The following is a 461,373-nucleotide window of genomic DNA, read 5'->3' on the forward strand; positions in this document are numbered from 1 at the left end:
AATTTAAGTAATGGTTCAAGCTGTTCTGCGTAACTCACAACCGCAAGCCATGATTATCTTCTAAGCACGGCGACTATAAACTTCTGTGTAAATCATTCAATTAAAACTAAAAAGCCCCACTACTTTATTAATAGTGAGGCTTTTACTGTATTGTACCGAATGCTCTATGTTAAGGCGCTACTGCTGGATACACGTAACTTGCATCTAACCCTAGCGGAATACCCAATGCCCAATAACCGAGTAGAAACAAGCTCCAGCCTATTAAAAATGCAACCGAGTATGGCAGCATCATCGCTATTAGCGTACCAATTCCCGTACTTTTAACGTACTTTTGACAATAAACCACAACTAATGGGAAGTAAGGCATAAGCGGTGTAATAATATTAGAGCTAGAATCACCAACACGATAAGCCGCTTGCGTTAAATCAGGTGAAATACCCAGTTGCATTAACATAGGCACAAATACCGGCCCTAGTAATGCCCACTTGGCCGAGCTAGAGCCTACAAATAAATTAACGAATGCGGTTAAAAATATAATACCTACCACCGTTACCGAACTTGGAAGTGCCATGGCTTTTAATAACTGCGCCCCTTCGATTGCAAGTAATGCCCCTAAGTTAGATTTGCTAAAGGCAGCAATAAATAACGCACAAAAGAATGCCATAACAATGTAGTAAGCCATACCGCCCATTGCCTTGCTCATGGCATCTATCATATCTTTAGAGCTTTTAAATGTACCTACTGTAAAGCCATATACTGCGCCTGGGATCCAAAATAACAAAAAGATCAACGGCACAATAGATTGCATCAAAGGTGAACGGAAGTTAGTTAATGAACCATCGCTACTACGCATGGCTGAATCTACCGGCGCAGACACGTAAGCGAGTAAAGCAATGCCTGCAATCATTACGCTGCTTGCTATGAAGAATGCGCGCTTTTCATCGCTACGCGCATCTTCAAAAACAGGTAAGTCTTCACTATTTCCATCTAGAGGCGTATTTTGTAAACGCGGTTCAATAATCTTATCGGTAATATACCAACCCAGTAATACAATAAACATGCTTGATGCTGAGGCAAACGCCCAATTATTTAATGGATTTATCGACATATCAGGATTAATAATATGGGCAGCACTTTGTGTAAAACTTTGGAGTAATGGGTCTATTCCAGATGGAATAAAGTTGGCGCCAAAGCCACCACTTACACCGGCAAACGCCGCTGCAATACCCGCTAATGGGTGCCTTCCTGCTGCATAAAAGATTACGCCAGCTAACGGTATCACAAGCACGTAACCTGCGTCCGTGGCTGTATGGCTTACAATAGCAACTAAAATAATAGACGGTGTTAACAGCTTTTTAGGCGTTACTTTTAGCATTAGCTTAAGGCCAGTATTAATAAAGCCTGAGTGCTCAGCTACACCAACACCTAACATAGCAACAAGTACTACGCCTAAAGGAGCAAAGCCGGTAAATGTTTTTACCATTGAAGATAAAAAAGTGGCCAACGAGTCGCTTGCAAGCATGTTGTTTATTATAATTGCTTCGCCTGTACGCGGATCAATTGCATCAAAACTTACGCCAGAAAACCACCACGACAACCCCCATATTAATAACATAGCAAACAAAAATATAATTGCTGGATCAGGTAGCTTATTACCAACCCGCTCAACTACATTCAAGAAGCGCGCAACAACTCCTGAAGGTAAAGCATCTTGATTATTACTCATTGTATTTCGCTCATTAAAATTTATTTAAGTAACAATATCGCATTAATACGCAACAGTAAATTAACGTAAAAAGCTATTTTAGGAACGTTAAACAAAAAAAGCACGATTACCAAAGATAATCGTGCTTTTTTTGTTCATTTGGTTACTAAGCGAGCGCTTTAACTTCTTCCCATAAGCGAACAACTAGTGCCTTGTCTTCTTCGTTAAGTTCTCCGTTACGGTACGCTTTTACAAGACTTTGCTCTACTGTTTCGTTTAACTGCTCAATACTGATAGTAAGTTGCTCAACTTCAGCATAGCCTACAGCAAGATCAAAATGACCACGTAAGTAGCCGCCTGCAAATAATTCGTCATCCGTTGCTTTGATAACTAAATCATCATAATACTGTTGAGCCGCGTCAATATAGTTTACTAAGGTCACTTGTTTATCTCCTGATTTTGTATAGCACCCGTTTCATCTTGGTATTGGTGCCCTACTGCATACATAATATGGTCGTTAAATCCGGTGGTTACTTTTATGTAACCTGTTAATTCGTCGTCTAGTTCGTTGTCGCCTGTATCGCAAATTAACGGGCGGTTATTCAATGCCTGTAGCTTGGTTTTTGTTGCAACAACAATAATATTCTCTTTGCCAATAGCGCGGATAAGCGCAGGGCTTAGCTGCTGATTTCCGCGACCAAAAATATGACCCTGCCCACCAATTAAAGTGATCACAAGTTTGGTCTTTTTCTTATGGGTGAGTTCAAGTAAGTCGGCGGCTGTTAGGTCTTGGCCTACAAGTGTTTGATCTTTTATTAAATCAACACCCAACAAAGTATTTTCAAGGCCCATTTCTTCCATTATAGCTTCGACTGTTGAACCACTTCCCATAATGTAAAGTGTGTCTTCGTCCATTTCGCTCACTACGTAAGCGGCTATATCTGAAAGTACTAATTCGTCTGTTTCTTTACCGCCATTTTTTACAGCTTGCACATAACGTACTTCGCTGGGTATTTGCATTTCGCCAAAGCGTTTAGCTTTTACTGTACCCTTCCTAAATGCGTCCTCGTCAATATCCATCACATCGGCATCAGCTAACGTCACTAATTCGCCTTTTACGAGCATTTCAACAACTCGCCCTGCAGCTTTTGGTGTAATGGCATATACGCCAGAGTGGATTTTACAGCCAGCAGGAATGCCAAGTACTGGGACAGTATCTTCAATGGCATGGCAAATATTACGAGCGGTGCCATCGCCACCTGCAAATAGAACTAAATCTACATCGGCATTTTTTAACACCTTTGCGGCATTCTCGGTATCATCCGGCGTTGTTACTGCGTCTGTGTTGTATACAACTTCAACATTAAAACCTAAAGCTTTTGCTGTTTGTTCGCCCATTTCGCCATTTACGGTATAAATAACAAGCTGCTCTTTATACGGTAACAGTATTTCTAGTGCGGCTTTAGTACGGCTATTTGCTTTAGGTTGTGCACCTAGCTCAATCGCTTTTGCTGCGGTTTGTGCCCCATCACTTCCCTTGAGGGCGACACTTCCGCCTAATCCTGCTACAGGGTTTATAATTAAACCTAATTTAAACTGCATCACAAAACTCCTGAGGGTGTTGCCAATCAAACTGATTTGCAGTCATTGGCCATGGTGTGTGATAAAAACGAGTAAGCGCGATTAATAATGATTGAGTTCGTGTATTAAAACCCCTTTCAATCAACGTAAGCACGCGCTGGTGAACCCGCTTTTGAAAATCAAAACGACATGTTTGTTCACCATTTAAATTATCTACCGATACATTAAAGGGAAAACCCGCTGCGGTGCTTAATAGCCATTCAATGGCTTGTGGCTTGACTTCTACACTTTCGAACTCAGCCTGCTGGTGTTTATCGCGGCCATCGGGGCAATACCAATAGCCGTAATCTTCTTGTTGTCGACGATCAATGCCCGCAACCAGCCAATGGGCTATTTCATGCAAGGCACTGGCATAAAAACCATGTGCAAACACAATTTGATGATAAGGAATGTCTTGTGTTGCGGGAAGGTACACGGGCTCACAATCACCTTTGATCAGCCTTGTATTATGGCTTTGGTAAAATGTGTTTTCGAAAATAGAAATAAGATCAGCGATTTGATGCATATAATACGACTAATTCGTCTCGGTTAAAGCGCCTTTTGGCGCACTAAAAACGAGACGAATTGTACGGGCTTTTATAGCTAAAGTAAAAGTCGCTTACTGACCTATATTTATAAATCAACCCCAGCTTCATCTGCATCAACAATATCGGTTTCTTGCAGTGTTTGAGTTATCCAGCTTTGTAATACAGGGCATGCTAATACATGTTGGCAATAACTATTAGCGGCTTTAGACAAGGTTACCTGATAGGTTTTCAATCGCAGTACAATGGGGGCATACATTGCATCAACAATACTAAAATCGCCAAACATCCACTGGTTTGGGTAAATCTCTTGCTGTTTAGCAAATATGTCGTCGATGCGGGCGATGTCTTTTTTAGCATCATCTGAAAGTGTAATTTTTCGCTTTGCCCTTATATTCATTGGCATTTCACTTCGAAGAGCCATAAAGCCTGAGTGCATTTCAGCGCTTAAAGCTCGTGCAGTTGCACGCTGCGTTACGTATTTAGGCCAGGCTACTTGCGAAAGGTACGCATCGTTAATGTATTCACAAATAGCAAGTGAGTCCCAAACGTGTAAATCACCATCAATTAATGCGGGTACTTTTTGAACTGTAAAATGTTTTTTTAACTCGCAGTAAAAGTCTGGGGTATCGAGTACAAGCTGAATTTCATCAAACTCCAATTCAAATTTACTCATTAAATACCATGCGCGCAATGACCAGCTTGAGTAGTTTTTATTGCCGATAAATAATTCCATTACCTATTCCTTGTTAAAAACGAACTTCCCAACTGTACATTAATTAATCGCAAAATAAATACTAAAAATTACCCGTTACTGTTTTTATTTAGTTGCTTAGTAATATACTTTTTCAGTATGAGTGTATTTCGGGTGTTAGCTTTAAAAAACGCATCAAATATATCGCCAAAAAGAGGGATTGATCCGATAAAAAAATCTATCAGCATATTAATAATTATCCGCAGTTTAACATGCCAGCTAATACCTAACTTATGAGCCTCAAATAATACGTAACTAGATAAAATAAGCCCTATCACATCCCCTACAACGGGTACAAAACCAATAACCGCCTCAATACCAAACCTAAAGTTTGTAAAAGGAAAACGAATACTACTGTCGGTTAGTTGACTAAACCTTTCTAAGCGTTTTAATGCTGCTTGGCGGTGTTGCGTGTTTGTCTTCATAACCCCCCTATCTTTAATTTCATAATTTGACAATTACTAATTTTTATAATTGTTAATTTAAGCGCACTAAGGTACGTGTTCTTTTCGGCTCTGTTAAATAAAGAAATTGCTGAAAATCATGGGATGCATTTATTAGCATTTTCCCATCATCTTTGCCGGTGAATATAGTTTTATTACGACCTGTTTTAAAGTCTATTTCATTTATCTCATAACCGTCTTTATCTGCAAGTGTGACTGTCATCATTGTAGCTCCGGCACTCAAACCGATGATCTCTTTTGCAGTTGATTGCCAAACAGTCTCAAGTTCTTTGTTTTTGTTCAATCTAAAGATCTGTTTTTCATTGGAAAAATAAACCTGATCCTGTTGATCAATATCCATGGCATAACATGCCAATCGCTTTCCAGAGCCTGTATAAGGTGTTAATTCGAGCGTTTCTAAATCAAATTTAGCTGGGTGAAAAGTAACACCGTCTGCAGCGCGATAAGAAACTAAAATAGCGTCTTCGTGGTGATACATTTCTCGTAGATAAAATGAATGATAGGAGTGAGGAATACTCACAAAGCTCTTTTCTTTGAAATTAATTCGAAAGAGTGTATTTTTACTAGCAGTGATCACCTCTTCACCATTTTTTGACCAAACTATACCAAATAGTTCTTCATTATCTGGATTCGAAAAAATCAGCGTTTGCGTGCTATTTTCATACAAAAATAATTGCTTTGTACCAAAACGATGAGATTCAAATACAAATTTTGACGAGTCAGGGGAATACACAGGTAAAAAGTCGATCGATGAGGTATCTACAAGGGTTTCAAATTGCGTTGGCGCTTGACGAGTAGAGCGGGTGATATCCACATCAATCTTAACTAATTCCATTAAAATATCGTTACCTGACAACGAGAAATGCGCGTCTCTAATAATGTGGTAGTTATTAAACGCCAACTTTTTTAGTTGCCCTTGTAAATTTAATAACTGGAGTTCATGCTTATTACTAATCAATAATTGTTGTTCATCGGGGTGCCAGCTCAATCCCTGTACTGAATCTTCAACAATCGCTAATGTTTTCGTTGTGCTTGTCTTAATGTCGAGCAAATCAACTCTGTATTTATTTTGCCCAGCTTCATAAGCTAGTGCAATAGACTGCTGGCTCGGTGATAATGCCTGCAACTTCATCCAATCCTGTCCTGCGGATGACTTGATAACACGTTTTTCTTGCGTTGTTAAATCAATTGCACTTAGTTGAGTATGATTATCGCTTTGGCGTTTTTCAATAAAATAAATATGGTTGTCACTGGCCCACTCTAACTGCTGACTCGTCACAGTAAAGTCTTTAAAAGTATAAACTTCTCTGTAGTTGGCAGGTTGTAATGTCAGTTTATCTAAGGTGAAATACCCCAGTGTTTGAGTATCTTGCTGGTGCACAAATGCGATTTCACTGTCGTCTCTGCTCCAGCCTAGGCTGTGATAGGTTGATTGCTTTTGGGTTAATCTAATTTCTTTTCCTGAGCGTAAGTTTTTTAACCAGATAGTTTGATTTGGCTTATCACCACGCACAAACGCTATATGCTCACCATTATGTGATAAGGAAATACTGGATTCATTTTCTTCACTCGAAGAAATGGGCATCAATTTAGTAAAGTGTGTTTTTACTTGGGGTGTATCGGGATACAACCAACTTACAGCCCCAATCAACGTGACCATTAAAATGACCAACGCAGACAAATATATACGCTTGGGTTTATTTAACTGAGGCTCAGCTACTTCGAGGCTATACCCACGTTTTGGGTGAGTAATAATATAGCGTGGATTTTTTGAGTCTTCACTCAATGCTTTTCTTAGCAATGCAATACAGCGCTGTACATAACTGGGGCTAAATGTCGCATTGGGCCATACGGCTGAAAAAATTTGTTCTTGGCTAACCACAGTACCCCGGTGTGAATAAAGGTATTGCAGTACATCCATGACTTTAGGTTCAACGACTTGCTCTGTGTCAGCTGATGATATTTTGCATCGACTGACATCTATAGCAAATTCCCCTATTACAAACTCGCCCACTAGCTACTCCAATAAATTATTATAAATCATATATTAAGGTTTTCTTAAGAGAAACTCTAGGCTAATTCCATTGCTGCTTAATCTGTTACCCGCAATGCTGCTCACATGATTCATTAATAATTAAAATCCATGCTTCGTATCATATTTATTTTAACCATTTTTGTTAGCGCCTTTTTGCTATTTCAAATTCAACCTATGCTATCTAAAGAGCTGTTACCGCGATTTGGAGGCGGCGCATCGGTGTGGTCAGCCAGTCTGTTTTTTTATCAAACTGTTTTATTACTTGGCTACTTTTATGCACATTTTTTAAATCGTTATCCTTTAAAAAAACAAATGCTAATCCATATTTCGCTTGTTGTTTTAGCAAGCTTAATTAGCCTAAACAAGGTCCATGTTAATTTAAACTTAGCTCCTAACTGGTCCGTAATGGCAAACTTACTAAATCAAATTGGCTTAGTGTTTATGTTACTGAGCGCGACTAGTGTGCTTATGCAACGATGGTACATTGAGCATGGTAAAAATACCGTGCCCTATCATTGGTATTCGGTTTCTAACCTTGGCTCTTTATTAGCCTTAATAAGCTACCCAATCGTATTTGAAGTGTTTTTTTCACTGCCACAACAAAAACATTACTGGCAAATAGGGCTGCTTACCTACTGCATGCTATTAATCTGTTTAGCTTATAAACTTTTAAGCAAGAGCAGCAAAGCAAGTAACTCATCACTACCACACGTTCAAACCATTCTCAAAAAACCAAATGTGCTTTGGATTATTTTATCCGCAACAAGCTCAATAATGCTAATTGCGACTACGCAAATGATCAGTACTAACATCCCACCTATGCCACTTGTATGGGTGGTGCCGCTTGCTATTTATTTAGGTAGTTTTAGTTATACGTTTGCCAATAAAAATAACTATAACCGTTCTGTTTGGGTATATGCTTTTATATTCAGCGCATTTGCAGGTCTAATAATGTACTTCTTAGGAAGTCAGTTTAATGCAATTGCACAAATTGTTATTTATAGCTTTATACTATTGAGTGGCTGCATGATTTGCCATGGGGAACTGAGGCAACTCGCACCACAAAGTACATTACTAACACACTTTTATCTATATATTGCTTTAGGTGGCGCACTTGGCAGTTTATTTACAACGTTATTTTCTCCACTGCTGTTTGAACAAATCACCGAGTATATCGTCGCTTTAGCAGTGCTGCTAATTCTTATTAGTTACATTCATCTGACTCAATTTAAAAAAATAAATACGCTTTTAATCGGTACGACAGCTCTGTGGTGTGGCTGTTATTTAGTTCTTTATTCTAGTTTTAATCAATATAACGTTGCATCGCAGAGAAATTTTTATGGTTACCTCACAGTAAAAGATATCAATACTCCCGAGCTTGCACAAAGGCGCTTAATTGATGGCACCACAATACATGGCTCGCAGCCTTTGCATGGTCAAGATGCACTCGCTAGCAGTTATTATAATCAGCACACAGGCGTTGCTAAATCGCTCGCAATACTTAAAAGCCAAGAAAAGCTCAACATGGGCGTGGTAGGGTTAGGTGCTGGAGTGTTGGCTAGTCTCGCTGACAAGCACGATTCAGTGCATTTCTATGAGCTAAACCCCGCGGTATACACAATGGCAAATACATATTTTGATTACCTTAAAAACAGCCCTGCTAAAGTAAATGTCACCATTGGTGATGGCAGAGTCGCATTAGCAAACGAGTTTAAAAGTAATGCACCTTTAATGAATGCATTAGTCATAGATGCATTTTCAAGTGACGTCATTCCCGCCCATCTATTAACTCAAGAAGCGTTTGAGCTGTACTGGCAACGATTAAGTGAAAACGGTATTTTAATCATCCATATATCAAATAATCATATAGATTTACTACCAGTGATCCAAGCGCATAGTACTTACTTTGATAAAGCATTAATAAAGTTTAAGCACAGTGCAAATAAATTAACTGCATTAGACTCTGAATGGGTTGTATTAACCAGCAACCAACGGTTTTTAGATACTGTTGAAATCAGTGAGTTATCGCCAATCAAATTCTACCCAGACTCTCAGTTAGTACACTGGACGGATCAAAAAAATAGCTCATTACCCCTAATAAAATTTTAAACCGAAAAATGGGACTTCGCCCCAAAGTATTATAGGTGTTCTTTATTCAAATAAATCAATACCTACTTAAACTTTCACAGGACTATAGATTTCTGGATTTAATTCAGTTACCTAGCGCTGCAATATTCAGTAAACCAATATAAAATTTATAAGAAAAATAAACATAAAAAAGCACAGTATTAAATCGTGCTTTATTACGCTTAAAGAATTAATTTAAAAACAATGAGTCAAACTGAACCATTAATAGGCCCGTGTTCGTGGTTTACATGCGGGTTTTGCCCGCGCTGGCGCAGTAAATGGTCCATTAATGTAATAGCCATCATAGCCTCAGCAATAGGTATTGCTCGAATGCCCACACACGGATCATGACGACCTTTGGTGATCATCTCAACCGCTTCGTTGCTTGTATTAATGCTCTTACCAGGGATAGTAATACTTGACGTCGGTTTTAACGCAATAGACGCTACTATGTCTTGCCCTGTAGAAATACCTGCAAGCACACCACCAGCATGGTTTGAAGTAAACCCTTCAGGTGTTAGTTCATCACGATGCTCTGAGCCTTTTTGTTCAACAACGTCAAAGCCATCACCAATTTCTACACCTTTAACGGCATTAATGCTCATTAGTGAATGCGCAATTTCAGCATCTAACCTATCAAATACAGGCTCGCCTAATCCTACCGGTACGTTGCTAGCCACCACTTTTACTTTAGCGCCTACTGAGTCACCTTGTTTTTTTAGGTCACGCATGTATTCATCGAGCGCTTCTAGCTTGCTTACATCAGGAAAAAAGAACAAGTTGTTTTCAACTTCATCCCAATCGTAACTTTCTGCTTTAATAGGACCTAGTTGGCTTAAACATGCTTTTACTTCAATACCATGAAATTGCTTTAAATATTTTTTAGCAATGGCGCCAGCTGCTACGCGTATTGCGGTTTCACGTGCAGACGAGCGGCCACCTCCGCGATAATCACGAAGGCCATATTTGTGCCAATAGCTGTAATCACCATGGCCGGGGCGAAACACGTCTTTAATTTTGCCGTAATCTTGTGAACGTTGATCGGTATTTTCGATTAATAAACCAATACTTGTACCCGTTGTTTTACCTTCAAAAACGCCTGCTAAAATTTTTATTTGATCGCTCTCGCGGCGCTGCGTAGTGTATCGGCTTTGGCCTGGTTTGCGGCGATCTAAATCTATTTGTAAGTCGGCCTCTGTTAATTCAAGACCTGCGGGAGTGCCGTCAACAACGCCGCCTAAAGCAACGCCATGGCTCTCTCCAAAAGTGGACACTTTAAATAACTGTCCAATGCTATTACCTGCCATTAACTTTCCTCATTCCTAATGACGACCATTAGCTGGGCTAATATGCCCAGCCATGTATTCACTCGCGTTCAAGTTAGTTCATATTAACCTAAAGCAAGTCGTGTTATTTTGAAAAATACTCATCTAGCTGTTTTTTGCTAATAACAAATACGCCTAAACCACCTTGCTCAAACTCAATCCATTCAAATGGCGCATTTGGATATAAAGAATCCATATGTACCATAGAGTTCCCCACTTCTACAAATAACAAACCGTTATCGGTTAGATGATTGCTGGCTTCGCTTAAAATAGTACGCGTTACATCAAGACCATCGTGCCCTGATGCAAGGCCTAGCTCTGGCTCATGATGAAATTCGCGCGGTAAGTCTGCCATGTCTTCAGCATCCACATACGGTGGATTAGCCACAATTAAGTCGTACTTTTGGCCTTCTACGCCACTAAATACATCTGATTGGATAGGCAGTACTCGATCACTTAACATGTAGTCATTAATGTTGATATCAGTTACTTCAAGCGCTTCATACGAAATATCAACAGCATCTACTTGCGCTTGCTCAAATGCTTGTGCAAGTGCGATGGCTATACAACCTGACCCTGTACATAAATCTAAAATACGATTTACCGAGTTTGGCTCAACAAGCCAAGGCGTAAAACGATTGCTAATAAGTTCTGCAAATGGTGAACGAGGAATTAGTACACGTTCATCTACGTAAAACGGCATACTTGCAAACCATGCAATGTTAGTTAAATAAGGCACTGGAGTGCAGTCGTTTATACGCTCAGCAATAAGACTCGCTAGTCGGTTTTTTTCTGTACTTGTTAAACGCGCATGCATTAATTCTTTTGGTGCATCAACGGGTAAGCTAAGCGCTGGTAAAAGCAGGCTCACAGCTTCATCCCACGCGTTATCTGTTCCGTGTCCAAAAAATATACTACTACTTGCAAATTGGCTTGTAGTCCAACGTAACCAGTCATGTAAAGTTGACAGTTCTGCAACAGCTTCTTCGAGTGTTGCTTCTTCAATTTGTAAATCGCTCATATATTTTTACCTGTATTAGCTTACTGACTGTTTTGAGTCTTTAAGACGATTGCATTGCCTATATTGGCTTAGCAAATTACAATTGCCTCTCATTTAAGTATTGTACCGCCTTTTGCGCTGCGTTTTTACGTTTTTTTGTTTAGGTAATTGTTATGAAAAAAGACTCTCCATCACCATCGTCCCTAAGCAATGACGACATAGACTTATTTCGCCAAACGATCACAGGCGCTAAAGTATTTAAACAAGATACTCATCGTTTTGATACAAAGCCTAAGGTGTCACAAGCAAAGCAATTTGCCCAGCAAAAAAAGCAAGCTCAATCTGAATTTTATTTCTCAGATGAATATATTCCCGATATAGACACCCACGGCACTGTCCATTATGTAAAAGAAGGGCACGACACTTATTTACCCAAGCAATTACGACGAGGCGACTTTGCACCTGATTTAACCCTTGATTTGCATGGCTTAAACAAAGAAATTGCTAAAGATGAATTAGCAGGACTCATTCACGAATGTAAAAAACAACATTATTATTGTGCGTGTGTTGTGCACGGAATTGGTGGTGGCATACTTAAACATAAAATTCCTCAGTACCTAGTTCAGCACCCAGACGTAATTGCAATGCATCAAGCGCCACTTGAATACGGTGGTAAAGGCGCGGTACTTATTTTGATAAACTTACCACAAAGCGATGAATTTAGACGCTAACCCAACATATTACTAGGAAGTAATTACGTGCATATTGTTTCTATTATTTTTCCACTTATATTCATTGTCGCATTGGGTTATGGTTGTTGCCGGCTTTCTTTTTTTAACAAACAGCACATTACAGGGCTGAGTAAATTTACTTTTTATATAAGTTTGCCGGCTTTTTTATTATTGAATATGTCGCAAATAGACTTAAAGCAAAGCATTAGTCTTTCTGCATTTTTAAGTTTTTATATCCCGGTGTTGTGTATTTTTGGATTAGGTATTTTAGTCGACCGATTTTATTTGAATAAAAATAATAGTAAAAATTACCAAAAACACGGCGTATTTGGTCTTGCGGCTAGTTACTCAAACATGGTGTTGGTAGGTATTCCTATCATTATTGCATCGCTGGGCAAAGAGAAAATAGCCATTGCTTTTATGATCATCACCTTCCACAGCACTTTATTATTTGCACTGACCTATTTAATTGGGGCAAAGGGCAATAGCAGTTCGTTCTCGTGGTCACAGTTTGGCAAAAGCATGGTGCTTAACCCTATTGTTTTAAGTATTGGTTGTGGCTTAATCATTAACGTTTCGGGCATTGTATTATTTAAAAACTTAACGGACAGTTTGGCATTATTAGCAACCCCTGCAATAGCCTGTGCGCTATTTGTATTGGGCGCAAACCTAGCGTTTTATAAAATAGCAGCAAACTGGCAACCTGCTTTAATTGCCTCGATTTTAAAAATTATTATATTGCCGGCAGGCGTACTATTTATTGGGTCATATATATTTAAGCTCGACCCGCAAATACTAACCGTACTAGTTTTATTAAGTGCCTCACCTGTTGGCGTAAACGCCTATTTAATAGCGAGTCAAATTAAACAACATGAAGCAACGCTTGCAGGAGCGGTGGTGCTATCTACTATTTTAAGTGTAGTGAGTTTAACGTTTTGGTTAGCGGTTTTACTTTAATTTATAAGCCACCAGCTACATCAATAAAAGTGCCTGTAGTAAATGAAGCAGAATGTGAGGCTAAAAAGTATATTGCAGCAGCCACTTCTTCAGGTTGCCCACCCCTACGCAGAGGAAGATTACTTTTAAGCCGTTCTACCCGCCCCTCTTCACCACCATCTGTGTGCATATCAGTGTAAATAAGGCCAGGCCTAACACAATTAACGCGCACGCCTTTACAAGCAACCTCTTTGGCGAGACCCATGGTCAATGTATCAACAGCGCCCTTTGTCGCTGCATAATCAATGTATTCATTAGGTGAACCTGTTTTAGCCGCTACCGATGACACATTAACAATACTGCTACCGGGCAACATACGCTTTATGGCTTCTCGGCTACATATAAATGTGCTGGTAATGTTTGTAGTGAGTAATTCGTTAATTCGCTTTGCGTCCATGTTTAGCAGCGGCATTTGAGGTTTAAGCACACCGGCATTATTTACAAGTACGTCGAGCCGGCCAAATATTTTATCTATACGTGAAAATAAATCGTTAACATCGCTCTCTTGAGATACATCGGCCCTTACTAGTTCGGCTCGTACACCATAACTTCTTACTCTATCGGCAACGTATTCTGCTTGAGTTAAATGGGTCTTATAGTTAATACATACATCATATCCGTGGCGCGCAAAATAAACAGCGGTGGCTGCCCCTATACCTCGGCTAGAACCGGTTATAAGTACCACCCGCGCTTTGTTCATACAAAATTAGTCCTTTAGCGCTGCCACTACCGAAATTTCGACCAATAGCGCATCGCGCGCCATTTTGGCTTCTACACAAGCGCGTGCCGGTGCATAACCTTCTGGTACCCATGCATCCCACACAGCATTCATATCGGCAAAATATTCCATACTTTTTACATAAATTGTTGCGCTTAACATATGCTTTTTTGAGCTACCTGCCTCATCTAACAATGCTTCTACTTTATCGAGCATGGTTTGCGTTTGCTCTTTAATTCCCTTTTCAGCATCAGCGCATACCTGTCCACACAAATACACAGTGCCGTTGTGCTTTACAATGCGGCTCATTCGCGCACCGGTTTGAAGACGTTCAATGGTCATATTAGTCTCTTAATTTATAAATCGGCAGGAGCGTTTATATTTATATATTCGCTACGATTCGTATTTTCGTTGTAGTGAATGACAGCCACAGCACCTGTATTAAATATAGGCATGTTTCCAGGGCAAAGCTGATCAACCAAATAGCTCACTATTGGCATATGCGCTACAATTAACCAACTATTACACTCGGGGTGCATTTGGATGAGTGTTTCAAGGTAATCAGCTGCAACATGCGGTTTGCCTTCCGGGGTAATATCGGCACACGTTTCGCTATATTTAAACGTGATGCTTTCAGCGACCCCGTTTGCTGTTTGTTGAGCTCGTACGTAAGGGCTAACTAACAATGCATCCGGTTTTTGCGTATTGGCAAGCCACAGCCCCATTTTTTTTGCTTCTAAATGACCCACTTGGGTTAAATTTCTTGCCGCATCATCGGCCTGCATAGGTGCAGCTTCGCCGTGGCGCATTATTAAGATTGTTTTCATAAAAAATCAACCGATTAAAGAATATAAACAGTAGCCAGTTTGCTCACTTGTCAGCTATATTAACAACATAAACTTATTTTTTCTAAAATAGTTCTTTCACGACATTCAGGTAAATCTTTTAGCACACCCTTGCTGCCCTGAAGTTATCCTCTGTTGTTATCAAGTAAACGTTTAGTTTCAGGAGCACCATTTGAATATCAGCCGCAATGATAATAGAGCATACCGCGCCCTTACACTGGACAATGGTCTAAAAGTATTGCTTGTGCAAGATAAAGATTCAACAAAGGCTGCAGCATCAATGGCTGTAAATGCGGGCCACTTTGACGATCCTGCTGATAGGCAAGGTCTTGCTCACTTTTTAGAGCACATGCTTTTTTTAGGCACAGACCAATTTCCAGATTCTGGAAGTTTTAATAATTTTGTTTCGCAAGCAGGCGGAAACACAAATGCGTGGACCGGTACAGAACACAGCTGCTACTTTTTTGATATAAACAATCAAGAGTTTGAACACGCATTATTACAATTTAGCCGCTTTTTTATTGCCCCACTATTAAGTGCTAATGAAACAGAAAAAGAACGTAATGCCATAGATGCAGAATTTAAATTAAAAATTAAGGACGATGCCCGTCGCATTTATCAGGCCCATAAAGAAACGGTTAACCCTGCACATCCTTTCGCTAAGTTTTCTGTTGGTAACCTGCAAACACTCGCAGACAGAGAACGCTGCATTAGCGACGAACTTTGTGACTTTTTTAATGAGCATTACCAAGCACAATGGATGACATTAGTTGTATGTGCAAACGAAAAGCTAGACACTCTTCAAACCTGGGTAAAAGCTCACTTTAGCCAAATTTTAGGAAATAAAGCATCTGTAAAACCTGAGATCAGCGAGCCACTTTATCGAAAACACGACCTAGGGAAAATTTTACATATAGAGCCACACAAACACATGCAAAAACTAATCGTTAGTTTTGCCATGCCTAATATTGATGACTTTTACCGACATAAAACCGTCAGTTTTATTGCACATTTACTCGGTTATGAAGGACAAGGCTCACTGTATTCTATTTTAAAAGAGCAAGGTTGGATAAATGCCCTTTCAGCGGGAGGGGGCATTAACGGCAGTAACTTTAAAGATTTTAATGTCAGCATGGCGCTTACCGATGAGGGTATAGAATATTTTGAAGATATTATCGAAATGCTTTTTGAGTACATATGTTTAATTAATGCCAACACAGAAAAGCTGCCCCGCTTATATCAAGACAAAAAAAATCTTTTACAAATTGCGTTTGATAACCAAGAAAAATCACGACTTATTGATTGGGTAAGTAGTTTGAGCATCAATATGCAGCATTATGACGAATGCAACTATGTACAAGGTGACTACCTAATGGAAGGCTTTAATAAAGCAACGCACGAAATGGCGATGCAATGGTTAAAACCTAACAATATGCGTATTGTACTCATTCACCCTGACGTAGAACCCGAGCATAAAACTGCGTGGTACAACACACCCTATAAAGTAGAAAAAGTATCACCTAGTTGGCTTGATGCCCTTAGTGATATCAATAAACCACTTAAAGATATGTACCTACCCACTGCAAACCCATATCTCACTAAAGAGGTTGAGCTTTTCGAAATAGAAAAGCCCCAAGAGCAACCCACACTTTTAGTAAAAGAACCGGGGTTTGATTTTTGGTTTAAACAAGACAGTACATTTAGAGTAGCGAAAGGTCATTTTTATTTAGCTATGGACTCTGACTTTGCGGTAAAAGACGTAAAGCACATGGCGTTAACACGCTTATTTACCGATTTATTTATGGATAGTGTTGGCGAGCAGTTTTACCCAGCAGAACTGGCTGGTTTAAGTTATCATTTAACCTCCCACCAAGGGGGACTTACACTACATACTGCAGGGTTATCATCGAGCCAATTAGAACTCGTCGATGAACTTTTAGATGCGTTATTTAATGTAGATATATGTGCAAAGCGCTTTGCCGAGTATAAAAAACAACTTGTTAGGCATTGGCGTAACAGCAACCAAAACAAACCTGTTAGTGAGTTGTTTAGTATTTTAGGTGCAAAACTAATGCCTTGGAATCCACAGCCTAACGATTTAGCAGACGCGTTAAAAGCAACAAGTTTTCAGCAATTTAATGAATTTAGACAAGACTTTTTTCAGGCGTTACATGTGGAGTCTTTTTTACATGGTAACTGGCAAGAAAATCATGCTTTAGAATTTCAAAAAAAGGTGGCTGCACATTTGCAGAATGCCACAACTATCGACGATTTAAGACGCCCTTTATTTGAAATAAAAAAAGCAACACGTTATGAAATTGAGTTACCGTGTAACGATCATGCCATGGTTGTGTATTACCAGGCACAAACCAATGACGTGAACGAAAAAGTTAAAATGATGGCGTTAAATCATTTAATGAACCAAGACTACTTTAACGAGTTGCGCACAACACAACAATTAGGTTATTTGGTTGGTGCGGGTTACGCGCCTTTTAACACCCGGGCAGGCATTGCTTTTTATATACAGTCCCCTAAATTTGACTCAAAAACCTTGCTACATCGCCATACTCACTTTGTGAATCAATATTTAAGTAATATCAATGAGCTAGACGAGCATAGCTGGCAGCAACAAAAGCATGGTTTAAAAACGCATATTGCAGAAAAAGATAAAAACTTACGTTTGCGCTCACAACGCTTATGGCTTGCCATAGGTAACAGAGATCATAATTTTGATATGCAAAAACGATTGCTTTGTGCACTTAACATGCTGACTCTACAAGAAATTAAAGATTATGCTCTGGTACTTTTTGATGAAGATAGGCCAAGATACGAGCTTTTAAGTAACGCTAAAGTTAATAAATCTCAAAAAACACCGGTTTACTCGCATTCTCTTTGACTCTTGAATGTGCTTGTTTTAAATTGTCATTAGTAAATTAGTAGTAATAAAAAATGATAATAAAAACAATAAAACTAAACCTATTCGCTGTATTACTTGCTTACTCGTTTGATACTTACGCCTTTGAGTCTTCATTTAAATACAATTCAGACACTCTGCTGTTATTGTCGAGCGCTATTATTGCGCTCGCTTTGCCATACCTATTATTTGTTATATACAAGCTTAGGCGCTCTCGTCGCCAACTTCGCCTCTCTGAAAAACGTTTAAAAAGTACCGTTGAAGGCAGTGGTGACACCTTGTGGGATTGGAATATAAAAACAGGCGAAGTTATTCGTATTAACGATAAATACATGATGAACTCCCCCACTATTATGGGTTTCCCACCAAATAAAGGACTTATACACCCACAAGATATTCCTCATGTTGAGCATCTACTAAAAAAACATTTTGCAGAGCAAAGCGTTTTTTTTGAGGCCACATACCGGGTCAAAGATACATTTGGCAAGTGGCATTGGGTGCTTGACCGCGGCAAGGTTATCGAAAAAGATGCAAATCTAGCCCCGCTCAGAATGACAGGCACTGTTCGCGATATTTCACAGTTAAAATCAACCGAAGAACGATTAAATCTGTTTGCTAAATGTGTTGAGTCGTTTACTGATGCGCTGGCAATTTACGATAAGAACTTTAAATTAGTCGATATAAATCCCAGTTTTTTAACGTTATTTGGTGGTATGCGCGAACAATACCTAAATAAAGATTTTAATTTGCCTGGATACGATACAAGTTACGTTGAAAACATTATCGATGTAGTGCGCCAAACTGAGCATATTCAGCAAGAAATTAAACTGCGCAATAATGAGCGTGTATTGCTGCCAATAGAAATATCAATTGATGAAATTAAAAACGAGCAAAACCAAATTACTAACTACGTGGTTGTTTATTCCGATTTAACAGAGCGAAAAAAAGCAGAGTCGCAGCTGCATAATTTATCAAATCGAGATCGCACCACAAGCCTGCCTAACCGTAATTTATTTTTTACTAACTTACATAAACTGGTTCAGCAAGACGCTCACCATGCATTACTTGTTTTTGATTTAGATAACTTTAAAAAAATAAACGACTCATTAGGTCATCAACTAGGTGATAGTTTACTGGCAAAGCTTGCTATGCGATTAAATAAACTCACCCGCGAAAACGATGTGTTTTATCGTTTGGGAGGCGATGAATTTGCGCTTGTAATGTCAAATACGAACGACCTTCATGTAATCACTCGCACTGCAAAACAGTTTTTAGCGGCTATTTCCACCCCATTTAAAATGGCAGGGCACGAGCTGGCTATTACCTCAAGCGTTGGTATTGTGTTGTTTCCTGAAGATGGAAACACACCCGAGGTACTACTTAAAAATGCCGATACCGCAATGTATCATGCTAAAAAGAAAGGTAACAGCTACCTGTTTTTTAACGACACCATGAACCGCCAAGCAGTTAAACGCTTACAAATTGAAAACCTAATGCGTTTTGGTTTGAAAGAAGATCACTTTGAAGTCTACTATCAGCCAAAAATGAATATACGCACGGGCAAGTTGACAGGCATGGAAGCGTTAGTCCGCTTTATTACTCCTAAAAAAGGAATAATAAGTCCGGGCGTATTTATCCCTATTGCTGAAGAAACAGGTCAAATAATAGATATTGGTGAAGTTGTTCTAAACAAAGCCTGTCGCGATGTAAAAAAATGGCTGGACGATGGACTGTTTAATGGCCGCGTTGCTGTTAACTTGTCTGCTAAACAATTTAGCCTTCCTGATTTAACGTCGCGTATTGATATTATTTTGCAAAAAAATGCTTTGCCATCGTACTTTTTAGAATTAGAGATCACTGAAGGCACAGTAATGGATGACCCAAACGAAGCCATTAATATTATGCGCTCGTTAAGCGCCCGAGGTATTCATTTAGCCATGGACGACTTTGGTACTGGGTATTCATCTTTGGCTTATTTAAAACAGTTTCCGCTAAATACACTAAAAGTAGACAAGGCATTTATTGATGATATGAAAAACGAGCGCGGCCGAAATATGGTCGATTCAATCGTCACGATTGCTCACAACCTTGACTTACATGTCGTTGCCGAAGGCGTAGAACAAGCACATCAAATAGACATTTTAAAAACACTTAATTGCGAAACGGTACAAGGTTATTATTACTCAAAACCGTTATCTAAAGACGAATTTACTGAGTTTTTAAAACAACAACAAAGTAAAGCAACGCCAAGCTTAATTAGCTCTAAAAAAAGTAATGTGGCGTCTATAAGCTAAGCGCGCCACGTGCAGGTATTAACACCGACATATCTCAACCAGGCTCGCCTGTAATGAACGTTAAATAAAAACCAAGCCAATGGGCCAAGCAGCGCACTGAGTATAAGCCAGCGCTTTACGGGCATTCCTTTTTGTATTGTGTCTAAGTACATAAGCGGGATAAACAAACTGCTAAGTAAAACAAACCACAAAACCACATACCTTATCTAAATAAATTGGCGCGCAGTTTAGCGTTTCTTCGATTAAATTTAAAGCAATACACCTTTAACAAAAAAGCAGCGTATTTAGGGCTGTTGATCTTTGGGATTAAATTTTGTTCAAATCAGTAGATTAAGTAAAAACTGAGTAACAAAGAGTTAATAGCCCTTAGGAAGAACCCTTTGGGCTGCAGCTGTTTAGTATTAATGCGACGTTATCGCCAGTTGATGGGGTATAACCACACTACATAGGCTCAGCCTTACCTACATACCAAACAGACAGCTGCAAATTTAACCTTGAAGGATTAACAGACCCTAGCTAAACCGCAGCTTTTTAATTTAATTAATAATTTGATTAGCGCTACTTTTCAGCACGCCCCATAAATTTGTTTTCAACCGTATTGATACGAATGCGATCGCCCGTTGAAATATGCTCAGGAACAGATATATTCAAGCCAGTAGACATGCGTGCTGGTTTTGAACGAGCACTGGCTGAAGCGCCCTTAATAGATGGATCAGTTTCTTCAACAACAAGCTCAACGCTTGAAGGTAAATCGAGCCCTACTGGCGCTCCATCAATGACAATAACGTGCACCCCTTGAGTTTCTTCATTGATGAACAAAATTTCTTCACTAATAGCATCTTTATTCAAGTTATATGGCGTGTAGTCTTCGCTATCCATAAACACGTATTCGTCGCCATCTATGTACGACAGCATAGCCTCACGACGAATTAAGTCAGCAAGCGTTAGCATATCGCTGTCTTTAAACGTTTCATCAACCTTGCCACCGGTTACTACATCGTATAAACGCATACGGTATAAGCTTCCACCAGCACGGCCTTGAGGAACAGAGCGCACAATATCTTTTACTACTAATACACGACCATTAAACTCAATAGCTGTGCCTTTTTTTACTTCACTCGCCTTTGGCATGTGTAAATCCTATTATTTTTTTTAATTGCCAGAAACATACCACGAACTGAACTTTGTTCAACAATAAAGTGAGCTAAAACGGCTTATACCTTGTATTGACTTGTAAAATCTATATTTATACTAAAATACATATAATCAATTCATTAAAAAACTGCTATGGTGTATCTACCTAGTATGACTTCAAGGAATGGATCATGGATCAAATAAAAGTACATGAGTATTTAATCAAAAAGCCGCTTGTGTTGGTTACAAAACCATTTGCTCAAGAGGTTGATGTCTATAAAGTGAATCATAAAATGTTCGCCACCCTTGCTGTTGGTAACGATGGTGAAACAAACGAAAACGGTGAAGTAATTTGGTGGCTTAATCTAAAGTGTGATCCCGATGAGGCACTTTCGTTACGCGATATTTTCCCCGCGGTTATCCCCGGCTACCACATGAATAAGCGTTTATGGAATACGGTTATTTTAGACGGTTCAATCCCCCAAGGTGAAATTGAACGCATGATAGATAATTCGTTTAATTTAGTCGTGGAAAACATGCCTGAAAAAGACCGTAACATGATAGCGCAACATTTAAATGCTGATTAAGCTTACTTATAAGCCTGTTACTTGGCCTATTTAGGACACAAAAAAACCGCATATAAATGCGGTTTTTTAATACGTGTTAAACGTTATTTAGTGTCATCTTTAGCAACGTCTGATTGCTCTTCAGGCACAACGTCTGCTTCTTGCTCTGATGTTTCTAGCTTTACTATTTCAGCAACAGTTTCGTTTTGTGTTGGCTTTTCGCCATAAAACGTTTCACCTGACTCAGCCATTGATACTAACGACTCACAGGGTGCAAATATAGCGTTGCTATTAGCAAGCGTAGACATATCCGAACTTACTTTGCTCGTACCGAGTTTATCCATGTAGCTAAATGGACCACCTAGGAATGGCGGGAAGCCAATACCAAAAATAGCGCCAATATCACCATCACGTGGGCTTGCAATAATGCCCTCATCTAAACAACGCGCAGCTTCATTAAGCATTTGCGCTACACAACGCTGAGCAATTTCGCTTTTGTTTAAACGTGAATTAGGCGTTACACCCAGCAACTCGTACACTGACTCGTCAACTTTTTTGCCTTTTTTCTCGTAATCATAAAAACCACGACCCGTTTTACGGCCAAGGCGTTTTGAATCAATCATGCGTGAAAAGGCATCAGGTCCTTTAAAGCGCTCTCCCAATTCTTTTTCAAGGATAGGTGCGATCTTAGAGCCAATATCAATACCTACTTCGTCAAGTAATGCAAGCGGACCTACTGGGAAACCAAACTCTACAAGGGCTGCATCAATTTTTTCAATTGGCTCACCAGCAAGCATTAAGTTAGCCGCTTCATTTAAGTAAGGTGCAAGTATGCGGTTTACGTAAAAACCTGCCATGTCTTTAACAACAATTGGCGTTTTACCCTGCTTACGCGCAAAATTAACAACACGTGCAATTGTCTCTTGAGAAGTGCCTTCATGCGGAATAATTTCAACCAGTGGCATTTTTTCTACTGGAGAGAAATAATGCAAGCCAATTACATTTTCAGGACGTGTAGCATTTGCCGCAATCTGAGAAATAGGCAACGATGACGTATTACTAGCAAAAATTGTATTTTCTTGGCATTGCTGTTCAACGTCTGCAACCATACCTTGCTTAAGTGCTAAGTCTTCAAATACCGCTTCAATAACTAAATCAATATGTTTAAAGCCACTGTAGTCAGTTGTACCGGTGATACGGTTCATTGTTAACTGCATATCTGCTTTAGACATAATGCGGCGCTTAAGGCGCTTATCAAGAATTTTGTAGGTGTAGTTCATCGCATTGCTAATGCCTTGCTCTGCGACATCTTTAATACGAACAGGCACTTTCGCTTTTACAGCACTTACATGGGCAATACCAGCGCCCATAAGCCCGCCACCTAACACGGCAGTTTTAGTCACTGCTGGCGCGTCATCGTTGCGCCACTCTTTTTTCATTTCGGTGGTTGCAAAAAATAAACCACGAAGCGCTTTAGATTGCTCACTCATAACAAGCGTTGCAAACCCTTCTGCTTCGGTTTTATATGCTTTAAGCTCATCAAGCTCAACGCTCGCTCGTACTGCTTTTATAATAGCCAATGGCGCTGGGTAATGGCCGCCCGTTTTTTTCAGTACGTTTTCTTTTGCTTTTTTAAAGATAAAGTTACGACCAAATGGGTTTGACTCTAGTAGCTTGCTTACTTTATCGAGCTTTGGCTCTTTAGCTTGAGGCTTTTTCTTGGCAGCAAACTCTTTTGCTACTTTTAAAAGTACGCTTTGCGGTACGCAATCATCTAAAACACCGGCTTTTTTTGCCTGCTTAGGACGAATTTGCTTACCAGTTAGCATCCATTCAAGTGCTTTTTGAATACCCACTATTTTAGTTAAACGCTGCGTACCACCGCCACCAGGTAATAAACCTAGTTGAACCTCAGGTAAGCCAATTTTAGTTAAATCGCTATCTGTACCAACACGGTAATCACACGCTAAAGCAAACTCTAAACCACCACCAAGCGCAGCGCCATGAATGGCACTTACTGTAGTGTATGGTAGTTTTTTCATATCAAAAAAAGCGTGATGACACAGCTCGCTAATAGCAAGTGCATCTTCACGTTTATCTACGCTATCAAGCATCTTTACGTCAGCGCCTGCAATAAAGTTATCGCTTTTACCGCTGATAAAAACCATGCCTTTAACAGCATGTTCTTGTGCTTGCGTAAGTAAGGCTTTTAAATCGTCTGCAAACGAGTCACGCAGGGTATTCATTTTTTCACCCGGCACGTCAATCGTTACAACGGCAATATTATTTTCGTCTACCGCTAAATTAAATACTGAATCTGTCATTACGCGCTCTCCAATACAAAGGCTGCACCTAAACCACCAGCAGCACATGCTGTTGTTAATGCTAAACCGCCACCACGACGTTTAAGCTCGTTTAAGCTTTGTGTAATTAAGCGAGCACCTGTTGCTGCAAATGGGTGACCATATGCAAGCGAGCCGCCATTCACGTTAAACTTATCCATGTTAATTTCGCCAATTGCTTTGTTTCGACCTAGCTTTTCTTGCGCAAACTTGTCTGAAGCAAACATCTTCATGTTCGCAAGGGCTTGCGATGCAAATGCCTCATGCATTTCAATTAAATCTAAATCAGCAAGGGTAATACCCGCTCTGTCTAGTGCGATAGGTGTTGAATGCGCAGGACCCATTAACATGTCTTGCTCCACACCAATGGCAGAAAACGCAAAGCTACGTACGTAACCCAAAATTTCGTAACCAAGCGCGCGTGCTTTACTTTCGTTCATCATTAATACCGCAGCGGCACCATCTGTAAGTGGTGTTGCATTTGCGGCTGTAACCGAACCATGTTGACGGTCAAACACAGGCTTAAGCTTTGCGTAACCTTCAACTGTCGAATTTTTACGAATATTGTTGTCTTCTTCAATAAAGCTTTTGTATGGCGGTAAATGTGCCGTCATTACTTCATCTTTTAACTTGCCATCTGCCCATGCTTGGGTAGCAAGTGAATGTGAACGATGCGCTAATGCATCTTGGTCTTCACGGCTAATATTATGTGTTTTAGCCATTTGCTCAGCAGTTTGCCCCATTGAAAGGCCTGTTGAGTACTCTGCAACTGCAGGCGGTACTGGCATTAAGTCTTTTAAGCGCAGCTTTGAAAAAATTTGTAAGCGTTGGCCTAAAGTACGCGCTTTGTTTAAATCAACTAAGCTACCTGCCAATTTTTTACTTACGCCAATAGGTAATACAGACGACGAATCGGCACCACCGGCAATACCTACACTCACAGAGCCCGCCATAATAGACTCAGCTACGTTAGCAATTGCCTGAAAGCTGGTAGCACATGCACGTGACACAGAATAAGCATCAACACCAACTGGCATGCCTGTACCAAGTACAATTTCACGCGCAATATTTGGCGCTTCTGGCATTTGTACTACTTGACCAAATACAAGTTGATCGATTTCTGACTTGTCGAAATTTAATCGCTCAAGCATTTCGTTAACCACTAATTTACCCATATCAAGTGCTGGTACATGGTGGAATGCTGTTGCTTGTTTTGCAAACGGTGTACGAAGGCCACTTACAATGGCAATACGATCACCCTTTGGTGTTTTTAGTATGTTTTGCTCAGACATTTATGCTCTCCCGCTGACAGGTCTGACCTGTTTGTTTTCCTCGATTCTAAACAACCCGTGTGCTAAAGCCAATAGATAAACTGAAATTTATACAAAGTAGTCATGTTTACATATCACACAATAGGCTTTTTTAAACGCATTTACAAAGATTTGTGGTACGCTAAAAACCGTTAAAAAATAACGAACTATTTTAAAAAATACAGTCTAACTCTTGAGTTACCCTATTATAAACCTTATAAATAGGTCAGTATTTGCAACCTAACCCATTTAGGTACTAACCCAGCTGACGAGGACAGTCCACTTATTATGGCAGCTAACGCATTTTCACAATTAAAAACGTACTTAGATACACAAATCATTGGCCAGCCAGAGCTTACTCAAGCACTACTTATTGCTATTTTAGCTGACGGCCACTTATTAGTTGAAGGCCCACCAGGGCTTGCAAAAACACGCGCTGTAAATGCGCTTGCAAAAGGGATTGAGGGTTCGTTTCAACGTGTCCAGTTTACACCCGATTTATTACCGGCCGATGTAACTGGCACCGATATTTACCGCCAACAAACAAGCGAGTTTGTGTTTGAGAAAGGCCCTTTATTTCATAACCTTATTTTGGCTGATGAAATTAACCGCGCCCCAGCAAAAGTACAATCAGCATTACTAGAGGCCATGGCTGAGCGCCAAGTTACGGTAGGAAAAAACACCTACCCACTTAGTGACTTATTTTTAGTAATGGCCACTCAAAATCCGTTAGAGCAAGAAGGCACCTACCCACTACCTGAAGCACAACTTGACCGTTTTTTACTGCATTTAAGTATTGATTATCCGGGCGCCGAACACGAGCTAGACATTTTACGCCTAACGCGCGGTGAAGCATTAAAAGAGCAACAAGCTGTTTTACAAAAAATTAGCCAAAGCGATTTATTTGCTGCCCGCCAAGCAATTTTAGGTTTGTACTTAGCCGAGCCTCTTGAGCAGTATTTAGTTCAACTCATTATTGCTACGCGAGAAGGAGCAAAGTTAGATGAACAACTAGGCCGCTGGATTGAATTTGGCGCCAGCCCTCGTGCCACTATCGCGCTCGATAAATGTGCACGTGCTCATGCCTGGTTACAGGGCCGCGACTTTGTAGCCCCTGACGACATACAAGCGGTTGTTCATAATGTACTACGCCATCGCATTATTTTGAGCTACGAAGCCCAAGCCGATGGTATTACAAAAGACCAAGTAATTAGCCGAATTGTAGAACTGGTAGCTGTACCTTAATTTATGTATAAACAATTAGACCCTCAGGCATGGCTGAAACAAAGCCATAGCCACGGTGTTAATTTAGCACTAAAAGAGCTGATGTATTACAAAGCCAAAGCGCAACTGCTTGAGCTTGCTCCTAAGGTTAAAATTAAAAATACTTTAGCAGGGCAATATCTTGCACCGCATAAAGGCCGTGGTATGGAATTTGCCGAAGTTCGCCATTACCAGCAAGGTGACGACATTCGTTCAATTGACTGGCGAGTTACAGCGCGAACAGGCGAAACCCATACAAAACTTTTTCAAGAAGAAAAAGAACGTCCTGTTTTTGTATTTACCGATTTTTCAAACTCGATGTTATTTGGCTCAAAGCTCCTGCTTAAGTCAGTGCAAGCTGCACACATTAGTGCTTTAGTTGCATGGTCTGCCTGCCAGCGTGGCGACAGAATTGGCGGCATTGTATTTAATCAACACGCTCATTTAGAGCTCAAACCCAGCGCGCGAGAAAAAGCCGTATTAAAGCTTTGTCACAATTTATGTGCTAACCACCAGCAAGCCCTTGGGGGAATAGATGCAAAAGCCCACAATAACTTTAGTGATAACCTAAAGCGCCTTAATCATTTGGCAAAGCCGGGTAGCTTGGTGTATTTGGTATCAGATTTTAGTTCTCTTGACGATGCAAGCTTCAAACAGCTTGAAATACTTAGCCGCCATTGTGAGCTTATTGGCTGTCATATTAGCGACCCATTTGAACATCAATTACCGGCTTATAAAAATACTGTAAGCGTTAGTACAAATGGCCAAGATATTGCTTTGCCACTAATGGATAATGCCTTTAGAGCGCGCTTTGCTAAAAATGCAGAAGATACATTCAATAAGCGCCTTACTCGCTTAACTAAATCGGGTCTTAATTTAATATCGTTCAATGCAGCCGAACCACTTGAACTGCAGCTTGTGAGAAAATAAACCATGCAAACCAATCCACTCGATGGCCTGCACGATGTAATAGCACCTAACCAAGTTGATTGGTGGCCACTCGCCCCTGCTTGGTGGGTTATTATTGCTCTACTTTGCATTGCACTTTTAACCGGTGTGTATGCAATTTATAAAGCGTACCAATTTAAAAAAGCAAAACGTTATGCCGTATCATTAAGTCAACAAGAGCAATACCCTCAGCATTTACATATTATTTTAAAACGCCTAGTTGTTGAATATTACGGTAAGCACCTTGCCACACAACCTACAAAGCAGTGGTGTGAAACGCTTAATACACTCAGTGGACTCACGTTTACTGAGCAAGAAATTTTAAGCTTATACAGTAGCGAAAATAACAATGTCGATTTAAGTAAAAAATTTCGACAAGCAATCAAAAACTTTAAAGTAAAGGAGCCGCTATATGTTTGAATTTAGTTGGCCATGGCTTTTTTTGCTCCTTCCGTTACCTTTACTGCTTTTATTACTAAAGCCAGCAGCAAGTAGTAACAATACTCGCTTACGAATTCCGGGGTTTGCTCAGCACAGCTTGAGTAATCAAAGTATTGAACCTCGATCACGTCGTTTATCGATATTTGAATGGCTACTTTGGTTATTACTTGTCAGCGCAGCTGCTAACCCCACGTGGTTAGACGAGCCTATTTTGTTGCCAAATGAAGGCCGAGATATCATGCTTGCGGTGGATTTATCTGGCTCGATGACCGAACAGGATATGGCCTACAATGGTCAATATGTTGACCGCTTAACAATGGTAAAAGCAGTACTTAGCGACTTTATAGAACAACGCACTGGCGACAGACTTGGACTTATTTTGTTTGGCGATACGGCGTTTTTACAAACACCTCTAACGCGCGATCTAAAAACGGTAACTAAAATGCTTAACGAAGCACAAATAGGTTTAGTTGGACGCGCGACAGCTATTGGCGACGCACTTGGCTTATCAGTGAAACGTTTTGCTAGTAAAGACGACAGCAACCGAATCGTTGTGCTATTAACAGACGGTCAAAATACCGCGGGTAACTTAAACCCTGACGACGCATTATTACTCGCCCGCGAAGAGGGCATTAAAGTCTATACCATAGGTGTCGGCTCTGATAACCCACGTGGCTTTAGCCTATTTAATATGGGTGGCTCAGGCGGAAGTAATTTAGATGAGCGCCTACTAAAAAATATAGCTGACGATACCGGCGGCCTTTACTTTAGAGCTAAGGATGTAGCGGGCCTCAAACAGATTTACGCAGAGCTTGATAAGCTAGAGCCCATTAGTGCGGACGAAAAAACCTTTCGCCCACAAAGCTCATTATTTTATTACCCGCTACTTATTGCCATTTTACTAATTAGCTTAAACGTAATGCTAAGTACATTGCGCGCATTAAAGGAGCCAAACTAATGGATTTTGAATTTATTCGCCCTGCCATTTTATGGCTGCTTATACCTGCAATTGGCCTATTTTTTGTAGCGTTAATTAAGCATAAAAAAACCACAGACGTGCAATTAATTGCACCGCACTTAGCCCAATTTGTCATCAGTGATACCAACACAAAAGCCAGCCAACCACTTTGGCTGATAGCTGTATTTTGCAGTTTAGGGGTTTTATTCAGTGCAGGCCCAAGCTTTGAAAAAAAACAGGTACCCGTTTTTCAAAGCAAAAGTGCTCGTGTCATCGTTATGGATATGTCTTATTCAATGTACAGCACCGACATTTTACCAAACAGGTTAACGCAAGCTCGTTTTAAATCCCTTGATATGATTGAGCTTTTTAAAGAAGGTGACACCGCGCTAGTTGCTTATGCTGGCACTGCGTATACCATATCGCCACTAACCAATGATGCCACAACACTCAGCAATTTAATTCCAAGCTTAAGCCCCGATATAATGCCCGACAAAGGCTCTAATGTTTTAGCTGGCCTAGATATGGCAAAAGAGTTATTAAATCAGGCAGGTTATATTGATGGCGATATTATTTTAATAACCGATGGTATAGAACAAGAAGAACAAAGCGATGTAACAAGCTTTATAAATAACACAACATTTAGACTCAACATTTATGGTGTAGGGTCAGAGCAAGGTGCGCCTATAAAGTTACCTGAAGGTGGTTTTTTAAAAGACCGGTACGGTCAAATTGTCATCCCTACTATAAATATTTCACAACTAAAAAGCTTAGCAACGCGCAGTGGCGGGAAATTTGCGCGCTATCAACCAAGTAATAGCGACATAAATACGTTTTCGCCAATGGCTAATAGTGAGTTATTAAAAGATGAAACACAAAGCCAGGCACTGTGGCGCATTGACGCCGGTATTTACGGGCTTTTGCTCTTGTTACCATTTGGTTTGTATTTATTCAGGCGCTCTGCCTTTTTAGGCGCGGTTTTGTTGCTTACCTTTTTACCTCAGCAAAACGCGTATGCATTGGAGCTCCCTACACTATTAAAAAATACAGACCAACGGGCTCTCACCGCCTATAAAAATGAAGAATACGACAAAGCCGCTAACGCGAAGTCAAACCAATTAAAAGGCGCAGCGCTCTACAAGCAAGGCAATTATAACGCCGCTTTAGATGCATTTGGTCAAGATAAGTCCGCCACAGGTTACTATAACTATGGCAATGCACTTGCCAAAGCGGGCAAACTTGAAGAGGCCATAAACGCTTATAAGCAAGCTCAAACGCTGCAAAGTGATTTTAGTCAAGCCGCAGATAACCAAGCCTTAGTTGAGCAGCTGTTGAATCAACAAGAACAGCCAAACCAGCAAGAACAAAGTGGTGATGAATCTCAAAATCAAGAAAACCAGCAACAAGGCGATCAAAACCAACAACCCAATAACGAACAATCTGGGCAAGAGCAACAAAATAATGAGCAAAACGACTCGGCAAAAGGTGAAAACCAAAGCCAGAGCGATGCGAGCGAAAAATCAGAGCAAGAGCCTGAACCCTCTGAAGATCAGCAAGGGCAAACCGGTGAGCAATCAGAGGAGCAAAATAAACCTGATATGCAAGCACAGCCACAAAGCGAAAATAAAAACGCTGAACAGTCTGACCAGCAACAGCCCCAATCGCAAGCAATGAGTGAGCAACACGTTAGCGACGAGCAAAAACAAAAAGCGCAACAACAGGCAATGCAAGCACAAGCCAGTGAGCTTACAAATGAAGAAAAAGAAAAAGCCCAGCAGCTTAATCAGTTACTCAGAAAAGTACCGGACGACCCGGCAATTTTACTACGGAATAAAATGCAACTCGAAGCCCAAAAAAGACAATATCAACGCCGCCCTACAGGAGTAGAAAAATCATGGTAATGCGATTATTTTGCTGTTTATTGCTACTATGCGCGATCCCCTCGTTCGCAGCGACAAAACTTCAAGCGAGCGTAGATAAAAACCCTGTTTTGGCGGGGGAGTTTTTTATGCTCAATATATCAGTAGACGATAACGTCAAAGGTGAACAACCCGATACGTCTGTACTGCTGAAAGATTTTGTAGTCGGCCCAACAAGTTTGAGTACGCGAACTAACATCATAAACGGTAGCATTAATAAACAAACTACGTGGAGCGTTAAATTAATGACCCGCACCGAGGGGCAGTACACTATCCCCTCATTTACGGTAAGTGGATTAAGCTCGCAGCCAATTGATTTAACCGTGACAAAACGTGCTGCAAACGCTGACAATAATAACGACATTTTTGTAAAAACATCACTTTCTAGCAATTCACTCTATGTGCAAGAAGCAGGCGTTTACACACTAAAACTATACTTAGCTAAAGAGTTACTTGATGGTAGTTTAAGTACACCGAGCATGGAAGATGCACAGCTAACACAACTAGGTAAACAGACAGAAAGTTACGAATTAGTTGATGGTAAACGCTACCTAGTTATTACTCGAGAGTATTTGATTCAACCCCAAAAAAGTGGTCCTTATACGATTGCTGCCCCCGTATTTCAGGGCCGAGTGCAACAAAATTATCGCCAGTTGGAAGTATCTGCAATTGGCGAAGACCAACAAATAGAAATTAAACCCATTCCCAGTGATTACAAAGGTGCATGGTTGCCCAGTGAGCTGGTAAACCTTGGTGAAGAATGGCAACCAAGTGATGACACCATTGAAGTCGGTACACCTATAACTCGTACAATTACACTTACAGCGCTTGGCGTCACCAAAGAGCAACTCCCAGATATAGAAATGCCAACAATAAATGGGATCCGTAGCTACCCTGATCAAAAAGAGAACAACAACGCAGTAAGAAATGGGCGTGTTGTTTCGCAACAAACTGCATCGTATGCATTATTGCCACAAACACCGGGCACTTACACCTTACCTGAAATTAAATTACCTTGGTTTAATACTAAAATTAACCGTATTAGTTTTGCCACGCTCCCAGCGCGTAAAATTACTGTAACGCCAAGCAGCACCGTTGTTAATACCCCTGTAAATACAGAGCAAAGTATTGATAAAACACCCGTTGATGAAACTAAAGCTGACGCTAATACATCAGCCCAAATGCAAACTGCTCGCAGCTACACGCCACTATGGCTTATTGCTGTTGCTGTACTGGGTTATATCTTATGGATTGGCACTGCAATTTATTATTGGTTTACCCGTTCTAATATAAATACCATTGAAAAAGTGAAGCCATTACCTACTCCACTCAGCAAGCCAAGTTTAAAAAAGCTGTTAAACATACAAAAAACAGGTGATGTTAAGGCATTTTACAATGAGCTAAATAATTACGCAGTACAAATAACCAAACAGGATACCGGCGCTATTGATGAGTTATGCCGACGAATTAATAACTCTCAGTTAAGTACTGAGGTAATTCAATTACAAGCGCAATTGTATGGAAAAAAAGCTACAAACAGTGACCTTGGTGCTATTATAAAAATACTTGAGAGTGAGCAAGCTCAAGCATCAAATTCGCAACAAACTGTATTAAAAGACCTTTATAGCTAAAATAAAGTTACGTATGAGTCTTTTTTCATTAAATAAAAATATAGTAGTAAAAAAGTGCTTATGCTGGGAAATAAAAAATCAAATAATCAGGTCTTAATCGATATGGCAGAGAAACAAAAACGTTATGAAGCCTTAGTTCACGTTTATAATAAAGAGCTTTACCGCTTTGCATACTGGTTGTGCCGTGATCCGCACATAGCTGATGATTTAGTACAAGAGACATTTTTGCGCGCTTGGCGCTCACTTGATTCTTTACTCGATCAAAAAGCAGCAAAACCGTGGTTACTGACTATTTTACGCAGAGAAAACGCACGACGATTTGAACGTAAACAGTTTGATTACAGTGATGTAGAAAACGATACGCTAGTTGATGAAACCAGCCATTCGCTTGATGATGAAATGGAGCAAACCGTTATTCAACGACAAATTGGATTGCTATCTGACGAATACAGAGAGCCACTATTATTACAGGTCGTAATGGGGTGCACCGGCGAGGAAATTGCCGACATACTCGATTTAAATAAAAACACGGTAATGACACGTTTATACCGTGCTAGAAACCAACTTAAAGAGGCTTTAAGCCGTGATGATGAACAACTTAAAGGGGCATCAAAATAATGGATGAACTTGAGTTTCGTCGCCGCACTATTGCGCAACCAAACGATATAGATAATGAACTTATGGAGTTTGCCCAGAGCAACCCTGAGCGACAAAGTTTTATTACCGAAATGAAAGAATTTGATAAACACCTTCAAGATGCACTCGACATACCTGTGCCTGATAACTTAGCTGATCGTATTATTTTAAATACATCGTTAAAAGAAAAAGCCTTACAAGAAGAGCAAGCTGCTGGCACCAACGTTGTTGACGCTAAATCGCGTTTTAAGTTTGACCGTGTGCACCTTGCCTTAGCGGCATCATTCATGGTCGCAGTGAGTGCGTTCTTTTTCAGCTCAGAGCAGCATATTGGCCACGAAGCGGGCGAGCATGCACTTGCGCATGTGTACTACGAAATAAATGCCCTTGATAAAAAATCCCCTATCAGCCTTCAAAGTGTTAATGACAAACTGGCCGTACTTGGCGGTCACATAGATGAGCTTCCTGGCGATATAACTTACGCTATGTTTTGTGATTTTAAAGGGGAAAGAGGCTTACATTTAATTTTTGAATCGGACTTTGGTCCAATGACGGTATTTATTGTACCTTCAGAAAATAAATCGTTTGGTTTGGGAAATGATCATTTCCAAGATGAGCGCTTTGAAGGCCAAATCAATCGCGGGTCGCAGGCTGATACCATTTTGGTTGCCAGTGTGGGTGCACCACTAGATACCTATAACGAGCGAGTAACCAGCGCAATTCGCTGGCTCTAAGCCATAGTAAATAAAAAACCGCTTAGTACATACTGAGCGGTTTTATAAATCTAATTTTAATTAGTTAAAAAACGATTGATTTACCTCTTCCTGAATTTTCAGACGCAGCATCTAATTCCCCATCTTTATTAATAATCACATGCATGTCACCAAAGTGGCGCTCGTCAATTGTGTAACCCATTTTTTGAAGCTCTACTTTTACCGCATCATTTAACCCTTCGTGAACACGTATAACGTTTTTAGGCCACAGCTGATGATGAAAGCGAGGCACGTTAACCACCTGATCTGCACTCATATTAAACTCTATTGCATTTAAAATTGACTGGTAAACCGAGCTAATAATCGTTGTACCACCAGGTGAGCCTGTTACCATTTTTACCGTGTTATCCTTTAATAAAATGGTCGGTGTCATGGAGCTCAGCATACGTTTATGTGGCTGTATTTCATTAGCTTTACCACCTAACGCACCAAACGCATTCATAACACCCGGTTTTGCACTAAAGTCGTCCATTTCATCATTTAAAATAAACCCGGCGCCTTCAACTACGACCCCACTACCAAACCCCAAGTTTATAGTTGTGGTATTTGCTACGGCATTCCCCATTTTATCAACAATAGAAAAATGTGTCGTTTGTTCGCTTTCTTTCAGTCCGGGCTTTATTTTTTCGGTTGTTGAAATCGCGGTTAATGAGATATCAGCCATACGCTTTTTTAAATATAATTCATTGATTAATGCGTTTACTGGCACATCAAAAAAGTCAGGATCACCTAAGTACTCTGCTCGGTCTGCAAACACGCGTTTACCTATTTCAGAAAGCAAATGCACGTAAGACGACGAATTATGAGCCACTTCGTTATTTAGTTTTTGCAGTTCATACATTTTTAGCCATTGTAAAATTGCAATACCGCCTGAACTGGGTGGCGGCGAAGTAAGCACTTCATACCCGTTCCAACTTGCTTTTAATGGTGCGCGCGACTTAGCCGTATAATTTTTTAAATCATTTTTGGTAATAATACCGCCATGCTTACGCATAAATTTTTCGATAATATTGGCTGTTTCGCCTTCATAAAACCCAGCTTGTCCATCATCGCGAATTCGCTTTAATGTTTTTGCCAGCTCAGGTTGTGTAAATTTTTCATTGGCTTTTAAACCAGCAAAATATTTTTCGAAGTTAACATCTATTTTTTGCTCGTTTAAATAGCTTATGTAACTACTAACCCCTTGCGCCAATTTTGGTGGCACAATAAAACCTTGCTCAGCTAAAGTAACGGAAGGTTGTACTAATTTTTTCCATTCTACCGAACCGTGTTTTTTATGAGCTAACCACATACCCGCAACACTGCCAGGTACACCACTTGCGTGTATGCCATAAATAGATCTATTAGGTATTACATTGCCTTGTTCGTCTAAGTACATGTCTCGGTGTGCTTCGCTTGGAGCCGTTTCTCGGTAATCTATAAAATCACTTTTTCCATCTTTTTGGATCAGCATAAATCCGCCGCCACCAATGTTACCCGCTTCAGGCAGGGTTACAGCCAATACAAACTGTGCTGCTATAGCTGCGTCTACGGCATTTCCGCCCAGCTCTAATATATTTTTAGCCGTATCAGCACTGTACGAGTCAGGCATAGCAACAGCACTTTGCGCAACTTGCTTGGCTGCTACATGAAATGCACTGAATTGAAACACAAGCATACTCGTTATCACTAGCTTGGTTGGCGAGAAAAATAAGCCCATATAACGTCCTTAAATTATTGTTTTAGTTGTTGGAAGTTTCACTTAAAAGTTAAGTTACAAATAATAAGCAGTATAACCTTCCCATATTTATGCATAGCATTTATGGCTAGGTCAATCCTTGTGGGTGCAGATTTTAGTCTAACTTTAGGCGCTTAGAATATAAAACAGCAGGTAAGTCACCCTGCTCATCAGTATGCGTGTAAGATTTGACAAACGTTAGTCCAAGCTTTTTCATTACTTTTATAGAGCTTATATTATCTGCTAACGCACTGGCACTAATATAATTAACATCAGGCTGTTTGGTGAGCTCTGCACATAATGCTCTTGCGGCTTCAGTTGCATACCCCATCCCCCAGCTTATTTGTTTAAAGCGCCAACCAATTTCAATATCACTAAAGTTTGGTTGTTCACTAAAAAAATCCATAGGTCTTAAAAGGACCCAACCAATAAATGTATTGGTGTCTTTAGTTGTCACAGACCAAAGCCCCCAACCCTTTTTAGCATTGCGGTATGCAAGCATACGCGGTATCCCCTCTTCTCTAATTTGTTTTTTAGTTGTAGGCACACCACGCGTTAAAAATTGCATTACTGCAGGGTCTTGATCAAGCTCATATAGTTGTTGCCAATCATGCTCGTTCATTAATTTAAACTTTAACCGCTCTGTTACGGGAACGTTCATTTTCATTACTCTATAATTATCTGGAATTAACTATTAATCTCTTGAGGAGATAGCATATGAACAAATTAGCAGGTTTAGCATTATTAGGCACTTTAATTACTTTAACCGGTTGTGAAGACGCTAAAGAAGTAAAAGAAGAAACAAAAGAAAAAAGCGCTCAAATGCAAGAAAAACTAGGCGATGCCTGGAATGAAGTAAAAGAAACAACACACGATCTTAAAAATGATGAGTCGTTAAACGAGTTACTTCAACAAAGCAAAGCCATGGGCTTAGATATGTACGACGATGGAAAGGAAATTGCTATCGATGCATGGATAAAAAGTAAAGAAGCCGCAGGTGAATTAACAGAAAAAACCAAGCAAAAAGCCCAAGAAATTGCTGACGAAATTGAGCAAGCTCGTGAAGAACACAGTAAGGGGGAATAACTCCCTTTATAATAAAAAGGTAAGCCATTGTGGCTTACCTTTTTTTAACCGAAAAGAACAAATGTAGGTAATTAAGCTGTGTATTTGCTCATTACCAAAGTGGCGTTTGTACCACCAAAGCCAAAGCTGTTAGACATCACTGTATTTAGCTCTACATCTTTGCGTTCAGTAACAATATCTAAACCTTCAGCTTGCTCGTCTAATTCATCAACATTAATAGACGGTGCTACAAAACCATGCTCAAGCATTAACAAAGAGAAAATAGCTTCATGCACACCGGCAGCCCCTAAAGCATGACCCGTCATTGCCTTAGTCGCACTGATCATGGGCGAGTTACCACCAAATACGTCTTGAATTGCACCAAGCTCTTTAACATCACCCACAGGTGTTGATGTGCCATGCGTGTTAAGATAATCAATGCTATCTACATTTTGCATTGCTTGACGCATACAACGTGCAGCACCCTCGCCCGATGGAGCAACCATATCGTACCCATCAGATGTAGCACCATACCCTACTATTTCAGCGTAAATATGTGCGCCGCGTGCTAATGCATGCTCTAGCTCTTCTACAACTACAATGCCACCACCGCCAGAAATAACAAAACCATCACGGTTAGCATCATAAGTGCGCGATGCTTTTTCTGGTGTTTCGTTGTATTTAGTAGAGAGTGCACCCATTGCGTCAAATTCCATTGCAAGCGTCCAGTGAAGCTCTTCACCGCCACCAGCAAACACAACGTCTTGCTTGCCAAGTTGAATTTGTTCAACCGCATTACCAATACAATGCGCCGACGTAGCACATGCTGAACTAATTGAATAATTAACCCCTTTTATTTTAAAAGGAGTCGCTAAACATGCTGAAGTTGTACTGGCCATAGTGCGAGGCACCATGTAAGGGCCTACACGCTTTACGCCTTTCTCACGTAAAATATCGGCGGCTTCTACTTGCCATTTAGATGAACCACCACCAGAGCCAACTATAATACCCGTGCGCTCGTTTGAGACTTGCTCTTCTGATAACCCTGAGTCTTCAATTGCTTGAGTCATCGAAATGTAAGAGTACGCAGCAGCATCACCCATAAAGCGCATTGCTTTGCGGTCAACATGGTCTTTAACGTTTATATCAATTTTACCTGATACGTTGCTGCGCAAGTTGTAGTCAGCAAACTCTTGGTTGAAAGCGATACCACTTTTACCTGTTTTTAATGACTCTAAAACTTCTTCTTTGTTGTTACCAATGCTTGATACAACACCGATACCGGTAATTACGGCTCTTCTCATGGGTGATTCCCTTAGCTTAATACTTAATTGCGTTTTATTTTACGCGAATTTAATCACTTAAGTGGTCAGCTTTCTAGCGTACACTTGTACTCTGAACTGCTAGCTTATAAATAACGCCAGACTATTACAAAGAAAACCCGTAAAATAATGAAAAATATATTTTGTAAATTTAAACATTATGATTAAAAACGCACATATACACTTTAACGATTTAGGTACACCGTTTGCTGATAACTTTGGTGATATTTATTTTTCGAATGACGACGGTCTTGCCGAATCGCATTATGTGTTTTATGAGCAAAATAATATAGAAACTCGATTACAAACTCATGACCAACCCCACTTTGTAATAGCAGAGACAGGATTTGGTACTGGGTTAAATTTTTTAAATACATGGCAACACTTTAACGATCATATTGCACGTCAACAATCACAAAATCAATTAGATAAAGGTGTAAAGCGCCTTCACTTTATTTCGTTTGAAAAATACCCATTAAAAGTTAACGATTTAAGCAAAGCACTTCAAGCGTGGCCTACATTACAAAGATTAAGTGAAAAACTCGTCAACAATTACCCTATTAATTTACAAGGGTGTCACCGACTTGAATTTGACAACGGACGTATTGTCCTCGACTTACATTTTGGCGATGCACTCGCGTCTATTAATACAATGAGCTACCCACAAACAGGGATTGTAGATGCCTGGTATTTAGATGGGTTTGCCCCAAGCAAAAACCCTGAAATGTGGCAGCAAAGCTTATTTAATAGCATGGCTGACATTTCAAAAGCAAAGGCAACTCTAGCTACGTTTACAGCAGCAGGTTTTGTTCGCCGTGGTTTAATAGAAGCCGGGTTTGATACAATTAAAACCAAAGGCTTTGGCAAAAAAAGAGACATGCTAATTGGCCAAATACCACATGCAAACACGGCTCAATCAGCCCCCCCTTACTTTAATCAAGACGATAGTAAACTTAATAACGTCGCTATTATTGGCGGCGGTATAGCCAGTAGTTGTATTTTATACAGCCTTGCTAAACGCGGTATAAACGCTGAATTATTCTGCAAAGACCCGCAGCCTGCCATGGGCGCGTCACATAATGTGCAAGGCGCGGTGTACCCTCATTTACAAGCTAAAGATTCACCGCATAGTGAACTTTTTGCACATAGTTTTTTATACGCAAAGCGCGTTTACCAGAAATTGTTAAATGATGGATTTAGCTTTGATCACCAATGGTGTGGTGTTTTGCAACATGCTGTAAAAAAGCCCCTTGCTGATAAACACAAAAACCTTGCTCAAAAGCAACTTTGGCCAAAGCAACTTATGCAAAACGTAACCGCAGAGCAAGGCGATGAAATAGCCGGCGTTCAAACTGGGTACCCCGGTGTTTATTTTGAACAAGGTGGCTGGGTTAATCCACCACAACTCGTTAATGCAATGCTAGGCGCGGCAAATAGGCTAATACCCCACAACAGTCACTTTAATTGCAATATAATAAACATAGAAAAAACAGCAAACGGCTGGGTTTTAACAAGCAATAATCAACAGTTTGGTCCATTTAGCGATGTTATAATTTGCACAGGTGAGCACAGCGACACATTTGAGCAAACAAAATCACTTCCTATTGTAGGCGTGCGCGGGCAAGTATCGCATGTTCAAGCAAGTCCTGAATCTCGAAAGCTTAAAACGGTACTTTGCCATAAAGGCTACTTTACACCAGCTTATTTAGACCATCATTGCATGGGCGCTACATTTGAAAAAAACAGTAAAAGCCGCCATGTTTCAGATGAGGATGACCACACTAACCGTGCTCAACTCATAAACTTTTACGATCATAGCGACTTTGCTACAACGTTAGGAAAAGTAAGCTCTGCAAAAGCAGCAGTAAGATGCACATTCATCGACCACTTGCCAATGGCTGGGCAATGGTGTGAACAAAGCGATTATACAAATGCATTTGCAAACCTGAGGTTGGGTAAGCGTTATCAATATTTGCCTCTCAATCACCCTCAACAAGGGCTACATATTTTTACGGGCTTTGGAGCTCGTGCCTTGTGCAGCGCACCACTGTGTGCTGAACATTTTATTAGCTGCTTAGCAAACGAGCCGCGCCCATTCAGCGAGCGAGTAAGCCAAGCTATACACCCCGCTCGCTTTATTGTAAGAGATTTAATTCGTAATAAAATATAAATGACAAAGCCCACTATTTGGGTAAACTGTTCTTAATAAAAGGAACTTAAAGAGTCACAATGAAAAAATTAATTATACTATCGCTGTTATTGTTTACCTCGTTTAAAACACTTGCCATAAATGTTATTGATATTGCAGTGCCAGATGAGTTTGTAACAACTATGGAAGTAACAGATGAATACCCACTGGTTAAAACTGGGTATTTAACGCAGTCTATTTCCTCCATTACAGACTTTTATCAGCAACAATTAGGTGACCCATTGAAGATAACCGGCAGTGAAAACTACCGCACCCTTTATTACAATTACCAAAATCGTAAAGTACGTATTAGCTTATACCACCGTAACTATGTGACCGAAGTGAGTATAATGATTGAAAAAATATTATAAAAAAACACAAATATAACCACTCATTTTCATACTCAGTTAAGGTGCTCTTTTTAAATTAAATGTTTTTTAAAATTAATACGTTAATGTCTCTTTTTGCCCTTTAAAAACAATTTTTAAGCCCAAGGTCTATTTGTAAGCAAATACATTTACTAACAAGTGAAAGGAGTTGATTATGAGTAAGACCTTAATTATTGGCGCTAGTGGTCAAATTGGTAAAATGACAACGGAGTTATTACTTAAGAACGAACAAAATGTTACCGCCCTTGTTCGTGATAAAACTAAGCTAAGTGATTTAGAAAGCCCGTTTTTAAATATTGTAGAGCAAGATTTAGAAGGTGATTTTAGTGAAGCTATTAAAGGTTGTGATCAAGTAATTTTTGCGGCTGGTTCTGGTGGAAGCACCGGCGACGACAAAACACTATTAATTGATCTATGGGCTGCAGCAAAAGCGGCTAATTACGCAAAAAACAATAACGTTAAGCACTTTATTATGGTCAGCTCAATAGGTGCAGATAACCCTGACGCAATAGAAAGTGATTTAAAACCATACTTAGTTGCTAAGCACATGGCCGATGAACACCTTGCCAGTAGTGGTTTAAATTACACCATTGTTCGCCCGGGTACGCTCACTGATGAAAGCGCATCAATGAAAGTGACAACACAGCGCCCTGATGACCAAGATAAGGCTAAAATTAGTCGTGAAAATGTAGCCAATGCACTGCTGCATATCGCAACCAATTCGTTTGAAAAGAACCGTATTTTTGAACTTTTTGATGGTGATACTGCCATTAAATCTGCGGTTAAATAGCCAAAGTGCTCCATTAACAAAAGCGTTAATGGGGCAACACTTTCAACTATTAGCAAGTTAACTAAACAGCTGACACTCAAAACAAGCTGCTAATATTTAATTCAAAAAAACAAATCATTTAGATACGCCACAACAGCCATAAGGCTACCCCAAACAATTTACCCTCTAACCACGTCAACAATTGCAAACCAAAGCATTGCCTATAAGAGTTAACAAATTAGCAATAGAATCCCTTGACGATAAGCCTCAAGTGAGCAGCGTTCTGTGACCTAAACGTAACCTACTATCCCTCTTTCTTTCAAATTTTCCTCTCGTAAAGTCATTTACTGTATTAAGTTTAAGCACATTAAATTATTAATAAAAAATCATTAGTGAGGAATATAGAAAACAGAGTCTTAATCTGTTAAGTTTATGTTATGTATATAGATAAAAAAGCTCCTTAAGGGAAATGAAAACAAAGGAATTAAAGTGAGCGCTACATTTAAAATTATTTTTAATGGCCAACTACACCAACATGCCAATATTTCATTGGTACAAAAACAACTTAGCCAATTTTTAAATATTCCCCACACTATTGCTATAAAGTTGTTTGATGGTAAATCTTACGCATTAAAAAAAAATCTAACGAGTATTGAAGCCGTTAAAGCAGAATCGTCACTAAAAAAAATGGGCTTAATAACACGAGTTGAACTGCATCAATCTACCGCTCTTACAGCAAAGCAGTATCCTTTAGCGTTAAAAAAATTAACAAAACATGATGATGCAGAAGAACATAAAACGTCTAATTCAAAACGTACACTACTGCAGAAAAAAACTAATTCTATACAAACTATAATTACGCGTTACAAAAACGACAAAGTAAAGCTACAGCGATCTTCACTAAAAAGCCTACTCTATCTTTGCTATATAGCCCTGTTAGTTATGACAATTACGGGCCTTACTCTTAGCTATAATTTGCTTTCAAATACAATGAGTGAATCACAAAGTAACACGATAATTGGCTTAACCTACCAAGATTACAAACAGTACATAACTGAGCAAAAGGCAGTTAGTAATCAACAAAAAACGAATATGAGTGCCAATAATAATGCACAACTAAGCCACGATAGCGAGCAGTTCAATCGGTTTTCTCTATTAATTAACAGCTATGCCGATAGTGTAAAGCAGCCTAATATTGAAAAAATGGGAGGAGAAAAATTAAACCTTCGCCTGCAAGAAATAGACGACTTAGGTGAGAAAAATGCGTTTTGGTTGCAACTCATTAATTTAGCAAAAAGTTTAAATAATGACGCACATACAATGAGTACACTCAATAATACAGATCCAAATAAAGTACAATGGATCAACGCCGTAGACTGGATAAGCCAGCGTTATATTAGGCAGCAGCAAAATGGCAACGCACACCCTAAAGTTAATCAGCTCAACAACGCCGTAATTAACTTAACGCTATCAATTAGTGTTTTATCACTACTTATATTAATGATCATTGTGATAAAAATGAAGCTACGCACAATAAGAGAATCATAATAGCTTTTATTAACCACATAAAAAAACCCGCAACTTGATTACTCAAGTTGCGGGTTTTTTAGGGTTTTTAAACAAACGAATTTAAAAACCGTTATTGGTGGAGCTGGGGGGATTTGAACCCCCGTCCGAAAAGCCTCGACCGTCGGTACTACATGTTTAGTATTGTCATTTAATTAACCTTTAAATCCCGGACAAACACGGTAAGTAAAGGCGAGGCCGCTTAGTTTTAACGCTTCAACCCCGGCCAGGGTTTCCATCGCGATCAGGTGTTAGGGTGACACTCCAGAATCCAGTCCACAAGAATACATGGAAGGAGCGCTAGCCAGCCTAAGCTGCTAGAGAGTAGTTATCGTCGTTTGCGATTACTTTAGATTGCGGCTTTTTTACGAGGCAAACCGCACCTCGACATGCACCTTGGGCTTCTTGAATTCCGTCGAATCCTAATCAGCCCCTGAATTAGTAAACTCATTCAGAGCGTGCGAGTAGTATAACTGAGTAAAGTGATGATACTCAAGGCTTAATAACGCTTTATTTGATTTACACAGGCTAACTGCATATTTAGCAACCAAATTAGCAATAATGTATTAGCCACAGTAAACATTTACTTAACAATATGGTAAACCTGTGTTCAAATAAGGGATTAGCCAGCTAGTGCTAAAGGTTTAGTTGTAACTGTAAAGGTTAAGAATAATAACAGGCATAAGAAGTAGGGATTTAAAATGTCGGTTTTTTCATTAGATAAAAATACAGGGTGTGTTTCTTTAATTAAACATCCTATTGATAGCGGTTTTCCGGTCACAAGCACTCAATTAATTGAAATGTTTGAACAATCTGAATTTGGCGAGTATGAAACTATTACAGCTAATATCGGGAAACTTTTTGCGCCTTCTAAAAACCACAAAGAAGTATCTTTAGTGATTGCTAAAGCAGTGGATGCCACTATTGCTATTAATATTGATGAAAAAAATATGGTTGCAGAAGCCACTATTACTACAGCTAAAGGTGGATCACTGTTAACAATGGAAGATGCCCAAGAGGCGCTTAGCCAAGCAGGTGTAAAAAAAGGGATTAGTCCGCGTGCGCTTGATAGTTTTTTAGGCCAACAGTTTGAAAAAGCTTCAGGTGTGGCATATAGCGCTATTGTAGCCCATGGCCGCAATCCAAAAGAAGGTAGCGATGCTAAATTTGTTCGCCTTTGTTCAACAGCACAAGATCGCGTTTTAAGCCCGCAAGCAACTGCTGGCGGTAAAGTTGATATGAAAGATCTTGGGGCTATCATTACTGTTAAACCGGGCACTCCTCTTATGCAACGTATAGCCGCCACCCAGGGTGAAGACGGATACACGGTGTTTGGCGATATTATCCCTGCTTCGCCAGGAAAAGAACTTGAACTACAACCCTTTGAAGGGACAAAAATAGACCCAACAAACCCTAATTTACTGATTGCAGATTGCAAAGGCGTTCCTGTTGCGCTGCCACGTGGAATGCGCGTTGACGACGTTTTATGTTTCGATAATGTAGATGTAAGTACAGGCCACATTGATTTTGACGGCAGTGTAATTATTAGTGGCGATATAAAAGACGGAATGCGAGTAAAAGCGAAAGGTGACATTACTGTTTTAGGCTTTGTTGAATCAGGAATTGTGCAGAGCGAAAGTGCTGTAACTATTGTATTAGGTGCTATAGGCCGAAACCGTGAAAACGAAGAAGCATTTACTTGCCGTATTTCAGCCAAGCGTACAATTTCTATAGGCTATGCTCAATATTGTGACATTAAGACTGAACAAAGTTTATTCATAGAGCGCCAAGTATTACATTGTGACCTAACAGCTAAACGTTTAATACGTGTTGGCAAAGCCGATAACCCTCGTGGCAAAATTATTGGTGGTAATATATTTGATGCAATGCGGATTGAAACTGGTGAATTAGGTGCGCCTGCTGGTACTAAAACGCGTGTGTTTTTAGCACAAAATTGGTTTGAACTGCGTGATAAGCAAAGCCAAATTAACGACTTTGAAAAGGTATTGAGTACTAAATTACTGGAATTAAAAAATGCGCGAACTAAAGCAGAGAAAATAACTAACCCTGCTCAGCGCAAGCAATTTACTGATAAAATTACGGCTAACGAAAAGCAAGTGAATGTCCGCTCTCGTCATGTTAAGCAACAAAAAGCACTCGTAAAAAGAAAAATAGCCCAGCTACTAGCCTCTAGCCGCTTAAAAGTGAACGAGTTAATGCACCCTGGTGTGGAGCTTAAAATAGCAAAAGAAACTAAACAGTTTTCGCGTATTTATCCCCCCCACTTCGTAAGATTATCTGAGGGTAAAATTACTCAGTCGTTTTAGCTTCATTGGCGGCTTCCTCATCGTCACTTTCATCGAGTGGCGCAAGCGGCCAACCGCCCAGCTCTTGCCAGCGGTTTACAATTAAACAGTATAATTCAGCGGTGCGTTCTGTGTCGTAAAGTGCAGAGTGTGCTTGACTGTTATCAAATTCAATTCCAGCTGCACGACAAGCTTTAGCTAATACTGTTTGGCCTAAAGCAAGCCCTGCTAACGTTGTTGTATCAAAGCTGACAAATGGATGAAACGGTGTGCGCTTTATATTATTGCGCTCAATAGCCGCATTTAAAAAGCCATGATCAAACGCGGCGTTATGCGCCACAATAACAGAACGCTGGCACCCTGCTGCTTTTTGCGCTTTACGCACGACCTTACAAATCTCTTTGATAGCGTCTTCTTCTGCGACTGCACCTCGTAATGGCGAAAATGGGTCAATGCCGTTAAACTCAATTGCTGCTTGCTCAATATTTGCGCCTTCAAACGGCTCAACGTGAAAATGCACTGTTTGATCTATGCTAAGCAACCCGTCATCATCCATTTTTAAAACAGAGACTGCAATTTCAAGTAATGCATCTGTCTCTTTGTTAAAACCAGCAGTTTCAACATCAATAACAACAGGAAAAAAGCCACGAAAGCGTTTTGCGAAAAGGGTTTGCTCAGTATTTGCCATAGTATTCTTGGTTTGTAGGTATAAGCCTTCTATTATGTCAAAAGTAGGTGCCGTTCGGCTAGGGACTTTTACCTATTATTTATGCCTATAATTATAGGCATACAATTTGCTTTAAGTGATACTAGCTAAGTGTTAACTGCTATATAATATGGCAGTACTGAACAAAGCCAAATTTTTGGCGTGTCGGGTTTACGGGGAGTCTTTGATGAAATTAAAGTTATTATTAATGAGCGTTAGTATTAGCTCTGCGCTATTGAGCGTCAGTGCACATGCGGCCATGCGTAATTACTCTGCAAATCAAGACAGTTCAAATTGGGAAGTGGTTAAAACAACACGTTTGCAATGTCAGTTGAACCATGAGGTACCTTACTATGGCGAGGCTATTTTTAAAGCATCGGCGAGTAAAAATAAAAACCTAACTTTCAATTTAGATATGGTTGTTCGCCCTGAAAATTACGCCATTGCAGGGCTTAAAGCAGTTCCTCCTTCTTGGCGCTCTGGGCTGCCAGCACGCGACATAGCAAATATGAAGCTACTTAAAAAGTTTGATGGTGAACTCGGTAATCGAACTGCTTGGGAAATGCTTACAGAACTTGAAAAAGGGTTTTACCCCACTTTTTATTACCAAGACTGGCAAAATAGTGCCGATAAAATTGCCGTTGGTATTTCAAGTGTAAACTTTAAGCAAGCTTATTGGGCCTTTTTGCAATGCCGTGACGAACTATTACCTTACAGCTTTGAGGATATTTCGTTTACAGTGATGAACTATCAATCTAATAGCAGTAAGTTAACTAAGTCATCCCAGCAACGCCTTGATAAAATTGCTGAATATCTAAAAAACGATTCAACCATTGAGTCCATTAGTATTGATTCTTATACCGACAGTTATGGCGGTCGTTGGAACAACTTAGACCTATCTCGTAAGCGTGCAAAAGCGATAAAAGATTATATGGTTAGCTTAGGTGTGGATGAAAATAAAGTAAAAACAACTGGGTTTGGTGAAAAACGCTTTGTAGACACCAATGATAATATTTTAGGCCGCGATAAAAACCGCCGTTTGGTCATTCAAATAGCTAAAATGTAGGGGGGGTTACTTAATTTACGAGGTTACAAACTTTGCGCCGTAATTTAATTAATCGCTCTCGATTGAAGACATTTTATGTCACAAAATTAAACACGCCCTAGCGCTTACTTTTAGTTTTTAAGTATTTATCACCAAATTGAAAAAAGCCTAAACTAATTACAATAATAGCAGCGCCAATTATTAGCTCTTTACTTAGTGGCTCGTTATTAAGCCACGCACCTAACCCTATTGCAAAGCTAGGTGTAATAAGTGTTGTTAACGCAACGGTGCTCGCGTTTAAGTTTTGTAAAACATGAAAATATGCCAATGCCCCTATTAACGACCCAAATAGTCCTAAATAACCAATTGCCCAAAGCGACCTTAAATTCCAGTTTTGTATATTAAGCTCACCATCAAGCACCCACCACGCAATAAAAAATAATGGCGTTACAAATACTAGTGCACCAAATGTTGTGGCCATAGGGTGAATTGCAATTTTCACCCGCTTTATCATCACACCGCTTAAGCTAAAAAAGCATACAGCCATAAACACATATACAAGCCCAAGCCCCTGAGTTTGTGAGTTTTGTACTTGGTTATAGCTTACAAAATAAAGTCCGACTAACGCACTTGCTAAAGCAATGAGTTTTATAAAACTAAATTTAGGCTCGTTTAATAGCTGTTGAGCAAGCAATCCAGATAAAATAGGAGCTAATCCAAACATAAGTGAAATAATGCCAGAAGGCACTGTTCTAGCCGCCATATAACTCAATAACATGCCACCAAAAATACCAATGCTTGAGTAAGCATAGAGTAGGCAAGCTTGCTTACTCCATGGCACTCTTACATTAGTGACTGCAACGACAAGCGCACCAATAAATAGCCCAACGAGCATACGCATTAACACCGCTAGTGATGGCGAAACACTCTCACTACTCCACACAATACCCAGCGGAGTGGTGGACCATATAAGAACCATTAAAAAATATGAAACTTTAACAGGCATGTACCATTCCTTTGTAAGTTAAAAATAAGGCGAGTGGGTTTTGAGGGAAAAAGCCAGCCAAGCGTATTAATGCACTAGTTACAGTACACGTACTTAACGGTCAGTTTAATCTTAAGATATAAACGCTCAATAACTAGTAATAGAATTATACGCTGTAAAGGGTTTATGGATAGATATTTAATCATATTAAAGATTATAAAATGCTTAAATATACAGCTGTAAAATGTAAGTTACATTTTATTTAATGCCATTTATAACAAAACTATTTGAGTTTTACCGTTCTAGTTATATGGTGCGTGTAAATTAATAATAATTAAGGTAATTAAGTGCTCAAAAATAAAACAACAGGCAGCATGTTAATTGTAGCTGGTACCACTATTGGTGCTGGTATGCTTGCTTTACCTATCGCTTCTGCTGGTTTAGGTTTTATGACTGCACTTGCACTCATTGTTGCAAGCTGGATATTAATGACTTACACCGCCTTGCTGATGCTAGAGCTACATCAGTTTGCCCCTCGTGATGCAACGTTAAATACACTTGCTAAACGCTGGCTTGGGAAGCGCGGTCAATACATTGCCAATTTTTCAATGGTGTTTTTATTTTATGCTTTATGTGCAGCTTATATCGCAGGCGGTGGTGCTCAGCTTCAAGAGCGAATCAATCTTGGATTTGAATTAGAAATTGCCCCCCAATTTGGCTCCGTTATTTTGGCGGTCATTATTGCAAGCGTGGTTACACTAGGGACTAGCAAGGTAGATAAATTTAATAGAATACTCTTTTCAATCAAGGTGATTGTTTTAGCTAGCCTATTTTATATGCTTACGCCCTATGTACAAGCAAAGCACTTGCTCGAAATGCCCGTTGAGCAAGGGCTAATATTATCGGCAATTCCTGTGGTATTTACATCTTTTGGTTTTCACGGCTCTATCCCATCAATTGTTAAATACGTAGGTCTTGACGTAAAAGTTCTGCGTAAAGTGATGATTGCAGGCGCAGCATTGCCCTTGGTGATTTACATATTTTGGCAACTATTAAGCCAAGGTATTATGAGCCAAAGCGATTTACTCAATAGTGAGGGCTTAAGCGGTTTTGTAGCCAGTGTTGCAGGTATTGCACATAATTCAAATGTATCTATAGCGGTGAAATTATTTGCTGATTTAGCGTTAGCGACTTCATTTTTAGGTGTAAGCCTAGGTTTATTTGATTTTTTTGCTGATGCATTTAAACAAGGAGATAACAACCAAGGCCGTGTTATAACAGCGCTTATTACATTTATACCGCCTTTAGGATTTGCTCTTTTTTACCCGCAAGGCTTTATAATGGCCCTTGGCTATGCCGCCATAGCTTTAGTTGTACTGGCTGTATTTTTACCTGTTGCTATGGTTTATAAACAACGTGCCTCAACTAGTTCCGACACTGGTTATAAAGTACGCAGTGGTCGTACAGGGCTATTGATTGCAGCGTTATGTGGTGTGCTAATAATTACTGCGCAATTTATGCAAATGAGTGGATTTATACCTGCAATTGGTTAAAGCTTGCTTTTGTAACACCAAAATTTAGTTAATAAAAAACCGCACACCATGATTAATGGAGTGCGGTTTTTTTATATTATCTACGTTTATTTACAAACGTCAGCAACTGCATTTGCAAAGTAATCAAGGTTTGCTTTGCTAACACCGGCTACGTTGACACGACTTGAGCCAACAATGTATATGCCGTACTCTTTTTGTAATCGCTCAATTTGCTCTTTATTAATACCCAAGAACGAAAACATACCGTGTTGACGTTCAATAAATGAAAAGTCTTGCGCTATGTCTTTTGATGCTAAGCTTTCTTTAATTAAACTACGAAGGCCATTAATACGCGTACGCATTTCATCAAGTTCAGCATGCCACATTTGCGTAAGTTCTGTACTGCTTAAAATAGTGTTAACAATATCAGCACCATGTGCCGGAGGCATTGAATAAATGCTACGTACCACACTTAACATTACTGAGTTTGACACATCAGCTGTCGCACTGTCTTTTGCAATTAATGAACATGCACCGATACGCTCACGATATAAACCAAAGTTTTTAGAGCAAGATGAGCAAATAATTAACTCTTCAACGGCATCAGCTAAAATACGAAGTCCGCGCGCATCTTCTTCTAGTGAAGAGCCAAAGCCTTGGTAAGCTATATCCACTAATGGTGTAAAGCCAACTTCTTTAGCAAGCTCTGCTACTGTGTTCCACTGAGCTTCGTTTAAATCCATTCCACTTGGGTTATGACAGCATGCGTGTAATAGCACTACATCACCCTTTGGTACTTGCTTAAGGGTATTGATCATCTCATCAAACAGCAGGTCTTTATTTTCGTAGTCGTAGTACGGGTATTCTTTTACGGTTAAACCCGCAGCTTCAAATAAACTAATATGGTTTGCCCAAGTAGGTGTAGTAACCCATACAGTTGCATCTGTATTACAACGCTTAATAAACTCAGCAGCAACACGAAGCGCACCTGTACCACCTGGTGCTTGTGCTGTACGCACGCGATTTGCTAATAATGCTTGGTGCTCACCAAGTAATAGCTGTTCCATTTTTTGACAGTAGTCTAAGTTACCTGCTAAGCCAATATAAGATTTGCTTGTTTCATTTTCTAAGCGAAATGCTTCTGCTTTCTTCACTGCGTTTAATACAGGTGTATTGCCGTGCTCATCTTTATAAACACCCACACCTAAATCAATTTTATTAGGGTTTGTATCTTTTTTATAGGCCGCCATAAGGCCAAGAATAGGATCGGTTGGTAATGGTTTTAATACTGAGAACATGGGCTATCTCTTATCTATATTTATGGGTTAGCAATTAAGCTTAGCTTAACATAAAAGCACATCACGTTGACTAGTGTTATTTACACGAGTGAGTGAGGAATTTTAATACAACACGCAATTAAAATGGCCAAAACTTTGTCATCAAAAAAGTCATTATCAAATGCTTCAGCATCAATAATACCTACACACTCATTTTGGGCATTAAATAAAGGCAAACATACTTCAGATTTAACTTTAGGGTCACAGGTATAATACTCTCCACCTTGTGCTAAATACTTCTCTACATTATTAATAATGCGACCTTTTTGTGATAACGCCACTTGAACATTATTGCTTCCTGCAGCAAAGTCCTCTGTAAGCGGAAATAGAGGGCGGCTAGGTACACCATGATAAGCAAGCTTTAAAAGTTGCTTACCTTCGTCAGTGTCTGTTGATTGATAAATACCATACCAGTCAACACCCGTTTGCGCGTGTACATAGTTAACAATACTTTGCAGCTGTGCAAGCTTGGTATTGCTATCTTTATTTATAAAATCAGCAAGGTTAAAAGGCTCATCTTGCAAGTAACCAAATAAGCTACACGCCCCGCCTTCACCTAATTCAGGTATTTGATACTGCCAACGCGTTTCTGGTAAAGATGTATGCGCTAGATAGTGCTCAAGCTTTTCAAGCTCGGCTGAAATTAAGGTTGCATTAACGCGCAAATGCGCTTGCGTTAAATAAGAAGAAATCATTTGGCCATCCATACATCTAAGTTGCCAGAAATGATAGCATGGATATTTTCACAGAGCTAGATCAACTTATAGGACATTTCAACTTGGTTACCACTGGCGTTATATGTAACTTTTTCTGCAATTTCTTCAAGCAGTGAAAGACCTCGCCCAAATTCATTATTGCCACTCATTTCATCATTTGATTGGCTACTGAATCCCCTTCCCGAATCACAAATGATAAAATACAAACTGAGTGTTTCTGGGCAGTAGCGTATATCAATAATGATCATGGCATCTTTTAACTCATTTATGGCTTTCTCACGCATTTCATAAAACTTAAAAAAACCGTCTTCTTGCAGCTTTATTGCGGAGTCTAATCCTAAAACACCATGATCAAGTGAATTATTGTAAGCTTCAGAAAGGAGTAAAAAAATGTTTGAGCGATGATCATTTAATCCCTCAATACGACTAAGAATATTGACAATATCGTAGACAGGATCGGTTTGCTTAATTTGCTTTGAATTAAGGCTTAATGACAAATTGAAGGCAAGCGTTGAAAAAGGCTCTCTCGGCTTTTCTTCCACCTGCAAAGGCAAACAGTTAAGCAAGACAATGCTTACATCATCTTGCTGTTGTAAGCCCTGCGCAAAATCACTCACATCAGCAATTATATCTTCACAAGAGATCATGGGCTTACTTTTTAATGATGCTATAAAGCGTTCTTCAGCAAAAAACTCGTCCTGCTTATTAGTGGTTTCTGTTATGCCGTCGGTAGCAAAAACTAAACGTGTATCACTATTTACTTCAAAATGTATTAAATCGTACTCAAATTCATGTTTGTCTAATATACCCAATGCCATGTGTTGAGATTCTAATGTCTTTTTTATATTACCTTCAGTATCGATCAAATATGCATCGGGTAAGCCACCAAGCCACGCTGATATACTTTTTCCTGACGCACTGAGCTCCACAATGGTAGCCGCGCAAAACATATGCCCCGGTAACAGGTTGTAAAGAAGTGTATTTAGCTCAAAGGCAATATCATTAACGGCCTTACCTTTATTTACCATTGTATAAAATGCGCGAGAGACAGGTAGCGCACCTATAGCAGCTGCCAAGCCATGCCCAGTAAAGTCACCCAGCATGCAATACAAGTTACCAATGGGACTTTGTGCAACTAAAAACATGTCACCATTAAACATGGATGCTGGCGATAAATTAAAATCTAGATGTTGCTTAAAATCATCTTGATATTCGAGTGAATTATTAAATATGTGTTCCACTATTTCGTGTTCACGTTCAATTTGATTGTGGTGATACTCGAGTAGTTTTTTTTGTTGGTTGGCTTTTTTGCTTAGCTCACGAGTTCTTCTATGAGCTTTAATTTTTGCGTGAAGAATAACTTTATCAAATGGCTTGTGTATAAAGTCATCCCCGCCGACTTCTAAACATTTTTCAAAACTTGCTTTGTCGTCTAACGAAGTAATAAAAATAATAGGTAAATAAACTTCACTGTATTTATTTTTTATTATTTTGGCTGTCTCAAAACCATCCATAACCGGCATTATTACATCGAGTAACACAATGTCTATGGCTTTATGCTCAAGGACTTTAATTGCTTCTTGGCCGTTGAAGGCCATCGATACTTGATAACCTTCATCTTTGAGCATTTGACTTAATAAAATACGGTTTAATGCCTGATCATCGACAATAAGAACGTGTGCTGCCATTAGCTAATATCAAATTTCTTATCGAAGCGCGATATTTGTAATATTTTTTTCAGCTGTGGCTGGCAATTAGTGATTTCAAACACAGTCACTTTATCTTCTAATGTTTTTTTCATATTTAAAAGCATGCCTAGTGCAGAACTATCCATATAGTCAGTTTCTCTTAAATCTACAATCACTTTGTTAGTGCTACTGTCTATCTGAGCATAGGCTTGGCGAAAAGACTGCACTAAATTAAAGTCAAACTTTCCCTTTATTTGTATTGTTAGCGCTTTTCCATCGGCTGATGTACGGGTAGTTAAATTCATCGATTTCTCCGTTAAATGTATCTTTGACTAAATATAACCTGTTAAAAGTATTTAGCAAAAAGAAAAACACACAACAGCAAATTTGCTATCATTTACGCCATTACTTAATACATTTTGACTGAATAAGGTAAACCATGACAGATAGTCACTTAGTATATTCAACAAGCACTGGACGTATTGACCAGCCAAAACCAGAAAAAGAGCTTGATATTAAGCTTTTCAAAGATGGTTTTGTTCGTATTGAGCGTCAAACAAAAGGTCGCAAAGGTAAAGGCGTAATGCTTGTTGTTGGCATAGACCCAAAAGAGCATGACTTAAAAAAGTTAGCTAAAACAATAAAAAGTAAAATGGGCCAAGGTGGCGCTGTAAAAGAAGGCGTTATAGAAGTCCAAGGCGATGACCGAGATAAGTTAAAAGCAATTTTAGAGGGCTTGAAGTTTAAAGTGAAAATTGCGGGTGGTTAACCCGCAATTATAAAGCTACATTACTTTTTTAAATGGTACTTCACCCAGCTTTAAATATAAGTCTGGTAAATCAGACTCAGGGATTGGCCGGCTGTAATAGTACCCTTGCACTATAAAACAGTTGTTGTTTTGTAAAAACTCAACTTGATCTATGGTTTCTACCCCTTCAGCAACCACATCTAAATTAAGCTTTTGAGCCATTGCTATAATAGCGGCAGTAATCTCCATGTCATTGCTATCTTCTGGGATATCTTGCACAAATGAACGATCTATTTTGAGTATATCTACCGGGAAGCGTTTTAAATAACTAAGCGAAGAATACCCCGTTCCAAAATCATCAATTGAGATAGAAATACCTAGTGCTTTTAGCTCATGAAGTTGAGCAATAGCAGCCTCTACGTTCCCCATCAACATGCTTTCAGTTAACTCTAAATGTAATCGTTTAGCCGATACGCCCGATGTAATAATCATCTTACTTAGGGTCGGCACAAGATTCGAATCTTTAAATTGGCGAGCAGATAAGTTAATCGATACGTTATTTTCACGGTTTTGCTCTGTTAATCTCACAACGAAATCACATGACTCCTGTAATACCCACTCACCTAATTCAACAATAAGTCCTGTCGCCTCAGCTATAGGAATAAACTTATCTGGCGGTATTAAACCTTCTGTTGGGTGGAACCATCTCAATAATGACTCGTATCCTACAACCTTTTGAGTACGGCTATCTATCTGCGGCTGATAATAAACCACAAACTGATCTTCTTTTAACGCAATACGCAGCTCGTTTTCAATAAATAATCGCTCATTTGCGGCTGCATTTAGCTCTTGGCTGTAAAAGTGGAACGTATTACGCCCTTTCTCTTTGGCCTCATACATTGCTAAATCCGCGTGCTTTAATAATTGATCTTCTTCGAGGCTGTCATATGGCGCCATAGTAATACCAATACTCGCGCTTATAATTACCTCGTTATTTCCTAGCATAATAGGCATATTAAGCGTTTGTTGGATTGTATTTGCCACATCGGTTGCGTGTTCTTGGCTTTCAATTCCACTAAGTAATACTGCAAACTCATCGCCGCCTAAACGTGCAATCGTATCTTCCGATCTTAGGCGTTTCTTCAGTCTATTCGCGACCTGTATTAATAATTGATCGCCTGCGTCATGTCCAAGGGTGTCATTAATTCGCTTAAATTCATCTAAATCAAAGTAAAAAAGTGAAAATGCATAATGACCGCGTTCTGCAAGCGCAAGAGATTTGCGCAACTGCATTCTGAAGAAGGTTCTGTTTGCTAAACCTGTTAGCGTGTCAAAATAAGCGAGCTGTTCCATTTTGCGCTGGCTTTCTTTAACAAACGAGATATCTTGTGCGGAAGCAACATAACTTGTGATATTACCGCCTTCCTCTCGTATCGGTGAAACGCTCAATGAAACCCAAATAGGCTGTTTATCTTTGCTTTCAATTAACGTATCACCGCGCCAATAGTTACGACTACGTAGGTCTATATCAATATCTTCGACCAAAATAGCCATATCAGACGCAATAATGTTTAAAAGTGGCGCTCGAGTGAAATGACTTTCTGGATAACCTGTCATCTCTAACATTTTGGGGTTAACGTATTCGATAACAAAGTTTTCGTCAGTTATAACAACACCTGTGCCAGAGAAAGCGACGGCTTTTGATAATCGATTAGCTGCTTTTTCGGCTATTTCTTTTTCAGTTATTCGCTGGTTAAGTCCATCTATTAATTTACGAATTTCAACCGTCATATCTTTGAACGAACCGTTAAGCGTACCAATTTCGTCTTTGTTCTCTTCTGGAAATTGAGTATCTAGTTTGCCCTGACCAAAGCTCGATACCGCATAAACAAGTGAATGTAATCGGCGTAAAACAAGATGTTGCAAGGCTTGATGCAATAACAAGGCAACTAAAATAGCGTAAAGAATAAAAAGCCCAAAAAACTTAAGCTTCAAATCTTGCAGAGCAGACAATGTAGAAGAACGCTTTTTATAAACCCCTATGTACCAATCTAGCTGATCAATTTTTTGAATATTGATTAAGTGCGCCTCGTCATTTTGTAAAAAAGAACTTGCATATTCTGGAAGCTTTGTCGCAATTGCCTCACTAATAATTGACTTGAGCTGAGGGTTTACAAACTCGTCAATAGCCACTTTTTTATTATTTTTTCCGTATTCAGCAAGTAATGAAGTACTCAAATCTGGGTGGGCTAATAATTGGCCTTTACTATCAAAAACAAGTAAGTTTTTTTCTTTGTCTCCTATAGGTAGAAAAGACACGAGTTTATTAAGCGTAATATCACTGCCTGTAACCCCTACAAATTCATTGTTAGAATAAATAGGGACCAGTAAACTGATCACCCAATCATGCCATACCCTATCGTAGTAAACCTTTGACCATTCAGGTTCTACAGAGTTGCCTAAACTTTCGCGAACATACTTATAAGTTGAACCACCGCTTACTCGAAAATCAGCAGGAGCATTTAACGCCCAATTAGGTGGCGATATTCTGATAAAGTCATCATTGGTTATAAGGTAAAAATTGTAGAAGTCATAAACTAATGTTGGTGAGATAACATCCCATAGTGCTTCAGAGTTATTAAATAACTGTTTGTAAAAAGGTGTGAACTTTTCTTGTGGTAAAAACGCGGCAGATAAACCATCCGATGAAGCGCTTCGAATAGTGCCATCACTATTAAACTGTAATTGTGCTTTACTGTTTAGATCAATTGGGGAGTTTTTTTGAAATAACTGCTCATTAACTATGTTGTTAGCTTGCTTAGCAATGTTAACTTTTGTTTCTATTCGTTCTTTAAATTGCCTTACTAATAAATCGGTCGAGCTTTTTAGTACTTCGTGCTCTTCAAAAACCAGCTGCTTTTCCTCAGATTTAAGCATAAAAAAGGCAGCACAAACACCCGCAATTAAACAAATTGAGGATATGAGTAACGACAATTTCACACTTAAAGAGTTTATTCCAAAACGCGATGGAGGGCGTCTATATAGCACAAGCCAACCTTAATTATTAATAGTTGTTATTATTTAGCTGTTAATGAAATATACCAGATTCAAATTCATTATTATAAATTTTTTGTAAACTTTATAAAAAAATTACAAAAGTTGAAATAATCAATACTTAAGCACTATCTTAGTAAAGTATGTTATTGACATTACCCCTAACTCTCCATACATTAACTGCATGAACATATTTTATTCTCGCATTATTTTTTCTTTTTTTAGCTTCTTCATATAAAAGAGGCTGGCCTGTTTGTGAGATAAATCAATCGAATAGTAAAGCCTCCCAACCGGGAGGCTTTTTTGTATATGCTGCATTTACGCAGATGACTTTTGGAATGAGGAACCCCAAAATGACCAACGATGTATTAAACACATTAAGACATGATATAAATGAAATAGACTCTGACTTACTCGTACTCCTAGCTAAACGGCGCCGTATTAGTCATGGTGTTGTTGAATATAAAATTGCAAATAACAAGCCTATTCGTGATGAAGCCCGTGAACTAGCACTACTAGAAAAATTAATTGGTTATGGCAAGTCACTTGGCTTAGATGCGTATTATGTAAACAATGTTTTTCAAACAATCCTAGAAGACTCCGTATTACACCAGCAAGCAATGCTGCAAAAAAACCTAAACCCTGATGCATTAAGCGAAACACACCGTGTTACTTATTTAGGTGGGCAAGGCTCATATAGCCAACTTGCTTGCCATAAGTACTTTAGCCGTCGCCCCGGCAAACTCGTTGAAATTGGATGTTCATCGTTTGAAGAAATCACCTCCAAGGTAGAAAGCGGGCAAGCAGACTTTGGATTACTTCCTATTGAAAATACCAGCTCAGGCAGTATTAACGAAGTATTTGATTTACTACAACACGCACAAGTATCTATTGTTGGTGAAGTGACACACAGTGTTGAGCATTGCTTATTAGCTAAACCTGATACACAACTTGAACAGCTCACAAAAGTATTTGCTCATCCACAACCCTTCGCGCAATGTAGCCGCTTTTTACAAGGGTTAGGGGATTTGCAACATGAAACATGTGACTCAACATCTTCAGCGCTTCAATCTGCGCTCAGTACACCAAATAGTGCTGCAATTGGCTCAGCTCAAGCTGGTAAAAATGTAGGCCTTGAAGTTATTAAATCAAACTTAGCTAATCAAAGCGAAAACCACAGCCGCTTTATAGTCGTAGCGCGTAAGCCTTTGCATGTGTCGAATCAAATACCAACGAAGACCAGCTTGATCATGTCGACCAAACAACAAGCCGGCTCACTTGCTGATGCACTGATGATTTTCAAGCAACACAAAATAAACTTGGTAAAACTGGAATCACGCCCTACCCCAGGCAACCCATGGGAAGAAGTGTTTTATGTTGATTTAGAAGCAAACTTGGCTGATACCCAAGTAAAAGAAGCGCTAGAGGAACTTAAGGAACATACCCAATATGTGCGCATATTAGGTTGCTACCAAAGTGAAACATTACAAGCTGTTAGTGTGAATACTTAAATATAGGCTATTCAAAAGGGGGCACTAAATGTGCCCCCTTTACATTTATTTGAATGTAAAGCTAGTCGAGCACTTTAGCGTCATTCGCTTTATTAAGTAAACTGCGGCTTTGTGTTAAAAAATGCGCAGTTGAGTCTGAAAAATATGATTTAGCATCTGCAAATGCCTCCATTAAGGCTGCTTTATCACCTACCCTAAGCTTTTCAAGCGTTTGTGCAAAGGTATCTTGGTATTGAGCCAACAAACTTTCAACGTCATCAAACTGAGCCAACATTATATCGGAATAAAGCTCAGGTGATTGCGCAAACAAACGCCCTACCATCATTAGCTCTAATTGATATATCGGCGAAGAACAACTTCGTAACTCTGCTAAAGTATGGCTTTGCTTTGCTAAAAACTGCCCATAAACAAACGTTGTTAAATGTCGCATTACCTGAATTATTTGCATGGCTTCATCGTGTTTTTTAGCATCTAACTCTACAAGCTGACACCCCCACACTTGTAACTGCTCTAATAGCCCTTTTGCCGCTTTATGTTCTCTGCCCTCACATACAACTACCGTTTGTTTTACCCAATGTGAAATATCAGGCCCAAACATAGGGTGTAAACCAACAACTGGACCACTATGAGCTGCTTTTAATGCTTTGATTGGCGATTGTTTTACTGATGTAATATCTACGAGCAAACAATCATCATCTAGTTTTGGTAGTTTAGCAACTACAGACTCTAAAGCATTAATAGGTACACTGATCATTACCAGTTTTGCACCGGTTAAAATGCTTTGGGCATCATCTTGCTGCTCTTTATCTAATATTTTGACGTCATAACCTGAGCGCATAAATTGTTGAGCAAATAACTGCCCCATAGCCCCTTGGCCGCCCACAATAACAATAGGTGAAAGTGATGGCGCTGCACACGCTAATTTAGCCTGTTGGTTTTGATATGCTTCACGCATCATCCGTCTGAGAATATCTTCAACTAGATCAGGACTTACATTTTGATTAATTGCTTCTTGGCGCCTAGCCGCTAGTAATTCAGCTTCACGCTCTGGTGCATGTAAAGGCGCACCTGTTTGCTGTTTGATTTCACCAATTTTTTGGGTAATACCATTACGTTTAGCTAGTAAGGCAACAAGCTGCGCATCGCATTCATCTATACCTTGTCTTAGTTGGGCCAAATCACTTATATTTGCCACGTCCAATCCCACCTTGAAAAAATCATATTTCGTAAATCTATATTTACATAAAAGTAAACTAATCAATACGATAAATACTAACAGGATACGTTAGACGTTAAAAGGGCTGATCACATATAGCAAGGTTAAAACCAACGGTGAATTTATGTTATCAGTTAGATTATGGACAAAATCTTAAAAGCTTTTGTAGGGAATGATCAATGAGTCTTCAGTTTTTTAGTAGTGAGCTAAATATCGATAACCTCATAGCGTAGGAACAGTAAAACGTTTTAAACCTAAGCTGCAGTAAATAAAAAAGAGAAACGTTCTTTGTGCCAATTTATTTCAAATATGTAATATTGCCTGCGCCACTCAACATTACAATAAAAAACCTACACCGCTTAAAAACGAAAACGGGTTGCAATCCGAAGACTGCAACCCGTTTTTTGCGTTGATAAACAGCGCGTATTAGTTAAGTTTTTCTCTAATACGTGCAGATTTACCAGAACGCTCACGTAAGTAGTAAAGCTTAGCACGGCGAACTGCACCGCGACGCTTAACTGTTACGCTATCGATAAGAGGGCTGTGCGTTTGGAATACACGCTCAACACCTTCACCGTTCGAGATTTTACGAACTGTGAATGCTGAGTGAAGACCACGATTACGCTTAGCGATTACAACACCTTCAAAGGCCTGTAGACGCTCTTTAGCACCTTCTTTTACTTTTACCTGTACAACCACTGTATCACCAGGGCCAAATGCAGGTACGTCTGTTTTAAGCTGCTCTTCTTCAAGCGCTTTAATAATATTTTGGTTTACTTTTGCCATTATGTTTCTCACTTTCCTAGGTGTAACTGTCTTCTAGCCACAAGCTTTTTGGTACTCTTGCTGAAATTCTGCGAGTAATACCGCTTGCTCCTCAGTCAGAGCTAGGTTATGCAACAAGTCAGGACGTCGTATCCAAGTTCTGCCTAATGACTGCTTAAGCCGCCACCTTGCTATCGCTTGGTGATTACCACTGAGTAATACAGCAGGAACTTGTTTGTCGTCCAATGTTTCTGGTCGTGTGTAGTGAGGGCAATCTAGCAAGCCATCCGAAAATGAATCTTGCTCTGCTGATTGGTTATGACCTAACACGCCAGGCACCAATCGCGCTACTGCGTCAATTAATGTCATGGCAGGTAGTTCACCACCACTCAAAATAAAATCACCAATTGACCATTCTTCGTCAACGTATGACTCTATTATTCTCTCATCTATACCTTCATATCGACCGGCAATCAAAATCAGTTTTTCAGAGTTAGCGAGTTCGCTAGCCCCTTGCTGATCAAGTTTGCGCCCTTGTGGGGACATATAAATTACTTTAGCACCATCACCTGCCGCTTTTTTAGCGTCAAGAATAGCTTTTTCCAATGGTTTAACCATCATTAACATACCTGGTCCGCCCCCGTAAGGACGATCATCTACAGTTCTGTGCTTATCTAAAGCATAGTCACGTGGATTCCAGCAGTTAAAATTAATTAACCCATTTTTTACTGCGCGACCAGTAACCCCTTGTTGGGTAATTGCGTCAAACATGTCCGGGAAAAGGCTTATCACCCCAACCCACAATGAACTAGTTTGAGTCATTAAAACCCAGGATCCCAGTCTACGGTAATTTCTTTTACGTCGTATTTAACATCTTTGATAACTGAATCAGTTAAAAAAGGTATTAAACGCTCCGATTGACCAAATGCATCTTTACTGTTTGCTTTCACAACCAGTACATCATTTGACCCTGTCTCCATCAAGTCATCAACAGTGCCTAAGTTATAACCTTTATCAGTTACAACCGACATGCCAATGAGATCTCGCCAATAGAACTCACCTTGCGGTAGTTCTGGTAATTGCGTTGCATCCATTGAGATTTCTGCATGGGTATAAGCCATTGCTTCGTCTCGATCGTTTACTTGCGCAAATTTAGCGATAAAGCCTTTGTTGTGGCGACGCCAGTCGACCACTTCTAAGGACTGCCATTTACCTTGTTGCCCTATCAACCACGGGCTGAAATCGAAGATCCCTGCGGGATCATCAGTAAATGAATGTACCTTAAGCCAGCCCTTTATACCATAAGGGGCGCCGAGCTTTCCTACGACAATTATTGATGAGGTGTTCTCTTGACTCATGGTTACACTTACGCCTATTAAGCCGCTTTACGAGCGTCTTTAACTAATTTAGCTACACGATCTGAAAGACCTGCGCCTTGACCTACCCAGTGATCTACACGAGATAAATCTAAGCGAAGTTTTTCTTCCTGACCCGAAGCGATTGGGTTAAAGAAACCAACTTTCTCGATGAAGCGACCGTCACGCGAGAAACGGCTATCCGCAACCACAATTTGATAGAAAGGGCGTTTTTTAGCGCCACCACGTTGCAAACGAATAGTTACCATACCGTCCTCTAAATAGATTGACTGTTTTCATTAATAAGATTTACTCCCCAGTATGGGGAGCCGGTGAATTGTACGAGTTTTTAGCAATAACGCAAGTAAGAAGTGAAGCAAAAAGCCAGTTTAGTAGGTTAAACCGTGATCTAGGCTAAAAATTAGAGTTAATGCAGTACCGAGTGCATAAATTATTCAACAAAAAAGGAGCAATTTGCTCCTTTTTTGTATGCGTTGTGATTAATTTAAGTGCAACGCTTACTAAAAATCTAAAATTTTGGACCGCCGCCGCCCATCATGCCCGGTGGCAACATGCCTTTCATACCGCGCATCATTTTTTGCATCCCGCCTTTGCCTTTCATTTTTTTCATCATTTTTTGCATCTGCGTAAATTGTTTAAGCAACTTATTGATCTCTTGTACCTGTGTACCAGAACCTGCTGCAATACGTTTTTTACGCGACCCTTTAATGATTTCTGGACGAGCTCGCTCCTGTTTTGTCATAGAGCTGATGATAGCCTCCATTTGAATGAAGGTTTTATCACCCATCTGACCTTTTACCGCGTCAGGTAAATTAGACATACCAGGAAGTTTATCAAGCATCGACATCATGCCGCCCATATTTTTCATTTGCTTTAACTGGTCAGCAAAGTCATCCAGCGTAAAGCCTGCGCCTTTAAATACTTTTTCGGCAACTTTGGCAGCTTGCTCTTTATCCACTTTCATTTCGACTTCTTCGATTAATGAAAGTACATCACCCATGCCTAAAATTCGCGATGCTATTCGGTCAGGGTGGAAAGGTTCAAGTGCGTCTGTACGTTCACCCACACCCATAAACTTAATGGGTTTACCTGTAATATGACGAATAGATAAAGCAGCACCGCCTCGGGCGTCACCATCTGTTTTAGTTAATATCACACCAGTAAGTGGCAGAGCTTCGTCAAATGCTTTTGCAGTATTTGCCGCATCTTGACCCGTCATAGCATCAACAACAAATAATGTTTCAATTGGGTTGATAGCTGAATGAAGATCTTTAATTTCATCCATCATGTCGCTATCCACATGCAAGCGACCCGCTGTATCAACTAATACAACATCAATAAATTTCTTTTTAGCGTGTGTAATAGCCGCAGTAGCAATATCAACAGGCTTTTGTGAAATATCACTTGGAAAGAAATCTACATCAACTTCTGTGGCTAACGTTTCAAGTTGTTTTATTGCTGCAGGACGATAAACATCGGCACTAACAACAAGCACTGATTTTTTCTTGCGCTCTTTTAAAAACTTAGCAAGTTTACCAACACTGGTCGTTTTACCGGCACCTTGCAAACCAGCCATCATAACAACTGCTGGCGGTTGTGCGTTTAAGCTCAGCTCTTCGTTTGCTTCGCCCATCGCTTTTTCAAGCTCTTCACGCACAATTTTTACAAACACTTGCCCAGGCGTTAAGCTTTTAGTTACCTCAACACCCACTGCACGTTCTTTAACTTGCTTTACAAAATCGCGAACAACTGGCAAAGCCACATCGGCTTCCAAAAAGGCCATGCGCACTTCGCGAAGAGTATCTTTAATGTTGTCTTCTGTTAGGCGGCCACGGCCACTGATATTTTTTAAGGTTTTACCTAATCGTTCTTGGAGATTCTCAAACATGTATCGGTTCCGATAAAACGTTATACCAATTTAATTACCCAGCCGATTTAGCTACTAGCTCGACTAATGACATTGATATTATTAAATTTGAATTAAAAACAGTATACCGTAAATAGTGGTGGACAATACAGTGTTCAAGTGCAGTGAATTAAGTTTCTTTTTTAAGGTCTATTCATTTGCGTTGCTATAAAATACAATACGTTTGTACTTGCAAGGATTTTTTGACTCAAATTAAGTGGCCCAAGCAAAATGCTGATCATCAGTTTAACTATTATCACCAGTTTATTTTATGTGCTAGCAACGTCACACGTGCTTTCACGGCTTTTTCATAAACAAGGCCCAAACCAAAAAGTAACTGTTATCTTGAGTACCGTCGCTATATTGGCGCATATGTTGTTATTGGTGAACTCGGTGTTTCGTTCTGACGGTCAAGATCTAAGCATTGTAAATGTCGCACTGCTAACCTGTTGGGTTATTGTTGTGTCTGTAACAGCTGTCTCCTTAAAATTTCCAGCCACTTTATTATTGCCCGTAGTGTATGGCTTTGCAGCGCTTTTATCTGTTGCAAGCTTATTTATACCCCATCATATATTGCTGCAAAGTATAGATGTTGAGCTTGGTTTGGTTGCCCATATATCACTTTCCCTACTCGCTTACTGTATCTTAATTATTGCAACCTTATACGGCGTGCAATTTTACTTTATAGATAAACGCCTTAAGCGCAAAGACCTCGCCATTGTGCATAGCCATTTACCTCCGTTGATGGTTGTTGAGCGCCAGCTTTATCAACTGCTTAATCTTGGTACTGCGCTGCTTACAATTGCACTCGTGTGCGGATTTGTATTTCTCGATGGCATGTTTGCCAAAGAGTTTATCCATAAAACCATACTTTCGTTGGTGGCATGGGCTATTTTTGTTGTAGTCGCCCTTGGCCATATTAAACAAGGTTGGCGTGGTAAACCTGTGGTAATTACCATCATGGTTGCAGCATTTGTCCTCACATTAGCTTATTTTGGCAGCCGTTTTGTACAAGAAGTCGTACTAAACAAGTTTTAACTTGACTCTAGTTGCTCACTCTAGCTTAATACGCATTGATTTATAAAAAAAGGATCCATCGTTGGACGACATATCGACAAGTACCCTGTTTATCACATTAGGATTATTGGTACTTTTTTCTGCTTATTTTTCTGGTTCTGAAACTGGGATTATGTCAATCAATCGTATACGCCTGCGACATCTTGCAAAGCAAGATCACCGTGCAGCTAAACGAGTCAGTAAATTACTTAGCCGTCCCGATAGGCTTATTGGCCTCATTTTAATTGGTAACAACCTAGTAAATATAGCCGCAGCTCAAGTTGCCACTATTATAGGTATCCGCCTATACGGTGATTTAGGTATCGCAATAGCAACAGGTGTACTTACCTTGGTAGTGCTTATATTTGCTGAAGTTACGCCTAAAACACTCGCAGCCCTTTACCCCGAAAAAGTAGCCTTTCCAAGCTCAGTGATACTCAAAGGCTTGCTGAAAATCATGTTTCCGTTTGTTGTAGTTGTTAACTGGCTAACTAACGGCATATTACGTTTATTTGGTATTAGTGCAGCTCAAATCGATGAGCACAGCATGAGCAAAGAAGAATTAAAAACAGTCGTGAACGAATCAGGTGCTTTATTACCTGCTCGTCACCAAAGCATGCTGACTTCTATCTTAGATCTAGAACAAGTTACTGTTGAAGATATTATGATTCCACGTAACGAAATTGTGGCGATTGATATAAACGACGATTGGAAAGTAATTAGCCGCCAGCTAACACATGCGCAACATACACGTGTTTTGTTGTATCGCGATAATATTGATGATGCTGTCGGTTTTATTCACTCACGTGATGCGCTGCGACTTTTAACAAAAGAGCAATTTGACAAACCGTCACTATTGCGTGCAGTTCGCGAAATTTACTTTATCCCCGAAGGCACATCGTTAAATACACAACTATTTAAGTTTCAACAATCAAAAGAGCGAATTGGTATAGTTGTTGATGAATACGGCGATATTCAAGGACTAGTAACCCTTGAAGACATTTTAGAAGAGGTGGTGGGGGATTTCACGACCACTCAAACACGTACGCCAAGTGAAGAAGTGACAACACAACCTGATGGTTCGTTTATTGTAGATGGTGGCGCAAACGTCCGTGACTTAAATAAAGAAATGGAATGGGACTTTCCTCTTGATGGCCCTAAAACATTAAGCGGCTTAATTGTTGAATATTTAGAAGATATTCCTGACGCAAATATCAGTTTACGTATTGCGGGATACCCATTAGAAGTACTCGAAGTAAAAGAAAACATGATTAAACAGGTTAAAATACAACCTAAAAAACGTACTCGTCAATAACAAATAAGGAGCCATAAGGCTCCTTATTCACGCTGTTGTGCGATTATGTAAATAACCGCTCTAACCAGCCTTTATCGAGCTCATCTTCACATCGCTTTAATTGCGTGCCATAACGACTTGCTCTATTTTTTACTTTGTTGGCTACGCTCATTAACCATTTTTTCTTCTTATATGTGCCACGTTTATATCCGCCCCAGCCTTCATGATAATTAAGATATTGAGCGTAAGCATCCCATTTTGAAATGCCGTTTACTTTATGCGTTTTATAAACAAACCACGCCATAAAGTCGATTGCATCATCAAAGTCATCCCTATCTGCCCCGCTGTTACCTGTTTCACGAACGTAATCAGCCCAAGTAGGCGTTTTAGCTTGTGAATAACCGTAGGCTGAGCTTGCTCTACCTGTTGGTATAATCCATAAAAAATATTCCATAGGCGGAGCTGCATCGTGCTTAAACGAACTTTCTTGATACATCATGCTCATGAGTACATGTTTAGGAGAGCCCCACTTGTCTTGCGCGTCTTTTGCATCAAAATACCAGTCAGGCTTTTCTTCAAAAATTTTACAAAGATCATTTGGCTGTTTAGGTGGCGCTGTAGCACACCCGGCAAGGGTAAAAGCGAGAGTGAGAGATAAAATAAGTGCTTTTTTGTTCATTTTTTGTGTTCTCACTGAACTTTTATAAAAAGTGTTGGTCGTAATAATTAATGCAGCTGTATAGCATTGTTTCATCCCTGAATATTATTTACGCAGCCATATTAGGCTGCGTTTTTTTGCGTGCATGTTGGGTATCAGTTTTTATGAAAATACTCATCTAAAAACGCTGTAAACGACTGCGCATCTGCATTTTCTATATTACGCTGCGCTTCATTTGACTGCTCAACTTGCTGCTCGAGCCACGGCTTTAAAAACTCACTGTAATCTGTGTCTATGTGGCTTTGCTTATACTGGTTTGCTAAGTCTAAGGCAAAGTGACCATTGTCTAAACCTGACTCTTTTAGTTTTGCTACATATCGTCCAGAGTAAGTAAGCGAAGGATCATTAACCCACGTGCTCATTCGCTCAATTGTTTCAGAGTAATAACTTACGCCGTAAGCTTTATCCATCCACTTTGCAACATCAGTCAATTGAGCAAATATTTGATTCCCCCAAGATTGCAGGCTACGCGGAGTATTATTATCGTTGAGCATCAACCCTTGCTCTCTCCCCTGATTTACAACCGCATCTAAATTTTCAGTACTGCGAGCCTGTTCTTTCCAATCCATGTTTGGTGAATCTTTTAATAAGCAATACGTTAAAAATACATCTAAAAAGTGAATTTGCTCTATATCGATACCCACTTCACTAAATGGGTTTACGTCTAATGCACGAATTTCAACATATTCTATACCCGCTCTCAATAGTGCATCTGTTGGCGTCTCACCACTGTTCGCATTACGTTTAGGGCGAATTGGCGAATAAAATTCATTTTCTATTTGCAGAATATTTTTATTTAACTGTTTTGGCTGTTCGCTAGTATAGTCGTCAATGTCGCTGTATATATCTGATGGCGTATTGATGGCCTTTTTCAAACCAGCAACATATTCATCAAGCGAGTTATACATGACACGCAAGGACGATTGTGCGCTGTTTGTGTAACCTAAGTTACCTAAACGCAGTGCAGTGCCGACCTCTAAGTACAAGGTACCTTTACCTAACTTTTTAAAAGGTAAATCTGTTTTACGACCTTGCAAAAATGAGTTACACAGGGCAGGCGATGCGCCAAACATATAACTAATAAGCCACAGCTCGCGTTTGAAGTTTCTTATCAGCGATAAATAACCATCAGATATAAAATCCTGCAAGCTCGTATTACTTTGCTTTAACGAATGCAGAGACTTCCAAAGTGACTCTGGAAAAGAGATATTAAAATGCACGCCAGCAATAGCCTGCATCATACTGCCGTATCGATTTTTTAGCCCTTCACGGTAAAGCGTCTTCATTTTGCCTATATTCGAGCTACCAAACTGAGCAAGTACGATATCGTCTTGGTGGTTGATGAAGCACGGCATACTGATAGGCCAAAGCAGTTCGTCACCCATATTTTCAAGCGTGAACTTTTGAAGATCGCGCAGTTGCTTTAATGTTTGCGTTGATGACTCGCTAACCGGTGTAATAAATTCAAGTAAAGATTCAGAAAAGTCAGTCGTTATATGACCATTGGTTAGTGCACTCCCTACCCCTTTAGGATGACCTGTAGGAGATATAGCACCGTTGCTTTGTATTCTTAGCGACTCTCGTTCAATGCCACGTTTAATGCCTTTAATTGCGTTTTGGTGTTCACCAGTCGATAACGCGTTAAGCGCATTTGTTAGATCTTGTGTTGTCAAAAATATTTCCTCGGGCCACGTGGCGTAATCATACGGTTATGGGGGCTAATTACCGATTACTCAAGATTAAATTGTTAAGAACCATTTAGTTTTTTCAATTAGTCTTAAAATCCCTAATTTGAGCATACGCTTGATTTAACTATCTTCGTAAAATTATGTTGTAATCTTGCCATTGCTATTTACTTTATACAATTGCTTTACGAAGGTATTTACTAATAACACGGTATGCAATGAAGCATTAAACCAATGCGGATAGGAGACCTGTTATTTCGATTAAAGAATTCAATTTTATTTCGCTGACGTTATTAACCACAGAAATCTTGATATAGATCAATAAAGCATTCAATTCATCGTCAATATAAACATAATCGAGCTTTAATTTTGCTTTGTGTAAATAACTGAATATACTTCAGTTAATTAAAAAGGATGATAGTGAATGCAATGCACAGTAATAAAACATTAATTAATGAAGAAGTTCATTTTGATGAGTCACAAGAGCTTGTTTCAACAACCGATTTACGCGGTGTTATTACCTACGCTAATACAGAATTTTGTACAGTTGCTGGTTACTCAATACAAGAGCTTGTTGGCAAAAACCATAATATAGTTCGCCACCCAGATATGCCTAAAGCAGCGTTCAAAGAAATGTGGGAAACATTAAAACAAGGTCACTCTTGGCGCGGCATGGTAAAAAATCGCTGTAAAGATGGCCGTTACTATTGGGTTGACGCTTTTGTTACGCCAATTTTTGAACATGGCCAGCTGGTTGGCTACCAATCAGTAAGAACAAAACCGAGTCAAGCACTCAAAAATAAAGCGCAAAGCTTATACAACACCCTTAATGCTAATAAATCATTGTTCAGTATTCGCGAACAAACTGGAGTTAGGCAGAGTATCACCATAGCGTGTGTGTTACTTTGGTTAATAAGCTCTTTAGTATTTGCTCCAATAGCCATTGCTTTACTTAATGTTATTGTTTGTATATTAGTAATCGCCCTAAATTACGATGAGCTTGTTGCAACCCCTAAAATATTGCGCGAGCATAAAGCTAAATCGGACTCTGTTTCTCGCTATATATACAGCGGTACCACAGCCCACAGCGTTAGTGACTTCAAAGAACAACTGCTAAATGCCAAGTTGCGTACTGTACTTGGGCGAATGAAAGATTCAACTCTTAATTTTAATAGTATTGCGACTAATTTAGACAAACAATCAACACTTACAGAGCAAGGAATTGCTTCTCAGGGTGAGCGCTTGGAACAGATTGCATCTGCGATGACTCAAATGGGATCGACCATTGGCGAAATTTCAGTAAACACAGCTGAAACGGCAGACAAAGTAAACGCAACGCATAGCAGTTGCTCTGAAATCAAAATACACATTGCTGATAATAGTAATATGATTTCTGAACTAGCAGTGCAAGTTGAGCATGCAGCAACCACCGCAAGTAGCTTGGCCTCAGAAGCTGATAAGATTGGTCAGGTAATGAGTGAAATAGAAGGCATTGCAGATCAAACAAACCTACTTGCACTTAACGCAGCAATAGAAGCAGCTAGAGCGGGTGAGCATGGCAGAGGGTTTGCTGTCGTTGCCGATGAAGTAAGAACTTTATCGTCTCGTACACAAAGTGCTACAACACAAATTCACAGCTCAATAAAAGAAATACAAGATACTTTATTTAGCTGGTCAAAAGTGATGCAAGACACAAAAGAGCAAGCCGATAATTGCGTTAGTACCACAGAAAAAACGCAAGTGGAGCTAGAAGGTATCTTTTCTCAAATTAGTGAAATATCGCATTTAGCCATTCAAATATCGTCTGCAGCAGAAGAGCAACAAATGGTGAGTAACGATATCAGCAACAATGTGACTGATATTAAAGCCTTTGGCGATAACAATTTGAGTTTAAGCTTTGAAGTAGCTAAAGGTGCAGCAGAACTGGTTGAAGGCTCACGAAAAGTAAATGACTTGCTATTAACTTTTAAAGTATAAACATTATAGGTTAAAAAACCGCTTAGTTTCAGGAGATAGGCAACTAAGCGGTTTTTATAATTATTTACCGGCTAGTAAATACTAACCCATCACTGCCAGCATCAATAACAATGACACATCCCGGAATATAATCACCATTAAGTAACTTTTGCGCCAACGGATTTTCAATTGTTTGTTGAATGGCCCGCTTTAATGGACGTGCGCCGTATACAGGATCAAACCCACTTGCAGCAATAGTATCGAGCGCCGCATCGCTAATTTCTAGTAAGTACCCCATCTCAGTTAAACGTTCACGTAACTTCATTAACTGAATATCAGCAATCTCTTTAATGTGCTGATTCGCTAGCGGATGAAATACCACGGTTTCGTCAATGCGGTTTATAAACTCAGGTCTGAATTCACTGATCAATACATCCATTACTTTTGATTTAAGTGTTGCGTAATCATTATTACCCGCCTGCTCTTGAATAATATCTGAACCTAAATTTGAGGTCATGATGATCACGGTATTTTTAAAATCAACAGTACGCCCTTGTCCGTCGGTTAACCTACCATCATCAAGTACTTGTAATAAAATATTGAACACGTCAGGGTGTGCTTTTTCTATTTCATCAAGCAATATGACCGAGTATGGCTTACGGCGAACAGCTTCTGTCAAGTAGCCCCCTTCTTCGTACCCTACGTACCCAGGAGGCGCACCTACTAAACGGGCAACAGAATGTTTTTCCATAAACTCAGACATATCGATACGCACCATGGCATCTTCTGTGTCAAACATAAACCCAGCAAGGGCTTTTGTAAGCTCTGTTTTACCTACGCCTGTTGGCCCTAAAAACAAAAATGAGCCAATCGGTCGGTTTGGATCAGCAAGCCCTGCTCGGGAGCGACGAATAGCGTTAGACACCGCAACAACTGCCTCGTCTTGCCCTATTACCTTACTGTGCAATCTATCTTCCATTTGCAGCAGTTTTTCACGTTCACCTTGCAACATGCGTGACACTGGAATACCTGTCCAACGAGAGAGTATCTCTGCAATTTCATCTTCGCCTACTTGGTTTTTAAGCAGCGTCATGTCTTGCATTTCGGCTTGTGACGCTAAGTCTAATTTGCGTTCAAGCTCGGGTATACGACCATATTGCAACTCAGACATGCGCTGTAAATCACTTGCTCTGCGAGCAACGTCTAAGTCGAGCCGAGCTTGCTCAAGCTCAGCTTTAATTACTTGCGTACCTTGCAGTGATGCTTTTTCTGCATTCCAAATTTCATCGAGTTCGCGGTATTGGCCGTCAAGATCGGTTATAAGCTCTTGCATTTCACTGCGGCGCTTTTGACTTGCCTCATCTTTTTCTTTAGCGAGAGCATTATCTTCAAGTTTTAACTGAATAATGCGGCGTTCAAGCTTATCCAATGACTCAGGCTTCGAATCAATTTGCAAACGAATAGAAGAACCTGCTTCATCAATTAAATCTATTGCTTTATCGGGAAGCTGGCGGTCGCTAATATAACGATGCGATAACTGCGCGGCAGCAACAATTGCAGGGTCGGTGATTTCAACTGAGTGGTGCAGTTCATAACGTTCTTTTAAACCACGCAATATTGCAATAGTGTCTTCAACTGAAGGCTCTTCGATTAATACTTTTTGAAAACGGCGCTCAAGGGCTGCATCTTTTTCTATGTATTTACGGTATTCGTCTAGTGTGGTTGCGCCTACACAATGCAGCTCGCCACGTGCGAGCGCAGGCTTAAGCATATTGCCTGCATCCATTGCGCCATCGCTTTTACCTGCACCTACAATGGTATGAATTTCATCAATAAATAAGATGACTTGGCCTTCTTCTTTTGCCAACTCGTTTAAAACCGATTTTAAACGCTCTTCAAATTCACCTCTAAATTTAGCACCAGCAACCAAGGCTCCTAAATCAAGTGACAGTACACGTTTATTTTTTAATCCCTCTGGTACTTCACCATTAATAATACGCTGCGCTAAGCCTTCTGCTATGGCGGTTTTACCCACCCCAGGCTCGCCAATAAGTACCGGGTTGTTTTTAGTTCTGCGCTGTAATACCTGGATAGTACGGCGTATTTCGTCGTCTCGACCTATAACGGGGTCAAGCTTGCCTTGCTCTGCGCGTTCGGTTAAATCAATTGTATACTTTTCTAAAGCTTGACGCGTTTCTTCCGCATTCGGATCATCAACTTTTTGACCCCCACGGATTGCTTTTATGGCGCTTTCTATTTTTGTTGCAGTGATATTAAGCGATCTCAAAATATCCCCAAGCGGGCCTTTGTCATCGCACGCAGCAAGAACAAATAACTCACTAGAAATAAATTTATCTTTGCGCTTTTGAGCGTACTTATCACATAAATTTATAAGCGTAGCCATATTATTAGATAACTGTACATCGCCCCCAACCCCTTCAACTTTGAATAGCTTTTCTATTTCTTGGGATAACTTTGTATTAAGCTCATCGGCACTTACACCTGTTTGAGCAAACAAGGCACGAACGCTTGAACCACTCTGTTGAAGGAGTGCATACATTAGGTGAACGGGTTCAATAAATTGATGATCGCGGCCAAGGGCAAGTGATTGCGCATCAGAAAGCGCAGATTGAAATTTACTTGTAAATCTATCTAAACGCATGAGGGGTTACCTATTAAAAAATCTAATTGATTAATAAATGGGTATGTTGCACGATTTGTTCAAGGCACGAAAGAAAATATATTCGCTAAACGATTAATTACTTGCGCCAGATCAAACTAGCCATTCGCCCTGTTTGCCGATCTCTTCTATAAGAGAAAAATAAATGTGATTGAGAAACTGTACAGTATTCACCACCAGCAATATTTATTACCCCTAACTGCGATAATAAAGTACGCGCTATACCGTATATATTAGCATAATACTTGTTATTGAGGTGCGGCTTGAATGCATCTGAGAATAAAGGCGATTGATTATTAAATGCTTCAAAAACCTCTACACCAACCTCAAACTGATCCGGCCCTATTGCCGGACCAAGCCAAGCATATATATTTTCTGGTTTAGCGTTAAAGCATTTAAGTGCATTTTGAATAATACCTTGCTTTAGCCCTCGCCAGCCGCCGTGAATAGCTGCTACTTCAGTCCCATCATGACTTGCAAGCAATATAGGTAGGCAATCGGCAGTCATTATAGCCAAAGGTTGATCAACTAGGCGCGTATAGAGTGCATCGGCATTATGTAATTTATTAAAATCAAACTGCTGATCAACTGTAATTACATCTGCGCTGTGAATTTGATTTAGCCAGATAGCTGGATTTGGAAGGAAGTTATTTAATATTGAGCGATTTTTTAAAACGTTAGCTTGGCTATCATTAACATGAAGCCCCAAATTTAAACTGTTATAGGGTGCCTTTGATACGCCGCCTTCACGTGTGGTACTGAGGGTACTCACATTATGAAGGCTTTGCCATGTTGCTGATAGCAACTGCATTATCTATCGATATCTGGGTTAGCCTGAGTATCTTCACGAAGTGCTAACGTCATTTCTACCATATCATCTGGAATAGGTGCTTGCCACGTCATCATTTCGCCCGTGATTGGATGCGCAATACTTAGTTTTACCGCATGTAACGCTTGGCGTTTAAAACTTCTAAGCAGTTCAAACAATTGCGGTGTTGCACCCTTTGGTGGACGAGGACGACCATTGTATGACTGGTCTCCAATTAATGGGTGGTTCAAATAAGCCATGTGTACACGAATTTGGTGAGTACGGCCTGTTTCTAAACGCAAGCGCAAACGCGTATGCGCACGAAATTTTTCAGCAACACGGTAATGAGTAATGGCAGGCTTACCCATTTCATGCACAGCCATATGAGTACGCTGTGTTGCATGACGACCAATTGGTTTTTCGACCATACCACCCGCTGTCATAGTGCCGTTACAAAGCGCTTCGTATTCACGAGTGAAGTTTTCACGCTTTTGTAGTGCCTTAACAAGGTGTGTTTGCGCTTGAATTGTTTTAGCAACAACCATTAAACCTGTTGTATCTTTATCTAAGCGGTGCACAATACCTGCTCGTGGCACATTAATAATGTCAGGGTAATGGTGTAATAATGCATTAAGCACTGTGCCATCTGGGTTACCAGCACCAGGATGAACCACTAATCCCATAGGTTTATTAATAACTAAAATATGGTCATCTTCATAAACAATGTTTAAGTCGATATTTTGTGCAAGGTATTCACGCGGTGCTTCAATGGTTGTTTCAACATTTAACACTTCACCGCCTAACAGTTTTGTACGCGGTGTGTTTAATATTTCGCCATCAACGGTGATTTTATCATCCAAAATCCAAGTTTTTATACGTGAACGTGAATAATCAGGGAACAATTGCGCTAATACTTGGTCTAGACGTTTACCACCTAAGTCGGTTGGAACCTCGGCTTGAAGAGAAATTTGCTCTGTCATTCGTAACTTTACCCAATTTACCAGTGCAAGCTTTGCTCGACTGGGTTAGAATCGCTTTTAATAAAAGCATAATATAATACGTATAGTTTACTCGGTTTTACCGACTTGGCCTAGCCGAAGACATCGAAGGTAACAAATAAAATGATAAATAAAATAGGGAAACGTGCATTTGCCATCGTTTTTTCAGTTTCGGTACTTAGTTTAGGTGCCTGTTCGTCAGCACCTGACCAAGAAGACATTCAACGTGTACCAAATAGATCAGCACAAGCTTTATACGAAGATGCAAAAGAAACACTAGATTCAGGTTTATATGCCCGTGCAATTGAGCTTTTATCAGCGATTGATTCGCGCTACCCATTTGGGCCATTTTCAAAACAAGTGCAAATGGATTTAGTGTATGCTCATTACCAGTCGGGTAACACTGAACAAGCATTAGCAACCATTGACCGTTTTATCCGTTTGAATCCAAATCATAAAGATCTAGATTACATGTATTACATGCGTGGTTTGGTAAATATTAAAGCAGACAAAAACGCGTTCCAAGAATACTTTGGTATTGATAGAGCAGACAGGGATGCGAACAGAACCCGCGTTGCTTTTACTGATTTATCAACACTTGTAAAACGTTTTCCACAAAGCGGTTACGCACCAGAAGCAAAACGTCGTTTAGTATGGTTATTAAACCGTATGGCACGATACGAGCTAAAAGTAGCTACATACTACTATGAGCGCGAAGCGTACTTAGCAGCTGCTAACCGTGGTAAATTTGTAGTTGAACACTACTCTCAAAGTAGTTATTTAAATGCAGCCCTTGATATGATGCAAAAAAGCTATGAAAAATTAGGTTTAACCGAATTAAGTCAAAACGCTAAAAAAGCACAAGCGCTGAATAAAAGAACACAGTAAATACAAAAAAGGCGCTTTAAAGCGCCTTTTTACTGACTAAGCTATTTAAGCTTAAATTAGATTGCGTCTTCATCTTCCTCAGCGGTACGAATACGAACTACACGCTCAACCTCAGTGACAAATATTTTACCATCACCAATTTTTCCGGTTTGTGCAGTTTTAACAATAACTTCAATCGCGCGATCAACACTTTCGTCAGCAAGTACTATATCAAGCTTCACTTTTGGCAGAAAATCAACCATATATTCAGCACCACGATAAAGCTCAGTGTGCCCTTTTTGACGACCAAAGCCTTTTACTTCACTCACGGTCATGCCGTTAATGCCTACCTCTGACAGCGCCTCGCGTACATCATCAAGTTTAAACGGTTTTATAATTGCTTCTATTTTTTTCATATTAATTACTTTTTAAAGCCTTAGATGCCACGATTTTAGACAATCATAAGGTTCATAGCAAACAAAGCAATTGAATTACGGTGATAAATTAATCAGCCATGATATAATTTTGGCTATATAAGAATCGTAATATAAAAATTAGCTGTAAATGAGATCGTTATGAAGATTAAACAATCAGGATTCACACTTTTAGAATTAATGGTAACCGTCGCAATTGTTGGAATTATAGCATCTATCGCTTTTTGGAATAGTAGCGACATGTTAGAAGAAAACCGTGCTGAAAACTTTTTACTTGAGCTGAAAAGAAACATTAGCTACGCGCGTTCTCAAGCGGCAAGCACCGATGAAATAGTTGTAATATGTGCAGCGCAACATGGTGAAGTAAAAAACCAAAACGATAATATGCGATGCCGAAACCGATGGGATAGGAATAAAATTATTATTGTTTTTATCGACTCTGATAACAGTGGCCACTACAACAAATCCACCGACTCATTATTACGCGTTATGGAAAAAATTAGCCTAGAAGATAAAGTTAAATTTACAGGTAACTCAAGGCGGCTACGGTTTAATACCAGTGGCCGAATTACAACAAACCCAGGAGAGTTTGTTTTTTGTCCTAACAACGGCACAGATAACAATAAAGCCCTCAGTGTTTCTCAATCTGGTACGGCGTTTTATTTAGGTGATAGTGCAAAAACTTGCGGTTAAAAAACAACCAATCTAGCTTGTCATATTTTATTCATTTACTAAACTAAATTAAAAGATAATTAATTTAGGACTTCAGGGATGAGGTTATCAATATCGAAATGTAAAGGGATCACGCTTCTTGAACTAATGCTTACACTCGCTGTTGTAAGCATTATCAGTCAAATCTCTATGTGGTACTACCCAGATTTTCTAGCAAAAAACCGGCTAGAGAACCACGTTAATCTTCTGCATCGAACCATTAATTATGGGCGACTTTACGCAATAGAAAATAGCACTTACGTTACTCTTTGCTCGTTAAACGAAGGCGAGTGCTCAAAAGATGAATGGGATGGTCAAATGTCTTTGTTTATCGATCTAGATAAATCAACAACATTAGATGACGATGAATTGTTACTTAGTACCTTTGAAAGAATAAATGAGGCTGATGCGCTTGAATATCCTCGCACTGCAATTACGTTTCGCCCTGATGGCTCATTAAACGGCTTTCAAAATGGGACGTTTATTTACTGCCCAAATGAAAAAGCCAACCTCGAAGGGTTGGCTTTGTCGGTGAGTCAAACTGGCAGAATAAGAATTAAATCAACCGATAAGTGTCAAAAAAATTAAACTCAGCGGCCCCAGCAATAGTCAATATCTGAGTTACCTTTAGCACCTTTAGCGCCTTTTAGACCTGTATCGGTAACAGATAACTCCTTGCAGTCGTTATCACCTTTCACAGCACCTGCTATTGGCTTTGCTTTTATTGTAAATGCATTGCCATCGACGACATCAATGGATAATTCAAAATGTCCATTTTCGGTTTTATCTTGAAGTCCTAAGTCTGCAAATGTTTCTGTGTATTCACGGTTATCAACAAAAAACTGCTCTTGCTTATTAGCTGTATCTAAAAGTGCTGCAGCAGCTTCTGCTCTTGATGCCCGTTTTACATATTCAGTGTAATTGGGCACTGCAACCGCCGCTATAATGCCAACAATAGCCACCGCTATCATCAGCTCAATCAAGGTAAATCCACGTTGCTTATTCATTTTTATTCCTTAATTTCCAACTTCATCATTTTCTTCACGCTTATAGATATACGTTTGCTGCGTTCTAAATCCAAAGCCTAATGCGTTATCAGGGTTCACAAGCTGTACTTTACCATCAACCACATTTAAACCAGGACCAGTGATCTCCACCGGCTTCATTGGGTTTTGTGCATTTTCCCCTTTTATACCCGGTCCAATAAGATAAAATTGGCTTTCTTGTGTTACAGATAATGTTGGGTTGTCATCACACTTACCATCGCCATTACCATCTGCACACGAAGGACCTTCTCCAAAGTAAAGTTGCGGTGTATCTGGTACATCGTAACTGGTTGAAAATTTCAGGTCGTCATACACTTTTGTCCCGTAATGCAGGTGGAAAGCATACAATGAGCCACCCCCGCCACTAAGCGAACATTGGTTTTCTGTTGATGTTTCTGACGCTGGAGTAAAGCTAGTAAAGTACGCAACACCACCCACTACCGTCGAAGCGGCAAGCGACTTCTCTCCGGTGCCTAACTCATAGCGCCAACCATTGAATTTTGCTAAATCTATTTCTAGGTCTACAAAATCGTCCACATCATCAAGTGCATTACCAAATGGGTCTGAATTCATCAGCATCAAATCATCTGGTTTAATGGTGTCTGGTGCGTTAGTTTTAAAAGTTTGTGTAACTGTGTTTTCATCTCTTATCATGAACAGTTGGTCTTGCTCATTTGTACCCGTTGGTTTAGAACGGTTACCACTACCAATAACTATTGCATCATACGGTGTATCTAAACGTGTAATCACCTTTTTACCGTTAACCGTCGTTTCTGATACTTTGCTATAAATAGTACGCGCAACAAGCGGCTTGTAAAAAAAGCGTCTATCCTCTGTTGCTTTGTTACTGCCAAGTTCTGCCAGTTTAAAATGGCTAAAATCATTGGTATTTGTGCCTGGCATATCTATACGCCACACATCACCGCCTGTATCGGCTGCGTATATTCTGTCTATGTAGCCGTCATAGTCAGAATCTAACGTAGTAATATCTGCAGCAATGCTGTGCTTGCCCTTAAACCCATTAATGTTAGGCGTTAATGCCCACACTCGTTTACCTGTTTCAGCCTCAACAATATAAATACCTCGTCCTATACTGTCTTCGCTTCGAATGGCCTCATCCTTATTTGTGTCATAACCTGCTCCAAATACAAGTAATGGTTTATCGCCAAATGCTTTAATATAAGCAATCTGCGGCTTAGACCATGTTTGCCCCAGCTCTTGAAATTGACCTTTACCGCCTTCAATTGGGTTATCCCACAGTTTTTTAGGCTCATCTGGGTTAGTAATATCCAGTGCATAGTAATTTTCACCACCGCGGCGCATACCTGCAAACGCCCATACTTTGTCGTCCCCACTGGCATCAATAATGCCATCATTTAATCCATCGCTGTTAAGGTTTTTATTACTAAAATAAACACTAATGGGTCCATCCATACCGTAAACTTTTGTATCGGCTTGGTTATTCCTAAGCGGCTCAATAATGTCGTATAAGGCTGAAGGAATAAATGCCCAGCTTTCACTCACACTGGTATCAGAATCTTTAAACATATGTAAAAAGCCTGCATTAGTGCCAATTAAAACCCTAATATCATCGTTACCATAATCGATAGCTACGGGCTTAGAATGTAAAGGGTCGCCAAATATATCATTTCGCTGATCAACGCGAGATCCATCGCCATCTTCATCGTCTACGTCAATACCCATTGCCCATTTAATATCATTACTCGATAAACTAATTGGGTTATCGTCAACCAAATCAAGAATGTCTGTTACAGTACTTGTATTAAACGTAATAACTTGTCCTTGATTCTCTGTGTATAAGTTACGGCTGTCTGAATCAAGATTAGTTAAATGAAGATTTACTCCACCTTGGGCCACCAAATTACCATCAGCAGCTTCACCGCTAGGTAACCAAAACGTTTTGGCACTTTCGTCAATAAGTCCATTTTCATCAAGAGCTTGGTTACCTGTTGAGTCAACAATTTGACTGCCTGATACTTTTAACTTTTTTAGGTTACCGCGCCAACGGGCACCGGTTTCAGGGTAAAACATAGCAAAATATATTGCGTCGCGGCTTCGGGTTTGATCCACGTTATTACTTGCCACAGAAGGCGATGAAAAGCTGTCGTTTACCTCTCTAATACGAGAAATTGTATTTTTGAGTGCTTCAGATAAAGCTTCTGCAGTTCTGGCCTCAATGTATTGGCCGCCACCAACTCTTGCCGCTTTATCAAGTAAATCAATACCCCCTTGACTCATACCAGTACCAAAGCCAATGGTATAAAGCCGACCTGTATCTAATACATCAGTTGATGGGGTATACAAATCTACCTTAGTGTCTGACGTACCATGAAGTATTTTTGCCATTGCAACTAAATAGCTATCATCATACGTGCCATCATCAAAAGGAATATCGTCATTAAAATAACTGTTGTGAGTTTGAGCAATAGATGTGTCTCTGCCATCATCGTTAGTAGGGTCACCATCAGTCATTAAGATTACATTTATTGAATTATCGCATCGCAACGGGTCACCATTATTTGGTTTAAACGGCGATGTATAAACCACTGAATTATCTGCACTTTTATCTCTGTCGTTCACATTAAAAGCATAATCTAAACTTTGCCCTGTGATATATCGATATGCCTCCCACAATGTCTCAGTCATTGGTGTAGAACCACTGGCAGGCAAGCTATTAATATCGCTTATTAAACTTGTTTTGTCAGTGCCTAGCTTAGCTACAACATACCCCCCCACATTGCTACGAAACCTCATTAGACCAAAATCGATATCACTATTATCGTTGACTAGCTGAGTCATTGCATTTTTAGCGACGTCAATTCTACGATCATGGCAATCTGCAACGGCAACTCCATTTACACCTATGTAGCACTGCTCATCAAATTCTGCATATTCATCTTTACTAGCAAAACAAGTGACATTTTCATAATAAACTTGTCCACCACCACCGTTTCCATTCCCGTTTCCATTCCCGTTTCCATTCCCGTTTCCGTTTCCGTTTCCGTTTCCATTACCATTGCTTTGAGTAATCTTTTTTATATAACAAACTTGATTATCACCATTAATGACACTCCAATCCATACTGCCTGACGTATCGAATATCATTAGTACTCTTGGGTTTTCATCAGTCTCTACGTTATGATTTACATATAACTCAATGTCTTCTGCGCTTGCCGTTGCACTGACCGCTAAGCCAAGTAATGCCGCTAGCACTTTGTTTAATTTAAAATTCATCTTAAATTCCCTTACTCATACTAGCCATTTCTTGTGCTACACCTGTCACAATTGTGAGTGAATGCTTTGCTTTAGATCCATATTCAACGGTAGTAGCAACTTGTACCATGTTGCACGATATACCCGCTGTAAAGTTAAAGCGCCTTGGGCATTCTAAATCAAGTGCACCTTGATTTAAGTTAATCATTTTACTTTGCATATCGCCGTGTGTTGCAATTGTCATACCTTCACCGTTGTCTCCAGAATGGTGTGAGACTTCATCGGGTGTTAAAAAAAACTGGTTTGCAGCCCCTTTGTTAGCCTCATCAGAAATCATTCTTTGAACTTCACCAATAAGTTCGTTTTCAGCGACTTCTCGTTCTTGCGCTGCATTTGTAATTTTAACGTCAATACTGCTGCTACTCATCAGTGTTACAGCAATACCAGTGACGGCTATTACCATAATTAATGCAGTAATAAGCACAACACCCTGCTGTTTGTTAGGTGAGTTTTTTAAATACGCCATAAGTTTGATCCAACGTTGTTTAATCGAATTGTGGTAGTAAATACGGTGCGTCTGTAACTGTCATTAAATGTTAACTGACGCTTATTATCGTCTTCGCCCAAGGTATATGTTTGGTTCTTTAATTTAAGCCCCGGATCTTCTTGTAAAGCTCTTATCAATAAGAATACTTGAACGGTTAAAATACCCTTTCGATCTTCCCAGTCTGAATGTTCCATATCGCCGATACTTTTATAGGTATCAATGCGGCTGTCACTATTTGTGTCGAGGCCAAAAACAAAGCGCATATTTTCTACGCCTTCCATTATTGTCTCTGTAGAAATATTAGCCCCTACCAAGCGTTTTCTCATCAATGCAGGAACAGTAATATTTTTATTATTAACTTTGTACGTTTGCTCTGAAATGTAATAAACGTGGTGGCTATAAGGCCAAACGGTTGCATTAATATTTAGCGCACCAGCATTGACTACGCCGCGAACAAATTGCGCCTTTTCTTGCTCTGCAACAAAGTAGTTTTGACCTGCTTGGGTTTCGTTTCCTGCGGCTCCTACTGTTAAGCGGTTACCTTGTAAAAATTTAAGCTGTAAAATATCTGTACTTTTAACAGGGTTACTCACGCAATTTAGTTCTTTGGACTCTTCTGCAACCTTTGCATAAATAGTTCGAAAGTTAGTGGAAGATGCTAAATCAGGAAAACTCCCGTTATTAGCCCCTTCAAAACAATCTGGTGCAGGAGTTGTTGCCGTCGCCCTTGTTGTATTCCCTGCGACAAAAGAGTCATCGTAGTATGTGCCCCAAAATCCAATTTGTTCTATATCACGCTGCATAATGTTAATAGCAAGGCGCGCAGACTCTTGGATCTCACCTATGGTCATGGTGTCTTTTGTGGTTACTTTCATGCCAATGTAGGTGAACATAACGCCGCCAAGTACTAAGCCCCCTATAAAAAGCGAGATCATCATTTCTACAAGGGTAAAACCTTTTTGCTTAATGCTCATGCTTAACTCCTAAGATAAATGTAACTAGTTAAAACCACTAAACGGCGCTTTTTGTCTGATTCGCCACACTCAATTGCGGCTGTTGCATCATTGGCTGTAAATTCTTGTCTGCCTTGCCATGAAATAATCACTTCTAAATTAAATGCTTTACCACCTGAGCCACCAACTGCTGTTGGCCTAATACACACAGTTGCATCATCTAAGGCGCCTGTATTTTCTCGCGCCCTAATCGCGCGTTTCCATTGTTCTAAATCTAAAGCTGCAACTTGCGCTGCACTGCAGCTTGCTGTGAAGCAAGTTTGAGACGTTGTTGTAGAGGTTTCACTATTAAATGTTTTAGCGTAAAGCCCAACTAATTGCGGTGTATCATTTGCACGAATACGTTGAATAATATCGTTTCCTAGCGCAACAGCAGCAGCTCGCTGCATAGAATCAAAACTTGCCTGCTTAGCTTTAGCTTGCAAAGCCACGGCCCCTAATAAGCCAAAACTTAAAATTATAAATGCAATAAGTACTTCAATTAGTGTGAAGCCTTTTTGAAATTTTGTTTGAGACGATTGCATACCAAAACCAAATAAAAAATTGTCTGATTGTAAGTTTATGGCATTAAAATTTAGATTCAATACTTACTAGGATAAGCGGTAGGATTTGTTGATAAACGGTTAACAGCTAGGCATTTAATATATCTTTAACTGCTTTTAGTTCCCGTCGGCTTACAGCTAAGTGCTCTTTGCAACCAACAAGTTCTATTGTATGTACCCCTGTATTTTGTGTTTTCAAACATAGCAGCTTACTTTTGTTTACTAAGGTATTTCTATGAATTCGTAACAACTGGGCGGGGTAAAGTAGCTCTAACTGTTTTAAGCTCTGCTCTATAAAGGCTTCTCCACCTTCAAAAACCATGTTTGTGTATTTTTGCTGCGCGATAAAATAAATAATGCTGTCAAGCTCTACACTTTTTATAACCCCTGCCACCTGGTAACTAATTTTAGCTGATTGCTGTTTTTGCACATGCGCTTTATTTAAACGCCCTAGCTGATCTAGCACTTTACTTAAAGATTGGTCGGTAATAGGTTTAACTAGATATCCCGCAGCACTTAATTGCAGGGCATCTAATGCATGCTCTGGGTGAGCCGTAACAAACACAATAGCGGGTGGTAAAGGCATTCTGTTTAGCTTATGCGCTACCTCTAAGCCATTCATTCCTGGCATATCGACATCTAAAAAAATTAAATCAGGGTTATACTTTTTAGCAAGCTCTAACGCTTCATTCCCATTCGCTGCCTCTGCTTTTATCACTATGCTTTTGTCAACTGCTAAAAGCCGTTTTAATCGCGTCCTAGCTAATGGTTCATCATCAACAATCAGTACATTCATACGCTATTCTCAATATGTTTAGGAATAACGACTTTCACCCTGTATACGCCATCCCTATTAGTAATAGTAAGCTGCGCTTTATTTTTATAATAAATATTTAAACGCTGGCGAATATTATCAAGTGCCATTCCATTATTAGGCCTAGTCTGCTCCTTTGAAGCTGTAATTGGGTTTGAAACAATCATTGTTATATAGCCGGTGGTGATATGCAGCTCTACATTTATTGTCGCGCCGTCTTCACTTGTTTCAACACCGTGGCATACTGCGTTTTCAATTAATGGCTGAAGTGTTAAACACGGTATATTTAATGCTGGTAAATCTGAGGGAATGTGCCAATTAACTTTTAATCGCTCACCAAAGCGCCAAGTTTCTAAGGCAATATATTGCTTACTTAGTGTTACCTCATCGTTTAATTGCACGCTTTGCCCTGAACGCATTGCCGCTTGTGACAATGCAGCTAATGCTAAAATAGCTTGCTCTGCAGCCGCGGCATCGTGATGCGTTAATTCTGCCGCTGTATTTAAGCTGTTGTATAAAAAGTGTGGACGAATTCGTGCTTGCAAAGCGTCTAACTCAGCACGGGAAAGTGCCTTAGTTTGTTGCTCTTTTTCAGCATAGATAAGCAAAAACTGCACAAATAAAGCAACCAAAAATGCAACAATAATAGTATTTTGAATAACAAAATAAATAAGGTGTTCAGTTGTATTTATATCAAACGCAAAGCGCGAAAATAAAACACTGAATAGGCTGGTAAATAATAAAAAAGAAACAAAAAAGAGCGAAAGTTGTAGGGCACGTGTACGCTTTTGTAAAAAGTGCCGAGCTATATATAACGAGGAAGTACTTGATAAAACAATTAAATGTAAAAATAGGCTAATTATTCCAAGCCTAAGCCATATATCACCCTGAGCATGCGGAGAAAATGCTAAAACAACCGCAATCACTTGAGTGACAACAAGCGAAGCAAGCACACCTCGCTCATTAAAAAGAGCTGAAAAAAGCAATACATCCGATTGAGGCGCTTTGCTCATCACAGCTCTCCTTGTAATCTAAATAATTAATTTATATAGATTAACGCAGCTCCACAGGAACAGCAAATACGATATTTTCTTCTTCACCTGGGTTTTCTACAACTTGTGTTCCACCCAACTCTTTTAAACGACTTATTACCTGCTGTACAAGCACTTCAGGTGCTGACGCACCAGCCGTAACCCCTACTGAATTAGCACTTGAAACCCACTGTTCTTGTACATCAGTAGCATCGTCAATTAAGTAAGCCGTTGTGCCCATTTTATCTGCAAGTTCACGCAAGCGATTTGAGTTTGAGCTATTTTTCGCACCAACAACTAATAATACATCAACCTTATCAGCTAGGTCGCGAACAGCATCTTGGCGATTTTGAGTCGCGTAACAAATATCATCTTTACGCGGGCCGTCAATTGCAGGAAATTTATCTCGTAATGCATCAATTACATCAGCAGTGTCATCAACAGAGAGCGTTGTTTGACTACAATAAAACAAGTTTTCTGCATCTTTAACATTAAGTGCAATAACATCGTCTACGGTTTCTACTAAATAAATACCGCCAGCATCATTGTCGTATTGCCCCATGGTGCCTTCAACCTCGGGGTGACCATGATGGCCAATTAAAATACATTCTATACCCTTACGGCTTGCGCGGGTTACTTCCATATGTACTTTAGTTACAAGCGGACAAGTCGCATCAAATACTTTTAACTCTCTGCGCTTGGCTTCAGAGCGTACCGCTTGAGATACACCATGCGCACTAAAAATAACAATGCTGTCGTCTGGTACTTGGTGTAATTCTTCTACAAACACTGCGCCTCGGTTTTTTAAGCCGTCGACAACATATTTGTTATGAACAACCTCATGACGTACGTAAATTGGCTTTTCGAAAATATCTAAAGCGCGCTCTACTATACTAATTGCTCTATCAACGCCTGCACAGAAGCCGCGTGGGTTAGCTAATAAAATATCCATTAGCCTTCTACCTCAATAATATCAACTTCAAATGTTAAACGCTGGCCAGATAGCGGATGGTTAAAATCAATAGTAACCGACTCACCCTGCACTTCACGCACTAAGCCCGGAAGCTCTGTACCATCAGGTTGAGTAAACGCAATAATAGCACCTACTTTCGCAGGTGTTTCTGCGCCAAATTTACTACGATCAACATAATAAATGTTATCTGGATTTGGCTGACCAAATGCATCTTCAGGTTCTAATTCAAACGTTTTGCTTTCGCCTGCGCTTAAACCTAATAGGCACTTCTCAAAATTTGCCGTTAAGCTGCCATCGCCCATTGTTAACTTTGCAGGTTTGTTGTGCACTTTAGTTGAATCAGCGGCAGAGCCATCTTCAAGTTTTATAGAAAAATGAAAAATAACTTGCGAGTTTTCACTAATTACAGCTTGGCTCATGCTTTATGCTCCTTCGGACTCTCACCTGTAAAGGCGTCAAATAATAACAATGCCGCGCCTACACAAATAGCACAGTCAGCAAAGTTAAATACTGGAAAATGTGAGTCTTCATAAAATACGTGAATAAAGTCAATTACATAACCGTAAGCAATACGGTCGTATAAATTACCAATAGCGCCAGCAAGCACTAACGAGTAAGCACCACATAACACTTTATTAGTTGCGGGTAATCTTTTTAGCCACCACACCAATAAGGCACTTATAGCAATTGCAATTGCGCTTAAAAACCAACGTTGCCAACCACCAGCATCACTTAAAAAACTATAAGCAGCACCATAGTTATGCACATAGGTAATACTAAAAACAGGTAGTAAATTAATAGACTCGCTATAAGCCATAGTATTTACAACAAGTGTTTTACTGGCAAAGTCTATTGCTAAAAGCAATAGACTCAACCATAACCACACTAAACCACTTTTTTGGGCTAGTTTGCTCACTAAAAACATCCCCTAAGCGAATTGACGCTTTTCGCCTTCGCCATCAACATTACTAACACAACGACCGCAAATTTCTGGGTGAGCAGGCTCAATACCTACATCGTCGCTGTAATGCCAACAACGTTCACATTTGGCGGCATCTGTTGCTGCAACACTAATGTACAAACCTTCAATTTCTGTTTCTTGCGTATCTGCAGGCTGGCTATCAACATGCGCTACATTAACAGCTGACGTTAGCAGTACAAAACGCAACTCATCACCCAATGCTGTTAATTTGTTTGCCAGCTCTTCGCCCGCAAATAAATTAACTGTAGCTTGAAGAGCCGCACCAATAACTTCTTCTTTACGTGCCGCTTCTAATAAACGGTTCACTTCGTCACGTACGTTTAAAATTGCTTGCCAGTCATCATTACTAAACTGGGTATTTGTTGGTGCTTGTAAACCTTCATACCATACTGATGTAAATACGTAATCGCTACGTTCTCCAGGTAAAGCTTCCCAAATTTCTTGTGCTGTAAAGCTCATAATTGGTGCCATCCAACGCGTCATTGCTTCAGCAATGTGGTAAAGCGCAGTTTGACAAGAACGTCGTGCATGGCTGTCGCTCTTAGCTGTGTACTGACGGTCTTTAATTACATCTAAGTAGAACGAACCAAGCTCACCCGTACAGAAGTTCATTAGCTTTTGCGTAACTAATAGCATTTGGTAGCTATCGTAAGCAGCTAAAATCTCGTCTTGTAACTGTGCTGCACGGCCAACAATCCACTTATCAAGCTCAACCATATCGTCAACAGCAACCTGATCTGTTTTAGGATCAAAACCATTTAAGTTAGCTAATAAGTAACGGCTCGTATTACGAATACGGCGGTAGCGATCTGCAGAGCGTTTAAATATTTCATCCGATACAGTCATTTCAGCCGTGTAGTCGGTAGACGCGACCCATAAACGTAGAATATCAGCACCTAACTTATTCATAACGTTTTGTGGAGAGATAACGTTACCCAGTGACTTAGACATTTTTCTGCCGTTTTCATCAACAGTAAAGCCATGTGTAAGCACTTGTTTATAAGGGGCATGACCATTAATTGCAACCGATGTCATCATCGACGACATAAACCAACCACGGTGTTGATCCGACCCTTCCAGATATAAATCTGCTGGACCTACTAATTCTTCACGAGCATCAACAACACACGCATGCGACACGCCTGAGTCAAACCATACATCGAGTGTATCTTGCACTTTCATGTATTGTTTAGCGTCTTCTTCGCCAAGAAGGGTTTCAGGATCTAAGTCGTACCATGCTTGAATACCTGACTTCTCAACTAATGCGGCAGCTTGCTCAATAAGCGCTTGGGTATTTGGGTGTAATGCACCGGTGTCTTTGTCAACAAATAAAGCAATGGGTACACCCCAAGTACGTTGGCGAGAAATACACCAATCTGGGCGACCTTCGACCATGTTTGAAATACGGCTTTCACCCCACTCTGGTAACCACTGCGTATTTTTAATTTCAGCAAGTGAATCTTTACGTAAGTTAGCCTGATCCATGCTAACAAACCATTGTGGCGTAGCACGGAAAATAATAGGGGTTTTATGACGCCAGCAATGTGGGTAACTATGAGTAAGCGCATGGTGATGCACTAAAGCGCCACGCTCTTTTAATACTTCAATTACGCTCGCGTTAGCTTTAAATACATGCTGGCCTGCAAATAACTCCGTATCAGGCAAATACACACCGTTAGCGCCAACTGGATTAGCAACTTCTAGGTTATAGTTTAAGCCTGCCACGAAATCTTCTTGACCATGACCCGGTGCTGTATGCACCACGCCAGTACCTGAGTCCGTAGTTACGTGTTCTGCAACAATCACCGGTACATTAAAGTCATAAAAGGGATGCGCTACTTGCAAGTTTTCAAGTGCAGCACCTTTTACGTAACCTAAAACATGGTAATGATTAAAACCAAAACGATCCATAGCATCTTTTACAAGCTCTGAACCTAAAATTAAACGCTGCTCAGCGCCTTCATCTTCAACTTGTACTAATGCATATTCTAAATCAGCATGAACTGCGACTGCACGGTTTGCAGGAAGCGTCCATGGTGTTGTAGTCCATATTACAGTACCAACATCACCTTTACCTTTATGCCCTTGTGCCATATCAAATGCATTAACTACGGCGTCTTGATCATCAAAAATAAAACGCACATCAATGGCTGGCGACTGTTTATCTTGATACTCAACTTCAGCTTCAGCTAATGCAGAGCCACAATCAGTACACCAGTGCACAGGTTTTGCACCTTTGTGTAGGTGACCATTTTTAATAATACGACCAAGTACACGAATTGCATTCGCTTCAAAGTCAAAATTCATTGTTAGGTAAGGCTTGTCCCAATCGGCAAACACACCTAAACGTTTAAAGTCTACTTTTTGACCTTCAACTTGCTTTTTAGCATAAGCGCGGCATTTTTCGCGAAACTCGCTCGCAGTTACTTTAACGCCAGGCTTACCTACTTTTTTCTCAACCATTAGCTCGATTGGTAAACCGTGACAGTCCCAACCTGGAATATATGGTGAGTCGAAATCTGATAAGGTTTTAGACTTTACAATAATGTCTTTTAAAATTTTATTTACTGAGTGACCTAAGTGAATGTCGCCATTCGCATATGGAGGACCGTCATGCAAAATAAAGGTTTTTTTGCCCTTTTTAGCGCTGCGGATTTGACCGTATAGGTCGTCTTCATACCATGCTTTTAGCATTTTTGGTTCACGTTGTGCCAAATTGCCACGCATTGGAAACGGTGTTTCCGGTAAGTTCAAAGTATGTTTATAGTCGCTCATTTATCCTACATTCCGTCTCTATCGGCTACCTGATTTAAACCAAAACACTGTTTAGCGGCGGCAACGTCTGTTGCTATTTGCGCCGTTAATTGTGTTAATGTCTCGAATTTTTTTTCATCGCGGAGTTTTTGTATCAACTCAACGTGCATAAATTGTCCGTAAATGTCTTGTGCAAAGTCAAAAAGATGAACTTCCAGAAGTGCACGTGTCCCATTAAATGTGGGTTTATTGCCTATATTAGCAACCCCAAAAACCTGTTTCCCTGCAATAGTCGCTTGCACAGCAAATACCCCATTCACGGGGCAAACTTGGCGCTTTAGCGCTATATTTGCAGTTCTAAAGCCAAGTTCACGGCCTCGTTTCCAACCGTGTATAACACGCCCAGAAATCGCATAATTATGACCAAGCATCACTTTTGCATCGGCTAAGTTGCCACATGCCAATGCCTCACGTATTAACGTGCTACTTACTCTAGCATTTAACTGATGAAAACTCGCAGTGCTTTGTACATCCATGCCTGCTTGTTTGCCCATATTTACAAGTAAATTAAAATTACCTTTACGTTGTTGGCCAAATCTAAAGTCGTCACCCACCGTTAACGCTTTAACACCGAGTTTTTTTATTAGTATCTCGTTTACAAACTGTTCTGCATGCATATTTGCAAACCGCTGGTTAAAGCTAATACAAATTACACGTTCAATGCCTAAATCACTTAATAAACGTAACTTGTCGCGTAAGCGAGTTAACCTTGCTGGGGCATTATTTTTTGCAAAAAACTCTTGAGGTTGAGGCTCAAACAACAACACCGTACTGGGTAAATTGTGTGCTTTTGCGTCAGCTAACAAGCCTTTTAATACTTGCGCATGACCTAAGTGAACGCCGTCAAAATTACCAATAGTTAACACACACCCAAAATGGTGTGGGCGAATATTGTGTATACCTCTAATTAACTCCATGCCACCTAAAGCCTTTTTTCAGCAAGTATTATCACGACTTATATCAAGGAAAAGCCACAAGGCTGCCGATTATAATCTTTTTTTTAGTTTGATTCAGTAATTGCTACACTTTTTATCGTATTTAGTCTTACACCCATTAAAAAGAGCATTGAAAAATAGCTAACTCCTGCTAATACAACAAGGGCAATTAATAATATAACTTGTTGTGCGAAAGCCCACGAGGCCCAGAAATAGTAACTACTTACATACCATGTAACACAGCCCATGACTAAACTTGCAACGATGCACTTTATAGTGAAACGCAAACTCATAGAAGAAAACTGATAAACATTTTCTTTTTTTAGCTGCCTATAAAGTAAAAATGCATTACAACTGGCTGACATTGATGTAGCGAGTGCTAACCCTAAGTAACCTATAAAAGGGGCTAACATAATATTAAATACCATATTTAGCACAAGGGTTATAATACCAATGCGTACGGGCGTTTTAGTATCTTGACGTGAATAAAACCCAGGCGCGAGCACTTTAATCAACATAAAACTAACTAACCCAACAGAGTAAGCTACAACACCTAAACTTACCGCTTTTACATGATCAACACTGTCCTCTTTAAAGGCACCATGATCGAATAGGACCGTAATTATAAGTGGGCTTATTATCATTAAGCCAACCATTGCTGGTATACCTAAAAATATTACAAAGCGAACTCCCCAATCTAACGTATGCTGAAAATCGCTCAATTTTTTACTGCTGTGCAATTTAGAGAGTGCGGGTAAAATGACAGTGGCTATACCAATCCCAAATAAACCAAGCGGAAACTCTATTAGCCTGTCTGAGTAATAAAGCCATGCTATAGAACCTGTCATCAGTAACGAGGCAATCATAGTATCTAGTAATAAATTAATTTGGCTTATCGATACGCCAAACAATGCAGGCAGCATAAGCTTACGCACTTTTTTGACGTTTTCGTCATGCCAAGCCCAACGCGGGCGAGCCAACATTTTAGCGCGGAATAAAAAAGGTAATTGAAATAACAACTGAACAATGCCACCGACAAATACACCTATAGCGAGGGCATATGCACCAACACTGAACTTATCATGTAAAAAAATTGCACAGGTGATTATTGATATATTGAGTAACACAGGGGTAAATGCCGCAACGGCAAAACGGTTGTAAACATTCATTACCGCACCGCTCAGCGCGACTAAACTTACAAACAACAAATACGGAAAGGTAAATTTTAATAACGAACTGGCCAGCTCAAACTTTTCTGCATTGGGGCCGCCTTGCCACCAATCAATAAACCAGCCGGTACCAAATAAAGCGGCGATAACCGGCGAAGCCACTACACCAAAAATAGTCACTAACAATAAAATAGTGCCCAGCGTACCTGCAGCTTGGGCAACAAAGAGCCTAACTTTATCATCACCTTGTTGCTCTTTTATTTCACTTAAAACGGGTACGAATGCCTGTGCAAAAGCGCCTTCTGCAAATAAGCGACGTAAAAAGTTAGGAATTCGGTTAGCAAATAAAAATACATCAGCCGCAGCACTTGCGCCAAGTAAATTGGCAACAACTGCATCTCTTACGAGCCCTAAAATACGCGAGATCATAGTCATACAACTAACAATCATACCGGAGCGAAATAAACCTTTTGACACCTTAAACCTACTTAAAAATCCCTAAGATACGCGATTATGCCACAGTCTTTTTTATAAATCGCTTTAAAGCACTAGGCTGGGGGTCTGTGCTTTGTTACAATAGCGTCATTAACTGCTAAAGCGGCAAATTAATGTTCGTTATAAGGAGCAGTTTTTCTTGAATAGTTAAATTTAATTGACATTCATGATAGAAACAGGCATATTCCACGGCCTTTAATTTAAGCTTTATTTTAAGATTGTTAGGAGCAAACCTTGGCTAACATCAAGTCTGCAAAAAAACGCGCTATCACTAGCGAAAAGAACCGTCAGCACAACGCAAGCCGTCGCTCAATGATGCGCACTTACTTCAAAAAAGTAGTTGTTGCTATTGAAGCTGGCGATAAAGAAGCTGCACAGCAAGCTTTTTCTGTTGCTACACCTATCCTAGACCGTTACGCAACTAAGGGTCTAATCCACAAAAACAAAGCAGCTCGTCATAAGAGCCGTTTAGCAGCTAAGATCAAAGCGCTATAATTTGTTTTTGTTAGAATATAAAAAACCGGCTTTTGCCGGTTTTTTTTTACTTAAAAGTTTTTGGACTACATAATTTCTAAATCTGGATAAAACTTTTTAAGCATGGCTGCTATTTTTTTAGGTGTAAACGGTTTTACGATAAACCCTTTAGCGCCTTTATCTATGGCATCTTTTACATTTTCAACAGCTGAATGCGCAGACACCATAATTACATTCGTTTCTGGACTCATCTCGTTGATTTGTGCAATTAATTCTTTTCCGTCTCCATCCGGTAACTCAATATCCAAAAAAATCATACTGTATTTTGCTGCTTGGCATTCACTAATACACTGTGAGGCAGTAGATGCTTCCTTTACATTGTCTATCCCTAGATGCATGAGCGTTTGGCTCAAAAAACTACGCACCGTGCTAACGTCATCCACTATTAAAATTGATAGCTGCGTGTCCATCTTCATTCCTCATAGGCTATAAGCTAACTTTACGTTATTATAATAATTAGCTTAGTATATAAATTTACTATTTGAATTATAAAGACCTATGTAAAAAAGGCCAGATCTGCTTTATGTCAAAAACACCAAAAAAACAATCCTTGCTAGGTAAAACACCGGCAAAAAAAAATACAACACAAAAAAATAAAACTCGGGCAGCTTCTCAAAGGCAGGCACAAACTAAACAACACACTATTGATACAGAGTTAAATAGCCAAAACCCTAAACCTAAAAAAGGGCTGTTAATAACGCTCGCTATTATTGCAGTTATCATTATAGCTTTTCCAAAACCAACTTTACTCACCTATAAAAAATTAGGGATGGTTAGCAAAAGTATTTATTGGCCTGGTGTATTTGGATACGGTGCAACGCTTGTTGACTCGCATTTACATCCTAAGTTTGACGATAAGCGTAAATCTCTTTATTTATGCAGTGATTTACAGAATCCTCAGAGCTGCCAAAAGTATCAAGTTATTGCTGACGACGGTCTCATTTCAGCGATTAAAAGTTACTTTTAGCATTAATAAAACTAATCTGAAAAATGTAAAATTACTTGGTTGAAAGGTGCGCAAAAGATCACCATAATGGCGCTCCTTTTTTCAACAACTGAACTATTGAAACGACCATGCTAAATGAGCTAGATTGGCTTTTAAACACGATACTACTTGCACTAGGTTTAGGTGCATTCTTTATTAACCACATAACATTACTGCGCGTAGCCGCCATAAGTGCATGTGGCCTGTTATTTTTATCATTTAGCTTAGATCTTATGTCGTCGAGTGTTATTTCAAATATGAGTTTAGTATTGATCAATACATTTTATCTGTTTAAGGTTTATACATTTGGGCAACTTAATGTAACTCAGAGCTAACAATTTCCCCTAGAATATTTTATAGCCCAGCATTGCTGGGCTTTTTTATTGTATAAATCAAAATGGTTGGGTAATTAGGTGAACTAAGATAATATTGACCTCGTACTACATTATTTTGAGATTTCGGTATGTCCTTATCTGATTTTGATTTGTTTTTATCTTCTATGGAAGATGTGACCCCTATTAGCAGTGATACTATTAAACCGTTATCAAGCAGCCCTCATTCTTCACTTGCGCAACAACAAAAGCGACAAGCGGCCGAAAATACTCTATCAACAGATGAAAACTACTTAAGCACAGAGTCTGTAGAGCTTGTTGAACCATTTGCTATATTAAGCTTTAAAAAAGACGGAGTACAAGGCCCTGTATTTAAAAACTTACGTTTAGCAAAGTATCAAGTTGATGCGACCTTAGACCTTCATGGCCAGCTACTTAAAAATGCACGCAATACGCTCTTTAATTTTATTAATGACTGTCAGCAGCAAAATGTACGCGTGGTGCTTATTAGGCATGGTGTAGGAATTAAAAATAAAACTAAACCAGGAATACTAAAAAGTTTTGTAAATAAATGGCTAACTGAATTACCGGCGGTTTTGGCATATCATACTGCACAGAGGCATCATGGAGGGAGTGGTGCGACTTATGTTTTACTCAAAAAAAGTGCCGATAAAAAACACGAAAATAGAGAAATCCACAGCAAGCGCTAAACTCGCTGTGGTGCCATTCTATAAAATAGTTGGCTGATTAAACCAAGCAGATACGCCTAATATTATTATAGAAATTACAATTAAGCTTAATCTAGCACCACCCTGATTTGTTTTCATTTCACCCTCTTTATATTTTTATTGTTGAGAACATATACAACATTAATAAAAATTACATATGTTAACAAGCTGTTTCTTTAAATATTTATCAATATCCTTTCGTTCTATCTATTCGATTATTTAAAGTAATACCTTGCTGCAAGCGTTCAACGTTTTCTGCTATTTGTGCTGCAACACTGTTTATATCTGATAATGCTGCACAATGCGGTGTAAGGGTTATTTTATCATGCTGCCAATAAGGGTGTTCTTTACTAAGGGGTTCGTGTTCAAACACGTCAATGACTGCAGCCCGAAGCGAATTCTCTTCTAAGGCTTTAAGTAAATCCGCTTCTATAACATGCTCTCCTCGTGCAACATTAATAATAACAGCATGATTAGGCAGCATACTAATTGTACTTTTATTGATAATACCTTTCGTTTTTTTGGTTAATGGCAACAAACAGACTAGATAATCAATGTTGCTAAGCATATTTTGAAGCCCTTGTTCGCCATAAAATAAATTAACTGTATTACTGGTTTTATGTGTATGAGCCCAAGCATTTACAGTAAAGTTATTGGCAATAAGTCGATTCGCACATGCTTTGCCTAGCTCCCCAAATCCCAAAATACCTACATTGTTTTGTTGATAAGCCCTTTTGGGCTTCCATTGGTGCTGCGTTTGCTTAATAAAGTATTCTTTTAATCGCAATTTTTGCGCTAAAACATGCGTAAGCACATATTCGGCCATATCTTGTGCCAATTTTTCATCAACTATACGCACCACATCTACGTCATCACCAAGCAAATTTAAATCAATACTGTCTACACCCGCACCAAATGACGATACCGCTTTAAGGTTTGGCAACTTTGCCCACATATCATGCGGTGCTTTCCATGCTAATACAAAATCAATAGTTTCTAGGTTATTGCAATCTGGCCACTGCTGTATTTTTGTAGAGGGTAATCGGGCTTGTAATTGCGCTATTAACTTTGTGTTATCTCGACCTGTAATTGCTACTAATACCGACATAGTTACTTCCAAATAAGTTTTTATAAAATCCATACTGACTAATCAACACTTGGCACCCTTTACACTTTAAAAGGTCACACAACTGCAAAATAACTGTCACACCCTTTTTTTACTCTACAGATATGGCAGTCGTGCTAAATTAAAAAGAGGCTTGTATGATCAGTGTTGATAAAGTAATTGCAGCAAACTTACCACAATTAGAAAGCTCACCAAAAGTAAAAAGCCTAGTAAAAAAGGGATTAGGCTATTTACTACATGAACAAGAGTTTGTGGCCTTTGCCGACACCTACCCTCATTTACAAGGGCTAGAATTTGTTGAACAAGTTCTCGATGAGCTTAACTTTGATACACGTTACAAGCCAAAGCAAATAGAGCATATTCCTAGCGAAGGTAAATTAATTATTGTTGCAAACCACCCTATAGGCTCTTTAGATGCGCTTGCATTAATTAAAGTGATCTCAAGCGTAAGAAAAGATTTAAAGGTTGTTGCTAACCGTATGCTCATGTCGGTGACTCCAATGCACGACTTACTTTTACCTGTAAATAACTTATCTGGCACAAGTAAAAAACAAGAGCTTTATAATATTCACCAGCATTTAAAAAATGAGGGGGTATTATTGATATTTCCCGCTGGTGAAGTATCACGGCTGAGCCCTACAGGTATCAAAGATTGTAAATGGAACAGCGGTTTTTTGCGCATGGCAAAAAAAGCCAATTGCCCTATATTACCTATTTATATAAAAGCTAAAAACAGCCCATTATTTTATGGGACTTCAATAATTTACAAACCCTTAGCAAGCTTGTTACTAGTAAAAGAAATGTTTAAACAACGCCAGAAATCGTTAGAGTTTGAAATTGGTGCGTCTATTCCTCCAGCGTCATACCTCATAGAAAATTTAAAAGATAAAGAGATTGTTAATTTAATACGAAAGCAACTGTATCGCCTAACAACTAAAAAAACCTTACCACTTAAAACACAAACTCCTATTGCTGTTCCTGAGTGTAGGAAAGAGCTTAAAAAAGCAATAGATGCGTGTCAGCTTCTGGGGGAAACACAAGATGGTATGCATATTCATTTATATCAATATACGGGTAGCTCACCTATTTTTAGAGAGCTAGGTAGGTTGAGAGAAATAGCTTTTAGAGCTGTAGGTGAAGGCAGTGGAAAACGCCGTGATATTGATAAGTACGATATGGACTATCAACACTTAGTTCTTTGGGACCCAACACAATTAGAGCTGGTAGGCGCGTATAGGCTAGCTTGCGCTAAAGAAATAATTGATAAACATGGCCGTAAAGGGCTGTATACCGACAGTTTATTTACTTATAGCACTGAAATGGGCCCCTACCTAGAGCAAGGAATTGAACTTGGTCGTAGCTTTGTTCAACCAAAATATTGGGGGCGTAAAAGCCTAGATTACCTATGGTACGGCATTGGCGCTTATGTTAAAAACTACCCACAATATCGTTATTTATTTGGCGCTGTTAGCGTGTCTAATACGTTACCTGACCCGGCAAAGGCCATGCTAGTGTATTACTATCAGCATTATTATAAAACCGATGAAGTACTTGCGACTCCAAACAATGAATTCAAACTAAGCGAACATGAACTTGCGCAGTGTGACATGATTTTTTGCAAAAACGACGTTAAAGAAGACTTTGTAGAACTAAAGCATGTGCTTGCTAATATGGGTGCGCAAGTTCCCACTTTATTTAAACAATATACAGAGCTATGTAAGCCTGGTGGAGTAAAATTTTTAAGTTTTAGCGTAGATCCCGACTTTAACAATTGCATTGATGGTTTAGTATTGGTGGACTTGCAAAATGTTAAAGATAACAAAGCAAAGCGATACTTAAGCTAATTGAAGCGAGGTTACCCTCGCCACTATCTGGGTTTTATTTGAAAACTAACATTACCGTTCTATATAAATACGTGAAAGTAAGTCATAATAAATTGCTTCAACTTTTATTAAGTCATCAATAGAGACGTGCTCATTAACCTGATGAATTGTATGGTTTCTTAGCCCACATTCAATTACTTGAGTATGGCTGTTAGCAAAAAAACGACCGTCAGATGTGCCACCACTGGTACTTAGAACTGGGTAGTTTCCAGTTTGACTATGTATGGCCTGTTCAACACAAGTAATTAAACTCCACTTACTCTTAGGTTGGGTATAGTATGGTTCACATGGACGCTCCCAATTAATCGTTGTGTAACGTGAAAATGCATCCAACGAATTGCTCAATATTGATTTAATTTTTTCACTGCTGTACCTATGGCTATAGCGAATATTAAATGTTATTTCGCATTGACTAGGGACCAAATTATCGACCACATTGTCAATATTTATGCCTGTTACTTGCAGTGTTGTTTTTGAGCCTGCGTCATCTAAGTACCACGCTTGTTCACTCAGTTTATTGACTATTTTGGCACTAATATGTGCGGCGTTAATGGTATTTTGAGGATAAGCTACATGACCTGCCCTGCCCTTTACCAGAATACGTGCTGAAAGTGCACCGCGTCGACCGTTTTTAATTGTATCGCCAACATGTGTCGAACTCGTTGGCTCGCCTACAATACATCCGTCTAAAACAACCCCATTTGAAGAAAGCTTATTGGCTATTTGCGCAGAGCCAAACTCAGCCTCGCCTTCTTCATCAGAGGTAATGAGCCAATAAAAAGTCCCCACTTTTGATGATGTGTTATTTATTAATTTTTTTGTGGCAGTTAGCATAGCTGCGACACCCCCTTTCATATCAGCGGCACCTCTTCCGTAAATTACCCCATCAATTATTCTTCCATCAAACGGAGGGGTTAGCCAGTCACCATTATCTGCGGGAACCACATCAATGTGCCCTGAAAAAGCGACACACGGTCCCTCATTGAATTTAATATGCGCAATTAAGTTAGTGACACCACTACTCGTAAACTTTTCACAGCAAAAACCTAGCTCACATAACTGCTCAACCAGCCAATCTATTGCGCCGGCTTGATTCGGCGTCACTGATTTAAATTTGATAAGCGTTTGTAGTTTCTTTATTAATTCGGCGTTTAACCTTTGAGAAGTGACTGCTTGTTGTGAAACAACTAAAGACATTTTTTAACACCTTTATTACTAAGTAAGGCATTATTAAATAGTGAGAGTATGACTAAGAGATGTCAGCTTTTATACATTCTGATGATTATTACTTATATAGATTGTCAATCATTGCTGTTACGAAACAGCGTCAAAATTAATCTAAATCAATAAAATACTTTTCAACGTTCAATCATTTTTGAAACTTTGATCTAGAACAGGTTTTCCATATTTGTTAAGCGTAATAATGGCGTCAATCAAAAAGTAGTTCTTGGAGAACAACATGAAAACCAAAATTAGCATTGCACTATTAACCTCTTTATTAGCACTCTCTCCAGCTGCACACGCTAACTTCAGCGTAAATCTGGGCGCTATTAACGTTAACCCAGATAACAGTGGCTCTGCAATTAACGAAGCCCCTTCATTAGGTCTAAAAGGTGATTCGAATACTCAGCTAGGTATTACGGTAGACTATGCATTTAATGACAATTGGGTATTAGAATTGATTGCTGCTACGCCATTCTCTCATGATGTAAATGGAACAGGCGGCCTGGCTGGTAATAAAATTGCTAACATTAAACACTTGCCCCCCTCGTTAGTGGCACAGTATCACTTTTTAGATACAAGCTATCAGCTTAGACCATTCATAGGTGTTGGTGTTAATTATACAACCTTTTTTGATGAACAGCCTTCGCAAGCTCTTAAAACAACCCTTGGTACAGACGATGTTAAAGTTGAGCTTGATGACTCTTTAGGGTTTTTAGTACAAGTAGGGGCTAATTATAAAATGGATGATCACTGGGGACTCCACGCAATGGTTTCTATAATGGATATTGATACAGATGCAACTGTGTACGCTAACAATGCAAAAGCATTAACATCAACAGTTGAGCTTGACCCTGTAGTGGCAATGTTTGGTGTGAAGTATAGTTTTTAAAGTCTAAGTACGATGTTATGTGTGTAAAAAAGGCGCTAAGCGCCTTTTTTTTTGTGCAACGAAAACAATAACTCGGCCTCAGCCCTTGGTAACTCACACTCGCGAATAACTTCGTCTAAATCTGCACCTAACTCAACCATTTTCACAGCACGGGAATAAATCTTAGCATCAGGATCATCGTATTTTTGAGCCGATTGCTGCTGCAGTAAATCTTGGTTTTGTTGCTCAACCTCTAGAACTCGCTTGCCGATACTGAGTAAACCGGTTCTTAATTCAGCGGCCTCGCTTCTTAAAATATGAACTTGTTCTGCACATTCTTTAAGTTTTTGATGTACATCAGCAACATCGCTGGTGTGTTTATTTTTAAATGCAATAATAAGCGTTAACGATATAAGACCTACCGCTAACGCGCTTACAGCAATACTAAGTAACAGCATAGTTTATCTGGTAAAGCTTATAAATCGCTTAACTCATCCCATTCGTCATCACTAAGTAGCTTATTTAAATCAACTAAAATAAGAAGCTCATTATCTCGATTACAGACACCTTGGATAAACTTAGCGCTTTCTTCAGTACCCACATTTGGCGCACTGTCAATTTCAGAGCTACGCAGGTATACAACTTCAGAAACGCTATCAGCTAAAATGCCTATAACTTGTTCTTCAGCTTCAATAATTAATATACGTGAGTTATCAGTTGCATCAGCTGCTGACAAACCGAATCGAGCACGTGTATCAATAACGGTTACTACATTACCACGTAAGTTAATAATGCCTATTACATAAGAAGGCGCACCAGGGACTGGTGCAATCTCGGTGTAACGCAGTATTTCTTGAACTTGCATTACATTAACACCGTAGGTTTCCTCTTCTAGTTTAAAAGTAACCCACTGTAATATTTCATCATTATTATCTGCATTTTTATTTTCTGACAGTAATTTCTCTTGGTTCATGCTGTTACCCCATAATGGTCATTACTACTGACGGCTATCTAAGCCCTCTTCTAATAACGTATTTAAATTGTCTACATCTATTAAAGCACACATTTTTTCTTTAATAACCCCGGCAAGCCATGGGCGCTTACTTTGATCTGTACGCCATTTTACATCTTCTTTTGTCAATGTAATGTTATTTATAAGCTTCTCAGCTAATAATCCCCATTGGCTATCTCCTAAAGTTATTAAATACTGATAATCAAGTGATGCCTCAAGTTTTTCATCGTACTTCTCTGGCATAACCCAGCGTGCTGTATCTACAACATTGAGCTTTTCATCACGATTAAGCATAACGCCTTTAAACCACTTTGGTTTACCAAACAGGTGATTCACTTCACCTAATTGATGTATACCGCCAAGAGCTTTAAGCGGGACTGCTAGCGTAAGTCCTGCAACTTCAAAGAACAATGCCTGAAATTCGCCGTCAAAGTAATCTGACTCACTGTTATTTGAAAGATTTAATTGTTTCTGTTTTGCTATTTTAAGGTCTGTACTCGTTGTCTCTTTTGGCGTTTCAATGACGTTAACTTTCGGTGTTGTAGCTTCTGCTTCTTTAACTTCATGCGTATCATCTAACGATGATGATCCCTGCTCAGCCACTACTTTAACTTTAGTAACTGGCTTCTGACTTTCATGAGTGGCTTCTTCGCTTGGCAAGTCACCCGGTATACTTTCTAAAAGTTTTGCTACGGGCTCTAAGTCACTGGCAAGCTCTTCTTCGCAAAGTAAGGCACCTAAGTACTGAGTCATTACTTTTTCATTAGCAAATAATTGCTTACTCATTCATTAACCTTGTTCAATTAAATAATCTAATAATGCTTTATAAGCAAATACACCACGAGAGCGAGGACAAAATTCTATGGGTACTTTTTGTGCTAAGCTTGCATCTCTTAGTTTTGTGTCTACGGGAATAACACCTGGCCAAACTCTATTACCGTAGGTTTTTTGTAACGTTTTGTAGGCTTCGAGTGATGCCTTCGTTCTTTTATCGTACATTGTAGGTATTATAGTATATTCGTAACTTTTCGCTTGTGAGCTCTGCATTAATTCCATTGTACGCATCATTCTATCTAAGCCTTTAAGCGCTAAAAACTCAGTTTGAACAGGGACTAAAATGCGCTCACTCGCAGCCAATGCATTAACCATTAAAACCCCTAAAACAGGGGGGCAATCTAAAATAGCATAATCGTAATGTTCGCTTATTTTGGCAAGCGTCTTTTTTAAAATTAACCCCATGCCTGTTTTATTGCCCATGCTTCTATCTAATGTAGCAATAGCCATAGTAGCAGGTAATATATCTAAATTTTCGAGAGTGGATGGGCACAATGCTTGAAGTATTTCCTCACTTTGCATACTAGTTCCACGAGCGAAAATATCGTAAACGCTGACTTCTAAATCTTCAGAATCAATACCAAAGTAATACGTTAAAGACGCATGAGGATCGGTATCTATTAGTAATACACGTTTACCCTGCAGTGCTAAAGTACCAGCAAGACTGACCGCAGTCGTTGTTTTACCAACGCCACCTTTTTGGTTGGCTACAGTCCAAATCTTCACATCATATCCTAGTTACTGTTCATTGCGAGTTGTAATACGAATTCCACCATGTGGTAAACGAATAATTTTTATTGTGTCATCGTCTGACGGTAATTCTACTTCTGGCTCAGGCGCTACTGCCTCAACTATTGGCTCTTCTGCTGAATTATTTTTCTCTTCTGGCAACCCATATTTAGATAACGCTATTACTACTTTTCTATTTTCAGCTCGGCCCTCATCTGTGTCGTTAGGTGCAAAGGGTGAATACTGTCCATACCCTTCAATAGCCATTCGGGCCGAATTTATGTCAAGTGCTTCAAGCTCAACAAGTATTGAAGTTGCGCGAGCGACAGAAAGCTCCCAGTTAGAGCGAAATATTTCATTTTTAATTGTTTCATCATCTGTATATCCACGCACACGTATATAGTTATCCACTGGCGCGATAATATCTTTTACAATTTTAACAACTTGTTTTGCTCTAGAATGAGCAACTGCACTACCACTTGAAAATAACATACCTGAACTCAGTTCTATTATGAGCCAATCTTGATGCAATTCTAGATTGGCTTCACCATCACGTATTTCATCAATAAGCGCTGACTGAAGTTTCGTTAATAAGCTATCAAGTGGTTTTCCTAAATATTTTTGCTGTATATTACTTGTCTCACTTTGGCCGTCTAACAACTCTGGGCCTTGCTCTTCCTTGTTGATACTTTCGCCATACAGCAATTCATCTTCAGGAGTAACCCTATCAGTAAGTATTCCAGTACCATCTACCCCCGTACCTTGCTGAGAATAAACACGAGCCGACTTGTCGAATACTTGCTCTAGGGAATCGGATAAAATTTGGAAGTTTTCTTCTTTGTTAATCGCAATCGCATACATTACAACAAAGAAGGCAAACATAATGGTCATATAATCCGCATAAGATACTAACCAGCGCTCTGTATGCTGGTTTTTATGGGCCGAGCGACCAAATCGTCGACGCATCATTTTTATGCGTCCACTAGGCTTGGCCGTTCAACACGATAAGCTTCTAACTTTAGCTCAATGTTCATTGGGCTTTGGCCATCGCTGATTGCAATTATCCCTTCTGCAAGCATTTCGTGGTAAAGCATCTTTTCTTCTACACGTTGCTTGAGCTTATGTGCCATTGGCAAAAATAATAAATTAGCTAACCCCACCCCATAAATCGTTGCAATAAAGGCTGTTGCAACTCCAGCGCCAAGCAATTGCGGATCGGTAATAAAAGACATAGCCTGAATGAGCCCAAGAACAGCTCCTAAAATACCGATGGTAGGGCTATAACCGCCCATTGCTTCGTATACACGTGCAGCTTCAAGCAAACGCTCACGCTCCAGCATTAAATCTATTTCAAGCGTATCACGTAGCCTCTGCTCTGAACCGCCATCAACAAGTAAACTCAGCCCTTTTGCTGCATATACATCTGAGTGAGTTAGGGCCTCATCCTCTAATGCCAAATATCCTTCTTGTCTCGCTTTATGAGACCAACGTTTAACTTGCTCAATTGCATCATCAATATTGTAACTGGGAGTCACAAATACCCAGTGACTCATTCTAAGCATTTTTTTAAAGGTACTAGTAGACGTTTGCAGCATTACAGCGCCTACTGTCCCACCTAGTACTATAATAAGCGCAGGGCCATTAAAAAGTGCTGCAATCACACCACCTTCTAAATGATAGCCAATTGCTATAGCACTTAGTGCAACAATTAAACCAAGTACAGAAAGCTTATCCACAACCGGTTTCACTTTTTATCCGCGTTGCAATATCGTCAAGCGCTAAACTCTCACTTGAAAGCCCCGCATTAGCAACAGCTTGTGGCATACCATAAACAACACAGCTTTTTTCATCTTGTGCCCAAATAGTGGCGCCAGTTTGTTTTAACATTCTTGCGCCATCTCTACCATCAGCCCCCATGCCGGTTAAAATAATAGCTAAAACATCTCCCTGATAAGCTTTTGCAATACTTGCAAATGTAACGTCAACACTGGGTTTATAAGTGATTCGTTCGCTATTGTCTTCAAAAACGCGCAATGTTTTAGAACCACCTCGACCTTCAACCATCATTTGTTGCCCGCCAGGAGCCAAATAGGCAGTTCCAGCATCAAGACGATCACCTTGCTGTGCTTCTTTTACTTTTATTTTGCACAATCCATTTAAACGAGCTGCAAATGCCGGTGTAAAAGCAGCAGGCATATGCTGGATAAGTAAAATGGGATGCGGAAAATTAGCGGGTAATTGCGTAAGCACATTTTGTAAAGCAACAGGACCACCAGTAGATGTACCGATAGCCACAAGCTTGTATTGCTTGCCACTTGCACGAGTTGGTACGTTGTTTTGTGTTTTTGTTAATGTCGATGCGGTTGTTGAACGCTGAAAACTTCTATCTGGTTGCCTGATTGAAGACCCAGTATTACTGGTTTTATCAGGCACAGAGCGTGCCGCTGGTTTCTGGTGTGTTATTGGCTTAAAGGCTCTAGGAATGCGCTTATTACCAATTTCTTTGACTTTAGCTTGAAGGAGCTTTATCGCATCTTCATTATTACGTGCAATATCTTCAAACTTTTTAGGTAAAAAATCCATCGCTCCAGCATCAAGCGCATCAAGTGTTGCTGTTGCGCCAGCACGGGTTAAAGAGGAAAACATTAAGATTGGCGTGGGGTTACTTGCCATTATCTCTTTAACAGCACTGATACCATCAAGCACAGGCATTTCTACATCCATCGTGATCATATCAGGACGAAGCTGAGCCGTTTTTTCTACAGCCTCTCTGCCATTAATGGCAAAACCTATAACTTGTATGTCGCTGTCTTGTTCAAGGATTTCGCTTACTCTACGACGAAAAAAGCTCGAATCATCAACAACTAAAACTTTTACGGCCATTTAGCTCTCTTATTAAATTTATACGTAGGTACACATCTTGTGTGTACCTACTTTATGATTTAGCCAGCGTAGTGTTTTAACATATTTGGAACATCTAAAATTAGTGCAATTCCACCATCTGATGTAATAGTTGCGCCTGCCATACCTGGAGTACCTTGCAAAAGAGCATCAAGAGGTTTAATTACAACTTCTTCTTGACCTATTAAAGAATCAACTACAAAACCAACCTGCTGAGTACCTATTTGAACAATAACAACATGACCTTGCGCTTTGCGCTGAGTGCGATCTGCTCCTTTAACTAACCAATGCTCAAGATAAAATAGCGGTATCGCTTTCTTACGTACAATAATGGTTAATTGACCATCAACAACATTTGTTTTGGTTAAATCTAAATGGAATATTTCGCTTACACCTGCTAATGGTAATGCAAATGTTTGTTCGCCAACTACAACCATCAAGGTTGGTAATATCGCAAGTGTTAACGGTACTTTTATTTCTAAAATTGTACCAACACCTAGCTCTGACTGAATACTCACTGAGCCATTAAGTTGAGTGATTTTAGTTTTTACAACATCCATTCCCACACCACGGCCTGAGATGTCAGAGATCTCTTCTTTGGTAGAAAATCCTGGTGCAAATATTAAGTTGTATGCTTCAGTATCCGATAAACGACTTGCTTGATCGTGATCTATTACCCCTTTACCAATCGCTATCTTTTTGAGCTTTTCTGCGTCCATACCCGCACCATCATCTTTGATGGTAAGCAAAATATGATCTCCCTCTTGAGACGCTGAAAGTGTTACATTACCCGTCCGAGGTTTACCTGCTGCTTCACGATCAGCTGGCATTTCTATTCCGTGGTCAACTGAGTTTCTAACTAAGTGAACAAGCGGGTCTGCAAGTGCCTCAACTAAGTTTTTGTCTAAATCGGTTTCTTCACCGACAAGCTGTAAGCTAATATCTTTATTGAGGCTTCGTGCTAAGTCACGAACAACGCGAGGGAAGCGGCCAAATACCTTTTTAATTGGCTGCATTCGCGTTTGCATTACTGCACCTTGAATATCTGCAGTCACTACATCTAGGTTAGAAATGGCTTTACCCATTGCTTCACTTTCTGAGTTAGTGGCTAAACTTACCAACCTATTACGAACAAGTACTAACTCACCCACCATATTCATTATTTGGTCTAGGCGTTTTGTGTCAACTCGCACTGTTGTTTCTGCTTGCGGAGGAGCTGGCTTTTTCACAGCTGCTGGCGCTGGAGCCGCTTTTGCTACAGGTTTTGCTGCCGGTTTGTCTGCTGGCTTTTGAACAGGTTTTGGGGCTGCTGCTTTAACAGGTTCAGGCTTTTTGACAGGCTCACTTACTTTAGCCACGGGTTTTGCCGCCGGCTTCGGCTCTGGAGCTGCAGGGCTCTCTATTGATTTAGGAGCACCTGAACCATGAAGCTCGTCAAGCAATGCTTCAAATTCATCATCGCTAATTTCATCATCGCTAGAATCACTTGCAGGTGAACTTGTTGAAGGCGTTGCAGAACTTTCTGCAGAATTATTACTTGCTGTTTGCTCTTTTACAGGCTCACTGGCCGCAACAGCACCAAAGCTTCCAACGCCATGAAGTTCATCAAGTAAGTTGTCAAACTCATCATCTGTAATGTCTCCACTGACATCACTACTACTGGACGCGCTTTCAGCTACTGGACTTTGACCTTTTCCATGTAATTCGTCTAGTAAGTTTTCAAATTCATCTTCTGTTATTTCGTCAATCTGAGTTTCATCATCGCTTTGTTCAACTGTTCCACCGCTAAATAGCTCGTCAAATGCAAACGGATCTTCTTCATCAGTTCCTGAGGCTTCCTCGGCAACTGGGGCATCAATAACCTCGGCTTGAGGTTCTTCAGTTGAATCAACTGGTGAGTCACCAGCAAGCTCTTCTTCTGTTGGAGGTAAACCTAGTTTATGAAGGGTTTCAAGAAGTTCAGGATCGGCGGGTTCTGGTTTGTCACGATTTTGAATGGTGGCAAACATCTCGTTAATCGTATCGAGAGCTTGTAAAATTACATCCATCAACTCTGAATTAACCGTTCGTACGCCTTGCCTAAGCAGATCGAACACATTCTCTGCGCCATGACATGCATCAACGAGCTCGGTCATAGCTAAAAATCCAGCACCACCTTTTACAGTGTGGAACCCTCTAAATATGGCATTGAGTAATTCGGTGTCCTCTGGATTGTTTTCCAGCTCAACTAACTGTTCAGATAAAAGCTCTAGGATTTCTCCTGCCTCTACAAGAAAGTCTTGTAAAATATCTTCATCGACTTCAAACATGCAGTTACTCTCCTCTTAGAAGCCCAAACTTGATAAAAGATCATCGACTTCATCTTGATCAGATACAACATCATTACGTGATTCTTTATCAATAATAGGGCCTTCTGGACCTGCTAAAGTTTGTTCGTCTAATGGTTCATTTGTTTTTTGTTGTTCTATTTTTTCGGCTTTACTTTCGCTTTGATCAGCGAAGGCTGTCAAAAGATGAATTAAGCTTTCTTCAACTTCTCTAACAAGCTCAATAACTCGGCGAATAACTTGTCCGGTTAAATCTTGATAGTCTTGTGCCATAAGTACATTAGTCATCAAACTTTGCAGCTCATCAGTTTTATGATGAGAATTGTTCATAAACTTATCAATGCTGTGGCATAACGATTTAAACTCCCCTAACTCAATCTCTCGATTCATTAGGCGATCCCATGTCGGTTTGATATGAGATATTTCGTCTGCCAACTGTTGAGCAATTGGTAGGCTAGCCTCAACAGCATCCATTGTTTTATTCGCGGCATTTTCTGTCATTTCTATAACATAATTGAGCCGTTTTTTTGCATCTGGAATAGCATCGGTAGTTAAGTCAGATAAGCGAGTGTCTAGCTCAAAGCTTTTTAAAGCTTCATGCAATTGACGGGTTAACTTTCCAACCTCAGCAAATATTTCAGATTGCTCCTTAGAAGCGGTATCTAAAATTAACTGATTGGCTTTGTCTTGCTCACCGTTTTCTAGAAAAACAACGAGCTGACGAGCTTGTTCTAAAGTTATTTGAGGCGCAGCAAGTGCTGACATAAGCCTCTCCCCCTATCATTAGCCTAAACGTTCAAATACTTTTTCTAATTTAGTTTTGAGTGTTCCAGCAGTAAATGGCTTAACGATATAACCATTAACACCTGCCTGTGCTGCCGCTATAATTTGTTCTTTTTTAGCTTCAGCCGTTACCATCAATACTGGAATGTGTTTAAGCTTATCATCCGCACGTATTGCTCTTAGTAGGTCTATACCCTGCATTCCTGGCATATTCCAATCGGTAACAACAAAATCAAATACTTGATTTTGTAGCATTGGCAAAGCGGTTGACCCATCGTCTGCTTCTTGAACATTAGTGAAACCTAAGTCACGCAACAGATTTTTAATAATACGTCTCATTGTTGAAAAATCGTCAACAACCAGAATTTTCATGTTTTTATCCAAAACATCCCCCAGTGAGGTCTTAACCTTGTTTACTTACTACTAATTTATCCAGTCATTGATTTTAGCTTTAAGCTTAATCATCGCCTGACCATGTATTTGACTTACACGCGATTCACTTACATCGAGTATATGCCCTATTTCTTTTAAATTCATTTCATCGTTATAGTACAAAGACAGCACCATTGCATCACGTTCTGGTAAAGATTTTATTGCACCTAATAAAGACTCGTTAAACCGCTCATTTTTAACATTATTAAACGGTTTGTCTAGCGCTAAATCTTGGCCCACTGGACTGATGGCATCTTCATCAACACCAAGGTCTTCAATACCGAGTACTTTACTTGCATTTACATCGTTTAAGATATGATGGTACTCATTTAACGAAATTTCAAGTTTTTCAGCAACTTCTATATCTGTCGGCTCACGGTTTAAGCTTTTTTCTAAAAAAGCAATTGTTTCGGCCACCAAACGGCTTTTACGATGCACTGAACGGGGTGCCCAATCGCCACGTCGCATCTCGTCAAGCATTGCCCCACGAATACGAATCCCCGCAAAAGTTTCAAAGCTAGCCCCTTTGGTTGCATCAAAACTTTTAGATGCTTCAATCAGACCTATCATTCCTGATTGTATTAAATCGTCCAGCTGCACGCTGGCTGGTAAACGCGCTATAAGATGACATGCCACTTTTTTGACAAGTGATGCATGTTTTTCAACAATCACATTTAAATTTTGTGCTGATTGATATCCCATAACTTTATTCACCAATGTTGTCATAATTAGCCGTTTACTAGTTTCTCTATGAAAAACTCCAGATGACCTGATGGTTGATTAGGTATTGGCCATTTAACTGCTTTTGTTGCTAAAGCTTGAAACGCAAGTGCCGCCGGCGAATTAGGAAAAAGCTCTACAATAACTTTTTGGCGACGCGTTGCTTTGCGCATATTTTCGTCGTAGGGAACCGTTGCGACCAGGTCCATTGATACATCTAAAAAACGATCGGTCACTTTGGAAAGTTTAGCAAATAACTCTTGCCCTTCACGCATACTACGGACCATATTTGCAACAATTTTAAATTTGTATACACCATGCTCGCGACTCAACACTTTAATGAGCGCGTAAGCATCTGTAATCGATGTGGGCTCGTCGCATACAACAACCATGACGTCTTGTGCCGCGCGAGAAAAACTCAGCACCATGTCTGAAATACCTGCGGCTGTGTCGACAATTAAAATATCAAATTCTGTATTTAATTCACTAAAAGCCCGTATAAGTCCCGCGTGCTCTGAAGGCGACAATTCAACCATACTTTGAGAGCCTGACGTTGCGGGTACAATCTTTATACCTGCGGGGCCTTCAACTAAAATTTCATCAAGTTCACATTCACCAGATAAAACATGTGATAAGTTACGTTCAACACGTAGTCCTAGCATAACGTCACAGTTTGCTAAGCCTAAATCGGCATCAAGAACCAACACTCTGTTACCTTGCTGGCCTAATGCAATTGCAGTATTCAGAGAAACATTTGTTTTTCCTACTCCACCTTTACCGCCAGTGACAGCGATAACTTTTACGCCGTTGTTATTGTTTTGACTCATTTTGCGCAGGCCACTTGCTTGATCTAATACTGTGTTAATCATACATCCCTACTGTGCTTGGCGCCACTGCTTGGTGCCTTGAATGTTGTGCTTTTGCTCTTTTTAAATAGAGTTGCTCAGCCTTTTTAACTAGTTTTTCAGCATTTGCAACTCGAATATCTTCTGGTACTCGTTGACCGTTAGTAAGATACCCTATTGGAAGGCGATTTTGAATCGCTATACTAATAATCTCACCTAAACTTAAAGATTCGTCTAATTTGGTGAATATACAACCACTTAACTGCACTTTTTTAAAGTGCCTAACGGTTTCTTGCAACACATGTATTTGCGATGTTGCGCTGAGCACTAAATAACTACGAATATCAACACGCTGATTACGCATTAGCGTATTAAGTTGCTCAGTTAAGCGCAAGTCGCGCTGGCTCATACCCGCAGTATCAATTAATACTAGTCGTTTATTTCGTAAATGATATAAAACTTCAGCTAATTCATTAGCATCTTTAACTTGCTTAACACCACAACCTATAATTCGGCCATAAGTGGCGAGTTGCTCATAAGCACCAATTCTGTATGTGTCTGTTGTGATTAAAGCGACTTTGTCTGCACCGTATTTTTGTGCGCCAAGTGCAGCTAATTTAGCAACGGTTGTTGTTTTGCCAACACCCGTTGGGCCGACTAAGGCGTATACACCGCCTTGACGTAAAATCTCGTTGTTGGTTGTCTGCATCTGATCTTCAACCATTGTTAAAAGTGCTTTCCAACCTTGCTGGCGAGATACATCGTCAGGAACAAAGCACGCCATTTGCTCAGCAACATCTTTATCTATTCCCATACCGACTAAACGATCAATCATGCATGCACGAGTAGGATCGCGTCTTGCCATGTCTTGTTGCATAAGCCCTGACACTTGATGTTCTAACAATTGACGAATGGCATTCATTTCGTCACGCATTGACGAAATTTGCTCACTTTCAGTATGCTTAGTTTCTTGGCGAGGTGTCACTGGACTGTCAAGATCATCAAAACCACTTTCTAAATCATCAAATCCAAGGCTGTCTGCTTGTGTTTGCGGACGCGCTGAAGCTTGACGTTCATTAGTGAACATAGGACGAGGACGCTGCTCTTGAACTGGCTCTTGGTAGTTGTCTGTAGTATCAATACCTGATTGAGAAAACATAGAAGCCAATTCTGCAGAACGAGGGCGTGGGGCTTGACGCTCTAATAATGCCTGAAGACTATCGGCTACTTTCGCTTGTGGCTCTGGTTTAGCGCGAAGAGGCTCTGATTTTACAAAATTATGCACTGGCTGTGTTTTTGTTGAGCTTTGTGCTGGAGTGCTAAGTGCCTGCTCTTTTTTAGGGGCTGCTTTGTCATAATCTACTGCTGCTACAATTTCTACACCGTTAGCTAGTTTTTTATTTGACATAATAACCGCATCAACACCTAATTCGTCTTTAACTTCTTTAAGTACTGTGCGCATATCTTTAGCAAAAAAACGTTTTATTTTCATGATTCAACCCCTTTAAAATCTTATTGTTGGCCAACAGAGCTGACTATCTTGATCTGTCTTTCATCTGGTACCTCTTGATAAGACATCACCCTTAAACCCGGGATGGTGTACTTAACAAAACGAGATAACACAGTGCGTAACATTCCCGACGTTAGCAATATTGAAGGTTCACCGGACATTTCTTGATTTTGATGCGCTTCATTTAGTGACACTTGAAGTCGCTCTGCAAGTCCTGGTTCTATACCGGCACCTTCGTCGCCTGCATTTTGCAGTGACTGATGCAACATCTGTTCCAACTCAGGCGCCAAGGTTATGACAGGGATTTCTGAAGACATGCCTACAGCGTCTTGAACGATTAATCGACGTAATGAAATACGTACTGCAGCCGTTAGCACATCAGGGTCTTGACTACGTGGCCCATACTCAACAAGGGTTTGTACAATTGAGCGCATATCACGAATTGCAACGCCTTCATTAAGTAGATTTTGTAGTACTTTTACAATCACAGTTAACGGTAATACGTCAGGGACTAAACCTTCAACTAAGCGAGGGTGGCTTTTACCTAACATATCTAATAAGTTCTGTACTTCCTCGTGACCTAAAAGCAGTGCTGCGCTGTTAGTAAGCAACTGGCTAATGTGTGTAGCCACAACTGTAGCTGAATCTACCACGGTATAGCCTAGCGATTGCGCTTCGTCTTTTTGATCTGGTTTTATCCATACCGCATCAAGCCCAAAAGCAGGGTCTTTAGTTTCGACCCCTTTAATTGGCCCAAATACTTGACCTGGATTTATTGCCAACTCATCACCATGCTTGAGTTCACCTTCACCGGTAGATACCCCCATAAGCGTAATTCTGTATGCATTAGGATCAAGCTCTAAGTTATCGCGAATATGTACGGGTGGAACTAAAAAACCCAGCTCTTGAGAAAGCTTTTTACGTACTCCCTTAATACGATTTAGTAGCTCTCCGCCTTGAGACTGGTCAACCAAAGGAATTAATCTATAACCCACTTCTAAGCCAATTACATCTACTTGCTGAACGTCGTCCCAGCCTAGTTCTTTTTGCTCTTGCTTGTTGGCAACACCCGTACCAGCAGTTCCATTTGCAGCAGCCTCGGCTTCTGCTGCAGCCACTTTTAATTTACTTTGTTGAGTGTAATAAGCTAAATAACCTAATAATGCACCTAGGCTTAAAAATGCTAAATGAGGCATGCCAGGCACTAAGCCCATGGTAATTAATATGCCAGATGCTATAAATAAAGATTTTTCGTTGCCAAGTTGTTTCTTAAACTGGTCGCCCATATTGAGAGACTCGTTTTGGCGTGTTACTACAATTGCGGTACCAATTGATAGTAGTAATGAGGGGAGCTGAGCCACTAAGCCATCACCAATCGTAAGGAGTGTGTAAACTTCCATAGCTTGGCCAAAGCTTAAGTCATGCTGGATCATGCCAACAAATAGACCACCAACAATGTTAATAATTAAAATGACGATACCCGCAATAGCATCACCTTTTACAAACTTACTTGCACCATCCATTGAACCATAAAAATCGGCCTCGCGGGTTACTTCTTCTCGGCGATCGCGCGCTTGCTCGGCACTAATAAACCCTGCGTTTAAATCAGCATCAATTGCCATTTGCTTACCAGGCATTGCATCAAGTGTAAAACGTGCAGATACCTCAGAAATACGCCCGGCACCTTTTGTGATTACTACAAAGTTAATAATAATCAAAATTAAAAACACCACTAAACCAACAGCATAATTACCGCCAATCACAACAGAGCCAAAGGCTTCTATTACCTTCCCCGCAGCATCTCCACCATTATGTCCCTCTAAAAGTACAACACGTGTACTGGCTACGTTGAGTGCTAAACGCATAATTGTGGCGATAAGCAACACGGCCGGAAACATACCAAACTCAACGGGTTTCATGGTGTAAACGGTGACGAGTAGAACCACCAACGCTAACGCAATATTGAATGAAAAAAGGATATCAAGTAAAAATGGCGGTAACGGTAAAATGACCATTCCCAAAGCTGCAAGCACAAGCAAAGGCGTACCTACGCCCTTTGCATATTCTTTTTTATCTGCATTAAGTTGTTGTAATACCGCTTTAAAACTCATAATTCTACAATTTCAAAAAATTGACACTACGTAGAATTAGCAATAACTATTCCAAGTTAATAAAGGGGTAATATTAATACCTGTAGGCATCAGGAATGGGGAGCTTTTTATTAAGCTTAGTCGGGCGTTTTCCGCGACCTTTATTGAAGCGTTTTAGCTGAAAAACATAAGCTAGCACCTGTGCAACGGCAGTAAACAGTTGATCAGGAATTTGTTCTCCCACTTCTGCGGTATGATAAAGCGCTCGAGTAAGCATTGGCGACTCAACAATGGGTACGTCATTACCGTTTGCCACTTTTCGAATTTGCATAGCCAGTTCATCCACGCCTTTAGCAAGCACTATAGGTGCTCCTGCTCGCTCAGTGTCGTATTTAAGAGCAACAGAATAATGCGTTGGGTTGGTAACAACTACATCGGCATCGGGCACGTCTTGCATCATTCTTTTTTGAGACATTTGTCTCTGAGTTTGCCTAATACGCGCTTTTATTTGAGGGTCACCTTCAGAGTTTTTGTACTCATCTTTTACTTCTTGCAGTGTCATTTTTAACTGCTTATGGTGAGTATGACTTTGATACGGGGCATCGATTGCTGCAATAATTACCAATGTGCACGACAATGCTAAAAACATCCACGAGAGGATTTCGAGCGCATGGATAATATTATTAGGTGCAGACTCAATACTTAAGTGTAATATTTCGTCAAAAAAAGTATTAATCAAAAAAAAGGCAAAACTTGCGACCACTAAAAACTTTAAAATAGCTTTAGTAAGCTCTACCGCAGCTTGAGGGCCAAACATGCGTTTAAAGCCTTTAAATGGAGACATTTTACTTGCTTTAGGAGCGGCTGCTTGCCAACTAAAATTAAAGCCACCTAGTAAAGTATTACCTATAATGCCCGCAAATAAAATAATGAATACAAACATAGCCATAGGAAAAATAAGCGCGTCGGCAACACTGGACCAAACCGCAAACATTTTAGTGGTGTCGTAGGTTTCATTTCGATTAAGGCTGAGCATTCTGCCCATAATATTGTATAACCCCTTACCAATTTCAGGGCCGTACATTAACAATGAAATAGCTGAAAATATAAGAACAAACATAGTGCCTAATTCTTTTGAACGAGCAACCTGCCCTTTCTTTTTAGACTCTTCTATTTTTTTCCCTGTGGGTTCTTCTGTTTTTTCTTGACCTGAATCTTCAGCCATAACACACTCCTAAGGTGAACAACCAACTAAGGTACACATTAGTTCGATCATTTTAAGCCACTGAAATTCAAATTGCAGGATGAAGTTGCCCAGTGTTGCCCAAATAATGACAAGCCCTGCAACAAGGGTGAATGGAAAACCAATAGCAAAAATATTTAACTGAGGCGCCGCACGGGTCATAATACCAAATGAAATATTAATAACTAGCATTGCCGTCAATGGTGCAAGTGAGAGCACTAAAGCTGTTGTAAACATCCAACCGCCCCACGTTACAATATCCCAGTAATGATCTACTGACCACCAATTACCATCAATTGGCAGTACTTCAAAACTATGTACAACCATCTGTATCATCATTAAATGGCCATTGAATACAAAAAATAATAGTGTTGCTAAAATAAGAAAAAACTGACCAACAGCCGGAACGCTGGCCCCATTTGAGGGGTCAATGACAGAGGCAAAACCTAAACCGGTTTGCATAGCAAGTATCTGCCCTGCCAAAACGAAGGTATTGAGTAACAAGGTAGAAGCAAAGCCAATCGCTATTCCAATAAGCATTTGCTGTATGACCACTAAAATCATTTCAAACGAAAACAAGTTAGTAAATGTAGCTGGAGGAAGAACAGGCACAACCAACAGAGTCACGACCACTGATAAACCCAGCTTTATACGTGTTGGCACATTTTTAGCGCCTAATCCCGCCATTATCATAATCATAGAACTAATACGTACCAAAGGTAGTAAAAAGTCGCTTAACCATTGAATGACAACTGAAAACGGGTACTCCACTTGCTAACCTGCAATTTCGGGAATGAGCAACACCAACCGGGTAAAAAAGTCCATAAGTTCTTGTGTAAACCAGTGACCACCAACAATTAATGCACTTATAGTAATTAGCAAACGCGGTAAAAAACTCAACGTTTGTTCATTGATAGACGTAGCCGCTTGAAACACCGCCACCACTAGGCCAATAATTAAACCTGGAACAACAATAGCCGATACTAATTTAATAACTAAAAACAGTGCATCGCTAAGAATATCAACAAAAATTTCTGGTTCCATGCTGTAATCCTATCTTTTAGTACCATTCAAAAAAAACATACTACGTGCCTAAACCAAAGCTTTTGGCGAGGGTTCCCATCACCAAGCTCCAGCCATCAACAAGTACAAACAGCATTATTTTAAAGGGTAAGGAAACAATCATGGGGGAGAGCATCATCATACCCATAGCCATGAGTACAGACGCAACAACTAAGTCGACAATTAAAAAAGGTATAAAAAACATGAATCCTATAATGAACGCGGTTTGCAGTTCGCTTGTTACAAATGCGGGTATAAGTACTATGAGCGGAGTTTCTTCAGGTGACTCTAGCTTGTCGTAGCCTGCTATTTTGGCAAATGTTTCTAAGTCTTTTAAACGAACCTGCGAGAGCATAAATGCTTTCATTGGCTCTTTTGCAAGCTCCAATGCTTGTACCGATGTAACTTGCTCACTCAAATAAGGCTCTATGGCTACGTCATTAACCTTTTGATAAATAGGCGCCATGATAAAAATACTTAAAAATAAAGACATGCCCAACAGTACTTGATTAGAGGGCGTTTGCTGCAAACCAATTGCTTGGCGTAAAATTGCGAGTACAACAATGATACGTGTAAAAGACGTCATCATGATTATGGCTGCCGGTATAAAACTCAGCGCCGTCATAATGGCTAAAACTTGCAATGTCACCGAGTAATCTTGTGTGCCATCTGCGTTTGTTGTGATAGTAAGCGCATCAATACCTTCAGCGCTTACGCTTGGAACAAACACAATGGCAAAAATAATTAGCAGCCACTTAGTCATAGGTTCAGTTCTTTTTATTTTGTTTCGATTTGGGGTTTAAAAGTTTACTAAATTGCTTAGCAAGTTCTGGGATTTCTTTTTCACTCAGTGGTGATTCTAATTTATGAAGGTAATTAATACTGTGCGGCGTGACGCCTAATAAATGCTGCGCATTATCAATTTCTACCACCATTAAGCGTTCGCGTGAGCCTAAGGGAAGACTTCGAACCACTTTAAATTCATCACTGTTTGCCAAATTAGGATTAAGTTTTTTTACAAAAATAGCCAGAACAACAATGAGCACTAGCACCACAATAAGCGAAAGCACAATAGAAATTAAATCGCCCGTAGGCGTAACTGACTCTGTTTTTGTAAATACAGACGCTGTTAGCGCAAAAAAGGCACTCATCGTAACTTTTTGATCCGCTCTACTTGGCTGATAACATCCGTTAGACGAATACCAAACTTGTCATTTACCACGACCACTTCACCGTGAGCAATTAAGGTACCATTAACCAATACATCTAATGGCTCACCAGCAACACGATCAAGCTCAACTACAGAGCCTTGGTTAAGTTGTAGCAAATTACGAATATTAATTTTTGAGCGTCCAACTTCCATCGATATGGTCACTGGGATGTCTAAAATTGTATCGAGCTTGCGCTTTTCTTCGCCTGTTATTTCGCTTTTTTCATCACTTAATTCATCAAGTTCGGCAACTTGCGCTTCGCCAGCATCATCACCACCTTCAGCCTCAGCAAGTGCGGCTGCCCATTCGTCCATTGTGTCTTGATCATCGCTCATACGTTTAACCTTTTAATCAATTACCAGTCTAAGTCTACACCGTCTGAAAGGTGTAAATCTTCTTCTAATTCTGCTAACTCTGCATCTGAGTCAATTTTCTTGCCGCCTTTGGTAAATACATGCAGCTCAGATTTAACTGAATCAGGACGTTTAATTTTTTCGCTAATTTGCAACGCAACATTATCACGAGAGCGGCCCATTTTAGCTCTAAACGTGGGTAGCTCTTCTACAAATACAGTTATATGCTCTGGCATTTCAACAGGAATAATATCACCTGCTTTAAGCTCCATTATTTGTTGAAGTGTTAAGTCAACTTCTAAAAGCTGAGTTGACATGTCAACCTCAACATCCATTATTTCATCTCGTAATGCCTTACTCCAACGCAAGTCGGTATCTTCAGTATCTGACTGAACACCCGCATCCAAAAGTTCCCTTATTGGTTCGAGCATTGAATATGGCAAGGCAATATGAAAATCACCGCCGCCACCATCGAGTTCAATATGAAAAGAGCTAATAACCACAACTTCAGTCGGGCTCACAATATTAGCCATTGCGGGGTTTACCTCTGAATCGAGGTACTCAAACGACACGTCCATTACCGGTGCCCATGCCTCTTTATAATCTTCAAATATTATTTTTAGCAACATTTGCACAATTCGGCGCTCTGTTGGGGTAAATTCACGGCCTTCAATTTTTGCATGGTAACGGCCATCACCGCCAAAAAAGTTATCCACCAAAATGAATACTAACCGTGCTTCCATGGTGATCAGGCCGGTACCCTTTAAAGGTCTGAAACGCACCATATTCAAGCTTGTCGGTACAAATAATGTATGAACATACTCACCAAACTTTATCATTTGAACACCATTAATAGACACTTCCGCTGTGCGGCGCATCATATTAAATAGGCTAATTCGCATATGGCGAGCAAAACGCTCATTAACAATTTCCAGCGTCGGCATGCGACCACGTACGATTCGATCTTGCGAAGAAAAATCGTACTGAAGCGTACTTCCCCCGCCATCTTCACCATCGTTTATATCTTCCTCTTCAACGTCATCAACACCATGCAATAGCGCATCAATTTCGTCTTGGGATAATAAGTCGCTCACGCTAACCCCTTATTGCATTACAAAGCCGGTAAATAATACCCGCTCAATTACTTTGCTGCCTTCAACGTCATTTAAGGCAGTTTGCACTGTCTCTAGCGCAGAAAAACGCAGTGTTTCTTTACCTGCGCTGGTACTAAGCTCGTCAGCAGTTGTGGTTGAAAATACACTGAGTAACTTACCTTCAATTAACGGAATATGCTTTTTAGCTGTTTCTTCGTTTACCTCACCACGTACCAAAAGTTGTACTTTAATTTGTACAATTCTATCTCGGCTCGAGCCCGGAACGTTAAAAACAAAAGGTCTTGGCATCGCAACATAAAGCGCACTGCCTATTTCTGCAGATGACCCAGAAGCTTCTGGCGCTTCCTCTGAAAGGGTCGTTTCTTCATCTAATGTTTCAACAGGCTCATCCGAGCCCGACATTAAAAAGAACCCCGCAGCACCACCTACAACGAGCAGTACTGCTGCAATAATAATTATCAGCTTTTTTTTACTTTTTGGCGCTTCTTCTATTTCTAAACTTGTTTCTTCAGCCATCATGATTCCTTATATCGCAAAGGTATTTGCTTGTTTTAGTTATTATAATAGCAGTAGTTAGGCATAGTAATCTATTGATGATGATGTTTGTTGCTCAGAAGTTTGTTCTGGGCTATTTGATGGCTCATCACTTTCACTATTTGCTGCTCCATTTTTGGCTAATTGCTCACCCGCCCCCGATTCATTTTGATCAGCATTTTCACCACCTGATTGACCATATGAAATAGTGCTTTCACCAAGTTCCAATCCCTGTTGCGCTAACATTTCGCGTAAGCGAGGCATAGATTGTTCGAGTGCTTCTTTGGCCTGCTGGTTTTGTACCACAAAGTTAATTTGTGCTTGTTCTGCATCGCTACGAACTCGTATTTGCATGCTGCCCATCTCAGGTGGATCAAGACGAATTTCAGCCTCTTTGTTATTAATGCTTAGCATTGAACTAACGCGCTCTTGTAGTAACTTGGCCGCGTCACTTTTAACTATATTAATCGCCTGCATCACACCAGGATCAATACTTACCTGCTTTGTCTGTGCTGTACTTTGTAACTGCTGATTTTGAATAGCTTGTTGATCCAACAAGCCCATTTCATAATCAACCGAATCATAATAGCTTTGGGCACTGGTTTGGGTTGTATTTAAAGCATTAGTTATATGGTTAAACACCTGCATAACTTTAGCGGGTGACTGCTCAGCCGTGGTATTTTTTAGCCCCTCTTTTTGCAATTGCTCAAGCGCTTTTGTAAGCTCTTCATCACTAGTAGGCTGTGCTGCTAATTTAGTTGGATCAGCGCTATTTTCAGAGCCTGATTTCACACTCACTTTTTGTGGTCTGTTTACCGTATTTGGTGTTTGTGAAGCTACAAAAGTAACTGGTTTTGTTATCTCTTCACCTTTTACCGGTAAGGTAACCACTTTGTCTATTTGAGATTCATTTGTTTGCGGCAATTTTTGTGAGTCATTTACAGCTTTTTGCGATATCGTAAATTTAGTGTCTGATGATTGATTCGCATCTTTCGCAACCAACACTTTTAGCTCACCAATCGCTTGCTTAATAGCCGCTAACTGTTCACCTTTTGGTTGCTCGGCTTTAATAAAGGCATTTAATTGAGTCAGTAGTGCCTGCTTTTCTGTCCCTGAAAGCGTATTAAACTGCTCACTGGCTGACGACTTAACGTCAGTGCTTTGTGGCTGTTTATTATCCGTTATAAATTGGGTAAGCATTTGCTTTAAAACCGTCAATTTTTCAGCTTTGCTAGGTGCGTCAAGCATCACTGGTTTAATTTCAGTCTGTAATTTTGTTAGCTGTTCAGGCGTTAGGCTTGCTAATACTTTATCTGTTTTAAATGCATTTACATCTTTAGCAATGAGTGCATTTATCGCGTCTGCTTTTTCAGTTTCAGTTATGTTTGAGTTGGGTAACATTAATGCATTTTCATCTTTAGCAATGAGTGTATTTATCGCGTCTGCTTTTTCAGTTTCAGTTATGTTTGAGTTAGGTGAAGTTGCTGTGAGCGTATTTTCTGCTTGTTCCGCAACTGTATTTTTAGCTATGGTATTTTGAGCTAAAGTATTGGCGTTAACTTTACCGCTATTCTCTAATGTGCTTTGAGTAGTAACTATTTTATCAACATCCGTTTTTAAAATAGTCTGATCAGAATTGACACTCACGTCAGAGAGTACTGAACTTTGTGAAGCTGTTATTTTATCCGTAAAAATGCCTTTTTTAGTATCTGCTCCATTATCCTTTGTATCAAAGCCCTGAGTTATACTTTGCGCTTGTGCAGGGTGTTTAACTTTATCCGATTTTATATTTAGTTCTGCTTCAACAGCCTGAGCAAGAGACGTTTTATTTTGTCTTTGTGAATTTGACGAGTCATTAATATCTACATCATTTACTATACTTGCCACACCGCTTTCGTTGTTATCAGTAAGTGTTGCATGTGGTCTTATTATTTTACCTACTTCATCTTTAACAGGTAAATCTTTTGCTGGCACAGCAACATAGCCTTTAACCGGCAGTTTCTCTTTTAAATCAGCAATAACAAGCTGTGTTTTATTTGTTGATGTATCTGCAAGGTTTATATCTTTTGCTTTTTCACTTGGCTTTGTAACCTCAGTGTTCATTAGTTGAGATGAATTGATCTGCTCCAGAATATCGCTTCCAGACAAATTTATTTGGGCTATGTCTTCATCATCAGAATCACTGTTTAATTTTTCATTAGTAACTGATGAGGAATCTGCTGAGGCGGCAGATAAAGTATCTGTTTCAGGCTTATTAATCTCTTTTTTTGTTGGCTCAAATGTAGTGTGGGCGTCTTGCAACTGAGTAAAAAACTCAGTACCTGATTCATCAGCAGAATCGGCTAAGCTACTGTCTTTAAATGCTAAAAAAGACTCTTTATCAGCCGAAATTGAAACAGAAATATCATTCATCGCCATAAGTCACCTAATACGGTTACGGCAACATGTCACCGCACATTGCCCAAAATTAAATACCACCCATTAACAAAGCAATAAACGTGCCTAACTTAAGAAAATTTGCGACGCTGAAAAAATTGATTAGATGTGAACTCATCCAGCATTTTTTGCTCGTTTTTAGCAACCACAGCTGCTGCTTTTATTTTTTGATTTTCAATCAATTTAGCCACCGCTTTAGCCTTTATTTGCTGTTTTAACCACAACGTTTTTCGCTGTGAAACAACTTGCTTTGCCGTATTTACAGTACTTGCTTGTTGCCGAATAGCCTCTTCAATTTTTGCTATAAACGCATGATACTGCCCAAAACCAGCGCTTGATAAACCTGATTGACCTTTTAAATGTAACTGTTGAGAGTATTCAAGCCTAAAGTCATTTAAGCCTTGAAGTTTTTGCTGGTTTGCTTGCAGGTTTTGATTAGCTTGCAAATAACTCATACGTAAACTTTCTTCTTTGTCGCTTTCAAGTTTTAGCAGCAAGTCAAATTTGTTTTTAGCCATTACCCTTGACCTAATAATTGGGCTAGCCCTTGCAGCCCATCGTCATAACTTATTACATCACGCATACCTTGCTGTAAAAACCCGTTTACTCTTGGCATCATATTTATTGCTTGGTCGAGCATGGGATCAGTGCCCTTTTGATAGGCGCCTAATGTGATCATGTCTTTATTTTGTTGGTACATTGAATACACTTGTTTAAGTACTCGCGCTTGTTGCATATGAGGCTCTGAAACCACTTGGGGCATAACGCGTGATATAGATTTTTCGATATCTATTGCTGGATAATGGCCGCTGTCGGCTAACTCACGAGAAAGTACAATATGGCCGTCTAGTATGGCGCGTGCAGCGTCTGCAATTGGGTCTTGCATATCATCGCCTTCACTTAAGACGGTGAAAAAGGCTGTTATAGCACCTTGCCCTTCCCCCCCATTACCAGCTCGTTCAACTAAGGCTGGTAGTTTTGCAAAAACCGATGGTGGGTATCCTTTTGTTGCCGGTGGTTCTCCAACTGCTAAAGCAATTTCACGCTGAGCCATTGCGTAGCGAGTTACTGAATCGAGTAGCAGTAACACATTTAAACCTTGGTCTCTAAAATATTCGGCAATGGTCACTGCACTTTCACAACCTTTTAAACGCATTAATGGCGATGAATCGGCGGGTGCTGCAACAACAACAGAACGTTTACGCCCTTCTTCTCCAAGAATTTCTTCAATAAACTCTTTGACCTCACGACCACGTTCACCAACCAAACCAACTACAATGACATCGGCTTCGCTGCCCCTAGTCATCATTCCTAGCAGTACAGACTTACCTACACCAGAGCCTGCAAATAAGCCCATACGCTGACCTTGCCCTACGGTGATCACTGAATTAATAGCCCGCACCCCAACGTCCATTGGCTGGCTGATCGGACGTCTGGCTAAAGGGTTAATCGTATTTTGAGCAAACTTTAAATAATGTTCTGCGTTAATTTTACCAAGTCCGTCGAGTGGACGGCCTAAGCCGTCAACCACACGCCCTAGTAGGCTCATCCCTACAGGTAATCCCAAATTATTTACTTGGGGTATTACTCGGGCACCTGGCAGTACGCCGGAAATATGATCATTAGGCATTAAGTATAAAGTTTGGTCGTTAAAACCAACAATTTCTGCGTCAACAAAACCATTCATGGTTTCAATTTTACATTGACTACCAACAGGCGCCCGCAGACCTTTTGCCTCTAAGGTAAGGCCAACAACACGCGTTAATATACCCGCTACTGCAGGTGTGTAGGGCTTAATGCTTTGTTGATATTGCGACAAGCGTTCGCTCAAAGAAGCAATTTGCACAGACATAGTACGCCTAAAAAATATTTAGATATTACTATTATGCAAAAAACTATCCAACGTTTCTTTGACGCGTGTTTTTAAAGTCATATCGAGAGAAGATTGCGCGGTTTTCACCTCACATCCACCTCTTTCAAGCGTGGGTTCGGGAACTAATTGCCAGTTATTGTCTGCTATAGTTTGCTCGCCATAGCTATCTTTTATAACCTCTAGATCGGTTGGGTTCAGATGCACTTTGACTTTTTCTTGTTGCGCATTTAACGAATCAATACTGTGTTTTAATGTATGTAAAATAACATCTGGCGATGTTTGTACTTCTTGGTATATAACTGCTTCAGCCAACATGCTAGCTAATTGAATAAGTTGCAACTCGGCTTGTTCATCCACTTTTTTTAGCGGTGAATTAAGTGCTTCTAAAATACCTTTAAGACTAATTAGTTGCTCTTCAATAATCGGTTTTATATCTTCTTGGCCTTGAGTTTTACCGAGCTCTACCCCTTCTTTATAACCAGCTTCTTTTCCCTCACTAACGCCTTTTTCAAAGCCGTCAATGTAGCCTTGTTCATGACCTTGTTTAAGGCCTTCTTCATAAGCATCTTGTCTAATGCGTTCAAGCTCAACTATAGTAAGCTTGGGCAGCTCGGGCTCTTCGGGTTCATCAGCGGGCATTTCTTCGGCAAGCTCTTTTTTATAAAGCTCGCCCAATGGGGTGCCATAGGCTGTTGAGCGGTTACCAAAGCTTTTTTCGTTAGGTGCTACATCGGGAATCGCCCAATGTTTTAATAATTCATCAGCTTCTTCAGCTCGAAGTGGACGCCCTTTGAGTTTGCTCATGGCTTACAAGAACTCCTCACCACCACCACCGCCTAACTGAATTTCACCCGAATCAGATAAACGACGTGCCGTTGATAGAATTTCTTTTTGGGCAGCTTCAACTTCGCTAATACGTACAGGCGCCATTGCTTCTAAATCATCAGCCAGCATATCGGCAGCACGCTTAGACATATTACCCAGTATTTTGTCTTTCAGACCGTCGTCTGCACCTTTGATTGCTTTCATTAATACATCTTGTTGTACTTCTCGTAGAATGGCTTGAATACCCCGGTCATCCACATCCATTAAGTTTTCAAATACAAACATAAGATCCTGAATTTGCTGAGACATCTCTTCGTCATGTTCACGAATAGAATCCATTAGCTGCCCTTCTACGTTTGTATCTAGGTAGTTCATAATGTCTGCCGCGGCTTTTAAGCCACCCATTTTCGCAGCTTGTGCCCCTGCTTGTCCGGCAAATTGTTTTTCCATAATTTCGTTAAGTTCTTGTAGTGCGGCTGGTTGCACTTCTTCAAGGTTGGCAATTCGCATGGTTAAGTCAAGACGTACTTTCTCTGGGAACTGCGCAATAATTTCTGCGGACTGCTCAGGCTCTAAGTAAGACAATACAATCGTTTGTATTTGGGGGTGTTCATTACGAATAATATTCGCCACCTGCTTAGAATCCATCCATTTGAGAGAATCAAGGCCTTTAGCCCCCGACCCCATAACAATTTGGTCAATAAGGCTGGCCGCTTTATCTTCACCCAATGCAGCAGTAAGCGCCTTTTTAATAAAGTCTTCTGACTGAAACCCTATAGTACTGAAGCTTTGAATTTGCTCAATAAATAAGTTGTGAACCGCACTTATTTTAGCCTGTGACAGGTCGTCTAACGCAGCCATTGCCATCCCAACTTTTTGAACTTGTTTAGGCTCCAAGTGCTTAAGTATTTGCGCTGCATCTTCCTCTGATAAGCTAAGTAATAAAATAGCGGCTTTATCTACACCGTCTAGCTTATCAACATCAAACGCTGCTGGAAGTTGTTTTTGTTCTTGATCTTGATCAGTCATCTTCTGTTAACCACGCTTTCACTACTTGTGATGATAGTTCTGGTTCATTTGCTACAAGGGCACGAATTGCTTTGAGTAAGTCTTCGTCGCCATGTAAATCTGGTAACTGCAGTGTACCATCGCTTGAGAAACCAATTGAAGCAGAATCAAAGTCTTTGTTTAGCATATCCAACGTGCTATCGCCAATGTCTACGCCTGCACTTAACGCATCTTCGTCATATTCTTCAAGTGTATCGTCTGGGTAAATTAAACGTTTAAGCATCGGTTTAACTACCGCCATTATGAGTACAATAATAACTAATGCGCCCAGTACCAAGCGGATTATTTTCATAAACCAATCCTGCTCCCAAAGCGGCACGCTAATATCAAAATCAGTTGCTTCGCGAACAAACGGAACCGTTACCACTTCAAGTGCATCACCACGCTGCATGTCAAAACCAACGCCACCTTGTAATAAACGACGAATATTTGACAATTCTTCCACTGAGCGCGGTGTCATTGTGGTTTCACCGTTTTCACCTACTTTCGGAATGTAGTCAACGGCTACCGACACGCTTATTCTACGTATCACACCTGTTTGCTGACGCTTATGTGAGATAGTTGTATCTAACTCATAGTTACGCGTCGCTTCTTTATGCGTTCTTGATGGTGAAGTTGCACTACCTGCGCCACCTTGTCCCGCAACTTCAGGAATATTAGAGTTTACTGGAGGCTGATTCGTCAGAGCACCTGGTATACCTACTGCTAAACCACCTATATTATTTTCTTCGAATGTGGTTTCGCTTCTTACTGCTGGTAAATCTGGGTTGTAGCGTTTTTGCGTCTCCTCAACAGCACTAAAGTCCATACTTAAATCAACTTGTGCAGTGTAGTTTGCAAGCCCTACTACAGGTATTAAAATACTGTCTATTTTTTCAAGATATTCTTGTTCACGCTTACGCTCTATGTCGTACTCTTTGCGTGAACGTGCAGCAAGCGATGTTTGCGAGCCTGAATTTAATAAACGACCATTTTGATCCGTAACCGTTACACGAGCCGGCTCTAAACCTTGTACAGCTGATGCAACCATATCAACCACAGAGTCGACCTCTTCGCTATCTAGCGAACGCCCACGCTTAAGCGTAAGCACAACAGTTGCTGAAGGCTTTTTCTCTCTGCGCGCAAATACATTTTCTTTTGGAATGGCAAGCAATACACGTGCACGCGTAATATTATTAAGCTCTTCAATTGTGCGCGCTAACTGTTGTTCACGGCCATGCTTTAAGCGTTCACGCTCTAAACGCTGACTTACACCAAACCCCATGTCTTGCATGATAATATCTGAACCCGATGTAGGGCCTTGCTCTAGCCCTTCACGAGTCATTAAAAGTTTAATATTTTGATACTCAGTTTCAGGGACGAGCACTACATTTCCATCTACTTGGTATTCAATTTTTTGTGCGTCTAAAAAGTCGAGCGTTTCAATAAGCTCTTCTGTCTGCATTTTACCAAGTGGGCGCATATCTGGCTGACGTGCCCAAATAATAATAAATATAGCAATCGCTAAACAAATGCCTAAAGCAATAACTAAAGTTACTTGGCGCAATAAATCAACGCCATTTAGCGAACTTAAGTAGCCTGATTTCTGTTCTTGTTGATCGTCGCTATCGCTTTGGTCCATTTCACCAGTAGCAAGAGCCAGATCGGTTGATTGATTAGATTGCGCCACAATAATTCTCCACTACCTAGTTAAACAGGCATGTTCATGATTTCTTTGTAAGCTTCGACAAGTTTGTTACGAACCTGCACTGTCGCTTCAAATGCAACTGACGACTTTTGAGAAGCAATCATCGCTTCGGCCAAAGACACACTTCTGTCGCCTGTTTCTACTGCCACTACTTTTTGTTTAGCGTCTTGCTGCAAACCGTGCACAGTATTAATTGCATCCGATAGCATATCGCCAAATTGAGCGGTTGATGAGGCTTGTGTTTTTACTGGCAATCTTTCGATTTGATTATTACGGCCAGCTTCTAAAGCCATTGATTGCATTTCTTGAAATACAGCGCTGTTTTGAATTTTCATAATTTGTCTCTGACAATGCAGTTAACTCTTAACATGAATAAAGCACAAAGCATGCCAAAAAATTAAATCAATAATTTCAATTAGTTGGAAGGAATTTGACAAGTCAGAGTTTTGACAGCCCTAAATTCAAAGGGGAAATTTAGGGCTAAAAATGATGTTATGCGGGGAGTGAAATACCTAAATCGCGCATCTGCGCTAGTTTGTAACGTAAAGTCCGAGGGCTTATACCTAGCGTTTCAGCGACATCTTTTCGCTTACCTTGGCATCTTGCTAACGTTTCTAAAATAATGCGATGCTCTTTATCTTTTAGCTCATCCTTATAACTTCCCGTATCAACAGCCAATAAGTCTTGTTTTGTTGGCTCGGCTGGAGATGACTGTTCGTCATAATACGCTGAACTCATAGCGCCTTGGTCAATATCTCTATTAGTAGCACTTACTTGCTGCTGACTAGTATTTTGCGCACTGACAGATGCAGGCTCCATTACAAAATCTGTCGCCGCTATGTTTTCAATGAAAATAGCATGCTCGTTTAGAGTATCCCCAGTCCTAAGTATTAACGCACGTTGTATTACGTTATCAAGCTCACGCACATTACCAGGCCAAGAATGAGCAAGTAATTTTTTCTCTGCGGCACTATCAAGATAAGCCATAGGCTCTTTACTTTTGTTTAAGTGGCGCTCAATTAAATGTTTAGCCAATACAAGGATATCTCCAGGTCGCTGACAAAGTGGTCGCCACATCAAAGGAAACACATTAAGCCTGTAATATAAATCTTCTCTAAATTGGTTTTCGGTAACCGCTTCTTTCAAATCGCGGTTACTTGTTGCAAGTATCCGTACGTCTAGCTGGATTGTTTTTCTTCCACCTAAGCGTTCTACTTCGCGCTCTTGCAACACACGAAGTAATTTAGCTTGCAGCCCTAAATCCATTTCTGTTATTTCGTCAAGCAATATAGTACCGCCTTGCGCTTGCTCAAACTTACCAGGACACGCTTGAATTGCGCCTGTAAACGCGCCTTTTTCATACCCAAATAAGGTTGCTTCAAGCATATTTTCAGGAATTGCTGCACAGTTAATCGCAACAAACGGCGCATCGCATCGGTTCGATTTATCATGAATATACCGTGCAAGCACTTCCTTACCTGAACCACTTGGGCCTAGCACCATAACGCTCGCATCAGAGCGTGCAACTTTACTTGCTAACTCTAAAAGTTGAATACTGCTTGGGTCGGCAACAATGGGTCCGTCGGTCTCTTTTGCTTTTTCAGGTAAGTATCGACTTACCATATTGAGTAAAACTTCAGGTGCAAACGGCTTTGCCATGTAATCAATAGCGCCCAAGCGCATCGCTTCAACAGCATCGTCAATGGTAGCGTACGCCGTCATCATTAAAACAGGCAATTCAGGGTGGTTAAGCTTAATACTGCGTAGTAAATCAAGCCCACTCATAGTGCCCATTTGTACATCACTCACCACCAGCGAAAATTGCTCTTTTTTCAGCAATAACATGGCTTGCTCTGCACAATTAGCCGCAATACATTCAATCCCCGACATTTCGAGTGTGTCAATTAAGGCTTCGCGAAGCCCTGCATCATCTTCGACAACTAAAATAGTGTTACTCATAATGATTCCTCTAATTTAGATGCGGTGCGAATAGGTAAAAGCAAACTAAAGCATGCTCCACCGCCTTTATTATTAGTCACGTCAACACGCCCCTGATGAGCGTTTGCAACCGAACTCACAACAGCAAGCCCTAACCCTGTGCCTTGGCTTTTAGTGGTATAAAAGGGTTCAAATATTTTTTCTGCTTGAGTTAAATCAATACCTGGACCGTTATCGGATACGCTGATACGAACAAAATCTGGATTTTGCTCGTCAGTCGCAGCACTTAATTTTACTTCAGCGCCAGCACCAATGACTTGAATACTGTTATGGATTAAATTTTGAATTGCGCTGGCTATGGCTGATTTATTGCCTGTTATTTGAATATCTGGCTCTGGGAGGTTAACAGCTAAATGACTGTCATTTAGTGTCACCATAGCATCAGCACCCGCTTTTACCTCACTGAGTAACTGCTGCATAGACACTTGCTCAACAACTTGCTGGTCGCCACTTTTGGCAAAAAGTAGCATATCGTTTACTTGAGTTTCTAAATCTTTTAAGCGTGACATTAACTTGCTTTGAAAATTATCGCGAGATGCCTCGGGTAAACGCTTAGAGCCCAAATTAGCAGCATAAAGCATGGCCGCTGAAAGTGGGGTTCGAACCTGATGTGCAAGCGACGCCACCATTTTACCCAAAGCACTTAGGCGCTGCATATGAGCAACTCGCTTTTGTAAACGGCGTGTTTCACTCAAATCGGTCATTAAAATTAGCTGGCCCGGCTCGGGCGCTAACGCTGTTATATCAAGCTTAATTAAACGGCCATCTTTAAGCGATACTTCGTGACCATCGTCTTGATGCGGTCTAAAAGAGCGTTGAATAACGCTAAACCACTTTTCACCTTCTAAAGGTTCGCCTAACATATCAATGGCTATTTGGTTGGCCTTTGCAATCATTCCTTTACCATCAAGCACAACCACACCTGCGGGCATGGTATCAACTAAATGTGAAAGCCAACTTGCTTGCTGACGCAGATCGCTTAACTCACCTATGTACTCCTCTTGAAGTAAACATGGGTTATACTGATTTGCAGAAATAAACTGTGGTTTAAGCACGCTCGCAAGGGCCATAATCAAATCTCGAATTTGTATAGATATAGAGCTTAATGCACAATGTGTACCAAAATTTATTTATATTATTTTCATTAACTTACAATAATAATAGCGCGACATAAAAATGACGCGCATAAAAAGGAATATGTATGAGTGAGCAAATAAAATGCCGATGTGCTTGGTTAGACGCCACCAAACCCGATTACGTTTTATATCACGATTTGGAATGGGGCGTCCCTGTTTACGATGATCAAACACTGTTTGAATTTATAACGCTAGAGTCGGCTCAGGCAGGCTTAAGTTGGTATACCATTTTAAAAAAACGACAAGGGTATAAAAATGCATTTGCTAATTTTGATGTAAATAAAGTCGCGTTGTTTACCCAAGACGATGTTGAGCGTTTAATGCTTGATGAAAAGATCGTACGAAACCGTTTAAAAATTAACGCCACAATAAATAATGCCAAGCAATTTATAGACATTCAAAAAGAATTTGGCAGTTTTAGCGCGTATCAATGGCAGTTTGTTGATAACAAACCGATCGTGAGCAATTTAAATTATACCGAAGAGACGCCTGCAATCACCAAAGAATCAACAGCCTTCGCAAAGGATTTAAAAAAGCGCGGCTTTAAATTTTTAGGCCCTACCACGGTATACGCTCATATGCAGGCCTGTGGTATGGTTAACGATCATAGTAATGACTGCTTTAGAAAAGATGAAATTATACAGGCGTTTAATGGGTAAGTAATTTGCTCACAAAGAGGTTAAGAGGCGCTGCGCTTTTGAGAAGTAACGTAAAATTTAGTTATATTCACTCATTTACCCTCATTTTTCAGATATGTGTTTAAGTAATTAAAAGCTACGCTTTTCACGCGAGTAAGCTCAGCGCCTAGCATCAAAGTCTAAGTTTGCGTTTATCTTGTAGACGCCAAGCTTGCTTGCGTGACGGGCAAAGCCCGTAAATTAGTTGCTCAAAAATGAATAAAAATAACAAAGAGTATTTCACCATCTTCGTACTGCTAATCTCGTGAGAGGTTATACTTTTTCATTTTTTCGACCAGTGTTGTGCGCCTTACACCTAATATTTCTGCGGCGCGCGCAACAACGTAATCAAAACGCTCTAAAGCTTGGGTAATTAAGCTTATTTCAAGCTCAGCTAAATACTCTTTAAGCTCAATGCCCTCTTCGGGTAATACGCCTGAGCCAGCTTGGTTAAATTCAGGCTCTGGCTCATTGTCATAATCACTAAACCCCGTGCTGAATATATCGTTAAAAGCATCTTTTTCCATAAGTTCTTCAGGATATTCAGGCTCATAAGCATCTACCTCAATGTAACGATATTTATTGGGTAGATCAGGGATGTCCACTACCTTTTCAGGGAACATTATAACCATGCGCTCAACCAAATTCGCAAGCTCACGGATATTACCCGGCCATGCATGCTCTTTTAAACTTTCGATCGCTCGCTCAGTAAATTTAGCTGTCGTGCCCGTTTGCTCGTTTACGCGACGCATTAACTCCTTAAGTAGTAAAGGAATGTCATCAGCACGCTCACTTAACGACGGGTTCTCTATAGGGAATACATTTAACCGGTAATATAAATCTTCACGAAAGCTGCCAGCTTCAATCATGGTTTCGAGGTTGCGGTGTGTTGCAGCAATAACACGTACATCGGCTTGAATCGCCTTAGTTCCACCTACACGCTCATAGCTTCGTTCTTGTAATACGCGTAAAAGTTTAACCTGCATTTGTAACGGCATATCACCAATTTCATCTAAAAACAGCGTACCGCCTTGCGCCAACTCAAAACGGCCTTTACGCGCAGAAATAGCCCCTGTAAACGCCCCTTTTTCGTGGCCAAAAAGTTCACTTTCTAATAGTTCTGCAGGTATGGCTCCACAGTTTACAGGCACAAATGGCCCTGTACTTCGTTTAGAAAGTAAGTGAACGTTACGTGCAACCACTTCTTTTCCAGTACCTGACTCACCTAAAATTAAAACGTTTGCATCTGTTTTTGCTACTTGTTCAATTAAAAAGCGGACCTCTTTTACGGCTTGTGTTTCACCTACAAGGCCATCAAAAGATTTATGTGACTGAGTATTTTTGTGCTCCCCCGGCAACATACGATGATACTGCTGGCAATCATGAAGCAACTGTGTGGTCACTTCGTGATTAAATGGCTCACAAATAAGTCCAACTACATTAGCAATGCTAAGTAATGGTCTTAACGTTTCACCTATTAATAAAAATGGAAGTGTTGGGTAGCGCTTAATTAAGTTTTCGTGATCGAGAGACTGTAAAGCCCCTAAAATGACCATGCACTCATGCTGCTGATATTTTGCACACTCTTGTTCAAAGTTGTCTTCATCTGAACGATGAGTAACCTCACCGATAAAACCAAGTGATGCGTTTAACCCAATAGAGCGATTGTTATTATTATCTAAAATCAGGATCATAGTTAGCGAGCCGTGCTTCACTCTTTAATGTAATTAACTAAATTGTAAGCCAGTTAAGCACGGATGCAAGTGATAGCGGCAGTTTTTTGACATAAACGCCAAAAAACAGACGCACTCGTTAATTCAGTCATACTTAAGAATTAACTATTAAGTATTAATATTTAAAGTAAGCCTAAAATAGACTCTGCAGATTGGTTAGCCTGGCCACGAAGAGCAACTGATGATTGCGCTAAAATATCATTAGACACTTGTTGAGAAATTGCTAGAGCGTAATCGGTATCTTGAATGCGGCTTTGACTGGCTGCAATATTTTCTTGCTGCGTCCCTAACCCTTTAATTGTGCTTGCCAACGTATTTTGAAATGCACCTAACCCAGCTCGTTGTGCATTTATTTCATCATTTGCTTGCTTACTGATGTCAATAGCCGCTTGAGCACCGGCTTGGGTTGAAATATCAATGGTTGATAACGCAGAGGCAAAACTACCATCTGTAGGGTTTACCGTTTGGTTTGTATTCGCATCAGCACCAACTTGAAACGAGACAGCTTGACCATCAAATAAAGGCTTTCCTGCAAAACTCGCATTTTCGAACGTTTCAGATATTTGGCTTTGCAATTGCACGACTTCTTCTTGCAACGCAGCACGGTCATTGTCAGTCAATGCACCGTTACCCGCTTGAATTGATAACTCTTGAATACGCGAAACGGCATCATTCACACCACTCAAGTTAGCTTCGCTTACTTGAGTATATGAAATCCCGTCATACGCATTACTTACAGCTTGGCTAAAACCATTTTGCTGTGAAGTAAGCCTATCAATAATTTGCAAAGCCGCTGCATCATCTGCTGCGGTATTTATTTTTTTACCTGTAGCAAGTTGTTCTAAAAGCTTATTACCCGTTTGCTGAGTTTGGTTTAAAAATGAACTTGAGTTATCAATTTTCATAGCTAACTCCTAATGGATAGTAATTAACTTAGTATAGACTATTTAGACAGCAGTCCAACCTCCATCTAAAAATAAGCTCTGTCCAGTCATATAACTTGAAAGTGCTGAACTAAGGTAAGCAATTGCACCTTTGATATCTTCTTCCGTTGCCATTCTTGCTAATGGAACCTTAGCATTATACTTTTCTAAAAAACTCTCCGGTTGGCCACGCTCAATACCACCTAACACGATATTATTCACCCTTACATGAGGTGCAACTGAGGGCGCCATCCAACGCGTTAATTGCATCAAACCTGCTTTACTTGCAGCGTACGCTGCTGGGTTACCCATATCTGTGCCTTCATATAAATCCATTTGTGGCCCAACAACACCATATATAGACGAAATATTTATGATACTGCGACTACCATACTGTTGTTTTTTCATTAATTCATACGCCAATTGGCTTAATAAAAACGGCGCAGAAAGATTCACATTTAAACAATCATTGAATGTCTCAATTGATTGCTTTTCAAAAGGAACACACCACCCAGTAAGTTTATCTGTGCCGACAAATGCCGCATTATTTATTAATATATTGAGCTTCCCACCCGAGATTTTTGCTACGCTCTCCATAGCGCCAATAATGGCTTGTTTATCAGCTAGGTCACAAACCAAAATGTGAACTTTTGTGCTATTGCTATAAGTCTTTTGGTGAAGCTCGTGCAAACTTTTTTTACTACGATCTAATAAAATGACATTCGCACCAAGCTCTAGCAAAGTATCTGCAGCGGCCTTACCTACATGCCCACTGCCACCAGTGATCAAAGCCCAACATTCTTGAAGATCTTGTAACTGCGCTAATGTTCTCATTTTTGCTCCAACTTATTAGCTAGTAATTGTGCAAAGTCAAAATCTATTTGATTATCAATATCTACCGCTCTTTCTCTAGGCACACAGACACTAGTGACTTTACCAGCCATTACACTATTACTTTCACGTATATATGTCGGCGTTGTAACATAGGTAACAGTAGTAATATCAAAAATTTCAGGGGAGTCTTGTCGCCTTGATACTTGTTCATCACTTTTGATCACCAACTCAACAAGAGCATCTTCTGTGTATTTGACCATATTAAAAAACGGGCTACGATCTGATGGGGTCACAGTGATACAAACATCTGCAGATGTTGACTTTAATTTATCAATTGCAGCCTCAACATCAGCCTCATTTCTCAAAGGGCTCGTTGCAGGTAAACTAATAAAAAAGTCAAACTTACCATATTTTTTTTCTACCCACTCAACGGCATGTTGCCAAGATAGCCACTCAGCAGAAGTGTCTGAAGCCAGCTCTTTGGGCCTATCAATAATTTCCGCCCCCACAGCTTTTGCTACATTAGCTATTTCAATATCATCGGTTGAAACAAAAATACGGTCAATAATCGGAATAGCTTTCGCGGTATCGATCGACCAGTTTAATAGTGGTTTCCCTGCAAGAGGTAAAATATTTTTCCTTGGTAGCCCTTTTGAGCCACCTCTAGCAAAAATAAATGCATAATGACTCATCATGTACTCTTTTTAATCATATCTATTAATTTTAATGTCTCAGCAGCTTGCGCTAAATCTACTGTTAAATGCTTTTTGCCTAAACACAGGTTTTCAAACTCTTTTATTAAATCTAAGTACATATCATTAACTTGCCAATCATTGAATGCAAAGTGTTGGTGTTCTTGATGATTTAAAAAAATGTCTACTGTACTTTTCAATAAATCCCAATGAATACGTCCATTTTCTCCTTTAACTGTGCAAAAACGCTGTGGTTGCTGTTGTAAAAAATCAAGATGCACATGGCCCTGAGCACCACTTTGCGTGCTAAATACAACATCAACTAAATCTTCAACGTCTAAGCCCAACTCTTTTGAGCTTCGTAAAACCGCGTGTTCAACATTGAGCGGGCCAAATAACCATTGAGCGTAGTCAAACTCATGGCTGAGCTCTAATAAGGCACCGCCGCCAAGCTCCCGTTGTGCCGAAACAGAGTATCGGTAATCTATCGTTCGACGCCAATCTGGTAAGTATTGACCAACCTCTATAGTAATATTATAAATTTCCCCAAGTATTTTACTCTTAATCAGCTCATGCATTTTTTTTGCAGCCGGCATGTACCTTAAGCAGTAGCCAACAGCGGTGGGAGTTAACTCTTTCTGACTCAATTTAAGTAAAGATTCAGCTTCGCGAAAATTAATACATAAAGGCTTTTCAATCAGACACGGAATTCCCGCTTGTATTAATTCCTTCGCATGCTGAAGGTGCATACTCGCTGGTGAAGCAACGATGACAAAGTAAGGCTTCAATCTAATTAGTTCAGCAACCTCTGTAACAATCAAATCGGCACTATCAGGTAACTCAGTCAATACCTTACCTCTTGCAGAAAGAGTGATCACTTTTGATTCTGGGTATAGGATCTTAAGATTCTTTCGATGGCGAAGAGAGATATTACCAAGCCCAATTACAGCTAAGCATAGCATTAACTCATGCCCAAATTGCGAATATCAACTTGCGCACGGTTGAAATCATCCATGCGACCAATATCAAGCCAATATTCATGAATAGGAAACATTAAAACATCTTTTTCCTGTGCGATTTGCTGTTCTAAAATTGTTGGCATATCAATATTTAATTCTCGGGGCACCGCGTTAACAACACTTGGCGATAGTACATAAATTCCCGCATTTACAAAAAATCGTTGAATCGGTTTTTCTACCATTTCAGTTATACGATTTCCTTCTCCGCTAATCACACCATACGGTATTTGATATTCGTATTCTCGGACACACATCGTTGCATCGGCACCATTATCACAATGAAACTCTAACAAACGTGTAAAATCTACCTTAGTCAGTACATCCCCATTCATCAAAATTAACGGAAGTTCTTGAGAAACATCATCAGGTAATAAACCCAGTGCACCACCGGTACCAAGAGGCTTATCCTCATGAATATATTCAATATTGACTCCCCACTTACTGCCATCACCAAAGTGACTCAAAATTAACTCTGGCATATAATGAGTCGATATATAAAAGTTTCTAAAACCAGCTTTAACAAAGCTTTTCAATACTGTTTCAAGTATTGGTTTATTGCCAATTTGTAGCATGGGTTTTGGGCAATTATCGGTCAATGGCCGTAAGCGAGTACCAAAGCCACCCGCCATTAGAAATACTGGATTGTCATATTTTGGCTTGCTAAGAAAGTGCTTGAGCATTTCAAAGCCAACTACTTTGCCTTTATCGACCAAAGGGACAGATAAAATACTCTTGCGTTCCATCAGCTCAATTAATTGCTCTTTAGCGGTGCCTCTTTGTGCTGTAATTGGGGATAAATTCATTATTTCTGATAATGCAACCTCAAGGCCGAGATTTTTCAACAGTGCCCGCCGGATGTCACCATCAGTAACAACACCTAATAAATGGTTTTCATCATCAACTACAAGCACAACTTGTGATGCTTGTTCGTTAATAACTTCCAGTGCGTCTCGTAAGGTTCGCGTTGGTGAAATTAAGATATTTTGCCATACAAACTTCATCTGTAATCCCCTATTTAATATTGCCACGACAGCCATAAAGAGTCGTGTTTTCAGGAATATCCTTATCAACTAATGCATTTGCACCAATAATTGAGTTACTTCCAATATTTATGCCTGGTAGTACAACTGCACCAGCGCCTATAAAGACATGCTTGGCCACATTGGCGCCACCACAAATTACAGCACCAGGGGCTATATGAGAAAAGCTACCTACAATGCAATCATGTTCTATAACTACTCTAGAGTTAATCACAACATGTTCGCCTATTTTTGCTCCTGCATTTATAATAGCGCCAGGCAAAACTTGCACGCCTAAACCCAACATAGCATAGTGTGAAATAATAGCGCGCTGGGATAATACATTAGTAAATGTATAGCCTTTCGCGACAACCATATCAATTATATTAAGACGTTTTCTATCATCAAGCTGTGGTCCTATAGCAACCACAACACCATATTGCTTCGTAGAAAAAACCGCTAAATCATCATCACGTTTATACAGTTTTATACCTGAAAAAATTTCATTTGAGGGGCGTACAGGACTGATTATTCCAGCTACCGTTTGCTTATTTTCTCTAAGAATATCAGTCAGCACACTCGCATGCCCACCGGCCCCCAAAATTACTGTGGGTTTGCTATTCATTAATTAATTGACCTGCTTTATAGTGGCGAGAAGCATTACACCCCATAATTTTCCAAAAAAGACTTGGTGACATACCGTTACCTGGTCTTTTAATATCAATGTTGTGCTCTGAGAAGACCGTACCAGGTGAGATATCGACAGCAGCGACTAAGCTTTTTCTTGCTGCGATTTTATTTGCGACTTCGCTTTTAGTAGGAGCTTTAATTTTACTGCCCATAGCTTGCTCTGTCTGCCTGACCAAGTTGATCATCTCACTTAACTGTGCAGGGTTAAGGGATGCCTTATGATCTGGTCCAGCCATGTTTTGATCCAAGGTAAAGTGTTTTTCGATAATCTTGGCGCCACAAGCAACGGCAGCTAAAGGTACTAGCCACCCTTCGCTATGATCGGAGTAACCCGTTGGTAAATTAAACGCGTTTTCCATACTTGCCATAGCTGACAAATTTATTTCATCAAGTGGGGCTGGGTATTCGGTTGTACAGTGTAATAATGTCACTTTACTTTGCAATAAAGCTTGCCCTTGAATGCTACTGTAAGCTAATTCAAAATCCCCTTCACTAGGGACCTGCTTCTTAGGAAAAATGTAGCCATAAGCAATCACAGCAAGAGCCGCTTCGATTTCGCCTAATGTCGCCATGCCTGTAGATACAATTAAATCACAACCAGATTGAGCGTGCTTTAACACCAGCGGGAGGTTCGTGATCTCTCCTGAAGGAATTTTTAACCTAGTTAGTTTTAAGTCGTCGATTAAAAAACGCAAGCTTTGTATATCAAATGCTGTTGATAAAAATTCGATTCCTAATTTTTTACATTCAGCTACTAATGTATGATGGCTTTCATAACTCAATTCCAAACGCTCTAACATTGTTAATTGTGATTCAACCATGCCAATATTGGTGCTTTGATAACTTGCTTGAGCTGCGTCACTAGTTACAATGTTCTTTGCTTTAAAGGTCTGAAACTTAACTACGTCTGCTCCTGCACGATGAGCTTCCCTTACCAACTCAAGAGCCAGCTGCTCATTGCCATTATGATTAACGCCAGCTTCAGCAATAATTAATGTTTTTTGGCTCATGCATTATCTCTGTCATAAAAAGGTTTACTTTGGCAGTTGCTCAAATCAACCTCACTCAATATTTTAACTATTTTTTCAGATGCATTGCCTTCCCCATAGGGATTAATAGCCTGTGTGCATTGGAAAATAAAGTCAGTATCTAGGGCTTTATCAATCGCATTCATTAATGCAATATTGTTCATACTAGTATCAATGACACTGCAACTTTTAGGCCGACCTTTTTGACGGGTGCCAATATTTATCGTGGGGATCTTAAAACTAGGAGCTTCAATTAAACCACTTGATGAGTTTCCTAGCACACAAGCTGCTTGTTTCATTACAGCTAAGTAGCGCTTAAAACCGAGCGAAGGATAAAGGATCACGTTGTTTAAGTTCGCCAACGCAAGCCACTGTTTTATCATCAGTGCGCCTTCACCATCTGCATTTGGATAAGTGACAAGAAAGTTGATATCGTCTCGTTCTTTAATAACATTTAATAAAGGGTTAATATCATTTTCTTCTGCACAACCTCTAGTAACAGGATGATAAGTAACAAGAAATATAGGGAGATCAATATTTTTAAACGAGACTATATCGTTTAAATTTATATCGCTTGCATTTGAAGCATGAATGATGTTGTCGATACCGGGTGCGCCAGTGACAAAAATTTGACTAGGTTGCTCACCTAATTGCATTAGTCTTTTTGCAAAAGACTCCGTAGCAGGGAAGTGGATACTGGCCATCTTGCTAATACTGTGCCTGAGAGCTTCATCAAACGCTCCTTCAGTTACTTCGCCACCGTGGATGTGAGCGATGGGTATATTTAAAAATAATGCAGCTTGAGCAGCTGCAAATATTTCAAAGCGATCACCTAAAATCAAAATACAGTCTAAGTTTTGGTACGCGAATCCATCTGTAAAGCTTATCGTCGCTAAACCTGTTGATTTGGCAATACCAACTCTAGTTTTTGATGAAAGTAACATCTCGACTGGTATAATGTTTTCTACACCTGATTCTTCAAGCTCACTTATAGTGTAACCATATTCAGGCGACAAGTGCGTACCGCAAGCAAAAACGACTGAAGCTATATTTTGTGCATTTTGCAGTAAACAAATCGTTCTACTTAATAACCCAAAATCAGCCCTTGTTCCTGTTACTACACCTATTTTTCTCATACTTGCTCACTTTATTGATACAGAACTTGGGATGTTAACTAAACGTTCGGCTAGAAAAAGCGAGTTGTTGAGAGGCCCACACATTGACTCTTTAAACATCGGTAATGTATGCATTAACTGCCATACAGGCCTTGTCATTACTCCAGCTTTATTAGTGTTTGAGAGCAACTCATCTCGGTATTTTTTCGAGGGGCATAATACGGCATTGAGCCAATAATTTGAACGAGCACCTTTCGGCTCAACGATAAACTCCACATCAGATCTTTCAAACTCCGTATGATAAAGTAACGCCAGTTCTCTTTTATTGTCTATATACTCTGATAACCTTTCGAGCTGAGCACAGCCTATAGCAGCATTGATATTAGGCATACGATAGTTAAATGCTACTTCGTCGTGGTAAAACTCGTAAGGGTGAGGCTGTTTTGCAGTGGTGGTAACATGCTTTACGCGGTGAGCTAAAGCATCTTGATTACATAAAACCATTCCACCACCTCCTGTAGTAATTATTTTATTACCATTAAAACTCAGTGCTGACATGTTTGCAAAAGTTCCTGTATGTGAGCCTTTATATAAAGAGCCCAGACTTTCTGCGGCATCTTCGATTAACTCAATACAGAAGCGATCACAAACCTCCCTTAATTCATCGACTCTAGCAGGATGACCAAATGTATGCATTACCACAGCAGCGCTAACACGAGCACCTTTGTTGTGATAGCACTCTTGATCACGGACTTTACAGTTTTCTTCTAAATAACTTAAGAGTGCATCAGGGCATAGCCCGAGCGTTTCACGGTTAACATCAACAAAGACAGGCTCAGCTCCTAAATAATTAATCGCATTACAAGTAGCTACAAACGTAAGTGGTTGAGTGATTACTAAATCCCCGGCTTTTACGCCACTCACATAAAGCGCAGTATGCAATGCAGCCGTACCATTTACTGTAGCTATGGCATGCTTAGAGTTGGTATAGCCTACAATTTTTTGCTCTAATTTATCAACATACTGACCAATGCTTGATACAAAGGTTGAATCTAAAGTATCTAAAACATATTGACGTTCCTTCCCTTCAAAAACAGGTGCATGCAGGGGAATAAAATCATTCGTTTTATAGTAATCGCGGATAAAGTTAATGAGTTGACTAGTATTCACATGAACCTCGACTACATTTTACTTTCAAGGTACTTGCCTTTTTCTTGGTGAGCAAAGTCAGGTAGCAGCGTATAGAAGAGGCCAACGATTTGCTCTTTTGTCCAATGCTGCTTTCCTATAAGATTATCTATTAGTTTAGAAAATTCAACCAATTTCATTTCATCAAATCCCAAAGAACTTTTAATAACACCTAGCCCATCAAACCGCATCATCTCAAGTACTTCTTGAGCGGTATAAAACTCTTCAACATCTTTTTCACCAGTGGTATCACTTTGTGTAAATAAACACGGCCAACTTCCTGTCTCAGGTAGTGTTAAGATTAATGCTCTCGCTTCATCTTCATCTGAGCAAGCGTGAGCCTTAAAGCCACGAGAGTTCAAATAACGTTCTGCAATTGTTGAAAATTTCAAAAGGTGTACATCATCATCCAGCTTGGGGAAAAAAATATCTCCATTTTCCCCTAACAAACATGAAAACAAGCATATTAAACCTGACTCTTCCGGTGTGACGAAGTAACGTTTAATATCATTAGGGGCCACTATAGGTTGTTTTTTCTCGATACGCTGTTTGAATGAATGAAGCAGAGAACCATCACTAAAAGCAACATTAGCAAATCGGGCCATGGATACATCAATTTTTGAGCTGGCTCTTGCAGCGAACATTTCCATTATTTTCTTTGATGCCCCCATCATATTTACAGGGTTAGCAGCCTTATCGGTAGAAACACAAAAATACTTTTTTATTTCTTTTCCGATACATTGTTGTAAGGTTTTTTCAGTATTGAGTATGTTTGTGCGCACCATGCGCATCAGCGTGAAAGGATCCTTTTCATTTCTGACATGTTTGAGAGCGGACAAATTAAGAACATAATCATAACCACCATCAGCGTTGAAAAATGCATCATATTCTTCACTGCCAATATCAAGTGTGAATGTTTGAAAATCTCCCTCTATATATCCTATCGAAGAACGTAAATCACGTACGAGTTCAACAAGGTTATTCTCACTTATATCAACAATATGAAGTTTTAAGGGAGACCTTTTAAAAATCTCTTTAGTAACAGCTTGCCCTATCGTCCCTGCCCCACCTAAAATCAGGAAACGAGAGGTTGAAATTTTAGAGACCAGCTCATGCTCAAATTGTATTAAATCACTGTTAAATAAAGATAATGAGCGCTTTAACAAGTTTAGCATCACAGTCCATTCCTTCTAAATTTAAAAAACGCAATAAAGATAAGTACCCATGATAAATCAATACCTTAAAAGCTTAAGCCTTCTTTTGATATTCAGGTTTTGTCCAATCACATTTTGACTTCCAATTTTTTCTGAAATCAGCTTTAGCTGCTAACACAAACTCAAGCCAAAGTTTATGTGCTTCATTAAAATATACTAGCATTTCTTGCTCTTCTTCAAACTGATATAAAAGAGAAACAATAACACAATGGAAATAATGCATTGTCCCTTTGAGAAGCTGGAATAAATGAGGTGTTTTTGATTTTTTGTAAGCAAAAATAACGCGTTGTTGAGCTATTAAATTTGCGTTAGCTGCATCTCGAGAATTTATCTCTCTAATACCTATATTATAAATATAATCGCAAAGCTCATCAAACTCATCAAAATTAAGAACTTCCTTTATTTGACTATCATCAACTGGAGCGAAAAAATACGATTTTATAGACTCAATGAGTTCTGCTTTATCTTTGATCACCTCGCCAAGTAACAAATCCCCTTCACGAATAGGTACAGCACCTCTTAATTTAGCACCTTCACCAACATTAAATACACTTATGTTTTTTGCAAAAGCCGAAATTAATCTATCAAAGCTATTTTTTGACATTGCCATAAGTGGAGTGGCCATTACATCATTATCAAAATTACCATCGAACCTAATGCTAGCACCTTCAAGTGCCTTAAGCTCTGTATCATTGTATATTGATAAATTTGAGTGAGTTTTACCATTTAAAGTGTATCCGTTGTCTACACCTATTAAATATATTTGCTTAAAGCCAAGCGTCAAAGCATAAGAAAAAGCGGTATTTGAAACAAACGGACCACTAGCAGGTAGCTCGGATACTTGCTTGCCACACATAATATAACTGTAAAGAGACATGAAGGCAGTGGCCGCTTCAGGGCCCTTCAATCCTACGCCCGACCATTTATACAAATCTAAAACATCTGGATACATAACGTCGACGGTAAGAAGGTTTAAATCCTGATATCCCTGCTCGGGCTCAACGAGCTTCAAAATATCGTAAGTTGCCTTTGTGCGTTCAACTAAAACATGAAAATCAGGAACAATCCCAGCTTTAAGTAAACTTTGTAAGGCGGTACCTGCAGCAAAAATAATTGCCTTATTTTTATATGCTTTGATTAATTCAATCGCGTTGTCTAACGATGGTCCGTTACCAACAACAAATACCGGAATATCTGCTAGCATTTTCATTTCTTCAGGTGAAGAAAATAAAAAATCAGCCTTCTTTTCTATATTTTTAATAACATGAGCCAACCCTGTTATTGCATCATTATAAAAGCCATAACCTTGTTGTAATTGATAATAGTTATCAAAAAAAGATTTAATTAGTTCGTTTACTTTTTGCGAAGGATAATGCTGATAACAAAAGCTATTTATTGCGCTAAAAGAGCCTAACTCATTAGCTATTCTGTATATCTCATCGAAAAATTCATCATAGTCAACCCCTATACTTAGGAATAAACAGGCACCTTTTTTATCTAAACCCTCAATTATTTTAAACCAATCAATACAATATAAACTGGCAAAAAACAGCTCTAAATCAGGTTCACAAATGAACATATAATCAAAAGAGTGCTCTTCTAATAGCGCCTGTATATGATACCCCAAACCAACACCAAAAATTAAAGCTGTTGGATAATGTTTTGGTAATGAAGAAATTGGTGTAAATTTGTTGGCGCCAACTTTACTTAAAACAGTACTTAAACGCTGCATATACTGCATGTGTAAACGAGAGTCATCACTTTCCCATTCTTGTGTTCCTGTATAATCCGTGCGCCCAAAAGTTGCTTTTTTCGTATACTTTTTAACTTGTTGAATTGTCTGCGATAGCGGGTTATCACTGTATAAGGGCACATGCTCTCCATCAGGGATAAAATTTCCGTGACCTGATTTAGTAACATGAATACAGAAATCATCGCGAATTTGATATTCTGCTATAGATTTAGCAATATCAGGGTAGTATTTATCGAAAGCTTGTATATTTTTACTAAAACGATAGTTTGCTTCATCCGCAAACTTAAGCTCACGCAGCTTTTGTTCTTGATGGTCTTGAATTGATTTTTCAGTTTCTACGAGTAACGACTGGAGTTGTTCTTGCTGGTTTGTCATAAGTTAGCCACCACTATTGCGAGTGTATTATTCATTCAACCAACTGCAATTAAAATGCCAATGCTGTAGGTTATTTAGAGTAAGCTGAAAGTTTTTTAGAATTGCTTTTAAACTGAAAAAGCTGCTTTTTCATATCGTCACGATGTGATGTATAAACTATAGAAATTTCTATAAGTCTCTTATTTAGCAGAGTAAATGATTGCTCTTCAGCAGCTAAATCCTCTTTAGTTAGACTTCTTAGTAGCTGGTCTATTTCATTAAGGTAATCTTGAGCTTCAATTTGATTAGAGTTTTTAAGCGCAACCTCCATCGCATCAAGCAACTCAGCTAATTTATCCGTATTAGCCTGCATTAACAGTCGCCTGGCTTCCATTTGTACCTAAAACTTGGTGACGAACATCCACTGGAATTGCATCCCATGCAGATTTTATTTCTTTTAGTAAGTTTGAAACTTCATCTACAATATTGACGTCATTCTTTACACTTGCATCAATTAAACGTTCGTTCATGTATGAATATAGGGCATAAAGATTTTCAGTAACTTCTCCGCCGGCATTAAAATCCAAACAATCTCTTAATGCTGAAATTATTGCTGAGGCTTTAGATAAATGCTCACTCTTTGCCTCAAAATTTTTTTTGTCGATAGCCACTTTTGAAAGAACCATTTTTTCAATTGCACCAGACATTAGCATTTGGATTATTTCATAACGATCAGCCCCTGCAACACGCGTTTTTAAGGCTTCTTTTTGATAATTTTTTACTCTAGCATTGTACATAGTTCACCTGATTATATTGTTACCAACTTTGATTCATATACTAACTGTCTGAACGTGTAAATCCAGGCAGGCTAGCTAACTGAGCACTTAAATAACTTTGCGTAGATTGCATTTGCGCAAGCAGTACATCCAACCCCGCATACTGTTCTCGAAGTCTACCTTCCAAGGCCTCCATACGATATTCATGATTAGCCACATCATCTTCTAAATCATCAATCTGGGAATTTAAATTATTCTCGCGTTGTTTCATTATCCCATCAGAATTAACATAGTTATCTAATAAACTTTCCAGATTTTTAGCTATACCGTTATCACCAGCAAAAGCCTTGCCAATATTGTCATAATTTTCATCTATTGCGTCGTTTAGGCTGCGAACTAATGATGACTTCTCTAGGTAACCGTCTTTATCAATCCCTAAACCAATATCAAAAATACTAGTAAATGGTCCTGCGCCTGATAATGGTGTTGATAAACCATTAACTAGCTGAGAATCGAATGATCTTATCGTAGAATCACTATTTAAGGGCTTGCCGATCCGTGTTTGCAACCCTATCTGTCCAATTAGGTTGTTATAATTGGCGATAAACTCATCAACTAGCTCTGTTACACTTTCTCTATCAACATTAACTGAGAGTTTGGCTGTTTCCCCGTCAATACTTTGACGCTTAGCAGTGATAGTCATATCCTGAACAGCGTCTTTAAAGGTGTTTGTGTCGTTCGTTATGGTAATGCCATCAACTTTAATAATTGCATCTTTTGCAGTGTTTTCTGCTGCTATTCCAATGCCGCCTGCACCACCTGCATTTGCTACAGTAGATACGTTATCGAGTTCAGCATTATCGTTTGTTATGACAAGATCGTTCCCGGTACCAGTGACAGTTGAAGTCAAAACTAGTTTAGCTTCCGAACCCGTATTAATAATATTCGCTGTGACACCAAAATTACTATCAGAACTATTTATTGCATCGCGTAAATCTGAAAGAGTAGCACCGGTATCCAAAGTCAAATCAAAAGATTTATCAGGGCCTGCTGAAAAGGATAATGTACCGCCTGAAGCACTCACAACATCTTCATTAGTAGCAAATAAACCATCTTCAGATAAAGCTCTACTCCCTTGGGCAATTGCAACCACTTCTATCTTGAAGTCACCTGGAGAAATATCTGACGTTGGAGTTACAGAAATCAGATCTCCATCATCGCTTGCTGGTTGAGTTATATTGGCAATTCTTTTGTTGAAGTTATCTGGGTCTGCTAATTTTTCAATTGTATCTTGAAGTTTAGACATTGCCGATTTGACTTCACCTATTGCTGATAATTCAACCTGAAGCGCCTCATCCTTCGCTGCAAAGGCATTCATTTTAGGTACATTTTCAGCATCAACTGACGCCGAAATAATACTTTCCAAATCAAGACCTGAACCAATACCCGCAGATGTAATAAGAGGCATAATATAATCCTAAATAGCTGAAACGGCTTAAACTGTTTTATTAAACAGTAAACCTTTATTAGTTAGTTTATCGGCAAATTCATCTAAAGCTTTAGCTATTTCCCTAAACTCTTCGGTAGGAATTTCTCTAATTACTTCATCGTTGCTTTTATCAAGCACTTTAATGATAGGTAGATCTCCACCATCATCAAACTCAAATTTTAAGTTAGTTGATGTTACTGGGATGTACTCATTTAGCTTCTCTAGATTGTCTTTAACTTCGACAAACAATTCTTTATCTTCTTTATCTTCTTTACCTTCTTGCTCTTTAAGGTTTTGAGCATTCTTCAAATCAACAGCTTCTCTTGCTGTTAAAGCTGTACCCTTTTCAAGCTTTTCTTCTTTTACCGCATCTTTAGCAATAGATGTATTTACAACACTGAGCCCATCTATCGTTTTTTGTGAAGAATTTAAATCAATCATCTCGGCTACCCTCGAAACATATATTAAGACTATAAGCCACATTTGGACTATTTGCTTAGTCTAAAGTGGCTCATAGTTCAAATCAATTAGCCTAAAAGCGATAACGCTGCTTGTGGACGCTGATTTGCTTGGCTTAAGATTGTTTGGCTAGCCTGTTGTAAGATCTGCATCTTAGTTAAGTTAGCTGTTTCTTGTGCGAAATCCGTATCTTGGATACGTGATTTTGCAGCCGATAAGTTTTCTGAGATATTTGACTGATTTCGGATAGTTGATTGGAAACGGTTTTGAACAGCACCTAACTCCGCACGTTTTTTATCAACTACTGCAATCATTGCATCCATACCTGCTAAAACCGCTTGCGCATTACCTTGAGAAGAAACACTAATACCTGTTTCGGTAAATTGAGCTGCAAAATTATATGAAGTAGCTGCAGCGGTACCACCAGCCTCACTTACACCCGCTAAGTTCGCAGACAATGCTTTACCTGACACAGCAGATGCAACACTTGCAATACCCGACAAAGTAAAACCTCCGTCCGCAGTTATAGTATTAGTAGTCGCACCTACAGTTTGCATACTAAAACCTATAGTTTGAACAGCATCCGCGCCAACTTGAAAATTAGCTGAAAACGTACCATCTAGTAAATTCTGACCGCCGAATGTCGTATCTTCTGCAACACGGTTAACTTCAGCTGACAAAGAACGGATCTCTTCTTGAAGTGCTAAGCGGTCTTCATCTGTGTTTGAACCGTTAGTAGCTTGCTGTGCAAGAGTACGAACACGCTGGAACATTGACGTTACTTCATCAAGTGCCCCTTCCGCTGTTTGTGCAAGTGAAATACCATCGTTTGCATTTCGGTTACCTTGGTTTAAACCGTTAACTTGTGATGATAAACGGTTTGAAATCTGCATACCTGCAGCATCGTCTTTTGCACTGTTGATACGCATACCTGACGATAAACGTTGAAATGATGTATCTAATGCGTTACTTGATTTGCTTAATTGTCTTTGTGCGTTCAAAGAACTCACATTACTATTTACGTATAAAGCCATGATAGCCTCCGCTTCAAAGTTCGATAGACAATAACGGGATACCCCTACCCTGTTATTATCCGTGATTTAGAGTCCTGGATTTTTAGTCCTCTAAATCATATATCGTCCATTGAAGCGAAAGCTTTAGCTTTATTTGTATTTAATTTCTACTAGCTGTGATCTTATTAACCCTGAAGTAAACTAAGTGCTGCTTGTGGGCGCTGGTTAGCCTGCCCTAAAATAGTTTGACTTGCTTGTTGTAAAATCTGATTTTTAGTCAAGTTAGCCGTTTCCATGGCAAAATCAGCATCTTTAATGCGCGATTTAGCAGCAGATAAATTTTCAGAAATATTAGCTTGATTACGAATTGTTGATTGAAAACGATTCTGTACCGCACCTAATTCAGCACGCTTTTTATCAACTACAGCAATCATAGCATCCATACCGGCTAAAACCGCTTGCGCATTTCCTTGAGAAGAAACGCTAATCCCAGTTTCAGTAAATTGAGCTGCAAAATTGTATGTAGTTGCTGCTGCTGTTCCACCAGCTTCACTAACCCCTGCAAGGTTAGCTGATAATGCCCTGCCTGATACCGCAGATGCAACACCTGCAACACCTGATAGAGTAAAACCGCCATTAGCTGATAATGAATTTGCTGTTCCGCCAACATTTTGCATACTAAAACCTATAGCCTGTACAGCATCAGCGCCAATTTGAAAGTTTGCAGAATAGGTTCCATCAAGTAAGTTTTGACCACCAAAAGTAGTATCCGTAGCAATACGATTTACTTCTGCCGATAATTGACGAATTTCTTCTTGGATTGCTAAGCGATCTTCATCAGTATTAGAGCCATTTGCCGATTGTTGTGCAAGCGTTCGAATACGTTGGAAAGTAGAGGTAATTTCATCCATTGCACCTTCAGCAGTTTGCGCTAAAGAAATACCATCGTTCGCATTTCGGTTACCTTGATTGAGGCCCAGTATTTGCGATTGTAAGCGGTCTGAAATCTGCAAACCTGCGGCATCATCTGCTGCGCTGTTTATACGAAGACCTGACGATAAGCGCTTAAATGACGTGTCTAAGTCACCGCCGCTTCTATCAAGCTGTCTTTGTGCATTAAGCGCACTTACATTGGTATTTACATATAAAGCCATAATAAACTCTCTTCTTATCTGTCAAAGTTAGGTCACTATCTCATTCAAAGAAAGTGGGTATTTGACAAAGTGACTAGATATGTAGGCGGTATATTCTGCCTAGGGGCAACTATCTGCCACTTTGTAAGTTAATAATAAACTTACAAAGATAAAAGCAAGCATTAGGCCAACTTTATTTTAAAGACTATTAAAGACTGGAAATCCGTTATACGGTGTGTTTTGATTTAAAATTGGGCAGTTAAAGGTAGTAGTAGTATAATTGAGAAATAAGGCCCGCTAAGGGCCTTATGATTTGATAAGTTTGAGAGTGGGTGACTAACACAAAATAATGGCATAGTTTGTGCTAATACATATATGTTCTACAAATGTTAGAACAACTTGGATTAAGGCCTCCGCTGGCAAAATCCTATAGCGCCTTTGTTAATACCCCATTAAGCAAAGGCGCTTTCATTTCTTCTTCGCCAATAAATTGACTAATCTAATTGTAAAGCTTTATTAACCTAGTAGGCTAAGTGCAGCCTGTGGACGCTGGTTAGCTTGTCCCAAAATTGTTTGACTTGCTTGTTGTAAAATCTGCATCTTAGTTAAATTTGCAGTCTCTGATGCGAAATCGGTATCTTGAATACGTGAACGTGCCGCAGATAGGTTTTCAGCTATATTTGACTGGTTACGAATTGTTGATTGAAAACGATTTTGAACAGCACCTAATTCAGCACGTTTTTTATCAACTACTGCGATCATTGCATCCATACCTGCTAAAACCGCTTGCGCATTACCTTGAGAAGAAACACTAATACCTGTTTCGGTAAATTGAGCTGCAAAATTATATGTAGTTGCTGCAGCGGTACCACCAGCCTCACTCACACCCACTAAGTTAGCTGATAATGCTTTACCTGACACTGCTGATGCAACACTTGCAATACCCGATAGAGTAAAACCTCCATCCGCAGTTATAGTATTAGTAGTAGCACCTACAGTTTGCATACTGAAGCCGATTGTTTGAACAGCATCCGCACCAACTTGAAAGTTAGCTGAGTAAGTTCCATCTAATAAGTTTCGTCCGCCAAATGTGGTATCTTCAGCCACACGGTTAACTTCAGCTGATAAAGAACGAATTTCTTCTTGAATTGCTAGACGATCCTCATCTGTATTTGAACCGTTAGTAGCTTGCTGTGCAAGAGTACGAACACGCTGGAACATTGATGTTACTTCATCAAGTGCACCCTCAGCTGTTTGAGCCAGAGAGATACCGTCATTCGCGTTACGGTTACCTTGATTTAGACCATTTACTTGTGATGTAAGACGGTCAGAAATTTGTAGACCAGCCGCATCATCTTTTGCGCTATTGATACGCATACCAGATGATAAACGTTGGAATGATGTATCAAGTGCATTACCTGAATTGTTTAATTGTCTCTGCGCATTTAACGCGCTAACATTTGTATTTACATATAAAGCCATGATGTCTCTCCTAAAGTAAACTTATCATTTACTCTCAAACTTACTAGATTAAGCAGTGGTTGTAATTTCAACGCTGTGCTTGGTTAATTAAGTTATCGGTCTAGAAAAAAAATCCTTTAGCTTTTTTTTAAAAAAATCAAATTTATTTTCTAACTTATTGAATTTAATTAATTAAAATAAAAACAATTTAAAGTCATCGCTAAATAAAAACATCATTGTAAATGTTTTTAAAGTGCTTTTATTGGTGAGGTAAGTAATTTATTTAAAAGAAGTATTTATTCAAAGCGAAGAGTTTTACAGAGTAAGGCAAAGTATTGCCTTACTCTGAGTTTAATTATAAGTAATCAAACAACGAAAGGTTTGCTAAACGGCCAAAGGTTGCCTGTGATGCCTGAAGTGCTGTTTCTTGTTTGGTTAACTCAGTTATTGCTTCTGTTATATCTATATCAACCAAGTCAGATCGTGCTGATTTGTTATTAATATCTAAATCTGTATTTGATTGCAGTACTTTTTCTGCTGTATTGATTCGTCCACCCAGTCCAGCTTGGGTTAGAGACACATTATTTTTTGCATTCGTAATTTGAACAAGCGAGTCAGCAATGACTTGCTCATATTCTTCTTCTGTTAACGCAGGGTTAGTCAGGCCAGCTATTAGCTCACTCATAGAGTTAAGCACATTTTCTTTTTTAGGCGCTTCAAGCGTAATATCAATTTGGCCTGTCGCAACTGGCGTAACACTTATCTCCATACCTGCAAACTTAATAACAGAGTCGTTGATGTTACCGGTTGCTAGTATTGTCCCTGCTTGCTCTATTTGATAAGTATTAGGTGATCCCGCCGTTGTGATCACGTTTAGTGTATTAGCACCTGCGGCAGCCGCCGGATCTGGGTTATAGTTCTGTTTATGGAACGTATCAAATTGACCTTGTTCCGTTACATACACCTTAGAACTTGTAATACCGCCTGATACAACTCCATCGTTAGAAACAACATCTAAACGCGCATCCACTTTTTCAAAGGCATCAAACCCATTATCACTTGATTTAATATCAACCCCTTCAGCTATCTTAATCATATGCTGACCTTGGTCGCCACCATACACATATAAGCCGGTGGATGAATCGAGCGAGTAAGTCTGTGTATTATCCTGATAACCAGAAAAAATATATTTCCCGTCTTCCGTTTTAGAGTTCATTAAATCAAGTACTGTACTTTGAAGCGCTTTAATTTCTTCGGCAAGCCCTTCTCTGTCAGCAGCGCTATATGCACCGTTACCTGACTGAATGGTTAAAGTATGCGCTCTCTCTAATGCGCCTTTTATGTTTTCAAGTGCACCTTCTTCTATATTCAAGCGGCTATTAAGCATGGTTATATTTTTACTGTACTGCTCATTACTCTGTATTCGATCGGTATATTGAAGTGCGCGGGAAGCCGCTGCAGGATCATCCGATGCCGTTAACACACGCTTTTGAGTATTAACTTGCTCTTGAGCCTTACTAACATTTTGTTGATTGTTCAAAATTGAATTTAAACTACTTTGGTACATCAAATTGTTTGATAAGCGCATAATTACCTCGCAGCACTTAATATAGTGTCAAAAACAGTACGAGCAGTTGCAAGTACCTGTGCAGAAGCCGCATAAGACTGTTGAAAACGTAATAAATTGGCAGCCTCTTCATCAAGGTTTACGCCAGAAAGCGATTCATACCAGGCTTCAGATTGCTGAGCAAGCGCTTCAAATGCTTCCCCATTCGTTTTTGCTTGGTTAGTTACCACACCTATATCGCTTACCAATCCTGCATAAGCTTGGTTAAATGTTTTGTGGTTGTCTGAATTTGTACCGCTAACAACATTTTGACGCACTAATTCACCTTGCTGTAACCCCGCTAACTTTTGACCATTACGGTTATCATCAAAGCCACCTTGGTTAAACTCAAGTGTGAATGTATCGCCAGTTTCAGGGCTGCCTTCAATATCAAAGTCAAAACCATATAGTTCAAAGCCATTACCTGCCTGTTGTAACATGTCTTTTGCTGGCAAAGTTGCTGTAAAAGTACTGGTATTTACACCATCACTTATTGTGTATTCATTTAGATTAGCGGTTTTAACAACACTAATAGGGCCATTTGTAAGACCTGCCGGTGACGTTGTAAAGCTACCAGTAGTAACATCATTTACCTCACCAACCGTAATGGTGGCATTTCCTATGTTGTTAATGTCGTTTGCTGTTCTTATTGGTGCTGCAAGCGCTAAATCTTCACCACGAGTGGTTGCTAAAGACATATTTGCCGCCGACTCAGAGTTAAGCTTTATTTGAAACTGATCACCTGCATTAGCAGCGCCAGCAACATTAATTTCTAAACCAAACGATTCGCCACTAGTAATTGTTGATGAATCAATGACGCCAGCGGTTATATTTGCTGTCGATGCTGTGCCTAGCGGCTCACCTTTATTATCTACTGGCTGAATTTCAACCGTTGAAGCACTGGTATAAGTAATTATAAAGTCACTTGCAGGCAATTCACTGCCCTTACCAGCTTCAAGGGTTGCAGTCATACTTGAACTACCCGTATTAGCGGTATAAGCATAGCCACCAACCGTAGGAATATTAAAAATATTACCCCCTAGCTCTCCGTTAGCGTCCATACCCAGCTTGTTTTGTTCATTAAAAGAATCGGCTATTGCTAAGCCCATTTGGCCAATTTGATTTTGAGCAGGGACTAGCACATCGTCTCTAAATGCCAGTAATCCACCAATTTTTCCCTTTAATTTAGATACATCAACTTCAAGCGGCACTGCCTTGCCCCCATTTACATCTAACCTAAGTTCTTTAAAGTTTGGATCAGGATCGCCACGCATAGAAAACAAATTAAACGAGCCATTTTGCATTACAACCGCTTCACCGGTGCCCATAAATACAAGTTTTTCACCATTTGGGCCATCCAGTGTTTCTATATCAATAAGTTCTGATAAATCACGGATTGCCTTATCGCGTTCATTATAAGTAGAACTTGCATCAGCCTGGTTATTAGTGCCGTTAACAGCAGCAATATCTTGATTTAATGTACCAATTTTTTGAATTAAGCCATTTGCCTCTTCTGTAAATACGTCTAGCTGTTCATTTACAATATTTTTCTGATCGAAAACAATGCCTGAGAGTCTGTCCATTTGATTCACTAAGTTTTCAGCATCCGTCATTACCAGCGAGCGAGCAACGGTAGACGAAGGCTGATTTAACGACTCCTGAACATTATTAAACAATGAATTTATACTAGTAGATAAACTATTAGAATCTTCTGAAAACAAACTATCAACGCGGTTTGACTCTGTAACAAATTGATCAAAAAACGTTTTATTAGAAGTGTCTCTGTTGAGTTGCTCTTGGGCAAACTGGTTTAACAAGCGATAGGTTTCTCCTTTTCCTACCTGGTTATCGACCATAGTTGTATGCTCTGTGCGCTCTCGCACATAGCCTTCGGTATTTACATTCGCTATATTTTTACTTGTCGTTTGCAGTAGTTCCGAATTTGCTCTAACCCCAGAACTGGCAATGTTTAATAAGTTAAACGACATTTACTTTACTCCTTGGCGAATAACACTGGCTGCAACATCTTTTAATTGAGCACTGTTAAGCACTTTTTTTATTTTACTAGCGTAATTAGGATCCGTTGCATAGCCGGCTTTTTGTAATGAATCTAAAAACTCGCTTGGCTTAGCTGTATTTTGTAATGCTTCTTGGTAGCGTGGGTTTTGGGTTAAAAAATCAACAAAGTCGTTTACGCTCTCTTTTATTGAGTCATAAGCTCTAAAGCTTGCTTGTTTTTTAACAGGCGTTCCTTGTTCAAACTCTAGGGTTACTTTACTCGCTTTTTCGCCATCCCAGCTTTTATCTGATTTGATATTGAATAAGTTATTTGAACTGTTACCGTCGCTTTTATTAATAATGTGCTTACCCCAACCTGTTTCAAGTGCGGCTTGTGCAACCATAACAGCAGGGTTTAAGCCAATTTTTTGTGCTGCTGTTTTAGCGTGTTCCCATACTGTAGTTACAAATTCTTCAGTACTTTCGAATGGCGCTGAAGGAGCTTCAGGCACTTTAGAATCGGTTTTATCGTTTTGAACATTAACAGCAGCTTTTTCTTCATTTTGGGTATGAGGAAGCGAAGAGCCCGCACGCATATCACTTAAAAAGTCATTGGTGGTTCTCAAAACAGAACCCGGCATAAAAGTTTTGCCGTCTGGCGATAACTGCTGAACAATTAAATCAGCAAGGCCTAAAGACCCATTTGATGAAAGCTCAGTAGATAACTGTTGATCATGCATGTCTTCAAAAAACTTAACGCTACTTGAGTTAAGTGGACTTTCTTTATCTTCAAACGCTTCGTTAGCTTTACGCATACTTTTAAGTAGCATTTGGGTAAAAATAGCTTCAAATTGCGCAGCTGCTTTTTTAAGAGCGGCTTTAGATGCATCGGTCGATGCATCACCACCGCTTAAGGCTTCTTTACGAAGTGAATCTAAATTGCCTAAATCAAAAAAGTTTTGTTTGTCTAGATGATTAGTTTCCATCAGCTTTTTGACACAATAATGAATAATACAAATTAAAATGCAAAAATTAAGCCAGATTGGAAATATGAATGAGGGAGTAAACGGGAAGCTTTAGCAAAGTTTTTAGCAAAGGCTTTGCTAAAGCTTAATAAATATTAAATAACAACAAGTTGGCCGTTTATTGCTCCGGCTTCTTTAAGGGCCTCTAAAATAGCCATTAAATCGCCAGGCGCTGCGCCGACCTCATTTATAGCACGAACTAAATCGTCTAAACTAACACCCGGGTTAAACACAAACGCACGCGAGTCGTCTTCATTTACATCTATAATTGATTGCTGCGTTACAACGGTTTCGCCCTCAGCTAATGCATTAGGTTGAGCCACATTTTGTTGCTCTGAAATGGTTACAGTTAACCCGCCATGTGTTATTGCTGCAGGCTGTAACTTAACATTTTTACCAATCACAATGGTGCCTGTACGCGAGTTAACGATAATTTTTGCAGACATATCTGCAGGTTTAAATTCAAGATTTTCAAGCGTTGATAAATAAGACACACGTTGAGAAGCATCTCTAGGGGCAATCACACGAACAGACACAGAATCAATTGCTTTTGCACTATTAGGCCCGACTAAATCGTTAATTGTTTTTTCAAGGCGCTTTGCCGTTGTAAAATCAGGGCGGTTTAAGTTAAACGTAATAAAATCGCCTTGCATAAACGGACTTTTAACTTCACGCTCTACTGTTGCGCCATTTGGAATACGGCCAACTGTTGGGGTATTAATAACAACCCGACTGCCGTCAGCGCCTTGGGCACCTAAGCCCCCCACTATCAAGCTACCTTGAGCTACGGCATATACATTGCCATCAGCCCCTTTTAAAAACGTTTGTAATAACGTGCCACCGCGCAAACTACCCGCACTACCAATAGATGAAACGGTTATATCAATTGTTTGTCCTGGCTTTCTAAATGCGGGTAATTCAGCATGTACAGCAACGGCAGCAACGTTTTTAATTTTAGGGCTTAAATTTGCAGGTAGCGAAATACCAAAATTGCTTAACATGCCTTTAAAACTTTGCTGAGTGAAGCGGCTCTGCTCACCCGTGCCAGGCAAACCTACTACTAAGCCATAACCTACCAACTGGTTCGATCTAACCCCTTCGACCATAGAAATATCTTTAATACGCTCAGCATGTGCCGAAAATTGGCAACCTATTAGCGTGATTAAACAAATTAATTTTAATACATTCATAATGAATGCCCTCTAAAAAGGAAAAATCGAGCTGCTGAAAAAGCGTGTTAACCAACCTGCACTTTGAGCTTCTTGTGTTTGCCCTTTGCCAGAGTACTGAATACGCGCATTGGCTATTCGGTTTGACTCAACCGTATTATCAGAACTCACATCTTGCGGGCGTACTAAACCTTCCAAACGAATAAATTCTTCGCCAGTGTTTAATGTTAACCACTTTTCGCCACGAATAACTAAGTTACCATTAGGTAAAACACGCATAACATTAACCGAAATATTGCCAAACAAGCTGTTTGATTGATTTGATTTAGAATCCCCCGTAAAAGAGGCGTCACTACCAATACCAAACTGAATACTATCGCCACCTATATTCACAGGGAGGCCACCAAGTCCTATGACTGGGTCTAGGCTTGCATCAGATTGCTTATCGGTTTCGGTTTTAGCTGCTTTAGTTGCTTGAGTAGACTCTTGTAAATTTACAGTAATAATGTCGCCAGTACGCAGTGCTTTTCTATCTGCGTATAAGTCGTTTGACACATTAGTATTAAATAATGAACCCGTTGCAACTACGGGTTCCATACTTGGTTCAGGATACATTGGCGCATAATAGGGGTCATCTTGAACAACATCACTATTTTGTGTTGAAACACAGCCACTTAAAAATAATGTACCTACCGCAAATAACATATAATGACGCATAACTCCCCCTATACCTTATAATTGCTGATTGATGTAACTCATCATCTCGTCAACAGCCGAGATGACTTTTGAGTTCATTTCGTAAATACGCTGCGTTTCAATCAGGTTAACCAACTCTTCAGTTACATTTACGTTTGATGTTTCAAGTGAGCCCTGAATAATTGTGCCTAAGCCTTCAACACCCGGGTTACCTTGAACCGGCGCGCCACTTACTGCCGTTTCGGTATAAAGGTTTTGCCCTACAGGCTCAAGACCCGATGGATTAATAAAATCACTAATTGTAAGCTGGCCAATCACAACATTATCAGCTTGACCTGAAATACGAACAGATACCTCACCATCTTGTGAAATAGTAATTGATTGAGCATCATCGGGAACATTCATTTCTGGTTGCACTACATAACCAGAACCAGACGTTACAATTCGGCCATCGCCATCGGTAGTAAACTGCCCATTACGCGAATAAGCAATATTGCCATCGGGTTGTAATACTTCAAAAAAGCCAGGCCCTGAGATCATCCAATCCAATGAATTTTCAGTGGTTAGCATATTACCCTGAGAAAAGTTTTTTTGGTTAGCCACTACTTTTGCACCAGCACCTAACATTAAACCAGAGGGCATTTCAGTGTCTTGCGACGATCGCCCACCTGGCTGGTTAATATTTTGATAAAGTAAATCTTCAAAAATAGCGCGGCTTTTTTTATAACCTACCGTACTGGCATTCGCTAAATTGTTTGATATAACCGAAATATCGGTTTGCTGAGCGTCTAGCCCCGTTTTACTGATCCACAATGCTGGATTCATAATCGTGTCCTCATTTAAAGTTAAACTATGCGCATCAGCTGATCTTGTGATCTATCCAGATCTTCAGCTGTTTTCATCAGTTTTACTTGTAACTCAAATTGACGTTGATGGCTGATCATATCGACCATTTCGTGAACTGGGTTCACATTAGACATTTCTAAGGTTCCGCTTAATACTTTGACATTGGCAGAAGTATCAACAAGCTCTCCTGCCTTAGGCCTAAATAAACCATCATTCCCTTTTTCTAGTTGAAAGCTATTAGCTTCAACCACCTTTAAGCGGTCAACTTCTTCTAAAAACGTAGCAGGCGCCCCCTGCGGGCGAACTTGAATTGCGCCGTCTTCACTAAATTCAATTTTTTCAATCGGTACTGGTAAAATGACAGGCCCGCCTTCGCCAATTACTTGACGACCATGGCTGGTCATTAACATACCTTCAGCGGTAATATTTAATGTACCCACCTTGGTGTAAGCTTCATTGCCTGAGGCATCTTGGACGCTTAACCATGCGTTATCACTCATTGCAATGTCGAGGTCTCTACCTGTTTCAACTATGCCACCAGAGGTCATATTAGAACCTGGGCGCTCTTGCATAGAAAACACACGTGATGGCAACCCTTCACCAAAAGCCTGCATAGAGCGAGCTTGTGCAAAGTCTGACTTAAATCCAGTAGTATTCGCATTCGCCAAATTATTGGCTTTGAGGGCTAGCCCCTGTAGGCTTTGTTTAGCGCCTGAGGCCGCAATGTAGACCATTTTGTCCATAGCATCGACTCGTTTCAAAAATCTCTATACACAGGAAATGCAAAATAGATGCCACAATAGGAAACGATGTGAAATGGTTATAAAACAAACTAAATGAAGTAAAAGTAAAAAGGGCCACTTTAAAAAGCAGCCCTTAAAATGGTGTTAAGTATTAAATTAACGAATCTGTAAAATTGCCTGTTGCAGTGTTGAGTTAACCTCAAGCGCACGAGAGTTAGCCTGGAAGTTACGCTGAGCACTAATTAGGTCAACCAACTCATTCGTTAAGTTCACATTAGATTGCTCTAGTGCTGATGAATTTATTGAACCTAATGTACCTGAACCAGGTTCACCCGCAATTGGCTCACCTGACGTTAAGCTTTTTTTCCACGAGGTATCACCAACTTGAGATAAGCCCTGTGAATTAGAAAAACGAACCATCGCTACCTGACCTAAGAAAGATGTGTCGCCATTACTGTATGAAGCCACTATTTTTCCGTCGGTACCAATATCAATACCCGCTAAACGACCAACCGTAGCGCCATCTTGGTCTAGCGCTTTAACTTCAAATCGACTTGCGTACTGAGTAGGCTGCTTATTTGTAGTTGCAGCCTCATCTCGCCAATTAAGCTCCACGCCCGTATCAGGAAATGACGCGCCGTTGGTCAGTAACGAAGATAAACCAGTCCCAGCACCCGCAGGTAAAACTAACTCATCGAAACTGCTTGGGTTTGCATTAGCAACCCCATTTGTTGTTTCAGGTAAACCGCTTGAGCTAAAACCTAGGGTAGTTAAAGGTGTATATGGCGCAGTAGTTTGCTCAGCGCCCGTTGCTGGATCAACAACTAAACCATCGAGCGTTGCATGTATATCCCACTCATTAGGGTTTGTCGTCGGATCATTTTTTACAAAAAAGTATTGTAAAACATGTGCCTCACCCAGTGAATCGTAAACAGTGGTTGAAGTTGATGAATTATACGAAGCACTTTCTGTTGGATCAAATGGCAGCGAAGGCGCATCTGCACGTGAATCTAAGTTAAATGAACTGTATACCGTTGCCGTTGCACGAGGTGACCCAGACGAATCAGGGATTTGAAGTGCCGACGAAGTACTCAAACTGACTGAGGTAGTATCTCCGGTAGCTTCATCAACAGGGAAACCTTGTAAGAAGTTACCTTTGGCATCTACGATAAAGTTATCTTTATCTAATTTAAAAGCCCCAGCTCGCGTATATGTAAAGTCTTGCGCGCCCAAGTCTTGGCTCATTGCAAAATAACCCTCGCCTGTAATCGCTAAATCAAGTGAGTTATTAGTAAATTGCAGCGAACCTTGGTGAAATTGCTGAGCAACCATAGTGGTTTGAACACCGTCACCATTTTTAGTTCTACCTGAACTAAACACTGAAGAAGCATATACATCTGCAAACTCAGCGCGAGACTCTTTAAAGCCGGTTGTATTAACGTTCGCAATATTATTTGCGGTAACGTCTAAATCTTTTTGTGCGGCAGCTATGCCTGTTAATGCAATATTGAAGCTCATAATTGACCTCTAACCTATTAAATACAGCCTGCAAACAGGCGAAATATTATCAAACTCTATTACGCGATCTCTGCGACATCAGTCAGCCTAACCGCACCTTCTTTAGTGTTAATAATGATGCCATTGGCACCGTTTATATTTACACTTTCAATATTCTTGAACGTAGCAATGGGTAAGCTTGAAAACTCACCATTTGTACTGCCTTCAGCTACAATATTGTATTCACCCTCAGGCAACCGCTCACCGGCTTCGTTTTTACCATCCCAAGCAAAGCGTATTGCACCAGCAGACTGTGAACCTAAATCAATACTGCGAACTAATTGACCTGACCCATCAGTAATACGAAGCGTTAAGCTATCTACTGGGCTTTCTGCAACGACTGAACCTTTCGCTTCACCCGTTGCATTTAAATCTAAGGAATCCGACTCAAGTAATGCTTGCTTACCAACCAATGTTGATGCCTGCAAAGCAGAGTTAGATGTCATCGAAGCTGCTAGCGACTCAAAATTACTATTGAGATTTGAGATACCTTCAGCCATCGTGAAATTGGTCATTTGTGCAATCATTTGATCGTTATCAGCAGGTTTACTCGGATCCTGAAACGATAATTGCTGAGTTAACAACGAGAAGAAATCTTCTTGAGTTAACGCATCGCTTTGCTCTTCGGTTGTCGTTGGTGTTGTATCCTGCCAACGCAAAGAATCTAAATAGGATGAAGATGTACTAATATCGTTACTCATAACCTACCCTCGGTTAACGCTGACCTAGCAGCAGAGTTTTACTTAACATTTGCTTAGCTGCATCAGCAACTTGCACGTTTGTTTCATAAGAGCGAGAGGCAGAAATCATGTTCGCCATCTCCTCTACAACATTAACGTTGGGTTTGTAGATATAACCATTTTCATCCGCACTCGGGTGATTAGGGTTGTATTCAATCTGCAGTGGTGCACTGCTTTCAACAATGCCCAGCACTTTAACACCAACAGAAGAGCCCTGATTATTACTTACCGACTCAGAAGCTTTGGTAAGCTCTGCAGCAAATACAGGTTGTCGCGCTCGGTACGTTTTGTCTTGAGAAGAGCTAATTGTATTAGCATTCGAAATATTACTCGCAGTGGTATTCAAACGAACATTCTGTGCGCTCATACCAGAACCAGCAATATCAAAAACGTTATATAAACTCATAATTATTATCCTTGACTACCGAGGGCTTTATTCAGGCCTTTAAATTTGCCGCTTAAAAATTGTAAGCTAGCCTGATACTCCATAGCATTCTGTGTATACAAGTTCCGTTCCACCTGTACATCCACTGAGTTACCATCACCTGTATCTGTTTGATTTGGCGTACGAAATAATTCATCACCACCCACACTACGGGTACCACCACCAATGTGTTTTTCATTAGTAGTTACCATTGTATTGCCGCTTTGCTGGTGTGATTTTGCCGCTTTTAATGCTGAGGCAAAGTTAATATCTTTTGCTTTGTAGCCCGGCGTATCAGCATTAGCAATATTACTTGCTAGCACTTCTGCTCGTTGTGAACGGATCAACATAGTATGCTGATGCACACCTAAAGCTTTATCAAAACTGATAGCCATAACCATCTCCAAAAAATTGACTTAACTTGAATAAAGCAATAAATAAGCCATTTATAATTGAGTGATTATATTTTTTGTAATCGAATGATTTAAAATGAAAAACGACACATAATGTGTCGTTTTGAAGGAAAGAAAAAAGGTTTATTTCTTTTGGTAAATAATGCCAGGGTTGCATCTAACCATATCAAATTCGTCACTCAACCCGGCCATTGACTCCGAAGCCCCTAAAAATAAATAACCTTTAGGATTAAGCGCTTGTGCAAATTGTTTAATAATTTTTGCTTTTACCTCTGGAGAGAAGTAAATAAGTACATTGCGGCAAAAAATAATATCGAATTTACCCATTAATGCATACGAATCTAGTAAATTTAAATGCCTAAAGCTCACTTGTCTTTTCAAAGTGTCGTTAACTTTTGCCATACCATTGCCGCTGTCTGTAAAAAACTTTTTTCGACGTTCTGCAGACAACCCGCGCGCCAAGGCTAACGCGTCATACTCGCCATTTTTACACATGTCTAGCATAGTGTTAGAAATATCAGTACCAATGATCTGAGCACCCATTTTTAAAACGTTAGGCTGCTTAGATTGAAACTCAGCAACCGACATAGCAATAGAATAAGGCTCTTGACCAGACGAACTAGCTGCAGACCAAATTTTTACAGGCCGCCTCAAATCTTTAAACTCAGGAAACAATCTGTTTTGAAGTAGCTCAAAGGGGTATTGGTCTCTGAACCACAAGGTCTCGTTTGTAGTCATCGCATCAACAACAGCCGCGCGCAATTGCCTCTCATGCGGCCCGAGTGTTTTGCTAACAAGTTCAGATAACGACCCTACATCAAAACGAGCCATAAGGGGCGCAAGTCTACTTTTTACCAAGTATTGCTTGTTTTCACCAAGAACAATACCGCATTGCTGTTCTAAAAACGAACGGAACTGATCGTATTCATTTTGCTGCAAGTCTTTATTATTCAAATTAGTAGCACCTGTTTTGATTATTCACAATGAACCCACTTTTTAACCGCCGTGGCTAATTCATCAGGGTTAAATTTGGCAATAAAATCGTCAGCCCCAACCTTTTCAATCATTGCTTGGTTAAATACACCACTCAGTGATGTATGCAAAATGACATGCAAAGGGGCAAGTTTAGGGTCTGCTTTTATTTCTGCAGTTAGTGTATAGCCATCCATTTCAGGCATTTCAACATCAGATATAAGCAAAGCAACACGTTCTGTAATATCTGTTTGACAATCAAGCTTCGCAATTTCTTTTAATCTTACGAGTGCTTCTTTGCCATTTTTAGCCAACTCAGTTTGTACACCCAGCGGCTCAAGTGCTCGTTTTACCTGATTTCGCGCAACCGCACTGTCATCAGCTATAAATACAATTCGTTCACCTAAATCTTTTTGAATGTCACCACTTTCAGCAACTTCAGAACTTACTTCTGTGTTAACAGGGCAAATTTCATTTAATATTTTTTCAACATCTAAAATTTCTACTAGCTCGTTTTCTATTTCAGTAACGGCGGTTAAATATGAATAACGTCCGGCACCAGAAGGTGGTGGCATTATTTTTTCCCAGTTCATATTAACTATACGTTCAACACCACCGACCAAAAAACCTTGCACTGAGCGATTATATTCAGCAATTATGATAAAGCTGTCTTTGATGTTATCGATTGGACGTCCACCTACCGCCATAGATAAATCTATGACAGAAATAGTTTGTCCACGAATATGAGCTACACCACGAATATAAGAATTCGATTTTGGCATACTAGTAAGCGGAGGACATTGAAGGACTTCTCTTACCTTAAATACATTGATCCCAAAACGCTGGCGCCCTCTGAGTTTAAATAATAGTAATTCTAGGCGGTTCTGGCCAACCAACTGAGTACGCTGGTTTACTGAGTCTAAAATGCCTGCCATTAAAATCTCCTTTAGAAAACAAATAATACGGAACGATAATTGCTTCCTACATATACAAAGCTACACAACATCGTGGGAGCGTCTTAATTTTGACGCAAAATATTTATACCCTGTTTGAAACCATAAGCATAGTCGAAACATTATGAGTTTGTTAAAAAAAATCAAAAGATACAGTGTTTTTTATTTTGTTACTAGCCTAGGAATGGCATTCCCTGTATCTGCACAAGTATTTACTAAAGCATCACTACAAGAAATGGCTGTAAAATACATTGCTGAGCAAATTGGCGAACACGATAGTGAGCAAATACACCTCAGTGCATTGCCATTAGACAGCCGTATACCTGATCGTGCTTGTTCAACGACACCTGATATTATTTCATCAAGTGAACCACCGTTTAACAGACAAATTACAATACAAGTAAAATGCGACGATCCACAAAGCTGGGCACAATACGTACATATAAAGGTGCTAAAAATGGCACCTGTTGTTGTAACAACTGATAGTATTGCGCGCGGTGAAGTAATAACCAGCGCTCACCTAACCATTGAGATGAAACCGACACACTTTGTAAGAGTGCAATATCAAGACGATCCTAAAGCACTTATTGGCAGTCGAAGTAAACGCAACATTCGCGAAGGTATGCCAATATTGCTCAATCAAATATGTATGGTATGCAAAGGTGATGCTATTAATATTTATGCAAGCACAAAAGGCTTACAGATAAAAACGACCGGTGTTGCGCTTGAAGATGGCACTCTGGGCGAACAAATACTTGTAGAGAACAAAAAAACAGGTAAAGTTTTAAATGCGCGTGTAGATGGTGTAGAGTCTGTACAAGTAAATATTTAATTAAAAATAATATTAAAGTTTACTAAAGATATGCCGATATACTGGTATTAGTTGGGTAAATTATGGATTTTTATTATGGTTAATCAAGTCAATTCAGGTAATCAACAACCAAGCGCTTTAGCTAATGCTAAACAACAAAAGGTTGATTTGCAAAGAGATAATGCAAATACACAAGCGGCTCAATCGGCTACGCCTAAAGCTGCTAGCGATTCTGTAAGCTTAACACCACAAGCACAGCAATTAAAAACACTGCAAGAAAAAGCACAGCAATCTTCTGGTTTTGACAGTAATAAAGTTGCTGAGCTAAAAAAAGCAATCACTGAAGGCAAGTACCAAATAGACAGTGAAAAGCTTGCCAAAAATTTAGCTGACTTCGAGTTTGATGTCTATGGCTGATCATAATAGCTTAATTATTGTTAAGCTAAACGAGCAAGATAAGTGTTTAGATTCTCTCGCTGTTTTATTAAACGACGAGCTAACAGCTATTGCCTCAAGAAGAGGTGAAGGTTTAAAAGAAATTACCCAACAAAAAATGACTTTTTTAACCAAGCTAAATAGCCTAGATCAAGAGTTGAACAAGTTACTTGCTAAGAATGACGAGCAGTCTGAAGAGCTTCCCGAGCTTATAGCCCAAGTTCGCAGTAAGTTAGAGAAATGCCAAAAACAAAACGAAGTAAACGCGCATGCAGCACATCAGGCGCAGCTTAGTGTAAAACAACTAAAAAACATTCTAATTGGTGCCCCATCGTCCACCACATATAATCAGTCTGGCGGTGAAGTTAACACCAACGGTCAGCTTGTCAGAAATTTAAAAGCATAAATTCAAAACGCTTCAGCCAAATTATCTACTTCAACCTGCTAGTTACAGGTATCTCAAACTTGAAAACCCAAAAATTTAGCCAAGCTGCGTCAACTTTTTTGACTGAGGTTTTGTACTCAGGTGAGACTGTTTAGTTGACGCATTGTAATATTTAAACTGCTGTATACTTAAAACTCTAACTTGCCTAAATACTAAACGTACAGCTGTAAAATTTATTGCGAACGTCAATTTATCAGTAATACGTTACTTTTTTTACTTCACGTGGTTTTATTTCGCCAATATATAAATCATGCACGCGCTTCATATTGAGTTCAAGCTCAGTGACGTATGTGTCGTCTACTGCATACGTTTTTATAATTTGTGCACCTTTAATAACGCCCTGCACTTTGCTTTCTAGATAATCATCCTTAGCGACTGCGTTTTCAACGCTCATACCCGCAGTTACCTTTTGCCCATATACTTGCTCTGTAAGCTCTCTGTATGCTTCAAGTTTAGAGGCTTTAATAGCCATAAGCTGCTTTTGTGATGCGCTTGCCCCTTTTTGTAAACTAATAGGTGCATAACCTACCGCTTTTAATACCGGGTAATTATTAGGCTCAACATATTTGTACTCAACATGCTTATCAAACACGCTGCTGCACCCACTCAAGGTTAAACACCCAAGTGTAATAACTAATGAAATTGCTCGCATAATTTTGTGCCCTAGTAAATTAATTACGGTGGTATATGCATGTTTAATGCCATTTATAACGTTATTTTTATTGATTAATAACATTGGTACAGTCCTTGCTGCCTCAAGGTAAAGCTAACGTTTATTTGGAGCAAAAAGTATGAAATCGTTTTTATTAAAGGCATTTGCAGGATTAAGCGCAACTGCGTTATTTACGTTTTCGACTTTTTCAAATGCGCAGTGGTATGAATCTACAGGGCACGCACTTATTCAAAACGACGACATAAGCGCGGCCAAATCTGCAGCTATAAAAGATGCCATAACTCAAGCGTTGGTTTTTTCTGGGGCGCGTGTCAGCTCAGTACAAACCTTGGTAGACGGCGTATTAATGCAAGATCAGTTAAAAATTAGTAGCCACGGCGAAATTCAAAAAATTGAACTTGTAAGCGAAAATAAATACGACGATAAATTTGCCATTACCCTGCGTTTAGATATATTTGCGCAAACAGAGCAATGCCCGCAAAGCAGCTTTAACAAGTTTGTTGCCGTAACACAAAGTCAGCTAGCTCATCGAGAGCAAGCTAGAATGGGTCAAATATTTGACGTAAACAAAGCAATTAGCAAACGAATATTCACCACCTTACAAAAATCAAAAATGAGCGCCCTACCCGTTGCTTATTACAATATGCCTTTAAATGTAGATAATTACTTTTCGCAGCAGTACGACTACTCGAAAGTTCAGCTAGAAGAAATATCATCTCGCACCAACGCTCAGTACGTGTTACTAAGCCAAATTACAGACCTATCAACAAGCGATAAACTCAATAGTGATTATGCTTTTTGGCAAGACGATAGCTACCAACGCAACTACAAAATAGAGTTTAGCCTTTTTAATGGCACAACCTATGAGCAGCTTTGGAGCAATAGTTATCAGGGCCAAGGCACTTGGCCATTCGAAAAAACCGCCATCATTGATGTAAACAGTGATAGATTTTGGCAATCACCCTACGGTCAAAGTATACAAGATATAAATCAAACCCTAAGTTATGACTTACAAGCTGTATTAGCCTGTTTTCCAACGCAAGGTAAAATAATGCATATGGAAAACAGCAAAATAGTAATTAATTTAGGTAAAGCACATGGCCTAAAAAAAGGGCAAATGCTGAGCATTGCACACCATAACTACCTAACTGATGCAGCAGGTAATGTAATGCCTCACACCACTACAACACTCAACAAAATACGTGTAGAGCAGTTATATCAACAAACTGCGGTTGCAGTAAGCATTGACGACCAGCCCCTACCCGGCGTACAAATCAACGATGTAGTTGAAGTAATAAGCCAAGATCTTTAAAGCGCTTTAGCAAGCTGTGTTTTTAAATTAGGGTGAGCCGACAACCACTCACCCAACTGCTCAACCCCTGCCAAATGCGGATAATGCTTTCTGCATGCAAACACGACATTACGCTGCTGATTGGGAAATATAGGCATATAATCAATACCCGTGCGCAGTGTGCAAGCTAACTTTGGCACAAAAGTAACGCCATCATCCATTGCCACCAGCGCAAGTAACGTTTCTAAACTATTGCCTTTATATTGATTAGACACATCAACCCCTGCTGAAAAACAAAACTTTTGGGCTTGATCTTTAAAGCAATGGCCATCACTTAACATTAATAGGCTGCAACCCTGAAGATCGCTAAGCGCGACTTTTTTATGCTTAGCCAGCGCGTTATCTTTTGAAACAGCGACTAAAAAGTCTTCTTTATAAAGTGGAATAGTGTGGTAATGATTAAGCTCAGCTACATCGGCCAAAATTGCAAAATCAAGCTCACCATTGTTAAGCGCATCTAATATGGTGGCTGTTTGCATTTCAATAAACGCAAATTGGCTATCTACAAATGCTTCTTTCATTGAAGTTAACAAAGTTGGCAATAAATACGGCGCAATAGTTGGAATAATACCAATTGTTATCTTACCTTGTAATGGTTCATTAGAGGTAGAAGCCAGCTCTTTGAGTATTTGAGTTTGCTCTAAAATAACCTCTATTTGCGCTAATAAACGTACACCTTTAGCTGTTAGGGTTACTTGTTTGGTTGAGCGGTCAAATAAAGTAACACCTAATGTTTGTTCAAGTTTTTTAACCTGCCCACTCAGTGTAGGTTGGCTAACAAAGCACGCATCGGCTGCTTTACGAAAATGTTTATGTTGTGCTATGGCTTTAACGTATTCAAAGTCTTTTAAGTTCATGTTCAGCTCCACCCTGATAGCTTTTGACTATCAGTTTAATACAAACAAACGATTAGAACTATATTTAAATTTTCGCCATAATGGCTTTAACAAATCAAGAGGAACTAAACCATGTTAAAGAATATTGAAGGTCAAACAATCCCAAACGTTACATTTGCAACACGTCAAAACGACGAATGGAAATCGGTAACAACAGACGAGATTTTTAAAGGCAGAACCGTTGCTGTGTTTTCACTACCGGGTGCATTCACCCCAACATGTTCATCTACTCACCTTCCTCGCTACAACGAGCTAGCTGGTGTGTTTAAGCAAAATGGCGTAGATGAAATTGTATGTTTGTCAGTTAACGATACATTTGTAATGAATGCATGGGCTGAACACCAAGAAGCGCAAAACATTACTTTGCTACCAGACGGCAACGGCGAGTTTACAGACGGCATGGGCATGTTAGTAGACAAAAACGATTTAGGCTTTGGTAAGCGCAGCTGGAGATACTCTATGCTAGTAAAAGATGGCGTAATTGAAAAAATGTTCATCGAACCAGACCTACCAGGAGACCCGTTTGAAGTGTCTGATGCAGACACAATGCTTGATTACATCAACCCTAAACAAGCTAAACCTGAGCCAGTAAGCGTTTTCACTAAGCCCGGTTGTCCATTCTGTAAAAAAGCAAAAGAACTACTTACAGAAAAAGGCTTTGCCTATGAGGAAATTGTTATGGGTGCAGGTGCATCATTAACAAGCCTAAAAGCAATCTCTGGCCGCGACACCGTTCCACAAATATTTATTGGTGGTAATCACATTGGTGGTTCAGACGACCTAGAAAAATACTTTGCCTAATAAGTAAATTTAAATGGGGGTCAAGTGCCCCTATTTATTAAAGGAAAATACAATGAAACAATTGCAAACCGACGTAGTAGTTATAGGCGCAGGTACAGCAGGCTTAAGTGCATACCGAAACGCTAAACAGTTTACCCCTAACGTACTTATGATCGAATCAGGTCCTTATGGTACAACCTGCGCACGCGTAGGGTGTATGCCAAGCAAATTATTAATAGCTGCTGCAGAAGCTGCGCACGCTATAGAAATGGCACCTGCATTTGGTGTGCATAGCTCAAAGCCGGTAGTAGACGGCAAAGCAGTTATGGCACGCGTTAAAAGTGAACGCGATCGTTTTGCTGGTTTTGTAGTAGAAGCCGTTGATGAACTACCAGACGAAGACAAAATTAAAGGTTACGCTAAATTTTTAGATACAAACCGCGTACAAATAGATGACCACACCATTATTACAGCCAAGCGGTTTGTTATTGCTACAGGCTCTCGCCCTTCTTACCCTGGCGTATTTAATAATTTTGGTGACAAATTAATCATTAACGACGACGTATTTGAGTGGGACGACCTACCAGAATCTGTTGCCGTATTTGGCCCGGGCGTAATTGGCCTTGAAATAGGTCAAGCACTTAGCCGTTTAGGTGTTAATGTAAAATTATTTGGTGTAGGTGGTGCAATTGGCCCACTCACCGACCCCGTAGTAAAAGACTATGCAAATACAGTTTTTGCAAAAGAGTTTTTTGTTGATACCGACTCAAACGTATCAGACATGATGCAAGTAGGCGACAAAGCGCAACTTACTTACACCGACAAACAAGGTGAAAAACACACCGAACAGTTTGACTATGTACTAGCCGCAACAGGCCGAGTTCCTAATGTAGACAAGCTTGGGCTCGAAAACACAGGTATAGAACTTGACGAACGCGGCGTACCGCATGCCGATCCGCACACAATGCAATGTGGCGAATCAAACATATTTATAGCCGGCGATGCAAGCAACATGATCCCGCTACTTCATGAAGCGTCTGATCAGGGAACCATCGCAGGGCAAAATGCAGGGCGTTTCCCAGATGTACGCATTGGCCTACGCAGGGCCAAAATTGCCGCTGTATTCAGCGACCCACAAATTGCCATGGTAGGTGAAAGCTTTACCCAAATAACAGACCGTTTAGGCTCATGTGGCTGTTTTGAAGTGGGCGAAGTCAGCTTTGAAAACCAAGGCAGAAGCCGCGTAATGCTTAAAAATAAGGGCCATATGCGTGTATACGCAGAGCAAGGCACCGGCTTATTCTTAGGCGCCGAATTTATTGGCCCACAAGCCGAGCACATAGCGCATCTGCTTGCATGGGCAGTACAAAATAAAATGACCGTACCACAAATGCTTAATATGCCGTATTACCACCCGGTTATTGAAGAAGGCTTACGCACCGCACTGCGCGACTTAAACGCCAAGCTTAAGTTTGGCCCAGATATCATTAACCACTGTATGGAATGTGGCCCAGGCGCATAACTTACAAAAAATAAACACTTGCTATCAAAAAGCCAAAACGTCTGTTTTGGCTTTTTTATTTATATAATTTTTAAGCACTGGTATCTCAAAAAATAGTTTAGCTGTTACACTTAATACGTAACTTAATTAAAAAGATGGAATAGCTATGCCCAATAATAAATTTAGACTAGTCACTCGTAGCGATTTTGATGGCCTTGTATGTGCTGTACTACTAAAAGATTTAGATCTAATTGATGACATTTTGTTTGTACACCCAAAAGACATGCAAGATGGAAAAATAGACATCACCGCTAACGATATTACCACTAACCTTCCCTACGTAGCGGGTTGTCACATAGCATTTGACCACCACTTAAGTGAAACCGTTCGAAACGCAAGCGACATTAAAAATCACATAATTGACCCTAAAGCGCCTTCAGCTGCGCGAGTCGTTTACGACTACTACGGCGGCGCCGAAAAATTTCCTAATATTTCAGTAGATATGATGGACGCTGTAGATAAAGGCGACGCAGCTCAGTTTTCTAAAGATGAAATACTCAATCCAACCGACTGGGTGTTAATGAACTTTATAATGGATGCCCGCACAGGCCTAGGCCGCTTTCGCGAATTCAACATATCAAACTACCAGTTAATGATGAAGCTCATTGATGCATGTAAAGATCAAAGCATCGACGACATTTTGCAAATGGAAGATGTTGCAGAGCGAGTTTCGCTTTATAATGAGCACAACGAAAAAGCAAAAGCACAAATAACACAGTGTGCAACAGTGCATAAAAACCTAGTGGTACTAGATCTTACTCAAGAAGAAACCATTTACGCCACCAACCGCTTTGTAATTTACGCCATGTACCCCGACTGCAATATTTCAATTCATAAAATGTGGGGGCTTAAAAAGCAAAACGTAGTGTATGCAATTGGTAAGTCAATTACTAACCGCAGCTCAAACACAAACGTAGGTGAGTTATGCCTTAAATACGGCGGCGGCGGCCACTTAAATGCAGGAACCTGCCAAGTAGAGACCAGCCAAGCCGACACAGTACTCACTGAGCTGATAGATAAAATCACTAATGATGGTTAATTACTAACGATTAAATATCAAAATAAAAAAGCGAGTAAATTTTCATTTACTCGCTTTTTTATGTGTAGTTATAAATTTTTAGCTATAAAAAACTGTTTTGCTAATGCTTCAACTCAATAGTTGTTGATATCTTAGGTTTTAAGGGCGGCGATTAGCAGACGTTGAGGTTGACTAAATATCGTAGTTACTTGATTGGTCAAACTGCTCTTTGCACATATATTCATGTAAATGAGCGACGCGCCCATATTGTTCCATTTAACTTTACTGAAAAGTTTTAGAAAACTTAGTGATAGTAATACCCTAGGTTATTTGTTAAAACTATATAAAGTAGATAAGTGAGCGTTAAGTCGGCAGAAATATGCGCGATGAGCGCACTATTAAATTGTTATGTTCCTTATGGATGAGTTTAAAAAACGTATCTTTGTTTTAGCTTCTTCAGCAGAGATCCAAAGTAGTTTGTTTCCTGATTTCACCTGCAAAGGTGACGAAATGCTCATTGATTTTGGTGAGGCCATTGAATGCTTGAACAAATCTAGTTTTTCAATTAAATCTATTCGTGCGATTGAAGCACTAGATAACTATATAATTGCAAATAGCGGTGAAGAGTACAAAGAGCATTATCTCGATAACGACCTATTAGATAATTCAGAAATTTGGGCCAATATCAGGATGCTTGCTATGGATGCATTAGCCGAATTAGGTTGGAAATATGAGATACCAAAAGCCGGAAAATACAAATATATTGGCGACGACGGAACATAACAAAACAATCAAGCGGATTTTGGCAAGAGCGGCCAAAACCGCTTATTGTAAGTGTTAGCTTGAAGGGAGGCGTATGTTTTCAAATATGAAACTTAGTCATTTAGTATTGCTACTAAGTTCGACTTTCACAGCAGGGAGTTTCGCTAACGTATGCTCAAGTGATGAGCTTATTCAAATCAATAATTATATTTATGACGTAAAGAACCTATCAAAAAGTTATCACTCTGCTGATCGAATAGATGAATATCATGATTACTTAACTGCAATGGAAAGGTATAAGAAATCGACTCCAGAGTGGAATGATAAACAAGCTTTAATTAACGCGTTCAGTTCTTCTTTAATTCTGTACCCTGCTTTTTACCAAGTTTCTTCTGTTACACACGTTAAAATGCAACGCGCAGAAAACCAAACCTCTTTGACTTTAAAAATTAATCGCAATGAAACGAAGGGAGTTGATTCGTTAAGTGTGTCTCTTAACCCAACAAATAATAAGATAATTGGTGCACTATTTTATTCTGATGAAAAGTTTGAGAGCGGAGATATATGCAAAAAAGAATTGGGAATAGAGTATATTCAAGCTAACAAGCAAATGCAGCCAACGCCAAACAACGGCTCGGCTGAATAGCGCGTTACCAATGACCGCTCATGGCACAAAGCAGACTGAATGTAATTTGGCTATTTTAATAAAAGGACAGCGCTAATTATTTATATTTCAATTTACGATGCTATAAATGTGCTATAAAAAATAAGCGAAAGAAAAAAAGAGCCATGTAACTCATTGATTTTATTGGTAGCCCCTGCAAGAATCGAACTTGCAACTGCCCCTTAGGAGGGGGCCGTTATATCCATTTAACTAAGAGGCCACAGCGATGTGCTAGAGCTAAATTATAACGGCATCTGATTTTTAATATCAAGTTTTAAATCAAGTGGAATTTGAGTTAATTACTTGATAAATATATATCTTCTTTGCTTAGTACGTATTGCGGTATAAACTCTCGGCTGCTGGCCACTATTTGCTTGGTGTTGACATTTATAATGCGTGTATTAATAACAATACCGTTTTGCCTGTAAATTAAGGTGCCCGCGAGTATATGACTTGCCATATGATCTTCACTCAGCTTTTTGATATTTCGTGAAAACACAAAATCACCGCGTCTATTTACGTCTATCGTGCTGGTGGTTTTAAAATCAACCACACTGTAACCAAACTTTTGTAATTGATGGATTAATGTTTCAGATATTTGGTTACCTAACTGATTACTTTTATTGAGTGACGAGTCAAAGTTTACCAATGTACTAACAGCAATATTAACCTGTGTATCGGCTTCTGTGTCGTACTCTAGCGTGTCAACTAAGTCTAAAGCCATTTGTTCTACGTAATTAACGAGCGTTTTATGATGCTTTACTGGCTTAAAGGGTTTTGACGCATCGTAATCATTGTTTGGTTGAACAGTTTGGTTGTGTGTTTGAGTATCGTAACGGCCATTTAGTACATAGCTGGTACTTGCTTGCGTTGTTGTGTGCGAATTTGAATCATGCTCATGGTGATGCATTAGCGAGCAACCAGATAGAGCAACGACTAACCCAGCTAGTGATAATGTCCGTAAATTGGTGTTTAGTGTAAAGCGCATACTCACCTCACTCACTCGCTTGTTTTAGCATAATACCATCGGTACGGTAATTACCATTTAACGCATCAATAACTGATTGCGGTAAAAACCCTTGCGCCGAACCAACAACCGCTTTACTTGTTAAGCCAACAATTCGTGCATTGACTAAAACTCCGCCTTGGTGACTTACTAGCGTGCCTGCCAGTACGTATTGAAAGTTTTGCTCTGGGTCTAATTCAAGATAGTCTCGGCTAAAAACAAAGTCGCCGGTTTGTGTTACACGCACATAATCGGTGGTTTTAAAATCAATGACCGGTACACCAAAATTGTGAAGCTCATGCATAAAGCTTTCAGCAATTTGATTTCCTAATAAGCTACCATTACTGTAATCGTCGTCTAAAAATACAAAACTTGATACCGCTAGTGGTGTTTTATCATTTACGTATTGTAAGTTTTCGACCATGTCTTGCATTATTCCGCGCACATAGTGGTTTATATTTTTATGCATTGGCGGCGTCGATTTTGTGTAGTTAGTTTGCTGAGCTAACCCCGACTGAAACATGTTATCGTGATTAACTGGAGCACTCACTTTGCGTTGGCTTGTTGCCAGTTGCGCTCCTTGGTTACTTTGCTCAACAGCTGGGTCGGCGCTAGGGGTGTTCATAATTTGTGAACAACCAAAACCTAGTGGCAAACATAGCGTGATTAATAAGTTTCTCATTGTGTACTCCTCGTTAATATTCACTGCGATAGAGTGAGCCATCGCGCTGCTGAATTTTTTCATTTCCCCACATTACATTGATTGGGATCTCGGTACTGCCAGCAGATAAAACTTGCTTATTGCTAATGTTTACCATGCGCGCATTTACAATGTATGCATGCTGTTGACGTGTCACGGTGCCGGTGATTATAAGGTCAATATTTTGGCGCTCTCGTAACTGTTCTAAATTACGGGTCAGCGCGCTGTCGGCATTATGAGATAAGTGTAGGTTATTTGCTAAGCGATATTCGACCGTGTGATAACCCATTTGCGTCATTTTGGTTAATATGCTTTCTTGTATTTGTTGGCTTAAGCCCGACGCTTGCTGCGTCATTAGCTTAGTGTCGAGCGCATCTGCAAAATAAAAGCTACTCACACCTATGCGAGTATTGTTGCTTAATGGACCTTTTAAATGACTTAATTGCACAGTTAAGTTGTGTACATAGTCACTTACTGTATAAGGTGCCATCGCTGCTTTTGGGGCATATGTGCTTATACTTGGCTCGGGTTCAGGAATTAAACTGCACGCGGCCAAGTTAATTAATAATAAGGGTAGTAAAAGGCGCATAGTTGCCATCCTCTTGTGATCATACAAGAGACTAAGCAATTATTATGCCTAGAGGGTTGGTTGTGGTTTTTCCTGCGTATAATAGGTGACAAAACAATTAATTTTTTGCTGTTTTAAAGCTTCGCAAGCGGTTGTTGCTTGTTTATTTTTTTTATATGCGCCTAACTTTAAACGATAAAACGTATTGGTTTTTATTACTTTAGTTTCAACATTAACAGCTATGTTATTACTAAAAAACGTCGGTATTTTACGTTTTAAATTAGCCAGTGCCACGTTTAATTTAGCTTTACTATTAAATGCTGCTACTTGAATAGCGAAAAATGCCTGGTCGCTTTTTAAAATACTTTCTGTTGAAGTGGTTGTTTGAACGTTGTTTGTTCCAGCCGTATTGGTTTCGTCAATGGCTTTTAAACGAGTAGTCAGCTTTGATAGCTGCCCTTCTAGCTCAAGCAGGTCGTTAACTTTAGGCTCAACTGTTTTCCACTCATTTGCAGACTGTTTGAGCGCTTTTAAATCATCGCTTGAAATAAGGACAGTGTTTGGTGTTGTTGAACTCGGTGGCGCTTTTTTAGATGAAGTACACCCTGTTATAACGAGCAAAACCCCAATACAAAATAAAGTGTTTATAAATTCCTTTTTAATAACCATACCTTTTACCTACCACCCTTTTGATTATGGTCAGGTATTTTATGGATAAAAAAATTTTTAGCAAGTTACTATTTTAACTACAGCTTTACGGGTTTATCTGTGTAGTTACTCACTATGCAGTCAAGCTTATACACTTTAAATACTTCGCAGTCTGCTTTGGCATTTTTTAGATTTTGGTACGAACCTAACTTAAGCCTGTAAAACGTTTTTTTGTTAATTTTTGCGGTTTCAACATTGGTCAGTATTTTTTTTCTGAATAAGGGGGCAGCTTTGGTGTTTAGCTCTTTCCACGCTTTTGCGATGTCTTTTTCTGAGTCAACCGATGCCACTTGCAGAGCAAAAATATGTCTAGGTGTATTAAGTTTAACTGTCTGCTTTTTATTTCTGTATTGATTAACGCTTTGGCTACGCGAACGAGCAGCTTGCTGATTGTGAATTGTGCGCGTGCTGTACGAGCTATTTGTAGGCTGATTAGATTGGGCTATTGCCTTACTGTTAATAATATCTATGTGATTAACAAGGTAGGTAATTTCTTTTTCTAGCTTTAAAATACGCTCTATACCCGCTCTTGCTTGCTGCCATTGCAATGCTGCATCTTTTAACTGAGCCAGCTCTAATGCAGTAATAGGTACATACTCAGGCGAATTAGTTTGTGTTTCTGGTGCTGGCACTAATTTAGCTTCAGGCGTAATAGAGCATGCTGTACCAAATAGCAGTATCAGCAGGCTTAAAAGTAATCCTGTTATTTTTTTGTTATTTATTAACATTTATTCGTTGTCCTGAAAGCAGTGCTATCACACTTACATTTCAATTAAACATTCTCTTTAGAAAGCGTTTAACCTTACTTTAAATTTTCGAGCCACACCCTAGCCCTTTGTAAAAATAAGCGTATTTAATTCAATAAACTTATGTTTTTTTGACTCCTCCATGAGAGCACATTTCAATACAATTTTAGTGCCACTTAAAACAAACATTACAACATAAATTACATTATGTCTGTAAAGTAATCAAAACTATTCTAATTTTTACATTAAAAAAACAAGTTATGCAAAAAACAATAAAAAAAGCGCCTAATTAGGCGCTTTTTGCTGATTAAATGTAAACGGTTATATCAGTGTTTTAATAAACGTTTTTAACTCACCGGCAAATTCGTCACGACGAAGTGCAAACTCAATGGTTGCTTTTAAATAACCAATTTTACTACCGCAATCGTGGCTTCGGCCTTTCATTGCGTAAGCATCTACTTTTTCGCTTTGCATCAGCATAGCGATAGCATCGGTCAGCTGAATTTCATCGCCAGCACCTTGCGGCGTTTTTGCAAGTAGTGGCCAAATGTTTTCACTTAACACGTAGCGCCCAACTACGGCTAGGTTTGAAGGTGCCTCGTCAACCGGTGGTTTTTCTACCATGCTAACAATTGGTGAGCTTTCACCCTGTGCTATTTCGGTGCCACCTAAGTCCACCACACCAAATTTATCTACTTCTTGCATTGGTACAGGCTCTACCATAATTTGGCTGTGTTTAGTTTGTTCAAAGTGAGCGATCATCTCCGCAAGGTTGTCTTTTTTAAGATCGCTCTCAACGTCATCTATAATCACATCGGGTAAAATAACGACAAACGGTTCGTTACCAATAATTGGCGCGGCGCAATTAATAGCGTGGCCTAGCCCTTTAGCTTCGCCTTGGCGCACATGAATTATTGTTACATCTTTAGGGCATATAGCTTGCACTTCGGCAAGCAATTGCCGCTTAACACGCTTTTCAAGCGTTGCTTCTAACTCAAAGCTGGTATCAAAATGGTTTTCGATAGAGTTTTTACTTGAGTGCGTGACAAGTACTATTTCTTTTATGCCTGCGGCAACCGCTTCGTTTACTACGTATTGTATTAAAGGTCGGTCTACGACAGGAAGCATCTCTTTAGGGATTGCTTTTGTGGCTGGTAGCATGCGCGTACCAAGTCCCGCTACTGGGATCACTGCTTTCATGTTGTTTTCCTTAATCGGTTATTATACTGAAAATGGATATTGAATTGCGTCATGGCATTGATAGCCAGTTACTTCAAAATCGTCTCGGGTAACCCACGTTTCTATGTCTTCAAGTGACTTTATATTTGGATTAATTGTAAGTGTAGGCGATTCAAATGGTTCGCGCTTGAGCTGGACGTCGCGCATTAATTCGAGCTGATTTTCGTAAATATGAGCGTTAGCTATTTTATGATACGCCTTACCCGGTTTGTGGCCGGTAATCTGAGCGACCAATGCAAGCAATACAAAACATTGAATTTGATTAAAATTTAGCCCCAACGGCACATCGCAGCTGCGCTGATAAGATGTTAAGTAAAGCGTGTCACCTAATAGTGAAAACGTATGCGTGTGCATGCAAGGTCTTAAACAACCTAGTTCAAATTCACCTGGGTTATAAAACGTGATTATTTCACCACGATCATCAATGCCATTTTTTAAATTGTTAATTACCTTAGCTAGCTGATCGAGTGTTGATCCATCAGGGCGTTGCCAGCCGCGGCCTTGGACGCCGTAAACGCGCCCCATATCGTCTTCACCTTTACGATTTGGGTTATTAAGCCAAGCTTGGTTATCGTTGGCATTAGCATCCCATGTTTTACAGCCAATTTCACGAAATTGCGCTGCGCTATCGTAGCCTCGTAAATAGCCAAGTAACTCTGCAATGGCGGCTTTATAGTAACTTTTACGCGTTGTGATCATCGGGAACTGATTGTTTGCTACATCATATTCTAAATCGGCGTTTATAACGGTTAAGCAACGTGTGCCTGTGCGTTTGTTTTCTACCCATTGACCTTCGTCAACGATACGCTGACATAATTTTAAATATTGTTTCATGCTTTTATTATGCCTTTGCTGCTGTTACTTGCTGCGGGTTTTTATAAGCCCAAATTAATAAACCTAAACCACCTATAATCATAGGCAGTGACAGTATTTGTCCCATAGAAATAAAGTCGGCAAATAAGCCTAGTTGTGCGTCTGGTTGGCGGAAGTATTCAATACCAAACCTAAATACACCGTAACCTAATAAAAATACACCGCCAACACTGCCCGCAGGGCGTGGTTTTTTAATAAACCATAGCATAATTAAAAATAAAACGAGCCCTTCAAAAAAGGCTTCGTATAACTGCGAAGGGTGGCGAGCAAGCGGCCCGCCGGTTGGAAATACCATAGCCCAAGGTACGTCTGATACACGCCCCCATAACTCACCATTTATAAAGTTACCTATACGCCCTGCTAATAACCCCACTGGCACTAGTGGCGCTACAAAATCGCCAACTTGTAACAGTGATTTTTTGCGTGTCCACGAAAAAATAGCAACGGCTGTAATTACGCCCAGCGTACCACCATGAAACGACATACCGCCCTGATCGATGCGGAATAAGTAAAGTGGGTTTTCTAAAAAATAACTAAATTGGTAAAACAATACATAGCCAATACGACCACCAAGTATGACCCCTAACATGCCATAAAATAATAGATCACTTACCTGCTCTTTGGTCCAGCCAGAATTAGGCTTTGCCGCTTGACGATTTGCAAACCACATCGCAAATGCAAAACCAATTAAATACATCAATCCGTACCAACGTACGCTCAGTGGTCCAATCGAAAAAATAATTGGATCGATTTGAGGAAACTCAAGTGCCATAAAAATAAACCTTTAGCTAAAAACCATTTTAATTGCGATAACAACAAGCAGTACCGCGAAAACTTTCTTTATTGTATTAACAGGTAAATAATGAGTTGCTTTAGCCCCGTAAGGCGCCACAAACCACGACGTAATAACAATACCAAATAACGCAGGTAAATATACAAACCCTGCAAAACCATGTGCTAAGTCGGTCACCTTCCAACCCGCGCTAATGTAGCCAATAGAGCCAAATAAGGCAATTACAATGCCCGAAACGGCAGCGCACCCAATGGCTTTTCTTATATCAATGGAGAAGTAATTGAGCATAGGCACAATTAACGCTCCACCACCAATACCAATCAAGCCCGATAAACCGCCCATAATAGCGGAAATACACCCTAAAATAGGACCCGGTGGGAGCGGCTTAGTTGATGAGGGTTTATTACGTGATGATAGCGCCATTCTAGCTGCAATAAATACAACACTTACTGCAAATACACTACGAAGTAACTGCTCCGGTATTAAGCTTGCGGCAAAGCCACTAATTAAAGCCCCTACTGCTACACCAGCCATAACCCAAGGCGCAACATGCCAAGGCACATTATCATTTTTATGATGAGCCAATGCTGAAGACGTAGAAGTAAATAAAATAGAGGCCAAAGAGGTCGCAATCGAAATAACTACAACATGTTCTGCAGATGTAACATTAAATAAAATCAGCAATGTGCTCAGTGCAGGCACAATTATTAATCCGCCGCCAATACCTAATAACCCTGCTAAAAAACCAACAATACAGCCTAGTAGTGCGCAACATGCGACCAACAAACCTAAGTCATACATAGTTATCTCAAATGCCTTTTGAAGGCTTATATGTTAAAGGATTATAAAACGAATAGCATCTGCGTATTAAAATTAATTAAGTCAGTACTTTTTACTTTGGGGTATAAAATAGGTCACCTAAATTATGTTCTAACATAAAATTACGCGTTAAACGCAGGACCTGTTTAGCTGTTGATTGTGCTAAACACTCGCTCAACAACTGCTCCATGTCGGCAACGCTCAAACGCCTAAGCACCCATTTTACCTTATTTAAAGACGATAAGTTCATACTCAATCGTCTGTAGCCCATAGCTATTAGCAATATGGCCCCTTCTGGGTCACCACCAAGTTCACCACATAAACTAAAGGGTAATTCGTAATTTTCACACTCACTGGCTATTTTACTTAAAACTCTGAGCACCCCGGGATGATAAGGATTAAAAAGCTCAGCAACACGCGCGTTGGCTCTATCTACTGCCAATAAATATTGTGTTAAATCGTTACTGCCTACTGAACAAAAATCTACTTTTTTAGACCATTCAGGCAACATAAACACACTGGAAGGCACCTCAAGCATAATACCAATATCGGGGCGATCTATTTGCTGCTCAGGAAAATGTTCGTTGAGTTCAAAATAAGCTTGTTCAAATAACCCTAATGCTTCATCTACTTCTTCAGTGCCGCTGATCATCGGCAGCATTATTTTTAAATTGCCTAGCCCTATATTTGCCTTAAGCATTGCTTTGAGCTGATCTAAAAATAACTCGGGGTGATCAAGGCTAATACGTATACCGCGCCAACCCAAAAATGGGTTTTCTTCGGTTATATTAAAATAGTCGAGCACTTTATCGCCGCCAATGTCGAGCGTACGCATTACAACGGGATTTGGGTAATAACTAGTGAGCACTTCTCGATACCAATTCTCTTGCTCTAACTGAGAGGGAAACTGGCCTTTTTGCATAAACCACGCTTCAGTGCGGTATAAACCTACGCCGTCGCAAACATGAGCGTTGTTTTGATCTGTTTTTAACTCTAGTCCGGCATTTAACAATAAACTGACGTGTTCGCCATCTGAAGTAATAGACTCATACTCTTGCTCTGCTAAAAAGCGATTATTTAACAGGTTATCTTGATGTTGTAAGTCTGCGTACTCATCTAATAACATCTGCGAGGGTGAGATATACAAGCGCCCTGCAAAAGCATCTAAAATCATTGGTTTACCATCAAATTGAAGTAATGGTAAATCTTCTATCCCCCAAATAGCAGGGATCCCCATTGCGCGAGTCAAAATAGAAGCATGGCTATTGGCAGAGCCATTAACACTAACAACTCCTGCTAAATGCCCCTTTGGTACTTCAGCAAGCATGGCGGGGGTTAATGTATTAGCAATCAAAATAGTATTTGGGGGGTAATCTTTTATTGCGTGTTCAGTATTAACTAAGTGATGCAATACGCGTAAGCCTATGTCTTTAACATCAACAGCACGCTCTTTTATGTATGGGTCTTGCATCGCATTAAATTGCGAAATTAAACGCTCAATCACAATTTTAAGTGCGCTTTTTGCACACCATCCCTCGAGTAACTGAACCTCTACATTGTGACCTAAACTTTTAGCATCCAATAACTGTTGGTAAACATCAAATACGGCTAACGCCTCTTGAGGAATAGAGTCACTCAACGTCATCGAAAGCGTGTTAAATTCTTTTCGTGTGGCGGCCACCGCTTGAGTAAATAGCCGCCGCTGCTCTGTTACGTCACTATTTTTTTGAAGCTCAATTGATTTAAAGTCAAGCTTTGGTAAAAGTACAAAAGCAGTACCTATACCTATACCCGGCGCACTGGATACACCTTTTAAAACGGATGTTTGATGAGATGACTCGTCTTGGCGAAGTACTTCTTTGATTTCGGCATGTGCCAATTGTGAAGCAAGCTGAGCAGAAAGCGTTATTAAAAATGATTCTTCATCTTGGCTGAAAACACGGGCCATTTTTTGTTGAACAACAATAACGCCTAACACTTTTTTTTGATGTACCACAGGCACCGATAAAAAAGCATTATAGCCTTCTTCGTTTACCTCAGGAGAGAGCTTAAAACGCGGGTGTGATTTAGCAAAGGCAATGTTTATGGGCTCTTCGCGTTGAGCAACTAATCCCACTAAGCCTTCTGTAAAGCCAATTCTAAACTTACCAACCGCATCAGGATTTAACCCTTCGGTAGCCATAAGCACAAAGTTGTCTTGGCTATAATCAGCAAAATAAATAGAGCAGCACTGGGTTTTCATGGCGTCTTTAACCATTTGCACAAAGCACACTAATGCAGTGTCTAAATTCGCTTGTTGCGATACAGACTCAGCAATAGACCTCAATGTTGCCAGCATGTCCTGCTCCTTTATTTTACTATAATGTTATTACCTTTTACTTCGCCAGTGGTCTTTATGTTGTTCTCTTTTATTAAAAGGCATAGCGAAAGGAGCAAACTCCTTCATTACACGTCGGTAAACGTCCCGTTTAAACGACACAACCTGCCTTACAGGATACCAATAGCTCACCCAACGCCAGTCATCAAATTCTGGGTGATGAGTTTTAAGTAAGTTTACATCTTCGTCTTTACAACGAAGTTTTAGTAAAAACCATTTTTGTTTTTGCCCAATACACACCGGACTTGAGTCGCGACGAATTAATCGTTTGGGTAATTTATAGCGTAACCAATGTTTTGAACTTGCGACAATTTCTACATCTTCTGGTCGCAGTCCGACCTCTTCGTGTAATTCACGGTACATAGTTTGTTCTGGTGTTTCACCATCATCAACACCGCCTTGGGGAAATTGCCAAGAGTGCTGACCATAGCGCCTGGCCCAAAATACTTGTCCCTGATTATTGCAAATTACAATTCCGACATTGGCACGAAAACCTTCGGCATCAATCACCTTAGTGCCTCATTTGTAAGTCGATTTTTAATGATTGTTCCACATTAGCCGCAATACGGCAAACACTATTATAAGCGAGCCGCTGGGTAAGTGTAATTTACACTCAGCTCAAAGATGAAAATACTGAGATACGAGTAAAAAGATTTAAAAAAATGTATAAAAGCTATTGCAGTTATTATTTCACTCTAGTTACTCACAGTTTGTGCATAACTTTTAAAAAACACGTTCATTTTGCAAACAAATCCACAATACAAGATCGAAAACGTGTTGTTCTCCACAGATTCTGTGGATAAACATGTTTATATAGTTGTATTTATCCCTGTAACTTTTATTACGCCCAATACAATCAACTCTCGCCAACAAAAAAAAGCCAAGCTAGTCAGCAACTTAACAAATTAGGTGCAACTTTCACAATGTATAAAATTAACACACCCAACCACCGAACAAAAAACACACAACCCTAAAGATATCCACGGCTTAGCTGATTTGCTATCATGAGCATGGTATTTATTCAACTCAAATTAGTGCTATGCGTCCAACTAAACCACATTCAATTAATGACCTTATTCAACGTGTTAACAGTATTGCAGGCCTTACGCTTGGACAGCTTGCCGAGCAATATAACTTTAAAACCCCTGATGACTTATTAAGAGAAAAAGGCTGGACGGGTCAATTAATTGAGTACGTTTTAGGTGCAACAGCAGGTTCTAAACCCCTTCCAGACTTTGAGGATTTAGGTATTGAACTCAAAACGCTGCCTATTTCCTATAAGGGCAAACCTCTTGAAACCACCTTTGTATCGGTAACACCACTAATAAACGTAACGGGCATGACATGGCACACTAGTGCGGTTCGTAAAAAGCTTAACCACGTTTTATGGCTTCCGGTTTTAAGCGAGCGAGATATAGCACCGTTTAATAGAACCATTGGCAGTGGCTTTTTATGGCAACCAACGCCTGAGCAGGACGCTAAACTACAACGAGACTGGGAAGAGCAAATGGAGCTTATTGCGCTTGGTAGGGTTGATGAAATATCAGGCCATTTAGGCGATGCAATGCAAATTCGTCCAAAAGCCGCTAATAGCAAAATTGTGACAGATGCCATTGGCCCAAACGGGCAAATAATAAAAACCCTCCCGCGTGGTTTTTACTTAAAAACCAGTTTTACAGGTGACATTTTAAAGCAACAATTCACTTTGTGAGCGTTTTATTATCAGGGACTTCGTTGAGCACTTTGTTAATAACGTAAAAAAAATGAAATAGACCTAAAATGATATTCACAAACGTCAAAACCAAACTTATACCTATACTACTTTTAGTATTAGAGTTTTTATTTAGAAAAAAAATAAAGCCTAAAAAAATAAGCAAAAATGGTAAGACGAGAATGTAATAAAAAGATGAGTGAAAATACATTATTTAAAACTCCTAAAAAGGGGAGTTCCCCCCTAAATTTAAATTATTGAGCGTTGCATTTACGCTTTTTTATTGATGTATAAATACACCAAATAAAATATGCAAACCCAGCGGGGAAAAATAACATCGTTAAAATAAAGTTAAGTATAACGTTATGTTTAACGTTTGTTTTTAATGTCGCTTTTTTTAATAAATAAGCCATTGTTAACGCTATAGGCAATATTACTATTAAGTAACTGTAATCGTTGACTGAAATATTCACTTTAATTAAAGCCATTAAGTTGTGTAAGGATTGATAAGGAAAGCGCTGCAGAAAAAATGAAATGTTTTTTCACTACAATTCCCTGTAAGTTGAAGTTCATATTAACAAAAAAACCTAAAATAGAAATAAAAAATCCCCGCATTGGCGAGGATTTTATAGCTTAAAAATTAAAACCAGCTTCTAAAAAGAATTACTGACCTTTAACTTCTTTTAAACCGTTGTACGGTGCTTTAGCGCCTAATTGCTCTTCAATACGAAGCAATTGGTTGTACTTAGCTACGCGATCAGAACGACTTAATGAACCCGTTTTGATTTGACCTGCCGCAGTACCTACTGCTAAATCAGCAATTGTTGCATCTTCTGTTTCACCAGAACGGTGAGAGATAACAACAGTAAAGCCAGCGTCTTTCGCCATTTTAATAGCTGCTAACGTTTCAGTTAGTGAGCCGATTTGGTTAAACTTAATTAAGATTGAGTTAGCAATACCGTTGTCGATACCACGTTTTAAAATCTTAGTGTTAGTTACGAATAAATCATCACCTACTAACTGGATTTTATCGCCCATTAATTTAGTTTGGTGAGCAAAGCCATCCCAATCAGACTCATCTAAGCCATCTTCAATAGAAACGATTGGGTATTGCTGAGTAAGCTCTTGCAAGAAGAAGTTAAATTCTTCAGACGTGAATTTTTTGCCTTCACCTTTAAGATCGTAGATGTTTGCTTCTTTGTCGTAAAACTCAGAGGCAGCACAATCCATTGCAAGCGTAATATCTTTACCTAGCTCGTAACCTGCGTTTGCTACCGCAACTTTAATTGCTGCAAGTGCTGCTTCGTTAGACTCAAGGTTTGGCGCAAAGCCACCTTCATCACCTACAGCTGTTGAGTGACCATCTGCTTTAAGTACTTTTGCTAGGCTGTGGAAAACTTCTGCGCCCATACGTAAGCCTTCACGGAAGTTTGAAGCGCCAACAGGTTGGATCATAAATTCTTGAATATCTACAGAGTTATCTGCGTGTTCACCACCATTGATGATGTTCATCATTGGAAGTGGCATTGAATAAACACCCGGTGTGCCGTTTAAATCAGCAATGTGCTCGTATAGTTCTACTTTTTTAGACTGAGCTGCGGCTTTAGCTGTTGCTAGTGATACTGCTAAGATTGCATTTGCACCTAATTTTTCTTTGTTTTCAGTGCCGTCTAAATCTAGCATTACTTTATCAACTGCACTTTGGTTAAGTGCGTCTTGGCCAGCTAGCGCATCAGCAATTTCTTTATTGATGTAACCAACCGCGTTTAATACGCCTTTACCTAAGTAACGCGCTTTGTCACCATCACGTAACTCTAATGCTTCGCGAGTACCAGTAGATGCGCCAGAAGGTGCTGCCGCACGACCCCATGAGCCATCAGCTAAATGTACATCAGCTTCAACAGTTGGGTTACCACGCGAGTCCATGATTTCGCGACCAATTACTTTTACGATATTTGACATCTTGTTTCCTCTATATTCCCAAAATGGTGAGTTTTGTTTACTTTACTATGTTTTGCATAGTTTAGTCAGTCTTAAAACAAAAAAGCCGTGCAATATATGCACGGCTTTTTATAAATTACGACGACGCTTTTTGGTGGATATGCGCTGCTGCTACAAATCCTTCAAATAGCGGGTGACCATCACGTGGTGTTGACGTGAATTCCGGGTGGAACTGCGCGGCAATAAACCAAGGGTGATCTTTGTTTTCAATAATTTCTACTAGTTTTTTATCTTCAGATAAACCAGAGAATGTTAAACCTGCTTTTTCAAGTTGATCTACAAAGTTGTTATTAACTTCATAACGGTGACGATGACGTTCTACAATTTCGTCGCTACCGTAAACTTCGTGTACCTTAGAACCTGGTGCTAAGTGACATTTTTGAGCGCCTAAGCGCATTGTGCCACCAAGATCTGATTTCTCGTCACGAACTTCTACTTTACCTTCGGCGTCTAACCACTCAGTAATTAAACCTACAACAGGCGCTGCTGATTTAGCATTAAATTCTGTTGAGTTTGCATCGGTTAAGCCTGCAACATTACGTGCATATTCAATAAGCGCCACTTGCATACCTAAACAAATACCTAAGTAAGGCACTTTATTTTCACGTGCGTATTTAGCCGCTAAAATTTTACCTTCAACGCCACGACCACCAAAACCGCCTGGTACTAAAATAGCATCAAGATGAGAAAGCAGCTCTACACCTTTGCTTTCTAAGTCTTGTGAATCAACATATTCAATGTTGATAGTTAAACGGTTTTTAAGACCCGCATGTTTTAAAGCTTCGTTAACCGACTTGTATGCATCGGGTAATTCAATGTATTTACCAACCATACCAATGGTTACTTCACCCGTAGGGTTAGACTCTTGGTACAATACTTGTTCCCACTCAACTAAATCAGCTTCAGGTGCGTCTAAGTGAAAACGACGACATACAAAGTTGTCTAGTTCTTGTGATTTTAACAGTGCTGGAATTTTATAAATACTGTCTACATCGGGTAGTGAAATTACCGCTTTTTCTTCTACATTGGTAAACAATGCAATTTTTGCACGCTCATTGTTAGGTAACTTACGGTCTGAACGACAAATTAGAATATCTGGCTGAATACCAACAGAGCGAAGTTCTTTAACTGAGTGCTGTGTTGGTTTCGTTTTCACTTCGCCTGCAGGGCCTAAGAAAGGCACTAACGTTAAGTGAATAAAGAGTGCGCGTTCGCGACCTATCTCTGTGCCCATTTGACGAATTGCTTCGATAAACGGTTGTGATTCAATATCACCTACTGTGCCACCAATTTCAACAATTGCTATATCATGGCCTTCAGCGCCTTCGTAAACACGCTGTTTAATATCGTTAGTGATATGAGGGATAACCTGAATAGTTGCGCCTAAGTATTCACCACGACGCTCGCGACGTAATACGTCTTCATATACGCGGCCTTGCGTGAAGTTATTTCGGCTAGTCATTTTGGTGCGAATAAAACGTTCGTAGTGACCTAAATCAAGATCAGTCTCTGCGCCGTCTTCTGTAACGTATACTTCACCGTGTTGAATTGGGCTCATTGTGCCTGGGTCAACGTTGATGTAAGGATCCAGCTTTAAAATAGTAACATTTAAGCCACGGGCTTCTAAAATAGCCGCCAACGATGCTGCTGCAATACCTTTACCCAACGAAGAAACAACCCCGCCAGTAACGAAGATAAATTTTGTACTCATGCGAACCCTAGAATATCAGGAATTAAAAGGAATATAACACCCAAAAAAATGGCTATGGGCATATCATCAAGACGGGGCGAAATTGTACCAAAACACGCTTTAGCAATCCAGCTAAAATTAGCGAATGAGCGATTAAAAAACGTGCGCTATTTTATTTATGTTTTTTGATTGCTTCCCATGCATTATCCATTTCTTCAAGGCTTGCCGTGTCTAAGCTTTTACCTTGTTCTTGCAAGTACGCCTGTACCTTTTCAAATCGGGCAGAAAACTTGTCATTTGCATTTCTGAGGAGCTGCTCTGGGTCGCGTTTAACGTGACGCGCTACATTAACAGTGGCAAACAGTAAATCGCCAAGCTCCTCTGCTGTGTGATCCGACAAGGGGTTTTGTGTTATTGCACCTTTAACTTCAAGTACTTCTTCGCTTACCTTATCAAGCGCACCATGATAGGTGGGCCAGTCAAATCCCATTGAAGCTACTCGCTGTTGAATTTTTTTAGCCTTGCTAAGGCTTGGCATATTTGCAGGAATATCTTGCCATAACAGTGATTCTTCAGATATTGCTTTTTCGCTTCGCTCTTGGGCTTTAATAGCTTGCCACTGAACTGACAACTGCTCATCATTGAGGGCTTTTTTCTCGCCAAAAACATGAGGGTGGCGACGTGTTAATTTTGCATTTAATTGTTCTATTATGTCGTTAAAGTCAAACAAGCTTTGCTCTTGAGCTAATTGGGCATAAAACACTATTTGAAACAGTAAGTCTCCAAGCTCATTTTTAAGCTCATTTAAATTACCCGATTCTATACAGTCGGCAACTTCGTAGGCTTCTTCAAGTGTATGCGGCACAATTGATTTAAAGTCTTGTTTGAGATCCCAAGGGCAACCACCATTGGGATCTCTTAGTGTTTGCATAATATTAAGTAATTCTGTTAATGCTGAATGGTTAGCCAAAGCTACTGCCCTCGCTTAGCATGGTGAACACCTTCAATTTGGTGCAATTTAGACAGTACACGGTTAGTGCCCGATAAATCATGTACTTCTATTTGCATGGTAAATACTGCTAACTGGTCAGCGCCCACCGTATTTACATTCATGTTAAGTACGTTTACTTTTTCGTTAGCCAGTACAGAACTGATATCGCGAATTAGTCCAGATCTGTCGCTTGCTTCAATTTTTATACTGAGCGCGTATGATCCATTTATATCTTCAGACCAACTAACTTCAACAACACGCTCTGGGTGCTGAGTTTTCAAATTATTAAATGAATCACAATCATCACGATGTACACCAATACCACGGCCTTGCGTGATATAACCGATGATCTGATCACCTGGAACGGGGCGGCAACATTTAGCAACGTGACTCATTAAACTACCCACACCATCAACCACTATGCCGTTTTTATCGCCCGTTACTTTGCTTGGAGCTTTAAAACGAATAACAGGTTCGTCTTCTGTACGGTCAGTAACAAAATTAAGCATTTGGTTAAGACGCACATCGCCTGCTCCAATTGCGACCATTAAGTCATCAAGCTCTTTAAAGTTAAATCGCTTGATTGCTGGGGCTAAATCTTTGTATGTTAAATCAAGCTTTTGCAGCTCGTTATCAAGAATCTCTTTACCCGCACTTAGGTTTTTATCGCGGTCAAGTTGCTTAAACCAATGGTGTATTTTGGCACGTGCACGAGATGATTTAATATAACCCAGTGACGGATTTAACCAATCTCTACTGGGATTTGGCTGTTTTTGTGTGAGAATTTCGACCTGATCGCCCGTCGTTAATTGATGCGTAAACGGCACTATTTTGCCAAATACTTTTGCGCCAATACAACGATGTCCCACATTAGAATGAATGTAGTAAGCAAAATCGAGCGGCGTGGCCCCTAATGGTAGATCAAAAATATCGCCGCGCGGGGTAAATACATATACACGGTCTTCAACAACTTGGTTTTTTAGCTCTTCAGCTAAATCGCCGCCATCCACCACTTCTTCCTGCCATTGCAGTAATTTACGTAACCAGCTAATTTTTTGCTCGTAACCCGAGCCTCGCCCAGGTAAAGCCCCTTCTTTGTACATCCAATGAGCGGCTACACCGAGTTCTGCATCTTGATGCATATCTTGCGTGCGTATTTGTATTTCTACGGTTTTGCCCTCAGGGCCAAAAACAACGGTATGAATTGACTGATAGCCATTTTGCTTAGGCGTTGCAACATAGTCATCAAACTCTTTGTTCAAATGGCGCCAGTTGGTATGCACTATACCGAGCGCACCGTAGCAATCTTGCAAGCGGTCAACCACAATACGCATAGCACGTATGTCAAAAAGTTGATCAAACTCGTAGTTTTTTTGCGCCATTTTTTTGTAAATACTGTAGATATGCTTAGGACGACCATATACCTCAGCCTCTATACCTGCTTCACTTAAACGGCTTTTAACCTGTTCTACCATGTCTTCCATATAGGCTTCACGGGCAAGACGTTTATCATCAAGCTGTTTTGCTATTTTTTTGTACGTATCTGGGCGTAAATACCTGAACGATAAATCTTCAAGTTCCCACTTTAACTGGCCAATACCAAGTCGGTTTGCTAAAGGAGCAAAAATGTCGGCTGTTTCTTTGGCGGCAATAACACGCTCTTCTTCACCTGCATTTTTAACGTTACGTAAATGACATACCTGCTCAGCAAGTTTAATCACCACAGCGCGCACATCCTCAACCATGGTTAATAACATTTTACGAATATTATCGACTTGAACAGTGCCTTTACCTTGGTGCGACAAAGTACTAATAGTCGCCATTTGAGAAACCCCCGTTAACAACAAAGATATATTGCTTCCAAGCTGCTCTTGAACGGTTTCAAGGGAGACCACATCATTTAAAAAATAGGGTGTTAGATACGCTGTAGCTAACGACTCAGCATCGAGGTTTAACTCGACTAAAATTTCCACCATTTCTATGGCTGTATTTTGCCAGTCTTGGTTATCACTTTTAACACAAAGCGCTTGCGCCTTATTAAGCAACTGAGTCTTTTCTGTAGATAGGTCGAGTGCTTTTAATCGTGTAAAAAGATCACCCGCTTCATCTTGTTGATGTGATTGACGTGTCGCTACCATAATGCGCTTTACCTCCGTTGAAATAACGCCATAGTTTCAATATGCCCAGTATGAGGAAACATATTCATTAGCCCAACTTTGTTGAGCTCAAAGCCTGCTTGCGAAATAATAGCGCTGTCACGGGCTAAGGTAACAGGGTCGCAAGAGACGTATAAAATTGTTTTAAATTGCTTTAAAGGTAATTGCTCTAATATAGCCATTGCACCAGTACGTGAAGGGTCTAATACCAACACATCTAGGTTTTTATTAAACCACTGCGCATTTTGTATTTTTTGCGTTAAATCAAAACAATGAAACTGCGCGTTACTGATAGAGTTAGTTTGCGCATTTTGCGCGGCCATTGCAACCGCTGAAGCAACACCTTCTATACCAATAACCGTTTTTGCTTGTTTTGCCAGCACAAGTGAAAAGTTACCAATACCACAAAATAAATCTAATATATTTTCATTACCACTTAAACCAAGCCAATCTACCGATTGTTTTAACATAGCTTGATTAACTTGAGCATTAACTTGAATAAAATTATCCAAACCAAACTCAAATTTTAGTTTAAATTCATCTAGGTAATAGTAAGGCATAGTAATATTAGTATGGTCAATTACATCACTTTCGCTTTGCCAAATAACTGAGTATTTGTAAGGCGTACAGGCTTTTATTACCACAGCTTTTACTTCATCACTAATTGCTTTAGTGTGACGAATGACAACAAAGTTATGCGTTTCACTTTGGCATAATTGTAGGTGGCTTATACTGTGTAATGGCTTATTGTGATTAATTAATTCATCAAAGAGTGTAAAAACAGTTTCATAGGCGTCAGTCAAAACCGCACACTTATTAATACTTACAATATTTTTTGAACCACTCGCTCTGTACCCTATACGCATTTTTTTAGCGGCCTTATCAAACATAACCGCTACCCGTGCACTTCGCCTATAATGCGTTGAACTACTTAATAATGGAGCTTGCCAGTTTAAATTTGTTTGCTTGGCAAATTTTTCGAAAAGCTGTTCAACTGCTGCTTGCTTTTCAACTACTTGCTGGTTTACATCTAAATGCTGTAATTGACAGCCTCCACAATGGTTATAATGCTCACAAAAAGGCGCTACTCTGGCTTCACTTGCTTTAATCACTTTGTGTGTAATTGCACTACTGTAACGCGCCTTATCATCAACAAGGGTCGCTTTTACTTTCTCGCCCGGTAATGCGCCTGCGACGAAGCACACTTTATTGTTATATTTTGCTATGCCACGGCCTTGGTGATCCATATTTGTTATATCGAGCACCACTGACTTTTGTTGAAGAGGTTTTTTTTTCGCTTTAAAAATTTGCGCCATGTGGCATTACCTTACATTTATTTAGGTTAAAACTCGTAACTAATCACGTGTAGGTGAAGCTTTGAGAATAGGCATCGAAACGTATATACTCAAAACATACTAATAATGATAATAATGCTCCCACTATGACCAAATTAGGCTTACGTGATTCTGTTTTAACTTTGACCCTGATCCCCACGGTGATCATTGGATTGCTGCTTGGTGGTTATTTTACAGTAAATCGTTACATTGAGCTTGATGAAATTTTATATCAGCAAGGTGCAACTATTTCAGAGCCTTTAGCAATTGCCTTAGAACAACCGCTTCTTGATAAAAATAAAGTATTACTAAATCGTTTAATCAGTTTTACACATAATCGGCACTCCCCGTCTATTAAATCAATTGCTATATTTGACACTAACAACGAGCTGTTGATGACGAGTAATTACCACCGTTCATTCGATGAATTAATTAATCAAGCGTCTCTTGCATCACTTAAAGCCACAAAAATAGAATCCTCAAAAGATATAATTACTTTCTATACGCCAATTGTTGGTCATTCTTCACCTAATACTCAATGGGACGCTTCAGCCTTTCAAACATCGTTAGGTACGGTCATTTTACAGCTAAACAAAGATAAAGCCGTTATAGGCCAACAACGCGCCTTACTTATTAGTGGCATAGTTATTATTTTATCTTTGGTATTAGCGGCAATTATGGCATTTAAACTTAGCCGCATGTTCATGACCCCTTTAAATAAGTTAGTGCTTGCAACCGACAAACTCGTTGAGGGAAAAAGAAGTACAGGCCTTACTGATACCATGTTGGGTGAATTTGATATTCTTCGTGAAGGATTAAATACCATAGCCGATACTATGGTGATGCAAAAAGACGAAATGCAAAAAAATATTGACCAAGCAACCAGTGATTATCGTGAAACGCTTGAACAATATGAAACGCAAAATATTCAGCTCACAATGGCAAAAAAAGAAGCACAAGATGCCAACCGTGTTAAGTCTGACTTTTTAGCAAAAATGAGTCACGAGTTACGTACGCCACTTAATGGTGTAATGGGATTTACCCGCCAGCTTTATAAAACACCACTGAACAAGCATCAAAAAGATTACCTCGATACAATCATGTTATCGGCTAATAGTTTAATGACTATTATCAGCGATATTTTAGATTTTTCTAAACTAGAAGCTGGAGCGATGGAACTTGAATCGATTCAATTTCAATTGCGCGATGCAGTAAATGAAGTAATGACATTACTTGCCCCAAGCGCCCATGAAAAACAGCTTGAGCTCTCTATTTATATAAACCCACAAGTCCCTGACGATTTGACCGGCGATCCTACTCGCTTTAAACAAGTACTTATTAATTTATTAAGTAACGCAATTAAATTTACCGAGCAAGGTTCTATAAAAGTAGATATTAGCTACCGTTTACTTGATGAAGAAAGTGCCTCTGTTTTAGTCTCGGTAACAGATACCGGTGTGGGTATACCAATGGATAAGCAAGATTCATTGTTTACTCCTTTTGGCCAAGCAGATTCAAGCATTACGCGCAAATTTGGGGGTACCGGCCTCGGCCTGATTATCACGAAACATATTGTTGAAGCGATGAATGGTCGAATATCGTTAAACTCAGCGCCTGGTAACGGAACGTGTTTTACATTTAATAGTGTTTTTAGACTGCCTAATCACGTATTTACAAACGATCTACCAAGTAAGTCACTCATTGGTAAGCGTATTTTATACCTTGAGCCGCACGAGCATACGCATCATGCTGTACTGTCTTTATTGACTGAGTGGCAAGCAAATGTAACGCCATGCTTTAACGAAGCCAGCTTTTTATCGGCCGTAGAAAATACCCAAACTAAATTTGATATTTGTTTAATTGGTCACATGGCATCGGTAGATCACATGCAACTATTAAAAGGCTATGTAAAAACGGTAAGAGACTCGACCGACTATTTATATTTAATGCTTAATACCGTTTCACATAATATGCGTGAGGCGTTTATTGGCAGCGGTGCAGACGCTTGCTTAAGTAAGCCGCTTAATCATCGTAAGTTATGTGAAGTGCTTGCCGCACCATATAGACTCGACCATCCTGTTCATAATATAGAGCAGAGCGAGCAAAAATTATTACCGCTTAAAGTGCTGGTTGTTGATGATAACGATGCTAATTTAAAACTTATATGTACATTGCTCGATGAACAGGTTGAAGTAATTGATACAGCTCATAATGGTTCACAAGCTTATAGTTTAAGTAAAAGCCATAAGTACGATGTTATTTTTATGGACATTCAAATGCCGATAATGGATGGCATAACCGCATGTAAACTTATCCAAGAGTCATCCCTTAATGAAGATACACCTATAATAGCAGTAACTGCGCATGCCCTGCATAGTGAAAAAGAACAACTACTGAAAGATGGATTTAAAGGATATTTAACCAAGCCTATTGATGAAGATACACTTAAACAAATTATTAGCGACCACAGCCCACAAACGCCAATAAATCGTGAAAAAAGCAAAAATGAAATACCACAAAGTCCAGCGCCTTTTGAGAGTAGCCGAATAGATTGGCCCCTTGCATTACAACGCGCTGGTGGAAAAAACGAATTGGCGCTTGAAATGCTTAATATGCTGCTTTTAAGCGTACCAGAAACGCTTAATTTACTGACTAAAGCTATTGATGATGAAGCTTGCGAACAAGTACTCAGTATTGTGCATAAATTTCATGGTGCGTGTTGCTACACCGGTGTACCGAAATTAAAATCGTTAGCTGAAACTATTGAGACTTCCCTTAAAAATGAGTGCGTGCTCGAAAATATAGAACCTGAACTTTTTGAGCTACAAGATGAGCTTGAAAACCTATTGGTTGACGCAAAAATGGACAGTAAAAACAAAAAAGACGTGCTTTAAGCGCGTCTTTCAATTAGACCTTAACACTTATACCTGATTGTTAAGTTAAAACAGCTATTTATAATTTAAGTTAAATCCGCGCTTCAATCATTAGGCGCTTCATATCACGCACCGCTTTATCTAGGCCATCAATGGCGGCACGCGCAATAATAGCGTGGCCTATATTTAACTCATAAATTTCTGGCATAGCCGCTATTGGTTTTACATTATGGTAATTTAAACCATGTCCTGCATTTACAATTAAGCCTAAACTTGCTGCGTATTGTACACCTTGACGAATGTGTTCAAGTTCTTTGCTTAAGTCGCTATCGTTTGTTGCATCTGCGTATGCACCGGTGTGTATTTCTACATAAGGTGCGCCACAGGCTTTTGCAGCATCTAATTGTGCAGTATCCGCGTCAATAAATAATGAAACTTTGATACCTGCATCAGTAAGGGCTTTAGTTGCCGCTTTTATTTTTTCTATATTACCTGCAACATCTAAACCGCCCTCAGTGGTCAATTCCTCTCGTTTTTCCGGCACTAAACAAACATATTCAGGCTTCACTTCTAAAGCAATAGCAATCATTTCATCGGTTACTGCTGTTTCGAGGTTCATACGCGTTTGAATGGTTTTTGCCATTACGTACACGTCACGGTCTTGAATGTGGCGGCGGTCTTCACGTAAATGAATGGTAATGCCGTCTGCACCGGCGTGCTCTGCAACGCTTGCTGCATGCGCTGGGTCAGGATACGTTGTTCCTCGTGCTTGGCGAAGCGTTGCAATGTGATCAACATTTACACCCAAAAGAATATCTTTCATTGTTTTACCTGTAAAATTACGTTTATTGAGAGGCCGTAAATAACTCACGACTTTTTAATGGCTTATTACCTAACAAAGGTTTTAGTAAATAGCGACTTAACTGTTTTGCCATATATAACACATCCTTTCGGCTAAAGTCATGATTTGCTATTGCTTGAAGCTGTTCACCGCTAAAACCTGAGCGAGTATCTTCTTGGATAACAAACCCAAGTTCAGAGAAATAACTATACGTAAGCGCTTCATCTATTGGCTCACCGTTGGTATCAAAACTAAAATCAACACCGTAACCCAGTAATTCTAGTAATTGAAATTCGTACGAACGCAAAACAGATTGCAAATTGGCGCCATGGTTTAAGTTTTCTAAATGAGATTTATAAAGCTCGTAAGCTTGTTCAATAGGCTCATTAACAGGCACTATTCTGTTTGTTAACTCGTTTAAATAAAACCCACAATAAAGCTCGTCACCAGATAGAAAAAGCGGTGCGCCGTGCAGCTCAAATTTATTAATGTATTTTAAATCGTACTTACCACTATAGTGAACAAGTAGAGGTTGAAAGGGTTGTAATTGCGCTTTGTGTTTAGTGGCCTGGCGGCCACTAATTCGTGCGATCATTCTAAGCTGGCCAACGCCTTCTACTAGCATATCGAGCATTACTTGTGAGTCACTATAAGGACGTCGGTGTAATAAATATGCGGTATAGAAGTCACTATCCATAAAGTAGGTTACTTACTATTTTAGTCTTCACCATAGCCTAGGCTTCTTAGTGCGCGTTCGTCATCAGCCCAACCAGACTTAACTTTTACCCAAAGCTCTAAAAATACTTTGTTATCGAGCATTTCTTCAAGGTCTTTACGGGCTTCACGGCCAATTACTTTTAGCTTTTCGCCTTTGTTACCAATAACCATGCGCTTTTGTGTTTCACGTTCAACTAAAATTAACCCATTGATATGCCAAACACCGTTTTCTTGCCACTTAAACTGCTCTATTTCAACAGTAACCGAGTAAGGTAATTCTTCACCCATAAAGCGCATTAGCTTTTCACGGATAACCTCTGCAGCCATAAAGCGCATAGAACGATCGGTTACGTAGTCATCAGGAAAGTAAAACTCACATGGCGGAAGACGTTTGGTTACTTCGTCTTTTATAAGGTCAACATTTTTACCTTGCTTAGCAGAAACGGGCATAATGCTCACAAAGTCAAACTTATCGCCTAATAACTTCATGTGCGGAAGCACTAAATCACGGTCTTTCACTTGGTCAATTTTATTAATAACCAACATCACTGGCTTACCGCTTTGCGATACTTTATTAAGTACCATTTCATCATCAGCAGTCCAGTGTGTTCCTTCAACCACAAAAATAATCAGTTCTACGTCACCAATCGAACTAGACGCAGCTCGATTCATTAAACGGTTAATTGCGCGCTTTTCTTCTATGTGAAGTCCCGGCGTATCAACATAAACGGCTTGATGCTTACCTTCTGTATGAATACCCATAATACGGTGGCGCGTTGTTTGCGGCTTACGTGAAGTAATACTGACTTTTTGCTCAATAATCTCATTGAGTAAAGTCGATTTACCTACGTTAGGACGTCCTACAATGGCAATCATGCCACAAAATGTATCAACATCACCTTCATGAGGTTGTATTAGGGTATCAAGATTCATTTTTAATTATCTTCAATGCTTTTTCAGCAGCTTTTTGTTCGGCCTTACGGCGTGAGCTACCAACAGAAATTATGCTATCCATTCCATCAACAATACATTCAACCGTGAATGTTTGATTGTGCGCTTGGCCCTTTGTATCAACCACAGTGTAGCCTGGTAAAGGAAGTTTGCGACCTTGTAGATGCTCTTGCAGCAGGGTCTTCGGATCTTTTTGATTAAGCCCTGGTGAAATAGCATCTAAGCGTGATTCGTACCACGATAAAATAAGCTCGCTGCAACGCTCAATACCTGAATCTAAAAATGCAGCACCAATTATGGCTTCTACTGCATCGGCAAGTGTTGATTCGCGGCGGAATCCACCACTTTTAAGCTCACCTGGGCCTAAACGTAAGTAATCACCTAAACCAAATTCAACGCCAAACTCAGCAAGTGTTTGACCACGTACCAGTGTTGAACGCATGCGGCTTAAGTCGCCTTCACGTGCTTTAGGGAATTTGGCATAAAGTGCATTAGCAATAACAAAACTCAAAATTGAGTCGCCTAAAAACTCCAAGCGCTCGTTATGCTGACCTTTGTGACTGCGGTGCGTCATTGCCTGTTCAAGTAAACCTTGATCAGAAAACTCGTAGCCGATTTTGTTGTATAACTCTGTTACATTTTTTTTCATTGTTACTGAATATTACCTAGGCGTTCAAAGCGAACACCAGTTGGAACCCATCCTGGTAAAACATCATCAGGGCCATTCTCAAATTCAAAACTCATCCATATAAAGACAGCTTTCCCCACCAAGTTTTCTTTTGGTACAAATCCCCAAAATCGACCATCTTCACTATTATCGCGGTTGTCACCCATCATAAAATAGTGATCTGCGGGTACAACCCACTCATCGGTGCGAGTACCAGCTTGTCTAAAGTAGCGACCTTTTTTCTCTGGAACCTCAGGGTAAATTAAAATATCGTGACCATCTTCTGTTAGCGATTCATTTATTCGAACCGATTCCATGCCTTTTAGCATAAACTCGCCTCTATCTTTCACTTCCATATCAATTTTGTTGTACTCACCACATTGTAAGTTACTGCGGCTTACTTCACCTTCAGCACACTTTGGCTGAATGTATAGGTGCTTATCGCGGTATACAACCTTATCGCCAGGTAGTCCTATTGTTCTTTTGATGTAGTCAATTGTTTCATTACCAGGAAACTTAAAAACAACAATATCACCGCGTTCTGGCTCGTCCATCTCAACTAATTGAGTGCGCCAAACGGGGTCTTTTATACCGTATGAATACTTTTGTACTAAAATAAAATCGCCCACGAGTAGTGTTGGCATCATTGAACCTGACGGAATTTGAAAAGGTTCAAAGATAAACGATCTGAAAATAGTAATAGCAGCAATCATCGGAAAAATCGATTTTGCAGTTTCAGTTAATACTGGCTCTGGTGCAATTAATGCTGCTGTTTCATCATCTAACTTTGCGCCAGCAGAGGTTTGTGCTAACGCTAAACGCTCTTGCCTTTTTGGTGCATACATTAAGTGGTCTATTAACCATATTAAGCCTGAGCCTAAGGTTAACAGCACCAATAAAATTGAAAAGTAACCAGCCATTTATAATCCTTTGTTGTTATTTGCCAACTTTCAAAATAGCTAAAAACGCCTCTTGAGGTACTTCTACATTACCTACTTGTTTCATGCGTTTTTTACCATCTTTTTGTTTTTTGAGTAGCTTTTTCTTACGACTCACATCACCACCGTAACATTTGGCAATTACGTTTTTACGTAGCTGTTTTACAGTTGTACGCGCAATAACATGCTGGCCAATCGCTGCTTGAATTGCAATATCAAACATTTGGCGCGGAATAAGCTCTTTAAGCGCATCAGCAAGCTGACGTCCACGCGATTGCGCACTGTCTCTGTGAGCAATAATTGCAAGCGCATCAACACGTTCACCATTAATTAAAATATCAACGCGCACCATGTCTGAGGTTTGAAAGTGCTTAAAATTATAATCTAGCGATGCAAAGCCACGGCTTGTAGATTTAAGCTTATCGAAGAAATCCATTACCACTTCAGCCATTGGTAACTCATACGTTACTGCAACTTGCTTACCGTGATAAGTCATTTTGGTTTGGCTACCGCGCTTTTCAATACATAGGGTAATTACATTACCTAAGTACTCTTGCGGCACTAATATATTTGCCTCAACAATCGGCTCGCGAATTTCTACAATGTCATTTACTGCGGGTAAATCAGACGGATTATCGATTTGGAAAGTGCGCTCGTCCTTCGTTACGATTTCGTAAATTACCGTTGGTGCGGTTGTAATCAAATCAATATCGTATTCGCGCTCTAAACGTTCCTGAATAATTTCCATGTGGAGCATACCCAAGAAACCACAACGAAAACCAAAACCAAGTGCCGTTGAGTTTTCTGGCTCGAAGAATAAAGACGCATCGTTTAAGCTTAGCTTGTTAAGCGCATCACGGAATGACTCATATTCGTCAGACGCAATTGGGAACATACCTGCATATACTTGCGGTTTAATTTTTTGAAAGCCAGGTAAACGCTCTGGTGCTGCGTTTCTTTGATGCGTGATCGTATCACCAACGGGGGCACCGTGAATCTCTTTAATACCTGCGATAACAAAGCCTACTTCACCGGTACGTAAAATACCTGTATTGGTTTGCTTAGGTGTGAATATACCCACTTGATCGGCTGTATGAATGTGCTCGTTAGACATGATTTTAATTTTGTCACCCGTGCGTAGCTCACCGTGCTTAATGCGCACAAGCGATACAACGCCTTGGTATGGGTCAAACCATGAATCAATAATTAGCGCTTGTAGAGGCTCATCTTTTTCACCAACTGGCGGCGGGATATCTTTGACGATCATTTCAAGTACTTCGGCAATACCAACACCTGTTTTAGCACTACACTGCACAGCGTCTAAAGCATCAATACCAATAATTTCTTCGATTTCTTCAGCAACACGCAATGGATCTGCTTGTGGCAAATCGATTTTGTTTAATACAGGAATTACTTCTAAGTCCATTTCAATTGCGGTGTAACAGTTTGCTAAAGTTTGCGCTTCAACGCCTTGTCCTGCATCAACAACTAATAATGCGCCTTCACATGCAGCTAAAGAACGCGATACTTCATAGGTGAAGTCAACGTGCCCTGGGGTATCGATAAAGTTAAGTTGATATGTTTCGCCGTCATTTGCTTTGTAGTTCAACGTTACACTTTGCGCTTTGATGGTAATACCACGTTCGCGCTCAATATCCATTGAATCTAAAACTTGTTTTTGCATTTCACGGTCGGTTAAACCGCCACAAACTTGAATCAAACGATCTGAAAGGGTCGATTTACCGTGGTCAATATGGGCGATTATCGAAAAATTACGGATATGCTTCATAAACTGAGTTCAATACTTCTTATTTAAAGGACTAAATATGGATACCTAAGTGACTTGCAAATACTTGTTTTAGCATGCTTTTGTTAATTATTTAAAACATACATAATGACGAAAAATGATATAAACAATCAATAAAGGCTCACACAGCAACCATGCTGATTAACTTTTATTAAATTGTTTTAAATCACAGCTTCCTGTATTTCCAAGTTACTTGGGTATAAAACGCCAATTTTACATTTAATTGGCGTCAATCACCATCTATTTGAGTTAAAGGGATACTAATTGGGTGAATTTTTACTACTTTTATATCGTGCCTGAGCGATTTAACACGTGTTTTTGCAATATAAAACCCCAAAACACCGCCCACCGCAGCTGCAAATATTTGCCACCCTTCGCCCATTAGTAATAACTCAGACGTAGCAAGTGCAAAAACAAGACTTAAAAAAAGCGGCAGCATATACACAGCAAATGCGTGTTTTACCATATGGCTATCATCAAGGGATAAAGTGATTTTCTGGCCTATTTCGACAGGGGACTCAAATTTATAAGGGAGTGTTTTTTTTGCAGTGCCAAATAATTTACTAAATACTTGGGAGCCGCAACGACCGTTGCAGCCAGCGCAAGCTTGCTTTTGCTCGGCTTCTAAATGAGCCGTGTGGCCACTAAGGGCCACAACAGTGAGGGTTTGTTCAATCATAACAATCCTTACGAATCGTTTATAAAGCGCGCGTAACAGATTCGGCTATTGCCTTTGCAGTTAGGCTTGGCACATTACCAACAACCGATACATCAAAATTACCGCCATTATGCACATAAACCGTTGTAGCGCCAGAGGTGAGTGCACCACTTAAACGTTTACCAGGTAGTGGTCGCTGAATAAATACCGACACTTCAACAAACCCATCTGAATATAGATAGTAATCCGTAAGCTCGTTATTCAAATCTAGCTTGTGCCTATCAGATTTGAGTAGCTCAAAACCGGCAGGTAACCAGCTTATTTTCCAGTTAGTTGACGAACTATCAACCCCTTCCAATTCGTTTTCAGGTAACGGTGTAGGAAAATTTCGATTTAACACTTCTAATAGCATAGGTGCTGGTTGTTCAGTCACACTAATATGGGTTAACTGAAGCTGCTCAAGAGCTTCTCCTTGATGGTTAACATAAGCAGCTTTTAGCAGCAGCGCCGATTCCATATCAAGCCAAATCCAGTAGTTATATTTGTGCTCATCTTTTGACTCTATGCGTACAAGTTGTGCAGCACGCCCAGCAATACGCCCTTTTCCGCCTAGTACAAAATCGTAGTGCTCACTTAAGCGCTGTATGTCTTTAAAAAGTACTTCTGGAATAGGCCCTGCAATAGAGTCTGTTTTTAGTGAATAAGGTTCAGACTGAGGTTCAAAGTAAGTTACCTGGTCGTTGACTCTAATCATTTCAAGGCCTGCGCCATTGAGCAAACTCAAGTGTTCGAGTTCAGTTTCACCTTGTTTGGCGTGCACCCATCGATAGGGTTCCATTGATTTACCTTTAACAACCACAAACGAGGCATCAAAGTTACGATTATGAACAGCATTAGCCATTTCTAATAATAGCGTTTTGGCAGGGTTTGTGTCGTTGGCAACTGCAGTAAAGCTCAATACCAACGACAGAACAAAAGTGATTACTTTCATTTAATTAGTTTTTTTCCTCTTGCGCTTTTGTTTCATTTTGCGCTGTTTGAAGAGAGTTAGCAACACGTGCTTGACGTTGATGCTCTAATACTAACGCGCCAATACGCTGTTGTTGCAATTCACGTAAACCTTGCTCTGCGTTTTCAAGAGCGGGCGCAGATGAGTAGCTCACTGGTGACGCCATACCTGTTAACGGTGTTGTTTGCAGTAATGGGATTTCATTTTGCTGTGGATCACTTTGCGGTAAAGTGCTTACTCCCACAATCGCAAACATTGCGACACTTGCAGCGATTGCAAGCTGAGCAACAGGCTTACGCCAATTAAATGCCACTACGTTATTTTGGTCTGGCTTATCGGCCACTTCAGACTGCGCTTTCGACTGGGTAAAGTCAGCATAAACAGGCTCGTTTTCAAGTGCTAGAGCAACGCGTTCGCTAATATCAATATGGATGTCGTGATTATTTTTTTGAGCACGCATTGCATCACCAATTAACGCATAACGACCAAACGTAGAAACATCTTGCTCTGCAATTTTTGCATCAGCTAGGTGCTGCTCGCCATCAAGTAATGCAGATAACGATTCGTTATCTAACTTGTTAAGGTGTGCTTTTGTCATACTAAGACTCGCCTATTAATGGGTTTAATTTGTTATCAATTGCTTCACGGGCACGAAATATACGCGAACGTACTGTGCCTACAGGGCAATCCATTACCACAGCTATTTCTTCATAGCTCATACCCTCAATTTCTCTGAGAGTTATTGCGGTTTTAAGGTCTTCAGGCAAACTATCAATTGTATTAAAAATTACAGCGCGAACCTCTTCACTTAATAAAAGGTTTTCAGGTGATGCGTTTGAACGCATCGAGTCACCACAATCATAAAATTCAGCTTCTTCAGCGTCAATATCATTAGCTGGCGGCTTACGCCCCTGAGCAACTAAATAATTTTTAGCACAATTAACGGCAATACGGTATAACCAAGTATAGAAAGCACTGTCGCCTCTAAAGTTGGGAAGTGCACGGTAAGCTTTTATAAAAGCTTCTTGTGCTACATCAGCAATATCGCCTTGATTTGATACATAACGAGAGATCAAACCTGCAATTTTGTTTTGATACTTCTTTACTAATAGATTGAAGGCATTTTTATCGCCCTGCTGCACTCTTCTTACTAGCACTAAATCCAATTCCTGCTCGCTCATTCGAGCCGGTACTCCTATGTCTGGTTTTTGCTTGTTATTCATATTATCGCCATTGTTCACAAATACTCTGACCGCGGCATGAATAAAAAGTTCTGCTTAATATTATTTTTATATAAAATAGTTCATAAATAACGGCGCTAAGCCATTAAAATCACTACATAGTGGTATGACAAATATGATACAACTACAAATATTAAAAACAAATACTGCTTTATTTAAGCATTGTAACCGCAAAGTACCCCTGACATGAACCAAAATAAACATCACATCGCAGATGTCGCTATTATCGGAAGCGGCGCGGCTGGCTTATCTCTTGCCTTATCATTAGCTAACTATTGTAACGTTACCGTCATTAGTAAAGGCGCGCTTACAGAAGGCTCTACACTTTATGCACAAGGTGGAATAGCCGCAGTATTTGATAAAAAAAATGACAGTATTGAATCGCATGTTGAAGATACTTTGGATGCTGGCGGCGGCCTATGTGACCGTGAAGCTGTTCACTATACAGCAAGTAATGCACACGATTGCCTTCAATGGCTAATTGACCAAGGTGTGCCTTTTGACATGGAATTTGATAGCAAAGGCAAAGAGCGTTTTCACTTAACGCGAGAAGGCGGTCATAGCCATCGTCGAATTTTGCATGCCGCCGATGCGACTGGTAAAGCCGTTCAAACAACATTAATAAGCCAAGTGAAATTACATAAAAATATCACCCTACTTGAGCAATACAATGCAATTGATTTAATTACTGATAAAAATACTGGCAAAGCAGGAACACATGTAGAGGGTATGTATGTGTGGAACAAAAAAGCTAAAAAAGTCGAAACTATATCAGCTAAATTTGTAGCACTTGCGACCGGTGGAGCAAGTAAGGTGTACTTATATACATCTAATCCTGATGTATCAAGCGGTGATGGTATTGCTATGGCTTGGCGAGCTGGCTGTAAAGTAGCTAATATGGAATTTAACCAATTCCATCCCACCAGCTTATACCACCCTGAATTACAAAACTTTCTAATTACCGAGGCAATGCGCGGTGAGGGTGCGTATTTAAAACGCCCAGACGGCACTCGCTTTATGAAAGATTTTGATGAACGTGAAGAGCTAGCCCCTCGTGATATAGTCGCTCGCGCAATCGATTTTGAAATGAAGCGCTTAGGTGCTAATTGCGTTTACTTAGATATTAGCCATAAAGATAAAGAATTTATTATTGAGCACTTCCCTACCATTTATGCAAAATGCTTGAGTGTTGGGTTAGATATTACAAAAGAAGCGATTCCGGTTGTCCCTGCCGCACACTACACTTGTGGTGGCGTAATGACTGACTTTAACGGTAAAACAGATTTAGATAATCTATATGCAGTTGGTGAAGTAGCTTACACCGGCCTGCACGGTGCAAACAGAATGGCAAGTAACTCATTATTAGAGTGCATTGTGTTTGCCCATGCTGCGGCGAAAGATATTTTAAGCAAAATTGAACATGCACCAGAACCCATGACCTTGCCGCAATGGGATGAAAGCCGTGTAACTAACTCGGACGAAGAAATAGTCATTACGCATAATTGGCATGAGTTACGCCTATTTATGTGGGATTATGTCGGTATTGTTCGTTCAACTAAGCGTTTAGAGCGCGCACTACATCGGGTTGAGTTGCTGCAACAAGAAATACACGACTATTATGCTAACTTTAGAGTAAGTAACAACTTACTCGAGCTACGTAATTTAGTACAAGTAGCAGAGTTAATAATTAGAAGTGCAATGCAAAGAAAAGAAAGTAGAGGGCTTCATTACACAATTGATTACCCTGAGCAAAACGAAAACCCAACCCCCACTATTTTGACCCCTGAGCGCCATTAACCGCACTCAAAACAGCTCGTTTTAATCGGGCATAGCTTTGCTTATCAACACCATTGGCTGAAAGAATAAGCCAATGGTTGTTATTAAATCCTTTTATGAATAGCCAAACACTGCCCAAAAACACTTTGCTTTTAGGACTTATTTGCCCTTCTATTTTATGTACGTCATTTTCGAATCTAAACAAACTAGGCTCTAAAATAATCACGCCCATTTGCGGTTGACAGGCTTTTACTTTACGCCCGACTAAAACCCCAGTTATTAGGTTGGCAAAAATACATATTAAGATTGCCAAAAAAGAGCTTAAAAATAAACACATTATTAAAGTAAGCACACAAAAAAAGACCACAATGGGTTTGTGGTCTGCTTTATTATTTTTTACAGTGAACCTATACACGAACTCTGTTTAATATGAGTTGTACCATACTATTTAGCTGCTCGTCTTTGCATTTTTCATGGCCCATAAACCATGCAAATAGATCAGGATCTTCTTGTGTTAACAAGCGCTGAAAAATAGCTTGTTGCTCTGCATTTAAAGAATCGTATGCCTCTTCTACAAACGGCATAAACAAAACATCTAGCTCTAACATACCACGACGACAAGCCCAACGAATACGTGCTTTACTATGAATTTCAACCATTTTAAACCTCATACTGAATTGACTCGAGTTTAACAAACACAAGCCGGTTTAGCAGCTATTAATCAACTATAAAATAAATACACCCCTGCGGGTGGTTGTCTGTACCATACGTAGCAACTGCGTTATTATGTCACTTCATTTGTATTGCAAAGAAGGTTTTTATGTCTAGCGTTTACGCATGTCCGATATCTCACCAACTTATTAGCCTTACAGGTGCTGATAAATTATCTTATCTGCACGGGCAAATTACTCAAGATCTAAATAAACTAACCAACAGCAATTTTTTATGGACCGGCCACTGTAGCGCCAAAGGAAAACTTTGGGGCGTATTTAAGCTATTTTCTCACCAAGACAGTTACTACTTATCTGGCAGTAGTGCTGAGGTAGAGCAATCGTTAGTTGAGCTAAAGAAATACGCAGTATTTGCAAAAGTAGACATAAGTGCGTCTTCAAACCGGTTAATTGGTCTTATTGGTGATGACTTATCTACGGTTTTAACAGAGCTGGGTATTGCTTTTGACGACAATATAATAGCGTGTGACTTTGATAACGGTAAAGCATTAAAGCTTGCTGATAACCGAGTGTTGCTTATGGTTAATAGTCAGTTTGCAATCCCTGATAGCGTTTTAACGCTTGATAACGATGCCCCATGGCAGCAAGCAGCAATATTAGCTGGCGAGCCACAGCTGAGCAGTGATGCGATTGGCGAATATGTACCGCAAATGGTTAACTTACAAGCCATTGGTGGCATCAGCTTTAAAAAAGGCTGTTACACAGGACAAGAAACTGTAGCGCGCATGAAGTACCTTGGTAAAAATAAGCGTGCAATGTATATCGTATCAGGGCAAAGCGAAAGCATGCTGGATGAACCCGAACTTGAAGTACAACTGGGTGAAAACTGGCGCCGCGCTGGTAAACTTATTGCGCAAAGCTTTGATGAAAAAACTAATATATTAACTGGCCTTGTTGTGTTGCCAAACGATACTGAAACAACGCAAGTACTTCGTGCAAAACACGCGCCTGAGGTAGAGCTAAGCATTCTGCCTTTACCCTACTCTTTAGATGATGAATAAATAGGAATGACTATGATCGTTGCGGCAAACAAAGTGGTAAAAATGCATTATTCAGTAATGGATAATGATAACAATAGCATTGATAACTCGTTCGGTGGTGAGCCGCTACATTTTATTGTAGGTACTGGTTACCTCATTTCAGGCCTTGAAAATGCGCTACTAGGTAAACAACCTGGTGATACGCTTAGCGTAAAAGTTGAGCCTGAAGATGGTTACGGTGAACGCCACGACAACCTAATGCAAGCTGTGCCAAAATCGATGTTCGAGGGTATGGAAATTGAAGTAGGTATGCAATTTCGCGCATCAACAGATGATGGCGACCAATCAGTAATGATTATTGATATTCAAGATGAAGAAGTCATTGTTGATGGCAATAACCCGCTTGCAGGTATTACACTTAACTTTGATGTAGAAATACTTGAAGTGCGTGACGCAACAGAAGACGAACTCACCCATGGCCATGTTCATGGCGAAGGGGGTTGTGGTCACGACCACTAACTCAAACATACAAAAAAAGCGCCTAAGGCGCTTTTTTTATATCATGTTATTGCGTTTGACCACTTTGGGTTCGCTTTGTTGCTTTTGAGGCTGCGCCATTGGTACGTTTTGTTTTTTTAGTGCGTCTAATAACCCTTGCTGATCGTTTGTACCCACTCTATACAAGGTACCATCGTTAAGCGTTAGCTGAATAGCACTAAATCCAGACACGGTATAAACCCACCCATCGTGCGTTATTCGAATACCAATACCATGTCTGTATGAGTTTTGAACCGCTTTTGCCTCTGAAATATCGCTGAGCATAATTTGCTGGCCAGCCACGCCCGGGCCAAATCCCCAGCTAATTGTTTTATCGTCAACTTTAACTGTTAAGCCATGAAACAAAAAGCCCACCAGCACCAACACCCCTGCAAAAATAATTAACGGCCAATCTGCCCCTATTAAGTTCCACGCAAGTGCTACAAAGCCACCAATCCATGTCAAAACAAAAAAGATAAACACTGCATACTGTTTATGCTGATACATATAATTCTCTAATTAAATAAATACTTAAAAGCTATACACTAATGTAGCACTGAGCTCAGAATCAAACTTAAGTTTATCATCTTCGGGTTTTGAATTATAACGATACATATAAGCAAACTTAAGAGACACCGCCCCTATAACCTGACTAATCAGCGCAGTTTCAGATTTTAATCGTGAATTTAAACCTGACAATGACTGCTCTATACTCACATCTTGATTAAAACGAGTGCGTTTTGAAACCAGTCGTTCCCATTGCATAGCAACACGAAGTAAGTAACCAGTTTTATTTTCTTCGCTATCACTTACCGTTGACTCTTCATCAGCCACCGAACGATACAGGCCAGGCCCTATATCAATATCGACTTTGTTCTTAGTGCCCTGATAAACACGTGCGCCATACCCCGTTGCAATGGTGCTTTTAAATTTAAGGCCACTAAACTGATCTTCCTCGTAATCGCCATAAATAAAGAATGATGAGTTTTTAACGCCTACTTTATAGTTACCCTGTGCAGATACAAACACACGGTTTGCAGTTACGTCGCTGTCTCCAGTGTCGTCATTTTCGTCACGCTTATAGAGGGTGTCAATTTTAAATTGGTTTCGCCACTTTTCAAAATCTTGGTACAGGTTACCTTTGAGCTTGAAGCTGGTTGAATTAATATTTCCCCGAGACAAAATAAACCCAAACTCAGTATCGCCGTAAAGCATTTCACCTTTATGCAAATCATGGATTTCTTCGTCAGAAAGCTGCCCATACTCATGAAAATCTTCAAATGGATCAACAGCCCAGCAAGAGCCACTAATTAAAATAAAAATTATAAATAAATACTTACGCAACATTCTCTCTCGCCACTTAATAAAAAATAAACAAGCAGTGGGGCTTATTCACTTTCTTTCCATAAAATATGGCAAAACGGAGCGTCTTTATCACGGCTAATTAAAATTTTTGCAAATAGCACATCTTCATTATCAAACTCTAAACCCACTAACACTTGAATAAAGTGTTCTGGCTCAATTTCAAGCGCTACAAAATCTTGCCACTGGTCGTCAGGTTCATCTTCTTCAATAAAGCCAAGGTCTTCTCTATATTCATTAAAGTTTTCAACGTCGTCATCACTTAAGTTACTCGGTGCTAACTCTAAAAAAATATCATAAGCTTGATGTGTTGCTTCTTCGATTGTAAATAAACGTGGACCCGACATAGTTGCGTAACCTTAACCTTAATAATTGGCGATATGTTATCAAATCTGATTAGCTATTTGATAAAAAAGCGTTTAAAAACCTGACTTTTTTAACCTCAAACCACACTTTGTTAATTATCAAAATAAAACCAAGTCATTCAGACTGCTCATTTACGAATAAATTCAATCTATTTTAAAAACAGCATCACTTTACTTCACCTTTCTAACCGCATAAGCTCAAGCAACAGGTCAGAGGAGTTAACAATGATAAAACTAGAAAAGCAAGACGGTATTGCAACGGTTACCTTGAGTCGAGCTGATAAACAAAACGCATTAAACTTTGCCATGTTTGTGTCGTTAAATAACACGATTAAAAATATAAAAAAGGATCGTACTATTCGTGCGGTAATTATAAAAGGGGATGGCGATCATTTTTGTTCAGGGCTTGATATTGCCGCAGTTATGGCCTCACCTTTAAATATCATAAAATTACTGTTTAAGTGGTTACCCGGCAACCAAAACTTAGCGCAAAAAGTTGTACTGGGTTGGCAGTCGTTAAGCGTACCTGTTATTGCACAAATTAATGGCAATTGTTTGGGTGGGGGTTTGCAAATAGCGTTAGGAGCTGATTACAGAATTGTTCACAATGACGCCAAGCTAGCCATAATGGAAGCTCGCTGGGGGCTTTGCCCTGACATGGGGGCAAATGTAATGATGGGCGGACTTGTTAAACGCGACCAAGCACTTTTACTTGCAAGCCATGCGACCCCTATAACTGCAGAGCAAGCAAACGAGCTAGGACTGGTCACACAACTAACAAACAACACTGAACTTGCAACCCAAGCACTACTGAGTACATTACTTGAACGCTCACCCGATACCCTAGCTGCCATTAAACGTATTACTCAATTAAGCTACAAGTCACGGCAACGAAAAATACTCGCAAAAGAAACCTGGAGTCAAATTCGTTTACTAGTAAACCCAAATACAAAAAAAGCCATTGCAAAAGCAAAAGGTAAATCCGATATAAAATACAAAAACGCCAAACGGTGGTAATGCATTAATAGCGGTAATACTAAGGCACAATGTACACGCTGTTATTGATTGTTAAACTAAATGCACCCTATTAAATTGAGTAATAATGATGAAATACCTTTTAAGTAGCGCAATCATTTTGCTGTGTTTAGCCTGCGCTAAACTTATTATGCATTATACAGGAGGCAGCTTTCCTGCCCCTTTACTCGCTATGGTTATTTTATTAGCGTTGCTGCTAGCAGGCATAGTAAAAGAGCAACACCTAAAGCCTTGTGCCTCCCCAATTTTAAATGTTATGCCTATTTTTTTTATTCCCGCTGGCGTTGGCTTTATTGAACACCTAAACCTTATAAAATCTAATTGGCCTTTTTTAATGTCTGTTATTTTTATTGTGCCAGCAAGTACATTATTACTAGTTAGCTCAGTAATGGTTTTTTTCAAAAGTAGAAAAAACAATGACTGAATTAAAGCCTGACATTTGGTGGTTATGTGTTCCTATAATTATTGCTTTGTTTTTACTGCTTAGGGCCTTTAACACACGCATGAAAAGCAGTGCTTTAAAGTCAATTACAAACCCTGTTTTTTTAAGTATTGCCGTTATTGCTTTGTTATTGATTAACTTAAACCTGCCTTACTCCAAGTTTGCCCATCATAGCCAGCTACTAAGCTGGCTTTTAGAGCCCGCCATTGTCGCATTAGCGCTACCTTTGTATCAGCAGTTTATTCACGTACGTAAAAATCTATTACTCATACTAGGTACTTGCAGTTTAGGTATTGTAAATGCAACTTTTGTGGCTTTTTTATTAAGTGTATTTTTTAAGGTTCCTTCTGAGCTAAGTGCCTCTGTGGCGGCACTTAGCGTCACAACGCCTATTTCTTTAATTGTTACAGATTCATTGGGGGGGATCAGCTCTTTGGCCGCCGCTATGGTTATTTTTATTGGCTTATTAGGGGCATTATTTGGTTTCATGCTGTTTAAATTGGTAAAAATAGGCAGTCATGAATCCCAAGGTGTTGCTATGGGGACGGCCTGCCACGCTATTGGGACAGCAGCGGCACTTGCTGAACACCCTAAAATAGGTGCATTTTCATCAGTAGCTATGGCGCTCAGTGCATTGCTAACGGCCATAATAGTCCCACTCCTCTATCCTTTTTTAGTAAACAGTTTGCTATAGTTTACAAAAATTTAATTACACGAGTTAAGAGCCCATAATGATCAGTTCTGAAATCGAACAGTTTGAAAAGTATTACAATATGCTCACTGAGTATTTAGTTACCTACAGCATGCAAATTGTAGGGGCTGTTTTTATATTGTTGATTGGCCTTTGGATAGCACAAAAACTATCTAAAATAGTCGCCAATTTAATGACTCGCCATAATGTGGATATTACGCTTACAAACTTTGTTAGTAGTGTTGTAAAAGTACTGCTTATTGTTATGGTTATTATTATAGCGCTTGGCAAGATAGGGATAAGTGTTACTCCCTTTGTGGCGGCAATAGGTGCAGCTTCTTTGGGTGCAGGTTTAGCACTACAGGGCATGCTGTCTAATTATGGTGCTGGCCTTGCCATTATCGCTACACGCCCTTTTGTAGTTGGCGATACCATTGAAGTTAAAAATGTAAGCGGTCAAGTTAAAACAATAGAGCTTGGCTACACCATTTTAATAGATGAAGAAAAAGTAGAAATCACCATCCCTAACAAACATATTATGGGCGAAATAATTCATAACTCATTTAGTTACTCGTTAGTTAAGGGTGAAATAGATATTGCCTATAGCGCATGTGCTGATACCGCTATTGATCTTATTGAAGAGGTACTCAACGCACACGAGTTAGTTGCTCAAAACCCGCACTCGCAAATAGGCATTGAGCGCTTTGCCGATAGCGGCGTTACCCTTAGCTACCGATACTGGGTACCCACCACGAAAATTATAGAAACAAAGTTAGCTATAAACGGTGGAGTGTACAAAGCCATTAACGACGCCAATATCGAAATTCCTTTCCCGCAACGTGTTGTTACCATAAATAAAAACGACCTATAACTGTAAATACAACGCTGGTCTAGCCAAGGGCTGGCGTTAAAATAACTCAACACCACTGACTAAAAGCCATATTGGTTTGCCATTTTTTCTGTACTATTAAGTTACAGCTTAACAAGCCGATACATATTTAGATCAACAAAAAACAACAATGAGTCACTATGAACCTCAGCCCATTTTATTTAGGCGATTGGCAGGTAAGCCCCCTATCAAACAGCATTCAACATGCTGGTAAAAACAAGCAGCTAGAACCAAAAGCCATGGATGTTTTGATCTATTTATGCTCAAAAAAAGGGGAGCTTGTAAGCAGTGACGAACTACTTAACCACTGTTGGAAAAATATTGAAGTAGGCGATAACCCGCTACATAAAATAATTACACAGTTGCGCAAAGCTCTTGGCGATAAAGCAAGTGCACCACAATACATAGAAACAATAAGAAAACGTGGCTACCGTATTATTGCAAAGTTAGACTTTCCTTTAAGTGAAGAAGCCCCCAAAGTAACAAGCTGGCAAGGTGGATCTCCATTTTTAGGATTAAGCGCTTATAATACAACCGATAACCACCTGTTTTTTGGCCGAAATCAGGCTATTACCACTTTATTGGAAAGAGTGGCTAGCCAAGTGAATTTTGGTCGCGCTTTTTGCTTAATTTTAGGTCCAAGTGGTACCGGTAAATCATCCTTAGTGAACGCAGGCATTTTACCTAAACTGCTTGATGAGCGCGGCTACAACGGGATTGGTGTTGTTTCGTATACTCAACTAGATTTTGCAGATATTGACCACAGCCGGCTTTATTTAGACTTAGCGTCTGCCATGCTTGATTGGGATATAAATAACCTGCCTGTCTTTGATGGTTTAAGCGCCGAAGCACTCGCCCAGCAATTAACGCAAAACACTAATAACGTTATTCATACTTTAACAAATGCCCTAACTAAAACAGTACCAACGCTTAACAAACCGCAATTATTTTTGTTCATAGATCGTTTAGAGGTCCTACTTTCATCACCTTTATTTGATGATGAAACACGTAGCCAATTTTTATCAGTTATTGAGCGCTTAGCAACGTCTAAAGCGGTGATTGTATTTAGTGCGTGCAGAAACGATTTTTATCCTTTAGTGGTTGAGCAACCAAGCCTAATGGCTGGCAAAGCTAATGGCGCGCATTACGACTTAACACCACCGAACAGGCACGAGCTTCAACAAATTATTCGCTTGCCAGCAATAACCGCTAATTTAACGTTTTCACATGACCCACAAACCCAAACACCACTGGATGAAATACTCTGCGCCGATACCGCCAACAATCCCGATGCACTACCCATGCTGCAATACACACTGCAAGAGCTGTATTTACAGCGCAGTGATAATAATGAGTTGTTACACAGTGTGTATAAAAAACTTGGCGGTATTGAGGGCGCCATAGGCAAAAAAGCAGAAGATGTATTTATAGGCCTTAGCAACAAACAACAACTGCAACTAAAAAGCGTGTTATCACAATTAATAACGCTAAACCCTGATGGTAAAACTATTACTAGCCGCGCAGCCCGCTGGAAGGCATTAACTAACACTAGCCAAATAGAACTTGTACAAGCCATGGTCGATAGCCGCTTGTTTGTATCGCACTTACAAAATGGCGAAGCCTGTTTTAGCCTTGCGCACGAAGCATTATTGCGTCAATGGCCACGCGCAAAGCAGTGGATAAGCGATCACAAAGATTCATTAGCAATAAAAAGCCGTTTACAACACCAAGCACAAAATTGGATAGATGAAGGTAAAAGTAATGCTTACCTCCTTGCGACAGGAAAACCGCTGCAAGAGGCCGTTACCTTATTAAACGACAACACATTCGAACTAGGCGATGACGAACACGCCCTTATAACCAGCTCTCTTAAGCATAGTAAAACAAAAACAACCATAAAACGTGGCACTGTCGCTTTGCTTTGTTTACTTACCTGTGTTGCCCTATTAATGAGTGTTACCAGCTTTCAAGCGCAGCAACTAGCACAGCAAAAACGCCAAGAGGCCGAAAGCTTACTAGGGTTTATGGTCGGCGACTTTGCGGATAAATTACGTAGCGTTGAACGTATGGACTTACTTGATGGTATTAGTAATAAAGCACTTGAGTATTTTACTGATCAAACTGACGATTCAAGTTCACTTTTTAGCTTTAGCAATAATAAAGCACAATTTAACAACCGTTTTCAGTACGCACAAACCCTTGAGGCCATGGGGGAAGTGGCCTATTCGCGCGGAAAAACCATTGAGGCCTTAACCGCCTTTGAAAACGCCCGCATTCGCCTTGAGGCATTATTAAAAATTCAGCCAAACAACTTAGAGCTACTCACGCTTGCAGGCGCCAATGCCTTTTGGCTTGGTCAATTAGCTTATGATCAAAATGATCATCAAGCTACTGAGCAAATGTTTAAAAGATACCACGATTACAGTAAAAAAATGTATGCGCTGGCAGCCAATGATTTTAACTCCATTATGGAATTATCGTATTCATCTAATTCTTTAGGTTCTTTATACATAAAAAAATCTAACTACAGCGCTGCAAAAAAGAACTTTGCAGAGTCACTTTTACTTAAGAATAAAGCGCTTGAACTGAAACCTAATAACAAAGACTTACTTCGAGATAAATCCGATACAATTAGTTGGCTTGCAAAAACAGAAGAGAGGCTAAGTAACTTTAATGAAGCAGTTAATATATTAGAAGCTGCAGTTAAAGTAATCACAAAATTGATTGCTAACTACCCTAGTGATGCAAGCCTTTTTTACACATCAGCAAACCTATATATGCAACAAAGTTATTTACTGAGCTATTTGAGTGATAAACGGATGGCACATAAAAAAGCCAGCTTGGCTAATCAAGTTATCAATGAAGCTTTAGTACAAGATCCAAAAAACAATAAATTTCAGCTTATGTATTATCGCTCTTTAGCACTTTCACTAATGCTATCTACTGATGAAGCTACTGACTCAACAATTGAAAAAATAATTAATTTTTTAAAATCTCAAAATTTTAAAAATACCAGCACTATTAATACACAAATTACACTGATTCAATATTTTATAAATAGACAATCATCACTCAAAGCGCAGAAGTTATTAACTGAGCTTGAGAATAATGAAAACTACAAACATCAATTATCCAACCTAACTAAAACTGGTGATTACTTAGTATATACAAGAATAAACTTAATCAAAGCAAACTTAGCTACAACTAATAAACAGCGAGAGCAATTTTGCTTAAGCGCTATCAAAGCTATTTCTGAAGCTGCAAAAATAAGTCAGAGCGTAAAAATAACATACCCACTAGTACAAGCTTATACCTGTTTAAACAGGGAAGACGAGATATCAGAAATAAAAACAAGCCTAGTTAAATTAGGCATTACGAACTTCCAACTATAATTACTCATAAAGGAAATAATATGAATAACACCCTAGAAAATGTCGACTTTCAAGTAAATATTAAACTTAACAATAGTGAAGCTATTTTTAGCTATACAAAAAATGGCGAACCCGCTACTGGCGGTGGTGTTGTAAGAACTGAAACCGCTGGCAACTATAATTTAGACGACGCCACAATTCAAAATGGTTTCGTATTTACTGGCGCTACTATCACCGATATCGACACACAAAAACCATGCGCCCAAGACTTCAGCTATAAAGTAAGTGACAACGGCCACACAATTATCATTACCGACACAGATGAAAATAATGGCTCTGTATGCTTAATTTTTAACGTTGAATGTAATGGCAATAAATATGAAAGCGCTGATCCACAAGTTAAGAATGAAAAAGAACTCTAATTAGTAATACTTATTCTTAAATTGCACAGGCATATTAATTGCGGTGCAATTTATTTAAAAACGCCCATTAAATAAACATAAATAACAATAACTTAAACCAGAAGGTTACCGAAAGGTTTAAAAACCATAAATTGAATACACTGCTAGACATCAAGTTTCATTAACAATAAAAATGAGCAACTGCCATGTCTAACAATAATCAACACAGCAAACTAAATAACGAAAATATCGCTGTATCAACATTAGTAAACAGCCTTTCTGAGCGTGTTAACAATGAAAAAATAAGCGCGATTATTAATGTCACTAACGTGATGGCCGATGCTATATTTATTGTAAATGCACAAGGCATTTTTGAATCGGTAAACCCGGTAGCTGCACGATTTTTTAATGTTCCTTCAGATATATTAATTGGTAAAAAGTGGCAGCATTTTTTACAAGAGCAATACCGTGACGATTACGAATACATGTTTGAAAGTTGGAGAAACAATTATCAAACGCCGCTAAATCATGGCCCCAAAGAAGTAAAAATAATTAAAGCTAATGGTAACTTTTTAGATGTAGAGCTTTCGGTTTCGTGCATTCCACCAGCAACAACTAATAATACTCCTTTATTTATTTGCATCATGCATGACATTTCTAAACACATAAAAAAGTATAAAGTACTCGAAACACTTTCAAAGCTCGATCACCTAACTGGTATTGCAAATCGTGGAACGCTCGAAAAAACAATCCACAAAGATTGGCAAACATGTCTAATGAACAAGCAACCATTAAGTTTTATATTGATTGATATTGATTATTTTAAATTATTTAACGATAACTTTGGGCATGTAAAAGGTGACAAATGCTTGCAAAAAGTAGCAAAAACAATTGAAGAATGCCTGCCGTCAAAAGACAGCTTAGTTGCCCGATATGGTGGAGAAGAGTTTGCCGTGGTATTACCGCGATCTCATATTTCAAACGCTGAGATGATAGCCAAGCGTATTCAAGATAGAATTTTAAATTTAAACTTTAGAGAAATAGGCCTACCTGACAACGTTAAAATTAGTGTTAGCCAAGGCTTAGCGTGTGAATACAATAACCAATATAGAACATCTGAAGCATTAATGTGTGCCGCCGACAGCGCTTTGTACAGAGCTAAATCGCAAGGAAGAAACATGATTTGTATTAGGTAATGATTAATATTTAAAACAATAAACTTTTTAAAGGCCATTTTATAAGCGAAATGGCTTTTAAATTTATCCAGAACTGACAATAAAAACTTACATTTCTTTACAAATCTCGTTTAAAATCCAAGCCTTTCTTAAAGGTTTTATTTATTTAAATTCATTAACTTGCAATAATAACACCACCTAAATAATAGATTAATTTAGTATAAATTTAAAACAACATGATAGACCTTTTATTTTTGTTAACATATAATAATACTTAATAACTAATACAAAATAACTAGAAAAGCCTCGAAATGCTTTCCTTTGAGCAATAGTTTAAAATTAACATAACGAATCATTAATGAAATATATTTTATGGCTTTTGCTTTTAGTATCAGCGCAGTTACTAGCAAAGCCCGTTAATAACAGCATCGCTTTTTACTATTCAGCCCCAATGCCTTTAGCTGAAATGACTTTTTACTCACGCGTTGTTGTGCAACCTGAGTTAGTGACTGAGCATGAATTAAATTGGTTTAAAGAACGTAACATTGCTGTTTATGCTTATTTGAGCATTGGCGAATCATATAATAAAAGTGACTATTCACTTACTACAAACCCAAATTGGAATAGCTACATTTCCGATTTAACTTCAAAGCAATGGCAACAACAATTAAATAGCTCGGCTGTTATATTAAAAGAACGTGGCTTTAGTGGGTTGTTTTTAGACACCCTTGATAGCTATCAATTATTAGATAACGAACGTTACGATAAATTAGCGCAGCAAGCTGGATTAGTTTCAATAATAAAAGATCTGTCTTTAGTATTTAAAAAGCAATTAGTGCTCAATCGTGGCTTTGAATTACTGCCAAGCCTACAAAACCTTGCAACCGACTTAGTTGCTGAGGGATTATTTAGCCACTTTAATCCACTTGATAATAGCTACAAGTTAACCTCTAAGAACGATCAAGCATGGTTAACAACTCAACTTAAAAAAGCGCAAAGCTTAGGTTTTAATGTTCAAGTTATTGACTATGCAAAACCTGACAAACGCCTTGTAATGGCTGAAAAAATTATTGCTTCTGGGTTTAGTGCTTGGGTGACCGATGGGCATTTACAAACCTGGGGAACATCAACTATTAGCCCCGTACCCAGGCGCGTACTTATTCCGTACAATAGTGACTTAAAACCCCTTATTTATTCTACAGTTCATTTAAAGCTAGCCACTCTTATTGAGTATTTAGGTTATATTCCTGACTATATTGATATAGCAAAACGAGAGTTGCCATTAGTTGATCCAAGTTTACATGCTGGAATTGTTTCATGGACAAACATGGGGGGCTTTTACTCCCCAAGTGTAATAAATTGGCTCGAAGCTAGCCTAGGTACAGTGCCTCAGTTAGTGGTAGGTGAGCTACCACAATCAGCTAAATTATTAGCCGCATTAGGCGTGGAAACACTTAACAGCTCCCCTCCAGGGCCTTATGAACTTAACTATTTAGCACCATGGTTAGAAGGTGAGTCAGGTTCTTCGCCTGCCATTACCAAACCTTATTTATTAAAATTAGCGCCAGAAGCCACCACTCTTATTGATATAAAAGCGGCTGATGGTAGCACCGTTGTACAAAGTGCCAAAACCAAATATGGCGCAGTTATTGTTGCCCCATGGCTGATTGATACGCTCCCAATGGAAGGTAGTAATTGGGTTATTGACCCACTGACACTGCTTACTAAAGCCATGGGGTTACCCACAATACTCGCTCCAGACACAACGACAGAAAGTGGCAGACGTATGCTTACTATGCATATAGATGGGGATGGCTTTACCAGCATTGCACACTTTGATGGCAGCCCATATGCCGCAGAGGTCATTCGCGATGACATTATTAAACCTTATAAACTTCCCATCACATCTTCTATTATTCAGGCTGATATAGAGCCTGGAGGAATTCATGCTAAGCACAGTAAAAAACTAGAAAAAATTGCGCGCAGTATTTTTGAACTTCCCTATGTAGAGGTCGCTTCGCATACTTATAGTCACCCTTACTTTTGGACCGCGCTTTCTGGCCGAAAAGAAATTGACGAAGAAGATACTGACTATGGGTTTCACTTAGATGTACCTGGCTATGACACAATTAGCTTAGAAAAAGAAATTACCGGCACCATTAATTATATTAATGAAAGACTTGTACCTAAAGGAAAAAAAACAGTGCTTATGTTGTGGTCGGGCGATGCTACACCCGGTCCAGACGCATTAAAAATAGCGCGTAATGCTGGTGTACTAAACGTAAATGGCGGCAATACTGATGTAAATAGTGATAACCCTAGCCTTTCACATATATCGCCGATTGCGCGCCCTGAGGGTGATTTACTGTATCAAATTTACGCGCCAATACTGAACGAAAACGTATACACTAATTTATGGCATGGCCCGTATTATGGGTTTAAGCGCCTAACAGAGACCTTTGAAATAACCGAAAAGCCATACAGGTTAAAGCCCTATACTATTTACTATCACTTTTATTCTGGCGAAGTTCCTGCAGGGCTTGATGCCCTAAAGCATAATATTGACTATGTATTACAAAGACCTAATACACCGGTGTACTTAAGCCACTATGCAAAAATTGCGAAAGATTTTTACTTTTCTGCTTTAGCTAAAAATAGTAAAGGCGACTGGTTGTTTAGTTCAAAAAATATTCGCACCCTTCGCATACCCAGCGACTTTGATATTGCAAACATATCACAAAGTGATGGGGTATTAGGGGTAACGCAGCAAGGCGATTACGTACATACTATAAAGGGTATTTCGCGTATTAGTTTTGACCACAGCCAAAAAGGTAATTCCCCCTATTTAGCCTCTGCCAATGTAGTAATAGATACATGGCAAGTAAATGGCCCGGTTAGTTTTAAAGCGTGGATACCTGCAACACTTGATTTAGTGAATGCCCACTCTTGCCAATTTATATCTCATATGGGAAAAAGTTATAAAGGTATTACTCGCGGAAAAATAACCCACTTTAAACTACCTGCAGGTGAGTTTTTGGGTTATTTGCGTTGTAACGAGGTCACTAAGTAATGAATACCAAAAAGCGCCCTCATTTGGTTTCAATAAAAACAATTTTAACAATACTCGCTGTTAGCTGTTTTTCGTTGTATGCGCTATTTCCGCACACCCTCTTCTTTGAAAACGATGCACTTTCACAAGACTATACGTTCGAAAAGTCATACTTACACGCTGCACTTAATACTGACCCAAACAATGAAAAACTGCGCGCTAAATTAGTTGAACTGCATATTGCATTGAGTGAATATTCAAACGCAACTAATGAGCTAGAAAGACTAACAAAAAGTCGGCGTAAAACAGAACTTGAAATAAAGTTACTTTACTCATTATGGCTTGCAAGTGGTGCCAATGTAGATGATCGATTTGAAGAACTTTCATTAAAGGTTAGTGCCTATAAACCATGGAACGAAGACATTCTTAGTATAGCTAAGGCACTTGGTTTGAATGTTAAGCTTGCACATTATTATCAAACACACAAAAAGCCGTTAATTGCCGCTGATTATTGGTTAACCGCAGGCGAGCCTGCAAAAGCGCTGCTGCTTTACAAAAATAACATGAGCGAAACAATAGCTGAAAAAGCCATTGAAACCGCTCTCGGGGCAAACGAAGCGGTGCAAGCTTATGCGTGGTGGAAGCAATATGGAGATCAATCAAATATAAAGCGCACACTTTATCTTGCTGACTTAGCAGGCAATAAAGAAGATGCAATTATTGCAGCTACAAAACTGCTGCAAAAAGAGCCTAACAATATTAAGTATTTAACACAGGCAATGCAGCTTCACTTAGCCAATGGCGATGCTAACGGCGCTGAATTATTGCTTTCAAAACTACTAAAACAAAAACCTAACGATAAAGATCTTCATTTACTAAATTGGAAAATAAAGCGCTGGCTCAATAAGCCAAGAGCTGCACTCAAAGAATTTAAATGGTTAATGATAAATAAAGCCGTTACCGCATCAATGCTTACAGACAGTATTAACGATGCAACGGCATTATATTTGTACCAAGACGCTAACGACATTTACGCTTACAAAGCTAAAAATAGGCAACTAAAAGGCAATGGCTTTTCTAAATGGATGCAAACCAACGAGTTTATTGGCGATGCCAAACAAGAGCTCAAGCATATAGAGCGTTTTGAAAGCATAAACGGTAAAAGCGTATTATCACAATATTGGAAAGCAAAAGTATTACATGACACAGGTAACTTAAGCGGTTTACGTAATTTGTGGCCTATTTATCAGGGCCCCAAAAACGAAGAAGATTTAATGTGGCTAGCCCGTGCGTTTTGGTTAAATAACGACTTTAACACGGCACTAACTATTTTAAAGCAAAAGCAGCAAAGCAGCGACGACGAATTCTGGAGTGCCCGCGTTGACATGGCGCTCAGGGTAAATGATAAAAAAGAACAGCTTCATGCGCTTGAGCAACTAAAGTTACTGGGTAAATTAGGCGAAAGCGATTTATTGCAATACCAGCAAGTACGCTTTGAAGGTAACCCCAAAGCGTTACTTGCGCATTTATGGCAGCAACCTTCTCTGAGCGAAAGTCAGTTAATTGACATTGCTAATTTAAGTACGCAAATAAACGATTCAAACGCCGTTGAACGAATCTATAACGAACTGAACAAGCAACGCTATAACAAGGCGCTATACCCTGCTTGGTTAACGCTAGCTAGCTGGTATCAAAATCAGAGCGATTTAAATTCAGCGTATACAACGCTCAACCGCGCCGCAAAACTAAGTGAATACAATCCTGACGTAGTACTTGTGCAAGGTTGGTTAGCACTGCAAATGCACGACAGCATCATGATTAAACGTATTTTAAATAACTATGCTGACAACAACCCAACATATGCGTGGGGTCAACTTTTAGCGAGCTTATCTATTTATGAAAAGTCATATAACAGTGCTTATTTTTACTTACGTAAACTAGCGATAGCTGAGCCTAGCGACTTAACCACATTAGTAAACTTAGCCGATGTAATGAAACAACTCGGCTATTACGCCAACGCCACAGAGCTTAATCATTATCTTCTTCAGCATTTACCTAAAGATAAATATGCATATCGAGGACTTATGTTTAGATGGGCTGGCGCTATGGCTATGCCACATTTAATGCAGCTAAACACACTCGATGAGTTAGCCCCTGAAACCATAGGCACAGCACAAGCAAACTGGTGGTTATCACGCCGTGCTGCGCAAAAACTTGAGCCGTGGCAAGCACTTCAGCTGTACATGACTCAAGGTGAGTTTAGTAAAATCAAACAATTAGTTGATAAAAATACACTTGGCAAAAACGATCAGTTAAGTGCGCTTTTATACTTAAACCAACCTTATGCAACTATGCAACGTTGGTATGAAGAGCTAATTAACGAGCCAAGTGAAGCTCAGCTAGGCTTTTTAAGAAACGCGCGCACAGCTTACTTTCGCGCATTTGAAGTAAACCTATCACCGCAAGCAGGGCTTAATAGTACGCAATACGACATAAATGTGTATTTTCCTTATGCAAAAGGCCAGTGGAAACTGAGCCTTAGCGATCAGCAAAACCTTGGCAATAACGGACTGCTATTCGCAATAGAAAATACAATGACGTTTGGCCGGTGGGCTTTTAATACAAAAGTTGATACGCATCAGGGCGATATTGTTAGCCGACAAGGCGTAAATTTAGACTCTCGTTATCAGTGGGATGCGCGCACTCAAGTTGGCATAAACTTACAATACAATGCCGAAAACCGTCAATCTGAAGTGCTACTTAGCTATGCGCAACTTAATAAAGCCATGGCTTATATAAATTATAATATTGATAACAGGCAAAGCGTGCAGCTATCAGCAGCTGCTATGTCGTTCACGCGTAGAGACAACGACAGCACACTCGTTAATGGACAGGAATATAACGCACGCTATCAATACAGTATTTTAAAAGATCGCCCTATTTGGAACGCCTACTTTAGTGCGCAATGGCAAGACTTTGACCCAGTAAATACTGCTATTAATACAAATAGAAGACCCAGACGCATAGTTATTGAACCTTTTAGGCGTTTTGCCCTAGGTACTTCTTTTGCCTCAACAGGCTCATTAACGCCCCCATACTTGGGTGCCAGTCCGTCTTGGTTATTTGACATAAGTACGGGCTACCAAACACTGAACGATACAATTGATGTGTCTGTTTCCAGTGGTGCTGGATGGTCAGTACTTGGTGATGATTTATTTAAATTACAGCTCGGTTACCAAAGTAGTAATAAGGTCGGTAACTCAGATACACAGTTACAATTAGGATATTACATACATTTTTAATGTTAGGAGAGAATATGTTTCGCTTAGTTATACTTAGTTTGGTTTTGCTCTTGTCGGCGTGTACTACAAGTCGAATTGCTGATGATATCGAAATTAGCCCAGCAACTACCGTGGCTTTATTACCGCTTGTTAATCATGCACAAACACCACTGGCAGGTGAGCGCGCTGAAGATATCTTAGCAAGTATTTGGCAACAAAATAAGCTACCTAAGTTACTCCGTGCACCAAGAAATAGCAGTAAAGACCTGCCACCTTTAGACGATCAATACCGTTTAAACAACGCAATGCAATGGCTCAATACTCAACAAGCTGACTATGTACTTAGTGGCAGCATTGAAGAATGGCGTTACAAAGCAGGTCTTGATGGAGAGCCAGTGGTTGCACTTACTTTATTGCTTACAAAAAACGGTGAAACAACGCCAATTTGGACCGGCACCATTGCAAAAAGCGGTTGGGGACGCGATAGCATTGCAGCAACTGCGCAAGATGTAATTGCCGATTTAGTGTCTTATATTGAGGTTAGTGAGTGAAAACACATTTCTTACGCCCAAGAGACGTTCCTGAGCTACAGATATGGGCTGAGGTATGTTTTTTTACCGCTTTAGCTTTAGGGCTGCCTGTTCTATTTAATGCTGAGGACCCCTATTGGACGCAAGGAGGGTTTTCTTGGCCAGTATTAGGGCCGTTGCTTGTTGCTCTACGCTATGGCTTTTCAAAAGGTTTTATTAGTATTTTAACCTTACTAGTAGGGCAATTATTGCTAATACAAAGCACTATATTAGACCCTCAAAGTGAGTTTAATATTAACGCCATGATTGGCTACATTATTGTAGTTATGGTGGCAGGTGAATTTAGAGATGTATGGGAGCGAACTAATCAACAGCAAAGCATTCAACTAGCCTATGTATCAGACCGACTTGAAAAATTTACGCGCCAATATCATTTAATTAGCTCATCACATGACCGAATCGAACAAATGCTTGCTGGACATACACTTAGTTTACGTGAGTCATTACAAGCCGTACGAGAATCAATTGGTAAATTAAAAGAAAGACGCTTAGACAGTGCCGCTGAGGTTATTTTAAATCTATTTATAGAATATGGCTCGATAGAAAAAGCAGGCTTATATAAAGTTGAAAACGATAAAATACAAGAGCCTGCACTAGCTAGTGTAGGCAAAATGAGTGAGCCATCTAATTCAGACCCATTAATAGCTGCCATGTTTGACGAAAAAGAACTGGTGTCACTTAAAAATCCAAAAGCTTCATCGGGTGATAGCAAGTATCATATTGCTATTCCATTGATTGATGTGAACGACACAATTTATGGAGCTATTTTAGTTGAAAAAGTGAAATTTTTTGCCCTCAAAGAAAACACCCTTACTTTACTTGCCGTTATGGCCGGACACATTGGTGATTTATTGCGTCACGAAATCACTAATCCAATAATGACCCGTGAAGAGTCGCCATACTTTAAGCGTCAAGTTAAACACGCAAACAAAGAAGCAAAGCGTTATAAAATTCCTTCACACTTTTTAAAGGTGAACGCGCTAAGTATTAATGATGAATCTCGACGGTTGATGGAGTATTTAACCGAGGCTCGCCGAGGGTTAGACATCTATTTATACGATAATGAAAAACAAGTTCTGTTAATACTGATGCCGCTTGCCGATGAGCTTGAAAAAGATGGTTTTGTAATGCGAATGAATAGCTGGTGTAAAGAACGTACCGGTAAAACATTACAAGAACTCGATATTATTATTGAGCAAGAAGTGGCGTTTCCAGTCAATAAGGATGAATTATCTAAACTGGTAGCCCTACATGATTAAAGTTGTGATAGCCGCCTTAATTGCATGTTTATGCGAGTATTTTGCACTGCAAGAAATTCTTAGTACACCAAACTGGTTTGGTGTAATTTTACTGCATGCCATTGCAAGCATACTTTTTACCTTTGTAAGCTACGTTTTAATTCCTAAAAAATATAAAACAACGCTTATAAATGGCACGCTATTATTATTCTTATTACTGTTTAGCTTACCTGTATTTGGTATTTTAGGTGTTGTGATGGCGCTTACGTTTGCGCTATGTAAGCCACTTAAAAGTGATGATACCGAAATAATAGAGCATGAAATTCCAGAACTCCCCTTTGAAGTTCCTGATATTTCGGCGAACCCTACTTATTCAATTGGTGGCGTAAAAGCTATTTTAAAATACGCAAGCGAACCTAACAAACGCTTAACTGCAGTAATGGCTGCTCGCCACATGCGCGACAGCCAAGCAATCCCAATATTAAAACTCGCACTCAAAGATTTAGAAGACGATATACGCTTACTTGCTTACTCAACACTTGATGCCAAAGAAACAAAATTAAACGAAAAAATTAGTGTTTATCAGCAACAAATAGCTAACACCACAAAGCAGCCTGAGCTGAGTAACTTACAAGAACAGTTAGCACACGTATATTGGGAGCTTAGTTATTTAGGGCTTGCACAAGGCGCTTTAAAAACATACGTATTAGAAAAAGCTGAAGCACTCAGTTTACAAAGTATTGAGTACGCACAAAAACCAGCCAGTTATGTATTTTTAGGGCGTGTTTATCTAGCGCTGGGTCATTACGAACGTGCGCTTGATTTTCTTGTACAAGCAACTGAATTAGGTATGGCGCGTCGCCATGTTTTACCCTACAAAGCCGAAGTTGCCTTTTGCATGAATAAGTATGATGACTGTAAACGCTACTTAAAAGAGTTACCTGAACAACCTAAAGGGAGCGAACTTCGCCAATTACAGGAGTATTGGAATGCCTAACCCCAATGCCGATATATTATTATTATTAGAAGGTACTTATCCTTATGTTCGTGGGGGGGTATCAAGTTGGGTTCATCAAATTATTGAAGGGCTACCTCATTATAACTTTGAGCTTATTTTTTTAGGCGGTGCCTCTGAGCACTATGGCGATATTAAGTACACACTTCCAAAAAATGTTACAAAATTGCATGTTCATTATCTAGTAGAGCAAAATAATACTGATATAAAAGCAAAGCACGGCGTTAAATATAAAAAAGAGTTGTTTGAGTTTTGGCAGCAACTGCAAAGTTATTTTAGAGACTCAAAAGAGCCTATTCCCACCGAGTTACTTGAATTTGCATTTGAACAACTTGGGCAAAAAAACGGTATAAACGAAGCTGACTTTTTATATAGCGAGTCATCTTGGCAGGTATTGGCTGACTACTATTTAACATTTTGCGACGAATCATCTTTTATTGATTTCTTTTGGTCGTACCGTAATTTGTATAAGCCTTTGTTTAAAATTGCAGATATTGCCCGCCAATTACCGAATGTTAAACTTATACACTCTATTTCGACAGGCTATGCTGGTTTTTTAGGTGCAGGTGCAAGCGTAATTAATAACACGCCTTACTTATTAACAGAACACGGTATTTATACCAAAGAGCGAAAAATAGACTTAATTCAAGCCGATTGGATAAAAGAGTCTGAAGCTATTTTAGGTAAAAACTTAAATACCGAAATGGGCTTTATTCGCCGAATGTGGATCACTTTTTTCGAGCAAATTGGCCGCACGAGTTACCACCAAGCCGATAGAATAATTTCACTATACGAAGGTAATAGGCAGCGCCAAATTAAAGATGGAGCCTGTGAGAAGCGCTCTTTAGTCGTACCAAACGGCATTAAAACCGCTCACTACGCTAAAGCACTGGCTGCACGTTCTAAAACTATTCCATTAACAGTAGGCTTAATTGGGCGTGTAGTACCAATTAAAGACATTAAAACCTTTATTCGTGCCATTAAAGAAGTGCAATCAAGCATGCCCGCAATAGAGGGATGGATCATAGGTCCTTTTGAAGAAGACCCAAAGTACTACAAAGAGTGCCAGTTACTGGTGGGCAGCCTTGAGTTACAGAACAGCGTGAAGTTTTTGGGTATGCAAAATATAGCTGAAATACTCCCTAAGTTAGGCCTTGTTGCATTAACATCTATTTCTGAAGCCCAACCCTTAGTGTTACTAGAAGCAATGGCAGCAGGCGTACCTGTTCTAGCCAGTGATGTTGGCTCGTGTCGAGAAATTATTGAAGGTGCCACAGAACAAGACAAGGCTTTAGGTAAAGCAGGTGAAGTTGTTTCTATTGCATCGCCAAGCGATACAGCCGTACAAATTACAAACATACTTAATAACGACGATAAATGGCATGAGTATCAATCAAGCGGCTTAAAACGTGTAAAAGCATTTTATGACGAAAGCCACATGTTTGCCCGATACGACAAGCTTTATAAGGATACAATGTCATGGCCGGAATAGGTTTTGAGATACGGAAAATTCTCAAAAAAAATACCCTCCTTTCTGTTTTTGAAGCCTATAGCTACGCTGGTCTCATCGGTTCAGGCCCTTGGTTATTGTCGATCATCGCTCTAATGCTTATTGGTATTTTAAGCCTTGGAATAGTATTACCTAAGCTGTTAATTATTCAGTTTCTAACCCTGATAACTTACATGATGGCGGCCTCGTTAATATTAACTGGCGGCTTACAGCTTATGCTAACGCGCTTTGTGGCAGATTTATTTTTTACAAAAGATGACGACTCAGTACTCCCCAATTTACTTGGTGCACAACTTATTACAACGATTGGTGCATTACTGGTTGGATTTGCTGTTTGGCCATTTTTACCTTTACCCGTTGTAACCAAAATTATTATTTTAGGTGGCTTTGTTAGCCTTTGTAATCAATGGCTTGGTGCTATATTTTTATCGGGTATGAAAGAGTATCGGCTTATTTTAATCACTATGCTCAGCGGGTACGCGTTTATGGTGCTACTTGCATTATTACTACGTGACTGGCAATTAGATGGACTCTTTTTTGCTTTTTTTGCAGGTGAGGCACTGTTATTTTTTAGTTTTTTATTCATGATTATTCGTCGCTACCCAGGTAATAAACTAATAAGCTTCGACTTTATGAGTCGAAAAAAAGTCTATTACATGCTGTTCTTTTGCGGGCTATTTTACAATATTGGCGTTTGGGCAGATAAAATTTTGTTTTGGTTTTCACCAAGTACATCTATACATATTATAGGCCCCCTTAGAGCTAGCCCAATTTACGATCTCCCCATATTTTTGGCCTATTTATCAATTATTCCCGGCATGGCGGTATTTTTAGTAAGAATGGAAACTGACTTTGTAGAACAATATGACAGGTTTTATTCTGCGATAAGGGGCGGCTCCTCGCTCGAAGAAATTTACTTTTTAAAAGACAACATGATCACAACAGCTCGAGGTGGCTTGTACGACATATTTAAAATTCAAGGCATTACTGTTGCGTGTTTACTATTGTGGGGCGAGCAAGTTCTTACCTACATTGGGATTGATCCTAACTATAAAACATTACTTTTTATTGATGTAGTGGGCGTAGGCGTGCAGGTAATATTTTTATCTATTCTCAATATATTGTTCTATCTTGATAAACGCTTTACTGTGTTAATCCTTTCGGGCCTATTTTTAGCATTAAACATTGTGCTTACGTATTTATCTATCGCACTTGGGCCACAATTTTATGGCTACGGATTTGCCCTTTCTACAATAATTACTTCTGTAGTTGGCTTGTTTTGGTTATCTAGGCAGTTTGAAGACCTAGAATACGAAACGTTTATGTTGCAATAAAAACACTTACACCTAATAAAAAGTAGCCAATATATTTATTGTTTATTAGGTGTAAACTTTATTTACTTACCCAGCGGGCTTTAAAACCACGTGTATCTACATGTATAAATGCCCCTCGGTGCGGTTTAGGGCCATAAACGCCCAACCCACCTAATAAGCCTTTAAATGATTCGCGTCTGGCTAACGACTCGACAATATTTGCCATCACTTTTGCGTCTTCAATAGTGTATTTTGCATCTTTATTAATATCATCCATACGGTAATTTCCATCGTTATCGATAAAAATATCTGCTGCATCTCCAAACACATGGCGGCTCAGTTTCACATTACCAATGGCTTTATTGTAATAAGGTGTTCGGTAACCACTCATCACCACCATGTTACTAACTGGAACGCCTTCTAAAATTAGTTCCTTACGAATCATCTCTAACTTTAGCAGCAGTTTATTTTGCAAAAAAAGATACTTGGGATGATTACTTTTTTGCTTACTCACAAATTCTTTTAAAGAAAAGTGAGGCGATAATTTGGTACTTTCATTCTCTGGGGTCACTTCAACAAACCCGTCAGGAACAATATAGTGCTTTGAATCTTTTATTTGCGATGGCTTTGGGTAATGCCCTATTTGGTAATATTTTAGCTTTCCGCCCTCTACTCTATCGGCAGGTACTTTTACAAACACGTTAATTTTCATACGCTGTTTTTTATTTGGCGATTCAATTATTACCGATGTTAAGCCGGGAGTATCCGGTGCCTGCCATTGCCAACGATTAGTATCAGTTAGCATGAACTTTTCATCGCTAATTAATGTGTAAGCATCGGGTGATTGCGCATATAGCACTTCAAATTCAACCTGCTCGTTGGGCATTACAAACACCGAAAAAAGTGAGTATGGCATGACAATATCGTTAATTTTTAAACTAAATTCTGCGTCCTCAAAAACAGGCCTGTTTTGTATATCAACAACCTGATGAGCCGTTTTAGCAGGCTGAGAAGCAAATAAATGCGTACTAAGCAGAGTAGTCAGCATACTAATTAATAAAATACCGATTAATTTCATATTACCTCTCATTATTTACTTTCTAATAATGCTGCAATAACCGACTGGTTATCATTTTTTAGGAGTGCTTTTTGATCGCGTTTGTAAATATCATCTCTAAAATTAACGAGCTTGTTTTCATCCACCCACGCAGTCCAATAAACTAAATGAATGGGTAATGGCTCGTCCAAATAATATGTTTGTGTGCTGTTTTCACTGCGTGCATCGTTAACTTGTTCCAATGCATGCTCTTCACCTTGATGTTTAATTATTTCTTGAGCAAGTGAAAAAGGGTCTTCAATTCTTATGCAGCCATGCGATAGCGCACGTCTTGTTTGGCTAAAACGCTGCTTTGCAGGTGTATCATGTACATATATAGCCTCAGGGTTAGGGAACAAATATTTCACTTCACCAAGGGGATTTTTTTCACCCGCACGTTTCACTAAAAAATGGTCAAACTGATAAGGCTTAATTGAATCCCAATCAATATTACTGGGGTTAACTGTTTGTGAGTCTATGTAGCTGTTTTTTCTGATTTCAATATTGTTTTTAACAAGGTAATCAGGATCTTCTGCCACTTTAGGGGCTATTTCCCTAGTAGCAATTGAAATAGGTATGCGCCACTCAGGGTTAACAACAAATTTTTCTATTTCGTCACTAAATGCCGGTGTTTCCCAGCTAGGTTTACCTACAATCACGTTGTTTTGAAGTTTTACATCACCTACTTTCACATAACGCAACTGATACTCAGGAATATTTACGTACACGTACTGTTCATCGCTCGAACCAGCAAAGTTGGTAATGCGATAAAAGTTTAACTTTAACTTATTGAGTTTTTGCTCAGCTGAAATATTAAGTTTAGCAAACGTGTTTTTGCCAACTCGTCCATCAACGTTTAAGCCATGGCGATGTTGAAACTGCTTTACAGCGCGCTCAATATGTTTATCAAAAATGCACGGCGCTTTAGTGCATACGTTAGTGAGTAAATCTTGTTCTTGAAATAAACGCATAGCAAGTAAACTTACCGCTTTACTGTTACTACCTAGTTCAAGCAACTCGCTGGCGGGTAAAGAAATAAACCCACCGCGATTCACTATTTCTTGGTACCAATTAATCGCTTTTTCAGTACGCTTTATTAACTGGGCTGAGTATTGATCAAAGTAATAGCTATCTTTAGTTTGCGTGTAGCGCTGTGAGCTGTAGGTGGTCAGTGATGAGCTGGCAAGTAAAACACCATCAAGATCATCATTCGCGAGTAAAGGTGAAGCAAACATGCTTGCTAAGCTCACAAACAAAGCCCCTTTCAAAGTAGCTTTGTTTGTTTTGGTAAAACCTTTTTTTGTAAATAATCCCTTCACGGTGCGCCCCTCGCTAAATAGTGTTGATAAATGCATGTGTACTTGCCGTTTAATTATCAACGAGAGATGCAACGTCAGTGCCAAAAACAAACTCAACACTAAGACACTGAAAAGGTTAGGTTTATTAAAATAAGATCATTTCATTTAAGTTACAATACACACTACTTGTGTAATAAATATACTCAAGTGTGTAAAGTTGCTATGTAGATTAATCGCTTAAAAACGCTAAAAAACCACGTTCGTATCTGCTTAAATACTTAGTCTTGCGAGGTAACGTAAGTGACTCACGCCACGCATTTTGAGCTGCTTCATCTTCTTTACACAGTGTAATTAAATCAGGGTGAACATAAGATTTGCGTGCTATTGCTGGGGTATTACCTAATTGCTGAGATACACAATCGAGCATGCTTTTTAAGGTAAGTGCGCCTTTGGCTTTAGCTAGCTGCTTAAAAGCAATAACGCTTGCTCGCCAGGTTCTAAAATGTTTTGCACTAAACTCCTCCCCCATTATGTGCTGTATATATTGGTTTATTTCGCTCGATGTTACGTTAGTGCGCTCACCTTCACTTATATACTGAAATAGATGTTGCCCAGGTAAGTCTTGTAAGTCTTTAATTACATGGCTTAGTACTCTGTCAGTAATGTTGACCTCACGCTCTTTTCCAGATTTAGCCCGGTATTTTAACTGAATATTTTTCCCAGTCAGCTTTGCGTGTCGGGTGCGTAAGGTTGTAGCGCCAAAGCTTTTGTTTTGTTTTACGTTTCGCTCGTTACCGACTCTAAGTGCCCCTAAGTCCATAAGCCTAACTACTGCAGCTAATGTACGTTCTACATTAAGCTCACTGCCTTGTAAGTCTGACTCCAAGCGAGCTCTCAATAAAGGAAGTTTATGGCCAAATACACCACAAACTTGGTATTTTTTTGCTTCTTGCTGGGCTCTAAACTCTGGATGGTATCGGTATTGTTTTCTCCCTTTACTGTCAAACCCTGTCGCTAAAATATGTCCGTTTTCTTCGGGGCAAAACCATGCGCTTTTGTACGCAGGCGGAAATGCTAAGCCATTCAAACGCTCAATAACCGCTTCATCTTTTATTACTTTGAAAATAGGGTCGAAATACTGCCATTGCTTGCTTTTAAGCTTTCGAGTGATACCAGGTAAATTATCATCCACATAAATTAACTTCATAATCACTGCACTCCGTTTTGATCAATGACAGCCTATAAAACATTTAAGCTAACATATTCAAATAACCTTAAACTGAACACTATTATTGATATACAATCAAAAATTAAGCAATAATGTTTAAAGTGCATACGTTATTGTAACTCTGCTGATATTCCCTTTTTTGGATGTGCTATTTATAAGGAGCATTTAATGGCTTTTGATTACGGATCAATCGATCTTGGACTAAAAAACCCTTTTAAACTAGAAGGTAAAGTAAAGGCTGTGAGAGGGCTGATTGAGGCTGTTGTGGGTGTTAGCCTGTTAGTTACCGCATCTAGCTCTGTAAAAGACGACGCTACCGCAGGTTGGATTTTGATGATATTTGGCATGTTGATACTCGCACTAGGTATTCGTACCTTATCTGGCGGTATATATGCCACACTTAAGTACTTTGTAGGTAGAAATCACCCTACATCGCTGGCGTTTAACTTTAGTAAATCGCAAACCTCAACTGCACAAGAAGAAAAAAACGAAGTAGCCTACACAGCACAAACATTAGAGGAAATGCTTGTTGGGCGCAAAAACAGTACGTTCAAAGAACCAAACGGATTTTTATCTCGCTTACTACACAGCTTAATACCAAAACTATTATTTCTACCCTATCCAATACGTAATGTTGCCCAACGTTTATTTGGCTCATGGGTTAGCACGCTGGTTGCACTTATTGCTTATGCGTTGGTTGCATTTGTATCACTGTCAGGCTTTACAGGCGAAGCAGGAGAACTTGCTTTTCCGATATATAGCGCAATTTTAATGTTTTACGTGCTGTTTTCTTGGCGTTCGTCTGGTAAACCCATTTCACGAAATGCCGAAAAAAATATTGAAGCCTTAGGTACGGGTGCGCTTGCTAAAATCATTTCCTTATCGTTTATATTACCCATTGCTATAGGGCTTTCTATGTCGTGGCTAATGCAAGAGCAACGCATTAGTAAACAACAAATAGACAACTGGCTAGAACAATTACCTAGCCTTAATGCAGGGCTGTATTTAACAGCCATTATTATACTCGCTACACTAAGTTGCGCCCTTGTGTTTGTAATGATTAAAGCTCGTTTAAATATTGTGACCCCCACTGCCGAGGTATCAGAACTGAGAGAGAACTGGCAAGAGTCTGTTCATCCCGATGAAATTTTTATAAACCTTGATAATTTAGTGATGGCAAACCGTCGTTACAAAGAAGTACCAAATAGGGTTTACCGTGAGCTAGACCCTAAATTACAAGAGCAAATTGAAGGTAAAGGCGGCTTTAAAGGTGAAATGATTCAAGAAATTCAACCTAAACTGCACACAATGGATTTAGGTAAGCATTTTAGTCTTTCGCGTTTAATTGCGTTAATTAGCGGTAACTTGCTTTATATTGTAGCGCTTACTTTTACCGTATTGCTTGCCTACTCGTTTATTAATATTTACCACTATATTGATGCAGCAAATATAAATAGCATTGAGCAAGCGTTTAATAATCAAAATATTATTGAGTTTAGTGAACTGCTAATGGCAAGTGTTCACTTATTACTGATTGGTGTATTAATTAAAGCCTTTGCCCAGCTGCTAAGCAACAGTGCACACTTGTTTTTTGCCGAAATGCAATTTGAATCTTTACTGGTATATTTTAAATGCGAAGGCACATTTACTGAGTCAAAAATATCAACAGGTACAGGTATTCACGATAGCACTCGTTCAGAAAACACCTTAGTGCGCAGCAGCATAACACCTTGGGTGATTGTTTCGCGTGTCGTTTCGACAACCTTTGCCGCAACAGGTATGAAAAACCTTGAGCATCCTCGCCATATTATGGAAATGCACAAAGATGAAGGTCAATTACAAGCAATCAAAAAAGATGTAATCGCCTTTTTGAAAGACCGCGAATCCATAGCCTCTATTACGAGTGAACGCGATTTAGGTAATGCATCTCAACTACATCAGTTGAATCAACAAACTCGCGCAATGCCTATGCAACCTACTCTAACTAAAGACGATGAAGAAGCCGCTGGCTTTTTACGTCAAGAAGACGACTTGGCGTCTGAGCCAAAAAAATAGCATTTTCAAATAAATGCCACCTGTATAATTGGGTGGCATTTTTTATTTACCTAAATATGCCCCACCGCTATGTAACGTCTAAATTAAACTAAAAGCGTGCAATAACATGATTAATATTTGATTAGCCCACAAAGCCCTTGCTTTATGTTTTAAAACACAAATAATGAAACATTAATCACAGGGTAAGAATGAGGAAAATGAGTTACATACTAACCACCCAATGTGCCGACGATGTGGGCTTAATTGCTAAAATCACCGGGCTTTGTCATCAAAATAACTTGAACATTACTCGTAATAACGAATTTGTAGACAAAGACGCCAAACGTTTCTTTATGCGCACTGAGCTGACGGGGCAACCACAAAGTGACTTTTTAGAGCAGCTACGCGCTTTATTACCTGAAGGCGCCAAACTTGCATTGCACGACTATGCAAAAACTAAAGTGGTGCTGCTTGCCACCAAAGAAGCACACTGCTTAGGTGGTATGCTATTAAAACAGTTTGAGCAAACACTTAATATTGAAGTGCTAGCTGTTATTGCTAACTACCCTGATTTAGAACCACTTGCTAAAGGGTTTGGTGTGCCATTTCATGTGGTATCGCATGTTGGGCTAAGCCGAAGTGAACATGACCAACAAGTAGGTGACTTAATTGCTAGTTATAACCCAGATATAATTGGTTTAGCCAAGTATATGCGTATTTTAAGCCCTGAATTTGTAGGCCGCTTTGACGGTAAAATTATTAATATTCATCACTCTTTTTTACCCGCATTTATTGGTGCAAAACCGTATCATCAGGCATTTGAGCGCGGCGTAAAAATTATTGGTGCAACGGCTCACTTTGTAAATAATGAATTAGATGAAGGCCCAATTATTTTACAAGACGTGACAAGTGTGACTCACGCTAACACAGCTGAAATGATGGCAAAAATGGGTAAAGACGTTGAAAAAACGGTTTTTTGCAAAGCGTTGCAACTCGCTTCAGAGCACAAGCTATTTATAAATGGCAATAAAACCGTTGTATTTAGCTAGGACGCGTTAACCTTTGTGGTTATACCACGCTCATTTGCTAAAAAAAGCCAGCTAAGCTGGCTTTTTTATTGTTCGCGTAAAATAAGTAATTACGGTGTGTAATACGTAGGAGACTCAGGCCCTACAGGCATACCCAGTAAAAATACCCAAACATAAAACAAAATAACCCAGCCAATAAAAAATACAATACTGTATGGCAGCATGGTAGCAACCAGCGTACCTATGCCCATGTCTTTTTTATACTTAACAGCCACGGCAAGTATTAAACCAAAATAACTCATCATCGGGGTTATCAAGTTTGTTACAGAATCACCAATACGGTAAGCCGCTTGAATTGTTTCTGGCGCGTAGCCTATTAACATAAGCATAGGAACAAAAATAGGCGCTGTAATAGCCCATTGTGCTGACGATGAGCCTAAGCTTAGGTTTACTAACGCACACATTAAAATAAACAGAACAAATACTTCAGGGCCTGTCAGGTTTAAGGCTTGCAAAAGCGCCGCACCGTTTATAGCTAAAATAGTGCCTAAATTAGTCCACTTGAAAAATGCGACAAACTGCGCCGCAAAAAAGACTAGCACAATATATAACCCCATTGAGCTCATGCTTTTACTCATGGCATTAATAACATCTTTATCGTTTTTCATGGTGCCAACAACACGGCCATACACAAAACCAGGAATACTAAATGTCACAAAAATAATAACCACAATCCCTTTTAAAAAAGGAGAACCCGCTACTTCACCGGTTGCAGGGTTTCGTAAAATGCCATCGTCAGGAACGATGGTCCAAGCAAGTAATAAAGAAACTACTAATAAAGAAACGCCAGCCCATTTTAGACCTGATTTTTCTTGTTGAGTAAGGGTGTCTATGCTGTTTTGAGACAGATCAATACCGGCTTCGTCTGGGTTATATTTACCTAAACGTGGCTCAACTATTTTTTCAGTCACCAAAGTACCTAGTACTGAAATTAATAGCACCGATATCATCATGAAATACCAGTTTGCCTCTGCGCCAACAACATAGGTTGGGTCGATCATTTGGGCCGCAGGAGTTGTAATACCAGCAAGAAGTGGGTCAATAGTTCCTAATAATAAGTTAGCACTATAGCCACCCGACACGCCTGCAAATGCAGCGGCAAGGCCAGCTAAAGGATGACGTCCTAAACTGTGAAAAATCATCGCTGCGAGTGGAATTAAAACCACATAACCTAGCTCTGAGGCGGTATTAGACATAATAGCGGCAAACACCACCATAAACGTAACTAAACGTTTAGAAGCGCCCATTACCATGCCTCGCATGGCTGCAGAGAGCAAACCCGAGTGCTCAGCAACGCTTACACCAAGTAGTGCAACCAACACGGTACCTAAGGGTGCAAACCCCGTAAAGTTAGTGACAAGCCCAGCCATAATGCGCTGTAAACCTTCAGCGCTTAATAAGCTTACGACTTCAATAACGCCATCAGCGTCGCGCCCAGGAGCACCTAACGGGCGAGGGTCTATCGCACTTAATCCAAACCAATCTGCAATACCGCTAAACACGACAATTGCCACTGCAAATATTGCAAATAGTGTAATTGGATGAGGCAGCATATTGCCTAAAAATTCGACGGTGGCTAAAAACCGATTAAACAACCCCTTATTTGGGTTGTTGCTAGGTGTGTGTGTGGAGTCTGTCATACCCTGCTCTTAAAGTTATAAAATTGCCGTAACCTAGCATTATTTGTAATTTAGATCATGTATAAAAGGTGAATGGTTTGTGAGTAAAGCTAAATAACACAAAAGCAGGAATATGCTGACCTTTTGTAATTAATTACGCCGTTTAATGTTAGACAAAGCTGTAGGTATAGGTATTAGGCGTGTTTTTCATAAGTGAAAAGGTAAAAAAGCATAAGTGCTAAGCAGACGCTGCCTAAAGGGGTTAACCTACGCCTGCCCTAAATTAAATGCGTTTCAAATCATAGCCGACAATATTCCCATGCGCTAAAATGCCAATTCAAAATAGCGGGTAAAATATAACGGTAATAAATCGCTTCAAAGCCGTTAAACCATTATTGAGCTGGCTCAATAGGCTCTAGTTGTAATTTAGCAGCGATCAGTACGGCTTGCGTTCGGTTATAGACACCGAGCTTTCTAAAAATTGCGGTAATGTGTGCTTTTACTGTTGCTTCTGAAATATGCAACTCATAAGCAATTTGCTTATTGAGTAATCCTTCATGCAAATATTGTAAAACGCGGTATTGCTGAGGTGTAAGAGAAGCGACTTGCGCTGCAATTTCTCTGTCTTCACCTTCGATTTCGGCTACTTTGTTTTTAAGCTCTTTTGGCAGCCATGTATCACCTTCAAGTATTTGGTTAATTGCATTGGCAATATCGTCCGATGACGATGATTTGGGAATGAACCCCATAGCACCATAACCCATGACTTTAGAAACAATATTAACATCTTCACTGCCTGAAACCACAGCGATAGGTAAACTTGGGTACTCTTCTCGGATACGAATAAGACCATACAAATCACCATTACCTGGCATGTGAAGGTCTAGCAGTAATATATCAAGATCTTCTTGCTCGCTTAGCACTTGCAATGTGCTATCAAAATCTGACGACTCGAACACTTCTAGCCCTTCAAATTTTGCGCTCAGTGCGCCCTTTAGTGCTTCACGAAATAACGGATGATCGTCCGCTATTAAAAACTGACTCATGGTTCACTCCTAAAAATTCGGCTGATACTTATTACTAAGTAACAGCCGATATACTACGTTTAGAATTAACTTGTAATCAAGCTTTTAACGCGTATTTATCGATTTAATCGATTATCGATAAGTTCATCCACTACCGACGGATCAGCAAGGGTTGACGTATCACCCAATTGCTCGTGCTCATTGGCAGCAATTTTACGCAAAATACGACGCATTATTTTACCTGAGCGTGTTTTAGGTAAACCCGGAGACCATTGAATCATATCTGGAGAGGCTATTGGGCTGAGCTCTTTACGAACCCAATTACGAACCGCTGTTGTAAGCTCATCACTCACCGTGACCCCTTCGTTAGGCGTAATATAAACATAAATGCCTTGGCCTTTAATATTATGCGGGTAACCTACTACAGCAGCCTCTGCCACAGCTTCATGAGCAACTAATGCGCTTTCTATTTCAGCAGTACCTAAACGGTGCCCAGATACATTGAGTACATCATCAACACGCCCTGTTATCCAGTAATAGCTATCTTCATCACGACGACAACCATCACCGGTAAAGTAAACGCCAGGGTATGCACTAAAGTAAGTTTGTTCAAAACGCTCATGATCGCCATAAACGGTACGCGCTTGTGATGGCCAGCTATCTAAAATAACTAAATTACCGTCAACCGCTCCCTCTAGTGTATTTCCCTCTGCATCATAAAGTGCCGGTGCAATACCAAAAAATGGATGGGTTGCAGAACCCGGCTTCGTGTCTGTAGCACCAGGTAGTGGCGTGATCATAATGCCACCTGTTTCTGTTTGCCACCAGGTATCCACAATTGGACAATTAGATTTACCTATACTCTCGTAGTACCAGTTCCATGCCTCTGGGTTAATTGGCTCACCTACTGAACCCAAAATACGTAAACTATCGCGATGTGAAGTTGCGGTAGGCTCATCACCTTTGGCCATTAATGCTCGAATCGCTGTAGGCGCAGTATATAAAATAGTGACACCATGCTTATCAACCACCTCACCCATTCTTCCTGCGCTTGGGTATGTAGGTACGCCTTCAAATACAACTTGTGTACACCCATTCACCAGCGGTCCGTATGCAATATAACTGTGTCCGGTGATCCAACCTACATCGGCACTACACCAATACACATCATCATCTTGTAAATCAAATACGTACTCGTGAGTCATTGACGCATAAACTAAGTAACCGCCAGTTGTGTGTACAACCCCTTTAGGTTGACCTGTTGAACCTGATGTATACAAAATAAATAGCGGATCTTCTGCGTTCATTGGCTCTGGTTCACACTGTGCTGGTAAGTCAGCGACTAAGTCGTGCCACCAAATATCGTGATCGTGCCAATCAACTTCACCACCTGTTAACTGATGTACAATCACGTGCTCAATAGTGGTTACAGAATCTTGTAATACGGCTTCATCAACATTCGCTTTTAATGGCACGCAGTTACCTGCACGTCGGCCTTCATCAGATGTAATGACCACTTTAGCACCAGAGTCTTTAATACGATCAGCTATTGCCGAAGGTGAAAAGCCACCAAATACAACTGAGTGAATTGCACCAATGCGAGCACACGCTTGCATAGCATAAATAGCCTGCGGGGTCATTGGCATGTAAATAGCAACTCGGTCACCTTTTTGCACACCTAGCTTTTTTAAACCATTAGCAAATTTGGCCACCTCATCGTGTAATTGCTGATACGTAATATTTTCGCTTTGTGACGGGTCATCACCTTCCCAAATAAGTGCAATTTTATCGGCTTTGGTTTTTAAATGACGATCAATACAATTATAAGAGGCATTTAAGAAACCATCTTCATACCATTTGATGCTGATGTGCCCTTTATCAAAAGAGGTGTTTTTAACTTTAGTATAAGGAGTAGACCAATCGAGGCGTTGACCATGCTCTCGCCAAAAGCTTTCGGGGTCATTAATTGACTGCTGGTACATCGAATTATATTTATTTTTATCAACGAGTGTTGTGTCTTTTATATGATTAGGAACAGGATAGATACTTTGTGACATCTTAGTCTCCGTTTAAATTACTTGCCTTAGGCTCTTAACAAGGATTACTCAGCAGTGCTTTATTAAGTATTAGACCTTAGTTGTACTCGCCTCCATATTACTAATTTGTACTATATAATTAATAAGCTTAAATATTTTTACCTAAACAATACATGATGTTAAATAAAGGTAGCAAAAGATTACTTCACTGTTAAACCTTAGTCTTATAGACCAATAGATAATTGAGTAAACACTACACATATCTAAAGTATTTGTGTTGAACAATTAAGCAAATCTAAAAACTATTGCATGCGTTGTTTAAAAATTAAAAGAATATTTATTAACACTGAACAGACTCACACTATTTATTTTTATTCGTAATCTATACCTGTAGCAAGTATTGGCAAAAACGAGTAAAAAATTATAAACAACAAGTAGCCTAAACAAGGGATACCAGTATGAAAATAACTCCATTAAAAACACTCGCAGCAAGCGCTGTTTTATGTGCACTATCAAGCACTACTTATGCGGCTACAGCTGCAAAGATTGGTGACACAGAGTTCACTTACGGCGGATATATTAAACTCGACACGATGTGGAGTGATTATTCAGCGGGTGCCTCTGCTGGTACAAGCGTTGGTCGTGACTTTTATGTACCCAGCACTTTAACTGTAGGTGATGATGACAGCTCAGACGCAGTGTTTGATATGCATGCGCGTCAATCGCGTTTTAATTTTGGTACGTCGACCTTGCTAGATAACGGTAAAAAAATTAACAGCAAGATTGAAATTGATTTTCTTGCCTCAGCCGCAGGTGGTAATGAACGCGTATCAAACTCTTTCGCTCCACGCATCCGCCACGCTTTTATAACCTACGACGGATGGTTATTTGGCCAAACATGGTCAAACTTTCAAAACGTAGGAGCTCTTCCTGAAACGTTAGATTTTGTAGGCCCTGCTGAAGGCACAGTGTTTGTTCGCCAAGCTCAAATTAAATACACAACAGGTGCGTGGTCTTTCTCATTAGAAAACCCTGAAAGCACAATCACAACAACAGGCGGAGCACGCGTTGCAACTGATGATGCTTCGCTTCCTGATTTTACCGCACGATACACACACAAAGCAGACTGGGGTAACCTTGTTGTAACCGCACTTGCTCGCCAATTAACGTATAAAGTAGGCGGTATTGATGCTGATGAAACGTCATTTGGCGTAAGCGCATCGGGTATGTTTAAAGTAGGCGACGACAACATTAAATTTATGCTGACACAAGGTAAAGGTTTAGGCCGATATGTAGGTTTAAATGTTGCTCATGGTGCCGTACTCAATGGTGATGAGTTAGATGCAATCGACTCAACGTCTGGCTTTGTTGCTTATCAGCATAAATGGAGCAGCCAATGGCGTTCAACATTCCTTTACTCATTCTTTTCAGCTGACAACAACACTGATTTGTTGAGCATTTCAGGTGATCCAACTGAATCAACGCAAAGCTATAGCGCAAATATTTTATACTCTCCGGTTAAACGCCTAACATTTGGTGCAGAGTTAAAACATGCTGAGAGAGAAACTCAAAGCGGTATTGATGGTGATTTAGACCGCTTACAATTCTCTGTTAAATACGCTTTTTAATTTAAAGTCTACTCCATAAATTAAGCGGCTTAGGCCGCTTTTTTTATGCGTATAACTTTAAATTTGGTTAATAAACCTCTTAATTTAACCCTACATAATTTTAAAATAAACCTAAGGGTATTAATTAAGCTGGCCCAAATTAGTTAAAAGATAAACAAACCACAACAATGTAATTGCAAATCAATATCATTTAGATTAGCATAAATTCCAATTTTTTAACGAACTGGAACCGATATGTCGTCCCCTACTATTTTGCGTTTGTCTAAACTAAGCATTGTTACTTCTTTAATTTTATCTGGAAATACGTTTGCGCAGGAGTTAAAAGCTAACAACGAGTCATTAGAGAAAATAGCCGTATATGGCCAGCATCATAAAAACTACATTACCGAAGATGCGCAGTCTGCAACTAAATTAGGCCTTTCAATAAAAGAAACCCCACAAAGTATTTCGGTTGTTTCGCGCGCATTAATGGACGATTTTTCGTTAGACGATATTAACTCCGTTCTTGAAAGCACACCCGGTGTAACGGTGGAGCAAATAGAAACAGATCGGACTTACTTTAAAGCCCGTGGATTTGAAATCACAAACTTTCAAGTAGATGGCTTGGGTATTCCACAAAGTTCGGGGTCAATTCAAGGCTCATTAGATACCTCTATTTACGACCGTGTTGAAATTGTTCGTGGGGCTAACGGTTTAATGACCGGTGCAGGAAACCCTTCTGCAACAGTGAACATGGTACTTAAAAAACCAACCTACATAACACAAGCGCATGCATCTGTATCTTATGGCTCATGGAATAACAAACGACTAGAGGTTGATGTTTCGACTCCAATAAACGATGAGCACGCTGTACGCGCGGTATTTACTAAGCATAAAGCAGAATCTTACTTGGACCGTTACGAAACTGACAAAACAATAGGTTACTTAGCCTATGAAGGTAAATTAACAGATGATACAACGCTAAGTCTTAACTACGTTAATCAACAAAAAGATGCCGATAGTCCTCTTTGGGGAGCATTACCCCTTTACTACACTGATGGCTCAGCCACTGATTACGATGCATCTACTAGTACTGCATCAGATTGGTCATATTGGGACAACAGTGCTGAACAGGTTTATGTAACGCTTGAGCAAAACTTATCAGCAACTTGGGTAGCAACCGCCCGTTATGCACATATTGAAAACGAGCAAGATTCAGAGCTTTTTTATGTTTATGGCACACCCGATAGAGAAACAGGCCTAGGTCTTACTGGTTACGCAAGCCGTTATGATTACGAGGATAAACACGACCTGTTTGATTTATACGCTAGTGGTAAGTTTGATTTATTTGGTCAAGAGCACGACCTATCATTTGGTGTAAGCCAAGCAAACATGGATTATAACGAGCAGTCACTATACGATTACACAACGGGTAATGGGTTTCCTGCCATGCCATCGCTTGATACATGGAATGGCGTAGCGCCAGAAGCAACACTTGCAGATGGTTTAAACGGCAGTGATATTGAAAACAAGCAGCAATCTGCTTATGTATCTACTCGCATAAAACTAAGTGACCCACTAAGTGTGCTTGCAGGTGTTCGTTACACCGACTGGGAAACAAAAGGCACTGCATATGGGGTAGTACAAACACGAGATGACAATGAAGTTATTCCTTATATAGGTGCGGTTTACGACTTTACAGATTCACTCTCAGCCTACGCAAGCTATACCGAAACATTCGTGCCACAAAAAGAGCTGGATATAAACGCTGAGCAACTTGCCCCCATTACTGGCAAAAGTAGCGAAATAGGTTTAAAAGCACAGCTTTTAGAAGACCAAGTGTTTTTAACGTTGGCGTATTTTGATGCTAAACAGGAAGGCCTTGCAGTTGCACTACCTGATTCATTACCGAGTGATACGCGCTACTATGCTGCTGATGGCATTAGTAGTGACGGTTTTGAGGTAGAACTAAGCGGTAAACTTACTGAGAGTTTAAGCACTAGCGTAAGCTTTAGTAATCTAAGCATTAAAGGTGACGATTTAGTAAAAGACTACACACCAGAAAATCAATTAAAACTTGCCGCTACTTATCAGGTACCGTTTTTTGAAGGCTTAACATTTGGTGCAAACTATCGCTGGCAAGATTCGGTGAGCCGTGTACAAGTCTTTGACGCAACGGGTACAGCACTTGTAACAACAAACCAAGGTGCTTATGGTATTCTTGATTTGATGGCCAACTACAAGATTACTCAAAACGTAGGTGTTACTTTTAACGTAAATAACACCACCGACGAAAAGTATTTGCATAGCTTATTTTGGGCGCAAGGTTACTACGGCGCGCCGCGTAACTATGCCTTATCTGTTAACTGGCAACTATAAAGCTAATTATAAGTATATTTTAATCACACAATTTAAACGACACAGCTTTTGTGTCGTTTTTCATGTTTAAAACTGTAGTTACAAACCCACCATAGTGTTAATACAGTAAACCCGATGCTATTAAGGCTTTATAACCTAAAAACAGCACGTTTAGTTAGGCGAATTAATAACGACTTAATAAATGCTTTCACACAAAAAAACGCTAACCATTACTGGCTAGCGTTTTTGTAAAGCTCGGGTCAAATCAAGCTTGAAGAACGTTTTAAACCTTAAAGGTTAGCGTCATCACCAAGTACATCTTCACCATCTTCTGGTTCAATTGTCGCTTTAAGCAATAACATATCGCGTAGTTTGCCTTCAATTTCGTTTGCAATTTCTACGTTTTCTTTTAAGAATTTAATTGAATTGTTTTTACCTTGGCCTACCTTGTTACCATTGTAGCTGTACCAAGCACCTGCTTTTTCAACAATTTTGTGCTTAACACCTAAATCAATTAACTCGCCTTGCTTAGAAATACCTTCACCATACATGATGATAAATTCGGCTTGTTTAAACGGAGGCGCTACTTTGTTTTTAACAATTTTAACGCGCGTTTCGTTACCAACAACTTCATCACCTTCTTTCACCGAACCAATACGACGAATATCAATACGAACTGATGCGTAAAACTTAAGCGCGTTACCACCGGTTGTTGTTTCTGGGTTACCGAACATTACACCAATTTTCATACGAATTTGGTTAATGAAAATACATAATGTATTTGAACGTTTAATATTACCCGTAAGCTTACGTAATGCTTGCGACATTAAACGTGCTTGTAAGCCCATGTGCGAGTCGCCCATGTCGCCTTCAATTTCAGCTTTAGGTGTGAGGGCTGCAACTGAATCGACAATCACAACATCTACAGCACTTGAACGCACTAACATGTCACAAATTTCTAACGCTTGCTCACCCGTATCTGGTTGAGAAACTAACAGCTCATCAATGTTAACACCTAGTTTTTGAGCGTATACAGGATCTAGAGCATGCTCAGCATCAACGAAGGCACATGTTTTACCTTCTTTTTGAGCTTGTGCGATAACTTGCAAAGTCAGTGTTGTTTTACCTGAAGATTCAGGACCATATACTTCAACAATACGACCCATTGGTAAACCGCCTATGCCTAAAGCAATGTCGATCCCTAATGAACCTGTAGATACTGCATCAATGTTCAAGGCTTTATTGTCGCCCAGCTTCATGATTGAACCTTTACCAAATTGACGCTCAATTTGTGATAGTGCAGCGTCTAACGCTTTTTGTTTGTTATCGTTCATTTTGTTCTCCAAATCCGGCTAATGCGAACAAGTATACTGTATGAAACCACAGTATCAAGCGAAATTTATAAATTTATCTTTTCAATTGTATTTTTCAAAGCAAATTCAATAGCCTGCATTCTAACTTGGGCTCTATCACCACTAAATATTTGCTTAAATGTAAATTGTTTATCTGCAATTTGTAGGCAAAACCATACAAAACCCACTGGCTTATCTTGTGTTGCTCCACCCGGCCCTGCTATCCCCGATATAGCAATAGCAACGTCAACATTGGCAAGATTTTTTGCCCCCAACGCCATTTCTTTTACGGTTTGCTCGCTCACAGCACCATACTGCTCTAACGTACTCGTCGCTACATTGAGTAGTTCGTGCTTTGCCTCATTGCTATAAGTAACAAATGCATGCCCTAAATAGCGCGAGCTGCCAGGTGTGTCTGTTAGTGCATAACTCACCCCGCCACCCGTGCATGATTCAGCAGTAGTGATCCATAAGCATTTATCCGTTAAAATAACACCTAATTTCGCAGCAAGTGTTTTAATCTCTTGATGTAATTCCATATTCAGCCTTTGGGTAAATACATGTCGTTTGATCTTTTTGCACCACACACTATAAAACAACAAACCCCTATGATGCAGCAGTATCTAAAAATAAAATCAGAGCATCGCGATATTTTATTGTTTTATCGTATGGGAGATTTTTATGAGCTTTTCTTTGACGACGCAAAACGTGCAGCTCAATTGCTCGATATTTCGCAAACTCAGCGCGGCAAAGCCGGTGGCGACCCTATTCCTATGGCAGGTGTGCCTTATCATGCCGTAGAAAACTACCTAGCGCGTTTGGTACAAATGGGCGAATCAGTTGCTATTTGTGAACAAGTTGGCGACCCCGCAACCAGTAAAGGCCCTGTTGAGCGAAAAGTAGTGCGCATTGTTACACCGGGCACTATTTCAGATGAGGCGCTTCTTCAAGAACGACAAGACAACTTACTGACCAGTGTTTGGCAAAATAAAAAAGGCCAATACGGTGTTGCGTATCTTGATATAAATTCTGGGCGTTTTAACGTTGTAGAAGTCAATACTGACGAAGCGTTAAGCTCAACGCTACAACGTTTATCGCCAGCAGAACTGCTTTATAGCGAAAATTTTGAAAACACACATCTAATCGAACATATTAAAGGCGCTCGTCGTCGCCCTGAATGGGAGTTCGACTTAGATACGGCTCAGCACTTATTATGCGATCAATTTGGAACAAAGGATTTAGTTGGATTTGGTGTAGAAAAAGCTCACTCAGCGCTCGTAGCTGCGGGCTGTTTAATGCAATACGTGAAAGATACACAGCGCATTGCTTTGCCTCATATTCGCGCCATTACGCTTGAGCACAACGAACACGCTGTTATATTAGATGCCGCAACCCGTAAAAATTTAGAACTAACAGTTAATCTGTCAGGTGGATTTGAAAACACGCTTGCACAAGTACTTGATAAAACAGCCACTGCAATGGGCTCACGCTTATTAAAACGCCGCATTCATACACCTGTTCGAAATAAAGACGAGTTGAATTCTCGTCTAAATGCTATTAGCGCAATTTTAGACGCACAACTATGTGGAGAATTACACGAATCATTAAAAGAGATTGGTGATATAGAACGTGTAATAGCGCGTTTAGCATTATGTACTGCACGCCCAAGGGATTTAACACGCTTACGCAGTGCACTACAAGCACTTGCCCCCCTGCATAATTTATTAAGTGATGCGAGCGACCCACGCATTACAAGTATTATCAAACACTCACCTGAATTACCTGAGCTACAAGCATTGCTAGAGCGAGCTGTTATTGATAATCCGCCAGTACTTATTCGTGATGGGGGCGTAATTGCGCCGGGTTATAACAGTGAACTTGATGAATGGCGTAACCTAAGTAAAGGGGCAACTGATGTACTCGAGCAGCTTGAACAACGCGAGCGTGAACGTACTGGGATTAGTACGTTAAAAATTGGCTATAACCGAGTGCACGGCTTTTTTATAGAAGTGAGCCGCGCTAATTCACATTTAGTACCTGCTGATTATATTCGCCGTCAAACGCTTAAAAATAATGAACGCTATATTATTCCAGAGCTTAAAGAGCATGAAGACAAAGTACTTGGTAGCCAATCAAAAGCACTCGCGCTTGAAAAACAACTATACGAAGAGTTGTTTAAATTTATCGCCCCACATATTGAGCAGCTGCAAATAATGGCTGCAGCGCTTGCTGACTTAGATGTATTAAATAACTTAGCAGAGCGTGCCTTTGCACTTAATTATGCTAAACCAGAGCTTTGCGACAACGACAATATTAGCATTCAACAAGGCCGTCATCCGGTTGTTGAACAGGTAATGAAAGACCCATTTATTGCAAACCCTGTAGAGCTTAATAGTCAGCGCAAAATGCTGATTATTACCGGTCCAAATATGGGTGGTAAATCAACCTATATGCGCCAAACAGCACTTATTGTATTAATGGCGCACATTGGCTGTTATGTCCCTGCCGATAGCGCAAAAATAGGCAATATTGATCGTATATTTACGCGTATTGGTGCAAGTGATGATTTAGCCTCTGGCCGCTCAACCTTTATGGTTGAAATGACCGAAACCGCCACAATTTTAAATAATGCGACAGCGCAGTCGTTGGTATTAATGGATGAAATTGGACGTGGTACAAGTACCTATGACGGGCTTTCGCTTGCATATGCCACAGCGAATCATTTAGCATCAAAAATATCCGCTAAAACCCTGTTTGCAACTCACTACTTTGAATTAACTGAGCTTGCAGAGCAAACGCAGGGCCTTGTAAACGTTCACCTTGATGCAATAGAGCATAATGATACCATTGCATTTATGCATACTGTGCTAGACGGTGCGGCAAGCAAAAGCTTTGGTTTACAAGTGGCCGCGCTGGCTGGTGTGCCTAAAGCGGTAATTACACAAGCTAAACAAAAGCTTAAGTTACTTGAAAATCACCAAAGTGTTACTGCACCTAATGCTGAGCAACACGCATTTTCATTTAATAATGGCGCTGTTATTGAGCCTTCATTAGTGGAAGAACAATTAAGTGCAATTGACCCAGATAACTTATCGCCTCGTCAAGCACACGAATTGCTCTATAAATTAAAAGCGTTGCTTTAACAAAAAATGCCGAAGAATAATTTCTTCGGCATTTTTTATTCAAGCCTTGTAAGGCCTTACATTTATTATTAAGAAAATTGGTTAAATAAACTATCTGTGCTTAACCCTTCTTGTTGCAAAATATCTTTTAAACGACGTAATGCTTCAACTTGTATTTGTCTTACTCGCTCTCGTGTTAGCCCTATTTCTCTACCTACATCCTCAAGTGTAGATGGCTCATAGCCTAGTAATCCAAACCTACGCGCCAGTACTTCACGTTGCTTAAGGTTTAATTCTCCTAACCAATCAACAATGTGTTTATTAATTTCGGTGTCTTGCACTTCACCTTCAGGGCCGTTGCCTTTTTCGTCAGGTAAAATATCAAGCAGCACGCTGTCGTTTTCGCCACCAATAGGCATATCAACCGACGCTATTTTTTCATTCAAACGTAACATTTTGGTTACGTCTTCAACTGGCTTATCTAGGCATTCAGCTATTTCTTCAGCAGTTGGCTCATGGTCGAGTTTTTGGGTTAGCTCTCGCGCTGTACGTAAGTAAACGTTTAGCTCTTTCACTACGTGGATGGGCAAACGAATAGTGCGTGTTTGGTTCATAATGGCGCGTTCAATTGTTTGACGTATCCACCATGTTGCATAGGTTGAAAATCTAAACCCGCGTTCAGGGTCAAACTTTTCAACAGCACGAATTAACCCTAAATTACCTTCTTCAATTAAATCGAGTAGCGCTAGTCCACGGTTATTGTATCTACGTGCAATTTTAACAACTAAACGTAAGTTGCTCTCAATCATACGTTTACGAGAGGCTTCACAGCCTTTGAGGGATTTACGCGCGAAAAATACTTCTTCTTCAGCGCTTAATAATGGAGAGAAGCCTATTTCACCTAAGTAAAGTTGGGTGGCATCTAGGTTTTTAGTCACTTCTTCTTTGGCAAATATGTCTTCGTCATCTACTTTTTCAAGTAGCGGTGTTGCTTCTTCAACGGTGTTTTCATCAAACTTGTCGTCATTGCTGATATTTTTTTCAATCTTTGCTGCGCTAGCCATAAGCCTTCTCCAGAGCAATTATCAATACCTAAAATCTAAGGAAGGTATTTAGCAGGATTGACAGCTTTCCCACGGTAACGAATTTCAAAGCGAAGCGCGGTAACCGAAGACTCTGAATTGCCAATTTCTGCTATTTTTTGTCCTGCCTTAACTTTTTGCTTTTCTTTTACAAGTAATTTCGAGTTATGTGCATAAGCACTAAGATAATCATCATTATGTTTCAAAATGATTAAATTACCATAACCTCGAAGCGCGTTACCCGCATACACCACCGTTCCTTGTGCAGCGGCTAAAACTGTAGCCCCCATTTTATTAGTAATTTGTAAGCCTTTATAGCCGTTTTCCTTATTAGAAAAGCGTTTGGTAATTTTGCCCTTTGCTGGCCAAAACCACTTTAATTTACCGCTCGACAACTGCTTTTGGTTACTAACTTTATATTTGGCTTGTTTTTGAACATACTCTCGTTTTTTTGGCTGATCAAGTCCTTTCTTTAATTTTTTGTTATTATTTTGTATGTTTTTTCTAGACTTTTTACTCGAATTCGTATATTTTTTTGAGCTTTTAATTTTTTTGATAGTGGGAGAGAGAGAGATTGACTGGCCTGGATATATAACATAAGGACTTGAAATTAAGTTGTTTTTAGCAAGTTCTCTAAAGTCTTTTCCTGCGCTAAATGCGATTGAATAAAGTGTATCTCCTTTTTGTACTGTATATTTGCCATCTACAATGTTAATTAAATGGTTTGAGTCATTAACATTATTATTTAAGCTACTAACGGGCGCTGGAACATGGCGAGATGAACAACCAAAGAGAAAAACACTAATGAACAAAGCAACATAAAGCATAAATTGTCTATTCATCGTGCTTTTCTCCATGTTTAAGTAACATTATTTTATATAGCTTAACGCAACAAAAAGTACGCAACGGCTATTAATATTACTAATCCCCAGCCAAGCACTTCAATATACTGACGTAATTTTTTCTCCATTTGCGCTCCGCCCCATTTCATAAGCGCAGCAACTAGAAAAAACCGAGCACCGCGCCCGATTGCTGAAGCAATTAAAAATGGTAAAAACGCCATCTGTAAAACGCCCGCACCAATTGTAAATACTTTATAGGGTATGGGTGAAAAACCTGCTAAGAACACCACCCAAACGCCATACTCTTTAAACCAATTTAATGCTACATCAAACTTTTCTTGCCAATGCATCTGTGCAATTAGCGGCTCTACAACAGGTTCAAAAAGCCAAAAACCAAGAAGGTAGCCAATTACCCCGCCCAGCACAGATGCAATCGTTGCGAAGCTAGCAAAACGCCACGCCTTACTAGGTTGAGCCAGCGACATTGGCGCTAACATTACATCGGGTGGGATAGGAAAAAAAACAGACTCGGCAAAACTCATTCCTGCTAAATAACGCTCCGCATGGCGGTGCTTTGCCCATACTAGGGCCATATCGTACAACTTAGTAAACAACTTCAAAGTGAATTCCTATTCAATATCACCAGGTACCAAAGGTACAAATCTTACTGGTGCAATAACATGCTCTGTAAAGCTTTCGCCCTTTCGAATAACCATTATTAATTTTTGATCAGCTTCGCCAACCGGCGCTAATAATACACCGCCATCAGCGAGTTGACTTAACAAACCTTGAGGTAAGGTGGCAGCGGCAGCCGTAACAATAATGCCGTCAAATGGTGCTTGAGATTGCCAACCTTGCCAGCCATCTCCATGTTTCATTGTTACATTGTATAAATCAAGCTGCTGCAGACGCCGTTTAGCCTGCCATTGCAAAGCTTTGATCCGCTCAACAGAATAAACTTTAGTAAACGTTTTAGCCAATACCGCTGTTTGATAGCCAGAGCCCGTGCCGATTTCTAATACTTTATCGCGCACACCGGCCAACCTCAGAAGCTCCGTCATACGGGCTACAATATAAGGCTGCGAAATAGTTTGCCCTTGCCCAATAGGTAGCGCTGTATTTTCATAAGCTTTATGCTGCAACACGTCATCAATAAATAAATGACGAGGTATACCTGCAATGGCATCAAGTACGCCTTGATCCTCAACACCTTCACGTTTAAGTAAATCTGATAACGCTTTCGCACTTCGCGTGTAATTAGCGAGCACGATTTATCTCCAAATTAGATAACCAGTCCCCAACTGCCTTAATGCTATTGTGTGCGGTCATATCAACACTGAGTGGTGTAACCGATGCAAAACCATTATTAATGGCGTAAAAGTCAGTTCCTTCACCTGCATCACTCTCTGTGCCAAGCGAGCCATACCAGTAAATACTTCGACCCCAAGGGTCTGTTTGCTTGGTCATAGTTTCAGCTTTATGCCGAGCGCCTAAACGCGTAACCTGCACACCTTTTAATTCACTTAGTGGAACATCTGGCACATTAACATTAATAATTTGGTCTTTTGGTAATGGGTGCGATGCAAGTTCTTTAATTATATTAACTGTTACCGCAGCCGCTGTTTCAAAGTGCTCGCCATTGTGTGAGCAAAGTGAAACTGCAATAGCAGGCAACCCCAAATGACGACCTTCGGTCGCTGCAGCAACAGTGCCTGAATAAAGCGTATCATCACCTAAATTGGCGCCATGATTAATGCCTGCCACAACTAAATCTGGTTTTTGGTCAACAAGCTGATTAACACCTAAATGAACACAATCGGTTGGCGTACCATTAACTGACATAAACCCATTTTCAAGAGTTGTTGCACGCAATGGATTCATTAATGTGAGCGAGTTACTTGCACCACTGCAATTGCGATCGGGTGCCACCAAAGTGACGTCTGCAATTTTTGTAAGCGCGTTATATAAGACCGCTATGCCTTTAGCATTAACGCCATCATCGTTACTTAACAGTATCTTCATTTATGCCATTATCCTTTTCTTTTCGCTCTTTTGGACTTGCATCTGTATAGTCCACCAGTTCACGAAGTAATGCAGTTGCAAAACACCCTTTAGGTAAACCAAAGCTTAGCTTAAGTGTGGTGTTATCAAGTGTTTCTACTGCCAAGTTATCAGGAATCAAACGCAACATTCTACGCTCGTTTTTAAGCCCTAATTCACCCAGGCCTTCACACCATGCCTGATAGGGTTTAAGCCATATTTTTTCTTGCTCAGTTAACCCTTTATCACTTTTGCCTGCCATTGGTGCCGACATTACAATATCGCCAGAGGCTAAACGTGCTATGTTTTCGTCGTTAATTTCATCTTCAAAAAATGCATTACTGCCGCTGAGCATAAATACTTCGCGGTGCATCGTTTTAGCTAAACCGTGTTCTTTTACACGTAAACTTACAAGTTGATTAAAAATATGTGAACGCGCAGCTGAAATTATAATACCGCGTAACTTCTTATCGCGAATACGTTCGCCGGCAAACATTTTTTCGGCCATAACCAAATTATGCCCATCGCGGCCAAAACGCTGCTCGCCAAAGTAATTTGGCACACCAGCACGCACAGCATTTATGCGGCATAATATATCAAGCGGCTCGGTAACATTACGAAGGGTAATGGTAAATTTATTGCCCTTGTGGCAACCGGTGCGTAATTTACGCTCGTGGCGCTGTTGCGACACTATAAAAATGCTTTCGCTATTTAACTCTGTAAAATCTATATGCTTTTTAATGGGCACTTTTACACTAAACCATTGGCTACATACACCATGACGATCTTTCATGCCCGCGTAGCTTACATCGCGAGGGGATACACCGGCTTTTTGCGCGATAATTTTAGCCACGTATTGTGTGTTTTCGCCTTTTTTAACCACCTGCAAGCATACATGCTCACCGTTACCTGTAAACTCTATACCTAGATCTTCATCTACCATAAAGTCTTCTGCTGTGGTTTTAAAGTCAGCTTTTGAAAGCGGTGCGCCGTATAAATAATTTAAGTCGCTCATGCGTTTTTTGTACTCGCAAGCTCTTTACTCATAATAACCACGGCATGACTAGAAATACCTTCTTTACGTCCTTCAAAACCCAACTTTTCAGTTGTCGTAGCCTTAACATTTATTTGGCTAAGATCGCAGTTTAAATCATTAGCTAGATTTACACGCATAGCCTGTATGTGCGGCAGCATTTTTGGTGCTTGCGCCACAATAGTGACATCACCGTTACCCAATACATAACCTTGCTCTTTAGCAAGGCCTACAACGTGGCGAAGTAAAATGCGGCTGTCTATATTTTCATATTCGCTCGCTGTATCAGGAAAGTGCTTACCAATATCGCCCATAGCGAGCGCACCTAAAATAGCATCACATAATGCATGAATAGCTACATCGCCATCTGAGTGTGCTAAAAAGCCTTGTGGGTAATCAATTTTTTCACCACAAATAGTTAACGGGCCTTCGCCGCCAAATTTATGTACGTCAAAACCATGGCCAATTCGAATCATACTGCACTCTCGTTTTGTTGTTTGTTTAATATAAACCCTGCCAAAGCTAAATCTTCTGGCGTGGTTATTTTAATATTATCGCTACGACCCGCTATAAGTTTTACTGGTTTGTTTACCCACTCAATTGCACTGGCTTCGTCGGTAATAGGCACCCCACTTTGTAGCGCATTTTTCAGCGCATTTTTAAGGTCACTGTACTTAAAAAATTGAGGGGTAAGCGCTTGCCATAAATCATCCCTTGGTACGGTTTGCTTTGAGTGTGTATCGCCGCGTTTGATGGTGTCTTTTACTTTAGTGGCTAAAATTCCGCCTTCATTTGCACTAAGGCACTCACTGATAAGGCGCTCTATGTCTGCTAGATCAACCAATGGGCGCGCTGCATCGTGCACTAATACCCAATCAGGGGGATTGGGTGCTAAAAATAACAAACTATTAAGCACTGAATCAGCACGTTCTTTGCCACCACTTGAACGAACAATGCGCGCATCGGTTAATGGTAGTTCACCAAAGTATGGGTCTGTATCGCTAAGGGCAACAACAATAGTTTGTAGTTGTGGTAATTGAGATAGTTTAGTTAGGGTGTGTTCTAAAATTGTTTTACCCGCTAACTGTATATATTGTTTAGGTGCATTGTGCTGCATTCTGCTGCCTACACCTGCTGCGGGTACAATCGCAACGATAGTTTGTTTATTTCTCATATTGGTTGCCCGGTAAAACACGAATAAATGTTTCGTCCGGCTTAATCATTCCTAATTCGTTTCGGGCACGTTCTTCAATTCCTTCAAGGCCAAGCTTTAAATCTTCTATGTCGGCTTTGAGCACTTTATTACGTTTTATCAACTTTTCGTTAGTGTCTTGGTGGGTTGCCACCGCCCCTTTTAAGCGCGAATAATCTTGCACACCATTTTGACCAAACCATAACCTGTATTGAACAAACAGTGCTAAGCACAGTAAGCACACTTGAAAAACACGCATTTAACACTCCTTATTTAATAATTTAAAAGTTTTAACTTAACTAAGCTAATGGGCGTTTTATATTGCGCCAATTAATGTTACCTGCCAGTAGCATTTCACGTAATGATAATACACGTGGTGTGCAACGCTTTGAAAACTGCCACTGATGCCCACAGCACGCTGCAGCTAAACTCAACTTACTTGGCTTTAAAAGTTGTGCATATTGCTGCTCTAGGCCATTGCCTAAAAAATCAAACCACCCTAGCTCGTTGCAATGCAACTTGTTTTCAGACACCTGATCAATACTGTCTATCCTAAGGTGTAATTTGTCATACTGGTTTACTATCACCGGAACAATTAGTCCCACTTTGGCATGCGCTTGAAAAAAAAGTTCATTGGCTTGTTTATTTACATCGGGCGGCGTTGCTTTTTGTTTTTCGAGCCACGAGCCATTTTGTGCATCAAGCGTAAAAGGCGAATGCCCGTTTACTACAAGCGATGCAGCTCGTTCAATGTAATAAGGCAAACTTTTTAACTGCCTACGCAACTTATCGGCATTAGGTTCGGCGACTAACCGCTGAACTTCTCGCTGATAAAATGCATTGCACAACTGCGCATATAGCGCCTTTTGCGCATCAGTTTGCCAAATTTCAACTTGCTGCTGTTCACCAAGTGACTGATTTTTCGCGACCAATTGCTTTACTCAAAAACATTCAGATAACTGTTTTATAACATAGTACTGAATAGTTTTTAAGCACACATAATAAATTAAGCGCTTGGTTTTTCACCTAACTTAGCTTTACCCGACTCTAAAAATTGCACAACACTGTTGCGCTTTTTACCAACTAGTAAACTGCCATCGGCTAAAAACATAAAGTTTTGCCAATTACGTTTAAATACGTCAAACGTTGTTTCAATAACATTATCGCGCGCCATACAAAAATATACCGTGGTATTTGCTTCCCACCCTAAAAACTCTAAAATTTCTTGAGGTGGTAAAGCATCGCCATTTTCCCAAGCTGCTTCCCAGTTAACTTCATCACTAAAGCTTTTATCTTGACCGCACCACATACTGTCATCAAAAAAGTCGGGGTGGTCAAACTCACGGCTTACCATTGTGCTCCAAAGTACAGCAGCGCGCTCGTCGCTCATTGGTTTTATTTTAGCTGCGTCATCACTTGATACCGGAATGTCTTTATGGCGAAAAACCCACGCTTTTCTGTAATCATCTAACGAAATATAGTTCATAATATTGGCAAATTAGTTAGCATTAAAAGTGCAAACACAAATTATACAAGAGATTGAAGCATGACTACAGCACTAAAACTGGGTTTATATCAACACTACAAAGGCCCGCAATACAAAGTTTTATATCAGGCAACACATAGCGAAACAGACGAACAATTGGTGATATATCAAGCCTTATATGGTGAGTTCGGTATTTGGGCACGACCACTTAGTATGTTTTTAGAAACCGTTGAAAAAGAGGGCAAAACTATACCTCGTTTTGCCTACCTTGGACCTGCAGATTAACTGTGGCATTATAACCCCATTCAATACTGCTCAGACCAGACAAGGGTACACCGTGCAATTTAATTCTACTGACAATTACATCGCAAGCAGCTCGCTAAAACAGGCTGTAAATGCTGCTATTATGCTTGAAAAACCATTACTTATTAAAGGTGAACCTGGTACAGGCAAAACTATGCTGGCCGAAGAGCTTGCGAAAAGTTTAAACACCGAGCTTATTCAGTGGCACATTAAATCGACCACCAAAGCACAGCAAGGTTTATACGAATACGATGCCGTATCGCGTTTGCGTGACAGCCAGCTAGGTGATGAGCGCGTGCATGATATTGGCAACTACATTGTTAAAGGTAAGCTGTGGCAAGCATTTACCTATGCCGAGCTTAACGGCAAACGCCCAGTTTTACTCATTGACGAAATAGACAAAGCCGACATTGAGTTTCCAAACGATTTACTGCTCGAACTTGATAAAATGGAGTTTCACGTTTACGAAACAGGTGAGCGCATTATCGCAAAAGAGCGCCCTATTGTGATCATCACTTCAAACAACGAAAAAGAGCTGCCTGATGCCTTTTTACGCCGCTGTTTTTTCCATTATATTGACTTTCCAAGCAGCGAGGAAATGCAGCAAATTGTTGATGTACATTACCCTAACGTTAAACAAGATTTAGTACGCCAAGCATTAGAAGTATTTTTTAACTTACGTGAAGCCAACGGCCTTAAAAAGAAGCCCTCCACCAGCGAATTGCTAGATTGGTTAAAACTTTTAATGGCAGAGGATATAGACGCTAAAACATTACACGACAAAAGCCAAAAAGGCGGCTTAATGCCGATGTTTGGCGCACTGCTTAAAAATGAGCAAGACATAAGCCTCATCGAAAAACTCGCGTTTATGAGCCGCCGTTAATATGTTGATTGCGTTTTTCTTCAAATTACGTGAATACCGTTTACCGGTAAGCCTGCGCGAACTACTCGATTTAATTAACGCCTTAAAAAAAGGCGTTATATTTGCAGACGTAGACGCGTTTTACCATTTAGCGCGCACCATAATGGTAAAAGACGAAACGCACTTTGACCGTTTCGACAAAGCCTTTAGTGACTACTTTAGCGGTATTGCCGACCTTGATTTACTCGAAAGTTTAAAGCGACAGCACAACTTACCTGAAGATTGGCTACGTAAAGAGTTTGAAAAAAACCTAAGCGATGAAGAAAAAGCCCAACTTAAAGCGATGGGCGGGCTCGACGAGCTTATGAAAACCCTGAAAGAGCGTTTAGAAGAGCAACAAAAACGCCACGCAGGCGGTAATAAATGGGTAGGTACCGGCGGTACATCTCCTTTTGGCGCGTATGGTTATAACCCTGAGGGCGTGCGTATAGGACAAGACGGCAACCGCAACCGCCAAGCGGTAAAAGTGTGGGACAAGCGCGAATACCGTAACCTAGATTCAGACCGCGAAATTGGCTCACGCACTATAAAACTCGCCCTTAAAAAGTTACGTAAGTTTGCCCGCACTGGCGCAAGCGACACACTGGATTTAAACGAAACTATTCGCGCTACTGCAAAACAAGGCGGCATGCTGGATGTAAAAATGGCACCCGAACGCCACAATGCGGTAAAAGTATTAATGCTGTTTGATATTGGCGGCTCAATGGATGACTACATTCATACCTGCGAAGAACTATTTAGCGCCGCCCACAGTGAATTTAAGCATTTAGAGTTTTACTACTTTCATAACTGTTTATACGAACACGTTTGGCAGGATAACCAACGCCGCCATTCAAACATCATCGACACCATGACGCTGATTAATAAATTTACCAGCGACTACAAAGTCATATTTGTGGGTGATGCCACTATGGGCCCATACGAAATAGCCTACCCTGGCGGCTCAGTAGAACATTACAACGAAGAGCCCGGCAGTGCATGGTTACAGCGTATAACAAACCACTTTGATAAAGTCGCCTGGCTCAACCCACAACCCGTTGAACACTGGCCGTATTATCAATCAATTGGCTTTATAAAAGAGTCAATGAACAATCGCATGTACGCGCTGAGCTTGGATGGGATAAGTAGAGCGATAAAAGAACTGAGTTGATCGTTAATATCAATGACAGCTCAGTGCTGTGAGTTCAACCACTCGATGCAACACACTGATTAAATCGCTCCGCAGGTGTTTCGTATTCTAGTGTTTTCCTCGGTCTCTCATTAAGTTGTCTGGCAACTTGGTTTAATCTTATCTGAGAATGCTCATTTAAGTTAGTTCCTTTTGGAAAATATTGTCTTAATAACCTATTTGTATTTTCATTGGAGCCGCGTTGCCAAGGTGATTGTGGATCGCAGAAATATACTTGAATATCTGTAGCTAGAGTAAAGTCTTTATGATTAGTAAGCTCACATCCTCTGTCCCAAGTTAATGATTTATAAAGCTCTGCTGACAACTTATTAGCTTGTTTAATCAACGCTTCGATTACTGGCTTTGTTTTATTACTAGGTACTTTCACTAACATTACATACCTAGAGTGCCGCTCAACTAGAGTCGCGATAAAACTGTTTCCTGAGCCTTGGATCAAGTCTCCCTCCCAGTGGCCTGGAACAGCTCTGTCTTCAACATTTGATGGCCTTTCACTAATTGGTACAGCGTCAACTATCTTTCCTAACCCTTTACCTTTAAGAGTGGCGTGTTTTGATTTCCTGACTACCCGCTGCGTCCTTAAGTGTTTTTGTAGCTCTTTTTTTAAGGCGCCGCGGGTTTGTATATATAGGGTTTTATATATTGTTTCGTGCGACACATTCAAATCCTCATTATTGGGGTATCTCCGCCTAAGCCAACCAGAGATTTGCTGAGGTGACCATGCAGATTCCATCTTTTGAGCAATGATTAAACATAATTCTTTGTTGCCATACAGCTTACAAGGCTTAGGGCGTTTGGCATTTTCCCAGGCAACTTTGTCAGCTTTACTCGCTCGATATTTTTTAATCCCGCCGTGGCGGTTTACTTCACGGCAAATAGTGGAAGGTGAGCGATTAAGGTATCTCGCTATTTCTCGAAGTGACTTACTTGCTGCTAACCCTCGTGAAATGTCTTCTCGCTCTGCAAGAGTTAGTGTTGTTGGTGAGCGTTTGGGCTCAAGCGGCCGAACACCACCTGTTTTATGGATAATACCTAATATAGATGAATGGTATCGATCAAATAACCTTGCTATATCATGCGCACTATCACCGCGCTGATATCGATCCCAAATTAACCTTCTTTGTTCTGCATTATAATAAATACGCTTTCTCTGTTTCATGTAAACGCTCCTTTAACTAATAATAAGGATAGCGTTGCATTCACCAGTTGAACTCACAGCCATTAGCAGACATCGACTTTAATGTCTTAAGTCAAGATTTGACCCCATTCACTTTTTCATTCACTTTTATAAGTCAAGATTTGACCCCATTCACTTATAACCTGTGTTGGCCGCTCTTGCCAACATCCGGTTGATAGATTTGTTATGAGCTGATTTCAAACCTTAGTCCTTTCCATTTGATTCTTTCAGTTGCTCTTTAGCACTGGAAAAACCATCGTTAAAACCTTTAGAGAATGGCTCTACCGCGGTCGCAATTACCAAACACATAGCGCCTAGAAGCATAGTGTTTCGTTTGTTTTTTACATACCCATAGATAGTTAGAAAAACAAACAATATTGAAAATACTAGCTGCAAATAAAACACTTAAAATTCCTTTTATTTAAAATTAACACGACGACTAAAGCTCATAACAATTTAATAGTGCGCTCGTCGCGCATATTTCTGCCGACGCTACGCTCATTTTTCTACATTATATAGTTTTAACAAATTACCTAAGGTATTACTATCGCAAAGTTTTCTAAAGTTTATAGGTAAAGTTAAATTAACCAATATGCGCGCAGCGCTTACTTTCATGAATATATGCGCAGAGCAGTTTAACCAATCTATTAACGACGATATTTAGCCAATCTCAATGACCGCTTCTCGCTCTGAACAGCCATGCGGATAATATTTAAATCATACAACTACAAAACGTTACTTCTCGGTCATTTTAGTTTAAACCGATTTACTCATAAACAAGCTATATGGGTCTAGCTCATAATCACCAAATGGTTCGCACTCTTTAAAACCAAATTGGACGTAGAGCTTTTGTGCGGGTAAAAACGCCTTTGCAGTGCCGGTTTCTAAACTAAGTTTTTTATACCCTCGCCGTGTTGCTTGCTCAATAATATACGTGAGTAACTTAGCCGCTATGCCTTGGCGTAAATAGTTGCTTGAGGTGCGCATTGATTTAATTTCGCCATGCGTGGCATTGAGCACTTTTAATGCGCCAACACCCGCTAAGTTATTATCAATCCATAAGCTATAAAAGGTTATATTGGGCTGAGTAAGTTTAGTTACATCCAGTGCATGTACGCTCTCAGCAGGTGAGTGTTTTAGCATATCGTTATGATGCGCTTGTAGTAACTTTATAACGTGGGGGTTTGAAAGCTCGCCTGTTCTTATATCCATTTATGCCTCGTTTAACCCTTGAATTTAATGCTTTAGGGCTTTAATTAAAGCCCTAAAGTAAATAGCTATATTTAGGCTGCTAGCTTCCACACCACAAACGCAACAGCAAAACCAACTAAGTACACTAAGCCTAACCACGTTAAGCTGCGCAATAATACGCTGTGTTTAATGGCAGGCTCTGAGCGCACTAGGCTAAAGTTAAGCCATGCAAAAACGGGGGTAGTGACAAAAGCAAGTGTCATGGCAAAAGTAAGCATTGGCCCCAGGGCCGATTTAAAAAATAAAATAACCGCTATACCAGCAAGCGCTTGTAGTATTAACCAAATGTTTAGGCTGTGCTTTGATTGCCCAAAGCCAAGTAGTTTATGCGATTCGTTAAGTGTGCGGGCGTAGCCGTCAAGCACGGTGAGTGTAGTGCCAAACATACATAAAAAAGCAATAGCTGATACCAGCGGCCTTGCCCACTCACCAATAGTGAGTGCGTACATGTCTATGAGCTGTTTAGCAAAGGCAACACCGCCAAGCTCAATACTGCTGCTTTGCCCGTATTGCACCAGCACACCTAAGCTAAAAAATACCAATGCTAAGCACGCTGTTAACCAATAGCCTACGTTAAAATCAAACAAGCCTTGGCTTTTAGTGACCGCTTGCTGGGCTTGCTTTTCTTTAAGCCACAGCGAACTAAGGGCTGATATTTCTATGGGTGCTGGCATCCAACCCATTAACGCGACCATAAAGCTCAGCATAGCCAGCTCGTAGGGTGAGGGGCCAACATAGTCAGCTGGCGCCATTGGGCCATTACTAAACGCGATAACCAGCGCAATAACAGTAGCGAGTGTTAATAACCCCATAATGCCTTTAGCAACGCTGTCGAGCGCTTTAAAGTGCCCTAACAATAATATGGCTAAGCACACACCGAGCAATATCCAACATAGCAGGGTTACCTCTATCACTGCAGGCAGTGCGTAATGCAGTAAGCTGGCGGTAAGTAGTAATACCCCTGCGGTATTAACAACTGCTGCCAGTATGTTCAAGCCAATAAAACTATAAAAATACACCGGGCCTTTGTTTTTATAGCCTTCTACTAAACTGTTTTTAGTGGCTAAGGTGTATTCCATACCAAAGCGAAAAAACGGATATTTTAATACGTTAACAGCCAGTATTAACCAAAATAGTTGCCAGCCAAATAGCGCGCCAGCCTGAGTAGATGCAACTAAGTGAGACCCACCAATTGCTGCGGTTGCCATTAAAATACCAGGGCCTAGTGCGCCTACGTGAGATTTCCAAGAAGTGTGTGTTTGCTGCATTAATTTCTCAAATTATGTGTGTTATTCACTCTGGTTATTAATTTTCACAATTAATAACACCGAAGGCTGCATAACTTACCTAAATTAAAGGCAATAAAAAAGAGCCATAAGGCTCTTTTTTATAGTGCTTTGGGACTAAAAATTATTTTAGTTCCATCTCTTGGATGATTTCGTGCGCTATTTCTGGCGTTGTACTTACAGGCTTTTCGTGTAAATTTGCTTTTATTTGCCCTTTTCGATGTTTTAGTGCTGCATCGAGTTTTTTAGCTGCGCTTGCAATAGCTGGGTACATTACTTCGTTTTCCCCTTTTACTGATATTCGCGCACCTTCGTAATTAGTGCTAATTTCGGCTTGGATTTTATGATGCTCTTTAGACAAGATCATATCGAGAGAAATAAGTGATGGAAAGTGGCTCTCAATTTTAGAAAATTTTTCGTTGATGTGCTCTCTAATAGAGTCAGTAACTTCAACATGGTGACCAGAAAGATTAATTTTCATAGGGTATCCTTTTATTTGTTACCTCATAAATAGTATTGGGGGCTATTTAGATTAACACAAGGAAAAAAGAGAGATATTTGAGGTTTATTTGCGGTTTTTGGTGATTTAAATCATGTGTTGCGCAAAGTTTATGCAAAGCCCATAAATCATGGGCTTTCAGACGTCTAGCTGTGCTAGCTATTAATCTGTGTATGAGCAACAGTAGTCGGCAAAATCACTTACTTTTACTTTAAAGCTTACGTTAGCGTCTACATTAAATGACTCGCCCGCATTAAATGTTTTCCACTCACTCTCGCCTGGTAATAAAATATCCCACTGGCCACCTAAAAGCTCCATGAGTTCTTTTTTACTGGTATCGAATACAAATTCACCTGGCTGCATAAAGCCTAATGTTTTGGTAGTTCCATCGCTAAATACAACCGTACGGCTTGACACTTTACCGTCAAAATACACGTTGGCCTTTTTAACTACGCTTACATTTTCAAACTGAGACATTTTAGCTCCTGCTATTAATTTAAAGATCTTTATTTATAAATTTTATCGCACTACCTTGCCTGATAGCTTACTTTCTTGCAAGAAAAGCAGTAACGCTTAATACCAATTCGCAATAATGCTTAATCATTTTTAGGGTCTAAAAGTGTCGCTATCTGCGTTAAAAAATCCTCATTTAGAACAACTAAATAACGAATTTTTTGCCTAGCTATCAACACGTTTATCTATCCTCAAAATAGATCACTTAATTAAGCGGATTGGTATAAGATGGAGTTGTTTCATATATGGGCATAAAAAAACCCGCACATTAGCGGGTTTTTAAGTTACTTAACTTATTTAATCAAAAACGATTAAAAAAGTGCGTTTGCTTTACTTACAATGTTTTCAACCGTAAAGCCAAAGTGCTCAAACAACTCGTTAGCTGGTGCAGACTCACCAAAGGTGGTCATACCGACTACGGCGCCATTTAGGCCTACATACTTGTACCAGTAATCAGCAATACCTGCCTCTACCGCTACGCGACGTGAAACGCTTGCTGGTAATACGCTTTCTTTGTACTCAGGCGATTGATCTTCAAATGCATCAGTACATGGCATAGATACAACACGTACCTTTTTACCTTGGCTGCGTAATTCAGTAGCTGAATCTTGTGCTAATTGCACCTCAGAACCGGTTGCAATAATAATTAGCTCTGGGTTGCCGTCACAGCTAAGGATGTAACCACCCTTTTTGACGTCGCTTAGCTGTTGTGCGTCACGCGCCTGTTGCTCAAGACCTTGGCGTGTGAATATTAACGATGTAGGACCGTCTTTACGTTCAATAGCTTGTTGCCATGCAATTGCTGACTCAACTTGGTCACACGGGCGCCAGTTATAAAGGTTAGGCGTTAAACGCATGCTGGCAATTTGCTCTACTGGTTGGTGAGTTGGACCATCTTCACCTAAACCAATTGAATCGTGCGTGTATACAAAAATACTTGGTTGCTTCATTAATGCAGCCATACGAACCGCGTTGCGTGCGTATTCCATAAACATTAAGAATGTTGCACCGTAAGGAATAAAGCCTTTATGAAGTGCAATACCGTTCATAATTGCCGACATACCAAACTCACGCACACCGTAGTAAACGTAGTTACCACTTGCATCGTCCGCCGTTAGGCCTTTAGAGCCTTCCCAAATTGTTAAGTTTGAACCTGCTAAATCGGCAGAGCCACCCATAAATTCTGGTAATAATGGACCAAATGCATTTAATGCATTTTGTGACGCTTTACGAGATGCTGGATTTGCCGGGTTTGCTTGTAACTGCTCAATATACGCTTGTGACTTTTCAGCCCAATCGGCAGGTAAATCTGAATTTGTACGGCGTTTGTACTCAGCTGCAAGCTCTGGGAATGCTTTTGCATAGGCTGCAAACTTTTCGTCCCAGCTTGATTCAAGCTCTTGGCCTTTAGCTTTTCCATCCCACTGTGCGTAAATGTCTTCAGGGATTTCAAATGCATCGCCCGTCCAACCTAAAAACTCACGCGATGCTTTAATTTCGTCATCGCCAAGTGGTGCACCGTGACAGTCGTGGCTACCCGATTTATTCGGTGAACCGTAACCAATAATTGTTTTACAACAAATTAGTGTTGGTTTATCAGTCACGCTTTTTGCTTCGCTAATTGCAGCACTTACTGCATCGCTGTCGTGGCCATCAACGTCACTAATTACGTGCCAGCCGTACGCTTTAAAACGTGCTGGTGTGTCATCGCTAAACCAACCTTCAACTTCACCATCAATAGAAATGCCGTTGTCATCCCAAAAAGCAACCAGCTTGCCTAGGCCTAATGTGCCGGCAAGCGAACAGGCTTCATGCGAAATGCCTTCCATTAAACAACCGTCGCCCATGAATGCATAGGTATGGTGATCAACAATGTCGTGACCTTCACGGTTAAATTGTGCCGCAAGCGCTTTTTCAGCAATTGCCATGCCTACCGCATTTGTGATCCCTTGGCCTAGTGGGCCCGTAGTGGTCTCGATACCTGGCGCATAACCGTATTCTGGGTGGCCTGGTGTTTTAGAGTGCATTTGACGGAAGTTTTTAATTTCGTCCAACGGTAAATCATAACCACTTAAGTGCAATAAAGAATAGATAAGCATTGAACCGTGGCCGTTTGACAGTATAAATCGATCTCGGTCTGCCCACTCTGGATTTGATGGATTATGTTTTAGATAATCGCGCCATAATACTTCTGCGATATCAGCCATGCCCATAGGGGCTCCAGGGTGACCAGATTTGGCCTTTTGTACTGCGTCCATTGACAAGACGCGAATAGCATTTGCAAGTTCTTTGCGAGATGGCATGAATTCTCCTACCTTATATATGTATTTGCGCGGGTATTTATGTGTTCGTTTATGTACTCAAGTTACAAGAGCACTTTTATTGCGACCATTCTTACTTATTGTGGGGGCTGTGTGCAATTAAAAACCCTATAAAAATGAGGTATTATGAATATTTTTTAAGACCATAATGTCATAACTAATTTAATTTAGACGTCTAGGCGTAAAAACACTATGCAAGGTGTTTCGTTTTAGATAAAATACGCCCCTTAATTTTTTAGCGCTAATACCGACGTTTGTGAAGCGCAATATTTGTGAGCATAATTACAATGGCAAAACATTTATTTACTTCTGAATCTGTTTCTGAAGGTCATCCGGATAAAATCGCCGACCAAATCTCTGATGCGGTTCTTGATGCTATCCTAGAGCAAGACTCTCATGCCCGCGTTGCGTGCGAAACATACGTGAAAACAGGTATGGTTATGGTTGGTGGTGAAATCACTACTAGCGCATGGGTTGATATAGAAGAGATTACGCGTAAAACAGTACGTGAAATTGGCTACACTCACTCAGATATGGGTTTTGATGCTGACTCGTGTGCAATTTTGAACACCATTGGTAAACAGTCTCCAGACATTAACCAAGGTGTTGACCGTACTAGCCCAGAAGAACAAGGCGCTGGCGACCAAGGTTTAATGTTTGGTTACGCATGTAACGAAACTGAAGTGTTAATGCCTGCACCTATCACGTATTCTCACCGTTTAGTTCAACGTCAAGCACAAGTACGTAAAAGCGGCGAGCTTAACTGGTTACGCCCAGATGCAAAATCTCAAGTTACTTTTGCATACGAAAACGGTAAGCCAGTAGGTATTGATGCGGTTGTTTTGTCAACTCAGCACAGCGAAGACATCTCTCAAAACGATTTAGTAGAAGCTGTGATGGAAACCATCATCAAGCCAGTACTTCCTGCTGAACTAATCACAAGCGCAACTAAGTTTTTTATTAACCCAACAGGCCGCTTTGTAATTGGTGGTCCAATGGGTGACTGTGGTTTAACAGGACGTAAAATCATTGTTGATACATACGGTGGTATGGCACGTCACGGTGGTGGTGCTTTCTCTGGTAAAGATCCATCAAAAGTTGACCGCTCAGCTGCATACGCTGCACGTTACGTGGCTAAAAACGTAGTGGCTGCTGGCCTTGCTGATAAGTGTGAATTACAAGTATCTTACGCAATAGGTGTTGCAGAGCCAACTTCTATTAGTGTTGAAACGTTTGGTACTGGTAAATTAGAAGAAGCACGTTTAATCGAATTAATTCGTGAACATTTTGACCTACGCCCTTACGGCTTAATTCAAATGCTTGATTTAGAGCGCCCTATCTACCTTCCTACTGCAGCTTACGGCCACTTTGGCCGTGACGAATTCCCATGGGAACGCACAGATAAAGCTGACGCACTTCGAGCAGCAGCGGGTCTTTAAGACTAAAGCAAAAAAACGGCCCTTTTAAGGGCCTTTTTTATAGCTAGCAATTATGTAACGCAACGCTAATTCATAGTTTAAAAAATAACTATTAATTGGTCCTCGAACTTTTTTATACTTTAGGTATATACTCATTTAATTATAAAGCTTTAGGGATATTTAAATGACCGATAACTTTCGCGTTATATTTGCTGGACTCGCTGATAACGTTGACTCAAAAACAGCGTGTACAACACTGGCGGCAAAACTAAAGATCTCAGAAGAAAAAGTAGCCTTATTTTTTAAAGGTAAGCCTTTATTTGCGCCTAGCGATAAAAACAAAGCATTAAAACAAGCTAAGCTACTTGTTGGAATGGGTATTAAAAGTAAGCTTCAAGCTGTATCGACAAATACTGAAAAAACCACTCAAACGGTAAGTGATAGCCAGCGAGATGAGCGTATTTTTGACGCATTAGACTACATAACCAGCAGTTTAATCAGGCTAGAAGAAAAACTCGAAGACCTTGAGCAGCGCCTACCTGAAAACCAAACAAAAAACCCTGAAGTAGATGAAGACGAATGGCAAGACGAAGAGCTATTACTGGACGAGGAACTAATAACTCAGCCTAAAAAACGCAGTAATGCATTGCTTTATTCGTTAATAGCTACGGTTGTTACGTTGCTTATTATACTTGCGGTGTACTTGGCGTTTCCTGCTTTATTTGCTTTTTAATTAGTTGGTAAGTTTGAAAAATGAGCGATTCACGCGCCCAAATAAGAAAATCTATTCGCGAATTACGTAATAATTTGTCTAATGAACAGCAAAATTTAGCATTTCAATCTTTAAGTATGAATTTTATTCAATACTTAAAAACAAAAAAAACAGCTAAAAACCAACACATCGCCATTTATTTAAGTAACGACGGAGAGCTTGATACCTCCTTGTTAATTAAAGAATTATGGAACTTAAATCACGTTATTTACCTACCAGTAATACACCCATTTAATGGCGCCACTTTGCTGTTTCAGCGCTATGAGAAAAACTCACCCATGAAGGCAAATCGCTATGGTATCTTTGAACCTAAGCTAAATTGCAGTCAAATATGCCCTTTACCCGAGCTGGACTACTTACTTATGCCATTAGTTGCATTTGATAATCAAGGTAATCGCTTAGGAATGGGAGGTGGGTTTTACGATAGAACACTGGCTCGTTTACACGATGAAAACTGGCAAAAACCACGACTTATAGGCCTTGCACATGAGTGCCAAAAAGTTGATGTATTGCCAATAGAGTCTTGGGACGTACCGCTTAAAACCATAATAACACCGAACAAAAATTACTGCTGGTGATGTGATTATTCGCATACTTGCAGCACACGTTTGACATACATGAGCACAAAATAATGACACAAGACGAATTAAAAAAAGCAGCAGCATGGGCTGCACTCGAGTTTGTAAAAGAAAACACGATAGTAGGTGTAGGCACAGGCTCAACCGTTAATCACTTTATTGATGCCCTTGGCACAGTTAAAGACACTTTAGTAGGTGCTGTATCAAGCTCTGAAGCTTCTACAGCGCGTTTAAAAGAGCTCGGTATTGAAGTGTTTGAGCTAAACGATATCGATGCACTCGATGTTTATATCGACGGCGCTGATGAAATTAACGCTCAAAACGAAATGATTAAAGGCGGTGGTGCTGCACTTACCCGTGAAAAAATTGTGGCTGCAGTTGCTAAGCAGTTTGTGTGTATTGTTGATGACACCAAACTAGTGGACACATTGGGGGAATTTCCGCTTCCAGTTGAAGTTATTCCAATGGCGCGCAGCTACGTAGCACGTGAGTTATTAAAGTTAGGCGGCGACCCAGTCTACCGCCAAGGTGTGGTTACCGATAACGGCAACGTTATTTTAGACGTATATAATTTAAATATTACCAATGCTAAGCAACTTGAGACAGATATAAATCAAATTGTTGGCGTAGTTACCAATGGCCTATTTGCGATGCGTGGTGCTGATAAAGTAATTATCGGCACTAAAAATGGGCCTCAAATTAAATAGGATGAGGTTATGAGTAAGGTATCGTTAGCAAAAGACAAAATTAAAATTCTCTTGCTTGAAGGTGTGCACCAAAGCGCAGTTGAAACGCTAAAACGAAATGGTTACAGCAATATAGACTACGTTAAAACATCGCTACCGGAAGACGAGCTTAAAGAACGTATTAAAGACGCTCACTTTGTAGGTCTGCGTTCTCGTACTCATATTAACGAAGCTGTTTTAGATGCTGCAGAAAAGCTGATTGCTATTGGTTGTTTTTGTATTGGCACAAACCAGGTTGACTTAAGTAACGCTCGCCAGCGTGGTATTGCTGTATTTAATGCGCCATTTTCAAATACACGCTCTGTTGCAGAGCTAGTACTTGGTGAAATACTGCTTTTACTTCGCGGTATACCTGAGCGAAATGCTGCGGCTCACCGTGGTGAGTGGCTAAAAACAGCAACGGGTTCATTTGAAGCACGTGGTAAAACGTTGGGTATTATTGGCTATGGCCACATTGGTACTCAGCTAGGTATTATGGCTGAAAACATTGGTATGAACGTCGAGTTTTACGACATTGAAGATAAGCTAACACTGGGTAATGCAAAACAAGTGCATAACTTGACTCAGCTACTTCAGCGCTCTGATGTAATTAGTTTGCATGTGCCAGAAACACCACAAACCAAAAACTTAATCGGTTCGGCAGAGCTTGCGGTAATGAAACAAGGCGCTATTTTAATTAACGCCTCTCGCGGCACCGTTGTTGATATTGATGCCCTTGCAGAATCACTTAGCGAGAAAAAGCTAAGTGGTGCAGCAATTGACGTGTTCCCCGTTGAACCTAAATCTAACGATGAAGAGTTTGTATCGCCACTACGCGACTTCGATAACGTTATTTTAACGCCGCATATTGGTGGTTCAACTCAAGAAGCTCAAGAAAATATTGGTATTGAAGTGGCAGGTAAATTGGCTAAATACTCAGATAACGGCTCTACAATTACCGCCGTTAACTTCCCTGAGGTATCACTGCCAGAGCTTGCTAACCGTAGTCGCTTATTGCATGTTCACCACAACCGCCCTGGTGTGTTAACGCAAATTAACCAAGCGTTTGCGCAGCACGGTATCAATATAGCGGCTCAGTACTTACAAACTGATGAAGCAATTGGTTATGTGGTTATTGACGTTGATACCGACCACTCTGAAGTAGCGCTTAAAGAGCTAAGTGCAGTTGAAGGAACAATTAGAGCGCGTATTCTTCACTAAACATTATCTATAATAAAAGCCGCATTTGATTAAATAAGTGCGGCTTTTTAAATTATGATTTAACAACTTATCGTGATTAGTCGCCTTTAACTTCTAAATTTATAAACTTTACCAGTTCTTCTGGCTTACCAGCTAGCATCATTAATTGCTGGTTAACTTCCATCATAGTTTGGCCTTCAGGCAATTTTGCTGAAACAGTTAACGAATTTAAACCGCTGGCAAAGCTGGTTAACGCATTCGCTATTTCTTCAGTTACAGGCGCTTGCTCTAACTGCTGGGCTAACATTGCTTGCATTTGCTCAATAGTCATACCTTGCTTTGAAAGCTCACTTTCTAATAACTCTTTAAGTTTACCTTGGTTATTTATAACAAAGCTTGCGTTACGGGGTTCAAGCTTGCTCATTGCTTGCATCATACGTGTTTGCTGTTGCAGTTGCTGCTCATAAGTTAGAGGGGTATCACCCGCTTGCTTTTGTTCTTTGCTCATCGCAAGCGACGTATCCATAAGCGGTTTAGAATTAGCTAGCCCTAAGTCCATATTAAAACTGACCACATCTTGAGCATTGAGCTTTACAACCATATCGCTTTCACCAGACTCTTCATTATAATCTAAAGATGAATGCAGATTGTAACTTGCTGATGCTAATATGGCATTTGTGTCAGCAGGCAGTGTGGCAATAAAGTCTTTACTGAGCGTCAGATTTTTTACATCAAGCGATGTATGCGGCGAAATTTTATCGGTTTCGTAGCCTTTAACTTCAATACTTTGAACGTTGGCTACACTCTCGCCCTCAGGGCTTATTACTTCCATACTTGTAATTTCAACACTTTTTGAAATAACACTTGCAGATAAGCCAGCATATTTAAATGTTGCACCCGTTTGCTCACTCACCATGGCCAGCTGCTTGTCTACTTCAGCACGAACCTCTTGGGTTGCAACATAGTTAGCGTAGCTAACGCCGCCAACACCTGCGGCAATAATCGCTGCGGCTATAATTAATTTTTTCATATTATTTCCTTATTCTATTTTTATAAAAATTGTATTAACCCAAGAGTAACATTGCATACCAGTCGCTGTAAGCGTTAATTAATCAGGCTCAATAACTCATGTACCGTTTTTACTGGAGTTATTTTAGCGCCTAGGCCTTCCATTGATTTATGGTAGTTACGAAACGGGATAAATATTTCTGTAAAACCATGCTGTGCAGCTTCTTTAACTCGTGGTACGCCGCTGTCTATTGGGCGCACATCACCGTTTAAACTCAACTCCCCCATAATACAAGTGGTTCGAGGCACAACAAATTCGTTCAAGCTACTTAGTAACGCAGTAACAAGGGCTAAATCTATACAGGTTTCTGATTCATCAATTTTTAAACCACCCACAATATTAAAAAAGGTGTCGTGAAATATTTTTGTTTTTGTATGTTTACGTAAAATACCTGTGAGCATTTTTATGCGGTTCATATTTAAACCGACACAAACACGCTGTGGAAATTCAGCCTCGGTTTCTGTTGTTAAACATTGTATTTCAAGCAATAGATTCCGATTACCTTTACGGATACAGGTAATAGACGACCCCGGGGATTCAGTCGTCGAGCCTGATAAAAATATCTCACTCGGGTTGTCTACGCTTAACATTCCACGCTCACACATTTTAAAAATACCCACAGTATCAATGTCACCAAAGCGGTTTTTATTGGCACGTAAGGTACGAATTTGTCCATCATTGGTGTCTATGTGTAATAGCGCATCAACAATGTGCACCAAGGTTTGCGGGCCTGCAATTTCGTTATTTTTATTCACGTGAGCAATAATAAACATGGTCACGTCATTCTGCTTACAATATTGAGTTAATGCTTGAGCGGCACTTTTAACTTGCGAAGGCGAACCTGGGCTGCCATTTGCAGTGTCTGTAACAACGGCTTGAATGGAGTCGATGACTGCAAACTTTATTTTATTTTTATCAAGCTCTTCAATAATGGTCTCAACGCTGGTTTCTGAAAGCAAATAAAGCTCATCGGCGTTATAGTCTAACTTTAAGCGATTAACACGATTTTTAAACTGCGACAAAGACTCCTCAGCGGTACAGTAAAGAGACGGCATACGCTTTGACATTCTTGCCACCAAATCAGATAAAAGCGTTGTTTTACCCGCACCAGGATCGCCCGAAATAATATTTACAGAACCCGTAGTAACACCACCACTTAAAACACGGTCAAGCTCGCCTATTTCTGTGAGTTGTTTTTCGGCTTCAACGGTCGCTATGTCATTAATTTTTTTAGAACCACCACCAATACCTCCGGCATAACCGCCAACACTTGAGCGTGCAGTTGCTTTTTTACTTTGCCCTGCTGAAGGTTTAAATTCAGCTAATGTATTCCACGCACCGCAACGACATTGCCCCTGCCAACGTTGATAGTTCATGCCACACTCTGTACAAACAAACTCTACTTTTGCCGCTTTAGCCATTAATAACCTTATTTATTAATCATTGAATTTAAAAATGCGTACTGTTTTGTTGTTATTTTGCCATTTCATCTATTTACATAGCAACATAGCTTGCCTGTGCAAATTTCTTAAGCCACAATCATTACCTAATTAACTGTTTTACTTTTATATATCTTAGGGCACAGTTTTTGCTTTAAAATTGAATAAAAGTAACTTGCCAATAAAATGGCACATAACACATAATAACAAAAACTAAATGGTAGTTGCTCTAAAAATCGTACCTATATTAATAACATAGCACGCTTTACGTTTATTGAATTTCTAATAAATGGATTTAACAGTATACCTACTTTTTCAAAGAGACGGTGATGGTTTTATAAATGGCTGATGACATCATGCTCAAACACGAGTCCCTCGTTAATGAGCTAAAACAATATTTAGGCAACGCCAAGTTTGACCTAATTTTTAAATCAAAAACAGCAGAGCTTACGAAGCCTGAACAGTTTTTAATTAAAATGGAAATGTCGCGCCTTTCTCAGCCTGTCGAGCGCTTTATTGATCTACGCGGTTTAGTTACAGGACAAGTAAAACCTTACGAACATAATGGTAAACAGCACTTTATGGATGAAACGGCCATTGAAGTGTTTGAAAGCGCATTAAAACAGCATGGTAAATACACACTTGCTGTTTACGAAGCGGTTATGAATACGGAAAATAATCACCGCGTAATGCAAAAAGAAGCCGCCGAAAAAGGGAATAAGCAAGAGCAAGAAGATTTACTAAATACCAGTGTTATTAAATTTGCATCTTACGAAAGCCGTGCAGAAGAAAGAATGAATTATTCAATAAAAGTTACTATTGAATATAACGATAAGAAAAATATTAAAGCAAGTACCTCTGATATTTCTTTGAGCGGCTGTAAAATAAAGCTGGCAAAGCGAAACATAATCAGAAAAGGCCAACTAATAGCAATGCGTTTGGTAGGTCTAGAGCAAGACTTTGAACTGGGTTTAAAAAATGGAATTCAATATGAAGTAGTTGCCGTTGAGAATATCTCACGTGAGTTTAATCATATTCGCTTAAAGCGAACTTATGTTGAAAATAATGAAGCCTTTGATAACTTTTTAGAAAGCTTTATTCACGGAAATAAACGCCGCTACAAAGTTAATTTAGATAACACGCTTGATGCTGTTGTGTCTAAAGGTTATGAGCAATATTACATACCTCGTGTTACTTCATTGTATGTGTTTTTAAGTAAAAAAGACGATCAGTATTATCCTAGTTTAAGCTTAACAACCGAAAATAATATTTTTATTCAGCGCTACTTTACCGATGAAAGAAGTGTACCTTGCTTATACAACGTGCTTAACCATAAACGGGTCTGTGGGTTATTAACGCAACCAACAGCGGTTAAAGAAGATTACCTGTACACCTTTACACATGTGTCCTCTGGAAAGGTTTATTACTATTCAGCAACCCGCACCGAATTAAACAACAATGCCAAACTACGTGATTTATTTTTAGGGTTCGGTAGTCAAAAAGAAAGCTGGCAATGCTTTAAAATTCAGATAATGCCGAGCCATCCTGATGATGCTTACATACCACTTTCACTGCCAAATTCTGCTGGTAGTAACATTGAAAAACTTAACAAACCTCCTTCGCCTCGTGTTGAAGGGTTAGTTAAAGACGTAAAATATATTGTTGTACTAACTAGTGTAGGTAATAGCGTTGAGCAATTGCGTTATAAACAAATAACTTACGATAAAGCTTTGGTCAATCAGCTTAAACTTTTTGGGCATGCCAAACATAAAACGGCTCCCTATTTAGACATTGTTGCGCTTGAGTATGTAAATTTACGCTCGCATAAACGCTATTTATACAAAACCGACGTTAAATTACACATAAATGATACGGTATTAAGTGGACATACGCGCGATTTTTCAGTCATGGGGCTACAACTAGAGTGCGATCAGCCTGTTAGCTTTAAAAAAGGCGACATTGTCTTTTTAACATTCCCTGATTTACAAAAAATAACTAAAAAGCATGCATTAAACGAACTCAAGTACGAGGTTATGGCTATCAGTAAGTCACTGACCACCGTTAACTTAAAAGCCAATAGAGTGGCTGACTTACCCCATGCTGGCGTTAGTTTTTTTACACAATTAATTGAAAATAACAAAGATAAATTAAAGGTAAGTGAAGAGGCTCCTAAAATTGAAGGACTCTCTACAGCACTTAGAAACATGGTAACAAAAAGCGTTTGCCAATTTCCGCTGTATTTACACAAAGAAGCGGCACATTTTAAAGTGGGTGCAATTGGTTATGGTTTATATTCAAGCCCGCTGCATGTACTTTTACAAAACTTTGGTCTACTTAGCAATAAAACGGACGTGTCGAGTATAATAACTAACGAGCAAATTTTAAATGTGATCACTCCAAATATAAAAGATCGCAGCAGACAAGATCCGCCACTTGCGTTTACACTGGCAATCAATTTTGACCCCCGACAAGATAAAGTCACCGAAGCTATTCAAAGCCAGTGTATATTAGGTGAAGATTACAGCAGCTTTAATGAACAAATTAGCAAGGGGATTAAGTCTCAAATTATATTTGTTATGCGACTATATATTTCACGTACTGGTCGCCCAGATACAGATTACCTATCCAACGAGCTTAGCTATGTGAGTCAATACGCGTTACATAAAGCTAAAGAGTTGGAAGAAGCTTTATGGTCGGTAACAGGTGTGGGTGATGTGGTTGATATTACAGAAGAAGCTTTAAGTCATTTTGAGTTAGATCAACAAAAGGTTGACCAAATGGGCCGTCGTAAACTGCTTTGGTTAAACCGCTCTCGCTAAGCGGTTTAACGCTAATATGCCATCGTTATTTTTTGTTTAACGGAATAGCGAGCATATAAAGTAACTGTAATAACGAGCCTTTACAAATAGCTGCTTGCGCTTGCTCAACTACTTTTGGTTTACCATGAACAGCAACCCCAAGCCCAGCCTTTGCCATCATAACGAGATCATTTGCACCATCGCCAATCGCCACTGTTTGTATTTTTTCAAGTCCGAGCTTAGCTTGCAAAGACTCTAAAATAACCGCTTTTTGCTGTGCATCCACAATCGTACCAAGTACCTTACCAGTTAATTTATCATCTTTAAATTCAAGCACATTTGCATGTACTTCATCTAAATTAATTAGCTCCTGAACACGCTCTGCAAATGGCACAAAACCGCCCGATGCAATTGCTAAATACCAATTGTGATGTTTTAGTACTTGGCACAAGGCTTTTATGCCCGGCATTAGTGGCAAGGTATTTTTTAATTCTTCAATAAGTTTTTTTTCAATGCCTTTAAGCTTACCTACGCGTTGATTTAAGCTTTCACTAAAATCGAGTTTACCTGCCATTGCGAGGGCTGTTACAGATGCCACATCATCGTACACATTTGCTAAGCGTGCTATTTCATCAATACATTCAATAGTAATCGCTGTTGAATCCATATCCATCACTAACAAACCCGGCTCGTAAAGGTTAGGCGGTGTATTAATTTGTACTAATTGGCACTCTAGTGTTTCTGAAAACGCTTTAAGCGTTAATGGATTAATAGATTGCGTTGTATTTTGAGTATAAAAACACAGTGCTGGAGATAAGCCTAAATCAGGCTGGTATTGGCATAATGCTGTGACCGTTTGCCCATGATGAGCTAAAAACTGAATAAACGTATCTATACTTGTCGCATTAAAGTCACCTGCAAATGCAATACTAAACAACCCTTCTTGTGTATTTGGAACACCATCAAATAGTGTAAAAATCCCGTTGTTATGAGCAAACCATTGGTTGAGCGTTAACATTGACAATGATTGCTGAGAAGTAAGCTGTGCCATGCTGATTTGCGACATAGGATCTCCGTGTTTATTTTTATTCCACTGATATAAAACGAATTGAAGCGGTAATATGAATGCTAAATTCGCCATCGGGGTTAATTTAAGGTTATAGTAGTAGTTGTAACATCAAATCAAAATTCTGTCAGTAGCATATACGGTGACTATGAAAAATAACCATCTTAAAAATCCAATATCAGCATCACAAAAAAAACGACTTTTACGGTTATTATTAGCCGCTGGCTGTTTTGTATTGCTTAGTTGGGTAGGTGTAAATAGTAGCTTTCAAAGCCATCAGTTATTATATGATAGCGCTGACAACACAGCACAAAGCTTAACTCAATTTATGGCTTTAAATGTTAAAACACCACTGATAGAAAAAAACAAACCTCAGTTAAACACTATTTGTAACGACATAGCTAAAGACGAATTTGTACTGTCGGCTACCATTTATGATCATCAGGGGATTTTAGTCGCCAGCAGTGATAACTGGCAGTCACACCATATTTTAGGTCAACTTCCAGAATCGACTCCAGGAATAAGTAAACTTAAAACACCATTTGTTGAACCCGTTGTAAGCGATGATGATCGCCCTCTAGGGTTTGTTTCGGTAACCTATTTAACACGAGCTGCTATTTCAGACAGCCACAGCCATTTTCATGATTTGGGTCGTCAGGTTTTGTTAATGCTAGTTATTGCATGTATTTTCACATGGCAACTGGGGCGTGGCTTAAAGCGTTGGCAAGTCAACCGCTATATACGAAAAACCTCTGAGCAAGAGTCGTAGAGCATTTTAGCTAGTACCTCTTTATCGCTACTTTGCTTTAAACTACACAGTGCGTTGAACACATTAGGGATATGAAGCGGCGTATTAATCTCACCTTGATGACCATTTAGTGGCATTGAGGGCGAATCGGTTTCGAGCACTAAGTGCTGAGGTTCAATTTGAGTAATTACATTACGGGTTTTAGCTGCGCGCTCGTAAGTTATAACCCCACCCACGCCTAATTTAAAACCCTGTTTAATATAATACTGTGCTTGCTGTAGTGAGCCAGAAAACGCATGTATCACTCCACCATATTTTGGCTTACAGCGTTTAAACGATTGCGCAATTAAATCATGACTTTGCCGATGATGGACAATAAGCGGCAAATTTAGCTCATTAGCAATCGTTATTTGCTGCTCAAACAAACTCGTTTGTTTTGCAAGGTCTTCGATACTTCTATCAAGCCCACACTCACCTATAGCTATTAAATGATGCTTATTTGCAACCCCGAACTCAAAAAGTGCTTCTATGTGCGATTCTTTATGTTGATCTAAAAAGTAAGGATGTAACCCTGCAGCTATTTTTATACTTGGAAAAGTAGCTTTGAGTTTGATAAGAGTATGCGATTGAGCGAGCGTAATACCCGGTACAACAAACTGATTGACTCCCTTTGCTATACACTCGTTTATGAGCGATTCACGAATTGAATCAAACTCGCTAAAGTCGAGATGGCAATGAGAGTCAATAAATTGCACGGTTACTTAATCATCAATTTATTAAGGGTTTAAGCGTGTAACTTGCCAGTTGTTATCTGCTTGGCGCTGGTACATAAAACGGTCATGTAAACGGTGTGCACCGCCCTGCCAAAACTCAATTTTAGTAGGCACTACACAGTAACCGCCCCAAAAATCAGGCAATGGGATTTCACCTTTAGCAAACTTGCTCTTCATATTAGCAAAGGTTTCCATAAGTACTTTTCGCGACGACACTGGCATGCTTTGTTGCGACGCCCATGCTGCTAATTGGCTTTCTTTAGGTCGAGATAAAAAGTATTTTGCCACGGCTGATGTAGGTAATGGTTTTGCCTCACCGTATACAATTACTTGGCGTTCCATATGGTGCCACGGAAAGTGCAGCGATATTTTGTTATTGCCTTTTAGCTCTTGCGCTTTACGTGAGCCGGTATTAGTAAAAAACACAAACCCGTTATCATCTAAATGTTTTAACAATACAATGCGCTGCGAAGGTTGGCCGGTTTCATCAACCGTTGCCACAACCATGGCCGTTGGGTCTGGGATATTACTGCCCACAGCATGCTCAAGCCACGTTTCAAATTGTTTGAATGGATCATCTTGCAAATTAGCTTCGCTTAGCGCGTCTTGCAGGTATTCACGGCGGATGTCTTCGAGTTTCATAAACAAATCCTTCTCTGTTTATTAAAGCGTATGTGGGTAAGTTAAGGTCAGGCAATCAATAGTAATCAGTAATAAGAACAATTTTATATTTTGGGTTAGTGCTTGGTTAATGTTGGGTTTCGTTTCACTCAACCCAACCTACGGTCAAACCTACCATCTGCAAGTGTAGAAGTGCTAGCAAGGCGGTAAAACTATTTATGCCAAGGAGCATACGGTTTGTATGTGACTTAGGATAAATAGTTTTACCAACGCAGCTAAAGCGAACTACACGAAGCAGAAGGTGATTACATTTGCTCCATGACTTCAATGCCTAACAAATCCAATCCAGTTTTTAGCGTATCTGCCACCAAATTACACAACACTAAACGGCTGTCACGTACGTTTGGCTCTACGCCTTCTTTAAGTACTGGGCAGGCTTCGTAGAATGTCATGTATAAGCTAGCTAGCTCGTATAAGTAACCACATAATACGTGCGGAGTGGCCTCATTGATCATTAAATCAAGCACTTCTTCAAGCTGCAGTAGTTTAAGCGCGAGTGCTTTTTCTTGCGGCTCAGCTATGGCTACATCAGCATTTAGCGTATCGGCATCGACACCTGATTTACGGAAAATACTACGCACGCGAGTATAAGCATATTGTAAGTAAGGTGCTGTTGCGCCTTCAAAACTTAGCATGCTGTCCCAGTTGAATATGTAATCGCTGGTACGATGCTTAGAAAGATCAGCGTATTTAACAGCGCCAATACCTACTTTACGCGCAATTTCGCTGCGATCATGTTCTGATAAATCAGATTCACGCTCAGCAAGTTTTGTTGCTGCACGGCTAATCGACTCTTCAAGTAAATCAGCAAGTTTTACTGTACCACCTGTACGGGTTTTAAATGGTTTACCATCGGCGCCCATCATGGTGCCAAACGGGCAAAACTCGTAGCTTGTTTCATCGCGTAAAAGGCCTGCTTTACGTGCGGTAAGCTCTACTTGGTTAAAGTGAAGGCTCTGGCGTGCATCAACAAATATTAAAATACGTTCAGCACCCAATTTATTTGAGCGGTAATCACACGCGGCTAAATCAGTGGTTGCATATAAAAAGCCACCGCCTGACTTTTGCACGATAAACGCAGATGGCTCACCGTCTTTATTTGCAAGCTCATCTAAAAATACTACTTGTGCGCCTTGCGACTCTACAGCAATGTTTTTATCTTTTAATAAGCTAATAATATCGTTAAGCTCTGCGTTGTAAGCACTTTCAGCCATAATATCAGCTTGAGTAAGCGTTACATTTAGGCGTTTGTAAACTTCTTCAGAGTGCTTAACAGAGGTTGCTATAAATAGCTTCCATAGTTTTTCACAGTGCGCATCGCCGCCTTGTAGTTTAACGACGTAATCACGGGCTTTATCTGCAAAACCTTCTTCATCGTCAAAGCGTTTTTTAGCGTCGCGGTAAAACGTTTCTAAATCAGCAAGCGCTACCGACTCTAAGTCTACGCCTTGGCTAATTTGATCTTCTAAATGCGCAATCAGCATACCAAATTGTGTGCCCCAATCGCCCATGTGGTTTTGACGAATTACTTTATCGCCTCTAAATTCAAGGGCGCGTACAATGGCATCACCAATAATGGTTGAGCGTAAATGACCTACGTGCATTTCTTTTGCAAGGTTAGGTGATGAGTAATCTACAACAACAGTTTGTGGCTTAGTGTGCTCGTTTACGGCAAGCTTTGCATCGCTGTTTGCTGCTTTAACACTGTTGGCTAAAAACTCAGGCTTTAAATGAATATTAATAAAACCAGGGCCAGCAATTTCAGTTTTTTCAGCAATGTCGCTTACATCTAACTGATCAATAATTTTTTGCGCAAGCTCACGTGGGTTGCTTTTCATTTTTTTAGCGGCGCCCATTGCACCATTAATTTGGTAGTCACCAAATTGTGGGCGTGTGCTTTGTGTAACCGCTGGGTTTGTGTCTTCTGGTAGGCCTGCTGCGGTCATGGCGGCAATGGCTTTTTCCACTAAAATAGTACGAATGTTCATTATATTATTTACCTTTGTAAGCCCGCCATAGCAGGCTTTCAGTTTACTTTAGTCAGTCAATTCTAGTTTTCGCGAGTATGGTTAAAGGTTACTTCTGGGTAACGCTCTGTCGATAAATTAAGGTTTACACGGCTCGGTGCTATGTAAGTTAAGTTATCGCCACCATCAAGTGCTAAGTTGCTTTCGCACTTACGTTTAAACTCTTCAAACTTTTTAACGTCAGTTGAGCTTACCCAGCGCGCTGTATTTACGTTTACACCTTCGTAAATTGCATCTACGTTGTACTCAGCTTTTAAGCGCGCTACAACTACGTCAAACTGTAGTACACCTACCGCGCCTACAATTAAGTCGTTATTAATGAGCGGTCTAAATACTTGTACCGCACCTTCTTCAGAAAGCTGTACTAAGCCTTTTAATAGCTGCTTTTGTTTAAGCGGATCGCGCAAACGAATACGACGAAATAGCTCAGGCGCAAAGTTAGGAATACCGCTAAACTTAAGCTTTTCGCCTTGCGTAAAGGTATCACCAATTTGGATTGTACCGTGGTTATGTAGGCCTATAATATCGCCTGCGAATGCATCTGCTGCACGCTCACGATCGCCTGCCATAAAGGTTACTGCATCTGAAATACTCACCTGTTTACCAAGGCGTACATGATTCATCTTCATGCCTTGACTGTATTTACCCGACACAATACGCATAAAGGCAATACGGTCACGGTGTTTTGGATCCATGTTAGCCTGTATTTTAAATACAAAACCAGTAAAGTTCTCTTCTGTTGCGATTACTTGGCGGTCTTCTGTTTCACGCGGTAGCGGCGTTGGCGCCCACTGTGTTAAACCATCAAGTACATGGTCTACACCAAAGTTACCAAGGGCGGTACCAAAGTACACTGGCGAAAGCTCACCCGCTAAAAATAGTTCAAGGTCAAACTCGTTTGAAGCACCTATAACAAGCTCTAGCTCTTCACGTAGTTGCTCAGCGAGTTCTTCACCAATGGCGGTATCTAGCTCTGGGTTATCAAGGCCTTTAACAGTGCGAACTTCCTGAATTGTATGACCTTGGCCTGTTTTGTATAAAACCGCTTCGTCATTATGAATGTGATAAACACCTTTAAACTCTTTACCACAACCAATTGGCCAAGTGATAGGCGCACAGGCAATATTGAGCTCTGTTTCTACTTCATCAAGTAGTTCCATTGGGTCACGAATATCACGGTCACACTTATTCATAAAGGTTACAATTGGCGTGGTACGTAGGCGCGTAACTTCCATTAGCTTACGGGTACGTTCTTCTACACCTTTTGCGGCATCAATAACCATTAAACACGAATCTACCGCGGTCAATGTACGGTACGTATCTTCTGAGAAGTCTTCGTGTCCAGGGGTATCAAGTAAATTAACCAGCGCATTGTTATACGGAAATTGCATTACAGAGGTAGTAACCGATATACCACGCTCTTTTTCCATTTCCATCCAGTCAGACTTTGCATGCTGATTAGAGCCACGGCCTTTTACAGTACCGGCTTTTTGAATCGCTTGTCCGAACAAAAGTACTTTTTCGGTGATGGTGGTTTTACCTGCATCCGGGTGAGATATAATTGCAAAAGTACGTCGTTTATTTATTTCGCTAAGGAGATTTTGGTCTGCCATTAAAAAGTTCTTATAGTTTGAATACGGATAATATCACCATAAAGTGTGCAGACGTTTAAAGGCTAAAACTGCTAAACCCCGAAACCTCAACACACCAAAACCAAGAGTAAATTAGCTCCTAGTTTGCGATCCGTTATGTTAATCGTAATTAAAGACTATTTTCGCTGATCTTGACCCTTTAAACAATCAATGGTTAGTTATTAACTGATCTTTTTTATCAATATTTAAGCTCAGGCCGTTTAGTTTGTAATTTGACTCAAGCAAAATAAAAACTTTTACTTAATTAAGTAATTAAAACCTACGCATAAAGGGGAAGTTACCTCTAACTAAAGTTTATATTTTAGCGATGAGTTAAGCGCAGGCTTGTTTAATAAACTTGTAACGCATACTATAAAAAGATTGCGTCAAGGATATTAGTTAGTTAATGAAAACCAGTAAGTTAAGCATTAGATTATTATGGTATATAACTCCGCTTGTTATATTGCCCCTGCTATTTTTAGGTGGATTTACGTTAACTAATGTAACTAACTCTACGCAAAAACAAGCCGATCTAATCATGAGCCGCTTTGTTGAGCAGCAACAGCAAAAAGCGTTTAACTATATAGACTCATTCCACTCTACCACTAAGCTACTTTCTCGCTCTCCGGTACTTAACGACTTTTTGGCCAATGACGCCCATTTAGACGGAAATTATACACGCAGGCTTGGCGCTCTAATGGATGTATTTGCCAGTTACAGCGAAGCCTACCCTGACATTATTAGTATAAATCTAGTATCGGCTAGTGGTAAAAGTGACGCCTATCATTCAAATAATTTAACCATAGCGCCAAAAAACTACCCCTTTTTTAATCAGGTTATACAAAGCAATTTGAGCCAACAGCAGTTTATGGTTCAAAAACCCGACGGCACAACCAGCCTGTATTTTGTGCAACGAATAGACAGCGTGGGTTATTACCTAAAACGTCCACAACAACTGGGGTTTATTGTTGTAAATGTTGAGCCTTCAATTTTAAATACCAGTATTTTAGAAGCGCCTTATAACAATACGCTCAATTTATTGTTGACCAAAGACGGTAAAATACTATTTAGCTCTAATTATAATTTACGAGGCCAGTACATTAGCGAATATGAACTTAATAAGGTTCGCGATTTGGCCGACATAGGCTCACTTTCTACCATTGAGTTATCGAGCATTGATAAAATCGAACGTATGATTTTTGCCGTACAAATGAGCGGCGGCTATTATTACGTATCAACAATTCCCAAAGCGGTACTTCATCAGTCGGGCAAAGCCATAAGCCTAATTACGGGTCTGATTGTTATTATTTCAGTGATCTCGTTACCTATCTTGATATTTGTTGTTGTACGTAACCTATTGTTAAATCCAATAGAGCTATTAGGTGCAGCCAGTCACCGAGTAGGTGACGGTGACTTAGCAGTAAGCTTACCCGCTCATACCGATGATGAAGTAGGCATACTGTTTAACGACTTTAACCACATGGTTAATCAAATTAGGCACTATCAACAACAACTCGAAGAATACAAACATCACCTAGAAGACAAGGTGGAAAGCCGAACTCAAGCGCTTGAGTCTATGAATAGCCAACTTGAACTCGCAATTACTCAAGCAGAGCAAGCTAACCAACTTAAAAGTCGTTTTTTAGCAAACATGAGTCATGAAATACGAACCCCTCTCACCGCTATTATGGGCTTTACAGAGCAGTTGCTACATAACGATAAAATAGTAAACGACAAACAACATTTAAGTACTATTTTACGAAACTCAAAGCACTTACTTGAACTCATTAACAATATTTTGGATTTATCTAAAATTGAAGCTGAAAAATTAGCTGTAGAGCAAGCCTCTGTGAACGTTGTGCAGTTAATCCATGATATTGAGTCAATCATAACGCCACTGGCGCAAGAAAAGCGTTTAGAACTTAATATTATTTTTGACTTACCAATACCGCAAACTATATACACGGATGTAACACGCTTAAAACAAATTTTAATTAATGTGGCCAACAACGCCGTTAAATTTACAGAGCAAGGCCATGTCTCTATTTGTGTGCATTATCATGCTCAAAGCAACCTCATTGAGTTTGTAATAACCGACACCGGTATTGGTATGTCTGAGCATCAAATTTCTCGTGTATTTAAACCGTTTGAACAAGCAGATGCGACAACTACACGTCGCTTTGGTGGTACTGGGTTAGGATTATGTATATCCAAAAACCTGGCAAATTTATTGGGTGGCGACATAAAACTAGAAAGCGAAGTGGGCGAAGGAAGTGAATTTTCAATTAGTGCTGCTTGCCACTTAAAAGGCAAAACACCTGAGCTTGAGCTGCTTGTCGATCATGCACAATTAACCCCTGAAAAAGACCCTCTCTTATCATTTGCGACTAACAGCTTTGACGCAAATATTTTAGTTGCTGAAGATAACCCAGATAATCAGCTACTGATTAAGTTGCTGTTGCAAACTTGGGGGCTTGAGCCTGACATAGCTAATAATGGTGCACAAGCCGTAGAAATGGCGCTAGTAAACGACTATCAACTCATTATTATGGATATGCAAATGCCCGTCATGGGTGGGCTTGAAGCCACCAAAATGCTACGACATGCTGCTTACGACGGTCCCATTATTGCACTCACCGCAAACGTAATGAATCACGATATCGGCACCTATATAGAAGCTGGCTGCGACAAAGCGCTTGGAAAACCAATAGATAAAGATGCCCTCGAAAACGTACTTGTTAGCTACTTGCACCTTGAAAAGGATAATCAAAATAAGTGGGATGACTTGTTAAAAAGTGAAAAGTTTCAACAGATATCTGATAATTACTTAGCAAACTTACCCAGTTATTTGGAACAAATAAAAACATTTCACCATGCACAAGATTGGGAAAGCCTAAAAGCAGTTGCGCATAGTGTTAAAGGCAGCGCAGGATGTTTTAACTTTGATGACATTTACAAAAGCGCAGGCAACCTTGAAGAAAACCTAAAAAGTAACGATAAATCACAAAGAGATGAAATTATAAACTCAGTAATAGTGGCAATACAGCAGGCTATTAACTCAAAATAAAACGGTTAGCTACCCGCAACTAAAAAAATCACATAAAACCTAAGCTTAATGCCATACCCATTAAAATAGCATCTTCAAAGCCGTTTTTAGCTGCGTCATCACTTGGGTAATAATTCTTTCGTACTGACATCTCTATAAACCCAGCTTGCTCATAAAGCTTGATTGCACGCGTATTTGACTCCCGCACTTCTAAAAATAAATTTTCGGCATTTTGCTGCTCACCGTGCTCTATAAATTTACTCAATAGCTGCTTAGCAATCCCCTTACCTTGGTGCTTGGGCGTCACGCATATATCCATAAGCGTAAAATCAGGCCCCGCCTTTTCACCAATATAAAAACCAACGAGTAGGTCACCATCAAAGGCGGCTAAATTAAAATAACGCCCACCAATACATGAACTCATCGTTTTTAAAGTCCAAGGATGACTATGGCACGCATTTTCAATAGCCATAAGCGCTTCTACGGCATCATTATTTACAGGTTTAAAGTTTATCAAGGTGTTCACTTATTAAAGCCCACAAAGCACGCTTATCGGTTGCATTTAGCTGTGGGGATGGCAATTCAAGCTGATCACCCGTTAATTGTATGTGCTTGCTTTTCACCACGCTATTTATAGCTACAGGCACTGCTGCACGATTAATATCTGCAAGTAATTGGCTAGAAAGCTCAAGGGATTCAAATGAAGCAGGCGTTAATTCTTTTTCAACGTTATTTCTAAGGGGTTCAGCATTTGCTGGTCGAAAATGAGTATTTAATTCGAGATTTTCAATATCAAAAACAGCTGCGTACCGTGAATGCATAACGACTCGATGAAATGAGGAAGTAAGATAATATAAGAATTAATAAATACGATGTAAAGAAGAAATGGCAGGGGCGGAGAGATTCGAACTCCCAACCGTCGGTTTTGGAGACCGCTGTTCTACCAATTGGAACTACGCCCCTGCAATGACGACGAATTATAGAGAAGTTTCGCTAAAGGTAAAGAGAAAAATCACACATTTAGTTTAACTGCTTTTTAAATAAACAAAACGGCGAATTAGCATGCTAATTCGCCGTTTTTTATCACTTTAATTTACATAACTAAATGCAGGGTAAATTATTCCCACTCAATAGTTGCCGGTGGCTTACCAGAAATATCGTAAACAACGCGTGAAATACCATCAATTTCGTTAATGATACGGTTAGAAACCACACCCAAAAACTCATACGGTAAATGTGACCAACGCGCAGTCATAAAGTCGATAGTTTCAACACAGCGCAGTGACACAACCCAATCGTACTTACGTGCATCGCCCATAACCCCTACCGATTTAACTGGTAAAAACACGGTAAACGCTTGGCTAACTTTATGGTAAAGCTCGGCTTTGTGTAGCTCTTCAATGAAAATAGCATCTGCACGGCGAAGTAAATCACAGTACTCTTTTTTAATTTCACCAAGTACACGTACACCTAAACCAGGACCAGGGAATGGGTGGCGGTAAAGCATGTCGTACGGTAAACCCAGCTCTAAACCAATTTTACGTACTTCATCTTTAAATAACTCACGAAGTGGCTCAACTAGACCCATTTTCATGTCATCTGGTAATCCGCCCACATTGTGGTGAGATTTGATAACGTGTGCTTTACCTGTAGCAGATGCTGCAGACTCAATGACGTCTGGGTAAATGGTACCTTGACCTAACCATTTAGCGTTCTTAAGTTTTTTAGCTTGCTCATCAAATACATTAATGAACGTGTGGCCAATAGCTTTACGCTTATCTTCTGGATCTGACTTACCGGCAAGGTCAGCTAAAAATTGATCTTCAGCATCAACCTTAACAATGTTTAAACCAAACTTGTTGCCAAACATGTCCATTACTTGCTGACCTTCGTTTAAACGAAGTAAACCGTTATCAACAAATACACATGTTAATCTATCACCAATGGCACGGTGAATAAGCATAGCTACAACCGATGAATCAACACCGCCTGATAAGCCTAAGATAACTTCGTCGTCGCCAACGGTTTCTTTAATGCGCTCAATGGCATCATCAATAATTTTTGCTGGAGTCCACAGTTTTTCACAACCACAAATATCAATAGCAAAGCGCTCTAATAAACGCTGACCTTGGTGAGTGTGCGTTACTTCTGGGTGAAACTGTACGCCGTAAAAACGTTTTTCTTCGTTAGACATAGCAGCATGCGGACACGTTGGTGTTTTAGCTGTAGTGCTAAAGCTTGCTGGTACTTCCATTACTTTATCGCCGTGGCTCATCCATACGTCTAAAACGCCATTGCCACCATCGGTAATATGATCTTCAATTGCATCAAACAATGCACAGTTGCCTACCTTTTCAACTTGCGCATAACCAAACTCTTTTTTATCAGAGCTGTGAACACTACCACCAAGTTGAGTAGCCATTGTTTGCATGCCATAACAAATGCCTAATACAGGAACGCCTGCATTAAACACATACTCAGGAGCGCGCGGGCTGTTTTCAAGTGTGGTTGACTCTGGGCCACCAGAAAGAATAATACCTTGTGGGTTAAACTCGCGAATTTGCTCTTCAGTCACATCCCATGCCCACAGCTCACAGTAAACACCAATTTCGCGTATACGGCGAGCGATTAGCTGAGTGTATTGTGAACCAAAGTCTAAAATGAGAATTCGTGAATCGTGAATATCTTTGCTCATGGAGTATCTCGTAAAGTAGATGCTAAATTCCACTAATTTGCTTAGTGGCTATTAAAGAGGGCTGGTAAAAGCCAGCCCCGTAATTTCAAGTCGTTGTTTAACCTAAGCGGTAATTTGGTGCTTCTTTGGTAATTTGCACATCATGAACATGCGACTCACCCATACCTGCAGATGTAACACGCACAAACTGAGGCTTAGTGTTTAGCTCTTCAATTGTTGCACAACCCGTTAAGCCCATTGCGCTGCGAAGGCCACCTACCTGCTGGTGAATAATAGTCGCTATTGGCCCTTTATACGCTACGCGGCCTTCAATACCTTCAGGGACTAACTTGTCAGCTTCGTTTGATTTTTGGAAGTAGCGATCTGATGAACCTTCTTTTTGATCCATCGCGCCTAAGCTGCCCATACCACGGTATGATTTGTAGTAACGGCCTTGATATAGTTCTACTTCGCCTGGCGCTTCTTCGGTACCTGCGAGCATTGAGCCCACCATTACACACGATGCACCCGCAACAAGCGCTTTCACAATGTCGCCTGAAAAACGAATACCACCATCGGCAATTACTGGAATGTCGCGACCTTTTAAGCCATCAACTGCATCTGAAATAGCCGTGATTTGTGGAACACCACAACCGGTAACAATACGAGTTGTACAAATAGAACCAGGGCCGATCCCTACTTTTACTGCATCAACACCGGCATCAGCTAGCGCTATTGCTCCCTCAGCAGTTGCAACGTTACCCGCTACAATTTGAAGATCTGGATAAGCCTGACGAGTTGCAGATACACGGTCAATAACACCTTGAGAGTGGCCATGAGAAGTATCGATAAGTAGAACATCAACACCCGCTTCAACTAATGCAGCAATACGCTCATCAGTACCCGCACCAACGCCTACCGCAGCACCTACACGTAAACGACCTAACTCGTCTTTACATGCATGTGGTTTATCTTGCGCTTTTTGGTAATCTTTTACGGTGATCATGCCTTTAAGTTTAAACGCATCATCAACAACTAAAATCTTCTCAATGCGGTGTTCGTGCATTAAACCTAAAATTTCTTCGCGAGCTGCGCCTTCCTTAACGGTAACTAGCTTTTCTTTTTTAGTCATAACAGTCGAAATTGGCTGTTCAAGTTTTGTCTCAAAACGCATATCGCGGCTTGTAACAATACCTACTAAAGTGTTTTCTGGGTCGGTAACAGGAAAGCCTGAGAACCCTTTTTCTTCAGCAAGGTCCATAGCATCTGCAATTGTTAAATCAGCAGTCACTGTTACCGGGTAAGACACAATACCCGCTTCGTAGGTTTTAACTTTACGTACGTTTTTCGCTTGTTCTTCAATAGTCATGTTTTTATGAATAAAACCAAGACCACCTTCTTGCGCAAGGGCAATAGCTAAACGAGCTTCTGTAACAGTATCCATAGATGCTGAAATAAGCGGCAAGTTAAGTTTGATACCACGCGTTAAGCGAGTTGAAATATTTGCCGTGTGTGGCAAAACAGTAGAATGACCTGGTACTAAAAGTACGTCATCAAAGGTAAGAGCTTCTTTAGCAATTCTAAGCATTTTGGCAACTTCTCACATGTGGATCTAAGATAAGGAATTGCGGCCAAATTTTAACAGCGTTATAGGCATTCGTAAATAATATTTCGCAAATATTTATGATAAACTTCCCTTATAACTTGCCTCATAAATAGTTTTAGGTTGTTTTTTATGTTTTCAAAGCCTTCGCAAACGGTTTATACCGTCTCGCGCCTTAATAGAGAGATCAGAACATTACTAGAGCAAGGCTTTGCTTCATTAGTGCTTACTGGTGAAATTTCTAATTTTATTGCGCCAGCTTCTGGGCATTGGTATTTTTCGTTAAAAGATGACAAAGCACAAATTAAAGCGGCTATGTGGCGAGGTAATAACCGAAGCCAAAGTTACCGCCCAGAAAACGGCGCACAAGTAACAGTAAAAGCACGCGTATCGCTTTATGAGCCTCGCGGCGATTACCAGCTTATTGTTGAACATATGGAACCGGCAGGCGAAGGCCAACTCAAGCAAGAGTTTGATGCGCTAAAAATGCGTCTTGCTGCTGAAGGACTGTTTAGCTCTGCATACAAAAAACCACTGCCGCAAAATATAAACCGTATTGGTGTAATCACCTCTGCAACGGGCGCAGCTATAAAAGATATATTAACCGTACTTAAACGCCGCGCACCGCAATTAGAAGTCATTATTTACCCAGCCATGGTGCAAGGTAAAGAAGCCCACATACATTTGATTAACCAAATAGAGTTAGCCAATGCACGCAACGAAGTAGACATACTTATTTTAGGGCGCGGCGGTGGTTCACTTGAAGATCTGTGGTGTTTTAATCACGAACAACTCGCCCGCGCTATTCATAACAGTGATTTACCTATTATAAGTGCCGTAGGCCATGAAATAGACACCACAATCAGTGATTATGTTGCCGATATGCGAGCCCCTACCCCCTCTGCGGCGGCTGAGCTTGTAAGTCCTAACACGCAAGAGTTGCATAGCAAAGTAACCCAGCTTATTAACCGCTTAAATAATGCATTTAAACATAGCATTGCAGATAAGCGTGCACTCGCAACCCAATTGCAACATCGTTTAAATCTATGCCACCCGCGCAATCAGCTAAATCAAAAAGCGCAGCGATTAGATGAGTTAAGTATTACCTTGCAACAAGCTATGCAAAGCCGTTTGTATCAACAAGAGCGCACGCTTAATAATTTAACGCCACGTTTAATGCGTCAATCTCCCGACAAAAAGCTAGCACAAGCTTCTCATCAGCTGTCGCAGTTACAAGCAAGATTAAACCAAGCTATACAACAACAATTACAACAAGCCAATAATAGCCTGGCATTACAAGCAAGTAAGCTAGATTCGGTAAGCCCGCTAAATGTTTTAGCACGCGGTTATAGCATCACTAAAACACAACAAGGGAAGGTGGTTAAATCTGTGGGTCAAATTAAAGCCGGTGATGTTTTAGTTACAGAGCTGGTCGATGGCTCTATAAAGTCAACAGCGCTTTAAAGCTCTGTTGCCATTAGTAACGTTAGTTCGGTGTCGCTTGAAGTCGAGGTTGTTCTTTTAAATTGCAACCAAAGCTCTTGCTTCATTAACTTATCGTTTAGCTCTCGCCATTGGGTATGATCGAATGAATCGTTATCCGTTGGCGCTGCAAGTTTAAATTTACAAACCGATGTTTTACATTCTGCAGTGACAATATCAGGCGTTGAGGCTAAATCTGCGGTAAGTAAAAAATCCTGCAAGGCGGTTTCAGTTTGATAAGCCCATTCTTCGTTACGTTGTTGCTCATCAAACTGTTCCTGTAAAGCGGCTTGCGCATCAGAGGGGTCACGCAGCTGCTTCACCACACTTTCCATTAACGACTTTTGCTTAGCTAATTCCTGCATAAGTTGCACAACTTGCTCTTCTAGGGGAAGCTCATCAAGGGGTTGTGGATCTGGTTTAGGGGAAATATCTTTTTGCTCTAAGCGAGCACTTTGCTCAGGAGCAGCTGGTACAACACGCTTTGCTGTTGCTTCACTTATTCTAGCTGGCTGAACAAGAGGGGTCTGCTGCTTTGTATCAGCATGCTGTAACTCAGCGGGAGTTGAGTCACTTGAAGCCAAACTAAAATATCCCCAAGTTAAACCCACACCAGCAATAAACCCAACTCCAAGGATTAAAACGTTATCTTTGTTCATATTAATTCCTTTTAAGTTTTACTCTTTATTCTATGTCATAGCATAGCGCTGGTATGCGATTCGTTTTCTGGCTCTGGTGTAGCTAAAAAGTTTTGGTTCATACTTTGCGCAGGACACGGGCATTCAGGTCTGCCAATAATTTTAGCTGGTACGCCAACGGCCGTTGTATGAGGTGGCACAGCAGTTAATACCACCGACCCTGCACCAATACGTGCGCCCTCACCCACTTCAATATTACCCAGCACTTTTGCTCCTGCGCCAATTAACACACCCGCTCTAATCTTAGGATGACGATCGCCCTGCTCATTACCTGTACCGCCAAGCGTAACCGATTGCAGTATTGATACGTTATCTTCAATGACTGCCGTTTCACCAATAACAATACCCGTTGCGTGGTCAAACATTATGCCTTTACCAACCTGACACGCCGGGTGAATATCTACACCAAACACTTCAGAAGTACGGCTTTGAATAAAACGCGCCAGTTCTTTACGGTTTTGTTGCCACAAGCAGTTAGCTAAACGGTGAGCCTGAATAGCATGAAACCCCTTTAAATTTAAAATAACAGTCAGGTAGGTTTCTGCGGCTGGGTCTCTATCTTTTACGGCTTTAATATCTTCTGCGACAAAAGACAGCATGCGATCGCATTTGACAAATGATTGATCGAATAATTCACGAATAGTAAATGCAGATACAACAGCATCGGCCAATTTGTTAGCAACAATAAAGCTTAACGCCGAACCTAAACACTCATGGTTCAAAATACATGAATACACATGACTTGCTAAAAGTGGTTCGCGAGTGACGACTTCATTTGCTTCACTTCGAAGCTGTTGCCAAATTTCATGACGCATAATACTGAACTGCCTTAAATTGATATAAAAAAGAGCCTTTTGCTAAGTCTAACGGATTTAAAGCTCAAGGTGTTAACGCCTTAGTTATTTGTTCTGGTTATTAGGTATAACAAAGCACATTTAACAACTAAGTATTTAAAATTTAGTCAACCACGGTTAAATCGGCTGCACATACTAAATTTTTACCCGCAGTTTTTGCTTTGTATAATAAGTCATCGGCTTCTTTAACCATATTTCGTATTTTATAACTGTTACAAGGAATAACACTTGCCAGCCCAACACTAACAGTAAGTGTTTTACTTGGTAATGACAGCTCATTACAAATATTAAGCTGCTTTAGCTGCTCTACAATAGCATTAATAATTATTGTTGCTTGTTCAGCGTTTGTGTTGCCATAAACAAGTACAAACTCCTCCCCGCCAAAACGTGCGCAAATATCACTGGGTCTTTTTGTATATTGCTTAAGGACTGCCGCAACTTGTTTTAAACACTCATCACCTTGTTGATGACCATAAGTGTCGTTAAGTAGCTTAAAGTCATCTAAATCAATTAATGCCAATGAAAGAGGCATGTTTAAACGCTTACACCTATTCCATTCTTGCTCTAAAAAGCTATCAAAATAACCACGATTAAATATATCAGTCAGCCCATCAATATTGGCCAGTTTCTGGACTTCTTCTTCAGCGAGCTTTCGCTCTGTAATATTTTGATGCGTAATTACATAATAAAAATCAGTAATGTACTTAAATGGTACTACGCGCATCATAAACCAGCGTTTTTCATCATCACTATGGCATGGGTATTCTAAGTAAAACGCTTCTTGCTCTGCATTAATAACAGCATTAATTCCCTTCAATGCCCTTTCGCCTATTTCGTCACCATTGTCTGCTGCTTTTTTACAGGTAAATAAATAATTTTCTTTTTCCCAAGCACCGCATGAGCAGTCATTTTCTTCACCAAAGTTTTGCCATCCTTTATTTATAAAAACCATTTCTCCTTCTTTATTAATTACAACAACCTGCTCTGGCATAGTGTCCAAAACTAACTTTAAAAATAATTTATCATCTAGCACGCTTACCTTCAGACTTATAAGAATAATTGTCTGAAAGTATATGTACTTAGCGTTTTTTTGACAAAAATAAATGCGTACTTTTCTTTAAATTTATTATTTACTCAATCAAAGAATAAAAATGATACGACAGCACCACTCATTTTAAACCTGAACGAAAATTAAATAAAACATATTAAAATCAGTAGTTAAACACACATGACATACACAGTGTCATATGCCAAACTGCTCACTGGCATATTCATGACGGCGTAAAAAATAATAATAAACGCTAAATTAGCATCATCAACTCAACAAGGATAACGATGATGAAAAACGACATATTAAATACTAAAAAACTCGGCTATAAATTTTATTTTCAAGATGGCGACAATCAAATAGCCTGTTTTGGAAGTTACTTTACTGGTAAAGAAGAGGTGTACATAAATGATGATTTATTTAGTAAAAAGCGCAATGTAAATTGCACAAGCACCCACTCTTTTGATTTTGAGAACTCACAGTACCAAGTAAAGTTTAACATGCTCAACATACTCACAGGGCGAATGGAGTGCACACTTTATAAAGATACAAAAGTCGTTGCCAAACAAATTCAATGCAGTCTTCCTGACGATCCTAAAAAGGCTTTCTTTTTTATTGCTGGTTGCGCATTAGGCGGTGCAGTGTTTGGCTATGCAACTGCAACCATTGTTGAACTATTTGTAGGGAAGCTTTAACGTGCAATTAAATCCTACAACTGTTAAATCACTCAGAGGCCAGTTAAATTGGACTCAACAGCAACTTGCTGACGCCTGCGATGTTAGTTTACGAACAATTCAACGGGTAGAGAAAGAAGGTGCAGCATCAAAAGAAACAACAATGGCTTTATGTGCTGTATTGGAAGTACGCCAAGGTGAATTAATTAAACTTGAAGATAACACTAACTCTTGCGATGTTAGTCCAGCTTTAAACACGCGTAATATAACCTCAATTTTAGCACTATCGTCAGTAGTCAGCTTTATATTGGGGATGATCACTGTATTTTTTATAATGAGTTGAGGCGCTAAAAAATGTCAGAACGTAAAGAAAAAGAATTACGAGGCCATATCACATTAATAGCCATAATAAGCGCAGTAATAATTTTAGGGTTAGGGATAAACGTTGGCTCAATGCTATAAAAAAGCCCCAAACGTGGGGCTTTTCATTATCTACAAGTCGTTTTGTTTAAGGTTTATTTAAAAACACTGTCAACTTTCACTACTTCAATATTGTTAGCCGGAATAGCTAATGCGTAATCGGCAATAACTTTATCCTCTGCAACAAGCGCTGCTGGTTTTTCTGTGTTGTAAACCATTGGCGATGTTTGCTCTGACACTAAACGTTTTTTCATATCTTCACCGTCACCGGTAATAAACACGTACTGCACGTTATCTGTTTGTAGATTATCTTTAATCACGCGATTCACATCAGCAAGCGTTAGCTTTTCAAGTTTACTTGTTACGTATTTTACAAACGATTCTGTGTTATAAAATTCGCTATCAAGTGCATAACCTAGCTGGCGGTTTTGACTTGCTACAAGCTGCGGCACGTAGTTAATTAAAAAGTTACGTGTTGCCTCAAAGTCTTTTTCTGTTAAGCCGTTTTTAATAAGCTTATCCAGCTCAAATAATGCGGTACGCGTTGCAAAGTGCGCGTCGTTGTTAGAACGAAGTGGGCGCAACCATACTTGGAATATTTGCTCAGAACGCCCTAAATTTGCATCAGGCTTAGTTTGAAACATACCACGTGGGAAATATTCAATATATGCGTAATCGCCGTAGTTCATACCGCGCGTTTGACGAATTCGCTCATATAAATATGAGTTAGAACTACGATGCTCACCAAAGTACGAACGCACAAGCCAAAGTGCAGTCCAATCTTCGCTGCTGCGAATAGTATCAATTGGGAAGCCAAACGACACTGCCGTCGATTGCGCTGATTTTTCTACAATCGTTGCATGATGGCCTTTAAGCTCTGGCGCATCAGGAATACTTAAACGGCTTTGCTCGCCTTTAGGTAAGGTTGCTAAATCGCTCATAATATTTGCTTTAAGCGCTTTTGGCACGGCGCCAATTAAACCCAGTGTTAGTTTAGATTGAGTAAGCTCTGAATTGTAAAATGCTTTTACATCATCAAGCGTTAATGCTTCTAAATCAGAAATATCACCGTAGTTGTAGCTCTCAAATGGGTGGCCTTTGTAAAGCGTGCTGTAGAGTACTTCTTTGCCTAGCTCTTCATCGTTAGATGCTTTTAATCCTGACTTAATACCGTCGATCATTTCTTTTTTAAGGCGTTTAAAGTCATCGTCTCTAAAGCCTGGATTAAGTAATTGTTCGCTTACAAGTGCATACCAAGTTTCAGCATTGTCTTTATGAATACGCCCTTGGAACGACAGCATTTCTTTGTCAATCTGGTAACCAAAACTACCTGCAAGCGGATAAAGCGCTTTTTGAATTTCTTTGTAGCTGGTACTTTGCGACCCACCTTGAGCAAGCATTGCGGCGGTAAGCGCAGCTACACCTTTTTTACCTTGAGGATCAGCAGCAGCCCCTGTATTAAATAAAAAGTTTACATCAATCAGCGGCGAGCTATTGGTTTTATCAAGCACTTTAAATACAGGTGCCTCTGGGGCTTGTTCAAGTTTTGCAACTACTGCACTTAAACTCGCCTCTTCTGCAAACCCCGGTGCTTTATCAAGTGCCGACATAGTTACAGTAGTACGCGTATTATCTACAAAGTATTTATTAGCAACCGCTTTAATATCCTCAGCGGTGATGTTGTCGGCCGACTTATAAAGCTGGTTAATAACCTCAGGGTCGCGCTCAAAATGCATGTAACTTGCAAGCGTTGATGCAATTGCTTGCGAAGAATCTAAACCATTAATAAAGCCATATTTAAGGTTAGACTTTAAGTCACTTAATTTTTGTGCATCGACCAATTCTGTTCTGGCTTTTGCATAAGTGCGGTTAATTGCATCACGCGCTTTTGCTAAATCATCAGCGTTTTCTACTTTTACAAATACATGCAGTAAGCCTGGATCTTTGGTTTCTGGATTATAAGTAAACATTTGACTCGCTATTTGTTTATCAACAACGAGCTCTTGATATAAATCTGAGTTACTTGAAAAATAAAGCTGCGAGATTAAATCAAGTGCAGCTCTGTCTTTTTTAGCGGGTTCCCACGCAGCACCTTTATACGATACCAATAGCCAATGCCCCGGCAAGGCTTTATTTTGTTCATGCAAATATTTAGGAGCTTGCTGTTTTGGCTCAGCTTTAATATCGGCAACGTAATTGCCTTTTTCCCAACCACCCCAGTGTTTTTTAACCATTGCCATTGTGGCTTTTGGGTCAACATCACCCACAATAACTAGCGATACATATTCTGGCTTATAAAACTTATCAAAAAATTCTTTACCGTAAGCCATTTGGTCTGGCATGGCTTCTATGTCTTCAAAAAAGCCCATTGTGGTGTGTTTGTAAGTATGCTTTTCAAAAGCCTCTGCACGCACAGCACTTAATAACTTGCGAATCGGGCTGGCGTTATTTTTTAAGTACTCACCTTTTACCGTCAATGCTTCGGTTCTAAATTGCTCTTCGGTGTAGGTTAAGTTTTGGAAAATATCAGCTTCAATCTCAAGTACTTTATCAAGGTGCTGCTTTGAAAAGTTTAAATGGTAGTTAGTGTAATCGTTGGTAGTGTATGCACGGTTATCAACCCCTGCATTTTTGAATATGGCGGTGTATTCGTCTTGCGGAAATTTTTTAGAGCCTTTAAATACCATATGTTCAAAAAAATGAGCAAAGCCGGTCTTGCCCGCTTCTACTTCATTACGCGAGCCAACAGAAACGGGTATTTGCAACGAAACGACATCAGGGTAATCCGTTTTTACAACCATTACACGTAAGCCATTCTCAAGCTCTTCAATTAAGTAATCTTGTGAAAAAACACGGTCGTCAGTTTTTTTTATTTGTTCTTGTTTTGCTGCTTGTGTTGTTTCATTTTTTTGCATTGCACAGCCAGTTAAAGCGAGTGATACCGCAAGGCTTGTTGCTAATAATTTAAATTTCATAATTGTCCTTTAGTAAATTGAGCAAAGTTGTTGTCAAAATATTTACAATTTCACTACTAATTATGCCCCAAAGCCAATGAATATAAGAGCCCTCAGTCGCTTTATTATGTAAACAACTGTGTCATGCACTTAATTTAGGAACTCCTTTGTATGAATAATCCTCACGTTGCTTGAAAAACTTTCACTTAAAAAATCTATCTAGACGTCTAAATGGCTGCTATATTAAATCTATCAACCATTGAGCTGGAATGAGGATTATGGCTTTATCACTTCAAGAGAAAATTGAGGACACTAATCAAGGTGTTTATCTTATTGGCACAACGCCACCCAAAATAGGCACTGATAAAGCGCAGTTAAAAACCATTGCAGAAAAACTATTAGGCCGCTTACACGAAATTGAATACGACGGTGTTGTAATTTACGATATTCAAGATGAGAGTAGCCGTACTAATCAGGCTCGTCCGTTTCCATTTAAACAAACGGTTGATCCGCGTGAGTACAGTAAGTTGCTAAAAGACTTATCACGCCTAGATGTAATTACCTACAAAAGCGTAGCGCAACGCGGTGAGGCTGAATTTAAAGAGTGGCTAGATGAAACTAAAAACGAGTTTGATTTAAAAAATGTCGTTTTAGTGGGTAGCCCATCGTCGGAAGGTGATATTAAACTAAGCCTACCTGACGCTTATAAAACATTAGCTGAGCAAAGTGATGACTTCTTTTTAGGAGGCGTAACCATTGCAGAGCGACATGCAAGCAAGCGCAATGAACACGAGCGCTTAATAGAAAAAACAACACAAGGTTGCCAATTTTTTATATCGCAAGCGGTTTATAATGCTCAAGCTACTATTGATTTAATAACAAGTTACGCGCGTACTTGCAAAGCACAAGGCGTTATACCAAAACGTATTATACTCACGTTTACACCATGTGGCGGTGAAAAAACCCTAGAGTTCATGCAATGGCTAGGTATTTCAGTACCAGAGGCGACCAAATGGCGCATGCTTGACGCAGACAACACCTTGAGTGAATCGGTGCGTATTTGCCGCGAAAATCTCGATTCAATTTTAAAAAGCTGTGCACACCTAGACGTGCCACTGGGTTTAAACATTGAAAGCTTAACAAACCGTAAAGAAGAAATTGACGCATCAATTAACCTATACCGTTTATTAAAAGCAACTATGGAGCTCAACCTAGCTGAGAAACAAATAGCGTAAAGTTAAACTAATTTACACCCTTCTTGGCAAGCTAATGCTTGCCTTTTTTACCTCACCAGCTTATTAAGTAAACAACTCAAAAAAATTAAATACACACCCACTTTGCTATTACTTCAAACATACTTTCAACCTTAATGGGCTTTGAAATATAGCCATTCATACCGCAGTCTTGCGCCTTTAATAAATCCGTTTCTCTTGTATTAGCAGTCATTGCAATAATGGGTAAATTTTTAAACTTTGCTTGTTTTTTTATTTCTATGGCTGCCGTATAACCATCCATTCTAGGCATTTGGCAGTCCATTAACACACCATCGTAAGTTTTATGTTTTAGCGCATCTAATGCCTCAAGGCCATCGTTAGCAATATCAACAATTAAGCCATTTTTACGCAGTATTTGTGTTGCTACTTGTTGATTGAGCGGGTTATCTTCAACCAATAAAATATGAATGCCTTGCAGTTTTTGTAGTGTGTTTTGTGTATTTAAGCTCTCTTGTGATTCTGGTTTTTTTAGTGTTTTTATATGCATAATTTGTAAAAGTACGTTATGCAAAGTACTTTTAATTATTGGTTTTATGAGTACTTTATAAGTGTTATTACCAAACCCTAGTAGGCTTTCGTTTAGCGCTTTATTTTCACAAGGCGCTATTACAATTAGCTTTTTTGCATTTAATTTAAGCTTATTGCGCAAAGACTGCGCAGCACTATCATGATTTAAATTTAAAGTTCGCCAATCTATAAATATAAAATCGTAATCATGTGGCATGCCTAGCCGGTCTAATACTTGGTTGATGTTATTTACAGTGTCAAATTTTACTTCAAAACCTAAAAGCAGCGTTTGTAATGATGTTAACTGACTATCTGAACTCTCAATAACAAGTGCTCGCTTGGCTCTAATTTGTGATATTTCAAACTCATTTTGCTTAGTCGAATAATTGAGTGGAATAGTAAAACTAAAGCAGCTTCCCTTATTTAATTTGCTGTTTACTGTAATATCGCCCTGCATTAGTTCGACCAATGTTTTGCTTATTACCAAACCAAGTCCCGTTCCACCAAACTTTCGGGTTGTCGATACATCAGCCTGAGTAAAAGGTTTAAATAGTGAGTCAACTTGTGTTTGGGTCATCCCAATGCCGTTATCTGAAATAGAAAAAGCAACACTGCAATAACTATCTACTTTCTGAACTAGTTTTACAGCTAATATGACCTTACCCCGTGTTGAAAATTTAAGTGCATTATTTAACAGATTTAATAGTACTTGGTTGAGTCTTAATGCATCACCAATAAAAAAGTCAGGCAGTAAGGGGTCAATATCAAACACCACTTCAATTTTTCTTTGTGATGCTAGCGTGCTAATAATATTTACAAGATTTTCTAGGAAGGTATTAAAATTGAATTCTTTTTGTTCTAGCTCTATTTTACCCGCTTCAACCTTTGAAAAGTCTAAAATATCATTAATTATTCCTAATAAAGACTCTGCCGAATAATGAATTTTTTCAACATAGTCGCGCTGTTTTTCCGAAAGCTCAGTATCTAAAGCCAAATAAGCCATGCCTATTATGGCGTTCATCGGGGTGCGAATCTCATGGCTCATGTTTGCTAGAAAGTCTGATTTAGCCTCATTCGCAGCTTCTGCATCTTGTTTAGCCAGTTCAAGGTCGTGAGTTCTGTTAGCAACCTCCTTCTCCAAATTTTCAGCCGCACCTTTGAGTACCTTATTGGCTTCGTAAAGCTGTAACGATTTGGCTTCAAGTAGTTTTTCAGCTTCTTTTCGTGCCAAACGCTCTCGTTCTAATCTGCGCTGTAAAAGAGCTACATCCATATTTAACCGACCAGAGTTAAGTTAAATGTAGCAACTTGATGATCGTCACTGATATCGCTGCGTATGCTGATATTTTCCTTAAAATGCTCGGCTGCACCTTCTATTAACCCCTCAGCGAGCACTGCAAAGGGATTACTCGAATGGTAAACCATCTGCATTTGAGTATCACTTAATCGCTTGGTTTGAAAACTAGGTAACTCAACGTCGGTGTACAATTTTTCCACTTCTATATGCACGTGTCTATCTATGGTATCTAAAAAATCAAACGTGGTAGTGAGGTTTTCAAAAAACTGTGGATAGTAAACCAAGAAGCGCGTTAACAGATATTTTCCGTACTCTTTAACCAGTACATCTACTGGAACATCGACGATGTTGCTCAACGAAGTCACTAATTTTAAAAGCTCTTGCTTGTTATAGTTACCAACGCTGGTGTAAATCCCATTGGAATCAAGTTCGTTTTGTTCAATAATTTGATCGGCAACGGCAGGTGAAAATGTGCTTTCGACCATTTCTAAAAATTCAGTAAAAATAATACCTTTCATCGCTCTACCAATCTATTAGTCGTAGACTAAGTATAGATTTAAACTGTAATAATGCACATTTGTAAGAAGAAAAAACACTTACAAAGTATTGCGATTTAAAGGGGGGATTATTTATTTTGCCGCTTTATGTAAAAGTGACCATTAAAATAAGCGCAGCTGATGTGTATAAAATTGCTAAATACTATTTAAAACTCATTTTTTATAACTAAATGGGGCATTAACTGCCCCATGCTACTGGCTATTATTTTCGTCGTCTGCTTGGTGCCCTTTTACCTGTAATACGCTTTTTGTCACGATCTTTACGCGCTTTATTGGTGTTTTTTCGGTTATCTTTAGGGGCTTTGTTTAAGTCAGGCTCGTAACCTTCTAACCATTGTGGTGCTAAACGCGTATCAAGCAGTACTTCAATTTCTTCAAGTAACCATTGCTCGTCAATACTTACAAGCGACATTGCAAGGCCTTGCTCGCCTGCGCGACCCGTACGGCCTATGCGGTGGACATAATCTTCAGCTATGTATGGCAATTCAAAGTTAATTACGTATTTAAGGGCTGGAATATCTAAACCACGGGCAGCTACATCGGTGGCAACTAATACGCGAGTAGTACCTTCTTTAAAGTTTTGTAGTGCACGGTCTCGCGCGCCTTGCGATTTATCGCCATGAATGGATTCTGTTTTTAAACCGTCTTTACACATTTCTTTGGCAAGCTTATCGGCCATTTGTTTGGTGCGCGTAAATATAAGTACTTGGCGCCAATTTTTCATGCCGATCATATGCGATACAAGTTCGCGCTTTCTGTCTTCATCAACTGCGTAAATAATTTGCTCTACTTCAACGGCGGCTGAGTTACGTTTATCAACTTCAATCAGCTCGGGGTTTTTAAGTAGTTTTTTACTTAGCTCAAACACGCTGTCATCGAATGTGGCTGAGAACAATAAGGTTTGGCGATCGCCCGGAATATGGCGCAAAATACGTTTTATTTCATCAATAAAGCCCATGTCGAGCATGCGGTCGGCTTCATCAAATACTAATGAATCAACACTAGAAAGCACCACACTGCCTTTAACGATATGATCGAGCAAACGACCTGGTGTTGCCACTATCACTTGCGCCGTTTTAAGTGCTTTAATTTGCGGACCAATACTTGCACCGCCATACGCTAAAGCACCCTGAACATTACTGCCTTGAGCGTATTTTTCAAAGCTTGCAAACACTTGCTGAGCAAGCTCTCGCGTAGGCGTTAAAATGACCACTCGGGCAATGCCTTGCTCATCTTTTTTTGGTGTATTTAAAAGCTTATGTAGTAGTGGCAATACAAAGGCGGCTGTTTTACCTGTGCCAGTTTGCGCGCTGCCCATTACATCGTTGCCCGCGAGAATTGGCGGAATAGTTTTAATCTGAATTGCGGTTGGCGTAGTGTAATTATTTTGCTCAATCGCTGTTAATAATAACGGGTCGAGATTAAGTGATGAAAATGATGTAGCAGACATAGGCTTAGCTTTAAAATAACAAAGAGCGCCATTATACCTGAGCTTTAGCAATAAAAAAGGCGCTATCAATAGCGCCTCATTTAAATGCTGATTTTAAACTGGTTTTAAGGTCGCTTTTCGCTCATTATAAAATGCGATTAAGTCATCAACCGTTGCTTGGCAGTATTCACGAATACCCGAAACCACCATGTGCTTTTCACCAAAACCAACTTTTTCGCCGTTTTCTAACAGGTTAAAACGCAGGGTAATTTTGCCGCGCTTACCTGTATATTCAAAGCTTGGCTCTGCAAATTCAAGCGTTGGTGCTTTAATCTCAATGTTATCAAGGTTAATAATCATCGATTCGTAAATAACCATAGGGCGCGTTGGGTTAATCATTACATCTTGCTTACCCATTAGCGGAATAATGACATGTGGGAATGCCGCACCAGAAAACTCAACATAGTTTTTTATTAGGCTATTTGTAAGTGTTGGGCATTTGCTGGTTTTGCCTTCGCGTTTTACCTTTAAAATTACCTTATCGCCGTTGGTTACATCAAACTCATCATCCCCTTGTGGAAAATTAAGTTTGGTATTTTCGTCAACCATGCCAGCAAAGGTAAACTCCATTCGCTCACTTATACCGTAGCGGTCTAACACTAAAGAAAAAAGTAAGTCTCCTGGCGCGCAAAACTTTTTGGCATCTTTATCATGAAGTGGATTGTAATCATCTGCAACGCACTTTGCGAAACGACACCCTTGCTCACGAGAGATAGAAACATAGTCAGCGTGCTGCTGAAAGTAAGGACTTAACATAGTTTGTTCACTGCTTAAACTGCTTATAACTTACCCATACTACCAGAAAAAATTTAAAGAGAGGTCGAATCACTTACAAAATGATACAACTTACTTTTGTTTTTGTTTTGCTTGCTTTTGTTTTTATTGATAATTTGCTCTTAAGCCAACAATAACTAAGGGATTAATCATTATGCTTCGTATTTTTGCTGTAACCTGTGTGCTAACTGCACTAACTGGGTGTTCTGGCGTTACTTACCATACCAATATAAACAACGATGTTTTAGGTGATGAAATTGGTACTTATGTAAAGAAAAGAGATCTGCATCAATTTTATAGTGACCAACAAGCCCATGAAAGCGGTGCTTCATTATTAGGCCGAATTAAAGGCGAGAGCTGTAATGGAGATGGCCGAGGTGCAAACAGTAACGTTAGTTACAATCGCGCTAAATCAAGTGCCATAGATTCACTTAAAGCGGATGCAATGCGCAGAGGCGGTAATGCCTTTACTATTAATTCTTGTAGAGAAACTCCTCAATCTTATTGCGACATTTCGGTTACTTGTACTGGTCAAGCTTACGACTTGAAATAAATGCAGTAATACCAGAACTAATTAACACTGGCTCCCTAAAACAAAAAAGCCGAGCTTATTTAATAAGATCGGCTTTTTAAAAAGTATGACTAAAGATTATGCGCTTGGGTATGTGCGGTACGCACGCTCAATATTTTTAGCCTGCTTTTTAGAAATACCTAAATGAGCGAGTGCTACACGTAAACGCGCACGTGATAGGTCAGAGCCTAAAATTTCCATTGCATCAAGTACCGACGTTGATGACGTTTTACCCGTGATTGCTACAAATATTGGCTCTAAAAAGTCTTTAATTTTAAGCTCGTGGAATGTGGCAACCTCTTTTGCAATGGCAAAAATAGCTGGCTTATCAAAACTACGTAAGCCTTCTAATTGCCATACAAAAAATTGTAGTGCTTGGCGTATTACATTTTCGTCGGCTTTGCCCGCCGTTAACAGTGCTGGGTCGTAAGTTGGAATACCACCTACAAAATGACCTGCTAAATCAACCATATCCGACAGCGTATTAATACGCGTTTTAGCTTCTGGTAATACTTTAGCTAGCATTTCGCCGTTAAACTTCCAATCAACAAAGCGCTGCACAAGCTCTTCGTCAGTCAAGTTTTCGCGGATCCACGTCCCGTTTAACCAGCTTAACTTATCTACGTCAAATACTGGGCCACCAAGCGATACACGTTTCATGTCAAAGTGTTCAATCATTTCATCAAGTGTGAACTTTTCACGCTCGTCTGGCATTGACCAGCCCATGCGGCCTAAGTAGTTAAGTACCGCTTCTGGTAGGTAACCCATTTCTTTGTAGTAATTGATACTTGTAGGGTTTTTACGCTTAGAAAGCTTTGACTTATCTGGGTTACGTAATAATGGCAGGTGCCCAAGAACTGGCGCTTCCCAACCAAAATCTTCGTAAAGCTTTAATAATTTAGGTGCTGAGTTAATCCATTCTTCACCACGGAAAATATGGCTAATTTGCATGTGGTGATCGTCTACCACATTTGCTAAGAAATACGTTGGGAAGCCATCGGCTTTTAATAGCACTTGCATGTCTACGTTTTCCCACGGAATCTCAATCTCGTCGCGTAGGTAGTCGTTGAACTTAAAGGTCCCTTCGCTTGGAATTTTCATACGTATAACGTAAGGCTTACCTGCAGCTAGGTTAGCTTTAATTTCGTCTTCTGTGTGGTTTAAACCACGACCGTCGTATTTAGGACGCAGACCTTCAGCCATTTGCTCTTCGCGCATTTGGTCAAGCTCTTCGCTTGTTGCAAAACAGTAAAATGCTTTGCCTTGCTCAACAAGTTGGTGTGCGTATTTTTTATATAAATCGCTACGTTCAGACTGACGGTAAGGGCCAAATTCACCGCCTACATCAGGGCCATGATCCCACTCAAGACCTAACCAACGTAGGCTATCCATTATCGCTTGTTCCGACTCAGGTGTGCTTCGTACTTGGTCTGTATCTTCGATACGAAGAACAAATTCGCCGCCTTGCTGCTTAGCAAAACAGTAGTTAAATAATGCAATATAAGCGGTGCCAAGATGCGGGTCACCAGTAGGTGACGGGGCAACACGAGTACGGATTGTCATGATAATGTCTCTTTAAATAAGTGAGATAAAAATTAAATGAATCGTTTAAGCAGCTACTTTATTTAAGTACGCAATAATATCGTTAGATTCGTAAAGCCATTGAGTTTGGCCATTTTGCTCTATACGTAAACAAGGCACTTTTATTTTGCCACCTTGTTCTAGTAGCTCTTGACGATATTGCTCATTGTCTTTTGCATCGCGTGTTTCTATGTTTAAGCCTTCGCGCTTAATAGCACGGCGTACTTTCACACAAAACGGGCATGCTTTAAATTGGTAAAGTTTAAAATGAGAGGTTTGCAGATCAAGCTTGGCTTGCTCTTCGCTTGCACGCTTTTTACTACGAGGAGTAAATATAAAATTAAAGAATAAAATTATACAACCTAAAAACCAACGAACGAATTTCATGCTTAATACTCTGACTACAACAATTTAAGGAGCCAGATTTTAGCACAAATTTACAATCAAAAAAGCTCAATACTATTGAGAAATCCTGACTTCTTTGCTGAGCGTAAGTTCGTGACATGATGTCACCTTATTCCGTCCTGTTTTTTTTGAGTGATATAACGCTATGTCGGCTTGGTTTACTATGCTTGAAACGGTATCAGCGCTTTGTAGTTCTAAAAAGCCAATGCTAATTGTTAACTGCTGTATGTGCTCAAAATCATGACTGGCTACTCGCTGTCGTAAACGGGTGAGTGCATTAAGTGCATCCGTATTTGTTTGCGACTGAAACACTATTGCAAACTCTTCCCCTCCGTATCTAAAAGCATAATCCTCAATTCTAAAATTATTTTTTATGAGTTTAGCAACTTGTGCAATTACACCGTCGCCAACTACATGGCCAAATGTATCGTTAACATTTTTAAATAAATCAATGTCAACAATGGCTAAATACCAACAGCGTTTTGTATCTGCTTGCTCTCGGGGTAATAAAAAACCATTACCGGTGACTATTTCCATTACTTTTTTGTCAAAGGTTTGCCGATTTAAAAGCCCCGTTAAAGGATCAAGCCGCGACTTATGCAAAATCCATAATTGATTCGCATACACATTTAAAATGTACATCGCTAATGCACTTATTCTATCGGTTATTAACTGCTTGGTTTTAATTATTAAAACACCCAGAATAGTATCGCTATGATTAACCGGGATGTATGTTGTTACATCATCAGTCGTATGAATAACTCTTGTTTTACTAGGTGTTGCTTTATTAAGTATTAATTGGGCTTGATTGGGCTCTAAGTATGTTAAGTTGCTGTGTTTGTTTATCAGTATTGGTGGGGCTTGCAAGGTAACGTGCTTGTTTATGTAAATCGCAAAATTATCGACGCTTAGTAAGTCACCTAGCACGTCTATTAAAGCCGAATCTAAATGGCTTTCGTCTTCCTGACAAGTGAGTTCGACTACCCACTCGTGGCCACATGAATTGGCTTGCATTGCCACACCCAATTTGAATAATTTTTAACCATTGTAGACGTAATCTATAACTTTACTAAATAATTAGACAGTTAATTAAAATACATGCTTTTTAGCTAAGCATTAAAGTAGTACCAAATCATCCCTATGCAATACTTCTGCCCCAGCGTCATAACTAAGTAACTGTGCAATATTTTTTGAATGTGCGCCTTTAATTTTATTAACCTCCGAGCGACTAAAGCGGGTTAAACCACGCGCAATTACTTGGTTATTTGTATCAATCAAATCTATTAAATCACCACGCTCAAAATCCCCAAAGGCACAAGTGACTCCTTTGGCCAATAAACTTGCCCCATTATTTTGCAGCGCACGAATAGCGCCTGTGTCTATTGCTATTTGCCCATTACTTTTAGGCCCGGCTAATAACCATTTTTTGCGACCATCTTTAGGCGCTGTTAACTTTAAAAAGCGAGTACCCGGTAATTGCTCGCTCATGCATTTTAAAATAACGTTGCTGCCAGCGCCTTTGGCAATAATGACTTCAACGCCTGCACGCCTTGCTATATCAGCCGCTTGCAGCTTTGTTGCCATACCGCCAGTGCCTAAGCTTGTACCGCTGCCACCAGCAAGTTGACGCAGTTCATCGTTTATGTGGGTTACTTCGTCAATAAGTTTTGCATCGGCATTGGTGCGCGGATCGCTGGTAAACAAGCCGTCTTGATCGGTAAGTAATAGTAATTTGTCTGCATTAGCTAATATAGCCACCAAGGCCGATAGGTTATCGTTATCACCCACTTTTATTTCGCTTGTCGCCACCGCATCGTTTTCATTTATAATAGGCACCACGTTGTAACTAAGTAAGGCCGTTAATGTATCGCGTGCGTTTAAGTAGCGCTCTCTGTCATCAACATCAGCGCGTGTTAGCAGCATTTGCCCTACGTTTACACCATACAAGGCAAATAAACTTTGCCATATATGAATAAGTTGACCCTGCCCAATGGCGGCTAACATTTGTTTATCCACTAAGCTCGTACCACAGGATTTTAATAGTTGCTCACGGCCTGCAGCTACGGCGCCGCTCGATACCATAACAACCTGATGCCCCTGCTTTTTAAGCTCGCAGCATTGGCGAACTAACTCAACCATATGGGCTTTATCTAGTTTATTGGTGCCACCAGTTAGTACGCTCGTACCTAACTTTACAACTATTATCTGTTCCCTTTGCATTGTTTTTAGCTATTAAAATTTTATTATGATTTAACTTATACCAGCTCGGTATTTTTGAACAAGTTAAAAATATTCATGCTAGGATCGCGCTATATTTTATTGTTTAAATTACGTCTTATGCCTGCCAGTTTATGTTTAATTATTGCCACTTTTTTATGGGGCAGTTCGTTTATAGCGCTTAAATACGCCATTGCCATTTACGATCCAGCGTTAGTGATATTTTTACGTATGCTTACTACGCTCGTTATTTCATTGTGTTTATGGCGTTATGTTATTCGCTTTGAATATCAAAAAGGTGATTGGAAGTATTTAGTGGGCATGTCACTTGCTGAGCCGTGCTTGTACTTTTTATTTGAAGGGCACGCAATGGAATATACATCGGCATCTCAGGCGGGTGTTATTGTGTCGTGCTTGCCAATAATAGTGGCGTTTTTAGCATTTTTTATGCTCAAAGAATACATAAGTAAAGCTATTGTAGTGGGCTTTACGCTATGTATTGGCGGCAGTATTTTACTTACGCTGCTCTCACCAAGTTCAGAACAAGCGCCTAATCCTATTTTGGGTAACTTTTTAGAGTTAATGGCTATGGTGTGCGCTGCATTTTATACTGTTAGTATTAAGCACTTAGCAAACCGGTATTCACCACTGACTTTAATTGCATTACAAGGCATTAGCGGGAGTTTGTTTTTTGCCCCCTTTTTATTTTTTATTGACCTACCCAGCGAAAATCAACACGATCTAACGGCACTTATGAGTATTTTATATTTAGGCTCTTGCGTTACTTTAGGCGGCTACGGTATGTACAACTATGCAATTAGCAAGGTATCGGTGCTTACTGCGGCGGCGTATTCAAATTTAATTCCTATTTTTACACTTATCTTATCGGCCATTATTTTGGGAGAAGTACTTACACTTTGGCAGTGGCTTAGTATTTTTGTGGTATTTATTGGCGTTATGGTTAGCCAGCGCCATCAAGAGCTTGTTGTTAATATACCACTTAGTGAATCTGGTGAAGATATTTCTGCCGATACCAATAACCTCAAATCGGTGCCCGACGCTAATACATCAAAGGGATAACAGGTAAGTAAGTAAAGCCCCGGTGTGCGTAAAAAGTCATGCTGCGATTGATGAATTATATCAACCGCCGTGACTTTATACTGCTGTAACTCCCCGCTTTGTAACTGCATAGTAAACTGATCCCCCACTTTGGCGTGCTGTAAAAACGCAAAGTGGGTGTCGTTATGACCTGCTATTAACGCTCCCTTTTGGCGATTGCCCAATTCCCCCGCGGGCAAAAAATGGCTTGGTGCAAATGCTAAATTTCGACCACTCGCACCACCGAGCACACTTAACGTTTTTTTATGCGATGGAAAATAAAGCTGCGCGGTTACAAAACTGTCAGCATAAAACCACGGTTTTACTTTTTTACCCGGCTCTGCAAGAGCTTGCTGCCACGCATGCTCAATAAGCACTTGTGCAAGCCATGCCTTTGCTTGCATATACACACCGTGGCCAAACAAGCTGAGCCCAGCAATTAATAGCCCTGCACTTAACCACTTTTTCATGTTTTAACGCGTCTTTTTAATTTAAGAGCACCAAACGTTATAAGTAACATACTACCCAACATTATATGCAGCCTACTTTGACCATCGGTTTGCGGCAAACGCATTTCCATTTCTTTCGGGACTTGGTTAGCGGCTTGCGCAGTTTGATCTGCAACGTCTTTAATTTGAGTGTGTTCAATGGCAATAAACGCAGTAAATGGACTTAAAAGCTGATGCGTTAAAGCTAATTTTTGCACCTCGTCTTTAACACTACTTTGCTCGTTATATAAAAGTAGTGACTTAATTTTTTGACGCGCCCACAATTTTGCTATGCCTTTGGCTTGAGAGCTATTTTGTGTGCTTAATTTAATACTTAAAGGCCCTTGTGCTGTTTGCCCTGTCAGTATCACACTTTTAGCATCATTAAGTTTTATAGCGACCATGATAGGCTCGCCAAAATATAAATCAGGCAGTGGTGATGGCCAAAAATCTAAGCTGTTACCGTTTTCATCGCTTAAAGCGAGGTCTGTAATGGCTGGGTGGGCGAGCTTATCAAATAACTGCTGCATTTTAGGCTGTACTTCTTGTGTGCTGCCAATAAAAGTAAATGTGCCTTTGCCTATATCGGCTGCACGGCGCATAAAAAAGCTATTAGGAGCACTACCAATTCCTACCGTAAATAAACGGCTATCACCTAATTTAGCCTGAATATTTTTAAATAAAGTAGCTTCGTTACTTACACTGCCGTCTGTTAAAAACACTACTTGGCGTACAAAACCATCAAACGTGCTGCCATCAAGTACCGCATCAAGCGCGCCTTGTATTTCGGTGCCACCATCGGCTTCAAGGCTGTAAATAAAACGCTCTGCTCGGCGTAAGTTAAAATCACTGGCTATAAGAGGCCTATCACTCATGGCGGTGACATTATTATCAAAACCAATAATGTTAAAACTGTCGTCGCTTTCAAGTAACGACAGCGCATAAAATAATGCCTTTTTGGCCTGCTCAATAGACTGCCCATGCATTGAGCCCGATGTATCTACTACAAATACCATTTCTCGGGGTAAACGCTGAGTTTGCGTAAAATGATCCCCTGGCGGCATTAACATAGCAAGGCCATAGTGGTCTGCGTTTTCAAACTGCTGGGTAAAAAAGGCAGCTTGCGCGTTTTCTTTTCGAAGCGGCTTAAACGCTAAAACAAAGTCACGATTAGCCCCATTTGTATCGTTCAGTGCTATTTTATATTGCCCAAACGCGGGATTATTAACATTAATACGGTGATGTTTAGAGGTTATATCAACAAGCTCTAACCCCACATCTATATCTATGTTTAAAGTAAACTCACTGATAGGTGCATCATTATTTTTTTGAACGTTATAAACCGGGCTTAGCCAACCACTGGGCGCTAAGTTTTGATCCATAAGGCTTGAACTAGGCTGCTCTAATGTGCCATTTATTGCATGGTAGCGCGGCGTAATTGTGGTAGGGAAACGAATGGTAAAAGTGCCACTGCGGTAATTAATAATTTCTTGATACTCAAGCTCAATGGCCACCTGTTCACCAGGACCAATATTTGCCACATTAGTGACAAACATATTTGCCCGTTGTTGACGCACCAATGAAGCCTGCTTTCCTGCCTTTTGAGCTTGTGCGTATTTTTTTTCGGCCTCAATTTTTTTATCAATGTGCCCTTTAATAACGCGCTCACCAATACGCATTGTCATGGCATGCACTGCACTTTCGTCGGGTAGTGGAAACACATAACGTGCATTCACCGCAAATGGGTTTTCGTTTTGATAAGTTTGCTTAACTACAACATGGTTAATTAACCCTGTTACTGTCATATGAGCGTCGCTTTTTAATATTATGGCAGGGCTAACGGGCTTACCTAAGGTATCGGTTAGTTCAAGCTTTGGCGATTGCGCATAGCTGCTTTTACTTGCTAATAGCGCTATTGCCGTGAATATAAAAATGCTTGCCTTAACAAGCATTTTGGTTGGGTTACTCAACATAAAATCACTCCATCGAATGCTAAAATTAGTTACTCGCCGTTTGGCCATTTACAGGCGCTAGTGAACGGGTAGTCAGCGTTACTCGACGGTCAAAAAAGTTATCTTCTATGGTATTGCTATTTGCTAATGTGTGCTGCTCACCAAAGGCTTGCGTACTTAAACGTTTGTGGCTAACGCCGTGTTTTATTAAATAACTTTGCACTGCATTTACACGTTTTTTAGACAGTAAAAAATTAGCCTGTTCATCTCCTCGTTGATCGGCAAAGCCACTTAAATCAAGCGCTAATTGAGGTTGGTTGTTTAAAAGTACAACTAACTGGTCGAGCTGCTTAGCAAAGTGAGGCGCTATAGTGCTTGAACCCGTTTTAAATTGAACGGTCATTGCAAGTAGGTTATTAATTTGAGATTGTGTTAACTGCTCGTTTTGCTGTGCTAGCACCTCTAATTGCTGTTCTAACAGATTGTTATGATTAAGTACGTGTTGATAGTCTTTGGTTTTTTGTTTCATTACTGCCAATGCGCTTTGTTGTTCGTCAATTTTGTTGTCGGCGACTTTTGCATCACCAATTAAGCCACCAGCAAATGCGCCTATAAACGCACCAATTGGTCCACCAACCACACCACCAATAATAGCGCCTGTACCTAAACCTATTGCGGTTTCTTGAGTTGCTTCTTTTGAGGGCGAATGTTCAGATGCCGATGAAAATGTCGGAGTAGAAAAACCAGCAACAAGCGTTAGCGCGATTAATGTCTTCTTCATAATATGATCCTTAAAATTGATTTAACTTTGTGATGTTTTGTTTCGATAGGTGCATTAAAACAACACCAAGTGGCAACAAAGGGGAGCAAAAATGGCAAACCGCTGAGCAATTGTGGCAAAAAAATGGCAATTGCCTTTTTAACCGTACATAGCTGAAAAACTTCGATATAGTGCGTTTTAAAATAAATAAGGGTGTGTAGAATGAAAAAAATAGCCATCATTGAAGATGAAACCGCCATTCGCGAAAACTACATGGAAATGTTAGGCGCACAAGGCTACCAAGTGAGTGGTTACAGCGACCGCATAACGGCAGAAAGTGCATTTAAAGACGCACTCCCCGATTTAGCCATCGTTGATATAGGCCTTGGCCATGAAATTGATGGCGGCTTTTTACTATGCCAAACCCTGCGTAGCTTATCTAAAACGCTCCCTATTATTTTTTTAACCGCACGCGATAGCGAAATAGACACGGTTTGCGGCCTACGTATGGGCGCTGACGACTACTTAACAAAAGACATTAGCTTGGCACATTTAGCAGCACGGATAGGCGCATTATTTCGCAGAATGGAAGCCCTTGAACACCCCGCCGATGCCAATGCACTTATAACACGCGGGCAGTTAACGCTCGACACACAGCGCATGCAGGTTTTTTGGCAACAGCAATTAGTGGATTTAACCGTGACCGAATTTTGGATGCTGCATTCGCTGGCGCAGCGTCCGGGCCATGTAAAAAGCCGTAACGATTTAATGAGCGATGCAAAAATATATGTGGACGACAGCACCATCACCTCTCATGTAAAACGCATTCGTAAAAAGTTTATAGCCCTCGACTCACAATTTGATTGTATCGATACCGTGTATGGTATGGGTTATAGGTGGGAGCAGCATTAATGCTTAGATTTGGCCTACGTAGTAAGTTTATTGTGCTTTCTTGTTTTTTATTTTTACTGCCGTGGCTAGGCTACGAGTACGTATGGGAAATGGAAAAGTTTTTACGCCAAGGCCAAGAAAAAACACTCGTAGGCACAACGCGTGCACTTGCCACTGCTCTGCACGAACGCCCTGCTTTATTTGACGAGCAAACCAACTTTTTAGACCAAGTAATAAAAGGCCGCGATTTATACGCCTATAACTTGAAAAACCCTATTCAGCTCGACGGCAAACTAACCGACTGGGAACCCTACAAACCGTTATTTTGGCATTACGATAAACGCTATTTACAAAAAACTAATAAAGATCACCAAGCCAGCGATTTATCGTTCGACCACATGGTAGGTAAATTTGATAACTACTTATATGCCGTTTTTAATGTTACCGACAACACACTTATTTATCGTGCTAAAAACAGCTTAAGCATTACTAATAACGACCATTTAAAAATTGGTTTAAAAGCCCCTGGTGGCCAATTTAATACCTATATCATCGCCCCAAGGCAAGACGGCTGGGTTAATGCATTTAATGCAGACACCAAAGCACCATTTACAAAAATTCAGGGCTATTTTAAACGCACCCAAACAGGCTACACCGTTGAACTGCGCTTTCCGTTAGCCATGCTAGGAAACAAACTGGGCTTTGCTATTGTAGATACCGATAGCTTAAGCGAGCTACCTAACGCTAACGTTATGTCGACCTCTAATTTAAATAACCCAAGCGATTTAGGCTCCGTGCTTGTGCCTTCACCAGAAATTAGCCGCATTTTAAAAGGAATGGGCCACAGTGGCAGCCGCATATGGGTTGTAGACAATCATCACCGCGTACTTGCGCAATCGGGCACGATTCAAAACGCTGATGGAGTATGGGCCGATGGTCTTAAAAATCAGCCACCAAAAAATGCCTGGCAACGCTTTGAGCAAACCTATTTGCACCCACTTTATTATAAAATTTTAACCCGACCTGAAAACGAATTTATAGATACCCTACACGACGTAGCATCTATGCAAGGCAGTCATTTAGCTAATGCATTAAAAGGCCAACCTGCATCGTCTTGGCGGCTCACCCCCGATAGCAAAGCCGTTATTTTATCTGCCGCCTACCCTATTTGGATTGAAGACAAAGTCATTGGTGCAGTAATAGCAGAAGAAACTACAAATGGTGTACGTACGCTTCGTAATAAATCGCTCGAAAAGTTATTTAACGTTATTTTAGCCGTTATGCTGATTGGTACCGTGACTTTATTCTTTTTTGCATCACGAATATCGAGCCGTATTAGGCGCCTTCGCGATACCGCAGAGCAAGCAATAGATGCACAAGGGCGTGTTACTGGCAGTATTAGTTACAGTGATTCTAATGATGAAATTGGCGACCTGTCGCGTAGCTTTGCAAATATTGTGAGCCGATTGGGCGGCTATACCGACTATTTAGAAAATATGTCGTCGCGTTTATCTCACGAACTACGTACGCCGGTTGCGGTAGTGCGTTCTTCTCTTGAAAACTTACAAAGTTTGGAGCAAACCGAGCTTAGCCAAAAATATCTCGATCGCGCCAGTGAAGGCGTAGAGCGCTTAGGTAAAATAATTACCACCATGAGTGAGGCTACTCGCCTTGAGCAAAGTATTCAAAGTAATGACCCCGAGCCATTTGACCTACGCTCTGTTATTAACGGCTGCATGCAAGGGTATTTACTCACTTACCCTAAGCAATTATTTACGCTTGATATATGCCCAAATTCATTACCTATGCAAGGCGCACCTGAGTTTATAGCGCAGCTGCTTGATAAGCTCATTAATAATGCACTAGAGTTTAGCCAAGCTAATACCGCAATTAACGTAACGTTACAAAGCAAAGATACACAAGCAGTTCTTAGCGTAAGTAACACAGGCCCATTATTACCCGAAGGGTTAAGCGAGCACATATTTGACTCTATGGTGTCTGTGCGCAGCCAGCACATGCAGCAGCAACCGCATTTAGGATTAGGCCTTTATATTGTAAGGCTGGTGTGCGATTACCATAAAGGCAGTGTAACTGCGCAAAATAATACACAAAATAATGGGGTCACTTTTAGAGTAAGTTTGCCGTTAGCAAATTAGTTGAATGAACTTTTAAGTGCGATAGATGAAGGAATTAACAACAAGGCTGAAAAACAAAAAAGTGGTGCTACACCAAACATTAAAAACAAGCCAATAGCACCTTCTACTGAAGCGCTACTGTCAGGCGAAAGCGGAGCTAAAGCCCAAAACAAACACAAAAATGACACTATTGATGTCAATAAACCTAAAAATTGAATTGAACGCATACCTTCCTTGTTAACCCCGCTAAAAATTATGACTTTGTTAGAGCTAGTAGTTTTTCAGCTGCACGCTCACTTACGGTTTGCCACGAATCATTAACTAATATTTTTAAAACTCGCTCGGTAACCTTGCCATTATTTACCAGTGCGTTTCTTACTGACGGGTCACTGTCAGTCGCAAAGGCTAGCATTAAAGATTCTGTTATTTTTCTTTTTCTTGCAACCATATCTCTAACTTTTGGATCAGGGTGCTTTGATAACACTTCGAGAACTTCGATTGGAACAGCCTTATTTTGTGCCACCCAAAATGCCATATCTGGGTATTTTTCTAGCACACATTTCCATACTTGAATGTCGGCTCCTTCATGAGCAGCGCGACAATACTCCTCTGGAATATTGCTTTCTCTTAATCTTTTAAATTCCTCCGCGCTCTCGATCATAGGTAACTATAGGCCCCTTTTAGGTTAACTCGTTTAAATTTATTTTTATTAATAAAACAACCATATCTGAGTTCCTACTTTGGTTCAACTTGTTAATTAAATTTAGCAAAAACAAAGTAAAGCATTGTTTTTAAATTATATTTTTAATTTATTTTCTCACTTTTTTTTAAGTTTTCTTTCTCATTTTTATCCAAGTATTAGATTAGTACAGGCTCAGTACTCACTTAACGCGAATTAAAGAATAAAAAAAAGGTTGCCTTTATGTAACCTTTGGGTATCATTGATACCTAAGGGTTACATATGGTGTATTTAGGTATCACATGAAACCTTAAGTGGAGTAAACAAAACGCGACATTATTGGGTCGCCACTAAAAAGGGATATACAACAAATGGCAAAATCGATTTCAGTACTACCAGAACAAGAACAGCAATATTTAACAATTACTGGAAAAGCCAGTATTGCTCTAGCGTTTTTCTTGTTAGCAGAGCTGCTTTCAACAGTAATCAGCAAAACCAATTCAGTTATATATTTACTAGTAGATTTAACTTTATTTGCGAGTTTTATCTATTTTCTTGTGTTAGGTACTAAATCGATGAAGTTTGCTAAGCACATATCAAAACTTGGTTTCTGGACATATAAATTTAACGACGAGTATGTGGATTATGTTAGTTCGCTCAGCCTTCGCGCTACTTGTCATATTATGGTAATTGGCGGAGCATTTCTCGCTTATAGTGGCGACAGTAAGTGGTTTGTGGAATTAATAGCCCCTTTCAATCCCACAGATGCACTTCAAATATTGCTTTGCTTAGCAGCTGCTACACATGGCGCATTGATTTTGTGGAAACTTGGCAAGGAAGAGCTTTATGAATGAAGATTTAGATAATCATATTCACAAACTTCGGTTACAACATAAAATATCTCAGCAAGAGTTGGCAGATGCCATAGGCGTTTCTAGAAAAACCATTAGCACAGTAGAAACCGGGCGTTTTACACCGTCGGTGGTTATTGCACTAAAAATAGCGGCTCATTTTTCTGTTTCTGTTGAGCAAGTATTTACCTTGAGGTAAACATTCTGACTCAAGAGCCGATGAAAATGCATTAAGCAAAAACTAATAGCAACAAATCAGGCGCTTTTAATATAATAGGCCTGTGCATCATAAGCCCAACAAATGTTGGGCATATTTAATAATGCGAAGATGCAGCTATAGATTTACTTCAAGTAAGTTTTAGGTTCTACGATATTACTCTAACAATGGACCTAACTGAGATGGAATCACACTATGAGATTACTATGTAGCGCACCTAAATGTTTTTGCCTTATACAACTCGTTCAATAACCACATAGGCAAACAAAGTAAACTGAATTTTTATTGATTTAGAATTGACCGCACTGAATAAAGCGGTAAAAGAAATACACGTGCTTCCTAGCATAATTAAGACTGATATATTTTTATGTAAATTACACTTTAATCAATCTTATGTCTTTAATCATATTCACGGACATTTTTGCCCACAAAAGAATACCAATAAAACCTAAACCAAGTAAGAAGTAGTGCTCAATGTTGCTTAACCCATCAGCATACATAAAGATAATAAAGCTGTAACCAAATAAAAATACCGCAAATAGTGGGATGGTAATTATTGCAGCAAAAATTTTAAATTTACGTGATTGGCGATCCATTGTAAGTACTCCTCTTACTGTAATACCTTGATAATGGGCTAAATACCGCTCTTGTATTACGTCCGTCTTAATCCATTTGTTATGTAACGTGGACATCTGACCCGAACTTTTTCCTATTTAAACTTAACATTATCAACCCTAGTAATCCCAAAAATGTACCAACAGGAATTAAAAAAAGTAATAAAATTGAATAAGTTAACAAAGTCCAAAACAGCCAATTAGTTCGGTAATTTAGGCCTATAACGGAAACTAATAAAAACATAAGCCCCAACATAAATATACCAAAACCGACCACCATAGATTCTAACATTGATATTTCTTCTGAATTTATTTTAGGTTCATTTGTTCCAAAAAGGCTTATATCTTGAAATGATGAATACATAGGGTAAAACGCATCTGCCACTCCCAATGGAAATGCCCAAAAAAGCAATAAGCCTAAAATTGCAATGTACTTCCCTATAACCTCTTTGCTCATTTGCTACCTCTTACTTAGTTACATAACGCTTGCCTAACACGCAATGTGTTGGCGTGGTTGTTTGCTTCAATGGCGTACACAAAATTTAATAATTGAGCTTCATCATCTTGTAAAGATGAAAAACAAGTTGTTTTGATTTCACCCTTACTGTCACCATACTTAATTTCATATGGATAACTGCTAACACATATTTTTTCTAGATCGATTAAACCAGCATTGCCATCGCGTATGTCTTGTTTGGCAAAGCGAAAAAGTTTCTGCTTTTCACTTTTTGTAAAGAGTAAAGCAACTTCTACATTCTCTTGGTTTACGAAGCAAAGTGAGCGTTTAAAAACTCCTTTTCGAGAATCGAAAAAATCGCTCCTAGCTCTTAATTATGCGAACTCAGTGTAACGGGTTAACGAACAAGAGCTTAATAAAAGAGTTAATAAAACTAGAATTATTCTCACAGCTATCCTTTGTACATAACAGCCCGCATAAGTGGCGGATAACAGTTGGCTAAACTTAGCGAAGAATGAGCGCCAGCCAACTGTTAGACGTCCATTTTTAATGCGTTTGTTAGGTGTACCTTATTGACTGTACTTTAATTTTCCTAACTCTTTTGCTTCAGTAACCGCTTCAACACCATCATCCAAAAGGATTTTACCTAATATTTCCTTACTTCTTTCCGCTGCCATTTTCGAATATTTGTTGCCAATTTTTTCAGCGACGTAGCACCACGAATAAGCTTCTTTTAAATCCAAAATTTCTTTTGTAGTTGATAGGGAAACACACAACCCGAAAGGAGCATGTTCATATTTGAATTTCGCCGATTCAAGTATGAATTCTAGCCCCAATTTAGGGTTAAATTCTTTTCTTTCTTCTTTAAATAATTCAGTGCCAATCACAAACAATTGTTCAGGTGTATATTGACTCTTATCTATTGCGAATACATTCAACGAAGCAATGCACAAAGCTAGAAATATACACGGTCTCATTGGTACTCCTAACGCTTCATTAAGAGGAAATTTGTAGTTGGCTAAAATGTTGAACGCAGTGAAAACAGCCAACTGTAAATTTTCCTGCTTTAATGCCTTGTTAGGTATTCTTTAACCTTTTTAGTTGCTTAACACCTAAGAATGTACCAATAGGAATAAATAAAAGCCATATATACGCGAAGTATTTGCAATAAATAACAAACAACTTGGAGCTATGGTTTTTGTTCAATAACCAAACACTGATAATTAGACCGATTAAAGCAGGAATTATTTGGATAAGAGAAAGCACTATACCTGTCGATATATGACCTGCTAACAATTTAGGATCGTTTGTAGATAATTCTAGGAATGCGGAATATAAACCTGAAAAGAAGTTAAATAATGATAAGAGTAAAAAGCATTGTAAAACGATGCTTATAAATTTTAATAGATTAAACAAACTCGAACCTTCCCTGAATACCTAACGCCGTTTTAAGCGGCAAATTGTTGTTGGCTAAAATAAGTGAGGTACGAACAAAAGCCAACTGTAATTTGTCCGACTTGAAAACCCTTGTTATGTTTTTTTGTTCAGATAATACCTAAACAAAAAGGCTTGAAATAATGCCGCCAAACCTAATATTTGAGGAGTGTTGTTAAACAAGCCACCAACAACAACTATTAGTGGTATTGCGATATAAAAAGCATAAGAGCCGTTAGTGTACTTTTTTACAAACCAGTGAACAGGAAAGCCAACAACTAACCAACCAACGATAGAAATTAGTAGGTAAACACTAATATAAAGTAAAAAAGTAACGGCAAGTCCATAAATATCATCAAGTGATGAAGGTGCCAGTCCATTGAATAAAAACCAAACGGCGATTCCTATACCAACATAGCCAATACTTTTTATTACAGCACTATCCCAGTTACTTGAACTCACTACGGGCTCCATGAAAACATAACAACTTTGTATCCGACATGTGTAGCTTTATAAACCGGTATATGTCCAAATATTACAATCAATCCAATGTAGCCAGCTAATAAGCGCATGTAAACAAATAGTTATGTAGCATTTAAATATTCTAAATGTAGAAATACTCCAAAATGGTAAAGATCAGTAATATTAGAAAGAAAAGTAATGTGCTAATAAACAGTGAGGAAATAAACAGTCACCTTCCTTTGTAACTATTCACTTTTAATTCAGTCGCGTTCACATACTCTGGGGCTATATTAACGCATTAAGCAGTAGGATTTGCCGTGACCCCATCACTTGAACGAGAAGAGCTCGACTTTATTTTTAGTTTATATAAATCTGATAAAAACGCTGAGCCAGAGGCAAATAAACCACAGCATACGCAAATAAACGACCTTCAAAAAGTACCGCGCCTTGAGGTGCAAGGCGTATCTCAATACTTGACTTAATTTACACTAGTTAGCTTGTTGTACTTGGCTCATCACTTAAAAACGCTTTGATACAGTTTATTTCTGCCAGCTTTACTGCCTCGCCTATTTCGGGGCCTTTTTTGCCACTTTTAAGCGCCTCTTGCACTATGTGCTTTTTATCCATTTGCTGTAATTTACTATGAATGGCACGCAACTTAATTGCCTGCGGGTAAGGCTTATTAACCAGTGTTTCTCCGCGGCCTTGCGCGTCACATTGGCAGGCTTGAGTAAATGCTAAAAAGCGCTCAGGGTGCACCAAACCATTTAAATTAGTGACAATTAATTTATGAATAGTTTGCGGCCTAAGCTGATCAATCGTATGGCATAAAGTGTGATTATCGCTGGTCAGTACGCCAATATCACGAAAACGATTAGGCACTTTTAAACGATTACAAAATGACTCTACCACCGCTACACCTTCGCGTTCGTGACCGCGTAAATTGCCGCGTATTTTATAGCTAAGGGCTTTACCAAAATCGTGGGTAAGCGCAGCAAAGCGGGTTTCTAAATTAAAATTTAAGTCGGCTGCACGCCTGAGTACCAACATTGTATGCACAAATACATCGCCTTCAGGGTGATGATTGGCAGGTTGTGGTACGTTTTTCATTTGTTCTATTTCAGGAAAAATGCCCAGCCCATCTAATGCTTGAAAGTAAAGCTCAGGGTGTTTTTCGCCAAGCGCTTTTTCGGTTTCTAACCATACCCGTTCAGGCACTAAGTGGTTAAGCTCGCCTTTATTTTTAAGCTCTCGCATTAACGCATAAGTGCTGGGATGGATTTGCCAATCGCTGCCATAACGCGCTAAAAACCGTGCAATACGCAGCACTCGTACAGGATCTTCTACAAAAGCGTGTGTGGTGTGGCGCAGTATTTTATTTTGTAAATCGTGTTGACCATTAAAGGGGTCAATAATTTTACCGTTTTCGTCAAGCGCCATAGAGTTTATGGTTAAGTCGCGCCTTGCTAGGTCTTCTTCAAGTGTTACGCTTGGGCTGGCGTCAACCACAAAACCGGTATAACCTTTGCCGCTTTTTCGTTCGGTACGACCTAGTGCGTATTCTTCTTTTGTTTTTGGGTGCAAATAAACAGGAAAGTCGCTACCTATTGGTAAAAAGCCAAGCGACTCCATGGTACTGGGCGTTTCGCCAATAACCACATAATCGTTATCTTTTGATGCAATGTTTAGCAGTTTATCGCGTACTGCTCCACCGACTAGGTAAACGTTTTTTAAGCTACTTTCCACGTTGTTTCCACACTAATTTACAAACTTCATTTATAGCTATCATATCATTAAAAGCGTTGTGGTTTGCCAAGCATATGCAAGCTCATTACAATAGCGCATCATTTTTTGTTTAAGCTGTTATTCAATGAAAAATCATTCATCAAAAAAAGAGCTCATGCTGCTGCCAATTTTACTTGTCGTTATTGTTATGTGTGTGGCGGGGCACTTTTTATTGCAAGCTAACTTTCAAGACAGCAACATGGTTGAGTATATGTTAGCAGCCTTGCCGTTTGCTATGTTTGGCTTAGTTATTGTGGCTTTTAAGCTGGCATCAAACAGTGAAAAAAATGAGCAAAACGAGCAAGAAAAATAGCGGCTTAAGATAGCTTTATTATTCAGTGTTCAGATTACTTAACTTATAAAACATGGTAACCAAACCAATCCGGTTTTATAGGTTGTGAAAGCCCACTTGGGCTAAGTTTTATTGTTAATTGGCTGTCGAGTAAATCAATTGCAAAGCAGTCGTCTACGTCGTGTAAGTCGTCTTTATGAATATGGCTCAGGCCTGCTAATAAATCATGTTTAGCACGCTGCTTTGCCTCTTCACTGCTGCTTGCTACATATAATGCAAAGTCGTGTTGCTCTGCCATTGAGTCGCTTCTGTAAGCGCCTAAGTTTACAAAATAAAGCTGTTTATTTTGTTCAACATAACCCTCTACCACTTCTACTTTGTAGCCATCAATATTGTTAACAGCCATAAAACTATCCATGTGTACGCTGTTTTTGTCGCCAACCCATTGGCTTTTTAATTTGGTGTAGGTTTGCTCTATGTTTTGCCCAACTACAAAGCGAATGTCGTGCATTTCTATGTGGCAGCCTTGAATTCGCCCGCCTAAATACACCATAAATAACTGCATGAGGATTCCTTTAATTTTTTACGCCAAAGTATCAACGTCAATATTATGTTTTTTAATGAGTTTATAAAAGTCTGAACGATTACGCTTAGCAAGCTTGGCGCCTTCTGCTACGTTGCCGCCTGCCATTTTTAGCGTATTAATAACGTAATCACGTTCAAACTCTTTTTTAGCGTCGTTTAATGAGAGTGGCTCTACACTTTTTTCGTTGCTATCGAGTGCTGCTAAGACTAAATGCGCTGAAATAACCTCACCGGGTGTTAAGGCTACCACTTGTTCAACAACATTTTGTAACTGACGAATATTTCCCGGCCAATCATAACGTACCAATGCGTGCATAGCATCATTGGCAAAATGTTTTTCATTTTGGTTCATTCGTTTAGCGATACTTGCGCTAAAGTATTGGGCTAGTAGGCTTATGTCTTCACGGCGTTCACACAGTGGTGGTAATTTTAAATTAACCACATTTAGGCGGTAGTACAAATCTTCTCTAAACTGCTGGTTTTTAATGGCTTCAGGTAAGTTTTTGTGAGTTGCCGATACAATACGCACATCAATTGAGATCTCCTCTTGAAAACCCACTGGGCGGATGGTTTTTTCTTGCAGTACACGCAGTAACTTTACTTGTAAGTTAAGGGGCATATCGCCAATTTCATCTAAAAATAGTGTACCGCCCTGCGCTTGCTGAAATAAACCTTGATGATCTTTTACGGCACCAGTAAACGCGCCTTTTTTATGGCCAAATAATTCAGACTCTAAAAGCTCCCCTGGTACAGCACCACAATTTATAGCCACAAAGGGCCCGTTACTTACTTGGCTATGCTGATGAATAGCCTGCGCTAATAACTCCTTACCCGTTCCACTGGCACCCGAAATAAGCACATTAACGTGAGTAGGCCCAAGTAACTTAACTTGTTCAAGCAAGTGCAACATGGCACCACTGCGCGTTACTATATTACCTTTTGATGGGGCTTCATCGGTATTTACACCGTGAATGTCTATTGCATTTGCAAGGCTATCAAATAGCTCGTCTTTATCGACCGGTTTAGTAATGAAGGCAAAAATGCCTTGTTTAGTGGCTTCAACCGCATCGGGAATAGAGCCATGCGCTGTCATCATAATTACTGGTAATGCAGGGTATCGGCTTTGCAGTTGACGATGCAGCGCCATGCCGTCCATTTCATCCATTCGTAAGTCGGTAATGACGGCATCAAACACGTGACTTTTTAAAATTTGTAGCGCTGCTAAGCCACTTTCACAAGTTGTTACTTGATAGCCTTTTGATTCAATACGAATAGCAAGCAACTTTAATAAACTTGCATCGTCATCAACTAATAACACTTTTGCTTTGTGCGGACTATTTGTGGCCATGGTTACTGCTCCTTGGTATCTTCGCGAAGTAATAGCTGCTGCTCTATATCTGCCAGCGACGACAGGGTTTTCTGCATTTGGTTATTAAGTGCTTGTTGCTCTTTGTGAGCATTTATTTGTAAGGTAATCTGCTGTTTTTGCAGCCATAAATACTGCTTTATATCATCAGGCCAAAAATAGGCTAGGTCGAGTTTGAGTAACTTTGTCATTACTGTATTTGGGTCGGTACTTACTTTTAAGCACATAAATTTAAAAAATGCTTTTAGCTCATTTTCACCTTTAAATGACCGCTTTGTTGGTGGCAATGTAAACCCACCACATTGATTTGCATGAAGCGCTATAACCCGCTCAGATGAAGGATAAATGGGGGCTAATTTAGGCATTGGCTTGGGGCTAGGAGATACGTTTTTAGTATTTGATGTTTTATTACCGCCCTGCGCTTGCGTGCCATTATTAAGCTCACAACCCGATACAATTAGGCTACCTGCAAGCACACATAAAATAGTGAGTATGCGCATTGTTAATTAACTCCTAAACTTTTACTGATTGGTATTTTTATTAAAAAACGGCAACCGTGTGGTTTATTTTTCTCAACACTTAATGTGCCTTGTAGCTGCTCAACCGTCTCTTTTACAATTGTTAGGCCCAAACCACTGCCTTGTAAGGTAATACTTTGGTCATGTTTACCTTGATAAAACGCACTAAAAATATGGTTTATTTCGTGCTCTTTAATGCCACAGCCATTATCGGCCACTACCAAACACAGCTGATGTTGCTCGCATTTTAATTTTACAGTCACACCTTGGTTATCATCAGAAAATTTTAAGCTGTTTGAAATTAACTGAATTAGCATCATTTCTATTAGTTCATTAGGAAGCGCAAGAACAGTGCTTGAAACAGAGTTTTGCCATTGAATACGTTGCTTTCGAGCCGTTAGACGATGCTCAAAATGGCCATTAATTTTTTTAATTAAATGATCAATATTAACCTCGCTTGAGCTGTTTATCGTTGCTCTAATAGCGTTATAACTCAGTAGGCTGTCTATCATCATGCGAAGGCGCACCATAGATTGAGTTATAAGGGAAAGCACTGCTTTTTGTTCGTCATTAATGGGGCCAACAATTTCATCTGTTAGTAAATCGGTTCCTTCAACCATAGAAGCAAGCGGTGTTTTAAGCTCGTGTGTTACGTGGCGTAAAAACGTATCTTTTTGTTGCTCAAGCATATGCAGCTGAGTTTGTACCCACTGTAGTTTTTCTCCAAGTTCGACTAACTCTGACGAGCCTTTTACTGCTATTTTTTGCTGCCAATCCCCTTGCCCTAACTTATCAATAACCCTAGTTAATCCCTTTAAGCGCCCACTTATACGCCATAAAAATCCACCACCAACAAATAAAGTAAGTGGAATAAGTGCCACCAGCCAATTTATAAACGACGTTTGTAGGCTAGCTAGCTCGTTTTGATTAAGGGTTATTTGCGCTTCGTTTTTATTTTTAAGCCACACTGTTAGCGCTGTAATTAACTCGCTTACAGGTACAAATAGCGCTGCATCTTGCTTTTTTTGTTCAACAAGTTGCTGGTGTGCTGTTTGTAAAACATTTAATAGCTGTGCCCATTGGCGTGTGTAATCTGGGTTTGTATTAATGTGTTTAAGGTCGTTTATGCTTTGTACTGAAGATTGCCATTTATCAACTATGAGGGTGTCGAGCGAATCACTTTTTAATACCCAGTTTTGTCTTGTTGCGCGCTCAAGACTGTTAAGGTCTTGCTTTAAGCTAGCGAACGATTTTGTAAGCTGATAATTATTACTTACAATTTGTTGAGTGGTTGCTAGCTGCTTGTTTAACGCATTTAAAAACACAATGACCACAATAGACAGTGGCAATAACGACAGCAGCATACTTAACGCAAACTGCCCTATTAAATTAGGGCGCCAATTAAGCATTGCATTGTAATGTTTAGTAAACGTTGCAACCATTGCAGAAAACTCTATCAGTAAATAACTCGCCTATTATTATCAATACCGCCTATACACATGCTGAACCATATTAATATTCACTCGCTATAGTGTTGCTAAATAGCAACATTGCAACCTATTGATTTAGTTAACATCATAAAAAACACCTCAAACTCTGTTGCTGTACTCATACAAAATTACACACATAAAGTGTAACTTTTACCTCCCCTTTTAAGCAATAAAACGTAAATCATTGAAAATAAACAAAAATAAAACATGGCACCCTTTTTGTTAGTAGGTATGACAAATGAATTTAATAAGGAAATACTCATGAGAGCAAAAGCTTTGGTTTTTTCAACATTACTTGCATTAGGTTTAGTTAATACAGACGCATATGCTATGGACGTTGAGGCTACGTTTGATGCGCTAGATAAGGATAATAACGGCTTGTTAAGCGAAGCCGAGGCCCAAATGGATGCTGTGCTTAAAGAAAACTTTGCACAAATAGACACAGACCAAAGTGGCCAACTGTCGCTAAATGAATTTAGTAAATTTATTCAATAATTCAACTTCAAAAGGAATGAAATTATGAAACAACTTATTGCCGCGTTTTTATTATTATTTTTAGCTATTAGTGCAACAGTGTTGGCCTCTCCTTCGGCTGTGCGATTTGCACACTTAGATACAAACATGGACGGCAGTATCTCGTTTGTTGAAGCTAAGCAGGATAAAGAGCTACTTAGACAGTTTACCGATTTAGACGAAGACAACGACGAGATGATCTCTAAAGCAGAGTTTGAAAACTTTAAGCCATAGCAGATTAAGTTTTGCTTAAGCTTTTAACTTGTAAAGTGTACTAAAGCATTTGCCATAATCCCTGAGGGAGTGTGTAAAAGGATTTAATGTTGGGAGTTAAATTATGGCAAGTGCTTTATCTTTTCAAGCTTTATACCTCGTTATTAAATACAACTTAATTACCCTTTTGGAAGGACTACCATGAAGATACGTTGCTTTGTAACTACCACGGCATTGCTATTTAGTTTTAATGCCTTAGCACTTGATGTAAAACAACGCTTTGATCACCTTGATATAGATAAGAGCGGTTACCTTACCCATAACGAATTAGAGCGGCAGCCACAGTTACTTAGCACGTTTATAATGTGGGATAAAAATCAAGACAAACAAATTTCATTAATTGAATTTAAAAACTACCTTACTAACAATCTTTACTGAGTATTTTAATGAACCCCATACGCTTATTTATTTTATGCACTCTAACCGTATTTAGTGCATCAAGCTTTGCCGCAAGTGACACTATTAACAACCAGTTTAAAAAAATAGACCGAAACAAAGACGGATTTTTAACGCGTTCTGAAGCCTCAATAGACCCCGCCTTGTGGTCTAAGTTTATTCGTTACGACCAAGATAAAGACGGCCGGCTAACACTGAGCGAATACCATTTATATGCCAGTAAGTAGCCCTTACATAAGTAACCTTTCTAACTTTAGGTTTTAGGTAATTAATTTAACAGCTAAGCAACCAGCTTAGCTTTAACTGTCTATTTTACGAGCTTATCGCATCCTGTTGGTATTCTAAAAAAGGGTTTGCTAGTGTTATTGCACTAAAAATAACAAAACAGTGTTCTATGTTACTCAAAAAATTACTTAAACCACTTGTACTTGCCAGCCTTTGTGCGGGCTCTAGCTTTGCCATTGCACAAACCAAAGTTATTTATAATGCTAATGGCTACACCCCGCTTTATAAAGGCAAAATGCAAAAAGGTGAACTTCAGCAATTTAGCACTTTAGTTATAAAAGATGGCAAAGTTGTAAAAGTAGGCGGCGACACACTAAAAGAAAGCTTTCCAGATGCCAAATTAATAAATGCAGAAGGCAACACATTACTGCCCGGCTTAATAGATGCTCACGGCCACGTTATTGGGCTTGGAGATAACTTATCGCAACTTGATGTACGCGGCGCTAAGTCGGTTGATGACGTTACAAATAAACTAAAGCAATTTGCGCAAGGCAAACAAGGTTGGATCATCGGCCGAGGCTGGAACCAAGAGTTATGGCCAGATACGCGCTTTCCTACCGCTAAAGATTTAGACAAAGTAGTAAGCGATCGTCCGGTTGTTTTATCTCGTGTTGATAGCCATGCAATTTGGGTTAACTCAAAAGCACTTGAGCTTGCGGGCATTAACGCCGATACAAAATCGCCAAAAGGCGGTGAAGTAATAAAAGATGAATTTGGTCACCCTACCGGTATTTTTGTTGATAAAGCTGAGTCGTTAATTGTTCAGCATATGCCAGCCCCTTCAAAACAAGATATTAGCAACTCGCTAGATGCCGCAGGAAAGCACTTATTGAGCTTAGGTATTACTTCTACTCATGACGCTGGCATAGATAAAGCCACATGGGAAGTGTACAAAGAGCGCGGCGATCAAGGTAATTTACCTCTGCGTATTGTGGCAATGCTAAGTGGTGCTAGCCCAGATTTACCAGCGATGTTAAAAGCGGGGCCATATCACGATAACTACGATTTTATGGAAATTCGCAGTGTTAAAGTGTATGCAGATGGGGCATTAGGCTCGCGTGGCGCAGCGCTTATTGAAGATTATGCCGACCGTGCTGGCCATCATGGTTTGATGCTTGAAACCCAAGAAAAACTCGAAGCTTTATTTACGCAAAGCTTTAAAAACGGTTTTACCGCCAACACCCATGCCATTGGTGACAAGGCCAATCGTGTGGTTTTAGACGCCTACGAAAATGTATTTAAAAAAACAGGCGGTATTTTACTGCGCAACCGTATAGAGCACGCGCAAATAGTAACACCAGACGATATTCCTCGATTTAAAGCACTAAAAATTATCCCATCAATGCAACCTGTTCACGCTACGTCTGACATGCATATGGCAGAGCAACGCCTAACTGAAAAGCAACTTAGCTTTGCATACGCATGGCAAACATTTTTACAACAAGGTTCTGTGGTTGCTGCGGGTTCTGACTACCCTGTAGAGCTTGCAAACCCGTTTGATGGTTTATATTCATCAATAACGCGAATGGATCATAACAAACTGCCTGAAAACGGCTGGCGTCCAAGCGAAGTACTAAGCCGCGAAGATGCACTACGTGCGTTTACACTAGGCGGTGCTTATGCAGCGCATCAAGAGTTTAAAATAGGGAGCTTAGAGCAAGGTAAATGGGCCGACTTTATTTTAGTGGATAAAGATTACTTTAAAGTACCCGTTGAAGATATATACAAAACCCAGGTGCTACAAACATGGATTGCCGGTATGAAGCGCTATGAAAAAGAATAACAATAAAGCATTAGTTTTAAATAGATAAATAAATTAATAAATATCACTAAAGTAATTAAAAAGCGTGTCGATAATCATAAGTACTTATAATTTCTTATTATGTTTCAGGATGAAAGCATGTTATCAAAAAAAGTAACTTTGAGTTTATCGGCACTATTTACTCTTTCACTATCAGCTTGTTCTACCCACCCTATTTATAACGGCCATGCGCCACACAATAACAAGCATCACCACAAATCATATGTTAAATACGAAGAAAACAATTACCCAAGAGTAAGCAATTGGCAATTCCCTGAGAATAACTATCGGCCAGTTAACAGTAGTAAGTTATTAAGTAATTACACTGAGCAATTAGCCATGAAGCTAATTGAAAACATGAACTACATTAATAGTAGTACGCCTATAGCAATTACATCTTTTGTTAACCTTGACGACAACTTGCAAACCACAAATATTTTTGGCAATCACTTAGCTGAAAGTTTTATTTCTGAGTTGCAAGAGTTTGGGCTATCAGTTGTAGACTATAAACATACTGGTGCCGTTCATGTTACACCTATGGGTGATTTTTCATTTAGTCGTAATGGGCAAGAAATTAAAGGCTACCCGCATATTGAATATACACTATCTGGAACCATTACATATACGAACAGAGGCGTGATTGTTAATGCTCGCATTATAGGTGCAAAATCTAAGGTTGTAGTCTCTTCCGCTAAAGGCTTTATACCTAGCTTCATTGTTGAATCTTTATATCCAACACGTAAAACAGATGGGATAATGTTAGACGCTATTCAGTAAATACATGAAAGGGTTAACGCACGTTAACCCTTTTTTAATACACATCATGTCATTTAGCTTTTTGGCTGCTGTGCCTCTGGCTGAACAGCTTTTGGCTGACGGTATAATTTTATAATGTGATACAAGTTAACCAATGCCAGTAACGCGTTGGTAAAAACAACGGGAACAGCACCAATGGCTACACCGTAAGCCGTAAACACAATACATCCTAACATGTTGTACCAACGAAGCTTTACTACATCGGTCATAGTGAGTGATGCAACCAATAAAGCTGACGCAATATAGCCTAAATATTCCCAACTCAATTGTTCTCTCCTAACCTTTGGGTTAGCATTACACTAATGCTAACTTATTACAGTTGTAAGTATTGCAAAGTAATAGCACTTTGCTTAATTATGAGCGTTATTTAGATTTTGAAAATAATTGGCTAGTAAGAGGGTAGCTCTCTCATATTAATAATTAAGCGAAGTGACGTACGTAAATAAAAAGCTAACTTGCTTAAAAACCTGAAAAAGTTTGCCGGCAAAAAAACCAACAAATTCTTAAATCATTACACGGGAAATGAAGGTAAAATAATACCCATAGCAAAGCTAAAAGTATTAGTAGCAAGTTAGCGTAAATTCTTAATGTGTTAATGCTACCGTCATTAAAACATAATAAATAGGACAAATGTCCGAAGAGCATATTGATGTTTCAATACCATTTTTCTAGTTATCTTGTTGAACAGCTATTAACCTTTGCAGGTAGTAGTTATCAACAATCAAAAAAAGAAGTGCTGATCCATCAAGATCAGCCTTTAAGCAAGCTTGTGCTTGTGCGCAGCGGCACTGTGTCATTTAGTTATGACGTAGGAAACGGACGACGCCTGCTGCTAGGACAACTGGATTGTAATAATACCCTGATAGGTGAAATAGAAGCACTTAACAACAATCCGTGTATTTATACGGTAACGTGTTTTAGTGATGTGACTTACAACCTGATTGAATTAAGACATTGGCGTGCATTATTGCTCGAAAAACCAGAGCTAAGTTTATACACAGCACAAACTATTGCGGCTAAGTTTCAAGAAAATCAAAAAATCAACTTAGATAAGTTATTACTGCCACTTAGTTACAATATAGCTAAAGATTGCCTGCTGAGAGCCGAGAATAGCAACCCTACCCTACTTAGAGCCTACCCAACGGTAAACGCAGAGGCAGAACGTTTTGCAACCACTGAGCGAGCTTACAGGCGTGTTGTAACAGAGTTAGTAGAAAAAGGCCTAGTGCAAAGAAGTACTAATGGTTTACAAGCGGTCGATATTCCAATGCTTAGTGAATATGTAGACAGCTTTGCACAACTCTAAGCACACAAAAAAAGGCCAATTAAGGCCTTTTTTATTGCCCTAAAAACGAATAACACGTTCGTAAGGCTAAATATGCATTCGATGCACTCGTTGTATTAATCTTCTAACAAAATATCGTGAATTTTTACTAAGTCAGATTTACCTTCAATAATTTCATCCGGTGTTAAACCCGACAATTCATGCGGGAATACTAACCATTCTTCCGACTCATGAATGTAGTAATCAGGCACGGTATCTACTTTTGAATTTTTTGGTTTGTAGTATGGGCAAGCAATTCGAATATCGCGCGGTAAATTTAAGCGCATTAGTTCTGAAAGCTTTTCTTTTAGTGCAACAATACTGCGCCCTGAGTCAAATACATCATCAACAATAAGCAGAGAATCACCCGCATTAGCGTTTTCTACAATGTAATGTAAGCCGTGTACTTTAATTTCTTTTGATTGCTGGCCAATACCGTAATAAGACGATGTACGCACTGCAATGTGGTCAGTTTCAATACCTTTGTAATCGTAATATTCTTGCACAGCAATACCAATTGGTGCACCACCTCGCCAAATACCTATAATAAAATCAGGACGAAAGCCGTCTTTGTATACTTGTGCCGCTACGCGGAATGAATCTTCAAGTAACTGTTGAGCTGTGATATAGCACTTATCTGACATAGTTAGAAACCCCAGTGGTGGATATTATATTTGAGCGTAGTTTAGAGTAAAACCAACTTAGCCACTCAAACAGGTATTGGCGATGGATTTTACCGTAAATTAAATAAAATTGCTTGCTTGTAGATCAAAAAAGGCACCAAACGGTGCCTAATTTAAATATAAAAAGCCTAACTTAGTTAATATTATGCTTTTTCTAGCAACGTACGAGCAACCGTGCGCATACCTTGTGTTGTTGCGCCAGCAGCCCATTGGCTCGTGCTACCCATGTTAAATGCCGCAGCTAAATCAATGTGTACCCAACCTTGGCCATCGTTTGGCACAAAGCGTGATAAGAAGCCAGCCGCATTTGACGCACCACCATAGCCGCCCCCTTTTTGCGCTCGGCTGTTCGCCGTATCAGCATAAGGTGATGGGCAGTTTTGTTGGTGCCACTTTTCAAGTGGTAATGGCCAAGCGGCTTCCATTTCTTGAGATGCAAAACCTTCAACCTCACGCGCTAGCTCTTTATCTAGTGCAAACAACGCATTGTATTCTTGACCAACAGCAACCAACGCTGCACCCGTTAATGTTGCAGCGTCAATAATTAAAGGCGCGCCTGTTTCACCTGCAGCCATTAAGCCATCGGCAAGCACTAAACGCCCTTCTGCATCAGTATTTACAATTTCAACGGTTGTGCCATTTTTGTAAGTAAGAATGTCGCCTAATTTGTAAGCGTGGCCAGAAATTAAGTTCTCAGCACAACATAAAAATAATTTAATGCGCTTTTCTATGCCACGATTAATAGCAAGTGCTAAACCAGCCGTTACTGTTGCAGCACCGCCCATATCGCACTTCATTCCTAGCATGCCTTCGCTTGATTTAATTGAATAACCGCCCGAATCAAACGTAATACCTTTACCCACAAGGGCTGCACTAACGGGTGCGTTATCGTCGCCTGTTGGGTTGTAATCAAGCTCTAACAATACCGGAGGGCGAACACTTCCACGACCAACAGCATGAATACCAATCCATTGCTGCTCTAATAACGCATCACCTTTAATTATTTGATAGCTTACGTGCTCTGGCGCAAGCGATTGAATAAACTCAGCTGCTTTTTCAGCAAGACTTTCAGGGTATATATCGTCTGCGGTGCCATTAACCATTTCACGCGCCCATGTTGCTGAGCTTTTTAAATGCGCAAGTTCTTTAAGATCTGACTGTGCGTTATCAACAAATTCAACACCATTTAACATTTTTGGTGTTACAAAGCCTTGGTAAAAAGCCCATTGGCTTTCAGTGCACCACGTGTCGCCCGCAAGCTCAACATGCTTAACACCTTGATTAGCAATTGTACGCGCTGCTTTTTGAACATTTTTTAATGTTTCTTGCTCAGATAAATGAACGGTTGCGCCACGCTCGTTAAAAGACAACGTTGCGCTTTCGCCCCAATGACTCGGTGCTGCGTGTTCGCTTAGTTGAACAACAAATTTTTCACTCATGTTAGAATATCCTTGCACTTAAATGTGCTGTTGAGTTTACTATAGTGCGCCTAAGTTCCCAACAGCTTGAGATAAATAACCCCTATCACGCTATTTAACCGCATTGGACACAACCATGAAGTACACACCTGCACTGCAATCAGCCACACTATTAAAACGCTACAAGCGCTTTTTAGCTGATTTAAAACTAAACAATGGCGCTGAGTTTACCGCCCATTGTGCTAACACCGGAAAAATGACCGGCTGCGCCGAACCAGGTTTTACTGCTTTTTATTCAACCAGCGATAACGCAAAACGAAAATATCCACATTCATTAGAGCTGACCAAAAACAATTTAGGGCAATTAATATGTGTTAATACAGCGGTAGCCAATAAAGTAGTAGAAGAAGCGATTAATCATAAAGTGATTGATGAACTAACAGGCTATGAGCAACTTCAAAGTGAAGTTAAATACGGCAGTGAAAATAGCCGAATCGACTTTTTACTCACAACCCCAAACAAACCAAGCTGCTACGTTGAAGTTAAATCGGTCACTTTAATAAGCCAAGATGATCCACACAGCGGCCAAGGTTATTTTCCGGATGCACAAACACTGCGTGGACAAAAACACCTTCGCGAACTTATTGAAGTGGTCGAATTAGGCCATCGCGCCGTACTACTGTTCGCTGTTTTGCATGAGGGTATAAATATTGTCAGCGCGGCGGCGCATATTGATGAAAAATACGCAGCGCTTTTACAACAAGCCATCGATGGCGGTGTTGAAGTTATCGCTTATAAAGCACTTATTTGCGCAAACGAAGTCGTTCTTCATAAAAAAATAGCATTTGTAGCTTAATGTATAACCCAATCATTAAGCTCAGTAATTGTAATTAGAACAAACAACGCGATGAAAAGATTGAAGCAATAAAAATCAATTCCAGAGTTAAACTTGTTTTTTAAAGTTTTGCCCTCATATATAGGCAAGTTTTACAAACCAGTAAGTTAGTTAAATAAGCACCCTCATTTAACGCACTTTTTACTCGCAAAGCATGGTTGAAGCTAATTCGAATAATTAAAAATAAATTTGCCTAGGGTATAAGTTTCTGTTATTTATACCGCCGGCTAATGCTGAGGCATTAAATTAAGGATTTAGGAGAGAGTTATGCCAGACCAAAAGAAACATGGTTTATTGGCTCAAGCCGGTTTAGAACCATACCAAGAAAAACCAGGCGAAGAGTATATGAATGAAGCACAACGTGCTCATTTCAAAACGATTTTAGAAACTTGGCGTAACGATTTACGTAACGAAGTTGATCGTACAAAATCGCATATGCAAGACGAAGCTGCTAACTTTCCTGACCCAGTTGACCGCGCTGCACAAGAAGAAGAGTTTTCTTTAGAACTTCGAACTCGTGACCGCGAACGTAAATTAATTAAAAAAATTGAAAAAACAATTATTTTAATTAAAGAAGATGATTTTGGCTTTTGTGAATCTTGTGGCATTGAAATTGGTATTCGCCGCCTAGAAGCGCGACCAACTGCCGATTTATGCGTAGACTGTAAAACACTTGCAGAAATTAAAGAAAAACAAGCTGGACGCGGCTAATTAACCTTATTAATTAGCATGCCACCTGCAGCCGTTACTGCGCCTATGCGCAACTATCGCGGTCGTTTTGCACCGTCTCCTTCTGGGCCACTTCATTTTGGCTCACTTGTTGCGGCTGTGGGCAGTTACCTTGATGCAAAAGCAAATAAAGGGTCTTGGCTCGTCCGTATCGAGGATATAGACACCACTCGAGTGGTGAAAAATGCCGACACCGATATTCTAAATACCTTACAAGCCTATTGCCTCCACTGGGATGAATCAGTTGTTTATCAAACTAAGCGGCTCGATTTATACCAAGACGTAGTCAGCTCCCTTGAAAATCAACAATGTGTTTATGCTTGCCACTGTAGCCGAAAACAAATAAAAGCATTGGGTGGAATTTACCAAGGCCAGTGTAAAAACCTTGGCCACCCAACCGATACAGGCGCACTACGATTAACACAATGCCATGCAACCACACACTTTAACGATCTGATTCAAGGTGATATTAGTGTTAGTAGCGAGCTGGCACACGAAGATTATATAATAAAGCGCAGTGATGGCTTATTCGCCTACCAATTAGTGGTTGTTGTAGACGATATTGATCAAGGGATAAATAGGATTGTTAGAGGCGCCGATTTAATTAAGCCAACAGCACGGCAAATCAGTTTATTTAAACAACTTAATCACCCTATTCCTGAGTTTGCTCACTTACCTTTAGCCGTTGCCAAGCCCGGTTTTAAACTATCTAAACAAAACTACGCTCCTGCAATTAGTAAAGCAGAACCAAAACCCGCATTGATAAGTGCCTTTGAATTTTTAGGCTTGCCAACTCATGCCAATTTAATGGATTTAACTACTGAGCAACTCATTGAATGGGGCATAAATACCTTTGAGTTAAAACAAGTGCCGCAAGTCGCTGAAATACAAATTTCTCAGTAGCAAACAAGTTAAGCCAAGCAATTTACTAAACTGTGTAAATAAAATCGTTAAAAACAGCTTAATTTCAACACATCAACTTAATTTTTAAACCCTGCTGGTATATGATAGCCGCCTAAATATGTGCTATTTGAGTAAGACGGTGAGTATTGGGGTTTAACACCACTATTTGCGGTTATTTTTGATTGCGATGAAAGGCCAATCAACACCTTCTAGGAGACGGATTATTATTTCCAAGCTTTTTCAATTTTGCCGACAGATAATCGGCCCAAATACGAGTGCTGAAAATGCCTCTGCCTCTGTAAGCAGCGAACCATTAGTAATCACGCGCGGTGAGCATGGTATTTCTCGTAAACAATTTAGCCCAAATGCAATCAAAGTTTTATACCGATTAAAAGACGGTGGCTTTGATGCCTACCTCGTTGGTGGTTGTATTCGCGATATATTGTTAGGTCAACAACCTAAAGACTTTGATGTAGTCACTAACGCAACGCCCGACCAAGTTAAAAAGCTTTTTAGAAACTGTAGATTAATTGGTCGCCGTTTTCGTTTAGCTCACATTGTATTTGGCCGTGAAATTATTGAAGTGGCAACCATGCGCGGTCATCACGAAGCGCCTGAGTCTAAAAACCAAATAAGCCAATCAAGTACTGAAGGGCAATTATTACGCGACAACGTATTTGGTAGCATTGAAGAAGATGCTGAGCGCCGTGATTTTTCAATTAACGCGCTGTATTACTCAATTAACGATTTTAGCATTCATGATTACGCCAATGGTTTAGCCGCTATTAAAGCAAAACAAATAGAGCTTATTGGCGACCCTGAAACACGCTACCGTGAAGATCCAGTGCGTATGTTACGCGCAGTTCGATTTGCAACAAAGCTTGATATGAGCATTGCGCCTAATAGCGAAAAGCCGATCAGCGAGCTTGCCAGCTTACTTGATAACATTCCACCGGCGCGTTTGTTTGAAGAAGTGCTTAAACTGTTTTTAAACGGTAAAGCTGAAGCTAACTTTTTAATGCTTCGCCAGTACGGGCTTTTCCGTGCATTATTTCCTGCGCTAGATAAAATTTTAGAAGCCAACCCAAATGGTTTAGAACAAGCCTTTGTTCAGCAAATGTTTCAAAATACCGATAAACGCATAAATGCAGATAAAAAAGTAACGCCTGCATTTATTTTTGCCGCGCTATTATGGTTCCCACTTTTAGCAATAACCAAAAAGCTTCAAGCCGAAGAACAACTTAGCGAATACGATGCCTTTGCACAAGCAATGAATAAAGTACTTAGCGAAAGCGCACAACATATTGCAGTTCCAAAACGCTTTACGTTGGGTGCGCGCGATATTTGGCATATCCAGCACCGTTTAGATAAACGTGCAGGCCAACGTGCTTACAGGTTAACGCAACAACCGCGCTTTAAAGCCGCTTACGACTTTTTATTATTGCGCGTTGATGCGGGTGAAACTGAGCATAAAGAACTTGCACAGTGGTGGACTCAATACCTTAGCCAAGATATTAACGGTCAAAAAGACATGGTTAAAAACTTAGGTCATCAAGGTGGTCCAAAGCCGCGTAAACGCTCTCGTCGCCGCGCACCAAGAAAGCCAGCTGAGTAATAACATGAACTGTGTTTATTTAGGGTTAGGTGCTAACTTAAACTCGCCTAAACAACAGCTTGATAATGCGATTGCGGCACTTAAAAAACTGCCGCATAGCGAGTTTGTAAGCGTGTCTCACTATTACGCAAGTAAACCCATGGGACCGCAAGACCAACCCGACTACATTAACGCAGTTGCATGTATTAATACACATCTTGAACCAGAACAGCTACTTGATTTAACACAAAAAATTGAACTAGAGCACGGCCGTGTTAGAAAAGCCGAACGTTGGGGTCCTCGAACGCTAGACATAGATACCCTTTTGTTTGGTAATAAAATTATTAATACTGCACGCTTAACTGTGCCCCATTATGGCTTGAACGAACGCGAGTTTGTGGTGTATCCACTGCTTGAACTTGCGCCAGAACTTATTTTACCCAGCGGCATTGCACTAAAAACCATTGCAACTAATTTACCGCTCAACGACTTACAACAATTACCTCTGTAATTAACCAAGGCTTATGCCTGCGAGGAATATTATGTCTAAAATAACCGTTTCTACTTTAAATAAAATGAAAGCAGAAAATAACAAAATCACAGCTTTAACTGCTTACGATGCAAGCTTTGCAAAGTTATTTCATGATAATGGCGTTAACGTTATTTTAGTCGGTGATTCATTAGGTATGGTGCTACAAGGCGGTGATGATACGCTTGGCGTAACCAACCAAGATATTGCTTATCATACGCGCTGCGTGCGTGCAGGAAGCCGTGAATTATTTGTTATTGCTGACATGCCATTTATGACATATTCAAGCGTTAACGACACCTGTAAAAATGCCGCAGAACTTATGCGCGCTGGTGCAAACATGGTTAAACTTGAAGGTGGTGAATGGCTTTACGACAGTATTAAAGCGCTTACTCAACAAGGTATTCCTGTGTGTGGGCACTTAGGCCTTACCCCTCAATCTGTGCACGTATTTGGCGGCTTTAAAATCCAAGGCCGCGAAGAAGACAAAGCACAAAAGATGATTGATGATGCAAAAGCACTTGAAGCCGCTGGCGCACAACTATTAGTACTAGAGTGTATTCCGAGTGCATTGGCAAAACGTATTACTGATGCGCTTAGTATTCCAACCATAGGCATTGGTGCTGGTAATGTGACCGACGGTCAAATATTAGTAATGCACGACCTAGTGGGTATTTCGGCAGGTTATATTCCAAAATTTTCAAAAAACTTTTTGCTAGAAACTGGCAACATGCCAGCGGCCGTTCAAAAATATTGTACCGATGTAAAAAGTGGCGCTTTTCCAAGTGCTGAACATGAGTTTAAATAATGCAGTCAATTACTGAAATTAAATCATTACGTAGTCAAATTAAAGCATGGCGACAAGCGGGCTTGAGTGTGGCGTTTGTGCCAACAATGGGCAATTTACACCGAGGACACTTTTCACTCGTTGAAAAAGCAAAAACCTTAGCTGATAAAGTGGTTGTTAGTATTTTTGTAAACCCAATGCAATTTGGCGCTAACGAAGATTTAGATAACTACCCACGTACATTATCAGAGGACAAACAAGGCCTTGCAGAATTAGGTACTGATATTGTATTTACACCAAGTGTAAGCACAATTTATCCAAATGGCCTTGGTGAGCAAAGCTTTGTTGACGTACCAGGTGTGTCGCTTGGTTACTGTGGTGGTTCGCGCCCAGGGCACTTTAAAGGCGTTGCAACTGTTGTGACTAAGCTATTTAACCTAGTGCAACCTGACTACGCTTGCTTTGGTGAAAAAGACTTTCAACAACTGCAAGTGATTAAAACGATGGCTCGCGACCTATCTATGCCTGTTGAAATTATTGGTGTACCCACCATGCGAGAAGTATCAGGGCTTGCTATGAGTTCACGTAATGGCTACCTATCAGCAGAGCAAAAAACAACAGCAACTGCTTTATTTAAAGCGTTAGGCCAGTGTGCCGAGCAGCTTAAGCAAGGTAATAAAGATTTCACTTCGCTTAAAGCACATGCTAAACAAAGCCTAGAGCAAGCAGGCTTAAAGCCAGACTATTTTGAGATAGCTCAACGAGATACCTTAAAAACTGCTACACTCGATGATAACCATTTTGTTATTTTAGCCGCCGCCTTTTTAGGCTCTGTGAGATTAATTGACAACATGCAGGTCGATATTTAATTTATTGAGCTTACTTTAAGGATTAAAAATGCATATATTAATAAAAACAAGCGTGGTTGCGCTCACTTTAGCTGTTTTAGCCGGTTGTCAAAACCATGTTGAAAATGCCGAGATGAACCAATGTGCTCAACAAAACTTTCGCTGCGAAAGCACCTGCGAGCAACAAACAACAGCTGAAGGGCTTAAGCAACAAGTATGTTCTGCTAAATGTGTAGAAACATACAACCAATGTAAAGCACGTGCTGAAAAGTTAGGTGGTATTTAATTCCCTAAAATGTTTAATTTTAAGCACAAAAAAACCGCTCAATGAGCGGTTTTTTTATTGCTTAGGTTTATTATTTTAAACCTAGCTTTTTAAGCTCTACTTCAACTAGCTTTGCAGAAAGAGGAACATAACCATCTTTTTCTACAATTTGTTGACCGTCTTTTGAAAGAATCATTTTTAAGAATTCAGCTTCCATCGGAGACAAGGCTTTATTTGGGTGCTTGTTAACGTACACGTATAAAAAGCGAGAAAGTGGGTATTTACCTTGCGCAACGTTATCAAGTGTTGCATCTACAAAGTTAGTGCCTTTTTTAGACAATGGAACAGTACGTACACCTGACGTTTTGTAACCAATACCTGAGTAGCCAATTGCGTTCAGTGAAGACGAAATTGATTGTACTACAGATGCAGAACCCGGCTGTTCATTAACGTTATTACGGAAGTCACCTTTACACAGTGCTTTTTTCTTAAAGTAACCGTAAGTACCTGATACAGAGTTACGTCCGTATAATTGAATGTCGCGTGCTGCCCAGCTACCTTCAAGGCCTACATCGCTCCAACGGTTAACTTGCTCTGACGCACCACACTTACGAGTTGATGAGAAAATAGCGTCAACTTGGTCAATACGAAGACCTTCAATTGGGTTATCTTTGTGTACATAAACAGCAAGTGCATCAATAGCTACACGAACTGCTGTTGGCTTGTAACCGTAACGTTTTTCAAACGCTTCGATTTCTTTTGATTTCATTGCGCGGCTCATTGGACCTAGGTTAGCAGTACCTTCGGTTAATGCTGGAGGCGCTGTAGAAGAACCTGCCGCTTGAATTTGAATGTTTACATTTGGGTAAATACGTTTGTACTCTTCAGCCCAAAACGTCATCATGTTAGCTAAAGTGTCAGAACCTACTGATGAAAAGTTGCCTGATACGCCGCTGATTTTTTGATACTCAGGAATGTCTTGATCTAAAGCCACTGCTTGAGCAGATACGAAAGTTGTAACAGCCACACCCATTGCGGCAACTAAATTTTTAAATTTCATGTGGGTTCTCCGATTTGTTCGTCCCATTTTCTAACTGCTGCCCACTCTAAAGTGAGTACATGACAATGATATGACTCTTAAATGACACTTTTATGACTTTACCAAAACTTGTTGTTTATTTTGGGGTTCAACGATCTTATCTATTGAAAAACAAAAAGAAAAACAAGAACCCTTTCCAACTTCGCTGGTGATATTTAATTTACTATCGTGGCGTGTTAACACATGTTTTGTAATTGCCAAGCCTAAACCAGACCCACCAGTGGTTCTGCTTCGTGCTTTATCCACACGATAAAACCGCTCAGTCAGCCGATTAATATGTTCTGCAGCAATGCCATCACCGTTATCAACAACAGTAAAACAAGCGGTATTATTTTTACGAAGCCAGCTAACCTGTATTTTTCCGCCGGGTTTAGTGTAATGAATAGCGTTAAAAACTAAATTAGAAAACGCACTACGCAGCTCATCTTCAGAGCCTTTTATGTCGAGTGTGATATCTATATCAAAGAGTAATTCGTGGCCTTTGTCTTGATTAATAGACTGGGCTTCTGTTTGAATATAACCAAGTAACTGAGGTACATTAATTGCTTTATCGTTATCTTGTCGGCGTGAACCTTCTATTCGGGAAAGGGATAATAACTGGCTGACCAAACTGTCCATGCGTTTGCACTGCTCAAGCATGGTAGATTGTGCTTTATTCCACATTGCAGGAGGCGGTAAGTTGTCGCTGTCCATCATTTCAAGGTAGCCTGTAACCACCGTAAGCGGCGTACGCAGCTCATGCGATACATTGGCAACAAAATCTTTACGCATTTGTTCAAGCTGCTTTAAACGGGTTACGTCGCGCACCACAACCATTAACTGCGTAGTTGCATAGGGCATTACCCTAAACTCAAGCACTTGTTCAATAGCATGGCCATTATCAAGTTCTAGTGCTTCGTCAAAATCACCTTTGTGCATATATTTTGCAAACTTAGGTTCGCGTATTAAGTTATCTAAGCGCTGCCCATGATCGGTAGGCCACTGCAGCCCTAGTACCTTAAGCGCTAGCTGATTGCACCACACAATGCTTAAGTCGGTTTGAAGCACAATAACAGCATCGGGTACCGCTTCGGCCCCATCACGAAATCGCCTAATTAAATCAGCCAATTCATTTCGTTTTTTTCGGTTACGGTGTTGTAGGTGATAAATGCCTTCAAACACTTGCTCCCATGCACCTTCGCCTTCAGGGGGGTTAAAACTGCGCTGATTTAAAAGCCAATCGCTTAAACGGTATAATTGATGATAATGCCAAACAAGAAGTGAAAAAGAGCCTAAAAATAAAAGCAAAAAAGGTGCGCCAACTAGCACACCAATTAATAGTAAGGGTAAAAAATAGATAAACAGACGTTTTATTAACGCCTGCTTATTAACAACTCGATACATACACTCACTTTACCTTAGAGTAGTTATACACGTATAAATTAAGCTGGTGTTTAAGTAGGTTATAGTTTACTTGAAAAACGGTACCCTGCACCACGCACGGTTTGAACCAAACGATCGTGTCCTAACGGACCAATTGCTTTGCGTAAACGACGAATATGAACATCAACAGTACGGTCTTCCACATACACATTGGTTCCCCACACATGATCTAACAATTGTTCACGGCTGTAAACCCGTTCAGGGTGAGTCATGAAAAAGTGAAGGAGCCTAAACTCTGTAGGGCCCATATCAAGCTCATTTCCTTCAGAAGTAACACGATGAGAAATAGGATCTAAACGTAAGCCATGCACTTCAATCGCTTCTTCTAAAGAGGTTGGCGACACACGACGAATAACCGCTTTAATACGCGCCATTAATTCTTTTGGCGAAAACGGTTTAGTTACGTAGTCGTCAGCGCCTACTTCTAAGCCGCGTACTTTGTCTTCTTCTTCACCGCGAGCTGTAAGCATAATAATAGGTATTTGGCGCGTGTGTTCGTTTTGCTTAAACTTTTTAGCAATTTGAATACCGCTTCCGCCAGGCAACATCCAATCAAGCAATACCATATCAGGGTAAGGCTCAACCATTGCAGCAATAGCAGAATCATAATCTTCAGCTTCAATTGCCTGAAATCCATTTTGCTCTAATACAAAAACAAGCATCTCTCTGATAGGCGCTTCGTCGTCTACGACTAGTACTTTACGTGACATTCCAATTTATCTCTTAAGCTATCGAATAAGTTTTCATTATTATGACTAAGTATTACATTTTTATGAAAGTGTAACGTGTAAATTAAAATCGGGGTAAAAAAAAGCCAAATTAATAATAAAAATCTCACTCCTGTCACAAATTTATATATTTTAAAAATTGAATAAAGACATTTTTAGTACTTACAAAAACTAAACTTTAAATATGATCGAATACTCAGATCATTGCTTTACTAAGTCTGCCTTTGTTTGTATTTACTTAGCTTTTAATAGATCTGGATTTTACTAAGCTTCACTTTAAAGATCAGATTTTTACCAAGGCGATCAATGTTGAGATCACTACTCTACCTACTCAAAAAGTTAAGCTGTTGATTGTTTGTACAAATAAAAAAAGATCAGATTATTTTTAATGCTAAATAAAGCTAAATAAAGCTAAAAATTACGTTTACTTAGTAAAGCAATGATCCAAAACAACCTGTGTTAGTAAATGAGTGATCCCAATTAATACCGTTGGTAATTGCATGATCTGCTATTGGCAGGCAATAAAAAAGCCAGTAATAATATTACTGGCCTTTACACATTGATCTGTTTAATCGATCGATTATTTAATCTGTGGTGCTAACTCGCCGCTTAAGTACTTAAGGTGCATGTCATCAAGAGAAATTGGTTTAATTTTACCAGCCTGTCCTGCCGTTCCAAACGAGTTGTAACGCGCAACACAAATCTCTGTCATCGCTTTTGTAGCTTCTGCTAGGTATTTACGTGGATCAAAGTTAGATGGGTTAAGCGCCATATGACGACGAATAGCACCGGTAGACGCTAAACGTAAATCGGTATCAATATTTACTTTACGAACACCGTGCTTAATACCTTCAACAATTTGCTCAACTGGTACACCGTAGGTTTCAGGAATTTCGCCACCGTACTGGTTTATGATCTCTAACCATTCCTGTGGTACCGACGACGATCCATGCATTACTAAATGTGTGTTAGGAATACGTGCGTGAATGGCTTTAATGCGATCAATTGCCAAAATATCATCTGTTGGTGGGCGCGTAAATTTGTAAGCCCCGTGCGATGTACCACATGCAATCGCAAGCGCATCAACATGGGTTTTATTTACAAAGTCAGCGGCTTCTTCAGGATCAGTTAGCATTTGATCAGTTGTTAATTTGCCTTCTGCGCCTACACCGTCTTCTTCGCCCGCTTCACCCGTTTCAAGTGAACCTAATACACCTAGCTCGCCCTCAACCGATACACCGCACGCATGTGCCATAGCCACTGTTTCGCGAGTAACTTCAACGTTGTATTCATAACTTGAAGGCGTTTTACCATCGCTCATTAACGAGCCATCCATCATTACTGATGAAAAACCAAGTTGAATTGAACGCTGACAAACACCGGGCGAGGTGCCGTGATCTTGATGCATTACGACAGGGATATGTGGCCATTCTTCAACGGCTGCTAAAATCATATGGCGAATAAATGGTGCACCGGCATAAGCACGAGCGCCTGCTGATCCTTGAACGATTACTGGGCTGTTTGTTTTGTCAGCCGCTTCCATTATTGCGCGCATTTGCTCTTGGTTATTCACGTTAAAAGCGGGTACGCCGTAACCATGCTCAGCTGCATGATCTAAAAGTTGTCGCATACTGATTAAAGCCATTGGGTATTCTCCAATTTATCGATAGCATTTCACTGCCATCTAGTTTGAACGGATATGTTAGTTTGGCGTTTAAATAACACCACGAAACCCACTGCTCTGCAGTTAAGCTTCGTACACATTAATTATTAAATTAGGGTGAGAGGTATTTAATAATTAATGATTAGTGAGGGTTTCCCCTCACTTTACACGGCTAAATAACTTTATTTAGCGCGTGACTCTAGCATTTCTACTGCTGGAAGTTTTTTGCCTTCTAAAAACTCTAAGAACGCACCACCACCGGTAGAAATGTAAGAAACTTTATCGGCTATGCCGTATTTATCAATTGCAGCTAAAGTATCACCGCCACCCGCAATTGAAAATGCGTTTGAATTAGCAATTGCTTGAGCAATAGCACGTGTGCCGTTGCCAAACTGATCAAACTCAAATACACCTACAGGACCATTCCATACTACCGTGCCTGCATTTGCAATAATTTTAGCAAGTTGGCTGGCGGTATCTGGGCCAATATCAAAAATCATATCGTCGCTAGTCACTTCGCTTACATCTTTAAGCGTAGCAACTGCTGACTCTGAAAACTCATTACCTACCACTACATCCGTAGGAACTGGAATTTCACCATCGTTTGCCTTCGCTGCTGCACATAAACGATTTGCTTCATCCATTAAATCAGCTTCAAAAAGTGATTTACCTACCGGATTGCCTGCAGCTGCAATAAACGTATTAGCAATACCGCCGCCAGTTACTAGCTGGTCAACAATTTTAGACAGTGAATCTAGTACAGTTAGTTTAGTCGAAACTTTTGAACCACCCACAATAGCCACTAATGGGCGAGCTGGATTATCAAGTGCTTTTCCTAATGCTTCAAGTTCAGCCGATAGTAATGGGCCTGCACAGGCAACATCAGCAAATAAACCAACACCATGAGTAGAAGCTTGTGCGCGGTGAGCTGTACCAAAGGCATCCATTACATATACATCACACAGTGCTGCAAGTTGCTTAGATAACGCTTCATCGTTTTTCTTCTCGCCTTTATTAAAACGCACGTTTTCAAATACAACCACTTCGTTATCAGCTACATCTACGCCATTTAAGTAGTCTTTTTCAAGACGTACTGTTTGCGCTAGCGCATCGTTTAGGTAATCAGCTACAGGGGCAAGCGAGTATTCTTCGTTGTATTCCCCTTCCGTAGGACGGCCAAGGTGTGACATAACCATTACTTTAGCGCCTTTCTCAAGGGCTAATTTAATAGTAGGTAGTGCAGCACGAATACGTGCATCTGACGTCACTTTACCTGCTTTAACTGGTACATTTAAATCTTCACGAATTAATACGCGTTTGCCGTTTAAATCTAAATCTGCCATTTTTATGACCGACATGAATATCTCCTTAGTTAACGATACTGAACCTGAAAAATACGTTTTAAATTATTATAGTAATATAAAAAGTTACTGAGTTACTGCAACCATCGCACGCGCTGTATCGAGCATACGATTTGCAAATCCCCACTCATTATCACACCAAACAAGTAACTTTATCAGCCGTTTGTGACTAACTCGTGTCTGTGTGCCATCAATAATACAAGAATGTGGATCGTGATTAAAATCAACTGATACAAGCGGCTCTTCGGTGTAGCTTAAAATACCTTCGAGTCTATCTTTTGCTTGTGCTTTAAGTGCATTATTAACGGCCTTTAAATCTACATCGGCATTAACCGTTACACTTAAATCCATAGCCGTTACATTAATTGTTGGAACGCGAACAGCTATGGCCTCAAAGCGACCTTCAAATTTAGGTAATATGCGGTCTATACCGCGGGCAAGTTTTGTATCTACCGGAATAATAGACTGACTCGCGGCGCGAGTACGGCGTAAATCATGATGGTACGCGTCAATCACTTGTTGATCGTTCATCGATGCATGAATAGTGGTAATAGCACCCGACTCAATACCAAAGGCATCGTCTAATACTTTTATTACTGGCACTACACAGTTTGTGGTACACGAGCCGTTAGATACAATAGTATGCTCGCTTTTAAGCTCATCGTCGTTTATGCCATAAACAATAGTGGCATCTACGTCGTTATCAGCCGGATGCGAAAACAACACCTTTTTGGCGCCCGCCGTAATGTGTAACTGTGCATGCTCACGCGAATGATAAACACCAGTACATTCAAGTACCACATCTACATCAAGGGTTTGCCAAGGTAATTCTACTGGGTTTTCTTCACAAAAAAGTGCAATAGTATCGCCTGCAACACTAATGGTGTCTTCACCAAGTTTTACAGGAAAAGAAAAGCGACCGTGGGATGTGTCGTATTTTAATAAATGAGCAATAGCTTCAGGGTCAGCCAGTTCGTTAATGGCAACAATTTTAATTTCGTCGCTCAAACCTGACTCGTACAACGCGCGGACAATATTTCGACCAATACGACCAAAACCATTAATTGCAAGTTTGATTGCCATGAAATATAAAATCCACTCTTTTAGCGTGCAGATAAAGGCTATGTGCCTTTTAGATGCCTGTATTGTAATCGACCTTGCGCCTGATTATAAGAGGGAGCGATTAGAAACTTTAAATTAACGTTGAAAATCCCCACATAGCCTTAAAGTATACACGTTAAAATTTGCTTATAACCCGCTGCCATTGTATGTGTTCGAACCAGAGGAAGTTCCTCCACCGAAGCTTTTAGGTATGCTTTTAGGCTTATCCTGTGAGCGATAAAACAACCACAAACCAACCGCAGCAAACAACGGAATTAACCAGACCAATATGACTTGCGCCACTTTTTGAAAAACCTCTAAATCATCGCGCTTTATCAAAAGAATACTAACGATGACGTTCAGTAATACAATGACACCAAACCCAATATAAAAATAATTTAATTCCATTTCTCTAATGCCTCATACCCTAATTGTTATTTTATCTCTAAATCAAACACCACGTTTATAGATGATTCAAATGTTATAGAAATTTCTAAATAATGCCCCGCTGCAAAAGGAGACTCACTCATTTTCGAACCAGTCACATCAATGCGCTCAACATACATTGAATGATAGCCATAATTTGAGCGATTGTTATTAGAATTAATACTATAAATATTTCCAAGAGATGCACCAAATGAACTCGCTAGTACTTTACCTTTAACTTTCGCATTTTCTACTGCATTCTGCGTAGCCTGAGCTTCCAACTCTTTGGCTTTTGAAGACAGTAACTCTATATTAGTTACTTCATTTATTTTTACACTCAATGCAAAATCAACAATTTCATTCATCTTGTTAATATCATCAATAGTAACTTTGAGTGAACGCGAAGCAATGTAACCTACCCGTTTTTCTTCACCACTTTCTAAATATTGCATATCAGCAGTAGTTAATAAATTTGAGGCTGATACTGCCGACTCTTCGACCCCATACTTATCTAAACTGTTTAAAAATAAATTAACCCTAGCATCCACATCACGTTTTGCATCAAGTGATTCTTTTTTCATACTAACCACCTCAAATGAAATTTTGGCTAGATCTGGTTTAGCTAATACCTCACCCTTCCCCTGGACAGCAATATGTCTATTCGGCGGCAAACTTGAATTTGCAAACGTAACAAGTGGAAATAAGGCAATAAAAATAGCGATGATAAGTTTCATATTCGTTCCTTGTAAAAGTGAAATTATGACTTATATGCCTACACCTATAAGTAACATTTAATAATATTTCAGCTAAATATTTTATGCTTACGTGCCTGAGTATCCTCATTAAATTAGCTAATTTTTGGGTGATGTAGAGGCTACTCTTTTGACTCTGAGCTAACCGTTTTTTCTTTATTTTCATTAGGTATTAATGCTGAAATATTTTCTTGTGAAATAATAAGTAACTTATCTTGTTTATTATCATAAACAAATAAATTCCCCATTGTTGAGGCTACTATTTGAACATTTTGAAGTTGAGTTACTTTGCTCTTAGCAATTGGATAATTTAATGATAAGTGATAACTCATTGTTCTTTCATTTATTATGTCTTTACTGTGTGAATACGCCAACATAGTAGGGTATATAGATATTATAAGTGCTAAAAATAACATTACTGAGTAACTAGGTTTTAATAAATAGAGCGGGTAACCAAAGCCATAATAAAGTTTTTTTAACACGGTTGTTTTACTAGGATCTGGCATGTGTCCTGAGCGCCAATTTAAATAAATAGCTATTAAAACGATGAGCGTAGTATAAATAGTAATAAGTAAAGGATTTGAAATCAGTGCCAGTAAAAAGTCACTTATTTCAATAAAGTTGAACACATCAATCGAAAAGTTATTAAGTAAAACGTAAAGATACACAACACCTGATAAACTACCCAGTAAGTAAAGAATAGTAAGAAACACACCAAAATTATTGTGAATGTACTTTTTGACTGCTTTGAGGTCATTGTTTAACTGGTTGTAATACTTACTGGCGGCTTCAATTACCATAATAAATCCTTTTAAAAAAATTGAGTTTAACAAAATTATACGTAAGTGAAATAGCTTTGTTAAACTAGTGCTCTTAACGTTAACTCTTTACCGGCGCCTATTTGGTGGCATTGGGCCAATAACAGCTCAGCAGTGGCTTGTGCATCGGTAAGCGCATGATGGCAATGATAGCTTGGTAAATCGTAGCGATTACGGCATTCATTTAAGGTTAAATCATCTAATTTTATATCGCTTGCGTGTTGCAGTAAGCGCTTTTTTTCTATTTGTAGGGTATCGATGATCAGCTTAGGCCGCTGGGTGACCCCTGCATTTTTTAGTGCTAACTTTAAAAAGCCCCAGTCAAGCATGGCATTATGAAATACTAAAATGCAGTCACTAAAGTGAGCGCTTAAAGACATTAAAATACTCTGTAGGCTTTTCCCTTGTGCCACCGAGTCAGTACTAATACCATGAAAAACCGGGCTTTGTTCAAGGCTTTTTACGTCTTTATTAATAAAATGCTGCGACTCGCTCATTTTTATACATTGGTTATCAATTACAACCCATGCAACCGACACTATTTCGTGCTGTTTCGAGTCAAGCCCTGTGAGCTCTAAATCAATCACCAAATAGCGCTGCGAGAATGCATTTTTTGCTAGTAATTGACGGCGCTTTATATACCGCGTAAGTAACATTTTTACCATGAGAGCCTCACAAGCTGCCCCGTGCAAATTTAAACGCGGCGCCTTGCTGCGCTTGTTTTACTAAATAAAACGCTTCTTTTAACTGATGGCGCTCTAGTGAATTTAATTTATTAGGGTTAATACAGTTGCTTGGTAACCCCTCTTCATTAATTTGTGTGCTTAAGCGCAGCTGAGTTAAAAAACGCCAACAGTCTTTTAAGTTGTAAATATCGTCTTTGTTGATGAGGTTATACTTTAATAAAGCTTCTAGGCGCTCTTGGGTGTTAGCCCGTTTAATTCCCGCTTTTAATGCGTATAAGCGCACTATGTCGTTAATGATCACCACACCGCGTTTTTTCAAATCTATGTATTTGTGGTTGTTGTCATCTTTTTGCGTTTTAAACTTGTTAAATAACCCTATGGGTACGCTGTTATTATTTATGTCGGTAGCCATGGCTGCATAAAATAAATCGTTTCGCGATATGCGCACTAATTGTTCACAAAATGCGGTATATAACGAATTTGAACCTTCTATAAAGCGTAAATCAAAAAATATTTTACAATTAAGCATGGCTTCGGGGGTTGGGCTTTTTATCCATTTAAAAAAGCGTTCAGACCAATCGTTCACGCTCATGCGGCATAAGTCACTGCTTGCCATTATGTTACCAGGGCATCGCCTAATGCCGCATTCAACGAGTTGTTCGCAAACAAACTCTCCCATTTTTTTAAAGTAAGTATGCTGCTCTTGAGTTAAATCGTTGGGGAGCAGTAGGCCGTTATCTTGATCTGAATGTAATGTTTGCTCTTCGCGCGCTTGTGAGCCAAAGCATATAAAACTAAAACTGGTTGGGGCTGCGCCGTGATCTTCTTGAAATAGTCTGATCAAGCGCGATGTTAATGCATCGGTTAACCCGCTTAGTAATTTACCAATAAGTGAAATATCGTCAATATTATGAGAGAAGCTCTTTAGTAAATCGGGCACTTCTTTGGCGTAACGTTTTAAGTCGGTCACGTTATGCGCTTTATAAATGCGTCCAATGAGCTGCACTGGATCACTTTTTTGTTGGCGCAGTAAATCAGTACTGGTGAGCATACCTATCGGGTTATGGCTTTCATCAAGCACTGGCAAGTGGTGAATATTATATTTAAGCATTAAATGCAACGCAGAAAACACGCGATTATTTTCAAATATAAATTTAGGGTTTGTGGTCATTATGCTGCTAACCGCTTCTTGCGGGTCTACTTCGTCGGCAAGCACCCTATTTCGCAGATCGCGGTCTGTTACCACGCCAACTAAATGGGCGTGTTGAATAACCATAATTGACGACACACCGTGCTCTTTCATTTTTTTAGCGCTTTGTCGAATGCTGGCATCGGGTGAAAGCGTTATGGCTGTGCGGGTCATGAGTTCAGATATTCTGCGCTCTGACCAACTGTCGTTTTTACTTTTATAATGTGATGATAGTAATCTATTGGCGTGAGCTCTTACAAAATATTGCTCAAACGGTTTGTACTCTCGGCGTAAAAAATCAAAGTGTTCTTGGTTGAGCATATACACTATGCCCTCTTTTTGAACCGCCAATTTATTTTGAATTGCTTCGCCGGTTAAAAGCGAAGGAAAACCAAAATAATCACCTTGCGCTAAACGCGTTACTACATCACCTTTAGCATCAACTAAATCGTAAAGACCCGAGCGAATTAAAAAAAGCTTTGGGTGTTCGCTCTGTAGCCACTGCGCTTGGTTTTCTCGCGTTAAATAAATAACATCAAGATGGTTTACAAAGTAGTCGCAAGCACTGTTATCGAGCATGCTGAACGGCGCTTGAAGGTAAACATATTGGGCTACTTCTTGTTGTTCTACACTCATTGTTACACTCACTAAAAAGTATACACAGCACCAATGTACTCATTATTTATACAAATAAAAAGCCCGACTAAGGTCGGGCTTTTGGTACTTTACATATAAGTTGGCTTAATGCGCGTGCGCTTCTGCCGACCCTTTAGGATTACGAATACCTTCTACCATTTCTTGTATTTCAACAGGTGTTGGTTGAGTAAATTTCAGTACTACGGCAGCAACAACAAAGTTAATTACCATACCGACTAAACCTATACCTTCAGGCGAAATACCTAAGAACCAGTTCTCTGGGCTGTTAAGCTCTGGGCTCACAAATTTAAAGAAAATGATATACGCTGCAGTAAAGCCAATACCGGTGATCATGCCTGCAATAGCGCCTTCTCTGTTCATTGTTTTAGAGAATATTCCCATGATAATTGCAGGGAAGAAACTCGCCGCTGCTAAACCAAAGGCAAATGCGACCACCGACGCTACAAAGCCAGGCGGATTAATACCAAAGTAAGCAGATATAACAATGGCAATCATCGCGGCTAATCGAGCGGCCAGTAGCTCTTGTTTATCACTAATATCGGGTTTCAGAGTACGTTTGAGTAAATCGTGCGAAACAGAAGTCGAAATAACCAGTAGTAAACCCGCTGTTGTCGACAGTGCTGCAGCAATCCCCCCTGCGGCTACAAGTGCAACAACCCATGCAGGTAAATTAGCTATCTCAGGATTAGCCAATACCATAATATCGCGGTCTACTTTTACTTCATTTGCGCTATTTGGATCCTCTATTTTACCTGCTGTGTAGAACATTTTGCCGTCACCATTTTTATCATTAAAAGTGATTAGGCCTGTACGTTCCCAGTTTTTGATCCACGCGGGTGCTTCTGCGTACGCTGTGCCGCTGCCGTCTTTACCATTGATTGTATCGATCATGTTTACACGTGCAAACGAAGCAACTGCCGGTGCGGTAGTATAAACAATAGCAATAAATACTAACGTCCATGCAGCTGAAATACGCGTATCTTTTACACGCGGTACAGTGAAGAAGCGAACAATTACATGTGGTAAACCTGCAGTACCGACCATTAATGCACCTGTAATGGCAAATACATCAATCATGCTTTTAGAGCCTTCGGTGTATTGTGCAAAGCCCAGCTCTGCGCTTAACCCGTCAAGTTTATCAAGTACATACATACCTGAGCCGTCACTTAAAGTGGCACCAAAGCCTGTTTGTGGAAAGAAGTGACCCGTCATCATCATTGAGATAAAAATAGCCGGAACTAAGTATGCAAATACAAGTACACAATACTGCGCTACTTGTGTATAGGTAATGCCTTTCATGCCGCCAAGAACCGCATAGAAAAATACAATCACCATACCAATGTAAACACCGGTTTCAATTTCTACTTCTAAAAAGCGAGAAAACACAACGCCTACGCCGCGCATTTGCCCTGCAATATAAGTAAAACAAATAAATATGGCACATAAAATGGCCACTAAGCGCGCTGTGCGCGAGTAGTAACGGTCGCCAATAAAGTCAGGTACTGTGAACTTGCCGAATTTACGTAAGTAAGGCGCTAAACACATAGCGAGCAATACGTAACCGCCAGTCCACCCCATTAAGTAAACGCCGCCATCATACCCTGCGAACGAAATAATACCCGCCATTGAGATAAACGACGCGGCGCTCATCCAGTCAGCTGCAGTTGCCATACCATTAGCTAGTGGAGGTACGCCGCCGCCCGCTACGTAAAATTCGTTTGTTGAACCCGCACGGGCCCAAATTGCAATGCCGATATAAAGCGCAAAGCTTAAACCAACAATTATAAATGTGAGTGTTTGAACATCCATTGCTTAGCTCCTATTCGTCTACGCCGTATTTTTTATCTAACGTATTCATTTTGAAAACGTACACAAAAATCAAAGCCACAAAGGTGTAAATCGCGCCTTGCTGGGAGAACCAGAAGCCAAGTTTAAACCCAAAAAAACGTACTTCATTCAGTACATCTACCAGTAATATGCCAAAGCCAAATGAGACCACAAACCACACTGCTAGTAATTTAAACAGTAGTGAAATGTTTTCAGCCCAATAAGCTTTTGCTTGTTCTTCGTCTTTAAAAGCCATTTTTATTTTCCCCTTTAAGCACCGCAGTATCGCGATGGGTGGTTTTTTATCTTCGCTAATCAATTTAGCAACGCAGCTCATATATTGAATTGAGACCATAGTCGTAACACCTGATTAACGTTTACGTAAACTGCATTTAACCTACTTGATAGAGAACGTTATTTTTATTTAATATCAGCATGTTACGCTTTTCATACTTGCTATACCTATTGCTGATTTACCAATCAGCTCACAAATGCGACATTAGTCTAATACGAAGGCTTTTTAATTTTTATTGTTATTATTCAGTAGGATATATTTTCACTTTAATTTACTATTTAAAATCAACCCCCACACCTAAGCTCAGTTCTGGTATTGTGTAATAACCTCTGGGTTGAGGGTGATTTAAAAATAATAAGGGTTAATAACACCATGACTGCCGTTCTCATTATTGTTGCATTAGGGTATATAGGGGTACTGTTTTGGCTAGCAAACTGGGGCGATAAAACAACGCCTTTGGCAAAGCGTATTAGTCATCATCCTTTTGTGTATTCGTTTGCAATTGGTATTTACTGTACCTCTTGGACCTATTACGGCTCGGTGGGAACCGCAGCCACCAGCAGCTGGAGCTATTTACCTATTTTATTGGGTCCGGCCTTATTGTTTTTTTTCGGGCAGGGTTTTTTACGCAAACTAGTTTTGGTTAGTAAAAAACAAAACATCACTACCATTGCCGACTTTATTTCCGCCCGTTATGGCAAACGCCAAACCACCGCCATTATGGTGACTCTTATTGCGCTGCTAGCCACTATTCCTTACATTGCGTTGCAACTTAAAGCCCTAAGCACTAGCTTTTTGCTATTGCAAAACAGCAATAAAATATCGGGGGATATGCTGGCACTTTCTGCCACACTTATCATGGCATTATTTGCAATATTTTTTGGTACCCGCAAAGTCGATGTCACCGAGTATCGCTCTGGGTTAATGCTAGCTGTAGCATTCGAATCTTTAATCAAGCTTTTTGCATTAATGGCTGTGGCAGGCCTCGCTATTTATACATTATTCAACCTACCAGAAACCTCATCAGCTGAGTTAACCGAATCTGCTTGGGCACACTGGAGTAATTTTAATTTTTTTAGTTTTAATTTTATTGGTCAATCCCTTATGGCGGCCGCGGCAATTATTTGTTTACCCCGCCAGTTTCATGTAACCGTGGTCGACAACCAAAATAAGCGCCATTTAAATACCGCTCGTTGGGCGTTCCCCTTATATTTATTACTAACCGCAGCAATGATTTTACCTATAGCGACTGCCGCTATTCACCCAAATATTGGTATTGGTTATTCGCCAGACAGCTTTGTACTGGCACTGCCGCTAATTAACAACAACGCCTTTTTAACAACCTTTGTATTTATTGGTGGCCTATCGGCTGCAACTGCCATGATTGTGGTTGCAACACTGACTCTAAGTACCATGATCTCAAACGATGTAGTGCTGCCATTAATACTGCGTCGTAAGTTTAAACGTAACCTAATTACCACCAGCTATAAGGCACAAATTTTATTAGTAAGGCGCTTTACCATTGCCGGTATTTTAATATTGGCTTATTTTTATCAACAATGGTTTGGCCATAGCAGCGCACTGGCTAGTATGGGCTTAGTTGCCTTTTCGTTAGTGACTCAGTTATTGCCCTCTATTGTTGGTGGCTTATATTGGCGAAAAGGTCATGCCTATGGCGTTTATGCTGGTCTTTTAGCTGGTATAACCTGCTGGGTGCTGTTTTTAATGTTACCCATTTTAGATGCAGGTAATACCTTAAATAGCGAGTTACAACAAACACTCATCACTCGTGGAACACTCATCGCACTCTTTGCAAATATAGGTTGTTATATTAGTTTTTCTTTAGGGGCTGAAGAGCGCCTTATTGATAAAATTCAGGCCGCTGCGTTTGTAAATCCAAAAGATCAGGCTATTTTGTCTCGCCGTTTAAATAAAGATGTTAAAGCCACCGTTTACGACTTTAAAATATTGCTGCAAACCTTTTTAGGCATACAACGCAGCCAACAAGTACTGGCTCATTACGCACTTGCCCACCATTTAAACGACAATAACGCTCACCCAGAGCCCGAATTTATAGCCTATTGCGAACGCGCATTAACTGGTGTTTTAGGCGCATCATCTGCACAGGCGCTTATTCATACGGTGTCATCGGGTAAACGCATGGCATTTGAAGAAGTTGTTAACTTTTTTGATGAAACCACGCAAGCCCTACAATTTAACCAAAACCTATTATTTACCTCTTTAGAAAACTTAAGCCATGGTATTTCGGTTGTTGATAAAAACTTAAAGCTAGTGGCATGGAACAAGCGCTACAGTGCCATGTTTAACTACCCTGAAGGTTTTTTAGAAGTTGGCCAACCCATAGAGGATATTATTAGATACAACGCTAAACGCGGTGAATGTGGGCCTGGTGAAATAGAACGCCAAATAGAAAAACGCGTGCAACATTTAAAAAATGGTAGCTCTCATCACTTTATACGCCACCGTCGTAATGGCCAAGTGTTTGAGATGATTGGTAATCCACTGCCTGATGGCGGCTTTGTAACGAGCTTTTCTGATATTACAACTCACATAAGCACCCAAAATGCGCTTGAAGAAGTGAACATGGATCTAGAAAACCGTATTGAGGCGCGAACCCAAGAAGTACAAACCATAAATAAAGACTTACAAGCGCAAATAGACAGCCGAGTACAAACGGAGGAAGCACTTACTTTAGCAAAACGAGAGGCCGAACAAGCAAACGACAGTAAAACGCGCTTTTTAGCACTCGCTAGCCACGATATTTTACAACCCCTCAATGCAGCGCGTTTATACCTAGCTGCCATTGATGAAAAACAACTTGATTCCACTAATGCAAATAACTTTAATAAGCTTGGTGACAGCCTAGATTCGACTGTTCACTTAATGTCAGCCCTACTTGAAATAGCTAAACTAGAGCAAGGCGCAATGACCCCCACACCGCGCCACTTTTACATTGAAGATATTTTAGCGCCGCTAAAAAGTGAGTACGCTATTTTATCAAGTGATAAAGGGCTAAAGCTCACCGTACGTTCTGGTGGCCAAGTTGTGCATAGCGATATCACCTACCTGCGCCGAATTATTCAAAATTTAGTGTCTAATGCTGTTAAATATACTGATAAAGGACGCGTGTTAGTGGCATGTAGAAACCGAAAACATAGCCTGCGCATTGAAGTATGGGACACAGGCCCTGGTATTAGCGACGTTGAACAAGCCAAAATATTTAACGATTTTTATCGCGTTGAGTCTGGCGACAACAAAGGCGTAGGGCTGGGCCTTGGCGTGGTGAAGCGTATGGCAGATTTATTAAGTTTAGAGCTTGATGTGCACTCAGAACCCGGTAAAGGCAGCCGCTTTAGTATTGACGTACCCTATGGTGACGCCCAGTTTGTTCAGCAAAAAAGCGCAGCGAGTAACCTAATAGAAAACCGCACTGCAATAAACATTATTGCCGTAGATGACGACCCAGAAAATCTCGCAGCTATGGCAAGCTTACTTAAAAAGTGGCAAGCAAATTATACCCTGTTTGATAATGTCGAAAACGTCATGTCGCATGCTAAAGCGCATAGCGCACCGGATGTTATATTAATGGATTACCAGTTAGGCAATGAGTGCGATGGCATCACTTTAATTAAAACACTCAGAGAAATATGGCAAAGCGACATCCCGGCTATTTTAATTACCGCAGTACGCGACACCGAACTTAAACAGGAAACAAAAGCAGCTAATATTCACTACTTAAGTAAGCCTATTAAGCCTGGTAAATTAAAAGCCCTGCTTAATCACAGCACTTAATTTGTAACTTAGTTAATCGCAAATAAAAAGCCCAGTACGTTTACTGGGCTTTGCCTTATAAAGTATCCAAATATTTTATAGTGTTTTTGAGCGGCTTCTAAGCTTTTGAAATAACCAACTTAGCCCAACTAACGAAAGCCCTAAACCAATAAATGACAGGGCTTTTAACAGCCCCGTTAAATTAGCCATATCAATTAAAAACACTTTTACAATAACAGCCGCAAGTAATCCTAAGCCTATTTTTTGAATAAGTAACTGGTTTTTAAGGTGTCCGAATATAACCGTACCAGCGCCCAGTATTAGCCAAATAACAGAGTAGCTATACAACTCTTCGTTACTGGCCCCTTTTGATAGATAAATATAAGCCCCTTGCCAGTATTGACGAATAAAACTGTTAATGGCAATTAAGCCAAGTAAACCTGCAACACCAAGTACGAACGGCGCTATCTTAGCGTTTATAGGTTTAATCAGTGAGTATAACCAAACCGTTAAGCCTGCTGGTACTAACCAAAGTAAAAACAGCCAGTTAAGTACTGGGAGCTCACCAATATAAATAGAGGTTAATAACGGGTTATCGTCGAGTAGTGTTTTAAGTGACATAAAGCCAGCGCCGCCTGCTAGTACACTCCCTGCAATTTGATAAAGCTTAGCTAAGCTCCCCGCAATACGTGCACGATGCAAATAAACGCAGCCCAGCGCAAGCCAATTACAGGTAAGCAAAACTTGCTCATAAAAACTAAGCGCGTCAAATTGTGGGGAGTGTCCCACTAACTGGTAACTGGTTTCGGTTGTAATGAACAGCGCAAAGCAATGAAGCGCAGCCCCTTCTAACCACACTTTTAATTGCGATGTTTTATAGCATTTAGCTGTGGCAAAAAATAATGCGGTACACAGCGGATATACAATAATACTCCAGTGCAAGCCAAATAATGTAAGAGCGTCGTAACTTGGTGTCCAAGGCGCAAGCGTTAACCGAAGTAATAAAGCAGCCACTAGCGCTTTAATAGGCCAATGCGGCATAGGCACATTATAACGCTTTATGAGCACACTAATTAACAGTACTTGAATAGCTAATGCAATGGTTAAACCGCTGTCGCTTAGAAGCATAGTTATAGCTAAAGTAATATTCGCATTTGCGCCTACCCAGTAAGTAAAACGCTGAAACAACGTTGTATTATGCTGCGCACACTTAATTAAAATAGCCGCAACCACACATAATACAAAAGCCCAAAGTGGATAAGCGATGCTTAACGCATTGTTTGGAATTAGTACATACAAGGTACTTATCATTACAAAAACGCTAAATGCCGCAGTAATATGAAACGCTAATCGTTTTACCTGTTTTTTACCAAAATAAAGTCCGTACGCCATAAAGCCAAAACCAAGCAATAACCCTAAGCCGTATTCGCTTTTAAATATAAATAATCCATCATCAAAAAAAGCGGATAAAGAATTCATTTGCTCTGCGCTTATAATCATTAGCGTAGCAATAACGAGTGATAGCCCTTGCCATAAATCCCAGCGACTATTTTTAAGTGCTAAAAATAATAACAATCCAATACTTAATACACCGATAGTTTGCCATTCTAAATTGTAATAGCTTATCGACATGGTAAAAATTAGCGGAACTATAAAGGCAAGGAGTAAAAGGTGATCGGGGAATACTTTTATAAGGCGCTTTAAAGAGTGCGGACGATGTTCAATACTTTTTAATTTAAAACCCAAACGCGGCAAAGCAATCAGGCCAACAATACTCAGTAATGCAAAGGTTGCAAGTAACCAAGGTGTATTACTTTTTAGCTGCATTATTATAAAACCAACTAAATACCAACCAATATGCCCTGCCCACATTAAATACCAAAGCCAAGCTCGCTGCACTTTGTGTGCAACCAAGGATGCCGATAAACTAACAAAGCCAACATACATAAATAATTCAAATACGTTGCTACTGCCGGTATTAACCCAAATAGGCACGCTGTAAGCACCAATAATTCCTAACACCGCTAGCAATGGCCCAAGTGTTATTGCCATTATGCTCGCACTTATGGCAATAATAGCTAGCACAATAAAAGCAGTTGTAGGGCTAAGCATTTGATAGCTACTGTAAGCTAAAAGCGTTAATGCAAAACAGGTTATAAACCCACCACTGGCAAGTGCTGCAGGTATGTAGTTATTAAAGCCTTCAAAAATAATACGTTTATAGTGTAAATAGCTTGCAGCTATGATCAAACCTACCCCAAATAAACCACCTAAGCTGAGCCTCATTATGGGTGATAAAAGCCCTGCTTCTAAGCTGTATTTAGCTAAAAATATGCCGCCAAAAGCAAGCGCTATTGCGCCAATCCAGGTCATCCAATTTTGTTCAAACCCGGTGCGTAGTTTTTCAAACACTGAGGCAATAAATAAAGGGATAGCGGGGTTCGATTTTATTGATTTAACGTTAGGCGTTACAACCGTATTTACTGGCTCATTTTGCGCTGAATTACTTTTTGGTACTGAGGTAGGCTCTACTTTATAAGCAGTAGATTGTGCATTTAAAGGCGCAACGTGTTTTGAGGATGAAAAAGTTTTTGTATCAGAATGATCAGCACTTGGGCTTGCCTGCAGCTTGACTACTTTAGCCCTTAAAATCGCGATTTCTTGCTTTAGGCCGTTTACTTGTATTAATGCAATTAATCCACACAAAGCACCGGTTGCAATAATCAGCATGACTATCACTATTAACCCAATAAAATCATCCATGGCACACTCTTATTATTTATTATGTCATGAGTGTACCTAATTATTACTAAGCCGTTAAATTTTGTTCAATAAAAAGCCTAAATACACTCTGTATTTAGGCTTTTAACTCTCATTTTATTATTCAACACTGTCTGTAATTGTGCGCTCTAAAGACATTTTATAACCCGTTGCTGTGGTTTCGTCATGCTCTAAAATTAATATGTAATTTCCCTCTTGAGTAAAATCCATATCACTTTGTTGAATAAGTACAATTTGCTGTCCGTTATCTTCGTAAACTGCGTAAACTGTATAAATTTCGTTATCAACTACTTGCTCTTCTTGATCGTAGCGGTCTATGCCATCAACTACATTGCTGGTGTCGTCAACCGTTTCTCCATCAAGGGTAAAGTACACATCAATGTCGGTCACCGACTGTCCTGCGTAACTCTCAATAAGGTTAACAACCGATACAGTATGGCTATAACTGCTTGGTGTTAAATGTTCTTCAACACTCATCATGCGTAGGCCATTATCGATATCGTTATAAAAAATGCCAACCGCGCTTTGCTCACGTTCAAGCGTCATTAAAAAGTTATCGGCTAGTTTATTACTTTGCTCATCAAACATCGCCACGCTGTAACTGTTTGGCGAAAGCTCTATGTAATCTGTATACGCATCGCTTGATACCGTATTTGTTGGGGTTTCTGTAGTACCACGCGTTACACTGAAGCTAACTGGTGAATAGTCATCAAGGGTATTAATAAAACGTAATTGCCCTAATGCCGATTGGTGTTTAAGTTCAGTAACATAGTTATTGTCGGTTACTACATCAAGCGAAATGCCACTTAGCTCTGTGGCATAACTTGGGCGGATAATCGCTACGTAGCTTGCCTCATCATACAAATAAACCGATGACGACTCGTAAACTACATCACTACTGCCCGCGGGGGTAATAAAAATAGTGTAATATCCTTCATCTACACTTTGTAAGTCTAATTCACTTAAGTACTGCGCAGATGCAAACAATGTCGCGCTTTCAAATACGCCATCGTCTGTTGCAAGATAAATATCGTAGCTGGTGTCTTCACCCGTAATATTAAAAAAGCCAAGATTAAACTCACCCGTATCGCTACTAATAGGCACCGTTAACTCTGTAAAGGTGGGTTCAGCAAAATCACCACTCATGACAACTAATTGCGTTTTATCACCTTTAATTGAAATTTCTTGGTCACTAATAGTAATGTAGCTATCGTTAGCGTCTAAATATTCAAAGCTAACATCAAATGTGCCAGTGCTGTAATTATGGCGGGTGGTGACTTCTGCAAAGTCGGCGCCTGAGCGCTCTGTTTCTTCAACAAACAAGCGCGTATAAGGGCTGTTGTATGAGCCATTATACATTTGAATATAACCTGTAGAGCTTGCGCTATCATCAGAGCCACAGCCAGATAAAACACCAAGTAAAGTAAGAGGTAAAGCAACTTTTAAAAGAGGGTTGGTCATCAAGGGGATTCCTTATTATTAATATCCCCTCTACGACCTCTACATTTTAATTTAATTTCACGCTTTACAAAGTATTACCTAAGCTGACATTTACTTACGAAAACGTAAAAAAGTGTAGCAAATGTGCAAACAATAAGGACCCGCTATTTACGGCTTTGTTGCGATTACGAATCGGTTGCGACCACTATTTTTAGCTTTGTATAAAGCTTGGTCTGCGCGTTTCATTACGCTGTCAAATGATTCGTTTTTAAAACGTTTAGCTACCCCAATACTGGCACTAGTATAAAGCTCGTCGGTAACCTCAATAGTGCGAGCACTCGCTAACACCGACTCAGCAAACGCCTGCATTTGTTCTAAAGTGCAGTTTGGTAGGTAGCCTGCAAACTCCTCACCACCAATACGCGCAAAAATATTGCCGTCTTCAAATAGAGCGTCTATTTTACTAGCAAAAGCTTTAAGCACCTTGTCGCCCTTACCGTGGCCGAAGGTATCGTTAATAGATTTAAAATGATCAATATCGATAATGATTACTGCATACGATTCGTCTGTTTCGTTTTCAACGTATTCGTAAAAACATCGGCGATTGTAAACTTGGGTAAGATCGTCAACTATAAATTCTTGGGCTAGTCTATTGTGCATTTTTTGCATAAATAACATAGTTTTAAATAAGCCATAAGCAGTAATAACAACCCCTACAGAAATACATAAGTCTTTTATGTACAACGTGACCCATTGTGGTTGAACAACAAGCTCGTCAAGCACATCGGCAGTCATTCCAACTATCCATAGCATTAATCCAATGGTGACATAATGGTATGCTTTTTTAGCTAATTTAGAACACTGCACAACCCAAAAAACCGTCATTATTACAATAAGATTTATGAACTCACTAGCAAAACCAGGTATGCTTTCTTTAGCACCTACCAGTGGGAAATAGGTGAAGTTGTAAATAGTGAAAACCACTATAAACACTAGCAGCGCAAACATAAGTAATTTGTTCAACCACGTTATACGAGTAAAGCGGGTCAACTTAAGGCTGACAGTTTCAACATTCATCATATAAATAGATTACACTTGAGCTAATAAATCATCTTTAAGAATTATAACACAAGATAGAAATTTAGCCTTAAAGTAAGGTACTAATACCCCACCCCAGTAAAACTAAAATAGTTAAACTAATCATGGCTTTAACTTTATGTTTACTAATTATACGTTCAGCTTGGTTTCCTGCGTAATACACAACAATAGCAAGCCCAAAGTAACGGATTGAACGAGCAATTGCGCTGGCTAATAAAAATAACCCAAGAGAGTACTTGGTAGCGCCCGCAGCAAGCATCGCTATTTGAAATGGGATGGGTACTATTCCTAAAGTAATAACAAACCAAAAACCTTGGTTGTGCATTTTTTGTTTAACATTTTCGAACTGTTCTGGGCTTGAAAAAGCGCTGATCACCCAATCGCCAACAGCATCAAATAAATAATAACCAAGGGCATAGCCAAATAATGCCCCCACAACACAACCCAGCGTTGCCATTAGTGCAATCAGCCACAGCTTTTCTCGCTGTGCCTGCATAAGTGGCACCATTACAGCCTCAAGTGGAATCGGAACAATAGTCGACTCTAAAAACGACGCAATCGTAATGCCGCTGAGCATATGCTTTGACTCTATAAAATTACGTGTTTTTTGCTTTAGCTTTTTTTGTAAAGCCATAAGTCGCTCCTGCTTATTACCCATTGCCTTGTATTTACGTACTTATATTGACACAGCTAAGTTAATACAACCTGAAACACGCTTTAAAAAGCAATAAACAATCACTTAGTAATAGCGTTAACAAAATAGCAATATTTATAAGAATATTTTATTATGAGCCAATGCAGTTAAATACCTACCAAAGCAGTTAAAAATTTATGCAAAATGCGCGTTTTATCCCCTTTCGTAAGCAAGATATTATTGAAATGTGTAGCAATGAACTTGACAGTAATTCACAAAAAGCCTCGTTTAAACAGTTTTGTGACCTACTTGCTAGCCTTATTCATTATGATTATCACGAAACGCTTGAGTCGCTAAAAAATAACTATGCGCCCTTTGATCCTAATAGCGATACACGCTCTTTAGCGCCGGTATCTAGCGATCAAAAAGCGCAGTGCCAACGCGAATTTGCCAAAGACTTTGCTAAGGTTTTAAATGCCGCTAATTTTGAAGTCATTACCAACGAAGATTTACAAGATGCTTTAAATGAGGAGTCATTATTTAAAGTACGTCTTGAGGTAGAGTTTGACGACTTTGAAGAAGTTGTTTTTTATCGCCGTGGCGAATCACAACTTACTGAAACAATAACCAGCTTTTGGGGCCTACGTAAGAAGCCGCTGCACTTTACCAATTATGACCGCGTTGCGGTGTTTATTCGTTTTAAAGATAAAGCCTACTTTGAGGCTAAAAATAAAGCGCCTTTAGGGTTTGAGCCAAGCTCGACCATAGTTAAGCTATTTCAAAATGTACCCAAAGCCGATCTTGAAATGCTATTTCCTAATAGCGAAGTACGCATGCGCCCTATAGACAAAGTAATTATTGGCTCATCGGCTTTAATTGGCGGTGCAGTTGTTTTAATTACAAAGCTTGGCGCATCAATTTTATTATTATTTGCTTTGTTTGCTTTTTGGGGTGGCTTTAGAAGTGAAGCCGTAGAAATGACCCAGCAACACTTTATTACATTTGCTATTGGCATGGGAGTATTTGGCAGCTTTATTTTTAAAGAGTGGAGTAAATTTAAAAACCGTAAAATTAAATTTATGAAAGCCCTAAGCGATAACCTTTACTTTAAAAACCTCGATAACAACGCCGGTGTTTTTCACACTCTTATTGACGCCGCCGAAGAAGAAGACATAAAAGAAGCCCTGCTGGCCTATACATTTTTACTAAAATCAGAAAGTGGCCTGAGCGCAAAAATGCTTGATGAGCAAATAGAGGCATGGTTTAAATCAGAGTATAAATGCGAACTCGACTTTGAAATTAGCGATGCGCTTGAAAAGCTCACTCGAATGCGTTTAGTAACCTGCACTAACAATTTGTATAGCGCAATAAATTTAGATCATGCAAAAACTATTTTGGATGAGCGCTGGGATAATCTGTTTCAATATAATTAATCTGCAATGTTTACCTAACAACAAAAAAGCAGCTGTAATTACAGCTGCTTTTTACATTACTTAACAAGATGCAATTAGCTAAGCAGCTTGATGCCTAGTAAATTTTGCATGCACTAATTTATAAAGCGCAGGCAATATTAATAGCGTTAGTAGAGTTGATGAAATAATCCCACCAACCACAACCGTTGCCAGCGGCCTTTGTAGCTCAGCGCCGGTGCCTGTATTTAGCGCCATAGGAATAAACCCTAAACTCGCCACTAAAGCAGTCATAAGTACTGGTCGCAGACGCGAAAGCGCACCGATTTGTATTGCATCTATCAAACTAAGTCCATCGGCTCTTAACTGCTTAATAAACGACAGCATAACCACACCATTTAATACCGCTACACCACTTAGCGCGATAAACCCCACACCTGCAGATATTGATAACGGCATATCACGTAAAAGCAGCGCAAGCACACCACCACTAAGCGCAAGTGGTACGCCGCTAAATATAATTAACGAATCACGAAGTGAATTAAACGCGCTATAAAGCAGGCCAAATATAAGCAATAAAGTAACTGGCACCACCAGCGATAGCCGCTTACTTGCTGATTCTAACTGTTCAAACGTGCCGCCATATTCAATCCAATAACCACTAGGTAAATTAAGCTGCGAATTTAAAGCGGCTTGCGCGTCGCTTACAAAGCTTGCTAAATCGCGCCCTTCTACATTTGCAGTTACTACAACATTACGCTTACCGCTTTCGCGGTTTATTTGATTAGGCCCTTTATCAATACTAATATTTGCAACTTCGCCAAGCGGTACAAACGCAAGGTCGGGATTAGCACTTTTTGGCACAGCTACAGGCAAACGCGCAAGCTGTGTTACATCGCTCGACCAACGCTCATCTAAACGCACTAATAACGAAAAACGTTTGTCGCCTTCATAAATTAGCCCAGTTTGCACACCACCTATAGCAGCACTTACACTTTGCTGTATATCGGTTACTGTTAAACCTAAAAGCGCCATGTGGTCGCGAAGCGGCGTAACCGAAAGCGTAGGCAGGCCTTCCATTTGCTCAAGGCGTACATCTGTTGCGCCAGTAATGCTTTGCACCAAGGCTGTGGCTTTTTCGCCGTACTGTTTTAATGTTGATAAGTCATCGCCATAAATACGCACGGCAACATCGGCCCGCACGCCAGCTATTAACTCGTTAAAGCGCATTTCTATTGGTTGGGTAAACTCATAGTTGTTACCTGGTACTTCATTTACCAAATGGCGAATTTGCTTAACCAGTTCTTCTTTAGATAAAGTAGGGTTTGGCCATTGATCGCGTGGCTTTAACATTAAAAAGGTGTCGGCAACGTTAGGTGGCATAGGATCGTTTGCTACATCTGGAGTACCAATTTTTGAAAATACATTAGCCACCTCAGGCTTAGCTAAAATGGCTTGCTCTAGCTCTTTTTGCATTTTTACCGATTGCTCAATACCGGTACCGGTAATACGCAGTGCATGCATGGCTATATCGCCCTCATCAAGCTGCGGTAAAAACTCAGCGCCCATATTTTTAACTTTAAAGCCAAGTGCAATCACTAAAATACCCGCAATACATACCATCACCCACGGTAACTTAAGCGATAGACCAAGTAGCGGTTTATAGCCTTTTTTAATACCGCGCATAACTGCATTTTCGCTTTCACTCACCTTGCCACGTACAAATACCGCAATAGCGGCAGGTACAAAGGTAACGGCAAAAATAAGTGCGCCAACTAATGCAGCAACCACTGTAAACGCCATTGGCTGAAACATTTTGCCCTCAACACCACTTAATGCAAACAGCGGTAAATACACCAGCATAATAATTAAAATGCCAAATACTGCTGGGCTGAACACTTCTTTAGTGGCGGCGGTTACCACACTTAAACGCTCGTTTAGTGTAAGTAGCCTGCCATGCTTATGTTGCGCAAGGCCAAGTTGCCTTAAGCAGTTTTCAACTACAATTACAGCGCCATCAACAATTAAACCAAAGTCGATTGCGCCTAGGCTCATTAAGTTACCCGACACCCTATTACCTACCATACCGGTAATGGCAAATAACATACTAAGCGGAATAACCATGGCCGTAATAAGCGCACCGGTTACATTACCTAATAAGAGCAGTAAAATAACAATAACTAGCACAGCCCCTTCGAACAGATTAGTTTTCACAGTGTCTATGGTTTTATCAACTAGGGTTGTACGGTCATAAACAGCCTCAACCACAACACCTTCAGGCAAGCTTAACTGTACATCTTTAAGTTTATCAGCCATGGCTTTTACCACTACGCGACTGTTTTCACCAATGAGCATTATGGCGGTGCCGAGTACGGTTTCTTTACCATTATAAGTAGCAGCGCCTGTTCTGAGCTCTTTGCCTAAACGCACGTTCGCCACATCTTTTATGCGAACGGGTGCATCATCGCGCTTAGCAACCACGGTATTGGCTATATCATCAATGGTTTTTAATTGCCCTGGTGAGCGCACTAAATATTGCCCGTCAAAACGCTCTATAAACCCTGCACCTTGGTTACTATTATTTAATTTAAGTGCCGTAATAACATCGCTTAGCGTGAGCTTATAAGCGAGTAGCTTTTCGGGCACTGGCGCTACTTGGTATTGGCGCTCAAAACCACCTTGGCTGTTTATTTCGGTAACGCCTTTCACTTTTAAAAGCTGCGGGCGAATAACCCAATCTTGCAGGGTGCGTAAATCTTCTGCGTTAAATGGCGTACCATCGTCTTTTAATGCACCGTTATTTGCATGCACCGAGTAAGTAAAAATCTCCCCTAGCCCGCTGGCAATTGGCCCTAAGTTTGGCTCAATATTGGCAGGTAAGTCTGAGCGAATACTTTGAATACGTTCACTAATTTGCTGGCGCGCCCAATAAATATCGGTGCCTTCGTTAAAAATAACGGTTACTTGCGAAAGCCCATAACGCGAAATTGAGCGGGTGTAATCAAGCTTAGGAATACCCGCCATTGCGGTTTCAATCAAATATGTAATGCGCTGCTCGGCTTCAAGCGGAGTAAAGCCCGGCGCTTTGGTATTTATTTGAACTTGTACATTAGTTATATCGGGTACGGCATCAACGGCTAAATTTTGTGTGTTGTATACGCCAAACCCAGCAAATAAAAGTGTGAGCGCAAGCACCATCATGCGGCGTTTAACCGCAAACGAAACTATCAAGTTAATCATGTTGCCTCCTAGTGAGAGTGACTTGCGCCGCTTTTTAAAATATCGGCTTTAATTACATAACTATTCTCAGTTACGTACTCACTGTTTGGCGAAAGTCCTTCGAGCACTTCTACCCATTCGCTGTTTTTAGCACCGAGTTTTACTGGGCGTACTTCAAACACATTGCCACTTTTAATAAACACGCTAGGTTTGCCATTAAATTCCTGAACAGCAATCGCTTTAACGCGTACAACCGTATCTATTTTTGCAGTGCTAATATCACTATTAACATGCATGCCAGGTCGCCAATGGCCATCAGGGTTTTTAAGCTCGATTCGCGCACGTGCAATGTGCCCGCCACTCATCATTGGGGCTATGTAAAACACCTCACCTTGGGCATTTAAATGATGATGTAAGTCGTACACCGTAGCGCTTTGCCCTATGGCAAGCTTTTCAATGTTATCGGGAAAGGCCGACAGTTCAACCCATACGGTTTCAAGGTTTACTATTTGCATTAGCGCGCTACTGGCAAGCTCGCCGCGCTTTAAATATTGCTCGGTAATAACGCCTGTAATTGGGCTTTTTATGGTGTAATTTTGTAGGGTTTCGCGGTTAGTTACGCTGGCAAGCTTATCGCCTTTTTTAACGCTTTGACCAATGCTTACAAAAATATCGTTAACTAAGCCGGTATAAGGCGCCATTACTTCAACGGTGCTCTGCGCAGTGGGTGCTATAACACCAAATAGAGTATCGGTTAGTTCAACGCTACCTGCTTTTGCAATGTCAGTTTTAATACCAGCGCGTTCAATTGCTTTCTCGCTTAGCGTTGTGCGCCCTTCTTCTTGCTCATAATGATAATTTATTTCAGCGCCTTTATAGCGAGCCATTACATCAAACTTAAAAGAATGCGGCTCGTTTACGCTCACGGTACTTACTAAATAGTCATCTTCAGCTTTAAAGCGAATAAGCTGTGGCTCTTCACCTAAACGCTGCACGTTTATGGTTACCGCTAACTGGTTTATATCAATAGCTTTACCGTTATTAAACCCATATATTCGCAGCTCAGTATTACCGGCAAACTGGGTTAATTTAAGCTCTAAATCAAGGGCGTTATTGGTTAGTAAAAATCCGCCATGCGGGCCTTTTTGTGTGTGTTCGTCTTTATGACCTTGTTCGTGGCTGTCTCCATGACTTTCTTCGTGATTGTCGTCAGATGCCATAGCCGTGCTACTTAAAAATGGGAGTGTAAATAATTGCGTAATTAATAATGCGATAAGAGTTTTATTCATGATTGATGAGTCTCAATTAAAGGTTGGCCAGTTAAACGCTCAAGGGTAAGCAGCACTTGGTATAGTTCGCTATGGGTGTTAATAAGTGCACGTTTAGAATCAAATAAAGCTTGCTGTGCGTCGAGTAATTGCAATACCGATATTTGCCCTTGTTGATAGCTTTTTAAACTTTGTTTTATAAGCGTTTGCGCTTGTGGAATAACGCGCTGTGTTAAAAGCTGTGCTTGCGCCGCTTTGCCTTGGTAATACGCATAGAGCGTGCGTATTTGCTTACGTAACTGTATACGTAATTGCCCTTGTTGCTCATTAAGTAGCGTAAGCTGATGCTGCGCAGCCTCAATATTCCCGCCATTAGCATTACTTAATTGCAGCGGCATTGAAAACGAAAAAACCAACGAGCTGGCATCAGTTTGCTGGTTATATCGCACACCACCACCAAGGGTCAAATCGCTTTGACCGCTGGAGCGTTGCAGCGCTAAATTAGCCGTTTTTTGCATATATTGCTGCTGTAGCAGTGCAAATTCAGGCGCTGTATTTATCATATCAAGTAACGCCGCCTCACTTTTAATAGCTGCTATTTGTGATAAATCGCCCGCATAGTAATCACTCACTTTCACCTCTTGCCAAAGCTCATTGAGTGCTAAGCGAGAGCGCTCAAACTCACTTTGTAGCATGGCCGTATTTAAATCGACTTGGCTTAATGCATAACGCATGCGGGTTACATCAGCACTTGAGACCGCACCGGCTTTAGCGCGTTTTTCAATTGCGTTGAGTGCCTGCTTAACAGTGTTTTTACGCTCACTGTTTAACGCAATTAACGCCTGAAATTTTAGTACTTGGTAATAACGCTCAGCGGTGGTTGCTAAAAGTGCTAACCGAGTATTTTTATACTCAATTGTTTGCGCTTTTATATTTGCAGTAGCGTAATTAATACGATTTTGGCGTTTATCGCCAAGCTCAATTAACTGGCTTAAAGCCAGCGTGTACTGCGCCCCCGAAAACGCATGAGAGCCATGAGTTCCTAAAAAGTTTTCAGCTTCAAAGCTCAGCTCAGGGTTAGATGAAAGCGCTGCTTGGCTTTTAAGCGCGGTTAATATTTTTTGATGGTATGGGTAGCGTTTAAGCTGTAAGTTTTGCTGCTCAGTATTTTTAAGCGCTTGCTTTAGCGTTAATACGTTTTGAGGCTCGCTTTTTGCCAAAGCGCTCAGTGTTGGTAATGCACACAGTAGCGCCACCAGCATAAGTAGTTTTTTGTTCATATAGCATATCCGTTTTAACAAACAGAGTTGGCTTAATCACTATGCCTATTTTAAAAACAAGCGCGATTAAGCAACCTAAATATGTACATAATTAGCCTTGTAGCGCACAGGCGCAGGCAGTTATATACAAAGTGTTTAAAATTAAAAACTAGCTATAAAAATTGGGTGGCGGAACATCTGGTGGGTAATTTAAACCATTGTAACAAGCATTGTTTGTGGCTTGGCTTTGTTCAGGGCTTATTGAATGATTTATCGTACTGTAGTAACCACAGTGGCAATGCTGATGGGCATGAATTTCGGCAGGTGGTTGCGCGTCTTTATCGTTTGTATCGGCCACAGACTGAACGTGCGAAGCATGATCGACTTCTTCTTGTAAATGATACGCGGCAGCATCACAGCTAATAAAGCTGTGTACAAGCACAAGAAGTATCACGACTAAAAAGTAGTTTGAGCGCATCCATTACCTAAAACTATAAAATGCAATTTAAGAAACCGCACAATACCTTAAATTTATTCAAATGTAGAGAGCCGCCCACGTTATTTTCTAAATTCACTTGGTGACACGCCCACTGATTTTTTAAACCGTTTAGAAAAATTAAATATATTAGGATACCCCACATAAGCGGCAATATGGGCAACAGGCCAGCGAGTATTTAGTAACAAGTTTTTGGCCCGTTTAATTCGTAAATAAATCAGTTGCTGCATTGGGCTTTTACCAAATTGCGCTTGGCATAACCTATGTAAATGCGGTGCTGAGTAATGTACTTGTGCGCACATAGCCTCTATTGTCCAATCAAATTGCAGGCGCTCTTCTACTTCTAAAAACAAGCTGGTTAACCGGTTGTGCCCGCCTATTTGCGGCTCGCTTTGCAGCGTAGTATTTAAGTAGTGGCTTAAAATAGGCATTACGCCTTCGCGCAAAGTAGCGTTTACCTCGCTGTATAAAAGCTCCATAGCTAAATGTAATGGCGCTAACTGCTGATTAGTTAATACTTTAGCCTGCGCTAAATTTAAATGTTGCCAGCGCTTGGTATTTGCAAGGTTTAGCCAAATCACATCCCATTTTTCGCTCGCTATTTCAACCTCAAAACTTTGCCTTGCAGGCAATATAGCTAAGCTATTTTCGGCAAGTGTAAATTGGTTATTAATGGTTTTTAGCGTGCCCTGGCCAGCCAAGGTATAAAACAGAGTGTGTTCAAGCGGGTTAGTACGCGCAACACAATAATCACCCAATAAATTTGAGCAACCTGCCAGCTCTATTTCAAGGCTTGGCATTTGCGAAAGCGTGTTTAAATCAATAAACCGCTCTGTACACTCTGGGCCAATATCGAGTACATCTAAAATGGTGTTGCGCATAATTTAAAATGATAGTTTTGGATAAAAAAAAGAGAGCTTTAAGCATAACCGCAACACATTATTTTAGCTATATTTAAGCCACTTTAATTGCCACACATGCAATAGGACACTTATGAACTCACTACAGCACATAATTAACCGCCGCGATTGGGAAAACCCTATTTCGGTGCAAGTTAATCAAGTAAAAGCACACAGCCCACTTAATGGTTTTAAAAGCGTTGACCATGCCCGTACAAACACACAATCACAAAAACAAAGTTTAAACGGCCAGTGGGATTTTAAATTATTTGATAAACCCGAAGCGGTTGATGAGTCACTGTTAAGCGAAACACTAGGTAACGACTGGCAAAGTATTCCAGTGCCTTCTAACTGGCAATTACACGGCTTTGATAAACCTATTTATTGTAATGTTAAATATCCCTTTGCCGTAAACCCGCCATTTGTACCAAGCGATAACCCAACAGGTTGCTACCGCACAGAGTTTACTATTACGGCGGAGCAATTAGCTCAGCGAAACCATATTATTTTTGAAGGCGTAAACTCGGCGTTTCACCTTTGGTGTAACGGTCAATGGGTGGGCTACTCGCAGGATAGCCGCTTACCAAGCGAATTTGATTTAAGCAAACTGTTAGTGGCTGGCACCAACCGCATTGCGGTTATGGTTATTCGCTGGAGCGATGGCAGTTACCTAGAAGATCAAGACATGTGGTGGCTAAGCGGTATATTCCGCGATGTTAATTTACTTACTAAACCGCAACACCAAATACGCGATGTATTTATAACCCCAGATTTAGACGCCTGCTACCGCGATGCCACTTTGCATATAAAAACCGCAATAGATGCGCCAAATAACTACCAAGTAGCAGTACAGGTTTTTGATGGCGAACAAGCACTGTGTGAGCCACACATACAAAGCACTAACAATAAACGCGTTGATGAAAAAGGCGGTTGGAGCGATGTGGTTTTTCAAACAATTGATATACAAAACCCTAAAAAATGGACCGCAGAAACCCCGGCCTTATACCGCTGTGTTGTAAGCCTGTTAGATGAGCAAGGCATTACAGTAGACGTAGAAGCCTACAACATTGGCTTTAGAAAAGTAGAAATGCTCAACGGGCAGCTTTGCTTAAACGGCAAACCGCTGCTTATTCGCGGTGTTAACCGCCACGAGCATCACCCAGAAAACGGCCATACAGTGAGCACTGCCGACATGATTGAAGATATTAAGCTGATGAAGCAAAATAACTTTAATGCTGTACGTACCGCTCACTACCCTAACCACCCTCGTTTTTACGAGCTGTGTGACGAGTTAGGTTTATACGTAGTAGACGAAGCCAATATAGAAACTCACGGCATGTTCCCAATGGGTAGGCTTGCAAGCGATCCGCAGTGGGCTGGCGCATTTATGTCGCGTTATACACAAATGCTTGAGCGCGATAAAAACCACGCCTCTATTATTATTTGGTCACTAGGTAATGAGTGCGGGCACGGTGCAAACCACGATGCTATGTACGGCTGGTCAAAAAGCTTTGACCCATCGCGCCCAGTGCAATACGAAGGTGGCGGCGCAAATACCACCGCAACCGATATTATTTGCCCTATGTACGCCCGTGTAGATACCCATATTGCCGACGACGCCGTACCTAAATACTCTATTAAAAAGTGGTTAAGCCTACCGGGTGAAACGCGTCCGCTTATTTTATGTGAATACGCCCATGCTATGGGTAACAGCCTAGGTAGCTTTGATGATTACTGGCAAGCATTTAGAGAATACCCGCGTTTGCAAGGTGGCTTTATTTGGGATTGGGTAGACCAAGGTTTATCTAAAACTGATGAAAACGGTAAGCATTATTGGGCTTACGGTGGCGATTTTGGTGATGAACTAAACGACCGTCAATTCTGTATTAACGGCTTATTATTTCCAGATCGCACGCCGCACCCTAGCTTGTTTGAAGCTAAATATAGCCAACAGCATTTACAATTTACGCTGCGTGAGCAAACTCAAAACCACTATACCGTTGATGTATTTAGTGATTATGTATTTAGGGCAACTGATAACGAAAAATTGGTTTGGCAGTTAATAGAAAATGGCCAATGTATAGAGCAAGGCGAGCAAATTATTAATATTGCTCCGCAAAGTATGAAAACGCTGACTGTTAATACAAAAACGGTGTTTAAAGCCGGTGCGCAATATCACCTTAATTTAGATGTAGCACTGATTAACGACTCAAGCTTTGCATGTGCCGAGCATGTATTAAACACCGAGCAATTTAAGCTTATAAATAGCCAAAGTTTAAGCGCTGATACATTTAAGCCCGCTTTAGTAGCTGCTTCAGCACATAGCGCTATAAATATTAGTGAAACCGATACGCAGATAAGTATTGAAGGCGATACCTTTAAACTTGTGTTTAATAGCCAATCAGGCCTTATTGAGCAATGGCTACACAATCAAACCCAAGTTATTAAAAGCCCATTAGTTGATAATTTTTACCGCGCCCCGCTTGATAACGACATAGGCGTAAGCGAAGTAGATAACCTAGACCCTAACGCATGGGAAGCGCGCTGGTTAAGAGCAGGTATTGGGCAGTGGCAGCGTACATGTCGCTCGTTTGAAGTCGTGCAATCAAAAGTAGATATACGTATTAAATGTGTATTTAGTTATGAATTTAATGGCGCAGTACAAGCAAAAACAACATGGCTTTATACACTTAATAATACAGGTGAAATTAACTTAAATGTTGATGTACAACTAAACGACACTTTGCCACCCATGCCACGCATAGGGTTAAGCACAACGCTTAATAAACAAAGCGATACACAAGTAAACTGGCTTGGTTTAGGGCCATTTGAAAACTACCCAGATCGCAAAGCGGCTGCGCGTTTAGGTTATTACAGCGCGCAACTTAATGAGCTGCATACACCGTATATATTCCCAACCGATAACGGCGTGCGTAGTGATTGCCAATTACTTAGCGTTAATAATTTAACCGTAACCGGTACATTTTTATTTGCCGCCAGTGAATACTCTCAAAGCATGCTTACGCAAGCAAAGCACACCAATGAGCTGGTAGCTGATGATTGCTTACATGTACATATTGATCATCAACATATGGGGGTTGGCGGCGATGACTCGTGGAGCCCAAGTACACATAAAGAATATTTACTAGAGCAAAAACAGTACAGTTATTCACTTACCTTTTCTGCTAAAGACTAAAGATTTTTAGTATAAAAAAAGCCGCTAACATAAAAGTTAGCGGCTTTTAGTTTTATAATACTTATAAGTGCTTAAGCAACTGCTTGCTCTAAAATTTCGCGGCTTTCTTTTAGCGTAATTGCTTGGTTTTCACCAAGTGCTAGCATGCCATGCGCTTCAAGTTTACCAATAATATTGTCAATAGCGGCGGCTTTGTCATCGCCATGTTCAGTAAGCACAGTGGCTACATCTAAGCTGTGGTAAAACGCCTCAATTGCTTGAATTGTTTGCTCTGCTAAATCATCAGATTGCGCTAGGCCAAATACGTTTTTACCCATTTGCTCTAGCTTCGCTTTCTTAACGTCAAACTGGTTACGTAGCAAAGAAGGCTGAACAATAGCAAGTGAACGTGCATGGTCAACACCGTAAGCGGCTGTAAGCTCGTGCCCAATCATGTGTGTTGCCCAATCTTGTGAAACGCCTGAACCAATTAAACCATTAAGTGCTTGGTTTGCAGCCCACATTAAGTTTGCACGCCATGCATCGTCTTGGTTTTCAAAGTTATCGCCCAGCGTTTTAAGCGTTCTTAAAAGTGCCTCTGCATAACCTTCTTGTACTAACGCATTTTGTGGGAAAGTTAAGTATTGTTCACAGGTATGTACCCACGCATCAACTAACCCGTTTACAAGTTGGCGCTGCGGTAATGTTTTCATTACATCTGGGTCCATAATCGCAAATTTAGGCAGTACTTCAGGTGATGCAAACGGTAGTTTTTGTTGTGTCGCTTCTTTACTAACAACTGAGTTCTGATTTGATTCAGAGCCCGTTGCAGGTAACGTAAGTACAGCCCCCAGAGGTAAAGCTTTTGTGATTTTGTATTTACCCGTTAATATATCCCAGCCTTCACCGTCGTATAATGCGGCCGCTGCAACATATTTAACGCCATCAATTACAGAGCCGCCGCCTACACCTAATACAAAGTCGATATCTTGTTCTTTACAAATGTTTACGGCTTGATCTAGTACCTCAACAGTTGGATTTGCACCAACGCCCGAAAACTCGACCCAGTCAAAACCTTCAAGTGCGGCAACAACTTGGTCGTACACGCCATTTTTTTTAATAGAACCACCGCCGTAAACGACTAATACTTTTTGATCTTTTGCGATCAAATCAGTTAGTGATGCAATTTGCTGTTGGCCGAACTGAATAAGTGTTGGATTTACGTAGCTAAATTTCATTATTTTGCTCCTAGGTGACGGTTAAATACTAAGTAGAGTACTTAGTTACTCACTAAACTAAATTTCAATGAGTGCATATTAGTGGCAAAACAAACATTAAAAAAGCCTAATAAATGCCTAAAGCTTGCCTAATACTGCCAACATTGTTATTTTACGCAAAATTTGTACGACACAAGGTTTTTTAATGCCCACTATAGCCAGTATGTTGCAGCAATACGCCGAACAAAATGATTTGCTCAACTTTGAAGGCGTAACGAAAACGATTATTCCCGGTGTTTATTTTCATCGTGCGAGTAAAAGCTCACCTCGTCAGCCACTCATTTATAACTCTGGTATTATTTTAGTTGGTCAAGGGCATAAAATTATTCATTTTCCTGATCATCAAATAAAATATGGTGCAGGCGACTACCTTGTTTTGGGTGTCCCCGTCCCCCTTGAGTGCGAAGCCTTTACTGATAATGGCCTACCGGTAATGGGCGTAGTTATTGATATTAACCCAGTAACATTGCATAAGTTAGTAAACCAAATGGGCGAATATACCCCGTTTACTTCTGGGCAAATGAGCGGTGTACAATCAGCAAAAATAGATGGTGCTATGGAGCAAGTAACTCATCGTTTATTAAGCGCACTTAATAACCCTTTAGAGGCCGAAATTTTTGGGCAAGACATAATAAAAGAGCTGGTATACCGTGTACTTTGTGGCCCTCAGGGTCATACCTTAATTGGCCTTGCTATGCACGATGGGCACTACGCCCGAATAGCACGAACGCTTTCCACTATGCATAAAAGCTATGCAGATCAAATTACGGTTGAAGGCTTGGCTGAAGAGGTAAATATGAGTGTGTCGTCGTTTCATCGTGCCTTTAAACAAGTGACCTTTGAATCGCCATTGCAATACCTAAAAAAGGTACGCTTAGCAAAAGCAAAAGAACTCATTACAAACAACGGTAGTAAAGCAAATGAGGCCGCATTGAAGGTAGGTTACACCAGCCCCTCGCAGTTTAGCCGTGAGTTTAAGCGCCACTTTAATAAAACGCCAAGCGAGGTCGTACCTCAATTAAATAGCTAAATGAGTGGGCTCTGCTAATATAAAATTATGTAGTATTTTTATCTTGCGCCTATGGCTTACAAAAAGTTTAATGCACTTTCCCTACCTAACACTCTTAAAACGCAACTAAAAAGGTATTTGCTGTTAGGTGTTATTTTTGTTTTTTCTAATCTTTTATTTAATAAGTCTGCATTTGCAAATCAACATTGTGAAATTAACCAAATTAGTCCACAAATCACTTCAGTAAACACATTAAATAAACAAACGCCTTTAAGACTAAAAATTCAGTCTGGCAGAGTTCAATACACTGTAAATTGCCAGTTACAGCAAGCTGGTGTTCTTAGCTTTAACCGCTCTACCCTTGAGCGCTTTGAGTGGCGTCAAAACGATGAAATACACAATCCAATTAGATACAACAAACCAGCTTATTTTATCGACTCAGGTGCAACAACCGCCCTATTAACTTTGTATTCTCCAGTCGAGTTTCGCCCGGTATTTAAGTGGCAACCAATGCCTGTATTTATACAAAAAAGCCAACAACAAAACCTAATTTTAGGGCTGTTTTACGGCTTGTGTATCACGCTTATATTGTATGTATTAATTATGGGGAGCCGCCTTAACGACGATACATTTAAGCTCTACAGCTTATACATTTTTTGTATTGGTGGCTTTATTCTTATGCAAGAAGGGCAGCTGTATTTATTTTTAACCTCGCAGCACAGTAGCAGTTTATTTAACATATACCTTTTATTTATTGGCCTATGTGTTCTAAGCGCGACATGGTTTATTTGCGCTCTTTTACAAATCAAAACAAGCTGGCCAAAAGTAGATACTGCCTTAAAGTGTTTAGCTGCAGCTGTCATGCTATTTAGCGTTTTACAAATACTGTTTAAAACCCCTCAAGTATGGGCTCTTTTAAGCAAAGCTACAGGCTATGTAACGCTTTGTATTGTAGGGTGTGTTTTTGTGCTTTCCGCTTTACAAGCACGCAAAGGCATTCGTGAAGCAACACTGGTGTTTATTGCTTTAAGCTTTGTATTTGTCAGTATGATTTTTAGAATATTATTAATAGACGAAAGTCCATTTATGCGTCGCTACGGGTTAATTATAGCTTTTGCTGTAGAGTCGTTTTTACTCGCTGTGGCGGTTTCAAGGCGTATTAGTCGGATGAGGATTGCAAAAAAACGCGCCGAAACCGAAGCCGATTATGATCACCTTTGCGGTATTTTAAACCGCAGAGGGTGGTGCAAAAAATCGGCAGATTTAATAGAACATCATATAAAAAGTGGCGGTGTGCTCTGTTTAATTTATATAGATTTAGATGACTTTAAACAAATAAATGACACTCACGGTCACGCCGTTGGAGACCAAGCACTGTGTAAAGTTGCTCACCATTTAAAAGCTATTGTGCGCAGTAACGATGCCATAGGACGTTTAGGAGGTGATGAATTTGTAGTGCTAGCGCACTTTTATACTAAGGCTCAGGTAAGCCCAAAAGTTCACTTTTTAAAAACTGAATTAGCCAAACTCACTATTGATCATAATACTGAACAATTAGCCATAAAAGCGAGTGTTGGTAGTGCTGTATTTAGTGATCCACCTAAAAACATTGATGACCTTTTAAAAGCTGGCGATGCTGCTATGTACCATGAAAAGCTAAAAAGAAAAGCAACACCGCTTACGTTAGTCGATTTATAAAATCGTCAAATTTTACACATAAAAAAACCACTAAAAAGTGGCTTTTTATAAAAGTTATACTTTTTTAAATAAAACCTCGGGGTTAACCATAGTCTTCATTTCGAGCACGTTGCCATTAGTATCCTCGATAAAAAATGTTTCTTGCTCAAATTCGTCACCAATGAATCGACGATATGGCTTATCTAGGTATTCTAAGCCAGCATCTTCTATACGTTTTTTTAAATTGTTAAATTCATCTTCAGATAAGTGAATGCCAAAATGAGGAACCGCAACCGCCCCCATATCTACATCATGGCGAACAGTAGGTAATCGTTCAACGCTTTGATGTAATGTAAGTTCGTTACCCCAAAAGTCGATGTCGACCCAACGACCCTCTTCACTATTACCGGTTTTACAACCGAGTACGTCACAATAAAATGTTTTAGCTACTTCTAAGTCGCCGGCCGGAATTGCCAAATGCAAACAATTAGACATAAATTACCTTTGGTTATTTCTTAATCTTTAATAAGTTTTCTATATTATACATAAATTGTAATTTACATTACACAAAACACTTTTTTTGAGCATATTTAAACCTTACTGTAGCTTGATTTGATCTTTTTAACTATTGACTCGCAATAATAAGCACTACTTTTAAACATTCCCGAGTTACTTTAAACTAAGCGACCTATGCTTAAATTCTTCCTCGTAAAATTCATCGCTTTTTTTATTGGCTGCTTACTGTGCTTTGTATTGCACACTGTATTTAATATACCTGCAGTTATTGCTGCATCCTCAGTAGGGCTTACGGGCTCATTTATTCCTTTTTCTCAGTTATTTAAAAACCACCCGAGCGCTGCTATCTATGCAGGGAGTTTTGCTGGCATGTGCTCGTCGAGTTTAATTAGCAGCTACTGGGAACTGGGGTTTATTTCACTTATAGGCGCATGTTTGTATGTACTTACTTTAAATTTATTTTCTGGTTTTGGGGGAAAATTAGGAAGTATTGCATTTGTAAGCGTTACTGTATTTGCTCTAGCTAAAGGTTCTTTTTTATGACAATAGAATACCCTGCCATAGCATTTTGCGGCGCTTTACTAACATTTTTACTTGCCAAACATAAGCCTTTTAGCCCTGTTAGCGCCTCTTCCGGCTTATCTATAATTGCTTACTATTTTTTTTATTATTTTAACTTACAGCCCGAGCTTTATAGTGCCATTTTTTTTGGTGGTACGTTTATTGGTATGAGTGCGCCAAAGCGTTTTGGTGTATATACAATAACCAGTGCAGCAATGATTTTTGCGATCTTATTTGAATATTTAGTTCCTAAAATTAATAATTATGGCGGAGCACTGGGTATTAGTGCTTTTTTATCTGTATGTGCTTGTCATATATTTATTTTATTTGGGGCGCCACGTAGTAAAAAGCGATAAATAGTTTAATCCCTAACAAACTCCACAGATGCAAACGTTCAAAAAACACCCAAAAAAACCTGATCCATTGTAAAAAAACGCCCGTAACGTTACGAGATTGTTAATTACATCTCACACAGAAGGATCAGGTCATGAACAAATTACTGAAGGTATGCCTTATTACATTTCCCTTGTTGCTAGCACAAGGGTGTAATGACGATGATGACGATAACACCCCTGTACAAGTTGAGCCCGAATCATCTTCAACCATTGTTGATGTAGCAAGAGACGCGGGTAACTTTACCACTTTAGTTGCAGCATTAGAGGCAACAGGTTTAGACGATACTCTTGCCGACACTAGCCAAGAATTTACTGTTTTCGCTCCTACCGATGATGCCTTTGCGCTACTTGGCGAAGACACAATAAACGGATTGCTAGCAGATACAGATACACTTAGTTCAATACTTACTTATCACGTAGTTTCAGGTAGCGTTAACGCTGAAGCAGCAATTGGTCTTGCTGGTACAACGGTTGACACTGTAAACGGCGGCAAAGTCGCTTTATCGTTAAATGGCGATAGCTTGTTAATAAACACAAGCACAGTAACCATGACCGACATTGCAACTGACAACGGCATCATTCATGTAATTGATGCAGTACTTATGCCTATCGCCACTGCTGAAGCAGCACCAACTACCAATATCGTCGAAACAGCACAACAGGCAGGTGGATTCACCACGTTACTTGCTGCATTAGACGCTGCGGGTTTAACAGCAGCATTAAGCGACGAATCAGCACAGTTCACTGTTTTTGCACCCACAGACGCAGCCTTTGAAGCCGTTGGTAGCAAAATGATCAATACGCTTTTAGCAAACCCAGATGTACTTGGCGACATTTTAAAGCAACATGTTTTGACTGGCGCGGTTGATTCGGTAACTGCTATGTCATTAAATGGTCAATCTGCAGAGACGCTTCTAGGCAACTCTCTTCCAATTACAATTAATGCCGAAACAGACATGTTAATGTTTGGTGGTGCCAATATTGTGGTTAAAGACATTGCTACAACTAATGGGGTAATTCATGTAATCGATTCAGTTATTGTGGCTGATGTAACACTACCTGAAAGCTTTGGTACAATTGCCGATGTTGCCAGCGATAATGGTAACTTTACAACACTGATTGCCGCACTAGGTGCTACAGGGTTAGACACTCTAGTTGCTGATCCTACCAATACATTTACAGTATTTGCTCCCACCGATGACGCTTTTGCAGCGCTTGGGCAAGACACTATTGATGCACTACTTGCAGACACTGATACCCTTCGCGACATTTTACTTTACCATGTAGTTGCTGATGCAAGCGTTTTGTCTGACGCAGCAGTCACCATTGCAAATAGCGAAAATAATAAAGTAGAAATGGCAAATGGCGATATGGCCGCCCTATCATATTTAGACAGTGCACTGTTTATTAACGACTCTGCAGTCACTGCGGCAAATGTAACAGCCGATAATGGTGTAATTCATGTACTCAACAAGGTCATTATGCCACCAGCCGAAGTAGGCACACCTACCAAAACAATTGCTACTGTTGCAACAGAAACAGACGCACTTTCAACATTAGTGACAGCCTTACAAGCTGCTGACTTAGTTGATACGTTTAACGATACGACAAAATCGTTCACCGTATTTGCTCCAACAAATGCCGCATTTAGTAAAATCCCAACGGATACCTTAAACGCGCTACTTGCTGATACAGATGCATTAACCGGCGTATTAACGCAGCACGTTTTAGGTGCTCAAGTAGGAAGTACAGATGCGTTTGCAGCAAACGGTAAAATGGTCACTACGCTTGCTGAAAACATGATAAGTGTAAACATTGTCGACTTTACTAGTACCACCAGTGCTGCAACAGACAGTGTTGCATACGATGCAGACAACGCACGCTTAGTAACAGGCATGGCTGATATCACTGCGGGTAAAACGCTTTACGTTTTTGACAACGACTTAGGTGAGTCAATGAGCGTATGTGAAGATACATGCGCAACAACGTGGCCACCAGTGCTGGGCACAGCAGACTCTATTGAAAACATACCGGGTTTATCACTTATTGCTCGTGCAGATAGCACTATGCAGGTTGCATACCTAGGTCGTCCGTTATATACCTACTCAGGCGATACCGCTCCTGGCGATGAAAACGGTCAAGGTGTAGGCAACGTTTGGTGGCAGGTAAGCTTACCCGCAACTTCATTGCAAGTTGCTGGTAGTAACGTAACAACGACCGACATATACACTAGCAATGGCGTGGTTCATTTGATTGATACAGTCATTACTACCGCACAATAGTTTCTTTCCTTAGACAACAAAGTTAAGAGTGGATAACCACTCTTAACTTTTATTACTCACGTCATTATCATTGTTTTTCTGAGAACTAGTTGGGTAGCCTAATAAAATACTTAGCTTAGCTTTAAACCCTTTTGCTATATAAGTTTGTTTAATTAAATGCCACCATTGATGAAATGTAATTGTGACTGGATTATTGCTATTTAACTGCCCCACAATGCCATACTTACATGGCTTCTTAGAGTCTTCTTCAACAAATGTACCAAACAACTTATCCCAGATTATAAGTACGCCTGCAAAATTTTTATCTAAGTATTCTCGGTTTATAGCGTGATGAACACGATGATGCGACGGCGTATTGAATACGCTTTCAAACCACCCAAGTTTTTTAACTATTTGTGTATGCACAAAAAACTGATACGCCAAGTTTAACGCAACAACAGTAAGGACCGTTATAGGATCAAAGCCGATTAAAATCATGGGTAACCAAAATACCCACATACCTGCTAAGGGGTACATTAAGCTTTGCCTGAATGCCGTTGTAAAATTCATTTTTGTAGAGCTATGATGCACAACATGTGCAGCCCATAACCAATGAATATTATGCGACGCCCTATGAAACCAATAATACAAAAAGTCTTGAAATATAAAGGCAAACAAAACGGTAAATACCGAGAGCTCTATATCGAACACGCGGTATTCATATAACCAATAAAATAATGGCATCAGTAATATTAAAGACACCGCATCAGCACCTTGGTGCAATAACGCCAAGGCCGTATTCGCCATGCTGTCTTTTATATCGTAAAAATGCCTGTATTTAATAAATTCAACACTAACAAATACTAAAAAAATGGGACTAAGTGCAAGTAAAATTACTTCAATGGTCATGTTGTGCCCTCTTAAAATAATGCTGTAATTTTTTAAGTGCTTGCGATATATCATTCTTAACAAGTAACTTTATTAAGCTACCCGGCATCCACCATGGTGGCCTAAAGGCGATACAATACCTAAGCGCTGTAGCTGTATTACCTTCATACTCAATGGGAGTTAAATATATGTCTCCTTGATGATTCTCCACCGGCTTATTACCCATTATGCGGTAACAAATATGATTACTGCTGGCATGTATAATTTGTTCATTAAAAACAACAAACGGCGTTTTAACTTGCCTTATGGAACCTGCCCCACCTTTCATTTCACCTTTATTATGGGGTTTTAATTGTGAAAATTGAGCATTAAAAAAGCGCTCTAAACAGGCATGTTCCAGCAATACAGCCGCCACCTTTTCAGGCGGAGCGAATAAAGTACATTTTAAATTTATAGAAACCATAAGTGACCAATACTTAAAATAAGGCCTCTAGCATAATAAAATTTAACGTGGCAAACTTGCTCATACGCGATCATTTTTTAGCTTTAGGCGACAAATGCAAACCATTGCCGATCATTACTTTTCTAGTATTCTTGATTATTTACAAAGCCAAGGTTTAAATAATGAAGATGCTCTAAAGGCAATTAATTTTACTGAATTTAGTAATCACACAAAACAACAACTATCACCACGCATAAGCCTAAAAAGCTATAACGCCTTGCTTAATTATGCTCAAAATACACTTAAAGATCATTTATTTGGCTTTAGACTAGGTCAGCATATTCGTACGGCTGACTATGGCGTTTTGGGATATTTAGTCGAGTCAAGTAACGGATTAGGCAACGCTATACAAGCGCTTTTAAATTACGACTGCCTAGTGGCCAATATAGGTCAAGCACAATTTGAGCAACAAAAAAGCCAGGCAACTATCCGCTGGTTTCCCCATGCTCAATGTAATGAACAAGTAGTATTAAGAAATATGACAGCTTGGGTGAGTGTTGTACGCCAATTACTCAATAACGAATTATCACCGACACAAGTTAGCTTTCAACACCACTTTACTCAAGCGCAAATAAATACGCTAGCAACATGGTTTAATTGCCCAATTTTAACTAATGCAAAACACAACGAAATTTGTTTTCCGAGCAGCTATTTAAGCCTTAACTTTAAAACTGATAACGCTGCTATACATTTAGCACTTAAGCAAGTATCTGATCAGCAATTAAGCCTTTTTACTAACCAGCAAAATATAACTGAAAATGTCAGCCAAATTTTAATGGCAAAGCTCGATTTACAAAACTGTACGTTAATACGCACTGCAAATGCCCTAAGTATGACACCACGCACCTTGCAACGGCACTTAAAATTGCACGGTACAACGTTTGCCCTCATGCTTGAAAACGAGCGCAAGCGACGTATTAACGAACTGCCTAATAAACCTAATTTAGCACAGCTAGCATTGCTGCTCGGATTTAAAGATCAAAGCTCTTTTAATCGTGCTTTTAAACGTTGGTATTCGTGCAGTCCACTAGAATACTTTAAAACAAATAAGGGGTAATTTAACTTTGATTTACTTTTATTAAACATTTAAGTTTATATTTCAGGCAATATTATTTAAACTCAAGCAATGTTGGCTAAAAAAGACTTTTTTATGTACCTGCGTGTTGTAATTAGCGCCTTTGTATTTATGTTTTGTACTGCGGTAAATGCAATGAGTACAGTAAACTTTATTGCCGAAGATTTGCACCCTTATCACTTTAAAAACGAGAATGGCCAAGCTGATGGCGCGCTTGTTGATATAGCCAAAGCCGTTTTAAAAATCACACCATTAAACGCTAAATTTGAAATAATGCCCATGGCGCGCGCATTTCACGAGCTTGAAAGTAATCCAAACACTATTTTACTTTCTTTATTAAAAACTCCTACGCGCACAAATAACTTTAAATGGTTAGGCAGTGTTTATTTTACCGACGCTTACGTGGTTAGCTTAAAAAGCAATAAAGCACAAGCCACACACTTAAACCACACTAAGTTTTATAAAATAGGCACTATTCGCGGGTACTCAAGTGCTAAGTATTTAAAGCAAATGGGCTTTAAAGAAGACAAAAATTTAGTATTGGTGAGCTACTACCAGCAACTTTGGCAAATGCTTTACAAAAAACGTATCGACTTTGCCTTAATGAATACACTCACATTAGAAAACGAGTTAAAAATGTCGGGCTTAGATCCAAACCTTATCACCAAGCGCATTCACTTAGATGACTTTCCTTCAATGCTTTATTTTGCCAGTAATAAAATGCTTGAAGAAATTACAGCCAACGCCATATCGCAAGCACTTGTAATAATTAAGCAAAACGGTGAGTACGAAGCAATTTTAAACAAATGGAAACTTCCGCTTCCTACCACTGCCAATAAACTGTAATAAATACGCACTACAATTTTAGTAAAGCTGATAACCTAACTTGGCTATGCGAACAATTAAAACACCGCACGGTATAACGCTTAACTATCAAGATGAAGGCAATAAACACTCTCCTGCAGTTATTCTAATAATGGGTTTGGGTGCTCAGATGACCGTATGGCCAGATTCACTATACTATGGTTTGGTTAACAATGGCTTTAGAGTTATCCGTTTTGATAATCGTGATACAGGTCTTTCTACTCATTTAGATCACCACACAAACCCCAGCTTATTTAAATCGTGGTTAAGTAAACGCTTACCAATACACGCTAAAGCCCCTTACTTGCTCGATGATATGGCAAACGATTTATTGGCGCTTATGAGCGCTCTTAAAATTAAAAAAGCCCACTTTGTTGGCGCATCTATGGGTGGAATGATTGCCCAGCTAATAGCTGCGCAACATAAGAAAAAGGTGCTAAGTTTAACCACTATTATGTCAAGTTCAAGCTTGCCAAGGCTGAGTGCCAAAAGCATTGGCGTATTTATTAAGCTTGCCAAATTAAAACCAAAAACACCAAGCCGTGATGAAGCAATTAATTACAACATTAAACTAAACCAACTAATTGGCAGCCCCGCTTACCCACAAACAGAAGCCGCCCTTCGGCTTCATGCAACACAAATAGTTGAGCGTTCAAACAACCCTAATGGCTACAAACGCCAGCTCATTGCAATGGCTGCCAGTAAAGATAGGCAACATTTAATTCGAAAAATTAAAACACCTACATTAGTCATTCATGGTAGTCATGATGTAGTCATTAATGTGGGTGAAGGTAAAAAAACGGCCATGCTAATAAAAAAGGCAAAACTAAAAATAGTGCCTGGTATGGGCCATAATTTTGCACCAGAACTCATGCCAAAAATGACAAAATGGCTCACAAAGCATATTAAAAAGGCACAACGTAAATACACTAAAAAAAAGCTCAAAAACCACATTGGTATAACCAAATGTAAAAAGTAAAAAATAAAAACCACAGCAATTGGTAATGTTGATATTTTAAATTGGTATGTTAGATTAACGTTAATCAAGGTCGATATTGTCCTTCATTAACATCATCACACAGAGACAACAATGAAAAACCTAACATCTACTTTTAAACTCACGGCACTGGCTGCTGTTACTCCGTTGCTGTTTATGGGCTGCGCAAATACAAGCACACCTATTGATAGCAATACACCTGTTCCTGCATCAAAGTTTGATTTATCACAATGGAAAATAAACGTACCTGTTGATTTAAACAACGACGGTAAAATAGACACAATTGATGTTGAAGAAATTCAAACTTACGCGCACCCTGATTTTTTCTATCTTGACGATCAAGGTTACATGGTATTCACCTCGCCAAATAAAGCATTAACCAGCGCTAACTCTACCAACACCCGCAGTGAGTTAAGGCAAATGATCCGCGGTACTAACACAAAAATAAAAACAAAAAGTTCAAAAAATAATTTTGCATTAGCTGTTCATCCACTCTCTGAGCGCTTTGGCTCTGTAGGTGGAAAAATGGAAGCCACGTTGAAGGTTGATCATGTGGCATTGCGCGCAACAGACTCAAGTAAAAAAGCCGCATACTCTGTGGTGGTAGGACAAATTCATGCGGGTAAAGACCAAGCCCTAATAGATACAAAACTGGGTTATGGTTGGGGCAATGAGCCTCTTAAAATTTATTACAAAAAATGGCCTGGCCATAAAATGGGCTCCGTATTTTGGAACTACGAACGTAACTTACCAAAAACAGATCCTAACCGAACTGATATTACATACCCAGTATGGGGAAACACGTGGGAAAACCCTAATGATCCGGGTGTTGAAGGTATAGCGCTTGGTGAAGATTTTAGCTATACCGTAAACGTACATGGTAATGTAATGCACCTTACCTTTAGCGCAAAAGGCAAAGAGGATGTTAACTACTCAATTAACTTAGGAAACAATGTTGATGCCTACAGCAAAGTGGACGACAAAGATCACCCGCATGGTTATGCTGCCGATTGGCATTATTTCAAGGCCGGTGCTTATAACCAATGTAGTACTAAATCGTCTAAAGGTATTTGGTACCCTGGCTGTTTAGGCACAGGCGAGTGGGCACTCGACAAACAAAACGGTGACTACGCACAAGTGAGCTTTAAAAAGTTAATATTAAGCCCATCAACTAAGCCGTGAGTGTTGCTGTAGTTAAGTAGTTTTTAAGTGATGTAAACAGTGGTGAAGGTAAGTTATTAATATCGCACCAGCGCCACTGTATACATTTATTTGGCTCGTTTAGCACAGGCTCACCACCATCGTAATCAGCTTTTACGTACAAAGTAATGTAGTGTTTGTTTTCAGCACTAAAAATATCGTTAGTAAAATCAAGTTTAGTTATTTGACTAACATTGAGCCCTGTTTCCTCAAATACCTCGCGTATTGCACACTGCTCAACGCTTTCGCCAAATTCTAAATGTCCACCCGGCGTTGCCCATGTATTTGCACCATGCGCACCAATTCGCTCACCTAATAAAATAGTGTTTTGTCGCATAATAATAACGGCAACACCCACTCTAACGTCGTCACTCATACAATTAATTCCTTACAAATATGAGGCTATGCTGAGCCGCGCGCCTTAATTTGTCAAACTCACTGCAGCTGCATATTAACCATGTGATTAACTTTTAGCCGACCAAGGTCGAATAGCCTAGGCACATAAAAAAGCCTACCTTTTGTAAGGTCTCTCATACATATTTAGTTTTAGGAGCCTATTATGTCAGGCCTGTATAAACAGCAATACACGAGCTTTAAACAAAACCCAGCCCAGTTTTGGCTAGAACAAAGTAAAAACATTCCCTGGTACAAAACACCAAACCAAGCATATACGCAGGATAAAGACGGCCTTTATCATTGGTTTAGTGATGGACAATTAAATACCAGCTTTCTAGCGCTCGACCAACACGTAATTGCAGGCTTTGGTGACCAAACTGCGCTGATTTACGACTCGCCTGTTACCAATACAAAGCAAACTTATACTTACAATCAACTACAACAAGAAGTCGCTAAATTTGCAGGCGTAATAAAAGCACTTGGTGTACAAAAAGGTGATCGTGTAGTGATTTACATGCCCATGATCCCACAAGCTGTTATTGGTATGTTAGCTTGTGCTCGCTTAGGCGCTATACACTCCGTAGTATTTGGTGGGTTTGCAGCGCATGAACTTGCCGTTCGTATAGACGATGCAAAACCTAAACTCATACTGAGCGCTTCTTGCGGTGTAGAGGTCGATAGCATCATTGAATACAAGCCACTTATTGATGACGCCATAGAGCTTGCCAATCATAAAATAGATCACTGTATTATTTATCAGCGCGACCAAGTTACTGCCAATATGGTCAACAAACGCGATATAGATTGGACACACGCAATGCAAACCGCACAGGCGGCAGATCCAACACCTTTAAATGGCAACGATCCACTTTATATTTTATATACTTCAGGTACAACAGGCGCCCCAAAGGGTGTTGTACGTGAAAATGGCGGGCACGCCGTAGCGATGAACTACAGTATGAAAACTGTTTACGGTATGGAGCCAGGCGAGGTATTTTGGGCCGCCTCAGATATTGGCTGGGTAGTTGGGCACTCTTATATTGTGTATGCACCATTAATGTACCGATGTGCAACCGTATTATATGAGGGCAAACCTGTGCGTACTCCCGACGCCACTGCTTTTTGGCGAGTAGTGGAAGAATATAAAGTAAGCGCCTTATTTAGTGCCCCCACAGCATTTAGAGCAATCAAAAAAGAAGATCCTAATGCTGAAGGCTTTAAAAAATATAATACCTCTAGTTTAAAACGATTATTTTTAGCAGGCGAACGCCTCGATCCGCCCACATACAATTGGCTAAAAGAGAAAACTCAACTTCCGGTACTCGATCATTGGTGGCAAACCGAAACAGGCTGGGCCATTGCATGTAATCCAGTAGGAATAGAAACATTAACAACCAAACCTGGCAGTTCAACCGTACCTACACCGGGGTTTGATGTTCGTATACTCGACATGGACGGTAATGAATGCGCAGCTAACGAACAAGGGGCCGTAGTTATAAAACTACCTTTACCACCCGGATGCTTACCCTCTATTTGGCAAGACACAGCCCGATTTAAAGCCAGTTATTTAAGTGAATACGAGGGCTACTACCTCTCTGGCGATGGCGGATATATAGATGAAGACGGCTACTTATTCATAATGGGCCGCACTGATGACGTTATAAATGTTGCAGGCCACAGACTTTCTACCGGCGAAATGGAAGAAATTGTAGCGGCTCATCCTGCGGTTGCCGAATGCGCTGTATTTGGTGTTAACGACCCACTAAAAGGCCAGCTCCCAATGGGCATGATTGTACTTAAAAATGACTTTACAGGGTCAAGCGAAGAAGTCGAAAAGGCACTTGTTGCCTCAGTGCGCAATCAAATTGGCGCCATAGCATGTTTAAAAAATATAGTTAGTGTAGAGCGCTTACCTAAAACTCGCTCCGGAAAAATACTACGTAAAAATTTACGCCAACTTATTGATGGCGACGAACTACAAATACCTTCAACCATAGACGACGCAGGTATTTTTGATGAAATAAACCAACAACTCACCCTGCGTTAAACCCAACCAACCTATTAATTATCTAAAGCCATTTTATAATGGCTTTTTATTTATTCTTTTAAATAAACTAAGGCCTATTAGTTTTACAGTATTAAAAACAATTTAACTTAGAAATAATCTAAACGCGGCGTTAAGCAATAGCACCGCGATTTATAAACTGTATGCGTGTGCATTTTTTGTCTAAATATAAGTGCATACGTATTCACATTGAATTAACAATACAAGCTTGTGATAGTGCACTTTTTGTATGCTAAGACGCCACCATGAAATTAGTTGCTTTACTGTTTAGCTTATCAATGTTTGTAGTGCATACCAGCTATGCAAACACGCCCAAAGTGCAAGTAAGCAAGGGCCACATTGAGGTGATTGACAATATAGAATCACAGTTTGTAAAAAACCGTTTTTTAAATGTATGGCTACCGCCAGGTTACAACAAAAACACCACCTACGATGTACTTTACATGCACGATGGTCGTATGCTGTTTGATGCCAATAGCACATGGAACAAGCAAGAATGGCGCGTAGATGAAGTAGCCGGCTCATTAATAGAGCAAGGCAAAGTACGCCCATTTATTGTGGTAGGCATTCCAAACGCCGTAGAAAACCGCCACAGCGAATACTACCCACAACAACCGTTTGAAGCCTTAAGCAAACAAAAGCAAAATGCCCTATACCAGTTAGAAAAATACCCAGGCCACAATTTATTTGCCTCTAAGGTGTACTCTGATAACTACTCACGCTTTTTAGTTAAAGAAGTTATTCCGCATATAGAGTCTAACTACAATGTAAACAAAGGTACGCAGCACCGCTATATTGGTGGCTCTAGCATGGGTGGGCTTATATCGTGGTACACACTACTTAATTACCCCAACGAATTTGCCGGCGCTATTAGCATGTCGACCCACTGGCCGGGTATTTTTAGTCACGACGACGAAGTATTTGCCGAGTTTAAAAATTACATTGCCAACAACATCGCAAAGCTGAGTAACCAAAAAGTGTATTTTGATTATGGCGACAGCACTTTAGATGCTATGTACCCTAAGCTACAAGCGCAAATTGATGATTTATTTATGGCGCATAAATACCCAGCAAAGTTATGGCAAAGCCAATACTTCCCAGGAGAAGATCATACCGAAAACGCGTGGGCAAAACGCCTACATATTCCGCTTGAGTTTATGTTTAGAAAAACCAAGCAAGCTGAAGCCGAATAATCATTTATACCAATATGCTTAATTAAGTGATCTATTTTGAGGATGGAAAAACGTGTTGATAGCTAGGCAAAAAATTGGCTATTTAGTTCTTCTCAGCAATTGCTCCTGCGTTACTCTACCTTCTGTATCCATGCAGTCGTAAATGAGAGTTTTTTTAACGCAGATAGCGACACGTTTAGCCCCTCAAAATGATTAAGTATTATTGCAGATTGGTATTATAAGGAATACGCCCTACTAATAATCATAAAAAGCGGCTTAACGTTCACTACGTAAAGCCGCTTTTTAAAATAATCCATTTAACTGTGCCTAATTTAAATCATTACAGATAGTTTATTAGGGCAAAGTTAAGAGTGGTCAAAAGGGGTTAACTTACTTTAGCCAAATTAGTATTTGCCACTTTTAGCCAAATTACGTAGCCTTTGGCAAAAATACTCACTTAAAACTTATATGTATAAATTAATTTTTACCCTTTTTTTAATACTCCCCACGTTATTGCAGGCTCAAGTAACCTTAAGTGATAAAACAATTATATACAGTGGCCAAATCAACAAACAAAATAACAATACGGCAGCTGAGCTTTTAAAAACTGACCCTACAATTAATACATTTACGATTACCAGCGGCGGCGGAAACATAGATTTAGGGATGGACTTAGCCGAATTAATTTTGGCGCATAAGCTAACGGTAAACATAAAGCAGTTTTGCTTTTCGTCGTGTGCTAATTATGTGTTGCTTGCTGGGCACCCTACTACAATTGAGCCCAATACGATTATCGGCTGGCATGGGGATGCTGCCTCAGCTAAATGGTTAGATAGTGATATTGATGCCATGGTAAAGCACTTAAAAGAGCCACAAAAAAGCCAAAAGTGGCAGACATTACGCGCCCATTACGATGAGGTGATAAATAAAGCAAGCCTGCGCGAAAAAGCCTTTTACACAAAGTTAAATGTAAATCACGACCTACTCACTGTAGGGCTAAAACCCAGTTTACGCAGCGCCGCCATAAAGCAACATGCGCGTGGCTGGACGTATTCACCTAAGGTGCTTAACTATTTTGGAATTAGCAATATTAGCTATAATAATTGGCAACCTCGTTCAGTTAAAAATTTTCCGCTTCTTATTATTAGCGACTTAAACTAATAACCACCCTCTCTTTGCTAATCTCATTTTTACTCACAATAAAGCCCTGTTAATAGCAGGGTTTTGTGCTTTAGCTGCCTTATAAGTACTTTATGGATACTCACTATTAGTATGACAAACACTTCGCACTTTAAAATCTAATTGATATGTATTATCATTCGCAACATCATTAACTTTTGATATTAACAATAATGAACAAGCTAATTAAATTTACCCCAATATTATGCGCGCTTGCGTTGGCAGGTTGTGGCGGTGGCTCTAGTAATACTGCTCCACAGTTTTCTCAACCTAATTTAAGTTTTACTGTAAACGAAGACACCACTTTTTCAAGCCAAGTAACAGCCACCGACGATGACGCCTTAAGCTACACGCTTGCCAATGCACCAGGTAACGGGACTATACAGGTAGAAGCAAATGGTAAGTTTGCCTATACCCCGAACGTCGATTTTTTTGGTAGCGATAGTGCTTCAATTTCAGTTAGCGATGGTTCTCTTAGTTCAAATGTAACGCTAAACTTTACGGTCGAAAATGTTAATGATACGCCGGTATTACAAACAACAAACGTATTTGTTACCTCATCATCAACAACAGAGGGGACTATTAATGTAGTTGATGCCGATGGAGATGAAATAACATTTACGCTGATAACCTCCCCTGAAAATGGTGTAATTACAATAAACGAAAGCACGGGCGAGTTTATCTTTGAAGCGCAAACATTAAGTTCAGTTAATGAAGCATTCGTAATAAGCTATACGGATGGCGTAATTGATGAACCAATTACGGCCAGTATTACACTAAGCCCTTCTTATGTTACAAATGAAGACAAACGTAATTTTTACTACAGCTCTAGTAAATCACACTTAAAACAAGCCGATATTGTAAACGAAAGCATTAACGATGAAATTTCACGTTATACCGTATACCAAGTTCAAGCAGCGGCGTATGCACGTGCTGGGTTTTTAGATACAGCCGAAGACTATTTATTACTCATTAACGAGCAAACAGCTCTTGCTGGAGGCCTAAGAGATGTAGGTGTTGCGTTAGATAGCATCAATGAAAAAGAGCAAGGTGCACAATATCGCTCACGCGCTTTAGCCGCTTACAACCAGTACTTAGCTGAAAAGGGCTTTGAAAATATAAACAGTAGTGATGCGTCTTGGTTACTTGGTTTATTAAATGATTATATGGATGTAGGGCAAACTGAAGAAGCAGAAACCCTACTAAATACCATTAACAGCTACGCAGAGATTGTACGTGAAGAAGAGTACACAAAAACGTATGGTTACTTTCAAACAGCGTTTAAAAATGCAGCCGAAGGTGCATTAGACGTATATGCAGCTGACCCAACTGATACCAATCAGCTTACAGCACAAACATTCGCTGCTGCACTGGTAAACATTTCGAGTAACACAGGTTACCAAATTCACAAAAGCGGTGAATTTAAAGGTAAAAAAACACAAAGACTAAAAGCGCTTTATACCGCATGGGCAGCAGAGATTTTATTTCGTGCAAACTCGCTTGAGTTAGCTCGAGAATACGTAAATCTAGCGCTGTCGTTTTATGGTATAACGGGCATAGATAGCAACTATGACTTTGCTGTTTCAGAATACACTGAAGCCAATTTAGGTACTTATACTTACCCACTACAAACTCTAGCCGGATTACTAGAAGGCCTGTACGATCTTGAGGAGAACCCTGCGTTTGCCTTACTTTCATCTGATTTTGATATCAGTGGTGCTAATCAAATTATGTATAGCTTCAGCGTAGCTAAAAGTATTATATCGGGCTCTTCAGTGGACGATGCAGCCGCTGAGGCCTTTACCTTTTTTACCGAGGAAGGTGATTATAATGAATTTTTTAGAAGTTTAGTGGAAACAGACAACAACGCAGGCACAGCGCAAATTTTATATCAGTACGGGTATACCGAACAAGCGAAAGACGTATTAACGTATGCGGGTGAGTTTATTTCATCTGACGAATACATAAGTGCAGAGTCATCTACTTCTTTCTTAGCTGGCTATAAAGGCTGTGGTTTACTAGTCACCATTAGTAGAGAAGTCGGCGCAGATACTGCTGCTGCCGCAAATCGCTGTTTAACCATGTTAAATAAACTAAATACAGGCACATTACGAACTTTAACCGACACTTCTGCAATTGTTGTTCACAGCAATGTAATGGTATCACTTGACCGCGGTGGTTTGACTGACGAAATCCCCGCAATAAACACGCAATTACTTAGTAAAATTAGTGTATTAGATGACATTGAAGACCGCTTTGAATACCGATTAGAAACATTAGGTTATTTAGTAAACGCAGGGTTTACCGACTTAGCCTTAACTACATTTAATAGTGCAATAGTTGAAGTAAACGAAAATTTAAGCACGTTAACAAGTGACCAACTACTTGAAGTACTCGAATCACTAAAAAATGAAACAATACTACTTAGCCCGTCTGCAACTGGCTTTTGGGAGCGTTACAGCATGCTTTCTAGCATGGGGGCTAATGCCGGCAGTATTACTGACTTTGCCAGCACTTACAGTAGTGTGAAAACACAAACCTCAGCACTTCTCGCTGATATTGAAACGCTTATTTTAGCGCAAGCCGATACTGTCATTATTGATGCCATGGAAGATTTAGTCGAAGCACATACCTTACTTGGCGAATACGAGCAAGCGACAGCGCTTGTCACTAACGAGGTAAATGGTGAAGCCGACCAACTTGACCTTTACACCACAATGGCTGAATTAATTGCAAGCAAAGATGACTTTAGAGATAACCGTGTTGCCAGTGTTGATACTGATAACGACGGGCTTCCAAACTTCTTCTTAGCAAATGTAACTGATGAAGATATTGCCGCTTCGGGTTTAACAGCCGATGAAGATGCTGACAACGATGATATTGCTGATAGCGAAGACAGCACTCCAATTGGCAACTAAATAAGAGAAAACAATGCAGACACGTTATATTTATGCGTGTCTGTTTTTGCTTGCCCATAAATCATATGGTGCGACCGAGCAAAAACAGACTCCTCCCCCACCTGAAGATTGCAGCACACTCACTGATGAAAAAAAAAGTTTATGTGAAGCTATCGAACACATTGAAGTCAAAGGCCAATTTATAGGAATAGAAGTTCCTGAAGTTATTGGTCGTTCGTATTTAGACCGCAGTTTTATTGATGCAACAGCCAAAGGGAATGGCGACATAAATGAGCTAATTGCCCTTTTACCTGGCGTACAATTAAGCAATGAGGCATTCAGCATTGAAAGCTTAGCAGAGATAAGTGCGCCAGAAATATCCATCTCAGGTGCCCAACCTTGGCAAACAGGTTTTTCACTTGATGGTATGAACTACAATAATCGTATTGATCCCGCCAGTAGTAGCCGCTTAACATCATCAAGTAATGACGTGTCAGGCGGTGTGCAAAGCATGAATGTAAACTCTGATGTAGTTGAGTCAATCACTGTGTACGACCATAACATTCCGGCTGAATTTGGTGGCTTTTCTGGCGGTGTTGTTGATACCAAAACAAAAGAAACATTTGGCAAAGATAGTTTTAGCTTTACTGTACGCGGAAATCACAGTGATTGGGCTGATTATCATTATATTCAAGCCGACGATCAAACTGAGCAAAGCAGTACAGATGAAGCTGAATTAGAGGCTCCAGTATACGAAAAAATAAGCTATTCATTGAGCGGTAAAAAGCGACTTAATAAACGCCACGGTGTGATGTTTAGTTTAAATTACCTTAACAGTGATATAAGTGACTTATCACTGGGGCAAACAAAAACCCAAAGCCGCCGTAACATTAACGCTATATTTAAATATGGTTATAAGAACGGCTGGGTTGATAATTTTACGATAAGTATGATCTATTCCCCCTACGAGGTGAATGGTTTTATTACTGATGCACTTGATAGTGACTATCAGTTAGAAGGTGGCGCTTATGGTAGCGCAATACAATTAAAGCAAGATTTTAAATATGTAACATGGGCAAGTAATTTAAGCTTTAACATAAGTGATAGTAGCCGAGATGGCCCAGCGCATTTTTATAATTGGCTACAAACAAAAGGAAAAGACTGGGGACAATACGCTAACCAAGGTGATGCAGACGAACGCTTTTCACGCCAAGGTGGTTATGGCGTGTTAGATAACCGCCAATTTACTACCAATTGGAAAAATACATTTAATCTAGAAACTTTTAAATTTTTAGGATTAACCCACTCAGTTGTGGCTGGTGCAGAAATTAAATATCAGCAAATAGAACGTGAGCGTTTTCAAGATGGCTATAACTACAGTTCGCCTGTTATATGGTCTAGTGCTACTACACCCCTTAATTGCAGTGGTTATTCACTTGATTGTCAAGCACTCGAAACTCTTATCCCTATAGAAGAATTAGCTGAGCAATTAGGTGGGGAAATTGACTTTAACAACTCGGAGCACGTCACCGCATACAGTAATAATATAACTACTACAGCGCAATTTTTTAATGGCCGAACTGTTAGCCCTGCTGAATACATAGATGTAAATTTAAATCGCAACGCACTCTACGTTACCGACCATATTAACTATGGCAAACTGGATGTGAATTTAGGTATGCGCTACAGCTATGATGACTTTTTACAAAACCATGATGTAGCACCGCGAATTTCATTAGGTTACGACGTATTTGATAATAAAAAAACCATTATTAGTGCCGGCCTTAACCGCTATTACGACTCTGCAATTATCAGTTATAAAATAAAAGAGCAACAGCAGTTTTCGTACCTGCAATACAGACCTATCGAAAGTGGATATTTACAAAACTGGTTAGATTCAAATTACACTGGTAGCTTTAAATATCGATTTAATGACGTGGATACCCCTTACGATGATGAACTTGCACTGGGTATCGCTCACGCATTTGAGACAATGGGTAATGTGTCTTTAAAATACATAAAACGTAAAAAACATCAGCAGTTCTCTCGCACTACTTCAGACGAAACAGATCTTGATGGGTACACTTATATTAATATTAGTAATGAAGGAACGGGAAGTTCAGAACGTATTTCACTAGCATGGAGCGCACAATTTGGTGCCCATTCAGTATGGGCAAATACATCGTATGCCGAGAACGAAATATCAAATGACAATTATAATGCAACCGTAGATAACACCCCACTTGATGAGCTCGTTTATTATGTTAATGCAAAAGATGAAGGATCACTGGTCACATTAAGTCAACTATCTCAGATACGAACTAATTTTGGAGCACCTATCACAGCAGCCTTAGGCTGGAACGTAGATTGGGTCGATTCATTTAGCACTGGATTAAATATCTCATATTCAGGAAGCTACGATACAGCTGTAAGTACAGGAGGAAGCGAAAGTATTGATATAGAGGATGTCTGTGCTAGCTGCCCAGTTGTTTCCACTCTATTTGATGTTTACCAAGAACAGACTATACGTGCCAGGACAATGCTAAACCTAAGTTTAAAATACAAACATAAGCTGACCAGCAACCAAAGCTTAGAGTTACGTGCTGATATTTCTAATTTATTAAATGATAGAACGTATACAGTTGCAGAGGGCGCATCAGGTATTGAGCCTGGTCGAGTGTTTTGGTTAGAGCTGAGCTACAAGTATGATTAAAGTTATTTTTGTAGCCCTTGCTGTATTCTTATTTACGGCTGATTCTAAAGCTTTAAACAATAACGATTTACGCTCACATTATAGCAAAGGCCAAGCTCATTGGCCTGCTATTCAAACCAGTGACGGAAGAAGCGTTGAGCCCATGTCGCTTTTGCCTGTAGCCTCGCCAAAACCTGAGCATGTTGCTTTAGGTGACAAGCTTTTTCATGATGTGCAACTCTCGCGTAATAATACCGTTAGCTGCGCAACCTGCCATGATCGCGACAAAGGCTTTCATGATGGCCGTACAACTGCCATAGGCATTGACGAGCAAATAGGCACACGTAACACCCCTGCTATTTTTGGTATTGATCAGTGGCAAAGCTTTTTTTGGGATGGTCGTGCAAGCACGGCAGAGCAACAAGCGCTAATGCCCATAGCAAACCCAATTGAAATGGACTTAGACCCTGAGATAGCTTTAGCGCGGGTAAATAAAGATAAAAGCTACAGTGTATTTAATCAAAGTGCTTTTAATAGTAATACCCTCACTTCAGAGCAAATGGCAAAAGCCTTAGTTGCGTTTGAGCGCACATTAGCACCGCCAAATAGCCGCTATAAAATTTTTTTAACGCAGCTTAATAAAAATCCAATACAAGCAGTTAATAGCCTAAGTGATAGTGAGTTAAATGGCCTGCACCTATTTAGAACTAAAGCTAAATGCATGACTTGCCATAACGGCGCACTACTCAGCGACAACCAATTCCATGGCACAGGGCTGCATTATTACGGCCGCCGTTTTGAAGATAAAGGCCGCTACGATGCCACCCACAACTCTGAGCATATTGGCCAATTTAGAACCCCATCGCTATTAGGGTTAATGCAAACATTTCCGTGGATGCATAACGGCTTATTTGACGATTTAGCCGGCATCGTAAGTATGTATAACCATGGCGGAGCTAGACCAAGACCACGAAAAAACCAACTAAACGACCCACACTTCCCTAAAACCACCGACCTGCTTATAAAGCTTAATTTAACCAAGCAAGAACAAACAGACCTAGTGGCATTTTTACGGATTTTATAAAAACAACCTTTAACCAAGGACTTTGAACTTAATAATGTATGGTGAAAGTTAACAAAAATTTATCACCATATGAGTTCAATAAAAGAAAACAGTGATTATAAATATAGGCTCAATAAAATTTTACCTCTATAATGATAACTAAATGTAAATTATTTTTAAAAATCAAGGTCTAAATATGTTTGTTTTAAGTTCAACCTACTCGATATTGAAAAACGAAAATGACCAACTAAAAAAAGAAATTGAGAGTTTACGTAATAAAAATACAACGCTTATCAATGAAAATACTTCTCTAATTGAAGAGTTAAATAACCCAAATAATAATGAAGATCATAGTTTCACTCACTCATTACTTTCCAGCTCTATCAATGGTGTTGCTCAAATCGAAGATATAAGACAAACCGTATTGGGCTCTTACTCTAAAATTGATGAAGAAAACAAAGTAAGCGATAAGATAAACACCCTGCTCGAAAAATCAAATAGCTCACTAAATCATATTGTCAAAGAAATGGATTTAATGACCAGTAAAATGGGAAGCATGACTGAAAACATTTCAGGCCTAGCCAGTATGGCCGGTAAAATCAGTACGTTTGTTTCAACAATTAGTAAAATATCAGATCAAACAAATTTATTAGCACTTAACGCTGCTATTGAAGCTGCCCGTGCGGGTGAAGCTGGCCGAGGCTTTAGTGTTGTAGCAGATGAAGTAAGGGTGCTAGCAACAAACACGAATAAGTCAGCGCAAGAAGTGGCCGACCTAGTAAAAGAAATTATTAACAAAACAGATGAAACAGTGGTATCAGTAGAAGGTATTAAAGAAAATAGTTCGCACCTAAGTGATAATTTTGATGCACTGAATACCGATTACACTTCAATTATCGATTTTTGTAACAATATGAAAAATACGATTTCTCAGGCTGCTACGTTGTCGTTTATTCAAACCGTTAAACTAGATCATGTTGTATGGAAAGGTGACATTTATGCAGTAGCAAATGGCCAAAGCAACAAGTCAGTTAATGACTTTAGCGACCATACAATGTGCCGATTAGGCCAGTGGTATAGTTCAGAGCAGTCTGCCGAATTTAAACACACCAATGCATTTAAACAATTAGAAAACCCGCATAGTGAAGTACATAAAAATGGTGTTGCGGCTCTGCACTCAATTCAAAATGGCGATAAAGAATCTGCAATTAAGCATATTCATAAAATGGAAGCAGCCAGCGAACGTGTGATGCATTTACTCGATGAGATTTGTTAACCCCAGCTAAGCACTAATGAACAAGCTATTAAAATGATTTAAATTTTAATAGCTTGGCTTATAAGCTAGTCTTTAATTTTAACCTGCACCCTTTTTTCACCACATGTATAGATTGTTTAAAGCGCCCTGTTTAAAACTGTAATAATAAGTAAGAAACTGTTTAGCTTACGTAAAGCAATGTAAAGGAACGTCCAAACATTAAATAGGTCAGTTAATGTTCAGTTTCAGAGGTTAATATAAAGCCTAGTTATGTAACAACATAAACGAGGCACACTATGAAACTTACATTTTTACTATCGGGTATAATTGCCATTAGCGCGCTTTCAAGCACCGCAATTGCAGCGCCCAACGAGCGAGAAGCTCATAAAAATTATAAGCACGAAAACCCTAAACGCATTGAGTATAAGCGCGATGAACGTCGCCATGAAAAAAAACTACGCATAGAGCATAAAAAAGAAAAGCGCCAAGACCGTAAAAAAGAAAAGAACAAGCAAAAAAAGCAGCAAGAAAAGCGTCAACAACTACGTTTCGACAATCATAAATATAACTACCTAACTAATAGGTATAAGCCGCGTTATTACAAAGAAAATAGATACATAAGGCACTTGCCAAGAAGAAGTACCTCTATTTGGTTTAATGGAATTTCATTTAGCTTTAATGACGGCATTTACTACCGAAAAGCTAAAAAAGGCTATCACGCTGTGATGCCACCTCGCGGACTGCGCATTAAAAAACTTCCTAGACATTATTCGCGTATGAAACATCGAAACACCACATATTACGCTTATCAGAACGTTTTTTATATTGCCGATAACGGCGGCTATAAAGTGGTAGATGCGCCAATAATTCAACGCAACAAAGCTATTAAAATTGGCAACGTCTTCGACTATAGCTTAGGGCAAGTTTACGATGAACTACCATCGTCAGCTGAGCCAGTTACCATAAACTCTCAGCAATATTTTAAATACAACGATATTTACTTTTTGCCACAAATAAATGGTGACGAGATACAATACCTAGCAATCAGCTTAGGCTGAGCATTATTTAACTACTTAACCTGCCTACAGGTTAAGTAGTACTTTATTAATATTGATTTCAGCAATCCTCCTATAAAATTTCCTTTTGTAATCCCCCCTTCTAAAAACATAAAACGTTTATTTAGTGAACAATTTTAATTTTAGCTCCGTATGTATGTTTAATATTTGTAAATAAAGCGTTTATGACCTAAACCTAAATAGAGGCTTTATAGAGGAGCTCCACTTATGCCTACAACAAAAACAATTGAAAAAAATACCGAATTTGCTCGCTGTATAGAGTGTAACAAAGTAGATACGTTCGCTGCTTTTCACTGGTTAGCACTTGCGTTTAAAGATATGACCCGAGCCCCGTTACTTACTGTAATTTATGGCCTAGTGTTTAGTATTATTCCTGCAGCTATTATCTACTCTGCATTTTTTGCACAAAGCGTATTTGTAATTTTACCCGCCACTGTTGCGTTTGTTTTAATTGGACCCGCTTTCGCAGCCGGCCTATACGACGTAGCATGGGAACTCGAAAAAGGCCACAAACCCACTTTTAGGCATTCGCTAAAGTCGATGTTTAGAAACCCAGTTGGAGAGTGGGGCTTTGCAATATTATTACTCGTAATAATGATTGCGTGGATGCGCATTGCCGCCCTTGTTCATGCTTTATACCCTAACTACGCTAACCCAACATTTGAAGAACTGTCAGCATTTTTAACGCTTGGTACAATTGCAGGTGGCGTTTTACTCGTGTCTGTTTTTTCAGTGTCTGCATTTACACCACAAATTATGATGGAAAGACGCGTAGACATAATGACAGCTATCGTCTCATCTATTAACGCCGTTAAAAATAACTTTGCGCCAATGGTTGTTTGGTCAATATGCATTTTCCTAATGGTTGCGCTTGGTTTTGTAACTGGGGCTGTTGGGTTTATTGTGATTATGCCACTACTTAGCTATGCAAGCTGGCACGCATACATTGCAGTAATCAAAACTAAAAAAGCCAGAAAATACGAATAGTTAACAAACTTTAACTTAACTTGTGCCACGATCTAGTGAAACTAGTTTGTGGCACAAATAATACTTCTCCCCTCCTCCCTGCATTTAAATGCCCCGATTTTTTTAAAAAGTCATAATCAAACATCCTCACTTTAGTAGCTATACTTTTTAGCGCCTGATAAAGTAATTTTTACTGTATTAAACATAATGACTTAAGGCACCTTATGGCAAATCAATTTAACGTTCTGGATACCCGGTTACAATTATGCTGTGGGAATGGCGGGTATACTCGCGAGGGTTTTTGCTATGTACCAGACTCTGATCGCGGTAATCATAGTGTGTGTGCAATTATGACCGAAGAATTTTTACAGTTTTCGAAGTCACAAGGTAATGATCTCATAACGCCCAATCCACTTTACGATTTTGAAGGCTTAAAAGCTGGCGACAAATGGTGTTTATGCGCAATAAGATGGCTCCATGCGCAACAAGCAAACGTTGCGCCGCCAGTAATCTTGCAGGCCACTAATAAAAAATCGCTTGAAGTAATACCGCTTGAATTACTAAAGGCACATGAATACACCCGTTAAAAATATTCTAGTTTAGTTTCAGCAAATCTGTTTGGTCTGCAAATTTTACAAAAAGATGCAGACTTTTCATAACCACCTCATATTAATAAAAAACCAAACAAAAGCAAAAACACAAGCAACTGATTTAAAACAATTTTATTTAGTTTAACTTTCGGCATATTGATTGCTTCATACAATTATCACGTATTTATTACGTAAAGGACTACGTGAAAATATTAAATAGTTAAGTAGGAGAAGTTATGAGCAATACAAATAAGCAAGCTAAATTTACTGCACCAGGTATGAGCAACGAATCAGCTGAAAAAACTATCGCAGCCTTAGATAACCGCATGGTTGCACTTATAGATCTTCAATTAACACTAAAACATATTCATTGGAATGTTGTTGGTCCTAATTTTATAGGTGTGCATGAAATGCTAGACCCTCAGGTTGAAGCTGTGCGCGAAATGACAGATACAATAGCCGAGCGTATTGCCACTTTAGGCGGCATACCAGTCGGGACACCTAAGTCAATTGTTGACCGCCGTACATGGAACGAATATTCATTAGGTAAAGGACTTGTTACCGAGCATTTAGGCGCGTTAGATAAGGTGTACAACGGCATTAATGCCGATCACCGTAAAGCCATCGAAGCGGTATCAGATTTAGATCCAGTATCTGAAGATATGTTAATAAGCCAACTTGCCGATCTTGAACAATTTCAGTGGTTTGTAAGAGCACACATCGAGTCAGCTACTGGTGAATTAACGCAATAACACCTATATTACCTAAGTACCTTAGCCCAGCATTTTTGCTGGGCTTTTTGTTTAAATCATAAAACAAAATATCACTAAGGTATTTGAGCCGTGCAAGAACTTGTGGCATAAGAATTAACCTACTAGTATCAGTAAGTAGTTTTCAATATTGGTACAAATTAGTATGATAAGTTTTAATACCCCTAAACAATTTTGGCTTTTTTCTTTAATCTTTTTATCAGCCTGCGGTTCAGGCAGCAGTAATACCAAAGTTCCGCAATCAAATACAAGTGAAAGTCCGACTCCAATTACACAAAACAATATCGAAGATAATTACAACATTATTATTTATGGCAATAGTCACAGCAGTCAGTTAGGGCGGATCATTGAGCATATAATCGAAAACCAATACCCAGATAAGTCAGTTCAAACAACTACAGTGTCGGGACCTTTTTTAGATAATATTGTGAGTATTAGGGCAAACGTAGACAAACTTAAAAACAAAAATCTAAGCCATCCCATTTTTCAAGGCCAAAAATACTCTCAGTCTGGTTTAACAACTTACCCTACTGATGCCGCTGAGCATTTAATTTAATCAGCCAAGGCACAAAATATTACACCTATTTTATTTCCTGAACACCCACAAAGAGGCAACCCTGAAGAAGGCCAGCGTGTATACGACTTACATTTATCAATAAGCGCTAAACAACCTAGCTGCGTAGCTCCTATTGGCCTTGTTTGGAACAAGCTTTTAGTGTTAATGCCAAATGCAAAACTACATATGGATGATGGCAACCATGCCTCTTATGCAGGCAATGTATTAACCGCAATGACTTTTTCAGAAATAATTACTTCACGACCCGCCGATATCATGAAATTTGACCCAACTATTAATTTGTCAAAGCAAGAACAAGCTCTATTTGGTCAAGTAGTTACCGAAGTGCTTAATTTATATCCTGCTTGTGGTGTAAGCTAATCTAATTATAAATCTATTTTTGTGTTTTAAATTTTTTACTTTAATTAAAAATAAAATGTCAGGTTATTCTCATTGTTATCGACTAATAACATAACAATCAAAAGGAGAGTAATTATGAATACATTAACAGTAACCCCACTACATACTTTACCCGCTAGTAAAGCTAATCAATGGCTTCAAGACGGTTTTTCACTTTTTAAGCAAGCACCTGTAAAACTTTTTTTATTTTTACTGCTTCCTTTAATTATTGAAGGTATTTTTCAAATACTACCCGCCCCTTATGGCATGCTAGCCTCCAAATGGGCTGCCACTTTTGTGGGCAGTAGCGCTGTTATCGTCATTCATCATCTGGCCACTCATAAAGTATTTTCATTAAAGTCGATTTTTAAAGCTAAAAACTGGCTAAGCATGATTCCGCTTTCAGCAATTTTAGCATCTGCTTTTTTTATTCAGTTATTTGTAGCAAAGCTTTTACTAGGGAATGATGGCATAAATTTACTTTTATTTTCGCAGCCTACTGAAGTTACCCAATGGCAACTAGGTATTATTTTTGCCTCAATTATTCCTGTTACACTGCCTGTCAGTTTTGCAAGCTATTGTGTTTTACTTGGTGAAAAAAACCTACTGCAAGCATTAAAAAGTAGCCTAAATGCTTTTTTCTATGCGTTTAAACCAATGTGTTTAATCGCGCTAATTTCTTTCTTAAGTCTATTGTTAGCCCCTTATACTTTTTTATTGAGTGCGATTATTACGGGTCCTATACTCACCTGTATAAGCTATATTGCTTACAGAAGTGTATTCATTAAAAACAAGGAAGCCTAGTGGAAAAAAGGGATCATATTCATGAGATACTACTGCAATACGCACCTTTAATGGCGCGTATTGCTGCAACACATGAAGCAGACCAAGCACTTAGAGAGGACCTACTGCAAGATATATCGTTAGCTGTTTGGCATGCAGTAGAAAACTTTAGAGGCGATTCAAGTATGAAAACCTTTATTGCTAGGGTCGCACACAACCGTGCTGTCGATCATGTTTTAAAAGAAACACGTCGCCAAGATCGTCATAATTTAAGCGACCCTTTACTTGACTTGGTTAGTACTGATTCTCACCAACACAGCGATAACACGTATGATTTAATGACAGCGATGAGACGGCTACCATTAAAATTTAGGCAAGTTATTTCTCTTCAATTAGAAGGTTTTAACCAAGCCGAAATAGCACATACGCTAGGTATAAACGAAGCGAACGTCGCCAAGCGCGCTAGCCGCGCACGTGTGCAACTTCAAAAGCTAATGGAGCAATAATAATTATGGATCCACTATTAGAACAATGGCAAAAAGACTATAAAAATGCGACTCCAAAACTGGATACTGCCGCACTACTGAGCCAAATTACATCGGCAAGAAAAAAACAATCAATTAAAGCATGGTTAGACTTAGTAGCAGGCGCATTTGTTAGCTTATTTTGTATCTATGCATTAGTTTTTGAAGCAACTAGCACTCTTGAGCAAGTGTTATACGCAATTTTAACTCCGTTACCAATTGGGTTTTCAGTATGGGCATTTATTCAGCGCAAAAAACTAATAAAAACACACACCCTAGATGTTAATGGTTTACTACTTTTTAAAAAGCAGCAGCTCATTAATCAAATAAACTATTGGCGCTTAAACCTTATAGGCTGTTCCATTTTGTGGGCTGCACTTTGCATCACTGCGGCCGTGAGCGTTTTAATGTACAACCACACAACAATATGGCTCACACAAGTAGGTATTGGCACTTTGGTACTAATTGCCACACTAGCTCGCTACATTCATGTAAAGTTAAATTTTAAAAGTAAGCTAAAGCTAATTGAAAGTTTAAAGTAGATTTGCCAACTTAAATTACTCAATAAGGGGTTACACCAAAACTGTAAACTAAATGAAATATCTAATGACATTTAAAATTCATTAAAATAAACAATATATGAATGCTTGGTTGGTTTAATTTCAAAGGTACAGTGCTTACCGTTTTTGTCACTAATAAGGGGCCGTAAAATTTTATAACTGATTAATTAACCTTTCAACTTATTTTATTGAGCTTAATGTAAATCAATAACTTTTTGTAAATGGCGGGCAGTCTATAATAAAGCTAACGAATATTTGTCTCTTTATTGTAACTTGTAGTAAAAAGTTGTCATTCAGTTCACTTTACTTCTATAGTAACGCTACATAAACATTAGGTATTACTATGCAAAAAGCGCGAATTCCAGCGGATGAACAATCTCGATTAAAAGCATTGTATGAGTACGAAATATTAGATACAGAAGCTGAAAAAGTATTTGATGACTTAACTCAACTTGCCTCAGATATATGTGATACCCCCATATCACTTATAAGTTTAGTCGATCCGCAAAGACAATGGTTTAAATCAAAATACGGTATTGAAGCGACTGAAACAGAGCGTGATATTGCGTTTTGCTCCCATGCTATTTTGCAAGACCAAGTATTTGAAATACAAAATGCTTTACTTGATGAGCGCTTTCACGACAACCCTTTAGTAACCAACGATCCAAACATTCGCTTTTATGCAGGTGCCCCCCTTATCACACCGCAAGGCAGTACAATTGGTACTTTATGTGTAATTAGTGATAAACCTAAAAAATTAACTAAAAAACAAATTAGTGCGTTAACTATTTTAAGTAAAGAGGTAATAGCCCAATTAGAGTTAAGGCTAAAAAACAGAGAACTAAGTAAAGCATTAGAACAGCAAAAAACTCATATTCAAGAGCTTGAAAAACTAAAAGCTGAAGCAGATACATCCAATAATTTAAAAGGTAAATTTTTAGCTAATATGTCGCATGAGCTAAGAACACCACTTCACGGTATCTTAAACTTGGCCGAATTTGGCTTATCTGACAGCAGTAATAGTGAAAAAGATATTGCGCTAAAAAGTATTCTAAACTCAGCCAATATTTTATCCAATATAGTGAATGATATTTTAGATTTTTCAAAAATAGAAGCTGGAAAATTAGATATTGAACATATCGACTTTAACCTTAAAGACGTTGTTAATGGTGTAATTGAGCCACTAAAAAAACAAGCCTCTGATAAAGGTATAAAGTTTAATGTATTAATAGATAAAAAAGTGGCTGAAACATTAAAAGGTGACCCACTAAGAATATCGCAAATATTAAATAACCTATGCTCAAATGCAATTAAATTTACTCAAGCTGGGCACGTTGATTTAATAATTAACTTAAAAGGTCACTCTTTAAATACACAGAACATAACATTTAAGGTCATAGATACAGGTATAGGGATAAACAAAGCAGCACAAGCAAACTTATTTAAAGAATTTCATCAAGCTGACTCATCTACCTCTCGTAAATTTGGTGGTACAGGGTTAGGCCTTTCTATTTGTAATAAGTTAAGTCATTTAATGGGTGGGAAAATCCGTTTTACCAGCCAAGAAAATGAAGGCTCTACATTTATTTATCAGCAAAGCTTTGAAGCATCGATTTTAGATAGTTTGCTAAAGAAAAACAAAGAAGTAACTGATTTACAAGGCTGTGCTATTTTAGTTGCGGAAGATAATAAAATAAATCAAATCGTCGTCAATAAAATGTTAAAAGCGCACAACACTCAAGTGATTTTTACTGAAAACGGTAAAGAGTGTGTTGATTACTTTGTTAACAACCACGTTGATTTAATCTTTATGGATATTCAAATGCCAGTAATGGATGGAGTTGAAGCAACCAAGGCCATAAGAGCACTGAAAAACGGTAAATCAATACCTATCATTGCCATGACTGCCAACACAATGAAACAAGATATTGAGCATTACCTAAATATTGGCATGGACGGTTATTTAACTAAGCCATTTAATAAAGATAGCTTGAACAGCTTGCTTAATGTTTACAATCCAAACAACGAAAATCTCAAAGACTTAGCAATAAAAATTAGTGACCCGAGCATTAAAAGAGAACATAAACTTAAACAAACATGCCGTGAACTAAAAAGATTAATACCTGCGGCCAACAGAGTCAGCTTATGGCTGTTTAATGAAGAATACTCTGAGATAAATTGCTTAATGTGCCTTGATGAGAACGATGAAGTCATTCTTGACTCAGTATTAACAGCAAAAGACTACCCAGATTACTTTAACTACATACTAAGCCACCAAATACTTGATGCCCCCGATGCAAGAAATCACGAAGTTACAAAAGGCTTTACCAAAAGCTATTTTGAGCCATACGATATTTACTCACTACTTGACTACATTTATTTTAAAGATAATAAGGCACTAGGCGTGATTTGCTGTGAAAGTATTGGATCGAAAATATCATGGACCCACGCAGATAAAGAAGCCCTGATAAAAATAACAGACTTAACTACGTTATTTTTATCAAAACAAATAGATCTCAATTGAATTTATGACTATTTAACCGTAAATCTTTATAGAGTGATTTTGCCTATAAATAATAAAAAAGCCGAGCCCTTTAACAGATGCTCGGCTTTTCAAACAAAACTAGTTTATATTGTAATTATTACTTTGCCCATGCCCTCACCGCTTGCTAAACGATCATGCGCTTTACCCGCATCCTCAAGGTTAAATTCAATATTGTCTAATACAGGCACTAAGTGCCCTTCATCAATAATTGTTGCAAGCTTAGCTAGTATTTCGCCATGCTGCTGGCGTTTATGGTTGTGCAGCATAGGTATAAGCATAAATACAACATGTAGCGATAGCCCTTTAAAATGAGCAGGGGTTAAATCTATTTCAGCTAACGACACGGTAGTGGCTATCTGGCCATTCAATGCGGCTGCATCAAATGACTTAAGTAAGTTTGCACCACCAATTGAATCGTAAACAACATCAAAACCAGCACCTTGCGTGTGTGTCTGCACATAATCAGCTACGGCTTGCGTTTTATAGTTAATGGCAGTGCCACCTAACTTTTCAATTAATGCTGATTGCTTATCGCCACCACCTGTCGCAAATACGTCTGCACCGAAGTATTTAGCTAACTGTAAAGCAATATGCCCTACGCCACCGGCCCCACCATGAACTAACACTTTTTGACCAGACTTTACTGCAGCGCGCGTTAAGCCCTCATAAGCCGTAATACCCACCAAAGGAATAGCTGCCGCTTCGCGCATAGACAACGTTTTTGGTTTATGTGCTATTAACTTAATATCGGCGAGCATATATTCTGCTAACGCACCTTGTAACTCTGCCAATCCACCTGCACAGCCGTATACTTCATCGCCTACAGCAAATCCGGTTACACCGTCGCCAACTTCATCAATAACACCGGCAAAATCCATACCTAAAACACCCGGTAGAGCTGGCGCTAAGGGGGCTAATGCGTCACCCATTTGACGAATCATCATATCAACCGTGTTTACGCTCGTAGCCATTACTTTAACTACAACATGACCTTCCTTAACAACTGGTTTAGCAATATCCGCAGCTTTAAATACATCACTTGCGCCAAACTCATTAATAATCATCGCTTTCATGGTAACCCCCTTGTTTAGTTTATACAGACAGTATATTTACAAACCATACATATGATAATACACTCAAATGAATAATCAGTATTAAAATTTTATTAATAATAGGCTTTAATAATGAACAATGAACACCTAAAGTTATTCGTTCGTGTTGCCTCTACACACAATATTAGTTCAGCAGGCGCGGAACTCGGTCTTTCGCCACCAGTAGCTAGCATGCATATTATTAAGCTTGAGGAATCCCTTGGTGTAAAACTAATCCACCGTACAACAAGGCGAGTATCTTTAACTGAAGAAGGCCGAGAGTTTTTACCTCACGCTGAAGAAATATTAAATGCTATAAATAGTGCAAAAGCAGCTGTAGGCGCAGGCTCTTTTACCCCCCAAGGCACGATTCGTGTTGCAGCCCCTTCCTCATTTGGTCGTATGCATATAGTGCCCGCACTTAAAGCTTTTATTGATCAGCACCCTGAACTTAAAGTGGATTTAAGACAAAGCGATAGTATTGTAGACATGGTAGAAGGTGGTTTTGATATCGCTATCAGAAATGCCGAGCTTAACGATTCAACCCTCGTAGCCAGAAAGTTAGCCCGCGACCATAGAATTATATGCGCCTCACCAGGCTACATAGCAGAACACGGAGAACCAAAAACACCACAGGATCTTCTCAACCATAATTGTATTAAATTAATTGGGATTGACTACTGGAGCTTTAAAACGCCAAATGGCATTGAAAAAGTTAAGGTAAAAGGAAGTATTCGTATTGATAATGGAGAGTCGATAAGGGATGCGTGTATTAATGATGCAGGTATTACTATTTCGTCTATTTGGTGCGCCCACAACGCATTAAAAGAAGGCACCCTAGTTCAAATACTAAAAGATTACCCCATGGATTCAAATGCCGCTATTTGGGCTGTATACCCAAGCTCCCGGTTGCTCGCGCCAAAAGTACGTGCATTTATCGACTTTTTTATAAAGTATTATGGCGAAATACCCTATTGGGAAAACACATAATAAACTAATACCTGCTTTAATTATACACAATACAAATAAGCAGCCATAAGGCTGCTCATTAAATACTTAGCTAAGGGTATTAATAGTGCGTTTATTTATAACTCACTATTAAACTTTCAACAATTGGCTATATAACGCATCTTTTAATATTGCGCGCTCTTGCTTTAATTTATGTAAAGCCTCATCGCCAATAGGAGCGTTATCTAACTCAAGTGCTCTAATCTCTTTATCAAGCTCATGATAGCGCTTTGCATCGTCTCCAAACACCTCATTAGTCGAGCTTAACGCAATAATTTTTTCTTTAAATGATGGAAATTCATTAATAAGTGAATGGTCTTCGCCTAACATGCTAACTCCTAGTTATGTTAATTTTAATTACTGTATTACTACTCTTCTATACAACTTTAACAACTAACTCACAATATTATTAGCTACAGACTACTTAAAAGACTTTATATAAATAGTTAATAATATATTCGTAACTTAATGGTTTGTTGAGCCGTTAAATTTAACCAATTATTGCAACGGGTTTTTTGCTATCCACGCTTTATCAAGCTCAGCTAAATGCTCATTGCTATCAAGTTTCATAAGCGCTTCTAATTGGGCGTGATGCTCTTTATAAAACGAAATATAACCGTGCTCTTCCCTTCGTTTTTTATAAAGTTCTGACGTCATTTGTGCTTCTTTTTTACTAAAGATTTGCTTAAGCCTATGCACCTCATAAGGGTCAATACCCAATTGAATCATTGCGGACTGTCCGATAGTAAGAGATGTCCCAAATGTTTCTCTATAAATATTACCAACACCTAAATCCATCAACTCAAACGCAGCTTCTCTGTCAGGTGCATTTACCACTATTTTAAGCTGCGGATAATGCTTTTTTGTTAATTCAATAATTTGTCGAGTTGAAGTCATATCGCCAATACTCACAACTAATACTTCAGCATGAGCAGCACCTGCAGACTCAAGTAAATCAAGCCTGGTAGCATCACCATAATACACATCAAAACCAAGCGTTCTGAGTACTTCAACATTGCTATAGTCATAATCTAGGATGGTAGGTTTAATGCCTGCTGAAATTAGAAAGCGACCAACATCAGTGCCTAAACGGCCAAAACCAGCCAAAATTACTTTATGATCACTTTTATTGATCTCATCTTGCGCATTACTCTCAGTTGCATCTAGTTCTTTACTACTAAATTTATCATTTAATAAAAACATGATTGGTGCTAAAAACATTGAAATAGCAACCGCAGATATTAACGGTTCAATAACGCTTGTTGGCAATACACCCGCACTTTTAGTGAGCTGAAAGAGTACAAAAGCAAACTCACCACCTTGTGCTAACGCAATTGAAAATAAAGGCCGCTCCTTAGAGCTAATATTAAATATGTGCCCAATAATCAAAAGTATTAGCCATTTAACAAAAATTAAACCTACTGTCATACCTAAAATAAGCGCCAAGTTATTGCCGATTAATATGAAGTTTAAACTGGCACCTATTGAGATAAAAAAAATACCTAATAAAAGCCCTTTAAATGGTTCAATATCACTTTCTAATTCGTGTCTAAACTCACTATCTGCCAATACTACACCAGCTAAAAATGCACCAAGTGCAGGTGATAACCCAACAGCAAGCATTAGTAATGATGTGCCAATGACTAATGATAGAGCCGCTGCAACAAATATCTCTCTGACACCTGTTTTAGCTATTACTCTAAAAATAGGCCGGCAACCAAACTTCCCTAATATCAACACAAACGAAATAGCAGCCAAGGTTACTATTACCTGTAGGTAACTTGGTAAACCGCTGATATCTATAAGTGAAGAGTCATGATGCCCTCCGCTTAGTATAGGGAGTGTCGCTAGTAAAGGAATAACAGCTAGCATTGGAATAACAGCTAAGTCTTGAAACAACAGCACTGCAAAGACTGATTGACCCGCCTCTGTTTTCATTTTTCCTTTTTCTTGTAGAGTCTGCAAAACAATAGCTGTTGAAGACAAAGATAAAATAAGACCAACAGCTAATGCCTGTTGCCAGGGTAAAAAAACGACACTAATGAAGCTAATTATGATTGTTGAAATTAAAACCTGTGAACCACCAAACCCTAAAATAGGTGTTTTAAGTTGCCACAATAAAGAAGGTTTTAATTCCAATCCAACCAAAAATAACATCATCACGACACCAAATTCAGTAAAATGCATTATCGCTTCAATATCATGGATTAATGATGCTCCATAAGGACCAATGACAATACCAGCAATTAAATACCCTAATACGGAACCAAGCCCTAGTTTTTTAGCAATTGGTACAGAGATAGCTGCAGCAGCCAAAAATATAAATAGTTGTAATAAAAAGCCTTCCATTTCATTACTCCTTAGTCAACTGATTTAAAAAACTATTAAGTAAATCGAACTGTTTGGCCTCATGTATATCTATTAAACCATCTCTTAATGCTAAGATTACTTGTCGATAATTATCTGCATGTTGCTGCATTTTTTCAGATTCAAGCCCTCTATGAACTCCGGTCACAGCTAACGGTGGAAGCCATTCAAGGCCGCATAATTTAGCAGTAGCCTGAAACGGAGTTGTCAGTTCTCTTAACGTAAATTGGTTATACCCACTGGACTGGTAAGTAGCCGAATCGCCTCCTGTACTGATAGCCTGGAATATTATTTTTCCCTCTAAGGCTTTACCTGATGATCCATAAGCCCAACCATGCTCAAGTACCAAGTCAAACCACTCTTTAATAATCGCAGGCGTAGAATACCAGTAGAAGGGATGTTGAAATACAATAATATCGTGTGATTCACATAAAGACTGTTCACGCTCTACGTCGATCATGAAATCTGGATAATGCGCATATAAATCATTGACTGTTACGCTTTCAATACCCTCTATCGCTTTGCGCAAAGCTTTATTTACATTTGAACGTGACTTTGCCGGATGAGCAAAATTAATTAATACTTTTTTCATGTCATTTACTTACCTAAGCTAAGTATTATGCTGGTTAATAATTTCGTCTAATACTTTTGATAATGCTGTAGTTTTTTCTATATTTAGTGCATCTTCATGTGGAGAAGAGAATTGACCAATATCATTATTGAAATATAACCCCTATGCATTAGCAAACTCATCAGAAATAGCTGCTTTTACAAGAATATCAGCGCCTATATTCAAGTCACTGCCGGAAACACCGTATGCTTGCGAAACCATCTTACTACCTAAAAATGATTTAGGATTAACAGCCAAAATCATCGTGGAATCTTTCCCTAGCTCTGCACTTAAATTGAATGACCACATCGTTAATGCCAACTTACTTTTTGCATAAACTGCGTTATCGGATAATATACTCGGCTTTAGCAATTCTGATGGATTCAGCGAAGATTGAGCAGCAGAAGATAGGTTAATCACACGACCATGAATACCAAGTAAAGGTAATAAGTTTTTAGTCAGCATATAAGGTGCTATTGTATTAACCATAAAACGTACGTCTAATCCATCATCAGACACTTTATCGGGCACTACAAATACACCGGCATTATTAATGAGTACATCTAAAGATTGATGGTCCCTCTTAATGTATTCACTTAATAACTTAATATCATCAAAACGTGACAAATCTGCTTTGTACGTATAAATATTTTGTGCATCCGCAATTACAAGAAGCTGCTCTTTAACAGCACTAAGTTTTTTATCGCTTCGTCCATGAATGAGTACGGTATGGCCCAATTGAAGTAACGACTTTGCCGTAGCTAAGCCAATACCATCGGTAGAGCCGGTGATTAAGATTGTTTTTTTCATTTTGAAATCCTCAAATTATGAGTATTCAAAAAAGGGGATGATCATACCTCTCCCCTTTTTATATTTCACATTACCCATACATTTAATTAACATATTGATATTAGCAGGTGCTTTAAATGTTGAACCCGCTGTTATTTATAAAAAGCAATAAGTAATATTGTGAGTGAAATGAGTTATTAGTTTATCTCTTGGACCTTCATCACTAACTCATTCCAGTTTCGCTGGTTTTCAATATCATGCTCTAAGCCTTGCTCATCCGCGGCTGCAAAACGTTTAATTGCTGGTGTTTTACTTGTTGCTTGATATAACCAGTAGGCCTCCGCTTTTAGTGCTTCATCAATAGGTTTATCTATTGATTCATAAACGGCTTGTTTACATGCGTTAATTGATTCTGCAGGAAATTGAGCAATTCGCTTTGCTAAGGTATCAACATAAGGGCCTATTTCATCCGGCTCAAGAGCTCTGTTAATAGTGCCGTATGCTTGCGCTTCATCAGCATCAAAATCACGTGCACTTAATATAATTTCAAGTGCTCTACCTAACCCTGCTTGGCGTGCCATACGTGATGCACCACCGCCACAAGGTAAAATCCCCATACCCACTTCCATTTGCATAAACTTAAATTTACCACGAGCTGCAAAACGCATATCCATAGCAAGTGCAAGTTCATGGCCGCCCCCACGCGCAAACCCTTCTAGTTTAGCAATGGTTGCTTGAGGTACTTTACTTATGCGCTCGCAAACAGATTGCAGATCAAGCAGCTTAACATCATCACGAGAAACCGCTTCTTGCGACATATCTTTAAGTAACTCAGTATCATAATGACATACCCAAATCTCTGGATTTGCAGATTGAAACACAACCACTTTTGTACTTCTATCACGCTCTAATCTCATAGCAAGACTGTTAAGCTCTGCAAGCATAGTGATCCCTTGCACATTTACTGTCCCATAATCAAATGTAACTGTCAGTACGCCCGCATCTTGCGCTGTTGTGAATGTTTTATACCCTTCATACTTCATAATAAATTCCTGTAAAATTATCTGTTGTTATTTAAACTCAGCAACAAAGCATACGCTTGCCAATTGAGTGATTTACAGTCTAGATTACTTTTAAATAATTTATTATCACTCTATACAAACAATCAGTTTTTACATTTTATTAATAATAAGTTTAATTTAACTAAGGTAAATGCTCTTTTATTGTTATTGATGCAGTAAAAAGAGAAGAATGTATCGGTAGGTAAAATTTAGTGTGGGTAGGTTTACAAAAATCAAAGGCCACTAGTGTGGCCTTTTTAATACAAAACTAAACGCAATGACTAATATATTTCAGCACTTACAAATGTATATACATAATTACTAAACTCTGGCTTAGTTAAATGCCCACCTTCAGACATCGTATCTAAAAGTTTTGCATAACTGTTTGCATCGGTTGCATTACCGGCATAGCCATAAAGCAATACCGTTAACTCTTCTAAAATAACCTCATCAGTGGGTTCAGGGAACACACTACCAAAAGACAAATCTGGAATTTGACCACTTATGCCCGCTTTTATTGTCCAATCAAATCGGCTTTCAGCAGAATCATCAACTAAAAAGCTGTAACCCCATATTGTGCGAGCAAACCGATTGTCAACATTACCAAAGTCAAAACTTGAATCATTGTTTTCAGCAAGTTGAAGTAAACTAAATCCTAAATCGTCAGTAACGATCGGAAGTGTGGTCAGCTGATAATCACCAGTAGTATCTACTGCGCTTCGGGCATAGCTTTGAAACTCAACGTCAACACCATCTACATTCATAAGGTCTGACATAAAATCAAGTTGCACATAAAAATTATGCTCAGTCACTGTTGGGAATACAAAAAGCGTGTTTGATATTTCAGAACCACTATATTGAACAAACCTATACGTATTATCAGCTTCTATATAACCTCGAGTACTAGCATAATCAGCATCAATATCTAATTGAACAGGAACTTCAACACCGTCATGAATAAAATCTTCATCTGTTAGGGTAATAACTGATGAGTTTACCGGTATATCAATAACGGCAGCTTTTGCATCAACTGAGTAACTAGAAAGCGCCGTTAAATAAAGCTTATTATCATTCGGGCAAATATTTACAGACCCCGAAACTTCGTTACCTTGTGATTGATATATTGTGTAATCAGACGCAATCGTACTTAGCGCAGTTGTATCAACACTATATTCAGTACATCCACAATCACCTGTGAAGTCATTAAAATAAAAGGTGCCTAAATTAGTTCTATTTTCAATATCAAGCTCAGTGATAATTTGCTTATAACCACCGTCTTCTTCATCAAACACATCACCTAATACTGATACATGCTTGGTGCCTGAGGGTAACTCACCTGAAAATTTACCTTCTGCATCGGTTTTAACAGAACCGATAGCACCGCCATCATCATTATGAAAAACAACATCTGCTTGATACGCAGAATCAGCCCCGCATTCGCGAGTTAATGTTTGTAAAGCAATAGTTTGAAGTTGGGCTGTGCCGCCACCGCTTGACGAGCCGCTAGAGCTACTTTCTGATGAAGAGCCACCACATGCGCTAAGCGTTAAAGAAAGTGTAATAGCAAGCGGGGTAAGTATAAATTTATTCATTTTAATTAGTCCGTTAAATTGGTTCACCTACCATTATCTCAACTTAAGCAAAACAATAACAAGGTAACCACCACCAAAACGGTTACAAAATTGCAATGATTTGTAAACAAGCCAAGATTAAGTACCTCACACATAACACCATTTACTAAATTAACTCACTTGTTCAAGTGAATTTATTAAAAACTACACTACGCTTTATGTATTAAATAGTTAATGAATATTTATTTGCTTAACCCTTGTTTAGCCAAAATACCGAGATAAATACACAACAGGACTGACCTTATGAATCGCTTACTTGGCCGACTATCTATCATTCAGCTCTCTTTGTTAACATCAATCATATTAATGGTTTTTATTTTTATATTGCTGATACAAAACATAGCGAATAAATGGCAGGAGTCGCAGACACTGCACCAAGATATTGCATTAATTAGCTTGTTAGATGCACTGGAAAAAGTGGCACATAACCATGCTGTAGAGCGAGGCTTAACTGCAGGCTTTTTAGGAAGTGGTTCAGCCGAGGCTAAAAACAAAGTGCTCGCGCAACGCAAAAAAGCAGATACTTCAATACAGCATTTAAAGTCGGTAAGTGATCAACTAACTAAAAATTCTACAAAGGTCTCTAAAAATTTAAGTATTCTTTTTGATCACAATGAAAAAAAAGCGGCATTACGTACTCAAGTTGATAATAAAGCAGCCCCTGGTGCTTTCGCGTTTTACAGTAAATTAAATCAAATTGCACTCGATGTAGCGGCTAACCTGAGTAGCCAAATAAAGCATCCGGTATTATCTAAAGATCTAAACATTGCTTTTTTGCTCGCGCAATATAAAGAACGTTTGGGCCAAAATAGGGGAAAAATAAATGGCACTTTAGCTAAAAAGCAATTAACGAGTGTTACACAGCAAAATATTGCCTTATACAATTCAGAAATCGATTTGCTCAATCAATATTTAATAGCTAATTTGCAAGGCAAACAATTACAAAGCTTTAACAGCATTATACAAAGTGCTGACTCACGTAAAATTAATGCAATAACAAACACATTGCTCAACACAGAATCGCCCAACTTTACAGCTTTGCCGGCAGCCTCTGTGTGGTTTCCTATGGCAACACAACAAATAACTCAAATTAAAAAAGTACTAGACAGCCAATGGAGTACTGTTGACAAAGATGGCCTTGAACTAAAAGAAGCGGCCGATACAACGCTTACACTCACTATTGTCTACTTTTTGGTTACACTTGTGATCATCGCATACTTAAACTTTCATTTATTAAGTACTCTCAAAAAGGAATTAAGCCAACTAACGTCACTCTTACTTAAAGCCGAAAAAGGCGACCTAACAATAGATATAAGGCTCAAAAGTAAAGATGAACTCGGCGAAATATCAAATGCTATCCACAATACTATTTTCGCTTTTAAAGACCTGCTATTAGGACTCGACCACTCAATAAATTCAGGCTCAAAACTCAGTGACGATATGAGTAATGCAACAAAAACAGTCCTTGATGATTCAAACAAAACATTGGCTATGGCGAGTAATATAGCCACCGCAATAGAAGAAATGGCCGCAACAAGCCGCGAAATAGCAGGCTCAGCTTCTGAAACACTCAGCTCTAGTGACGAGTTAAACAAACAAGCCAATCTATTGATAGAAGATAACAAACTTAGCCAAAGCTCAATTACTGAGCTTGCAACGGGGATGTCTGACGTAGAAGAAGTGGTAAGTAAAATGGATCAGCAGGTAGCGAGCATATCGTCCATTTTAGATTCAATTAGTAGCATTGCCGAGCAAACTAATTTACTAGCGCTCAATGCCGCTATTGAAGCAGCAAGAGCAGGTGAGCATGGTAGAGGGTTTGCCGTTGTTGCCGACGAAGTAAGAAGCCTCGCCGGAAACAGTAAAGAATCATCAGAAAAAATTTCATCTTTGCTCGGCGAGTTACAGTCTATCAGCGACCAAGTAGTTAGCTCTATTTTAGCAAGTACTAAATTATCAAAAGCCACTTTAGAGCGATTTGATCAAGCAAGAGCGGTATCCGAGCAAGTGCATGCACAAAGTAAAGTACTCGAAAACTTAGCCATGAACGTATCATCAGCCGCAGAACAACAGTCGGCAGTTGCGTCAAATATAGCAGTGGATGCTGCAAGCGTATTTGAATACGCCAACCACGAAGTTGAAGCAGCACGTAAGCAAGAAGAAATATTTAATGAAATGCGACTCAACACTGAAACCCTGCAACACACAATGAAAAACTTTAAATTTCAATAGTTAATGGCAACCTTGTAATACAGCTAGAGGCTAATTGCTTAAGCAAAATAAACCAAAGCAATTAGCCCGCTTTATTAAGTTACTTTACCCGCCAAGTTAAACCGTGGCTCGGCGTATAACTTTGTTGTAACTACATCAACTAACGTATTTACCGCGTTCCACACATCTTCAAACGAGGTATATAAAGGCGTAAAACCAAACCGTAAAATATTAGGCGCTCTAAAATCAGCAATAACACCTTTTTCTATTAATGCTTGGCAAATAGCAAATGCGTGGTTATGCGAAAAAGCCAATTGGCTTCCGCGTTGGATTGAATCCTCAGTAGAGCTTAAGCGCAAATCAGCCAAGCTAGCATGCGAATGCACTAAAGCAATAAACACATCGGCTAAAGCAATCGATTTAGCCCTCACATCGCTTATTTTTACGCTTTCCCACACATCAAGTGCAGCGTCTAACGCACTCATAGCAATCACACTTGGCGTACCACATAAATACTGATTAATACTTGCTGCACACTCGTATTGAGCATCAAACGCGAATGGCTTTGCATGCCCCATCCAACCACTCAATGGCTGTTTAACGGCACTTTGGTGGCGCTTGGCAACGTATAAAAAGGCAGGTGAGCCAGGGCCACCATTTAAATATTTGTAGCCACAGCCTACTGCAAAATCAACGTTGCATTTATCCAGCTCAACCGGCAATGCACCTGCACTGTGTGCTAAATCCCATATTACTAAAATACCTTTTTGATGGGCAAGCTCAGTGAGCTTTTGCATATTCAAAAGCTTACCAGTTCTAAAGTTAACTTGGGTAAGTAACAATACCGCTATATCGTCAGTTAAGTTTTGTTCAATATATTGCTCTTCAACTAGTTTTAATTGGCATAAATCAGTACCTAATAAATCGCTTAAACCTTGCACCATGTATAAATCGGTCGGAAAATTATCTTTTGTCGACAACACTTTACTACGGCCAGTGTTTAACATAAGCGCGCTGCTTAAAAGCTTAAATAAGTTTATTGAAATCGAATCACAACAAATTACTTGGCCTTTTTCAGCACCAATTATGGGCGCTATTTTTTCGCCAACCTGAGTAGGTAAATCAATCCATTGGTGATCATTCCAGCTCCTAATTAAATGACTCCCCCACTGCTCGCTCACTACTTGCGCCACTCTGGTTTTAACCGATTTAGGTAAAGCACCTAGCGAATTACCATCTAAATAAATAGTGTTAGCGGGTAAATCAAATTCATCACGCTTGCTTGCCAATACATCAGCTTTATCAAGCGCTACAATATCATCAAAATTCATTTATCGATTCCGTTTAAATGTTTAACTAAGGTGCTAAAAGCAGCAGAACCTGGGTGTATCCAATCAAAGTGCCCCACCCCTTCGAGTAAATCTACTGGTCGATTAAGCTGTTCTAAATTATACGCAGGAACAATGCTGTCATTCGCACCTTGTAAAATAATGCTTTGTTGATGCAATGGTTGCTCACTTGGGTTGGCCTGAGTGTATTCTTTAGGTTTATCGCTTGGCATACCTTGCATAAAATCTTTAGTGACTGTTTGGCAGCTATTTGTACCTGCCGCATAGGCTTTAATATCGGTAATGGGAGCAAGGCCAATTACGCCTTTTAATTCACTCATTTGTCCACCCGCTAGTAACGCTAAATGACCACCAGCCGAATGCCCAATAACCACTGTATTATTCAATTTAAATTCGCCACTATTGTAGGTACTGGATGCTAAAATACCGGCTTTAATATCGTCAAAAGTTACAGGCCAGCCGCCACCGCTTTCACCACTGCGGCGATATTCCACCGACCACACATTAAATCCTGCTTGTGCTAAGCCTGTGCTTAATGCATAGGTGTGTTTTATATCGTATGCACTTAGCCAACAGCCACCATGTAGCAATACAACTAACGGCTTTGATGTACTTTGCTCAGCTTGCGTGGCGCGCCACAGTAATGCAAATTGTGATTCATCACTCCCGTAAGGTACTTTTTCGTTAGCATTTACAAAACTAAGCGACGCTACTTTAGAGTAAGCAACATTGTTTTCAACAACAGGAAACTCAATGTTGTTGGTAGTCGTACACCCGCTTAAAAACCACATACCTAAAAGTAAAACAACCATATTTTTCACAACACAACTTCCTTTTTAAATTTTAAAAACAACGCCTTTATACATATTAAAACTGCTACCATAGCGTTACGTTTAACTTGCGTTATCACGTCACTTAATCATTAATTAATAACACTTTAGTGGCTGCAATTATTATTGTTATACACAAAACAGGCGTAATTAATGACCATTGTTTGCGTATTTACCCCACTTTACAAAAGCAGCGCCAAGTTAACCATGCTAAAAGCAGCGAGTAAAGTTACTGCGTTTAAGCTTATATTTATACCTAAATTATTATTAACTTAGCTTTAAGGTGTTGGCCATTAAAAGCTTATGTATAATGACTCACTCTGGCTATTATTATGCCCTCAAGTGGAACACAACAATGAAAAAACTATCTAAAGTGCAAGAAAAACAACAAGCGCTTGTGCTTAACGTTGCCGATAAAATAGAAGAGCAAGGCCGAGCCGAACTACCCGGTATGCTGCAATGTTGGTTTGACGTGGAGTATCACTTATTCCCAGGCTCGTTACTTATGTGCTTTCAGTTTGAAAACCAGCAAACCCTTGATGCCGCCGAGCCTGACATATTAAAATGGCAAAAACGATTAAGCGGCGCAATGCTTAAAAAAGGCGTTATTTTAAAAGATATGCGAAAGCACCTAAAATTTACCTTAAACGGCCCAGACGACTAAACAGCATTAACAAAAACCTTTGCCTGTAATTACAAATAAAGCACTCTAGGCTCAAGTGCGTTCAGTATTAAACTCTTTTACATGCGCTATTAATTGTGGAAAAAACGCTAAAAAAGCGGCATCAAATTGGTTGTAATGGCGCTTTATATCTTCAGCAGCGCCAGTAAATTGGTTGGCAAAACGAATACGATCAGCAATATTATCCAACGCAGCCCCCACACCATTAATGGTTTCGTAATCTTTAAACCAATCGTGTTTAGTTATGCTAGTAACAACCCGCTGCATACGCGGCGGCATGTGCGCTAACCGCTGATTTAAAAGCCCAAAACTGTTACGTTTAAAATCACTCAAGGGCTGATCACTAAACCGTTGCCAATGCATAATTAAAAAGTGGTCAAAAACCACATCAATTGCAACGCCTGCAAATCGCCTGCGCGTTGGTGAAAAATACTGTTTAGCTTCTTTAACAATTGGGTGCGCGTCGGTAAATTTATCAACTAAATAGTGATTACTAAGCGCATTTTTTACAGGCTCACTCAGTTGCGCCACATGCCTGTGGCCACCAAAATCGCCCAATAAATTTCCAAAGTGAGAATCAGCCGTTGGCTTTGCAAAATAAAGGTGGGCTAAGTAATTCAATATCTTCTCGCGTTAGTTACTCTGTTTAAATAGTAACTTAGGGATCTAACATATACTATGCTTCGTATAAGTTACGTCTAATTATAAAGTTGAGCAGCATGGAAAATATATTCCAAACCAGTCGTTTTTTAGTTGTCATTGCGGTTATTACCGCAGCATTATCATCGCTTCTTGTTTATGTTTCGTGTATTAATATTGTTTTTAATATAGTGGTTTCAACCATTCTCGACCTACCAGATTCTGCAAAAGCAGGTAAAGCCCTCATAGTTGAACTACTTAAAATTCTCGATTTACTATTAATCGGTATTACCCTACAAGTAATTGCCATTAGCTTATACCGCTTATTCATATCGCCTGCTAAATCAAAAGAAAGTAAGTTTTTAGCCGCTTTTAATATTAAAGACTTTCATGATTTAAAAATAACCCTCGTACAAGTAACCTCAGTTGTTCTTGTCATACTATTTTTAGAACATGCAGTGGAATTTGGCGGCACAATAGAAACCCTGTACTTAGGAATAGCCATTGCAATTGTTATAGCTGCCTCAACATTTGCATGGCGTTCAATGAAAGACTAGCTATAAATAGTTTTATATACGTTTTTAATACGCCAAATTACAAATCAGTGGATTACAGTGCCACGTGCTTTTACATTCAAATTACGGCTTAAGTTAGGCTGCTTTCTTTTCGGTATATAAATTGCTGTTACTCATGTTCTTGCTTTAAAAATTAAACATAAATATGGCTATCTATATTTAGCAAAAGGAGAAAATTATGAGTAACAAACAACTAATTACGACTATAGGTATAGGTTTGGCAGCAGCTTCTGCCGGTATGTTAACACGGAAAACTTTACAAAAATCGTGGGAAAAGGTTACCAACGAACCAGCCCCACAAGACAAGCCAAGTGAAAATACCGATCTTAAAGAAGCAGTAACTTGGGCGGTAGTTTCAGGCATTGGAGCGGGCGCTGCAAGAATGGCAGTGCGTTATATTCTCGACAAACGTCAATCCGAATAAGATTTAAATTAATACCTCTTGTAATATTAGTGTTAACAAGAGGTTTAACCTTCCTATCACTCCACCAGCCATAATTACCCCGAACAATATAGGTATGAACGTTCTCTATATTCTTGTAATAGACCGTGTACGATTCCCCATATAATTTGCATAACCTGAGTTGAGGGTGCCACCATAAAATACTGTTCAAGCAGTAAACGGTTCTTTCTCTTTGGTTAAATTATTTGTTCACCGTTTTGTTTTGCTAAGTTGTGTGTTTTGACGTTATCTTAATTGAGCAACTATAACTATTAGATAATAATTAAACAAAAGGAATGTACCGATGTTGAATATTACAACAACAGGTTTATATAGATCTGCACTCTCAATTTTCACCTGCTTATCTTTTTTAAGCGTTTTAATCGTACCAGTAGCGACTGCTGCTGAGCAATCTGAACCAACCGCATTAGTTGGCGGAAGGCTGATAGATGGATTTGGTAATCAGCCACTTGCCAACAGTGTCATACTAGTAAAAAACGGGCTCATTGAAAAAGTAGGAACAGTTGATACATTACCTGTACCTACGGAGTACAAAATTGTCTCAACAGAAGGGATGGATGTACTTCCAGGCCTTTGGGAAAACCATGCACATTTAATGCTAAATGGTCATGCTAACTACAAGCATTGGCATAAAGAATATACTCCCAAGCTAACGAACGAAATTATGCCTGCAAGCGCTGAACAACTATTGTTAGCAGGGATAACTAGTGCCCGCGATTTAGGCGCACCATTAAAAGACTCCATTACAATAAAAAATAAAATAGACAATGGTGAAATCCCTGGACCACGCTTGTTCGTTTCAGGCCCCTTTTTGCAACACGAAGCCTACCCTGGTACCGAGCTTTATAGGTGGGGCGTTAAAAACGTTGAAGATGCCAAGAAAAAGGTCAACAAATTGGCTGATGCTGGTGTTGATATCATCAAACTAATTGACCATGACATGATGAAAATTGAGGTAGCACAGGCTATTGTTGACCAAGCCCATACACGCAATCTGGTAGTTGTTGCTCACTCACACAAACCTGATGAAATTAGACGAGGTCTAGAAATCGGAGTAGATAATTTTGAGCACACTGGACTTACTACAGCCCCCGAATTTCCCAACGATGTAATTACTTTACTCAGAGAGCGTACTGCCAAAGGCCGAATTGCCGGCGGACCACTTTATTGGACCCCAACAGTAGAAGGACTTTGGAATTATGATTTAACCGTTGCCAACCCCGAGCGTTTAGATAATACATGCTGGCACAGAGGTCTAGAGAAAAGCACTATTGATGATATTCGCGGCTCATTAAAAAACGTAGGCGAACTTGAATATATGCAATTAACACCAATGCGCAAACCTACGTTAAAACGTAAAATTCAACAATTAAAAGAATCTGGTGTAGTTTTACTGGTCGGTACAGACAGCGGAATACCAACTAAATTTCACTGCCAAAGCACATGGAACGAACTAGCTGTTTGGGTAAACGAAATGGAAATTTCTGCAATGGATACAATTCGTGCCGCCACTTACTGGCCATCAGTGCTTATGAAGGTAAACGATAAAGTGGGAACAGTAAGCGAAGGAAAATACGCCGACATTATTGCTGTTAAAGGTGACGTATTACGTTATATAAACCTTTTACAGCATGTTGATTTAGTAATGAAAAACGGCAAAGTTTATAAGCAAGACGGTAAAGCGACAGCTGACAAATAGCCCCCCTAAACCTTTTTCTCCACTTTCTTAATGCACGTCGAAAGTGGAGAGCATTTATTTAATATTTTTAGTGCTTTCCCCATAAAAAAGACTCAATGCTAGCTTTATAAATCCAATAACCAAAGTGAGTTAATCACAAAAGCAAATATCAGTCGATTCAACGTTAATAGGTTGCTCTAAATTAGCAATCGTAGGATAGTAAATTACATATAAAACAATAGCCTTATATTAGGAATATTATGATCAAAGTATTATTAGTGACCAGCTTAATCGCCTCTTCATTCGCTGCTTTAAGTAATCCTTTAACTGTTGAAGAACAGCGTATCAACAAAGCCCAATTAGCAATGCCCAATGTTTTAAAAGCATTTACACCACAGGTAACAAGTTTTGAGCAGCAATTTAAAGAGCTTAACAACTTTAAAAGTGCAAAAACATTAGTACAACGCTTTAGCTTTGAACTATGGGAAAACGCCAAACAACGTATAATAAATACCAATAACTACGACGACCGAGCACTTTACTGGGCACGCCTGCTTTCAAGCAAAGTAATACGCACAACATCGCCTAAATTTTCAATTACGCAGGCTCAACTCAATACGTTACTAACCCTACTTGAGGAAGGTAGCAGGGGCCGTACCGATCTGGCTTTTTCATCAGGCAGTACTAAAAAAATATTACTTACAGGCTTTGACCCATTTTTACTCGATAGAAACATAAACCAAAGTAACCCCTCAGGTGTTGCAGCGTTATTACTCGACGGCCAAGTTATTAATTACAACGGCATAACCGCAGAAATTAATACCGTTATGGTGCCTGTGCGCTACGAAGACTTTGATCAAGGCATAATAGAATCACTGCTTGCCCCCTACTACGCACTTAATAATGTAGACATGGTTGTAACCGTAAGTATGGGCAGAACACAATTTGATTTAGAGCACTTCCCGGGTAAACGCCGTAGTGTAACCGCCCCCGATAACGCTAATATTGTGTATGGTGGAACGCAAACAAGCCCAGTAATACCAAAACTTAATGGCCGACCACTCCCGGGCAACGAGTTTGTAAAATTTAGCTTGCCTGTAAGTTACATGCAACAAGCCAAAGGCCCTTATAAAGTTATCGACAACCGTGAAGTCACCACGCTTGAAAAAACCTATAAAGCGCCTTCGTATGGCGAGCTAAAAAACAGTATTGCGGTTAATGGCGGCGGCGGTGGTTACCTGTCTAACGAAATATCGTACCGAAGTATTCGCCTACGCGATGCGCTTAATTCAAGTATACCTACAGGGCATATTCACACCCCACGTATACAACAATTCGAACCCGAAACAGAAGCTAAAATAGTAAACCAAATAAAGGCAATGCTAGAGCAAAGCTTAGTCGCGCTATAAGTTATCAAAATAAGTTTAAGCGCGTAAAAAAGGGCAATATTATTGCCCTTTTTATAACTAGTTAAAAATTGCTTTTGGATCGTTAAATAGAAAAATATTTTTTATTAGCTTCTTAATCAACTCTTACATCAACAGGGCGGTTAAATAGAGTTATTAAGAGCAAGTTTACATTTTTACTCATTAAACAGCAGAAAACTGACCCAACGGGGCTTTCTTAAAAACACATAAAATATAATTACTATTTATCAAGGCTAGGCAAAAACATACTTTCAGGTACTTTATTTTTAGTCATAACGTCATGGTATGTACCATCGCTTATACCTAAATCAATCGCTTTATTCACTACCGCCATAGCTTTCAAACTTTCCGCAATGTCTTTTGCAAATGCAACATGAATTGAACGTTTTTCAATCATGTCGGAGTCAAATAATATGTCGTTTTTAAATTCAATTAGCTCAGTGCTTAACAAATACTTGCCATAACTTTCTGACATAATTAGGCGGTCTACCTTTTGGTTAAAAAGTAGTTTAAACCCTTGTTGAGCTGTGGCAACTTCTAACAACTCATAAGTATTATAGCCAGTTAATATTTTGTCATGCACACCTAAACGAACACCCGCAATAATAGCATGTTCGTCTTTTCTATCCTTATGATAAAAAGCACCAAATACTCCCATTCCAATTGGGTTTGATAAAACCGCCCACTGCTCTCGCCCTGGCAGGTTAGCAGCTAAAAATAGGCCGTCAGCTTTTCCTAACTGAGTATAATAGTTCGCTCTAGCCCAAGGTAAAATAATGGCGTCTACTTCATATCCTAATTTAGCTAAACTTTGATTTAAAAATTGCCAACTAGCACGATAAATTGGGTAATTCTCCATGAGCATTTTGTCATGGTCGTGACCAACCGCAAACGTAATGGTTTTACCCTTTTCACTGGCATTTAACGAGCCAATGCTAAAGCAAAAAATGCAAAGTAAAATAAACACCCTACAAATCATAGTAACCTCTTATTAAAGATCTCATTAAGGGGTCAAATCTTGACTTCAGATATCAAACAACCTCGAAGCGCTTCCCACTGTAATTTAACCTGCTTATTCTCAATAATTAATGCATTTAATCTACCAACAGCTTTTGATATGGCCGAATAGTGTTTAACATTAAAAACATCTGCTAATGCCTGCAAATTTAATCCCGTTAAATCTTGGCACAATTTAATAGCATACCATCGGGGTAAGTTTTTTTCTTTTCGCCCCTTTTTAACCATTACTATATCATCTACCTCAACATTAAAGTGTTTAGCCAAATAGGTAATTACATCATTCGCTGAATGCCTTTTACTAACAAGCTTGCTTTCATTGTTTGATGTTGCAATATAGCCTTTAATGCTTTCAACAAAGTCATCACTGCCTAGCACCGACAATAACTTTTTAGCACCATAAAAAGCGCTTACTTCTTCATTACACTCATATTCAACAAACTGTTTGTACGCAGCATACTTACGCTTTTTACCTTGCAGCGAAAATATAAAATCTCGAACTAACCATTTAGGTGTCGCACCACTTTTAATAAAAGCTGAATAGCTAGACCATTTATACTTAGCAAGGTCATCTACCAATGGGGTGCTCGTTTCAATTGGGTTACGATGAATATGCCGGCTAACATGCAATAAGTAGTTATCAGCATCCACTAACACAGCTTTGTATCGGCCCCTGAACAGTGCACCATCTGTGTTATGTGTTCGATTAAAGTATTGAGTGTAAAGGCCGTTAATGTGCTTCATGGCTCGGCCTAAGTTAGCATCGGGAGTTTTTATTAGCAGATGGTAATGATTGGTCATCAAACAATACGAATGCACTTCAATATTAAAGCGAAGGCTTGCTTGCTCAATGCAGTATAAAAAATACTTAAAGTCGTCATCGCTCAAAAAGGTATTTTCGTGCCCTCTTCCACGATTCATCACATGATAAAACGCATTCTCATACTCTATTCGCAACGGCCTAGACATAGCAATTCACTCCATAAGCAGTAAGCTATAAATCTAGATCACTAATGTCCGAAGTCAAGACTTGACCCCTTTGGTTTCAACAGTTTTACTCAGCTGCTTCCAACTGTGATCAAACATAAAACGATTTGCTTCTTGTACCGGATTTTCAAAAGTATATACGCAAGGGTTATTAGAATTAATATTCTCAACGACAAATAACCACCACTCATCATTTACTTGGGCAAATTCGAGTTGCGACTCTGTTACAGCTACTCCCCCTTCGGCCCAAACTCCTGTTAAAGTTTTTACTTCAATATACCTAACAACAGTACCGTCCGAGTTTAGCTCTCTAATATCAAAGCCTTTATTATTTACAGGAGCTTTCTCCAGCCTATTAGATTTCGACAAGATGTAATCTGAAGAGTGTTCTATAATATAATCTTCACCTTTGTTACCTACTTCAGTAGCAAAATCTTTTTTATCTTGCGTAGTTTTAGGCTCAACTTCTTTCTCTTTACCTACATACACAGGCTTTCTATTATTTGGACTAACAATCTTGTTTAGGGTTTCCGATGGGGTAGAAGATCTATTTGAGGCTTTATTGTTTAATGAGTCATTATCAGTATTTTGATTGGCCCTTGAACCTTGGTTATTAGTAAAGCTTCTATTAGAACTGCTACCGCCACTACCATTTGAATTTTTATTATTACTATTAGAGGGTTTTGTTGACTTTGGGTTAATAGGTGGAGCGAGATCCGTATTTTGAAATTCTAATTTTTCGCTATCACTCAAAAAACCGGTTTCACTAAGCGTTTTCTCTAAATCACTTGCAAAGCTGTGTTCATCTCCTATGGATTCACCTTCAATTTCACCATAAAGTGAAATATTATCATCTACAATAATTGCTTCTGGTAAAGATTTTATATTTTTAGAATCCAGCAAATAATTTATCTCTTCTAAAGTAAATATTTTATTTCTAAGAATTCGGCTTATCAAACTGTAGCTACTTCTACTTAAATCAGAAGAATCACTTATGAAAGTGGCAATACTTTCGCACATGTCTTCATCATCTTCTTGATTCAAAAGGTAGAGTGAGCTATTAGCTATATCTTGAAACGTTGACGCATGTAAATCATCATAAGCCCAAATATCCCCCACAAAGTACTTCACTACGATGGAATCCATCAAGCATAGCTCTGAAGGTAATACTGATTCAATTGCGTCATGATTAATGTCACCTTCATCAATGCTACCCTCATGATAAGCTAGTCTTAAAATTGAGGATTTAAAAGGCTCACTATGTATAGCATCCCCCCAAATCCTCAAACCATCTGACGAATTTTTCGATTTTTCGGTATCTATGATTGGAGCTATTTTATCAGCTAACGAAACGACATTGCATTTTTTAGCTAATCTTTCAAATTGCTGCTGACAGAAGTCAATCTTTTCATTCTTTCTATCAGAATTATCATATGAAGGTAAATCTTTAATATAAAGGCTCTTACCATTAAGCAACTTATCAGAACGAGATAGTAATAACACCTTGTTATAATCGATATCTGACAAGCTGCTTTGTAATTCAAACAATATAGCTTTAGCATCTTTTAGGTTTTGTTTTTCTAACTTTTCATTTTGTGGCAACCCACGTAAAAAATTTATTAAATATTCATTATCTGGTCTTTCAGAAACTCCCAGTTTAATTAGCCCTTCAGCTAATCTTGACTCTTTACCATCATTAACAATTAACTCATCCCAGCTATAAATTCCTGATAGCTCAATTAGCTGTTGAAAAACACTGCTTGATGGTAGCCAATTCCCTTTAATAAAAATTGCCTTTTCTTTTATATCTTCAGGTATTTGGCTCTCATATACATTATTAAGCCCTACATATTTATAAAACTCTTTGGCATATTCAGAAACTCTTTTGTCGTAGCTTTTCCCTGAATTATTTAAATGAATGAGCCTACGAAAACTCTTGAGTATGCTAGAAATTGGTGGTGTTGCTAATATACCTATTTTTTCTGCCATCTGTTTTTCAGAATACTCGCCATCTATATCTTTCTTTCCTAACTTTATTTTTGAAGAAACACAATAATGCGCACCACCAGCCTTTTTGTAATCTCGAGCTAATATTAACTCATTTGGTGTTCGTAACTTTTGATACTTTTCCTCTGGACACAATACCCTTCCACGAACCCCATCGGAAGGAACCCAAGCCAGATTTGACAGATAAATGAAAATATTCTTATTTCCAAATTTCATATCTTCAAAGATCTCGAAAAAATTAGATATGAAATTTATCAATTCGACTGATTTAACTACATTTTCTTCTGCAACAATTGAATTGACAACGTTAACAATATGTTCTGGAATTACTGTATTTGATATTCCCATTTTTGATAGCAAGTCTAACCAATTACTCTGAGTTTCTGGACTTTCAAATTTATATGGCGAATACTTTTTATCTTGAATAGTCCTAGGAAGGGTAGCGAAAAAACTTGGATGGTAGTAGTTTTTTGCAAGGTTTAGGTTACGTTCAGAATCAATAACAAAATGAGCAGAAGACAAGCTTAATATCAATTCATTTTCTTCATCTTTAGATAAGTCTTTAACTAAGGCTTTCCAATTATTAGCTAGCCATTCAGATATTTTTATAACATCTTCAACTAATGGAGAATTATCAATAAATGGTAAAATAACTTGTTTAAGGTAGTTTTGTGGTGTTTGTTCTTCAATGCCCATTTTTAAATACATTCGATGCTCTTTTTCATCGTTTGTATATATTATCTCAAACTCTCCTTTTAACTTTTGAATGTGCTTAGGAGGGGAAAAACCAGCAGGAAGATATAACTTTACATCTTCACTTTTCGAATAAACATTCCCACTTTCAGTTGCAATAAAAGGCATTTCATCCAAGTATTTTTTTTCATTACTATTTAGCTCATCTATCCATGATAAGTCTTTTGACAAGATATCAGTTAAGTACTCTCTTGTCTGTTTTTGATTAAAAAACTGGTATTCATCAACAGGAACGTAAAGAAGGTATTTTGCAAGTGTTTGAGGGCTTAGCTCATTTACTAATCCATGGTGATTCAACTTGAGAATAGAGTTATATATATTCAAATACTCAGAATGAACTACTGTCATACCTGCGTCTAATAGAAAATGTATATTTGAGATTTCATGCTCTTTCACAAGAAACGGAGAGTCTTTACCTGCTTGAAGCTTTGCAAATGTGAAGTCATGTTGACATACAATTTCTAATTTATGAATTTGCTCAATAGCATCCAACACTTCGGCTTCATTAGCTTTAACAATCAGAGAAATGACGTTTTTCAACCATTCCTTTTTTGTACGACCGTATTTTCCAATATGTTCATTTAGAACAGTTAAATAATTATTTAGCGAGGGAACTAGCCAAGATGGAGGTAGTTCTTTTGCATTCTTAACAATTTCAATTATTTCAGGATGTATAAAAAGAGATTTATCTTGTTCAAATACAGAAAGCCTTGGCTTGTTATCTAACAGTCGATTGTCAGATATAATATTAATTTTATTATCAATCGTTAATTCTAAAGGAAGCGAGTCTAAGTAACTAAAGTTTTGATCTTCATCGGCTTCAGCACAATAAATTAGAATGGATTTCAACCACTCCAGTTTAGAAAGCATTGTGATTGGAATACTATTAAAATCTACTGGAAACTCAATATTACCAGCTTTCTCAATCAAAAAGCATCTAACCTGTTCAGGGGAAATGATTTCTAACTCAGCTTCTATATCGTTAAAGCCATTGATAACATTTGAAGGGGGCTTAGGAGAAATTATCGAAAAATGTTCTTTAATTGCTTCGAGTAAATTCTTTGTAGTTTTAGGAAGATAATAAATTTCATCTGTAGGCTTACTCCAGATAGTTTCTTTTTTGTACTTGGTTTTTAAGCAGTCGAGTTCATATATAGTATTATAAAACCCGCCTAAAAGGTAATCATCAAACTCATCATCATTATTTTTAGGCCATAAAGAATAATAAATAGTCGATGAGCAATTTAGCTTAACAAAGTCAATCAAATAAGCCCAAGCACAACCAATTGCTTCTTTAAATAAGAGTTGATTCCACTCGATTAATATTTCTTTATCGTTTCCAGAACCATCATAAGTGATCTCTGTTCTTTTAGGATTTAGATCGAACCAACCGTGAATACTAACTGAGTGCTTAGATTTAATTGGCAGTGGTAAAAATGTATGATATTCGGACTTTTCAAGTTTTCTTACATTTCCTTTTTCGTCTAGTCTTATCGCCACACCTGCCCAAGGTAGAACTTTACGGGGGTTAGGTGAAATACTTAATACCTTAATGGCCTGATCTATCAAAACATCATTATTTCCCCGAAACAAACCATTGACCACAGCCCAGGTTTCTTCTGTTTCGTGATTAGCTTGTTTTATTCTGTCAAAGTGATTTATTTTAAAATGATGTTGATACTTAAAAAGAGGGAGTTCTTCTGCGTTATTTTTCCAGCCTGAACATATGTCTAAAAGCCCTACTGAAAATTCATTTTGAATTTGATTACTAATATCCTGTATTTCTTTAGCGTTTTCAGTACTTATTTCAACATGAATTATCTTTTCATTATTTTCATTAATTTCTTGTAAAGTTAGTTTTTGAATATGTCTTAAAAATAATAAGCCTGATGAATTACTTTTCCATTCATCACACCAACTCAGGAAATCATCAAAGGTAAATTCTTCATGGCTAATGTTTCCTAATCGTGCAGTATTTGTAACTCTTAATGGTAACCGAAATGTAGTTCCCGGATTTTCAATATCTAAATTGAAAGTTGTTAACCATTCAGAAATTTCTTCACGATCTTGCTCTAAATCCCAACCTTGAATACTTTTATTATTTTCTTTTGCTACTGCACTTTTAAGTACATCAAACCAATAAGCTTTTCCGTTAGAAATAAATGTAGGATGGTCACATATACTGAAACTAGAGCTAAAACCTTGTCCAAACCGTCCTGTAGAGTTTGGATCATCCACCTTTCCTTGTGCACTGATTTTAACAATTGATTTAAAATCTTTTTCTTTAAACCGAGAGTTATTAAAAAGTAAAAGTGATGGTCCACTGGCTGCTTCAAATTTAGAGTTAATTAATGAATAGTGTATTCTTTTATCAAAAGTAACTATTAATTCAGTTGCATTGGAATCATCTGCATTTTGGAGGTATTCCTTCAATATAGAGTTTTTTGAATAACCATCAATAAGGTCTCTAATTCTAGAAACTAAATCTTCTTCATAATTAACTTCAAACGACATCTGAAATCCTTATCTTAATAACTCAAAATTAAATTATCAGTGCCTTCCCTGACTATTACGAGTTCTTTGTTTATTGTCTTTTATTAGTATACATGTACATTAACACACAATCTAATCACTTGAAATTTATAAGAATAGCTTTAAATTAAATTATTTTATAAATCAAATTAATACTTTAATAAACGGCTGATGATGTCGGTTGAACTTTATATTATATGGTGAGTTTAAGCGCTTTCTGCGCTTCTTTAAAGGTTAAGATATATAGCCCCAATTAGCACTTTTTCGAAAAATAAATGACGCAATCAATCTTCGCATCACTCCATTTATTTTTCAACTAAGAGGGACTCATCAAATTTAAAGAGGTCACACACTAAGGTTTTAACTGATAAATTTTGCGTTTAGCCAAGGCCAAACACCAATCACACGTTTAACACCCTCCCCCGTCATCACGCCCTGAAAATAAGCAATTGATGAGTAATATCGCGCATGGATACGCGATAAGGCGAAACTAGGCCATGGATGGCCTATCTTCGCCGTTTACGTTCACATCAATTAATTATTTGAAGGATTAAGCGTGATGCTCGGGTGCGCTGAGAGTGTCCAGAGAGGGACCAGCGGCAGCCCCTCTTTGGCTGCCGTCGCCAGCGCGACAAAACCTTGAATAAGGTTTCTAATTCCTCAAAGAGCAAAAGCAAAAGCAAAAGCAAAAGCAAAAGCAAAAAAAGTATGCGCCAACAACAATTAAACACCTTTTGGGCTGCGCCCAACACGCAAGCAAGCTGTGCGTCTACAGGGTCTAAACACACACAAAAAAGCCGCTACATTGCTGCAACGGCTTTTTCAATTTTATAAATTCCCAATCTTTAATTGGAAATTTCAAAAATTAGTCGCGATAAGTCTCTACCGCTGGGCATGAACATACTAAGTTACGGTCGCCGTATACATCATCGATACGTGTAACCGTTGGCCAGAACTTGTCTTTAGCTACCGAAGGCACTGGGAATGCAGCGTAAAAACGGTCGTACGCGCGCTCCCATTCGTTACCTAACACGTCTGCTTGTGTATGCGGTGCAAACACAAGTGGGTTGTTTTCGATTGACCATTCGCCAGAGATTACTTTATCAATTTCGCCTTTGATTGACACCATTGCTTCGATAAAGCGGTCTATCTCGCCTTTTGACTCAGACTCAGTTGGCTCTATCATCAATGTGCCCGCTACTGGGAACGACATAGTAGGTGAATGGAAGCCGTAATCTTGCAGGCGCTTAGCGACGTCCATTTCAGTAATGCCTGACGCTTCTTTTAATGGGCGTAAATCAACAATACATTCGTGAGCAACGCGATTGTTACGGCCACGGTATAAAATTGGGAAGTGCTGGCTTAACTCTTGCGTTAAGTAGTTAGCGTTCACAATCGCCATTTCTGTGGCTTGTTTCAAGCCCTCTGAGCCCATCATGGCAATGTACGCCCATGAAATAGGTAAAATAGCCGCTGAGCCGTAAGGCGCTGCCGATACGGCACCGTTGTTAATGTTTGTACCCGGTACGTTAATTACGCTGTGGTTTGGCATAAATGGCGCAAGGTGCGATTTAACACCAATTGGGCCTACACCTGGGCCGCCGCCACCGTGTGGAATACAAAACGTTTTATGCAAGTTTAAGTGCGATACGTCTGAGCCAATAAAGCCTGGGCTTGTTACGCCTACTTGCGCGTTCATGTTTGCGCCGTCCATGTAAACTTGGCCGCCGTGCTCATGAATAATGTCGCATAGTTCACGAATGGTTTCTTCGTAAACACCATGGGTAGATGGGTACGTGATCATGGCACACGACAGGTTTTCAGACACGTCTTCAGCTTTCGCTTTTAAGTCTTCCATGTCGATGTTGCCGTTTTTATCACAGTTAACCACCACAATTTTCATGCTGGCCATTTGTGCCGACGCTGGGTTAGTACCATGCGCTGAGCTAGGAATTAAACAAACATTACGGTGTGCGTCCCCGCGTGACTCGTGGTATTTACGAATGGCAATTAAGCCTGCGTATTCACCTTGTGCACCCGAGTTTGGCTGAAGTGAAACCGCATCGTAACCCGTAATGTTAACTAGCCAGTCGTGTAGCTCGTTAATCATTATTTGATAACCTTCTGCTTGGTCTAGAGGGCAGAATGGGTGAAGGTTTGCAAACTCAGGCCATGTAACTGGGATCATCTCAGCGGTCGCGTTTAGTTTCATGGTGCATGAACCTAACGAGATCATTGAGTGGTTAAGTGCTAAATCTTTGTTTTCAAGGCGCTTAATGTAGCGAAGCATGTCTGTTTCGCTGTGGTAGCTGTTAAAGTTTGGATGCGTTAATACTTCGTCATCACGTACTAAACTCGCTGGAATAGAGTCGCTACCATTTGCTTCAATATCGGCTGCTATATTGTCTACGCTTAGGCCGTGGCCTTCACCTAATACAATATCAAATAGCTCGGCAACGTCTGCACGGGTTGTGGTTTCTGAAACCGAAATTGAGTATTCGCCGTCGTGGTTTGTAGCAAAGTTAACACCCTTGGCAAGTGCACGTGCTATTACGTCGTCTTTGTTGTCGCCAACAATTGTTAGCGTATCAAACCACGTGCTGTGCTTAAGGGGGATGCCTTTGGTTTTTAGGCCAGCAGCTAAAATATCAGCAAAGCGGTGTATACGCTGCGCAATAGTTTTTAAGCCTTGTGGGCCGTGGTACACCGCATAAAACGCCGCCATGTTGGCAAGCAATACCTGCGCTGTACAAATGTTTGAGTTGGCTTTGTCGCGGCGAATGTGTTGTTCGCGCGTTTGCATTGCCATACGCAGTGCGTCGTTACCTAAACGGTCTTTAGATACACCAATAATACGCCCTGGTAATGAACGTTTGTATGCGTCACGTGTTGCAAAAAATGCAGCATGTGGACCGCCGTACCCCATTGGTACACCAAAACGCTGAGCCGAACCTAATACTACGTCTGCGCCTAGTTTACCCGGTGCTTTTAATAGTAATAAACTCATAATGTCGGCAGCAACACAGGCAATGGCTTTTTTGCTTTGAACACCAGCAATTAGGTCGGTTACGTCAACTATTTCACCCGATGTAGATGGGTATTGGAATAATGCACCAAAAATGTCGTGGTTAACGGCGTCGGCCGCTTTGCCTACAATTATTTCAAAACCAAACTGCTCAGCACGGGTGCTAACTACGTCAATAGTTTGTGTGTGTACGTCGTCGGCAATAAAAAAGGCATTGGCTTTTTTAGCTTTAGATACACGTTTTGCAAGGCCCATTGCCTCGGCTGCAGCGGTTGATTCGTCAAGTAGCGACGCGCTTGCTAAATCAAGGCCGGTTAAATCTAGGGTCATAGTCTGGAAGTTTAGTAATGATTCTAAACGCCCTTGTGCAATCTCTGGCTGATATGGCGTGTACGCTGTATACCAACCCGGGTTTTCAAGTACGTTACGTAAAATTACGTGCGGTACATGTGTTGGGTGGTAGCCTTGGCCAATGTACGATTTGAAAACTTTATTTTTGCTTGCTACTGATTTTAAGTAGCTTAGTGTTTCAACTTCAGTACGGCTTTCGCCAATGCTTAGCGGTTGCTCTAGGCGAATGTTAGCCGGTACAGTTTGATCGATCAGCTCTTGTACACTCGATACTTCAAGAGCGCTTAGCATATCGCTTACTTGCGCTGGGCTTGGCCCAATATGGCGGCGAATAAAATCTTGCTTTTGCTCTAACTGTTCAAGAGATTTGGCGTTTGACATGTGTCCAGATTCCTATGATCCTAAATACTAATGGGTAACTAGTATTGATTAAAATATATGATGATTTGGCAACTTACTGGGTATGGGCAATAAGCTGTAAAATCATAAAAGCCCCGATTGTTTACTCAACATGCGGGGCTTTAGACAAAAAGTGATTACTCTTCGTCGATAGTGTGCGAGTAGCCTTCAGCGTCTAATAGGTTGTCTAGCTCAGACACATCAGATGCTTTAAGACGGAATAACCAACCGTCGCCGTACGCGTCGTTGTTTACTGTTTCAGGTGCGTCTTCTAGCTCTTCATTAATAGCAATCACTTCACCACCAATTGGTGCGTAAATGTCTGAAGCAGCTTTAACCGACTCCGCTACTGCACAGTCTTCGCCTGCGTCTACTTCGTCGCCTACTTCTGGTAATTCAACAAACACCATGTCGCCAAGTAGTTCTTGCGCGTGTTCTGTAATACCAACTGTAAAGGTACCGTCACCTTCGTCGCGAACCCACTCGTGTGAAGAAGCGTATTTTAATTCAGTAGGGATATTGCTCATTTTTATATTCCTTTGGTTTATATTGGGTGATAACACCAAATTTTAAATTATTGATTTACCGTTACGTACAAAGCTAGGCTTCACTACTTTAACGTTAACTAATTTTTTGCGCATTTCTACTTGAGCAGTGTCGCCTGTTGAACGTGGTACACGTGCAAGGGCTACACTAAAACCAAGTGTAGGTGAAAAAGTACCTGAGGTAATAACCCCTTCTCCACCGTCAACAATTACTTTTGAACCGCTACGCAATACGCCTTTTTCTTCAAGTACTAAACCAACAAGCTTGTCGGTGCTTTTTTCAGCGCGTTGTTTAACCAGTACGTCACGGCCAATAAAGTCACGATCTTCTGGTTCCCATGCAATGGTCCATGCCATGTTAGCTGCAAGTGGCGATACGCTTTCGTCCATATCTAGGCCGTAAAGGTTCATACCTGCTTCTAAACGTAGCGTGTCACGTGCACCTAAACCAGCTGGCGCTACACCTGCGTCTAGCAGTTGTTGCCATAAATCGGCTGCTTGGTCGTTTGGTACTACAATTTCGTAACCGTCTTCGCCAGTATAACCCGTTGTAGCAATAAATAAATCACCCACTTGAACACCAAAAAACGGCTTCATGCCTTCAACTGCAGCTTGTTGCTCTGCATTTAAAAGCGTGCCTGTTTTTTCGCGTGCGTTAGGGCCTTGCACTGCAATCATTGCAAACTCTGGGCGCTCAGTCACTGTAACGGCAAAATGGCTCGATACATTAGCTAAATGCGCTAAGTCTTTTTCGCGCGTAGCCGAGTTAACCACTAAGCGGTAAAACGTTTCGCTGAAAAAGTAAATAATAAGGTCGTCAATTACACCGCCTTGCTCGTTAAGCATGCCGGTGTAAAGTGCTTTACCTGGTACTGTTAATTTAGCCACGTCGTTTGCTACAAGCTTTCGTAAAAATGCTTTAGCTTGGTCGCCTTCAATATCAACAATGGTCATGTGTGATACGTCAAACATGCCTGCATCGTTACGCACTGCATTATGTTCTTCTATTTGTGAGCCGTAGTTGATTGGCATTTCCCAGCCATGAAAATCAACCATTTTTGCGCCCGCTTCTAGGTGCTTAGCATGGAGTACAGTTTTAGAAGTCATAACATTCCTTCACGTTTTAAATTAACCCTTAATGGGCGTGGCTTAAATTAAAAACAGGCAAACATTATTATGTTTACCTGTTGGTTGTTTTTGTTATGCGGCCTGATTTTGCATTACTGCAAAACCCTGCGTTTGCATATAGCTTTGCCATTTTTGTAGCTCTGGCGCTTTAGCTATGAGCACAAAATGCTGCTCATCTTTGTTATCAATCGCGGTAATAAATACCTCGCCGCTTTGCGCACCGTAGCATAGTTGCGCGTCAGATAATCGCAAACCGGGTGTTAATTTAAAGGCATCAACTAGCGTATCAAAGGCGTTTTCGCCGCTTAAGGTAAAGCTAGTTAAGTCGGTACGAATAACGTAGTCAATATCAAAACGAAGCTGTTGTTCGTTTATAAGTGACTGTAATTGCAGGCTTGCGCTGTGAGGTAATACAAATCGAAAAGCGGTTTCGCTAAAATAATACACGGCGTAACTAAAGTCAGAATAAAAGTCGCCATCTAATGTGCCTTTTAAACCTAAACCGCTGGCCGTTAATTTTGTTAAATCGTGGCCTAAAATACTGCTTAAAAATACAGAAGCTTCGCTGCCGCTAAAATCCATTACAACTGTGCTGTTATTTGCTTGCAAAGCGTTTATAACCGCGCTGTTAGCGTTGCTGTGGCGGGCAAACATTATTGGGTTAAAAGTCATAACAAACACCTGTGTATTTTTAATCTTAAAATTATATTGCGCGGGGTCTGTAACAACAAATTGTAATTATTTATCAATTGATAAATAATACTTATATATGTAGCCACATAAATTGTAATTTTAAATATGAAAAATATATCAACCGACAGTTTACGTACCTTTGTAATGATTGTAGATGTAGGCGGATTTGCCAAAGCCGGCGACTTTTTGGGGCTTTCGCAACCTGCGGTAAGCTTACAAATAAAGCGTTTAGAAGATGTATTAGGCTATAAATTATTTAAAAAGCAAGGCCAGCGCCAAGTACTAAACCAGTACGGCGAACTATTATTGCCTATGGCAAAACAAATGATGCAATACAACGATGCCATTTTGCAGCAATTTACGTCAGAGAGCATTACCGGAAAAGTACGTTTAGGCATACCAAGCGAATTTGCTGCGCGTATACTCCCTTCTATTATTGGCGACTTTGTGGCGCTGTACCCAGAAGTATCGCTTGAAGTTAAATCGCGATTAAGTAAGCATTTGCTTTCGGCTTCTAGGCAAGACCAATTTGATCTAGTGCTTGCGCTAAACGAGCAACTTACCTCAAGTAAATTTCCTATTTTTATGCAAGACCAATTGGTGTGGGTGGGTGATTTAAACCAAGCAAAAAACCAAGTGGTTACCTTAGTAACCGCGCCAGAGGGATGTATTTATCGCCGCCGCGCTACCGATGCGCTTAAAAATGCCGGCATAAAATACCGTATTGTATATAGCAACGCCGACTTAACAGGGCTTATTGCGGCATTAAAAGAAGGGCTTGGTATTACAGTACTAGCAAAAAGTACCGTACCCAGCGAACTTAATTACCAAGTACACACTAAACACTTACCTGCACTGGGCAACATTGGTATTAGCTTGGTTAAAAGTTCGGGGGAGTCAGAAAATGCGGTAGATAAGCTTGCTGAGTTTATTGCCTTGCGTTTAGGCTAATAAATTAAAACACCCACTTTGTACCTAGCCCCATGATTACAAAATAATACAAAAGAAACAAAAAAGTTAACCACGTTGCATAACCCTGTGTTTTTAGTTCTAAAAAAATGAATGGTTTTATACTAAATAATATTGATTCGCATTCGTTAACGTGTTCAAATTACGCCAATTCAGAAAATCAATGTGATTAGGACAAAAATGAACACTAAGTTTTTAGTATCTACTCTTGCAACTGCGGTTGCTTTGTCTTTTACAGCTACTGCAATGGCTAAAGACACCAGCGATAAAGAACAACGCTTTGAACAAATTACAGTTATTGGCTCACAGCAAGCTATAAACGACATTCCTGGTTCGGCTACGTTTATCTCTGACGAAGAACTTCAAAAATTTGAGTTTACCGATATTTCGCGTGTTTTAGCGTCTGTTCCGGGTGTTTACGTTCAAGAAGAAGATGGCTACGGCCTTCGCCCTAACATTGGTATGCGCGGTACTGGTACCGGCCGTAACGATAAAATTTCTGTAATGGAAGACGGTGTATTAGTCGCACCTGCGCCTTATTCTGCACCTTCTGCTTATTACTTCCCTACTATGGGTCGTATGGAAACAATAGAAGTATTAAAAGGCGCGGCCTCAGTTAAGTACGGTCCTCGTACTACAGGTGGCGTTTTAAACTTACTTTCTCGTAGCTTACCAACCGAGCCTAATAGTTCTAAAGGTATGGTAGATGCAGCCCTTGGTAGCGATGGCTACTACAAAGGTCACGCTTACTTTGGTAAAGAAAAAAACAACACGTCTGGCTTGGTTGAAGTATTTACCTACGGCGCAGACGGCTTTAAAGAGCTTCCTGTTGGTAGCGATAATACGGGCTTTGAAAAAACTGATTTACTATTAAAGTTTGGTCATACGTTTGGTAAGAACGATGCTCACAATATTGAGCTAAAAGTAAAATATTCTGACGAAACATCAGACGAAACTTACATGGGCTTAACTGACGAAGATTACAAAGCAAACCCTAATCGCCGTTACGCTGCATCGCAAAACGATGAAATGAATACTCGCCACAACGCTTACCAACTAAACTATGCGTACCGTTTTGGTGAAGGCTACGAATTACTTGCAACCGCTTACCTAAACGATTTTCATCGTAACTGGTATAAAGCAAGCAGTGTAGGAACAAGCACGCTTGAGCAATACAGCGACTTTGAAGCAAATCCAACAAGCGAAGGTATTGAAGGTATTGGTGTTAAAGCTAACAACCGTGATTACCAAGCAAAAGGCATTCAGTCTGAATTACATATTCCTGCAGGCGATCACTACATTACTGTAGGTGTGCGTTACCACGAAGACGAAATGGATCGTTTCCAATGGCAAGACACATACACGCTTAATCAAGACCTAAGCATGACACTTACATCGCAAGGTATACCAGGCTCAGATAGCAACCGTGTAGATAGCGCAAAAGCAAGCACGTTATTTGTTCAAGACGAATGGACATTAGACGCGTTAGTTATTAATGCAGGTCTTCGTTACGAAGACATTACCATTACGCGTGAAGAATGGTCTAAATCAGATCCAACTCGTAGCAATGGCTTAACTAAAGATATTTCTAACGATACTGAAATTTTAGTGCCATCGTTAGGCGCCACTTACACACTTAACGATAACGTTACGTTACTTGCCGGTATTCAAAAAGGTTACGCTCCAGCGGCACCGGGTAATGCTGACCAAGAAGAAGAAGAAAGTGTAAACCTTGAGTTTGGTTCTCGCTTTAATATGGATGGCTTTAACGGTGAAGTGATTGCGTTTTTCTCTGATTACGACAACATGCACGGTAACTGTACTGCTGCTGTGGGTTGTAGCGACGAAAATATTGGCGACCAATACAACTACGGTGAAGTAGAAGTATCGGGCTTTGAATTTAGTGCGGGTCGTACTTTTGCAACAGACGCTGCGCAATTTCCAGTTAAATTAACGTACACATACACTGACTCTGAGTTTAAAAACACGTTTGATTCAGAAATTTGGGGCTCGGTAGAAAAAGGCGATGCAATGCCTTACGTACCTGAAAATCAAGTTGCTTTATCGTTAGGCGCTGAGTTTGCATCGTTTGTTGTTAACAGCCAAATACGTTACGTATCTGATTCTCATGCCGACCTATCTGACTCAGGCTTAAACGCAATAGATAGCCGTGTAGTATGGGATTTAGCTGCTAAATACTTAATCGACGACAACCAAAAAGTATACTTAACGGTTGATAACCTGTTTGATAAAACGTACATAGCTAACCGTGCTAATGGTGGTATTCAGCCAGGTAAGCCTCGTAGTATTCAAATGGGCTACACATACAGCTTTTAAGTAGTAGCTGAGTAAAACGGCTCGTTAACTAAACCGTTTTACTCACACCATACTAAGCAAATAGTAGATACAAAAAAGCCGAGATTATTTAATCTCGGCTTTTTTAATGCTTAGCTTTAAACTAACGCAATTTAATTATTTGCGTTACGTTGGCGTAATACTTCAAATAAACAAATACCGGTTGCAACCGATACGTTTAAGCTAGACACCGACCCTGCCATTGGAATTTTAACCAATACATCGCAATGCTCACGCGTTAAACGGCGCATCCCCTCACCTTCTGCGCCCATAACTATGGCCATTGGGCCTGTTAAGCTTGCATCAAATACATGCGTGTCGGTTTCGCCGGCGGTACCAACTACCCATACGCCAGCATCTTTAATTTCACGAAGCGTACGTGCAAGGTTAGTAACCTGAATAAGGGGCACTGTTTCTGCTGCGCCACACGCTACTTTTCGTGCTGTACCGTTAAGCTTTGCCGACTTATCTTTAGGAACAATGATCGCATGTACGCCAGCTGCATCTGCACTACGCAAGCAGGCACCTAAGTTATGCGGGTCGGTTATGCCATCAAGTACGAGTAAAAATGGAGTTTCTTCACGCGCAATGATCACATCTAAATCTTTTTCATTGTACGTTGGCGCCGCTTTTACGTTAGCAATAATCCCCTGATGCTGCTCGTCTTTCGACTTATTATCAAGTGCTTTACGCTGCATAAATTGTACTGAAATACCAAATTTACGTGCTTCATCAATAATCGGTGTTAAGCGTTTATCATCACGGCCTTTAAGGGCGTAAATTTCTAAAAATCGCTCAGGCTCTTTTGCTAAAATTGCTTCAACAGAGTGAAAGCCAAAAATTAATTCATTACTCACGTATTTTATGCTCCTGGGCTTGTACGTTTACGGGCATTTTTGCCTGGTCTTTTAGGCTTTTTAGCCGATTTCTTTTTCGGTTTTTTCTTTGCGGTGCCTTCGCTGGCTTTAACCGCCGACTTACCAGCAGCTTTGCCTTTACCGGCTGGCTTTTTTTTACCTTTTGGCTTGTCGTCTGACTTTTTACCCGGTACTTTGCCTGCTTTTAATTGTGAGCGTACACTCGCAGGGCCTTTACCTTTAGGTGCACGACGGCGTGAATACCTATCTTGTGCTACATCGCCTTTAAGTACTAAGTTTATACGGCGGTCGTCTAAACTGACTGAGGCAACTTGCACCGTTACTTTATCGCCAAGTCGGTAAACAGTGTGGCTGTGTTCACCAATCAGGCAATGTTTTGCAGCATCATGTGCAAAAAACTCGTCGCCTAAATTAGTAACATGAATTAAACCATCAATTTGTAAATCGTCTAATCGTATAAATAAACCAAAGTTTGTAACCGACGAAATAACCCCGGTAAACTCATCGCCAACGTGGTCTTGCATAAACTCACATTTAAGCCAGTCGGCTACTTCGCGAGTCGCGTCGTCTGCACGGCGCTCAGTAGTTGAACACTGCTCGCCTAATTGATCTACTTCATCGTCAGTGTACGCGTATGCGCCTGACGTTTGTTGACCCTGTGCTTTTAGTACCGCTTTAATTGCACGGTGTACAACTAAATCTGGGTAACGACGAATAGGCGATGTAAAGTGTGCATAAGCCGATAACGCTAAACCAAAGTGACCTATGTTATCTGGCTGATAAACCGCTTGTTTCATTGAGCGCAGCAGCATAGTTTGAATAAGCTCGGCCTCTGGGCGCTCGCCTAATTTAGCTAATATTTGCGTAATTTCTTTAGGCGTTGGTTCGTCACCTAATGTGCTCTGAATCCCTAACTCAGTTAAAAACTGTGTAAAGTTACCTAGCTTTTCACTGTCGGGTTCATCATGCACACGGTAAAGTGCACTGGCCTCGTGCTTTTCGAGTAATTTAGCCGCTGACACGTTGGCTAAAATCATACATTCTTCAATGAGTTTGTGCGCGTCGTTGCGGATAACAGGCACAATAGACTCTATTTTGCGGTGTGCATTAAATACAAAGCGTGTTTCGAGTGTTTCAAATTCAATAGCACCACGCTCTTGGCGTGCTGATTTAAGCGCCATGTACATTTGCTGTAAATCAGTTAAATGTGGCACTACGGCGGCGTATTCGTCGCGAAGCTTTTCGTCATTTTGTAAAATGGCGTTTACTTTAGTGTAAGTTAAACGGGCGTGAGAATTCATCACCGCTTCGTAAAATTTATAACCCGACAATTTACCTGCCGCTGATACGGTCATTTCAGCAACCATACAAAGGCGGTCTACTTTAGGGTTAAGTGAACACAACCCGTTAGACAGTACTTTTGGTAGCATTGGGATAACTTGCTCAGGAAAATACACTGAGTTACCACGTGCAATGGCTTCTTTGTTAAGTGGTGTATTCATGCCTACATAATGCGACACATCGGCAATAGCAACCCATAAACGCCAACCGCCTGATTTTTTAGGCTCACAGTACACTGCGTCGTCAAAGTCGCGGGCGTCTTCGCCATCTATCGTAACAAGCGGTAAGTCGCGTAAATCTACGCGGCCTTGTTTGTCTGCATCTTCTACAAATTCGCCTAAGTGGGCGACTTGTGCGTCAACCTCTTCTGGCCAAACATGCGGAATGTCGTGATTACGAAGGGCAACTTCAATTTCCATACCTGGTGCTAAATGCTCACCTAGTACATCAACCACTTTACCTACTGCGTTCATATTGCGGCTAGGATTTTGAGTGATTTTAACCTGCACCATTTGGTTGTGGCGGGCACCGTTTTCGTTGCCTGGTAAAATCATAATGTCTTGCGTAATACGCGGATCTTCAGCGACTACAACTGCAACACCATGCTCAACAAAGTAACGCCCTACAATAGGGGCGCGCTCGTTGGTAAGCACTTTAATAATACGGGCATCGCATTTTGAGCCAGAGCCACGTTTTGTACCTTTAGCTAGTACAATGTCGCCATGTAACACCATGTTCATTTGATGTTTGGCAATAAACCAATCTTTGCTCTCGCCTTCAACTTCTAAAAAGCCAAAACCGTCTCTGTGGCCTATTACTTTACCTTTGGTTAAACCGGCTTCGTCAATAAGTGCATAGCATTTAAATTTATTAAAATATAACTGACCATCACGCTCCATGGCACGAAGGCGACGTTTAAATGCAATTTGACGCTCTTCATCATTAACGGCTAGTTCTTCACATAATTGTGCGTAGTTAGCTGGTTTTGAACGCTCTTGAAGATGAGTAAGTATAAACTCACGGCTAGGGACGGGGTTTTCGTACTTTTCTTGTTCTCGACTGAGATTTGGATCTTGGTTTGACATTCACTATCTTGTTAGTTGGTTATGAAGGTTATTTTAACCCATATACGTAAAATGAGACAGGTAAAAGCACTTAATATTTAAACAAAGCTCACCTATCGGTTATTTAGCTTTTTAAACTTAGCGTACAGGGCCTTAATATGTCCTTAATTATGCAGCTTAATTGTGTCATTGTGATTAAGCTGCATCAGTGACTAAGCCATTACTTAGTTTTATGAAGATTTTTGTATAACATTTTACTGACGTTATCGATAAAAGCGGGGTCTTCTTCTTTAATAGTTTGCAAGATGTGTTTGTTCATTTGCGATTTGTTTTGAGCGTAAATCCAACGGTTTTTATTAAACTGCGCTGCAAATTCAAGTACACCGGCTTGCAGTTCGTCACTGTTAGAAAATACAGCTTCTATTACGTTGTTTTCAAACAGTTGTTGTGCCCCCACCCGTTCGCCCGTCATTGCTAGCCTATTAAAGAAGGTTTGCGGTATCGCTTTATTAATAATAGGAAACATAGACGGTACAAAAGGCACCAGTACATCCACTTCAGGAAAGCAAAAAAAGCCTTTGTCTGATTTCATAAATCTAAAATCACAGGCACAGGCAAGCACGGCTCCATTACCATAAGTATGACCATTGAGGGCTGCAATAATAGGCATAGGAAACGTAACAATACGTTGTAGCAACTGTGTTATTTGCAACATAAAGTCAGAAATAGCCGCTGGTAAAATGCTTGGGTTTGCCATCCATTCAAGGTCAATACCCAGCGACCAGCTTTTGTCGCTTGCTGAGGTAAGTACCACCGAGTGAATGCTTTTATCAGCCTCTATATGATCAAGGTGTAAATTAAATTCAGCCAAAAACGCTGGATTGTGTCGATTTTCTGCGGTGTTCATTGTTAAAACTGCGACACTGTTTTTTACTGTTAAATCTATTAAATTTGCCATTTAACCCTCTTTTTGCGAATTTTAAGCTTACTTTAAGCGTTGTTCGTTACTTTTGTTGTTATGACTAACATAGTAAGGGTTTGTGTTAAATTTATAAACCTTAATCACATGTGTTTATAACCACCCTTTTTGTTTAGCTATGCGTGCTGCGTCGATTCGGTTTGTTGCATTAAGTTTGGTAATTGCGTCTGACAGGTAGTTACGCGTTGTGCCTTCACTTATAAATAACTGTGTGGCTATTTCGCTCGTTTTAAGTCCATCGCTTGCAAGCTTTAATGCTTTTCGCTCTTTATCGGTAAGTGGATCGGCGTCGTCTAGAGCGTTGATTGCAAGCTCTGGGTCAATCACTTTTTGCCCTTGCATTACCTTTTTGAGTGCGTTGATTAGCTCGTCACTCGGGGCTTCTTTTAATATAAATCCTTTAACACCAGCACTTAACGAGCGCCTAATATACCCAGCGCGTGAAAACGTGGTCATGATCACCATTTTTATAGCCGGAAATTGCATTGCTATTTTTTCACTAAGTTCTATGCCGTTCATTTTAGGCATTTCAATATCGGTTAAAATAATATCTGGCATTGCATCTTCATCAAGCGCATTAATAGCATTTAGAGCATCTAGCCCGTTGCTTGCTTGGCCAATTACGTCAATATTAAAATCTAGGCTAAGTAGTGCACTAACAGCGTCACGCACTAGCGCCTGATCTTCCACTAAAAATATTTTGATCATTGTAAATCCTCAGATGAAATTGGCAGTACTACGTTTAATGTAAATTGTTTGCCACAGGTAAAAGTTGCACTACCTTGTATTTGCTCTGCTCGTTCTTTTATACCGTTTAAACCGTTGCCTGCCTCGAGCCTGCCACAGGGTGCATTATCTATCACTTCAATGAGTAATTGCTGGGGTGTTTGCTTAATTGTTATTGCGCTGTTTTTAGTTGAACTATGGCGTAGTAAGTTAGTGACTGACTCTTTAATTATTAAACTAGCAATGCCCTCTACCTTGGCAGGTAGCACAGATAATTCAACGTTAAACGTAATATTAAAATCTTGCTCTAATAATCGTTGTTTTAACTGAGCAACTTGGCTTACCAAATTAAGCTCTTTTAAGTCGCTTACGGCACTGCGTACATCGCTAAGTAGCTGCCTTGCAAGGTCTGCTACTTGAGCTATTTCGTTGTTTGCTTGCTCGTAGCGCTCACCTTGGTTTAGCTTATTAGCCAGCTCGGCCTTTAATGCAATAGATGAGAGTGAGTGGCCTAAAATATCGTGTAGGTCACGCGCTATACGTTCACGCTCAGCAATAGCAGCTAATTGCTCTAATTGGTTTGCACTTTCTTGCTCGCGCTTTTTATGGTCGCGTTCTCTTTTTGCTGCAATTCCATAACTAAATAAAGCGGCACATAATATTAAGGCCACAGCCAAAAAGTATTGAAGCTTTCCCATATCGCTTAAATACGAACTTGTAAAAAGCGCCACCACAATGGCTAATGCGGCATAAAACCGCTGTTTTAAGTTATAACTATACCCAGCTACATAGGCAACAAAGCCATATAAGGTAGGTGTGCCAGAGGTAAAAAAAGTGGCGCTAAAACAAATAGCGAGCAAGGCTAAAAATAAGGTGGTTATTTTTGTGTTATCGCAGTTAATTGCTTTTACATACAAGATAATAAAGGCAATATAAAAAGCTAAACATAGGCCCATTTGGCTTTTTGTAAATTGGTCAAAATTAATAATTAATGGCAGTAAGTAAAAGCCTGTAAAAATTAAATGGCCGTATTTCCAAAACGTTTTATCCGTTTGTTGAGAAAAGCTACTTTGCGAACTCATGCTAGCACCTCTAGTGTATTATTTTTATTTAAAGCACTCTTTTTATTAATAAATATAGATACCACAAAAATGCTTATCAGCATAAAATAATCAATGTAATTAATAGTAAAATTAAGCGAATCAAAAAACTCGCTAATATCAAGACTCATTAAAACTAAACTATTCATAGCACTCTCCTGTTAAGTAGGATAACTATGCCAGTACGTAAAAATAATAAGAGTGTGAAGTGTCATTAACTTTGCTGACATTTGTCATGTTTCAAAAAATTCATCTTGTTGACGCCCCCTCGGTGATAACATATTAAAAAAAGGAGATGATGTTTAAATGCAGCCACAACAGCAAAGCTTAATTTACCTACATATTGCCGTGTTACTTTTTGGGGGAACTGCCCTTTTTGCCAAACTCATTGGTTTAAATGCCCTGGATATTACAGTTTACCGAACAGCTATTGCTGGTATGGCAATATTGGCAATTCTTTCATTCGGGAAAAAACAAATTAAGTTAAACAATCCCAAAGACTACCTTATTGCTTTATTTTTAGGTATTACAGTAGGGCTACATTGGGTGACTTATTTTGCAGGAATGCAAATGGCTGGCATAACCATTGGTATGCTTGCATTTTTTAGCTACCCAGTAATGACCGTGTTTTTAGAGCCTTTATTTAATAAAAGTAAACCTCAAGCAAAAGATATAATAAGCGCTGGTGTAGTCGTTTTGGGTATTTATTTATTGGTACCAAGTGCTGATTTAGGTGACGATGTAACACTTGGTGTTATTACTGGCGTGGTATCTGCGTTGTTTTTCTCTGTCAGAAACATTACTCACAAACGCTATTTTAGCCAATACGGCGGCCCACAGACGATGTTTTACCAAACCTTGGTAGCGAGCATAATGCTGTGCGCATTTATTGAAGTGCCTGTGTACGAGGTGAGTAATCAAGATCTTGTATTAATTGCCGTCGCTGGCATTATATTTACCGCTACACCGCACTCGCTATTTGCAGCAAGCCTAAAACATTTATCAGCCGCAACGGCAGGGCTAATTTCATGCTTACAACCGTTGTACGGTACTATTTTGGCTATTATTATTGTTCACGAACGCCCAACATTAATGACCCTGATTGGCGGCGCACTTATTGTAAGCGCTGCATGCTTTGAAACATGGTCAATAACCAAGAGGGCTCGACAATGAAAATTTTTGCACACAGGGGTGCTAGCGGGCACTTTCCCGAAAACACTAAAAGCGCCATTTTAGAAGCCTTAAATATGGGTGTAGACGGCATTGAAGTAGATATTCAAAGCGCTACCGATGATTACATGCTAATACATGACTCGTGGCTAGACAGAACCACCAACGGAAAAGGCAAAGTTAGTGAGTTTGATGTAGCAACCCTTACAAAACTTGATGCGGGTAATGGCGAATGTATACCAAGGCTACAACAGTTATTTGATTGGAATAACAATAAAACCTTACTTAATTTAGAACTTAAGCATACCTTTGAACTTGAAAAGTTTGCTGACCAGCTTGAACGTAATATCAGTGCGGGAACCATTTCATGTGCTAATATTTTAGTATCATCGTTTGATCATCATCAATTACAATGGCTTAAAAAGCGTTTACCCTGGTTAAAAATAGGCGCTTTAACGTCTTCTATTCCAATTAATTATGCAAAGTTTGCACAAGACTTAAATGCATTTAGTGTGCATGTAGATAAAAATTTTATTAACAAAGCGTTTGTAGATGATGCTAAAAAACGCGGGCTTGAAGTTTACGCTTATACAGTGGATAAACAACAAGATATTGCACTTATGCGTGACTTCGGTTTAGACGGGATTTTTACTAACTTTCCCATGCAATCCAAGGCATATTTGCTATCGTTAGCTGATAAATAGAGTCGCTTATACCTTGCAAATGCCTGCGTAAAAGCGTTCAAACATAGGTTTAAGCAAGATGAGTGGCTTAATGAAAATTTATAATTACATCGAACAAACATTCTTTTTTACTCTAACGCGTAAAATTGTTGGTAACTTGAGTTTTGTTTTTTTGTTTCAGGCTATTACTTTATTTTGGCTTTATGACAGCTTAAGTGAGCAACAAAATCTTGGCCTTTTTTGGCTACTAACCTTAGTTATTATTTCAGGCTTTGCGTTTACGCTTTTTTATATGCGCTTTTTGATTGTTCGCCCTGTAAAAGCTATGTGCGATACGCTTATTAAAATTAATCAACAAGATGCCAATTTAAACGCTAAACTTCCGCATTTTTCATACGACGAATTTAAAACGTTAAGTACGCAATATAACGATTTTACAAGCCACTTAAGCCAATTACTTAACACGACTTACACAAGCGCTGAAGCCAGCGCACAAAGTAATAAAGCCGCAACTGAGTCAATGCAAAGTACGGAAAATTCGAGCGAACAGCAAATTACCTTAAGTCATACAATTATTGATGCCAGTAACCAAATAACACAAAGCTTGCAAAATATTGTGGGCAATACCGACAGTGTTCATACTGTAAATAATGAGCACTTAGCCTTTGTAAAACTCTCAGCTCAAGAGCTGAGTTCTCTGGTTGAGAAAGTGCAGTTAATAACTGATATGTTAGGCAGTTTTGCGAGCACCGTTGATGGCTTGAAGGAAAACAGTGAGAATATTCGAAGTATTTTAAAAATGGTTGAGGAGTTTTCTGATCAAACTAACTTACTCGCGCTTAACGCCGCGATAGAAGCTGCGCGAGCAGGAGAAGCCGGGCGTGGTTTTGCTGTTGTTGCTGATGAAGTACGTACCCTCTCGGTTAAAGTAAGTGGAGCTACTCGCCAAATCAGTGATTTTATAACCCAAATGAATGATTTGGTCAGTGAAACAAATAAAGAGTCAGAGCAACTTATTAACCATTCTAAAAATGCACAAAGCTCAATTTGTTCAACCTCTGAAGGGTTTAGTAAAATGCTTAATGAATTTGAGAGTAATCAACAGCAATTACAGCAAATTGCCAGCGCCGTGCATCTACTAGAAGATACGCAAAATTTAACCCATCAATCGGTAGAGCAAATTGTTGAATTAGGCGAGCAGGCTAAACAGCAAATAGACACCGCTCTTGCCGACAGCCAATTATCGCAAGAGTTAAGCTTACAAACACAGCAGCAATTGAAGCGCTTTGTACTTTAATTTTTATCATAAACGCGGTTTACGCTTAAACACCTATTGATGCGTAAACCTCAACACACCCCTGTAATTATGCTAAATTACAGGGCGATTATTTAATATGCGTGAATATGTGTGAGCAACCTAACTCCTGACTACCCTAAATTAGCCCAGCAAATAAAAGCATGGGGAAAAGAACTCGGCTTTAGCGAAGTAGGGATCACTGATATAGATTTGAGTAAGCATGAACAACAGCTTCAGCGTTGGCTTGACGCCGGGTTTCATGGCTCAATGGATTATATGGCGGCACATGGAATGAAACGCGCTCGCCCTGACGAGCTTATTCCCGGCACACAACGTGTTATATCGGTAAAAATGAACTACCTGCCCCCCGATGCTGGCTTTGCTAAAACATTAAAAAACAAACAAAAAGCCTATATTAGCCGTTACGCACTTGGCCGAGACTACCATAAATTAATTCGTAATCGATTAAAAAAGCTCGGCCAAAAAATAGAACAAGAAGTAGGTGAATATGGTTTTAGACCCTTTGTTGATTCTGCCCCTGTATTAGAGCGTCAATTGGCTGAAAAAGCGGGGCTGGGCTGGCGTGGCAAACATTCATTACTAATAAACAAAGAAGCTGGATCGTGGTTTTTTTTAGGTGAATTGTTTATTGATTTACCTTTACCTGTTGATAATGAAAATACCTTTGAAGGCTGCGGTAAGTGTGTAGCCTGCATAACCTTATGTCCTACAGGTGCAATTGTAGAACCTTATGTGGTTGATGCCCGTAAGTGTATTTCATACTTAACAATAGAACACCAAGGCCCTATTCCTGAGCAATACAGAACTTTATTAGGTAACCGAGTTTATGGCTGCGACGATTGTCAATTAGTTTGCCCGTGGAACCGCTATGGACAAATAACCGACGAACAAGACTTTCATCCGCGCACGCAGTTAAAAGACAAAGACTTGCTTGAGCTGTTTAGTTGGGATGAAACCACATTTTTAAAAAATACCGAAGGCAGCCCAATTCGCCGAATTGGACATGAACGTTGGTTACGTAATTTAGCCGTTGGTTTAGGTAATGCAAACTTTGACCCTGACATTATTAGCGCGTTAGAACAAAAAATTGATGGTTGTAGTGATCTAGTAAAAGAGCATATTCAATGGGCACTGGAGCAGCAAAACAATAAACAACCCTCACTTAGAAAAACGCAAAGACTTATTAGGATAGTGGAAAAAGGCTTACCACGAGATGCATAAATTCATAGAAGCCTATTTAGTACTAAAGCAAATCAGAGCTATTGGAGTGTGATTATTCGCCATTATAGGGCGGTAAACCCTATATTAATGGCAAACAAGCCCTAAAAGTAAGTCTATGTGTTTATTATTGGCTATGGTTTAGCAGTATCGAAAGCTCTGTTTCAATGTCTGCGAACGCCTCTTTTACTTGAATAACAGACTCCTCGCGGGCTACAGAATTTTGAATTGTTTCATCTACTTTTTTATAGATAAAAATTTCTTGGTCTTCGTCTAAACCCATTGTTGGAATTCTAACCTCAAGCTCTTCCTGAAGTTTTTTAAATACTTGTTCGTTGTTTAAGCGATTTTCATTAAGTAAATCTATCAAACCATGAAATTTACTGTGTACTGTACTTGCTACTGCGTTTAGTTTTACCTGCTGCGCATCTAATAAGTTCTTAGTTATTATGGCGCGTAACTGCTGTTCTGTAACACTAACAATAAAGCACACGTGATCGCGTATTCTGCCGTGTTTATCAGGATCGTGTCCTGGCATGTTTAAGATGAGTAAACTAATTAGCTCGTAGTTAACTAATAAGCGCTGCGAAAACTCATGCAAACGGCCTTTGTTTTTAAGCATTTCAAATAGCTCGATCACAATAGGCGAGCAAACACTATGTAAAGCATAATGTTTAACAATAGAGTCGTATCTAAATTCTACATTACTTTGTAAATCAAAAGATTGTAGGCAATCAATAAGTGCTTTTGCTAAATCGTCTGGGTTAGTTATGAGTGCTATGCTTTCTACGTAGTTGACTATTTGCCCCATTTCGCTGCTGTTAGCCATTGCATTGAACGCGGTTGAAGTTGCCGCTTCTACTTGTTTTTCTAGGCTTTGTTTCTCTACTAATACTTGGTTTAGATTTTTTAATTTAGATCTAAGCTCATCATGCCCAAATGGTTTTACTATGTAATCTTCAGCGCCGGCTGAGTAGCCTTCCATGCGCTCCTCCACAGTTCCTCTTGCAGATACAAACATAACAATAATATGTGCGGTACTTGGGTTTGATTTAAGCGTTTTACACACTTCGTAACCACTCATCTGCGGCATGCTTACGTCAAGTAAAATAACTTGAGGCATATAGTCCTCAACCATATCCAAGCATTCAGGGCCACTGTTGGCTAGCCTTAACTCAAAATCTAAGTCTTCTAAAATTTCTTCAATTATCTCAAGGTTAAAGGGCTCGTCATCTACTGCTAGTATTTTTGTTAAAGCCATAACTAAATCATCCTTTTAAATTTAAAAATAAATTGTATTAACATAAACAACTTACTGTTTTAGCGTACTTTTATTCATCGACTAGGTGTTCGTCTAAATTTATTTCAAGTGGTAATTTTATGTGAACTGTGGCACCACCATTGGTATTATTACACGCGCTAATTTGACCTTGATGCAACGATACAAATTCTCGGCAAAGTGCTAAGCCTAGCCCCGTACCGCCCGCACCACTATTTGTTTTACTGCTTTGCACAAACTTTGTGAAAATATGATCCAGCTCATCTTCAGGAATACCTATACCACTATCAATGACTTCAATATCAGCAAATTGGCCATCCGATGCTAATTTAAGCGTGATGTTACTTTTGGGCTCACTAAACTTTAATGCATTGCCCAATACGTTGCGCAACAACTGATTTATTTGCTCTTCATCGCATTGCACAATGACCGGTGAATCTGGCGCAGGAAAAATAATATTAATGTGTTTTTCCATCGCCGTGCCCGACACATCATCAATGCTCGTTTTAATAATGCTTTCTAAATTATGAGGGCGCGGGTTAAACGGAAATTTACCTACATCAAGCTTTGATAAATCAAGAAGGTTATTTAATAAAGATAGCAGCCTATCGCCACTACACTCGATACGAGATAAGTATTTTAGTAACTTTTCTCTGGCAAAATCGCCAGCTTCTAGCTTATC

Annotated in this window: 418 protein-coding genes, 2 tRNA genes and 1 other RNA gene (1 of these 421 cut by a window edge); 152 read left to right on the forward strand and 269 right to left on the reverse strand. The window is 39.7% G+C overall.

Features of this window, described 5'->3' with window-relative positions; all coding sequences use genetic code 11:
* Positions 1–169 precede the first annotated feature (169 nt).
* From MTF67_RS00285 to MTF67_RS00315, 7 genes are all read right to left on the reverse strand, one after another.
* A complete protein-coding gene (locus MTF67_RS00285; RefSeq protein ID WP_006793363.1) occupies positions 170–1,726 on the reverse strand; it encodes an AbgT family transporter in 1,557 nt (518 codons plus the stop codon).
* A 145-nt stretch (positions 1,727–1,871) separates the two neighbouring features.
* Entirely contained in the window at positions 1,872–2,147 is a 276-nt protein-coding gene (locus MTF67_RS00290) for a YfcL family protein (RefSeq protein WP_006793362.1), read from the reverse strand.
* Positions 2,144–3,307, reverse strand: coding sequence for an ATP-NAD kinase family protein (locus MTF67_RS00295; protein ID WP_248518444.1), 1,164 nt, complete (start codon positions 3,305–3,307; stop codon positions 2,144–2,146). Before MTF67_RS00295 ends, MTF67_RS00290 begins: the two co-directional genes overlap by 4 nt.
* Entirely contained in the window at positions 3,297–3,851 is a 555-nt protein-coding gene (locus MTF67_RS00300) for an elongation factor P hydroxylase (protein WP_248518445.1), read from the reverse strand. The genes MTF67_RS00295 and MTF67_RS00300 overlap by 11 nt, the downstream gene beginning before the upstream one ends.
* 107 nt (positions 3,852–3,958) lie before the next feature.
* Complete coding sequence (locus tag MTF67_RS00305) at positions 3,959–4,606, reverse strand: glutathione S-transferase family protein (RefSeq protein ID WP_248518446.1); 648 nt, start codon at positions 4,604–4,606, stop codon at positions 3,959–3,961.
* Between the two features lie 68 nt (positions 4,607–4,674).
* Positions 4,675–5,049, reverse strand: coding sequence for a DUF4112 domain-containing protein (locus MTF67_RS00310; RefSeq protein ID WP_058428598.1), 375 nt, complete (start codon positions 5,047–5,049; stop codon positions 4,675–4,677).
* A 52-nt stretch (positions 5,050–5,101) separates the two neighbouring features.
* Positions 5,102–7,102 (reverse strand): winged helix-turn-helix domain-containing protein, encoded by a 2,001-nt coding sequence (locus MTF67_RS00315; protein WP_248518447.1) that lies wholly within the window; start codon positions 7,100–7,102, stop codon positions 5,102–5,104.
* Between the two features lie 174 nt (positions 7,103–7,276).
* Here MTF67_RS00315 and MTF67_RS00320 point away from each other — a divergent pair, with 174 nt between their 5' ends.
* The gene (locus tag MTF67_RS00320; protein ID WP_248518448.1) at positions 7,277–9,232 is read left to right on the forward strand and encodes a fused MFS/spermidine synthase; all 1,956 of its coding nucleotides are present in this window, start codon (positions 7,277–7,279) and stop codon (positions 9,230–9,232) included.
* Positions 9,233–9,459: 227 nt separating this feature from the next.
* Here the strand turns inward: MTF67_RS00320 and aroC are convergent, their stop codons facing one another.
* Complete coding sequence (gene aroC, locus MTF67_RS00325) at positions 9,460–10,557, reverse strand: chorismate synthase (protein WP_006793355.1); 1,098 nt, start codon at positions 10,555–10,557, stop codon at positions 9,460–9,462.
* A gap of 103 nt (positions 10,558–10,660) precedes the next feature.
* Entirely contained in the window at positions 10,661–11,596 is a 936-nt protein-coding gene (prmB, locus tag MTF67_RS00330; RefSeq protein ID WP_248518449.1) for a 50S ribosomal protein L3 N(5)-glutamine methyltransferase, read from the reverse strand.
* 152 nt (positions 11,597–11,748) lie between these two features.
* Between prmB and smrB the strand changes: the two genes are divergently transcribed.
* Entirely contained in the window at positions 11,749–12,306 is a 558-nt protein-coding gene (smrB, locus tag MTF67_RS00335; RefSeq protein WP_006793353.1) for an endonuclease SmrB, read from the forward strand.
* A 27-nt stretch (positions 12,307–12,333) separates the two neighbouring features.
* A complete protein-coding gene (locus tag MTF67_RS00340; protein WP_006793352.1) occupies positions 12,334–13,263 on the forward strand; it encodes an AEC family transporter in 930 nt (309 codons plus the stop codon).
* A gap of 1 nt (position 13,264) precedes the next feature.
* Here MTF67_RS00340 and MTF67_RS00345 read toward each other — a convergent pair whose 3' ends face one another.
* From MTF67_RS00345 to sixA, 3 genes are read right to left on the reverse strand one after another with little or no spacing between them, the layout of a single operon-like run.
* Entirely contained in the window at positions 13,265–14,002 is a 738-nt protein-coding gene (locus MTF67_RS00345) for an SDR family oxidoreductase (protein ID WP_248518450.1), read from the reverse strand.
* Positions 14,003–14,008: 6 nt separating this feature from the next.
* Entirely contained in the window at positions 14,009–14,362 is a 354-nt protein-coding gene (locus tag MTF67_RS00350) for a RidA family protein (RefSeq protein WP_203984224.1), read from the reverse strand.
* A gap of 14 nt (positions 14,363–14,376) precedes the next feature.
* Positions 14,377–14,847 (reverse strand): phosphohistidine phosphatase SixA, encoded by a 471-nt coding sequence (gene sixA, locus MTF67_RS00355; RefSeq protein WP_248518451.1) that lies wholly within the window; start codon positions 14,845–14,847, stop codon positions 14,377–14,379.
* A gap of 190 nt (positions 14,848–15,037) precedes the next feature.
* On the opposite strand from sixA, the gene MTF67_RS00360 reads away from it, so the two are divergent.
* Together MTF67_RS00360 and MTF67_RS00365 are read left to right on the forward strand one after the other, a co-directional pair.
* The gene (locus tag MTF67_RS00360; protein ID WP_248518452.1) at positions 15,038–17,761 is read left to right on the forward strand and encodes an insulinase family protein; all 2,724 of its coding nucleotides are present in this window, start codon (positions 15,038–15,040) and stop codon (positions 17,759–17,761) included.
* Between the two features lie 53 nt (positions 17,762–17,814).
* Complete coding sequence (locus MTF67_RS00365) at positions 17,815–20,073, forward strand: EAL domain-containing protein (protein WP_006793347.1); 2,259 nt, start codon at positions 17,815–17,817, stop codon at positions 20,071–20,073.
* On the opposite strand, the gene MTF67_RS00370 is transcribed toward MTF67_RS00365, so the two are convergent.
* Together MTF67_RS00370 and yeiP are read right to left on the reverse strand one after the other, a co-directional pair.
* The gene (locus MTF67_RS00370; protein ID WP_248518453.1) at positions 20,070–20,264 is read right to left on the reverse strand and encodes a hypothetical protein; all 195 of its coding nucleotides are present in this window, start codon (positions 20,262–20,264) and stop codon (positions 20,070–20,072) included. The genes MTF67_RS00365 and MTF67_RS00370 overlap by 4 nt on opposite strands.
* A gap of 367 nt (positions 20,265–20,631) precedes the next feature.
* The gene (gene yeiP / locus MTF67_RS00375; RefSeq protein WP_006793345.1) at positions 20,632–21,204 is read right to left on the reverse strand and encodes an elongation factor P-like protein YeiP; all 573 of its coding nucleotides are present in this window, start codon (positions 21,202–21,204) and stop codon (positions 20,632–20,634) included.
* Between the two features lie 194 nt (positions 21,205–21,398).
* On the opposite strand from yeiP, the gene MTF67_RS00380 reads away from it, so the two are divergent.
* Positions 21,399–21,794 (forward strand): MmcQ/YjbR family DNA-binding protein, encoded by a 396-nt coding sequence (locus MTF67_RS00380; protein ID WP_006793344.1) that lies wholly within the window; start codon positions 21,399–21,401, stop codon positions 21,792–21,794.
* A gap of 83 nt (positions 21,795–21,877) precedes the next feature.
* Here MTF67_RS00380 and fadJ read toward each other — a convergent pair whose 3' ends face one another.
* Both fadJ and fadI read right to left on the reverse strand, forming a co-directional pair.
* Complete coding sequence (gene fadJ / locus MTF67_RS00385) at positions 21,878–24,097, reverse strand: fatty acid oxidation complex subunit alpha FadJ (protein ID WP_248518454.1); 2,220 nt, start codon at positions 24,095–24,097, stop codon at positions 21,878–21,880.
* Positions 24,097–25,407, reverse strand: coding sequence for an acetyl-CoA C-acyltransferase FadI (fadI, locus tag MTF67_RS00390; protein ID WP_248518455.1), 1,311 nt, complete (start codon positions 25,405–25,407; stop codon positions 24,097–24,099). Before fadI ends, fadJ begins: the two co-directional genes overlap by 1 nt.
* 306 nt (positions 25,408–25,713) lie before the next feature.
* Between fadI and MTF67_RS00395 the strand changes: the two genes are divergently transcribed.
* Genes MTF67_RS00395 through MTF67_RS00430 form a run of 8 tightly spaced genes read left to right on the forward strand, consistent with a single transcriptional unit; the run spans position 25,714 to position 33,955 of the window.
* Positions 25,714–26,670 (forward strand): MoxR family ATPase, encoded by a 957-nt coding sequence (locus tag MTF67_RS00395; protein ID WP_248518456.1) that lies wholly within the window; start codon positions 25,714–25,716, stop codon positions 26,668–26,670.
* Positions 26,671–26,673: 3 nt separating this feature from the next.
* Positions 26,674–27,618, forward strand: a complete 945-nt coding sequence (locus MTF67_RS00400; protein ID WP_248518457.1) for a DUF58 domain-containing protein — start codon at positions 26,674–26,676, stop codon at positions 27,616–27,618.
* 3 nt (positions 27,619–27,621) lie between these two features.
* Complete coding sequence (locus tag MTF67_RS00405; protein WP_006793339.1) at positions 27,622–28,056, forward strand: DUF4381 domain-containing protein; 435 nt, start codon at positions 27,622–27,624, stop codon at positions 28,054–28,056.
* Positions 28,049–29,035, forward strand: coding sequence for a VWA domain-containing protein (locus tag MTF67_RS00410; RefSeq protein ID WP_248518458.1), 987 nt, complete (start codon positions 28,049–28,051; stop codon positions 29,033–29,035). The genes MTF67_RS00405 and MTF67_RS00410 overlap by 8 nt, the downstream gene beginning before the upstream one ends.
* Positions 29,035–30,936: a VWA domain-containing protein gene (locus MTF67_RS00415; RefSeq protein ID WP_248518459.1), complete on the forward strand. Its 1,902-nt coding sequence runs from the start codon at positions 29,035–29,037 to the stop codon at positions 30,934–30,936. Before MTF67_RS00410 ends, MTF67_RS00415 begins: the two co-directional genes overlap by 1 nt.
* Positions 30,930–32,585, forward strand: coding sequence for a BatD family protein (locus MTF67_RS00420; protein ID WP_248518460.1), 1,656 nt, complete (start codon positions 30,930–30,932; stop codon positions 32,583–32,585). The genes MTF67_RS00415 and MTF67_RS00420 overlap by 7 nt, the downstream gene beginning before the upstream one ends.
* Positions 32,586–32,645: 60 nt before the next feature.
* On the forward strand, positions 32,646–33,203 hold the full coding sequence (locus MTF67_RS00425; protein WP_021032391.1) for a sigma-70 family RNA polymerase sigma factor: 558 nt from the start codon (positions 32,646–32,648) through the stop codon (positions 33,201–33,203).
* Positions 33,203–33,955 carry a DUF3379 family protein gene (locus MTF67_RS00430; protein WP_039036622.1) on the forward strand — a complete coding sequence of 251 codons (753 nt, stop codon included), beginning with the start codon at positions 33,203–33,205 and terminating at the stop codon, positions 33,953–33,955. Before MTF67_RS00425 ends, MTF67_RS00430 begins: the two co-directional genes overlap by 1 nt.
* A 64-nt stretch (positions 33,956–34,019) precedes the next feature.
* On the opposite strand, the gene ggt is transcribed toward MTF67_RS00430, so the two are convergent.
* Both ggt and MTF67_RS00440 read right to left on the reverse strand, forming a co-directional pair.
* Positions 34,020–35,693 (reverse strand): gamma-glutamyltransferase, encoded by a 1,674-nt coding sequence (ggt, locus tag MTF67_RS00435; RefSeq protein ID WP_039036621.1) that lies wholly within the window; start codon positions 35,691–35,693, stop codon positions 34,020–34,022.
* 133 nt (positions 35,694–35,826) lie between these two features.
* A complete protein-coding gene (locus tag MTF67_RS00440; protein ID WP_039036620.1) occupies positions 35,827–36,378 on the reverse strand; it encodes a GNAT family N-acetyltransferase in 552 nt (183 codons plus the stop codon).
* 50 nt (positions 36,379–36,428) lie between these two features.
* Between MTF67_RS00440 and MTF67_RS00445 the strand changes: the two genes are divergently transcribed.
* A complete protein-coding gene (locus MTF67_RS00445) occupies positions 36,429–36,797 on the forward strand; it encodes a hypothetical protein (protein WP_006793331.1) in 369 nt (122 codons plus the stop codon).
* A gap of 71 nt (positions 36,798–36,868) precedes the next feature.
* Here MTF67_RS00445 and fabB read toward each other — a convergent pair whose 3' ends face one another.
* Positions 36,869–38,080, reverse strand: coding sequence for a beta-ketoacyl-ACP synthase I (gene fabB / locus MTF67_RS00450; protein WP_039036619.1), 1,212 nt, complete (start codon positions 38,078–38,080; stop codon positions 36,869–36,871).
* Between the two features lie 178 nt (positions 38,081–38,258).
* Between fabB and mnmC the strand changes: the two genes are divergently transcribed.
* The 4 genes from mnmC to MTF67_RS00470 all read left to right on the forward strand — a co-directional run bounded on the left by mnmC (position 38,259) and on the right by MTF67_RS00470 (position 42,992).
* Positions 38,259–40,268 carry a bifunctional tRNA (5-methylaminomethyl-2-thiouridine)(34)-methyltransferase MnmD/FAD-dependent 5-carboxymethylaminomethyl-2-thiouridine(34) oxidoreductase MnmC gene (mnmC, locus tag MTF67_RS00455; protein ID WP_039036618.1) on the forward strand — a complete coding sequence of 670 codons (2,010 nt, stop codon included), beginning with the start codon at positions 38,259–38,261 and terminating at the stop codon, positions 40,266–40,268.
* Between the two features lie 59 nt (positions 40,269–40,327).
* A complete protein-coding gene (locus tag MTF67_RS00460) occupies positions 40,328–40,657 on the forward strand; it encodes a hypothetical protein (protein WP_006793328.1) in 330 nt (109 codons plus the stop codon).
* A 172-nt stretch (positions 40,658–40,829) separates the two neighbouring features.
* Positions 40,830–41,465 (forward strand): NAD(P)-binding oxidoreductase, encoded by a 636-nt coding sequence (locus MTF67_RS00465; protein ID WP_010555951.1) that lies wholly within the window; start codon positions 40,830–40,832, stop codon positions 41,463–41,465.
* Positions 41,466–41,933: 468 nt separating this feature from the next.
* Positions 41,934–42,992, forward strand: coding sequence for a hypothetical protein (locus tag MTF67_RS00470; protein WP_039036617.1), 1,059 nt, complete (start codon positions 41,934–41,936; stop codon positions 42,990–42,992).
* Between the two features lie 95 nt (positions 42,993–43,087).
* On the opposite strand, the gene ssrA is transcribed toward MTF67_RS00470, so the two are convergent.
* Positions 43,088–43,444, reverse strand: a transfer-messenger RNA (tmRNA) gene (gene ssrA, locus MTF67_RS00475).
* A gap of 267 nt (positions 43,445–43,711) precedes the next feature.
* On the opposite strand from ssrA, the gene MTF67_RS00480 reads away from it, so the two are divergent.
* Positions 43,712–45,337, forward strand: a complete 1,626-nt coding sequence (locus MTF67_RS00480; protein WP_039036616.1) for a FapA family protein — start codon at positions 43,712–43,714, stop codon at positions 45,335–45,337.
* On the opposite strand, the gene rnt is transcribed toward MTF67_RS00480, so the two are convergent.
* Positions 45,321–46,004 (reverse strand): ribonuclease T, encoded by a 684-nt coding sequence (rnt, locus tag MTF67_RS00485; RefSeq protein ID WP_039036615.1) that lies wholly within the window; start codon positions 46,002–46,004, stop codon positions 45,321–45,323. The genes MTF67_RS00480 and rnt overlap by 17 nt on opposite strands.
* A 205-nt stretch (positions 46,005–46,209) precedes the next feature.
* On the opposite strand from rnt, the gene MTF67_RS00490 reads away from it, so the two are divergent.
* Positions 46,210–47,088, forward strand: a complete 879-nt coding sequence (locus tag MTF67_RS00490; protein ID WP_039036614.1) for an OmpA family protein — start codon at positions 46,210–46,212, stop codon at positions 47,086–47,088.
* A 97-nt stretch (positions 47,089–47,185) separates the two neighbouring features.
* Here the strand turns inward: MTF67_RS00490 and MTF67_RS00495 are convergent, their stop codons facing one another.
* On the reverse strand, positions 47,186–48,073 hold the full coding sequence (locus MTF67_RS00495; protein ID WP_039036613.1) for a DMT family transporter: 888 nt from the start codon (positions 48,071–48,073) through the stop codon (positions 47,186–47,188).
* Positions 48,074–48,399: 326 nt separating this feature from the next.
* Here MTF67_RS00495 and MTF67_RS00500 point away from each other — a divergent pair, with 326 nt between their 5' ends.
* Complete coding sequence (locus MTF67_RS00500) at positions 48,400–49,605, forward strand: aromatic amino acid transport family protein (protein ID WP_082014416.1); 1,206 nt, start codon at positions 48,400–48,402, stop codon at positions 49,603–49,605.
* A gap of 86 nt (positions 49,606–49,691) precedes the next feature.
* Here MTF67_RS00500 and MTF67_RS00505 read toward each other — a convergent pair whose 3' ends face one another.
* The 4 genes from MTF67_RS00505 to MTF67_RS00520 all read right to left on the reverse strand — a co-directional run bounded on the left by MTF67_RS00505 (position 49,692) and on the right by MTF67_RS00520 (position 53,630).
* The gene (locus MTF67_RS00505; RefSeq protein ID WP_006794684.1) at positions 49,692–50,882 is read right to left on the reverse strand and encodes an amino acid aminotransferase; all 1,191 of its coding nucleotides are present in this window, start codon (positions 50,880–50,882) and stop codon (positions 49,692–49,694) included.
* 80 nt (positions 50,883–50,962) lie between these two features.
* Positions 50,963–51,616 (reverse strand): GAF domain-containing protein, encoded by a 654-nt coding sequence (locus MTF67_RS00510; protein WP_248518461.1) that lies wholly within the window; start codon positions 51,614–51,616, stop codon positions 50,963–50,965.
* Positions 51,617–51,672: 56 nt separating this feature from the next.
* Entirely contained in the window at positions 51,673–53,325 is a 1,653-nt protein-coding gene (locus MTF67_RS00515) for a fused response regulator/phosphatase (protein ID WP_248518462.1), read from the reverse strand.
* On the reverse strand, positions 53,325–53,630 hold the full coding sequence (locus tag MTF67_RS00520) for an STAS domain-containing protein (protein WP_006794681.1): 306 nt from the start codon (positions 53,628–53,630) through the stop codon (positions 53,325–53,327). The genes MTF67_RS00515 and MTF67_RS00520 overlap by 1 nt, the downstream gene beginning before the upstream one ends.
* 134 nt (positions 53,631–53,764) lie before the next feature.
* Between MTF67_RS00520 and MTF67_RS00525 the strand changes: the two genes are divergently transcribed.
* The gene (locus MTF67_RS00525) at positions 53,765–54,094 is read left to right on the forward strand and encodes a translation initiation factor (protein WP_010555944.1); all 330 of its coding nucleotides are present in this window, start codon (positions 53,765–53,767) and stop codon (positions 54,092–54,094) included.
* A gap of 15 nt (positions 54,095–54,109) precedes the next feature.
* On the opposite strand, the gene MTF67_RS00530 is transcribed toward MTF67_RS00525, so the two are convergent.
* Positions 54,110–57,121 carry an EAL domain-containing protein gene (locus MTF67_RS00530; RefSeq protein ID WP_248518463.1) on the reverse strand — a complete coding sequence of 1,004 codons (3,012 nt, stop codon included), beginning with the start codon at positions 57,119–57,121 and terminating at the stop codon, positions 54,110–54,112.
* Between the two features lie 359 nt (positions 57,122–57,480).
* Here MTF67_RS00530 and MTF67_RS00535 point away from each other — a divergent pair, with 359 nt between their 5' ends.
* Entirely contained in the window at positions 57,481–58,638 is a 1,158-nt protein-coding gene (locus MTF67_RS00535) for a chorismate mutase (protein WP_008132528.1), read from the forward strand.
* A gap of 61 nt (positions 58,639–58,699) precedes the next feature.
* Here MTF67_RS00535 and tyrA read toward each other — a convergent pair whose 3' ends face one another.
* The 6 genes from tyrA to ffh form a co-directional block, all read right to left on the reverse strand.
* Positions 58,700–59,833, reverse strand: coding sequence for a bifunctional chorismate mutase/prephenate dehydrogenase (gene tyrA / locus MTF67_RS00540; RefSeq protein WP_006794677.1), 1,134 nt, complete (start codon positions 59,831–59,833; stop codon positions 58,700–58,702).
* Positions 59,834–60,280: 447 nt separating this feature from the next.
* On the reverse strand, positions 60,281–60,640 hold the full coding sequence (gene rplS, locus MTF67_RS00545) for a 50S ribosomal protein L19 (protein WP_008132530.1): 360 nt from the start codon (positions 60,638–60,640) through the stop codon (positions 60,281–60,283).
* Between the two features lie 33 nt (positions 60,641–60,673).
* Complete coding sequence (trmD, locus tag MTF67_RS00550; protein ID WP_248518464.1) at positions 60,674–61,441, reverse strand: tRNA (guanosine(37)-N1)-methyltransferase TrmD; 768 nt, start codon at positions 61,439–61,441, stop codon at positions 60,674–60,676.
* On the reverse strand, positions 61,441–61,977 hold the full coding sequence (gene rimM, locus MTF67_RS00555; RefSeq protein ID WP_006792802.1) for a ribosome maturation factor RimM: 537 nt from the start codon (positions 61,975–61,977) through the stop codon (positions 61,441–61,443). The genes trmD and rimM overlap by 1 nt, the downstream gene beginning before the upstream one ends.
* A gap of 17 nt (positions 61,978–61,994) precedes the next feature.
* Complete coding sequence (gene rpsP / locus MTF67_RS00560; protein ID WP_006792801.1) at positions 61,995–62,243, reverse strand: 30S ribosomal protein S16; 249 nt, start codon at positions 62,241–62,243, stop codon at positions 61,995–61,997.
* Positions 62,244–62,503: 260 nt separating this feature from the next.
* Complete coding sequence (ffh, locus tag MTF67_RS00565; RefSeq protein WP_006792800.1) at positions 62,504–63,883, reverse strand: signal recognition particle protein; 1,380 nt, start codon at positions 63,881–63,883, stop codon at positions 62,504–62,506.
* Between the two features lie 249 nt (positions 63,884–64,132).
* Here ffh and ccsA point away from each other — a divergent pair, with 249 nt between their 5' ends.
* Positions 64,133–64,939: a cytochrome c biogenesis protein CcsA gene (gene ccsA, locus MTF67_RS00570; protein WP_006792799.1), complete on the forward strand. Its 807-nt coding sequence runs from the start codon at positions 64,133–64,135 to the stop codon at positions 64,937–64,939.
* Between the two features lie 61 nt (positions 64,940–65,000).
* Positions 65,001–66,272, forward strand: a complete 1,272-nt coding sequence (locus MTF67_RS00575) for a CNNM domain-containing protein (RefSeq protein ID WP_008132535.1) — start codon at positions 65,001–65,003, stop codon at positions 66,270–66,272.
* 43 nt (positions 66,273–66,315) lie between these two features.
* Here the strand turns inward: MTF67_RS00575 and MTF67_RS00580 are convergent, their stop codons facing one another.
* On the reverse strand, positions 66,316–66,930 hold the full coding sequence (locus tag MTF67_RS00580) for a transglycosylase SLT domain-containing protein (protein ID WP_039036803.1): 615 nt from the start codon (positions 66,928–66,930) through the stop codon (positions 66,316–66,318).
* Between the two features lie 134 nt (positions 66,931–67,064).
* On the reverse strand, positions 67,065–68,642 hold the full coding sequence (gshA, locus tag MTF67_RS00585) for a glutamate--cysteine ligase (protein ID WP_039036608.1): 1,578 nt from the start codon (positions 68,640–68,642) through the stop codon (positions 67,065–67,067).
* A 441-nt stretch (positions 68,643–69,083) separates the two neighbouring features.
* On the opposite strand from gshA, the gene MTF67_RS00590 reads away from it, so the two are divergent.
* Positions 69,084–70,631 carry a PAS domain-containing methyl-accepting chemotaxis protein gene (locus MTF67_RS00590; RefSeq protein ID WP_006792795.1) on the forward strand — a complete coding sequence of 516 codons (1,548 nt, stop codon included), beginning with the start codon at positions 69,084–69,086 and terminating at the stop codon, positions 70,629–70,631.
* A gap of 64 nt (positions 70,632–70,695) precedes the next feature.
* On the opposite strand, the gene clpB is transcribed toward MTF67_RS00590, so the two are convergent.
* The 3 genes from clpB to rluD all read right to left on the reverse strand — a co-directional run bounded on the left by clpB (position 70,696) and on the right by rluD (position 75,078).
* A complete protein-coding gene (gene clpB, locus MTF67_RS00595) occupies positions 70,696–73,272 on the reverse strand; it encodes an ATP-dependent chaperone ClpB (protein ID WP_006792794.1) in 2,577 nt (858 codons plus the stop codon).
* A gap of 97 nt (positions 73,273–73,369) precedes the next feature.
* On the reverse strand, positions 73,370–74,101 hold the full coding sequence (pgeF, locus tag MTF67_RS00600) for a peptidoglycan editing factor PgeF (RefSeq protein ID WP_039036607.1): 732 nt from the start codon (positions 74,099–74,101) through the stop codon (positions 73,370–73,372).
* Entirely contained in the window at positions 74,101–75,078 is a 978-nt protein-coding gene (rluD, locus tag MTF67_RS00605; protein WP_006792792.1) for a 23S rRNA pseudouridine(1911/1915/1917) synthase RluD, read from the reverse strand. The genes pgeF and rluD overlap by 1 nt, the downstream gene beginning before the upstream one ends.
* 141 nt (positions 75,079–75,219) lie before the next feature.
* Here rluD and MTF67_RS00610 point away from each other — a divergent pair, with 141 nt between their 5' ends.
* Positions 75,220–75,984 (forward strand): outer membrane protein assembly factor BamD, encoded by a 765-nt coding sequence (locus MTF67_RS00610; protein WP_006792791.1) that lies wholly within the window; start codon positions 75,220–75,222, stop codon positions 75,982–75,984.
* Positions 75,985–76,040: 56 nt separating this feature from the next.
* Here the strand turns inward: MTF67_RS00610 and glnB are convergent, their stop codons facing one another.
* On the reverse strand, positions 76,041–76,379 hold the full coding sequence (gene glnB / locus MTF67_RS00615) for a nitrogen regulatory protein P-II (RefSeq protein ID WP_006792790.1): 339 nt from the start codon (positions 76,377–76,379) through the stop codon (positions 76,041–76,043).
* 159 nt (positions 76,380–76,538) lie between these two features.
* Here glnB and MTF67_RS00620 point away from each other — a divergent pair, with 159 nt between their 5' ends.
* Entirely contained in the window at positions 76,539–77,090 is a 552-nt protein-coding gene (locus tag MTF67_RS00620; RefSeq protein ID WP_006792789.1) for a GspH/FimT family pseudopilin, read from the forward strand.
* A gap of 78 nt (positions 77,091–77,168) precedes the next feature.
* Positions 77,169–77,696, forward strand: coding sequence for a GspH/FimT family pseudopilin (locus tag MTF67_RS00625; RefSeq protein WP_008132543.1), 528 nt, complete (start codon positions 77,169–77,171; stop codon positions 77,694–77,696).
* A 2-nt stretch (positions 77,697–77,698) separates the two neighbouring features.
* On the opposite strand, the gene MTF67_RS00630 is transcribed toward MTF67_RS00625, so the two are convergent.
* The 13 genes from MTF67_RS00630 to murJ all read right to left on the reverse strand — a co-directional run bounded on the left by MTF67_RS00630 (position 77,699) and on the right by murJ (position 92,685).
* On the reverse strand, positions 77,699–78,115 hold the full coding sequence (locus tag MTF67_RS00630) for a type IV pilin protein (protein ID WP_006792787.1): 417 nt from the start codon (positions 78,113–78,115) through the stop codon (positions 77,699–77,701).
* A 9-nt stretch (positions 78,116–78,124) separates the two neighbouring features.
* A complete protein-coding gene (locus tag MTF67_RS00635) occupies positions 78,125–81,409 on the reverse strand; it encodes a PilC/PilY family type IV pilus protein (RefSeq protein WP_039036606.1) in 3,285 nt (1,094 codons plus the stop codon).
* Between the two features lies 1 nt (position 81,410).
* Positions 81,411–81,914: a hypothetical protein gene (locus MTF67_RS00640; RefSeq protein ID WP_010555936.1), complete on the reverse strand. Its 504-nt coding sequence runs from the start codon at positions 81,912–81,914 to the stop codon at positions 81,411–81,413.
* On the reverse strand, positions 81,902–82,909 hold the full coding sequence (locus tag MTF67_RS00645) for a PilW family protein (protein ID WP_082014415.1): 1,008 nt from the start codon (positions 82,907–82,909) through the stop codon (positions 81,902–81,904). Before MTF67_RS00645 ends, MTF67_RS00640 begins: the two co-directional genes overlap by 13 nt.
* A 2-nt stretch (positions 82,910–82,911) precedes the next feature.
* On the reverse strand, positions 82,912–83,472 hold the full coding sequence (gene pilV / locus MTF67_RS00650; RefSeq protein ID WP_008132554.1) for a type IV pilus modification protein PilV: 561 nt from the start codon (positions 83,470–83,472) through the stop codon (positions 82,912–82,914).
* 106 nt (positions 83,473–83,578) lie between these two features.
* Positions 83,579–84,286: a LytTR family DNA-binding domain-containing protein gene (locus tag MTF67_RS00655; RefSeq protein WP_010555933.1), complete on the reverse strand. Its 708-nt coding sequence runs from the start codon at positions 84,284–84,286 to the stop codon at positions 83,579–83,581.
* Positions 84,283–85,317 carry a histidine kinase gene (locus MTF67_RS00660; protein ID WP_039036605.1) on the reverse strand — a complete coding sequence of 345 codons (1,035 nt, stop codon included), beginning with the start codon at positions 85,315–85,317 and terminating at the stop codon, positions 84,283–84,285. The genes MTF67_RS00655 and MTF67_RS00660 overlap by 4 nt, the downstream gene beginning before the upstream one ends.
* A gap of 40 nt (positions 85,318–85,357) precedes the next feature.
* Complete coding sequence (gene ispH / locus MTF67_RS00665) at positions 85,358–86,287, reverse strand: 4-hydroxy-3-methylbut-2-enyl diphosphate reductase (RefSeq protein WP_039036604.1); 930 nt, start codon at positions 86,285–86,287, stop codon at positions 85,358–85,360.
* Positions 86,287–86,727: an FKBP-type peptidyl-prolyl cis-trans isomerase gene (gene fkpB, locus MTF67_RS00670; protein ID WP_039036603.1), complete on the reverse strand. Its 441-nt coding sequence runs from the start codon at positions 86,725–86,727 to the stop codon at positions 86,287–86,289. Before fkpB ends, ispH begins: the two co-directional genes overlap by 1 nt.
* Positions 86,724–87,224, reverse strand: a complete 501-nt coding sequence (gene lspA / locus MTF67_RS00675) for a signal peptidase II (RefSeq protein WP_010555931.1) — start codon at positions 87,222–87,224, stop codon at positions 86,724–86,726. The genes fkpB and lspA overlap by 4 nt, the downstream gene beginning before the upstream one ends.
* A gap of 12 nt (positions 87,225–87,236) precedes the next feature.
* A complete protein-coding gene (ileS, locus tag MTF67_RS00680; RefSeq protein WP_248518465.1) occupies positions 87,237–90,065 on the reverse strand; it encodes an isoleucine--tRNA ligase in 2,829 nt (942 codons plus the stop codon).
* 5 nt (positions 90,066–90,070) lie between these two features.
* Positions 90,071–91,021 carry a bifunctional riboflavin kinase/FAD synthetase gene (ribF, locus tag MTF67_RS00685; RefSeq protein WP_006792776.1) on the reverse strand — a complete coding sequence of 317 codons (951 nt, stop codon included), beginning with the start codon at positions 91,019–91,021 and terminating at the stop codon, positions 90,071–90,073.
* A gap of 83 nt (positions 91,022–91,104) precedes the next feature.
* Entirely contained in the window at positions 91,105–92,685 is a 1,581-nt protein-coding gene (gene murJ / locus MTF67_RS00690) for a murein biosynthesis integral membrane protein MurJ (protein ID WP_268747284.1), read from the reverse strand.
* 252 nt (positions 92,686–92,937) lie between these two features.
* Between murJ and rpsT the strand changes: the two genes are divergently transcribed.
* Positions 92,938–93,198, forward strand: a complete 261-nt coding sequence (gene rpsT / locus MTF67_RS00695; protein ID WP_006792774.1) for a 30S ribosomal protein S20 — start codon at positions 92,938–92,940, stop codon at positions 93,196–93,198.
* A 65-nt stretch (positions 93,199–93,263) separates the two neighbouring features.
* On the opposite strand, the gene MTF67_RS00700 is transcribed toward rpsT, so the two are convergent.
* Positions 93,264–93,647: a response regulator gene (locus MTF67_RS00700; RefSeq protein WP_006792773.1), complete on the reverse strand. Its 384-nt coding sequence runs from the start codon at positions 93,645–93,647 to the stop codon at positions 93,264–93,266.
* Positions 93,648–93,760: 113 nt separating this feature from the next.
* Between MTF67_RS00700 and MTF67_RS00705 the strand changes: the two genes are divergently transcribed.
* The 3 genes from MTF67_RS00705 (at position 93,761) to smrA (ending at position 95,264) form a co-directional block, all read left to right on the forward strand.
* Entirely contained in the window at positions 93,761–94,204 is a 444-nt protein-coding gene (locus tag MTF67_RS00705) for a hypothetical protein (RefSeq protein WP_039036602.1), read from the forward strand.
* A gap of 107 nt (positions 94,205–94,311) precedes the next feature.
* Positions 94,312–94,557, forward strand: a complete 246-nt coding sequence (locus MTF67_RS00710; protein WP_006792771.1) for a hypothetical protein — start codon at positions 94,312–94,314, stop codon at positions 94,555–94,557.
* Positions 94,558–94,685: 128 nt separating this feature from the next.
* On the forward strand, positions 94,686–95,264 hold the full coding sequence (smrA, locus tag MTF67_RS00715) for a DNA endonuclease SmrA (RefSeq protein WP_039036601.1): 579 nt from the start codon (positions 94,686–94,688) through the stop codon (positions 95,262–95,264).
* Between the two features lie 205 nt (positions 95,265–95,469).
* On the opposite strand, the gene MTF67_RS00720 is transcribed toward smrA, so the two are convergent.
* On the reverse strand, positions 95,470–96,390 hold the full coding sequence (locus MTF67_RS00720; RefSeq protein WP_039036599.1) for a glyoxylate/hydroxypyruvate reductase A: 921 nt from the start codon (positions 96,388–96,390) through the stop codon (positions 95,470–95,472).
* A gap of 155 nt (positions 96,391–96,545) precedes the next feature.
* Here MTF67_RS00720 and MTF67_RS00725 point away from each other — a divergent pair, with 155 nt between their 5' ends.
* Positions 96,546–98,252, forward strand: coding sequence for a lysophospholipid acyltransferase family protein (locus MTF67_RS00725; RefSeq protein WP_039036598.1), 1,707 nt, complete (start codon positions 96,546–96,548; stop codon positions 98,250–98,252).
* A gap of 51 nt (positions 98,253–98,303) precedes the next feature.
* Here MTF67_RS00725 and dapE read toward each other — a convergent pair whose 3' ends face one another.
* Positions 98,304–99,488 (reverse strand): succinyl-diaminopimelate desuccinylase, encoded by a 1,185-nt coding sequence (gene dapE / locus MTF67_RS00730; RefSeq protein WP_039036597.1) that lies wholly within the window; start codon positions 99,486–99,488, stop codon positions 98,304–98,306.
* A gap of 262 nt (positions 99,489–99,750) precedes the next feature.
* Here dapE and MTF67_RS00735 point away from each other — a divergent pair, with 262 nt between their 5' ends.
* Entirely contained in the window at positions 99,751–100,404 is a 654-nt protein-coding gene (locus MTF67_RS00735) for an OmpW family outer membrane protein (protein WP_039036596.1), read from the forward strand.
* A 35-nt stretch (positions 100,405–100,439) separates the two neighbouring features.
* Here the strand turns inward: MTF67_RS00735 and MTF67_RS00740 are convergent, their stop codons facing one another.
* From MTF67_RS00740 to MTF67_RS00890, 31 genes are all read right to left on the reverse strand, one after another.
* Entirely contained in the window at positions 100,440–100,841 is a 402-nt protein-coding gene (locus tag MTF67_RS00740) for a DUF2802 domain-containing protein (RefSeq protein ID WP_006792764.1), read from the reverse strand.
* Positions 100,842–100,858: 17 nt separating this feature from the next.
* On the reverse strand, positions 100,859–101,356 hold the full coding sequence (locus MTF67_RS00745; protein WP_006792763.1) for a chemotaxis protein CheW: 498 nt from the start codon (positions 101,354–101,356) through the stop codon (positions 100,859–100,861).
* A 24-nt stretch (positions 101,357–101,380) separates the two neighbouring features.
* Positions 101,381–102,181, reverse strand: a complete 801-nt coding sequence (locus MTF67_RS00750; protein WP_039036595.1) for a chemotaxis protein CheW — start codon at positions 102,179–102,181, stop codon at positions 101,381–101,383.
* Positions 102,182–102,184: 3 nt separating this feature from the next.
* Positions 102,185–102,955 carry a ParA family protein gene (locus MTF67_RS00755; RefSeq protein WP_006792761.1) on the reverse strand — a complete coding sequence of 257 codons (771 nt, stop codon included), beginning with the start codon at positions 102,953–102,955 and terminating at the stop codon, positions 102,185–102,187.
* A gap of 12 nt (positions 102,956–102,967) precedes the next feature.
* Positions 102,968–103,927, reverse strand: a complete 960-nt coding sequence (locus MTF67_RS00760; protein WP_039036594.1) for a flagellar motor protein MotB — start codon at positions 103,925–103,927, stop codon at positions 102,968–102,970.
* Between the two features lie 2 nt (positions 103,928–103,929).
* Complete coding sequence (locus MTF67_RS00765) at positions 103,930–104,694, reverse strand: flagellar motor protein (RefSeq protein WP_006792759.1); 765 nt, start codon at positions 104,692–104,694, stop codon at positions 103,930–103,932.
* Positions 104,687–105,841 carry a chemotaxis response regulator protein-glutamate methylesterase gene (locus tag MTF67_RS00770; protein ID WP_010555920.1) on the reverse strand — a complete coding sequence of 385 codons (1,155 nt, stop codon included), beginning with the start codon at positions 105,839–105,841 and terminating at the stop codon, positions 104,687–104,689. Before MTF67_RS00770 ends, MTF67_RS00765 begins: the two co-directional genes overlap by 8 nt.
* Positions 105,842–105,900: 59 nt before the next feature.
* Positions 105,901–108,168 (reverse strand): chemotaxis protein CheA, encoded by a 2,268-nt coding sequence (locus tag MTF67_RS00775; protein ID WP_039036593.1) that lies wholly within the window; start codon positions 108,166–108,168, stop codon positions 105,901–105,903.
* A 15-nt stretch (positions 108,169–108,183) separates the two neighbouring features.
* On the reverse strand, positions 108,184–108,951 hold the full coding sequence (locus MTF67_RS00780) for a protein phosphatase CheZ (protein WP_006792756.1): 768 nt from the start codon (positions 108,949–108,951) through the stop codon (positions 108,184–108,186).
* Between the two features lie 18 nt (positions 108,952–108,969).
* Positions 108,970–109,353 (reverse strand): chemotaxis response regulator CheY, encoded by a 384-nt coding sequence (gene cheY, locus MTF67_RS00785; RefSeq protein WP_008132609.1) that lies wholly within the window; start codon positions 109,351–109,353, stop codon positions 108,970–108,972.
* Positions 109,354–109,392: 39 nt separating this feature from the next.
* Positions 109,393–110,103 (reverse strand): RNA polymerase sigma factor FliA, encoded by a 711-nt coding sequence (locus MTF67_RS00790; protein WP_008132612.1) that lies wholly within the window; start codon positions 110,101–110,103, stop codon positions 109,393–109,395.
* A gap of 26 nt (positions 110,104–110,129) precedes the next feature.
* Positions 110,130–110,990 (reverse strand): MinD/ParA family protein, encoded by an 861-nt coding sequence (locus MTF67_RS00795; RefSeq protein WP_006792753.1) that lies wholly within the window; start codon positions 110,988–110,990, stop codon positions 110,130–110,132.
* Positions 110,983–112,458, reverse strand: a complete 1,476-nt coding sequence (gene flhF / locus MTF67_RS00800) for a flagellar biosynthesis protein FlhF (protein ID WP_248518466.1) — start codon at positions 112,456–112,458, stop codon at positions 110,983–110,985. Before flhF ends, MTF67_RS00795 begins: the two co-directional genes overlap by 8 nt.
* 20 nt (positions 112,459–112,478) lie before the next feature.
* Entirely contained in the window at positions 112,479–114,587 is a 2,109-nt protein-coding gene (gene flhA / locus MTF67_RS00805) for a flagellar biosynthesis protein FlhA (protein ID WP_006792751.1), read from the reverse strand.
* A 73-nt stretch (positions 114,588–114,660) separates the two neighbouring features.
* A complete protein-coding gene (gene flhB, locus MTF67_RS00810) occupies positions 114,661–115,791 on the reverse strand; it encodes a flagellar biosynthesis protein FlhB (protein ID WP_010555918.1) in 1,131 nt (376 codons plus the stop codon).
* Positions 115,792–115,800: 9 nt separating this feature from the next.
* Positions 115,801–116,580, reverse strand: a complete 780-nt coding sequence (gene fliR, locus MTF67_RS00815; protein WP_006792749.1) for a flagellar biosynthetic protein FliR — start codon at positions 116,578–116,580, stop codon at positions 115,801–115,803.
* A gap of 3 nt (positions 116,581–116,583) precedes the next feature.
* Positions 116,584–116,853 carry a flagellar biosynthetic protein FliQ gene (locus MTF67_RS00820; protein ID WP_006792748.1) on the reverse strand — a complete coding sequence of 90 codons (270 nt, stop codon included), beginning with the start codon at positions 116,851–116,853 and terminating at the stop codon, positions 116,584–116,586.
* Positions 116,854–116,893: 40 nt separating this feature from the next.
* Positions 116,894–117,634: a flagellar type III secretion system pore protein FliP gene (fliP, locus tag MTF67_RS00825; RefSeq protein ID WP_010555917.1), complete on the reverse strand. Its 741-nt coding sequence runs from the start codon at positions 117,632–117,634 to the stop codon at positions 116,894–116,896.
* A 4-nt stretch (positions 117,635–117,638) separates the two neighbouring features.
* Positions 117,639–118,022: a flagellar biosynthetic protein FliO gene (gene fliO / locus MTF67_RS00830; RefSeq protein ID WP_248518467.1), complete on the reverse strand. Its 384-nt coding sequence runs from the start codon at positions 118,020–118,022 to the stop codon at positions 117,639–117,641.
* Positions 118,019–118,417, reverse strand: a complete 399-nt coding sequence (fliN, locus tag MTF67_RS00835) for a flagellar motor switch protein FliN (RefSeq protein WP_006792745.1) — start codon at positions 118,415–118,417, stop codon at positions 118,019–118,021. The genes fliO and fliN overlap by 4 nt, the downstream gene beginning before the upstream one ends.
* A gap of 20 nt (positions 118,418–118,437) precedes the next feature.
* The gene (gene fliM / locus MTF67_RS00840) at positions 118,438–119,529 is read right to left on the reverse strand and encodes a flagellar motor switch protein FliM (protein WP_010555915.1); all 1,092 of its coding nucleotides are present in this window, start codon (positions 119,527–119,529) and stop codon (positions 118,438–118,440) included.
* A gap of 9 nt (positions 119,530–119,538) precedes the next feature.
* Positions 119,539–120,066, reverse strand: a complete 528-nt coding sequence (gene fliL, locus MTF67_RS00845) for a flagellar basal body-associated protein FliL (protein ID WP_006792742.1) — start codon at positions 120,064–120,066, stop codon at positions 119,539–119,541.
* Positions 120,067–120,123: 57 nt separating this feature from the next.
* Positions 120,124–122,502, reverse strand: a complete 2,379-nt coding sequence (locus MTF67_RS00850) for a flagellar hook-length control protein FliK (protein WP_248518468.1) — start codon at positions 122,500–122,502, stop codon at positions 120,124–120,126.
* Between the two features lie 89 nt (positions 122,503–122,591).
* Positions 122,592–123,038 (reverse strand): flagellar export protein FliJ, encoded by a 447-nt coding sequence (fliJ, locus tag MTF67_RS00855; RefSeq protein ID WP_248518469.1) that lies wholly within the window; start codon positions 123,036–123,038, stop codon positions 122,592–122,594.
* Positions 123,038–124,372 (reverse strand): flagellar protein export ATPase FliI, encoded by a 1,335-nt coding sequence (gene fliI, locus MTF67_RS00860; protein ID WP_248518470.1) that lies wholly within the window; start codon positions 124,370–124,372, stop codon positions 123,038–123,040. The genes fliJ and fliI overlap by 1 nt, the downstream gene beginning before the upstream one ends.
* Positions 124,373–124,390: 18 nt before the next feature.
* Complete coding sequence (gene fliH, locus MTF67_RS00865) at positions 124,391–125,197, reverse strand: flagellar assembly protein FliH (RefSeq protein WP_248518471.1); 807 nt, start codon at positions 125,195–125,197, stop codon at positions 124,391–124,393.
* Between the two features lie 3 nt (positions 125,198–125,200).
* Positions 125,201–126,247, reverse strand: a complete 1,047-nt coding sequence (fliG, locus tag MTF67_RS00870) for a flagellar motor switch protein FliG (protein WP_006792737.1) — start codon at positions 126,245–126,247, stop codon at positions 125,201–125,203.
* The gene (gene fliF / locus MTF67_RS00875; protein WP_008132632.1) at positions 126,240–127,955 is read right to left on the reverse strand and encodes a flagellar basal-body MS-ring/collar protein FliF; all 1,716 of its coding nucleotides are present in this window, start codon (positions 127,953–127,955) and stop codon (positions 126,240–126,242) included. Before fliF ends, fliG begins: the two co-directional genes overlap by 8 nt.
* 20 nt (positions 127,956–127,975) lie before the next feature.
* A complete protein-coding gene (gene fliE / locus MTF67_RS00880) occupies positions 127,976–128,308 on the reverse strand; it encodes a flagellar hook-basal body complex protein FliE (protein ID WP_008132633.1) in 333 nt (110 codons plus the stop codon).
* 157 nt (positions 128,309–128,465) lie between these two features.
* On the reverse strand, positions 128,466–129,932 hold the full coding sequence (locus MTF67_RS00885; protein WP_010555910.1) for a sigma-54 dependent transcriptional regulator: 1,467 nt from the start codon (positions 129,930–129,932) through the stop codon (positions 128,466–128,468).
* Positions 129,929–131,041, reverse strand: a complete 1,113-nt coding sequence (locus MTF67_RS00890; protein ID WP_138740375.1) for an ATP-binding protein — start codon at positions 131,039–131,041, stop codon at positions 129,929–129,931. Before MTF67_RS00890 ends, MTF67_RS00885 begins: the two co-directional genes overlap by 4 nt.
* A 131-nt stretch (positions 131,042–131,172) precedes the next feature.
* On the opposite strand from MTF67_RS00890, the gene MTF67_RS00895 reads away from it, so the two are divergent.
* Complete coding sequence (locus tag MTF67_RS00895; protein WP_248518472.1) at positions 131,173–131,766, forward strand: DNA-3-methyladenine glycosylase I; 594 nt, start codon at positions 131,173–131,175, stop codon at positions 131,764–131,766.
* A 275-nt stretch (positions 131,767–132,041) separates the two neighbouring features.
* Here the strand turns inward: MTF67_RS00895 and MTF67_RS00900 are convergent, their stop codons facing one another.
* The 32 genes from MTF67_RS00900 to MTF67_RS01055 all read right to left on the reverse strand — a co-directional run bounded on the left by MTF67_RS00900 (position 132,042) and on the right by MTF67_RS01055 (position 164,801).
* Positions 132,042–133,478 carry a sigma-54 dependent transcriptional regulator gene (locus MTF67_RS00900; RefSeq protein WP_248518473.1) on the reverse strand — a complete coding sequence of 479 codons (1,437 nt, stop codon included), beginning with the start codon at positions 133,476–133,478 and terminating at the stop codon, positions 132,042–132,044.
* A 161-nt stretch (positions 133,479–133,639) separates the two neighbouring features.
* Positions 133,640–134,422, reverse strand: a complete 783-nt coding sequence (locus MTF67_RS00905) for a flagellin (protein WP_248518474.1) — start codon at positions 134,420–134,422, stop codon at positions 133,640–133,642.
* A gap of 42 nt (positions 134,423–134,464) precedes the next feature.
* Positions 134,465–135,274, reverse strand: coding sequence for an SDR family oxidoreductase (locus MTF67_RS00910; protein WP_248518475.1), 810 nt, complete (start codon positions 135,272–135,274; stop codon positions 134,465–134,467).
* Entirely contained in the window at positions 135,271–135,969 is a 699-nt protein-coding gene (locus MTF67_RS00915; RefSeq protein WP_248518476.1) for an acylneuraminate cytidylyltransferase family protein, read from the reverse strand. Before MTF67_RS00915 ends, MTF67_RS00910 begins: the two co-directional genes overlap by 4 nt.
* Positions 135,966–136,928 (reverse strand): Gfo/Idh/MocA family oxidoreductase, encoded by a 963-nt coding sequence (locus tag MTF67_RS00920; RefSeq protein ID WP_248518477.1) that lies wholly within the window; start codon positions 136,926–136,928, stop codon positions 135,966–135,968. The genes MTF67_RS00915 and MTF67_RS00920 overlap by 4 nt, the downstream gene beginning before the upstream one ends.
* Positions 136,928–137,986 (reverse strand): nucleotidyltransferase family protein, encoded by a 1,059-nt coding sequence (locus MTF67_RS00925; RefSeq protein WP_248518478.1) that lies wholly within the window; start codon positions 137,984–137,986, stop codon positions 136,928–136,930. The genes MTF67_RS00920 and MTF67_RS00925 overlap by 1 nt, the downstream gene beginning before the upstream one ends.
* Before the next feature lie 10 nt (positions 137,987–137,996).
* Positions 137,997–138,629, reverse strand: a complete 633-nt coding sequence (locus MTF67_RS00930; RefSeq protein ID WP_248518479.1) for an acetyltransferase — start codon at positions 138,627–138,629, stop codon at positions 137,997–137,999.
* Complete coding sequence (gene neuB, locus MTF67_RS00935; RefSeq protein ID WP_248518480.1) at positions 138,622–139,704, reverse strand: N-acetylneuraminate synthase; 1,083 nt, start codon at positions 139,702–139,704, stop codon at positions 138,622–138,624. Before neuB ends, MTF67_RS00930 begins: the two co-directional genes overlap by 8 nt.
* Complete coding sequence (neuC, locus tag MTF67_RS00940; protein ID WP_039036576.1) at positions 139,701–140,858, reverse strand: UDP-N-acetylglucosamine 2-epimerase; 1,158 nt, start codon at positions 140,856–140,858, stop codon at positions 139,701–139,703. Before neuC ends, neuB begins: the two co-directional genes overlap by 4 nt.
* A gap of 6 nt (positions 140,859–140,864) precedes the next feature.
* A complete protein-coding gene (locus MTF67_RS00945) occupies positions 140,865–142,007 on the reverse strand; it encodes a LegC family aminotransferase (protein ID WP_039036575.1) in 1,143 nt (380 codons plus the stop codon).
* An 11-nt stretch (positions 142,008–142,018) separates the two neighbouring features.
* The gene (locus MTF67_RS00950) at positions 142,019–143,200 is read right to left on the reverse strand and encodes a UDP-N-acetylglucosamine 4,6-dehydratase (protein WP_039036574.1); all 1,182 of its coding nucleotides are present in this window, start codon (positions 143,198–143,200) and stop codon (positions 142,019–142,021) included.
* Between the two features lie 73 nt (positions 143,201–143,273).
* The gene (locus tag MTF67_RS00955) at positions 143,274–145,367 is read right to left on the reverse strand and encodes a 6-hydroxymethylpterin diphosphokinase MptE-like protein (protein WP_248518481.1); all 2,094 of its coding nucleotides are present in this window, start codon (positions 145,365–145,367) and stop codon (positions 143,274–143,276) included.
* Positions 145,368–145,437: 70 nt separating this feature from the next.
* On the reverse strand, positions 145,438–145,719 hold the full coding sequence (locus MTF67_RS00960) for a hypothetical protein (RefSeq protein WP_039036572.1): 282 nt from the start codon (positions 145,717–145,719) through the stop codon (positions 145,438–145,440).
* Positions 145,709–146,143, reverse strand: coding sequence for a flagellar export chaperone FliS (gene fliS, locus MTF67_RS00965; protein WP_039036571.1), 435 nt, complete (start codon positions 146,141–146,143; stop codon positions 145,709–145,711). The genes MTF67_RS00960 and fliS overlap by 11 nt, the downstream gene beginning before the upstream one ends.
* Before the next feature lie 40 nt (positions 146,144–146,183).
* Positions 146,184–147,590, reverse strand: a complete 1,407-nt coding sequence (fliD, locus tag MTF67_RS00970) for a flagellar filament capping protein FliD (RefSeq protein ID WP_039036570.1) — start codon at positions 147,588–147,590, stop codon at positions 146,184–146,186.
* 27 nt (positions 147,591–147,617) lie between these two features.
* The gene (locus tag MTF67_RS00975; protein ID WP_039036569.1) at positions 147,618–148,052 is read right to left on the reverse strand and encodes a flagellar protein FlaG; all 435 of its coding nucleotides are present in this window, start codon (positions 148,050–148,052) and stop codon (positions 147,618–147,620) included.
* Between the two features lie 86 nt (positions 148,053–148,138).
* The gene (locus MTF67_RS00980) at positions 148,139–149,104 is read right to left on the reverse strand and encodes a flagellin (RefSeq protein ID WP_039036568.1); all 966 of its coding nucleotides are present in this window, start codon (positions 149,102–149,104) and stop codon (positions 148,139–148,141) included.
* Between the two features lie 164 nt (positions 149,105–149,268).
* Positions 149,269–150,237 (reverse strand): flagellin, encoded by a 969-nt coding sequence (locus tag MTF67_RS00985; protein ID WP_039036567.1) that lies wholly within the window; start codon positions 150,235–150,237, stop codon positions 149,269–149,271.
* A 495-nt stretch (positions 150,238–150,732) separates the two neighbouring features.
* A complete protein-coding gene (locus MTF67_RS00990) occupies positions 150,733–151,698 on the reverse strand; it encodes a flagellin (RefSeq protein WP_039036566.1) in 966 nt (321 codons plus the stop codon).
* Positions 151,699–152,032: 334 nt separating this feature from the next.
* Positions 152,033–153,265 (reverse strand): flagellar hook-associated protein FlgL, encoded by a 1,233-nt coding sequence (gene flgL / locus MTF67_RS00995; protein ID WP_039036565.1) that lies wholly within the window; start codon positions 153,263–153,265, stop codon positions 152,033–152,035.
* A 2-nt stretch (positions 153,266–153,267) separates the two neighbouring features.
* Complete coding sequence (flgK, locus tag MTF67_RS01000) at positions 153,268–155,271, reverse strand: flagellar hook-associated protein FlgK (protein WP_039036564.1); 2,004 nt, start codon at positions 155,269–155,271, stop codon at positions 153,268–153,270.
* The gene (gene flgJ, locus MTF67_RS01005) at positions 155,272–156,267 is read right to left on the reverse strand and encodes a flagellar assembly peptidoglycan hydrolase FlgJ (RefSeq protein WP_010555887.1); all 996 of its coding nucleotides are present in this window, start codon (positions 156,265–156,267) and stop codon (positions 155,272–155,274) included.
* 134 nt (positions 156,268–156,401) lie between these two features.
* The gene (locus MTF67_RS01010) at positions 156,402–157,496 is read right to left on the reverse strand and encodes a flagellar basal body P-ring protein FlgI (RefSeq protein WP_006792705.1); all 1,095 of its coding nucleotides are present in this window, start codon (positions 157,494–157,496) and stop codon (positions 156,402–156,404) included.
* 12 nt (positions 157,497–157,508) lie between these two features.
* Positions 157,509–158,192, reverse strand: a complete 684-nt coding sequence (flgH, locus tag MTF67_RS01015; protein WP_006792704.1) for a flagellar basal body L-ring protein FlgH — start codon at positions 158,190–158,192, stop codon at positions 157,509–157,511.
* 15 nt (positions 158,193–158,207) lie between these two features.
* Entirely contained in the window at positions 158,208–158,996 is a 789-nt protein-coding gene (flgG, locus tag MTF67_RS01020; protein WP_006792703.1) for a flagellar basal-body rod protein FlgG, read from the reverse strand.
* A 20-nt stretch (positions 158,997–159,016) separates the two neighbouring features.
* Positions 159,017–159,760: a flagellar basal body rod protein FlgF gene (locus MTF67_RS01025; protein ID WP_039036563.1), complete on the reverse strand. Its 744-nt coding sequence runs from the start codon at positions 159,758–159,760 to the stop codon at positions 159,017–159,019.
* Between the two features lie 156 nt (positions 159,761–159,916).
* Positions 159,917–161,278, reverse strand: a complete 1,362-nt coding sequence (gene flgE, locus MTF67_RS01030) for a flagellar hook protein FlgE (protein ID WP_039036562.1) — start codon at positions 161,276–161,278, stop codon at positions 159,917–159,919.
* Between the two features lie 59 nt (positions 161,279–161,337).
* Positions 161,338–162,018: a flagellar hook assembly protein FlgD gene (locus MTF67_RS01035; RefSeq protein ID WP_039036561.1), complete on the reverse strand. Its 681-nt coding sequence runs from the start codon at positions 162,016–162,018 to the stop codon at positions 161,338–161,340.
* A gap of 13 nt (positions 162,019–162,031) precedes the next feature.
* Positions 162,032–162,463 (reverse strand): flagellar basal body rod protein FlgC, encoded by a 432-nt coding sequence (gene flgC, locus MTF67_RS01040; RefSeq protein WP_006792699.1) that lies wholly within the window; start codon positions 162,461–162,463, stop codon positions 162,032–162,034.
* Positions 162,464–162,468: 5 nt separating this feature from the next.
* Positions 162,469–162,876: a flagellar basal body rod protein FlgB gene (gene flgB / locus MTF67_RS01045; protein ID WP_006792698.1), complete on the reverse strand. Its 408-nt coding sequence runs from the start codon at positions 162,874–162,876 to the stop codon at positions 162,469–162,471.
* 141 nt (positions 162,877–163,017) lie between these two features.
* On the reverse strand, positions 163,018–163,848 hold the full coding sequence (locus MTF67_RS01050; RefSeq protein WP_006792697.1) for a protein-glutamate O-methyltransferase CheR: 831 nt from the start codon (positions 163,846–163,848) through the stop codon (positions 163,018–163,020).
* A gap of 20 nt (positions 163,849–163,868) precedes the next feature.
* Positions 163,869–164,801 (reverse strand): chemotaxis protein CheV, encoded by a 933-nt coding sequence (locus tag MTF67_RS01055; RefSeq protein ID WP_006792696.1) that lies wholly within the window; start codon positions 164,799–164,801, stop codon positions 163,869–163,871.
* A gap of 142 nt (positions 164,802–164,943) precedes the next feature.
* Here MTF67_RS01055 and flgA point away from each other — a divergent pair, with 142 nt between their 5' ends.
* The 3 genes from flgA (at position 164,944) to MTF67_RS01070 (ending at position 166,471) form a co-directional block, all read left to right on the forward strand.
* Positions 164,944–165,651, forward strand: a complete 708-nt coding sequence (gene flgA / locus MTF67_RS01060; RefSeq protein ID WP_248518482.1) for a flagellar basal body P-ring formation chaperone FlgA — start codon at positions 164,944–164,946, stop codon at positions 165,649–165,651.
* Positions 165,652–165,726: 75 nt separating this feature from the next.
* Entirely contained in the window at positions 165,727–166,047 is a 321-nt protein-coding gene (flgM, locus tag MTF67_RS01065; RefSeq protein WP_006792694.1) for a flagellar biosynthesis anti-sigma factor FlgM, read from the forward strand.
* On the forward strand, positions 166,040–166,471 hold the full coding sequence (locus MTF67_RS01070) for a flagellar protein FlgN (protein WP_006792693.1): 432 nt from the start codon (positions 166,040–166,042) through the stop codon (positions 166,469–166,471). Before flgM ends, MTF67_RS01070 begins: the two co-directional genes overlap by 8 nt.
* Positions 166,472–166,703: 232 nt before the next feature.
* On the opposite strand, the gene MTF67_RS01075 is transcribed toward MTF67_RS01070, so the two are convergent.
* Positions 166,704–167,162: an LPP20 family lipoprotein gene (locus tag MTF67_RS01075; RefSeq protein ID WP_033019180.1), complete on the reverse strand. Its 459-nt coding sequence runs from the start codon at positions 167,160–167,162 to the stop codon at positions 166,704–166,706.
* Positions 167,163–167,301: 139 nt separating this feature from the next.
* Here MTF67_RS01075 and MTF67_RS01080 point away from each other — a divergent pair, with 139 nt between their 5' ends.
* Positions 167,302–168,495: a flagellar assembly protein FlgT gene (locus tag MTF67_RS01080; RefSeq protein ID WP_039036559.1), complete on the forward strand. Its 1,194-nt coding sequence runs from the start codon at positions 167,302–167,304 to the stop codon at positions 168,493–168,495.
* On the opposite strand, the gene MTF67_RS01085 is transcribed toward MTF67_RS01080, so the two are convergent.
* Positions 168,492–169,391, reverse strand: coding sequence for a LysR substrate-binding domain-containing protein (locus MTF67_RS01085; protein ID WP_248518483.1), 900 nt, complete (start codon positions 169,389–169,391; stop codon positions 168,492–168,494). The genes MTF67_RS01080 and MTF67_RS01085 overlap by 4 nt on opposite strands.
* Before the next feature lie 111 nt (positions 169,392–169,502).
* On the opposite strand from MTF67_RS01085, the gene MTF67_RS01090 reads away from it, so the two are divergent.
* The 5 genes from MTF67_RS01090 (at position 169,503) to MTF67_RS01110 (ending at position 174,197) form a co-directional block, all read left to right on the forward strand.
* Positions 169,503–170,231 (forward strand): glutathione peroxidase, encoded by a 729-nt coding sequence (locus tag MTF67_RS01090; protein ID WP_248518484.1) that lies wholly within the window; start codon positions 169,503–169,505, stop codon positions 170,229–170,231.
* A gap of 52 nt (positions 170,232–170,283) precedes the next feature.
* A complete protein-coding gene (locus MTF67_RS01095; protein ID WP_248518485.1) occupies positions 170,284–171,732 on the forward strand; it encodes a dihydrolipoyl dehydrogenase in 1,449 nt (482 codons plus the stop codon).
* Between the two features lie 145 nt (positions 171,733–171,877).
* Positions 171,878–172,810: an exopolyphosphatase gene (locus tag MTF67_RS01100; protein WP_248518486.1), complete on the forward strand. Its 933-nt coding sequence runs from the start codon at positions 171,878–171,880 to the stop codon at positions 172,808–172,810.
* A 387-nt stretch (positions 172,811–173,197) separates the two neighbouring features.
* Positions 173,198–173,572 (forward strand): hypothetical protein, encoded by a 375-nt coding sequence (locus MTF67_RS01105; protein ID WP_248518487.1) that lies wholly within the window; start codon positions 173,198–173,200, stop codon positions 173,570–173,572.
* A 73-nt stretch (positions 173,573–173,645) separates the two neighbouring features.
* Positions 173,646–174,197, forward strand: coding sequence for a hypothetical protein (locus MTF67_RS01110; protein ID WP_248518488.1), 552 nt, complete (start codon positions 173,646–173,648; stop codon positions 174,195–174,197).
* A gap of 163 nt (positions 174,198–174,360) precedes the next feature.
* Here MTF67_RS01110 and MTF67_RS01115 read toward each other — a convergent pair.
* From MTF67_RS01115 to rppH, 12 genes are all read right to left on the reverse strand, one after another.
* Positions 174,361–174,435 (reverse strand) — tRNA-Arg (locus tag MTF67_RS01115).
* A gap of 75 nt (positions 174,436–174,510) precedes the next feature.
* The gene (locus MTF67_RS01120) at positions 174,511–175,203 is read right to left on the reverse strand and encodes a FlgO family outer membrane protein (protein WP_248518489.1); all 693 of its coding nucleotides are present in this window, start codon (positions 175,201–175,203) and stop codon (positions 174,511–174,513) included.
* A 7-nt stretch (positions 175,204–175,210) separates the two neighbouring features.
* Positions 175,211–175,903, reverse strand: a complete 693-nt coding sequence (locus MTF67_RS01125) for a FlgO family outer membrane protein (protein WP_006792683.1) — start codon at positions 175,901–175,903, stop codon at positions 175,211–175,213.
* A gap of 13 nt (positions 175,904–175,916) precedes the next feature.
* Positions 175,917–176,510 carry a FlgO family outer membrane protein gene (locus MTF67_RS01130; protein WP_010555877.1) on the reverse strand — a complete coding sequence of 198 codons (594 nt, stop codon included), beginning with the start codon at positions 176,508–176,510 and terminating at the stop codon, positions 175,917–175,919.
* 48 nt (positions 176,511–176,558) lie between these two features.
* Complete coding sequence (locus tag MTF67_RS01135; protein WP_248518490.1) at positions 176,559–177,158, reverse strand: SPOR domain-containing protein; 600 nt, start codon at positions 177,156–177,158, stop codon at positions 176,559–176,561.
* A 77-nt stretch (positions 177,159–177,235) separates the two neighbouring features.
* Entirely contained in the window at positions 177,236–177,925 is a 690-nt protein-coding gene (locus MTF67_RS01140; RefSeq protein ID WP_248518491.1) for an SPOR domain-containing protein, read from the reverse strand.
* A 339-nt stretch (positions 177,926–178,264) separates the two neighbouring features.
* Positions 178,265–179,143, reverse strand: coding sequence for a UTP--glucose-1-phosphate uridylyltransferase GalU (galU, locus tag MTF67_RS01145; RefSeq protein ID WP_010555874.1), 879 nt, complete (start codon positions 179,141–179,143; stop codon positions 178,265–178,267).
* A gap of 21 nt (positions 179,144–179,164) precedes the next feature.
* A complete protein-coding gene (locus MTF67_RS01150) occupies positions 179,165–180,016 on the reverse strand; it encodes a thymidylate synthase (RefSeq protein WP_039036550.1) in 852 nt (283 codons plus the stop codon).
* A gap of 7 nt (positions 180,017–180,023) precedes the next feature.
* Positions 180,024–180,827 (reverse strand): prolipoprotein diacylglyceryl transferase, encoded by an 804-nt coding sequence (gene lgt, locus MTF67_RS01155; RefSeq protein ID WP_008132732.1) that lies wholly within the window; start codon positions 180,825–180,827, stop codon positions 180,024–180,026.
* A gap of 12 nt (positions 180,828–180,839) precedes the next feature.
* The gene (locus tag MTF67_RS01160; RefSeq protein WP_006792676.1) at positions 180,840–181,649 is read right to left on the reverse strand and encodes a sulfite exporter TauE/SafE family protein; all 810 of its coding nucleotides are present in this window, start codon (positions 181,647–181,649) and stop codon (positions 180,840–180,842) included.
* 91 nt (positions 181,650–181,740) lie between these two features.
* A complete protein-coding gene (gene ptsP / locus MTF67_RS01165) occupies positions 181,741–184,005 on the reverse strand; it encodes a phosphoenolpyruvate--protein phosphotransferase (protein WP_039036549.1) in 2,265 nt (754 codons plus the stop codon).
* Positions 184,006–184,035: 30 nt separating this feature from the next.
* Entirely contained in the window at positions 184,036–184,554 is a 519-nt protein-coding gene (gene rppH, locus MTF67_RS01170; RefSeq protein ID WP_006792674.1) for an RNA pyrophosphohydrolase, read from the reverse strand.
* A 529-nt stretch (positions 184,555–185,083) separates the two neighbouring features.
* Here rppH and mutH point away from each other — a divergent pair.
* On the forward strand, positions 185,084–185,755 hold the full coding sequence (gene mutH, locus MTF67_RS01175; RefSeq protein WP_248518492.1) for a DNA mismatch repair endonuclease MutH: 672 nt from the start codon (positions 185,084–185,086) through the stop codon (positions 185,753–185,755).
* Positions 185,756–186,418: 663 nt separating this feature from the next.
* Here the strand turns inward: mutH and eno are convergent.
* From eno to rlmD, 5 genes are all read right to left on the reverse strand, one after another.
* Positions 186,419–187,717, reverse strand: a complete 1,299-nt coding sequence (gene eno, locus MTF67_RS01180) for a phosphopyruvate hydratase (RefSeq protein WP_006794158.1) — start codon at positions 187,715–187,717, stop codon at positions 186,419–186,421.
* Positions 187,718–187,832: 115 nt separating this feature from the next.
* On the reverse strand, positions 187,833–189,467 hold the full coding sequence (locus tag MTF67_RS01185) for a CTP synthase (RefSeq protein WP_006794157.1): 1,635 nt from the start codon (positions 189,465–189,467) through the stop codon (positions 187,833–187,835).
* Between the two features lie 151 nt (positions 189,468–189,618).
* Entirely contained in the window at positions 189,619–190,416 is a 798-nt protein-coding gene (gene mazG / locus MTF67_RS01190) for a nucleoside triphosphate pyrophosphohydrolase (protein WP_248518493.1), read from the reverse strand.
* Between the two features lie 2 nt (positions 190,417–190,418).
* A complete protein-coding gene (relA, locus tag MTF67_RS01195; RefSeq protein WP_248518494.1) occupies positions 190,419–192,575 on the reverse strand; it encodes a GTP diphosphokinase in 2,157 nt (718 codons plus the stop codon).
* 8 nt (positions 192,576–192,583) lie between these two features.
* A complete protein-coding gene (gene rlmD / locus MTF67_RS01200) occupies positions 192,584–193,909 on the reverse strand; it encodes a 23S rRNA (uracil(1939)-C(5))-methyltransferase RlmD (protein WP_248518495.1) in 1,326 nt (441 codons plus the stop codon).
* Positions 193,910–194,034: 125 nt separating this feature from the next.
* Here rlmD and barA point away from each other — a divergent pair, with 125 nt between their 5' ends.
* Positions 194,035–196,821 carry a two-component sensor histidine kinase BarA gene (gene barA / locus MTF67_RS01205; RefSeq protein ID WP_203984458.1) on the forward strand — a complete coding sequence of 929 codons (2,787 nt, stop codon included), beginning with the start codon at positions 194,035–194,037 and terminating at the stop codon, positions 196,819–196,821.
* A 70-nt stretch (positions 196,822–196,891) separates the two neighbouring features.
* Here barA and pdxJ read toward each other — a convergent pair whose 3' ends face one another.
* The 10 genes from pdxJ to rpoE all read right to left on the reverse strand — a co-directional run bounded on the left by pdxJ (position 196,892) and on the right by rpoE (position 205,569).
* On the reverse strand, positions 196,892–197,623 hold the full coding sequence (pdxJ, locus tag MTF67_RS01210; RefSeq protein ID WP_248518496.1) for a pyridoxine 5'-phosphate synthase: 732 nt from the start codon (positions 197,621–197,623) through the stop codon (positions 196,892–196,894).
* Between the two features lie 22 nt (positions 197,624–197,645).
* Positions 197,646–198,338 carry a DNA repair protein RecO gene (gene recO / locus MTF67_RS01215; RefSeq protein ID WP_248518497.1) on the reverse strand — a complete coding sequence of 231 codons (693 nt, stop codon included), beginning with the start codon at positions 198,336–198,338 and terminating at the stop codon, positions 197,646–197,648.
* A 20-nt stretch (positions 198,339–198,358) separates the two neighbouring features.
* A complete protein-coding gene (gene era / locus MTF67_RS01220; protein WP_008132750.1) occupies positions 198,359–199,291 on the reverse strand; it encodes a GTPase Era in 933 nt (310 codons plus the stop codon).
* Positions 199,281–199,958 (reverse strand): ribonuclease III, encoded by a 678-nt coding sequence (rnc, locus tag MTF67_RS01225; RefSeq protein WP_006794149.1) that lies wholly within the window; start codon positions 199,956–199,958, stop codon positions 199,281–199,283. Before rnc ends, era begins: the two co-directional genes overlap by 11 nt.
* 2 nt (positions 199,959–199,960) lie before the next feature.
* Positions 199,961–200,896 carry a signal peptidase I gene (lepB, locus tag MTF67_RS01230; RefSeq protein ID WP_008132752.1) on the reverse strand — a complete coding sequence of 312 codons (936 nt, stop codon included), beginning with the start codon at positions 200,894–200,896 and terminating at the stop codon, positions 199,961–199,963.
* Positions 200,897–200,912: 16 nt separating this feature from the next.
* Positions 200,913–202,703, reverse strand: a complete 1,791-nt coding sequence (lepA, locus tag MTF67_RS01235; RefSeq protein WP_006794147.1) for a translation elongation factor 4 — start codon at positions 202,701–202,703, stop codon at positions 200,913–200,915.
* A gap of 247 nt (positions 202,704–202,950) precedes the next feature.
* The gene (locus tag MTF67_RS01240) at positions 202,951–203,400 is read right to left on the reverse strand and encodes a SoxR reducing system RseC family protein (protein ID WP_006794146.1); all 450 of its coding nucleotides are present in this window, start codon (positions 203,398–203,400) and stop codon (positions 202,951–202,953) included.
* A 19-nt stretch (positions 203,401–203,419) separates the two neighbouring features.
* Positions 203,420–204,370: a MucB/RseB C-terminal domain-containing protein gene (locus MTF67_RS01245; protein WP_058428509.1), complete on the reverse strand. Its 951-nt coding sequence runs from the start codon at positions 204,368–204,370 to the stop codon at positions 203,420–203,422.
* Between the two features lie 4 nt (positions 204,371–204,374).
* On the reverse strand, positions 204,375–204,986 hold the full coding sequence (locus MTF67_RS01250) for an RseA family anti-sigma factor (RefSeq protein ID WP_248518498.1): 612 nt from the start codon (positions 204,984–204,986) through the stop codon (positions 204,375–204,377).
* 1 nt (position 204,987) lies between these two features.
* Positions 204,988–205,569, reverse strand: a complete 582-nt coding sequence (gene rpoE, locus MTF67_RS01255; RefSeq protein WP_006794143.1) for an RNA polymerase sigma factor RpoE — start codon at positions 205,567–205,569, stop codon at positions 204,988–204,990.
* 246 nt (positions 205,570–205,815) lie between these two features.
* On the opposite strand from rpoE, the gene nadB reads away from it, so the two are divergent.
* Positions 205,816–207,426: an L-aspartate oxidase gene (gene nadB, locus MTF67_RS01260; protein WP_006794142.1), complete on the forward strand. Its 1,611-nt coding sequence runs from the start codon at positions 205,816–205,818 to the stop codon at positions 207,424–207,426.
* Here the strand turns inward: nadB and MTF67_RS01265 are convergent.
* Both MTF67_RS01265 and MTF67_RS01270 read right to left on the reverse strand, forming a co-directional pair.
* On the reverse strand, positions 207,401–207,757 hold the full coding sequence (locus tag MTF67_RS01265) for a hypothetical protein (RefSeq protein ID WP_248518499.1): 357 nt from the start codon (positions 207,755–207,757) through the stop codon (positions 207,401–207,403). The two genes, nadB and MTF67_RS01265, sit on opposite strands and share 26 nt — an antisense overlap.
* A 55-nt stretch (positions 207,758–207,812) precedes the next feature.
* On the reverse strand, positions 207,813–208,064 hold the full coding sequence (locus MTF67_RS01270) for a succinate dehydrogenase assembly factor 2 (protein ID WP_006794140.1): 252 nt from the start codon (positions 208,062–208,064) through the stop codon (positions 207,813–207,815).
* A 161-nt stretch (positions 208,065–208,225) separates the two neighbouring features.
* On the opposite strand from MTF67_RS01270, the gene ygfZ reads away from it, so the two are divergent.
* Together ygfZ and MTF67_RS01280 are read left to right on the forward strand one after the other, a co-directional pair.
* Positions 208,226–209,137 carry a tRNA-modifying protein YgfZ gene (ygfZ, locus tag MTF67_RS01275; protein ID WP_248518500.1) on the forward strand — a complete coding sequence of 304 codons (912 nt, stop codon included), beginning with the start codon at positions 208,226–208,228 and terminating at the stop codon, positions 209,135–209,137.
* Between the two features lie 12 nt (positions 209,138–209,149).
* Complete coding sequence (locus MTF67_RS01280; protein WP_006794138.1) at positions 209,150–209,635, forward strand: peptidylprolyl isomerase; 486 nt, start codon at positions 209,150–209,152, stop codon at positions 209,633–209,635.
* A 36-nt stretch (positions 209,636–209,671) separates the two neighbouring features.
* On the opposite strand, the gene MTF67_RS01285 is transcribed toward MTF67_RS01280, so the two are convergent.
* The 3 genes from MTF67_RS01285 to MTF67_RS01295 are packed head-to-tail and all read right to left on the reverse strand — an operon-like array spanning position 209,672 to position 211,362.
* The gene (locus tag MTF67_RS01285; RefSeq protein ID WP_006794137.1) at positions 209,672–210,160 is read right to left on the reverse strand and encodes a hypothetical protein; all 489 of its coding nucleotides are present in this window, start codon (positions 210,158–210,160) and stop codon (positions 209,672–209,674) included.
* Between the two features lie 24 nt (positions 210,161–210,184).
* Entirely contained in the window at positions 210,185–210,997 is an 813-nt protein-coding gene (locus MTF67_RS01290; RefSeq protein ID WP_248518731.1) for a DUF481 domain-containing protein, read from the reverse strand.
* A 44-nt stretch (positions 210,998–211,041) separates the two neighbouring features.
* Positions 211,042–211,362, reverse strand: a complete 321-nt coding sequence (locus MTF67_RS01295) for an HI1450 family dsDNA-mimic protein (RefSeq protein WP_006794135.1) — start codon at positions 211,360–211,362, stop codon at positions 211,042–211,044.
* 243 nt (positions 211,363–211,605) lie between these two features.
* Between MTF67_RS01295 and MTF67_RS01300 the strand changes: the two genes are divergently transcribed.
* From MTF67_RS01300 to pelG, 14 genes are all read left to right on the forward strand, one after another.
* The gene (locus MTF67_RS01300) at positions 211,606–212,397 is read left to right on the forward strand and encodes a crotonase/enoyl-CoA hydratase family protein (protein WP_248518501.1); all 792 of its coding nucleotides are present in this window, start codon (positions 211,606–211,608) and stop codon (positions 212,395–212,397) included.
* Between the two features lie 88 nt (positions 212,398–212,485).
* Complete coding sequence (locus tag MTF67_RS01305; protein WP_058428504.1) at positions 212,486–212,839, forward strand: CidA/LrgA family protein; 354 nt, start codon at positions 212,486–212,488, stop codon at positions 212,837–212,839.
* Positions 212,832–213,551, forward strand: a complete 720-nt coding sequence (locus tag MTF67_RS01310; RefSeq protein WP_248518502.1) for an LrgB family protein — start codon at positions 212,832–212,834, stop codon at positions 213,549–213,551. The genes MTF67_RS01305 and MTF67_RS01310 overlap by 8 nt, the downstream gene beginning before the upstream one ends.
* 37 nt (positions 213,552–213,588) lie before the next feature.
* Positions 213,589–214,419 (forward strand): mechanosensitive ion channel family protein, encoded by an 831-nt coding sequence (locus MTF67_RS01315; protein WP_006794131.1) that lies wholly within the window; start codon positions 213,589–213,591, stop codon positions 214,417–214,419.
* Between the two features lie 158 nt (positions 214,420–214,577).
* Positions 214,578–217,829: a winged helix-turn-helix domain-containing protein gene (locus tag MTF67_RS01320; protein WP_248518503.1), complete on the forward strand. Its 3,252-nt coding sequence runs from the start codon at positions 214,578–214,580 to the stop codon at positions 217,827–217,829.
* 20 nt (positions 217,830–217,849) lie between these two features.
* A complete protein-coding gene (locus tag MTF67_RS01325; RefSeq protein WP_008132792.1) occupies positions 217,850–218,230 on the forward strand; it encodes a DP-EP family protein in 381 nt (126 codons plus the stop codon).
* 185 nt (positions 218,231–218,415) lie between these two features.
* Positions 218,416–219,405 carry a sensor domain-containing diguanylate cyclase gene (locus MTF67_RS01330; protein WP_058428499.1) on the forward strand — a complete coding sequence of 330 codons (990 nt, stop codon included), beginning with the start codon at positions 218,416–218,418 and terminating at the stop codon, positions 219,403–219,405.
* Between the two features lie 337 nt (positions 219,406–219,742).
* The gene (locus MTF67_RS01335; protein WP_248518504.1) at positions 219,743–222,454 is read left to right on the forward strand and encodes an endo alpha-1,4 polygalactosaminidase; all 2,712 of its coding nucleotides are present in this window, start codon (positions 219,743–219,745) and stop codon (positions 222,452–222,454) included.
* The gene (locus MTF67_RS01340; RefSeq protein ID WP_248518505.1) at positions 222,454–225,735 is read left to right on the forward strand and encodes a tetratricopeptide repeat protein; all 3,282 of its coding nucleotides are present in this window, start codon (positions 222,454–222,456) and stop codon (positions 225,733–225,735) included. Before MTF67_RS01335 ends, MTF67_RS01340 begins: the two co-directional genes overlap by 1 nt.
* Positions 225,736–225,749: 14 nt before the next feature.
* Complete coding sequence (locus MTF67_RS01345) at positions 225,750–226,265, forward strand: hypothetical protein (RefSeq protein ID WP_008132805.1); 516 nt, start codon at positions 225,750–225,752, stop codon at positions 226,263–226,265.
* Positions 226,262–227,563, forward strand: coding sequence for a PelD GGDEF domain-containing protein (locus MTF67_RS18515; RefSeq protein ID WP_248518506.1), 1,302 nt, complete (start codon positions 226,262–226,264; stop codon positions 227,561–227,563). The genes MTF67_RS01345 and MTF67_RS18515 overlap by 4 nt, the downstream gene beginning before the upstream one ends.
* Complete coding sequence (locus MTF67_RS01355) at positions 227,556–228,539, forward strand: tetratricopeptide repeat protein (protein WP_248518507.1); 984 nt, start codon at positions 227,556–227,558, stop codon at positions 228,537–228,539. The genes MTF67_RS18515 and MTF67_RS01355 overlap by 8 nt, the downstream gene beginning before the upstream one ends.
* A complete protein-coding gene (pelF, locus tag MTF67_RS01360) occupies positions 228,532–230,049 on the forward strand; it encodes a GT4 family glycosyltransferase PelF (RefSeq protein WP_248518508.1) in 1,518 nt (505 codons plus the stop codon). Before MTF67_RS01355 ends, pelF begins: the two co-directional genes overlap by 8 nt.
* Positions 230,037–231,401 (forward strand): exopolysaccharide Pel transporter PelG, encoded by a 1,365-nt coding sequence (gene pelG, locus MTF67_RS01365; protein WP_248518509.1) that lies wholly within the window; start codon positions 230,037–230,039, stop codon positions 231,399–231,401. The genes pelF and pelG overlap by 13 nt, the downstream gene beginning before the upstream one ends.
* A gap of 58 nt (positions 231,402–231,459) precedes the next feature.
* Here pelG and MTF67_RS01370 read toward each other — a convergent pair whose 3' ends face one another.
* The 3 genes from MTF67_RS01370 to MTF67_RS01380 all read right to left on the reverse strand — a co-directional run bounded on the left by MTF67_RS01370 (position 231,460) and on the right by MTF67_RS01380 (position 234,981).
* Positions 231,460–232,458, reverse strand: a complete 999-nt coding sequence (locus tag MTF67_RS01370) for a D-Ala-D-Ala carboxypeptidase family metallohydrolase (protein ID WP_248518510.1) — start codon at positions 232,456–232,458, stop codon at positions 231,460–231,462.
* Between the two features lie 11 nt (positions 232,459–232,469).
* Positions 232,470–233,831, reverse strand: coding sequence for a L,D-transpeptidase family protein (locus MTF67_RS01375; protein WP_248518511.1), 1,362 nt, complete (start codon positions 233,829–233,831; stop codon positions 232,470–232,472).
* 172 nt (positions 233,832–234,003) lie between these two features.
* Entirely contained in the window at positions 234,004–234,981 is a 978-nt protein-coding gene (locus MTF67_RS01380; protein ID WP_248518512.1) for a DNA topoisomerase IB, read from the reverse strand.
* 189 nt (positions 234,982–235,170) lie between these two features.
* Here MTF67_RS01380 and MTF67_RS01385 point away from each other — a divergent pair, with 189 nt between their 5' ends.
* Both MTF67_RS01385 and purU read left to right on the forward strand, forming a co-directional pair.
* Positions 235,171–237,057, forward strand: a complete 1,887-nt coding sequence (locus MTF67_RS01385; protein WP_006794861.1) for a hypothetical protein — start codon at positions 235,171–235,173, stop codon at positions 237,055–237,057.
* Positions 237,058–237,254: 197 nt separating this feature from the next.
* Complete coding sequence (purU, locus tag MTF67_RS01390; protein ID WP_248518513.1) at positions 237,255–238,085, forward strand: formyltetrahydrofolate deformylase; 831 nt, start codon at positions 237,255–237,257, stop codon at positions 238,083–238,085.
* An 89-nt stretch (positions 238,086–238,174) separates the two neighbouring features.
* Here purU and MTF67_RS01395 read toward each other — a convergent pair whose 3' ends face one another.
* The 3 genes from MTF67_RS01395 to acs all read right to left on the reverse strand — a co-directional run bounded on the left by MTF67_RS01395 (position 238,175) and on the right by acs (position 242,825).
* Positions 238,175–239,764 carry an AbgT family transporter gene (locus tag MTF67_RS01395; RefSeq protein WP_006791971.1) on the reverse strand — a complete coding sequence of 530 codons (1,590 nt, stop codon included), beginning with the start codon at positions 239,762–239,764 and terminating at the stop codon, positions 238,175–238,177.
* A 371-nt stretch (positions 239,765–240,135) separates the two neighbouring features.
* Positions 240,136–240,789 (reverse strand): response regulator transcription factor, encoded by a 654-nt coding sequence (locus MTF67_RS01400; protein WP_006791970.1) that lies wholly within the window; start codon positions 240,787–240,789, stop codon positions 240,136–240,138.
* 95 nt (positions 240,790–240,884) lie between these two features.
* Positions 240,885–242,825: an acetate--CoA ligase gene (gene acs / locus MTF67_RS01405; protein WP_006791969.1), complete on the reverse strand. Its 1,941-nt coding sequence runs from the start codon at positions 242,823–242,825 to the stop codon at positions 240,885–240,887.
* A 437-nt stretch (positions 242,826–243,262) separates the two neighbouring features.
* Between acs and MTF67_RS01410 the strand changes: the two genes are divergently transcribed.
* Together MTF67_RS01410 and MTF67_RS01415 are read left to right on the forward strand one after the other, a co-directional pair.
* Positions 243,263–244,432: a DcaP family trimeric outer membrane transporter gene (locus MTF67_RS01410; RefSeq protein WP_006791968.1), complete on the forward strand. Its 1,170-nt coding sequence runs from the start codon at positions 243,263–243,265 to the stop codon at positions 244,430–244,432.
* Between the two features lie 234 nt (positions 244,433–244,666).
* Entirely contained in the window at positions 244,667–246,790 is a 2,124-nt protein-coding gene (locus MTF67_RS01415) for a TonB-dependent siderophore receptor (protein ID WP_248518514.1), read from the forward strand.
* 269 nt (positions 246,791–247,059) lie between these two features.
* Here the strand turns inward: MTF67_RS01415 and recA are convergent, their stop codons facing one another.
* A complete protein-coding gene (gene recA, locus MTF67_RS01420; RefSeq protein ID WP_243532875.1) occupies positions 247,060–248,103 on the reverse strand; it encodes a recombinase RecA in 1,044 nt (347 codons plus the stop codon).
* Positions 248,104–248,168: 65 nt separating this feature from the next.
* Positions 248,169–248,660 carry a CinA family protein gene (locus MTF67_RS01425; RefSeq protein ID WP_248518515.1) on the reverse strand — a complete coding sequence of 164 codons (492 nt, stop codon included), beginning with the start codon at positions 248,658–248,660 and terminating at the stop codon, positions 248,169–248,171.
* Positions 248,661–248,681: 21 nt separating this feature from the next.
* Between MTF67_RS01425 and mutS the strand changes: the two genes are divergently transcribed.
* Positions 248,682–251,264: a DNA mismatch repair protein MutS gene (gene mutS / locus MTF67_RS01430; protein ID WP_248518516.1), complete on the forward strand. Its 2,583-nt coding sequence runs from the start codon at positions 248,682–248,684 to the stop codon at positions 251,262–251,264.
* A 68-nt stretch (positions 251,265–251,332) separates the two neighbouring features.
* Here the strand turns inward: mutS and rpoS are convergent, their stop codons facing one another.
* The 11 genes from rpoS to MTF67_RS01485 form a co-directional block, all read right to left on the reverse strand.
* Positions 251,333–252,307, reverse strand: a complete 975-nt coding sequence (gene rpoS / locus MTF67_RS01435; protein ID WP_006791963.1) for an RNA polymerase sigma factor RpoS — start codon at positions 252,305–252,307, stop codon at positions 251,333–251,335.
* A gap of 35 nt (positions 252,308–252,342) precedes the next feature.
* Positions 252,343–253,167 carry a peptidoglycan DD-metalloendopeptidase family protein gene (locus MTF67_RS01440; RefSeq protein ID WP_058428486.1) on the reverse strand — a complete coding sequence of 275 codons (825 nt, stop codon included), beginning with the start codon at positions 253,165–253,167 and terminating at the stop codon, positions 252,343–252,345.
* Between the two features lie 41 nt (positions 253,168–253,208).
* Complete coding sequence (locus tag MTF67_RS01445) at positions 253,209–253,787, reverse strand: YqaA family protein (RefSeq protein ID WP_008126892.1); 579 nt, start codon at positions 253,785–253,787, stop codon at positions 253,209–253,211.
* Between the two features lie 9 nt (positions 253,788–253,796).
* Positions 253,797–254,435 carry a protein-L-isoaspartate(D-aspartate) O-methyltransferase gene (locus MTF67_RS01450; protein WP_008126889.1) on the reverse strand — a complete coding sequence of 213 codons (639 nt, stop codon included), beginning with the start codon at positions 254,433–254,435 and terminating at the stop codon, positions 253,797–253,799.
* Entirely contained in the window at positions 254,425–255,189 is a 765-nt protein-coding gene (surE, locus tag MTF67_RS01455) for a 5'/3'-nucleotidase SurE (RefSeq protein ID WP_006791959.1), read from the reverse strand. The genes MTF67_RS01450 and surE overlap by 11 nt, the downstream gene beginning before the upstream one ends.
* Complete coding sequence (locus MTF67_RS01460) at positions 255,170–256,222, reverse strand: tRNA pseudouridine(13) synthase TruD (RefSeq protein ID WP_248518517.1); 1,053 nt, start codon at positions 256,220–256,222, stop codon at positions 255,170–255,172. The genes surE and MTF67_RS01460 overlap by 20 nt, the downstream gene beginning before the upstream one ends.
* The gene (gene ispF, locus MTF67_RS01465; protein ID WP_248518518.1) at positions 256,219–256,716 is read right to left on the reverse strand and encodes a 2-C-methyl-D-erythritol 2,4-cyclodiphosphate synthase; all 498 of its coding nucleotides are present in this window, start codon (positions 256,714–256,716) and stop codon (positions 256,219–256,221) included. Before ispF ends, MTF67_RS01460 begins: the two co-directional genes overlap by 4 nt.
* Positions 256,713–257,414, reverse strand: a complete 702-nt coding sequence (ispD, locus tag MTF67_RS01470) for a 2-C-methyl-D-erythritol 4-phosphate cytidylyltransferase (RefSeq protein WP_248518519.1) — start codon at positions 257,412–257,414, stop codon at positions 256,713–256,715. The genes ispF and ispD overlap by 4 nt, the downstream gene beginning before the upstream one ends.
* Positions 257,404–257,691: a cell division protein FtsB gene (gene ftsB / locus MTF67_RS01475; RefSeq protein WP_006791955.1), complete on the reverse strand. Its 288-nt coding sequence runs from the start codon at positions 257,689–257,691 to the stop codon at positions 257,404–257,406. Before ftsB ends, ispD begins: the two co-directional genes overlap by 11 nt.
* Positions 257,692–257,731: 40 nt before the next feature.
* Positions 257,732–258,364: a hypothetical protein gene (locus tag MTF67_RS01480; RefSeq protein WP_006791954.1), complete on the reverse strand. Its 633-nt coding sequence runs from the start codon at positions 258,362–258,364 to the stop codon at positions 257,732–257,734.
* Positions 258,365–258,438: 74 nt separating this feature from the next.
* On the reverse strand, positions 258,439–258,918 hold the full coding sequence (locus MTF67_RS01485; RefSeq protein ID WP_006791953.1) for a DUF2947 domain-containing protein: 480 nt from the start codon (positions 258,916–258,918) through the stop codon (positions 258,439–258,441).
* A gap of 60 nt (positions 258,919–258,978) precedes the next feature.
* Between MTF67_RS01485 and MTF67_RS01490 the strand changes: the two genes are divergently transcribed.
* Genes MTF67_RS01490 through MTF67_RS01500 form a run of 3 tightly spaced genes read left to right on the forward strand, consistent with a single transcriptional unit; the run spans position 258,979 to position 261,293 of the window.
* Complete coding sequence (locus tag MTF67_RS01490) at positions 258,979–259,203, forward strand: DUF1653 domain-containing protein (RefSeq protein WP_006791952.1); 225 nt, start codon at positions 258,979–258,981, stop codon at positions 259,201–259,203.
* Positions 259,204–259,255: 52 nt separating this feature from the next.
* Positions 259,256–260,104 carry a MoxR family ATPase gene (locus MTF67_RS01495; protein WP_006791951.1) on the forward strand — a complete coding sequence of 283 codons (849 nt, stop codon included), beginning with the start codon at positions 259,256–259,258 and terminating at the stop codon, positions 260,102–260,104.
* 1 nt (position 260,105) lies between these two features.
* Positions 260,106–261,293 (forward strand): VWA domain-containing protein, encoded by a 1,188-nt coding sequence (locus tag MTF67_RS01500; RefSeq protein WP_248518520.1) that lies wholly within the window; start codon positions 260,106–260,108, stop codon positions 261,291–261,293.
* Positions 261,294–261,327: 34 nt separating this feature from the next.
* Here MTF67_RS01500 and MTF67_RS01505 read toward each other — a convergent pair whose 3' ends face one another.
* The 6 genes from MTF67_RS01505 to tkt all read right to left on the reverse strand — a co-directional run bounded on the left by MTF67_RS01505 (position 261,328) and on the right by tkt (position 268,358).
* Positions 261,328–262,488: an IS30 family transposase gene (locus tag MTF67_RS01505; RefSeq protein ID WP_248518521.1), complete on the reverse strand. Its 1,161-nt coding sequence runs from the start codon at positions 262,486–262,488 to the stop codon at positions 261,328–261,330.
* Between the two features lie 774 nt (positions 262,489–263,262).
* Complete coding sequence (locus tag MTF67_RS01510; protein ID WP_248518522.1) at positions 263,263–263,718, reverse strand: GNAT family N-acetyltransferase; 456 nt, start codon at positions 263,716–263,718, stop codon at positions 263,263–263,265.
* 71 nt (positions 263,719–263,789) lie between these two features.
* On the reverse strand, positions 263,790–265,025 hold the full coding sequence (locus MTF67_RS01515) for a divalent metal cation transporter (protein ID WP_248518523.1): 1,236 nt from the start codon (positions 265,023–265,025) through the stop codon (positions 263,790–263,792).
* A gap of 142 nt (positions 265,026–265,167) precedes the next feature.
* Entirely contained in the window at positions 265,168–265,524 is a 357-nt protein-coding gene (gene raiA / locus MTF67_RS01520; protein ID WP_006791946.1) for a ribosome-associated translation inhibitor RaiA, read from the reverse strand.
* Positions 265,525–265,704: 180 nt separating this feature from the next.
* Positions 265,705–266,019, reverse strand: a complete 315-nt coding sequence (locus MTF67_RS01525; protein WP_138740245.1) for a pyrimidine/purine nucleoside phosphorylase — start codon at positions 266,017–266,019, stop codon at positions 265,705–265,707.
* A gap of 347 nt (positions 266,020–266,366) precedes the next feature.
* Positions 266,367–268,358 (reverse strand): transketolase, encoded by a 1,992-nt coding sequence (tkt, locus tag MTF67_RS01530; protein ID WP_203984545.1) that lies wholly within the window; start codon positions 268,356–268,358, stop codon positions 266,367–266,369.
* Positions 268,359–268,663: 305 nt separating this feature from the next.
* On the opposite strand from tkt, the gene metK reads away from it, so the two are divergent.
* The 5 genes from metK to serA all read left to right on the forward strand — a co-directional run bounded on the left by metK (position 268,664) and on the right by serA (position 273,090).
* On the forward strand, positions 268,664–269,815 hold the full coding sequence (gene metK / locus MTF67_RS01535; protein WP_006791943.1) for a methionine adenosyltransferase: 1,152 nt from the start codon (positions 268,664–268,666) through the stop codon (positions 269,813–269,815).
* Between the two features lie 163 nt (positions 269,816–269,978).
* Entirely contained in the window at positions 269,979–270,527 is a 549-nt protein-coding gene (locus MTF67_RS01540; RefSeq protein ID WP_248518524.1) for a hypothetical protein, read from the forward strand.
* 20 nt (positions 270,528–270,547) lie between these two features.
* Positions 270,548–271,144, forward strand: coding sequence for a 5-formyltetrahydrofolate cyclo-ligase (locus MTF67_RS01545; protein WP_248518525.1), 597 nt, complete (start codon positions 270,548–270,550; stop codon positions 271,142–271,144).
* Between the two features lie 53 nt (positions 271,145–271,197).
* Positions 271,198–271,851, forward strand: a complete 654-nt coding sequence (rpiA, locus tag MTF67_RS01550) for a ribose-5-phosphate isomerase RpiA (RefSeq protein WP_058428471.1) — start codon at positions 271,198–271,200, stop codon at positions 271,849–271,851.
* 9 nt (positions 271,852–271,860) lie between these two features.
* The gene (gene serA / locus MTF67_RS01555; RefSeq protein WP_006791939.1) at positions 271,861–273,090 is read left to right on the forward strand and encodes a phosphoglycerate dehydrogenase; all 1,230 of its coding nucleotides are present in this window, start codon (positions 271,861–271,863) and stop codon (positions 273,088–273,090) included.
* 76 nt (positions 273,091–273,166) lie between these two features.
* On the opposite strand, the gene MTF67_RS01560 is transcribed toward serA, so the two are convergent.
* Both MTF67_RS01560 and radA read right to left on the reverse strand, forming a co-directional pair.
* Complete coding sequence (locus tag MTF67_RS01560) at positions 273,167–274,099, reverse strand: hypothetical protein (protein ID WP_248518526.1); 933 nt, start codon at positions 274,097–274,099, stop codon at positions 273,167–273,169.
* A gap of 74 nt (positions 274,100–274,173) precedes the next feature.
* Positions 274,174–275,559, reverse strand: a complete 1,386-nt coding sequence (gene radA, locus MTF67_RS01565) for a DNA repair protein RadA (protein WP_008130364.1) — start codon at positions 275,557–275,559, stop codon at positions 274,174–274,176.
* Positions 275,560–275,918: 359 nt separating this feature from the next.
* On the opposite strand from radA, the gene MTF67_RS01570 reads away from it, so the two are divergent.
* Positions 275,919–278,396 carry a PilZ domain-containing protein gene (locus MTF67_RS01570; protein WP_248518527.1) on the forward strand — a complete coding sequence of 826 codons (2,478 nt, stop codon included), beginning with the start codon at positions 275,919–275,921 and terminating at the stop codon, positions 278,394–278,396.
* Positions 278,397–278,421: 25 nt separating this feature from the next.
* Here MTF67_RS01570 and serB read toward each other — a convergent pair whose 3' ends face one another.
* Positions 278,422–279,441: a phosphoserine phosphatase SerB gene (gene serB / locus MTF67_RS01575; protein ID WP_010555822.1), complete on the reverse strand. Its 1,020-nt coding sequence runs from the start codon at positions 279,439–279,441 to the stop codon at positions 278,422–278,424.
* A 148-nt stretch (positions 279,442–279,589) separates the two neighbouring features.
* On the opposite strand from serB, the gene MTF67_RS01580 reads away from it, so the two are divergent.
* The gene (locus MTF67_RS01580) at positions 279,590–280,210 is read left to right on the forward strand and encodes an AhpA/YtjB family protein (RefSeq protein WP_039036500.1); all 621 of its coding nucleotides are present in this window, start codon (positions 279,590–279,592) and stop codon (positions 280,208–280,210) included.
* Here MTF67_RS01580 and MTF67_RS01585 read toward each other — a convergent pair.
* The 4 genes from MTF67_RS01585 to prfC all read right to left on the reverse strand — a co-directional run bounded on the left by MTF67_RS01585 (position 280,177) and on the right by prfC (position 285,283).
* Positions 280,177–280,944: a TatD family hydrolase gene (locus MTF67_RS01585; protein WP_039036499.1), complete on the reverse strand. Its 768-nt coding sequence runs from the start codon at positions 280,942–280,944 to the stop codon at positions 280,177–280,179. The genes MTF67_RS01580 and MTF67_RS01585 overlap by 34 nt on opposite strands.
* Positions 280,945–280,965: 21 nt before the next feature.
* Positions 280,966–281,604, reverse strand: a complete 639-nt coding sequence (gene pdxH / locus MTF67_RS01590; RefSeq protein ID WP_248518528.1) for a pyridoxamine 5'-phosphate oxidase — start codon at positions 281,602–281,604, stop codon at positions 280,966–280,968.
* 284 nt (positions 281,605–281,888) lie between these two features.
* Positions 281,889–283,631 (reverse strand): arginine--tRNA ligase, encoded by a 1,743-nt coding sequence (gene argS, locus MTF67_RS01595; RefSeq protein WP_248518529.1) that lies wholly within the window; start codon positions 283,629–283,631, stop codon positions 281,889–281,891.
* 62 nt (positions 283,632–283,693) lie between these two features.
* Complete coding sequence (gene prfC / locus MTF67_RS01600) at positions 283,694–285,283, reverse strand: peptide chain release factor 3 (protein WP_248518530.1); 1,590 nt, start codon at positions 285,281–285,283, stop codon at positions 283,694–283,696.
* A 424-nt stretch (positions 285,284–285,707) separates the two neighbouring features.
* Between prfC and MTF67_RS01605 the strand changes: the two genes are divergently transcribed.
* Positions 285,708–288,368 (forward strand): ATP-binding protein, encoded by a 2,661-nt coding sequence (locus MTF67_RS01605; protein WP_248518531.1) that lies wholly within the window; start codon positions 285,708–285,710, stop codon positions 288,366–288,368.
* Positions 288,369–288,396: 28 nt separating this feature from the next.
* Here MTF67_RS01605 and rimI read toward each other — a convergent pair whose 3' ends face one another.
* The 5 genes from rimI to guaB form a co-directional block, all read right to left on the reverse strand.
* On the reverse strand, positions 288,397–288,864 hold the full coding sequence (rimI, locus tag MTF67_RS01610) for a ribosomal protein S18-alanine N-acetyltransferase (protein WP_248518732.1): 468 nt from the start codon (positions 288,862–288,864) through the stop codon (positions 288,397–288,399).
* Entirely contained in the window at positions 288,851–289,168 is a 318-nt protein-coding gene (locus MTF67_RS01615) for a hypothetical protein (RefSeq protein ID WP_138741296.1), read from the reverse strand. The genes rimI and MTF67_RS01615 overlap by 14 nt, the downstream gene beginning before the upstream one ends.
* Before the next feature lie 65 nt (positions 289,169–289,233).
* Positions 289,234–289,310, reverse strand: a tRNA-Trp gene (locus MTF67_RS01620).
* Between the two features lie 154 nt (positions 289,311–289,464).
* The gene (guaA, locus tag MTF67_RS01625; RefSeq protein ID WP_039036494.1) at positions 289,465–291,042 is read right to left on the reverse strand and encodes a glutamine-hydrolyzing GMP synthase; all 1,578 of its coding nucleotides are present in this window, start codon (positions 291,040–291,042) and stop codon (positions 289,465–289,467) included.
* 97 nt (positions 291,043–291,139) lie between these two features.
* A complete protein-coding gene (gene guaB / locus MTF67_RS01630; RefSeq protein ID WP_008130378.1) occupies positions 291,140–292,609 on the reverse strand; it encodes an IMP dehydrogenase in 1,470 nt (489 codons plus the stop codon).
* A gap of 147 nt (positions 292,610–292,756) precedes the next feature.
* Here guaB and xseA point away from each other — a divergent pair, with 147 nt between their 5' ends.
* Positions 292,757–294,088 (forward strand): exodeoxyribonuclease VII large subunit, encoded by a 1,332-nt coding sequence (gene xseA / locus MTF67_RS01635; protein WP_248518532.1) that lies wholly within the window; start codon positions 292,757–292,759, stop codon positions 294,086–294,088.
* Here xseA and MTF67_RS01640 read toward each other — a convergent pair.
* From MTF67_RS01640 to MTF67_RS01650, 3 genes are all read right to left on the reverse strand, one after another.
* Positions 294,085–294,765, reverse strand: a complete 681-nt coding sequence (locus tag MTF67_RS01640; protein WP_248518533.1) for a hypothetical protein — start codon at positions 294,763–294,765, stop codon at positions 294,085–294,087. The genes xseA and MTF67_RS01640 overlap by 4 nt on opposite strands.
* Positions 294,766–294,800: 35 nt before the next feature.
* On the reverse strand, positions 294,801–295,619 hold the full coding sequence (cysE, locus tag MTF67_RS01645; protein ID WP_006791922.1) for a serine O-acetyltransferase: 819 nt from the start codon (positions 295,617–295,619) through the stop codon (positions 294,801–294,803).
* Between the two features lie 142 nt (positions 295,620–295,761).
* Positions 295,762–296,691 carry a sensor domain-containing diguanylate cyclase gene (locus MTF67_RS01650; protein ID WP_248518534.1) on the reverse strand — a complete coding sequence of 310 codons (930 nt, stop codon included), beginning with the start codon at positions 296,689–296,691 and terminating at the stop codon, positions 295,762–295,764.
* Between the two features lie 302 nt (positions 296,692–296,993).
* Between MTF67_RS01650 and MTF67_RS01655 the strand changes: the two genes are divergently transcribed.
* Both MTF67_RS01655 and MTF67_RS01660 read left to right on the forward strand, forming a co-directional pair.
* Complete coding sequence (locus tag MTF67_RS01655) at positions 296,994–297,401, forward strand: hypothetical protein (protein WP_039036490.1); 408 nt, start codon at positions 296,994–296,996, stop codon at positions 297,399–297,401.
* A 1-nt stretch (position 297,402) separates the two neighbouring features.
* Positions 297,403–297,723, forward strand: a complete 321-nt coding sequence (locus MTF67_RS01660; RefSeq protein WP_010555809.1) for a helix-turn-helix transcriptional regulator — start codon at positions 297,403–297,405, stop codon at positions 297,721–297,723.
* Positions 297,724–297,895: 172 nt separating this feature from the next.
* Here the strand turns inward: MTF67_RS01660 and MTF67_RS01665 are convergent, their stop codons facing one another.
* Positions 297,896–300,775 (reverse strand): pitrilysin family protein, encoded by a 2,880-nt coding sequence (locus MTF67_RS01665; protein ID WP_248518535.1) that lies wholly within the window; start codon positions 300,773–300,775, stop codon positions 297,896–297,898.
* Between the two features lie 257 nt (positions 300,776–301,032).
* On the opposite strand from MTF67_RS01665, the gene MTF67_RS01670 reads away from it, so the two are divergent.
* Complete coding sequence (locus MTF67_RS01670; RefSeq protein WP_008130394.1) at positions 301,033–301,989, forward strand: methylenetetrahydrofolate reductase; 957 nt, start codon at positions 301,033–301,035, stop codon at positions 301,987–301,989.
* An 85-nt stretch (positions 301,990–302,074) separates the two neighbouring features.
* Here MTF67_RS01670 and MTF67_RS01675 read toward each other — a convergent pair whose 3' ends face one another.
* The 4 genes from MTF67_RS01675 to MTF67_RS01690 all read right to left on the reverse strand — a co-directional run bounded on the left by MTF67_RS01675 (position 302,075) and on the right by MTF67_RS01690 (position 306,634).
* Positions 302,075–303,808 carry a response regulator gene (locus tag MTF67_RS01675; RefSeq protein WP_248518536.1) on the reverse strand — a complete coding sequence of 578 codons (1,734 nt, stop codon included), beginning with the start codon at positions 303,806–303,808 and terminating at the stop codon, positions 302,075–302,077.
* A gap of 2 nt (positions 303,809–303,810) precedes the next feature.
* Positions 303,811–304,350, reverse strand: coding sequence for a heme NO-binding domain-containing protein (locus tag MTF67_RS01680; protein ID WP_006791914.1), 540 nt, complete (start codon positions 304,348–304,350; stop codon positions 303,811–303,813).
* Positions 304,351–304,591: 241 nt separating this feature from the next.
* Positions 304,592–305,839, reverse strand: a complete 1,248-nt coding sequence (locus tag MTF67_RS01685; RefSeq protein WP_033025545.1) for a DEAD/DEAH box helicase — start codon at positions 305,837–305,839, stop codon at positions 304,592–304,594.
* 93 nt (positions 305,840–305,932) lie between these two features.
* Positions 305,933–306,634: a DUF3581 domain-containing protein gene (locus MTF67_RS01690; RefSeq protein WP_248518537.1), complete on the reverse strand. Its 702-nt coding sequence runs from the start codon at positions 306,632–306,634 to the stop codon at positions 305,933–305,935.
* Positions 306,635–306,806: 172 nt separating this feature from the next.
* On the opposite strand from MTF67_RS01690, the gene MTF67_RS01695 reads away from it, so the two are divergent.
* Positions 306,807–307,205 carry a hypothetical protein gene (locus MTF67_RS01695; protein WP_008130404.1) on the forward strand — a complete coding sequence of 133 codons (399 nt, stop codon included), beginning with the start codon at positions 306,807–306,809 and terminating at the stop codon, positions 307,203–307,205.
* 96 nt (positions 307,206–307,301) lie between these two features.
* On the opposite strand, the gene gltX is transcribed toward MTF67_RS01695, so the two are convergent.
* The 4 genes from gltX to proB form a co-directional block, all read right to left on the reverse strand.
* Positions 307,302–308,786, reverse strand: coding sequence for a glutamate--tRNA ligase (gene gltX / locus MTF67_RS01700; RefSeq protein ID WP_008130406.1), 1,485 nt, complete (start codon positions 308,784–308,786; stop codon positions 307,302–307,304).
* Between the two features lie 45 nt (positions 308,787–308,831).
* Positions 308,832–309,191, reverse strand: a complete 360-nt coding sequence (locus MTF67_RS01705; protein WP_006791909.1) for a glutaredoxin domain-containing protein — start codon at positions 309,189–309,191, stop codon at positions 308,832–308,834.
* 72 nt (positions 309,192–309,263) lie between these two features.
* Entirely contained in the window at positions 309,264–310,223 is a 960-nt protein-coding gene (locus MTF67_RS01710) for a GGDEF domain-containing protein (protein WP_248518538.1), read from the reverse strand.
* A 102-nt stretch (positions 310,224–310,325) separates the two neighbouring features.
* Positions 310,326–311,429, reverse strand: a complete 1,104-nt coding sequence (gene proB, locus MTF67_RS01715; RefSeq protein WP_248518539.1) for a glutamate 5-kinase — start codon at positions 311,427–311,429, stop codon at positions 310,326–310,328.
* 117 nt (positions 311,430–311,546) lie between these two features.
* On the opposite strand from proB, the gene MTF67_RS01720 reads away from it, so the two are divergent.
* Positions 311,547–312,506, forward strand: coding sequence for a DMT family transporter (locus MTF67_RS01720; protein ID WP_248518733.1), 960 nt, complete (start codon positions 311,547–311,549; stop codon positions 312,504–312,506).
* Here MTF67_RS01720 and MTF67_RS01725 read toward each other — a convergent pair.
* From MTF67_RS01725 to pdsO, 3 genes are read right to left on the reverse strand one after another with little or no spacing between them, the layout of a single operon-like run.
* Positions 312,401–312,994 (reverse strand): class GN sortase, encoded by a 594-nt coding sequence (locus MTF67_RS01725; RefSeq protein WP_248518540.1) that lies wholly within the window; start codon positions 312,992–312,994, stop codon positions 312,401–312,403. The genes MTF67_RS01720 and MTF67_RS01725 overlap by 106 nt on opposite strands.
* Positions 312,991–314,985 (reverse strand): marine proteobacterial sortase target protein, encoded by a 1,995-nt coding sequence (locus tag MTF67_RS01730; protein ID WP_248518541.1) that lies wholly within the window; start codon positions 314,983–314,985, stop codon positions 312,991–312,993. The genes MTF67_RS01725 and MTF67_RS01730 overlap by 4 nt, the downstream gene beginning before the upstream one ends.
* A 25-nt stretch (positions 314,986–315,010) precedes the next feature.
* Positions 315,011–315,745 (reverse strand): sortase-associated OmpA-like protein PdsO, encoded by a 735-nt coding sequence (gene pdsO, locus MTF67_RS01735; RefSeq protein WP_248518542.1) that lies wholly within the window; start codon positions 315,743–315,745, stop codon positions 315,011–315,013.
* Between the two features lie 201 nt (positions 315,746–315,946).
* Between pdsO and pdsR the strand changes: the two genes are divergently transcribed.
* Genes pdsR through MTF67_RS01750 form a run of 3 tightly spaced genes read left to right on the forward strand, consistent with a single transcriptional unit; the run spans position 315,947 to position 318,966 of the window.
* On the forward strand, positions 315,947–316,636 hold the full coding sequence (gene pdsR / locus MTF67_RS01740) for a proteobacterial dedicated sortase system response regulator (RefSeq protein WP_248518543.1): 690 nt from the start codon (positions 315,947–315,949) through the stop codon (positions 316,634–316,636).
* Positions 316,636–318,771, forward strand: coding sequence for a proteobacterial dedicated sortase system histidine kinase (gene pdsS / locus MTF67_RS01745; RefSeq protein WP_248518544.1), 2,136 nt, complete (start codon positions 316,636–316,638; stop codon positions 318,769–318,771). Before pdsR ends, pdsS begins: the two co-directional genes overlap by 1 nt.
* Positions 318,772–318,966 (forward strand): hypothetical protein, encoded by a 195-nt coding sequence (locus tag MTF67_RS01750; protein ID WP_248518545.1) that lies wholly within the window; start codon positions 318,772–318,774, stop codon positions 318,964–318,966.
* 37 nt (positions 318,967–319,003) lie between these two features.
* Here MTF67_RS01750 and MTF67_RS01755 read toward each other — a convergent pair whose 3' ends face one another.
* A complete protein-coding gene (locus MTF67_RS01755; protein WP_033025552.1) occupies positions 319,004–319,411 on the reverse strand; it encodes a hypothetical protein in 408 nt (135 codons plus the stop codon).
* A 389-nt stretch (positions 319,412–319,800) separates the two neighbouring features.
* On the opposite strand from MTF67_RS01755, the gene MTF67_RS01760 reads away from it, so the two are divergent.
* Complete coding sequence (locus tag MTF67_RS01760; RefSeq protein WP_248518546.1) at positions 319,801–320,283, forward strand: hypothetical protein; 483 nt, start codon at positions 319,801–319,803, stop codon at positions 320,281–320,283.
* On the forward strand, positions 320,276–320,479 hold the full coding sequence (locus MTF67_RS01765) for a helix-turn-helix transcriptional regulator (RefSeq protein ID WP_008130424.1): 204 nt from the start codon (positions 320,276–320,278) through the stop codon (positions 320,477–320,479). The genes MTF67_RS01760 and MTF67_RS01765 overlap by 8 nt, the downstream gene beginning before the upstream one ends.
* Before the next feature lie 392 nt (positions 320,480–320,871).
* Here the strand turns inward: MTF67_RS01765 and MTF67_RS01770 are convergent, their stop codons facing one another.
* The 4 genes from MTF67_RS01770 to MTF67_RS01785 form a co-directional block, all read right to left on the reverse strand.
* Positions 320,872–321,093, reverse strand: a complete 222-nt coding sequence (locus MTF67_RS01770; protein WP_248518547.1) for a hypothetical protein — start codon at positions 321,091–321,093, stop codon at positions 320,872–320,874.
* Between the two features lie 79 nt (positions 321,094–321,172).
* Entirely contained in the window at positions 321,173–321,568 is a 396-nt protein-coding gene (locus tag MTF67_RS01775) for a hypothetical protein (protein ID WP_248518548.1), read from the reverse strand.
* Between the two features lie 569 nt (positions 321,569–322,137).
* Positions 322,138–322,545 carry a hypothetical protein gene (locus MTF67_RS01780; protein WP_021032389.1) on the reverse strand — a complete coding sequence of 136 codons (408 nt, stop codon included), beginning with the start codon at positions 322,543–322,545 and terminating at the stop codon, positions 322,138–322,140.
* A 553-nt stretch (positions 322,546–323,098) separates the two neighbouring features.
* Complete coding sequence (locus MTF67_RS01785) at positions 323,099–323,464, reverse strand: hypothetical protein (RefSeq protein ID WP_021032388.1); 366 nt, start codon at positions 323,462–323,464, stop codon at positions 323,099–323,101.
* Positions 323,465–323,781: 317 nt separating this feature from the next.
* On the opposite strand from MTF67_RS01785, the gene MTF67_RS01790 reads away from it, so the two are divergent.
* Positions 323,782–323,946 (forward strand): hypothetical protein, encoded by a 165-nt coding sequence (locus MTF67_RS01790; RefSeq protein WP_168371043.1) that lies wholly within the window; start codon positions 323,782–323,784, stop codon positions 323,944–323,946.
* Between the two features lie 10 nt (positions 323,947–323,956).
* Here MTF67_RS01790 and MTF67_RS01795 read toward each other — a convergent pair whose 3' ends face one another.
* Positions 323,957–325,210, reverse strand: coding sequence for a multifunctional CCA addition/repair protein (locus MTF67_RS01795; RefSeq protein WP_008130981.1), 1,254 nt, complete (start codon positions 325,208–325,210; stop codon positions 323,957–323,959).
* Between the two features lie 124 nt (positions 325,211–325,334).
* Between MTF67_RS01795 and MTF67_RS01800 the strand changes: the two genes are divergently transcribed.
* Positions 325,335–325,562: a hypothetical protein gene (locus MTF67_RS01800; protein ID WP_039036470.1), complete on the forward strand. Its 228-nt coding sequence runs from the start codon at positions 325,335–325,337 to the stop codon at positions 325,560–325,562.
* Positions 325,563–325,605: 43 nt separating this feature from the next.
* Here the strand turns inward: MTF67_RS01800 and MTF67_RS01805 are convergent, their stop codons facing one another.
* The 4 genes from MTF67_RS01805 to MTF67_RS01820 are packed head-to-tail and all read right to left on the reverse strand — an operon-like array spanning position 325,606 to position 329,452.
* Positions 325,606–326,106 (reverse strand): DUF1543 domain-containing protein, encoded by a 501-nt coding sequence (locus MTF67_RS01805; protein ID WP_006791892.1) that lies wholly within the window; start codon positions 326,104–326,106, stop codon positions 325,606–325,608.
* Positions 326,107–326,124: 18 nt separating this feature from the next.
* A complete protein-coding gene (locus MTF67_RS01810) occupies positions 326,125–327,474 on the reverse strand; it encodes a sigma 54-interacting transcriptional regulator (RefSeq protein ID WP_039036469.1) in 1,350 nt (449 codons plus the stop codon).
* Between the two features lie 2 nt (positions 327,475–327,476).
* On the reverse strand, positions 327,477–327,992 hold the full coding sequence (locus MTF67_RS01815) for a hypothetical protein (RefSeq protein WP_039036468.1): 516 nt from the start codon (positions 327,990–327,992) through the stop codon (positions 327,477–327,479).
* A 2-nt stretch (positions 327,993–327,994) separates the two neighbouring features.
* On the reverse strand, positions 327,995–329,452 hold the full coding sequence (locus tag MTF67_RS01820; protein WP_248518549.1) for a HAMP domain-containing sensor histidine kinase: 1,458 nt from the start codon (positions 329,450–329,452) through the stop codon (positions 327,995–327,997).
* 309 nt (positions 329,453–329,761) lie between these two features.
* Between MTF67_RS01820 and MTF67_RS01825 the strand changes: the two genes are divergently transcribed.
* The 6 genes from MTF67_RS01825 (at position 329,762) to MTF67_RS01850 (ending at position 333,545) form a co-directional block, all read left to right on the forward strand.
* The gene (locus MTF67_RS01825; protein WP_039036466.1) at positions 329,762–329,995 is read left to right on the forward strand and encodes a cag pathogenicity island protein Cag25; all 234 of its coding nucleotides are present in this window, start codon (positions 329,762–329,764) and stop codon (positions 329,993–329,995) included.
* Positions 329,996–330,019: 24 nt separating this feature from the next.
* Positions 330,020–330,247, forward strand: a complete 228-nt coding sequence (locus MTF67_RS01830) for a hypothetical protein (protein ID WP_008130972.1) — start codon at positions 330,020–330,022, stop codon at positions 330,245–330,247.
* A gap of 180 nt (positions 330,248–330,427) precedes the next feature.
* On the forward strand, positions 330,428–330,664 hold the full coding sequence (locus MTF67_RS01835; protein ID WP_248518550.1) for an EF-hand domain-containing protein: 237 nt from the start codon (positions 330,428–330,430) through the stop codon (positions 330,662–330,664).
* Between the two features lie 8 nt (positions 330,665–330,672).
* Positions 330,673–330,909 (forward strand): calcium-binding protein, encoded by a 237-nt coding sequence (locus MTF67_RS01840; RefSeq protein ID WP_008130970.1) that lies wholly within the window; start codon positions 330,673–330,675, stop codon positions 330,907–330,909.
* Positions 330,910–331,076: 167 nt separating this feature from the next.
* Positions 331,077–332,750, forward strand: a complete 1,674-nt coding sequence (locus MTF67_RS01845; protein WP_248518551.1) for an amidohydrolase — start codon at positions 331,077–331,079, stop codon at positions 332,748–332,750.
* 117 nt (positions 332,751–332,867) lie between these two features.
* Positions 332,868–333,545, forward strand: coding sequence for a FlgO family outer membrane protein (locus MTF67_RS01850; protein ID WP_248518552.1), 678 nt, complete (start codon positions 332,868–332,870; stop codon positions 333,543–333,545).
* A 53-nt stretch (positions 333,546–333,598) separates the two neighbouring features.
* Here the strand turns inward: MTF67_RS01850 and MTF67_RS01855 are convergent, their stop codons facing one another.
* The gene (locus tag MTF67_RS01855; RefSeq protein ID WP_008130966.1) at positions 333,599–333,850 is read right to left on the reverse strand and encodes a YgjV family protein; all 252 of its coding nucleotides are present in this window, start codon (positions 333,848–333,850) and stop codon (positions 333,599–333,601) included.
* A gap of 383 nt (positions 333,851–334,233) precedes the next feature.
* Between MTF67_RS01855 and MTF67_RS01860 the strand changes: the two genes are divergently transcribed.
* The gene (locus MTF67_RS01860; protein ID WP_010555776.1) at positions 334,234–334,890 is read left to right on the forward strand and encodes a Crp/Fnr family transcriptional regulator; all 657 of its coding nucleotides are present in this window, start codon (positions 334,234–334,236) and stop codon (positions 334,888–334,890) included.
* A 95-nt stretch (positions 334,891–334,985) separates the two neighbouring features.
* On the opposite strand, the gene MTF67_RS01865 is transcribed toward MTF67_RS01860, so the two are convergent.
* Together MTF67_RS01865 and pepB are read right to left on the reverse strand one after the other, a co-directional pair.
* The gene (locus MTF67_RS01865; RefSeq protein ID WP_006791881.1) at positions 334,986–335,552 is read right to left on the reverse strand and encodes a phosphoribosyltransferase family protein; all 567 of its coding nucleotides are present in this window, start codon (positions 335,550–335,552) and stop codon (positions 334,986–334,988) included.
* A gap of 182 nt (positions 335,553–335,734) precedes the next feature.
* Positions 335,735–337,030, reverse strand: a complete 1,296-nt coding sequence (gene pepB / locus MTF67_RS01870; protein ID WP_058428430.1) for an aminopeptidase PepB — start codon at positions 337,028–337,030, stop codon at positions 335,735–335,737.
* A 115-nt stretch (positions 337,031–337,145) separates the two neighbouring features.
* Here pepB and sfsA point away from each other — a divergent pair, with 115 nt between their 5' ends.
* The 8 genes from sfsA to MTF67_RS01910 all read left to right on the forward strand — a co-directional run bounded on the left by sfsA (position 337,146) and on the right by MTF67_RS01910 (position 343,580).
* The gene (sfsA, locus tag MTF67_RS01875; protein WP_138740512.1) at positions 337,146–337,865 is read left to right on the forward strand and encodes a DNA/RNA nuclease SfsA; all 720 of its coding nucleotides are present in this window, start codon (positions 337,146–337,148) and stop codon (positions 337,863–337,865) included.
* Positions 337,866–338,171: 306 nt separating this feature from the next.
* Positions 338,172–338,615, forward strand: a complete 444-nt coding sequence (dksA, locus tag MTF67_RS01880; RefSeq protein ID WP_006791878.1) for an RNA polymerase-binding protein DksA — start codon at positions 338,172–338,174, stop codon at positions 338,613–338,615.
* An 18-nt stretch (positions 338,616–338,633) separates the two neighbouring features.
* Positions 338,634–339,536: a tRNA glutamyl-Q(34) synthetase GluQRS gene (gluQRS, locus tag MTF67_RS01885; protein ID WP_248518553.1), complete on the forward strand. Its 903-nt coding sequence runs from the start codon at positions 338,634–338,636 to the stop codon at positions 339,534–339,536.
* A gap of 187 nt (positions 339,537–339,723) precedes the next feature.
* Positions 339,724–341,151, forward strand: coding sequence for a polynucleotide adenylyltransferase PcnB (gene pcnB / locus MTF67_RS01890; protein ID WP_006791876.1), 1,428 nt, complete (start codon positions 339,724–339,726; stop codon positions 341,149–341,151).
* 4 nt (positions 341,152–341,155) lie between these two features.
* Complete coding sequence (folK, locus tag MTF67_RS01895; protein ID WP_058428428.1) at positions 341,156–341,641, forward strand: 2-amino-4-hydroxy-6-hydroxymethyldihydropteridine diphosphokinase; 486 nt, start codon at positions 341,156–341,158, stop codon at positions 341,639–341,641.
* A 31-nt stretch (positions 341,642–341,672) separates the two neighbouring features.
* Complete coding sequence (panB, locus tag MTF67_RS01900; protein ID WP_006791874.1) at positions 341,673–342,467, forward strand: 3-methyl-2-oxobutanoate hydroxymethyltransferase; 795 nt, start codon at positions 341,673–341,675, stop codon at positions 342,465–342,467.
* Complete coding sequence (gene panC, locus MTF67_RS01905; RefSeq protein ID WP_010555769.1) at positions 342,467–343,315, forward strand: pantoate--beta-alanine ligase; 849 nt, start codon at positions 342,467–342,469, stop codon at positions 343,313–343,315. The genes panB and panC overlap by 1 nt, the downstream gene beginning before the upstream one ends.
* 28 nt (positions 343,316–343,343) lie before the next feature.
* Positions 343,344–343,580: a hypothetical protein gene (locus MTF67_RS01910; RefSeq protein WP_006791872.1), complete on the forward strand. Its 237-nt coding sequence runs from the start codon at positions 343,344–343,346 to the stop codon at positions 343,578–343,580.
* A gap of 70 nt (positions 343,581–343,650) precedes the next feature.
* Here the strand turns inward: MTF67_RS01910 and MTF67_RS01915 are convergent, their stop codons facing one another.
* The 13 genes from MTF67_RS01915 to MTF67_RS01975 all read right to left on the reverse strand — a co-directional run bounded on the left by MTF67_RS01915 (position 343,651) and on the right by MTF67_RS01975 (position 357,544).
* On the reverse strand, positions 343,651–344,619 hold the full coding sequence (locus MTF67_RS01915) for a phosphate ABC transporter substrate-binding protein (RefSeq protein WP_006791871.1): 969 nt from the start codon (positions 344,617–344,619) through the stop codon (positions 343,651–343,653).
* A 90-nt stretch (positions 344,620–344,709) separates the two neighbouring features.
* On the reverse strand, positions 344,710–346,041 hold the full coding sequence (phoR, locus tag MTF67_RS01920; protein ID WP_248518554.1) for a phosphate regulon sensor histidine kinase PhoR: 1,332 nt from the start codon (positions 346,039–346,041) through the stop codon (positions 344,710–344,712).
* A 59-nt stretch (positions 346,042–346,100) separates the two neighbouring features.
* Positions 346,101–346,790 carry a phosphate regulon transcriptional regulator PhoB gene (gene phoB, locus MTF67_RS01925; protein WP_006791869.1) on the reverse strand — a complete coding sequence of 230 codons (690 nt, stop codon included), beginning with the start codon at positions 346,788–346,790 and terminating at the stop codon, positions 346,101–346,103.
* 598 nt (positions 346,791–347,388) lie between these two features.
* Positions 347,389–348,453 (reverse strand): class II fructose-bisphosphate aldolase, encoded by a 1,065-nt coding sequence (gene fba / locus MTF67_RS01930; RefSeq protein WP_006791868.1) that lies wholly within the window; start codon positions 348,451–348,453, stop codon positions 347,389–347,391.
* A gap of 200 nt (positions 348,454–348,653) precedes the next feature.
* Positions 348,654–349,829 (reverse strand): phosphoglycerate kinase, encoded by a 1,176-nt coding sequence (locus MTF67_RS01935; protein ID WP_006791867.1) that lies wholly within the window; start codon positions 349,827–349,829, stop codon positions 348,654–348,656.
* Positions 349,830–349,898: 69 nt separating this feature from the next.
* Positions 349,899–350,915, reverse strand: a complete 1,017-nt coding sequence (gene epd / locus MTF67_RS01940; protein ID WP_006791866.1) for an erythrose-4-phosphate dehydrogenase — start codon at positions 350,913–350,915, stop codon at positions 349,899–349,901.
* Positions 350,916–351,080: 165 nt separating this feature from the next.
* Positions 351,081–351,341, reverse strand: coding sequence for a hypothetical protein (locus tag MTF67_RS01945; RefSeq protein WP_248518555.1), 261 nt, complete (start codon positions 351,339–351,341; stop codon positions 351,081–351,083).
* Positions 351,342–351,367: 26 nt separating this feature from the next.
* Positions 351,368–352,093 carry an SIMPL domain-containing protein gene (locus tag MTF67_RS01950; RefSeq protein WP_248518556.1) on the reverse strand — a complete coding sequence of 242 codons (726 nt, stop codon included), beginning with the start codon at positions 352,091–352,093 and terminating at the stop codon, positions 351,368–351,370.
* Positions 352,094–352,233: 140 nt separating this feature from the next.
* Positions 352,234–352,911: a hypothetical protein gene (locus MTF67_RS01955; protein ID WP_248518557.1), complete on the reverse strand. Its 678-nt coding sequence runs from the start codon at positions 352,909–352,911 to the stop codon at positions 352,234–352,236.
* Between the two features lie 59 nt (positions 352,912–352,970).
* The gene (locus MTF67_RS01960) at positions 352,971–353,594 is read right to left on the reverse strand and encodes a 3'-5' exonuclease (RefSeq protein ID WP_248518558.1); all 624 of its coding nucleotides are present in this window, start codon (positions 353,592–353,594) and stop codon (positions 352,971–352,973) included.
* 7 nt (positions 353,595–353,601) lie between these two features.
* Positions 353,602–355,440 (reverse strand): DUF294 nucleotidyltransferase-like domain-containing protein, encoded by a 1,839-nt coding sequence (locus MTF67_RS01965; protein ID WP_010555762.1) that lies wholly within the window; start codon positions 355,438–355,440, stop codon positions 353,602–353,604.
* A gap of 105 nt (positions 355,441–355,545) precedes the next feature.
* The gene (locus MTF67_RS01970; RefSeq protein ID WP_006791848.1) at positions 355,546–357,270 is read right to left on the reverse strand and encodes a sodium:solute symporter family protein; all 1,725 of its coding nucleotides are present in this window, start codon (positions 357,268–357,270) and stop codon (positions 355,546–355,548) included.
* A 10-nt stretch (positions 357,271–357,280) separates the two neighbouring features.
* A complete protein-coding gene (locus MTF67_RS01975) occupies positions 357,281–357,544 on the reverse strand; it encodes a DUF4212 domain-containing protein (protein ID WP_004586074.1) in 264 nt (87 codons plus the stop codon).
* A gap of 411 nt (positions 357,545–357,955) precedes the next feature.
* Here MTF67_RS01975 and MTF67_RS01980 point away from each other — a divergent pair, with 411 nt between their 5' ends.
* Positions 357,956–361,396, forward strand: coding sequence for a PAS-domain containing protein (locus tag MTF67_RS01980; protein WP_248518559.1), 3,441 nt, complete (start codon positions 357,956–357,958; stop codon positions 361,394–361,396).
* 75 nt (positions 361,397–361,471) lie between these two features.
* Here MTF67_RS01980 and MTF67_RS01985 read toward each other — a convergent pair whose 3' ends face one another.
* The 4 genes from MTF67_RS01985 to MTF67_RS02000 all read right to left on the reverse strand — a co-directional run bounded on the left by MTF67_RS01985 (position 361,472) and on the right by MTF67_RS02000 (position 367,328).
* Positions 361,472–364,138 carry a DUF2339 domain-containing protein gene (locus MTF67_RS01985; RefSeq protein WP_248518560.1) on the reverse strand — a complete coding sequence of 889 codons (2,667 nt, stop codon included), beginning with the start codon at positions 364,136–364,138 and terminating at the stop codon, positions 361,472–361,474.
* A 117-nt stretch (positions 364,139–364,255) separates the two neighbouring features.
* Positions 364,256–365,617 (reverse strand): hypothetical protein, encoded by a 1,362-nt coding sequence (locus MTF67_RS01990; protein ID WP_039036451.1) that lies wholly within the window; start codon positions 365,615–365,617, stop codon positions 364,256–364,258.
* A gap of 147 nt (positions 365,618–365,764) precedes the next feature.
* A complete protein-coding gene (locus tag MTF67_RS01995; protein WP_248518734.1) occupies positions 365,765–366,673 on the reverse strand; it encodes a GGDEF domain-containing protein in 909 nt (302 codons plus the stop codon).
* Between the two features lie 70 nt (positions 366,674–366,743).
* Complete coding sequence (locus MTF67_RS02000; RefSeq protein WP_006791843.1) at positions 366,744–367,328, reverse strand: VTT domain-containing protein; 585 nt, start codon at positions 367,326–367,328, stop codon at positions 366,744–366,746.
* Between the two features lie 197 nt (positions 367,329–367,525).
* Between MTF67_RS02000 and MTF67_RS02005 the strand changes: the two genes are divergently transcribed.
* Positions 367,526–368,761, forward strand: coding sequence for a TMEM143 family protein (locus MTF67_RS02005; protein ID WP_248518561.1), 1,236 nt, complete (start codon positions 367,526–367,528; stop codon positions 368,759–368,761).
* 78 nt (positions 368,762–368,839) lie between these two features.
* On the opposite strand, the gene MTF67_RS02010 is transcribed toward MTF67_RS02005, so the two are convergent.
* The 5 genes from MTF67_RS02010 to MTF67_RS02030 form a co-directional block, all read right to left on the reverse strand.
* A complete protein-coding gene (locus tag MTF67_RS02010; RefSeq protein ID WP_248518562.1) occupies positions 368,840–371,977 on the reverse strand; it encodes a CusA/CzcA family heavy metal efflux RND transporter in 3,138 nt (1,045 codons plus the stop codon).
* An 8-nt stretch (positions 371,978–371,985) separates the two neighbouring features.
* Complete coding sequence (locus MTF67_RS02015; protein ID WP_248518563.1) at positions 371,986–373,245, reverse strand: efflux RND transporter periplasmic adaptor subunit; 1,260 nt, start codon at positions 373,243–373,245, stop codon at positions 371,986–371,988.
* On the reverse strand, positions 373,242–374,504 hold the full coding sequence (locus MTF67_RS02020; protein WP_248518564.1) for a TolC family protein: 1,263 nt from the start codon (positions 374,502–374,504) through the stop codon (positions 373,242–373,244). Before MTF67_RS02020 ends, MTF67_RS02015 begins: the two co-directional genes overlap by 4 nt.
* A 148-nt stretch (positions 374,505–374,652) precedes the next feature.
* On the reverse strand, positions 374,653–374,961 hold the full coding sequence (locus MTF67_RS02025; protein ID WP_248518565.1) for a hypothetical protein: 309 nt from the start codon (positions 374,959–374,961) through the stop codon (positions 374,653–374,655).
* Between the two features lie 80 nt (positions 374,962–375,041).
* A complete protein-coding gene (locus tag MTF67_RS02030) occupies positions 375,042–375,860 on the reverse strand; it encodes an AraC family transcriptional regulator (protein ID WP_248518566.1) in 819 nt (272 codons plus the stop codon).
* A gap of 112 nt (positions 375,861–375,972) precedes the next feature.
* Between MTF67_RS02030 and MTF67_RS02035 the strand changes: the two genes are divergently transcribed.
* The gene (locus MTF67_RS02035; RefSeq protein WP_248518567.1) at positions 375,973–379,074 is read left to right on the forward strand and encodes a beta-galactosidase; all 3,102 of its coding nucleotides are present in this window, start codon (positions 375,973–375,975) and stop codon (positions 379,072–379,074) included.
* A 71-nt stretch (positions 379,075–379,145) separates the two neighbouring features.
* Here the strand turns inward: MTF67_RS02035 and MTF67_RS02040 are convergent, their stop codons facing one another.
* Positions 379,146–380,291 carry an iron-containing alcohol dehydrogenase gene (locus MTF67_RS02040; RefSeq protein ID WP_008128900.1) on the reverse strand — a complete coding sequence of 382 codons (1,146 nt, stop codon included), beginning with the start codon at positions 380,289–380,291 and terminating at the stop codon, positions 379,146–379,148.
* A gap of 184 nt (positions 380,292–380,475) precedes the next feature.
* On the opposite strand from MTF67_RS02040, the gene MTF67_RS02045 reads away from it, so the two are divergent.
* Both MTF67_RS02045 and MTF67_RS02050 read left to right on the forward strand, forming a co-directional pair.
* Positions 380,476–381,360: an AraC family transcriptional regulator gene (locus MTF67_RS02045; RefSeq protein WP_008128897.1), complete on the forward strand. Its 885-nt coding sequence runs from the start codon at positions 380,476–380,478 to the stop codon at positions 381,358–381,360.
* Positions 381,361–381,411: 51 nt separating this feature from the next.
* Positions 381,412–383,037 carry a diguanylate cyclase gene (locus MTF67_RS02050; protein ID WP_248518568.1) on the forward strand — a complete coding sequence of 542 codons (1,626 nt, stop codon included), beginning with the start codon at positions 381,412–381,414 and terminating at the stop codon, positions 383,035–383,037.
* A gap of 54 nt (positions 383,038–383,091) precedes the next feature.
* Here the strand turns inward: MTF67_RS02050 and MTF67_RS02055 are convergent, their stop codons facing one another.
* The gene (locus MTF67_RS02055) at positions 383,092–383,511 is read right to left on the reverse strand and encodes a VOC family protein (protein WP_006791832.1); all 420 of its coding nucleotides are present in this window, start codon (positions 383,509–383,511) and stop codon (positions 383,092–383,094) included.
* A 195-nt stretch (positions 383,512–383,706) separates the two neighbouring features.
* On the opposite strand from MTF67_RS02055, the gene MTF67_RS02060 reads away from it, so the two are divergent.
* From MTF67_RS02060 to MTF67_RS02070, 3 genes are all read left to right on the forward strand, one after another.
* Positions 383,707–384,075 (forward strand): hypothetical protein, encoded by a 369-nt coding sequence (locus tag MTF67_RS02060; RefSeq protein WP_006791831.1) that lies wholly within the window; start codon positions 383,707–383,709, stop codon positions 384,073–384,075.
* Positions 384,072–384,449 carry a hypothetical protein gene (locus tag MTF67_RS02065; RefSeq protein WP_006791830.1) on the forward strand — a complete coding sequence of 126 codons (378 nt, stop codon included), beginning with the start codon at positions 384,072–384,074 and terminating at the stop codon, positions 384,447–384,449. The genes MTF67_RS02060 and MTF67_RS02065 overlap by 4 nt, the downstream gene beginning before the upstream one ends.
* Before the next feature lie 131 nt (positions 384,450–384,580).
* Positions 384,581–386,770 (forward strand): fasciclin domain-containing protein, encoded by a 2,190-nt coding sequence (locus MTF67_RS02070; protein ID WP_248518569.1) that lies wholly within the window; start codon positions 384,581–384,583, stop codon positions 386,768–386,770.
* Between the two features lie 42 nt (positions 386,771–386,812).
* Here the strand turns inward: MTF67_RS02070 and MTF67_RS02075 are convergent, their stop codons facing one another.
* Positions 386,813–387,658, reverse strand: coding sequence for a sterol desaturase family protein (locus MTF67_RS02075; protein WP_248518570.1), 846 nt, complete (start codon positions 387,656–387,658; stop codon positions 386,813–386,815).
* Entirely contained in the window at positions 387,648–388,100 is a 453-nt protein-coding gene (locus MTF67_RS02080; RefSeq protein ID WP_248518571.1) for an SRPBCC family protein, read from the reverse strand. The genes MTF67_RS02075 and MTF67_RS02080 overlap by 11 nt, the downstream gene beginning before the upstream one ends.
* Before the next feature lie 94 nt (positions 388,101–388,194).
* On the opposite strand from MTF67_RS02080, the gene MTF67_RS02085 reads away from it, so the two are divergent.
* The 4 genes from MTF67_RS02085 (at position 388,195) to MTF67_RS02100 (ending at position 392,257) form a co-directional block, all read left to right on the forward strand.
* A complete protein-coding gene (locus MTF67_RS02085) occupies positions 388,195–389,196 on the forward strand; it encodes an AraC family transcriptional regulator (RefSeq protein ID WP_248518572.1) in 1,002 nt (333 codons plus the stop codon).
* Positions 389,197–389,289: 93 nt separating this feature from the next.
* Positions 389,290–390,060, forward strand: coding sequence for a transporter substrate-binding domain-containing protein (locus tag MTF67_RS02090; protein ID WP_248518573.1), 771 nt, complete (start codon positions 389,290–389,292; stop codon positions 390,058–390,060).
* Between the two features lie 46 nt (positions 390,061–390,106).
* Positions 390,107–391,057: an alpha/beta hydrolase gene (locus tag MTF67_RS02095; RefSeq protein WP_248518574.1), complete on the forward strand. Its 951-nt coding sequence runs from the start codon at positions 390,107–390,109 to the stop codon at positions 391,055–391,057.
* Positions 391,058–391,168: 111 nt separating this feature from the next.
* A complete protein-coding gene (locus tag MTF67_RS02100) occupies positions 391,169–392,257 on the forward strand; it encodes a polysaccharide lyase family 7 protein (RefSeq protein WP_248518575.1) in 1,089 nt (362 codons plus the stop codon).
* Here MTF67_RS02100 and MTF67_RS02105 read toward each other — a convergent pair.
* Complete coding sequence (locus MTF67_RS02105) at positions 392,247–392,651, reverse strand: NUDIX hydrolase (protein WP_248518576.1); 405 nt, start codon at positions 392,649–392,651, stop codon at positions 392,247–392,249. The two genes, MTF67_RS02100 and MTF67_RS02105, sit on opposite strands and share 11 nt — an antisense overlap.
* 183 nt (positions 392,652–392,834) lie before the next feature.
* On the opposite strand from MTF67_RS02105, the gene MTF67_RS02110 reads away from it, so the two are divergent.
* The 17 genes from MTF67_RS02110 (at position 392,835) to MTF67_RS02190 (ending at position 413,742) form a co-directional block, all read left to right on the forward strand.
* On the forward strand, positions 392,835–394,718 hold the full coding sequence (locus MTF67_RS02110) for a propionyl-CoA synthetase (protein ID WP_248518577.1): 1,884 nt from the start codon (positions 392,835–392,837) through the stop codon (positions 394,716–394,718).
* A 263-nt stretch (positions 394,719–394,981) separates the two neighbouring features.
* A complete protein-coding gene (locus MTF67_RS02115; protein ID WP_248518578.1) occupies positions 394,982–395,929 on the forward strand; it encodes an alpha/beta fold hydrolase in 948 nt (315 codons plus the stop codon).
* 447 nt (positions 395,930–396,376) lie between these two features.
* The gene (locus tag MTF67_RS02120) at positions 396,377–397,069 is read left to right on the forward strand and encodes a hypothetical protein (RefSeq protein WP_248518579.1); all 693 of its coding nucleotides are present in this window, start codon (positions 396,377–396,379) and stop codon (positions 397,067–397,069) included.
* Positions 397,070–397,260: 191 nt separating this feature from the next.
* Positions 397,261–400,005: an Ig-like domain-containing protein gene (locus MTF67_RS02125; RefSeq protein ID WP_248518580.1), complete on the forward strand. Its 2,745-nt coding sequence runs from the start codon at positions 397,261–397,263 to the stop codon at positions 400,003–400,005.
* Positions 400,006–400,018: 13 nt separating this feature from the next.
* Positions 400,019–402,697 carry a TonB-dependent receptor plug domain-containing protein gene (locus MTF67_RS02130; RefSeq protein ID WP_248518581.1) on the forward strand — a complete coding sequence of 893 codons (2,679 nt, stop codon included), beginning with the start codon at positions 400,019–400,021 and terminating at the stop codon, positions 402,695–402,697.
* Entirely contained in the window at positions 402,690–403,760 is a 1,071-nt protein-coding gene (locus MTF67_RS02135) for a cytochrome c peroxidase (RefSeq protein ID WP_248518582.1), read from the forward strand. The genes MTF67_RS02130 and MTF67_RS02135 overlap by 8 nt, the downstream gene beginning before the upstream one ends.
* Positions 403,761–403,935: 175 nt before the next feature.
* On the forward strand, positions 403,936–405,015 hold the full coding sequence (locus MTF67_RS02140) for a methyl-accepting chemotaxis protein (protein ID WP_008128866.1): 1,080 nt from the start codon (positions 403,936–403,938) through the stop codon (positions 405,013–405,015).
* Positions 405,016–405,290: 275 nt separating this feature from the next.
* Positions 405,291–406,052 (forward strand): DUF6515 family protein, encoded by a 762-nt coding sequence (locus MTF67_RS02145; protein ID WP_248518583.1) that lies wholly within the window; start codon positions 405,291–405,293, stop codon positions 406,050–406,052.
* 225 nt (positions 406,053–406,277) lie between these two features.
* Positions 406,278–407,057 carry a DUF2189 domain-containing protein gene (locus tag MTF67_RS02150; RefSeq protein WP_006791813.1) on the forward strand — a complete coding sequence of 260 codons (780 nt, stop codon included), beginning with the start codon at positions 406,278–406,280 and terminating at the stop codon, positions 407,055–407,057.
* 203 nt (positions 407,058–407,260) lie between these two features.
* Positions 407,261–407,623 carry a DUF2237 domain-containing protein gene (locus MTF67_RS02155; protein WP_006791812.1) on the forward strand — a complete coding sequence of 121 codons (363 nt, stop codon included), beginning with the start codon at positions 407,261–407,263 and terminating at the stop codon, positions 407,621–407,623.
* 239 nt (positions 407,624–407,862) lie between these two features.
* Positions 407,863–408,378 (forward strand): DNA starvation/stationary phase protection protein Dps, encoded by a 516-nt coding sequence (gene dps, locus MTF67_RS02160; RefSeq protein ID WP_006791810.1) that lies wholly within the window; start codon positions 407,863–407,865, stop codon positions 408,376–408,378.
* A gap of 163 nt (positions 408,379–408,541) precedes the next feature.
* Complete coding sequence (locus MTF67_RS02165) at positions 408,542–408,952, forward strand: hypothetical protein (protein WP_248518584.1); 411 nt, start codon at positions 408,542–408,544, stop codon at positions 408,950–408,952.
* Positions 408,953–409,117: 165 nt separating this feature from the next.
* A complete protein-coding gene (locus MTF67_RS02170) occupies positions 409,118–409,333 on the forward strand; it encodes a hypothetical protein (protein ID WP_248518585.1) in 216 nt (71 codons plus the stop codon).
* A gap of 114 nt (positions 409,334–409,447) precedes the next feature.
* A complete protein-coding gene (locus MTF67_RS02175; protein ID WP_248518586.1) occupies positions 409,448–410,155 on the forward strand; it encodes a hypothetical protein in 708 nt (235 codons plus the stop codon).
* Positions 410,155–410,640, forward strand: coding sequence for an RNA polymerase sigma factor (locus tag MTF67_RS02180; protein ID WP_248518587.1), 486 nt, complete (start codon positions 410,155–410,157; stop codon positions 410,638–410,640). Before MTF67_RS02175 ends, MTF67_RS02180 begins: the two co-directional genes overlap by 1 nt.
* A 5-nt stretch (positions 410,641–410,645) precedes the next feature.
* On the forward strand, positions 410,646–411,200 hold the full coding sequence (locus MTF67_RS02185; protein WP_248518588.1) for a hypothetical protein: 555 nt from the start codon (positions 410,646–410,648) through the stop codon (positions 411,198–411,200).
* A gap of 361 nt (positions 411,201–411,561) precedes the next feature.
* On the forward strand, positions 411,562–413,742 hold the full coding sequence (locus MTF67_RS02190; protein ID WP_248518589.1) for an ATP-binding protein: 2,181 nt from the start codon (positions 411,562–411,564) through the stop codon (positions 413,740–413,742).
* A gap of 104 nt (positions 413,743–413,846) precedes the next feature.
* Here MTF67_RS02190 and MTF67_RS02195 read toward each other — a convergent pair whose 3' ends face one another.
* The gene (locus tag MTF67_RS02195) at positions 413,847–414,836 is read right to left on the reverse strand and encodes a zinc-dependent alcohol dehydrogenase family protein (protein WP_248518590.1); all 990 of its coding nucleotides are present in this window, start codon (positions 414,834–414,836) and stop codon (positions 413,847–413,849) included.
* Between the two features lie 111 nt (positions 414,837–414,947).
* On the opposite strand from MTF67_RS02195, the gene MTF67_RS02200 reads away from it, so the two are divergent.
* Positions 414,948–415,844, forward strand: coding sequence for a LysR family transcriptional regulator (locus tag MTF67_RS02200; RefSeq protein ID WP_248518591.1), 897 nt, complete (start codon positions 414,948–414,950; stop codon positions 415,842–415,844).
* 108 nt (positions 415,845–415,952) lie between these two features.
* Here the strand turns inward: MTF67_RS02200 and MTF67_RS02205 are convergent, their stop codons facing one another.
* The 6 genes from MTF67_RS02205 to MTF67_RS02230 form a co-directional block, all read right to left on the reverse strand.
* Positions 415,953–416,192, reverse strand: coding sequence for a YdcH family protein (locus MTF67_RS02205; RefSeq protein WP_248518592.1), 240 nt, complete (start codon positions 416,190–416,192; stop codon positions 415,953–415,955).
* A gap of 168 nt (positions 416,193–416,360) precedes the next feature.
* The gene (locus MTF67_RS02210; protein WP_248518593.1) at positions 416,361–418,211 is read right to left on the reverse strand and encodes a monovalent cation:proton antiporter-2 (CPA2) family protein; all 1,851 of its coding nucleotides are present in this window, start codon (positions 418,209–418,211) and stop codon (positions 416,361–416,363) included.
* Positions 418,212–418,215: 4 nt separating this feature from the next.
* A complete protein-coding gene (locus MTF67_RS02215; RefSeq protein ID WP_248518594.1) occupies positions 418,216–418,821 on the reverse strand; it encodes an NAD(P)H-dependent oxidoreductase in 606 nt (201 codons plus the stop codon).
* 141 nt (positions 418,822–418,962) lie between these two features.
* The gene (locus MTF67_RS02220; RefSeq protein WP_348983479.1) at positions 418,963–419,649 is read right to left on the reverse strand and encodes an SDR family NAD(P)-dependent oxidoreductase; all 687 of its coding nucleotides are present in this window, start codon (positions 419,647–419,649) and stop codon (positions 418,963–418,965) included.
* A 176-nt stretch (positions 419,650–419,825) separates the two neighbouring features.
* On the reverse strand, positions 419,826–420,671 hold the full coding sequence (locus MTF67_RS02225) for an enoyl-CoA hydratase/isomerase family protein (RefSeq protein ID WP_006791797.1): 846 nt from the start codon (positions 420,669–420,671) through the stop codon (positions 419,826–419,828).
* Between the two features lie 299 nt (positions 420,672–420,970).
* Positions 420,971–422,281 carry a hypothetical protein gene (locus tag MTF67_RS02230; protein ID WP_248518595.1) on the reverse strand — a complete coding sequence of 437 codons (1,311 nt, stop codon included), beginning with the start codon at positions 422,279–422,281 and terminating at the stop codon, positions 420,971–420,973.
* A gap of 282 nt (positions 422,282–422,563) precedes the next feature.
* Here MTF67_RS02230 and MTF67_RS02235 point away from each other — a divergent pair, with 282 nt between their 5' ends.
* Positions 422,564–424,552, forward strand: coding sequence for a methyl-accepting chemotaxis protein (locus MTF67_RS02235; RefSeq protein WP_248518596.1), 1,989 nt, complete (start codon positions 422,564–422,566; stop codon positions 424,550–424,552).
* A 74-nt stretch (positions 424,553–424,626) separates the two neighbouring features.
* On the opposite strand, the gene kynU is transcribed toward MTF67_RS02235, so the two are convergent.
* Positions 424,627–425,862 carry a kynureninase gene (kynU, locus tag MTF67_RS02240; protein ID WP_248518597.1) on the reverse strand — a complete coding sequence of 412 codons (1,236 nt, stop codon included), beginning with the start codon at positions 425,860–425,862 and terminating at the stop codon, positions 424,627–424,629.
* A complete protein-coding gene (locus MTF67_RS02245; protein WP_348983480.1) occupies positions 425,859–426,701 on the reverse strand; it encodes an alpha/beta hydrolase in 843 nt (280 codons plus the stop codon). Before MTF67_RS02245 ends, kynU begins: the two co-directional genes overlap by 4 nt.
* Positions 426,702–427,065: 364 nt before the next feature.
* On the opposite strand from MTF67_RS02245, the gene MTF67_RS02250 reads away from it, so the two are divergent.
* On the forward strand, positions 427,066–427,374 hold the full coding sequence (locus tag MTF67_RS02250; RefSeq protein WP_006794804.1) for a hypothetical protein: 309 nt from the start codon (positions 427,066–427,068) through the stop codon (positions 427,372–427,374).
* Between the two features lie 51 nt (positions 427,375–427,425).
* On the opposite strand, the gene MTF67_RS02255 is transcribed toward MTF67_RS02250, so the two are convergent.
* Positions 427,426–428,013 (reverse strand): acyl carrier protein phosphodiesterase, encoded by a 588-nt coding sequence (locus MTF67_RS02255; protein WP_039036411.1) that lies wholly within the window; start codon positions 428,011–428,013, stop codon positions 427,426–427,428.
* Between the two features lie 98 nt (positions 428,014–428,111).
* Between MTF67_RS02255 and MTF67_RS02260 the strand changes: the two genes are divergently transcribed.
* From MTF67_RS02260 to MTF67_RS02275, 4 genes are all read left to right on the forward strand, one after another.
* The gene (locus MTF67_RS02260; RefSeq protein WP_006794802.1) at positions 428,112–428,588 is read left to right on the forward strand and encodes a YqhA family protein; all 477 of its coding nucleotides are present in this window, start codon (positions 428,112–428,114) and stop codon (positions 428,586–428,588) included.
* 196 nt (positions 428,589–428,784) lie between these two features.
* Positions 428,785–429,030 (forward strand): DUF4235 domain-containing protein, encoded by a 246-nt coding sequence (locus MTF67_RS02265; protein WP_248518598.1) that lies wholly within the window; start codon positions 428,785–428,787, stop codon positions 429,028–429,030.
* Positions 429,031–429,352: 322 nt separating this feature from the next.
* Entirely contained in the window at positions 429,353–430,768 is a 1,416-nt protein-coding gene (locus tag MTF67_RS02270; protein WP_248518599.1) for an amidohydrolase family protein, read from the forward strand.
* Positions 430,769–431,007: 239 nt separating this feature from the next.
* A complete protein-coding gene (locus MTF67_RS02275; RefSeq protein ID WP_248518600.1) occupies positions 431,008–432,156 on the forward strand; it encodes a hypothetical protein in 1,149 nt (382 codons plus the stop codon).
* Positions 432,157–432,394: 238 nt separating this feature from the next.
* On the opposite strand, the gene MTF67_RS02280 is transcribed toward MTF67_RS02275, so the two are convergent.
* From MTF67_RS02280 to MTF67_RS02290, 3 genes are read right to left on the reverse strand one after another with little or no spacing between them, the layout of a single operon-like run.
* Positions 432,395–433,153: a transporter substrate-binding domain-containing protein gene (locus MTF67_RS02280; protein WP_248518601.1), complete on the reverse strand. Its 759-nt coding sequence runs from the start codon at positions 433,151–433,153 to the stop codon at positions 432,395–432,397.
* Positions 433,154–433,185: 32 nt separating this feature from the next.
* Complete coding sequence (locus MTF67_RS02285; protein WP_248518602.1) at positions 433,186–434,160, reverse strand: transposase; 975 nt, start codon at positions 434,158–434,160, stop codon at positions 433,186–433,188.
* Positions 434,161–434,214: 54 nt separating this feature from the next.
* On the reverse strand, positions 434,215–439,452 hold the full coding sequence (locus MTF67_RS02290; RefSeq protein ID WP_248518603.1) for a DUF3883 domain-containing protein: 5,238 nt from the start codon (positions 439,450–439,452) through the stop codon (positions 434,215–434,217).
* A 726-nt stretch (positions 439,453–440,178) separates the two neighbouring features.
* Between MTF67_RS02290 and MTF67_RS18470 the strand changes: the two genes are divergently transcribed.
* Positions 440,179–440,304: a hypothetical protein gene (locus MTF67_RS18470; RefSeq protein ID WP_282447075.1), complete on the forward strand. Its 126-nt coding sequence runs from the start codon at positions 440,179–440,181 to the stop codon at positions 440,302–440,304.
* Between the two features lie 31 nt (positions 440,305–440,335).
* Here the strand turns inward: MTF67_RS18470 and gcvP are convergent, their stop codons facing one another.
* The 4 genes from gcvP to MTF67_RS02310 form a co-directional block, all read right to left on the reverse strand.
* A complete protein-coding gene (gene gcvP, locus MTF67_RS02295) occupies positions 440,336–443,227 on the reverse strand; it encodes an aminomethyl-transferring glycine dehydrogenase (RefSeq protein ID WP_248518604.1) in 2,892 nt (963 codons plus the stop codon).
* A gap of 155 nt (positions 443,228–443,382) precedes the next feature.
* Entirely contained in the window at positions 443,383–443,772 is a 390-nt protein-coding gene (gene gcvH / locus MTF67_RS02300) for a glycine cleavage system protein GcvH (RefSeq protein WP_006794102.1), read from the reverse strand.
* Between the two features lie 42 nt (positions 443,773–443,814).
* Positions 443,815–444,897 (reverse strand): glycine cleavage system aminomethyltransferase GcvT, encoded by a 1,083-nt coding sequence (gene gcvT / locus MTF67_RS02305; RefSeq protein WP_248518605.1) that lies wholly within the window; start codon positions 444,895–444,897, stop codon positions 443,815–443,817.
* Between the two features lie 93 nt (positions 444,898–444,990).
* A complete protein-coding gene (locus tag MTF67_RS02310; RefSeq protein ID WP_006794100.1) occupies positions 444,991–445,590 on the reverse strand; it encodes a hypothetical protein in 600 nt (199 codons plus the stop codon).
* A 126-nt stretch (positions 445,591–445,716) separates the two neighbouring features.
* Between MTF67_RS02310 and MTF67_RS02315 the strand changes: the two genes are divergently transcribed.
* Positions 445,717–446,562 (forward strand): LysR family transcriptional regulator, encoded by an 846-nt coding sequence (locus MTF67_RS02315; RefSeq protein ID WP_008127667.1) that lies wholly within the window; start codon positions 445,717–445,719, stop codon positions 446,560–446,562.
* Positions 446,563–446,760: 198 nt separating this feature from the next.
* Positions 446,761–448,917 (forward strand): TonB-dependent receptor, encoded by a 2,157-nt coding sequence (locus MTF67_RS02320; protein ID WP_248518606.1) that lies wholly within the window; start codon positions 446,761–446,763, stop codon positions 448,915–448,917.
* Positions 448,918–449,048: 131 nt separating this feature from the next.
* On the opposite strand, the gene rlmB is transcribed toward MTF67_RS02320, so the two are convergent.
* From rlmB to MTF67_RS02350, 6 genes are all read right to left on the reverse strand, one after another.
* Positions 449,049–449,792: a 23S rRNA (guanosine(2251)-2'-O)-methyltransferase RlmB gene (gene rlmB, locus MTF67_RS02325; protein ID WP_006794097.1), complete on the reverse strand. Its 744-nt coding sequence runs from the start codon at positions 449,790–449,792 to the stop codon at positions 449,049–449,051.
* A gap of 5 nt (positions 449,793–449,797) precedes the next feature.
* A complete protein-coding gene (gene rnr / locus MTF67_RS02330; protein ID WP_248518607.1) occupies positions 449,798–452,239 on the reverse strand; it encodes a ribonuclease R in 2,442 nt (813 codons plus the stop codon).
* 199 nt (positions 452,240–452,438) lie between these two features.
* Positions 452,439–453,176: an enoyl-CoA hydratase/isomerase family protein gene (locus MTF67_RS02335; RefSeq protein ID WP_039036399.1), complete on the reverse strand. Its 738-nt coding sequence runs from the start codon at positions 453,174–453,176 to the stop codon at positions 452,439–452,441.
* Positions 453,177–453,290: 114 nt separating this feature from the next.
* On the reverse strand, positions 453,291–453,905 hold the full coding sequence (locus tag MTF67_RS02340; RefSeq protein WP_248518608.1) for a response regulator transcription factor: 615 nt from the start codon (positions 453,903–453,905) through the stop codon (positions 453,291–453,293).
* Complete coding sequence (locus MTF67_RS02345; RefSeq protein WP_248518609.1) at positions 453,902–455,005, reverse strand: histidine kinase; 1,104 nt, start codon at positions 455,003–455,005, stop codon at positions 453,902–453,904. The genes MTF67_RS02340 and MTF67_RS02345 overlap by 4 nt, the downstream gene beginning before the upstream one ends.
* Positions 455,002–455,172 carry a hypothetical protein gene (locus tag MTF67_RS02350; RefSeq protein WP_248518610.1) on the reverse strand — a complete coding sequence of 57 codons (171 nt, stop codon included), beginning with the start codon at positions 455,170–455,172 and terminating at the stop codon, positions 455,002–455,004. The genes MTF67_RS02345 and MTF67_RS02350 overlap by 4 nt, the downstream gene beginning before the upstream one ends.
* Before the next feature lie 157 nt (positions 455,173–455,329).
* Between MTF67_RS02350 and MTF67_RS02355 the strand changes: the two genes are divergently transcribed.
* From MTF67_RS02355 to queG, 4 genes are all read left to right on the forward strand, one after another.
* Positions 455,330–456,196: a DMT family transporter gene (locus MTF67_RS02355; RefSeq protein ID WP_248518611.1), complete on the forward strand. Its 867-nt coding sequence runs from the start codon at positions 455,330–455,332 to the stop codon at positions 456,194–456,196.
* The gene (locus MTF67_RS02360; RefSeq protein WP_248518612.1) at positions 456,193–456,897 is read left to right on the forward strand and encodes a glycerophosphodiester phosphodiesterase family protein; all 705 of its coding nucleotides are present in this window, start codon (positions 456,193–456,195) and stop codon (positions 456,895–456,897) included. Before MTF67_RS02355 ends, MTF67_RS02360 begins: the two co-directional genes overlap by 4 nt.
* A gap of 58 nt (positions 456,898–456,955) precedes the next feature.
* Complete coding sequence (locus tag MTF67_RS02365; RefSeq protein WP_008126841.1) at positions 456,956–458,173, forward strand: methyl-accepting chemotaxis protein; 1,218 nt, start codon at positions 456,956–456,958, stop codon at positions 458,171–458,173.
* A gap of 111 nt (positions 458,174–458,284) precedes the next feature.
* Positions 458,285–459,415 carry a tRNA epoxyqueuosine(34) reductase QueG gene (gene queG, locus MTF67_RS02370; RefSeq protein ID WP_039036393.1) on the forward strand — a complete coding sequence of 377 codons (1,131 nt, stop codon included), beginning with the start codon at positions 458,285–458,287 and terminating at the stop codon, positions 459,413–459,415.
* A gap of 124 nt (positions 459,416–459,539) precedes the next feature.
* On the opposite strand, the gene MTF67_RS02375 is transcribed toward queG, so the two are convergent.
* Together MTF67_RS02375 and MTF67_RS02380 are read right to left on the reverse strand one after the other, a co-directional pair.
* The gene (locus MTF67_RS02375) at positions 459,540–460,673 is read right to left on the reverse strand and encodes a response regulator (protein WP_248518613.1); all 1,134 of its coding nucleotides are present in this window, start codon (positions 460,671–460,673) and stop codon (positions 459,540–459,542) included.
* A 70-nt stretch (positions 460,674–460,743) separates the two neighbouring features.
* Positions 460,744–461,373, reverse strand: partial view of an ATP-binding protein gene (locus MTF67_RS02380; RefSeq protein ID WP_006794086.1) — the 3' portion only. It continues 1,344 nt past the right edge of the window; only the last 630 of its 1,974 coding nucleotides appear in the window; its start codon lies beyond the right edge, outside the window — the gene reads right to left on this strand; its stop codon occupies positions 460,744–460,746.

The sequence above is a fragment of the Pseudoalteromonas sp. 2CM32C genome (assembly GCF_023161925.1).
Taxonomy (GTDB): Bacteria; Pseudomonadota; Gammaproteobacteria; order Enterobacterales; family Alteromonadaceae; genus Pseudoalteromonas; species Pseudoalteromonas marina.

Coding starts and splice junctions, on each gene's coding strand:
- MTF67_RS00925 (WP_248518478.1), bottom strand. CDS start 137,986: ATGAAGTTTGTATGGCAAAATATCTTAATTTCACCAACGCGAACCTTA.
- MTF67_RS00655 (WP_010555933.1), bottom strand. CDS start 84,286: ATGAATGTACTGATTGTTGATGATGAACCATTAGCTAGGACGCGATTA.
- MTF67_RS00495 (WP_039036613.1), bottom strand. CDS start 48,073: ATGCCTGTTAAAGTTTCATATTTTTTAATGGTTCTTATATGGTCCACC.
- MTF67_RS01945 (WP_248518555.1), bottom strand. CDS start 351,341: ATGGAATTAAATTATTTTTATATTGGGTTTGGTGTCATTGTATTACTG.
- MTF67_RS02185 (WP_248518588.1), top strand. CDS start 410,646: ATGGATCCACTATTAGAACAATGGCAAAAAGACTATAAAAATGCGACT.
- MTF67_RS00425 (WP_021032391.1), top strand. CDS start 32,646: ATGCTGGGAAATAAAAAATCAAATAATCAGGTCTTAATCGATATGGCA.
- MTF67_RS00635 (WP_039036606.1), bottom strand. CDS start 81,409: ATGAATTTTAAATTAAACAAAGTGCTAGCGGCATTACTTGGCTTAGCG.
- panB (WP_006791874.1), top strand. CDS start 341,673: ATGTCTAAAATAACCGTTTCTACTTTAAATAAAATGAAAGCAGAAAAT.
- MTF67_RS01315 (WP_006794131.1), top strand. CDS start 213,589: ATGATCAGTTCTGAAATCGAACAGTTTGAAAAGTATTACAATATGCTC.
- fliG (WP_006792737.1), bottom strand. CDS start 126,247: ATGACTGATCAAGATCAAGAACAAAAACAACTTCCAGCAGCGTTTGAT.
- MTF67_RS01820 (WP_248518549.1), bottom strand. CDS start 329,452: ATGGTTGCAACGTTTACTAAACATTACAATGCAATGCTTAATTGGCGC.
- MTF67_RS01845 (WP_248518551.1), top strand. CDS start 331,077: ATGTTACTCAAAAAATTACTTAAACCACTTGTACTTGCCAGCCTTTGT.
- prfC (WP_248518530.1), bottom strand. CDS start 285,283: ATGGCAGACCAAAATCTCCTTAGCGAAATAAATAAACGACGTACTTTT.
- MTF67_RS01375 (WP_248518511.1), bottom strand. CDS start 233,831: ATGCATTTATCAACACTATTTAGCGAGGGGCGCACCGTGAAGGGATTA.
- tkt (WP_203984545.1), bottom strand. CDS start 268,358: ATGCCATCTCGCAAAGAACTTGCAAATGCTATTCGCGTCTTGTCAATG.
- MTF67_RS01330 (WP_058428499.1), top strand. CDS start 218,416: ATGTCTAACAATAATCAACACAGCAAACTAAATAACGAAAATATCGCT.
- rlmD (WP_248518495.1), bottom strand. CDS start 193,909: ATGGCGCAAATTTTTAAAGCGAAAAAAAAACCTCTTCAACAAAAGTCA.
- MTF67_RS00775 (WP_039036593.1), bottom strand. CDS start 108,168: ATGTTTGAAGTCGATGAAGATATTTTACAAGACTTTCTTGTAGAGGCA.
- MTF67_RS00465 (WP_010555951.1), top strand. CDS start 40,830: ATGAGTAAGACCTTAATTATTGGCGCTAGTGGTCAAATTGGTAAAATG.
- mnmC (WP_039036618.1), top strand. CDS start 38,259: ATGATTAAAAACGCACATATACACTTTAACGATTTAGGTACACCGTTT.
- MTF67_RS02125 (WP_248518580.1), top strand. CDS start 397,261: ATGAACAAGCTAATTAAATTTACCCCAATATTATGCGCGCTTGCGTTG.
- MTF67_RS02005 (WP_248518561.1), top strand. CDS start 367,526: ATGCAAAATGCGCGTTTTATCCCCTTTCGTAAGCAAGATATTATTGAA.
- MTF67_RS01910 (WP_006791872.1), top strand. CDS start 343,344: ATGCATATATTAATAAAAACAAGCGTGGTTGCGCTCACTTTAGCTGTT.
- rimM (WP_006792802.1), bottom strand. CDS start 61,977: ATGAGTCAAGAGAACACCTCATCAATAATTGTCGTAGGAAAGCTCGGC.
- MTF67_RS01340 (WP_248518505.1), top strand. CDS start 222,454: ATGAATACCAAAAAGCGCCCTCATTTGGTTTCAATAAAAACAATTTTA.
- mutH (WP_248518492.1), top strand. CDS start 185,084: ATGCGTCCAACTAAACCACATTCAATTAATGACCTTATTCAACGTGTT.
- MTF67_RS18470 (WP_282447075.1), top strand. CDS start 440,179: ATGCGCCAACAACAATTAAACACCTTTTGGGCTGCGCCCAACACGCAA.
- MTF67_RS02025 (WP_248518565.1), bottom strand. CDS start 374,961: ATGCGCTCAAACTACTTTTTAGTCGTGATACTTCTTGTGCTTGTACAC.
- MTF67_RS00400 (WP_248518457.1), top strand. CDS start 26,674: ATGTATAAACAATTAGACCCTCAGGCATGGCTGAAACAAAGCCATAGC.
- MTF67_RS02170 (WP_248518585.1), top strand. CDS start 409,118: ATGCCAAATGCAAAACTACATATGGATGATGGCAACCATGCCTCTTAT.
- MTF67_RS01710 (WP_248518538.1), bottom strand. CDS start 310,223: ATGCAAGCCAATTCATGTGGCCACGAGTGGGTAGTCGAACTCACTTGT.
- MTF67_RS00630 (WP_006792787.1), bottom strand. CDS start 78,115: ATGAATAAGCAACGTGGATTTACCTTGATTGAGCTGATGATAGCGGTG.
- MTF67_RS01100 (WP_248518486.1), top strand. CDS start 171,878: ATGCCCAATAATAAATTTAGACTAGTCACTCGTAGCGATTTTGATGGC.
- MTF67_RS01300 (WP_248518501.1), top strand. CDS start 211,606: ATGATAAAACTAGAAAAGCAAGACGGTATTGCAACGGTTACCTTGAGT.
- MTF67_RS00820 (WP_006792748.1), bottom strand. CDS start 116,853: ATGGAACCAGAAATTTTTGTTGATATTCTTAGCGATGCACTGTTTTTA.
- phoR (WP_248518554.1), bottom strand. CDS start 346,041: ATGTATCGAGTTGTTAATAAGCAGGCGTTAATAAAACGTCTGTTTATC.
- guaA (WP_039036494.1), bottom strand. CDS start 291,042: ATGAGCAAAGATATTCACGATTCACGAATTCTCATTTTAGACTTTGGT.
- MTF67_RS00365 (WP_006793347.1), top strand. CDS start 17,815: ATGATAATAAAAACAATAAAACTAAACCTATTCGCTGTATTACTTGCT.
- MTF67_RS00525 (WP_010555944.1), top strand. CDS start 53,765: ATGACAGATAGTCACTTAGTATATTCAACAAGCACTGGACGTATTGAC.
- metK (WP_006791943.1), top strand. CDS start 268,664: ATGGCAAAACATTTATTTACTTCTGAATCTGTTTCTGAAGGTCATCCG.
- MTF67_RS00745 (WP_006792763.1), bottom strand. CDS start 101,356: ATGAACCAAGAGAAATTACTGTCAGAAAATAAAAATGCAGATAATAAT.
- MTF67_RS00380 (WP_006793344.1), top strand. CDS start 21,399: ATGGATCAAATAAAAGTACATGAGTATTTAATCAAAAAGCCGCTTGTG.
- MTF67_RS01385 (WP_006794861.1), top strand. CDS start 235,171: ATGGCTTTTGATTACGGATCAATCGATCTTGGACTAAAAAACCCTTTT.
- MTF67_RS01310 (WP_248518502.1), top strand. CDS start 212,832: ATGACTGAATTAAAGCCTGACATTTGGTGGTTATGTGTTCCTATAATT.
- fliH (WP_248518471.1), bottom strand. CDS start 125,197: ATGAGCAAACTCAAAGGGCGTCCACTTCGAGCTGAAGAAGCTGATGAA.
- MTF67_RS02320 (WP_248518606.1), top strand. CDS start 446,761: ATGAACACTAAGTTTTTAGTATCTACTCTTGCAACTGCGGTTGCTTTG.
- MTF67_RS00740 (WP_006792764.1), bottom strand. CDS start 100,841: ATGCTGTTACTTAGTATTGCTGTAAGCGCGTTAGCGGTAGGTCTTATA.
- MTF67_RS01035 (WP_039036561.1), bottom strand. CDS start 162,018: ATGAGTAACGATATTAGTACATCTTCATCCTATTTAGATTCTTTGCGT.
- ffh (WP_006792800.1), bottom strand. CDS start 63,883: ATGTTTGAGAATCTCCAAGAACGATTAGGTAAAACCTTAAAAAATATC.
- MTF67_RS01085 (WP_248518483.1), bottom strand. CDS start 169,391: ATGAACTTAAAAGACTTTGAATACGTTAAAGCCATAGCACAACATAAA.
- MTF67_RS01130 (WP_010555877.1), bottom strand. CDS start 176,510: ATGCGCCTTTTACTACCCTTATTATTAATTAACTTGGCCGCGTGCAGT.
- MTF67_RS01025 (WP_039036563.1), bottom strand. CDS start 159,760: ATGGACAAAATGGTCTACATTGCGGCCTCAGGCGCTAAACAAAGCCTA.
- MTF67_RS01090 (WP_248518484.1), top strand. CDS start 169,503: ATGTTAAAGAATATTGAAGGTCAAACAATCCCAAACGTTACATTTGCA.
- MTF67_RS00750 (WP_039036595.1), bottom strand. CDS start 102,181: ATGAGTAAGCAATTATTTGCTAATGAAAAAGTAATGACTCAGTACTTA.
- MTF67_RS00985 (WP_039036567.1), bottom strand. CDS start 150,237: ATGGCTTTATATGTAAATACCAATGTAAGTGCGCTTAATGCACAAAGA.
- MTF67_RS02225 (WP_006791797.1), bottom strand. CDS start 420,671: ATGAAGTATGAAGGGTATAAAACATTCACAACAGCGCAAGATGCGGGC.
- MTF67_RS01580 (WP_039036500.1), top strand. CDS start 279,590: ATGAAAAATAACCATCTTAAAAATCCAATATCAGCATCACAAAAAAAA.
- ispF (WP_248518518.1), bottom strand. CDS start 256,716: ATGATTCGAATTGGCCATGGTTTTGACGTACATAAATTTGGCGGCGAA.
- MTF67_RS01680 (WP_006791914.1), bottom strand. CDS start 304,350: ATGAAAGGTATTATTTTTACTGAATTTTTAGAAATGGTCGAAAGCACA.
- MTF67_RS00735 (WP_039036596.1), top strand. CDS start 99,751: ATGAAAACCAAAATTAGCATTGCACTATTAACCTCTTTATTAGCACTC.
- MTF67_RS01080 (WP_039036559.1), top strand. CDS start 167,302: ATGAAATCGTTTTTATTAAAGGCATTTGCAGGATTAAGCGCAACTGCG.
- pdsS (WP_248518544.1), top strand. CDS start 316,636: ATGCTTAGATTTGGCCTACGTAGTAAGTTTATTGTGCTTTCTTGTTTT.
- MTF67_RS01460 (WP_248518517.1), bottom strand. CDS start 256,222: ATGAGCGACTTAAATTATTTATACGGCGCACCGCTTTCAAAAGCTGAC.
- MTF67_RS00350 (WP_203984224.1), bottom strand. CDS start 14,362: ATGACCATTGAACGTCTTCAAACCGGTGCGCGAATGAGCCGCATTGTA.
- MTF67_RS00345 (WP_248518450.1), bottom strand. CDS start 14,002: ATGAACAAAGCGCGGGTGGTACTTATAACCGGTTCTAGCCGAGGTATA.
- MTF67_RS00580 (WP_039036803.1), bottom strand. CDS start 66,930: ATGAACAAAAAAGCACTTATTTTATCTCTCACTCTCGCTTTTACCCTT.
- trmD (WP_248518464.1), bottom strand. CDS start 61,441: ATGACTCAAACTAGTTCATTGTGGGTTGGGGTGATAAGCCTTTTCCCG.
- MTF67_RS02000 (WP_006791843.1), bottom strand. CDS start 367,328: ATGGCTTTACAAAAAAAGCTAAAGCAAAAAACACGTAATTTTATAGAG.
- MTF67_RS02065 (WP_006791830.1), top strand. CDS start 384,072: ATGACAATAGAATACCCTGCCATAGCATTTTGCGGCGCTTTACTAACA.
- folK (WP_058428428.1), top strand. CDS start 341,156: ATGAACTGTGTTTATTTAGGGTTAGGTGCTAACTTAAACTCGCCTAAA.
- flgE (WP_039036562.1), bottom strand. CDS start 161,278: ATGAGCTTCAATATTGCATTAACAGGCATAGCTGCCGCACAAAAAGAT.
- flgJ (WP_010555887.1), bottom strand. CDS start 156,267: ATGGAAACTAATCATCTAGACAAACAAAACTTTTTTGATTTAGGCAAT.
- MTF67_RS02265 (WP_248518598.1), top strand. CDS start 428,785: ATGAGTAACAAACAACTAATTACGACTATAGGTATAGGTTTGGCAGCA.
- ispH (WP_039036604.1), bottom strand. CDS start 86,287: ATGGATATTTTATTAGCTAACCCACGCGGCTTCTGTGCAGGCGTTGAT.
- MTF67_RS01325 (WP_008132792.1), top strand. CDS start 217,850: ATGAATAACACCCTAGAAAATGTCGACTTTCAAGTAAATATTAAACTT.
- MTF67_RS02110 (WP_248518577.1), top strand. CDS start 392,835: ATGTCAGGCCTGTATAAACAGCAATACACGAGCTTTAAACAAAACCCA.
- MTF67_RS01415 (WP_248518514.1), top strand. CDS start 244,667: ATGTCGTCCCCTACTATTTTGCGTTTGTCTAAACTAAGCATTGTTACT.
- MTF67_RS01400 (WP_006791970.1), bottom strand. CDS start 240,789: ATGAGTCAGTTTTTAATAGCGGACGATCATCCGTTATTTCGTGAAGCA.
- MTF67_RS01935 (WP_006791867.1), bottom strand. CDS start 349,829: ATGTCGGTCATAAAAATGGCAGATTTAGATTTAAACGGCAAACGCGTA.
- MTF67_RS02375 (WP_248518613.1), bottom strand. CDS start 460,673: ATGGCTTTAACAAAAATACTAGCAGTAGATGACGAGCCCTTTAACCTT.
- rnc (WP_006794149.1), bottom strand. CDS start 199,958: ATGAAAAAAAATGTAACAGAGTTATACAACAAAATCGGCTACGAGTTT.
- ccsA (WP_006792799.1), top strand. CDS start 64,133: ATGCTGATCATCAGTTTAACTATTATCACCAGTTTATTTTATGTGCTA.
- MTF67_RS01270 (WP_006794140.1), bottom strand. CDS start 208,064: ATGGTTGAAATTCATAGTAAAGCACGTATTCGTTGGGCTTGTCGTCGT.
- MTF67_RS00405 (WP_006793339.1), top strand. CDS start 27,622: ATGCAAACCAATCCACTCGATGGCCTGCACGATGTAATAGCACCTAAC.
- gltX (WP_008130406.1), bottom strand. CDS start 308,786: ATGACAATCCGTACTCGTGTTGCCCCGTCACCTACTGGTGACCCGCAT.
- MTF67_RS00795 (WP_006792753.1), bottom strand. CDS start 110,990: ATGATTAACACAGTATTAGATCAAGCAAGTGGCCTGCGCAAAATGAGT.
- MTF67_RS02010 (WP_248518562.1), bottom strand. CDS start 371,977: ATGATTAACTTGATAGTTTCGTTTGCGGTTAAACGCCGCATGATGGTG.
- MTF67_RS01410 (WP_006791968.1), top strand. CDS start 243,263: ATGAAAATAACTCCATTAAAAACACTCGCAGCAAGCGCTGTTTTATGT.
- MTF67_RS01135 (WP_248518490.1), bottom strand. CDS start 177,158: ATGGTTATTAAAAAGGAATTTATAAACACTTTATTTTGTATTGGGGTT.
- MTF67_RS01730 (WP_248518541.1), bottom strand. CDS start 314,985: ATGTTGAGTAACCCAACCAAAATGCTTGTTAAGGCAAGCATTTTTATA.
- MTF67_RS02150 (WP_006791813.1), top strand. CDS start 406,278: ATGCCTACAACAAAAACAATTGAAAAAAATACCGAATTTGCTCGCTGT.
- MTF67_RS02250 (WP_006794804.1), top strand. CDS start 427,066: ATGAAAAAACTATCTAAAGTGCAAGAAAAACAACAAGCGCTTGTGCTT.
- MTF67_RS02275 (WP_248518600.1), top strand. CDS start 431,008: ATGATCAAAGTATTATTAGTGACCAGCTTAATCGCCTCTTCATTCGCT.
- MTF67_RS00440 (WP_039036620.1), bottom strand. CDS start 36,378: ATGAAAATGAACGTTCCCGTAACAGAGCGGTTAAAGTTTAAATTAATG.
- MTF67_RS00850 (WP_248518468.1), bottom strand. CDS start 122,502: ATGGCGATGAATGATATTTCTGTTTCAATTTCGGCTGATAAAGAGTCT.
- flgH (WP_006792704.1), bottom strand. CDS start 158,192: ATGCGTCATTATATGTTATTTGCGGTAGGTACATTATTTTTAAGTGGC.
- yeiP (WP_006793345.1), bottom strand. CDS start 21,204: ATGCCAAAGGCGAGTGAAGTAAAAAAAGGCACAGCTATTGAGTTTAAT.
- ileS (WP_248518465.1), bottom strand. CDS start 90,065: ATGAGCGACTATAAACATACTTTGAACTTACCGGAAACACCGTTTCCA.
- ygfZ (WP_248518500.1), top strand. CDS start 208,226: ATGTCTAGCGTTTACGCATGTCCGATATCTCACCAACTTATTAGCCTT.
- MTF67_RS02285 (WP_248518602.1), bottom strand. CDS start 434,160: ATGTCTAGGCCGTTGCGAATAGAGTATGAGAATGCGTTTTATCATGTG.
- MTF67_RS01990 (WP_039036451.1), bottom strand. CDS start 365,617: ATGACCAACCCTCTTTTAAAAGTTGCTTTACCTCTTACTTTACTTGGT.
- MTF67_RS02220 (WP_348983479.1), bottom strand. CDS start 419,649: ATGAAAAAAACAATCTTAATCACCGGCTCTACCGATGGTATTGGCTTA.
- flgC (WP_006792699.1), bottom strand. CDS start 162,463: ATGAGTTTATATAACGTTTTTGATATTGCTGGTTCTGGTATGAGCGCA.
- MTF67_RS01120 (WP_248518489.1), bottom strand. CDS start 175,203: ATGCGCTTTACACTAAACACCAATTTACGGACATTATCACTAGCTGGG.
- MTF67_RS01980 (WP_248518559.1), top strand. CDS start 357,956: ATGACTGCCGTTCTCATTATTGTTGCATTAGGGTATATAGGGGTACTG.
- smrB (WP_006793353.1), top strand. CDS start 11,749: ATGAAAAAAGACTCTCCATCACCATCGTCCCTAAGCAATGACGACATA.
- dapE (WP_039036597.1), bottom strand. CDS start 99,488: ATGTCTTTAGTTGTTTCACAACAAGCAGTCACTTCTCAAAGGTTAAAC.
- MTF67_RS01440 (WP_058428486.1), bottom strand. CDS start 253,167: ATGAATAGACAATTTATGCTTTATGTTGCTTTGTTCATTAGTGTTTTT.
- MTF67_RS01805 (WP_006791892.1), bottom strand. CDS start 326,106: ATGCAGTTATTTATGGTGTATTTAGGCGGGCGAATTCAAGGCTGCCAC.
- flhA (WP_006792751.1), bottom strand. CDS start 114,587: ATGAGTTTTAAAGCGGTATTACAACAACTTAATGCAGATAAAAAAGAA.
- MTF67_RS02120 (WP_248518579.1), top strand. CDS start 396,377: ATGTATAAATTAATTTTTACCCTTTTTTTAATACTCCCCACGTTATTG.
- MTF67_RS00410 (WP_248518458.1), top strand. CDS start 28,049: ATGTTTGAATTTAGTTGGCCATGGCTTTTTTTGCTCCTTCCGTTACCT.
- MTF67_RS01860 (WP_010555776.1), top strand. CDS start 334,234: ATGTTTCAATACCATTTTTCTAGTTATCTTGTTGAACAGCTATTAACC.
- MTF67_RS01695 (WP_008130404.1), top strand. CDS start 306,807: ATGCTTCGTATTTTTGCTGTAACCTGTGTGCTAACTGCACTAACTGGG.
- MTF67_RS01070 (WP_006792693.1), top strand. CDS start 166,040: ATGGCTGATCATAATAGCTTAATTATTGTTAAGCTAAACGAGCAAGAT.
- MTF67_RS00430 (WP_039036622.1), top strand. CDS start 33,203: ATGGATGAACTTGAGTTTCGTCGCCGCACTATTGCGCAACCAAACGAT.
- MTF67_RS01355 (WP_248518507.1), top strand. CDS start 227,556: ATGATTAAAGTTGTGATAGCCGCCTTAATTGCATGTTTATGCGAGTAT.
- fkpB (WP_039036603.1), bottom strand. CDS start 86,727: ATGAGCCAAGCTGTAATTAGTGAAAACTCGCAAGTTATTTTTCATTTT.
- MTF67_RS00395 (WP_248518456.1), top strand. CDS start 25,714: ATGGCAGCTAACGCATTTTCACAATTAAAAACGTACTTAGATACACAA.
- MTF67_RS02080 (WP_248518571.1), bottom strand. CDS start 388,100: ATGGTTTCTATAAATTTAAAATGTACTTTATTCGCTCCGCCTGAAAAG.
- MTF67_RS01245 (WP_058428509.1), bottom strand. CDS start 204,370: ATGAAAGTAATCACTTTTGTTCTGTCGTTGGTATTGAGCTTTACTGCA.
- MTF67_RS02090 (WP_248518573.1), top strand. CDS start 389,290: ATGTACCTGCGTGTTGTAATTAGCGCCTTTGTATTTATGTTTTGTACT.
- fliJ (WP_248518469.1), bottom strand. CDS start 123,038: ATGGCTAAAAACAAATTTGACTTGCTGCTAAAACTTGAAAGCGACAAA.
- argS (WP_248518529.1), bottom strand. CDS start 283,631: ATGAACATTCGTACTATTTTAGTGGAAAAAGCCATTGCCGCCATGACC.
- MTF67_RS02050 (WP_248518568.1), top strand. CDS start 381,412: ATGGCTTACAAAAAGTTTAATGCACTTTCCCTACCTAACACTCTTAAA.
- kynU (WP_248518597.1), bottom strand. CDS start 425,862: ATGAATTTTGATGATATTGTAGCGCTTGATAAAGCTGATGTATTGGCA.
- pdxH (WP_248518528.1), bottom strand. CDS start 281,604: ATGAAACTCGAAGACATCCGCCGTGAATACCTGCAAGACGCGCTAAGC.
- MTF67_RS01830 (WP_008130972.1), top strand. CDS start 330,020: ATGAAACAACTTATTGCCGCGTTTTTATTATTATTTTTAGCTATTAGT.
- MTF67_RS01380 (WP_248518512.1), bottom strand. CDS start 234,981: ATGAAGTTAATTTATGTGGATGATAATTTACCTGGTATCACTCGAAAG.
- MTF67_RS02130 (WP_248518581.1), top strand. CDS start 400,019: ATGCAGACACGTTATATTTATGCGTGTCTGTTTTTGCTTGCCCATAAA.
- MTF67_RS01280 (WP_006794138.1), top strand. CDS start 209,150: ATGATCGTTGCGGCAAACAAAGTGGTAAAAATGCATTATTCAGTAATG.
- pcnB (WP_006791876.1), top strand. CDS start 339,724: ATGAAAGGCCAATCAACACCTTCTAGGAGACGGATTATTATTTCCAAG.
- epd (WP_006791866.1), bottom strand. CDS start 350,915: ATGGCAATCAAACTTGCAATTAATGGTTTTGGTCGTATTGGTCGAAAT.
- MTF67_RS01725 (WP_248518540.1), bottom strand. CDS start 312,994: ATGAAAAAGTGGTTAAGTGCAGGGCTATTAATTGCTGGGCTCAGCTTG.
- MTF67_RS01160 (WP_006792676.1), bottom strand. CDS start 181,649: ATGTATGACTTAGGTTTGTTGGTCGCATGTTGCGCACTACTAGGCTGT.
- MTF67_RS02060 (WP_006791831.1), top strand. CDS start 383,707: ATGCTTAAATTCTTCCTCGTAAAATTCATCGCTTTTTTTATTGGCTGC.
- relA (WP_248518494.1), bottom strand. CDS start 192,575: ATGGTAGCGACACGTCAATCACATCAACAAGATGAAGCGGGTGATCTT.
- MTF67_RS00900 (WP_248518473.1), bottom strand. CDS start 133,478: ATGATCCTGATTTTAGATAATAATAACAATCGCTCTATTGGGTTAAAC.
- panC (WP_010555769.1), top strand. CDS start 342,467: ATGCAGTCAATTACTGAAATTAAATCATTACGTAGTCAAATTAAAGCA.
- MTF67_RS02100 (WP_248518575.1), top strand. CDS start 391,169: ATGAAAAACCTAACATCTACTTTTAAACTCACGGCACTGGCTGCTGTT.
- pdsR (WP_248518543.1), top strand. CDS start 315,947: ATGAAAAAAATAGCCATCATTGAAGATGAAACCGCCATTCGCGAAAAC.
- MTF67_RS00990 (WP_039036566.1), bottom strand. CDS start 151,698: ATGGCTTTATATGTAAATACAAATGTTAGCGCGTTAAATGCGCAGAGA.
- purU (WP_248518513.1), top strand. CDS start 237,255: ATGAGTTACATACTAACCACCCAATGTGCCGACGATGTGGGCTTAATT.
- MTF67_RS01970 (WP_006791848.1), bottom strand. CDS start 357,270: ATGGATGTTCAAACACTCACATTTATAATTGTTGGTTTAAGCTTTGCG.
- dksA (WP_006791878.1), top strand. CDS start 338,172: ATGCCAGACCAAAAGAAACATGGTTTATTGGCTCAAGCCGGTTTAGAA.
- MTF67_RS02360 (WP_248518612.1), top strand. CDS start 456,193: ATGAAAATTTTTGCACACAGGGGTGCTAGCGGGCACTTTCCCGAAAAC.
- MTF67_RS01545 (WP_248518525.1), top strand. CDS start 270,548: ATGAGCGATTCACGCGCCCAAATAAGAAAATCTATTCGCGAATTACGT.
- MTF67_RS01095 (WP_248518485.1), top strand. CDS start 170,284: ATGAAACAATTGCAAACCGACGTAGTAGTTATAGGCGCAGGTACAGCA.
- MTF67_RS00905 (WP_248518474.1), bottom strand. CDS start 134,422: ATGAAAATTGATAACTCAAGTTCATTTTTAAACCAAACTCAGCAAACG.
- MTF67_RS02155 (WP_006791812.1), top strand. CDS start 407,261: ATGGCAAATCAATTTAACGTTCTGGATACCCGGTTACAATTATGCTGT.
- MTF67_RS01335 (WP_248518504.1), top strand. CDS start 219,743: ATGAAATATATTTTATGGCTTTTGCTTTTAGTATCAGCGCAGTTACTA.
- MTF67_RS00960 (WP_039036572.1), bottom strand. CDS start 145,719: ATGCAGGCTAATACGGATAAATTAGCTGAGTTGCTTGATGCGATGGAG.
- MTF67_RS02235 (WP_248518596.1), top strand. CDS start 422,564: ATGAATCGCTTACTTGGCCGACTATCTATCATTCAGCTCTCTTTGTTA.
- clpB (WP_006792794.1), bottom strand. CDS start 73,272: ATGCGTTTAGATAGATTTACAAGTAAATTTCAATCTGCGCTTTCTGAT.
- MTF67_RS00520 (WP_006794681.1), bottom strand. CDS start 53,630: ATGAATTTAACTACCCGTACATCAGCCGATGGAAAAGCGCTAACAATA.
- MTF67_RS02030 (WP_248518566.1), bottom strand. CDS start 375,860: ATGCGCAACACCATTTTAGATGTACTCGATATTGGCCCAGAGTGTACA.
- MTF67_RS00640 (WP_010555936.1), bottom strand. CDS start 81,914: ATGGCGTATTTAAAAAACTCACCTAACAAACAGCAGGGTGTTGTGCTT.
- gcvT (WP_248518605.1), bottom strand. CDS start 444,897: ATGACTTCTAAAACTGTACTCCATGCTAAGCACCTAGAAGCGGGCGCA.
- flhF (WP_248518466.1), bottom strand. CDS start 112,458: ATGAAAATAAAACGTTTTTTTGCTAAAGATATGCGCACAGTACTTAAA.
- MTF67_RS02115 (WP_248518578.1), top strand. CDS start 394,982: ATGAAATTAGTTGCTTTACTGTTTAGCTTATCAATGTTTGTAGTGCAT.
- MTF67_RS02165 (WP_248518584.1), top strand. CDS start 408,542: ATGATAAGTTTTAATACCCCTAAACAATTTTGGCTTTTTTCTTTAATC.
- MTF67_RS01985 (WP_248518560.1), bottom strand. CDS start 364,138: ATGGATGATTTTATTGGGTTAATAGTGATAGTCATGCTGATTATTGCA.
- fliI (WP_248518470.1), bottom strand. CDS start 124,372: ATGTCTGTGCAAATTGCTTCTTTGAGCGAACGCTTGTCGCAATATCAA.
- barA (WP_203984458.1), top strand. CDS start 194,035: ATGACCAAATTAGGCTTACGTGATTCTGTTTTAACTTTGACCCTGATC.
- fliP (WP_010555917.1), bottom strand. CDS start 117,634: ATGACTAAGTGGCTGCTAATTATTTTTGCCATTGTGTTTGTTCCAAGC.
- MTF67_RS02230 (WP_248518595.1), bottom strand. CDS start 422,281: ATGAATAAATTTATACTTACCCCGCTTGCTATTACACTTTCTTTAACG.
- sixA (WP_248518451.1), bottom strand. CDS start 14,847: ATGAAAACAATCTTAATAATGCGCCACGGCGAAGCTGCACCTATGCAG.
- pilV (WP_008132554.1), bottom strand. CDS start 83,472: ATGCAATCGTCTCAAACAAAATTTCAAAAAGGCTTCACACTAATTGAA.
- MTF67_RS00955 (WP_248518481.1), bottom strand. CDS start 145,367: ATGACAAACCAGCAAGAACAACTCCAGTCGTTACTCGTAGAAACTGAA.
- MTF67_RS02070 (WP_248518569.1), top strand. CDS start 384,581: ATGAACAAATTACTGAAGGTATGCCTTATTACATTTCCCTTGTTGCTA.
- MTF67_RS00910 (WP_248518475.1), bottom strand. CDS start 135,274: ATGAGAACATTAGCGCAGTTACAAGATCTTCAAGAATGTTGGGCTTTG.
- MTF67_RS01540 (WP_248518524.1), top strand. CDS start 269,979: ATGACCGATAACTTTCGCGTTATATTTGCTGGACTCGCTGATAACGTT.
- MTF67_RS00285 (WP_006793363.1), bottom strand. CDS start 1,726: ATGAGTAATAATCAAGATGCTTTACCTTCAGGAGTTGTTGCGCGCTTC.
- MTF67_RS01685 (WP_033025545.1), bottom strand. CDS start 305,839: ATGTCTGCTACATCATTTTCATCACTTAATCTCGACCCGTTATTATTA.
- MTF67_RS01605 (WP_248518531.1), top strand. CDS start 285,708: ATGAAAACCAGTAAGTTAAGCATTAGATTATTATGGTATATAACTCCG.
- MTF67_RS02335 (WP_039036399.1), bottom strand. CDS start 453,176: ATGGCAAATTTAATAGATTTAACAGTAAAAAACAGTGTCGCAGTTTTA.
- MTF67_RS00445 (WP_006793331.1), top strand. CDS start 36,429: ATGAACAAATTAGCAGGTTTAGCATTATTAGGCACTTTAATTACTTTA.
- MTF67_RS01705 (WP_006791909.1), bottom strand. CDS start 309,191: ATGAAATTCGTTCGTTGGTTTTTAGGTTGTATAATTTTATTCTTTAAT.
- MTF67_RS01075 (WP_033019180.1), bottom strand. CDS start 167,162: ATGCGAGCAATTTCATTAGTTATTACACTTGGGTGTTTAACCTTGAGT.
- MTF67_RS01955 (WP_248518557.1), bottom strand. CDS start 352,911: ATGGTAATTGAAGCCGCCAGTAAGTATTACAACCAGTTAAACAATGAC.
- MTF67_RS00780 (WP_006792756.1), bottom strand. CDS start 108,951: ATGTCAGCACTTGCTGCGCCTCAAATAACTTTAGAACAAGCTCGTCAG.
- MTF67_RS01665 (WP_248518535.1), bottom strand. CDS start 300,775: ATGAAATTTAAATTATTAGCAACAAGCCTTGCGGTATCACTCGCTTTA.
- MTF67_RS01485 (WP_006791953.1), bottom strand. CDS start 258,918: ATGAACTATATTTCGTTAGATGATTACAGAAAAGCGTGGGTTTTTCGC.
- MTF67_RS02270 (WP_248518599.1), top strand. CDS start 429,353: ATGTTGAATATTACAACAACAGGTTTATATAGATCTGCACTCTCAATT.
- nadB (WP_006794142.1), top strand. CDS start 205,816: ATGAACCAAAATAAACATCACATCGCAGATGTCGCTATTATCGGAAGC.
- MTF67_RS00895 (WP_248518472.1), top strand. CDS start 131,173: ATGAGTGAGCAAATAAAATGCCGATGTGCTTGGTTAGACGCCACCAAA.
- flgG (WP_006792703.1), bottom strand. CDS start 158,996: ATGAATCCAGCATTGTGGATCAGTAAAACGGGGCTAGACGCTCAGCAA.
- MTF67_RS01865 (WP_006791881.1), bottom strand. CDS start 335,552: ATGTCAGATAAGTGCTATATCACAGCTCAACAGTTACTTGAAGATTCA.
- glnB (WP_006792790.1), bottom strand. CDS start 76,379: ATGAAAAAAATAGAAGCAATTATAAAACCGTTTAAACTTGATGATGTA.
- MTF67_RS01125 (WP_006792683.1), bottom strand. CDS start 175,903: ATGAGAAACTTATTAATCACGCTATGTTTGCCACTAGGTTTTGGTTGT.
- ispD (WP_248518519.1), bottom strand. CDS start 257,414: ATGAGAAATAAACAAACTATCGTTGCGATTGTACCCGCAGCAGGTGTA.
- MTF67_RS01815 (WP_039036468.1), bottom strand. CDS start 327,992: ATGCGCATACTCACTATTTTATGTGTGCTTGCAGGTAGCCTAATTGTA.
- acs (WP_006791969.1), bottom strand. CDS start 242,825: ATGTCACAAAGTATCTATCCTGTTCCTAATCATATAAAAGACACAACA.
- pelF (WP_248518508.1), top strand. CDS start 228,532: ATGCCTAACCCCAATGCCGATATATTATTATTATTAGAAGGTACTTAT.
- MTF67_RS01995 (WP_248518734.1), bottom strand. CDS start 366,673: ATGAATGTTGAAACTGTCAGCCTTAAGTTGACCCGCTTTACTCGTATA.
- MTF67_RS00415 (WP_248518459.1), top strand. CDS start 29,035: ATGGATTTTGAATTTATTCGCCCTGCCATTTTATGGCTGCTTATACCT.
- MTF67_RS01295 (WP_006794135.1), bottom strand. CDS start 211,362: ATGTCGGGTCCACGTTTATTTACAATCGAAGAAGCAACACATCAAGCT.
- neuB (WP_248518480.1), bottom strand. CDS start 139,704: ATGAGCCAAAAAACATTAATTATTGCTGAAGCTGGCGTTAATCATAAT.
- MTF67_RS00590 (WP_006792795.1), top strand. CDS start 69,084: ATGCACAGTAATAAAACATTAATTAATGAAGAAGTTCATTTTGATGAG.
- MTF67_RS01850 (WP_248518552.1), top strand. CDS start 332,868: ATGTTATCAAAAAAAGTAACTTTGAGTTTATCGGCACTATTTACTCTT.
- MTF67_RS02015 (WP_248518563.1), bottom strand. CDS start 373,245: ATGAATAAAACTCTTATCGCATTATTAATTACGCAATTATTTACACTC.
- MTF67_RS00300 (WP_248518445.1), bottom strand. CDS start 3,851: ATGCATCAAATCGCTGATCTTATTTCTATTTTCGAAAACACATTTTAC.
- MTF67_RS01960 (WP_248518558.1), bottom strand. CDS start 353,594: ATGGTAAAAATGTTACTTACGCGGTATATAAAGCGCCGTCAATTACTA.
- MTF67_RS02210 (WP_248518593.1), bottom strand. CDS start 418,211: ATGGAAGGCTTTTTATTACAACTATTTATATTTTTGGCTGCTGCAGCT.
- MTF67_RS01770 (WP_248518547.1), bottom strand. CDS start 321,093: ATGGATCGCCAATCACGTAAATTTAAAATTTTTGCTGCAATAATTACC.
- fliN (WP_006792745.1), bottom strand. CDS start 118,417: ATGAGCGATGATCAAGACACAATGGACGAATGGGCAGCCGCACTTGCT.
- rpoS (WP_006791963.1), bottom strand. CDS start 252,307: ATGGCTAGCGCAGCAAAGATTGAAAAAAATATCAGCAATGACGACAAG.
- pelG (WP_248518509.1), top strand. CDS start 230,037: ATGGCCGGAATAGGTTTTGAGATACGGAAAATTCTCAAAAAAAATACC.
- MTF67_RS00620 (WP_006792789.1), top strand. CDS start 76,539: ATGAAGATTAAACAATCAGGATTCACACTTTTAGAATTAATGGTAACC.
- MTF67_RS01560 (WP_248518526.1), bottom strand. CDS start 274,099: ATGAAAAAATTAATTATAGCCGCAGCGATTATTGCCGCAGGTGTTGGC.
- MTF67_RS01765 (WP_008130424.1), top strand. CDS start 320,276: ATGAATGAAGATTTAGATAATCATATTCACAAACTTCGGTTACAACAT.
- MTF67_RS02215 (WP_248518594.1), bottom strand. CDS start 418,821: ATGAAAAAAGTATTAATTAATTTTGCTCATCCGGCAAAGTCACGTTCA.
- MTF67_RS02075 (WP_248518570.1), bottom strand. CDS start 387,658: ATGACCATTGAAGTAATTTTACTTGCACTTAGTCCCATTTTTTTAGTA.
- lepA (WP_006794147.1), bottom strand. CDS start 202,703: ATGAAGCATATCCGTAATTTTTCGATAATCGCCCATATTGACCACGGT.
- rpiA (WP_058428471.1), top strand. CDS start 271,198: ATGACACAAGACGAATTAAAAAAAGCAGCAGCATGGGCTGCACTCGAG.
- MTF67_RS00930 (WP_248518479.1), bottom strand. CDS start 138,629: ATGAATAGCAAACCCACAGTAATTTTGGGGGCCGGTGGGCATGCGAGT.
- MTF67_RS02040 (WP_008128900.1), bottom strand. CDS start 380,291: ATGAAATTTAGCTACGTAAATCCAACACTTATTCAGTTCGGCCAACAG.
- MTF67_RS01755 (WP_033025552.1), bottom strand. CDS start 319,411: ATGATCGAGAGCGCGGAGGAATTTAAAAGATTAAGAGAAAGCAATATT.
- MTF67_RS01570 (WP_248518527.1), top strand. CDS start 275,919: ATGGCTGATGACATCATGCTCAAACACGAGTCCCTCGTTAATGAGCTA.
- gcvP (WP_248518604.1), bottom strand. CDS start 443,227: ATGTCAAACGCCAAATCTCTTGAACAGTTAGAGCAAAAGCAAGATTTT.
- rnr (WP_248518607.1), bottom strand. CDS start 452,239: ATGTCAAACCAAGATCCAAATCTCAGTCGAGAACAAGAAAAGTACGAA.
- MTF67_RS01395 (WP_006791971.1), bottom strand. CDS start 239,764: ATGACAGACTCCACACACACACCTAGCAACAACCCAAATAAGGGGTTG.
- gluQRS (WP_248518553.1), top strand. CDS start 338,634: ATGCCACCTGCAGCCGTTACTGCGCCTATGCGCAACTATCGCGGTCGT.
- gcvH (WP_006794102.1), bottom strand. CDS start 443,772: ATGAGCAATATCCCTACTGAATTAAAATACGCTTCTTCACACGAGTGG.
- proB (WP_248518539.1), bottom strand. CDS start 311,429: ATGCAAAGGGAACAGATAATAGTTGTAAAGTTAGGTACGAGCGTACTA.
- MTF67_RS01825 (WP_039036466.1), top strand. CDS start 329,762: ATGAGAGCAAAAGCTTTGGTTTTTTCAACATTACTTGCATTAGGTTTA.
- mutS (WP_248518516.1), top strand. CDS start 248,682: ATGTCGTTTGATCTTTTTGCACCACACACTATAAAACAACAAACCCCT.
- sfsA (WP_138740512.1), top strand. CDS start 337,146: ATGAAGTACACACCTGCACTGCAATCAGCCACACTATTAAAACGCTAC.
- ftsB (WP_006791955.1), bottom strand. CDS start 257,691: ATGCGTGTTTTTCAAGTGTGCTTACTGTGCTTAGCACTGTTTGTTCAA.
- flgA (WP_248518482.1), top strand. CDS start 164,944: ATGAGTTTGTTAAAAAAAATCAAAAGATACAGTGTTTTTTATTTTGTT.
- MTF67_RS02105 (WP_248518576.1), bottom strand. CDS start 392,651: ATGAGTGACGACGTTAGAGTGGGTGTTGCCGTTATTATTATGCGACAA.
- flgK (WP_039036564.1), bottom strand. CDS start 155,271: ATGTCGTTTAACTTATTAAACATTGCCAGTTCTGGGGTTAGAGCAAAT.
- MTF67_RS02205 (WP_248518592.1), bottom strand. CDS start 416,192: ATGTTAGGCGAAGACCATTCACTTATTAATGAATTTCCATCATTTAAA.
- lepB (WP_008132752.1), bottom strand. CDS start 200,896: ATGGCTGGTTACTTTTCAATTTTATTGGTGCTGTTAACCTTAGGCTCA.
- MTF67_RS00975 (WP_039036569.1), bottom strand. CDS start 148,052: ATGATTGATTTAAATTCTTCACAAAAAACGATAGATGGGCTCAGTGTT.
- MTF67_RS00725 (WP_039036598.1), top strand. CDS start 96,546: ATGATCAGTGTTGATAAAGTAATTGCAGCAAACTTACCACAATTAGAA.
- MTF67_RS01150 (WP_039036550.1), bottom strand. CDS start 180,016: ATGAAACAATATTTAAAATTATGTCAGCGTATCGTTGACGAAGGTCAA.
- MTF67_RS00705 (WP_039036602.1), top strand. CDS start 93,761: ATGTCAAAAACACCAAAAAAACAATCCTTGCTAGGTAAAACACCGGCA.
- phoB (WP_006791869.1), bottom strand. CDS start 346,790: ATGTCACGTAAAGTACTAGTCGTAGACGACGAAGCGCCTATCAGAGAG.
- neuC (WP_039036576.1), bottom strand. CDS start 140,858: ATGAGAAAAATAGGTGTAGTAACAGGAACAAGGGCTGATTTTGGGTTA.
- MTF67_RS02340 (WP_248518608.1), bottom strand. CDS start 453,905: ATGATCAAAATATTTTTAGTGGAAGATCAGGCGCTAGTGCGTGACGCT.
- MTF67_RS02200 (WP_248518591.1), top strand. CDS start 414,948: ATGAACAATGAACACCTAAAGTTATTCGTTCGTGTTGCCTCTACACAC.
- MTF67_RS00515 (WP_248518462.1), bottom strand. CDS start 53,325: ATGGCAGCACACGTTCTTATTGTCGATGATCAGGCATTAAACCGTATT.
- MTF67_RS00760 (WP_039036594.1), bottom strand. CDS start 103,927: ATGATGCGTCGACGATTTGGTCGCTCGGCCCATAAAAACCAGCATACA.
- MTF67_RS00460 (WP_006793328.1), top strand. CDS start 40,328: ATGAAAAAATTAATTATACTATCGCTGTTATTGTTTACCTCGTTTAAA.
- pgeF (WP_039036607.1), bottom strand. CDS start 74,101: ATGCAGTTGCTATCAGCAACATGGCAAAGCCTTCATAATGTGAGTACC.
- MTF67_RS01720 (WP_248518733.1), top strand. CDS start 311,547: ATGCCTGCCAGTTTATGTTTAATTATTGCCACTTTTTTATGGGGCAGT.
- MTF67_RS01840 (WP_008130970.1), top strand. CDS start 330,673: ATGAACCCCATACGCTTATTTATTTTATGCACTCTAACCGTATTTAGT.
- MTF67_RS02315 (WP_008127667.1), top strand. CDS start 445,717: ATGAAAAATATATCAACCGACAGTTTACGTACCTTTGTAATGATTGTA.
- MTF67_RS00915 (WP_248518476.1), bottom strand. CDS start 135,969: ATGATGAGTCATTATGCATTTATTTTTGCTAGAGGTGGCTCAAAAGGG.
- pdxJ (WP_248518496.1), bottom strand. CDS start 197,623: ATGAAAGATATTCTTTTGGGTGTAAATGTTGATCACATTGCAACGCTT.
- MTF67_RS00720 (WP_039036599.1), bottom strand. CDS start 96,390: ATGTCGGTATTAGTAGCAATTACAGGTCGAGATAACACAAAGTTAATA.
- pdsO (WP_248518542.1), bottom strand. CDS start 315,745: ATGAAGAAGACATTAATCGCGCTAACGCTTGTTGCTGGTTTTTCTACT.
- MTF67_RS01810 (WP_039036469.1), bottom strand. CDS start 327,474: ATGGCCACAAATAGTCCGCACAAAGCAAAAGTGTTATTAGTTGATGAC.
- MTF67_RS00885 (WP_010555910.1), bottom strand. CDS start 129,932: ATGAGTAACACTATTTTAGTTGTCGAAGATGATGCAGGGCTTCGCGAA.
- radA (WP_008130364.1), bottom strand. CDS start 275,559: ATGGCTAAAGCGGCAAAAGTAGAGTTTGTTTGTACAGAGTGTGGCATG.
- MTF67_RS02035 (WP_248518567.1), top strand. CDS start 375,973: ATGAACTCACTACAGCACATAATTAACCGCCGCGATTGGGAAAACCCT.
- MTF67_RS02135 (WP_248518582.1), top strand. CDS start 402,690: ATGATTAAAGTTATTTTTGTAGCCCTTGCTGTATTCTTATTTACGGCT.
- fadJ (WP_248518454.1), bottom strand. CDS start 24,097: ATGACAGATTCAGTATTTAATTTAGCGGTAGACGAAAATAATATTGCC.
- MTF67_RS01425 (WP_248518515.1), bottom strand. CDS start 248,660: ATGGAATTACATCAAGAGATTAAAACACTTGCTGCGAAATTAGGTGTT.
- MTF67_RS01615 (WP_138741296.1), bottom strand. CDS start 289,168: ATGCATTCACGGTACGCAGCTGTTTTTGATATTGAAAATCTCGAATTA.
- MTF67_RS01345 (WP_008132805.1), top strand. CDS start 225,750: ATGTTTCGCTTAGTTATACTTAGTTTGGTTTTGCTCTTGTCGGCGTGT.
- MTF67_RS00950 (WP_039036574.1), bottom strand. CDS start 143,200: ATGCTAAACTTGTTAAAGCGCTCATTATCTTTATTTAACAGTGATTTA.
- MTF67_RS02290 (WP_248518603.1), bottom strand. CDS start 439,452: ATGTCGTTTGAAGTTAATTATGAAGAAGATTTAGTTTCTAGAATTAGA.
- ptsP (WP_039036549.1), bottom strand. CDS start 184,005: ATGCTGGCAACATTGAGGTCTATTGCTGAGTCTGTATCGCAACAAGCG.
- MTF67_RS01915 (WP_006791871.1), bottom strand. CDS start 344,619: ATGAAATTTAAAAATTTAGTTGCCGCAATGGGTGTGGCTGTTACAACT.
- MTF67_RS01105 (WP_248518487.1), top strand. CDS start 173,198: ATGTTCCTTATGGATGAGTTTAAAAAACGTATCTTTGTTTTAGCTTCT.
- guaB (WP_008130378.1), bottom strand. CDS start 292,609: ATGCTTAGAATTGCTAAAGAAGCTCTTACCTTTGATGACGTACTTTTA.
- ribF (WP_006792776.1), bottom strand. CDS start 91,021: ATGGAGTTAATTAGAGGTATACACAATATTCGCCCACACCATTTTGGG.
- MTF67_RS02345 (WP_248518609.1), bottom strand. CDS start 455,005: ATGAGTTCGCAAAGTAGCTTTTCTCAACAAACGGATAAAACGTTTTGG.
- MTF67_RS00480 (WP_039036616.1), top strand. CDS start 43,712: ATGTCGGTTTTTTCATTAGATAAAAATACAGGGTGTGTTTCTTTAATT.
- MTF67_RS00420 (WP_248518460.1), top strand. CDS start 30,930: ATGGTAATGCGATTATTTTGCTGTTTATTGCTACTATGCGCGATCCCC.
- MTF67_RS01500 (WP_248518520.1), top strand. CDS start 260,106: ATGTTGATTGCGTTTTTCTTCAAATTACGTGAATACCGTTTACCGGTA.
- rnt (WP_039036615.1), bottom strand. CDS start 46,004: ATGGCAAATACTGAGCAAACCCTTTTCGCAAAACGCTTTCGTGGCTTT.
- MTF67_RS00790 (WP_008132612.1), bottom strand. CDS start 110,103: ATGGGATATCAATCAGCACAAAATTTAAATGTGATTGTTGAAAAACAT.
- MTF67_RS01780 (WP_021032389.1), bottom strand. CDS start 322,545: ATGAGACCGTGTATATTTCTAGCTTTGTGCATTGCTTCGTTGAATGTA.
- flhB (WP_010555918.1), bottom strand. CDS start 115,791: ATGGCTGAAGATTCAGGTCAAGAAAAAACAGAAGAACCCACAGGGAAA.
- MTF67_RS01185 (WP_006794157.1), bottom strand. CDS start 189,467: ATGAGTACAAAATTTATCTTCGTTACTGGCGGGGTTGTTTCTTCGTTG.
- MTF67_RS01110 (WP_248518488.1), top strand. CDS start 173,646: ATGTTTTCAAATATGAAACTTAGTCATTTAGTATTGCTACTAAGTTCG.
- rplS (WP_008132530.1), bottom strand. CDS start 60,640: ATGGCAAAAGTAAACCAAAATATTATTAAAGCGCTTGAAGAAGAGCAG.
- fliE (WP_008132633.1), bottom strand. CDS start 128,308: ATGAAAATTCAAAACAGCGCTGTATTTCAAGAAATGCAATCAATGGCT.
- MTF67_RS01800 (WP_039036470.1), top strand. CDS start 325,335: ATGAAAAATCATTCATCAAAAAAAGAGCTCATGCTGCTGCCAATTTTA.
- MTF67_RS01305 (WP_058428504.1), top strand. CDS start 212,486: ATGAAATACCTTTTAAGTAGCGCAATCATTTTGCTGTGTTTAGCCTGC.
- MTF67_RS02020 (WP_248518564.1), bottom strand. CDS start 374,504: ATGAACAAAAAACTACTTATGCTGGTGGCGCTACTGTGTGCATTACCA.
- MTF67_RS01760 (WP_248518546.1), top strand. CDS start 319,801: ATGGCAAAATCGATTTCAGTACTACCAGAACAAGAACAGCAATATTTA.
- fba (WP_006791868.1), bottom strand. CDS start 348,453: ATGGCTTTAATCAGTATGCGACAACTTTTAGATCATGCAGCTGAGCAT.
- flgM (WP_006792694.1), top strand. CDS start 165,727: ATGGTTAATCAAGTCAATTCAGGTAATCAACAACCAAGCGCTTTAGCT.
- MTF67_RS01250 (WP_248518498.1), bottom strand. CDS start 204,986: ATGACAAAAGCACACCTTAACAAGTTAGATAACGAATCGTTATCTGCA.
- recA (WP_243532875.1), bottom strand. CDS start 248,103: ATGAACGATAACAAACAAAAAGCGTTAGACGCTGCACTATCACAAATT.
- MTF67_RS01965 (WP_010555762.1), bottom strand. CDS start 355,440: ATGAGTGTAGAACAACAAGAAGTAGCCCAATATGTTTACCTTCAAGCG.
- MTF67_RS01505 (WP_248518521.1), bottom strand. CDS start 262,488: ATGAAACAGAGAAAGCGTATTTATTATAATGCAGAACAAAGAAGGTTA.
- flgB (WP_006792698.1), bottom strand. CDS start 162,876: ATGGCTATCAGTTTTGATAAAGCTTTAGGTGTGCATCAGCATACTATG.
- MTF67_RS01775 (WP_248518548.1), bottom strand. CDS start 321,568: ATGAGCAAAGAGGTTATAGGGAAGTACATTGCAATTTTAGGCTTATTG.
- MTF67_RS00295 (WP_248518444.1), bottom strand. CDS start 3,307: ATGCAGTTTAAATTAGGTTTAATTATAAACCCTGTAGCAGGATTAGGC.
- MTF67_RS02085 (WP_248518572.1), top strand. CDS start 388,195: ATGCAAACCATTGCCGATCATTACTTTTCTAGTATTCTTGATTATTTA.
- MTF67_RS00710 (WP_006792771.1), top strand. CDS start 94,312: ATGCTAAATGAGCTAGATTGGCTTTTAAACACGATACTACTTGCACTA.
- MTF67_RS02045 (WP_008128897.1), top strand. CDS start 380,476: ATGCCCACTATAGCCAGTATGTTGCAGCAATACGCCGAACAAAATGAT.
- MTF67_RS02260 (WP_006794802.1), top strand. CDS start 428,112: ATGGAAAATATATTCCAAACCAGTCGTTTTTTAGTTGTCATTGCGGTT.
- MTF67_RS01640 (WP_248518533.1), bottom strand. CDS start 294,765: ATGAACAAAGATAACGTTTTAATCCTTGGAGTTGGGTTTATTGCTGGT.
- MTF67_RS01975 (WP_004586074.1), bottom strand. CDS start 357,544: ATGGCTTTTAAAGACGAAGAACAAGCAAAAGCTTATTGGGCTGAAAAC.
- MTF67_RS01240 (WP_006794146.1), bottom strand. CDS start 203,400: ATGATTGAACAAACCCTCACTGTTGTGGCCCTTAGTGGCCACACGGCT.
- MTF67_RS02355 (WP_248518611.1), top strand. CDS start 455,330: ATGCAGCCACAACAGCAAAGCTTAATTTACCTACATATTGCCGTGTTA.
- rpsP (WP_006792801.1), bottom strand. CDS start 62,243: ATGGTAACTATTCGTTTGCAACGTGGTGGCGCTAAAAAACGCCCTTTC.
- MTF67_RS00510 (WP_248518461.1), bottom strand. CDS start 51,616: ATGATTTCTTCTTATTTAACGCAAGCGCATTTGCGCGTTAATGCAACC.
- dps (WP_006791810.1), top strand. CDS start 407,863: ATGAGCAATACAAATAAGCAAGCTAAATTTACTGCACCAGGTATGAGC.
- fliS (WP_039036571.1), bottom strand. CDS start 146,143: ATGTACAATGCTAGAGTAAAAAATTATCAAAAAGAAGCCTTAAAAACG.
- MTF67_RS02190 (WP_248518589.1), top strand. CDS start 411,562: ATGCAAAAAGCGCGAATTCCAGCGGATGAACAATCTCGATTAAAAGCA.
- MTF67_RS01010 (WP_006792705.1), bottom strand. CDS start 157,496: ATGAATGTATTAAAATTAATTTGTTTAATCACGCTAATAGGTTGCCAA.
- MTF67_RS01690 (WP_248518537.1), bottom strand. CDS start 306,634: ATGTTAAGTCCTTACTTTCAGCAGCACGCTGACTATGTTTCTATCTCT.
- eno (WP_006794158.1), bottom strand. CDS start 187,717: ATGTCAAATATCGTAAAAGTAATTGGTCGCGAAATCATGGACTCGCGT.
- MTF67_RS02145 (WP_248518583.1), top strand. CDS start 405,291: ATGAAACTTACATTTTTACTATCGGGTATAATTGCCATTAGCGCGCTT.
- xseA (WP_248518532.1), top strand. CDS start 292,757: ATGTTTTCAAAGCCTTCGCAAACGGTTTATACCGTCTCGCGCCTTAAT.
- surE (WP_006791959.1), bottom strand. CDS start 255,189: ATGAAGATACTGTTAAGTAACGATGATGGCGTTAATGCTAAAGGCATA.
- MTF67_RS02140 (WP_008128866.1), top strand. CDS start 403,936: ATGTTTGTTTTAAGTTCAACCTACTCGATATTGAAAAACGAAAATGAC.
- MTF67_RS00535 (WP_008132528.1), top strand. CDS start 57,481: ATGACCAACGATGTATTAAACACATTAAGACATGATATAAATGAAATA.
- MTF67_RS00310 (WP_058428598.1), bottom strand. CDS start 5,049: ATGAAGACAAACACGCAACACCGCCAAGCAGCATTAAAACGCTTAGAA.
- MTF67_RS00610 (WP_006792791.1), top strand. CDS start 75,220: ATGATAAATAAAATAGGGAAACGTGCATTTGCCATCGTTTTTTCAGTT.
- MTF67_RS02195 (WP_248518590.1), bottom strand. CDS start 414,836: ATGAAAGCGATGATTATTAATGAGTTTGGCGCAAGTGATGTATTTAAA.
- MTF67_RS00505 (WP_006794684.1), bottom strand. CDS start 50,882: ATGTTCTCAGTATTAAAACCATTACCAACCGATCCTATTCTTGGCCTT.
- MTF67_RS00920 (WP_248518477.1), bottom strand. CDS start 136,928: ATGCTATGCTTAGCTGTAATTGGGCTTGGTAATATCTCTCTTCGCCAT.
- fliL (WP_006792742.1), bottom strand. CDS start 120,066: ATGGCTGAAGAAACAAGTTTAGAAATAGAAGAAGCGCCAAAAAGTAAA.
- MTF67_RS01490 (WP_006791952.1), top strand. CDS start 258,979: ATGACTACAGCACTAAAACTGGGTTTATATCAACACTACAAAGGCCCG.
- MTF67_RS01950 (WP_248518556.1), bottom strand. CDS start 352,093: ATGAAACTTATCATCGCTATTTTTATTGCCTTATTTCCACTTGTTACG.
- MTF67_RS01510 (WP_248518522.1), bottom strand. CDS start 263,718: ATGGATATAAGAACAGGCGAGCTTTCAAACCCCCACGTTATAAAGTTA.
- aroC (WP_006793355.1), bottom strand. CDS start 10,557: ATGGCAGGTAATAGCATTGGACAGTTATTTAAAGTGTCCACTTTTGGA.
- ggt (WP_039036621.1), bottom strand. CDS start 35,693: ATGGGCTTATTTTTCTCGCCAACCAAGCTAGTGATAACGAGTATGCTT.
- prmB (WP_248518449.1), bottom strand. CDS start 11,596: ATGAGCGATTTACAAATTGAAGAAGCAACACTCGAAGAAGCTGTTGCA.
- MTF67_RS00890 (WP_138740375.1), bottom strand. CDS start 131,041: ATGGCCCTTGCGAGCGTGCTTAAACCACAGTTTATTTCTGCAAATCAG.
- MTF67_RS00660 (WP_039036605.1), bottom strand. CDS start 85,317: ATGAGCAAAGCGCCTCAATCGGATGTATTGCTTTTTTCAGCTCTTTTT.
- era (WP_008132750.1), bottom strand. CDS start 199,291: ATGAATCTTGATACCCTAATACAACCTCATGAAGGTGATGTTGATACA.
- MTF67_RS01285 (WP_006794137.1), bottom strand. CDS start 210,160: ATGTATCAGCATAAACAGTATGCAGTGTTTATCTTTTTTGTTTTGACA.
- MTF67_RS01670 (WP_008130394.1), top strand. CDS start 301,033: ATGGCTTTATCACTTCAAGAGAAAATTGAGGACACTAATCAAGGTGTT.
- MTF67_RS01525 (WP_138740245.1), bottom strand. CDS start 266,019: ATGTCTCAGTTTGAAAATGTAAGCGTAGTTAAAAAGGCCAACGTGTAT.
- MTF67_RS02365 (WP_008126841.1), top strand. CDS start 456,956: ATGAGTGGCTTAATGAAAATTTATAATTACATCGAACAAACATTCTTT.
- fliO (WP_248518467.1), bottom strand. CDS start 118,022: ATGAGTGCCTTTTTTGCGCTAACAGCGTCTGTATTTACAAAAACAGAG.
- MTF67_RS02175 (WP_248518586.1), top strand. CDS start 409,448: ATGAATACATTAACAGTAACCCCACTACATACTTTACCCGCTAGTAAA.
- serB (WP_010555822.1), bottom strand. CDS start 279,441: ATGTCGCAAATCAGCATGGCACAGCTTACTTCTCAGCAATCATTGTCA.
- serA (WP_006791939.1), top strand. CDS start 271,861: ATGAGTAAGGTATCGTTAGCAAAAGACAAAATTAAAATTCTCTTGCTT.
- MTF67_RS00700 (WP_006792773.1), bottom strand. CDS start 93,647: ATGGACACGCAGCTATCAATTTTAATAGTGGATGACGTTAGCACGGTG.
- MTF67_RS01055 (WP_006792696.1), bottom strand. CDS start 164,801: ATGGCAGGCATTTTAGACTCAGTAAACCAGCGTACTCAGTTGGTTGGC.
- lgt (WP_008132732.1), bottom strand. CDS start 180,827: ATGGCACTTGAGTTTCCTCAAATCGATCCAATTATTTTTTCGATTGGA.
- MTF67_RS02350 (WP_248518610.1), bottom strand. CDS start 455,172: ATGAATAGTTTAGTTTTAATGAGTCTTGATATTAGCGAGTTTTTTGAT.
- MTF67_RS00980 (WP_039036568.1), bottom strand. CDS start 149,104: ATGGCTTTATACGTAAATAGTAATGTGAGTTCTTTGAACGCACAAAGA.
- cysE (WP_006791922.1), bottom strand. CDS start 295,619: ATGCGTCATGAAATTTGGCAACAGCTTCGAAGTGAAGCAAATGAAGTC.
- rluD (WP_006792792.1), bottom strand. CDS start 75,078: ATGACAGAGCAAATTTCTCTTCAAGCCGAGGTTCCAACCGACTTAGGT.
- flgL (WP_039036565.1), bottom strand. CDS start 153,265: ATGCGCTTATCAAACAATTTGATGTACCAAAGTAGTTTAAATTCAATT.
- MTF67_RS02310 (WP_006794100.1), bottom strand. CDS start 445,590: ATGACTTTTAACCCAATAATGTTTGCCCGCCACAGCAACGCTAACAGC.
- MTF67_RS01140 (WP_248518491.1), bottom strand. CDS start 177,925: ATGTTAATAAATAACAAAAAAATAACAGGATTACTTTTAAGCCTGCTG.
- MTF67_RS01320 (WP_248518503.1), top strand. CDS start 214,578: ATGAACCTCAGCCCATTTTATTTAGGCGATTGGCAGGTAAGCCCCCTA.
- galU (WP_010555874.1), bottom strand. CDS start 179,143: ATGAAAGCAGTGATCCCAGTAGCGGGACTTGGTACGCGCATGCTACCA.
- MTF67_RS00625 (WP_008132543.1), top strand. CDS start 77,169: ATGAGGTTATCAATATCGAAATGTAAAGGGATCACGCTTCTTGAACTA.
- raiA (WP_006791946.1), bottom strand. CDS start 265,524: ATGAAAATTAATCTTTCTGGTCACCATGTTGAAGTTACTGACTCTATT.
- MTF67_RS01655 (WP_039036490.1), top strand. CDS start 296,994: ATGATGAAAAACGACATATTAAATACTAAAAAACTCGGCTATAAATTT.
- MTF67_RS01835 (WP_248518550.1), top strand. CDS start 330,428: ATGAAGATACGTTGCTTTGTAACTACCACGGCATTGCTATTTAGTTTT.
- MTF67_RS02095 (WP_248518574.1), top strand. CDS start 390,107: ATGCGAACAATTAAAACACCGCACGGTATAACGCTTAACTATCAAGAT.
- MTF67_RS01370 (WP_248518510.1), bottom strand. CDS start 232,458: ATGAAATTAATCGGTATTTTATTAATTAGTATGCTGACTACTCTGCTT.
- MTF67_RS01515 (WP_248518523.1), bottom strand. CDS start 265,025: ATGCAGCAAACACACACTTCTTGGAAATCTCACGTAGGCGCACTAGGC.
- MTF67_RS02280 (WP_248518601.1), bottom strand. CDS start 433,153: ATGATTTGTAGGGTGTTTATTTTACTTTGCATTTTTTGCTTTAGCATT.
- MTF67_RS00645 (WP_082014415.1), bottom strand. CDS start 82,909: ATGAGCATTAAGCAAAAAGGTTTTACCCTTGTAGAAATGATGATCTCG.
- MTF67_RS01675 (WP_248518536.1), bottom strand. CDS start 303,808: ATGGATGTAGCTCTTTTACAGCGCAGATTAGAACGAGAGCGTTTGGCA.
- smrA (WP_039036601.1), top strand. CDS start 94,686: ATGTCCTTATCTGATTTTGATTTGTTTTTATCTTCTATGGAAGATGTG.
- MTF67_RS00305 (WP_248518446.1), bottom strand. CDS start 4,606: ATGGAATTATTTATCGGCAATAAAAACTACTCAAGCTGGTCATTGCGC.
- MTF67_RS00770 (WP_010555920.1), bottom strand. CDS start 105,841: ATGGCCGTAAAAGTTTTAGTTGTTGATGATTCGAGCTTTTTTCGTCGT.
- MTF67_RS02055 (WP_006791832.1), bottom strand. CDS start 383,511: ATGTCTAATTGTTTGCATTTGGCAATTCCGGCCGGCGACTTAGAAGTA.
- fliD (WP_039036570.1), bottom strand. CDS start 147,590: ATGCCTCTTATTACATCTGCGGGTATTGGTTCAGGTCTTGATTTGGAA.
- fadI (WP_248518455.1), bottom strand. CDS start 25,407: ATGTCTGAGCAAAACATACTAAAAACACCAAAGGGTGATCGTATTGCC.
- fabB (WP_039036619.1), bottom strand. CDS start 38,080: ATGAGAAGAGCCGTAATTACCGGTATCGGTGTTGTATCAAGCATTGGT.
- rpoE (WP_006794143.1), bottom strand. CDS start 205,569: ATGAGCGAGCAGGAATTGGATTTAGTGCTAGTAAGAAGAGTGCAGCAG.
- MTF67_RS00490 (WP_039036614.1), top strand. CDS start 46,210: ATGAAATTAAAGTTATTATTAATGAGCGTTAGTATTAGCTCTGCGCTA.
- recO (WP_248518497.1), bottom strand. CDS start 198,338: ATGGATAGTGACTTCTATACCGCATATTTATTACACCGACGTCCTTAT.
- pepB (WP_058428430.1), bottom strand. CDS start 337,030: ATGAGTGAAAAATTTGTTGTTCAACTAAGCGAACACGCAGCACCGAGT.